Annotated in this window: 466 protein-coding genes, 3 tRNA genes and 3 pseudogenes (2 of these 472 running past the window's edge); 228 read left to right on the top strand and 244 right to left on the bottom strand. The window is 59.6% G+C overall.

What is annotated here, in order from left to right:
- The 6 genes from OOF89_RS12325 to OOF89_RS12300 all read left to right on the top strand — a co-directional run.
- A protein-coding gene (locus tag OOF89_RS12325) for an ABC transporter permease (RefSeq protein WP_266076552.1) crosses the window boundary here: on the top strand, nt 1-739 show its 3' portion. Its footprint begins 218 nt before the window's first position; the window shows 739 of its 957 coding nt (coding positions 219-957); its start codon lies off the left edge, out of view; the stop codon is at nt 737-739.
- Between the two features lie 3 nt (nt 740-742).
- Nucleotides 743-1,894 (top strand): ABC transporter ATP-binding protein, encoded by a 1,152-nt coding sequence (locus OOF89_RS12320; protein WP_266076549.1) that lies wholly within the window; start codon nt 743-745, stop codon nt 1,892-1,894.
- Entirely contained in the window at nt 1,864-3,228 is a 1,365-nt protein-coding gene (locus OOF89_RS12315; protein WP_266076546.1) for an ABC transporter ATP-binding protein, read from the top strand. The genes OOF89_RS12320 and OOF89_RS12315 overlap by 31 nt, the downstream gene beginning before the upstream one ends.
- 91 nt (nt 3,229-3,319) lie before the next feature.
- Nucleotides 3,320-3,811: a hypothetical protein gene (locus OOF89_RS12310; protein WP_266076543.1), complete on the top strand. Its 492-nt coding sequence runs from the start codon at nt 3,320-3,322 to the stop codon at nt 3,809-3,811.
- A complete protein-coding gene (locus OOF89_RS12305; RefSeq protein WP_266076540.1) occupies nt 3,811-4,269 on the top strand; it encodes a hypothetical protein in 459 nt (152 codons plus the stop codon). Before OOF89_RS12310 ends, OOF89_RS12305 begins: the two co-directional genes overlap by 1 nt.
- 32 nt (nt 4,270-4,301) lie before the next feature.
- Nucleotides 4,302-4,559: a hypothetical protein gene (locus tag OOF89_RS12300; protein ID WP_266076537.1), complete on the top strand. Its 258-nt coding sequence runs from the start codon at nt 4,302-4,304 to the stop codon at nt 4,557-4,559.
- Here OOF89_RS12300 and OOF89_RS12295 read toward each other — a convergent pair.
- The 6 genes from OOF89_RS12295 to OOF89_RS12270 all read right to left on the bottom strand — a co-directional run bounded on the left by OOF89_RS12295 (nt 4,556) and on the right by OOF89_RS12270 (nt 7,809).
- Nucleotides 4,556-4,768 carry a hypothetical protein gene (locus tag OOF89_RS12295; protein ID WP_266076535.1) on the bottom strand — a complete coding sequence of 71 codons (213 nt, stop codon included), beginning with the start codon at nt 4,766-4,768 and terminating at the stop codon, nt 4,556-4,558. The two genes, OOF89_RS12300 and OOF89_RS12295, sit on opposite strands and share 4 nt — an antisense overlap.
- A 6-nt stretch (nt 4,769-4,774) precedes the next feature.
- A complete protein-coding gene (locus OOF89_RS12290) occupies nt 4,775-5,302 on the bottom strand; it encodes a hypothetical protein (protein ID WP_266076532.1) in 528 nt (175 codons plus the stop codon).
- 3 nt (nt 5,303-5,305) lie between these two features.
- Complete coding sequence (locus tag OOF89_RS12285) at nt 5,306-5,557, bottom strand: hypothetical protein (protein WP_266076531.1); 252 nt, start codon at nt 5,555-5,557, stop codon at nt 5,306-5,308.
- Nucleotides 5,558-5,602: 45 nt separating this feature from the next.
- Nucleotides 5,603-5,956 (bottom strand): hypothetical protein, encoded by a 354-nt coding sequence (locus tag OOF89_RS12280; protein ID WP_266076529.1) that lies wholly within the window; start codon nt 5,954-5,956, stop codon nt 5,603-5,605.
- Entirely contained in the window at nt 5,957-6,523 is a 567-nt protein-coding gene (gene hpt / locus OOF89_RS12275; protein WP_266076528.1) for a hypoxanthine/guanine phosphoribosyltransferase, read from the bottom strand.
- Between the two features lie 824 nt (nt 6,524-7,347).
- Complete coding sequence (locus tag OOF89_RS12270; protein ID WP_266076527.1) at nt 7,348-7,809, bottom strand: type IV pilin N-terminal domain-containing protein; 462 nt, start codon at nt 7,807-7,809, stop codon at nt 7,348-7,350.
- A 566-nt stretch (nt 7,810-8,375) separates the two neighbouring features.
- Between OOF89_RS12270 and mbhE the strand changes: the two genes are divergently transcribed.
- From mbhE to mnhG, 7 genes are read left to right on the top strand one after another with little or no spacing between them, the layout of a single operon-like run.
- Entirely contained in the window at nt 8,376-10,742 is a 2,367-nt protein-coding gene (mbhE, locus tag OOF89_RS12265; protein ID WP_266079786.1) for a hydrogen gas-evolving membrane-bound hydrogenase subunit E, read from the top strand.
- A complete protein-coding gene (locus OOF89_RS12260; protein ID WP_266076526.1) occupies nt 10,739-11,203 on the top strand; it encodes an MnhB domain-containing protein in 465 nt (154 codons plus the stop codon). The genes mbhE and OOF89_RS12260 overlap by 4 nt, the downstream gene beginning before the upstream one ends.
- Nucleotides 11,200-11,559 (top strand): sodium:proton antiporter, encoded by a 360-nt coding sequence (locus OOF89_RS12255; RefSeq protein ID WP_266076525.1) that lies wholly within the window; start codon nt 11,200-11,202, stop codon nt 11,557-11,559. Before OOF89_RS12260 ends, OOF89_RS12255 begins: the two co-directional genes overlap by 4 nt.
- On the top strand, nt 11,556-13,124 hold the full coding sequence (locus OOF89_RS12250; RefSeq protein ID WP_266076524.1) for a complex I subunit 5 family protein: 1,569 nt from the start codon (nt 11,556-11,558) through the stop codon (nt 13,122-13,124). Before OOF89_RS12255 ends, OOF89_RS12250 begins: the two co-directional genes overlap by 4 nt.
- The gene (locus tag OOF89_RS12245; RefSeq protein WP_266076523.1) at nt 13,121-13,765 is read left to right on the top strand and encodes a Na+/H+ antiporter subunit E; all 645 of its coding nucleotides are present in this window, start codon (nt 13,121-13,123) and stop codon (nt 13,763-13,765) included. Before OOF89_RS12250 ends, OOF89_RS12245 begins: the two co-directional genes overlap by 4 nt.
- Nucleotides 13,755-14,048 carry a monovalent cation/H+ antiporter complex subunit F gene (locus tag OOF89_RS12240; protein WP_266076521.1) on the top strand — a complete coding sequence of 98 codons (294 nt, stop codon included), beginning with the start codon at nt 13,755-13,757 and terminating at the stop codon, nt 14,046-14,048. The genes OOF89_RS12245 and OOF89_RS12240 overlap by 11 nt, the downstream gene beginning before the upstream one ends.
- Nucleotides 14,045-14,386, top strand: a complete 342-nt coding sequence (gene mnhG, locus OOF89_RS12235; RefSeq protein WP_266076519.1) for a monovalent cation/H(+) antiporter subunit G — start codon at nt 14,045-14,047, stop codon at nt 14,384-14,386. Before OOF89_RS12240 ends, mnhG begins: the two co-directional genes overlap by 4 nt.
- Nucleotides 14,387-14,497: 111 nt before the next feature.
- Here the strand turns inward: mnhG and OOF89_RS12230 are convergent, their stop codons facing one another.
- The 4 genes from OOF89_RS12230 to OOF89_RS12215 form a co-directional block, all read right to left on the bottom strand.
- Nucleotides 14,498-14,986, bottom strand: a complete 489-nt coding sequence (locus tag OOF89_RS12230) for an NAD(P)H-dependent flavin oxidoreductase (RefSeq protein ID WP_266076517.1) — start codon at nt 14,984-14,986, stop codon at nt 14,498-14,500.
- A complete protein-coding gene (locus OOF89_RS12225; protein WP_266076515.1) occupies nt 14,987-15,247 on the bottom strand; it encodes a hypothetical protein in 261 nt (86 codons plus the stop codon). It abuts the gene before it with no gap.
- A 62-nt stretch (nt 15,248-15,309) separates the two neighbouring features.
- The gene (gene coaBC / locus OOF89_RS12220) at nt 15,310-16,479 is read right to left on the bottom strand and encodes a bifunctional phosphopantothenoylcysteine decarboxylase/phosphopantothenate--cysteine ligase CoaBC (protein ID WP_266076514.1); all 1,170 of its coding nucleotides are present in this window, start codon (nt 16,477-16,479) and stop codon (nt 15,310-15,312) included.
- Nucleotides 16,480-16,512: 33 nt separating this feature from the next.
- Nucleotides 16,513-18,432: an ABC transporter ATP-binding protein gene (locus tag OOF89_RS12215; RefSeq protein WP_266076512.1), complete on the bottom strand. Its 1,920-nt coding sequence runs from the start codon at nt 18,430-18,432 to the stop codon at nt 16,513-16,515.
- 137 nt (nt 18,433-18,569) lie between these two features.
- Between OOF89_RS12215 and sugE the strand changes: the two genes are divergently transcribed.
- On the top strand, nt 18,570-18,893 hold the full coding sequence (gene sugE / locus OOF89_RS12210) for a quaternary ammonium compound efflux SMR transporter SugE (protein WP_266076510.1): 324 nt from the start codon (nt 18,570-18,572) through the stop codon (nt 18,891-18,893).
- Between the two features lie 204 nt (nt 18,894-19,097).
- On the opposite strand, the gene OOF89_RS12205 is transcribed toward sugE, so the two are convergent.
- Both OOF89_RS12205 and OOF89_RS12200 read right to left on the bottom strand, forming a co-directional pair.
- The gene (locus OOF89_RS12205) at nt 19,098-19,841 is read right to left on the bottom strand and encodes an FAD-dependent oxidoreductase (protein WP_266076508.1); all 744 of its coding nucleotides are present in this window, start codon (nt 19,839-19,841) and stop codon (nt 19,098-19,100) included.
- 76 nt (nt 19,842-19,917) lie between these two features.
- Nucleotides 19,918-20,187: a C2H2-type zinc finger protein gene (locus tag OOF89_RS12200; RefSeq protein WP_266076506.1), complete on the bottom strand. Its 270-nt coding sequence runs from the start codon at nt 20,185-20,187 to the stop codon at nt 19,918-19,920.
- Between the two features lie 169 nt (nt 20,188-20,356).
- Here OOF89_RS12200 and OOF89_RS12195 point away from each other — a divergent pair, with 169 nt between their 5' ends.
- Complete coding sequence (locus tag OOF89_RS12195) at nt 20,357-20,887, top strand: SRPBCC family protein (protein WP_266076503.1); 531 nt, start codon at nt 20,357-20,359, stop codon at nt 20,885-20,887.
- Between the two features lie 233 nt (nt 20,888-21,120).
- On the opposite strand, the gene OOF89_RS12190 is transcribed toward OOF89_RS12195, so the two are convergent.
- The 3 genes from OOF89_RS12190 to OOF89_RS12180 all read right to left on the bottom strand — a co-directional run bounded on the left by OOF89_RS12190 (nt 21,121) and on the right by OOF89_RS12180 (nt 24,361).
- Nucleotides 21,121-22,467, bottom strand: coding sequence for an alkaline phosphatase family protein (locus OOF89_RS12190; protein WP_266076500.1), 1,347 nt, complete (start codon nt 22,465-22,467; stop codon nt 21,121-21,123).
- An 85-nt stretch (nt 22,468-22,552) separates the two neighbouring features.
- Nucleotides 22,553-23,563, bottom strand: a complete 1,011-nt coding sequence (locus OOF89_RS12185) for a DHH family phosphoesterase (RefSeq protein WP_266076498.1) — start codon at nt 23,561-23,563, stop codon at nt 22,553-22,555.
- 264 nt (nt 23,564-23,827) lie between these two features.
- Nucleotides 23,828-24,361, bottom strand: coding sequence for an inorganic diphosphatase (locus OOF89_RS12180; RefSeq protein WP_266076495.1), 534 nt, complete (start codon nt 24,359-24,361; stop codon nt 23,828-23,830).
- Nucleotides 24,362-24,576: 215 nt separating this feature from the next.
- Between OOF89_RS12180 and OOF89_RS12175 the strand changes: the two genes are divergently transcribed.
- Nucleotides 24,577-24,933 carry a PadR family transcriptional regulator gene (locus OOF89_RS12175; protein WP_266076493.1) on the top strand — a complete coding sequence of 119 codons (357 nt, stop codon included), beginning with the start codon at nt 24,577-24,579 and terminating at the stop codon, nt 24,931-24,933.
- Here the strand turns inward: OOF89_RS12175 and OOF89_RS12170 are convergent.
- Entirely contained in the window at nt 24,914-25,495 is a 582-nt protein-coding gene (locus OOF89_RS12170; RefSeq protein ID WP_266076490.1) for a DUF7108 family protein, read from the bottom strand. The genes OOF89_RS12175 and OOF89_RS12170 overlap by 20 nt on opposite strands.
- Nucleotides 25,488-26,081, bottom strand: coding sequence for a ribonuclease HI (gene rnhA, locus OOF89_RS12165; RefSeq protein ID WP_266076487.1), 594 nt, complete (start codon nt 26,079-26,081; stop codon nt 25,488-25,490). Before rnhA ends, OOF89_RS12170 begins: the two co-directional genes overlap by 8 nt.
- 128 nt (nt 26,082-26,209) lie before the next feature.
- Between rnhA and OOF89_RS12160 the strand changes: the two genes are divergently transcribed.
- A complete protein-coding gene (locus tag OOF89_RS12160; protein ID WP_266076485.1) occupies nt 26,210-27,175 on the top strand; it encodes a transcription initiation factor IIB in 966 nt (321 codons plus the stop codon).
- Here the strand turns inward: OOF89_RS12160 and OOF89_RS12155 are convergent.
- Nucleotides 27,172-27,429: a hypothetical protein gene (locus OOF89_RS12155; RefSeq protein ID WP_266076483.1), complete on the bottom strand. Its 258-nt coding sequence runs from the start codon at nt 27,427-27,429 to the stop codon at nt 27,172-27,174. The genes OOF89_RS12160 and OOF89_RS12155 overlap by 4 nt on opposite strands.
- 325 nt (nt 27,430-27,754) lie before the next feature.
- Here OOF89_RS12155 and nreA point away from each other — a divergent pair, with 325 nt between their 5' ends.
- On the top strand, nt 27,755-29,014 hold the full coding sequence (gene nreA, locus OOF89_RS12150) for a DNA repair protein NreA (protein WP_266076481.1): 1,260 nt from the start codon (nt 27,755-27,757) through the stop codon (nt 29,012-29,014).
- A gap of 65 nt (nt 29,015-29,079) precedes the next feature.
- Here nreA and corA read toward each other — a convergent pair whose 3' ends face one another.
- From corA to OOF89_RS12115, 7 genes are all read right to left on the bottom strand, one after another.
- Entirely contained in the window at nt 29,080-30,060 is a 981-nt protein-coding gene (gene corA, locus OOF89_RS12145; RefSeq protein ID WP_266076479.1) for a magnesium/cobalt transporter CorA, read from the bottom strand.
- On the bottom strand, nt 30,057-30,227 hold the full coding sequence (locus OOF89_RS12140; RefSeq protein ID WP_266076478.1) for a hypothetical protein: 171 nt from the start codon (nt 30,225-30,227) through the stop codon (nt 30,057-30,059). The genes corA and OOF89_RS12140 overlap by 4 nt, the downstream gene beginning before the upstream one ends.
- A 51-nt stretch (nt 30,228-30,278) precedes the next feature.
- Nucleotides 30,279-30,914, bottom strand: coding sequence for a DUF6517 family protein (locus OOF89_RS12135; protein ID WP_266076477.1), 636 nt, complete (start codon nt 30,912-30,914; stop codon nt 30,279-30,281).
- Between the two features lie 84 nt (nt 30,915-30,998).
- Nucleotides 30,999-32,489 carry a cysteine--tRNA ligase gene (gene cysS / locus OOF89_RS12130; RefSeq protein ID WP_266076476.1) on the bottom strand — a complete coding sequence of 497 codons (1,491 nt, stop codon included), beginning with the start codon at nt 32,487-32,489 and terminating at the stop codon, nt 30,999-31,001.
- A gap of 43 nt (nt 32,490-32,532) precedes the next feature.
- Nucleotides 32,533-33,030 carry a DUF7523 family protein gene (locus tag OOF89_RS12125; protein ID WP_266076474.1) on the bottom strand — a complete coding sequence of 166 codons (498 nt, stop codon included), beginning with the start codon at nt 33,028-33,030 and terminating at the stop codon, nt 32,533-32,535.
- A gap of 75 nt (nt 33,031-33,105) precedes the next feature.
- Nucleotides 33,106-33,672 (bottom strand): DUF7524 family protein, encoded by a 567-nt coding sequence (locus OOF89_RS12120; protein ID WP_266076473.1) that lies wholly within the window; start codon nt 33,670-33,672, stop codon nt 33,106-33,108.
- 33 nt (nt 33,673-33,705) lie between these two features.
- Complete coding sequence (locus OOF89_RS12115; RefSeq protein ID WP_266079784.1) at nt 33,706-33,891, bottom strand: methytransferase partner Trm112; 186 nt, start codon at nt 33,889-33,891, stop codon at nt 33,706-33,708.
- A gap of 103 nt (nt 33,892-33,994) precedes the next feature.
- Here OOF89_RS12115 and OOF89_RS12110 point away from each other — a divergent pair, with 103 nt between their 5' ends.
- Nucleotides 33,995-34,411, top strand: coding sequence for an EamA family transporter (locus tag OOF89_RS12110; RefSeq protein ID WP_266076472.1), 417 nt, complete (start codon nt 33,995-33,997; stop codon nt 34,409-34,411).
- A gap of 47 nt (nt 34,412-34,458) precedes the next feature.
- Here OOF89_RS12110 and OOF89_RS12105 read toward each other — a convergent pair whose 3' ends face one another.
- Nucleotides 34,459-35,823: an adenylosuccinate synthase gene (locus OOF89_RS12105; RefSeq protein WP_266076470.1), complete on the bottom strand. Its 1,365-nt coding sequence runs from the start codon at nt 35,821-35,823 to the stop codon at nt 34,459-34,461.
- A 232-nt stretch (nt 35,824-36,055) separates the two neighbouring features.
- Between OOF89_RS12105 and OOF89_RS12100 the strand changes: the two genes are divergently transcribed.
- Nucleotides 36,056-36,355, top strand: coding sequence for a hypothetical protein (locus OOF89_RS12100; protein WP_266076468.1), 300 nt, complete (start codon nt 36,056-36,058; stop codon nt 36,353-36,355).
- Here the strand turns inward: OOF89_RS12100 and OOF89_RS12095 are convergent.
- From OOF89_RS12095 to OOF89_RS12075, 5 genes are all read right to left on the bottom strand, one after another.
- Entirely contained in the window at nt 36,352-38,262 is a 1,911-nt protein-coding gene (locus tag OOF89_RS12095) for a DUF7527 domain-containing protein (RefSeq protein ID WP_266076467.1), read from the bottom strand. The genes OOF89_RS12100 and OOF89_RS12095 overlap by 4 nt on opposite strands.
- Nucleotides 38,263-38,317: 55 nt before the next feature.
- Nucleotides 38,318-39,106, bottom strand: coding sequence for an MBL fold metallo-hydrolase (locus OOF89_RS12090; RefSeq protein ID WP_266076466.1), 789 nt, complete (start codon nt 39,104-39,106; stop codon nt 38,318-38,320).
- A 15-nt stretch (nt 39,107-39,121) separates the two neighbouring features.
- On the bottom strand, nt 39,122-39,400 hold the full coding sequence (locus tag OOF89_RS12085) for a UPF0058 family protein (RefSeq protein ID WP_266076465.1): 279 nt from the start codon (nt 39,398-39,400) through the stop codon (nt 39,122-39,124).
- A gap of 71 nt (nt 39,401-39,471) precedes the next feature.
- On the bottom strand, nt 39,472-39,687 hold the full coding sequence (locus OOF89_RS12080; protein ID WP_066142210.1) for a ribbon-helix-helix domain-containing protein: 216 nt from the start codon (nt 39,685-39,687) through the stop codon (nt 39,472-39,474).
- 180 nt (nt 39,688-39,867) lie between these two features.
- Nucleotides 39,868-40,158 (bottom strand): hypothetical protein, encoded by a 291-nt coding sequence (locus OOF89_RS12075; protein ID WP_266076464.1) that lies wholly within the window; start codon nt 40,156-40,158, stop codon nt 39,868-39,870.
- A 238-nt stretch (nt 40,159-40,396) separates the two neighbouring features.
- On the opposite strand from OOF89_RS12075, the gene OOF89_RS12070 reads away from it, so the two are divergent.
- The 4 genes from OOF89_RS12070 (at nt 40,397) to OOF89_RS12055 (ending at nt 44,552) form a co-directional block, all read left to right on the top strand.
- The gene (locus OOF89_RS12070) at nt 40,397-40,993 is read left to right on the top strand and encodes a sulfite oxidase-like oxidoreductase (protein ID WP_266076463.1); all 597 of its coding nucleotides are present in this window, start codon (nt 40,397-40,399) and stop codon (nt 40,991-40,993) included.
- Between the two features lie 33 nt (nt 40,994-41,026).
- A complete protein-coding gene (locus OOF89_RS12065; RefSeq protein ID WP_266076462.1) occupies nt 41,027-42,355 on the top strand; it encodes an isochorismate synthase in 1,329 nt (442 codons plus the stop codon).
- Nucleotides 42,352-44,103, top strand: coding sequence for a 2-succinyl-5-enolpyruvyl-6-hydroxy-3-cyclohexene-1-carboxylic-acid synthase (gene menD / locus OOF89_RS12060; RefSeq protein WP_266076460.1), 1,752 nt, complete (start codon nt 42,352-42,354; stop codon nt 44,101-44,103). The genes OOF89_RS12065 and menD overlap by 4 nt, the downstream gene beginning before the upstream one ends.
- A 68-nt stretch (nt 44,104-44,171) precedes the next feature.
- Nucleotides 44,172-44,552, top strand: a complete 381-nt coding sequence (locus OOF89_RS12055; RefSeq protein WP_266076459.1) for a DUF7522 family protein — start codon at nt 44,172-44,174, stop codon at nt 44,550-44,552.
- Nucleotides 44,553-44,620: 68 nt separating this feature from the next.
- On the opposite strand, the gene OOF89_RS12050 is transcribed toward OOF89_RS12055, so the two are convergent.
- The 5 genes from OOF89_RS12050 to OOF89_RS12030 form a co-directional block, all read right to left on the bottom strand.
- Nucleotides 44,621-44,863 (bottom strand): hypothetical protein, encoded by a 243-nt coding sequence (locus tag OOF89_RS12050; RefSeq protein WP_266076457.1) that lies wholly within the window; start codon nt 44,861-44,863, stop codon nt 44,621-44,623.
- Nucleotides 44,860-46,098: a tripartite tricarboxylate transporter permease gene (locus tag OOF89_RS12045; protein ID WP_266076456.1), complete on the bottom strand. Its 1,239-nt coding sequence runs from the start codon at nt 46,096-46,098 to the stop codon at nt 44,860-44,862. The genes OOF89_RS12050 and OOF89_RS12045 overlap by 4 nt, the downstream gene beginning before the upstream one ends.
- Before the next feature lie 119 nt (nt 46,099-46,217).
- A complete protein-coding gene (gene rpl12p / locus OOF89_RS12040) occupies nt 46,218-46,559 on the bottom strand; it encodes a 50S ribosomal protein P1 (RefSeq protein WP_266076454.1) in 342 nt (113 codons plus the stop codon).
- 6 nt (nt 46,560-46,565) lie between these two features.
- On the bottom strand, nt 46,566-47,594 hold the full coding sequence (locus tag OOF89_RS12035) for a 50S ribosomal protein L10 (RefSeq protein WP_266076452.1): 1,029 nt from the start codon (nt 47,592-47,594) through the stop codon (nt 46,566-46,568).
- Between the two features lies 1 nt (nt 47,595).
- Nucleotides 47,596-48,234, bottom strand: a complete 639-nt coding sequence (locus tag OOF89_RS12030; protein WP_266076451.1) for a 50S ribosomal protein L1 — start codon at nt 48,232-48,234, stop codon at nt 47,596-47,598.
- A gap of 167 nt (nt 48,235-48,401) precedes the next feature.
- Between OOF89_RS12030 and OOF89_RS12025 the strand changes: the two genes are divergently transcribed.
- Nucleotides 48,402-49,118: a hypothetical protein gene (locus OOF89_RS12025; protein ID WP_266076450.1), complete on the top strand. Its 717-nt coding sequence runs from the start codon at nt 48,402-48,404 to the stop codon at nt 49,116-49,118.
- 21 nt (nt 49,119-49,139) lie between these two features.
- Here OOF89_RS12025 and OOF89_RS12020 read toward each other — a convergent pair whose 3' ends face one another.
- Together OOF89_RS12020 and OOF89_RS12015 are read right to left on the bottom strand one after the other, a co-directional pair.
- A complete protein-coding gene (locus tag OOF89_RS12020; RefSeq protein ID WP_076428494.1) occupies nt 49,140-49,616 on the bottom strand; it encodes a 50S ribosomal protein L11 in 477 nt (158 codons plus the stop codon).
- A gap of 235 nt (nt 49,617-49,851) precedes the next feature.
- Nucleotides 49,852-50,055: a VNG_1110C family protein gene (locus OOF89_RS12015; RefSeq protein ID WP_266076446.1), complete on the bottom strand. Its 204-nt coding sequence runs from the start codon at nt 50,053-50,055 to the stop codon at nt 49,852-49,854.
- Nucleotides 50,056-50,166: 111 nt separating this feature from the next.
- On the opposite strand from OOF89_RS12015, the gene OOF89_RS12010 reads away from it, so the two are divergent.
- The 4 genes from OOF89_RS12010 to OOF89_RS11995 all read left to right on the top strand — a co-directional run bounded on the left by OOF89_RS12010 (nt 50,167) and on the right by OOF89_RS11995 (nt 55,051).
- Nucleotides 50,167-51,276 carry an OBG GTPase family GTP-binding protein gene (locus OOF89_RS12010; RefSeq protein WP_266076444.1) on the top strand — a complete coding sequence of 370 codons (1,110 nt, stop codon included), beginning with the start codon at nt 50,167-50,169 and terminating at the stop codon, nt 51,274-51,276.
- On the top strand, nt 51,273-51,728 hold the full coding sequence (locus OOF89_RS12005) for a TIGR04206 family protein (RefSeq protein ID WP_266076441.1): 456 nt from the start codon (nt 51,273-51,275) through the stop codon (nt 51,726-51,728). The genes OOF89_RS12010 and OOF89_RS12005 overlap by 4 nt, the downstream gene beginning before the upstream one ends.
- A gap of 99 nt (nt 51,729-51,827) precedes the next feature.
- Complete coding sequence (locus tag OOF89_RS12000; protein ID WP_266076438.1) at nt 51,828-52,586, top strand: VOC family protein; 759 nt, start codon at nt 51,828-51,830, stop codon at nt 52,584-52,586.
- A 494-nt stretch (nt 52,587-53,080) separates the two neighbouring features.
- Nucleotides 53,081-55,051 carry a DUF7827 domain-containing protein gene (locus OOF89_RS11995; RefSeq protein WP_266076436.1) on the top strand — a complete coding sequence of 657 codons (1,971 nt, stop codon included), beginning with the start codon at nt 53,081-53,083 and terminating at the stop codon, nt 55,049-55,051.
- A 115-nt stretch (nt 55,052-55,166) separates the two neighbouring features.
- On the opposite strand, the gene dph5 is transcribed toward OOF89_RS11995, so the two are convergent.
- Both dph5 and OOF89_RS11985 read right to left on the bottom strand, forming a co-directional pair.
- On the bottom strand, nt 55,167-55,973 hold the full coding sequence (gene dph5, locus OOF89_RS11990; protein ID WP_266076434.1) for a diphthine synthase: 807 nt from the start codon (nt 55,971-55,973) through the stop codon (nt 55,167-55,169).
- A 79-nt stretch (nt 55,974-56,052) separates the two neighbouring features.
- Nucleotides 56,053-56,703 (bottom strand): hypothetical protein, encoded by a 651-nt coding sequence (locus OOF89_RS11985; RefSeq protein WP_266076433.1) that lies wholly within the window; start codon nt 56,701-56,703, stop codon nt 56,053-56,055.
- Nucleotides 56,704-57,077: 374 nt separating this feature from the next.
- Between OOF89_RS11985 and OOF89_RS11980 the strand changes: the two genes are divergently transcribed.
- Both OOF89_RS11980 and OOF89_RS11975 read left to right on the top strand, forming a co-directional pair.
- Nucleotides 57,078-58,058, top strand: a complete 981-nt coding sequence (locus OOF89_RS11980; protein WP_266076430.1) for a class I SAM-dependent methyltransferase — start codon at nt 57,078-57,080, stop codon at nt 58,056-58,058.
- A gap of 91 nt (nt 58,059-58,149) precedes the next feature.
- Nucleotides 58,150-58,224, top strand: a tRNA-Thr gene (locus OOF89_RS11975).
- A gap of 183 nt (nt 58,225-58,407) precedes the next feature.
- Here the strand turns inward: OOF89_RS11975 and OOF89_RS11970 are convergent.
- Both OOF89_RS11970 and OOF89_RS11965 read right to left on the bottom strand, forming a co-directional pair.
- A complete protein-coding gene (locus OOF89_RS11970) occupies nt 58,408-58,584 on the bottom strand; it encodes a hypothetical protein (RefSeq protein WP_266076428.1) in 177 nt (58 codons plus the stop codon).
- Between the two features lie 77 nt (nt 58,585-58,661).
- The gene (locus OOF89_RS11965; RefSeq protein WP_266076426.1) at nt 58,662-59,801 is read right to left on the bottom strand and encodes a GNAT family N-acetyltransferase; all 1,140 of its coding nucleotides are present in this window, start codon (nt 59,799-59,801) and stop codon (nt 58,662-58,664) included.
- A gap of 202 nt (nt 59,802-60,003) precedes the next feature.
- Here OOF89_RS11965 and OOF89_RS11960 point away from each other — a divergent pair, with 202 nt between their 5' ends.
- From OOF89_RS11960 to OOF89_RS11950, 3 genes are all read left to right on the top strand, one after another.
- Nucleotides 60,004-61,548, top strand: coding sequence for a class I adenylate-forming enzyme family protein (locus OOF89_RS11960; protein WP_266076423.1), 1,545 nt, complete (start codon nt 60,004-60,006; stop codon nt 61,546-61,548).
- A 95-nt stretch (nt 61,549-61,643) separates the two neighbouring features.
- Complete coding sequence (locus OOF89_RS11955; RefSeq protein ID WP_266076421.1) at nt 61,644-62,357, top strand: DUF2270 domain-containing protein; 714 nt, start codon at nt 61,644-61,646, stop codon at nt 62,355-62,357.
- Nucleotides 62,358-62,625: 268 nt separating this feature from the next.
- Nucleotides 62,626-62,988 carry a hypothetical protein gene (locus tag OOF89_RS11950; protein WP_266076418.1) on the top strand — a complete coding sequence of 121 codons (363 nt, stop codon included), beginning with the start codon at nt 62,626-62,628 and terminating at the stop codon, nt 62,986-62,988.
- Between the two features lie 101 nt (nt 62,989-63,089).
- Here OOF89_RS11950 and coxB (OOF89_RS11945) read toward each other — a convergent pair whose 3' ends face one another.
- Nucleotides 63,090-63,872 (bottom strand): cytochrome c oxidase subunit II, encoded by a 783-nt coding sequence (gene coxB, locus OOF89_RS11945; protein ID WP_266076416.1) that lies wholly within the window; start codon nt 63,870-63,872, stop codon nt 63,090-63,092.
- A 189-nt stretch (nt 63,873-64,061) separates the two neighbouring features.
- Between coxB (OOF89_RS11945) and OOF89_RS11940 the strand changes: the two genes are divergently transcribed.
- The gene (locus tag OOF89_RS11940; protein WP_328517178.1) at nt 64,062-66,326 is read left to right on the top strand and encodes a DUF6789 family protein; all 2,265 of its coding nucleotides are present in this window, start codon (nt 64,062-64,064) and stop codon (nt 66,324-66,326) included.
- A complete protein-coding gene (locus tag OOF89_RS11935; RefSeq protein ID WP_266076414.1) occupies nt 66,323-66,880 on the top strand; it encodes a hypothetical protein in 558 nt (185 codons plus the stop codon). Before OOF89_RS11940 ends, OOF89_RS11935 begins: the two co-directional genes overlap by 4 nt.
- 29 nt (nt 66,881-66,909) lie before the next feature.
- Here the strand turns inward: OOF89_RS11935 and OOF89_RS11930 are convergent, their stop codons facing one another.
- Nucleotides 66,910-67,749, bottom strand: a complete 840-nt coding sequence (locus tag OOF89_RS11930; protein ID WP_266076412.1) for a cytochrome c oxidase subunit 3 — start codon at nt 67,747-67,749, stop codon at nt 66,910-66,912.
- A 189-nt stretch (nt 67,750-67,938) separates the two neighbouring features.
- Entirely contained in the window at nt 67,939-68,742 is an 804-nt protein-coding gene (locus tag OOF89_RS11925; protein ID WP_266076410.1) for a GHMP family kinase ATP-binding protein, read from the bottom strand.
- A 153-nt stretch (nt 68,743-68,895) separates the two neighbouring features.
- Here OOF89_RS11925 and OOF89_RS11920 point away from each other — a divergent pair, with 153 nt between their 5' ends.
- The gene (locus OOF89_RS11920; RefSeq protein WP_266076406.1) at nt 68,896-69,090 is read left to right on the top strand and encodes a DUF7501 family protein; all 195 of its coding nucleotides are present in this window, start codon (nt 68,896-68,898) and stop codon (nt 69,088-69,090) included.
- Nucleotides 69,091-69,350: 260 nt separating this feature from the next.
- Here OOF89_RS11920 and OOF89_RS11915 read toward each other — a convergent pair whose 3' ends face one another.
- Nucleotides 69,351-69,692 (bottom strand): DUF7344 domain-containing protein, encoded by a 342-nt coding sequence (locus tag OOF89_RS11915; RefSeq protein WP_266076403.1) that lies wholly within the window; start codon nt 69,690-69,692, stop codon nt 69,351-69,353.
- A gap of 100 nt (nt 69,693-69,792) precedes the next feature.
- On the opposite strand from OOF89_RS11915, the gene OOF89_RS11910 reads away from it, so the two are divergent.
- The 4 genes from OOF89_RS11910 (at nt 69,793) to OOF89_RS11895 (ending at nt 72,602) form a co-directional block, all read left to right on the top strand.
- Nucleotides 69,793-70,650 carry an ArsR/SmtB family transcription factor gene (locus tag OOF89_RS11910; protein WP_266076402.1) on the top strand — a complete coding sequence of 286 codons (858 nt, stop codon included), beginning with the start codon at nt 69,793-69,795 and terminating at the stop codon, nt 70,648-70,650.
- 56 nt (nt 70,651-70,706) lie between these two features.
- Nucleotides 70,707-70,991 carry a hypothetical protein gene (locus OOF89_RS11905; RefSeq protein WP_266076399.1) on the top strand — a complete coding sequence of 95 codons (285 nt, stop codon included), beginning with the start codon at nt 70,707-70,709 and terminating at the stop codon, nt 70,989-70,991.
- Nucleotides 70,992-71,254: 263 nt separating this feature from the next.
- Entirely contained in the window at nt 71,255-71,569 is a 315-nt protein-coding gene (locus OOF89_RS11900; protein WP_266076396.1) for a spore germination protein GerW family protein, read from the top strand.
- A gap of 85 nt (nt 71,570-71,654) precedes the next feature.
- Nucleotides 71,655-72,602, top strand: coding sequence for a phytoene/squalene synthase family protein (locus OOF89_RS11895; RefSeq protein ID WP_266079782.1), 948 nt, complete (start codon nt 71,655-71,657; stop codon nt 72,600-72,602).
- A 21-nt stretch (nt 72,603-72,623) separates the two neighbouring features.
- Here OOF89_RS11895 and cruF read toward each other — a convergent pair whose 3' ends face one another.
- Genes cruF through OOF89_RS11880 form a run of 3 tightly spaced genes read right to left on the bottom strand, consistent with a single transcriptional unit; the run spans nt 72,624 to nt 75,830 of the window.
- Nucleotides 72,624-73,457 (bottom strand): bisanhydrobacterioruberin hydratase, encoded by an 834-nt coding sequence (gene cruF, locus OOF89_RS11890; RefSeq protein WP_266076394.1) that lies wholly within the window; start codon nt 73,455-73,457, stop codon nt 72,624-72,626.
- Nucleotides 73,450-74,280, bottom strand: a complete 831-nt coding sequence (locus tag OOF89_RS11885) for a prenyltransferase (protein ID WP_407661567.1) — start codon at nt 74,278-74,280, stop codon at nt 73,450-73,452. The genes cruF and OOF89_RS11885 overlap by 8 nt, the downstream gene beginning before the upstream one ends.
- An 8-nt stretch (nt 74,281-74,288) precedes the next feature.
- Nucleotides 74,289-75,830, bottom strand: coding sequence for a phytoene desaturase family protein (locus OOF89_RS11880; protein WP_328517177.1), 1,542 nt, complete (start codon nt 75,828-75,830; stop codon nt 74,289-74,291).
- Nucleotides 75,831-76,133: 303 nt separating this feature from the next.
- On the opposite strand from OOF89_RS11880, the gene OOF89_RS11875 reads away from it, so the two are divergent.
- Complete coding sequence (locus OOF89_RS11875; protein ID WP_266076389.1) at nt 76,134-76,442, top strand: hypothetical protein; 309 nt, start codon at nt 76,134-76,136, stop codon at nt 76,440-76,442.
- A 31-nt stretch (nt 76,443-76,473) separates the two neighbouring features.
- Here OOF89_RS11875 and OOF89_RS11870 read toward each other — a convergent pair whose 3' ends face one another.
- Together OOF89_RS11870 and btuC are read right to left on the bottom strand one after the other, a co-directional pair.
- Nucleotides 76,474-77,724, bottom strand: coding sequence for a heme ABC transporter ATP-binding protein (locus OOF89_RS11870; protein WP_266076387.1), 1,251 nt, complete (start codon nt 77,722-77,724; stop codon nt 76,474-76,476).
- Entirely contained in the window at nt 77,721-78,830 is a 1,110-nt protein-coding gene (gene btuC, locus OOF89_RS11865; protein ID WP_266076384.1) for a vitamin B12 ABC transporter permease BtuC, read from the bottom strand. The genes OOF89_RS11870 and btuC overlap by 4 nt, the downstream gene beginning before the upstream one ends.
- A 63-nt stretch (nt 78,831-78,893) precedes the next feature.
- On the opposite strand from btuC, the gene OOF89_RS11860 reads away from it, so the two are divergent.
- From OOF89_RS11860 to OOF89_RS11850, 3 genes are read left to right on the top strand one after another with little or no spacing between them, the layout of a single operon-like run.
- Nucleotides 78,894-79,970, top strand: a complete 1,077-nt coding sequence (locus tag OOF89_RS11860; RefSeq protein WP_266076382.1) for a PGF-CTERM-anchored ABC transporter substrate-binding protein — start codon at nt 78,894-78,896, stop codon at nt 79,968-79,970.
- A 40-nt stretch (nt 79,971-80,010) separates the two neighbouring features.
- A complete protein-coding gene (gene srp19 / locus OOF89_RS11855) occupies nt 80,011-80,292 on the top strand; it encodes a signal recognition particle subunit SRP19 (protein WP_266076379.1) in 282 nt (93 codons plus the stop codon).
- On the top strand, nt 80,292-80,519 hold the full coding sequence (locus tag OOF89_RS11850; RefSeq protein ID WP_266076378.1) for an H/ACA ribonucleoprotein complex subunit GAR1: 228 nt from the start codon (nt 80,292-80,294) through the stop codon (nt 80,517-80,519). The genes srp19 and OOF89_RS11850 overlap by 1 nt, the downstream gene beginning before the upstream one ends.
- 124 nt (nt 80,520-80,643) lie before the next feature.
- On the opposite strand, the gene OOF89_RS11845 is transcribed toward OOF89_RS11850, so the two are convergent.
- The 4 genes from OOF89_RS11845 to OOF89_RS11830 all read right to left on the bottom strand — a co-directional run bounded on the left by OOF89_RS11845 (nt 80,644) and on the right by OOF89_RS11830 (nt 83,636).
- Nucleotides 80,644-80,946: a hypothetical protein gene (locus OOF89_RS11845; protein WP_266076376.1), complete on the bottom strand. Its 303-nt coding sequence runs from the start codon at nt 80,944-80,946 to the stop codon at nt 80,644-80,646.
- A 40-nt stretch (nt 80,947-80,986) separates the two neighbouring features.
- Nucleotides 80,987-81,967 carry a flap endonuclease-1 gene (gene fen / locus OOF89_RS11840; protein ID WP_266076373.1) on the bottom strand — a complete coding sequence of 327 codons (981 nt, stop codon included), beginning with the start codon at nt 81,965-81,967 and terminating at the stop codon, nt 80,987-80,989.
- Nucleotides 81,968-82,026: 59 nt separating this feature from the next.
- The gene (locus OOF89_RS11835; RefSeq protein ID WP_266076371.1) at nt 82,027-83,034 is read right to left on the bottom strand and encodes a DsbA family protein; all 1,008 of its coding nucleotides are present in this window, start codon (nt 83,032-83,034) and stop codon (nt 82,027-82,029) included.
- Between the two features lie 86 nt (nt 83,035-83,120).
- Entirely contained in the window at nt 83,121-83,636 is a 516-nt protein-coding gene (locus OOF89_RS11830; RefSeq protein ID WP_266079779.1) for a GNAT family N-acetyltransferase, read from the bottom strand.
- Nucleotides 83,637-83,715: 79 nt separating this feature from the next.
- Here OOF89_RS11830 and OOF89_RS11825 point away from each other — a divergent pair, with 79 nt between their 5' ends.
- The gene (locus tag OOF89_RS11825; RefSeq protein WP_266076369.1) at nt 83,716-84,324 is read left to right on the top strand and encodes a class I SAM-dependent methyltransferase; all 609 of its coding nucleotides are present in this window, start codon (nt 83,716-83,718) and stop codon (nt 84,322-84,324) included.
- 23 nt (nt 84,325-84,347) lie between these two features.
- Complete coding sequence (locus OOF89_RS11820) at nt 84,348-84,761, top strand: DUF3054 domain-containing protein (protein WP_266076367.1); 414 nt, start codon at nt 84,348-84,350, stop codon at nt 84,759-84,761.
- On the opposite strand, the gene OOF89_RS11815 is transcribed toward OOF89_RS11820, so the two are convergent.
- Nucleotides 84,751-85,392 (bottom strand): SdpI family protein, encoded by a 642-nt coding sequence (locus OOF89_RS11815; protein WP_266076364.1) that lies wholly within the window; start codon nt 85,390-85,392, stop codon nt 84,751-84,753. The genes OOF89_RS11820 and OOF89_RS11815 overlap by 11 nt on opposite strands.
- Nucleotides 85,393-85,785: 393 nt before the next feature.
- Between OOF89_RS11815 and OOF89_RS11810 the strand changes: the two genes are divergently transcribed.
- The 5 genes from OOF89_RS11810 to OOF89_RS11790 all read left to right on the top strand — a co-directional run bounded on the left by OOF89_RS11810 (nt 85,786) and on the right by OOF89_RS11790 (nt 90,123).
- Nucleotides 85,786-86,001, top strand: coding sequence for a hypothetical protein (locus OOF89_RS11810; protein ID WP_266076362.1), 216 nt, complete (start codon nt 85,786-85,788; stop codon nt 85,999-86,001).
- 94 nt (nt 86,002-86,095) lie between these two features.
- Nucleotides 86,096-87,094 (top strand): ornithine cyclodeaminase family protein, encoded by a 999-nt coding sequence (locus OOF89_RS11805; protein ID WP_266076360.1) that lies wholly within the window; start codon nt 86,096-86,098, stop codon nt 87,092-87,094.
- 236 nt (nt 87,095-87,330) lie between these two features.
- The gene (locus OOF89_RS11800; RefSeq protein ID WP_266076358.1) at nt 87,331-88,383 is read left to right on the top strand and encodes a presenilin family intramembrane aspartyl protease PSH; all 1,053 of its coding nucleotides are present in this window, start codon (nt 87,331-87,333) and stop codon (nt 88,381-88,383) included.
- A 99-nt stretch (nt 88,384-88,482) separates the two neighbouring features.
- Complete coding sequence (locus OOF89_RS11795; RefSeq protein WP_266076356.1) at nt 88,483-89,805, top strand: ATP-grasp domain-containing protein; 1,323 nt, start codon at nt 88,483-88,485, stop codon at nt 89,803-89,805.
- A 54-nt stretch (nt 89,806-89,859) separates the two neighbouring features.
- Complete coding sequence (locus tag OOF89_RS11790; protein WP_266076354.1) at nt 89,860-90,123, top strand: hypothetical protein; 264 nt, start codon at nt 89,860-89,862, stop codon at nt 90,121-90,123.
- Here OOF89_RS11790 and OOF89_RS11785 read toward each other — a convergent pair.
- Nucleotides 90,120-90,323 (bottom strand): hypothetical protein, encoded by a 204-nt coding sequence (locus OOF89_RS11785; protein WP_266076352.1) that lies wholly within the window; start codon nt 90,321-90,323, stop codon nt 90,120-90,122. The genes OOF89_RS11790 and OOF89_RS11785 overlap by 4 nt on opposite strands.
- 48 nt (nt 90,324-90,371) lie before the next feature.
- Between OOF89_RS11785 and OOF89_RS11780 the strand changes: the two genes are divergently transcribed.
- Nucleotides 90,372-90,617: a BolA family protein gene (locus tag OOF89_RS11780; RefSeq protein WP_266076350.1), complete on the top strand. Its 246-nt coding sequence runs from the start codon at nt 90,372-90,374 to the stop codon at nt 90,615-90,617.
- A gap of 18 nt (nt 90,618-90,635) precedes the next feature.
- Here the strand turns inward: OOF89_RS11780 and OOF89_RS11775 are convergent, their stop codons facing one another.
- The 4 genes from OOF89_RS11775 to OOF89_RS11760 are packed head-to-tail and all read right to left on the bottom strand — an operon-like array spanning nt 90,636 to nt 95,137.
- Nucleotides 90,636-91,838, bottom strand: a complete 1,203-nt coding sequence (locus OOF89_RS11775) for an ABC transporter ATP-binding protein (RefSeq protein ID WP_266076348.1) — start codon at nt 91,836-91,838, stop codon at nt 90,636-90,638.
- 39 nt (nt 91,839-91,877) lie between these two features.
- A complete protein-coding gene (locus tag OOF89_RS11770) occupies nt 91,878-92,744 on the bottom strand; it encodes a carbohydrate ABC transporter permease (RefSeq protein ID WP_266076347.1) in 867 nt (288 codons plus the stop codon).
- The gene (locus OOF89_RS11765) at nt 92,741-93,793 is read right to left on the bottom strand and encodes a carbohydrate ABC transporter permease (RefSeq protein ID WP_407661566.1); all 1,053 of its coding nucleotides are present in this window, start codon (nt 93,791-93,793) and stop codon (nt 92,741-92,743) included. Before OOF89_RS11765 ends, OOF89_RS11770 begins: the two co-directional genes overlap by 4 nt.
- Nucleotides 93,794-93,811: 18 nt before the next feature.
- Complete coding sequence (locus tag OOF89_RS11760; RefSeq protein ID WP_266076345.1) at nt 93,812-95,137, bottom strand: ABC transporter substrate-binding protein; 1,326 nt, start codon at nt 95,135-95,137, stop codon at nt 93,812-93,814.
- A gap of 231 nt (nt 95,138-95,368) precedes the next feature.
- Between OOF89_RS11760 and OOF89_RS11755 the strand changes: the two genes are divergently transcribed.
- The gene (locus OOF89_RS11755) at nt 95,369-96,781 is read left to right on the top strand and encodes a class II fumarate hydratase (RefSeq protein WP_266076343.1); all 1,413 of its coding nucleotides are present in this window, start codon (nt 95,369-95,371) and stop codon (nt 96,779-96,781) included.
- Between the two features lie 53 nt (nt 96,782-96,834).
- Here the strand turns inward: OOF89_RS11755 and OOF89_RS11750 are convergent, their stop codons facing one another.
- The gene (locus tag OOF89_RS11750; protein ID WP_266076341.1) at nt 96,835-97,758 is read right to left on the bottom strand and encodes a hypothetical protein; all 924 of its coding nucleotides are present in this window, start codon (nt 97,756-97,758) and stop codon (nt 96,835-96,837) included.
- A gap of 178 nt (nt 97,759-97,936) precedes the next feature.
- On the opposite strand from OOF89_RS11750, the gene OOF89_RS11745 reads away from it, so the two are divergent.
- Together OOF89_RS11745 and OOF89_RS11740 are read left to right on the top strand one after the other, a co-directional pair.
- On the top strand, nt 97,937-98,398 hold the full coding sequence (locus OOF89_RS11745) for a PH domain-containing protein (RefSeq protein WP_266076339.1): 462 nt from the start codon (nt 97,937-97,939) through the stop codon (nt 98,396-98,398).
- Nucleotides 98,395-99,870 carry a PH domain-containing protein gene (locus tag OOF89_RS11740; protein ID WP_266076337.1) on the top strand — a complete coding sequence of 492 codons (1,476 nt, stop codon included), beginning with the start codon at nt 98,395-98,397 and terminating at the stop codon, nt 99,868-99,870. The genes OOF89_RS11745 and OOF89_RS11740 overlap by 4 nt, the downstream gene beginning before the upstream one ends.
- A 12-nt stretch (nt 99,871-99,882) precedes the next feature.
- Here OOF89_RS11740 and OOF89_RS11735 read toward each other — a convergent pair whose 3' ends face one another.
- Nucleotides 99,883-101,052, bottom strand: a complete 1,170-nt coding sequence (locus tag OOF89_RS11735) for a PAS domain-containing response regulator (protein WP_266076334.1) — start codon at nt 101,050-101,052, stop codon at nt 99,883-99,885.
- Between the two features lie 380 nt (nt 101,053-101,432).
- On the opposite strand from OOF89_RS11735, the gene gatE reads away from it, so the two are divergent.
- The gene (gene gatE / locus OOF89_RS11730) at nt 101,433-103,301 is read left to right on the top strand and encodes a Glu-tRNA(Gln) amidotransferase subunit GatE (protein WP_266076332.1); all 1,869 of its coding nucleotides are present in this window, start codon (nt 101,433-101,435) and stop codon (nt 103,299-103,301) included.
- Nucleotides 103,302-103,316: 15 nt separating this feature from the next.
- Here gatE and OOF89_RS11725 read toward each other — a convergent pair whose 3' ends face one another.
- The 5 genes from OOF89_RS11725 to OOF89_RS11705 all read right to left on the bottom strand — a co-directional run bounded on the left by OOF89_RS11725 (nt 103,317) and on the right by OOF89_RS11705 (nt 107,482).
- A complete protein-coding gene (locus OOF89_RS11725; protein WP_407661615.1) occupies nt 103,317-103,877 on the bottom strand; it encodes an HPP family protein in 561 nt (186 codons plus the stop codon).
- Nucleotides 103,870-105,282 carry a TIGR00341 family protein gene (locus tag OOF89_RS11720; RefSeq protein ID WP_266076328.1) on the bottom strand — a complete coding sequence of 471 codons (1,413 nt, stop codon included), beginning with the start codon at nt 105,280-105,282 and terminating at the stop codon, nt 103,870-103,872. The genes OOF89_RS11725 and OOF89_RS11720 overlap by 8 nt, the downstream gene beginning before the upstream one ends.
- A 56-nt stretch (nt 105,283-105,338) precedes the next feature.
- Complete coding sequence (locus OOF89_RS11715) at nt 105,339-106,097, bottom strand: phosphatase PAP2 family protein (protein ID WP_266076326.1); 759 nt, start codon at nt 106,095-106,097, stop codon at nt 105,339-105,341.
- Nucleotides 106,098-106,211: 114 nt separating this feature from the next.
- Nucleotides 106,212-106,961, bottom strand: coding sequence for an RNA methyltransferase (locus OOF89_RS11710; protein ID WP_266076324.1), 750 nt, complete (start codon nt 106,959-106,961; stop codon nt 106,212-106,214).
- Nucleotides 106,958-107,482: a hypothetical protein gene (locus tag OOF89_RS11705; RefSeq protein ID WP_266076322.1), complete on the bottom strand. Its 525-nt coding sequence runs from the start codon at nt 107,480-107,482 to the stop codon at nt 106,958-106,960. Before OOF89_RS11705 ends, OOF89_RS11710 begins: the two co-directional genes overlap by 4 nt.
- A gap of 218 nt (nt 107,483-107,700) precedes the next feature.
- Between OOF89_RS11705 and OOF89_RS11700 the strand changes: the two genes are divergently transcribed.
- From OOF89_RS11700 to OOF89_RS11680, 5 genes and pseudogenes are all read left to right on the top strand, one after another.
- A complete protein-coding gene (locus OOF89_RS11700; RefSeq protein WP_266076320.1) occupies nt 107,701-108,396 on the top strand; it encodes a DUF7504 family protein in 696 nt (231 codons plus the stop codon).
- Nucleotides 108,393-110,501 (top strand): hypothetical protein, encoded by a 2,109-nt coding sequence (locus OOF89_RS11695; protein WP_266076318.1) that lies wholly within the window; start codon nt 108,393-108,395, stop codon nt 110,499-110,501. The genes OOF89_RS11700 and OOF89_RS11695 overlap by 4 nt, the downstream gene beginning before the upstream one ends.
- A gap of 39 nt (nt 110,502-110,540) precedes the next feature.
- Nucleotides 110,541-111,338, top strand: a pseudogene (folP, locus tag OOF89_RS11690) (dihydropteroate synthase); the annotation flags it as partial.
- A 24-nt stretch (nt 111,339-111,362) separates the two neighbouring features.
- A complete protein-coding gene (locus OOF89_RS11685) occupies nt 111,363-112,052 on the top strand; it encodes a 6-hydroxymethylpterin diphosphokinase MptE-like protein (RefSeq protein ID WP_266076313.1) in 690 nt (229 codons plus the stop codon).
- A gap of 99 nt (nt 112,053-112,151) precedes the next feature.
- Nucleotides 112,152-113,561, top strand: a complete 1,410-nt coding sequence (locus OOF89_RS11680; protein WP_266076311.1) for an FAD-binding oxidoreductase — start codon at nt 112,152-112,154, stop codon at nt 113,559-113,561.
- An 18-nt stretch (nt 113,562-113,579) separates the two neighbouring features.
- On the opposite strand, the gene OOF89_RS11675 is transcribed toward OOF89_RS11680, so the two are convergent.
- A complete protein-coding gene (locus OOF89_RS11675) occupies nt 113,580-113,807 on the bottom strand; it encodes a hypothetical protein (protein WP_266076309.1) in 228 nt (75 codons plus the stop codon).
- A 17-nt stretch (nt 113,808-113,824) separates the two neighbouring features.
- Here OOF89_RS11675 and OOF89_RS11670 point away from each other — a divergent pair, with 17 nt between their 5' ends.
- Nucleotides 113,825-114,463 carry a class I SAM-dependent methyltransferase gene (locus OOF89_RS11670; protein WP_266076307.1) on the top strand — a complete coding sequence of 213 codons (639 nt, stop codon included), beginning with the start codon at nt 113,825-113,827 and terminating at the stop codon, nt 114,461-114,463.
- Nucleotides 114,464-114,466: 3 nt separating this feature from the next.
- Here the strand turns inward: OOF89_RS11670 and OOF89_RS11665 are convergent, their stop codons facing one another.
- The gene (locus OOF89_RS11665) at nt 114,467-116,170 is read right to left on the bottom strand and encodes a thiamine pyrophosphate-binding protein (protein ID WP_266076305.1); all 1,704 of its coding nucleotides are present in this window, start codon (nt 116,168-116,170) and stop codon (nt 114,467-114,469) included.
- 162 nt (nt 116,171-116,332) lie between these two features.
- Between OOF89_RS11665 and OOF89_RS11660 the strand changes: the two genes are divergently transcribed.
- Together OOF89_RS11660 and OOF89_RS11655 are read left to right on the top strand one after the other, a co-directional pair.
- Nucleotides 116,333-117,322, top strand: a complete 990-nt coding sequence (locus tag OOF89_RS11660) for a DMT family transporter (protein ID WP_266076303.1) — start codon at nt 116,333-116,335, stop codon at nt 117,320-117,322.
- Nucleotides 117,323-117,547: 225 nt separating this feature from the next.
- Nucleotides 117,548-117,778, top strand: a complete 231-nt coding sequence (locus tag OOF89_RS11655) for a hypothetical protein (RefSeq protein ID WP_266076301.1) — start codon at nt 117,548-117,550, stop codon at nt 117,776-117,778.
- Between the two features lie 3 nt (nt 117,779-117,781).
- On the opposite strand, the gene OOF89_RS11650 is transcribed toward OOF89_RS11655, so the two are convergent.
- The 5 genes from OOF89_RS11650 to OOF89_RS11630 form a co-directional block, all read right to left on the bottom strand.
- Nucleotides 117,782-118,189: a luciferase domain-containing protein gene (locus OOF89_RS11650; protein WP_266076299.1), complete on the bottom strand. Its 408-nt coding sequence runs from the start codon at nt 118,187-118,189 to the stop codon at nt 117,782-117,784.
- On the bottom strand, nt 118,189-118,506 hold the full coding sequence (locus OOF89_RS11645) for a 2Fe-2S iron-sulfur cluster-binding protein (RefSeq protein WP_266076298.1): 318 nt from the start codon (nt 118,504-118,506) through the stop codon (nt 118,189-118,191). The genes OOF89_RS11650 and OOF89_RS11645 overlap by 1 nt, the downstream gene beginning before the upstream one ends.
- 223 nt (nt 118,507-118,729) lie before the next feature.
- Nucleotides 118,730-119,731 (bottom strand): TIGR04024 family LLM class F420-dependent oxidoreductase, encoded by a 1,002-nt coding sequence (locus OOF89_RS11640; protein WP_266076296.1) that lies wholly within the window; start codon nt 119,729-119,731, stop codon nt 118,730-118,732.
- Between the two features lie 156 nt (nt 119,732-119,887).
- A complete protein-coding gene (locus OOF89_RS11635; protein WP_266076294.1) occupies nt 119,888-120,073 on the bottom strand; it encodes an ester cyclase in 186 nt (61 codons plus the stop codon).
- A gap of 129 nt (nt 120,074-120,202) precedes the next feature.
- Complete coding sequence (locus OOF89_RS11630) at nt 120,203-120,982, bottom strand: SDR family NAD(P)-dependent oxidoreductase (protein ID WP_266076292.1); 780 nt, start codon at nt 120,980-120,982, stop codon at nt 120,203-120,205.
- Nucleotides 120,983-121,244: 262 nt separating this feature from the next.
- Between OOF89_RS11630 and OOF89_RS11625 the strand changes: the two genes are divergently transcribed.
- Nucleotides 121,245-122,204 carry a PrsW family intramembrane metalloprotease gene (locus OOF89_RS11625; RefSeq protein ID WP_266076290.1) on the top strand — a complete coding sequence of 320 codons (960 nt, stop codon included), beginning with the start codon at nt 121,245-121,247 and terminating at the stop codon, nt 122,202-122,204.
- Nucleotides 122,205-122,268: 64 nt separating this feature from the next.
- Nucleotides 122,269-123,345: a YihY/virulence factor BrkB family protein gene (locus tag OOF89_RS11620; RefSeq protein ID WP_266076288.1), complete on the top strand. Its 1,077-nt coding sequence runs from the start codon at nt 122,269-122,271 to the stop codon at nt 123,343-123,345.
- Nucleotides 123,346-123,361: 16 nt separating this feature from the next.
- On the opposite strand, the gene OOF89_RS11615 is transcribed toward OOF89_RS11620, so the two are convergent.
- Nucleotides 123,362-124,915, bottom strand: coding sequence for a long-chain-fatty-acid--CoA ligase (locus OOF89_RS11615; protein WP_266076286.1), 1,554 nt, complete (start codon nt 124,913-124,915; stop codon nt 123,362-123,364).
- Between the two features lie 138 nt (nt 124,916-125,053).
- Here OOF89_RS11615 and OOF89_RS11610 point away from each other — a divergent pair, with 138 nt between their 5' ends.
- From OOF89_RS11610 to sod, 3 genes are all read left to right on the top strand, one after another.
- Nucleotides 125,054-126,451 (top strand): cryptochrome/photolyase family protein, encoded by a 1,398-nt coding sequence (locus OOF89_RS11610; RefSeq protein ID WP_266076284.1) that lies wholly within the window; start codon nt 125,054-125,056, stop codon nt 126,449-126,451.
- 405 nt (nt 126,452-126,856) lie between these two features.
- A complete protein-coding gene (locus OOF89_RS11605) occupies nt 126,857-127,459 on the top strand; it encodes a superoxide dismutase (protein ID WP_266076282.1) in 603 nt (200 codons plus the stop codon).
- 107 nt (nt 127,460-127,566) lie between these two features.
- Entirely contained in the window at nt 127,567-128,178 is a 612-nt protein-coding gene (gene sod / locus OOF89_RS11600) for a superoxide dismutase (protein WP_266076280.1), read from the top strand.
- Nucleotides 128,179-128,248: 70 nt separating this feature from the next.
- Here the strand turns inward: sod and OOF89_RS11595 are convergent, their stop codons facing one another.
- Nucleotides 128,249-128,701: a DUF7522 family protein gene (locus OOF89_RS11595; protein WP_266076278.1), complete on the bottom strand. Its 453-nt coding sequence runs from the start codon at nt 128,699-128,701 to the stop codon at nt 128,249-128,251.
- A 125-nt stretch (nt 128,702-128,826) separates the two neighbouring features.
- Here OOF89_RS11595 and OOF89_RS11590 point away from each other — a divergent pair, with 125 nt between their 5' ends.
- Both OOF89_RS11590 and OOF89_RS11585 read left to right on the top strand, forming a co-directional pair.
- Nucleotides 128,827-129,093 carry a DUF5827 family protein gene (locus OOF89_RS11590; protein WP_266076275.1) on the top strand — a complete coding sequence of 89 codons (267 nt, stop codon included), beginning with the start codon at nt 128,827-128,829 and terminating at the stop codon, nt 129,091-129,093.
- Nucleotides 129,090-129,878, top strand: coding sequence for an ATPase (locus OOF89_RS11585; RefSeq protein ID WP_266076273.1), 789 nt, complete (start codon nt 129,090-129,092; stop codon nt 129,876-129,878). The genes OOF89_RS11590 and OOF89_RS11585 overlap by 4 nt, the downstream gene beginning before the upstream one ends.
- A gap of 19 nt (nt 129,879-129,897) precedes the next feature.
- Here the strand turns inward: OOF89_RS11585 and OOF89_RS11580 are convergent, their stop codons facing one another.
- Together OOF89_RS11580 and OOF89_RS11575 are read right to left on the bottom strand one after the other, a co-directional pair.
- The gene (locus OOF89_RS11580; RefSeq protein ID WP_266076271.1) at nt 129,898-130,476 is read right to left on the bottom strand and encodes an MBL fold metallo-hydrolase; all 579 of its coding nucleotides are present in this window, start codon (nt 130,474-130,476) and stop codon (nt 129,898-129,900) included.
- A 59-nt stretch (nt 130,477-130,535) separates the two neighbouring features.
- On the bottom strand, nt 130,536-131,021 hold the full coding sequence (locus OOF89_RS11575) for an Lrp/AsnC family transcriptional regulator (RefSeq protein ID WP_266076269.1): 486 nt from the start codon (nt 131,019-131,021) through the stop codon (nt 130,536-130,538).
- Between the two features lie 210 nt (nt 131,022-131,231).
- Here OOF89_RS11575 and OOF89_RS11570 point away from each other — a divergent pair, with 210 nt between their 5' ends.
- From OOF89_RS11570 to queC, 9 genes are all read left to right on the top strand, one after another.
- Entirely contained in the window at nt 131,232-132,173 is a 942-nt protein-coding gene (locus tag OOF89_RS11570; protein ID WP_456071281.1) for a DMT family transporter, read from the top strand.
- A 41-nt stretch (nt 132,174-132,214) separates the two neighbouring features.
- A complete protein-coding gene (locus OOF89_RS11565; RefSeq protein WP_266076265.1) occupies nt 132,215-135,262 on the top strand; it encodes an FAD-binding and (Fe-S)-binding domain-containing protein in 3,048 nt (1,015 codons plus the stop codon).
- A 51-nt stretch (nt 135,263-135,313) separates the two neighbouring features.
- Nucleotides 135,314-136,354 carry a ferredoxin--NADP reductase gene (locus tag OOF89_RS11560; RefSeq protein WP_266076263.1) on the top strand — a complete coding sequence of 347 codons (1,041 nt, stop codon included), beginning with the start codon at nt 135,314-135,316 and terminating at the stop codon, nt 136,352-136,354.
- 307 nt (nt 136,355-136,661) lie between these two features.
- Entirely contained in the window at nt 136,662-137,813 is a 1,152-nt protein-coding gene (locus OOF89_RS11555) for a metal-dependent hydrolase family protein (RefSeq protein ID WP_266076261.1), read from the top strand.
- 51 nt (nt 137,814-137,864) lie between these two features.
- A complete protein-coding gene (locus OOF89_RS11550; protein WP_266076259.1) occupies nt 137,865-139,040 on the top strand; it encodes a helix-turn-helix transcriptional regulator in 1,176 nt (391 codons plus the stop codon).
- A gap of 128 nt (nt 139,041-139,168) precedes the next feature.
- Nucleotides 139,169-139,243, top strand: a tRNA-Glu gene (locus OOF89_RS11545).
- A 366-nt stretch (nt 139,244-139,609) separates the two neighbouring features.
- Nucleotides 139,610-140,047: a 6-pyruvoyl trahydropterin synthase family protein gene (locus OOF89_RS11540; RefSeq protein ID WP_266076257.1), complete on the top strand. Its 438-nt coding sequence runs from the start codon at nt 139,610-139,612 to the stop codon at nt 140,045-140,047.
- Between the two features lie 2 nt (nt 140,048-140,049).
- A complete protein-coding gene (locus tag OOF89_RS11535) occupies nt 140,050-140,838 on the top strand; it encodes a 7-carboxy-7-deazaguanine synthase QueE (protein WP_266076255.1) in 789 nt (262 codons plus the stop codon).
- Nucleotides 140,839-140,857: 19 nt separating this feature from the next.
- A complete protein-coding gene (gene queC / locus OOF89_RS11530) occupies nt 140,858-141,583 on the top strand; it encodes a 7-cyano-7-deazaguanine synthase QueC (RefSeq protein ID WP_266076253.1) in 726 nt (241 codons plus the stop codon).
- Here the strand turns inward: queC and OOF89_RS11525 are convergent.
- The 3 genes from OOF89_RS11525 to OOF89_RS11515 form a co-directional block, all read right to left on the bottom strand.
- Nucleotides 141,577-142,554 (bottom strand): DMT family transporter, encoded by a 978-nt coding sequence (locus tag OOF89_RS11525; protein ID WP_407661565.1) that lies wholly within the window; start codon nt 142,552-142,554, stop codon nt 141,577-141,579. The genes queC and OOF89_RS11525 overlap by 7 nt on opposite strands.
- Before the next feature lie 71 nt (nt 142,555-142,625).
- A complete protein-coding gene (locus OOF89_RS11520) occupies nt 142,626-143,294 on the bottom strand; it encodes a CPBP family glutamic-type intramembrane protease (RefSeq protein ID WP_407661614.1) in 669 nt (222 codons plus the stop codon).
- A 14-nt stretch (nt 143,295-143,308) separates the two neighbouring features.
- Nucleotides 143,309-143,599 (bottom strand): DUF5789 family protein, encoded by a 291-nt coding sequence (locus tag OOF89_RS11515; RefSeq protein WP_266076247.1) that lies wholly within the window; start codon nt 143,597-143,599, stop codon nt 143,309-143,311.
- A gap of 462 nt (nt 143,600-144,061) precedes the next feature.
- On the opposite strand from OOF89_RS11515, the gene OOF89_RS11510 reads away from it, so the two are divergent.
- Entirely contained in the window at nt 144,062-144,871 is an 810-nt protein-coding gene (locus OOF89_RS11510; RefSeq protein WP_266076245.1) for a DUF7139 domain-containing protein, read from the top strand.
- Between the two features lie 11 nt (nt 144,872-144,882).
- On the opposite strand, the gene OOF89_RS11505 is transcribed toward OOF89_RS11510, so the two are convergent.
- Genes OOF89_RS11505 through OOF89_RS11495 form a run of 3 tightly spaced genes read right to left on the bottom strand, consistent with a single transcriptional unit; the run spans nt 144,883 to nt 147,511 of the window.
- Nucleotides 144,883-145,338: a Mut7-C RNAse domain-containing protein gene (locus OOF89_RS11505; protein WP_266076243.1), complete on the bottom strand. Its 456-nt coding sequence runs from the start codon at nt 145,336-145,338 to the stop codon at nt 144,883-144,885.
- Nucleotides 145,338-147,077 (bottom strand): DNA polymerase/3'-5' exonuclease PolX, encoded by a 1,740-nt coding sequence (polX, locus tag OOF89_RS11500; RefSeq protein ID WP_266076241.1) that lies wholly within the window; start codon nt 147,075-147,077, stop codon nt 145,338-145,340. Before polX ends, OOF89_RS11505 begins: the two co-directional genes overlap by 1 nt.
- A complete protein-coding gene (locus OOF89_RS11495) occupies nt 147,074-147,511 on the bottom strand; it encodes a DUF5788 family protein (RefSeq protein ID WP_266076239.1) in 438 nt (145 codons plus the stop codon). The genes polX and OOF89_RS11495 overlap by 4 nt, the downstream gene beginning before the upstream one ends.
- 117 nt (nt 147,512-147,628) lie before the next feature.
- On the opposite strand from OOF89_RS11495, the gene OOF89_RS11490 reads away from it, so the two are divergent.
- From OOF89_RS11490 to OOF89_RS11465, 6 genes are all read left to right on the top strand, one after another.
- The gene (locus tag OOF89_RS11490; protein WP_266076237.1) at nt 147,629-148,318 is read left to right on the top strand and encodes a class I SAM-dependent methyltransferase; all 690 of its coding nucleotides are present in this window, start codon (nt 147,629-147,631) and stop codon (nt 148,316-148,318) included.
- Nucleotides 148,319-148,388: 70 nt separating this feature from the next.
- A complete protein-coding gene (locus OOF89_RS11485; RefSeq protein ID WP_266076235.1) occupies nt 148,389-148,829 on the top strand; it encodes a hypothetical protein in 441 nt (146 codons plus the stop codon).
- A 58-nt stretch (nt 148,830-148,887) separates the two neighbouring features.
- Nucleotides 148,888-149,793 carry a rhomboid family intramembrane serine protease gene (locus OOF89_RS11480; RefSeq protein WP_266076233.1) on the top strand — a complete coding sequence of 302 codons (906 nt, stop codon included), beginning with the start codon at nt 148,888-148,890 and terminating at the stop codon, nt 149,791-149,793.
- On the top strand, nt 149,793-150,593 hold the full coding sequence (locus tag OOF89_RS11475; RefSeq protein WP_266076231.1) for an endonuclease V: 801 nt from the start codon (nt 149,793-149,795) through the stop codon (nt 150,591-150,593). The genes OOF89_RS11480 and OOF89_RS11475 overlap by 1 nt, the downstream gene beginning before the upstream one ends.
- Before the next feature lie 25 nt (nt 150,594-150,618).
- Entirely contained in the window at nt 150,619-151,470 is an 852-nt protein-coding gene (locus tag OOF89_RS11470) for an SDR family oxidoreductase (RefSeq protein ID WP_266076229.1), read from the top strand.
- Nucleotides 151,467-152,792 carry a glycerate kinase type-2 family protein gene (locus OOF89_RS11465; RefSeq protein WP_266076227.1) on the top strand — a complete coding sequence of 442 codons (1,326 nt, stop codon included), beginning with the start codon at nt 151,467-151,469 and terminating at the stop codon, nt 152,790-152,792. The genes OOF89_RS11470 and OOF89_RS11465 overlap by 4 nt, the downstream gene beginning before the upstream one ends.
- Nucleotides 152,793-152,863: 71 nt before the next feature.
- Here the strand turns inward: OOF89_RS11465 and OOF89_RS11460 are convergent, their stop codons facing one another.
- Nucleotides 152,864-153,901 carry an ArsA family ATPase gene (locus OOF89_RS11460; protein ID WP_266076225.1) on the bottom strand — a complete coding sequence of 346 codons (1,038 nt, stop codon included), beginning with the start codon at nt 153,899-153,901 and terminating at the stop codon, nt 152,864-152,866.
- Nucleotides 153,902-154,350: 449 nt separating this feature from the next.
- Nucleotides 154,351-155,451: a pyridoxal phosphate-dependent aminotransferase gene (locus OOF89_RS11455; RefSeq protein WP_266076223.1), complete on the bottom strand. Its 1,101-nt coding sequence runs from the start codon at nt 155,449-155,451 to the stop codon at nt 154,351-154,353.
- A gap of 74 nt (nt 155,452-155,525) precedes the next feature.
- Here OOF89_RS11455 and OOF89_RS11450 point away from each other — a divergent pair, with 74 nt between their 5' ends.
- The 3 genes from OOF89_RS11450 to OOF89_RS11440 all read left to right on the top strand — a co-directional run bounded on the left by OOF89_RS11450 (nt 155,526) and on the right by OOF89_RS11440 (nt 156,977).
- On the top strand, nt 155,526-155,885 hold the full coding sequence (locus tag OOF89_RS11450) for a nuclear transport factor 2 family protein (protein ID WP_266076221.1): 360 nt from the start codon (nt 155,526-155,528) through the stop codon (nt 155,883-155,885).
- Between the two features lie 73 nt (nt 155,886-155,958).
- Entirely contained in the window at nt 155,959-156,456 is a 498-nt protein-coding gene (locus OOF89_RS11445) for a CinA family protein (RefSeq protein WP_266076219.1), read from the top strand.
- Between the two features lie 41 nt (nt 156,457-156,497).
- Nucleotides 156,498-156,977 carry a metal-dependent hydrolase gene (locus tag OOF89_RS11440; protein WP_266076217.1) on the top strand — a complete coding sequence of 160 codons (480 nt, stop codon included), beginning with the start codon at nt 156,498-156,500 and terminating at the stop codon, nt 156,975-156,977.
- A 16-nt stretch (nt 156,978-156,993) separates the two neighbouring features.
- Here OOF89_RS11440 and OOF89_RS11435 read toward each other — a convergent pair whose 3' ends face one another.
- Complete coding sequence (locus tag OOF89_RS11435) at nt 156,994-157,728, bottom strand: PHP-associated domain-containing protein (RefSeq protein WP_407661613.1); 735 nt, start codon at nt 157,726-157,728, stop codon at nt 156,994-156,996.
- Between the two features lie 204 nt (nt 157,729-157,932).
- Between OOF89_RS11435 and OOF89_RS11430 the strand changes: the two genes are divergently transcribed.
- Together OOF89_RS11430 and OOF89_RS11425 are read left to right on the top strand one after the other, a co-directional pair.
- The gene (locus tag OOF89_RS11430; protein ID WP_266076213.1) at nt 157,933-158,244 is read left to right on the top strand and encodes a DUF7565 family protein; all 312 of its coding nucleotides are present in this window, start codon (nt 157,933-157,935) and stop codon (nt 158,242-158,244) included.
- Nucleotides 158,245-158,290: 46 nt separating this feature from the next.
- Nucleotides 158,291-160,261: an AMP-binding protein gene (locus OOF89_RS11425; RefSeq protein ID WP_266076211.1), complete on the top strand. Its 1,971-nt coding sequence runs from the start codon at nt 158,291-158,293 to the stop codon at nt 160,259-160,261.
- Nucleotides 160,262-160,315: 54 nt separating this feature from the next.
- On the opposite strand, the gene OOF89_RS11420 is transcribed toward OOF89_RS11425, so the two are convergent.
- Nucleotides 160,316-161,083, bottom strand: a complete 768-nt coding sequence (locus tag OOF89_RS11420; protein WP_266076209.1) for an aldo/keto reductase — start codon at nt 161,081-161,083, stop codon at nt 160,316-160,318.
- A gap of 48 nt (nt 161,084-161,131) precedes the next feature.
- A complete protein-coding gene (locus tag OOF89_RS11415) occupies nt 161,132-161,839 on the bottom strand; it encodes an acyl-CoA synthetase family protein (RefSeq protein WP_266076207.1) in 708 nt (235 codons plus the stop codon).
- A gap of 139 nt (nt 161,840-161,978) precedes the next feature.
- Here OOF89_RS11415 and OOF89_RS11410 point away from each other — a divergent pair, with 139 nt between their 5' ends.
- Entirely contained in the window at nt 161,979-163,418 is a 1,440-nt protein-coding gene (locus OOF89_RS11410) for a short-chain fatty acid transporter (RefSeq protein ID WP_266076205.1), read from the top strand.
- A gap of 321 nt (nt 163,419-163,739) precedes the next feature.
- Here the strand turns inward: OOF89_RS11410 and OOF89_RS11405 are convergent, their stop codons facing one another.
- The 5 genes from OOF89_RS11405 to OOF89_RS11385 form a co-directional block, all read right to left on the bottom strand.
- Nucleotides 163,740-164,378 (bottom strand): cupredoxin domain-containing protein, encoded by a 639-nt coding sequence (locus OOF89_RS11405; protein WP_266076203.1) that lies wholly within the window; start codon nt 164,376-164,378, stop codon nt 163,740-163,742.
- A gap of 83 nt (nt 164,379-164,461) precedes the next feature.
- Nucleotides 164,462-165,607, bottom strand: coding sequence for a molecular chaperone DnaJ (dnaJ, locus tag OOF89_RS11400; RefSeq protein WP_266076201.1), 1,146 nt, complete (start codon nt 165,605-165,607; stop codon nt 164,462-164,464).
- Between the two features lie 42 nt (nt 165,608-165,649).
- Nucleotides 165,650-167,557: a molecular chaperone DnaK gene (dnaK, locus tag OOF89_RS11395; RefSeq protein WP_266076198.1), complete on the bottom strand. Its 1,908-nt coding sequence runs from the start codon at nt 167,555-167,557 to the stop codon at nt 165,650-165,652.
- A gap of 231 nt (nt 167,558-167,788) precedes the next feature.
- Nucleotides 167,789-168,436, bottom strand: a complete 648-nt coding sequence (locus OOF89_RS11390; RefSeq protein WP_266076196.1) for a nucleotide exchange factor GrpE — start codon at nt 168,434-168,436, stop codon at nt 167,789-167,791.
- Nucleotides 168,437-168,461: 25 nt separating this feature from the next.
- Complete coding sequence (locus OOF89_RS11385) at nt 168,462-168,791, bottom strand: DUF7344 domain-containing protein (protein WP_266076194.1); 330 nt, start codon at nt 168,789-168,791, stop codon at nt 168,462-168,464.
- Nucleotides 168,792-169,126: 335 nt separating this feature from the next.
- Here OOF89_RS11385 and OOF89_RS11380 point away from each other — a divergent pair, with 335 nt between their 5' ends.
- The 7 genes from OOF89_RS11380 to OOF89_RS11350 all read left to right on the top strand — a co-directional run bounded on the left by OOF89_RS11380 (nt 169,127) and on the right by OOF89_RS11350 (nt 174,635).
- Nucleotides 169,127-169,510, top strand: coding sequence for a hypothetical protein (locus tag OOF89_RS11380; protein ID WP_266076192.1), 384 nt, complete (start codon nt 169,127-169,129; stop codon nt 169,508-169,510).
- A gap of 89 nt (nt 169,511-169,599) precedes the next feature.
- Complete coding sequence (locus OOF89_RS11375) at nt 169,600-170,904, top strand: MFS transporter (RefSeq protein WP_266076190.1); 1,305 nt, start codon at nt 169,600-169,602, stop codon at nt 170,902-170,904.
- A gap of 228 nt (nt 170,905-171,132) precedes the next feature.
- Nucleotides 171,133-171,498, top strand: coding sequence for a DUF7541 family protein (locus OOF89_RS11370; protein WP_266076188.1), 366 nt, complete (start codon nt 171,133-171,135; stop codon nt 171,496-171,498).
- Nucleotides 171,499-171,599: 101 nt separating this feature from the next.
- Complete coding sequence (locus tag OOF89_RS11365; protein WP_266076186.1) at nt 171,600-171,812, top strand: DUF6684 family protein; 213 nt, start codon at nt 171,600-171,602, stop codon at nt 171,810-171,812.
- An 87-nt stretch (nt 171,813-171,899) separates the two neighbouring features.
- On the top strand, nt 171,900-173,612 hold the full coding sequence (locus OOF89_RS11360; RefSeq protein ID WP_407661612.1) for a cbb3-type cytochrome c oxidase subunit I: 1,713 nt from the start codon (nt 171,900-171,902) through the stop codon (nt 173,610-173,612).
- A gap of 342 nt (nt 173,613-173,954) precedes the next feature.
- A complete protein-coding gene (locus OOF89_RS11355) occupies nt 173,955-174,221 on the top strand; it encodes a DUF7520 family protein (RefSeq protein ID WP_266076182.1) in 267 nt (88 codons plus the stop codon).
- Between the two features lie 24 nt (nt 174,222-174,245).
- Entirely contained in the window at nt 174,246-174,635 is a 390-nt protein-coding gene (locus OOF89_RS11350; RefSeq protein WP_266076180.1) for a universal stress protein, read from the top strand.
- 70 nt (nt 174,636-174,705) lie between these two features.
- Here OOF89_RS11350 and OOF89_RS11345 read toward each other — a convergent pair whose 3' ends face one another.
- The 11 genes from OOF89_RS11345 to OOF89_RS11295 all read right to left on the bottom strand — a co-directional run bounded on the left by OOF89_RS11345 (nt 174,706) and on the right by OOF89_RS11295 (nt 187,884).
- Nucleotides 174,706-175,365, bottom strand: a complete 660-nt coding sequence (locus tag OOF89_RS11345; RefSeq protein WP_266076178.1) for a thioredoxin family protein — start codon at nt 175,363-175,365, stop codon at nt 174,706-174,708.
- On the bottom strand, nt 175,355-176,101 hold the full coding sequence (locus tag OOF89_RS11340) for an ABC transporter ATP-binding protein (protein WP_266076176.1): 747 nt from the start codon (nt 176,099-176,101) through the stop codon (nt 175,355-175,357). The genes OOF89_RS11345 and OOF89_RS11340 overlap by 11 nt, the downstream gene beginning before the upstream one ends.
- Nucleotides 176,098-176,856 (bottom strand): ABC transporter ATP-binding protein, encoded by a 759-nt coding sequence (locus OOF89_RS11335; protein ID WP_266076173.1) that lies wholly within the window; start codon nt 176,854-176,856, stop codon nt 176,098-176,100. The genes OOF89_RS11340 and OOF89_RS11335 overlap by 4 nt, the downstream gene beginning before the upstream one ends.
- On the bottom strand, nt 176,856-177,989 hold the full coding sequence (locus OOF89_RS11330; protein WP_266076172.1) for a branched-chain amino acid ABC transporter permease: 1,134 nt from the start codon (nt 177,987-177,989) through the stop codon (nt 176,856-176,858). Before OOF89_RS11330 ends, OOF89_RS11335 begins: the two co-directional genes overlap by 1 nt.
- Nucleotides 177,986-178,948: a branched-chain amino acid ABC transporter permease gene (locus OOF89_RS11325; RefSeq protein WP_266076171.1), complete on the bottom strand. Its 963-nt coding sequence runs from the start codon at nt 178,946-178,948 to the stop codon at nt 177,986-177,988. The genes OOF89_RS11330 and OOF89_RS11325 overlap by 4 nt, the downstream gene beginning before the upstream one ends.
- Before the next feature lie 128 nt (nt 178,949-179,076).
- Nucleotides 179,077-180,435 (bottom strand): substrate-binding protein, encoded by a 1,359-nt coding sequence (locus OOF89_RS11320; protein WP_266076170.1) that lies wholly within the window; start codon nt 180,433-180,435, stop codon nt 179,077-179,079.
- Between the two features lie 182 nt (nt 180,436-180,617).
- A complete protein-coding gene (locus OOF89_RS11315; RefSeq protein ID WP_266076168.1) occupies nt 180,618-182,228 on the bottom strand; it encodes a long-chain-fatty-acid--CoA ligase in 1,611 nt (536 codons plus the stop codon).
- 279 nt (nt 182,229-182,507) lie between these two features.
- Complete coding sequence (acs, locus tag OOF89_RS11310) at nt 182,508-184,478, bottom strand: acetate--CoA ligase (protein ID WP_266076166.1); 1,971 nt, start codon at nt 184,476-184,478, stop codon at nt 182,508-182,510.
- Nucleotides 184,479-184,583: 105 nt separating this feature from the next.
- Nucleotides 184,584-185,384, bottom strand: a complete 801-nt coding sequence (locus OOF89_RS11305; RefSeq protein ID WP_266076164.1) for a competence/damage-inducible protein A — start codon at nt 185,382-185,384, stop codon at nt 184,584-184,586.
- 121 nt (nt 185,385-185,505) lie between these two features.
- Entirely contained in the window at nt 185,506-187,206 is a 1,701-nt protein-coding gene (locus OOF89_RS11300) for an acyl-CoA mutase large subunit family protein (protein WP_266076162.1), read from the bottom strand.
- A gap of 237 nt (nt 187,207-187,443) precedes the next feature.
- Entirely contained in the window at nt 187,444-187,884 is a 441-nt protein-coding gene (locus OOF89_RS11295) for a hypothetical protein (RefSeq protein WP_266076160.1), read from the bottom strand.
- A 124-nt stretch (nt 187,885-188,008) separates the two neighbouring features.
- Here OOF89_RS11295 and OOF89_RS11290 point away from each other — a divergent pair, with 124 nt between their 5' ends.
- Nucleotides 188,009-188,275 carry a hypothetical protein gene (locus OOF89_RS11290; RefSeq protein WP_266076158.1) on the top strand — a complete coding sequence of 89 codons (267 nt, stop codon included), beginning with the start codon at nt 188,009-188,011 and terminating at the stop codon, nt 188,273-188,275.
- A gap of 42 nt (nt 188,276-188,317) precedes the next feature.
- Here OOF89_RS11290 and OOF89_RS11285 read toward each other — a convergent pair whose 3' ends face one another.
- From OOF89_RS11285 to OOF89_RS11210, 16 genes are all read right to left on the bottom strand, one after another.
- The gene (locus OOF89_RS11285; protein WP_407661611.1) at nt 188,318-189,070 is read right to left on the bottom strand and encodes a CBS pair associated ParBc domain-containing protein; all 753 of its coding nucleotides are present in this window, start codon (nt 189,068-189,070) and stop codon (nt 188,318-188,320) included.
- A 180-nt stretch (nt 189,071-189,250) separates the two neighbouring features.
- Complete coding sequence (locus OOF89_RS11280) at nt 189,251-190,738, bottom strand: DHHA1 domain-containing protein (RefSeq protein ID WP_407661610.1); 1,488 nt, start codon at nt 190,736-190,738, stop codon at nt 189,251-189,253.
- Nucleotides 190,739-191,038: 300 nt separating this feature from the next.
- The gene (locus tag OOF89_RS11275) at nt 191,039-192,529 is read right to left on the bottom strand and encodes an NADH-quinone oxidoreductase subunit N (RefSeq protein WP_266076152.1); all 1,491 of its coding nucleotides are present in this window, start codon (nt 192,527-192,529) and stop codon (nt 191,039-191,041) included.
- Nucleotides 192,529-194,076 (bottom strand): complex I subunit 4 family protein, encoded by a 1,548-nt coding sequence (locus OOF89_RS11270; RefSeq protein ID WP_266076150.1) that lies wholly within the window; start codon nt 194,074-194,076, stop codon nt 192,529-192,531. The genes OOF89_RS11275 and OOF89_RS11270 overlap by 1 nt, the downstream gene beginning before the upstream one ends.
- Nucleotides 194,077-196,107: an NADH-quinone oxidoreductase subunit L gene (nuoL, locus tag OOF89_RS11265; RefSeq protein ID WP_266076148.1), complete on the bottom strand. Its 2,031-nt coding sequence runs from the start codon at nt 196,105-196,107 to the stop codon at nt 194,077-194,079.
- A gap of 2 nt (nt 196,108-196,109) precedes the next feature.
- Nucleotides 196,110-196,415, bottom strand: a complete 306-nt coding sequence (nuoK, locus tag OOF89_RS11260; RefSeq protein ID WP_266076147.1) for an NADH-quinone oxidoreductase subunit NuoK — start codon at nt 196,413-196,415, stop codon at nt 196,110-196,112.
- The gene (locus OOF89_RS11255) at nt 196,415-196,771 is read right to left on the bottom strand and encodes a proton-conducting membrane transporter (RefSeq protein ID WP_266076145.1); all 357 of its coding nucleotides are present in this window, start codon (nt 196,769-196,771) and stop codon (nt 196,415-196,417) included. The genes nuoK and OOF89_RS11255 overlap by 1 nt, the downstream gene beginning before the upstream one ends.
- Entirely contained in the window at nt 196,768-197,034 is a 267-nt protein-coding gene (locus tag OOF89_RS11250) for an NADH-quinone oxidoreductase subunit J (protein WP_266076144.1), read from the bottom strand. The genes OOF89_RS11255 and OOF89_RS11250 overlap by 4 nt, the downstream gene beginning before the upstream one ends.
- A 56-nt stretch (nt 197,035-197,090) precedes the next feature.
- The gene (locus OOF89_RS11245) at nt 197,091-197,552 is read right to left on the bottom strand and encodes a NuoI/complex I 23 kDa subunit family protein (protein ID WP_266076142.1); all 462 of its coding nucleotides are present in this window, start codon (nt 197,550-197,552) and stop codon (nt 197,091-197,093) included.
- The gene (locus OOF89_RS11240; RefSeq protein WP_266076140.1) at nt 197,549-198,643 is read right to left on the bottom strand and encodes a complex I subunit 1/NuoH family protein; all 1,095 of its coding nucleotides are present in this window, start codon (nt 198,641-198,643) and stop codon (nt 197,549-197,551) included. The genes OOF89_RS11245 and OOF89_RS11240 overlap by 4 nt, the downstream gene beginning before the upstream one ends.
- Complete coding sequence (locus OOF89_RS11235) at nt 198,640-200,295, bottom strand: NADH-quinone oxidoreductase subunit D (RefSeq protein ID WP_266076138.1); 1,656 nt, start codon at nt 200,293-200,295, stop codon at nt 198,640-198,642. Before OOF89_RS11235 ends, OOF89_RS11240 begins: the two co-directional genes overlap by 4 nt.
- A complete protein-coding gene (locus OOF89_RS11230; RefSeq protein ID WP_266076136.1) occupies nt 200,292-200,996 on the bottom strand; it encodes an NADH-quinone oxidoreductase subunit B in 705 nt (234 codons plus the stop codon). The genes OOF89_RS11235 and OOF89_RS11230 overlap by 4 nt, the downstream gene beginning before the upstream one ends.
- Nucleotides 200,993-201,400, bottom strand: a complete 408-nt coding sequence (locus tag OOF89_RS11225; protein ID WP_266076134.1) for an NADH-quinone oxidoreductase subunit A — start codon at nt 201,398-201,400, stop codon at nt 200,993-200,995. The genes OOF89_RS11230 and OOF89_RS11225 overlap by 4 nt, the downstream gene beginning before the upstream one ends.
- A 186-nt stretch (nt 201,401-201,586) precedes the next feature.
- Complete coding sequence (gene purE / locus OOF89_RS11220) at nt 201,587-202,207, bottom strand: 5-(carboxyamino)imidazole ribonucleotide mutase (protein WP_266076132.1); 621 nt, start codon at nt 202,205-202,207, stop codon at nt 201,587-201,589.
- Nucleotides 202,204-203,364 (bottom strand): 5-(carboxyamino)imidazole ribonucleotide synthase, encoded by a 1,161-nt coding sequence (locus OOF89_RS11215; RefSeq protein WP_266076130.1) that lies wholly within the window; start codon nt 203,362-203,364, stop codon nt 202,204-202,206. The genes purE and OOF89_RS11215 overlap by 4 nt, the downstream gene beginning before the upstream one ends.
- 64 nt (nt 203,365-203,428) lie before the next feature.
- On the bottom strand, nt 203,429-205,180 hold the full coding sequence (locus tag OOF89_RS11210) for a flippase activity-associated protein Agl23 (RefSeq protein ID WP_266076128.1): 1,752 nt from the start codon (nt 205,178-205,180) through the stop codon (nt 203,429-203,431).
- Between the two features lie 81 nt (nt 205,181-205,261).
- Here OOF89_RS11210 and ribH point away from each other — a divergent pair, with 81 nt between their 5' ends.
- A complete protein-coding gene (gene ribH, locus OOF89_RS11205; RefSeq protein ID WP_266076126.1) occupies nt 205,262-205,666 on the top strand; it encodes a 6,7-dimethyl-8-ribityllumazine synthase in 405 nt (134 codons plus the stop codon).
- A complete protein-coding gene (locus OOF89_RS11200) occupies nt 205,663-206,811 on the top strand; it encodes a pyridoxal phosphate-dependent aminotransferase (protein WP_407661564.1) in 1,149 nt (382 codons plus the stop codon). The genes ribH and OOF89_RS11200 overlap by 4 nt, the downstream gene beginning before the upstream one ends.
- On the opposite strand, the gene OOF89_RS11195 is transcribed toward OOF89_RS11200, so the two are convergent.
- The 3 genes from OOF89_RS11195 to OOF89_RS11185 form a co-directional block, all read right to left on the bottom strand.
- Entirely contained in the window at nt 206,808-208,241 is a 1,434-nt protein-coding gene (locus OOF89_RS11195) for a sodium:solute symporter family protein (RefSeq protein ID WP_266076124.1), read from the bottom strand. The two genes, OOF89_RS11200 and OOF89_RS11195, sit on opposite strands and share 4 nt — an antisense overlap.
- Before the next feature lies 1 nt (nt 208,242).
- Complete coding sequence (locus OOF89_RS11190; RefSeq protein ID WP_266076122.1) at nt 208,243-208,386, bottom strand: hypothetical protein; 144 nt, start codon at nt 208,384-208,386, stop codon at nt 208,243-208,245.
- Nucleotides 208,387-208,626: 240 nt separating this feature from the next.
- Nucleotides 208,627-209,817, bottom strand: coding sequence for a threonine synthase (locus OOF89_RS11185; RefSeq protein ID WP_266079776.1), 1,191 nt, complete (start codon nt 209,815-209,817; stop codon nt 208,627-208,629).
- Nucleotides 209,818-209,949: 132 nt separating this feature from the next.
- Here OOF89_RS11185 and OOF89_RS11180 point away from each other — a divergent pair, with 132 nt between their 5' ends.
- Complete coding sequence (locus OOF89_RS11180; protein WP_266076120.1) at nt 209,950-211,206, top strand: NAD(P)/FAD-dependent oxidoreductase; 1,257 nt, start codon at nt 209,950-209,952, stop codon at nt 211,204-211,206.
- A gap of 12 nt (nt 211,207-211,218) precedes the next feature.
- Here OOF89_RS11180 and OOF89_RS11175 read toward each other — a convergent pair whose 3' ends face one another.
- From OOF89_RS11175 to OOF89_RS11165, 3 genes are read right to left on the bottom strand one after another with little or no spacing between them, the layout of a single operon-like run.
- Nucleotides 211,219-211,905, bottom strand: a complete 687-nt coding sequence (locus OOF89_RS11175; RefSeq protein WP_266076119.1) for a metallophosphoesterase — start codon at nt 211,903-211,905, stop codon at nt 211,219-211,221.
- Nucleotides 211,892-212,800 (bottom strand): archaeosortase A, encoded by a 909-nt coding sequence (artA, locus tag OOF89_RS11170; protein ID WP_266076116.1) that lies wholly within the window; start codon nt 212,798-212,800, stop codon nt 211,892-211,894. The genes OOF89_RS11175 and artA overlap by 14 nt, the downstream gene beginning before the upstream one ends.
- Before the next feature lie 46 nt (nt 212,801-212,846).
- The gene (locus OOF89_RS11165) at nt 212,847-213,863 is read right to left on the bottom strand and encodes a hypothetical protein (protein WP_266076115.1); all 1,017 of its coding nucleotides are present in this window, start codon (nt 213,861-213,863) and stop codon (nt 212,847-212,849) included.
- 131 nt (nt 213,864-213,994) lie between these two features.
- Here OOF89_RS11165 and OOF89_RS11160 point away from each other — a divergent pair, with 131 nt between their 5' ends.
- Complete coding sequence (locus tag OOF89_RS11160; protein WP_266079773.1) at nt 213,995-214,777, top strand: DUF7839 domain-containing protein; 783 nt, start codon at nt 213,995-213,997, stop codon at nt 214,775-214,777.
- A 23-nt stretch (nt 214,778-214,800) separates the two neighbouring features.
- Here the strand turns inward: OOF89_RS11160 and OOF89_RS11155 are convergent, their stop codons facing one another.
- On the bottom strand, nt 214,801-215,367 hold the full coding sequence (locus OOF89_RS11155) for a J domain-containing protein (protein WP_266076114.1): 567 nt from the start codon (nt 215,365-215,367) through the stop codon (nt 214,801-214,803).
- Between the two features lie 223 nt (nt 215,368-215,590).
- Here OOF89_RS11155 and OOF89_RS11150 point away from each other — a divergent pair, with 223 nt between their 5' ends.
- On the top strand, nt 215,591-216,118 hold the full coding sequence (locus OOF89_RS11150; RefSeq protein ID WP_266076113.1) for a DUF7344 domain-containing protein: 528 nt from the start codon (nt 215,591-215,593) through the stop codon (nt 216,116-216,118).
- Here OOF89_RS11150 and OOF89_RS11145 read toward each other — a convergent pair.
- Genes OOF89_RS11145 through OOF89_RS11125 form a run of 5 tightly spaced genes read right to left on the bottom strand, consistent with a single transcriptional unit; the run spans nt 216,115 to nt 218,313 of the window.
- Nucleotides 216,115-216,873, bottom strand: a complete 759-nt coding sequence (locus OOF89_RS11145; RefSeq protein WP_266076111.1) for a proteasome assembly chaperone family protein — start codon at nt 216,871-216,873, stop codon at nt 216,115-216,117. The genes OOF89_RS11150 and OOF89_RS11145 overlap by 4 nt on opposite strands.
- A 5-nt stretch (nt 216,874-216,878) precedes the next feature.
- Complete coding sequence (locus OOF89_RS11140) at nt 216,879-217,061, bottom strand: RNA-protein complex protein Nop10 (protein ID WP_266076109.1); 183 nt, start codon at nt 217,059-217,061, stop codon at nt 216,879-216,881.
- On the bottom strand, nt 217,058-217,858 hold the full coding sequence (locus tag OOF89_RS11135) for a translation initiation factor IF-2 subunit alpha (protein ID WP_266076107.1): 801 nt from the start codon (nt 217,856-217,858) through the stop codon (nt 217,058-217,060). Before OOF89_RS11135 ends, OOF89_RS11140 begins: the two co-directional genes overlap by 4 nt.
- Nucleotides 217,855-218,028 (bottom strand): 30S ribosomal protein S27e, encoded by a 174-nt coding sequence (locus tag OOF89_RS11130; protein ID WP_266076104.1) that lies wholly within the window; start codon nt 218,026-218,028, stop codon nt 217,855-217,857. Before OOF89_RS11130 ends, OOF89_RS11135 begins: the two co-directional genes overlap by 4 nt.
- 3 nt (nt 218,029-218,031) lie before the next feature.
- Nucleotides 218,032-218,313 carry a 50S ribosomal protein L44e gene (locus OOF89_RS11125; RefSeq protein ID WP_266076103.1) on the bottom strand — a complete coding sequence of 94 codons (282 nt, stop codon included), beginning with the start codon at nt 218,311-218,313 and terminating at the stop codon, nt 218,032-218,034.
- Between the two features lie 172 nt (nt 218,314-218,485).
- Here OOF89_RS11125 and OOF89_RS11120 point away from each other — a divergent pair, with 172 nt between their 5' ends.
- From OOF89_RS11120 to OOF89_RS11100, 5 genes are all read left to right on the top strand, one after another.
- Complete coding sequence (locus OOF89_RS11120) at nt 218,486-219,391, top strand: hypothetical protein (protein WP_266076101.1); 906 nt, start codon at nt 218,486-218,488, stop codon at nt 219,389-219,391.
- A 72-nt stretch (nt 219,392-219,463) separates the two neighbouring features.
- Nucleotides 219,464-220,363, top strand: coding sequence for an alpha/beta hydrolase (locus OOF89_RS11115; protein WP_266076099.1), 900 nt, complete (start codon nt 219,464-219,466; stop codon nt 220,361-220,363).
- Between the two features lie 66 nt (nt 220,364-220,429).
- Nucleotides 220,430-220,696 carry an HAH_0734 family protein gene (locus tag OOF89_RS11110; RefSeq protein ID WP_266076097.1) on the top strand — a complete coding sequence of 89 codons (267 nt, stop codon included), beginning with the start codon at nt 220,430-220,432 and terminating at the stop codon, nt 220,694-220,696.
- A gap of 374 nt (nt 220,697-221,070) precedes the next feature.
- A complete protein-coding gene (locus OOF89_RS11105; RefSeq protein ID WP_266076095.1) occupies nt 221,071-222,237 on the top strand; it encodes a thiolase C-terminal domain-containing protein in 1,167 nt (388 codons plus the stop codon).
- Between the two features lie 58 nt (nt 222,238-222,295).
- Nucleotides 222,296-222,667, top strand: a complete 372-nt coding sequence (locus OOF89_RS11100) for a Zn-ribbon domain-containing OB-fold protein (protein ID WP_266076093.1) — start codon at nt 222,296-222,298, stop codon at nt 222,665-222,667.
- Here the strand turns inward: OOF89_RS11100 and OOF89_RS11095 are convergent.
- The 3 genes from OOF89_RS11095 to OOF89_RS11085 are packed head-to-tail and all read right to left on the bottom strand — an operon-like array spanning nt 222,644 to nt 225,038.
- On the bottom strand, nt 222,644-223,582 hold the full coding sequence (locus OOF89_RS11095) for an alpha/beta fold hydrolase (protein ID WP_266076091.1): 939 nt from the start codon (nt 223,580-223,582) through the stop codon (nt 222,644-222,646). The two genes, OOF89_RS11100 and OOF89_RS11095, sit on opposite strands and share 24 nt — an antisense overlap.
- A 44-nt stretch (nt 223,583-223,626) precedes the next feature.
- Nucleotides 223,627-224,625, bottom strand: coding sequence for a methylmalonyl Co-A mutase-associated GTPase MeaB (meaB, locus tag OOF89_RS11090; RefSeq protein ID WP_266076089.1), 999 nt, complete (start codon nt 224,623-224,625; stop codon nt 223,627-223,629).
- Entirely contained in the window at nt 224,622-225,038 is a 417-nt protein-coding gene (locus OOF89_RS11085) for a cobalamin B12-binding domain-containing protein (RefSeq protein WP_266076087.1), read from the bottom strand. Before OOF89_RS11085 ends, meaB begins: the two co-directional genes overlap by 4 nt.
- A gap of 494 nt (nt 225,039-225,532) precedes the next feature.
- On the opposite strand from OOF89_RS11085, the gene OOF89_RS11080 reads away from it, so the two are divergent.
- Nucleotides 225,533-226,120: a DUF420 domain-containing protein gene (locus OOF89_RS11080; RefSeq protein WP_266076085.1), complete on the top strand. Its 588-nt coding sequence runs from the start codon at nt 225,533-225,535 to the stop codon at nt 226,118-226,120.
- A 60-nt stretch (nt 226,121-226,180) separates the two neighbouring features.
- Nucleotides 226,181-226,735, top strand: a complete 555-nt coding sequence (locus tag OOF89_RS11075) for a hypothetical protein (protein WP_266076083.1) — start codon at nt 226,181-226,183, stop codon at nt 226,733-226,735.
- 13 nt (nt 226,736-226,748) lie between these two features.
- On the opposite strand, the gene OOF89_RS11070 is transcribed toward OOF89_RS11075, so the two are convergent.
- From OOF89_RS11070 to cyoE, 4 genes are read right to left on the bottom strand one after another with little or no spacing between them, the layout of a single operon-like run.
- Nucleotides 226,749-227,549 (bottom strand): ABC transporter permease, encoded by an 801-nt coding sequence (locus OOF89_RS11070; RefSeq protein WP_266076082.1) that lies wholly within the window; start codon nt 227,547-227,549, stop codon nt 226,749-226,751.
- Entirely contained in the window at nt 227,546-228,484 is a 939-nt protein-coding gene (locus tag OOF89_RS11065) for an ABC transporter ATP-binding protein (RefSeq protein ID WP_266076081.1), read from the bottom strand. The genes OOF89_RS11070 and OOF89_RS11065 overlap by 4 nt, the downstream gene beginning before the upstream one ends.
- A gap of 42 nt (nt 228,485-228,526) precedes the next feature.
- On the bottom strand, nt 228,527-229,189 hold the full coding sequence (locus tag OOF89_RS11060; protein WP_266076079.1) for a DUF7546 family protein: 663 nt from the start codon (nt 229,187-229,189) through the stop codon (nt 228,527-228,529).
- Nucleotides 229,186-230,565 (bottom strand): heme o synthase, encoded by a 1,380-nt coding sequence (gene cyoE, locus OOF89_RS11055; protein ID WP_266079771.1) that lies wholly within the window; start codon nt 230,563-230,565, stop codon nt 229,186-229,188. The genes OOF89_RS11060 and cyoE overlap by 4 nt, the downstream gene beginning before the upstream one ends.
- Before the next feature lie 106 nt (nt 230,566-230,671).
- Between cyoE and coxB (OOF89_RS11050) the strand changes: the two genes are divergently transcribed.
- The 4 genes from coxB (OOF89_RS11050) (at nt 230,672) to OOF89_RS11035 (ending at nt 233,121) form a co-directional block, all read left to right on the top strand.
- Nucleotides 230,672-231,454, top strand: a complete 783-nt coding sequence (gene coxB / locus OOF89_RS11050) for a cytochrome c oxidase subunit II (protein WP_266076077.1) — start codon at nt 230,672-230,674, stop codon at nt 231,452-231,454.
- Nucleotides 231,455-231,578: 124 nt separating this feature from the next.
- The gene (locus OOF89_RS11045; protein ID WP_266076075.1) at nt 231,579-232,442 is read left to right on the top strand and encodes a cytochrome c oxidase subunit 3; all 864 of its coding nucleotides are present in this window, start codon (nt 231,579-231,581) and stop codon (nt 232,440-232,442) included.
- A gap of 29 nt (nt 232,443-232,471) precedes the next feature.
- On the top strand, nt 232,472-232,726 hold the full coding sequence (locus OOF89_RS11040) for a hypothetical protein (RefSeq protein ID WP_266076073.1): 255 nt from the start codon (nt 232,472-232,474) through the stop codon (nt 232,724-232,726).
- 110 nt (nt 232,727-232,836) lie between these two features.
- Complete coding sequence (locus tag OOF89_RS11035) at nt 232,837-233,121, top strand: DNA-directed RNA polymerase subunit L (RefSeq protein WP_266076071.1); 285 nt, start codon at nt 232,837-232,839, stop codon at nt 233,119-233,121.
- Between the two features lie 56 nt (nt 233,122-233,177).
- Here the strand turns inward: OOF89_RS11035 and hisF are convergent, their stop codons facing one another.
- Nucleotides 233,178-233,993 carry an imidazole glycerol phosphate synthase subunit HisF gene (gene hisF, locus OOF89_RS11030; RefSeq protein WP_266076069.1) on the bottom strand — a complete coding sequence of 272 codons (816 nt, stop codon included), beginning with the start codon at nt 233,991-233,993 and terminating at the stop codon, nt 233,178-233,180.
- Nucleotides 233,994-234,133: 140 nt separating this feature from the next.
- Between hisF and OOF89_RS11025 the strand changes: the two genes are divergently transcribed.
- Nucleotides 234,134-234,289, top strand: coding sequence for a DUF7550 family protein (locus tag OOF89_RS11025; RefSeq protein WP_266076067.1), 156 nt, complete (start codon nt 234,134-234,136; stop codon nt 234,287-234,289).
- Between the two features lie 20 nt (nt 234,290-234,309).
- On the opposite strand, the gene purL is transcribed toward OOF89_RS11025, so the two are convergent.
- A complete protein-coding gene (gene purL / locus OOF89_RS11020; RefSeq protein WP_266076065.1) occupies nt 234,310-236,421 on the bottom strand; it encodes a phosphoribosylformylglycinamidine synthase subunit PurL in 2,112 nt (703 codons plus the stop codon).
- A 543-nt stretch (nt 236,422-236,964) separates the two neighbouring features.
- On the opposite strand from purL, the gene OOF89_RS11015 reads away from it, so the two are divergent.
- From OOF89_RS11015 to OOF89_RS11005, 3 genes are all read left to right on the top strand, one after another.
- On the top strand, nt 236,965-237,126 hold the full coding sequence (locus tag OOF89_RS11015; protein WP_266076063.1) for a hypothetical protein: 162 nt from the start codon (nt 236,965-236,967) through the stop codon (nt 237,124-237,126).
- A gap of 102 nt (nt 237,127-237,228) precedes the next feature.
- Complete coding sequence (locus tag OOF89_RS11010; RefSeq protein WP_266079760.1) at nt 237,229-237,915, top strand: PHP domain-containing protein; 687 nt, start codon at nt 237,229-237,231, stop codon at nt 237,913-237,915.
- Nucleotides 237,915-238,985 (top strand): asparagine synthase C-terminal domain-containing protein, encoded by a 1,071-nt coding sequence (locus tag OOF89_RS11005; protein WP_266079758.1) that lies wholly within the window; start codon nt 237,915-237,917, stop codon nt 238,983-238,985. Before OOF89_RS11010 ends, OOF89_RS11005 begins: the two co-directional genes overlap by 1 nt.
- Before the next feature lie 32 nt (nt 238,986-239,017).
- On the opposite strand, the gene OOF89_RS11000 is transcribed toward OOF89_RS11005, so the two are convergent.
- The 4 genes from OOF89_RS11000 to OOF89_RS10985 all read right to left on the bottom strand — a co-directional run bounded on the left by OOF89_RS11000 (nt 239,018) and on the right by OOF89_RS10985 (nt 241,085).
- Nucleotides 239,018-239,191, bottom strand: a complete 174-nt coding sequence (locus tag OOF89_RS11000; protein WP_266076061.1) for a hypothetical protein — start codon at nt 239,189-239,191, stop codon at nt 239,018-239,020.
- Nucleotides 239,192-239,354: 163 nt separating this feature from the next.
- Nucleotides 239,355-239,498, bottom strand: a complete 144-nt coding sequence (locus OOF89_RS10995) for a hypothetical protein (RefSeq protein WP_266076059.1) — start codon at nt 239,496-239,498, stop codon at nt 239,355-239,357.
- A gap of 60 nt (nt 239,499-239,558) precedes the next feature.
- Nucleotides 239,559-240,044: an NUDIX hydrolase gene (locus OOF89_RS10990; RefSeq protein ID WP_266076057.1), complete on the bottom strand. Its 486-nt coding sequence runs from the start codon at nt 240,042-240,044 to the stop codon at nt 239,559-239,561.
- A 57-nt stretch (nt 240,045-240,101) separates the two neighbouring features.
- On the bottom strand, nt 240,102-241,085 hold the full coding sequence (locus OOF89_RS10985; RefSeq protein ID WP_266076055.1) for a transcription initiation factor IIB: 984 nt from the start codon (nt 241,083-241,085) through the stop codon (nt 240,102-240,104).
- Nucleotides 241,086-241,339: 254 nt separating this feature from the next.
- Here OOF89_RS10985 and gatC point away from each other — a divergent pair, with 254 nt between their 5' ends.
- Nucleotides 241,340-241,618 carry an Asp-tRNA(Asn)/Glu-tRNA(Gln) amidotransferase subunit GatC gene (gene gatC, locus OOF89_RS10980; RefSeq protein ID WP_266076053.1) on the top strand — a complete coding sequence of 93 codons (279 nt, stop codon included), beginning with the start codon at nt 241,340-241,342 and terminating at the stop codon, nt 241,616-241,618.
- On the top strand, nt 241,615-242,883 hold the full coding sequence (gatA, locus tag OOF89_RS10975; protein ID WP_266076051.1) for an Asp-tRNA(Asn)/Glu-tRNA(Gln) amidotransferase subunit GatA: 1,269 nt from the start codon (nt 241,615-241,617) through the stop codon (nt 242,881-242,883). Before gatC ends, gatA begins: the two co-directional genes overlap by 4 nt.
- A 168-nt stretch (nt 242,884-243,051) precedes the next feature.
- Here the strand turns inward: gatA and OOF89_RS10970 are convergent, their stop codons facing one another.
- Both OOF89_RS10970 and OOF89_RS10965 read right to left on the bottom strand, forming a co-directional pair.
- The gene (locus OOF89_RS10970; RefSeq protein ID WP_266076050.1) at nt 243,052-243,402 is read right to left on the bottom strand and encodes a helix-turn-helix transcriptional regulator; all 351 of its coding nucleotides are present in this window, start codon (nt 243,400-243,402) and stop codon (nt 243,052-243,054) included.
- A 25-nt stretch (nt 243,403-243,427) separates the two neighbouring features.
- Entirely contained in the window at nt 243,428-244,123 is a 696-nt protein-coding gene (locus OOF89_RS10965) for an NRDE family protein (protein ID WP_266076048.1), read from the bottom strand.
- 96 nt (nt 244,124-244,219) lie between these two features.
- Between OOF89_RS10965 and OOF89_RS10960 the strand changes: the two genes are divergently transcribed.
- On the top strand, nt 244,220-244,831 hold the full coding sequence (locus OOF89_RS10960; RefSeq protein WP_266076047.1) for a CHRD domain-containing protein: 612 nt from the start codon (nt 244,220-244,222) through the stop codon (nt 244,829-244,831).
- Here OOF89_RS10960 and menE read toward each other — a convergent pair.
- The 4 genes from menE to OOF89_RS10940 form a co-directional block, all read right to left on the bottom strand.
- Nucleotides 244,819-246,351, bottom strand: a complete 1,533-nt coding sequence (gene menE, locus OOF89_RS10955; RefSeq protein ID WP_266076045.1) for an o-succinylbenzoate--CoA ligase — start codon at nt 246,349-246,351, stop codon at nt 244,819-244,821. The two genes, OOF89_RS10960 and menE, sit on opposite strands and share 13 nt — an antisense overlap.
- Complete coding sequence (locus tag OOF89_RS10950) at nt 246,348-247,370, bottom strand: mandelate racemase/muconate lactonizing enzyme family protein (protein WP_266076043.1); 1,023 nt, start codon at nt 247,368-247,370, stop codon at nt 246,348-246,350. Before OOF89_RS10950 ends, menE begins: the two co-directional genes overlap by 4 nt.
- Nucleotide 247,371: 1 nt before the next feature.
- Nucleotides 247,372-248,313, bottom strand: a complete 942-nt coding sequence (locus OOF89_RS10945) for a 1,4-dihydroxy-2-naphthoate polyprenyltransferase (RefSeq protein WP_266076041.1) — start codon at nt 248,311-248,313, stop codon at nt 247,372-247,374.
- 234 nt (nt 248,314-248,547) lie between these two features.
- Nucleotides 248,548-249,306: a DNA-directed RNA polymerase subunit epsilon gene (locus OOF89_RS10940; RefSeq protein WP_407661608.1), complete on the bottom strand. Its 759-nt coding sequence runs from the start codon at nt 249,304-249,306 to the stop codon at nt 248,548-248,550.
- A gap of 214 nt (nt 249,307-249,520) precedes the next feature.
- Between OOF89_RS10940 and OOF89_RS10935 the strand changes: the two genes are divergently transcribed.
- A complete protein-coding gene (locus tag OOF89_RS10935) occupies nt 249,521-250,093 on the top strand; it encodes a GNAT family N-acetyltransferase (protein ID WP_266076037.1) in 573 nt (190 codons plus the stop codon).
- Between the two features lie 4 nt (nt 250,094-250,097).
- Nucleotides 250,098-250,256: a hypothetical protein gene (locus tag OOF89_RS10930; RefSeq protein ID WP_266076035.1), complete on the top strand. Its 159-nt coding sequence runs from the start codon at nt 250,098-250,100 to the stop codon at nt 250,254-250,256.
- Nucleotides 250,257-250,495: 239 nt separating this feature from the next.
- On the opposite strand, the gene OOF89_RS10925 is transcribed toward OOF89_RS10930, so the two are convergent.
- Complete coding sequence (locus OOF89_RS10925; protein ID WP_266076033.1) at nt 250,496-251,392, bottom strand: 1,4-dihydroxy-2-naphthoyl-CoA synthase; 897 nt, start codon at nt 251,390-251,392, stop codon at nt 250,496-250,498.
- A gap of 127 nt (nt 251,393-251,519) precedes the next feature.
- Between OOF89_RS10925 and OOF89_RS10920 the strand changes: the two genes are divergently transcribed.
- Nucleotides 251,520-252,686, top strand: a complete 1,167-nt coding sequence (locus tag OOF89_RS10920) for a pyridoxal phosphate-dependent aminotransferase (protein ID WP_266076031.1) — start codon at nt 251,520-251,522, stop codon at nt 252,684-252,686.
- Between the two features lie 11 nt (nt 252,687-252,697).
- Here OOF89_RS10920 and OOF89_RS10915 read toward each other — a convergent pair whose 3' ends face one another.
- Nucleotides 252,698-253,774, bottom strand: coding sequence for a tubulin/FtsZ family protein (locus OOF89_RS10915; protein WP_266076029.1), 1,077 nt, complete (start codon nt 253,772-253,774; stop codon nt 252,698-252,700).
- On the opposite strand from OOF89_RS10915, the gene OOF89_RS24755 reads away from it, so the two are divergent.
- The 11 genes from OOF89_RS24755 to OOF89_RS10860 all read left to right on the top strand — a co-directional run bounded on the left by OOF89_RS24755 (nt 253,773) and on the right by OOF89_RS10860 (nt 265,882).
- Nucleotides 253,773-254,300: a DUF7310 family coiled-coil domain-containing protein gene (locus tag OOF89_RS24755; protein ID WP_456071278.1), complete on the top strand. Its 528-nt coding sequence runs from the start codon at nt 253,773-253,775 to the stop codon at nt 254,298-254,300. The two genes, OOF89_RS10915 and OOF89_RS24755, sit on opposite strands and share 2 nt — an antisense overlap.
- Entirely contained in the window at nt 254,297-254,824 is a 528-nt protein-coding gene (locus OOF89_RS10905) for a DUF7311 family protein (protein ID WP_266076026.1), read from the top strand. Before OOF89_RS24755 ends, OOF89_RS10905 begins: the two co-directional genes overlap by 4 nt.
- A gap of 26 nt (nt 254,825-254,850) precedes the next feature.
- Nucleotides 254,851-256,773 carry an ATPase, T2SS/T4P/T4SS family gene (locus OOF89_RS10900; RefSeq protein WP_266076025.1) on the top strand — a complete coding sequence of 641 codons (1,923 nt, stop codon included), beginning with the start codon at nt 254,851-254,853 and terminating at the stop codon, nt 256,771-256,773.
- A complete protein-coding gene (locus tag OOF89_RS10895) occupies nt 256,770-258,482 on the top strand; it encodes a type II secretion system protein (RefSeq protein ID WP_266076024.1) in 1,713 nt (570 codons plus the stop codon). Before OOF89_RS10900 ends, OOF89_RS10895 begins: the two co-directional genes overlap by 4 nt.
- A 32-nt stretch (nt 258,483-258,514) precedes the next feature.
- Nucleotides 258,515-258,985 (top strand): DUF7283 family protein, encoded by a 471-nt coding sequence (locus tag OOF89_RS10890; protein ID WP_266076022.1) that lies wholly within the window; start codon nt 258,515-258,517, stop codon nt 258,983-258,985.
- Nucleotides 258,963-259,385, top strand: coding sequence for a DUF7285 family protein (locus OOF89_RS10885; protein ID WP_266076019.1), 423 nt, complete (start codon nt 258,963-258,965; stop codon nt 259,383-259,385). The genes OOF89_RS10890 and OOF89_RS10885 overlap by 23 nt, the downstream gene beginning before the upstream one ends.
- On the top strand, nt 259,385-260,233 hold the full coding sequence (locus OOF89_RS10880) for a DUF7284 family protein (protein ID WP_266076017.1): 849 nt from the start codon (nt 259,385-259,387) through the stop codon (nt 260,231-260,233). The genes OOF89_RS10885 and OOF89_RS10880 overlap by 1 nt, the downstream gene beginning before the upstream one ends.
- Nucleotides 260,230-263,358 (top strand): DUF7286 family protein, encoded by a 3,129-nt coding sequence (locus OOF89_RS10875; protein ID WP_266076015.1) that lies wholly within the window; start codon nt 260,230-260,232, stop codon nt 263,356-263,358. Before OOF89_RS10880 ends, OOF89_RS10875 begins: the two co-directional genes overlap by 4 nt.
- Nucleotides 263,327-263,755, top strand: coding sequence for a DUF5791 family protein (locus tag OOF89_RS10870; protein WP_266076013.1), 429 nt, complete (start codon nt 263,327-263,329; stop codon nt 263,753-263,755). Before OOF89_RS10875 ends, OOF89_RS10870 begins: the two co-directional genes overlap by 32 nt.
- Nucleotides 263,756-263,792: 37 nt before the next feature.
- A complete protein-coding gene (locus tag OOF89_RS10865; RefSeq protein WP_266076011.1) occupies nt 263,793-264,638 on the top strand; it encodes an SDR family oxidoreductase in 846 nt (281 codons plus the stop codon).
- Nucleotides 264,639-264,700: 62 nt separating this feature from the next.
- Nucleotides 264,701-265,882 carry a DHH family phosphoesterase gene (locus tag OOF89_RS10860; protein ID WP_266076009.1) on the top strand — a complete coding sequence of 394 codons (1,182 nt, stop codon included), beginning with the start codon at nt 264,701-264,703 and terminating at the stop codon, nt 265,880-265,882.
- Here OOF89_RS10860 and OOF89_RS10855 read toward each other — a convergent pair whose 3' ends face one another.
- A complete protein-coding gene (locus OOF89_RS10855) occupies nt 265,883-268,267 on the bottom strand; it encodes a DUF5059 domain-containing protein (protein WP_266076007.1) in 2,385 nt (794 codons plus the stop codon). It abuts the gene before it with no gap.
- Between the two features lie 149 nt (nt 268,268-268,416).
- Here OOF89_RS10855 and OOF89_RS10850 point away from each other — a divergent pair, with 149 nt between their 5' ends.
- Genes OOF89_RS10850 through OOF89_RS10840 form a run of 3 tightly spaced genes read left to right on the top strand, consistent with a single transcriptional unit; the run spans nt 268,417 to nt 271,398 of the window.
- The gene (locus OOF89_RS10850) at nt 268,417-269,556 is read left to right on the top strand and encodes a DUF373 family protein (protein WP_266076005.1); all 1,140 of its coding nucleotides are present in this window, start codon (nt 268,417-268,419) and stop codon (nt 269,554-269,556) included.
- A gap of 37 nt (nt 269,557-269,593) precedes the next feature.
- Complete coding sequence (locus OOF89_RS10845; RefSeq protein WP_266076003.1) at nt 269,594-270,298, top strand: diphthine--ammonia ligase; 705 nt, start codon at nt 269,594-269,596, stop codon at nt 270,296-270,298.
- The gene (locus tag OOF89_RS10840; protein WP_266076001.1) at nt 270,295-271,398 is read left to right on the top strand and encodes an alpha/beta hydrolase; all 1,104 of its coding nucleotides are present in this window, start codon (nt 270,295-270,297) and stop codon (nt 271,396-271,398) included. Before OOF89_RS10845 ends, OOF89_RS10840 begins: the two co-directional genes overlap by 4 nt.
- Before the next feature lie 96 nt (nt 271,399-271,494).
- Here the strand turns inward: OOF89_RS10840 and OOF89_RS10835 are convergent, their stop codons facing one another.
- Nucleotides 271,495-272,472 (bottom strand): NDP-sugar synthase, encoded by a 978-nt coding sequence (locus tag OOF89_RS10835; RefSeq protein ID WP_266075998.1) that lies wholly within the window; start codon nt 272,470-272,472, stop codon nt 271,495-271,497.
- 137 nt (nt 272,473-272,609) lie between these two features.
- Nucleotides 272,610-274,601 (bottom strand): bacterio-opsin activator domain-containing protein, encoded by a 1,992-nt coding sequence (locus tag OOF89_RS10830; RefSeq protein ID WP_266075996.1) that lies wholly within the window; start codon nt 274,599-274,601, stop codon nt 272,610-272,612.
- 90 nt (nt 274,602-274,691) lie between these two features.
- Between OOF89_RS10830 and OOF89_RS10825 the strand changes: the two genes are divergently transcribed.
- Nucleotides 274,692-274,991, top strand: a complete 300-nt coding sequence (locus OOF89_RS10825) for a transcriptional regulator (RefSeq protein WP_407661607.1) — start codon at nt 274,692-274,694, stop codon at nt 274,989-274,991.
- Nucleotides 274,992-275,027: 36 nt separating this feature from the next.
- Here the strand turns inward: OOF89_RS10825 and OOF89_RS10820 are convergent, their stop codons facing one another.
- The 6 genes from OOF89_RS10820 to OOF89_RS10795 all read right to left on the bottom strand — a co-directional run bounded on the left by OOF89_RS10820 (nt 275,028) and on the right by OOF89_RS10795 (nt 280,148).
- On the bottom strand, nt 275,028-275,438 hold the full coding sequence (locus tag OOF89_RS10820) for a Rieske (2Fe-2S) protein (RefSeq protein WP_266075991.1): 411 nt from the start codon (nt 275,436-275,438) through the stop codon (nt 275,028-275,030).
- A gap of 36 nt (nt 275,439-275,474) precedes the next feature.
- On the bottom strand, nt 275,475-276,326 hold the full coding sequence (locus tag OOF89_RS10815; protein ID WP_266075989.1) for an aminotransferase class IV: 852 nt from the start codon (nt 276,324-276,326) through the stop codon (nt 275,475-275,477).
- Nucleotides 276,311-276,922, bottom strand: a complete 612-nt coding sequence (locus OOF89_RS10810) for an anthranilate synthase component II (protein ID WP_266075987.1) — start codon at nt 276,920-276,922, stop codon at nt 276,311-276,313. Before OOF89_RS10810 ends, OOF89_RS10815 begins: the two co-directional genes overlap by 16 nt.
- A gap of 223 nt (nt 276,923-277,145) precedes the next feature.
- Nucleotides 277,146-278,624 carry an anthranilate synthase component I family protein gene (locus tag OOF89_RS10805; protein ID WP_266075985.1) on the bottom strand — a complete coding sequence of 493 codons (1,479 nt, stop codon included), beginning with the start codon at nt 278,622-278,624 and terminating at the stop codon, nt 277,146-277,148.
- A 7-nt stretch (nt 278,625-278,631) separates the two neighbouring features.
- Nucleotides 278,632-279,324, bottom strand: coding sequence for a helix-hairpin-helix domain-containing protein (locus OOF89_RS10800; RefSeq protein ID WP_266075983.1), 693 nt, complete (start codon nt 279,322-279,324; stop codon nt 278,632-278,634).
- A gap of 26 nt (nt 279,325-279,350) precedes the next feature.
- Nucleotides 279,351-280,148, bottom strand: coding sequence for a shikimate dehydrogenase (locus tag OOF89_RS10795; protein ID WP_266075981.1), 798 nt, complete (start codon nt 280,146-280,148; stop codon nt 279,351-279,353).
- 79 nt (nt 280,149-280,227) lie between these two features.
- Between OOF89_RS10795 and OOF89_RS10790 the strand changes: the two genes are divergently transcribed.
- The 6 genes from OOF89_RS10790 (at nt 280,228) to OOF89_RS10765 (ending at nt 285,974) form a co-directional block, all read left to right on the top strand.
- Nucleotides 280,228-281,193 carry a calcium/sodium antiporter gene (locus tag OOF89_RS10790; protein WP_266075979.1) on the top strand — a complete coding sequence of 322 codons (966 nt, stop codon included), beginning with the start codon at nt 280,228-280,230 and terminating at the stop codon, nt 281,191-281,193.
- 46 nt (nt 281,194-281,239) lie between these two features.
- The gene (locus tag OOF89_RS10785) at nt 281,240-282,529 is read left to right on the top strand and encodes a sodium:calcium antiporter (protein WP_266075977.1); all 1,290 of its coding nucleotides are present in this window, start codon (nt 281,240-281,242) and stop codon (nt 282,527-282,529) included.
- Between the two features lie 61 nt (nt 282,530-282,590).
- A complete protein-coding gene (locus OOF89_RS10780; RefSeq protein WP_266075975.1) occupies nt 282,591-283,934 on the top strand; it encodes a D-aminoacyl-tRNA deacylase in 1,344 nt (447 codons plus the stop codon).
- A gap of 135 nt (nt 283,935-284,069) precedes the next feature.
- Nucleotides 284,070-285,227 (top strand): cell division protein FtsZ, encoded by a 1,158-nt coding sequence (gene ftsZ / locus OOF89_RS10775; protein ID WP_266075973.1) that lies wholly within the window; start codon nt 284,070-284,072, stop codon nt 285,225-285,227.
- 132 nt (nt 285,228-285,359) lie between these two features.
- Nucleotides 285,360-285,527: a protein translocase SEC61 complex subunit gamma gene (locus tag OOF89_RS10770; protein ID WP_266075971.1), complete on the top strand. Its 168-nt coding sequence runs from the start codon at nt 285,360-285,362 to the stop codon at nt 285,525-285,527.
- A gap of 9 nt (nt 285,528-285,536) precedes the next feature.
- Nucleotides 285,537-285,974 carry a transcription elongation factor Spt5 gene (locus tag OOF89_RS10765; protein ID WP_266075969.1) on the top strand — a complete coding sequence of 146 codons (438 nt, stop codon included), beginning with the start codon at nt 285,537-285,539 and terminating at the stop codon, nt 285,972-285,974.
- A 111-nt stretch (nt 285,975-286,085) separates the two neighbouring features.
- Here the strand turns inward: OOF89_RS10765 and OOF89_RS10760 are convergent, their stop codons facing one another.
- The gene (locus tag OOF89_RS10760; RefSeq protein ID WP_266075967.1) at nt 286,086-286,970 is read right to left on the bottom strand and encodes a CPBP family intramembrane glutamic endopeptidase; all 885 of its coding nucleotides are present in this window, start codon (nt 286,968-286,970) and stop codon (nt 286,086-286,088) included.
- A 163-nt stretch (nt 286,971-287,133) separates the two neighbouring features.
- Here OOF89_RS10760 and OOF89_RS10755 point away from each other — a divergent pair, with 163 nt between their 5' ends.
- A complete protein-coding gene (locus OOF89_RS10755) occupies nt 287,134-287,397 on the top strand; it encodes a hypothetical protein (protein WP_266075965.1) in 264 nt (87 codons plus the stop codon).
- Between the two features lie 21 nt (nt 287,398-287,418).
- Here the strand turns inward: OOF89_RS10755 and lonB are convergent, their stop codons facing one another.
- Complete coding sequence (gene lonB / locus OOF89_RS10750) at nt 287,419-289,410, bottom strand: ATP-dependent protease LonB (RefSeq protein WP_266075963.1); 1,992 nt, start codon at nt 289,408-289,410, stop codon at nt 287,419-287,421.
- A 166-nt stretch (nt 289,411-289,576) separates the two neighbouring features.
- Here lonB and OOF89_RS10745 point away from each other — a divergent pair, with 166 nt between their 5' ends.
- Genes OOF89_RS10745 through OOF89_RS10735 form a run of 3 tightly spaced genes read left to right on the top strand, consistent with a single transcriptional unit; the run spans nt 289,577 to nt 291,469 of the window.
- Entirely contained in the window at nt 289,577-290,095 is a 519-nt protein-coding gene (locus tag OOF89_RS10745) for a nicotinamide-nucleotide adenylyltransferase (RefSeq protein WP_266075961.1), read from the top strand.
- Nucleotides 290,092-290,838 (top strand): SAM hydrolase/SAM-dependent halogenase family protein, encoded by a 747-nt coding sequence (locus OOF89_RS10740; protein ID WP_266075959.1) that lies wholly within the window; start codon nt 290,092-290,094, stop codon nt 290,836-290,838. The genes OOF89_RS10745 and OOF89_RS10740 overlap by 4 nt, the downstream gene beginning before the upstream one ends.
- A gap of 28 nt (nt 290,839-290,866) precedes the next feature.
- Nucleotides 290,867-291,469 carry a trimeric intracellular cation channel family protein gene (locus OOF89_RS10735; protein WP_266075957.1) on the top strand — a complete coding sequence of 201 codons (603 nt, stop codon included), beginning with the start codon at nt 290,867-290,869 and terminating at the stop codon, nt 291,467-291,469.
- 14 nt (nt 291,470-291,483) lie between these two features.
- Here OOF89_RS10735 and OOF89_RS10730 read toward each other — a convergent pair whose 3' ends face one another.
- The 3 genes from OOF89_RS10730 to thsA form a co-directional block, all read right to left on the bottom strand.
- Nucleotides 291,484-291,753 (bottom strand): hypothetical protein, encoded by a 270-nt coding sequence (locus OOF89_RS10730; protein ID WP_266075956.1) that lies wholly within the window; start codon nt 291,751-291,753, stop codon nt 291,484-291,486.
- Nucleotides 291,754-291,791: 38 nt separating this feature from the next.
- Complete coding sequence (locus OOF89_RS10725) at nt 291,792-292,055, bottom strand: DUF7520 family protein (protein WP_266075954.1); 264 nt, start codon at nt 292,053-292,055, stop codon at nt 291,792-291,794.
- Nucleotides 292,056-292,159: 104 nt separating this feature from the next.
- Entirely contained in the window at nt 292,160-293,722 is a 1,563-nt protein-coding gene (gene thsA / locus OOF89_RS10720) for a thermosome subunit alpha (RefSeq protein WP_266079756.1), read from the bottom strand.
- A 162-nt stretch (nt 293,723-293,884) separates the two neighbouring features.
- Here thsA and OOF89_RS10715 point away from each other — a divergent pair, with 162 nt between their 5' ends.
- Nucleotides 293,885-294,700, top strand: coding sequence for an amidohydrolase family protein (locus OOF89_RS10715; protein ID WP_266075952.1), 816 nt, complete (start codon nt 293,885-293,887; stop codon nt 294,698-294,700).
- Between the two features lie 95 nt (nt 294,701-294,795).
- On the opposite strand, the gene OOF89_RS10710 is transcribed toward OOF89_RS10715, so the two are convergent.
- Both OOF89_RS10710 and OOF89_RS10705 read right to left on the bottom strand, forming a co-directional pair.
- On the bottom strand, nt 294,796-295,704 hold the full coding sequence (locus tag OOF89_RS10710; RefSeq protein ID WP_266075950.1) for a glycosyltransferase family 2 protein: 909 nt from the start codon (nt 295,702-295,704) through the stop codon (nt 294,796-294,798).
- 46 nt (nt 295,705-295,750) lie between these two features.
- Nucleotides 295,751-296,458, bottom strand: coding sequence for a class I SAM-dependent methyltransferase (locus tag OOF89_RS10705; protein ID WP_266075948.1), 708 nt, complete (start codon nt 296,456-296,458; stop codon nt 295,751-295,753).
- A gap of 119 nt (nt 296,459-296,577) precedes the next feature.
- Here OOF89_RS10705 and OOF89_RS10700 point away from each other — a divergent pair, with 119 nt between their 5' ends.
- Complete coding sequence (locus OOF89_RS10700; protein ID WP_266079893.1) at nt 296,578-296,757, top strand: hypothetical protein; 180 nt, start codon at nt 296,578-296,580, stop codon at nt 296,755-296,757.
- A 14-nt stretch (nt 296,758-296,771) separates the two neighbouring features.
- On the opposite strand, the gene OOF89_RS10695 is transcribed toward OOF89_RS10700, so the two are convergent.
- Nucleotides 296,772-297,170, bottom strand: a complete 399-nt coding sequence (locus tag OOF89_RS10695; RefSeq protein ID WP_266075946.1) for a PPOX class F420-dependent oxidoreductase — start codon at nt 297,168-297,170, stop codon at nt 296,772-296,774.
- A 145-nt stretch (nt 297,171-297,315) separates the two neighbouring features.
- On the opposite strand from OOF89_RS10695, the gene OOF89_RS10690 reads away from it, so the two are divergent.
- The 3 genes from OOF89_RS10690 (at nt 297,316) to OOF89_RS10680 (ending at nt 299,120) form a co-directional block, all read left to right on the top strand.
- Nucleotides 297,316-297,567, top strand: a complete 252-nt coding sequence (locus OOF89_RS10690; RefSeq protein ID WP_266075944.1) for a MarR family transcriptional regulator — start codon at nt 297,316-297,318, stop codon at nt 297,565-297,567.
- 127 nt (nt 297,568-297,694) lie between these two features.
- Nucleotides 297,695-298,444, top strand: a complete 750-nt coding sequence (locus OOF89_RS10685) for an MBL fold metallo-hydrolase (RefSeq protein WP_266075942.1) — start codon at nt 297,695-297,697, stop codon at nt 298,442-298,444.
- Between the two features lie 28 nt (nt 298,445-298,472).
- Nucleotides 298,473-299,120, top strand: coding sequence for a YkgJ family cysteine cluster protein (locus tag OOF89_RS10680; RefSeq protein WP_266075940.1), 648 nt, complete (start codon nt 298,473-298,475; stop codon nt 299,118-299,120).
- An 87-nt stretch (nt 299,121-299,207) separates the two neighbouring features.
- Here OOF89_RS10680 and OOF89_RS10675 read toward each other — a convergent pair whose 3' ends face one another.
- Both OOF89_RS10675 and OOF89_RS10670 read right to left on the bottom strand, forming a co-directional pair.
- A complete protein-coding gene (locus OOF89_RS10675; RefSeq protein ID WP_266075938.1) occupies nt 299,208-299,642 on the bottom strand; it encodes a TRAM domain-containing protein in 435 nt (144 codons plus the stop codon).
- A 473-nt stretch (nt 299,643-300,115) separates the two neighbouring features.
- Complete coding sequence (locus OOF89_RS10670; RefSeq protein ID WP_266075936.1) at nt 300,116-301,873, bottom strand: radical SAM protein; 1,758 nt, start codon at nt 301,871-301,873, stop codon at nt 300,116-300,118.
- Nucleotides 301,874-302,028: 155 nt separating this feature from the next.
- Here OOF89_RS10670 and OOF89_RS10665 point away from each other — a divergent pair, with 155 nt between their 5' ends.
- The 3 genes from OOF89_RS10665 (at nt 302,029) to OOF89_RS10655 (ending at nt 303,266) form a co-directional block, all read left to right on the top strand.
- Nucleotides 302,029-302,670 (top strand): hypothetical protein, encoded by a 642-nt coding sequence (locus OOF89_RS10665; RefSeq protein WP_266075934.1) that lies wholly within the window; start codon nt 302,029-302,031, stop codon nt 302,668-302,670.
- A gap of 63 nt (nt 302,671-302,733) precedes the next feature.
- Nucleotides 302,734-302,892: a DUF7559 family protein gene (locus tag OOF89_RS10660; protein WP_266075932.1), complete on the top strand. Its 159-nt coding sequence runs from the start codon at nt 302,734-302,736 to the stop codon at nt 302,890-302,892.
- Complete coding sequence (locus OOF89_RS10655; protein ID WP_266075931.1) at nt 302,889-303,266, top strand: Hsp20/alpha crystallin family protein; 378 nt, start codon at nt 302,889-302,891, stop codon at nt 303,264-303,266. Before OOF89_RS10660 ends, OOF89_RS10655 begins: the two co-directional genes overlap by 4 nt.
- Before the next feature lie 46 nt (nt 303,267-303,312).
- Here OOF89_RS10655 and OOF89_RS10650 read toward each other — a convergent pair whose 3' ends face one another.
- From OOF89_RS10650 to OOF89_RS10615, 8 genes are all read right to left on the bottom strand, one after another.
- A complete protein-coding gene (locus tag OOF89_RS10650) occupies nt 303,313-304,443 on the bottom strand; it encodes an NAD(P)/FAD-dependent oxidoreductase (protein WP_266075929.1) in 1,131 nt (376 codons plus the stop codon).
- Nucleotides 304,440-305,204 (bottom strand): creatininase family protein, encoded by a 765-nt coding sequence (locus OOF89_RS10645; protein WP_266075927.1) that lies wholly within the window; start codon nt 305,202-305,204, stop codon nt 304,440-304,442. The genes OOF89_RS10650 and OOF89_RS10645 overlap by 4 nt, the downstream gene beginning before the upstream one ends.
- Before the next feature lie 85 nt (nt 305,205-305,289).
- Nucleotides 305,290-306,072 carry a DUF7388 family protein gene (locus OOF89_RS10640; RefSeq protein ID WP_266075926.1) on the bottom strand — a complete coding sequence of 261 codons (783 nt, stop codon included), beginning with the start codon at nt 306,070-306,072 and terminating at the stop codon, nt 305,290-305,292.
- A gap of 228 nt (nt 306,073-306,300) precedes the next feature.
- Entirely contained in the window at nt 306,301-306,897 is a 597-nt protein-coding gene (locus tag OOF89_RS10635) for an NUDIX hydrolase (RefSeq protein ID WP_266075924.1), read from the bottom strand.
- A 24-nt stretch (nt 306,898-306,921) separates the two neighbouring features.
- Nucleotides 306,922-307,404 (bottom strand): DUF7109 family protein, encoded by a 483-nt coding sequence (locus OOF89_RS10630; protein WP_266075922.1) that lies wholly within the window; start codon nt 307,402-307,404, stop codon nt 306,922-306,924.
- A gap of 26 nt (nt 307,405-307,430) precedes the next feature.
- Nucleotides 307,431-308,534: a glycosyltransferase family protein gene (locus OOF89_RS10625; RefSeq protein WP_266075920.1), complete on the bottom strand. Its 1,104-nt coding sequence runs from the start codon at nt 308,532-308,534 to the stop codon at nt 307,431-307,433.
- A 203-nt stretch (nt 308,535-308,737) separates the two neighbouring features.
- Nucleotides 308,738-309,877: an MFS transporter gene (locus OOF89_RS10620; RefSeq protein ID WP_266079754.1), complete on the bottom strand. Its 1,140-nt coding sequence runs from the start codon at nt 309,875-309,877 to the stop codon at nt 308,738-308,740.
- Between the two features lie 92 nt (nt 309,878-309,969).
- Nucleotides 309,970-311,238: a polysaccharide deacetylase family protein gene (locus OOF89_RS10615; RefSeq protein WP_266075918.1), complete on the bottom strand. Its 1,269-nt coding sequence runs from the start codon at nt 311,236-311,238 to the stop codon at nt 309,970-309,972.
- Nucleotides 311,239-311,474: 236 nt separating this feature from the next.
- Between OOF89_RS10615 and OOF89_RS24540 the strand changes: the two genes are divergently transcribed.
- Nucleotides 311,475-311,642 carry an HVO_0758 family zinc finger protein gene (locus tag OOF89_RS24540; protein ID WP_303657561.1) on the top strand — a complete coding sequence of 56 codons (168 nt, stop codon included), beginning with the start codon at nt 311,475-311,477 and terminating at the stop codon, nt 311,640-311,642.
- 40 nt (nt 311,643-311,682) lie between these two features.
- On the opposite strand, the gene OOF89_RS10610 is transcribed toward OOF89_RS24540, so the two are convergent.
- From OOF89_RS10610 to OOF89_RS10600, 3 genes are all read right to left on the bottom strand, one after another.
- The gene (locus tag OOF89_RS10610; RefSeq protein ID WP_266075916.1) at nt 311,683-312,771 is read right to left on the bottom strand and encodes an aldo/keto reductase; all 1,089 of its coding nucleotides are present in this window, start codon (nt 312,769-312,771) and stop codon (nt 311,683-311,685) included.
- A gap of 121 nt (nt 312,772-312,892) precedes the next feature.
- Nucleotides 312,893-313,909: a signal peptide peptidase SppA gene (gene sppA / locus OOF89_RS10605; protein WP_266075914.1), complete on the bottom strand. Its 1,017-nt coding sequence runs from the start codon at nt 313,907-313,909 to the stop codon at nt 312,893-312,895.
- Nucleotides 313,910-313,967: 58 nt separating this feature from the next.
- Nucleotides 313,968-314,831, bottom strand: coding sequence for a coiled-coil protein (locus OOF89_RS10600; protein ID WP_266075912.1), 864 nt, complete (start codon nt 314,829-314,831; stop codon nt 313,968-313,970).
- 414 nt (nt 314,832-315,245) lie between these two features.
- Between OOF89_RS10600 and OOF89_RS10595 the strand changes: the two genes are divergently transcribed.
- The 3 genes from OOF89_RS10595 (at nt 315,246) to OOF89_RS10585 (ending at nt 316,720) form a co-directional block, all read left to right on the top strand.
- Nucleotides 315,246-315,407, top strand: coding sequence for a hypothetical protein (locus OOF89_RS10595; RefSeq protein WP_266075910.1), 162 nt, complete (start codon nt 315,246-315,248; stop codon nt 315,405-315,407).
- A gap of 25 nt (nt 315,408-315,432) precedes the next feature.
- Nucleotides 315,433-315,846 (top strand): DUF371 domain-containing protein, encoded by a 414-nt coding sequence (locus tag OOF89_RS10590; RefSeq protein WP_266075909.1) that lies wholly within the window; start codon nt 315,433-315,435, stop codon nt 315,844-315,846.
- Nucleotides 315,847-315,916: 70 nt separating this feature from the next.
- Entirely contained in the window at nt 315,917-316,720 is an 804-nt protein-coding gene (locus OOF89_RS10585) for an endonuclease III domain-containing protein (RefSeq protein ID WP_266075907.1), read from the top strand.
- On the opposite strand, the gene OOF89_RS10580 is transcribed toward OOF89_RS10585, so the two are convergent.
- On the bottom strand, nt 316,721-318,112 hold the full coding sequence (locus OOF89_RS10580; RefSeq protein ID WP_266075905.1) for an NAD-dependent succinate-semialdehyde dehydrogenase: 1,392 nt from the start codon (nt 318,110-318,112) through the stop codon (nt 316,721-316,723).
- A gap of 366 nt (nt 318,113-318,478) precedes the next feature.
- Here OOF89_RS10580 and OOF89_RS10575 point away from each other — a divergent pair, with 366 nt between their 5' ends.
- A complete protein-coding gene (locus OOF89_RS10575) occupies nt 318,479-319,747 on the top strand; it encodes a cation:proton antiporter (protein WP_266075903.1) in 1,269 nt (422 codons plus the stop codon).
- A gap of 75 nt (nt 319,748-319,822) precedes the next feature.
- Here the strand turns inward: OOF89_RS10575 and OOF89_RS10570 are convergent, their stop codons facing one another.
- Nucleotides 319,823-320,353, bottom strand: a complete 531-nt coding sequence (locus OOF89_RS10570; protein WP_266075901.1) for a DUF7097 family protein — start codon at nt 320,351-320,353, stop codon at nt 319,823-319,825.
- A gap of 61 nt (nt 320,354-320,414) precedes the next feature.
- Here OOF89_RS10570 and OOF89_RS10565 point away from each other — a divergent pair, with 61 nt between their 5' ends.
- A complete protein-coding gene (locus tag OOF89_RS10565; protein WP_266075899.1) occupies nt 320,415-320,762 on the top strand; it encodes a DUF192 domain-containing protein in 348 nt (115 codons plus the stop codon).
- Nucleotides 320,763-320,774: 12 nt separating this feature from the next.
- Here the strand turns inward: OOF89_RS10565 and OOF89_RS10560 are convergent, their stop codons facing one another.
- On the bottom strand, nt 320,775-321,203 hold the full coding sequence (locus OOF89_RS10560; RefSeq protein WP_266075897.1) for a CopG family ribbon-helix-helix protein: 429 nt from the start codon (nt 321,201-321,203) through the stop codon (nt 320,775-320,777).
- A 39-nt stretch (nt 321,204-321,242) separates the two neighbouring features.
- A complete protein-coding gene (locus tag OOF89_RS10555; RefSeq protein WP_266075895.1) occupies nt 321,243-322,298 on the bottom strand; it encodes a S66 family peptidase in 1,056 nt (351 codons plus the stop codon).
- Between the two features lie 160 nt (nt 322,299-322,458).
- Between OOF89_RS10555 and OOF89_RS10550 the strand changes: the two genes are divergently transcribed.
- On the top strand, nt 322,459-322,857 hold the full coding sequence (locus OOF89_RS10550; protein WP_266075893.1) for a hypothetical protein: 399 nt from the start codon (nt 322,459-322,461) through the stop codon (nt 322,855-322,857).
- A 364-nt stretch (nt 322,858-323,221) separates the two neighbouring features.
- On the opposite strand, the gene OOF89_RS10545 is transcribed toward OOF89_RS10550, so the two are convergent.
- Nucleotides 323,222-323,306 (bottom strand) — tRNA-Ser (locus OOF89_RS10545).
- 102 nt (nt 323,307-323,408) lie between these two features.
- On the opposite strand from OOF89_RS10545, the gene OOF89_RS10540 reads away from it, so the two are divergent.
- On the top strand, nt 323,409-324,359 hold the full coding sequence (locus OOF89_RS10540) for an AAA family ATPase (RefSeq protein ID WP_266075891.1): 951 nt from the start codon (nt 323,409-323,411) through the stop codon (nt 324,357-324,359).
- A gap of 34 nt (nt 324,360-324,393) precedes the next feature.
- Here the strand turns inward: OOF89_RS10540 and OOF89_RS10535 are convergent, their stop codons facing one another.
- From OOF89_RS10535 to OOF89_RS10520, 4 genes are read right to left on the bottom strand one after another with little or no spacing between them, the layout of a single operon-like run.
- Complete coding sequence (locus OOF89_RS10535) at nt 324,394-325,008, bottom strand: DUF7519 family protein (RefSeq protein WP_266075889.1); 615 nt, start codon at nt 325,006-325,008, stop codon at nt 324,394-324,396.
- Entirely contained in the window at nt 325,005-326,276 is a 1,272-nt protein-coding gene (locus OOF89_RS10530; protein ID WP_266075887.1) for a DUF58 domain-containing protein, read from the bottom strand. The genes OOF89_RS10535 and OOF89_RS10530 overlap by 4 nt, the downstream gene beginning before the upstream one ends.
- Nucleotides 326,273-326,842: a DUF7269 family protein gene (locus OOF89_RS10525; protein WP_266075884.1), complete on the bottom strand. Its 570-nt coding sequence runs from the start codon at nt 326,840-326,842 to the stop codon at nt 326,273-326,275. The genes OOF89_RS10530 and OOF89_RS10525 overlap by 4 nt, the downstream gene beginning before the upstream one ends.
- Nucleotides 326,839-327,771, bottom strand: a complete 933-nt coding sequence (locus OOF89_RS10520) for a DUF4129 domain-containing protein (protein ID WP_266075882.1) — start codon at nt 327,769-327,771, stop codon at nt 326,839-326,841. The genes OOF89_RS10525 and OOF89_RS10520 overlap by 4 nt, the downstream gene beginning before the upstream one ends.
- 220 nt (nt 327,772-327,991) lie before the next feature.
- Between OOF89_RS10520 and OOF89_RS10515 the strand changes: the two genes are divergently transcribed.
- Nucleotides 327,992-329,488: an Hvo_1808 family surface protein gene (locus OOF89_RS10515; protein ID WP_266075880.1), complete on the top strand. Its 1,497-nt coding sequence runs from the start codon at nt 327,992-327,994 to the stop codon at nt 329,486-329,488.
- 15 nt (nt 329,489-329,503) lie between these two features.
- Here OOF89_RS10515 and OOF89_RS10510 read toward each other — a convergent pair whose 3' ends face one another.
- Nucleotides 329,504-330,526, bottom strand: a complete 1,023-nt coding sequence (locus OOF89_RS10510) for a transcription initiation factor IIB (protein WP_266075878.1) — start codon at nt 330,524-330,526, stop codon at nt 329,504-329,506.
- Nucleotides 330,527-330,747: 221 nt separating this feature from the next.
- On the opposite strand from OOF89_RS10510, the gene OOF89_RS10505 reads away from it, so the two are divergent.
- The 3 genes from OOF89_RS10505 (at nt 330,748) to OOF89_RS10495 (ending at nt 332,881) form a co-directional block, all read left to right on the top strand.
- Nucleotides 330,748-331,971 (top strand): polysaccharide deacetylase family protein, encoded by a 1,224-nt coding sequence (locus OOF89_RS10505; protein ID WP_266075876.1) that lies wholly within the window; start codon nt 330,748-330,750, stop codon nt 331,969-331,971.
- Nucleotides 331,972-332,097: 126 nt separating this feature from the next.
- A complete protein-coding gene (msrA, locus tag OOF89_RS10500; RefSeq protein ID WP_266075874.1) occupies nt 332,098-332,631 on the top strand; it encodes a peptide-methionine (S)-S-oxide reductase MsrA in 534 nt (177 codons plus the stop codon).
- A 61-nt stretch (nt 332,632-332,692) separates the two neighbouring features.
- Nucleotides 332,693-332,881 carry a 30S ribosomal protein S17e gene (locus OOF89_RS10495; protein WP_266075872.1) on the top strand — a complete coding sequence of 63 codons (189 nt, stop codon included), beginning with the start codon at nt 332,693-332,695 and terminating at the stop codon, nt 332,879-332,881.
- Nucleotides 332,882-333,004: 123 nt separating this feature from the next.
- Here the strand turns inward: OOF89_RS10495 and OOF89_RS10490 are convergent, their stop codons facing one another.
- Nucleotides 333,005-333,259: a HalOD1 output domain-containing protein gene (locus OOF89_RS10490; protein WP_266075871.1), complete on the bottom strand. Its 255-nt coding sequence runs from the start codon at nt 333,257-333,259 to the stop codon at nt 333,005-333,007.
- Nucleotides 333,260-333,332: 73 nt separating this feature from the next.
- Nucleotides 333,333-333,980 (bottom strand): helix-turn-helix domain-containing protein, encoded by a 648-nt coding sequence (locus OOF89_RS10485; protein ID WP_266075870.1) that lies wholly within the window; start codon nt 333,978-333,980, stop codon nt 333,333-333,335.
- 110 nt (nt 333,981-334,090) lie between these two features.
- On the opposite strand from OOF89_RS10485, the gene OOF89_RS10480 reads away from it, so the two are divergent.
- A complete protein-coding gene (locus OOF89_RS10480; protein WP_266075868.1) occupies nt 334,091-335,065 on the top strand; it encodes a WD40/YVTN/BNR-like repeat-containing protein in 975 nt (324 codons plus the stop codon).
- A 1-nt stretch (nt 335,066) separates the two neighbouring features.
- On the opposite strand, the pseudogene OOF89_RS24625 reads toward OOF89_RS10480, so the two are convergent.
- From OOF89_RS24625 to OOF89_RS10470, 3 genes and pseudogenes are all read right to left on the bottom strand, one after another.
- Nucleotides 335,067-335,278, bottom strand: a pseudogene (locus OOF89_RS24625) (alpha/beta hydrolase family protein); the annotation flags it as partial.
- 47 nt (nt 335,279-335,325) lie between these two features.
- Complete coding sequence (locus OOF89_RS10475) at nt 335,326-336,912, bottom strand: catalase (RefSeq protein WP_303657560.1); 1,587 nt, start codon at nt 336,910-336,912, stop codon at nt 335,326-335,328.
- A gap of 238 nt (nt 336,913-337,150) precedes the next feature.
- Nucleotides 337,151-337,417, bottom strand: coding sequence for a hypothetical protein (locus OOF89_RS10470; RefSeq protein ID WP_266075866.1), 267 nt, complete (start codon nt 337,415-337,417; stop codon nt 337,151-337,153).
- A gap of 110 nt (nt 337,418-337,527) precedes the next feature.
- Here OOF89_RS10470 and OOF89_RS10465 point away from each other — a divergent pair, with 110 nt between their 5' ends.
- From OOF89_RS10465 to OOF89_RS10435, 7 genes are all read left to right on the top strand, one after another.
- The gene (locus OOF89_RS10465; protein WP_266075864.1) at nt 337,528-338,415 is read left to right on the top strand and encodes a sulfurtransferase; all 888 of its coding nucleotides are present in this window, start codon (nt 337,528-337,530) and stop codon (nt 338,413-338,415) included.
- Between the two features lie 177 nt (nt 338,416-338,592).
- A complete protein-coding gene (locus tag OOF89_RS10460; RefSeq protein ID WP_266075862.1) occupies nt 338,593-338,724 on the top strand; it encodes a hypothetical protein in 132 nt (43 codons plus the stop codon).
- Between the two features lie 67 nt (nt 338,725-338,791).
- Nucleotides 338,792-340,504, top strand: coding sequence for a dihydroxy-acid dehydratase (gene ilvD, locus OOF89_RS10455; protein WP_266075860.1), 1,713 nt, complete (start codon nt 338,792-338,794; stop codon nt 340,502-340,504).
- A 430-nt stretch (nt 340,505-340,934) separates the two neighbouring features.
- Nucleotides 340,935-342,269 carry a dicarboxylate/amino acid:cation symporter gene (locus OOF89_RS10450; protein ID WP_266075858.1) on the top strand — a complete coding sequence of 445 codons (1,335 nt, stop codon included), beginning with the start codon at nt 340,935-340,937 and terminating at the stop codon, nt 342,267-342,269.
- Between the two features lie 30 nt (nt 342,270-342,299).
- Complete coding sequence (locus tag OOF89_RS10445; RefSeq protein WP_266075856.1) at nt 342,300-343,616, top strand: aspartate aminotransferase family protein; 1,317 nt, start codon at nt 342,300-342,302, stop codon at nt 343,614-343,616.
- Between the two features lie 44 nt (nt 343,617-343,660).
- Nucleotides 343,661-344,647 carry an ABC transporter ATP-binding protein gene (locus tag OOF89_RS10440; protein WP_266075854.1) on the top strand — a complete coding sequence of 329 codons (987 nt, stop codon included), beginning with the start codon at nt 343,661-343,663 and terminating at the stop codon, nt 344,645-344,647.
- Nucleotides 344,644-345,423: an ABC transporter permease gene (locus OOF89_RS10435; RefSeq protein WP_266075852.1), complete on the top strand. Its 780-nt coding sequence runs from the start codon at nt 344,644-344,646 to the stop codon at nt 345,421-345,423. The genes OOF89_RS10440 and OOF89_RS10435 overlap by 4 nt, the downstream gene beginning before the upstream one ends.
- A 160-nt stretch (nt 345,424-345,583) precedes the next feature.
- Here OOF89_RS10435 and OOF89_RS10430 read toward each other — a convergent pair whose 3' ends face one another.
- The 3 genes from OOF89_RS10430 to OOF89_RS10420 all read right to left on the bottom strand — a co-directional run bounded on the left by OOF89_RS10430 (nt 345,584) and on the right by OOF89_RS10420 (nt 346,986).
- Nucleotides 345,584-345,868, bottom strand: a complete 285-nt coding sequence (locus tag OOF89_RS10430; protein ID WP_266075850.1) for a hypothetical protein — start codon at nt 345,866-345,868, stop codon at nt 345,584-345,586.
- A gap of 84 nt (nt 345,869-345,952) precedes the next feature.
- Nucleotides 345,953-346,372 carry a VOC family protein gene (locus tag OOF89_RS10425; protein ID WP_266075848.1) on the bottom strand — a complete coding sequence of 140 codons (420 nt, stop codon included), beginning with the start codon at nt 346,370-346,372 and terminating at the stop codon, nt 345,953-345,955.
- Entirely contained in the window at nt 346,369-346,986 is a 618-nt protein-coding gene (locus tag OOF89_RS10420; RefSeq protein ID WP_266075847.1) for a hypothetical protein, read from the bottom strand. Before OOF89_RS10420 ends, OOF89_RS10425 begins: the two co-directional genes overlap by 4 nt.
- A gap of 232 nt (nt 346,987-347,218) precedes the next feature.
- On the opposite strand from OOF89_RS10420, the gene OOF89_RS10415 reads away from it, so the two are divergent.
- Nucleotides 347,219-347,371: a hypothetical protein gene (locus OOF89_RS10415; RefSeq protein ID WP_266075844.1), complete on the top strand. Its 153-nt coding sequence runs from the start codon at nt 347,219-347,221 to the stop codon at nt 347,369-347,371.
- A gap of 103 nt (nt 347,372-347,474) precedes the next feature.
- Here the strand turns inward: OOF89_RS10415 and OOF89_RS10410 are convergent, their stop codons facing one another.
- From OOF89_RS10410 to OOF89_RS10375, 8 genes are all read right to left on the bottom strand, one after another.
- Nucleotides 347,475-348,458 (bottom strand): isocitrate/isopropylmalate dehydrogenase family protein, encoded by a 984-nt coding sequence (locus OOF89_RS10410; protein ID WP_266075842.1) that lies wholly within the window; start codon nt 348,456-348,458, stop codon nt 347,475-347,477.
- A complete protein-coding gene (leuD, locus tag OOF89_RS10405; protein ID WP_266075840.1) occupies nt 348,455-349,075 on the bottom strand; it encodes a 3-isopropylmalate dehydratase small subunit in 621 nt (206 codons plus the stop codon). The genes OOF89_RS10410 and leuD overlap by 4 nt, the downstream gene beginning before the upstream one ends.
- Complete coding sequence (gene leuC / locus OOF89_RS10400) at nt 349,072-350,493, bottom strand: 3-isopropylmalate dehydratase large subunit (protein ID WP_266075838.1); 1,422 nt, start codon at nt 350,491-350,493, stop codon at nt 349,072-349,074. Before leuC ends, leuD begins: the two co-directional genes overlap by 4 nt.
- Nucleotides 350,490-350,744 (bottom strand): hypothetical protein, encoded by a 255-nt coding sequence (locus tag OOF89_RS10395; protein WP_266075836.1) that lies wholly within the window; start codon nt 350,742-350,744, stop codon nt 350,490-350,492. Before OOF89_RS10395 ends, leuC begins: the two co-directional genes overlap by 4 nt.
- Nucleotides 350,737-351,771 carry a ketol-acid reductoisomerase gene (ilvC, locus tag OOF89_RS10390; protein ID WP_266075834.1) on the bottom strand — a complete coding sequence of 345 codons (1,035 nt, stop codon included), beginning with the start codon at nt 351,769-351,771 and terminating at the stop codon, nt 350,737-350,739. Before ilvC ends, OOF89_RS10395 begins: the two co-directional genes overlap by 8 nt.
- 11 nt (nt 351,772-351,782) lie before the next feature.
- Entirely contained in the window at nt 351,783-352,493 is a 711-nt protein-coding gene (gene ilvN / locus OOF89_RS10385) for an acetolactate synthase small subunit (RefSeq protein ID WP_266075832.1), read from the bottom strand.
- The gene (gene ilvB / locus OOF89_RS10380) at nt 352,490-354,292 is read right to left on the bottom strand and encodes a biosynthetic-type acetolactate synthase large subunit (RefSeq protein WP_266075830.1); all 1,803 of its coding nucleotides are present in this window, start codon (nt 354,290-354,292) and stop codon (nt 352,490-352,492) included. The genes ilvN and ilvB overlap by 4 nt, the downstream gene beginning before the upstream one ends.
- A 361-nt stretch (nt 354,293-354,653) precedes the next feature.
- On the bottom strand, nt 354,654-355,898 hold the full coding sequence (locus OOF89_RS10375; protein ID WP_407661606.1) for a LeuA family protein: 1,245 nt from the start codon (nt 355,896-355,898) through the stop codon (nt 354,654-354,656).
- Between the two features lie 475 nt (nt 355,899-356,373).
- Here OOF89_RS10375 and OOF89_RS10370 point away from each other — a divergent pair, with 475 nt between their 5' ends.
- Nucleotides 356,374-361,464 carry a S8 family serine peptidase gene (locus tag OOF89_RS10370; protein WP_266075828.1) on the top strand — a complete coding sequence of 1,697 codons (5,091 nt, stop codon included), beginning with the start codon at nt 356,374-356,376 and terminating at the stop codon, nt 361,462-361,464.
- A gap of 114 nt (nt 361,465-361,578) precedes the next feature.
- On the opposite strand, the gene OOF89_RS10365 is transcribed toward OOF89_RS10370, so the two are convergent.
- A complete protein-coding gene (locus OOF89_RS10365; RefSeq protein WP_266075826.1) occupies nt 361,579-362,940 on the bottom strand; it encodes a hemolysin family protein in 1,362 nt (453 codons plus the stop codon).
- A 213-nt stretch (nt 362,941-363,153) separates the two neighbouring features.
- Here OOF89_RS10365 and OOF89_RS10360 point away from each other — a divergent pair, with 213 nt between their 5' ends.
- Together OOF89_RS10360 and OOF89_RS10355 are read left to right on the top strand one after the other, a co-directional pair.
- Complete coding sequence (locus tag OOF89_RS10360) at nt 363,154-363,618, top strand: nucleoside deaminase (RefSeq protein WP_266075824.1); 465 nt, start codon at nt 363,154-363,156, stop codon at nt 363,616-363,618.
- An 83-nt stretch (nt 363,619-363,701) separates the two neighbouring features.
- A complete protein-coding gene (locus OOF89_RS10355; RefSeq protein ID WP_266075822.1) occupies nt 363,702-364,151 on the top strand; it encodes a thiol-disulfide oxidoreductase DCC family protein in 450 nt (149 codons plus the stop codon).
- Between the two features lie 65 nt (nt 364,152-364,216).
- Here the strand turns inward: OOF89_RS10355 and OOF89_RS10350 are convergent, their stop codons facing one another.
- Nucleotides 364,217-365,419, bottom strand: a complete 1,203-nt coding sequence (locus tag OOF89_RS10350) for an NAD(P)/FAD-dependent oxidoreductase (protein ID WP_266075820.1) — start codon at nt 365,417-365,419, stop codon at nt 364,217-364,219.
- Between the two features lie 182 nt (nt 365,420-365,601).
- Nucleotides 365,602-366,228, bottom strand: coding sequence for an SOUL family heme-binding protein (locus OOF89_RS10345; protein WP_266075818.1), 627 nt, complete (start codon nt 366,226-366,228; stop codon nt 365,602-365,604).
- A 318-nt stretch (nt 366,229-366,546) separates the two neighbouring features.
- Here OOF89_RS10345 and OOF89_RS10340 point away from each other — a divergent pair, with 318 nt between their 5' ends.
- From OOF89_RS10340 to OOF89_RS10325, 4 genes are read left to right on the top strand one after another with little or no spacing between them, the layout of a single operon-like run.
- Nucleotides 366,547-367,551: a substrate-binding domain-containing protein gene (locus OOF89_RS10340; RefSeq protein ID WP_266075816.1), complete on the top strand. Its 1,005-nt coding sequence runs from the start codon at nt 366,547-366,549 to the stop codon at nt 367,549-367,551.
- A 43-nt stretch (nt 367,552-367,594) separates the two neighbouring features.
- A complete protein-coding gene (locus OOF89_RS10335; RefSeq protein ID WP_266075814.1) occupies nt 367,595-368,299 on the top strand; it encodes an ABC transporter permease in 705 nt (234 codons plus the stop codon).
- The gene (locus tag OOF89_RS10330) at nt 368,296-369,075 is read left to right on the top strand and encodes an amino acid ABC transporter ATP-binding protein (protein WP_266075812.1); all 780 of its coding nucleotides are present in this window, start codon (nt 368,296-368,298) and stop codon (nt 369,073-369,075) included. Before OOF89_RS10335 ends, OOF89_RS10330 begins: the two co-directional genes overlap by 4 nt.
- A gap of 22 nt (nt 369,076-369,097) precedes the next feature.
- Nucleotides 369,098-369,805, top strand: coding sequence for a TOBE domain-containing protein (locus OOF89_RS10325; RefSeq protein ID WP_266075810.1), 708 nt, complete (start codon nt 369,098-369,100; stop codon nt 369,803-369,805).
- Here the strand turns inward: OOF89_RS10325 and OOF89_RS10320 are convergent.
- Complete coding sequence (locus OOF89_RS10320; protein ID WP_266075808.1) at nt 369,791-370,999, bottom strand: glycosyltransferase family 4 protein; 1,209 nt, start codon at nt 370,997-370,999, stop codon at nt 369,791-369,793. The two genes, OOF89_RS10325 and OOF89_RS10320, sit on opposite strands and share 15 nt — an antisense overlap.
- 188 nt (nt 371,000-371,187) lie before the next feature.
- Entirely contained in the window at nt 371,188-372,471 is a 1,284-nt protein-coding gene (locus OOF89_RS10315; protein WP_266075806.1) for a hypothetical protein, read from the bottom strand.
- Nucleotides 372,472-372,793: 322 nt separating this feature from the next.
- Here OOF89_RS10315 and OOF89_RS10310 point away from each other — a divergent pair, with 322 nt between their 5' ends.
- Nucleotides 372,794-374,320: a flippase gene (locus OOF89_RS10310; RefSeq protein ID WP_266075804.1), complete on the top strand. Its 1,527-nt coding sequence runs from the start codon at nt 372,794-372,796 to the stop codon at nt 374,318-374,320.
- 106 nt (nt 374,321-374,426) lie between these two features.
- Complete coding sequence (locus OOF89_RS10305) at nt 374,427-375,557, top strand: NAD(P)/FAD-dependent oxidoreductase (RefSeq protein WP_266075802.1); 1,131 nt, start codon at nt 374,427-374,429, stop codon at nt 375,555-375,557.
- Nucleotides 375,558-375,570: 13 nt separating this feature from the next.
- On the opposite strand, the gene solA is transcribed toward OOF89_RS10305, so the two are convergent.
- Nucleotides 375,571-376,695 (bottom strand): N-methyl-L-tryptophan oxidase, encoded by a 1,125-nt coding sequence (solA, locus tag OOF89_RS10300; protein ID WP_266075800.1) that lies wholly within the window; start codon nt 376,693-376,695, stop codon nt 375,571-375,573.
- A 280-nt stretch (nt 376,696-376,975) separates the two neighbouring features.
- Between solA and OOF89_RS10295 the strand changes: the two genes are divergently transcribed.
- From OOF89_RS10295 to OOF89_RS10265, 6 genes are all read left to right on the top strand, one after another.
- Complete coding sequence (locus tag OOF89_RS10295; protein ID WP_266075799.1) at nt 376,976-377,620, top strand: hypothetical protein; 645 nt, start codon at nt 376,976-376,978, stop codon at nt 377,618-377,620.
- Nucleotides 377,621-377,882: 262 nt separating this feature from the next.
- Nucleotides 377,883-378,821 (top strand): hypothetical protein, encoded by a 939-nt coding sequence (locus tag OOF89_RS10290; RefSeq protein ID WP_266075797.1) that lies wholly within the window; start codon nt 377,883-377,885, stop codon nt 378,819-378,821.
- A gap of 117 nt (nt 378,822-378,938) precedes the next feature.
- Nucleotides 378,939-379,334 (top strand): DUF7344 domain-containing protein, encoded by a 396-nt coding sequence (locus OOF89_RS10285; RefSeq protein WP_266075795.1) that lies wholly within the window; start codon nt 378,939-378,941, stop codon nt 379,332-379,334.
- 47 nt (nt 379,335-379,381) lie between these two features.
- Nucleotides 379,382-380,104, top strand: a complete 723-nt coding sequence (locus tag OOF89_RS10280) for a DICT sensory domain-containing protein (RefSeq protein WP_266075793.1) — start codon at nt 379,382-379,384, stop codon at nt 380,102-380,104.
- A 293-nt stretch (nt 380,105-380,397) separates the two neighbouring features.
- Nucleotides 380,398-381,831, top strand: coding sequence for an arylsulfotransferase family protein (locus tag OOF89_RS10270; RefSeq protein ID WP_266075791.1), 1,434 nt, complete (start codon nt 380,398-380,400; stop codon nt 381,829-381,831).
- A 110-nt stretch (nt 381,832-381,941) separates the two neighbouring features.
- Nucleotides 381,942-382,721 (top strand): hypothetical protein, encoded by a 780-nt coding sequence (locus OOF89_RS10265; protein ID WP_266075789.1) that lies wholly within the window; start codon nt 381,942-381,944, stop codon nt 382,719-382,721.
- 24 nt (nt 382,722-382,745) lie between these two features.
- On the opposite strand, the gene OOF89_RS10260 is transcribed toward OOF89_RS10265, so the two are convergent.
- Nucleotides 382,746-384,593 (bottom strand): cation:proton antiporter domain-containing protein, encoded by a 1,848-nt coding sequence (locus tag OOF89_RS10260; RefSeq protein ID WP_266075787.1) that lies wholly within the window; start codon nt 384,591-384,593, stop codon nt 382,746-382,748.
- Nucleotides 384,594-385,089: 496 nt separating this feature from the next.
- Between OOF89_RS10260 and OOF89_RS10255 the strand changes: the two genes are divergently transcribed.
- The 5 genes from OOF89_RS10255 to OOF89_RS24535 are packed head-to-tail and all read left to right on the top strand — an operon-like array spanning nt 385,090 to nt 391,156.
- The gene (locus OOF89_RS10255) at nt 385,090-386,676 is read left to right on the top strand and encodes an ABC transporter substrate-binding protein (RefSeq protein ID WP_266075785.1); all 1,587 of its coding nucleotides are present in this window, start codon (nt 385,090-385,092) and stop codon (nt 386,674-386,676) included.
- Nucleotides 386,677-386,712: 36 nt separating this feature from the next.
- Nucleotides 386,713-387,711 carry an ABC transporter permease gene (locus OOF89_RS10250; RefSeq protein ID WP_266075783.1) on the top strand — a complete coding sequence of 333 codons (999 nt, stop codon included), beginning with the start codon at nt 386,713-386,715 and terminating at the stop codon, nt 387,709-387,711.
- Between the two features lie 2 nt (nt 387,712-387,713).
- Complete coding sequence (locus OOF89_RS10245; RefSeq protein ID WP_266075781.1) at nt 387,714-388,703, top strand: ABC transporter permease; 990 nt, start codon at nt 387,714-387,716, stop codon at nt 388,701-388,703.
- A 10-nt stretch (nt 388,704-388,713) separates the two neighbouring features.
- Nucleotides 388,714-389,847 carry an ABC transporter ATP-binding protein gene (locus OOF89_RS10240; protein ID WP_266075779.1) on the top strand — a complete coding sequence of 378 codons (1,134 nt, stop codon included), beginning with the start codon at nt 388,714-388,716 and terminating at the stop codon, nt 389,845-389,847.
- 1 nt (nt 389,848) lies between these two features.
- Nucleotides 389,849-391,156, top strand: a complete 1,308-nt coding sequence (locus OOF89_RS24535; RefSeq protein WP_303657559.1) for an ABC transporter ATP-binding protein — start codon at nt 389,849-389,851, stop codon at nt 391,154-391,156.
- Between the two features lie 20 nt (nt 391,157-391,176).
- Here the strand turns inward: OOF89_RS24535 and OOF89_RS10230 are convergent, their stop codons facing one another.
- Complete coding sequence (locus OOF89_RS10230; RefSeq protein WP_266075778.1) at nt 391,177-391,650, bottom strand: hypothetical protein; 474 nt, start codon at nt 391,648-391,650, stop codon at nt 391,177-391,179.
- A gap of 173 nt (nt 391,651-391,823) precedes the next feature.
- On the opposite strand from OOF89_RS10230, the gene OOF89_RS10225 reads away from it, so the two are divergent.
- Nucleotides 391,824-391,958 carry a hypothetical protein gene (locus OOF89_RS10225; RefSeq protein WP_266075776.1) on the top strand — a complete coding sequence of 45 codons (135 nt, stop codon included), beginning with the start codon at nt 391,824-391,826 and terminating at the stop codon, nt 391,956-391,958.
- Between the two features lie 115 nt (nt 391,959-392,073).
- Entirely contained in the window at nt 392,074-392,706 is a 633-nt protein-coding gene (locus OOF89_RS10220) for a LysE family translocator (RefSeq protein WP_266075774.1), read from the top strand.
- A gap of 29 nt (nt 392,707-392,735) precedes the next feature.
- Here OOF89_RS10220 and OOF89_RS10215 read toward each other — a convergent pair whose 3' ends face one another.
- Entirely contained in the window at nt 392,736-394,505 is a 1,770-nt protein-coding gene (locus OOF89_RS10215; RefSeq protein ID WP_266075772.1) for a hypothetical protein, read from the bottom strand.
- A 300-nt stretch (nt 394,506-394,805) separates the two neighbouring features.
- On the opposite strand from OOF89_RS10215, the gene OOF89_RS10210 reads away from it, so the two are divergent.
- Nucleotides 394,806-396,023 carry an MFS transporter gene (locus tag OOF89_RS10210; protein ID WP_266075770.1) on the top strand — a complete coding sequence of 406 codons (1,218 nt, stop codon included), beginning with the start codon at nt 394,806-394,808 and terminating at the stop codon, nt 396,021-396,023.
- Nucleotides 396,024-396,119: 96 nt separating this feature from the next.
- On the top strand, nt 396,120-396,674 hold the full coding sequence (locus OOF89_RS10205; RefSeq protein ID WP_266075768.1) for a type 1 glutamine amidotransferase domain-containing protein: 555 nt from the start codon (nt 396,120-396,122) through the stop codon (nt 396,672-396,674).
- Between the two features lie 96 nt (nt 396,675-396,770).
- Here the strand turns inward: OOF89_RS10205 and OOF89_RS10200 are convergent, their stop codons facing one another.
- The 6 genes from OOF89_RS10200 to OOF89_RS10175 form a co-directional block, all read right to left on the bottom strand.
- Nucleotides 396,771-396,980, bottom strand: a complete 210-nt coding sequence (locus tag OOF89_RS10200; protein ID WP_266075766.1) for a hypothetical protein — start codon at nt 396,978-396,980, stop codon at nt 396,771-396,773.
- Between the two features lie 2 nt (nt 396,981-396,982).
- On the bottom strand, nt 396,983-398,077 hold the full coding sequence (locus OOF89_RS10195; RefSeq protein ID WP_266075764.1) for an ABC transporter ATP-binding protein: 1,095 nt from the start codon (nt 398,075-398,077) through the stop codon (nt 396,983-396,985).
- Nucleotides 398,070-399,131: an ABC transporter ATP-binding protein gene (locus OOF89_RS10190; protein WP_266075763.1), complete on the bottom strand. Its 1,062-nt coding sequence runs from the start codon at nt 399,129-399,131 to the stop codon at nt 398,070-398,072. Before OOF89_RS10190 ends, OOF89_RS10195 begins: the two co-directional genes overlap by 8 nt.
- Complete coding sequence (locus tag OOF89_RS10185) at nt 399,128-400,135, bottom strand: ABC transporter permease (RefSeq protein WP_266075761.1); 1,008 nt, start codon at nt 400,133-400,135, stop codon at nt 399,128-399,130. The genes OOF89_RS10190 and OOF89_RS10185 overlap by 4 nt, the downstream gene beginning before the upstream one ends.
- A 1-nt stretch (nt 400,136) precedes the next feature.
- Nucleotides 400,137-401,099 carry an ABC transporter permease gene (locus OOF89_RS10180; RefSeq protein ID WP_407661605.1) on the bottom strand — a complete coding sequence of 321 codons (963 nt, stop codon included), beginning with the start codon at nt 401,097-401,099 and terminating at the stop codon, nt 400,137-400,139.
- Nucleotides 401,100-401,171: 72 nt separating this feature from the next.
- Entirely contained in the window at nt 401,172-402,881 is a 1,710-nt protein-coding gene (locus OOF89_RS10175) for an ABC transporter substrate-binding protein (protein ID WP_266075757.1), read from the bottom strand.
- A gap of 164 nt (nt 402,882-403,045) precedes the next feature.
- On the opposite strand from OOF89_RS10175, the gene OOF89_RS10170 reads away from it, so the two are divergent.
- Both OOF89_RS10170 and OOF89_RS10165 read left to right on the top strand, forming a co-directional pair.
- Entirely contained in the window at nt 403,046-404,314 is a 1,269-nt protein-coding gene (locus OOF89_RS10170) for an amidohydrolase (RefSeq protein ID WP_266075755.1), read from the top strand.
- Between the two features lie 201 nt (nt 404,315-404,515).
- Complete coding sequence (locus tag OOF89_RS10165) at nt 404,516-405,559, top strand: nucleoside phosphorylase-I family protein (RefSeq protein ID WP_266075753.1); 1,044 nt, start codon at nt 404,516-404,518, stop codon at nt 405,557-405,559.
- A 43-nt stretch (nt 405,560-405,602) separates the two neighbouring features.
- On the opposite strand, the gene OOF89_RS10160 is transcribed toward OOF89_RS10165, so the two are convergent.
- A complete protein-coding gene (locus OOF89_RS10160; RefSeq protein WP_266075751.1) occupies nt 405,603-406,040 on the bottom strand; it encodes a universal stress protein in 438 nt (145 codons plus the stop codon).
- A gap of 297 nt (nt 406,041-406,337) precedes the next feature.
- On the opposite strand from OOF89_RS10160, the gene OOF89_RS10155 reads away from it, so the two are divergent.
- Entirely contained in the window at nt 406,338-406,985 is a 648-nt protein-coding gene (locus tag OOF89_RS10155; protein ID WP_266075749.1) for a hypothetical protein, read from the top strand.
- A gap of 533 nt (nt 406,986-407,518) precedes the next feature.
- Nucleotides 407,519-407,890, top strand: a complete 372-nt coding sequence (locus OOF89_RS24750) for a DUF7344 domain-containing protein (RefSeq protein ID WP_456071277.1) — start codon at nt 407,519-407,521, stop codon at nt 407,888-407,890.
- Here the strand turns inward: OOF89_RS24750 and OOF89_RS10150 are convergent.
- From OOF89_RS10150 to OOF89_RS10125, 6 genes are all read right to left on the bottom strand, one after another.
- Nucleotides 407,860-409,230: a hypothetical protein gene (locus OOF89_RS10150; RefSeq protein WP_266075747.1), complete on the bottom strand. Its 1,371-nt coding sequence runs from the start codon at nt 409,228-409,230 to the stop codon at nt 407,860-407,862. The two genes, OOF89_RS24750 and OOF89_RS10150, sit on opposite strands and share 31 nt — an antisense overlap.
- A 440-nt stretch (nt 409,231-409,670) precedes the next feature.
- The gene (locus tag OOF89_RS10145; protein WP_266075745.1) at nt 409,671-409,955 is read right to left on the bottom strand and encodes a hypothetical protein; all 285 of its coding nucleotides are present in this window, start codon (nt 409,953-409,955) and stop codon (nt 409,671-409,673) included.
- 2 nt (nt 409,956-409,957) lie between these two features.
- Entirely contained in the window at nt 409,958-410,269 is a 312-nt protein-coding gene (locus OOF89_RS10140; protein ID WP_266075743.1) for a MerR family transcriptional regulator, read from the bottom strand.
- Nucleotides 410,262-410,423, bottom strand: a complete 162-nt coding sequence (locus tag OOF89_RS10135; protein WP_266075741.1) for a hypothetical protein — start codon at nt 410,421-410,423, stop codon at nt 410,262-410,264. The genes OOF89_RS10140 and OOF89_RS10135 overlap by 8 nt, the downstream gene beginning before the upstream one ends.
- Nucleotides 410,416-410,574, bottom strand: a complete 159-nt coding sequence (locus OOF89_RS10130) for a hypothetical protein (protein ID WP_266075739.1) — start codon at nt 410,572-410,574, stop codon at nt 410,416-410,418. The genes OOF89_RS10135 and OOF89_RS10130 overlap by 8 nt, the downstream gene beginning before the upstream one ends.
- Nucleotides 410,575-410,948: 374 nt before the next feature.
- Nucleotides 410,949-412,025, bottom strand: coding sequence for a tyrosine-type recombinase/integrase (locus tag OOF89_RS10125; protein WP_266075737.1), 1,077 nt, complete (start codon nt 412,023-412,025; stop codon nt 410,949-410,951).
- Between the two features lie 244 nt (nt 412,026-412,269).
- On the opposite strand from OOF89_RS10125, the pseudogene OOF89_RS10120 reads away from it, so the two are divergent.
- The 15 genes and pseudogenes from OOF89_RS10120 to OOF89_RS10050 all read left to right on the top strand — a co-directional run.
- Nucleotides 412,270-413,838, top strand: a pseudogene (locus tag OOF89_RS10120) (type II/IV secretion system ATPase subunit); the annotation flags it as partial.
- A complete protein-coding gene (locus OOF89_RS10115) occupies nt 413,835-415,751 on the top strand; it encodes a type II secretion system F family protein (RefSeq protein WP_266075733.1) in 1,917 nt (638 codons plus the stop codon). The pseudogene OOF89_RS10120 and the gene OOF89_RS10115, both read left to right, overlap by 4 nt.
- Entirely contained in the window at nt 415,748-416,458 is a 711-nt protein-coding gene (locus OOF89_RS10110) for a DUF7289 family protein (RefSeq protein ID WP_266075730.1), read from the top strand. Before OOF89_RS10115 ends, OOF89_RS10110 begins: the two co-directional genes overlap by 4 nt.
- Complete coding sequence (locus OOF89_RS10105; protein ID WP_266075728.1) at nt 416,455-416,910, top strand: DUF7266 family protein; 456 nt, start codon at nt 416,455-416,457, stop codon at nt 416,908-416,910. The genes OOF89_RS10110 and OOF89_RS10105 overlap by 4 nt, the downstream gene beginning before the upstream one ends.
- Nucleotides 416,907-417,611 carry a DUF7263 family protein gene (locus tag OOF89_RS10100; RefSeq protein ID WP_266075726.1) on the top strand — a complete coding sequence of 235 codons (705 nt, stop codon included), beginning with the start codon at nt 416,907-416,909 and terminating at the stop codon, nt 417,609-417,611. Before OOF89_RS10105 ends, OOF89_RS10100 begins: the two co-directional genes overlap by 4 nt.
- Entirely contained in the window at nt 417,604-418,008 is a 405-nt protein-coding gene (locus OOF89_RS10095; RefSeq protein ID WP_266075724.1) for a DUF7262 family protein, read from the top strand. Before OOF89_RS10100 ends, OOF89_RS10095 begins: the two co-directional genes overlap by 8 nt.
- Complete coding sequence (locus OOF89_RS10090) at nt 418,005-418,520, top strand: DUF7261 family protein (RefSeq protein ID WP_266075722.1); 516 nt, start codon at nt 418,005-418,007, stop codon at nt 418,518-418,520. The genes OOF89_RS10095 and OOF89_RS10090 overlap by 4 nt, the downstream gene beginning before the upstream one ends.
- Before the next feature lie 315 nt (nt 418,521-418,835).
- Nucleotides 418,836-419,207, top strand: a complete 372-nt coding sequence (locus tag OOF89_RS10085; protein WP_266075720.1) for a hypothetical protein — start codon at nt 418,836-418,838, stop codon at nt 419,205-419,207.
- Nucleotides 419,208-419,535: 328 nt separating this feature from the next.
- Nucleotides 419,536-422,949 (top strand): phosphodiester glycosidase family protein, encoded by a 3,414-nt coding sequence (locus OOF89_RS10080; RefSeq protein ID WP_266075718.1) that lies wholly within the window; start codon nt 419,536-419,538, stop codon nt 422,947-422,949.
- A gap of 249 nt (nt 422,950-423,198) precedes the next feature.
- A complete protein-coding gene (locus OOF89_RS10075; protein WP_266075716.1) occupies nt 423,199-424,731 on the top strand; it encodes a formate/nitrite transporter family protein in 1,533 nt (510 codons plus the stop codon).
- A 127-nt stretch (nt 424,732-424,858) separates the two neighbouring features.
- The gene (locus OOF89_RS10070) at nt 424,859-427,540 is read left to right on the top strand and encodes a glucosidase family protein (protein WP_266075714.1); all 2,682 of its coding nucleotides are present in this window, start codon (nt 424,859-424,861) and stop codon (nt 427,538-427,540) included.
- Nucleotides 427,541-428,093: 553 nt separating this feature from the next.
- The gene (locus OOF89_RS10065; protein ID WP_266075712.1) at nt 428,094-430,019 is read left to right on the top strand and encodes an asparagine synthase-related protein; all 1,926 of its coding nucleotides are present in this window, start codon (nt 428,094-428,096) and stop codon (nt 430,017-430,019) included.
- On the top strand, nt 430,012-431,625 hold the full coding sequence (locus OOF89_RS10060; RefSeq protein ID WP_266075710.1) for an alkaline phosphatase family protein: 1,614 nt from the start codon (nt 430,012-430,014) through the stop codon (nt 431,623-431,625). The genes OOF89_RS10065 and OOF89_RS10060 overlap by 8 nt, the downstream gene beginning before the upstream one ends.
- A gap of 3 nt (nt 431,626-431,628) precedes the next feature.
- Complete coding sequence (locus OOF89_RS10055; protein ID WP_266075708.1) at nt 431,629-432,645, top strand: lipid II:glycine glycyltransferase FemX; 1,017 nt, start codon at nt 431,629-431,631, stop codon at nt 432,643-432,645.
- A gap of 17 nt (nt 432,646-432,662) precedes the next feature.
- Complete coding sequence (locus OOF89_RS10050; RefSeq protein ID WP_266075705.1) at nt 432,663-433,703, top strand: hypothetical protein; 1,041 nt, start codon at nt 432,663-432,665, stop codon at nt 433,701-433,703.
- Between the two features lie 48 nt (nt 433,704-433,751).
- Here the strand turns inward: OOF89_RS10050 and OOF89_RS10045 are convergent, their stop codons facing one another.
- Nucleotides 433,752-435,086, bottom strand: coding sequence for a sodium:calcium antiporter (locus tag OOF89_RS10045; protein WP_266075704.1), 1,335 nt, complete (start codon nt 435,084-435,086; stop codon nt 433,752-433,754).
- Between the two features lie 155 nt (nt 435,087-435,241).
- On the opposite strand from OOF89_RS10045, the gene OOF89_RS10040 reads away from it, so the two are divergent.
- The 3 genes from OOF89_RS10040 to OOF89_RS10030 all read left to right on the top strand — a co-directional run bounded on the left by OOF89_RS10040 (nt 435,242) and on the right by OOF89_RS10030 (nt 437,610).
- The gene (locus OOF89_RS10040; RefSeq protein ID WP_266075703.1) at nt 435,242-436,132 is read left to right on the top strand and encodes a universal stress protein; all 891 of its coding nucleotides are present in this window, start codon (nt 435,242-435,244) and stop codon (nt 436,130-436,132) included.
- Between the two features lie 347 nt (nt 436,133-436,479).
- Nucleotides 436,480-436,815, top strand: coding sequence for a hypothetical protein (locus OOF89_RS10035; protein WP_266075702.1), 336 nt, complete (start codon nt 436,480-436,482; stop codon nt 436,813-436,815).
- 129 nt (nt 436,816-436,944) lie between these two features.
- Nucleotides 436,945-437,610 (top strand): sugar phosphate isomerase/epimerase family protein, encoded by a 666-nt coding sequence (locus tag OOF89_RS10030; protein ID WP_266075700.1) that lies wholly within the window; start codon nt 436,945-436,947, stop codon nt 437,608-437,610.
- A gap of 55 nt (nt 437,611-437,665) precedes the next feature.
- On the opposite strand, the gene OOF89_RS10025 is transcribed toward OOF89_RS10030, so the two are convergent.
- The 10 genes from OOF89_RS10025 to OOF89_RS09980 all read right to left on the bottom strand — a co-directional run.
- Nucleotides 437,666-439,474 carry an IucA/IucC family protein gene (locus OOF89_RS10025; protein WP_266075699.1) on the bottom strand — a complete coding sequence of 603 codons (1,809 nt, stop codon included), beginning with the start codon at nt 439,472-439,474 and terminating at the stop codon, nt 437,666-437,668.
- Between the two features lie 2 nt (nt 439,475-439,476).
- Nucleotides 439,477-440,862, bottom strand: coding sequence for a lysine N(6)-hydroxylase/L-ornithine N(5)-oxygenase family protein (locus OOF89_RS10020; protein WP_266075697.1), 1,386 nt, complete (start codon nt 440,860-440,862; stop codon nt 439,477-439,479).
- Nucleotides 440,859-441,452 (bottom strand): GNAT family N-acetyltransferase, encoded by a 594-nt coding sequence (locus tag OOF89_RS10015; protein ID WP_266075695.1) that lies wholly within the window; start codon nt 441,450-441,452, stop codon nt 440,859-440,861. Before OOF89_RS10015 ends, OOF89_RS10020 begins: the two co-directional genes overlap by 4 nt.
- Entirely contained in the window at nt 441,449-443,263 is a 1,815-nt protein-coding gene (locus OOF89_RS10010) for an IucA/IucC family protein (protein ID WP_407661561.1), read from the bottom strand. Before OOF89_RS10010 ends, OOF89_RS10015 begins: the two co-directional genes overlap by 4 nt.
- A complete protein-coding gene (locus OOF89_RS10005) occupies nt 443,260-444,774 on the bottom strand; it encodes a pyridoxal phosphate-dependent decarboxylase family protein (protein ID WP_266075693.1) in 1,515 nt (504 codons plus the stop codon). Before OOF89_RS10005 ends, OOF89_RS10010 begins: the two co-directional genes overlap by 4 nt.
- Nucleotides 444,771-446,126 carry a diaminobutyrate--2-oxoglutarate transaminase gene (locus tag OOF89_RS10000; RefSeq protein ID WP_407661604.1) on the bottom strand — a complete coding sequence of 452 codons (1,356 nt, stop codon included), beginning with the start codon at nt 446,124-446,126 and terminating at the stop codon, nt 444,771-444,773. The genes OOF89_RS10005 and OOF89_RS10000 overlap by 4 nt, the downstream gene beginning before the upstream one ends.
- A gap of 290 nt (nt 446,127-446,416) precedes the next feature.
- Nucleotides 446,417-446,803 (bottom strand): DUF7344 domain-containing protein, encoded by a 387-nt coding sequence (locus OOF89_RS09995; RefSeq protein ID WP_266075689.1) that lies wholly within the window; start codon nt 446,801-446,803, stop codon nt 446,417-446,419.
- Between the two features lie 82 nt (nt 446,804-446,885).
- On the bottom strand, nt 446,886-449,399 hold the full coding sequence (locus tag OOF89_RS09990) for a PAS domain S-box protein (protein WP_266075687.1): 2,514 nt from the start codon (nt 449,397-449,399) through the stop codon (nt 446,886-446,888).
- Nucleotides 449,400-449,493: 94 nt separating this feature from the next.
- Nucleotides 449,494-450,729: an ornithine cyclodeaminase, nickel-pincer nucleotide-dependent gene (locus OOF89_RS09985; RefSeq protein ID WP_266075684.1), complete on the bottom strand. Its 1,236-nt coding sequence runs from the start codon at nt 450,727-450,729 to the stop codon at nt 449,494-449,496.
- Nucleotides 450,730-450,816: 87 nt separating this feature from the next.
- Nucleotides 450,817-451,562: the 3' portion of a glutathione-independent formaldehyde dehydrogenase gene (locus OOF89_RS09980; protein ID WP_266079747.1), read on the bottom strand. Its footprint extends 415 nt past the window's final position; the window shows 746 of its 1,161 coding nt (coding positions 416-1,161); the start codon falls outside the window, past its right edge; it ends in the stop codon at nt 450,817-450,819.

Below are 451,562 nucleotides of genomic sequence, written 5' to 3'. Positions count from 1 at the left end.
ATATGCTCGGTTGACGCTGCAACAGAAACAGCAACTACCACATCCGCCCGCGTTCGGTGACCCGTTCTTCGCGCCGCTCGGAACGAACTCGGAAGGCCAAGGAGTGCTGACGCTTCTCGTGTACGGTGCGAGGAAGGCACTGTACATCGGATTCGCCGCCGGAATCCTCTCCAGCCTCGTCGGCGTTCCGCTCGGACTCATCAGCGGGTTCTACGGCGACACGTGGGTCGACGAGACCATCCAGCGCATCGTCGACGTGATGTACGGGATGCCGTTCCTGCCGTTCCTCATCGTACTCGTCGCAATTCGCGGTATCAAAACGGAGAACATCATCTTCGGCATCGCGATCACGTCGTGGCTCAACAACTGCATCCTCATTCGTGGGGAGACGCTCTCGCTCAAGGAACGGGCGTACGTCGAGTCCGCACGGGTCGCTGGCGCCAGCGACACGCGAATCGTGTTCCGGCACATCCTCCCGAACGTCGTGCCGCTCGCATTCGTGTTTCTGGCACAGGATGCCGCGGCGGCGATTCTCGCACAGGCATCGCTCGCGTATCTCGGTCTCGCTGAGTTCGACAGCGTGTCGTGGGGCATGATGATCGAGAATGTGAAAGCAAATGGACACGTATTCGACGCGCCGTGGTGGCTGATTCCGCCGGGACTGGCGATCACGTCCATCGCGGCCGCGTTCTACTTCATCGGATTCTCGGTGGAGGACGTCGCCAACCCACAGGAGTAACCCATGTCATTGTTAGAAGTAAACGACCTTTGTGTTCGCTACGACGCCGGGGACAAGCAGGTGCACGCCGTCGATGGCGTCACGTTCGATGTCGACCACGGCGAGACGTACGGTCTCGTCGGCGAGTCGGGGTGTGGAAAGACGACGCTTGCCAAATCGCTCATTCACTTGCTCGATTCGAACGGGTATATCGAAAGTGGCGAAATCTGGTTCGACGGAACCCTCCCCGAGTGGGAGGACACGAACGGAAACGCACGACAGGAGATCATCGACGACGACCGCTACCCGGTACGAGCGGACGGTAAAACCGACCTCGCCCAACTGGACAACCAGCAGATTCGGGATATCCGCTGGCGGGATATCGCACTCGTTCCACAGAGCGCGATGAATGCGCTCAACCCGGTGTACAAGGTCGGCGACCAGATTACCGAAGCGATCCTTCGTCACGAACCGGGGACGACCGAAGCGGAAGCGGACGAACGTGCCCGTGACCTCATCGAACGCGTCGGCATCGAACCGAACCGCGCAGACGATTACGCCCACCAGTTCAGTGGCGGGATGAAACAGCGTGCCGTCATCGCGATGGCGATGGCGTGCAACCCGGATTTGCTCATCGCCGACGAGCCGACGACGGCACTCGATGTCATCATACAGGACCGCATCCTGGAGGAACTCGAAGCGCTCCAGGAGGAGTTCAACGTGGCCATCCTCGTCGTGAGCCACGATGTCAGCGTCATGGCCGAGATCTGTGACAAACTCGCCGTCATGTACGGCGGCAAGATGATGGAAAACGGCCCGATGGCCGAGGTACTCGACGAGGCCGCGAACCCGTACACGCTCGGGTTGAAAAACTCGTTCCCGACGGTCGAGGACGAACAACAGGAGCTCATCTCGATACCGGGGTCACCGCCGACGCTCCTCGACCCGAACGACGGCTGTCGGTTTGCGCCTCGATGTCCGTTCGCCGTGGACGAGTGCCATTCGGCACATCCGCCGGGATACGATGTCCAACAGGCAAAGACGGGAAAACGAATGGAAGCAACGTCGCCCGACGTTCATCGGTCGGCATGCTATCGCATCGACGAACTCGAAACGATGCGCACTGAAGCGCGCAAGGAGGAAAAATGGCATCAGAACACGACGCAGACCCACTAGTAGAAATCGATAACGTCTCGAAGTTGTTCGACCTGTCGCAAGGTGTCGTCGACCGACTGCTTGGACGTGAAGCACAACCAGTCCGAGCCGTCCAGAACGTCGATCTCACCATCAACCGAGGCGACATCATGGGTATCGCCGGCGAATCCGGCTGTGGAAAGACAACGCTCGGAAAGCTGCTGGTGAAGCTGTACGACCCCACGGACGGGACGATTACGTTCGACGGCCGGGATGTAACCGAACTCTCACGTGAGGACGAGCGGGTGTTCCGCCAGCGTGTCCAGATGATCTTTCAAGATCCGTTCGAGAGCCTGAACCCACGGATGACCGTGTTCCAGTCGGTCGAGGAACCGTTGAAGATAAACGACATCGGTGACGGCTACCAAGACCGACGGGAGCGAGTCATCCAGGTACTTAACGACGTAGGGCTGTCGCCTGCCGAAGCGTACCTCAACGAGTTCCCGAAGGAACTATCCGGCGGGGAGCGACAGCGTGTCGCGATTGCGCGTGCGCTGGTCGTCAATCCCGATTTCGTCGTCTGTGACGAGCCCGTCTCGATGCTCGACGTGTCGATTCGGGCGGGCGTACTGAACCTGATGAAGGAACTGCAGGACGAGTACGGCCTGACGTACCTGTTCATCAGCCACGACCTATCCCTCATCCGCTACATGTGCGACCGAACTGCGATCATGTATCTCGGTGATATCATCGAGCAGGGACCGACGAGCGAAGTGGTGACGAACTCGAAACATCCGTACACGGAGGCGCTGTTCGACGCGGTGCCGGAAATCGATCCTGGAGCACAACGACATCGGGCGAACGTCACCGGTGAAGTTCCGAACCCCCGCGACCCACCGACTGGATGTCGATTCCATCCACGATGCGCGAAAATCATCCCACCGAACGATTGGTCGGGAAGTCAGGAAGCGTTCCGGCGAGCCTTCCAATTCAAACGCCGGGTGTTGCAGGGCGACATCGAAGCGGAAGGCTTCGACGGAAACGACCAGCGAGTCGAGGTTGACCGACTGCTCGAAACTGGTCTCGCATTGGAGCTTCCGGAGGAGCATCGTCTCGACGCCGAAACCGATGGTCGGGTCGATATGAGCGCACTCGATATGCCTCGGCAGGCCGAGAACGCGCTCCGGTCCGTGGCTCGTGATCTCATTGAGGGGAACGTCGAAGATGCGCAGGAACAACTCGACCGAGAGTTCCAGACGGTTTGTGAACGGAGTCATCCTGATCTCAGACGGACAGATGAGCAGCTGGCCGCATGCCATCTCTTCGAATCGTCCGCCTCGAACAAGGAAGCAGTCGCACCCGACGTTTCCGACTAACGCTTCCGGGCGTCGTTTTTTACTTTTCGCTCGCCTCAAATTCGAGGGAAATCCTTACGGTACTTACCTACATAGCCATAGCCATATCTTCATGTCAGATACGAACACTGGCGTCGCCCTCATGCCGGAGCGTCCCCTCCTCGTCGGTGTAGTTCTCGTCACAGCCCTCGTTACTGGGTGGGTGTTCGTCCCGACCATGCAAGGGCATATCGCAACGATGAATACCGGAAGCGTCGATGTAACTGCGACCGAGTACACCGTAACTGGCGGTGGCGAACATCTGACCGTCGCACTCCGGATTCATAATCCGACGAGACGTGCAATCGTTCTTTCGAGCGGTCAAATTCATGCGTACGATGGCCAAACACGGTTGACGGATGGAACCACGACTTCACTCGACGAGACTACCGTCCCGGCGGGAGAGACGCTAGACCTGACCATCGACATGGATTTGAGTTCCGAACACACGTCGCAGGCAAATCAGGCGGCCAAATCGGGGTCAGTGAGAGTAACCGGGATGGTTCGTGGAGCGATCGGTGACGAAGGTTTTTCGATCCCGGTCAGGATTGGAGGGGCAGGGTAATGACGGAAACGAATACGAACGAATGGACCACGGATGGCGCTCAGGGGAATCTACGACGCCGATATCTGATCGCCATGCTCACCAAGGGGTTCGTTACCGGTATCATTGGGGGAGTCGGTGCGTTCACCTACAACAAATCCGAGTTGATGACTGCATCGATAGACCCACAACTGGTATTGGGCCTCACTGCACTCGCGGGCGTCTATGCGCACTTGCTGGCAAACGATCTCCACGAGAGTATTCGGGTGGGAATCATCGGCTTTTTCGTCGGCGGAACCTCGCTAATCGTGGTCTGGGTTGCTCCATTGTGGATTCTCCCATACACGGCCGGTGCGCGTGACATCCTCCTCCCGCAACTGACTGGTACGGCGGTGACTGCCGCAACCATGGTTTATGCGGGGACGTTCCTCGGTGCGTACCTTACGACGCTAACGGTTGACGCGTACGTATCAACGTAAGGGTTTAGTTTCGTGCCTCGGAAGACCAACTCGTGTCGAAAGACGTTCCTACGCGAGAGCGCTCCATCCGAGAACGTGGCACCTTCGCAAAGCACGGTGACGACCCCACGTTGGCGAGTTACCTCTCATCGCTCTTTTTTCTCCTCTCGGTACCGTCGTTTCTCTTGCTAACGTATGCGGGATACTGGTACGACCTGTACGGCCATGGAATGATCGTCCCCGTTTTCGCAGGCCTCCTCGTCGGTTCGATTGCGATCGTGTTCGGTCTCATGCACGTGCTGACCCGCTAAAACGCGCTGTTCCGTAATGACAGGTAGAACAGGACGGCCATCGCAGCGGCTAGCAGTCCGAACTCGAGTCGGGTAGCCGATTGTCCCTCGTTCGTAAAGAACAACAGGAGGCTAGCAACACTGAGCAGTATCGCGAGGATGAACAGGAGTATCGTTACGTTCGTCTCGTCGCTAAGCCAGTAGAAGACCCGATTTCCAAGGTCGTCCATGATACCTCAGAAGAGCATATCCTCAAACACGCACTCGACCGGTTCGAGAACGATTTGGAGAGCGAGTGTGTATGTCGTGAGCGCGAGTTTCGAGTCAGCGGTAAACGCCGGCGCTTCGTCGCGCCATTCGGCGACGCTGGCGGCGAACCTGACGTGGGAATCGTGAATTGTCATAAGCCACTCGCTCGGGAGTTCAACGGGGTCCCCCTTATACGTCACCCGAAAGAGATATTTGAACGTTTCATCAGTTCGCCCACTGATGTCCTCCCCGGCTTGCAGTTCGGGAAACTGCGGCGTGCCGAACAACTGTGTGAGCCGATAGTATGGAACACCGATGCCGTCGGTTTGTGCGGCATCCGAGTCGCCGCTGAGGTAGGCAACGACGTTCAGGTCGTCTCGCTCACGGACATTGTCCTCGACTAAGACCGCTCCGTCGGCTCTGTGTTCCTCTATTTCCGCTCGAGAAATCGGTTCGACAACGATGTCCTGCAGTTCGTCAAAATCCGGTGCGTCGGGATGATTCCGAATATCCATTGGCTAGTACGCAAAGTAGTTGAAGCCACGCCATCCGGCGTAGCCAATACCGAAGAACACAACTCCGCCAGCAATGACGACCAGCGATTCCGTCGTCGTCATCGTGCTTTCCATCTGCGGAACCAGCTTGAAATACAGTGACAGGCCAAACAGCAAGTAGATGTATCCGATGATGACACCAAGTAGTGCCACGACGATCGACAGCAGTCCAACCGGACCGCGAAGTGACTTTGGGACACGATTCTTTAACGCCATGGTTTGTGCTAATTGGGCACAATCATAAAAGTTCTGCAATGAGCCTTACTGATTTTCGTCGGCGTCCCGCTCGCGTGCGTCGAGATTCTCCATCGAATCGCTGGAGAGAGGCGACAGCCGCTCGTCGAACTCGCCGTCTCCCGTCCCCTCCGCTCCGTCGGATGTTGCAGCCGCGTCTCGTCCGGCGAAATAGGCAGAGATGAACCGCTCGTGATTCTCGCGCAGGATGTAGCCTACCCAGATGAATACGATGCCGGGAAGCACGCGCAGCATGAACGCTGGCGTCGTCACTCCGTATGCGCCCGTTACGACCGACCCGTTGAGGGCGTCGCCGACGAGGAGTGCACCCGTAACGAGCGTAAACGTCGAGACCATCGCCAGAAACTGACGCGAGAACATTCACCCGTCGCCGTGTTCGTCCGCGATGACGACTTCGCCGTCCACCACGTCCACGTTGATGAGCGTCTTCACTTGGTAGTCGGTGTCGTCGAGTTCGTTTGCACCCACTTTCTTGATGACGGCACACACGTCCACTACGTCAGCGCCGATATATTCGAGCGCCTCGGTGACGGCTTTCATCGTTCCGCCGGTACTGAGCACGTCGTCCAGCAGGAGGACGCGGTCGCCCTCATCGACGTTGTTGATGTACATCTCGTTCTCGGAGTAGCCGGTTTGTTGGGAGAGTGCAACCTCGCCTTCCAAGCCGTACTTTCGTTTTCGGATGACCACCAGCGGGATGTCGGTCATCAGCGAGACGGCAGTCGAAATGTGAATCCCCATCGCGGCGGGCGTGACGATTTTATCGACGTTTTCCAGGTCCGCCTTCCGGATGATTTTGATGACGATTTCACGCAGCAGTGTCGGTTTCAGCATCGGAATTCCGTCGCTGATAGGATGTACGAAGTAGTGGTACCCGTCTTTCTCGATGATTGGCGCTTCGAGAAGCGACTGCTTCAACTGGTCCATGTTGGGGGTATTCAACCCAGCAGTAAAAGGTGCCGGTATTGGCGGTGCGGTAGGTATACTCTGACGTGATGTGAACTCGCGGTATGACTGTCGGTATCGGTATTCGTGTTGTAAGGACGCCGCACTATCGAGACACCGGGGTTGGTTTTGGCGGAGTGCTGACCGCAAGTTCCGGACGTACGCCCCGCCCGCAAATGCGGGAACCTCGTTCGGCCATTCCCGTCCGAACCAACAGGTGGATGGGTGATGAAACCACGAGCGACTCGCTGAATGGGGGCTGGTCCGTGCCTAGCGTTCGCAACTTCAGCGGTCGTACCGTTGTCTCGGTTCCAAATCCACCCCTGCCAAACCGAGGTCGATCGGCGTCACCGAGTGTCACACACTTTCACTTTCACTGCGGATAAGGCTCATTTCTTTTACCACCCGACCCGTTTGAGTCAATGCGGGTGGGAGAGAACCCGCACCTCAGCAATTCGATTGTCGAAACCCCTACTCTAACCCAGCGGGGTTCGATTCGTTTCCATTCCCCTTTTGGAAGGCTCCTGAAATCATCGCTGCTGGCCTTTTTTCGGTGAGCTGCGGTATTCGAGAGGGTCATTCTCCCCTCTTCGGGTGAGATATTTAAAGAGTTTTTGGGAAACACGAATATTCACACACACATGTGGACGGATTGTTGACTGACGGAGAGAATTTCTCCAGTAGTCACCATATAGTGGATCGGTTAGAAAATTTGAACTAGTAATTATGACTCTAACACTATGAACAGTAAATAGTTTATAGTAAATAGAATAATAGCTAAAATAGTTAACAAATGCTAAAAAGAATCAAATCGTTGCCTCTTCATTATTGATTACGGTCTTCGTTTCACCGTCCTCGCCAATGGCAGTTACGATGATTTGAACTTGGCGGTCGCCATCGGCACTAAATCCAAGATCGTCGTTTCCTCCGGACTTTTCGTAGATTGTTACTGAATCACCAATATTGTTGATTGTTGCAGTTCCGTTATTTGTCCCACCTTTTTCTTTGACCTTTACACTGACCTGACTAGCGGTCCCTTTGCTGACCCAAGTGACGGTGACTGCACCATTGGCTGCTTTATCTGCACTAATTTCTGCGCCAGCGTTCACGTTTTTCTCGACACTATTCCCAAGACCCATCACGAAGGTCCCAATCACAGCGGCCAATATTACCGTTATAGCAACCATGAGGATAACGCCGATAACAGGTGATACGGCTCGCTCGAAGTCTCGCTCCGCTACTGCGTCCATTTTTTCTTTGAGTGTCATGTTTGGTTTCTCCTGCGACGCGCAGTATCACCGGTCGGAACCACACTGGATACTAATTTTTCCGACAGATATTTCCTACTGTCGAATTTTGTATGGTTTTGTCTCCCGTGCAGTTCCGCATTTTTCGGATGATGAGCGCGTTGTTACAGGCTTTGATACTCCTACCTAATAAGTATATGGCTGGATGACTCCATGTATTATATTTTGATATATTTTCGAAATATAAATATATTGGATAGGCTATATTTTCTCCTCTCAATACGTCGCTGGACTCGTTCGGTCCTCATCGCTTGCTCGGCATTGTGTCGTCCGTTAACTACCACGCGTCGGGGTCGGACGGACCGTGGACCAAGAACGCGCCGTTTCGGGAGAACGGGCACTCACCGAGTCATTATGGCCGAGAAATCCAAACATGGGCTATTTCTAAGCTTGCTACTGGACGATTGTTCAGGAATTTTCGACACCGGCGTCGGAGGTATTGAGAAGCGTTAAGGTGAGTCCATTGCTCACATTCGAGTGTGCAATCACCATCTGACCCGGTAGCCGTGGTTGTGCTTGCGCTGGTGATGCTTCCATTCGCGGCGGCGGCGCTGACGCCGCTGGTGTACCGCGTGCTGGGGGAGCGCACCGCCTACTACGCATCGGCGGTGGCGCTCGCCTGTTTCGCGATGGTAGCAAGCCAGTACGGCACACACGGCGCCGTTTCGTTCGAGTGGATACCCGCGCTCGAAGTCTCGCTCCGGTTCTACGTGGATGGCCTCGCGCTCCTCATCGGCTTCCTCGCCAGCGGGGTTGGCGTCCTCATCCTCGCGTACTCGGGCGCGTACATGCATGACGAACCGGGCAAAGCGAAGTACTACACCGCACTGCTGGCGTTCATGGGGTCGATGCTGGGGGTCGCGTTCGCAGCGGACCTCGTCTCCCTCTTCGTGTTCTGGGAACTGACGAGTTTGTCCTCGTTCATCCTCATCGGCCACTACACCGACCGGCGGTCGTCGCAATACGCCGCACGGAAGTCGATGATAATCACCGTTTCCGGTGGTCTGTTCATGCTCATCGGCTTTTTATTGTTGGCGAACACGGTGTCACAGCAACACGCCTTCGACCTCGCGTGGATGCTCGAACATCCCGCCGAGGTACACGAAGGTCTGGTGGACGCTGGCATGTTGCTTCCCGTCCTCGGCCTCGTCGCCGTCGGTGCGGCGGCGAAGTCCGCGCAGGTACCGCTTCACATCTGGCTTCCGAACGCGATGGAAGCGCCGACACCCGTTTCGGCGTTTCTCCACTCCGCGACGATGGTCAAAGCTGGCGTCTACCTCATCGGTCGATTCCGACCGCTCTTGCTCCCCGAAGTAACGGAAGGAACACACGGACTCCCCGACTGGATGACGCTGTTCACGATACTCGGTCTCGCGACGATGACTATCGCAGCCATCCTCGCCGTCGCGGCAACCGATATCAAGGAACTGTTGGCGTACTCGACGGCGAGTCACCTCGGTCTCATCGTCGCCGGATTCGGATTCGCCTCCGAACTCGGGGCCGAGACGGGTGCGTTTCACATACTGAACCACGCGATGTTCAAGGCACCTCTGTTCCTCGTCGCAGGAATCATCGCACACGAGGCCGGAACACGAAAAATCAAACACCTCGGTGGGCTTCGTCACGACCTTCCGATTACCGCCGCAATCACCGTGGTTGCCGGGTTCGGGATGGCCGGAATACCGCCGTTTAACGGCTTCTACTCGAAGGAGTTCCTCTTCCACGCGGCGTACGAGGCCGCTCATGTCCACGGTGGCCTCACGTGGCTCTACCCGATCGTTGCCGTCTTCGGGAGCATCTTCACGTTCCTCTATTCGGTCAAGTTCGTGATGCTCTTCTTCGGCGAGAAGCCGAAAGGGCTGGGCCACGTCCACAGGCCGCCTGCGATGATGCTGGTGCCGACGGCAATCCTCGGCACCGTCGCGGCGCTCATCGGACTTGGCGGGGTCGCGGACACGTTCGGTTTTGCCCCCACGATGATCAACCATTTCGTGGGCGAAGTGATCGGAAATGTACTTCCACCGGGGGCACACGCCGAGGAAATCCACTTCAGTTACCACCTCCCGAAGCACCTCAGTCCCGCCGCCGTCATGAGCGCGACGACCATCGCGATCGGCGCAGCGGCGTACCCGTTCTACGACCGGTTGCACGACGGCGTAAACCGTCTGCTCGCGATCAACCCGCTTCGTGCGAACTGGTGGTACGACAACACGGTGTACGGCCTGAACGACGTGAGCATCGCGATGGTGCCTCGCGTCCAGACCGGTCTACTTCGAACCTACGCGACGTGGACGCTCGCCGCGGTTTCCACCCTCGCACTCGGCGGCTACGTTGCCGCGGGGGTTTCACTGCCTTCGTTCGGTGGACTGGCGATCTCCTACCCGATGTTGCTCGTCCTGTTGGTCGCAGTCGTCGGTGCGGTAGCGGTGAGCATCGCCCCGTCGCACGTCGCAGGCGTGCTCACGCTCTCGATTCTCGGATTCATGGTCGCTATCTTCTACATTTTGGCAAAAGCACCCGACCTCGCGCTCACGCAACTCGTCGTCGAGACGCTCGTCCTCGTCATCTTCCTGCTCGTCTTAGACAGGCTTCCGACGTTCTACGGGGAGATGAGTCGCAGTCGAGCGCTTCGCGACGGTGTGCTGTCGCTCGCCGTCGGTGCTACCGTCTTCGTCACGGTGCTCCTCACGACCGCCGCGAGCCCGAACTCGATTGCGACGTTCTTCACGGAGTACGAAAACACCGTGAAAATCGCGGGAGGGCACAACATCGTCAACGTCATTCTGGTGGACTACCGTGGCTTCGATACGATGGGTGAAATCTCGGTCGTCGCCATGGCCGCACTATCAGTCTTGACGCTCATCGCCATGCGCGAACGGGGTGAGATACAATGACGACGGTCATCACGCGAACGATTACGCGCACCGTGGTTCCCCTCATCTTCGTCACCGCGGTGGCGCTGATGTTGCAGGGTCACAACCTGCCCGGTGGAGGGTTCATCGCGGGCGTCCTGACGACGACAGCGTTCGCCCTCATCTACATCGTCTACGGAATGGACTTCCTCGAAGACGAATTGTTCCACAACGTCGTCCGCGGCCCGGTCGAACATCTCCAGTACGGTATCGTCGAGAACTACCGTGCGATGTTCGCGGTCGGCCTCCTCATCGCCGCCGGTTCCGGAGTCGTGTCGATGGTGTTCGGGAAGAACTTCCTCTACCAAACGTACACCATCTTGGAGGGCATTCCGCTCTACCCGCATTTCGAGGTGGCGAGTGCACTCGCGTTCGACATCGGGGTATACCTCGTCGTCGTTGGCGCGCTTCTGACGATCCTCTCGGTGGTGGGTGCAGAATGAGCGAAACAGTCGCGACGCAGCCCCAGTTCGTCCTCGCAGGGGTTCTGGGTCTCCTGTTCGCACTCGGAACGTTCCTCGTCCTGCGGCGGGACATCGTCCGCGTCGTCTGGGGTGTCACCATCATCAGTCAGGCAACGAACGCCTACCTCGTCACGATGGGTGGCTTCGCAGGGAGCGTGCCCATTATCTCGGGACACGGCGGTCATGGAAGTACCACCGATCCCCTCGTGCAGGCGCTCGTCCTGACAGCCATCGTCATCGGGTTCGGAACGACCGCGTTCGCACTCGTACTGACGTATCGCGTCTACGAAGAACACGGAACGATCGACATGAACGAACTAGGTGAATCCACATGAATCAGTTGGTTATCGCACCGTTGCTCGTCGCGCTCGTGACGGCGATTCTGACGCTCGTCGTCCGGCGATTCTCGACTATTCAGCGAGGTGTCAGTCTCCTCGGTGGCGTCGTGTACGTCGCCGCGGTGGCGGCACTCTGGACTGAAATCGACCCGCTTGGCGCGTCGAACGTCATCGCGTATCAAGTTGGAGACTGGCGAGCGCCGTTCGGAATCACGCTGGTCGCCGATTCGCTCTCGGTGTTCATGCTCGCGCTGGCGGCAGTCGTCTCGCTGGCCGCGCTCGCCTTCTCGGTGCAGTACGTGGACGAGTTCGGTCAGCGACTCTCGTACCATCCACTGTACCATTTTATGCTGGTGGGCGTAACGGGAGCGTTCCTCACGGGCGACGTTTTCAACCTGTTCGTCTGGTTCGAGGTCATGCTCATGTCGAGTTACGTCCTCGTCGTCTTCTACAGCGGACCAGAGCACACTCGTGCGGCGCTCCAGTACGTCGTGCTCAACCTCATCGGGAGTGCGGTGATGCTCCTCGCAATCGGTGGCATTTACGCCACGACGGGAACGCTCAACATGGCACAACTCGCGGAGCGACTCGCGACGGATTCGGGGAACATCGCACGGCTTCCGGTCCTCGGCCTGTCGGCGCTCCTCTTCACTGTGTTTGCGCTCAAATCGGGTATCGCACCCTTCCAGTTCTGGGTGCCTGCGGCCTACCGGGCCGCACCCGCGCCCGTCTCCGCGATGCTCGCGGGCGTCGTGAAGAAGGTCGGGATTTACGCCATCATCCGCCTCTACTTCACGGTATTCGCGGGGCTGACGATTCCCGGCGGACTCACACTCCCCGGCCTTGCGGGGAACTCCGCGCTCGCGTTCTTTGGCCCGGTGATGTTCATCATGGCCAGCGCGAGTATCCTTCTCGGCGGAATCGGTGCGATTGGACGCGACGATGTCGATGGCTTACTTGCCTATTCCAGCATCGGACAGGTCGGTTTTATCGTCCTCCCGCTAGCAATCGGGGCGACGGTTCCCGGGGTTCGAACCCTCGCCATCACCGCCGCGCTCATTTACTCCCTGAACCACGCGCTAGCGAAAGGGCTGCTGTTTCTCGCATCCGGGTCGGTGTTCTCGGCTGTCGGCACCGACCGGTTCGCCGACCTCGGTGGCCTGACGCGAAAGAATCCCGTCCTCTCAGGGGTATTCTTCGTCGGCGCGCTCTCGCTCATCGGCATTCCGCCGCTTTCAGGCTTCTTCGGGAAGTTCCTCGTATTCCGAGTGGCGGGTGACGCAGGTGCGACGCTTGCCCTCGCCATCGCATTGACGGGTGCGATTCTCACCATCGCGTACTTCTCCCGAGCGTGGAACCGCGGTTTCTGGGGGTCGGAAAGCGCGATGGTTGAACAGGGTGGCACGCCGACCGGAATCGCCGTCCTCAGCGTGCTGGCCGCGCTCGTTCTGCTGGTCGGCATCGGATTCGATCCGGTGTATCTGGCCGCCGAATCCGCGGCACGGGCCGCGACCGAGCCACAGACGTACATCAACGCGGTGATGGGAGGTGGTGGGAAATGAAGAAATGGCCCGTCATCGGCGTCGTCCTCGCGATCCTCTGGCTGTTCGTCAGAGGCGTTGCGTTCGAACCGGTGCCTATCCTCGGTGAGTTCCTGATCGGACTCGCCTTCGGACTCCTCATCGCGTTCAGCTTCCGGAAGTTCTACACGACGGAGACGAACGTCACACGGAGTCTCAAGGCTGCACCGTACGCGATTCTCTACGTCGCGGTCTTCCTGAAGGAACTCGCGACGGCAAACATCGACGTGGCGTACCGCGTGCTCGCACCGAGCATGCCGATAGAACCCGGAGTCGTCGTCGTCCCGCTCCGGGTCAAAACAGACGGTGCGATTACGACCATCGCCAACAGCATCACGCTCACGCCGGGAACGCTGACTATGGATTACGACGAGGAAACCAACGCGCTCTACGTACACAGTATCGACGCTCGAGACCCCGACGCGATCGTTGAACCGATTCGGACGTGGGAGGACTACGCCCTCGTCATCTTCGACGAGGAGGGGAAACCCGGCGACCCAGTTCCCGAGATTGCACGGGAACGGCCCGAGGTGAGTTCGACACGGAGCGATAGCGAACTCCAGGAAGCCGAGCAACCGGATGGCGGGACACGGTCCGAGGGAGGTGAGGGTCATGGCAACTGAATCGGGTCTCATCGACCTCCACCTCGTCTATCTGGCCGGGTTGATAATCGCCAGTGGACTTACGCTGCTCGCGGGCTACCGCGTGATCAAGGGTCCGACAGTCCCCGACCGAGTGGTTGCATTGGACACTATCGGAACCAACGTCGTCGCGATCGCGGCACTGTTCGCGCTGTATCGCGGCGAAGGGTTGTTCGTAACGGTGAGCCTCGTTCTCGCTATCATCGGGTTCATCAGCACGATCGCAGTCTCGCAGTACGTCATCGAGGGGGATATCATCAAATGAGTACGATTCAACTGGTTCAGGAAGTCGTCATCGCACTGCTCGTCGTCGTCGGGAGTTTCTTCCTCGTGGTCGGGACGCTCGGCCTGTTGCGACTCCCCGACGTGTACAACAGAATGCACGCCACCAGCAAGGCGACCACGCTCGGTGCCGCCTCGCTGTTCCTCGCCTTGTTCGTCTCCCACGGCCCACGGGGAGCGGGACTCACCTCGCTGGTCGGCATCGTATTCCTGTTCATCACGGCACCGACGGGGGCGCACATGATTTCGCGGTCGGCCCAGAAGATGGGCATTGAGTTCTTCGGCGACGCGGAGTGGCCGGAGGAAGACGGAGACGCTTAATCGACGCTCGTTCGATATCCATCGACTCGTTCGAGTGCATCCATCGTTTCTTCGGACAGTGTCTCCGTCTCCCTCTCCGGGGCGCTCGTCCGGCGGTCTGCCCGCGGCATCTCACTCCGCGACGGTCGAGTTTTCGATGACGCGATGCGGAACGTCCGGCCAGCCTTCGTCGAAGAGGGTAGAGTAGGTGGTTTCGGTTTCGTTCGCTTCGAGGACTCGGCGACGGTAGCGTCGGTGTACGTGTGCTTCCTCCGTCGCGAGAAATCGTGTTCCGATCCACGCCCCATCCGCGCCGAGGGAGAGCGCGGCTGCGATACCCCGCCCGTCCGCGATTCCGCCGGCGGCGATGACCGGTGTGTCGGAAACAGCGTCCGCGATGCGTGGTACTAACGGCATGGTCGCAACGTCGCTCTGAACGTGTCCGCCCGCCTCCCTCCCCTGTGCGACGACGATATCCACGCCGCTTTCCACCGCATCTTTGGCCTCTGTTGTATCCCCGACGGACTGCAGGGCGATTCCCCCTCGGCGAGAATACGCTCTACGAACGGTGCGGCCTCGCCGAACGAGAAGGAAAACACCTCGATGCCTTCGTCGAGACAACTATCGATGTGAGTGGTCGTCGGAATCTCCTTCGCGTTCGAATCCACGACGATGTTGACTCCGAACACGCCATCGGTTCGCGGTTTCGACGAGCAGTTTCCACGTCGTCGCTTCGTCTCGCCACGTCACCGCGAGCATGCCGAGCGCACCAGCATCGGCGGCGGCGGCGAGCGACGGACACGTCGCGCTCCCGACCGGCGCCTGAACGATGGGTACATCGATGCCGAGAACGTCCGTAAGTGATGTCGATAATCCGGACATTAAGATTCGAGTGCAACCACGGGTGAACGCGCTATCACTCTGGCGACGAGGTGTCGAGGGCGTTACGAGTCGTCCATAAGCTCCTCGGCGAGCTCGGTAGCGACCTGCAATCCGAGTTCCGTCTTGCTCCCGCTGTACGTTCGAACGCTGTTTTCTCGGACGAACAGCGTTCTCGTCTCGTCTTCTCCCATCACGCTCGCGTCGTTTGCGACGACGAACGAGCACCCTGCACGGGCAAGCGTTTCGCGGGCTGCAGTCACCATCGCCGAGTCGTCCCCACTCGTCTCGGCTTTGAAGCCGACGATGGGGAGACCCGGATAGTTCCCGCGAACCGTATCGATGAGTTTCCGCGTCGGTTGGAGATCGAGTGAAAGGTCCTGTCCGGATCGAATCTTTTCGCTTTCGACGTCAGCCGTATAGTCGCTAATTGCCGCGACTGAAACCAGGGCATCCGCCGGAAACGCCGTGATGAGGTCGTTCACGGCGTCCGTCATCTCCTCGGCGGTTTCGACCTGTACGCCGGTCGCGTAGGGAACGTCCGGCGCATCGTGGACGAGCGCGACGTTTGCGCCCGCGACGTAACAAGCACGAGCAACTGCTCTGCCCGTCTTGCCGGAGGAACGACTGGTCAGCACTCGCACCGGGTCGATGGGTTCGCTCGTCGCGCCGCTAGTTACGACGACGCCCTTTCCGGCGAGCGGTTGGTCTCCGGTCGCTCGGGCGACATCCAGTGCGATCATATCTTCGGTAGCGATTTTCGCCTTCCCCTCTTCGATTCGCGGTTCGACGAAATCGACGCCCCACGATTCGACGCGCTCGATAGCATCGAGCACGCCGGGATGGTCGTACATCGGTTCGTGCATCGCCGGAGCGATGACGACTGGAACATCCGCGCCGAGGGCGGTCGTCGCGCAGGTCGTTACCGGCGTATCGTCCACCGCACTCGCGATTTTTCCGACCGTATTCGCGGTCGCTGGTGCGATGAGGAGTACGTCAGCCCACTCGTCACGGCCACAGAGTTCGACGTGTTCGACCTGCCCTGTGATTTCGGTCACGACCGGGTTGTCGGTCGCGAATTCGACCGCCCAAGGGTGGATAATACCTCGTGCACCCTTCGACATCACGGCCCTGACGTTCGCGCCTCGCCTGCGAAGTTCGTGTGCTAACTCGACTACTTTCACCGCCGCGATACTTCCCGTCACCCCCAACGCCACGTTCACTCCGGTGAGCATTACCCGCTACTGGGTACGGTATCCCGTAAAAGGTCACGGGTTCGACCCGTAGGTCGGCTGACTGGCACTCGCCCGTCGTGATGCTTCCTCCACGAACTCCTCGGAGAGTGCGTCTATTTCGCCCGCCTGCACCCGCCAGAGGTCCGCATACAGACCGTCATTGTCGAGCAGTTCCTCGTGGGTCCCCCGCTCGACGATCTCCCCGTCTTCGACGGAGAGGATGGTGTCCGCGCCTTTCACGGTCGAGAGGCGATGGGCGATAATGAACGTCGTTCGGTCCTCGGTGAGGCGGTCGAGACTACGCTGGATAAGCATCTCCGTTTCGGTGTCCACCGCGCTCGTCGCTTCATCCAGTACGAGCAGTTCTGGATCGGCCAGAATCGTCCGTGCGATCGAGATTCGCTGGCGCTGGCCACCGGAGAGTTTCACGCCGCGCTCGCCGACTCGGGTGTCGTAGCCTTCGGGAAGGTTGGTGACGAACTCGTGGGCTTCCGCAGCCTTCGCGGCGGCGACGATTTCCTCCTCGCTCGCATCGAACGAACCGTATTCGATGTTCTCCTTTACCGTTCCGTCGAACAAGAACGTGTCCTGTCCGACGTAGCCGATATGTTCGCGGAGGCTTTCGACCGTGAGGTCACGAACGTCGGTTCCATCGACCCGGATTTCTCCAGCCGTTACGTCGTAGAGGCGCGGCAGGAGTTTACAGATCGTGGATTTTCCGGCACCGGTTGGCCCGACAAGGCCGACGGTTTCGCCGGGGTCTGCGGTGAACGTTATATCGTGTATGACGCGCTCGCCGTCGTCGTAGGCGAAATCCACGTGGTCGTACTCGACTCTGCCTCCGACGGAATCGAGTGCGGTTGCGTCCGGACTGTCGGTGATGGTGGGCGGAATCGACATGAGGCCGAAGATGCGTCTCGATGACGCCTTTGCGTCCTCGTATCTGTCCACGACTTCGCTCATCTGCGTGAGCGGTTCGACCATTCGCTGGGTAAGGAGGAGGAACGTAACGAGTTGACCGACGAAGAGTGTTCCCGAGAATCCCAGCGGCGGGTCGGAAAGAACCCACAATCCACCGGCGATGAAGGTCGCGATGAAGGCAACGGAGGTGAGAAGTTGCAATCCCGGGCGATAGATGAAATTCATCCGGAGGGCCTTCCAGTCGCGTTTGAAATATTCGTAGGAAGCGCTTCGAACTCGGTTGCCCTCGAAATCCTCGGTTCCGGCGGTTTTGATGACTTCGACGCCCGCGAGGTTATTCTCCAGACGGGTGTTCAAGTCCCCGACCGACGAGCGGATATCCGCGTAGAACGCTTCGACCCGTCGCATGAACCACCATGTGAACAACGCCGCGATGGGGATGACGGAGAGGGTGACCAATGCCAACTGCGCGTTGATGGTGAAGAGAACCCACCCGATTCCGATGATGAGAACGAAGAGTTGGATGGCGCTCCCCATCATATTGTCGAGGAACAGTTCGAGGCGATTCGTATCGTTGTTCAGGATGCTCATGAGTTCGCCCGTCTTGTGGTCGTCGAAGAACTCCATGTCGAGTCTCTGCATCCACTGGTACGTCGCCGTCCGAACTTCGTGTTTGACCCGGTGTGAGAACAGGTTCAAACTGGACGAGCGCGCGAAGTTGCTCAAGGCGGCGAGAACCATCGAAGCAGCCATGATTTCTGTAGCGAGCAAAAATTGACCCATCGTCGTCTCCGGAATCCATGCGTTCGGGACGAGAGGGAGTGAAAACGGTCGTGTGTCGTCGAAAATGGAATCCAGTGCAACGCCGAGGACGACCGGTGGAATAAGGGCGAGAAACCGAGCACTCAGGCTCGTGAGAACCCCGATGACGAACCAGTGGAGGTGGTCGTCCCCGTACTCGGTGAAGAGCCGAAACATCGGCCGTTCTACCGTTTCTCCCAACTCGTCCGGATCTACCCCATCGTCACTCATCGTTCTCGACACTCATTTCGTAGACGGTTCAGAAGGATTTGATAAAGAAACTTGGATCTCGGCAGGGTGGGAGCACGACCCGAAAGGCCGAGCGTGAAAACGCAACGCATTCCCCACATCCCTTCGAAAACGAACCGATGTCGTGGAAGATTCTGCTCGTCGCCGGGGTGTTCGAAGTCGCGTGGGCCATCGGATTGGAGTACTCCGACGGTCTCTCGAAGTTTTGGCCCTCCGTTGCGACGGTCGTTGCACTCGTCGTCAGCATGGTGTTGTTGGCGAACGCTATCGAGACGCTCCCCGTCGGCACTGCCTACGCGGTCTGGACCGGTATCGGTGCGGTCGGTACCGCAACCCTCGGTATCGTGCTCTTCGACGAACCCGCCGAGTTAGTCCGGGTCGCCTTCATCGGGGTCATCGTCGTCGGCATCGTTGGTCTCCACGTCTCCTCCGGTGGCCACTGAGTCAGGGAGGGGATCGGTGACAGAACCGAATCAAACGAATTGGGCGCGCGGTGAAATGGCGGGGAGGACGGCGTAATCTCTGCGAAATCGCGAATGCGAACGGCACGGCCGCGGGCAGACATCCGAGTCGCCGTCGCCATCTCTTGCACGCGCCGAAGGGGAAGGTGCTATTTTCCGAAGTCGGGTTTCGCTCCGCCTCGTCCCTTACTCCATCCTCTCTACGAAACTTGGATGCGGCACTGGCGTCTCGTCCTCCCACTCCTCGACGTACTTTCGAAGTCGGTCGTGCGCCCGGCGTGCACGGCGTTGGCGTTCGTCCTCCGATATCTCCTCACAGCCGACCGGTACCTCGCGGTCGCGGTTGGTGAAGTAACCCTCCGGGGCGACCCAATCGTGGTAGAACTCGGGGTCGGCGTCGTGAACCACGGTAATTCCGACTTGCGACCCGTGGCCCGCGGAAACGATCGCTTGGTGATACTGCCCGGCGAGTCGTCCCGCGGCGTAGAGCCCTTCGACGCCGGTTCGTCCCGTTTCGTCCACCGAAACGTACTGCTTGCTCCCGGCCTGCTCGAATTCGAGGTCGAGTCCGTCGAGATACGACGAGTCGGACCACGATGCCGCGACGACTCGCTCCGCGTCGATGGTTTCGTCGTCCGTTTCGATGACGAACCGGGTGTCATCGCCGTCCTCTGCGCGGCGTACATTTGGTACCTTGGCATCGAGGCGGGTGCATCCGGCGCGTTTTGCCTGCTCTTCGAGCATTAGACAGAACAGTCGCGAGTCGATTCCGGCGGGAAAGCCGGGGAAGTTCTCCAAAATCGCGTTCCGGTAAAGGATGGAAACACCGTCGTTGACGATCAACGTGTCGAGGTCCGCGCGGGCGGTGAAGGTTCCCGCGGAGAGTCCCGCGACGCCACCGCCGACGATTACGACGTCGTAGCGTGTCATGGTCGGCAGTTCCCTGTGAAGGAGTATAAAATAGCGGTGTCGGCAAGCGGTTCGAGAGACAGTGGTGCCGTCTGGGTTACGAACCGTCCTCGTCGGGACGAACGTCGGCGTCGCTCTCGGACGGCCCCGCGGCCTCGGATGGTTCCGCCGCCCCCGGAGAATCGTTCGTTTCTTCGGTGATAGAACCGGTCGAACCGCTGGCATCCGACCCTGCGGCGGCGGCGTCTTCGCTCTCCTCGTTCGGCGCGACATCGTGAGCCGTCTCCATGTGTTCGTTCAACTGCGCTCGTTGGTCGAACGACTCGTCGCATTGCTGGCACGCGAACTCCTCGCTTGATTCCGTCATATGAATCGATCGTTGCGCCAGCATTGAAAGGGTTCTACTGGCATATGCAACCCCGTTTCACGCCGCTGGTTCGAACCGATGTTTTTCGAACGAACCGAACTGACAGGACCGAAATTACCGGATGTCGTTCGCCGGAATGTTTACTTTCAGCCACGCAAAACCGAACGGTGTGGATTCAGTCGAACTCAGCACCGTCGTCTACGTGCCGCCGGAGGAGGCCTACGAGTTCCTCATCGACTTTCCGGGCTATGCGAACTACTCGAAACACCTCACCGGCGTTACGCGCCAAGGCGAGGGTGGACCGGGCACGGAGTACGATATTCATCTGAAATGGTGGAAAATCCAGTATACGGTGCGCTCCGAGGTGACCGAACTCGACCGCCCGAACCGCATCGACTGGAAGATAATCAAGGACATCCACGCCCACGGCCACTGGCGGGTCGAGGAAGTCCCCGAGGAGGCTCCCGAAGGGAAAGACACCGCCTCGCGGGTGTGGCTGTCCATTCAGTTTGACGCGGATTCGGCGGATTCCGGGATGCTCGACCTGCCGATGTTCGTCTCGATGGGATGGGTGGTGAACAAGGTAAAGCCGCTCGTTTTGCGGGAAGCCGAAACCGTCGTCGAACGAATCGTCGCGGATTTGGAAGGCGAACCGCGCGACGTAACCCTCGAAATTCACGACAAACCGGATTCGGTCTGAGTGTTGCGTTTCGACTCGTTCGACCGGCATCGGCATCGTTTCCGTCCGTATCGAACGCGACTGTGACGACTAGCAGCAGGACACCGACCCTCTCGATCGTTCGTCTCGGGATTCGTCGGAGGGAATGAAACAAGTCTGCGAGCAATGATCGGAGTCGTGTGGCTGTGTTCACTCGATACACACCACCGTCGCAGTCGCTCCGCGAACGTGTCTCCAAAAAACGAGTCGAGATTCTACGCCAGACTTCGACCGTCGAGTTCGCCCGCGGAATACTCGACTTCCATCAGGTCGAGGATGGTCGGTGCGATGTCGAGCAGGTCCGTGTCTTCGGGAATCGTCACGTCCGAGTCGTCAACGAACAGCGACGCGTTGTCGAAGCTGTGCATTCCGTTTCGTGGGCCGACGCCGAACACGTCGTCGTGACCCTTGAACCCGGCTTTGAGGTCGAAGCCGTAGTTCGGGATGGCGACGAGGTCTGGTGCGATGTCCTCGTGGTCGCCGTGGAAGGCGTCTTCCTTCTCGACGACTTGGGCACAGACCTTCTCGCCGTTCGGCCCTTCGAGGCCTTCGAGCATCTCCTTGAGTTCGTCTCGTTTTTCCTCGTACTCGTCTTCAGGCACGCTTCCACGTGGTTCGCGACCTTCGAGATTGATGTAGAATCGGCCCGGAATGAGCGAGTAGGCGACGGTGTCGTCGGCGATGTCGCCGAGTTCTTCGTGGTCGTCGTCCTCGTAGGAGAGCCATCCCTCGTTTTCGAGCCACTGGTTGAAGTGAACCTCGTGGTCGAGACTGGTGAAGCCGTGGTCGCTGGCGACGACCATGGTCACGTCGTCAGCGAGCGCGTCACGAAGCTTTCCGAGGTATTCGTCCACCTTCTTGTAGAAGTCGATGAACTCCTGTTTGTATTCGCCATCCTCCTCGTAATGTTTGTAGAGGAAGTGGTTCACCCGGTCGGTGGTCATGAATACGCCGAAAAACAGGTCCCAGTCGTCCTGTTCGATGTAGTGGCGGAACGCCTCGTAGCGCGCTTTGAGCGTCTCGTGGGCGTTCTCGATGAACTCGGATTTGTCCTCTTTGTGCCCCAGTTTTGCGTTCGCATCGATGCGATAATCGATGGAATTCAGATAGTTTCGCAGTTCGTCAGGGTACGCCGCCTTGTCCACGCCGGGGGAGAGGAATCCCGAGACCATCCGCTGGACGTTCCGCTGTGGCGGGAACGTCACTGGGACGTTCATCACCGTCGCGTTGCGACCCGAGTCCGCGACACGATCCCAGAGTCGAGTCGCCTGGACGTCCCGACCCATCGGGACGTACGTGTCGTAGGACCCGACCTCACGGTCTTGGAACCCATACACACCCGTTTCACCGGGGTTGACGCCGGTAGTGAGGGCTGGCCAGCAGGCGGAGGATTCGGGCGGGACGATGCTGTTTATCGCTCCGGCGCTCCCCTCTTTCGCGAGTGACGCAATGTTCGGGAACTCCGAGGCGTTGTCTTTAAGAAAGCTGTACGGCACGCCGTCGATACCAAAGAAGGCTACCCGGGGCTCGTCATCTCCACGGAGCCTATCGAAGAGACCCATACGCGGCCTTACCACAGGCGACTACAAGAACCTTCGTTTCCGTGTTATTCACTCCCGAACCTATGTTCATCTGAACACAGTAACCCTATACACTCTCGAACGCGGTGAACAACGCTTTGCGCGTACTTACGTCGATGAGCGAATCCAACGTCGTGGCGTGTTCCCCATCGACTTGTGCGAAGATTCCCAACGGGACACGGGCGGTTGCGGAATCCGTGTTTCCGCCCGTCGTTTCGCTCGTGTCGAACGCACATCCGAGGATGTCCACCGCGCTGGTTCGAACGTCCTCCGCGCGACAGGAGACGACGATGGTTTCCTCGTGGATGCCGAACACCGCCGCTGTCGAGACGCCCTCGAGTCGAAGAAGGGAATCAGCGGCCTCCTCTAACGCGCTAACGGAAGGAACGACACCGACGTTCGTCACGGCGAAACTCGCCCGACGTTCCCGGTTCGCGATCGCCTCCCCGAGCACATCGAAGGTATCGCCGCTGACGCCCGGCGAGCGCAAATCCTCGATACGCCCGAGATCCGCGAACGCATGGAGAAATCCGGCGGCGTCGTAATCGTTTTTCCCGTTTGCCCGACGAAACTCCCGCGTTCCGGCGCGAATACCGTACAGGAGCGCCGTGGCGACTCGTTGGTCGGGGATGAGTCCCGAGTCACGGGCCAGTTTGATGACGACGGTCGAGGTCGCTCCATCGTCAGTACGCGTGATGGTCAAAATGTTCTCCTCCGCGGTCGGCCGGTGGCGGATGACGCCGACGACCGGCGGGTTGTTCGAGAGCCGTGGAACAGCCCCCCCACCACCAACTGCGATCGCCGCATCGCAGTTCCGAAGCCGTTCGCCCCGCTCGTCGATGGTCGTCAAACCGACATCGAAGATGTTACAGAACGCCTTACTGTCCTCACCCGTCACCTCGCCTTCCGCGGCGATTCGCCCTGCGACGCCCCAGTCATTACAGAGTGCCTGTAAACCGACAGCCGCGGCGAGTGAATCGATACTCGCGCCCTCCGGAACGACGAGTGCGATTCGGTTCTGTCCGGCAACCGTCTCCTTGAGCGAGTCGATAGGTGCTTCGTCGGTCGTGCGACGCAACGTACCGAAACTGGACGGCGTAGAGGATGCCACCGCCGGAAAGGACTAACAGCAGTGCAGTGAGCACGACGAGGTCGTTTTCGGCGAGGAATCCGGTGGGCATTGGTGTCGCATGTTCGTGTCCAATAATATCAATTCCCGGATGGATTACTGTAGCAGTTATAAGACATCTCCGAACGGATGTCGCTAACGGACGGGCAAACAGCCGGTAGACGACCGTATCTCGAAAAGAGGCGATCGAACGAAATCAGGTCTGAACGCCGGTTACGCGAAGTTCTCTTCGTACAAGTCCTGTGCGTGTTCGATAGCGTCGAGTGCGGACTGTTTGTCCTCCCAGCCCTGTGTTTCGACTTCCTTGCCTGCTTCGAGGTTCTTGTACGTCTGGAAGAACTCGTCGATCTCGTCTTTCTGCTGTTGCGTGATGTCGTCCACGTCCTCGATGTGGTCGAAGCGTGGGTCTTCGATGGGGACGGCGATGACCTTGTCGTCCTGCTCGCCGTCGTCGTCCATCTTCATGAGGGCGACGGGACGGACTTCGATGACGCAGCCGGGGAACGTCGAGTCCTCGACGAGGACGAGCACGTCGAACGGGTCCTCGTCGTCGTAGTACGATTGCGGGATGAACCCGTAGTCACCGGGGTAGTGGACGTTGCTGTGGAGCACGCGGTCGAGCATGACACCGGGGATGTCCTTGTCGTACTCGTACTTGTTCCGGTCGCCTTTGAGACACTCGACGACTGCGTAGATTTCTTCAGGGGCATTCGGTCCTGTTTCCAGGTCTTCCCAGAGATTCGTCATGGGTCGTTTGCGACTGCACAGGAAGACCAAAAAGTCCTTTCGGCATCGATTCAAACCGACCTCTGTCGCTCGATCGATCACCAATAAAAACGAAACACACCTCCGTAATCGACTGGTGGTATTCCACAGTAAAATCGAGCGAAAGCGGAGAGAAACACCAAGAAACTTGAGAAGGGTTAAATATCTCGGTTACATATTTCGTCCTGTCAAAGCCAATGTCAGAGGCACAAACACTCACCGAAAGCAGTACCGCCCGCGACCTCACCGCCTTCCAGCGGAACATCCTCATCGTCCTCACCGAGGAGCCGATGTACGGTCTCGCTATCAAGCGCGAACTCGAAAACTACTACGACGAGGAAGTGAACCACGGCCGTCTGTATCCCAACCTCGACACGCTGGTCGAACGGGGACTCGTCGAGAAGAGCGAGCTCGACAAGCGAACCAATCAGTATGGTCTGACTAACGACGGTCTCGAAGCGGTCGAAGACTCCTTCGCATGGTCGCTCTCGAAATTCGTTACGAACGAGGAGCGCGCGGAGCAGATTCGTGCACTCATCGAGAAGCACAGCTAACACTGTTGAACACGAGTTCGACCGACCGTTCAACGACCCTTTTTTGTTCGTCCGTCGGCCAGGCGTTCCGTCGGAAATACTCCGTACAAAACTCGGTCACCTCTGCATCGGTCGCCGATTCTACCTGCCGGGCGTAATGGTTGCTCATGAAGTCAGCAAACGCCTCGGCGTTCGCGCCGTGAACGTCGCCGTGTTCGTCCCGCACTGTTTCCGCGACGGCTCGGTTGTGTGCGTCGATTTCGTCCCAATCGTCCGGGTCCCCGGGGCCATCGAGCGGGATTTCGATCGCCCGTTCCGTATCGTCGATTCGTTCGACTCGAATCGCTTCATCGTCGAGCCATTCGTCGGGATGGAGAACGAGGACGGTTCGAGTATCGTCGTCCCGCACCCGCGCCACGAAATCGTATTCTTCGAGCAGTTTGTCGCGCTCGTCACGGTACGTCTCGGCCTCGTCGCCCTCTGTATCGCGTGCGAGGTGGGTCAGCCGCTCCGCCGCTTCGACGGTTTCGGTCGGCAGCTCGCGGTCGTCCTGTGGTCTCGGTTCGTCTGGCAGATCAACCATCGTCCAACGCCTCGTTTACGAGTTTGTCCGCGCGCTCGTTTACCTCCCGCGGAACGTGCTTGAGCGACCATTTGTCGAACCCATCGAGGAGTTCTCGGACGCGGACGCGCCGCTCGCGGAGTTCGGGATCGTTCGTCTTCCACGCGCCTGTCACCTGTTTGACCGCGAGTTGTGAATCCCCCTTCACGTCCACGGAGTCGAACCCATAATCGCGGGCGGCTTCGAGGCCCGCGATGAGTGCATCGTATTCGGCTTGGTTGTTCGTCGCGCGGCCGATACGCTCGTTACCCTCTCCGGCGATGCCATCGCTGGTGACGATAACCCAACCGATGGCCGCCGGGCCGGGATTCCCGCGACTTCCACCGTCGAAGTAGAGATAGGCGTGCCCGCCCGAATCGCGGAGCAGAGCTTCGATGGATTGTGGATTCGCACCCTGAATAACGAGTTTGTCGTCGTAGGCGATGGCGACAGCGTCGTCGTATCTGGCTCGCCAGTGCTCGTACTCGGTTTTGCCGTCCGAGATGACTACTCCGGCGTCGGCGAGCGTCTGGCGTGCCTCGTCCACGTCACACTCGATGACTGGCATTGGAACCAACTCGTTTGTGAGCGAGTAAACACGTTCCGATGCGCCGGGAAATATGTCACCGGTTGTCAAGTATATATGGCTTTTGCCCAAGGGTTTAAGTGAATCGAAGTTACTACTATAAAAGTGCGATGACACGGTCTACTCGCCAGCGTGAGCGCCAACTTGAAGGGGAGCAAACGGCGAATGAACGAGAGGGAGAGCGTGCTTGTCCTGAATGTGGGTCCGACAATTTAGTAAAGAGCAACGACCGCTCCGAACTCATTTGTGACGACTGTGGGTTGGTCGTCGAAGAAGAAAAGATAGATCCAGGTCCGGAATGGCGTGCGTTCAATCATCAGGAGCGCCAGCAAAAGTCTCGCGTGGGTGCACCGACCACGCAGACGATGCACGACAAAGGACTGACGACGACGATCGACTGGAAGGACAAAGACGCCTACGGTCGTTCTATTTCTTCGAAAAAGCGCAGTCAGATGCACCGACTCCGCAAATGGCAGGAACGTATCCGAACGAAGGACGCGGGCGAACGCAACCTCCAATTCGCCCTTTCGGAAATCGACCGAATGGCGTCCGCACTCGGTGTACCGCGCTCGGTACGGGAAGTCGCGTCCGTCATCTACCGACGGGCGTTGAAAGAGGACCTGATTCGGGGGCGTTCCATCGAGGGCGTCGCGACGAGCGCGCTCTACGCCGCCTGCAGAAAAGAGGGGATTCCGCGGAGTCTCGAAGAGATTTCGGAGGTTTCCCGTGTCGAACGAAAAGAAATCGGCCGAACGTATCGCTACATCTCACAGGAACTCGGCCTTGAGATGAAACCAGTGGACCCGAAAAAATACGTCCCTCGGTTCTGTTCCGAACTCGAACTCAGCGAAGAAGTCCAGTCGAAGGCGAACGATATCATCGAAACAACCGCCGAAGAAGGCTTGCTCTCGGGTAAATCTCCGACGGGCTACGCCGCCGCCGCGATTTACGCCGCGTCACTTCTCTGCAACGAGAAAAAGACACAGCGTGAAGTCGCAGACGTTGCGCAGGTGACTGAAGTCACCATTCGAAACCGGTATCAAGAACAGATCGAAGCGATGGGAATCCACAGCTAACCTCGTTCACTTTTTAGTCGGTCCGCTCCCCTGAGCGCCTGCTGTTTTCCGAGCATCAGTTCGGTATTCGTGTTTGCTGTGTGTAGACATCCACTGAACACCCGTTCACGTCGCCGCCCCGCATGCCGTCCGCGATCCAGTAGATGGAGGATAACCCAGAGCAGTGCAACCACCGCGGTGCGGAGTCCGTCGAACGGGAACAACGCTGCGGACGCGGTGACACCGAACGGGGAGAGGACCCCTGCGAGGAGCACCGACCAACACTGCAACGACCAGGAGGATGGTTCCCTGTTCGAGCGTGAAGTTCGTCAGGGCGAGCACGGCCGCGAGAAGTGCCACGACAGCGTACTGCGGAATCGAACACGAGACGTGTCGACCGACCCATCAATCGCCAATCCGTCCGTTGGACGGGAAGACGAAAGCTCACTAGACAACACCTCGGTCTCCCCGGGTAGTGCTCACGTGCTCCCGTCCGTTACGAGAAAAATAAAGGATCGGCGGTCGTGCAGCGACGGAACACAGCGGAATCCTCGTGCGGTGTCCGAACGTTGAAGCCACTCCCATCCGTAGTTCGAGCGAATGCGGTTGGACGAGTACATCGACGACCTGCGGCCGGACGAGGAGCAGCGCCGCCGCCGTCTCGCCGAGGAGAAGTCCTACGAAATCCTGGATTACGTAGACGACTTCGAAGACCGATTTTCCGAGGTCGCACAGGGCGATTCGTTGTTCGGAAGCACTTCTCCTTCGGTGTTCGTCGGCCGGTCCTCGTATCCCAACGTCTCGACGGGGATCCTCTCGCCCGTGGGCGAAGAAGAGCGCGCGTCGGAGTTCGCCACGAGCGGCGACTGGTACCAGCGCGGCCTCGACATCGACAACGTCCTCCAATACCGAACTGGCCTACTGAATTCGAATCGTTCCGCGAAGGTCAACGTCGAGGATGTGTGGGACGGATTCGTCGGTGTCCAGCGTGAAATCGCCATCGCCGACCGCCCCGTGGACGTGGAAATCGGTCTCAGCGAAAAGCTGGATTTGGACGTAAACGTGGACGATATCACGACCCCCACTGGACCTTCTGCCCGCGCGTCCTCGGCAAACCTCACCGAAAACCCACACGTTCCGCGCCCGGTAAAAAAGACGCTGGAGGACGACGACTGGCAGGCGCAGGGGGCGATGACGTATCTCTATCGGAGAGGGTTTGACGTATACGACATCAACAACGTCCTCTCTGCTGGCGCACTCGGACAAGGGCGAAACCGAAAACTCGTCCCGACTCGCTGGTCGATTACGGCGGTGGACGACACGGTCGGACAGTATCTCCGAGGTCGAATCCGGAACGCCCCGAGTATCGACGAGACACAGGTGTGGGTAAACGAATATATGGGCAATCGCTACTGGGTCGTCCTCGCGCCGGGGCAGTGGGAGTTCGAACTGGTCGAAATGAAAGCACCGGGGAGCATCTGGAACCCCTCTCAGACGGGTGACATCTGGATGGGAAGCGCCCACGAAGGGTTCGAAGGGCGAACGAACTACGTCGAGGAGACGGCCGGTGCATACTATGCCTCCCGATTGGGCGTACTGGAGCATCTGGAAGACATCGGTCGGCAAGCCAAAGCCCTCGTTCTCCGGGAGGTCAGCGACGACTACTGGGCACCCGTCGGCGTCTGGCAGGTTCGCGAAAGCGTCAGGAACGCGTTCGATGGTGAGTTCGGCGAATCCGAATCGTTCCACACTGCGGTTCGAAACATCGTCCCCGAACTCCCGATTTCGATGAACACGCTTCGTCGAAAATCTGAGATGGTATCCGGCGTCCAAGCCAACCTATCGGATTTCGGTTTGTAGGGGAATCACATCGTTCCGACCGCGTGAGCCGTATCCATGAAAACCACAGTTCGAGACGTTTCTCGTCACAACCAGCCTTCCTGCCGGAAGTACACCACCAAAATAACGGTTACGAAGAGCATTCCGAACATCACGGCGGGATAGCCGAACGTCCAACCGAACTCCGGCATGTTGTAGGGACTGTTCTTGAAGTTCATGCCGTACAGTCCGACGACGAACGTGAGCGGCAGGACGATGGTGGCTACGACGGTGAGCTTTTTCATCACCTCGTTAGTCGAAACGGAGAGCGAGTTGAGATAAATGTCTCGTGCGCCGCTCGCCAAATCCCGGTAGGTTTCGGTCAAATCCACGAGTTGAAACAGGTGGTCGTGAACGTCGCGGAAGTATTTCTCCGTCTCGGGATGTACCATTTCCGAGTCACCACGGGCGAGATAGCCGATCGCCTCCCGCGTCGGCCACGCGAGTTTTCGAAAGGAAAGTAGCTCCCGTCGGACGTTGTTTATCGACTCCAACGTCTCGATACTCGTGTCGGTGATGACCGTATCCTCTACGTCCTCGATTTTGGTTTCGATTCGGTCGAGAACGTCGAAATAGCCATCGACGACACCGTCGCAAACACGGTAGGCGGCGTAGTCAGAACCCCGTTCGAGGATGCGCCGTTCGCCGTCCAGTGCAGTTTGCCAGACTCGTTCCACCGCCTCGATAGTGTGCTCCGAGAGGGTAACGATCCAATCATCGCCGATGAATACGCCGACCGGTCCGGCGCGAATCTCCTCCCGGAACGTCGTGTCGCCACGGACGAGCGTAGCCGTCTTGAGCAAGAGGAAGGTGTATTCGTCGAACTCCTCCGTTTTCGGTTGCACGCCGTCCCGGATGTCCTCGAGGGAAAGGTGGTGGATGTCGAACACTTCGGCAACGCGTTCGAGTTCGAGTGGTTTTGCTTCGCTCGCACGCACCCAGACCGTTCCCGGTTTTTGATGGGCGACATCGAGGTCGCTGAACGTCTCGACGGTGCTATCACCGAATGCGAGCGCCTCGACGGTCACCGCGGTTCACCTGGATTCGTCGCGTTGGCGATAGCAACCAGCGTGATTCCGACCATAACGCCCGTGATCGAGAACGCACGGCCGGGATACGGTGTACTCACGCCGACTAAATAGCCCACTAGACCCAGGTTCGTCAGTGCGACTCCAGCGACGAGGGGGAGATTCATGGGGTGAATACCCCAGCGAGAAGAAAAAATGTTCCCCGCGGATAGTTCGAGTTACTGTTCGTGTTCGACGCCTTCGATGAGTCGGTAGATGTTTTCGGATTCGTCTAACTGCTTTGGATATACGCCCATCACCACAACCACATCCTCACCGTGTTCGACTTTCGTGACGTGAATGTTGACCTCGATGCTCGCACCGTTCGACCGCGCAGTGGCAGAGAACGTCGAAACCGTGGTTTCGGTGCCGAGCATGGTCACGTTCTTCGTACCGGTTTCCCGAATGTCGTCGACGTTTTTGTATTTCGAGACGAACTTCTCGACCAACTGCTTGTTGCTGTAGCGCGCGATCGGATTGATCGGCTTGTCCGCGACTTCGAACGTCGGACTGCTGAGTACCGTGACCTTCGCGACGGTTCCCTCGGCTATGCCCGAGATGCCGATGGATTTCTCGTACTGCGTGACCCAGTTGGTCACTTTTACCTCACGGCTCTCCCCCGCGACTTCGAACGACCGCTTGGTCTCTACCTGCTTTTCGCTTGCCTTCGTGTATCCTGTGTCCGAAAGCGCCCCGTCGCCGACGGTCGCTTTGTTGGCGCTGAATGCCAGCGTATCTCCGAGAATAAACCCGAGACAGCCACTCGTGAGGACGAGTACTGCGAGAAACGTGCCAGCGAGTAGTTTGCGTGCCATGTCGAAATCCAGTACACAATCCCGCCGTATAAAACCGACGACTGTGGGTTTGACTGTCGAGATGTGGGGAGAGGGTCCGGATGGCTACGGAAGCGTAAATGATGGACCAGAATCGGTATCCTGTACTTCGACACCCAATGCTTCCAACTCGTCTCGAAGTTCGTCGGCACGCTCGTAGTTGCCCGCACCGCGTTCCTGTTCTCGCAGATCGAGGACGAGTTTCACGATGTCCTCTGCGAGTCGCACGTCGCCACCCGTGTCGCCGCCGAACGCGAATCCAAGGACGTCACCGCCGAGCTCCTCGAACGTTTCGACGGCCTGTCTGAGACCGTCGTAGTCGTACTCGTCGTAGTCGTCCACGTGGCGATTGACTGCCGTCACGAGTTCGAGCAGGGCCGCCAGCGCGCGACGAGTGTTGAAGTCGTCGTTCATCGCCGATTCGAATTCGGCACGAGTCGTTTCGAGTTCCTCTCGCAGGTCGTCGTCTTCGACTTTCGTCCGAGCGTTCGGACTGTCGAGTGCACCCACCGCGCGTTCGTACCCACCGGATAGTCGCTCCCACCGGTCGACTGCTTCGTCAACCGTCTCGTCGTTGAACGTCTGCCGGTTGGAGTAGGCGGTCGAAAGCAGGAACATCCGAACCGCGTTCGGGCCGATTTCGGACATCGCGCCGCGAACCGTGGAGTAGTTTCCGAGGCTCGAACTCATCTTCTCGCCGTCGGTTTCGAGCAACCGGACGTGAAGCCAGTAGCGGGCGAACTGGTGGCCGGTGGCGGCCTCGCTCTGTGCGACCTCGTTTTCGTGGTGGGGAAAGACGAGGTCCTGTCCACCGACGTGGATGTCGATGGTTTCGCCGAGATGTTTCATGCTCATCGCCGAACATTCGATGTGCCATCCCGGACGACCTTCGCCCCACGGCGACTCCCACGTCTGACCGGATGGGTGGGAGACCGCATACTCCGTGTCGGAGTTTCTGTGTTCTTCGATAGCTCCTTCGCTCACGCCGTCCGCTTTCCAGAGGGCGAAGTCGGCGTGATTGCGTTTATCGCTTTGCTGATCGGAGTCATCATCCTGTGTTTCCATCTCCTCGACCCGCTGATTCGAGAGTTTTCCGTAGTCCTCGAACGTCGTCACGTCGAAATAGACCGAACCGTTCGATTCGTAAGCGTACCCTTTCTCCACCAGCGTTCCGATGAGGTCGATGATCTCCGGAACGTGCTCGCTGACCCGCGGGTAGACGTCCGCCCGCTTTAGGTTTAGATCGCGCATGTCGCGAATGACCTCCGTCATGAAGGTGCGAGCGACTTCGGCCTCGTCGTCGCCGAGGTCGTTTTCTCCTGCACGTGCGGTGATCTTTTCGTTCACGTCGGTGAAGTTCTCGACGTGGCGCACATCGTAGCCGAGGTGTTCCAACCAGCGATGCATCACGTCGGTATGTATCCAGCCCCGGGCATGACCGAGATGTGCGTAGTCCGAGACGGTCAACCCACAGTAGTAGAGGAGAACCGAATCGGGGTCGCCCGGTTCGAACGGTTCCCGCTCACCTGAAAGGGTGTTCGTTACGGAGAGTGTCATACGAACGCATAGAATCAGCAACCGTTTTAAATCGTCGGAAGCGTCATCGTCCGCCGAAGTCCGGCACCGAATCGAGTGCATCTTCGACTCCTCGAACGGCGTTCGCACCGTCCCGTCGCTCGACGACCACGACGAGAGACTCCTCGGCGACTGCGGCCGCGATGACCGAAATATCGTCCGTTACGAGTCGTGCGAGGACGTGTGAGAGAGCTGCCGCATCGACATTTCCGGCGGCAATCACCGCGGTAAGTGACCCCGAATCCGGGGTAAATCCGGCATCCCCAACGACGAGCAGCGGGTCGTCGTCCGCCATTCCGAGCCCGCTCTGCATGACGACACGAACGTCTCGCCTCTCGGCGTGGAAGTCCGGAACGTCGTCCGCAAACCGGGTCAGTGCAGTCGAAATCGCGTCGGTGTCGTCGCCAACCTCGTCCGAGAGGAATCGGGCAGTGGCGGTGTAGTTCAAAATGCCAGCGCGGAGGGCAGAGTAGAGAAACGGCCGACTCCGAACCGCCTCCCGTGTTGTTTCGGCAAGTGACATTATCGACGTGCACGAAGGGAACGTGCAAAAGGAATGCGATTACCGAAACGGTATATCGGTGTCCCGGGGGCACGATTACCGCGTTAGAAAGTACGTTGCCACGCCGAGACCGATCATCACCACGAGGCCGCCGAACAGCGCAACGCCGTTATCGACGAGGAATCCCGCGCCGACCACGAGCACCAGTGCAAGAAGGCCGAGAATAACGAGCGGCAGGTTCTTCAGGGTGTCAGACTGCGTCGATTTCCGTCCCCGCCTCGAGTCCGTGGGGCGACTCCCCTGCGGTTTCGAGAGTGCCTCGTCTACCGGAATCGACCTGCTTCGTTCCTCGGGTTCGAGGATATTCGTGTCCACGTAGGTCGTTTCGGCCCCGTAACCGGTGACGATTTTGAGCTTTCCGGTAGCAGGCGCATCGTGGACCGTCACAGGGACGTGACGGATGTCTTTGGCTTTGACATAGTGGTTCGTCGCACCGAGCGACGCGACTTCCGAGAGGTCGTCGTCGAGATGAAGATGGGCGTGGATCGGTGCCCCGTGGTTTTTGAGCGCGATGGTGAACGAGCCGTCGGTTTCGAACGACTGCGCTACGTCGATATGATGGATGCCATCGCGATTGATGTGAACCGATACCGTCTCAGACACGATACAACCCTCTCTCTACCAGTACAAAAACGTTCAGGCTTCGCGCATGTCCGGCGGGAGGAGGTTCGGAATTCCGTCCTCGATCGGATAGCGCTCACCGCACTGCGTACAGGTAAGCGTCCCGAAAATAACCTCTTCGTCCTCTTCCTGCCGTGTGTCGAGTTCGAGTTCCTGTTTATCCAGCGGACAGCAGATGATGTCCATCAAGGATTTCTTCATATCCGGGTGGACGAAGGGATGGGGCAAAAGCGTGACGGGTTCGTCGGTTCGTCTCCCTTCCGCTTTCGAAACGACTCTCATCCCCGGGCCAAAACACCCCTGCATGAACTACATCGGGTGGGCGATTATCGCCCTCATCGGTTACACTGCACTGCCGCCCCTCGTCAGTATCGCAACGCAGGACATTCCGGATACGGTAGCCGCGCTTGTCGCAAACGGGATGCTCGTCGTTGCGGCCCTCGCCGTGACGATGTACGAAGGTGAGCAGATCGTTCCGTACCTCACCAGCGACAAAGCGCCGTACATGTACCTCGCGGGTGTGTTTCTCGCCATCGGGATCCTCGCGTACTATCGGGCGTTGGCGACCGGTCCGGTCAGCGTCGTCGTGCCGATTTTCGGTCTCTTTATCGCGACGAGTTCGGTTCTCGGCATCGCCTTTTTGGACGAACCCCTGACCGCACGAAAAGTCGCAGGGATCGGATTCGCGCTGGTCGCTATCTATCTTACAGCGGTCGAATAGGGAACGAGAAGCGACGAAACCGGAAAAACAGAACCGCGAGAACCCGACTATTCGAGTGGGTTCGTCAACACGATGGTCTCTTCTCGGCCTGGCCCGACACCGACGGCGTAGACGGGTGCACCGAGTTCGTCGCTGATGTAATCGAGGTAGGCTCGTGTATTCTCCGGAATCGCGTCGTACCCTTCCTCGACGACTTCGTTCCAGTTCACTTCGGGCCAGCCCTCGAAGGTTTTGAAGTTCGGTTCACAGCGACCCCAGCGTTCCGTCGTCGCTGGCATGGTGAAGATTTCTTCACCATCCAACTCGTAGCTATGGCCGACGTTCAGTTCGTCGAGACCTGCGAGTACGTCGAGGTGGTTGACGGCGATACCGGTGAAACCGCTGACGCGGGCGGCGTGGCGAAGCATCGGCATGTCGAGCCACCCGACCCGGCGTGGCCGACCGGTGACGGTACCATACTCGCCGCCTTTTTCCCGGATGTACTCCGCAAGATCCTCGTTTTCTCCAGTCCCCTGTTCGTCATAGCCCGGTGTGTCACCAGCGACGCCACCGAGTTCGGTCGGGAGCGGCCCGCTTCCGACTCGTGTGAGATACGCTTTTACGATACCGACGACTTCGCCACCTCCGACGACGCCGGGACTGAGACCGGTTCCCGTGGCGGCCCCGCCCGCAGTCGGATTCGAAGAGGTAACGTACGGATAGTTTCCGTGATCGATGTCGATGATGGTCCCCTGCGCACCTTCGAATATCGCTTCTTCACCGTCATCGAGGCGTGAAGAGATGAAATCGCCAGCATTGACGGTCATGTTGTCCTCTTTCATCCGTTCGCCGTACGCCTTGTATTGCTCGTAGAGAGCGTCGATGTCGAACGCTTCGCCGGTTTCGACTCCGAAGACGTTTTCGGCGAGGGCGCGCTTTTGCGGGACGACGTATTCGAGTTTCTCGCGGAGGAGTTCGGGAGTGAGAAGGTCACCGATTCGGATACCCCGCCGACCGGCCTTGTCTTCGTAGGTTGGGCCGATACCTCGACCCGTCGTGCCCACTTTGCGGTCGGAGTCGCTTTTCGCCTCTTCCTCGATGCCGTCGAGAACACGATGATACGGGAGGATGACGTGCGCACGCCGTGCGAGTCGCACGTCCGGTTCGAGACCCCGCTCACGGAGGGCGTCGATCTCACTGAACAGGGTCTCGGGGTTGATGACACATCCATTTCCGAGGACGCCGACTTTTCCCCGGATGACCCCGCTTGGAACGAGAGAGAGTTTGTATTCGGTACCGTCCTCGACGACAGTGTGGCCTGCGTTGTCGCCACCCTGATAGCGAACGACCACATCAGCAGCGTCGCCGTAGAGGTCAACGACGCGACCTTTGCCCTCGTCGCCGAGTTGCGAACCGACGATAGTTACGGTCATACCGGAGGTTCCTTCTCACGCACCTCCTAAACCGATTACGGTCTCCGAAGCCAAATGATGCATGCATGTGTATAAATATGGCTAACCAATAGTCGATTCGTGCAATTTCGACGATACTGTCGCGGTGAAGCCGGAAGTGTTAACTCGTCCCACTAATAACTCTCTGTCCACCCTTCTGCATGCGATGCGGACAACAACCTTTAAAAGGTTCAAAGACAAGTTAACACATGCCATGATAGATCGACTGGAGAAGGAAGTCGATATGCTGGAACGCCACTTGCAGGTCCTGAAGATGGTTATCGAAAACGAGCCCATCGGCATCGTCAAGATGTCGAACGAAACGGGCTACCCACATCACAAGGTTCGATACTCTCTCCGTGTCCTCGAAGAAGAAAATCTCATCTCGCCCTCGAATCAGGGCGCAATTACGACCGACCGAACCGAGGAGTTCGTCGCCGAACTCGACGAGAAACTGTCGGAAATAACCGACAAGCTCGACACGATGAAAATCGGCGAAAAACCCGAAGCTTAGAGTTCTGGAACGGTCAGGTGGAATTCGCCATTACGCGATTCGACCAAACATAGATGATATCCCCGCTTTCGGGATAGCTTGACGAAACTTTCTCGTTTTTCTCGCGTCAGCAGTCCCCCACTGGTTGCATCCTCCGTCGTCTCCAGCGCCGCCGGTTCGAAGAAGCTCCTCGTGACCTGAAACGCTGCACTGAGTTCGTTGTTCGCAGTCGCAACGTCGCTCGATGCGTCAACGAGCGACCCGAGCATTTCGCCCGTCGCCGGGTCGCGCGAATCGTTGATGTTCGCAACGATCAATGGATTGCCCATTCGGTCGCGAAGGATAACGTCGAACCGCATCTCGCGTTCTTCGCCGTCCTCGTTCTCCGCGGCTAAGACACCGTGAAGCTCGGCCCGGTCGATCTCTTGAATCGCATCGAAGAGGTCCTTTAACCCCCGCTGATGGTCGGTATCTACGATTTCGTACAGTAGATCGACGACGAGCCACGAGACGAACTGGTACTCCATCGATTCGTGGAGGAACGTTTCGTACTCCTTGCCATCCACCGTAATGCCTTCGACGTCGAACTGCGTGTGGTGTTCGAGTTTCAGGTTGGATTCGACCGCTCCTCGGTCCGCCTCGCCCGCCGCTGCGTCCGCCAACGTCCCCTTCCCTTTCGACCCGTACCGGACGAACAGGTTCGTCTCCGAAAACGCTTGTTGTGGCGTGATCTGTCGCTCCGCAGCTACGCCGGGACTGTTTTGCCGTACCGATTCGAGTTCGGTGCGAAGCTCGTCGAGTTCGTTTTGGAGGCGGTCACGCTCTTTTTCCAGTTCGTCCCGCTCGACCTCGGTGCTTTTGAGTTTAGTTTGAAGCGCTTCGAGTTGTTCCGTTCGTGCGACGAGTTCGGTTTCGAGTTCCGTCGTCTGATTCGACGCAGTTCGACCTCGACTCCGACCCTGTCGCTGTGACGGGTTCCGAGCGCTTCGCCTCTGTTTGACACCCGATTCACGCGATTTCGAGGCGCTACTTTTCTCCGGGTCGAGCGACGGAATCGTCGTCGTCTCTCGCCACTGCTGTTCGTCGGAAAACGTAGCTGGCGCTTCTTTCGTCTCCCCCGCCGGCCGCTGGTCCGGCTTCGATTCGGTATCGCTCGGCGGCGACTGCGACATGTTCGACGACTGAACTGGTTGGGAACGCGTAGCTGGTTGTGACGGCCGTGCCGTCTCTCCCTCGTCCGTCACGGGCGGTGGCGTCTGTCGATCTTCGGCTGTCGATTGGTCCGCGGTCGGCGCCGTCTCTGACGTTTCCGTCGTCGGGTCGGATGATTGCCCCGCTCCCCCGGTAGGGGTCCGTGTCGGCTCCGGTTCGGATTCCGCAGACGATTGCGGTTCCGGAATGTCGATGATGTCCACGTCCGCGGCGACGACCTCGTAAATACCGACTTCGTCGTTCGCCCGTTCGAACGCCTCGTCGCCGGTCAGTAGTTTTTCGCTTTCACCGACGTATGCGGCAGTCATCGAACGTCCAGCATGATAGACGACGTAGTAGTCGCCGCTCAGAACGTTTTCGCTGAGTTCGACGTATCCGGTGAAGTTCTTCGAGGCGAGCGTGTCGCTCGCCTCGGCGAGTGGGGTGTCGTTGGTGTAGTATTTCGCCTGTGTCTTCCCACCGCGTTCTTGCATACTGAGCAACAGCGGAAGCGAGGGGTGTGGGGCTTCGAAGATCGTTCCATCCGTGTCCCCGAAATCGGTGATTTCGCCGTCGAAAACCCCGACGCCGCGACCGTTCAACATGAACAGCCACGCGCCGCTCGCTTTGACGGCACCGGAAAAGTCGGCGTCTGCGAGGTCTCGGAGTGCGTTGAAGCCTCCGGAGAAGGGACGTGAATCCCAGTCAGTTATCTGTTCGACCGTGCGCGCATCCATATTACGTCAAAACGGAATCCCCCTCAAATAGTTTCGGGTTGGCGGGATGCGTCTGTCAGACACAACCTAATTCAATTACATATCCGTCGTCCGCCACGTCGAATCCACGCTTTATCACGGTTCTGTATGCCGACGTAGTCGAATCGGCGGCTGGATTCGTGTGATTCAGATGAGTGAAATATAGCTCCGTATCACAGTCGTCGAAACGGTCCATCGTCTCTGGTATCATCGGATGGGGAACGTCCCTTCTACCGACCTCGTCCATCGAAAAGAACGTACCATCGACCAGTGCAACGTCGCTTTTCTTGACTGCACGTTCCGTCTCCGGCGACCAATAGTCGATGTCGGGAATATAGGTCATCGACGCATCCTCGCCCTCGAATCGCAATCCGACCGTGTCGGCGTCCTCGTTTCGGTGTGGAACGGGTATCGGGTGGCACTGTATCTCCGCGATCTCGAAGGATTTACCGGGGACGAACGGACGCAGTTCGACGTTTCCCCGCTCGATGAGGTGTCGGTACGCTTTGTTCCCATCCCGGAGCCACGCGTCCATCTTCTCCGAGCAGTACACCGGTTTGTGGTCGGTATTGTAACCCTCCCGTCCGAAATAGAACAGCCCGCCATAGTGGCCGATGTGAGCGTGAGTCAAGATGACCGAATCGACGGTCGATACTCCGACAGTTCGTTTGACATCCGGCGGTGCATCGACTAAAACCGTCTCATCGCCCGATTCGACAGTTATCGCTGGCCCGTGGCGGACGATTCCCGTCGTACACTGGTTGCACTCACAGTCCAGTCGGGGAATCCCCTCGTCCTGCGCCGTTCCGAGAACTCGAACCTGCACGAAACGTGCTGAAAATCAGATTTTACTCTCGGCGTCGTCGGCCAGTTCTTCCATTCGCTTGCCGATTCGACCTGCCTCGCTGAACTCGTCTTCGCTCATCACGTCCGCAAGCGAGTTACCGAGCACGAAAACGGCATGTTTGTGCTCACTCTTGGACTTGTGAACGTGAGACGGGTCGACATCGAGTTGGTCGTAGGCGTCGAACGCACCGGTCGGTATGTCGTCTTGTTCCCTGAAGTACTCCATGATGGTGACCATCTGCTCGTGAAGCTCAAGGAGTTCGTCTTTATGCATAAGCGCGGATTAGTAGTTATTCGGTTTAAGAGTTTCTGAGAACTATTCACACGTTGAGGCGAAACACGGTGCTAAAAGACGTATTCGTCTTCGTGCCCCATCATCCCCTCATCTTCGAGACCCGGTTCTCGGTCGTTGTCCATCGGCCCACTCGTCTTGTATGCCTTGAGACCGGTTGCTAGTAAGTCCTCGATTGCTTCTTCTCGGTTGACGAACTCGCCCTGTTCGACCATCTGGGCGATTTGCATTTCGAGGTGCTCCGGGACGGTGATCTCTACCTTTGGCATTGGAACAGTTGAGGGCTTCGGGAGGGGTGTTCTTAAGTCTGACGGGTAGATAGTACGACGGTCACGGAACGAATATTTTTATTTTCCAAATCTTTTTTATGGTATTATATAAATTCAACCCTATTCATTGGAATCTCCCCTCGCGGTGGTGTTGGAGAAAGGAAAAGTTTCCGCCTTCGGTTATCGGTTGCCGAACATCTGGTCGAGTGAGTCGATGATGCTACTTGGCTTCAGTGATTCGAGGCGCTGTTGCATCCGCTTCTGGTTGAAGTAGCTAGCGAACGCGAGGATGGTCGGTGGCCACAGGCCGATGAACAGCCCGCGTTCTCGGTTCCCCCTGATGAAGAACTGATGCCACGCGAGGAGAACGGAGACTCCGGACGCGAGTATTGCTACGTCCCGTGTCGATTCTTCTGCAGCTTCCATCGCCGGACTTTCTCGCATTTTTGCTCGTTGTTCTGTCTCGGACATGCGTCAATCGATTACGCGACGTCGTTCTTTGTTATTCAGTGAGTACCGACCCCCCGAAATACGATACGTAGGTTACGCGATGATAAGCGCACGTTTCCTCGAACCCCATTTCGCATCCATGCCATCCCCTCGTGCTCCAATACGAGGGTTTGACTTTTACGGGGCATTTTGCAGCCGATTGCCTTACACATTCCTCCGCAGTCGTTAGACTGACGGTTTCGCCGCTCCGAGTTCGACCATGAGCGTCAGGGATGTTACGCACCTCTATCAGGAGTTCGACGACGAGCGACTGCCACCGGGACAGCGCGAGACGAGCAAATTCCCCGTTCTCTCGAAGGGCGATACGCCCGATTGGAACCCGGAAACGTGGGAGTTTTCGGTGACGGGAGCGGTCGAAGACGAACGAACGTTCTCGTGGGACGAGTTCCGTAACCTACCGCACGAAACGCAGAGGCAGGATTTTCACTGCGTCACCGGTTGGAGCAAGTTCGATTGTGAGTTTACTGGAGTCACCTTTCCCACCCTCGCGGAATTGGCCGGCGTCGAAGACGACGCCGTCCACGTCATGTTCTCGGCACTCGACGGCTACACGACGAACCTCTCCCTTTCGGCTTGCATGCGCGATGAGGTTCTGTTCGCGTGGAATTACGACGGCGACTCACTTCCCCGTGAACACGGCGGACCGCTTCGGGTGCTCACACCACACAGATACGCATACAAGGGGGCCAAATGGGTGGACGGTATCGAATTCCTCACCGAACCTGAACGAGGGTATTGGGAGAAAAGAGGTTATTCTAACACTGCAAATCCCTGGAATGAGGAGCGATATAGTTAGGCTGAAGGGTTACCGCTCCTGAGTTCTCACCCAATGCCAGCGCATCGTGACGGTCAACTGTCGGCGGGTGCTTCCCTCGTGACCCGAACCTGCCGAATATCCGACGTTTCGTTTCGTTCGTTTCTCGCTGGACGGCAGGCTCCGAGAATCTACTGGACGACCCCCGATGGGCTCGAAGTAGCCGCGAGTGGTGCCGTCGCTCGCGTCACTGCAACTGGAAACGCCAGGTTCGACACCGTCCGTGAACGAGCGAGCGACCTTTTCGTTTCGCTTGACGTCGATGGGGGGCCAAAAGCCACGCGACCACGACTGTTCGGCGGGTTTTCGTTCCACGCCAAACACGAACCGATGTCTCCGTGGGGCGGGTTTCCCGGCGCTGAGTTCGTCCTTCCCCACGTACAACTGACCCGAACGGAGACCGAGACATGGCTCACGGTTTCGGGCCACGACGTGACGCCCGACGAAGTCGAAACAAAGCTTGCTGAACTGCGAACTGAACTGAACGAACTCCCGGAGATGCGGCCGCGCGGCGAGGCCCCGGGCGTCAAATCGACCCACCACACTACTTCACGCGAGGAGTGGAGCGAGCAGGTACACCGAGCGACCGAGCGGATCCAAGCCGGAGAACTACAGAAAGTCGTGCTCGCTACCGCGCTCGAAGTCGAACTAGAAAATCCCATTGCCGTACCGGACACCCTCGAGCGGCTTCGAACGTCGTATCCGGACTGTTATCGGTTCCTCTTCGAACCGACAGCCGACGGTGGTTTTTTCGGCGCACCGCCGGAGCGACTCGTCTCACTCACGGGACAGACCGTCGAAACGGAGGCACTCGCGGGGTCTATCGGGAGGGGCAAGACTCCCGAGGAGGACGACGAACTGGCGGAACGGTTGATCGAGAGTGAAAAGGTCCGCGAAGAGCACGAGCTTGTCTCCGAAACCATCCACGATGGACTCGAACCGCTCGCATCGTCGGTGCGCGTCGGCGACCGACGACTCAAACGCCTTTCGAACATTCAACACCTCCAGACACCGATTTCCGCCGATCTCGACGGCGACGAACACGTCCTGTCGGTGGTCAAAGCACTTCATCCGACCCCCGCAGTCGGCGGTCTCCCACCCGAAGACGCCAAGCGGACCATCCGCGAGACGGAGACGTTCGACCGCGGCTGGTACGCCTCGCCGATCGGTTGGTTCGACGCTGACGGCGATGGCGAGTTCGCAGTTGGGATTCGCTCCGGTGTCGCCGCTGACTCGTTCGTCACGCTGTTCGGTGGCAATGGCATCGTCGCTGACAGCCACCCGGACGACGAATGGAACGAAGTGCAGTTGAAATTCCTGCCGATTCTGGACGAACTCGAATGACCCATCCGAACCGAAACACGCTGTGGGCGGAGACGTTCGTGGACGAAGTGGCCAAGGCGGGTATCGATGCGGTCTGTCTCGCTCCCGGCAGTCGCTCCACTCCCCTGACGGTTGCGTTCGCCACCCACGACGATATCGAAGTGTTCTCACATTTGGACGAACGCTCCGCCGCTTTCTTCGCGCTCGGACGTGCAAAGCGCACCGGAACGCCGACGCCAATCGTCTGCACCTCCGGAACGGCGGCGGCGAACTTCCACCCTGCGATAATCGAGGCGGACAGGGCGCGGGTACCCATGCTCGTCTGTACGGCGGACCGTCCCCCCGAGCTTCGGGATAGCGGTGCGAACCAGACGGTGGACCAGGAAAAACTGTACGGCGATGCGGTCCGCTGGTACGCTGATATCGCGGAACCGGAGGCGAGCGCGCGCAAACTTCGCTATCTCAGAACGACAACAGCCCGAGCACTCACCTCTGCGACCGGTACGCCGCCGGGACCGGTACATCTCAACTTCCCATTCAGAAAGCCGCTCGAACCGACTGCAGTTCCGGGCGACGTCCCCGACGGTTTCGAAGACGAGCATCCGCTCGCAGTTACGGGACGCGACGAACCGTTTGTCACCGTGTCCCAGGGCGTCCCGGAACTCGATCCCGAATCGCTCGTCTCCATCGCGGAAACGGTCTCGGATGCGGAGCGAGGCTTGCTCGTCGTCGGGCCTGCCGATGCACCGACCCCGACACGAGATTCCCTCTCCCAACTCGCGGACAAAACCGGCTTTCCAATCCTCGCGGACCCGCTGTCCGGTCACCGGTTCGGTCACGACCGAACGATTATCGGAGGATACGACTCATACCTCGTTCGGGACGTGACCGATGAGTGGCCCGACCCCGATGTCGTTATTCGATTCGGCGCGTCGCCGACCTCGAAAACACTCCGGCAATATCTCGAACGAACCGATACACGGCAGTATCTCGTCGATGCTGCGGGCGGTTGGCGAGAAGCGACTTTTACAGCAACGGATCTCGTCGTCGCTGACCCGACCCGGTTCGTCCGTCGGTTAGTGGGCGAACTCCCGGAACGGAGTGAAAGCGATGATTGGTCCGCCTCCTTCGAACGCGCGGATTCATGTCATTGGGAACACGTTGAGCAGTCGAACGACCATTTCGAAGGCGGTGTACTCGCGGCCGTCACCGAACTCGTCCCCGATCCGGCAACCCTGTTCGTCTCGAACAGCATGCCAGTCCGGGACATCGACAGATTCGGAAAACCGCGCTCCGCCGACGTAACGGTCCTCGGTAATCGCGGTGCGAGCGGCATTGACGGTATCATCAGTACTGCACTCGGAGCAGGCAGTGCGACTACTGACCCGGTAGTCCTCGTGCTCGGTGACATCGCGTACTACCACGACATGAACGGATTGCTCGCGCTTACGCGCAGTGGTGTCGATGCGACCATCGTCGAAATCAACAACGATGGTGGTGGGATCTTCCATATGCTTCCGATCGAGTCGTTCGATCCGCCGTTTACCGGGCAGTTTCGAACACCGCACGGCCTCGACTTCGAAGCGACGGAGGGTCTCTACGACCTCGATTTCGACCGTGTGGAGACCCTTTCCGAATTCCGTGAACGGTTCCAAACGTCCCTCAACACCGCTGGAACACAGGTCATCGAGGTCATTACCGATGCGGACGCCAGCCATCGCGTTCGAGAATCGATACAAGAATCCGTCGTTCGAGACCTCTCCGACTGATTTTCATCGAAGATAATCGACCGAAGAGTAATGGTATCGTCGTGAGAACATCGAGCAGGATGGTTCTCATGACTGGAACAGCTACCGAATCCAAAGAACTCGTCTCCTTTCTCCAAGATCGAGTCGGCGACCACCTTCGGAGTGTACTGTACTACGATGACGATACCCACGAGTTGCTGTATATCCGTGACGACGTTGCGGACGCCTACGACGAACGAGCGCGTGTGGACGTCCTTCGTGATATGCGTCTCGAAGCCATCGAAAAAGCCCATCAGGAGGACCTCTATATTCACGGGTCGCTGGATTGTACCATTCGATGTTTCGATGACGCCGTCGAGATGCATTTCATCCACGGGGAGGCACGCGGAACCGCAGTCGCGCTGGACAGCGAAGTGTTCGCAGTCCACAACACGTTCGTCGGTCGGTGTCTCGAAGTGATGGGTCAATAGTTTCTGCAACCGACACACGCGAAAAGTGGTACATATCGACACGACGTGCGTGTCGGCCCCTCGATGGACTATCGATCCCCCTTTTCGACCTGTTCTTTTGACGCCGACACCTCTCGCTTCAGTTCATCAATTTCCTCCTTCGAGCGTTTGTGGGCCAAGAACAACCCACGGAAGACGGTGAGTGGCAATCCGAACAGCAGTATCGTAACGATGAACACGACGAACAACTCCATGCCGCCGGGAACCGGACCGAACAGCGAGATAATACAGCCTAATTGACAATCGACCGGGAAAAGCTTCGTGGTCCTCATACAAGCGCGAGGGGCCCCATCAACACTCCCATCAGGTGAACCCGACGACAGCCAACTCGCGGTGGAAAGAGACCGAGGAGAACGCTAACGAGAAAAATCCCGATGCCAACGATACCGGCGAACAGAAACGATGCAATGACCAGCAAGGAGAGTACGCCGACCGATAGCGTCCGATAATCCGCCCGTCCGACGGTTTCGAGATATGTGTCGCCGACCACGAGAGCGAGGGCGAAGCCGACGATACCGGCGATCGCGACGCTGACGAGTAGCGTCGGGAGATGAAGCGGCGTGTTCGTTTCCCGAAGGGCGACCATCACCCCAGTTCGTGGCGTCCCGAGGGCGACCAGGGCAAACAGCGCGAACACCGTATTCGCGGTGTTGACACCGCTAGTTGCGACGACGAATCCCCTCGCTCCAGTTCTCCCGGGAACGAGTGTGAGCGCGATGACGGCAGCAATCGCACTCGAGACGCCGGGCAAATAGCCGACGATTGCACCGGCAACGGCACCAGCCGCGGCGGTGAGTACTACGTCTTCCCGCGACGTGGCGAGTGCGGCATCCGACTGTTCCGGAACGCCTGCACCGTCCATCGCATCGACGAGAACTGGCGCACCAAACAACCCGGCGAACAGTGGTGTGAGGACACCGCCTGCATCCAATGGAGCGGCGGGCGAAAGGTCGAGGGTGAGTACGCCGAGAATGACGCTTGCACAAAGTGCGACCAAGCCACCGACTTTCCCACGCATCGTTGGTTCCGTGACGACGAGAAATCCCGCGACGAAAACGAGAACGAACGGGAGGTTTTCCCGAATCACTGGATACGCCGTGGTCATCACCGTCGTCACCGGAATTGCGAGCGGTACCGCGAGGGCGACTGCGAGACCACTCCCGAGAGCAGAAAGGCGGATCGCCTCTCGTCCACGACCTTCGATAACGAGTCGGTGCCCGGGAAGTGCCGACACCGCCATTACGGGGTCCGGTACCCCGAGCGCGAGGGTTGGAACGACATCGAGAAACGAGTGGACGACACCTGCGGACAGCATCGCAGAACCGACGAGTTCCGGTGGACCGGGTATCGCCGGGGCGGCCGACGCGAGCAGCAAAGCGAGATTATTGACGTGAATTCCCGGCGTCAGTCCACTCAGCGTGCCGAGTGCGATACCACCGAGAATGAACGCGAGTGCCGTTGCCGTCGTCGCCGGTGCCACCACCAACCGCGTTCCGAACACCTCCATCGAGGTGGAATGGTTCCGCTTTCGTACTTAAACGTTCGCGGTTGCTGACCTGTTGGTATCGAATCGAGCAGTCGCTCTCCGATTTGCGCACGAAAGAAAAACCGGTTTGATATCGTCGTTTAACCGAAGAGTTCGCCGAGACCTTCGCCGCCCGCATCGTCGTCTTCGTCCTCGTCGTCTTCCTCTTCGGCGGCCTCTTCCTCTTCGGCACCTTCGTCGTCACCCTCGTCGCCACCTGCGGCGCCGCCTGCGGCGCCGCCTGCGGCGGCACCACCGGCGGGGACGGCGGCGGCCTGTTCGACGGCCTCGTCGATATCGACGTCTTCGAGTGCGGCGACGAGCGCCTTCACTCGGGACTCTTCGACATCGACGCCAGCGGCGTCGAGCACGTTGGTGAGGTTTTCTTCGTTGAGTTCTTCGCCCGATTCGTTCAAGATGAGTGCAGCGTAAACGTATTCCATTGTTAGTTATCCGAACATAGCGCCGAGACCTTCTCCGCCTGCATCTTCGTCATCGTCGTCGTCGTCATCGTCGTCTTCAGGCTCGGCTTCAGTTGCTTCTTCGTCAGTCGATTCTTCTTCTTCAGCACCGCCCGCCGCAGGTGCTTCGATACCACGAAGCTCCTCGGGCAGCGCATCTTCGTCGTCGATCTGTGCAGCCAGGGTCCGAACCTGAGCGTCCGCTTTGCTCACGAGGTCCGAAGCGAGGTCCGGACTCTCGATGGCGGCCTGGAGACCGAGGCTCTTGGCCTCGCCAGTCGCCTTCGAGACGAGCAGGGGAACGGTCTGTTCGGTCGGGTACACCGCGTTGACGGAGAGGTTGCGACCGAAGGCCGCAGCCCGCTCGATGTCCGCGCGGTACTCGTCCACGTCGATGGCGAGCTCGTCCGATTCGAACATGACGCCATCGGAGTAGACGGCGCGCAGGTCGAGACCGACCTCTTTCGGCACCATACCGAGTTCAGCGAGCACGTTCGCGAGCTCGGGTGAAACCTCGTCGCCTTCCTCCGCGACGAGACTGTCCTCGGTTACGTGGATGGAACCATCCATGATCCGTGCGGCAGCTCCGGCCTGCTGGAGTTCACCAACGAACGGGCCGGGGTCGACGCCCGTGTCACCTTCCGGAATGGTGATTTCGTTCGGAGCGATTTCGCCCGCCGAAATCGGTGCCGGACTCTTGGATGCTTCGAGTTCCTTGTACAGGCCGAACGGGTTGTCGTTCGTTCCGATGAGACCGACCTGTCCGGAGATATACTCCTCTAAATCCTCGAATCCGTCACCGACGGATTCGAGCGCCCGTTCCACGAGGGTATTTCGGCTGACGCGGAGTTCCGCGCTCCCGTGGAGACTGCGACGCATATTCTGGAGCTGTTTGCTCGGGATGCCGGTGATGTTGACGACGCCAACACTGCTGTACCTGTCGACGAAGTCGGTTAACTCATCGACTTCCGCGCGCTTCCACTCCGGAATCGTCTCAGTCTTGCGTTCTGCGGACATCTCAGGCCACCTCCACGGACGGCCCCATCGTCGTCTTCACGAAGACGGTATCGACGTTGAGCGGACCTTTCTCCAGGTTGGAGTGGAGACGCCGAATGATGACGTCGATGTTATCGGCGATCTCCTCGGCGGACATGTCCTCCGCACCGACGCGCGTGTGGAACGTGCGTCGGTCACCGCTTCGAAGCTGGACGGTGTTTTTCATCCGGTTGACGGTTTCGACGACGTCGTCGTCGGGTTGAAGCGGCGTCGGCATCTTACCACGTGGACCGAGCACGGTACCGAGGTATCGACCGATGTCCTGCATCAGCGACGCCTCGGCAACGAAGAAGTCGGTCTCGTCGGCGAGATCCTTTGCCGCGTCGGTATCGTCACCCAGGTCTTCCAACTCGTCGCCACCGAGAACGTCGTCCGCGACGTCCTCAGCACGGAGGGCGGTTTCGCCCTCCGCGAACACGACGATTTGGGTATCCTGGCCGGTTCCGGACGGGAGTACGATACTCTCGTCTACACGATTCGACGGATCGTTTAAATCGAGGTCGCGCAGATTGATCGCGAGGTCCACCGTTTCACGGAAATTCCGCTCCGGGGAGTCCTCGAGTGCGCGAGAGACTGCTTGCTCTATTTCATTATCTGCCATCGTTCACCTCCGTAGTACGCAGGGATGCTCCTACGGGTCAGTGAAACAGGCGATGCCTGTCTCACCGGAAATTGACGCATGTCGAACTTAAACCCGTCGAACCAGCGTGGAAATCCCGCCGTCGCCGATACTGGTTTGTTTCGTGCTATCGAAACGACAACACCTGTATGACATCGCTTCCGGGTGTTTTGTCCCTTCTCCTCGCAGGGGTTCATCTCGTAACAGGAGAAGTGCGATCGTTTCGGGTCGTCCCACGGAGCAGTTGGCTCTCGATGGCTGGCGGTGCGTCGGTCGCCTACGTTTTCGTTCACATTCTGCCCGAGCTCAAAGGAGGGACAGTACTCGCGTCAGTGCCCCTGTTTTTCGGTTTCGTCGAACGCCACGTTTACATCGTTGCGCTGTTCGGGTTTTCGTTGTTCTACGGACTCGAACGACTGGCACAAACGGCCGGGGACGAAGCCGCGAGCGAACGGAAAGCAGACGACGATATCTTTTGGCTTCATATCGGTTCGTTTACCGCGTACAACGCGCTTATCGGCTACTTGCTCGTCCACCGGGAACAGCCGGGACAGGTCAATCTTCTGCTGTACGCTGTCGCGATGGGGCTCCATTTCGTCGTCAACGATTACGGACTTCGGGAATTCCATCACCAAATCTACGACCGACTGGGCCGCTGGCTACTCGCCGGATCGGTCATCGTCGGCTGGGCAATCGGTAACGCGACGGAGGTGGATGAAGCAGTCGTAAACACCTTGTTCGCGTTCCTGGCCGGTGGCATCATTCTCAACGTCATCAAAGAGGAGCTACCCGAAGAACGCCAGAGCCGGTTCTGGGCGTTCGCAGCCGGTGCTAGCGGCTATACGACTATTTTACTGTTCGTCTGATTCGAAAACGGAAAACCCGGATTAGGCTTCGAGCGCGTCGTCGTACTCGCCTGCGTCGACCTTCGCTTTGAATTCGCGAGCGTCGTCGCCTTCGACGGTAACGCCGAGCGAGGCACACGTGCCGACGACTTCCTTCGCCGCGTTCTTCGTGTCGTAGGCGAGGAGATCGGGGTGTTTCTGCTCCGCGATCTTCTTCACTTGGTCGATGGAGAGGTCAGCGACGAAGTTCTTCTGGGGTTCGCCACTGCCCGTCTCGAATCCGGCTTCGTCCTTGATGAGTGCCGCCGTCGGCGGGACACCGATTTCGAGTTCGAAACTGCCGTCCTCCTCGATGGAGATCGTGACGGGAACTTCGGTGCCGTCGAATGCGGCAGTCTGCTCGTTGATTTCGTTGACGACTTCCTGCACGTTGACCGCGGTCGGGCCAAGTTCCGGGCCGAGCGGTGGGCCGGGGTTGGCCTGCCCTCCGGGTACGAGGACTTCGATTGTATCAGCCATACCCGAACGAAATCTCGCTGGAGTTTTAAGGATTACCTTTTCGGGCGTTCAGCGGAGATTTCGAGCGTTCCCTGAAATAGTCCTCGCGGTGAAGTTCTCCGATGTCTTGCTGCCGTCGAATTCCGCGAGTACAAGGATCGAGAAATGGGGTGTTTGGACCTCGTCCGTCGAAAATGCTGGAATAGCCCGGCTGAGTTCAGTTCAGTTCAATTCAGTTCGCGTTCGACGCTGTCGATTACGGTAAGCTCACGCCATGACGGCCGAGAAACTGGCTCGCCTGTTTGATCTCGATTGGACTACCGATGATACGGAGATAGCCCTCTTCGAAGGGGATGATGCTGACCATGAACTGCCGTTCCAATTCGCGTCGAATACCACTGAGCGCGTCGCGGGGGAGAACTATCTGCGTACTATCGCGGAGGCGGGCGGGGTCCGGCATTGCGTATAGTCGTTACGAAGGCCGAAACGTATTAACGTACCGAAATTAGAAACGGAATCCCGTTGACGAGAAGGAACAAGTTTTTCGGCAATCACGGCCGACGTGTTGCTAATGGGACTGGAGGAGGAAATCGAAGCACTCCGCGAGGAAATCACCAATACGCCGTACAACAAGTCGACCGAGTCGCACATCGGTCGGCTGAAGGCGAAGCTCGCGGAGAAAAAGGAAAAGTTGGAAAACCAGTCCTCTGCCGGCGGTGGCGAAGGATACGCGGTCGAAAAAACGGGTGATGCGACGGTTGCGTTCGTCGGCTTTCCGAGTGTCGGTAAATCCACTCTCCTGAACTCACTCACCGCCGCAGAGAGCGAAGTTGGCGCGTACGAGTTCACGACGCTAAACGTCAATCCAGGCATGCTGCAGTACAACGGCGCGAACATCCAACTGCTCGACGTGCCGGGACTTATCGAAGGTGCGGCCCACGGACGCGGTGGCGGACAGGAAGTCCTCTCCGTCGTCCGTGCCGCCGACCTCGTCGTGTTCGTTCTCTCCGTCTTCGAAATCGACCAATACGAACGGCTTCGAAAGGAGTTGTACGAGAACAAGATTCGGTTGGACTCTACACCACCGAGCATCTCGATCGCCAAAAAAGGGCGAGGCGGAATTCGTGTGACGTCCAGCGCCGACCAGGATATCTCGGAGAACGTCATCAAAGAGGTCCTTCGAGAGCGTGGATACGTAAATGCGAACGTGACGCTCCGTGAGAAAGTGGATATCGACCGCCTCATCGACGGTATCATGGACAACCGCGTCTACATACCGTCGATGGTGACGGTAAACAAAGTAGACCTCATCGAACACGATTACGCCCAGAAGGTCAACGAACAACTGCGTGACCACGACATCGACCCCGACGAGGCGGTGTTTATCAGCGCGGAAAAGGAAAAAGGGCTGGATGCGCTGCGGGAGAAAATCTGGGACGAACTCGGATTGATGCGAATCTATATGGACAAACCGGGGCGAGGCGTCGATTACGACGAACCGCTCGTGCTCCCGTATGGAAGCACGATCGAAGACGCCTGTGACCGACTCGGCGGCGAAATGCGCGAACGATTCCGATTTGCGCGTGTCAGCGGCCCGAGCGCGAAACACGACGAGCAACAAGTCGGAATGGAACACGAACTCGCCGACGAGGACGTGCTCCGGATGATCCTCCGGAAGTGAGGCTTCTGTCGCGTTCATACTTCGAGACGGTCCTCACATCTCGACGACTCGTTTTGCTCTCGTTGTTCGTCATTCCGTGGACGGTCCTCGTCGTCGCTGGTGGAACGACACTGGTCTTCCCGTGGGGACTCGTGAACCCGAGAACGCTGCATGTGACGACCCTTCCGGAATACCTGTTCGTCCTGACTGCTGGGCTACCGGAGCAGCTGCTGTCCTGGCCACTCAGCGTGCTGTTGTATCTGATCGCCCTCGCGAGTGCGTTCTCCGGACGGTTCGAAGACGGACGGGTGACGGGTGGACTGCTCGCGATTGCCGGAATAACGCACCTGAACTTCGCCCTCCGATTCGTCGGATACGGTGCGTTGGTGATTCCACTAGGGCCGATCGCGCTGTTCGCTGTCGCATGGTGGTTCCACTGGCCCGATTTTCGGCAGTTCTTGAACCGGAGGTAAGACGTTCGTCTTGTTGATGACTCGCGCGTACGCGTAGGCAATCCACAGTACTTCCGCGAACGGTATGCTTTTCGCTCCGGAGCAGGTGGTTTCCAACGTATGACCGGGACGATCGACCACGTGATGATGCGCGTAGAGGATTTGGATGAAACGCTCGACTGGTACGGCACGCACCTCGACTACGAGGAGAAAGGTCGATGGGAGGCGGATATGTTCACCAACGTCTATCTCGGCCCGGAAGACGTTCACGACGAGGGTGCCGTGCTCGAACTCACGTACAACCACGACGACCGAAGCTACGAGATGGGTGACGCGTGGGGACACATCGCGGTACGAGTCGAGGACGTGTACGACGCCTACGAGGAACTGATGGATGCGGGCGTCGAGGATTACCGCGACCCGGATTCCTGTGGCGGGCGCTACGCGTTCGTGAAAGACCCGGACGGTCACGAAATCGAAATCGTCCAGCGGGACCACGGTGCGCGTTGGAGTATCGACCACACCATGATTCGCGTCGAGGACGCGGACGAGGCACTCGGCTTCTGGACGCGCAAGTTCGAATACGAACACACGGGTCGCTGGGAGTCGGACACGTTCGCGAACTACTTCATGAAACCCGAGGACACCGCCGAGGAGTCGATGGCGGTCGAGCTCACGTACAACTACGACGGCCGGTCGTACGAGATGGGCGACGCATGGGGCCACCTCGCCGTCCGCGCTGACGACCTCCACGACGACTGGGAAACCCTGATGGAACGCGAGGCGGCGGACTACCGTGACCCCGAATCTTGTGACGACAGATACGCGTTCACCACCGACCAGGACGGTCACGAAATCGAAATCGTCGAGCGGAACTGAGCGAACTACTTCGTCCCCCTGTCGGTGTTTAGCGGATATTTTTGCCGGGAGATTGGCGAATAGGACGAAAATATATTTTTTCTGTCAGTGATGGTTCAGAGTCATTTTTGGTATCGAATCATATCTTCGTTCGGATTTGCTTTCCGACACCACTTAAAGACTGGAACTGTGAATCTCCGCGTTAATCCCACCTTTCTTCGAGCGATGGATAGCAGCATAATTCGGTTATGGTCCGATTGATTACCTATTTGTTGAATTTCCATGAATCGCGCTATTGCCCGAATATGGGGTTAAGAGCCCTCAACAACGGACCCACAGACCACAAAGAATTTATAATGACAGCATTACTTTCTTCCTGTACCCTACCCATGGTGGCAGATGAAGTACCACATTCATCCCAAAATCGGTTTGGGTTGGACAAAACACGAAAGTGGTCGTGGGAAAGGAACTGTCGCCGACCAAGAAACAACTAACGAGAAAGCATGACAGGAAATATGACAAAAGTTCGCAGCCTCGTCCTGACGGCGCTGATGGTTATGTCGGTCTTCGCCGGCGCAACCGCGTTCGCAGGGACGGCTGGCGCAGCCGATGCGGAAGTCGGTGTCGACTCGCCGATCTTCCAGGGACAGGATGCGAAAGCAACCGGATTCGCTAACGGTTCGGATGTAACGCTCGAAAAGAAAGTGGACGGTAACTGGATCTACCAGGACCAGTACACCTCGGACGGCAACGGTACTGTCGTTGTCGACACGTCCGGTCTCGAAGGCCAGTTCCAGCTTGACGACGGAACCAACACTGCATCCTTCCAAGTTGTCGAACAGACGCTCGACTTGAGCGCTGACACGACCGAAGTGAAGAACGCAGGTTCGGACTCCGAAATCACGTTCTCGCTCGAAAACTCGAACCGAAACAACTTCGACGTCAACGCGACGTCCGAAGAGGCATTCGGCGAGGACGTCGAAAAGAGCGTCGGCACCTTCAGCGATGACGGTGACGAAGCAACTCTCGACTTCTCCGACGTCGACGCAGGGACGTACAACGTTACGCTCTCCGTTAACGACACGGACGCGAGCGAAACGTTCGAAGTCACCGTCACGGACGCAGGCGACATCAGCGCGGACTTCGAGGAGTCGTCCTACAGCGTCCCACGCGGCGACATCGTCCCGATTACGGTCGACCTCGACAACACCGACTCCGCGACCGTTCAGGTCGGTAGCAACGAGTCGAACTTCAACATCTCCGTCGACGTGACGGACGGTTCCGGTGACGCTGACGACGGTAAAGTCACGTTCTACCTGAACACGTACAAAACGACCGACAACGATGCTGACAACGTCATCTACGCAGGCGCCGAAAGCGGCGACAGTGTCGATGCTACGTGGGTGACTGATTCGCTCGACAAACCTGTCGCAGTCACCTCGGGCGACAACATCTACCAGCTCCGAGTCGACGCTGACGGCGACGGCACGCCGGAGAACGCCGCCGCACTGAACGTCAACGACCGAAACACTGGTAGCGCCCAGACGTGGATCGCACCCGCCGACCTCGGCGCGGACAACCCAACGGATCTCATGGACGCAGTTACGCAGCGTAGCAACGTCGCATACGGCGACTACGTCGTCGTCCAGATCAAGGATACGACGGGTATCTACGGTGCAGTCAGCGATGTCAGTGACCTGTCCGGTGTCACCGGTCTCTCGATGACGGTCACCGAAAACGACCCAGAACCGAACACGGACGCTGACACGTTCACCACCAGCAACTCGGGAGTCTCCATGATCGACGACGGAGCTAACGAGTCGCTCTACCTCCTCATCGAAACCGACGCCATCAATGGTGTCAACGAGAACGACCTCATGGGCGAGTGGACGGCTGAGTTCACCGTCGACTCGGACTACGCAGTCAGTCCTGACGAGAACCAGACCGTCTCGACCACGTTCTCCGTCGAGGAGCCAACCGTCGAAGTGAACAACGGTAACGACGTCTCGGTCGCACCCGCCGACAACCAGTCCGTCTCGGGGACGACCAACTTCGCACCAGGCACCTCGGTGAGCCTGCAGGCTAGCTCCGGTGTCTTCTTCAAGAACCTCAACGACCTGACGGTCGGCGAAGACGGTTCCTTCGAAGGCATGATGGACTTCAGCGAATACGAGAACGGTACCGAGTTCACGGTCAAAGCAATCGTCAACGGTCAGTCGTCCTCCATCGAGGGTGTCCTGAACAACGCTCAGGAAGACCCAGAGGACACCACGACGACCACGACGACGACCACGACGACCACGACGACCACCTCGCCCGGCACGGACGACACCACGACGACGTCCACCACGCCGGACGAGAACAACGACACCACGACGACCACGACGTCCACCACGAACGGTGACGGTCAGCCTGGTTTCGGTGTCGCCATCTCCGTTGTCGCACTCCTCGCCGCTGCGCTCCTCGCGCTCCGCCGAGAGAACTAACCCGGACACCGAGTCCGACTTCGACTAACGAATCCCATTTTTGACGCACTCGATCGCTGAGCGGCGGCGCTATCGAACGGGACTGTATTACGAAGAACAACGACGTTTCGTACCGCTATTCGACGTCGAGAAGCTGGCTCGGAGCGCCTGCGAGCGATTCGAGGGCGTCCGCTTCGATGTGGTGCAGGTCGCCCGGAATCACGAGGAGGTGGAGCGGGTCGCCGAAGTCGCGTTTTGTGAGTTCGGACAACCGGTCGGCTTCGACTAGCGGCTCGGGACTGCCTGCACGTGCGACGACGACGGCGAGCACGTCCTCGTATCCATCGGCGAGCATCTCCGCGGCAAGGTCGGCGGTCATGTACTCGTCTTCCGCATCGGCGTCACCCGTTCCGGACGGGTTCCAGCCGACTTTGATATCGAGGTAGACGAGGGTATGGAGGCCACGGTTCCGGTTTTCGTCAAGCACGTTCGTCACGCTCGCCGGGAGACCGTCCGCGCCGTGGGCGTAGTCGAACGGAAGCGTCGTTGCCTTCCCGAAGCGATAGTTTTGCAGTCCGGTGAGTCCGCTCGCAGCGGATTCGGCCGTCGGGGCGTGGATGACTCGCGTGTCGATACCACGCTCTTCGGCGCGGAGTCGAAGGTCGACGTGGGTCGTCGAAATCATGGTGTCCCCCGCGGTGAGGAAGGCGGCGTGTCCCGATTCCGCGGCGGCGAGTATCGTTTCGGGGTCCTGCTCGACACCCGCGCGGTCACGGACCTCGATATCCTTGTCGTGGAACGATTCGAGATCGGTGACATCCGCTCCGATAAGTTTGCTGGTGTAGAATTCGGCAAACAGTCTGTCCGCGTCGGCGATCGCGTCACGGCCTTCGACGGTGATGGAACGCTCGTCGTACAGGCCGAGTCCGATAAAGGTGAGCATACGGCTATTCTGCGTTGCCGTCGGTTAAACGGCGCGAAACGCACCCGGTCGAAGAAATAGGATCGTTCGTCGGAGTCGTTCAGTACTGCTGTCCGGGGAACTGCTCCGATTGTTGCATACCGCCTTGATAGCCCATTTGTTTGCCACCTTGCTGGCCCATTCCGCTGCCCTGTTGGCCCATCTGACCACCGGTTTGTTGACCCATTCCGCCGAATTGTCGGCCCATCTGCTCGCTACCCTGTCCTATCTGTCCTCCGGTTTGTTGCTCCTGAAGGGACTGGAGCGCACCGATCCCCTTGCCGATAGAGTCGAGCGACTGTCGTGTGTGTTCGATGGTATCCTGCACTTCAGGCTTGTCGACGTGCTGTTGCAGTTGCTGGAGACCGTCCTGCATGACCTGCAGCGAGCACTGACCGATCGCTTGACTGAACGGCGACTGGCGGATGATGAGTTTCTTCTGGAGTTCCGAAATCTCCTGAATGTCATCGCAGACGCTCGCAACGTGGGGGAGCCCACGCTGGGTCGCTTTCACTTTCGCCCACTCGGCCGTGGTCGAAACTTTTTCCAAATCATCGACGGCGAGACGGACTTCGCTGGGAACCGACTCTTCGTATCGCTGGCGCACTTGCTGGCCGATCGGTCGATATCGCTGTGACTGTTCGCTGGTTCCGTACTGTTGCTGTGTCTCCGGTTGCTGTGTCTCCGGTCGCTGTTGGAATTGTTGTGCCATGATGGTACACCGGCTCTGTGCGTTCGAGCCAAACCGCGGTACAGCGAGACTGGGAATAAATCGATGCCACTGTTCGAAATCGTTTAGCTAGTTACCTCGATAACTATGGCTTCGTACGCGGCTCCGGGACGAATCCTCCCCCCGGTATCGGCTCGTCAAACAACTGATTATAATATGATGGTTTCGCCCACGCTGGGACCGTTCTTCCGAAAAATCGAAACGACGCCGTTCGATTACCGTGTCAACAACGGACACCCCGCTCCCTCGACAAGCGACGGTTTTTGACGCTCAAGTGTCCGTTGGGATGGACGAATTCGAACGTTGCCCGCGCCCGAAGCGTCAGCGTTAACGCTCGCTTCCGGCAAGACCACTGTATGAAAGCGCCTTGTGTGCGCGTCGAACGGGAACGCGGCGAAACGACGCGCCGCCAACTCGCGGAGTCCGACCTGATAGCGGAAGACCTCGAAATCGTCGTCGAAGGCGGGTGGCTTTTCGTTCCGATCGTCGATCCTGATGGTGTTCCGGACGCGCTCGAAGTCGTTGAACACGACGTTCCAACCCGTGAAACCCCGGATATGCCCGTCGATATCCTCGGATTCGAACCGACGTACGAGCGACTCGGGGACATCGTCCTCATCGACGAGGACGACGACGACCGTGCGCGAGAAATCGCCGATGCACTCGTGTCGTCCGCATTTCCCGTTAAAACGGTGCTCAACCGTGCGTCGAAAATCAAGGGCGAGACCCGCGTCCGCGATTGGGACCTGCTTGCAGGCGACGAGACTGAAACCGTTCACCGCGAATATGGCTGTGAGTTCGCACTGGACGTCGCACGGGTGTACTTTTCCCCTCGTCTCGCCACCGAGCGTCACCGCGTCGCGGAACAGGTCGTCCCCGACGAGCGAGCGTTCGATATGTTCGCAGGTGTCGGCCCGTTCGTTATTCCTTTCGCAAAGCGAGATGCACAGGTCGTCGGAACTGACCTCAACGACGTGGCGATAGGGTACCTTCGGGAAAACGCACGTCGGAACGGGATCGAAGACCGAGTGACGGCGATCGCTGGCGACGTTCGGGAAGTCGCATCCGAGTACGAAGACTGGGCGGACCGTCTCGTGATGAACCTCCCTCACAGCGCGAACGAGTTCCTCGACACCGCAGTCAGCCTCGCCGGAGACGAGTGCGTAATCCACTACTACGACATCCAGCACGAAGACGACCCGTTCGGCCCGGGTGAAGCGGCGATTCGCGGCGCGGCGGAACCGGAGTACGACGTTTCGGTCGAGACGAGACGAGAGGTTCGATCATACGCACCGCACGAACTGAACGTCTGTCTGGACGTGCGATTAACGCGCTAGTTCGTGATGGATTAAGCCGGGAGACCGCAGGCATTTCGCAACCCTTATGCACTACGTGGTGTCTACATTTGATTGCAGTAAGCTACATCGGGCCGGTGTAGCTCAGACTGGCTAGAGCGATTCCTTCGTAAGGAATAGGCCGAGGGTTCAAATCCCTCCACCGGCTTTCTATCACGAACGATTCCACGAGGGGGACAAGTTCGTTTTTGATTTCGAACGAGAAAAGACCGTCAGCGATTAGTGGCTTTTTTCGATGAATCGGTACGGCCAGTCTAAGTACTTCCCTCCCCTACGTATACTATAGGTGATTCCGATGGAGGGACCGTTAGTAGGGAAACGACGCAGTCGCTTAGTCGAGCAAATAAAGGAACTCCAGCGGGAGGTCGAACAGCACCGAGCGGAGTTGTCCACGCTCGAACTGCTCCAAAGGGAATCCAGAACGCGAACCGTCCGTTTCGATGGGTACGAAGGAATCTGTGTCAGTTGCGGCGACGGGATCATCCTCCGAACCGCGGACCGCCTTCATTGCTCCTCGTGCGAGTATCAGCGTTATCTATAAACGCGGTCGTGATGGCGTTTGAGGCGTTCGACGGCGGATGCGGCTTATCCAACTTCTAACTCACAGAACGACAGGTTCCAGCGATTTTCGTCGGCCAATGGTTGCCCGTTCACGACCCACGGCTTCCGTGGGTCGGTTTGCTGACCCGACGGGACCAGTGGTCGCGCGGAGAACCAGTACGCGGAGGTGAGCCTCGAAAGCGGGAATCGGTCGGTTCCGAAAAAGCCGTGCCGGGCCAGTACTGAACGCGGAATCGTCGTTCCGGCAGCAACGACCACGTCGGCGTCTCGATAGTCGGCCAGAATTCGACCGAGCAGTGCCGAAAGCGCCTTTGCTCGTGACCAGCCGCCGACGACCGGGAGCACATCCGAGAGGTGGACGATGTTCGCGTCCGTATTTCGCTGTTCACCGACGACGATCGCGACAGGTCCGTCCTCCCCACTGAAGACGTAGGTCGTGTAGTCGTACCGTGGGTTGGCAAACCGCCACCCCAAAAACTCCTCGTCTCGAACGGCGTGGACGCGTTCGGTCCGGTGGCGGGTCGCGATTTCCGCGAGGACCGAGACCGGGACACCGGTGTAGCGGTCCGTTCGACTGTCCGATGCCGTCGATGCCATCAGATCGCGGGTCGCGAGATAGCCGCGCACACCCGGCACCGCGACACTGCTGAGGGGAGAGTCGGCCAGTGCTCGCGGGTTCTGCACGCGATAAAACTCGACGAACTTCGACATGATACCATCCCGGAGCGACAGCGTTTTCGCCATTTTTTCGAGTCCAGCCTTCACGGCCTCGTTGGGGAATCCAACGACGATCGACGGTTCTCGCGGTCCGTAGTAGTCGTACACTCCCTGTGCCATCCGAGTGAACAGACCCCGTCTTCGGTGGTCGGGGTGCACCATCGGATCAACCTGTACGAGTGCGAGTTCTCGCGCCCCGCCGACGCACAGCGGAATCGGCAGGCTCGGACGAGCACCCACGACCTGTCCGTCCCGTTCGGCGATGCAAATCGGTACGCGCGACCGGTATGGATTCGCTCCGAACTTCCAATCGAACCAGTCGCCGCGTCCTCGGCGGTCGCCGAACACCGTCTCGTACAGCGCCAACACACCGGCTCTGTCGTCGGGTTCGTACTGGCGAATCCGGTACGAATCGGTCGTGGACGCCTCGTACGTTCTGTCGGCCATCAGATGAATCGTCGTGGACGAAGTCTGTAAATCGCGAGGGTCGTTCGGGAAATAAGCAGTGTCGTCGTCCCCGCTCCAAAACCGGTGAAAATCGGTACGGCAAGCTTATCGGGTCCGAAGCAACCAGCTAAATCGATAGTTCGACTCTGCGTTCAGTGAACGGTTTGCTACACTTTTGCCGACGAACCACGGCACGGTCCACATGAAGGCAGACGCGTTTTCAGTCGTGGCTCGTTCGGGGAACGTAGCGCGACTGTACGACGAAACTGCGGACACCCATCCGGGGAAACTCGCGCTCGAAATGAACGACGAGCGTTACACGTATGCCGAACTTCGTGACCGTTCCGCACGGTTCGCAGGCGGTCTTCACGCGCTTGGACTACAGCCCGGCGATAGAATCGCCCTGTTCTTACCGAACTGCCCGGAGTTCGTCGTCGCCGCACTCGGGGCGCTCAAGGCGGGGACGCCGTTCATCCCGATGAATCCACAGTACCGTACTCGGGAGGCCGTCTATCGGCTGGAAGACGGCGGTGCTACTGCCATCGTCACGGACGAAGCGCTTCGGGGGACCGTCGACGCCGTGACGAACGAACTCGATGGCGACCCAATCATCATCGGACGTGGTGACCGTTGGGACCATTCGTTTGCAACTATCGATGGGGACCCCACGCTCGTCGAGCGACTGGACGACGATGTCGCCATGCAACCCTACACGAGCGGGACGACGGGAGACCCGAAGGGTGTCTTGCTCACCCACAGAAACCTGCGAGCGCAATCGTTTATGGGATTCGAGCGAACCACCCTCGATGCTGAACAGGAGCGATTTCTCTCGGTGCTCCCGCTGTCACATATCGCCGGATTCGTCAATCGAACGTGGCAACCCCTCATTCGCGGTGCGAGCGTCTATCTCCGCGACCCGGAATCGTGGGACCCGGAGGACGCGATGGCGACCATCGAATCGAAACGAATAACGAAATTCGGCGCCGTCGCGACGATGTACGTCGATATCATCGAACACGATTCCTTCGGCGAGTACGATCTATCGAGCCTGAAAGAGTCGATGGAAGGAGGGACGACGATGCCGACTGCGGTTCAAGAGACGTTCGAAGCGGGTGCCGGTCTAGAACTGTTCGAAGCATACGGCCTGACGGAAACCGGCGGGGGAACACACGCCGGAATCAACGCGACGTTTGGCCCACGGTCCGGAACCATCGGTCAACCGTTCAGAGCGACCGACTGCAAGGTTGTGGACGCGAACGAGGACGAAGTCAAACCCGGCGAATCCGGAGAACTGCTCGTCCGGGGGCCACATGTGATGAAGGGATACCACGGGCTGCCCGAGGAAACGGCCACGGTATTTACCGAAGACGGCTACTTTCGGACCGGCGACATCGTTCGCCGGGATGACGACAACTACTACGAAGTGCTCGGCCGAAAATCCGATGTGATCCTCACTGCGGGCTACAACGTCTATCCGAAGGAAGTGGAGGAGGTACTGCATCACCATCCGACCGTCGCGGACGCTGCGGTGGTCGGCGAACCGGACGACAGACGTGGCGAGACTATCAAGGCCTACGTCGTTCCAAAAGCCGGAGAATCACCCGATGCAGACCAGCTTCGGAACCATTGTTTGGAGACGATGGCGGCGTACAAACATCCGCGAATCATCGAGTTCGTTCGGACGCTTCCGCGGACGACGAGCGGAAAGGTACAACGGTTCGAACTCGGGGCGCAGTCGGACGACTGAGGGCGTCGTCTGTGAATCCGTCGGCGCTCGATCAATACCGCTGCCGAAATCATTCGAGTAGTAACCTTTTCGCCGTCACGAGACTATGGTATATGATGACAAACGACAGTCCCGAGAACTTCGATTCGACCGGGGACACGGCACGGGAAGTCGCAAAGAATGCTGCATACGACCGCGAGGAGTTCCTTTCGCTGGTCCCCCATTACTATCGGGGTGAGGTTTCGACCGCAGGAAAGTTCCTGGACAGACTGGATCTCACCGTCGATTGGGCGATTGCCTTAGTCACCGCCGTTCTCGCGCTTGCGTTCGAGAGTACCGACTCCTCCCCGTACCTTCTGCTCATCGGTATGGTAGCCGTATCGATGTTCCTCATCTTCGACGTGCGGCGATACCGGATGTACGATGCGGTTCGTGCTCGCGTTCGTCTCATCGAGGAAAACGTCTATGCGAACGCGTTCGACCCCGCAGGCGCACCGGTCGAGGAGTGGCGCGAAGAGATCGGAGACGACCTTCGGAAGCCGATGCTCAAAGTATCGTACAGGGAAGCATTGTCACGGAGGCTTCAACGTGTGTATTACCTCCTCCTTTTTCTCCTCGGCGTAGCGTGGCTGTTCAGAATAACGGTTTTCGTTCCGAGAGAGACGTGGCGCGAAACGGCCTCCGTTCCAGGGGTGACCGGAGAAATCGTCGTAGCGGCGGTTGGCGTGTACTACTTCGTCCTGACGCTCATCATGCTCTGGCCGCAACAGCGCGAAGCGAAAGGGGAGTTTCACGGCGAGGTATCAGGGGAGTGGAAGGATACCGAGTAGCGGCGAAGGGACCGGTGAGGCGATAGGCCCACCCTACGATACGTTTAGAGGTGCCTGTATCGTTGGAAACTGTTCCATCGAACAACGCGTTCGAGGGAATATATTTACGTTTCCTGCAACCGTATCAGAACGGAGAAGAACAATTCCAACGACTTTTGATTGATTTTTCATATAGAAAATGTACGAAACAAACGCAGAATAACCGATTCGAACTAGCCCCAACGATCTTCCTGCTTTTTGCCGTTCCCAGCGGATTACTGACTATACCATGCGAGTAACACCACGACGACTCGTTGCAAGCGTGCTTGTCAGCATACTACTCATCAGCGGCGGCGCGACCGTCGCACTGGCGGACGATCACGCCTCGGATGCGGGCGTCCACGATGTCGGCGGCCAGGAGATAACCGTTAGCGACGCCACGGTAACCATCGCGGACACCCATCTCGAGGGGCCGGGACTACCAGATACCACGATCGAAGAGCGAAGTTACACTGTCGAAGAGACGACGACGACCATCGAAGGGGTCTCACTGTCGATAAACGGCCAAACGTACGAAATCTGCCGAATCGAACTGACCCTCGAGAACGTCGGCGTGACTCTGGAGAACGTCGAACTCTCGAACGGTAACTGACCGCCGATTTGGGTTTTCTCTTACTATCGTCTCGTCCCGTTCGTTTTTCCGGTCGAAGTCACCGTGAACGGTACAGTTCTGGCGGGATACTCGGTTCGGAGCTATCCCGTTGCACTGGTGGCGTTCGACTCCATCCGTGCCGTCGAATTCCCTCGAAGCCACTGGCGGTACTCGTTCTGGGGAAGCACCCTGACGGTCGTCCGCATTCGTGCGTGGCCCGCCCCACAAAACTCGGTGCAGTAACCACGGTACGTCCCGGGTTCGGTAACGCGCGTATGGATAACGGTCGTTCGACGGGGAAACACGTCCTGTTTGAGACCCAGTTCGGGAACGAACAACGAGTGGATAACGTCCGCGGAGGTCATTCTGACGTATACCTCCCTGTTCGCCGGAATGACGAGTTCATCCTGGGTCGTACGGTTCGATTCAGGATACTCGAACTCCCATCCCCACTGATAGGAGAGACCATGCACTCTCACCGCGTTCGACGAGGCCGAGCCGTTGGTTTCGGCCATCGGTGCCAATCCACTGGACGATTCGCCGGGTTGACCGGGTTGTTGGGGTGTGATGTATGGGCTGGCGAGCACCGTATAGGCCGCGAGACCGACGAACAGGAGGATGATGGCCGTCGCGATGGTCCATGTGATTTCGAGCGCCGGGTCTTCCGCCGTCGGGAGTGGGTCATCGTTGTCCCGGAATCGGACGACTGCGTAGATGAGAATGACCTCAACGAACAGCGTCAACGGGAGTGCCACGTAGATGAGCTGGAAGTTCAACTGATCGATGAGCCGTTTGTTGACCGATTGTGCGGCCACTGGCGCGACAGCGGCGATTCCGACGACGACCAGAAGACAGGCGAACACCCCCACGCGACGAAGTCGCATTGTAGCCGAGTCAACTGACGTTCGGATATAGTTTACCCCGTCCCTGCCCAAATATCAGTATTTTAATGTTTCCCGTGGCCTTTGTCTTTATCGTACTGGCTCCCGACGCGAGTATGTACGCATGTACGAGGGGTGGGGATCGGAACGCGGAGCGGAGGAAATCAGCCACGAAGCGGAGGACCTGCGGCCGTGAATCGTGCAGTCATCGAACTGAGCATCTTCGGGACGGTTCTCTGTAGCTGTTGGCTCGTATTTTGGCTCTCCCGCCGCCGCGCAACACAACCGGACGGTGGCTATCAGTCGACACGCGAAATCGACGTGGATTTGGAGACGCTCAAGCAAACGGTGATTCACTGGACGACGACGACGAACCATCGAGAGGTCGGGATACTGTACATCCTCTTTGGCACGTTTGCAGCGCTCTGGGGTGGAGTTGAGGCGATGATGATGCGAACCGAACTGCTGACGCCCAGCGCGGATATCTGGTCGGTGGAAACCTACAACGCCCTCTTTACGTCACACGGAATCACGATGCTCTTTTTCTTCGTGACGCCCGTGTTTTTCGGCATCGCGAACTACTTCGTCCCACTTCTTATCGGAGCGGACGATATGGCGTTCCCGCGGCTCAACGCCATCGGGTTTTGGCTTCTACCACCGTCCTTGCTCCTCGCACGTGGTGGACTTCCCGCTCAAGTTGTCGGCCAGTTTCTTCGTCTGTTCGGCGTTCACGGTGACCTCTTTCGGTTCTTTTGGACGCTCCAGGAACCGGAACTCGGTTGGACGCTGTACACACCACTCTCGATACAGTCGCCGAACCCACAGGTGAACTTCCTCCTCCTCGGGTTGCATCTCTCCGGCATCGCGACGACGCTCGGCGCCATCAACTTCATCGTCACGATTGCATACGAACGTGGTAACGAAATCGGCTGGGAACATCTCGACATCTTCGTTTGGAACATCCTCACGACGAGCGGCATCATCCTCTTCGCGTTCCCGCTTTTGGGGAGTGCGGTCATCATGCTCCTGCTCGACCGGAACTTCGCCACGACGTTCTTCACACCGGACGGCGGTGACCCGATTTTGTGGCAACATCTCTTCTGGTTTTTCGGCCACCCCGAGGTGTATATCATCTTCCTCCCCGCCGCAGGATTGATGAGCTTTATCCTGCCGAAGTTCACGGGGCGAAAACTGTTCGGCTTCACGTTCGTCGTTTATTCGACGCTTGGAATCGGCGTGCTCTCCTTCGGCGTCTGGGCACACCACATGTTTACCACCGGCATCGACCCGCAGATACGAGCGAGTTTCATGGCTGTTTCCATCGCTATCGCCATTCCGAGCGCCATCAAGGTGTTCAACTGGATAACGACGATTTGGTCGGGAAACATCAGGCTCTCCGCTCCGATGGTACTCTGTATCAGCAGTATCGGAATGTTCGTTGTCGGCGGTGTAACCGGCGTGTTTCTCGCGACGATTCCTGTCGATATCTTCTATCACGGGACGTACTACGTCGTCGGCCACTTCCACATGATAATCATGGGCATCATTCCCTTCATGATGTTCGCGGCGAGCTACTACTGGTATCCGATTCTTACCGGACGGTTGTACGACCGCCAACTCGCGCTGTTTCAGTCCCTGCTCCTCGTCTTCGGTTCCGTGATAACCTTCGGGACGCTCATCGTGATGGGGTTGCTCGCCCTTCCGCGCCGATACGCCGTTTACCCACCCGAGTTCGCCCCGTTTCAGCGGGTAGCGACCGTTGGTGCGTTTCTCATCGGCCTGAGCGTGCTTCTGTGGTTGTACAACATGCTATGGTCGTACTGGAGCGGTGAGCCGGTTCGAACTGCTGACGTGTGGGGGCTGAAACGAACACAACAGTTCACGCGGGAGTGGCAGTGGTTCGAAGGGCGGTTGGAAGAACGGTACGGCGTCGAACCGACGGAACCCGAAATAACGCGCCCGTCTTCGACGACCGTTCCCGGTGAGGGAAGCCCGACGGTTCTCCGGAGCGTGGAACCGCTGTTGAGAACGGTCCCGAGAATCGCTTTCGCCGCCGGAATCGGCGGACTCGTCGGGACGACACTCATGTCGGGTGTGTTGTTCACCGCGACGATACTGGGCATATTCGACCTCTCGTCGTTCTCCGAACTCGCGGAGTTGGTCGGTGCACGGGGCGTCTCCGTCGGCTACCTCCTCTTTCTCGCGGGTGGGATGACGACGTGGGCACTCCTCTTTGCCGTGTTCGCCGAATATCTGCCCGGACGACCGCGAATCATCACCGGGCTGGCCTACGCGACGATCATTTCGGTCGGGTTTGCGCTGGCGTTCTACACCGGACAGACAGGGCTCCAACTCCTCGGCTACGTCGTGTTCGTTCTCATCGCTCACTGGTTCTACGGATTCGGACTGGCGGTCACGTTCCAATACCTCAGTTCACGATGGCAGGTCGAAGGATGACGGGGGACGAGCGATATTCGAGTCCCCTGTCCGAAGACGAATCGACCGGTTCGGTCGTCCTGACGTACGGTGCGCCGTTTCTTGGAACGCTTCTCGTCGCCGTCGGCCTCGCTGGCGGCACCCTCGGTGGATACGCCATCGCACAGTCGGAGCTGGGACTGTGTGGCAATCCGACGATCGTCGTCTATTCGCCCGCGGAAACGGCACAGTACACGAACCCGGGGGGGCCAACACTCGAGAGGTTCAGTGCCGCGGAACTGACCGCAGGTGAACGGCACGCGTTCGAGGAGGCACTTCGAAGTCCGAGACAGGTCGCCGACGTTCGGTCGGAGTTCGTCCATCGCGATGCGTTTCGACGCGGGGTTCTCGTCACGACCGGTGGAACCGCCCGGTACGTGACTATCTCCTCGACGAATCCGTGTCTCTCCGTAGATCCACTCCTCTTTCCACTGGGCGTCGTGGCGATACTCCTCGGTATCCTCGGTATTCTCACGCCGCCCCTCTATCGGAAACTGCTCGAACGCGAGGAACGGGCGGGACGCACGCCCCGGTGACGGCAGGCAGAATTTTTGACCCGGTAGTCCTACAGGGTAATCTCCGCACCGAAATAGAGCACGAGGACGAGAAAGAGCCAAACGACATCGACGAAATGCCAGTAGTACGACACCGTAGCAACCGACGTATCCCGGTCAGCGTCGTACTGGCCACGCAGTCCCCGCCAGAACACAATTCCGAGCAGAACCACACCGAGCGAGACGTGTAGTCCGTGCAGTCCGGTGAGACCGAAAAAGGCGCTTCCGAAGATGCCGGACGTGAGTGTGAATCCCTCTCGAACGACGAACTGATAGTATTCGAAGACCTGCCCCCCGACGAATGCGACACCGAGTAGGATCGTAAGGCCGAGGAGAGCGAGAAACCGATTCCGGTGTTCGTCCTCGAGTGCGACATGCGAGAAGTGGAGGGTAAAACTGCTGAGAACGAGAACACCCGTGTTGATGAGCACGAGCGAGGTCAACACGTTGGGAAGTTCCGTCGATGGCCATTCACCGAGACGGACGATAAAATAGTAGGCGAACCCCGCGCCAAACGTTGCAACGTCCGTTAGCAAGAACAACCCCATCGTTACACGGTATGCGTTGCGTTTTTCGCTGCTTGCTCGCTCCTGCCAGTAACTCGTGAGATAGGCTTGGTTGAGCCAGCCAGCCAGCCCGCCGACGAACACGACGAAGCCGAGAATCGCGAGTACGAGGCCGAAAATCGTCGGAACGACATCGGTCACCCGCCCCAACAGTGCGAGTGCGACCCCCGCATACAACACGCTGGCACCGACCGCTGAAACGATCGGCCATCGACTGCGCTCGTGGTGGGCCGATTCGTGGGTGTCCGTCGGGGTATCGTCGATGCCGACCGCCGAGTCCGTCATCGCTGACTAAGACAAGCCACCGAGAAACAAAAAGACGATGGCAGCTCTTCGCCGAAAGACGGGCCACGAACACGATGGAATCAGGGGTCCGAAGCCGAGTGGTTCAGTCGCCGGAACGTCACGTTACTCGACCAGTTGATGCTTCCGTTTCCCAGCGCGTCACTCGTTTAGGTAGATGGTGGTGTGTATTTACAGAAGGTGTGCGCCTTCGTGTGATATTTGGGTACTGTTCGGCAGGACGCCGTCGATTCCGACGGCGAACACCGTTTCACCGAGCATCGCCATGCTCGCGGTGCCACCCTCAGCTTCGACTTCGAGGACGGTGTCGCGAACGCGGCTCGTTGGGAGTTCGAGTTCGCGGGCGAACGCCCACGCATCGCGTGTCACCCGCTCGAGCGACGGGTTCTCGGGAAACGACGTGAGGATTCGGCGGCCCACCGTTTGGACACGACTCATGAGCTCGTCGTCGCCAAGCGCTTCACTCGTGGACATGCCGCCGTACGAAACGTACTCCACGATGTCCGCCGGTTCCCATCGTCTTTTTCCCCTCCCGTCGTCCATCAAAAGGCCGCCCGCCGACTGAATGAATACGTCGCCGAGTCCGGTGCCTGCTTCGACTTCCGCGAGATGCGATAACTGAACCAGTTCGTCGTGGGAACGACCGAGTTCGTACCGCTCGTTCGCGGAGAGTGCGGTTGCGAGCGTCGCCGCTCCGCTTGCGCCGAACCCACAGCCGATGGGAACGTCGGCGTCGAGTTCGACCCGTGCTGTAACGCCGAGTTCATCGAGAAGGTTTTCGACCGGTTCGAACTCGGTTCGTTCGCCGTCGAGCACCACATCGGTTCGGTCGGCTGCCCGCACGTCCGCAACGAGGCCGTCTTCGATAGCCATGCTCGCGCCCCTCGACTCGTCTCCCGATTCGGTCGGTGCAAATACCGCCGTGACGCTCCCAGGTGCAAACGCTTTCATAACGCTAGTGACGGAGAAGTGCATCTTCAATCCGCTGTCTACGTATCGCCGTAGGAATCGACGAATCGACTATCGCGGCACTCATTTTTGGAAATATAGTCACCGTACGGGAGCATATGTGTACGAATATCCTCTTTGACTCGAAATATTTTATAATATGTCGTTGTATGACCACCTATGTCGTCCCAAACGCAAAGAACAAGAAGGACCTCTTGGACGAATCCGGAACGGTGTCCGTTTTGCGACGCTCACCTCAACGATGGCGGGTGGGGGTTCATTGCTCACATTCGGGCGAATCCACGATGCGAAACCGAGTACGACGCCTGGCGCGAGCGAATCGCTAGCGACATGGGTGGCGAGTGGGGCGGGTAAAAAGGGTTCGGCTACCCGTTTCCGACTCCCCGGTTCCCATCATCCCTGGCTCCCTGATTTTCGGGTCCGTTTCGCTCCCCGCGTTCGGTTCACCTTCGCGGTCGCTTTCCGAATCGTCCCCGTTCGCGCGTCACGTCCATCTTCCGAGTCACATTCGTCGTCACCTCCTCGTTCGCGCTGTGTGGGAGGTTCATCACGACCGACGATTCGGTGACTATGAACCGTGTTAGTAAGTGAATAAACCGTACGACGATGAGACGTTAGCTCGCTTCGTCATCGTATTCGAGGGTCACATCGAGCAGATTGCTCAGCATTTCGGGGAACCGGATGACTTCTACCCGCTCGTCGTCCTCGTGAAGGCGAACGATTTTCGCTGCAGTGAGTTTTGGGATGTCGGTGTGATGCAGTTCGGTGTAAATTTGGACGTGTGCCTGCGCGGATAACGGCTCGCTTTGGACGGCATCCATCCACCCTGCGACGTTATCGGCGAGCCGTGTCACCGTGGTTTCGTCGTGTCGTCGAAGATGATACAGCGCGTACCGTCGTCGTGGCTCCGCGAGAATCTGTAGCAACGTTCCCAGCGAATTCGGCTCACCATCCATGGACTCGTCCTATCGAAAGAGGCGTTTTGGCCGGGTAGTAATAAAACGCCGGGAAGTCCCAGTCGGGCAGAGTTATAATCGCCCACTGAAATGGTCATATATGGTCGACTTTTTGCCCTCCACCGTCGACTCCGTCGCGGAGGAAGAGCGTGACCCCCGCGTCGTCGGCGTCGATAGCGAGGATGCCGACAAGCTCGTCGCCGCGCTTTCGTCGGAAACCGGGCGGAACATCCTCTCAACCCTTTACGAGGAACCAGCGACTCCGGCAACCATCGCGGAGCGAGTCGATACCTCGCTTCAAAACGTCCAGTATCACCTCACAAAACTGGAAGACGGCAACCTTATCGAAGTCGCGGATACGGCCTACTCGGAAAAAGGCCGTGAGATGAAGGTGTATGCGCCAGCATCGGGACCCCTCGTCTTGTTTGCCGGAAACGAGTCGGATACCGTCGGGCTGAAATCCGCTCTCTCGAATCTCCTCGGGGGACTCGGCGTCCTGGGACTGGCGAGTCTCGTCGTTCAGCGATTGTCGACGGGAAGCTTGTTCTCGTTCGGTGGGATGTCGAACAGCGGTGGCGGATATACCGGCGGAGATAGTGCCGGTGATGCAGGTTCGGGTGGTGCAGGAAACGGTAACGCGGGCAACGAGGCGACGACTGCACTGAACACCGATGCGGATGGAGGGGCGACGACTCAGCTATCATCCGATGGTGGAACGACGGAGGCGGCGACACGCGCCACCGAAACGCAGACACAATCCGTCGGAGACGCTACGACGACGGTTCTCGACCAGACGACGGAGTTCGTCGGGGAGAGCACGACGACGGTTCGAACGGTCGCGGAGGGGTCGGCGAACGCTGGTCTCCCACCAGGTGTCCTCTTTTTCCTGGGTGGCGCGCTGATTCTCGTGCTCGGGTTTGTGGTGTGGTACATCCGTACTGGACAGAGGTCGAACTGACGACGACGAGCCATCGTTAAGTCGCAACATACGGTATCATCGGACGAGGTGCGTGTGTGCTCGATCAGCGAACCATCCATACCATCGGCACGCTGTCGATAGCGTCCGGCGTAGCGCTGTTCGTACTTTCGATACCGGCGATCCTCCTTGCGAGTGCAGATCTCGTTGCGCGTACGACATCCCTAGAAGAAGCGGTAGCGGTTCTCTCGAACTCGATCCCGGCGAATGGGTTCGTCTTGGGTACCCCGCAGACGACGTTCACGCTCGGACTCGTCGGATTGGGCGTTAGCTGTTGGTTGCTCGGGATAGGGTTGCTCCTGCAGGGACGGACGGAAGCCTAACCGGTCGATCATTCGACGAGGAGATGGTGTGTGGCGCGGTGTGCTGGCTGGCAGGTGGATGGTGGATGACGTTCCAATGTATTAGTCACGGCGACACCGTGTTGCGCCACGCTTGGTTGGTGAGGGGGAAATATAAAAAACGTCGCTAATTGTACTATATACGTCTCGGGAGGTGTTTTCGGAGTTTGCCGTCGGCTGATCCATTTGAGGCGGCCGTTTGGCCCGCAGAAAGTATCTTGTCGATATTCGACGAACTGGCTACCATGGTCGATTTCGACCGAATCGAATCAGCGATGGTGCGATTTCACCGAAGTGGGACCGTCGAGCGGGTGTACGGCGATCCGATATCCGTGGATGATCGAACCGTCGTCCCGGTAGCGAACGTCGGTTATGGATTCGGTGGCGGGGGAGACGATGACGGTAGCGGATTTGGTGGCGGTGTCCGTGCGACCCCAGTCGGTGTCGTCGAAATATCGCCGAATGAAACGCGATGGATTCGATTCGACGAATCACGCCGAGCCACCTTGGCGCTCGTAGCGGGGTTCGTTCTCGGTTGGCTACTGAAGCGACGGAAATGATCGCACAAGTGACTGTCTTCGCAAACGATTTATGGCATATGGCGTCGTACTTCCACGTCACGCCGAGGCCGAAACGGGGGTTCCGATGGTCACAGAACGCCAACTCACCACCAGTAAGACGATACATCGCCGAACCGGACGAACGTTCTACGTCGCCACTCGCCTCTTGCCGAAACGAGTGCGCCACCCAACTTACGTTTTGTACGCCTTCTTTCGGACTGCGGACGAAGTCGTAGACGACGCGGCAGGGGTATCACCGGACGAACAACGGGTCGAACTTGAACGGCTTCGGGAGCAGGCGCTCGGCCGTGAATCGCCCGACGACCCCGTTCTCGCCGCTTTTCGTGAGGTCGCGGACGAACACGACATCCCCGATGCGGAAATCGAGATGTTTATCGATGCCATGCAGACGGACATCGAGAAAGCGCGATATGCGACTTATGGCGAACTCGAATCGTACATGCGTGGATCCGCGGCCGCCGTGGGACGGATGATGGTCGCAATCATGGATACGGCGGACCCGGAGTGGGCCGGACCGCACGCGACGGCGCTCGGGGAGGCGTTCCAGTTGACCAACTTCCTTCGGGACGTGCGAGAGGACATCGTGGAGCGCAACCGAATCTATCTACCACAAACCACGCTCGAACGCCATGGGGTCACGAACGAGCAAATCATACACCGTGACCATTCGGAGTCGTTTTCCAGGGTGATACGCGACGAACTTCGCCGTGCGGAATCGCTGTACTGGAAGGGAGTGAACGGTATCCAGTATCTTCCCGAGGACTGCCAGTTCGCGGTATTGCTCGCGTCAGTTCTCTACGCGGAGCATCACCGACTCATTCGGGGGCATGAGTACGATGTTCTATCGACGACGCCGCAGTTGAGTCTCACTCGAAGACTGTGGGTTCTCGTCAGAACTCGCTGGCATTGGCGAATCTCGCGCGACCCGGAAACGGTTTTCAGGGCGGTAAGCAGCATTCCCGAGGCGAACGACTATCGTGCCGGAACCGGCGCACCGGCACCGGTACGCTGACCTGTTCGGGCGTTTCGGTCGTCATCGTAGCGTTTCGCGTGCCGGTAAGCCGACGACGAAATCGAACCGGTCGATTCGACGGAGTCCAGCGAACAGAAACAGCGCAATCGCGACGGGAATCCAGTTCCCGAAGTAGGCGTTCATCGCACCCCAAAGGATGACGAAGCTTACCATGTCGTCCAGCATGAATTCACACTGATCGAGGCGGTCACGGAGCGTCCGCCAGTCGAATCCGAACTCGACCAATCCGACGGCGATGACCCCGCTGAGCACCCATCCGAGATAGTTCGATAGTGGAACGCCGTAGTACATTCCGCCTCCGTCGTACGCCCAGAACCCGAGGGCGACTGCGGCGGGGTCCAACACGAGATCGATGACGAGAACGACGGCGAGCGAGGCTGTAAGCCGTGCGAGTCTGGAGTTCGCGTGTGGGCCGAGCAGAAGCAGACAGAGCAGGTAGCTGTTCAGCACGAGTGGGAAAAAGAAGACGGGGAGCCCTGCAGGAACCGTCCCGAACAGCATCGGCCCGAGTTCGAGTTGGTAGTGGAACCGTCCGTAGGGAAACCCGGTCGTCACGCCGAGAAATTCGATACCGTACGTGTACGCCGCCAGCACGACGAGTGCGATTCCCGCTCTGCGGTCGATTTGAGGAAGGAGTCCGGCCACGAGTGGCGAGCGCATGACCAGCGTTCCGAAGATGATGAGCAACGGATTTCGAGCGAGCCATCCCGGAAGCCACGCTTCGTGACCCGCCACGAACATGAGCGCACCGACGAGCGGAAAGACGACGGCGATAGTGAATCGATTTTCACGAACGACTGCCGACAGCCACGTTTCCGCGTCACGTCTATCCACGGACGACCCTCCACAGACCGCCGACCGTCAGCAGCATCCCAACGACGGTGTTGATGGCCGGATACCACCAATAGGCCCGATTGATCGCCACGTCGCGGGCGACCCACGCCACGACGAGCGCGGGATAACTGAGCAACAGAAGGCCCGCACGTGGGTCGAGAAGAGCGAAACAGCCCGCCGCGAGCGACCAACACAGCGCGCAGTACGCGAGCGTCCGACGTTCCCCGAGTATCGTCGCAGTCGTCCGGATTCCAGCCCGACGGTCGGGTTCGATGTCCGGAATCGCGGAAAACGTGTGCATAGCCATCGCCCAAAGCCATCCGCCAGCGACGGCGAGGAGCGGCGGTTGACTTCCCGAAAGAGCGGCGTAGGCCGCAGCACCCGGCAGGATGTACAGCCCGTTCGAAATCGAATCGATCAGGGGCGTCGTCTTAAATCGGAACGGCGGTGCCGAATACTCCGCTCCCAGTACGAGAAAGCCGAGAAGCCACGGCCAGGCGACGTTCGGGGAAAGTGCCAGCAGGCCGATCCCGAGAGCCGCGGAAAGCACGACTGCGATCGGCACGGCCATGCTCCCCTGATAGCGGACTTCTCGCTCGTCTTTCTTCGGATTCTCCACGTCCACGTCGGCGTCGAATATGTCGTTGATGCCGTAGAGGAAGACGTTCGCGGGGAGCAGGAAGTACGCGAAGAGCGCAACTGCGGGAACCGAGAACAGTTCGCCGGGATTCGTCGCTCCGTATGCGATACCGACCAGTACCGGGCCAGCGAGGTAGAGCCAAAACCGCGGACGCGAAAGTTTGAGTAAATTTCGAAATATCATCTATCGACTCATTTTCGGATATAGTGGTCTTCTAACACGGCGTCGGCGGTATGTTGTCCACTGATAAGGCACATCGGAACGCCGATGCCCGGCGTCGTGTACGATCCGGTAAAGTACAACCCGTCGACTTTCGGGGAGCGATGTCGAGGTCGCATCGGACCCGTCTGCATAAGCGTGTGCGCAAGTCCGAGGGCGGTTCCCTGCGTACTGTTATATCGCTCGGCGAAATCCGAAACGCAGAACTGTTTCTCGAAGACGATCCTGTCGTGGAGTTCGACGCCCGTGTTTTCGGCGATATCGTCCAAAATCTTTTCCCGATATCCGTCACGGATCGCCGACCCATCCGGCAGTCCGGGTGCGATCGGGACGAGAACGAACAGGTTGCTATGTCCCTCCGGAGCCACGCTGTCGTCGGTTTTGCTGGGAACACAGAGGTAGTACGCGGGATCGTCGGGCCACGCCGAATCCTCGAAAATCTGCTCGAAGTGGTCGTTCCAGTGCGGTGGGAGGACGAGCGTGTGGTGGGCGAGTTCCTCGACAGCACCCTCGACGCCGAGATACAGCAGGAATGCGGACGGTGCGTAGGTCCGCGACTCCCAGTAGTCGGCGTCGTATTTGCGTGCTTCCGGCGGGAGCAGGTCCTGTTCGGTGTGGGCGTAGTCGGCGTCGCTCACGACGAGGTCTGCGGCCATCGACTCGGAACCACCGTGAACGAGGAAATCGCCCTCGTGTCCCGTGATATCCGTCACCTCGTACTCCGTGACGTATTCGACGCCCAACTCCGAACCGAGTTCGACGATGCCATCCACGACGCCGCCCAACCCGCCGTCGGGGTAGTACACACCGAGATTGAAATCGACGTGGCTCATCAGGTTGTAAATGGCTGGCGTGTTGTTCGGCGATCCGCCCAAGAAGACCAGCGTGTACTGCATTATCTGCTGCAGTTTCGGGTGATCGAAAAAGCCCTCGACGTGGTCTTGCATCGACCCGAGGAGGTTCAATCCACGAGCGTTTTTCGCCACATCCCACGAGACGTAATCCCGAAACCGGGTGCGATCCGTGTAGACGAAATGTTCCATCCCGACGCCGTAGTTCTGTTCCGCACGGTCGAGATATCGCTGGAGTTCCTCGCCCGCCCCCGGTTCGTAGGACTCGAACAGTTCCTTGTTTCGATCGAGGTCCGGGAGGATATCGACCTCGTCTCCGTCCTTGAAAAAGATGCGATAATGCGGGTCGAGTCGCTGGAGTTCGTAGTAATCGCTCGGCGTCCGGTCGAAGTGGCTGAAAAACCGCTCGAACACGTCGGGCATGAGGTACCACGACGGCCCCATATCGAAGCGAAATCCGTCCGCTTCCAGCCGACTCGCGCGGCCGCCGAGTTGTTCGTTTTTCTCCACGACCGTTACAGAAGCACCGGCGTCGGCGAGATAGCAAGCCGTTGAGAGACCGCCAAATCCGCTGCCGACAACGACAACCTCCGCCTGATTCATACAGGATGTCAGGGCGCGAACCTGATAAAAACGTCTCCCCGACCTGTAGGGTTTTGTCACTGGATAAGGCTCCCTCCGCCACGATTTAGCTGGCGTATAACAAAGGGGACGTGGGGTCACTGTTTAGATGCGCCTGCCTGACTCGGGCGCGCAAGCGTGCTAGTGTGAGCGTCGTATTCCGGCGGTGCCGGAGGCTCTGGCGGAAGGTTGGCCTCCTTCCAAAGTGTCACCAACCCTCCCACGAAAGTTCTCATCCCGGGGTACTTTACTCCCGCACTGCACATCTTTACCTCGGAAAATACGTGTCATTCGGTAGAATTATATCGACACGCGACAGGTTCACACTCGAGAGGGGCTAACATCGTGGAAGTCGTCGTATTCTCGTTACTGCTCGGTGTTGTCCTCATTTCGTTCCTCATCGTGCTCTCGCTGTACGTCGTTTGGTCTCGAATCGTCGGTCTCGACCCGACCGTCGCACAGCGATTCGTCTCCCTGACGAAGATCAAACGGTTCGTCATGGCCCTGATTACAGGTGCAACCCTCGGAACTGGCCTCGTTGTCGCGCCCTCGGTACGTGTGGGTGTCGCAGCCATCGTTATGCTCGCGGCAAGCACCTTTGCCGCGTTGATGCTGTTCGAACTGGTGCAGTATCGGACTACCATCGATTCCTAAAAGCGGTCATCGGTGGCCCGGAAGGGAGTCCCTACGAGTCACTGTCAGCGTCCGACAGCTCGTTCGCGACTACCGAAAGCAGATCGTCCGGTGGAACGACCGGACCGCGTTCACACAGCTCTCGATAGCGTGCGACGGCGGTGTTCCCGGCGTAGTTTCGAGCGTCGAATGGGCGTTCTTCCACGACGATCACCGCGTCCGCTTCGCATGCGACTTCGAGATTTGCTAGGTTCCCTGCTCCGATCTCTACGTCCGCGAGGACTGTTAGGTCGGCATCCTGAACTTTCGATTCGACCGCTTCACGTGCATCGGCACTGATGGGTGCAAACGGTTCTTCGACGATCGTTTCTAATCCGAGCGACCGTGCGGTTTCGAGGTCGGAATCTCCCTCGTTCAGTACGCCGACGGATACCTCATACCCTGCCGCGGAGAGCAAGTAGAGAAGGCGAGAGACGGTTCCTCCTCCACCGATGACGTGAACTTTGCTCGCCCTTCTTTCGCCAACCGTCCGTTCCGGGAGGGCGGTCACGTACGTTGAACCCGTCACAGGGTGGCTGGAAACGACTGCCCGCGCGTCGAACGCCTCGCGAAGGGTCTCCTCCGCAAGTACGTTCGCCGGCGACCCGGACGAGAGCACGGAGCCAGAATCGAGGAGGAGCAGTTCGTCGCAGTAGTGGGCCGCGAGGTTCAAGTCGTGAATCGCGGCGACGACGGTTTTCCCATCGGTGACCAGTTCACGGACGAGTTCGAAGGTACGCACTTGGTGGTTGATGTCGAGGCTGGCGGTCGGTTCGTCCAGCAGGAGAACGGGCGTATCCTGTGTCAGTGCACGAGCGAGCAGGATTCGTTGGCGCTCACCGCCACTGACGGCAGTGATCGGTCGGTCGGCGAAATCAGCGACGTCGGTTCGTTCCATCGCTCGTTCCACCAGCTTCCGTTCGTCTTCACCATCGCCGTTGCCGAATCGGGACCGGTAGGGAGTTCGCCCCATGGCGACGACGTCGTGCACGTCGAAACCGAACGAGAGGGTCGTGTCCTGGGGAACGGTCGCCACTCGCCGACTGGCCGCCTTCGAGGAGAGGTTTGCCATCGTGTCGCCATCGACCTGCACGCGTCCGGTATCGGGCGACAGGACACCGTTCATGACTCGGAGCAGGGTAGTTTTGCCGGCGCCGTTCGGTCCGACGAGGCCGACGAACGTCCCGTCCGAGACGCGAGCATTTACCCCGTCGAGAACCAGTGATTCGCCGAGCGTCACCGATACGTCGTCGATGCGAATCACAACGCGTGCACCTCACGCTTACGGAGCAGATACAGGAAAAACGGTGCGCCGAGGAAGGCGGTGACGATGCCGACCGGGAGCTCAGCCGCACCCGTGGCAGATCTGGCGACCGTGTCGGTTGCGACGAGGAAGACGGCCCCGGCGAGGGCGCTGGTTGGGAGCAAGATTCGGTGGTCCGGTCCGACCAGCAGGCGCATCACGTGGGGAACGACGAGGCCGACGAACCCGATGACTCCTGATACCGCCACTGCGGCGGCAGTGACGATGCTCGCGACTGCGAGGAGGAGGCGCTTGGTTCGCTCGACTTCGACCCCGAGGTTGTGGGCGTCCTCCTCGCCGAGCAGGAGAACGTTGAGTTCCTGCGCAAATAGGGCGAGGACGGAAAAGCTGAGCAGTGCGACCGGCAAAGCGATCCATACCTTTCGCCACGAGGCGTAATGGAGGTGTCCCATAAGCCAGAAAACCGCCTCTCGAAGGCTTTCCCCGCTTTCGAGGAGGAGAAACGAGACGACAGCGCCGAGCAGAGTCTGGACTGCGACCCCAGCGAGGAGGAGTGTCGCGACCGGCGTTCGTCCATCCTGCGTGGCCAGTAGATAGACCCCGAACGCTGCGAGTATTGCGCCGACGAAGGAGAATACGGGAAGTGCGAAGGGGAGAGAAATCGAGAAAGCGATGGTCGCGACCGCTCCGACTGCGGCCCCGGACGAGACGCCGATGATAGAGGGGTCGGCCATCGGATTTCGGAAGAACCCTTGCATGACGACTCCCGCGGTCGCGAGGGCGAATCCAACGACTCCCGCGAGGACGATTCGCGGCATTCTGAGGGTAACGACGATGACTTCCGTGGTTTTGGGGACTGAAAACGAGAACATCGACGTGTACGAAAATTTCGGGAGCGGAACGCCGACGGAGAGCACGCCCGGGACGGAAAGCGTGTGCTCCGCGATCCGGATACCGGTCGGTATCGCCAATTCGTTGAGCAGGGCTTTTGCCACGAGTAATGGGGAGAGTGAAGTCGGCCCAGTTGCGGCGCTACCCAGCACGACGATGATAAGCATCGCCGCTAATCCGCCACACCACGTGGTTACGCGCGTCCCATATCGCATCGATATGCAAGTCTGATTGCTTTAGGTAAATATTTATTGAACACACTCGACGTGCCGACTGTCATGAAACAGCTACTGTTGTCGGCGATGCTCGTCGTCGCAACATTCGTCGGTGGTATCGCGATCGGGCCAGTGGGCGTTGCAGGGGCACAGGGAACCTGCTCGTTCCCGGTGACGAAAACCGATGCCACGGGGACTGACGTAACGATCGAAACGGAACCGCAGCGAATCGTCACCCTCTCGCCGAGCGCGGCACAGACGATGTGGGAAATCGGCGGGAAAGAAAAAGTCGTCGCGACGACGAAGTTTTCGGCCTATCTCGACGGCGCAAGCGGGACGGCGAACGTTTCCGGTTCCGGGATGACTACGGTCGTCCCCGAGAAAGTCGTCGCGCAGAACCCGGACCTCGTCCTCGCGCCGAACGTCATTCCCGACCAGACCGTCCAAAAATTGCGTGATGCGGGGCTGACGGTGTACAAGTTCCGCGAATCGAAGTCCATCGAGGACATCTACTCGAAAACCGAACAGACCGGGAAACTCACCGGCGAGTGTGAGGGGGCAGCGAAAACTGTTTCGTGGATGAAAGACCGCGTCAACACAGTTCAACAGGCGGTTTCCGGCGAGGACAGCCCGAAAGTGCTGTACGTCATGAGCGGCGGATTCACCGCCGGCAAGGGGACCTTCGTCGACAAAATCATCGAAACGGCAGGCGGGACGAACGTCGCCGCGGAAGCCGGGATTTCCGGGTACAAACAGATCAGTACCGAAGTGGTCGTAAAGCAGAATCCCGATTGGTTCATCGTTTCGGCGGGCGCGTCGGTGCCGAACGATTATAGCGACACACCGGCCGCTAAACACAACCGGACCGTTTCGCTGAACTCGAACTACGTGAGTCAGCCCGCGCCGCGAATCGTTCACCCGATTACGAAATTGGCGAAGACGTTCCACCCGAAGGCGTACGCACAGGCGAATCTGACGACGACAACGACCGAAACGGATGACGGAACGACGACCGAATCGGCGAGCAATACGGCCACCGAAACGACCACGGCGTCCGGCGGCCAGCCCGGATTCGGTGCCGGTATCTCGGTGGTTGCAGGTGCACTCGCGCTTGTCACACTCCTCGCTCGACGCGAGTGACACGAAAAGGCGTTTAACGGGTCGCAACAGAGGGTGGAGTATGGTCGAAAAAGTCATCTGGCCCGCGTATCTCGACGCGGAGTTGACTCGAAAGCAAGGACGGCGGGTGCCGGAAGCATCCGCCGTCGAGGAACCGACGGTGGACGAAATCGCTCGGGCCGTCCAACAGGTCGGCTACGATACCGTCATCGAACGCGACAAAGCCTACTCGCGCGAAGGATGGGAGGAACGCGGCCGCGTCCTCGTCAAGAACGCGGACGACTCCTCGAAGAACGACCTCATTCAGGCCGTCGCCGCATACGTCGCGGCCATGCGAAACTAATGCACCGATTGGGACAGGTCGTCCGGACCGCACAGAACCTCGCCATCGTCCAATCGCCGAGCGAGGAATATCCGGACATCGGAACCATTGTCGTCGATGAGAGCCTCCAGAACGTCGGCAGGGTGGTTGACGTGTTCGGCCCTGTTTCACGGCCCTACGTGGCCGTTTCGCCGGACGATGACACCCGGCTTACGATGCTCGTCGGATCGAAACTCTACGCTCGATAGCGGGGACAAACCCCTCCGACGACCGTGTTCGGAGTCGGCAGAAGGTAGCAACGCACCGACGAACCGTGCGGAACGCGAGCCATACGGATACGAGGCGATCAAACGCTCTCGATGCTATCGAAAGTCACCGACGTGTCGAAACGATTCGTTTCAATCGACCGACCGTCTCGGTCTCCGGTTCCCCATCCGATTCATCGCCATCACCTACTTCGACTCGTTCGACCGGCGGCGTTCGATACTCCGTATAGACGTTCCAATCGGTTTCGTCGTCTTCGCGGACGGTGAACTCCCGAACGCTCTCCTCGGGTCGCCACACCCGCGTTATCTCCCCCTCGACGGTGCCGCCGCTTCCCGGTCCCTTCGGTGCCCATTCGAACTCGACGGTCATTCCCTCCGTCAAATCGTTCGGCGACAGTTCGTCGCTCATGATTCGGCATACCGTCCGGAATCCCGTCAACGTATCGGCCCTACGTCCACTGGTCCAGGCCGGTTTGCGTCACACTTTCTTCGATCCGCTCGAATCCGCGCTCTACCTCGGCGGCGTGGACCTTCCACTCCTCCGTGACGTATTCGTGGGCCGCGTCGATATCGGGGTTCATCTCGGCGTCGAACTCGTACTCGTCGGTCACCTTGGGGTTGAGGAACATCTCCCGGATCCGATCCGCGTACTCGATATATTTGCCACGTTCTTCGAGAACGCCCCACAAGTCCCCATGTTCTTTGACCCCTTTGAGGGCCGTCTTCGGACCGACACCGGAGATCCCCTCGTTGAAGTCGGTTCCACAAAGGATTGCGATATCCACCAACTGTTCCCACGTGATATCGTGTTCTTCCAGCGTGGCATCGAAGTCCATCAGTTCCGGGTTTCCCTTGCTCGTGAGCTTACGGAGCGTGAACGGTGCGCCGAGCAGGAGGGCGTCGTAGTCTTCCGTTCCGGCGTAGTCGACCGCCCCAGTACGAGCCATATGTGCGGCCTGTGCTTCGCCCTCAGCAGGTGCCTCGATGATCGGCACGTCGAGGAGGTCGAGCAGTTCCCGGGTCGTCTCCTGAATCACCGGTGTCAGTCGCTGGGTGTGTGCTTCGAGTCGAGCGACTTCGATAGCGTCACCCGCCTCTTTCGCGTCCTTCAATTGGTCCTCCAATTTCTCGCGTTGTTCACGCCGGCTTTCGATTTCGTCGCTCTTCAGGTCGGTGACGCTCCCATCGAAGACGAAAACGGGTGTCAGATCGTGTTCGAAGAATTTGGGCAGGCCTTGGACGATACCGACGAGGTTTGCCACTTCAGTCCCGTCCTCGGTGGTGTACACTTCGTCGCGGGTCCACTTTACCGTCGTCGTGAGATATCGATAGAGCCAGTTATGTGCGTCAACCGCGACGAGCGAGCCTTCTACCTCGTCGAAGCCGATGTCCTCGAGCGCTGCGAGTTGCCGAAGTGCGGAGTTTCCCATTAGCTGGAGCTACGGGCGGTGGTGGCTTGAAAGTCCCGTCCTCCGTCGAAGCCGTGACCCTATTGCTCCGATGTCGTCGTTGTCGTAGTCGTCGTTTCGGGTGTCGTGTGGGTTCCGTCGCTTGTCGTAGTAGTTCCGTCCGTGGTCGTCGTTGTTTCATCGTCCGTCGTAGTCGTCGTCTCGTCCGTCGTGGTCGTCGTTGTTTCATCGTCCGTCGTAGTCGTCGTCTCGTCCGTCGTGGTCGTCGTCTCCGACCCGTTCCCGAGAGCGGCGTCCAACTGTTCAATCGTCCGCTTTGGTTCTACGGTCGGTGCAGTTACTTTCCCATCGACCACGATGCGAGGGACGGCGGAAATAGGTATCTCGCGAACCCGCTTCATCGTCTTCTCGATCCGTTGCTGATACTTCCCGCTCTCTATCTCCGACCGAATCGTATCGCGGTTTTCGACGCCCGCTTTTTCGGCAATTCGCATGAGCGTCTCCGTCGTTGCCCAGCCATCAACCCCGCTACGGTTTTGGAACATGTATTCGAAGAAATCCCAGTATGATTCGGGGTCGTTATTCCAGACTGCGAGGCCCGCTCGTGCGGCACGTGGTTCGTCGGGGCCGTGGAATCCTTCGCCATCCCGATAGGCAACCGCACGGAATTCGAGCGTCACGTCGCCGGATTTGACGTATTTTTCGACGATGTCACTCATAAACCCGTGCACGAACTCCTTCGTGTGCGGACACTTCCACGCACCGTAGATGGTCGCGGTGACGGGAGCATCGTCGGAACCCATTCTCGCGTAGGTGAATTCGGTCGGGTTGCTCGGAACGCTTACGGACTCGTAAAGTCCTTGTGGGGATTCGATTTCCCCTGGTTCACTCGTTTCTTCCCTGTCCGTCGTCTCCTCGTCGGTATCGATATCGGTCGTAGTCGTTTTTCCGTCGTCTTTCGGCGTTCCATCCGGTCCGGAGGTCCGCTTTGGATCTGACTGCTCGTTCGAAAGCGCCGAGCATCCGGCCGCTCCGGCCGAAAGCCCTGCACCGAGGAGACCGAGTATTGTCCGCCGACTCGTCTTCATAACTGAACGTCATCGGTAACGAACTTCGTTAATCAGGTGTTAATGCGTAAATCGAAGGAAACAAGCGCCGGCAGAATATGTTCCGTTCAGGAGGATGACGGTGGTTTTGCACCTCGCTTTCCCGCCAAAAATGACATTTCATCCGCCGAAAGGTCACGGTCGCGAAACACGTCCAATCCGGACTGATACGTCCCGTCGGTTCGTACTGCCGGGTGTTCCAACACGAGTTCAGCCAGTCCGGTTTCCTCGCCGGTCCAGCCGAACCCGGCCCCGTAGAGCGCTTGATACGCGAACGGGTTGTTCACCGCGATTCGAACACAGCGATACCCCCGGTCGTGAATGCGTTCCGTGGTAAATCGTGCGAGTTCCGAACCGATACCTTCGCCGCGCCGATTCGAGCGAACCGTCACGTACCGGAGCCACATCGTCTCCTCGTCGGTCCGGTCCTCGTTGAAGGCGATCGCGGCAACGAGCCTTCCGTCCTCTCGGGCAACCGATTTCCCCGAGTTCGACATCACGAACTTTCCCGCGTAGCTAAACACCTCGTAATCGAGGCGCAAGGTAGGTTCGTCCTCGGGCCAGCCCAGTATCGCATACTCCATACCGACAATGTGGACGCAACCCACATCCATCCGTCGGGTGCCCGGCGGATTTTACTCGCTGGCGCGCGTTTTCGGACGCATGCGACGACCTCACTCCCGCTCCCTCCCAGATGGGGACGTAGCCTACTTCGACCGTGTTGCACGATTCTACGATATGTTTTCGCCCGATGCCGACGCCGACGTTCTCGGTGAAGGGATAGCACAGGCGGACCGGTCGATCGAGCGTGTCGTGGACGTCGCCGGCGGAACCGGGCGAGCGGTGAGAACGCTCGATTCGGACGAACGAATCGTCCTCGATGCATCCGTCGGAATGCTTACGCAGGCGCGGGGACATGAACTCGACTGCGTTCGCGGAGATGCATCCCGTCTCCCGCTCGATTCGGAGTCGGTGGACGCCGTCGTTATTTCCGATGCCCTCCACCACATCGGCGACGCGAGTGAAACGGTCGCGGAAGTGGTACGCGTACTTCGGCCCGATGGCGTCCTCGTCGTTCGGGAGTTCAATCCGGCGACCATCCGGGGAAAACTTCTCGTTCGAGGGGAACACGCCATCGGCATGAATTCGGCCTTTTTCACGCCAGAAAAACTCTCACGGATGCTTTCAGATGCTGGGCTCGTCCCGCGTGTCCGAAATCGTGGGTTCGACTACACGGTCGCAGGCGTCAAACGCACACCGGGAACGACATAACCCCGGCGTTCCGAGAGAAACGTATGAGCAGTGCCTTCGCCGCCGGGCGCTTCGACCGCTCGCCAGCCACCGCCGGACTCGTCGTCGGAGACCTCGTCGTATTAGTGGGTCTTCTCTGGATGGGGAGCCTCCGGCACAACGCGAATCCGATAAAATCGCCTCTGGCATTCGCGGATACGGTTGCACCGTTTCTCATCGGTTGGATACTGGCATCAGTTCTCGTCGGCGTCTACAGCAAACGAGCACGCCGATCGGTTCGTGACGCGGCACTTTTGGCGGGTGGAACGTGGGTCATCGCGTCGCTCATCGGGGCCGGACTGAGAGCAACGACGGTGTTCCACGGCGACTCACCGCTTTCGTTCGTCCTCGTCGTAATGGGGCTCGGTCTCGTTGCGTTCGTTTTCTGGCGCGGACTCGTCGCAGCGGTCACACCGTGACGCGGCGATATTCCACGTAGGAGTAGACGGTTAGATAGATCGCGATGCCGACGGCGGGGACGACCATGAGATATATCGCGTAGGTTGGAACGAACACGCCGACGATCGCGACGAGTCCAGCGAGTTTGAACAGCGGGCCAGCTCTGCTATGCGTGTTTTTCCACACTTCATCGTTCGAGAGCGTCCATGGAGTTCGGACCCCGACGAACCAGTTGCGCTCGACGCGGTTCATCAGCACGCCGATGAAATAAAACAGGGCGCCGATGGCGGGCGCGAGAACCGTAGTGAAATCGAATCGATACCCGAGGTTCCAGAGGATGACGAACGAATGGACGTACAGCATGAATGCTACGAACAGCACGACGAACAGTGCGTACTGTTTTCGAAACACACTGATGTTCTCATCCAGCGGGTCGATTCGTGGAATTACTGCGAACAGGGCGAGAAGGACCGCGGTCACCGTCGGGAGTAAAAACGCTCCCCACAGTTTTCCCATCGTCCCGTCGGCGTCGCCACTCGTGGTCCAATGGGTCGCCATCCGGTCCGGCATCTGCGGGTAAAAGAAAACACTGACGCCGAACGCGACGGCGACGAGTAAGGCTGCAACGAGATACTGTGTTCGCACCTTCATGGGGAGAGTTTAATCGTTTTTCCTAATAAACCTACGCGGACCATTCACATACTCCTCGGTTTTCCGTTTGGTAGGTCTCGGTGCGAGGGCCCTATTCTTCGAGTGCCCGGCGCGTGATTACTCGTGGATATTTTCTCCCCGACATTCCCGGCATCGAAAATTGAGCTAATAGTTAACATGGAACATTAGTATGAAAATTATCTGTAGTCATATCCGGAATTGCCGCAAAATGCCGAATTTAGGACTTTCAGGCCCCGTATCTGAAGGTAATTTCTATAACTTATGCCAAAGCAACTCGTCAATGAGTCTGAGAATATAGAGTAGATACACAGAACGACTGGCTCTCATATGGGGAAGAGTTATATACCCTCCCCGCATATTCTATAATAGATTATGACTGGGTACTACGACCTCATTCTGGGCCTGATTCCACTCGCACTCGTTGGCGTAACCGGAGCACTCAGCGTTGCTGGACTCGCACTGACGACTGCGATTCCGCTCGGTGCAACCGCGGCGGTTCTCCTCATCGGCCATGCGCTGTTCATCAACGGACCTGTCGACGACACCCCTGCCGCCCAGACGTCCACTCCAGTCAATTCCGCGGACTGATCTTTTCCCTCTCCCTTCCCTTTTCCGTACTCACTTTCCCGTCACGTTCTCCCGTTCCTCAACGGTTTTGTCACTGGCTGTTCTCTTGCCAGCCATGACAGATGCGCTGTTTCTGACGAGCGACGACGTTGCAGGACTGGCAACGCCGGAAGAGTACGTCGATGCTGTCCGCGAAGGATACCGCCAGCGAGGTAGGGGTGCGCCCGCAAAACCACGCACGACGCTCCCGAACGATGACCCCGCCGGAATGCTGACTGGATATTCCGCGATCCTCCCCGAGACGGGTGCGATGGGCGGGTACATGTACTCCGCCGGGTTCGGTGCGGAGGATGCGTGGTTCATGACACCCTTGTTCGACGTCGACAGCGGCGCACCCATCGCACTTATCGACGGCGCGAGCATGAATCCGTTCAAAACGGGTGCGACCGGTGCGGTCGGCGTGGATACACTCGCTCGGAAAGACGCGACGAAACTCGCCATCATCGGAAGCGGCGCACAGGCACGTGGACAGCTGAAGGCCGTGACGTCCGTCCGCGACATCGAAACGGTCTCGGTCTACTCCCCGACGAAGGAGAGCCGCGAATCGTTCGCCGGGGAGATGAACGAGGGACTCGACGCTTCGGTTGCCGCCGTCGCGAGCAGTGCCGCCGCTGTCGAGGACGCGGAAATCGTGATTACCGCGACGACGGCGAACGAACCGGTGTTCGATGGCGACCTACTCGAAGACGGTGCACACGTTACCGCGATGGGGCAGTACCACCCAAAAAAGCGCGAACTCGATGCGACAACCATCGAGCGTGCGACGTACGTCCCCGACCTGCGCGAGCGAGCGACACAAGACGCCGGGTCGTTCCTCGCCGCGGTCGAAACGGGTGCCGTCACCGACGACCACATCCACGCCGAACTCGGCGAAATCGTCGCGGGTGAAGCCACAGGCCGAGAATCGGAGGACGAAATCACCGTCTTCGACAGTGGCGGAACGGGCATCGAAACTGTTGCGTCCGCGTACCTGCTCTACGAGAAAGCTCGGGAGGAAGGGTTGGGTTCGACGATTTCCCTCTCACCCGCGAGTGAGGCGTTAACCGGGGAATAGCACGTACCGTCATCGGATGCGGAACGAGAATACTCTGAATAGCGTCTCACGCACTCATCGCAATCGGAGGAAGTCACGGCTCCGACCGCCAGTCACAAAACGTGCCGACTCACGGACCAGCGAAAGCGCGATGCAGTCGAACGCACTCATGGGTACCGAATCGGGAAGAAAACACGACACTGCACGGAAATGTCGAACCCAAAACCACAAAGAGGGGTCACTTCATTGCTTCGGCCATGAACAAACGAACGCGAGTGCTATTCGCGTCCGGGTTGACCATCGCCATCTTCCTCGGGGTGCAACTCGGCGCGTTGGCGCTTGTCGAACCGTTCGAATCGGCGGGTTACCAGACGGTCGAAGACCCCTCCGACCCGACCAACAGTCTCGTCTACGTTGGGGTCATCCTCGTCTTCACCGCCGGAATGCTCGCGGTCATCAAACTCGGCGTCGAATGGATTCTTCGAGCGGTCATCATCCTCACGAGCGGCATGCTATCGCTGTACGTGTTTAGCGTCGTTATCCCACCCACGGTCGAGGTGACGGTTGGCGGCGCACCGGTCAACGTCATCGCGTGGGGCGCGGCGGGACTCGTCGCGCTCGCGCTCGCAGTGTATCCCGAGTGGTACGTCATCGACACTGCCGGAGTGGTCATGGGTGCGGGCGCGGCGGGACTGTTCGGCATCAGTTTCGGCCTGCTTCCCGCGATCATACTGCTAGCGGTGCTCGCCATCTACGACGCTATCAGCGTCTACGGCACGGAACATATGCTCACGCTCGCTTCCGGCGTGATGGACCTGAAAATCCCCGTCATCCTCGTCATTCCTATGACGCTCTCATACTCGTTCCTGGAGGACACCGCACAGGCCACCAGCGAGGGTGCGGTGTCGCCAGGTGACGAATCGGACGAGGCCGGTGAATCGAACGAGACTGGCAGATCGGACGAAATCGTGGAGTCAAGCGGAGACGAGGAATCCGGCGAACCCGACGCCGACTCGGGCGACAGGGACGCTTTCTTCATCGGACTCGGTGATGCCGTGATGCCGACCGTGCTCGTCGCCAGTGCAGCCTTCTTCTCGCCCGCCAAACCCCTCGTTTCGGGATTCGCACTGAACCTGCCCGCTCTCACCGCGATGGTCGGGACCCTGGCCGGACTGGTCGTCCTCCTTTGGATGGTTCTCAAAGGTCGTGCACACGCCGGTCTCCCGCTCCTAAACGGCGGTGCAATCGGCGGCTATCTCGTCGGCGCGCTCGCGAGCGGAATTTCACTGGTGCAGGCCATGGGGCTGTAGCCGGAGTCAGGATATCGAACATCGTTCGCTTCCGCGCGCTCCTCTCATACTGAATATACGTGGCGAAAACGACACGCTCGTGCCACCCCTACGGTACGTATGGCAGTCTCACGCGATGGTTCCGTTCGAGTAGGTGTTCTGAGTTTTCACAACAGTAAGGAGACGAAAGCCATCTTGAACGCAATCGAGGCGTTGGGACACACTCCGATCTGGCTTCGAAAGGCAAACACACACGTCGAAATTATCGACGACCAAGCACGCCTCGTTCCGAGCGTCGATGTACTCGTGAACCGTCTTCTGCTGGCGACTATCGACGACCCACTCGAAGAGCTAGAGATCGCCAACATCCTCGCCGGAATCCGTCCGATGCTCAATCACCCCCACAACGTGCTGACTGCGGTACATAAATACGCAACTGCTGTCCGCCTTTCCGACCACGGCGTTCGGACGCCCGACTCGTATTTTGCACTGAGCAGCAGTTCGTTCGCCGCGGGACGTGACCACCTCGAAAATCCATTAGTGATAAAAACCGGCGTTGGAACGCACGGAGAAACGACGTGGAAACTCGACGACACGGGCCACCCCAGTCATCTCGTCGGACGGCGACATACGTTTGTCCAGCGATTTCTCGATCAAAACGACCGGCAGTGGGACGTTCGCGCGTACGTCGTAGACGGCGAGATAGTCGGGATAATGCGTCGCTTGGCGCCCAATGGCGACTGGCGGACAAACGTCGCCCGCGGTGGCGTTCCGGAGGATGCGACCGACGAACTGGCCGACGAAGTCGGCACCGTCGCCCGAGAAGCAACAGTCGCTGTCGGCCTCGATATCGCTGGCGTCGATTTGATGAGGTGGAACGAGGAGTGGTACGTCCTCGAAGTAAACCCAACCGCAGGATTCAGGGGACTCTATCGCGCCACGGGGAGAAGTGCAGCACCCTCTATCGCACGCCTCGCTATCGAGCGGGTCGGCGGGTCGGTCTCGAACGAGCAAGTCGAAACACTCGCCGACACGTTCGACGACTCGGTTCCCCGTTGTAAACCCACCCCTGCGAATTCGAATTCCGACGGTAATCCCCGGACGGTCGGCTACACCGAGCGCGTGTTGGTCAACGGAATGGTGGGGCTCGATTCGGTCGTCGCCAAAGCCGACACCGGGGCAAAACGGACGAGCATCGGAATCGACCTCGCCGCAAAGGTGGGTGCCGGTCCGATCAAAAGCAGTACCACGGTCCGGTCGGGGAGCCAGCAGTCGAGCAAGAAACGTCCCCTGGTGGACGTCGACATCGTCATCGGCGACAGATGGCATCGGACGACCGCAAGCGTCGTCGACCGTAGCCACATGCGATATCAACTCATCATGGGTCGAGACGTACTTTCCGACTATCGCGTCGATTTGAAACGTCGGGCGCTTGAGGAGTGACACGTTCGTTTCCGGCCAACAGACGTTTCTGTTTTCCGGGCACAGGAACGAATCATGCCCGACCCAGATGTCGGTACGGCGACCATCGTCTACGACGCTCCGGATGGAACGACCGAACGCGAAGTCGAAAACGACGATATTGTGTACTTCGACGACCATTGGCTCGTGAAGGTCGGTGAGAACGACGAGGGCGACGATATCGTCCGCCGGATTCCCCGCGAGCGAGTCCACCATGTCGAGCGGTCCATCGACGAACTCGAGAAGAAAGTCGAGGGCGCCATCGAACAGGCCAAAGAACAGTTCGGCTGGTGGAGCTAGTCCCCCGTCGGAGACGAGGTACGGTATCGGAAGCGCACTTTCTCACGACCGGTTTCCACTCCCGAGGTTCGGTGACAACTATTTCCAGCAACGGTCGTACCGCCTTCGCTTCGTGACGACCACCTTTCCCAACCGATTCCCGTCACCCGCTCGCGCTCGTCCCGGTCGTCCATCGTCGGAAGCATGCTTCGACCCATCACGCGCTCCGTTCCTCCGACTTTTTAACCCTTCAGGCGATATCATCATCCATGAACGCCGACGAAGTCGTTGCACTCATCGAATCGGAACTCGAAGACGCCGACGTGACGGTCACGCACCCTCGTGGCGAACACGATGAGGACCACCTCGCCGCACTCGTCGTCTCGCCCGCCTTCGAGGGCAAAACGCTGGTGCAACAGCATCAACTGGTTTACGACGCGCTGGGCGATCACATGACGACGGACATCCACGCGCTCGAACTGAAAACCTACACGCCCGAAGAGTACGAACAGTAACGACCCGCAGGAAGACGGTTAGCGGTTCGGAACCGACGCCTCGGATAGATCGAGCGCTCGATTCCGAAGTGCAGTACCCGTCTCTGTGTCGAACAGATGTATCGCGGTCTCCGGTATCCGGGAGACCACTTCTTGCCCTTCGTCGATGGTCTGCATCCCACCGACCGTGACGACGAACGTCCGTCGTTCCCCTGTCGGTCCGTCTTCGGTCGGTTGCTCCGCTGCTACTTGTCCCTTCGCCGACCGGTCGTTCGCCGACGCGAACCGAAGGTAGACGTTGTTCTCGTTGCCCATCGGTTCGACGACGTCCACGACGGTCCGGAACTCGTGTGCGCTCTCGTCGCTTGAGACGAGTTCGATATCCTCCGGGCGGATGCCGAGCGTTACGCGCTCGGTGTCGCCGACTTCATCGAGCGCCTCCGCGGAGAGTGAATACTCGAAGTTCTCGCCGACCAGTGTGTCCCCGTCGCGTTTCATCTCGAAGAAGTTCATCGACGGATCGCCGATGAACCCTGCAACGAATCGGTTCGCAGGCCGGTGATATGCCTCGATCGGGGTCGCAACCTGCTGGAGTTTTCCGTCGTTCAGAATGGCGATTCGGTCACCCATCGTCATCGCCTCCGTCTGGTCGTGCGTGACGTACACCGTCGTCACACCGAGGTCTTCCTGCAATCGCTGCAGTTCGGTGCGCATCTGTGACCGCAGTTTGGCGTCGAGGTTCGACAACGGTTCGTCCATCAGGAACACCTCGGGGTCGCGGACGATCGCTCGTCCCAACGCGACACGCTGTTGCTGACCGCCGGACAGTTCACTGGGCTTTCGGTCGAGCAAGTCGTAAATGCCCATCATCTCGGCGGTCTCTTCGACGCGCCGTGAAATATCGTCGTCCGAGAGGTCCGTGGACTCCTCCAATCCGAAGCTCATGTTCTCCCGAACCGTCATGTGCGGATAGAGCGCGTAGGATTGGAACACCATGGCGATGTCCCGCGTCGTCGGCGGTTGGTCGTTGATGGTTCGTCCGTCGAGGCGGATCGCACCGTCCGATATGGTTTCCAATCCGGCAATCATCCGGAGCGTAGTCGATTTTCCGCATCCCGAGGGGCCGACGAGGACGAGGAACTCCCCGTCCTCAATGTCGATATTCGCGTCATCAACTGCGACGATCCGGTCGCTGTCGTCGTCGAACCACTTCGTCACGCCGTCGAGTGTGAGTTCAGCCATCGTTCCGGTTCCTCCGTTCCATCGTATCGTTTCGTATCATTAGTTAGCAACTCCTTTTGCGAACTGTTCCCCGAATGCAATGTACACGATGAGCGTGGGCACTGCCGCGACGAACGCGCCCGCCATCTGTAGTCCGAACGATTGGATGATTCCGCCGCTGAGGTTCGTCAGGGCGACGGTCACTGGTTCGCCCGCTCCTGCTCCGCCGGGTAGGATGACCAGCGCAAACAGGAGATCGTTCCACACCTGTGTGAACTGATAGATAAGCGTCACCGCGAACATCGGCTTCGACAGCGGGAGCACGATGTTCCGATAAATGCTGAACACGCTCGCCCCGTCGAGACGGGCCGCTTCCAGCATCTCTTCCGAGAGGTTCCGATAGTACGAACGGAACAGCAGGAAGGTAATCGGAATCCCGTACGCCGTGTGTGCGATGATGAGGTTGATGATGTTCGCGTAGTGGGCGCGCATCAGCGGCAGTCCCCACAACGGTGCCAGTAAAGACTGGGTGTCCACAATGGCAAACAGTCGCGACAGCGGCACCAGAACCGCCTGATACGGGATGAAGATGCCTGCGACGAACAATGCGATAATCGGCATCTGGTACTTCCACTCAACGTTGGTCACGCCGTACGCAGCGAGACTCCCGAGGGTGGCCGACAGTATCGTCGCTGGAATCGCCAACAGCAGACTGTTCAGGATACCGTGGGAGAGTTTGGTTGTCGCCACTCGCCACGCGTCGAGGGTGAATCCGTCCAGTCCTGGCGGTGCAAACGGGAGCGTCTCATTGAATGCGCTGGACGTCTTGAAGGCAGTCATGATTGCCGACTCCAGCGGTGCCAAATAGAACGCGACAAGTGCGAACAGGACGCAGTAGAGCGCCACTCGTCCTTTCTTCGATTTCATAGTTCACCTCGCTTGTACTCGCTGTAGAGGTACGGACCGACGACGGTGAGCGCCATGGCAAAGAGGACGATTGCGATCGCCGACCCGTATGCCCATTGGTTGGATGCGAACGCTTCACGGAACATCATCGTCGCCAGGATGTCTGCCGCCGGGCCGGGATTCGTCCCAAACATCACGTAGAGGAAGTCGAAGGCCTTGAGCGCGAACACCATCAATACCACCGCCGCGCCCATCGTTGACGAACGCAACTGCGGGACAATCACACGGCGGTACATTCGCCACGTGCTTGCGCCATCGACTCGTGCAGCCTCGAAGTGAGAGTCCGGAATCGCCCGCAATCCTGCGAGGTAGACGACCATCGCGTAGCCACTGAACTGCCAGATAAGCGCGAAGATGACTGCGGCGAGTTTTGTCGTCGGGTTGCTTATCCAGTGATAGCTAAAAAACCCTAAGCTGAACTGTCTGAGTGTGACGTTTATCATTCCGCTTTCGAAGTTGTACATCCACGCCCAGACTTTCGCCGTCACGACGAACGAAAGGCTCATTGGCAGGAGGTAGATCGTTCGAAATGCGTTTTCGAATCGAATTCCGCGATCGATGAGGATCGCTAACGCGAGTCCAACGACCAGACACAGTGCGGTGAACACGATCAGCAGAACGAACGTATTCTGCGCCGCGTTCCAGAAGTTGGGGTCGTTCCACGCCTGTCGGTACATCTCGAGGTCAAACGTCGTCGGGTCATACGTCGGGAGCGTGAGCGACGCGAAGTCGGTAAGCGAGATGATGAGATTCCACCCGATTGCGCCGTAGACGAAGAATCCCATCAGCAAGAACGGGGGCAACCAGAACGGAATACTTTGGACGAACTCGTTTTGGAAGATCGACTGTTCGGTCTCGCGTCGTTCCTCGGTTATCGTCCCGCCATCGGAGCGAAGTTCCGGTGAGCCTTCGTTCGCTCCGTCGTCACTCACGAGGACGCCAGTAGTGTGAATACGGGTACGTCTCAGACGCCGTCTGACTTTTTTCAGTGATTTACGTATCCTTTGCATGGAAAATCGAGCGCGAGATCAGTTCGGTTCGAACGCCGAGACGAACTTATTGTACGTCTTGTCCACGTTCCAACTCGAATTGAAGGACGTGGCTGCGTCGTCGAGTTTCGTCAATGTCTCGGGGGTCGTCGCGAGTCCGTGTGCGATGGACGGTGGCTGTGATTTCGAACTCTTGAACTGGTCCATTTGACGCGAAAGGAACGGACCGAACTTATCCTTCGGAACGTCCGTGCGTGGCGGAATCGATCCTTTTTTCGGGTTGAATCGTTCCTGCGCATCGACTGAGCCGACGTACTGAAGGAACTTTTTGGTCTCCTCCTTCGTTGGGTTGTTCTTCGGGAATGGGAACGAGTCCATGACGAGTGAATACTTCCCCTTCGTGCCGGGAAACGGAACCATGTTCCATTGCTTTTCGAACTCGAAGCTGTCCTGAGCGCGATACATCCCGGCAGCCCAATCTCCTTGATGGATGAACGCAGCCTTTCCGTTGATGAGTTTCTTGTTCGCCTGCTGCCAATCGATGGACCCCGCGTCGCCGTTGAAATGTTTGTGGTACTCTTTTACCAGCGAGAGCGACTGTTTCACTGCCTGCTTGTTCTGTTTTACCTTTCCATCAGTGAACGCCGCATACGTTTGCTCGCCGTGTTCACCGAGGAGTACCTGTGCCCACAGCTGTAGCGTCGACCATCCGGATTTCGTTTGATGGGCCATCCCGACCGCATTCGTATTGTTTTCCACCGTCTTCATCGCATCCACGAGGTCACTCGGTTTCGAGATGCTGGATGGATCGACACCTGCCTTCTCGACGACTTCGACGTTGTAAAAGAGATTGTTTAGACGATGGATGTTGAGCGGAACAGTAACGAACTTTCCGTTGGGTTTCGCCGCCTCTTTCGGTCCTTTCAGGTATGCGTTTTTCATGTCGTTTTTGGACCAGACCGATTCACCGATGTCCTCCAGTTTGTCTGCCTCGACGTAGGGATGAAGGTTCTTTCCAGGCCATGCCTGCCACGTGCTTGGAGGGTCGCTGTTGAGAACGCGCTTTTTGATGACGTTTTTCAAGTTCTGTCCGGCTCCGCCGGAGACCGGGTTCGATTTAACCGTGATGTCGTGTTTCTTCTCGAACCCTTCGAAGAGTGCCGTGATGGCCGCGTTACCGTCACCCCCCGTCCACCAGTGCTGGACTTCGACCTTGTTTCCACCATTCTTGGACCCGTCCTTTCCCTCGTCTCCGTTCCCGCCGCCGAGGCAGCCTGCAAGACCTGTGGTACCGACGACGCCTGCAAGACCGGCATATTTCGCGTAGTCCCGTCGTGACATACCGCCGTTTTCATTGTTTGCCATAGTCACACCTGATAAGTGTATCAGAACCATATCGAAAGACCCACTTAATTATTGTTAAGTTAATTCTGAGGCGAGTTAATCATTAAAAATACAAACTATATTTATATCCTAGCTAGAGGTATTGAAATAATTACTGTGTGATTTTACTGTTCGAGATTAGTAGGGTTACTAACGTGTGTAAGTGGATCTGATTGAGCACATTATTTATTCGTGGCCCAAGACCCCACGGGTATGAGCGACGAGGATTACCGAATCGAGGAGGACAGTCTCGGGGAGATGAAAGTGCCCGCCGACGCCTACTGGGGCGCACAAACGCAGCGCGCGGTGCAGAACTTCCCCATCTCGGGAATTACGTTCGGGCGGCGGTTCATCCGTGCCCTCGGCGTGGTCAAAAAGGCCGCGGCGCAGGCCAACCGTGACCTCGGAATGATAGAAGAGGACGAAGCGGACGTCATCATCCAGGCCGCCGACGAAGTCATCGCTGGCGAACACGACGACCAGTTCCCGGTAGACGTGTTCCAAACCGGCAGCGGCACGTCCTCGAACATGAACGCGAACGAAGTCATCGCGAACCGTGCCGCGGAGATCTATGGCAGTGAAGTCGGCTCACGTGACATCCACCCGAACGACCACGTCAACTTCGGCCAGTCGAGTAACGACGTGATTCCGACCGCGATGCACGTTTCGGCGCTCGAAGCCGTCGAGAAGGACGTCCTCCCGGCACTCGACACCCTCCGCGAAGCACTCGCTGAGAAAGAAGAAGAATATGACGATGTGGTGAAGACGGGTCGTACCCACCTCCAGGACGCAACTCCGGTCCGTGTCGGGCAGGAGTTCGGTGGCTATCGAACGCAGATCGAGAAAGGCCTCGCCCGTATCGACCACACGCGCGACCACCTCGCCGAACTGGCCCTCGGTGGGACCGCGGTTGGAACCGGTCTCAACACACATCCGGAGTTCCCGTCGCTCGCCGCGGAGTACATCAGCGAGGAGACTGGGATCGAGTTCCGTGAGGCCGACAACCATTTCGAGGCGCAGGCCGCTCACGACGCCATGGCCGAGGCGCACGGCGCGCTTCGAACGGTTGCAGGCTCGCTCAACAAGATCGCAAACGATCTCCGTCTGCTGGCATCGGGTCCGCGCAACGGACTCGGCGAAATCGACCAACCGGAAAACCAGCCCGGCAGTTCCATCATGCCCGGCAAAATCAACCCCGTCGTCGCCGAGGCAGTCAACCAGATGCACAAGCAAGTCGTCGGCAACGACACCGCCGTCGAATACGGTGCAGGGGAAGGACAACTCGATCTCAACCTGTACAAACCCGTGTTGGCGCACAACTTCCTCCAATCCGCCGAACTCATTTCCAACAGTAGCACGGTGTTCGCGGAGAAATTCGTCCAGAAGTTGGACGTCGATGCGGAACATTGTGAAACGCAAGTCGAACAGAGCATGGCGTTGGCCACCGCGCTCAACCCGCACATCGGCTACGACAAAGCGTCGAAGGCGGCCAAAGAGGCACTCAAGGAAGGCAAGACGGTCCGCGAAGTCGTCGTCGAAAAGGGGTACCTAAGCGAGGAGGAGGCGGACGAGATCATCGACCCGGAAGCGATGACTCATCGCGGTATCCTCGGTCAAGACGAATAAAACGGGTCACGTTTCAGTTGTAGATCCAACCACTACCGAAACCGTCGGCAGGATCAGAACAGGCTGGTGAAAAACGACACCACCGAGTTCAGCACGGAGGCGATACCGTCCCAGAGTTTGCCGAAGAACGATTTTCCACCGCTGTTCACGTCGGACGGCTTCGAGGTAGTTTTGGCCGGACTCGTCGTTTTCTCGCCACCTCCGCTCGTCGTCTTTTGCTGTGCCGTCGTTTCCGCGCTACAGCTCTTGCTCGTTATCTTGACCGGCTCGTTCATCTTCAACTCCGTCCGCGTCGGGTTGTTGACGTTGCCGGAGAGGACCTCCCATTTCTTCACGTCACCTTGATATTCGCCACCCTCGTCGGAGAGGAGAGCTTGTTTGTTGAACTGGGGATGAATCGTGAACTCGAAATCGTTGCCCAGTCCACGATAGACGCCCCCGTCGGAGCGGCCACCCTGCCACGTCCAGTGGACGACCGCGTTCGCGGACTTGTTTCCGTTCCAGTCGCGGGTGACGGAGTAGTCGAACGTATCACGGTTTGTGGATCCGTCGTACTGGTCGTCCTTGATGACGAATTTCCCTTGCACGGGGAGGCTCGTGATGCGGAACGAAACGGCACCGCCGCCGTCACTGTCCAGCTTGTCGTGAATCATGACGAGGCTCAGTCCTTTCGGTCCCTCGTACAGGAACAGGAGACTGGTGTCGTCACGCTGGAGGCTTTCAGTTCCGAAGGAGGCGTACTTGTACGACATCGGGTCCGTATCCGGCGTGCGGTAGTCGTAGAACTCCTCGACGGGGAGTCCCGACATCGAAAGCGGTTCTATCGGGATGCACTTGCCTTTCTGTTCGATGGAGTACTGCGTGTTACCGGACGACTGGAGTGCACCTGCCGACGAGACTCCTCCAAGCACTGCTGTGGAGGCCATGGTCGCCTGGATGAACCGGCGACGGTCGATAGTGGTCGAGTTCTCGGTCATGCTGTCCACGAATGCTACGGTCCGCTGGTGTCTTTGTTCCACGCCGACTGATTCGAATCAGAGCCAATCGAACGAAACGGTACGAACCCCCTTCGGATCGGTAGGATGCCTGTACTGCGAAGATTTCGGACGCTATGCGACGCCTACTTTTATACGGGGATACTCCGGATATGCAAGCATGGAGACACTCGACTCCCGCGTCAGACTGGTCTGGTTTGTGGGAGTTCTTTTCACGACGGCACTGATCGGAGGTGGGCTGTTCGGAGCACGCCGATTCGTGGCCGATTTTGCGGTATGGATTTCAGTCGTGATTCCGCTCGTGATACTCGTGGTCGGAGGGACCTACGTCGCTCTCAAATATCGCTCGTGGCAGTTCGAAATCCGCGATGACAACCTGTATCTCGAACGTGGGGTGTTCACCCGCGTGACGACGGTGGTCCCGTTCGTCCGCGTTCAACATGTCGATACCCAACGTGGACCCATCGAGCGACTCGTCGGACTCGGAAGCGTCGTGGTTTACACTGCCGGGTCGCGCGGCGCTGACGTGACGATTCCCGGTCTCACGCCCGAACGGGCGAGCAATCTGCAGCGTCGCCTCCGGAACCTCGCAATCGAAAGCGAGTACGAGGACGCGGTATGAAACTCCACCCCCTGTCGCTTCCCTATCGACTGTTTACGCGGAGCGCGAGCGTCGCGCTCACGCTCTTTTTCGTCGGGACGACGCTCGCGGGTGCGGTGGCGTCCATCGATATCGTCGTCGCGCTCGCGTTCGTCATCGCCGGACTCCTCGTTACCGGACTCTGGGAACTCACCTACTACCGTCGGTTCGAGTACGTCCTCACCGACGAGTCGCTCGATATCGACTCCGGAGTCATCTCGCGACGACGCCGAGAGATTCCACTGCGACGGATTCAGAACGTCGATATCCGGCGAAACGTCGTCCAGCGCGTCCTCGGAATCGCTTCCGTCGGGTTCGAAACGGCGGGAGGGGGTGAAACCGAAGCCAATCTTCGGTTCGTCGCCTACGGGGAGGCGAGGCGGCTTCAGCGCGAGATTCAGCGACGAAAACGGGGCGATGGACGACGTGAGACGGAAACAGACGCGCAACCAGATGTACTGTACGAGATTAGCTCGCCCGAACTGCTTTTGCTGTCGCTCATCTCGATAGAACCCCGGGTGTTCGGGCTCGTCTTCCTCGTCGTACCGTTTCTGACCGACGCCAGTAACCCGCTCGATGTGGTTTCGCTCCTGCTCGGACTCACTCAGTTGGCCATCTCGGTCGTCGTTCTCTGGGTCGCCAGCGCGATGGTGACGTACGCACGCCACTACGATTTTACGCTGACGCGCGTAGATGACGAACTCAGATACGAGCGTGGACTGTTGCAGCGCTACGACGGGTCGATCCCGCTCGACAAGATTCAGACGCTTACACTTCGGGAAAATCCGCTCATGCGGCGTTTCGGGTATGCAACACTCTCGGTCGAGACCGCGGGATATGCACCGGGTCAAGGGCCGTCCGGTGGGTCAGAGGCAGCGATTCCCATCGCGACACGTCGTCGAGTCCTCCAACTTGCACACTCTATCGAATCCTTCGACGACCCGACGTTCGTTCGGCCACCGAAACGGACCCGGCGTCGATACACGGTTCGATATTCAGTCATTGTTGTAGGAGTTACGGCAGGCGCGTACGTGGTCGATCGGTTCACCGGACTGCTGGGCCTCTGGTACGTCTTTCTTGCGTTACTCATACTCGCGCCAGTGGCCGGACAGTATCAGTGGAAGCATCGCGGTTATCACGTCGGTAAGGAGTATGTACAGACACGAAACGGGTTCTGGCGTAGAAAAACCCACGTCGTTCCCTACTATCGGGTACAAACCGTTATCCAGCGTGAGACACCATTTCAGCGCAGGTGGGGACTGGGTACCGTTATCGTCGATACCGCAAGCTCCGTCGGGTTCGGGGGGAAAGAAGCCCACGCCGCGGATATAGATGCGGACGATGCGAGCGAGTTTCGAGACGTCGTCGTCCGGCAACTCGGGCGACAGATTCGGGCACGTGCGGAGAACGTTCGCGTCGAGGATGTCGGGTCGAAACAGTTCGACCGTAACTAACGCGATCGACTGTTACAGTTCGGAAACGTCCTCGATGGCGACGACGACTCGGTCCATCTTGCCGGGTTCGGCGTGAATCGGTGCCGCACTGACTGTGTGAAGACTCCATTCGCCACTCGGACTCTCGTAACCGATTCGCTCACGGCTGACCGTCGCCTCGTTCTCGAACACAGCGGTGAGTGGACGTTTATCGTCCGGCAGGTCGTCGCCGTTCTCGTCCGTAATCGTCCACTGCGAGGAGTCGGAGGTTCGGTTCGTTATCTCCTCCTCTGTAATTTCGAGCAGTTCGACCATCCGGTCGTTCGCTCGTCTGATGACGCCATTTTCGTCCATGATTGCGAGACAGAGTGGACTCGTCTCGAACACCTGCTCCAATAGCGCCTTCTCGCGGCGATGTTCTTCCCGAAGCCGATTTTCCGCGGTCGCATCCCTGAAGAACACTGATAACCCGTTCGTGGATGGGTAGGCGCGAACGTTGAGTGACGTTTCCAACGAGTCGAGAGATGCCTCGAACGTCGTTGGTTCTCGTCTCTCCATCGCCCGCCGATACTCGGCTTCGAATCGTGAGTCGATGGTGCCGGGAAACACGTCCCAAAAAACCGCTCCGTGCAGTTCCTCCTCCGACCGGTCCAAGAGACGTTTTCCACGCTCGTTGACGAACGTAAGCTTCCACTCATCATCGAGGGCTAGAAAAGCGTCGGTTATTCGTTCGTAGACGGATCGGATCCGTTCTTGGTACGATACTGTGGCCTGTTCCGTGCGATGCTGACGGACGGTATTCTCGATGCGGTTGGCCAGTACAGCATAGCATTGGGTGCCGCCGCTTTTCTGCAAGTAATCGGTGGCTCCGGCGGAAATGGCCTCACTGGCGATCTCTTCGATTCCTTTCCCAGTGAAAAGGATAAACGGGAGGTCCGGAAACTGCTCGCGCACCGCGTCTAGAAAATCGAGTCCGTTCATCGGACCCATATCGAAATCACTGACGATACAGTCCACTACAAGGCCGTCGTTGAGGCGAGTACACGCTTCCATCGGATCTGTTTCTGTATATATCTCTGCGTTAGATATGTGTTCCATCAACAACGATGCAGAAAGGCGAATTCGTGCCGGGTCGTCGTCCACGTGCAGGATACGGATCGGCGTGTCTACGGGGAGATTTCCCGCCGTGAGGAAATCAGTCATACAACTACCTCTGTCGCCTTCGTTTTTGTATCTATGGTTTGTCAAATTTCCAATAATATAGCCATCACACGGTATTAAATAAGAAAATCCACAACGTTTTGAGAATCATATTATAAACATGAGCAAGTGAAAGGATCGGACAGTATACAATTACCCGATTTCGAATGGTGTACGTACGACGGACAGATACTGTGATGTGACACGAACAGTTTAACCTCGACCGTTGACGTGTTCGGCGTCGAATGCCTTCACGCTTTCATCACCGATAGTGATGACGACGACCCCCTCGATTCTCACCGCGGTTCCCCCCGCACTCAACCTCAAGATCGACTCGTGCGAACTGGACGGTTTTTTACCCTTCCACGTCCCACGTCCGACCAATGAGCGAGTACGACTACGAGGACCTCGGTCTCGTGGCTGGGCTGGAGATTCACCAGCAACTCGACACCGAGACGAAACTGTTCTGCGAGTGTCCGACCGATCTGAGCGACCCCGAAGAGTCGTCCCGAACGTTTACTCGATTCCTCCATCCGACGCGGAGTGAACTCGGGGAAATCGACGACGCGGCGCTGGAGGAGAGCCAAATCGACCGCGAGTTCGAATATCTCGCCTACGATTCTACGTGTCTCGTGGAGGAAGATGACGAACCGCCACACCGACTTGACGAGGAGGCGAGGGAGGTCGTTCTCGAAATCGCCCAACTGCTCGATATGGACGTCATCGACCAAGCTCACTTGATGCGGAAGATCGTCGTTGACGGGTCGAACACCTCCGGATTCCAGCGTTCGACGCTCGTCGCGACGGACGGTGAAATCCAAACGAGCGACGGTCCTGTCGGCGTCGAAGACCTTATGCTCGAAGAGGAAAGCGCCCAACGCATCGAGGAGCGGGAGGACGGCGTCCTCTACAGCCTCGATCGACTCGGCATTCCACTCGTCGAAATCGGTACGAAACCGGACATTCGCTCGCCGGAGCAAGCGCGCGAGGCCGCCGAGCGAATCGGAATGCTCCTGCGCTCGACCGGCCACGTAAAACGCGGACTCGGCACCATCCGGCAGGACGTGAACGTCTCCATCGCGGAGGGTGCCCGCGTAGAAATGAAGGGTGTCCAGAGTTTGGACGACATCGACGACCTCGTCCGCCACGAGGTCGGGCGACAGGTCGAACTGCTCGCCATCCGTGACGAACTCGACGACCGAGGTGCAAGCGTTGGCGAGGTACGGGACGTAACGGACGTGTTCGAGGACACCGACAGCGGCGTTATCCGAGGTGCACTCGATGACGGCGGGAAGGTAACTGCTGTCCCGCTGTACGGCTTCGACGGCCTCGTGGGACATGAAATCCAACCGGACCGCCGACTCGGAACTGAACTCTCCGACCACGCCAAACGCCACGGCGCGGGCGGAATCTTCCACACCGACGAACTCCCGGCTTACGGCATCACCGATGACGAAGTCGAAGCGCTCCGTAGTGCGGTCGATGCGGGTACCGACGACGCGGTTGCTATCGTCGCCGCAAGTCCGACGGTCGCGAATGGCGCAATCGAGGCCGCCGCCGAGCGTGCGGGAGTCGCGCTCGAAGGCGTGCCGGAAGAAACGCGTGGCGCGAACGAGGACGGGACCTCCGGATACCTCCGGCCACTCCCCGGCGCGGCGCGGATGTACCCCGAGACCGACGTTCCCCCGGTTGACCTCGACCCAACTGAAGTCGAAACCCCCGAACTACTCACCGAGAAGGTCGAGCGCTACCAATCCGAGTTCTCGCTCGGAGCGGGCCTCGCCGAACAGGTTGCGTACGGTCGCCGGATGCCCCTGTTCGAGCGCGCGGTCGAAACCGATGCTGACCCGACCTTCGTCGCCGGACTACTCGAAAGTACGGTGACGGAACTACGGCGTGAGGACGTGCCGGTCGAGAACCTCGACGACGACCACTTCCTCGGCGTCGTCGAACTCGTCACCGACGGCGAGTTGGCAAAAGAGGGAGTCAACGACGTGTTGACGCTCCTCGCGGAAAATCCCGACCTATCTCCCGAGGACGCCGTCGAGGAGGCAGGTCTCGCAGGCGTCGGCGAGGCCGAAGTCCGCGAAGCGGTCGTTACGGTCGTCGAGCGCAACGAAGAACAGGTCGAGGAAGAAGGGATGGCCGCGTTCTCCGGCCTGATGGGCGAGTGTATGGGTCAACTCCGCGGGAAAGCCGACGGTGACCTCGTGAGTCAAGTTCTACGCGAAGAAATACAACAGCGCGCCTGAACGCGATTTCCCGTCTTAGTCGCCTTTCGGTCCCGTTTCATCGCCTGCTTCTCCTCGGTAGAACACGTCGGGTGCCGGTGGCACCGTTTCGAGATACGCGAGCCCCTGTTGGACAGCAACCAGGATGGCGATGGAGACGACGACGATCACACCGTCTGTCAACTTCGTGAGGAGTCCTAACGCGACGATGAGCGTCGTCGCGCACGCTGGTGGGTGGCGGAGGTCGGTGACGACCATTCCTGCCGTCGTCAGCCCGACCGCGAGAATACCGCTCAACGAGAGTCGGAGCGCCGCCATCGAGAACGGCGGTGAGGGCTGCATGACGGTGAGTCCCGGTGCGACGAGATGATAGGTGAACAATCCGACGACGACACCGATGACGTGTCCACCGACGACTCGTCGCGGTTCGCTCACTCGCTCACCGACCTTGGAGGAGAGGAGGAACGCCGACGGGCCGAGACTGGGGAACAGGAACGGAAGCCCGCTCGCCCACGCGAGCGCGCCGAGAAGAACGAGAAGGATACTCGCGACGAACGCGACGCGCGGCGTTTCCCCTCGTACCTTCGGTTTAGACATCGAATCCATGGGTGTCGATTGCGGAACGTCCTACAAGTGCTTGCTCGTTCGACGCTGGATCGAATCGGACCGCGTCGTTTCCGAACGATTTCTGCCGTCCCTTGCTCTCGTCTCGTTTACCAGTGCCTTCGAACGTTACGAAGTGGACTTTGACTTCCACGTCGTCGTCCACTCGTTTGCTGATTCGAGCGTCCAACTTCCGTGCCAGCTTCGGATAGTTCCGCTCGGACGTTCGAATGACGGTCACGGTGACGGATTTAGATCGCGGAAGCAATACGCCCGCGTTGTACTCCGTCGTGACGTCACCGACTTCGAGCATGGGGTACTCCTCGCTGATGGTGTGATGGACCTCGTCGTTGACCGTTCGGTTGAACTCGACCTGCTGATAAGCGGCCGCGCCGGTCCCGGCGACGAACAGGACGATGACGGCGACGACGATGGCGCGGGCGATTTGGCGCGGTGACAACGACGACGAAAGTGTAACGGGCAGGGACGGACGATAGCCGAGGTACGTCATTACCGCGATGGCCATCAGGTTCACCGCGGCCACGTTCACCGCGAGGAGGACGAATGCACCCGCCGCCTGTACGGGCTTTCCCCAAGCGAGAGCGATGCCGAGCGCGGCCGCCGATGGGGTAATCGCGGCCGCGATGGCAACACCGGCGAGCGCAACCGGCAACGACGTTGCGAGCGCGAACCCACCCGCCGCACCTGCCGCGATTGCGACACCTGCGGACAGAAAACTGGGCGTCATAAAGAGGGTGTACTGCGAGCTCCTGGTCAGTACCATTCCATGTGGAACGAAGCCCATCTCACGAGCGACCACGGCGAACATCGCAGACCCGAGGACAGCGACCGACACGCCGAGGAACTGCGAACGAACCCCGTCGAAGAACATGTCTTCCTCGCCACAGCAGACGCCGGCCGCAACCGAGAGCGCAGTCCCGAAAAACGGGGCGATGACCATCGCCCCGACGATAGCTTCCGGCGAACTCCGCAACAACCCGGCGGCGGCGATGATGGTACTGAAGAACGTCATCGCGTAGTACGTTCGGCTGTTGGGGTTCAGCGCTCGCGCCTTTGTAACCAATTCCGCAGACGGAAGGGTGTCGTCGCTGTTCTCGTCCGTCTCGGCGTAGCGTTCCTCCAGTTCGTCGATATGCTCGGTCGTCGCAGTTTCGGCTTCGGTGATGACAGTGTACGCCTGCTCGTCGATGTTTGCATCCTCCCGGAGTGTGTCGAGTAGGTCGTCCACTGCTTCCGTCGGAATCGGAAAGTGGACGAGCGTGGATTCCTGTCGTTCCCCTGCCTCTTCGATGACGGCGTAGTCGATGTCGTTGTCGTCCAAAATGGAGAGCGTCGCATCCCGACGCTCGTCCCCGACGAGCAGTTCTATTAACCGCACGAGTGAACGGACGGAAAGCGCCGTAAAATGGCTGGTGGCTGAATATGCAGCGCCGTTTATCTGCCAGCAGTTCGTCGGACCGCTGCCAGTGCCTCACGCGAGACGACCGACCACCGCGGTTCGCTGACCCGTTGGGAGAGATAGTAGGCACAGCCGACGAGGATGACGGCGAACACCGCGTCCGTTACCCAGTGAACGCCCAGATACAGCGTCGAAAGGATGATCGCAATCGCAAGGATCCCGGTCGTGTAGGCATAGGCGGTATCGGCTTTCCGAGCATAGAGTGCGGCGAGGACGGAGAGTCCGGTGTGAAGGCTAGGAAACGCCTTTACGAGCGTGTCTGTCGAGTGGATTCCGTGCTGGATTGCAGGGTCGAGTTCGTACATCAGGGGCTCGACGGTCGTCAAGTACAGCGATGACACCTTCACAGGGAAGAGAATGAAGAAGGGAACGGCCAACAGAACGAGGAACACGTACGCCAGTGCGTATCGCTTCGCTTCCTCTTCGTCGTGTGCTTTCAGCTTGAAATAGGTAAACAGCACGATAAACGGGAAACCGACGAGGTACACGGCGGTAAACGCGAGCGTCAGTGGTGTCGAAGCGACTACCTGAAAGGTCGCGACTGTCGCGCCTTCGATCGCGTAGACGAACTCGGTGAAGGTACGGCCCGCGTGGAAGTGCAGTGCGAGAGTGTTCACGATGTTCGTGACGACCCACGCCACGCCGAGGTATTTCCAGTCGGTCTTGTAAAAATCATGGAACAGGGTCCGGATACGAGCATCCGGAAGAAACACCTGTTTACCGATGAGAAGCATCAGAATACTCGGAATCGCTACTATCAGCGTAAACTGAGTTCCGAGTGGAAGGGAATGAAAGTGGAGGGCGGACAGCATTGCTACCAGTTACTCTGACGACACGACATAAAGTAGTTACCTATCGTTTCGAGTCGTTCGACGCCCGTCAGACGCCCTTGCGCGCTGGTTCGCCCGTCGAACGATACCTCGGAGCGTCGTTATTTCCCGACCAGTGGGATGGGCACGCCCGATTACCCTACGAATCATCCGCATCGCTTTTGGCCGTTTTTCCTCCGGATGGCCGCTGGTTTCGAGCAGGTCGGCGAACGTCTCGTAAAAGCCCTCGATTTCCGGCTCGGTCGCACGCTCCCGCTCGATATCCGGCAGTTGTCGCTCATCGACGGTCAAATCGCGGAGTTCGTAAAGCGTGATGGTAGCGGCCTGTCCGAGGTTAAGCGCGGGATATTCCGCACTCGCCGGAATCGAACAGATTTCGTCCACGCGCGCGAGTTCTTCGTTCGTCAGGCCGTTCGCCTCACGTCCGAAGATGAGAACCGTTTCCGTCTCGACTTCGGCGAGACGTTCGGCCAGTTCGCGCGGCGTTTTGAACGGAAATCGGACGTGGCGACTGGCATCCTCGTTCGTCGTCGCCGTCATCCCGACGGTGTGGTAGTTCGCAACCAACTCGTCGAACGTCACTTCGTCGTGGTTCGGTAGGACGTCGTTTCGAGCCTGCGCGGCGAATCCATAGGCGTCGCCATCACGCTCGATTTCGGGCGGGTCTACCAGTTTGAGGTCGTCCATGCCGAAGTTTTTCATCGCACGAGCGATGGTTCCGATGTTGCCGGGTGTCTTCGGTTCGACGACGGCGACTGCGGGTTTCATTTGGGATACTCTTGGGAGATGTCTACGTCTCGAAGGTCGATTTTCTCCTTTTCGTCCTCGGGAAGTTCGACGTTCATCGCTTCGAGGTCGGGTTCCGGGGGTTCCGGCAGGTCATCAGGGTCGGTATCGATGTGCTCCATCGAACCGTATCCGTCCGGTGCGCGTCCGCCGTCGGCGAACCATTCGTGGAACTCGTCTTGGAGTTCGTCCTCGCCACGGAACTGCTCGCCGTCCCGTTCGAAATACCAGTAGAGAAAGTCCGTCTCGTGTTCGGAACAGACCGCGACCTCCGAGAGCGGTTCGCCGTACACCACTTCGGTAACGTTACAGTTCGGCAGATTTTCGTCGCCGTGGATCAGCCAACAGGCATCACAGGGCGAACCGACGAGGGCCGACAACCGACCGAGTCGTCGCTGTGTGTCGTCGGATATCTCGTCCATCGGTCGGTAGTTTCCGTCCTCGGTGAACACCTCTTCCTCGTCGAATCGCCAGCCGCGGAGCCCGATACTCACTTTACCCATTACACGTCCGTAGCGACTGGAAGGACAAAAAGAGCGTGTCTGCGATGTGGCCGATAAAAACCGGTTCACGGCTATCGGTTCCGGTGGTGGCCAACACCGATCGGTGCGGTAACGTTACATTTCCAACAACAACGGTCGCACGAGGAATACACCCCCGATTTCATGGGTCGAAATCATCCAAATTTTTATCTTCACCGAATCCCATCAGTTATTTAACAATGGGTTCCGAAGGGATTTCATTCCGTGGCGGGGATTCTTCGCCCGAATTTCACACTGTTCTCTCCGAGTTCAAACGGCACGGGTGTAATATTCTCGTTACTGGAAGGGTCTCTGAGACCACCACGAATCGGACGACCATACAGCTTCTCGGAGCCTCCACCGAGGAGCGAAAACGCGTATTGGTTCTGACGGGAACGACTGCCAGATATGTGAACTCGAAACTCCCTGCCGGCACGACCATCGACGACCCGGACGTCTGGGTCATCGATTGGGGAAACGACGAACGCGCGATTACGGAGTCAGTTCCGATGCCGACCGTCCCACGACCGGTTTCGGATGACGGGCTCCGCGAACTCCGCTCGGAGATCACCTCCGCCGTCAGCTTCTACGACGAGTGGGCAGATGGTCTCGGCGCATCGGAGCTCCGATTCTCGCTGGATTCACTCATCAAACCCCTCGAACAGCACGAGCAACCGACCGTCGAACGATTTCTTCGAACGGTTACGGCGCTGATTCGAGGCGTATCAGGGATGGCACACTATCATCTACCGTTGCCCGATGATACCGAAATAGTACAGGAACTATCGCCGCTATTCGACGCCCGTGTCGAGCTTCGACAGACCGAAAGCCTCGTCCCAGAGCAACGGTGGCACGTTCCGAAGTACGACCAAACGACGAACTGGGTGCAGCTATGACTGACACATCGTTCTCGTTCGATTTCGATGATTCACCTCGGCCGGCGTTCGAGACGCTCTCAGATCCGTCGGGAGTGTTGGTTTACGACTCGATCCAAAACGTTCGATTCGAACTGTACACGGAAACTGACGTCACGCTTGACCTGGTGGATGTCGATGAAGTTCCGTTTCCGGTATCCGCAGCGACGACGTTTTCCGCGACGACGATCACCATTCCGAAGCTCCTCTCCGTCTACGCACGAAACTGCGATTTCGAGCTCATATTCAGCTGGTCCGACAATGTCGGTCGCCAACTATCGGCGGACAACGTCCCATACTTACAACTGGAACACGGAGCTATCAACCTATACTTGGGCGTCAACGGTCCCGTTGCGGTCTCTTCCGATGGCCCGAATACCGTCATCGAACTGGAATCGGAAACCACGGTCACGCTTGGCGCACGGTCCGTTCATAAGCGACCCGCGGGAACGATTACGGTACCGGACGACATCGATGCGACGATGCGTGCCGTTTCGTTGCTCGGATCGGCGCTGAAAACGACCAGTCCGGAACGGTCGTTTCCCACGCTCCGCGGCCACCCACCGATTATCGAACGTGGCGATGCGTTCTCGGTCACCGGTGGTATTTCATCGCCGAATATGGGCGTCAAACTCGTCCTTCCACCGAGCCGTGAATACGTGTATCCCGCCACATCCCTCGCCTACTATCTCGGAGCGGACGTCGTCTCAGGAACCAGCCCTCGTCTGGTTACGGACGGTATCGAACATCCTCTCGACGAGCCAGCGGACTACGAAACGACCGTCGGGAAGGTTCTCCAACACGTGTTTTTCCTCGATTGTCTCACGCGAACGGAGGGGCTATACGACACGAAGCTCCACGAACGACAACAGGTCGAACGGTCCCTCGACATCGATTTCGCCGGACTATACGACACACCGCTCGCGGAGCGGCTACGTGAATACCTTACGTACCCCTTCGAAACGCTTCAACCGCATATTCCCGAGTGGCCACTCACGACCGATGTGATTCCCACGCCCGAAAACGTCGAATTTCTCCCGTTCGTCGCGGACGACCTTTCACTCGTTCGCTGTCCGGAATCCCCGAGAAAAAGACCCCCCCAGTCGTCGCCAGCCGTAATCGGCAACTTCTGCCGAAGTTCCGCAACGGAACCCAACGGAGCCGTTGAAAAACAGCGAATCGTCGAACCGAAGCCCGTCGAAACCATCGATCATGCGTGGGTCGGCGACGGGTATCCACTCGGGAGCAACAAGGTCACGATCGGTTCTCGACGACGGCATATCGACCGAACGACGCCCGAGAATTCGGAGATTCAGGTTCGCGTCGTTTGTAACGACGAGAAAATGGCTGCCGAAGGGACGGTCAAAGAACTGTATGGCTTCCGTAAACTGGTGGAGTACGATGTGGATATCAAATACGACCGCACGACGGACGAACTCCGAGATTTGATAGCGAGTCCGATCGATTTCCTCCATTATATCGGGCATGTGGACCACGATGGAATCCAATGCACGGATGGTATTCTGGATACACGTACCATCGAGGACGTCGGGGTCAGAACGTTCCTGCTCAATGCGTGTCGGTCGTACAAGCAAGGAGCCGAACTGATAGAGAAAGGGAGTCGCGTCGGTGTCGTGACGCTCTCCGACGTATCTAACCCCGCCGCAACGAAAGTCGGTCGGACCCTCACCCGCCTGCTCAACGTTGGATACCCGTTCCGTTCTGCGCTTGCGATCGCTCGAAAACGAACCCTTTCCGGCTACCAATATATCACGATCGGCGACGGTGGAACGGAGCTCTGCCAATCGATCTCCGGGATGTGCAGCTACGGTACCGTTACGCGATCGACTACGGGGTCGTATCTGTTCGAATTTCGTTCATACTCCACCCGGTACTGTCCTCCAGGGACACTCGGGTCCATCCACCTCGATGCCGCAGATTGCAAATATCTGACTCCAGGGGTGTTCGACACGTTCGAACTGACGGCCGACGAACTCGACCGATTCTTTGAACTAGAGTCGATGCCCGTAGAGTACGACGGCGACCTCTACTGGAGCGACGATATCAGCGCTCGTGACCTCGACTGAAAGGGCCGATTTTTATTCTTCCACTTCCCTCATTCGAGTATGCAGAATGTCTCCGCAGGAGGGTTGGGTATCGGACCGGCGCATCCGCCTCGTATCATGGGCGTGTTGAACGTCAGCGAGGAGTCGCCCTACGACCCGAGTGTCTACGACGACCCGGACGCCGCCGCAGAGTACGTCGATTCGAAACTCATCGAGGAGGGTGCGGATATCATCGACGTCGGCCTCGAATCGGCGAACAAACGGTTCGAAGTGCTCAGCGCCGAAGCGGAACTCGACCGTTTGGACGTCGCACTCGATACGATCGAACGAGCGGGCGACGCGGTGTTCTCCATCGAAACGCGGTACGCCGAAGTCGCCGATGAAGCGCTCTCGCGTGGGTTCGACATGGTAAACGACATCTGTGGTTTCGCCGACCCGGAGATGGCGTCGGTCTGTGAGCGCCACGATGCGGCCGTCGTGAAGATGGCGAGCCCTCCTGATTTGCAACGCCCGGGTGCGATAGAGCGCGTGGACGATATTTACGACGCACTGGCACGCGAACCGCTCACCGACAAGACGATTCTCGACCCGGCATTCGGCGGTTGGAGCGAAGCGAAGACGCTGGCAGACGACCGGGAAACGTTCGACCGACTCGCGGAGTTTCAGGCGCTCGAGCGCCCCATCCTCGTCTCCATCAATCGGAAGAACTTCCTCGGGGAAGTCGTCGGCAGGGATACCGACGACCGCCTACCAGCGAGTCTCGCGGCAACGGCGTTGGCGGTCGAACGCGGTGCAAACGTGATTCGAACGCACGACGTGGCGGAGACGCTCGATGCCGCGCTGATCGGAGACGAATTCGGCTGCAAGAGCGAGTAAAATCACATGAACTTCGTCGATTGGGAACCGGTGTACTCCGAGATCTGCAGGGATTTCGGGTTCTCACGGGCGCGCGACGAGCACGCCCGTGACGTGCTTGCCGATCTTGCGGAACCGTTCGACAGCGCACGGTTCGATGGACTTTCGGGAGCGACGGTGGCAGTCGCCGGTGCCGGACCGTCGCTCGAAGCCGAGCTCGACAAGGCAAGAGCCGCGAATGTGGTGCTGGCAGCATCGACTGCGACGGACGTGCTCCTTACCGCTGGAATCGGCGTGGACTGCATGGTTACCGACCTCGATAAGAACCCGGGGACAGCCCGTAAACTGACCGAACGGGGGATACCAGTTGTGGCACACGCCCACGGGGACAACATCCCTGCCATCCGTACTCTGGTCCCGACGTTCGACACGAACTACGTGTTGGCCACGACGCAGGCAGAACCACACGGCCCGGTCGAAAACTTCGGCGGGTTCACGGATGGGGACCGAGCCGCGTTCCTCGCCGATCATTTCGGGGCCGACGAACTCGTCTTCCTCGGATGGGATTTCGACGACCCGGCCGTGGACGAGATGAAGCGTCGAAAACTCGTTTGGGCGGAACGACTGCTGTACTGGCTCGAACAGCGACGTGATGAACGGTTTTCGGTGCTGGATGGTCGGCGCGTGGAAATCGAAGCGGGATGGATACCGGGTTAGCGCCACCGACGACCGGATGCTGTGAACCCCCACGTATTTTCGATTCGAAAACGAAGCGGTTCGAACAGATTTATTCCACAGTGCGTCGTGTGGTATCGCATGACATATGACTGTTCGTTTCTCCACGACTGTTCACTCGATGCGGACCAAATCTCGTTCGGCGATTCCCATCGGACGGAACGGTCCGGCGACTGGGGGACACCGGAGCACGAGTACGTCCGCCCGGACGCAGTTATCTGGCCCGAATCGACTGCGGATGTAGCAACGGCGTTGCGGAGTGCGGACGAGCAAGGAGTTCCGGTGACGCCCTACGCCGCGGGGACGAGCCTCGAAGGGAACGCGACACCGTCGCGCGGCGGAATCAGCCTCGATATGACGCGGATGGTCGACGTACTCGACGTCCGCCCCGACGACCTCCAGATCGATGTCGAACCCGGTGTTTTTGGAACGACCGTGGACGAAACGGTGGCGAAGCACGGGTTGTTTTTTCCGCCACTGCCGTCGTCGGGCGACATCTCCACGATCGGTGGGATGATAGCGAACGACGCCAGCGGGATGAAGACCGTCCGATACGGCGAGGTAAGCGATTGGGTACTGGAACTCGAAGCAGTGCTGGCCGACGGATCGGTTATCACGGCGGGGAGCAAGGCGGTAAAAACGTCCAGCGGGTACAATCTGAAAGACCTCATCGTCGGGAGTGAGGGGACGCTGGCAGTCGTTACGCGAGCGACGCTCGAACTCGCTGGACTACCGGAACAGGTTCGCGGTGGTCGTGCTATCTTCGAAACCCTCTCGGATGCGGTGGAGGCGGTATCCGACGCCGTTCGTTCCGGGGTGGACGTCGCGAAAATAGAACTCGTCGATGGGACGAGCGCGGCGATGGCGAACGCCTACACTGGATCGTCACTTCCGGACGCCCCGATGGTGTTCGTGGAGTTCCACGCGAACCACGGCATCGAAGCGGAAATCGACTTCTGTCGCTCGGTGTTCGAGGCACACGACATCACGCGATTCGAAATCGCTGCGGGTGACGAGATGGACGACCTGTGGCAGGCCCGTCGGGAACTCGCGTTCGCCGTACAAGCATTCGATACGGACCTTTCGCCCCTCCATTCCGGCGACGTGACGGTACCCATCAGCCGCTATCCGGAGATGGTTCGTCTCGTTCACCGGTTGGGGGACGAACACGACCTGCTGATTCCCTGTTTCGGTCACGCCGGGGACGGCAACCTCCATTATTCCGTGTTGGTGAACGAATCGGACGACGACCAGGTCGAACGCGCTCGACGGGTGCAGACGGAAATCGTCGAAAACGCGATCGCGGTCGGCGGTACCTGCACGGGTGAACACGGAATCGGCCGCGGAAAACGCGAGTATCTCGAACGTGAACACGGCGAACAAAGCGTGGAAGCGATGCGCCGGATAAAACGAGCACTCGACCCGAACGATACGCTGAATCCCGGGAAACTGTTTCCGGAGACGATGGGTGGCGGGCGGATTCGAAACTGAACCCCGACTCGTCGGCGTCTACGTCTCGATGTCGGCACCACACGCCGGACAGATCGTCTCCGCGCTTCCGTCGTTTTTCGACCCAGTCCAACCGCATTCCGGACACAGAAGGAGGTTCGACATGTGCGCCCTGACGTTCAACGTCCAGCCAGTTAACGCTGGTTCCGCGACAAATCGACTGCCATCGAGTTCGACCACTTCGATCGAGCGTTGCGAACCGGTCGACCACCGGGACTTTACGGTCACGACTCGTAGCGGAATGAATGGATCCGAACGAAGTCCGAAACCGATGGGCAGAGCGGTCGGGGGAGTACTCGCCGGACTACTACGCCTACTACGGACCGAACGAGACGAGCGAATCGATATGCGCTCGCCTCGACTCCCGTTTCGGTTCGAACACGGCCATCTTGGAACTCGGATGTAGTTCGGGCAGACATCTCTCCCACCTTCTCGACAACGGCTACGAAAACCTCCACGGCATCGAAATCAACGGCGAGGCGTTCGACGTGATGGCCGAAACCTATCCGGACCTCGCCGAACGGGGGACGTTCTACCACGACGCGATAGAGAACGTCGTCGGCGATTTCGATGATGGGCAGTTCGACGTCGTGTTCTCGGTCGAAACGCTCCAACATCTCCATCCCGACGACGAGCGGGTGTTCGCGGAAATCGCCCGGATTACGGACGACCTGCTCATCACGGTGGAAAACGAAGGCGAAGACGACGAGTCGGACGAAATCGACGTGAGCTACGTCAACGACGAGTTTCCGCTCTACTACCGAAACTGGTGCGATGTGTTCACCGAGTTCGGCTTCGACGAAGCCGAGTCCGAGGAGTTGGAACGCGATACGCTTCGGGTGTTTCGGGGCGACGAAAAACGGTCGGCGCGTTCTCCCCGCTGAGTTTCAGTCGTGAACGAGTACATCCACGACGCTTGGCCCGTCCTCCGCGAGTGCGGTTTCGAGCGCGTCTCCGATATCGTCGGCTGATTCGACGAGATAGCCACTTGCACCGTGACTTTCGGCGTTTTTCGGGATATCGACCGGAGGGTCGAAATCCATGCCGACGAACTCGTGATCCTCGTCCTCGCCACCGAACAGTTTGATGGTGTTGTCCTTTAGTATGCGATAGTCACGGTTGTCGGAGACGACGACGGTCAAATCCACGTCGTACCGGGCCGCGGAGTAGAGCGAGTGTGGATAGTAAAGGTACGACCCGTCGCCGATGAAGCCGATAACCTGTCGAGGGTCGTCTTTCTCGGCCTCGGCCATTCCGGCGCCGACCGCGGCGGGTAGGCCGTAGCCCAGCCCGCCGCCCTTGTTCGAGATGTAGCCTTCGCGTTCGAAGGGCCAGCGCGTGAGCATGGCGTACTTCGCGGTAACGCCCTCGTCCACGATGTAGGGATCCGGAACGGTGGCTCGCAGGGAGTCTACGAGTTCGGCTTTCGAGGCGCGAGCATCGTCGCGCCTCGATCCGTCTTCCGCGTCTTCGCCACCTTCGGCCAGTTTTTGCTGTACGAGGGTTTTGAACTGCTCGACGCGCTCCAATCGGCCGTCCAGCTCGTCGGCGGCGAGTTCGACCTGTTCCGCGATTTCGTCCATGACGAGCCCGAGATCGCCCGTTATCGCAACGTCTGCGGGCGTGTTCTTCCCGACCTGCCACGGATCATCGTTCAGGTCGAGGATGGTCGCGTGGTCGGGAACGAGGTCGCGTTCGTGGCGGGTAAGCGTCGTGTTCGTCGAACACCCGGCGAAAACGACCGTATCGCTGTTCATCACTGCCGACGCGAGGTCTTCGTCCGGCGGAATGTGTGAGACCCATTGGTCGTGTGTCCCCGGGAACGAGACCTCGCAGGTGAGAATTTCAGCGTGGACGCGCGCCCCGGTTGCCTCCGCGAGTCGAACCGCCGCGTCGATCGGGTTGGTGTCCGAATACGCACCGTGTCGAGGGATGTGGTCGCCGACGACGAGCACCGGGTCATCCGCGTCGGTGAGCACCGTGGCGGCCTCAGCGACCGCCGTGGGGTCGCCAGCACCGGCGTTCTGAATCCGACCGATTCGCTCGGGTTCGACATCCGTTTCGGCCATCATCACGTCCAGCGGGAGGGAGAGAAACACCGGGCCGGTCGGCGGCGTCTGGGCCACGCGAAACGCCCGCCTGAGCATCGCCGGGAGCGTCGAAACGTCGGTGACTTCCGCGCTCCACTTGGTGAACTGGTCGGTCATGGCGAGCAGGTCTCCCGAGAGAATCGGTTCCTCGTGGCGGAAATCGAGGCTGTGCGCTCCTGCCGTCACGACGACCGGTGCCCCCGTTACCGACGCGCCGTAGAGGTTCCCGAGACCGTGAGCGACACCCGGTGCGACGTGGAGGTTGACGACGCCGACGGGACATCCCCCTTTCCGGGCATCGTACTGCCTGGTACTGGCGTAACCAGCGGCCATCCCGACCGCGATGTCTTCGTGCGGTGCGAGGACGTACTCCAACTCGCTGTCGCCCAATGCGCGCATGACGGGAAGTTCCGTCGTCCCGGGGTTGCCGAAGACGTATCGAACGCCGTAGGACTCGAGGGTCTCGGTGAACACATCGGCCCCCGTGCGGATAGCTGCCATACCGACGACTAAACGCGAGACGATAAACCGTTTCCGGGCGTGTTTGTCATCATATTTGATGCGTGTGTCTTTGTGAATTGGTATCCCGGTTCCGAGAATTTTGAAGTACGATAAGCTATTATCCGTATTCCACAACCACGAAGGAGTGTTCCACGAAATCGCATGAATCTGTCACGTTATCGGAATTCGGTCCTATTCGTTCTCCTGTCGTTCATCTGGGGATCATCGTTCGTCGCCATCGAAACCGGGCTTCGAAGCTTTCCCCCCGTGCTGTTCGCGGCACTTCGATACGACGTTGCCAGCGTGGTGATGCTAGCCGTCGTTGGTGAACTCGCTGCCCGGAAAGACGATTACCGATGGCGACCAGCGTCGCGTCCCGAATGGCTCCTCGTCGGCATCGGCGGTGTGTTCATCTTCGGCCTCTATCTCGCGCTTATCTTCACCGGACAACAGTACGTCACGAGCGGCGTCGCCGCCGTCGTCCTGAGCTTGAAACCAGTCGTCACACCGCTGTTCGCGGTTACGCTGTTGCCGAACGAACGATTCGGCCCCCTTCAAATCGGGGGCGTACTGATCGCGTTGGTCGGCGTCATCGTCGTCGCAAACCCGACCTCTCTCGGCGGCGGAACCGTCGGCGTCGGGTTGCTGTTCGTCGCCGCACTGGTCTTCGCCATCGCATCGGTGCTGACCCAAAAGATCCGAACGACGCTCCCGACGATAACACAACAAACGTGGATGATGGTCGTCGGCGCTCTCTTCCTCCACGTGACGAGCGCCGCGATCCGCGGCGTTCCGAGCGTGTCGCCATCACCGTCCGCGCTCGCTTCGCTCGCATATCTCGCCCTCGTCGCAAGCATCGCAGGCTACTTCGTCTACTTCGACCTGTTGGAACGAATCGGTGCGAGCGAGGCAAATCTCGTGAACTACGTCGTTCCGGTCGTCGCCACCCTGTTCGGCTGGCTGCTACTCGGCGAACCGATCACCGAGAGCACGATACTCGGCTTCCTCGTCATCGTCGCCGGGTTCGTCCTGCTGAAGTGGGCGACGCTGAAACGCGGCGTCGTCGCTGCCCGTCGGCCATCGCGCACGCTTCCGGGTGGGTCGTCCCCGGAAACGGTAGTCGTCTCGGGCAACGTCTATTATCGGCACTGAACCTGCTGCTTTCGCCGTCCACGTCATCTACCACGAGTTGGCTTTTAGTACCGGCTCGATCGAACCACCCGAACCGGGGACGGTTCACGACGAGAGTGGTCAAACTCGTGATGATTTTAGGAACGATTTCCCCACCCCAACGTACAAGTCGGACAGCGTCGTCACGGATTGCATGACCATCTGTCCGTTTCGTCCGTCGGCTGTCACCGACCGGGGGTCGTCGTAATGTCGATTGCAGGGTGGCGACGCCGGGAGGATTTGGAGGGGGGGAAACAGATTCGAATCTGGCTCACCGACGACGGCAGCGAGGAACTGTACGTCGAGAACCTGACCTACCGTAACGAAGGGTACGCGGTATACTCCTACGACGTGGCGTCCGACGAGTGGGAAACCGTCGCGGAAACCGATTCGAGGGCGGACGCCGTCGAGAAGGCGACGGATTGGGCGGAGAGCTAACCGCTACAGAACCGCCTGCAGTTCCGCACCCGGTTCGAGGTCGGCGAGTTCGCGGTCCACGTCGAGATCCGATAGCGCGCCCCCGACACCCGATTGTTGCAGGGATTTTGCGTGACTCAGATACGAGAGCCGGAGCAGCCAGAGCGCATCGTCCACGTCATCTGACGCCTCGATTCGAAACGTCGTCCACCCCGACTCCGGATAGATATGATGCGGCCCGGTTTTTCCTTCGCTTACCAACTGGTCGCGCACCCGCCGTGGGAACGCGATATCGAGAATCCCCCACTGATGGACGTGACCGACTTCCCGCGGGCCGAGACGGAACTCGGTGCCGCCGAATCGGTGCTCCCCCGCCTCGATACCATCCCAGTTCGACGCTTCCGCGACGATTCGATCGACTGCCTCGGTCATCAGTCCACTTTCTGCCCCCAAAACCCGTCGTGTTTTTTCACGTCCACATCACCGAGGACACGGGTCTGACACGCGAGTCGAAGCACGGATTCGAGATCGTGCGGCGGTTTCGAGAGACGGTTTTTCTCTATCGTCCGCATCTCGCTCACATCCCCGTCCAGTTCGACGGCGCACGTTCCACAGACCGCGTTGCCGCGGCAGTTCAGATATGCTGCAGTGCCGTTATGCGGCGTCTCGCCCGCGTCGAGGAGCACGTTCCGGAGCACTGCACCTTCGTCACAATCTATTTCCCTTCCACGAAATCGGACGGTTGGCATACCATGCTAGATGCCCCCGATCGACTTCGATCTTTCCGCACCGACGCAAAACAGCGGTCGAAGCTCGGTGCGAAATCAGAGGAGGGAAGTCCCGCTCGAAAACCACCCCTTGGCAGTCGTCACCGTGGCAGTAGCCGTGTCCGAGCGGGTACGAAGGGGAATGTCCCGTTCACTCCCAACTCTCGATACGGACGTAGAAAAAATGATTTCAGGGTCCAACTCGTCAGGGAGACAACGCAGCCATCGTCTCGCGGGCGTCCTCGACGGTTGCGCCACGGGGAAAACCAACCGCGACCGCATCGACGCCGTCGATGTCCGCGAACTTCTGGAACTCCTCGCGAGCGCGTTCCGGCGTCCCTGCCGCACAGAGGTCATCCAACAGCTCGTCACCGACGAGTTCCGTCGCTCGTTCCTTGTCCCCACTCCCCCACGCCGACGAGATGTCGTTGGCGAGTTCCTCGTAGCCCTGTCGTGCAAGCGAATCGCGGTAGTAGGTGCCCATCCCGCCGATATAGAACGCCGAGTGCTGGCGAGCGAGTTTCCGGGCACGTTCGCCGTCTTCCAACGCACAGCAGGTCAGCGAAAGTGTAACTCGAACGTCGTCCGAATCGCGATTACCGAGTTCGACCCCGCGACGCAAGTCTTCGAGTCGGTCGCGCATTCCGTCCGGCGTAAAGACGGTCGCATGCCAGCCATCCGCGAACCGACCGGCTAACTCCACGGATTTCGGCCCCATCCCGGCAGCGTCGATCGGTGGCGGGGTTTCAGGCGGGTCACAGCGGAGGCGAAATCCCGCCAACGTGAAGCAGTCGCCGTCGTAATTTACGGTCTCACCCGCCAGTACCTTCCGAACAATATCGATCGTTTCGCGGGTTCGTCGAAGCGGGCGGGCGAACTCCGCACCGTGCCAGCCCTGAATGACGACCGGTCCACTCGGTCCCAGACCGATGCGCATGCGACCGTCCGAAACTTCCTGTAACGTGGCCGCGGTCTGGCCGATGAGCGAAGGAGTTCGCGAATAGACGTTCAGAATCGACGGTCCGAGTCCGATCGTCTCGGTTCCGATAGCCATCGCGGTCAGGCTGGTCACCGCGTCCCGGCCCCACGTTTCGGGAAGCCACGCTCGTTCGTATCCCAACGTTTCGGCCTGTTGGGTCATGTCAACGAGCGTTTCGACGCTCGGCTGTGCCGCGACTGGGAGGTGAACCGTTCGCTCTGCGGGCATAGTGTGTCTGCTGATCGTGTATGTGGGAACCTATCAGTGTCGGTGTCTGTACGCACGTCGCTCGCCGTCGATTATCGTTCGTGTTTCATCGCCCTATCGCGATCGGCTTGCGAAAAATAGCCGAACTGCATCGTGACAACTCGATGAACGCGTGAATCAGTTCGGCGGTGAGACGGCACCGACTTGCTCCAGCAGCCCGAGCATGTCGTAGTTGTACCACGCTTCGACCACGCGTTCGTCTTCGACACGCATGATACCGATTCCCGGAACGGCAGTCTCCACGTTCGTCGGGTCGATGTTCATGAACTCCCGTACGAACTGCTTGTTATCCTCCGTATCCATTGTGTATCCCCTCCCCCCGTAGAGCACTGTTGTGACGCCGTCGGACGAATTAACCGTGACTGTTGTCCCAGTAGCATCGATACATAATCCAATTTTAATCGACAGAAATCCGCTAGTCGACGATTTGGGTCACATGTCCGGGGATTCCATGATGTCGGGCACGCCGGCCGCGGTAATCGTCTCGCCGACGACGTACGACGACGCTGGACTGGCGAGAAACTGCACCACGTCGGCGATTTCCTCGCTGAGGCCGACCCGGCGCTCGACGCTCTCGCGTTCGACGTCGTTTGCGCTAATCCCCATCTGAGATTCGAGGCCCTCGGTGGCGACAAATCCCGGCGCGACACAGTTCACCCGGACCCCCGACCCTGCCCATTCGAACGCCAACGACCGTGTGAGATTGATGACTCCGGCTTTTGCGGCCCCGTAATGACTCATATACGGCGACCCCTGCTGACCTGCGACACTGGCGATGTTGATGACCGCTCCGCCCGAATCCCGCTTCAACGCCTCGCTCGCCGATTGAGTGCAGTGATACGTCCCGGCGAGGTTGATATCCACGATCTTCTGCCATCCGTTCGAGCTGATGTCGTCGAACCCCGCCATGAAACTCGCTCCGGCGTTGTTTACCAGCACGTCGAGGCTCCCGAACTCCTCGACGGTTGCCGTGACCAACGCCGCTACTGCCTCACGGTCGGTGACGTCACATTCGACCGCCAGCGCATGTCCGGGACCGTCGCTAGCTTCTATTTCCTCGGCCACGGGGGCGACGTTTGCGTGCTCGCGCGAACAAACTACGACGTTCGCCCCGTCCTCCGCGAATCGTTCGGCGACGACCCTGCCGATTCCGCTGGAAGAACCGGTGATGATGACTGTCTTCCCTGCGACGGAGAACTGGTCGAGTGGCATGGTTCGAACTGCGTCGGCTTCGTATAAAAATATCGGCAAAATTCCAATCGAAAAGAGGAGACGCCCTGCATGGACACCCTCAGACCCGTTCGGTCAGGTGCGGTAGCGGAAAACGTCAGTCGGTAGGATACGTGCCGACCTCTCGTTGACGCTCGCGCTGTCCGGTCACGAACCGTTTCGACCGTGGATCGGTGTGCGGTGGACGAGAGGACCGAACGATGACCGGGTAACCGATTTGCATCTGGCGCACGTAGCATCGGTAATGGACGGACAGGAGAACAGGATGGACGCGGAAGAGGATTCCTACGATATCGAATCGTGGGAGCCACGGACGCTGGCCGACCGGCTCTCGCTCCGACTGTATGGTTTTCTCACCGATGCGACTCGGGGACTGACGCTGATTATCGCACTCACTTTCGTCCTCGTCGAACTCGCGCTGGTGGGCGCGACGGTAGTCGAACGACCCCTTCTTGGGGTATTTTCGTTCCTGTCCGTGATTCCGGCACTTCTCCTCGCGGCCTACATCTGGCGGGTGGACCCGACCGAACAGGAACCTCTCCCGACACTCGTCATCACGTTCCTTCTCGGCGTGATGTTCGCCGCGTTCGCCGCGATAATCAACACCGTCGGTGCGTTCGTGCTGTCGGGGCTCGGCATCGGCGTCCTTGCTATCGTCCCGTTTTTCTTCCTCGTCGTCGGACCGGTCGAAGAGACAGTAAAGTGGCTTGCAGTGCGATTTCACGCCTATCGGACACCACACTTTCAGACGGCAGTCGATGGCGCGGTGTACGGCGCCATGGCCGGATTGGGTTTTGCGACCATCGAAAACCTCACCTACGTGGTCGGGTCGGTGGATATGAGCGCCGGGGTCGGCACCGCGGTCACGGTTTCCGGAGTCGCTGTTACCCGGGCAATCGTCGGGCCGAACCACGTCCTCTGGGCCGCAATTTCGGGGTACTATCTCGGATTGGCGAAAATCGTGTCGTCGAACCGCGGGCCGATAATCGTCAAGGGAATCGCCATCCCTGCGCTCCTTCACGGATTTTACAATTCGACCGCCGGGTTCGTCACCGAGACGATGGCGTCGATTGCGGGCGGGAGCGCACTGTTCTGGCTGCTCGTTTACGTGCTCGTTTTCTCCGGCCTCGTCGGCGGATATCTGTTTCGGAAAATTCGACGGGCACGGGAGTACTACGAAGGACAGATTCGGCTGGGGTGGTAGTCGCCGCATGGATGTCGATTCTGCTGGCCACATCCCTCTTTAGGTTCGTCGTCAACCATAGCCCATGGTCACCTTCGCGGACGCGACTGCGACCGGAAAACAGGTCGTGTCGGATTTTTCAGAAAAGAACGTCACGCTCATGGCGGCGGGGATCGCCTACAACGCGTTCATTTCACTCGTACCGATACTGTTGTTGTTGCTTCTCGTCGTGACCGTCGTCGGCGGTGGTCTCGAGGATCGACTCTTGGCCGTCGCGGAGGGGTCACTCCCGGGGCCGATTGCAAACGTCATCGAGCAGGTTTTTCGAGGGGAGTCGGCCGCCACCGGCGCTTCCTTCATCGGGTTCGTCGTCCTCCTCTGGGGATCGTTGAAGATCTTTCGTGGATTGGACACCGCGTTCTCCGAGATATACGATACCGAAGGGGCGAACTCCTTTACCGATCAAGTAAGGGACGGCCTCGTCGTCCTCGTTGGCCTCACGGTCGCTATCGTAGCGACGGTCGGAGTCAGCGCCGTGTTTAGCGCGTTTTCGGATACGGTTCCCTTCCTCGGGTTCGTCACCCCACTCGTGCTCGTCGCCGGGTTGATTCTCGCGTTTTTCCCGATGTACTACGTGTTTCCGGATGCGGATCTCGACTGGAGACAGGCCGTTCCAGGAACCGTCTTCGCGGCGGTCGGGTGGGCCGTGCTTCAGGCGCTTTTTCAGGTGTACCTGACGTTCAAAGGCGGTGGCTCGGCCAGTTTCTTCGGCAGCGTCGTGGTCGTCATCACCTGGCTCTACTTTTCGGGCCTCGTGCTCCTGCTCGGCGCGGTCATCAACTCGGTTGTCGGTGAGTACTCCCCGACCGTCAGCGGAACCGCCGGACAGGATGCAGCGAGCGGGAATGTCCAGCGTGAAACGTCGTTGAGTGGGAAGGAGTTCGCGAAATATCTGCGGAGCCTTCGTGAGGAACTCACGGGCCGTTATGAGGGAATGCGCCCGATAAGCGACGATGCCGAGAGACTACCCCAACCAACCGGAGAGGTCGAAGTGGTCGAGCGGTCGGTGTCTACCGGCGACGGTGAGGAATGGTCCGTGACGCTTCGTTGGGGGACATCCTCGAGTGGTGAGAATAAGGGATCAGTCGGTAATCAGCAGTGATCCCGTCGTCGTTCGATTATCCCTGTTGTATCAATTCGAACTTCTGTACCTTTCCGGTCGTCGTTCTGGGTAATTCCTCCACGAACGCGACCTCTCGAGGATGTTTGTAGGCTGCGAGGTTGTTCAGGCAAAACTCCTGGATCTCCTCGCCAGTCACGTCCGTGTCCGGAACGGGAACGATGAACGCTTTCACCGTTTCGTTCCGTCTATTGTCCGGAATTCCGACGACTGCTGCGTCAGCCACGGCTTCGTGTTCGAAGAGAAGTTCCTCGACTTCGCGCGGGTAGACGTTGTACCCCGCGGTGTTTATCATGTGTTTCTTGCGGTCGACCACGTAGAAAAAGCCGTCCTCGTCCCAGTACCCGATATCACCCGTGTGGAACCAGCGTTTTCCATCCGACTCCGTAAACGCTTCTGCCGTCGCGCCTGTCAGCCCGGCGTAGCCTCGCATGACGTTCGGGCCCGCAACGATGATTTCACCAGTCACGTCGTCCAACTCCCCGTCGTCTTCCGCGAGCGGCCCCTTCGAAACTGGTGGCTGTTCTTCGAAGTCCCCGTTCACGATGCGGGCGCTGACTTCCTGGATGGTGGTCCCGATACTACCGACGCGTCGGCCGTTGTCGGGCGTATTGAAATGAGTCACCGGACTCGTCTCGGTCAAGCCATAGCCTTCGTAGATTTTCGCGTCGTACAGCTCCTCGAACCGACGGAGCACTTCGATGGGGATGCCGCCGCCGCCGACACCCGCGAGTCTCACTGAGGAGAGGTCGAACTCAGCCGCATTCGGCTGGTTTATCACGTCGTTGTACATCGCAGGCACACCGTGCATCATCGTCAGTTCCGCATCTTGAACCAGAGAAAGGGCTTGCTGTGCGTCCCACGTCGGGAGCGGATAAAACGCTCCACCTCGGAATAGCGTCGCGTTCATACAGACCGTCATCCCGTAAATGTGGAACAACGGAAGCACACCCAACTGGGAGTCGTTCGGGTCGATCCCTCCTGGAACGAGTTCCGCCGCGGCCTCGGCGTTCGAGGCGAGGTTTTCGTGCGTTAGTTCCACGCCTTTCGGAGTGCCGGTCGTCCCGCTTGTGTACGGTTGGACCGCGAGGTCGTCGCTCGCCCTGTCCACGACTTCGCCGTCGCGCTCGGCGAGGAAATCGCCGAAGAAGATGTCGCCTTCCTCCCCGAGGGTGACGACGTGTTCGACATCGGTCTCGTCACGGACCTCCTCCACGAAGGGGACGAGGTCGGGTATGGTGACGACGACTTTCGCACCGCTGTCCGCGAGCAGGTGACTGATTTCACGCGCTCGATACTGGGGATTCATCGGAACGACGACGCCGCCAGTCATGAGCGTTCCGTGGAACGCGATGACGAACTGGGGGACGTTCGGAAGATAGATCGCAACCCGGTCGTCCTCGCCAACACCGCGTTCCGTGAGCCCGCCCGCAAATCCGCTGATTTGCGTCCACAGTTCCCCGTACGTTAGCGTTTGGTCCGGGGCCACGATGGCCGGTTCGTCCGGATACTCGGAGACCGTGTTCTCCACGGATGTGGTAAGGTTTACCATGTTGGTTTGTAACGAGCCCCGCCGTCATAAAACATCATTGAAAATCGTGCGGAGAACCGCCGTCGAAACCGCGGTGGCGTATCGAAAGCCATACAGAATGGGTTCGACGCTTAAGCGATTGCCCGTCGTCCCTCCGGTATGAAACTCCATTGGCACCGCCGCGACCTCCGGGTCACGGACAACCGAGCACTCGCTTCGGGGGACCCCGTCGTTCCTGTGTTCGTCCTCGACCGCGATGTGCTCTCCCACGCGGCCCCACCCCGTGTCTCGTTCATGCTCTCGGCGCTCGAATCGCTGCGCGAATCGTACCGTGAGCGAGACAGCGACTTGGTAGTCGTCCACGGTGACCCACGTGAGGAACTGCCGCGAATCGCGGAGGAAACCGGCGCCGAGCAAGTCGTCTGGAACCGGGATTACTCGGGGCTGGCTATACGTCGCGATTCAGCGGTACGGGACGCGTTGGACGACTCCGAAATCGTTCACCAAAGCTTCCACGATGCGCTACTCCACACACCTGGTAGTATCACCACGAATCAAGGCGAGTACTACTCCGTGTTCACCTATTTTTGGAAAAAATGGCGTGACCGGGAAAAGCACGACTCGTTCGATGCACCCGAAAACGTGATCGATGTCGCTGAAATCGACGATATAGAACCGGGTGAACTACCGACGCTCACCGACCTCGGTTTCGACGAACCGGAAGCCGAGATTCCGCGAGCGGGCACGGAACCGGCCCGTGACCTCCTCTCCTCGTTTTGCGAGGACGACGTGTACTCCTACGACGAGGAGCGAGACTACCCTGCTCGGGAACACACTTCACGTCTCTCCCCACATCTCAAGTACGGCACCATCGGAATTCGGAAGGTTTGGGAGGCGACGGAACAGGCAAAAAACGACGCCGAGAGCGCGGAGGACGCCGATTCCGTCGATGGGTTTCAACAACAACTCGCGTGGCGTGACTTCTACGCGCACGTTCTCGACGATCGGCCCGAAGTGGTCGTGGAGAACTACAAGGACTACCAGTACGAAATCGCGTGGCACGACGACCCGGAGGGTGTGCAGGCGTGGAAGGACGGCGAAACTGGATACCCGATCGTTGACGCCGGAATGCGCCAGCTGCGAGAGGAGGCGTGGGTTCACAATCGCGTTCGGATGATAGTCGCCTCGTTTCTGACGAAGGACCTACTCGTGGATTGGCGCGAGGGCTACGACTGGTATCGTCAGAAACTCGTGGACCACGATACTGCAAACGACAACGGTGGGTGGCAATGGGCCGGTTCGACCGGCACCGACGCACAACCGTATTTCCGCATTTTCAACCCGATGACGCAGGGCGAGCGATTCGATTCCGACGCCGAGTACATCAAACGATTCGTCCCGGAACTGGAAGACGTTCCGCCGAAGAAAATTCACAAATGGAACGAACTGGGCGACGACGACCGCGAAAGCCTCGCTCCGGACTATCCCGGGCCGATCGTTGACCATTCGGAGCGCCGAGAAATGGCGATCACGATGTTCGAAAACGCGAAAGGATAGTCGGGGGACCGGGGATGCTACTGAACGGCGTCATCGCGGGATTTTCTCGGACGAACTGCCGACAGAACAAAGGAAGGACGAGCGACAGACAGGAACGGGCTGAGGGCGCCGTTTGCGCCACGCGTCCGTTGCGGGCGCAGGGTTTTCATTTACCGGAGCAGCGGCCGAAACTGCCGAGCGTTGTCGGTCCAAAGGGGTTTCTCTCTCACCGGAGGAGTTCGCTCATCCGCACTCTCGCTCGCTTTGCTCACGAGAACGCCGGTCGTCGCCCCTCGTTCGCCAGGACGGCCCATGACCGGGAAAATCAAGCGGCAAACGTGTTTGCAAGGCGTCTCAAATTTCCCTCCGACGTTTGCCTCAACACTTAACACCACCACCGTTGACCAGAGTTGACGGGGGTTAGCAATGGCAACCTACGAACTACCGGACTTACCGTACGACTACGATGCACTGGAACCGACGATCGACGCGCGAATCATGGAACTACACCACGACATCCACCATCAAGGCTACGTCGATGGTGCAAACTCGGCGCTCGACAAATTGGAAGAAATGCGGAACAGCGACGAATGGGGCGACGTAAAAGGCGTCGAGCGTAACCTCGCGTTCAACCTTTCGGGTCACGTCAACCACTCCGTCTTCTGGGAAAACATGTCACCGGACGGTGGCGGCGAACCCGGCGGTGACCTCGCGGACGCGATGGACGAACACTTCGGCGGATTCGACCAGTTCAAAAGCCAGTTCTCGGCCGCCGCCAAAGGCGTTGAAGGCTCCGGTTGGGGGATGTTGCTCTACGACCACGTCGCCGACAAACCGATTATCAGCATGGCCGAGAACCACCAGAATCAATCGCCGCAAGGAACGACGCCGTTGCTCGTGCTGGACGTGTGGGAACACGCCTACTATCTCCAATACGAGAACAAACGGGGCGACTACGTGGACAACTTCTGGGATGTCGTAAACTGGGACGACGTGGCCGAGCGATTCGACGCGGCAGGAAGTATGTAACTCCTCGAAGGGGTTTATTTTGCCGGGATATCTTGTCGTGTGTTAGCAAACTACTCCTCAAGGTTTAACAGCGAGTGGTGAGATGTATTCCACGGAGGTATACATTTATGCCAGAACAATCGAACGCGGAACTGCCACCGCTTCCGTACGACTACGACGCGCTGGAACCCCACATCTCCGAACAGGTGCTCGAATGGCACCACGATACGCACCATCAGGGCTACGTAAACGGCCTCAACAGTGCCGAGGAAACCCTCTCGGAGAACCGTGAGTCCGGCGACTACTCCAGCACGGCGGGCGCACTGGGCAACGTCACCCACAACGGCTGTGGACATTACCTCCACACCCTGTTCTGGGAGAACATGGACCCGAACGGCGGCGGCGAGCCCGAAGGCGAGCTTGCAGACCGCATCGAGGAGGATTTCGGCTCCTACGAGGGCTGGAAGGGCGAGTTCGAGGCCGCCGCCAGCGCCGCAGGTGGCTGGGCACTTCTCGTGTACGACCCGGTCGCAAAACAGCTTCGCAACGTCAAGGTCGACAAGCACGACCAGGGCGCACTCTGGGGTAGTCACCCGATTCTCGCACTCGACGTGTGGGAACACTCCTACTACTACGACTACGGTCCCGACCGTGGCGACTTCATCAGCAACTTCTTCGAAGTTGTTGACTGGGACGAAGTTGCAGACCAGTTCGAAAACGTCGCGCCGCGGTTCGAATAAGGGCTAAACCAACCGATATTTTTCGCGTCGAAACGTGGAAAGCGACTGCGATATCGTTCTATCGTTCTCGTCACTCCTCGGCTTCCGCCGATGAAATCGCCGGAACGTCGTAGCCGGACGCGATGTCGGTCACGTGCTGGAAGAGCGATTCGTAATCGTGACCGCCGGATTGCAGGTCGAGGCTGGCGAACACTCCGACGTTTCGCTCGTCGTCCGCGAAGAACATCCGAAACTGTTCGAAATCGTCGAACCCACGCACCGTATACTGGTAGGACGCGTAGTACAACTGGTCGTACGTATCCCGGGTGACGAAACCGAACCGCTCGTTATCGACGAACTTCGAGACGTTTATCCCTTCGAGTTTCTCCGCGATGTCGTCCCGCAGATACAGCATTTCGAAATCGGATTGGTCGAACAGCCAGATGTCACGGAGATGTTCGCCGCCGAACTCGGCAAATGCCGACACTAACGCCTCTTTTGCCTCACTCCCCTGTTCCTCGCACATGTCATTCTCTATCTTCATTGATACATTATAAAAATTCGGTTATGAATATGGTCTGTTACAATTGGATTCGACCGTCGGAAATAGTTTCTCCGATCGCGACTCGATTCGTGAGGTTTTACGCCGAGACGCGCATATCCACCGATATGCCGAGACCGAAAGACGACTTCGAGCAGTTGTATCCCTGCGATTTCTACGAACCGGACGAGCTGCTCGACGACGACTCGATGTACAGCGTGTACGAAATCGCTCGCCTCTTGCAGGGGCTCGACCCGGACGCCGAAATCGACGTGGAGACGGAAACCATTCTGCTCGATTGGGCGATTCCGTGGATCATGCGTAACGCGGACGACCTCGTCGTCGCGGAACCGCCGAGCGACGAGGAACCCGGCTACTACGGGTTGAAGACATGACGCTTCTCGTCGCGGGAAGCGACCGGGTCGATGCGGGGAAGACGACGTTCACGGTCGGACTGCTCTCGTACCTGAACGGCGTGGGATTCAAGCCCCGTGCGGGCAACGACTTCTGGTTCGACCACGACGATGCAATGACGGCCATCTCCGAGGGACGACTCTACGGCAAGGACGCGGCACGACTCGCGGCGGCAAGCGCAGGCGACCACTCCCCGGAAGCGGTCAATCCGGTTCATCGACTCTGGTGGCCCGCACCGGGAAAGGGACAGGGACTGCTCGGCCAAACCCATCGTGAGTTCCTCGTGGACCGTGTCGGCGAGGGGTTCGTGGTGAACGGGTCGGCGGACCTTCCAACAGCGGTCCGCGAGAATCTCCCCCTCTCCGATTCGGTTACCATCGAATCCCTCCCCGAATTGAACGACCAGACGGAGCGACGCTATCTTCCACATTTTCGTGCACTGGCGGAACGAATCCGAACCGAAGACCGTGCTGTCGTCGAGTCTTACAGCGATATCGCCCGCCCAATTCAGGGAATCGAGTTCGACACCGTCGCCGTGGTCGAACCACGAAGGCTTCGGGTGTACGACGGGGCACGCTACGCGAAAGCCTGTGAAGTCGCCGACAGCAGTGCTCGCGATGGATCACTCGAAAAGCGGGTGGAAAGCGTCGTGAATCTGCTCGACGAGCGGGATACACACACGCTCGAACCCCTGACGAAGGCGGAACGGAACGACCCCACAAAAATCGAGACGGTGTACGAATGCGCGTACGAAGCGCTTCTGTAGACATGCCGAAGCGGTTAGATCAGTACATTCTCGCCGCCTTTCCAGCGAGTTCGATGTCGTGATACGGGTTCGTCGTTACGCTCGGTCCGTGGCCGGTGTGCATTTCCAGTAGGTCCTCGTCAACGGTAGCGCCCACGCGGTCGATACTTTCGATGAGGGTTTCCCTGTCACCCTCTTCGAGATCGGTTCTGCCGAAACTGCCGTTCTGGAAGATGAGGTCGCCAGCGAAGAGGATACCCGCCGATTTCGAATAAAAGCAGAGATGGTCGTTTTTGTGTCCCGGCGTGTGGAGCGCGAGGTAGTCGTCGTCGCCGAGAGCGACCGTTTCCTCGTCTTCGATCCCGACATCGACGCCGGGGTGGTCAGTGTCGAAGCCGAACGATTGCACGTCGAAGGCGTCCTTTACGCTTTCGAGGTTTCCGACGTGGTCCGGATGTGTGTGCGTGAGGACGACCGCGTCCAAGTCGTCCACGTGGGTCCTGATTTCGCCGACTGCGTCGAAGTTCGCGCCCGTATCGACGAGCACGCGTTGGTCGCCAGCAACGAGAAACGCGTTGCTGGTGAACGACTGGACGCCCGTCGCGATATTTCGAATCATGGTTCGACGTACGACGAGGGGAGTTTTCCGGCTTTCGTTCGCGGTGGGACTGACTTCCCTCAGTCTTCCGCGAGTTCCGCCACCAACGTTTCGAGACTGTAGCTCTGAAGAACGCGGTGGGAATCACGGAGTGTCGAGATAACGAACGTCGAGTTCGTCCGGTCCACTTCTTCGATGCTCTCGAAATCGCTAATGAGTCGTTCGACCATCTCGCGGCCGGTAAGATGGGCGACGACGATGAAGTCCGTCTCACCCATCGTGAAATACGCCTGCGTGACGCCCTCGATCTCGAGGATTTTCTCGCCGAAATCCGCGTACGACCCCGTGTAATCGGCGAACACTTCCACGACAACTGTGACGCCGAGACCGAACTCCTCCAAATCGATGTCGTAAAGGTCGTTTTCGATGACACCCGCATCCCGGAGGTTGTTCAATCGGTAGTGGATGGTCGAAACCGGGATGCCGGTTTCCTCGTGGAGTTTTTCGGGACTTCCGGTCTCCAGGTCCGAAATCGCCTTGAGCAGGGTGACGTCGCGTTCGTCCATTGGTCTAACTTGTACGGTACCCATACTTAATCTCTGGAGTTTGGACGAGTGAGAGTGACACACTCTCTCGAAGACTGTGCTATTAATTATCGAACAAAGAGATACAAGAGCCATCTGATGGGCAAATATTGTCTGTGATTCAGTATCGAACGATAATGTTGTAGAAGCATTTAACAAGGCGTAGGAATAAGGCTTGGATAGAAATCTATGATATCGACTAAAGTCGGTAGATTACTACCACGGACTGAGGTATTATTCGTACTGCTCGCCGGATTTTGGGGCGCATCCTTCGTCGGCATCGACGTCGGCCTGCACCACTTTCCGCCGATCCTGTTTGCGGCCCTCCGATACGACATGGCTGGGTTGGCCATCCTCGGCTACGCGATCGTCACGACCGACCGCTGGAAGCCGAAAAGCAGGGCGGACGTACTGGCGATTCTGGCTATCGGCGTGTTCATCATCGCGGGCCACCACGGATTCCTGTATCTCGGCCAACAGCACGTGCCCGGCGCGCTTGCGGCGGTCATCATTAGTCTCTCACCGGTCCTGACCGCCGTTTTCGCCAGCGCGATGTTTGCCGACGAACACATCACGCCACTCGGCATTCTCGGATTCGCGTTCGGTGTCGCAGGTGTCGCCATCGTCGCCGACCCCAACCCGGAGAACCTCCTTTCGGTCGGCGTCGTCGGAATCTCCCTCGTCTTCCTCGGCGGAGTCTCGTTCGCGCTCGGTTCGGTGCTCACCCAACCGCTCGATTCCGAACTCTCGCTTCCCGCGCTTCAGGGGTGGGCGATGATTGTCGGGTCCGCACTCCTCCACGCCCTCAGCACGGCGCGAGGTGAATCTCACACCACGATCAACTGGTCGATTCCCGCCGTCGTCTCGCTCCTCTACTTGGTGCTCATCTCCGGGGTAGTCGCGTTCCTGCTCTACTTCCACCTACTCGACGAAATCGGCCCGACCGAACTCAACCTGGTCGCGTACCTCGAACCCGTGGTTGCGACACTCCTCAGTTGGGCACTGCTTGGCGAACTGGTTGCGACGACGACGCTCGTCGGTTTCGGGGCCATCTTCGCCGGGTTCGCTTTGCTGAAGCGAGACGCACTGTTCGCGGTCGTTCGTTCGCTTTCGCCGACCGCTAGACGGGCATAACTCCCCCATCACTTTTCGCCCCCCTTGCCCTACGCACATCTATGGCAACACGTGACGCGGGCGACGCGACAGACCCCGCCCGCGACGACCGGGCGAACTACGATTATCAAGACGACGATGTAGCACGCCCAGGACTCGTCGCGGACCTCCGGAGTCGAGTAACAGGCGACGTTCGATTCGACGAGTACTCCCGGCAGCTTTACGCGACGGATGCCAGCGCCTACGAAGTCACTCCTATCGGTGTCGTCTTCCCGACGTCCACTGACGACGTTTCGGCGGTGACGACCTACTGTGCCGAGCGCGGAATTCCGGTCCTCCCACGGGGCGGTGGAACGAGTTTGGCCGGGCAATCCGTCAACGAAGCCGTTGTCCTGGATTTCACCCGACATATGGACGGCCTCCTCGACTTTTCCCCCGAGAACCGAACCGCTCGTGCACAACCCGGTATCGTTCTCGGCGAACTGAACCGCGCGCTCGCGGACCACGATTTGAAGTTCGCCCCCGACCCTGCGTGGGGGGACAAAAGCGCGCTCGGCGGCGCGATCGGAAACAACTCGACCGGTTCCCATTCACTGAAATACGGGAAAACCGAGGCATACATCGAGGAGTGCGAAGTCGTGTTGGCGGACGGAACCGTGACGCGATTCGGGGAGATCACGATGGACGAACTTCGGAAACGGGCGGACGAAGGGGGTTCGACGGACGAACGCGACCTCGAAGCTCGAATCTACGCCGAGGTGCTCCGAATCATCGAGGAGGAATCCGACGCGATTCGGGACGTGTTCCCGCAGTTGAAGCGCAACGTGTCGGGATACAATCTGGATCGTCTGGTACGAGAGGGTGAAGAAGGAACGGTCAACCTCGCCCGTCTCCTCGCCGGAAGCGAGGGTACGCTTGCGATCATCACGGAAGCTACCGTACGCCTCGAACCGATTCCGGAAACGAAGTCGATTGCGCTTCTGACCTACGACAGCCTCATCGACGCGATGGCGGACGTTGCACCGATTTTGGACCACGATCCGTCCGCGGTCGAAGTGCTCGACGACGTGCTCATCTCGCTCGCTCGCGACACGGAGGAGTTCCACGACGTGGTGGAGATGTTGCCCGAGGGAACCGATTCGGTTCTGCTCGTGGAGTTCTACGCGAAGGACGACGAGGACGGCCGGGAGAAGGTCGCCAAACTGCGGGATGACCGCGAGGGAAAATCCGCACTCTCGGCGATGGAGGCCCACGACGAGGCCGACCGCGCTCGGTTCTGGAAACTCCGGAAATCCGGACTTCCGATCCTACTTTCGCGAACATCCGACGCGAAACACATCTCGTTCATCGAGGACGCCGCGGTGCCGCCCGAAAACCTGCCGGAGTACGTCGAGGACTTCCAGCAAGTGTTGGAGGACAACGACACCTTCGCCAGTTTTTACGCGCACGCCGGACCTGGGTGTCTGCACATTCGGCCACTCGTCGACACGAAAAGCCCGACCGGCGTGAATCAGATGGAAGCCATCGCGGACGCCGTGACCGACCTCGTCGTCGAATATGGCGGGAGCGTATCCGGCGAACATGGTGACGGACGCGCCCGGACCCAGTGGAATCGAAAGCTGTACGGCGATCACGTCTGGGGTGTGTTTCGTGGCCTGAAGACGGCGTTCGACCCGGATTGGCTCCTCAACCCCGGACAGGTCTGTGGCGACGTGGATATGACCGAGAACCTCCGATTCGACCCCGGATACGGGTTCGATTCCGGGTTCGATCCCGTACTCGACTGGGACAACGAGAACGGGTTTCAGGGGATGGCCGAACTCTGTCACGGCTGTGGTGGTTGCCGCGGCGGACAGGAGACGACCGGCGGCGTGATGTGCCCGACCTACCGCGCGGCGGACGAGGAAATCACGAGCACGCGAGGCCGGGCGAATATGCTCCGACAGGCCATGAGCGGATCACTTCCCGAGGACGAGGCGTTCGACGTGGAGTTCATGCACGAAGTGATGGACCTCTGTATCGGCTGTAAGGGTTGTGCACGGGACTGCCCTTCGGGCGTCGATATGGCGAAGCTCAAAGCGGAAGTCGAACACGAACATCATCGACGACACGGTGCGAGCCTCCGCGACCGACTCTTCGCGAACATCGATCGTCTGTCCGCGCTCGGAAGCACACTCGCCCCGATTTCGAACTGGGCGACGAAACTCCCCGGTTCGCGATTTCTCGCGGAGAAGACGGTCGGCATCGCCAGCGAGCGTCGCCTTCCAAAATTCCACGCCGAAAGCCTCGAAGACTGGTTCGAAGCCCGTGGGCCACGAATCCCCGAGCAGGACGCGACCCGGCGCGTCCTGCTCTTCCCGGACACCTACACGAACTACAACCATCCCGAGGCCGGGATGGCCGCAGTCCGAGTGCTCGAAGCGGCCGGAGTTCACGTTCGAATTCCGAACGATGTAACGGCAAGCGGGCGACCTGCTCACTCGAAAGGGTTCCTCGACAGGGCACGCGAGCAGGCCGAGACGAACGTCTCGGCGCTCGCACCGTTCGTCCGCGATGGCTGGGATGTCGTCGTCGTCGAACCTTCCGACGCCGTGATGTTCCAGTCCGACTATCTCGATCTCCTCCCCGCGAGCGAGGAATCAGGCCCGTCGAGCGGTCAGTACACCGAACCGCGCTCCGCCGACCCGGAAGCGGGGGGGCTCCGAACTGAGGCCGAGCGATTGGCCGCCAACGCCTACGGCATCTGTGAATATCTCGACGCATTCGACTTCGACCTCCCGTTCGACGGAACCGGGTCGCTGACTTACCACGGCCACTGTCATCAGAAAGCGACGAAAAAGGACGGCCACGCGGTGAACGTTCTCCGCACTGCTGGGTACGAAGTGGACGCACTCGATTCCGGTTGTTGTGGCATGGCGGGGAGCTTCGGTTACGAGGCCGAACATTATTCGATGAGCAAAGCGGTCGGCTCGATTTTGTTCGAGCAAGTCGAGGCGAGCGACGGAACCGAAACCGTCGCACCGGGCGCATCCTGTCGGACACAACTCGGCGACTGGCAAGGGGACGAACCACCACATCCCATCGAGAAAGTCGCGGACGCGCTTTCGTAAACGGCAAGAAACGTTTTGACGCTCGTCCGTTTCGCTACAACTAGCTCAGTGATGACGGTCCCATCGCAACATACACAGCACGAACGAGCCGAGGAGTTACCCCTGGTAACTGATTCGGCGACCGTAGCCGCGGTCGGGAGGATGGGCCACAACCGTACCGAGGATGTGATCGAACGCGTCACCGAACTGTTTCGAGGAACCGGTCGTGACGAGTGGGTAGGGCGTGTCGAACAACCGCCGTCGAACGACATCGATTGGGATGAGGTGGAATCGTTGCTGGCAGACGAAGGGGGGAGTCACGAACAGCTATCGACCGTTCTTTTGTCCCTGAAATCGCGATACAATCGTCCGTACCCCGCGTTGCTCCGAGTGCGAGTCGATCCCGAAGAGAACATCGGGTTCTCGCCTGGCCAGTACATCACCGTCCGATACGAGGACACGCCACGGCCGTATTCCGTCGCCAGTTCGCCGAACGAGGATGTTATCGAATTTTGCATGCGACGGGTTCCGGACGGGCGACTTACGTCGAAACTGTTCGAAAACCTCTCCGAGGGCGACGAGGTGACGGTTCGTGGGCCGAACGGCGACTTCGTGCTCGAAGAACCTTCCGGACGGGATATAGCATTTCTCGCCACCGGAACCGGTGTGGCCCCGCTTCGGAGCATGATTCGTTATACCCTGGAGGAGTGCCGAGACGAACACGATGGAACCCAACGCGACCTCTGGCTCTTCCTCGGTGCGGCATGGAAGGACGACCTGCCGTACCGCCAGGAGTTCCACGAACTGGCCGACGAACACGAAAATTTCCACTTCGTGCCAACCTGTTCGCGCGAGGAGTATCTCACCGACTGGGACGGTGAGACGGCATACGTCCAACAAACGCTTACGAAGTATCTCGACGAGAACGTCCCGCTTCCGGACGCGGCACAACGGGCGGGGGGCGACCCGGCCTACGATATCGACGCACGAATCGACCCCGAGAATCTGGAGGTGTACGCATGCGGTGTCAATGCGATGGTGTCCCGTCTCGCCGGAATGGCACGAAAGCTCGGTGTTCCGGACGAGCATATCCAATACGAAGGGTACGGATAAGGACCGAACGAGAAGTCAGCGAACTCGTCACGGCGGCACACGTCGAGTTCACTGACGGTCGAGCTTTCCATGCGCGCCGTGAGGGTGATGTCCGCGACTTCTTCGGGGTCGGTTACGTCGTCGTCCGTCACCCCGAACCGGCACTCGATAGCGGCGTGCCCGTTCCCGAAAATGATGGGTTTTCACATCCCGTTTGTTTTCACCGTGATCGTTCGTTCCCCGTGAAATCCAAACGTCGCCGTGCTTCGGATTCGCCCTCCCTGCCGCGACCCAGAGGTATTTCTTGGTAGCCATTCTCGTGCTGGTAATGCTCGTACTTCGCGGTGGGGATGTGGTGGACGCAACCGGTATCAGGGAAGCGGACGTTGCGGTCGAAGACGGCAAAATAGTGGCCATCGGGGACGTTCCCGACGGCGACGAAGAAATCGATGCGAGCGGGAAGTTCGTCGCACCGGGTCTCATCGACGCACACGTTCACGTAATGATGGACGGTCGACCGGATGTCACCGACGTCGTAGACGAGAACGAGACCATGCTTGCCTACCGCGCAGTCGCAAACCTCGCGGCGGCACTGAACTCCGGGGTGACGACCGTTCGTGACCTCGGCGCGCCTACGTCGCTCGCTATCGACGCGCGGGACGCAGTGGAGGACGGAGTTATCGACGGCCCGCGCGTGGTTGCCTGTGGCGAGAACGTCGTGATGACGGGGGGACACGGCCACTGGTTCGGCCGTGAGGCGGATGGCCCTGCAGAGATCACGAAGGCAGTCAGAGAGCAGTTGAAACGCGGTGCGGACGTCATCAAATGCATGGCCACCGGTGGCGTTCTCACGGAAGGTGCGATTACCGGTGCGCCCGAACTGGACGAGGATGAACTCACCGCACTCGTCGAAGCTGCGAGCGCGAAAGGCGTCCCGACCGCGGCTCACGCGCACGGGGCTGCTGGCATCAAAAACGCTGTTCGCGCCGGGATTTCGAGCATCGAACATGGGACCTTCATGGATCGTGAAGCGGCGGAACTCATGGCCGAACGAGGAACGTACTGGGTACCGACTGTCAAAGCGTCACACGGGATTCTGACCGAAGGCGTCGGAGCAGGTATTCCCAAGTACGCGGTCGAAAAAGGAGCGGAAGCAGCGGAGGCGATGGACGACGCCTTCGAGTACGCAATCGACGCGGGCGTGAAGATAGCGATGGGGACCGATGCCGGGACGCCGTTCAACTTCCATGGTGACATCCCCGAAGAACTGGCGTTGATGGTCGAATATGGTCTAACCCCAGAAGAAGCGCTGGAGGCCGCGACTGTCAACGCCGCCGACCTGCTCGGGCGTACCGACGTCGGGTTGGTCGAGGAAGGGTACGGGGCGGACCTCGTCGTCCTCGACGCCGACCCGCGTGATGACGTAACTATATGGCAATCGCCAACGCATGTCGTGTCACATGGCAACATTGCTCGCTGACGCGCGCACGTCACAAGGTCTTTTATATCCGGGCATGGACGAATAATGTACATGAGACGGCTCCTGGCTGTCGGCCTCATCACGGTGTTGCTCATCGCGTCACTCCCGACGCTCGGGATGACTCAGAGCGATGCCCCGACGACTCCGCAAACGATCACCACTTCCCAGGAGTTTGATGATGTCGAATTTCACATTCTCGTCTACGATAACGCATCTGCGCGCTGGACGTTTCACTACGAAAAGTCACTGGAAACCAAACAAGAACGACAGCAGTTCGAGCAGTTCGCAAAACAGTTCAACAGTTCTGACACCGAACTGTATCGGGATTTCAGAAACAACGCGGTCGAGCTAACCTCGACGGCGAACAACAGAACGAAGCGAGCGATGGGTGCGGAGAACTTCTCACGGCGCGCGTACATCGGTGGGGGCGGCCTCACCGACGATACACAGCGTGGTGTCGTGGAGATGTCGTTCCGGTGGGACGGTTTCGCGTACGGGAAAGGAAACACCTTGACCATCGGTGATACGTTCGAAGGAGGTCTGTATTTGGGACAACAACAGTCCATCGTCATCGAGCCGGCGGATGGAATGCGATTCAAATCCGCGAAACCGACCAAAGGACGGATCGTTTCGGGGGAAAAACTCGCAACGAGCGATTCGGTCTCGTGGAAAGGAGAGCGCGAATTCAGCGACCAACAGCCGATGGTTACGTTCCACCTGCCGGCGAATCACAGTTCGCCGACTGCCGCACCGACGACGGGCGCCGGTGGTAACCCTCCGGGTGACGGTAGCCAACAACCGAACGCCGAGTCACCGATGATGCTGTTCATCGCGGCAGTCGTACTGCTGATCGGCTTGGCCGCGGTGTTCGCGTGGCGACAGGGCAACTTCGACTCGTTCACGTCCGGGCAAAGCACGCCGAGCGGTGGTGGCGGGGGTGGCTCGCCACCGGCCGAACCAAGCGCCGGCGCATCCAAGCCGGCCGTGAGTGACGAGGAACTGCTCACCGACGAAGCACGCGTGAAGAAGCTTCTCCGCGAGAACGGCGGCCGGATGAAACAGGTAAACATCGTCGAGGAAACCGGTTGGTCGAAATCCAAGGTAAGTATGCTCCTCTCAGAAATGGAAGACGAGGGAGAGATCAGCAAACTCCGAGTCGGCCGCGAGAACATCATCAGTTTGGACGGCCACGAACCGGACGCCGCCGGGTCGCCGCTCGACCGATAACTGTCGCTTTTTCCACGAATGATCGCGCTCGTGAGCCGCGCGTGTTCGCACTGCTGAATGTGCCACACCGGGCCACAGCGTCCCCAAAACACAACTGTTAAACGGTCCGTGCGATTACTCAAGAATGCGCTCCGTTGGTGTAGTCCGGCCAATCATCTTGCCCTCTCACGGCAAGGACCAGGGTTCAAATCCCTGACGGAGCATTTCCTCATTTCATTCGGAAAAGCGGACGCTCTGGGATTTGAAGTACGAAAGAGGCAGTCTCGCCGAAGGCGAGGAAGCGTCTTCAGGTGGTTCGAATCCCTGACGGAGTACGTCTCACGAACGCGATTTCGAAAGCGATGGTGTTCCAGCCAAGCTTGCATGTGCAACCATAACGAACAGCTTTCTCCCACCTAAATTCGAAGCCATGCTGTCGATACTCACACCCATCCGTTCCGTACTGCGCTCGATCATCAACGTCGTGATCGCAATCATTACCCTCCCGCTGCGACTCTTGCGCCGGCTGCTGTAGCCATCGACCGGCGCGGAGTGACACAGCTTAAGTATTCTCTCGATAATCTTCGAATATGCCTGAGTCTGTATCGGAATCATCTCCGAAGCGAACCCTCCACATCGGGCGTGACCGACCGATTCGTATCAGCACCGGCCATCGACTGCTCCATCACGATGGGAAATGTAGCCGGCCGCACGGCCACAACTACGAAATCGAGGTGACGCTCGTCGGCGAACTCACCGAGGAAGGATGGGTCGTGGACAAGGGGGAGGTTACTGCGGTAATATCCGAGTGGGATCATCGGTTCCTCCTGGAGGGCGGCGACCCGCTCATCGACGCCTTCGAGACGAGCGGCGATTCGGATGCCGTCGTCGTGTTCGACTCCCCGCCGACGGCGGAAGTCATGAGCCTCGTTCTCGAACGCCGTCTCAGCGAGGAACTTCCGGACACCGTCTCCGATATTTCGGTTGCAGTTAGCGAAACCGCCGAACTCTGCGGCGGTCCGGTGTAAGCATGCCGGTGAACGCCGACGCAAAGACGGAGACGAGCGCTAACATGGAGGAAGACACGAACACCGACGCACGTACGCTTCCCATCAACGAGTTGTTCTACTCGCTTCAGGGGGAGGGCAAGCTCGCCGGGACGCCGAGCGTGTTCATTCGAACGAGTGGCTGTAACCTCCGGTGTTGGTTCTGCGACTCCTATCATACCTCGTGGGAGCCGACGCACGCCGGGATGACGCTCTCGGAAATCATCGACGAGGTAGAATCCTCCGACGCGAATCACGTCGTCGTCACGGGCGGGGAGCCGTTGGTTCACGACGACGTGAGCCACCTGCTCGAACGCCTCTCGAACGCCGGATATCACACGACTGTCGAAACGAACGGGACGATTTTCACCGACACGGCCATCGATCTGGCGAGTATCAGCCCGAAGCTCGCTTCCTCGACGCCGACCGCCGAACGCGACCCGAAAGGTGAGGGTGAATGGGCGGAGCGTCACGAAGAACGACGAATCGATATCGATACACTGGCGACGTTCGTAAACAACTACGAGACGCAACTGAAGTTCGTCGTCACGGACGAGTCCGACATGAAGGAGATCAAAACGCTCGTCGCGGACGTTCGTGACGCCGCCGAAGTCCCCATTCACGACACCGACGTGCTCCTCATGCCAGAAGGGGCAACCCGTGATGGATTGGACGAAACACGCGAACGAGTCGCGGAACTCGCGATGAAGTCCGGTTACCGGTATACCCCGCGACTGCACGTCGATTTGTGGAACGACGCACCGGGGACGTGAGTTTTCAGACGAAGTGACTATGACACGAAATACGACAGACACGGAAACCAGTACCAGCGCATCGACCACGAAACGGGCCGTCATTCTTGCCTCCGGCGGGATGGACAGCGCAACCGCGGCCTACGAAGCCCGCGACCGAGGGTTCGAGCCATACTTCATGCACACCTCCTACGGCCAGCGAACCGAAGGCAAAGAGTACGACTGTGCAAAACAGCAGGCGGACGAACTCGGGGCCGAATTCCTTCACGTCGAAACGAGCCACCTCGCGACGATCGGCGGGTCGAGTCTGACAGATGACGGGATGAGCGTGGAGGACGCGGATTTGGAAAGCGATGACGTACCGGACACCTACGTCCCGTTTCGGAACGCGAACCTTCTCTCGATGGCAGTCTCCTGTGCGGAGGCGAACGACTGTGCTGCCGTCTTTATCGGCGCTCACAGCGAGGATTTCTCCGGCTATCCCGACTGCAGACCGGCGTTTTTCGAGGCATTTCAGCGGGTCGTAGATGTGGGAACGAAGGACGAGACGGATATCGAACTCGTCGCGCCGTTCGTCGAATGGAGTAAGACCGATATCGCCGAACGGGGAGTCAAACTCGACGTTCCCTACGAACACACGTGGAGTTGCTATCGGGAGGAAGAACCGGCCTGCGGAACCTGTGATGCCTGTGCCTATCGCTTACAGGCGTTCCACAATATCGATGTCCGTGACCCCATCGATTACGAAGAGCGCCCCGACTACTGACCGGAGTGCTCCGACTGCTTCGACTGCTCCACCGGTTCGGATTTGTCAGTCTCGTCAGTCGTCGATCCGTTCGCGGTCGATGTCACGTAGATGCCGCCGAGGACGACGAGCCCACCCAGAACTGTCGCAATGCCCGGGATTTCGGCGAGTAAAAAAAGCGCGAGTAAGGTACTTCCGACGGGTTCGCCGAGGAGTGAGACGCTGACGACGCTCGATTCGACGTATTTCAACACCCAGTTGATGACCGTATGACCGAAGATCCCCGGTCCCACAGCCATCCCGAGGAACAGCAGCCACTCGGTCGGCTGATAGGCGGTCAGCGCGATGGTTGCGTCACTCGTTAGGGCAATGACGAACAGGACGGCGGTACAGACACCGTACACGACGGTCACGTACGGGACTAGCGAAACGCGTTGGCGAAGAGACCGCCCAGCAAGCACGTAACCAGCGGCAGCGATTGCTCCGATGACGGCCAATCCATTTCCGTAGAGGGGTCGCTGTCCGGCAACGACGTTTCCGGAGAGGAGGCCGCCAAACGACATCGCAATCATTCCTACCAGTGCGATGAAAATCCCGATCACGGTTCGCCGAGTGACGCGCTCGTCGAGCAGTGCCCACGCCCCGAACGCGACGAACAGAGGTTGTGACTGTACGAGCGTCACCGAGGCGGCCACGGTCGTCCACTCCAAGCTTTCGAACCACGCGACGAAGTGGGCCGCGAGTGCACCGCCAGTGATAATGGCGACGAAAAAATCGCGCCGCGAGAAGGTGTTGAGGTCGTCCCGATAGCGCGTGACGGCGAGCGGAGCGAGCAGGAGCGTCGTGAAAAGTACCCGGTAGAACGCCTTGATGATGCTCGGCGCGCTACTCAGTTCGATGAGAATCGCACTCGTGCTCACGGCGACGATAGCGATGGCGAGCGCGGCCATCGGGGGCACGTCGTCCTCGACCCACTCGACCATCTGGAACATCGTTCATCGGATACTGGTTCCGGCATCCGATTTAAACTTCCGGGTGAGCAGGGGTTCCCGCTCGACCGCCGTTACAGCGGAATCGGAAGCCACGATAGCCAGTTGAGTACCGTCTCCGGTCGAATCAGTGGGCCGTGGAGCACCAACCAGTCGAGCATGATGAGTCCAAGTCCGTGCGCGACGACCGATGGGAGAAGCGAGTTACAGTCGTAATCCGCCGCACCAAACAGCACGTCGGTCGGTCCCGAAAGCATGAGTTCTATCGGTGGTTTTCCGAGGTGGTGGAACGCATAGATAATCGGACTGATGAACACGCTTTTGAAGCCGATCTTTCGAACGCCGACACAGAGTAATCCTCGGTAGTACGTTTCGGCGGCAAGCACCACGATGAACTGCTTTATCGCGTGCGGCAGAAAGCTCCCGAGTGCGGGCGACGTACTCCACATCGGATAGTACGTGCGAATGGAAGGAAGCGACGACCCGACGACGTAGAATGGAATCACGAATGCGGCCAAAATGAGGCTGTTTCGAATCGCGTGACGGTCCACTCGATAGCCGAGATGCCGTCCGTGGGTGACCGCCAACAGGCCAGGAATGGCGATGTACAGCGTTACGTCTCGTACGAGTCGTGCGTTTAGATCCTCGGCCGGAACCGTCCACCACGACCACGCGACCGTCAACAGTGCACCGACCAAAAGCGATAGCTGTACCCACGTCAATCCGAACGTCCGCTCCTCGATCGACCGAGTAACGCTCACGAATCGTTCGCGGTTGGAACCGGGCCGGTGCCGATGGTTTCTCGGACGTTTGCCATAAATTCGTGTTCGGACTGGAAGTACGTCTCGTCCACGTCCGCGAGGACGTCTGCGAGCGTCCGTGGGCCGTCGGGGGTTCGAATCGTTTCGTCGCCTTCCTTTCGAACGATTTCGCTCTTCTGAACGGGCCAGTATAGTCGGGAAGAGATGCGTGCGACCGGAACACCCTCGACCGGATCACGGTCACCGAGTTCGACGGCGGGACTTTCGTCCTCGTTGTCGTCAGCCATACCGGGGCGTTTGGCAGCGTGGGGATTATGCTTTTCGACACGACCTTTTGCGACGGTCGAGCGGTAGTGTCAGCGCGAATCACGCTGTCGCGTTCGCCACCCTGGCAAAGTTCGACCGAAGACACCGGAAGACGGTCCTACTCACACGGGAGGGGCAAGCACTTCCCTGCTCTCGTTCACTTCGTTCACGAGAACTACGCGACGCTCGGTCGTCGGCCCGCTCCTCCGTCGTCGCTCGCGGTGGACTGCGAGCATCCAGAAAATGTTAAAAATAAGAGAACCGGTCATCGTTCGGCATGCTTCTTCACCGTTGGTGGTCGCCGATCTATCGAAAAAATAGAACAGTGACAAATAGCATCCTGACCCTCTCACCCCATTTTCACCATATTTCGTCCAAAACGATCATACAGATGATACTCGTCTGACGCAGTAGTTTTGTAGGAGGGGTCCAATGACGGACATATGACAATCCTCGGGGAAACATACCAAGGGCGTGACGGTGTCAAAAAGCGCCCGCGACGCCTCTCCCTCGGCGTCGGCCTCTTCCTCGCCGGGTCACTGCTCGTTGTCGTCGGGATTCTCGCGGCGACGACCGACCTTTTCGCGTCGGTCGGACTCGACAAATGGGGTTCCCGAAAACTCGCTGGAATCACCGCCGGATTGGGCGTTCCGGCGGTATTCGTCGGCATTTTCACCGTCCTCCAGGCGACCAGCAACCGCATCCGTGCGGCAGTCGCCATCGGTTCGAGCATCTCCGTTCTCGGCGTCGCAATGTTCTCGTACGCGTATCCCCGCCACTGGCTGGAATACGGTGACCGACTCACCCTTCCGGTCGTCGCGGTGTACTTCGTCGGCCTCATCACGACGTTTTGTTGTCTGTTCGTCGCCATCGTGAACTTCAAAACGCGTAACGACCCCGGCGGAACCGTCACGATGGAAGTGACACGCAAAGGTGAGATGAAAATCGTGGAGGTCGAGCGCCAGCGTGGGTTCGGCAGTATCGGCGTCTTCGGCGACCAAACGGGGGGAAGCATGGATACCGTGAGCGACGGCGGCGCGACGACGAACGGTATCGCGTCGCCCGCGGATTCGAAACCCGCACGAGTGACGACGGCACCCACGGATCCCGACCATCCGACCGACACCTACTGTGGCAACTGCGCTCACTTCGATTACGCCCGCACCGACGACGGAATGACGCCCTACTGTGGCCTCCACCAGCAGCGAATGACCGACATGAATGCCTGTGACGAGTGGCGGTCCAATCTCTGATCGTTCCCTTTTTACAGGTCGGCGAGCGTTCGCTCGACCGACGCCCAGTGGCTTCCTCTCCAAAACTGTTTTCCACAATCCACACACCGCCACATCCGTTTCCCATCCGGTGCATGTTCGGGCGAGTCGTCATCTCGAATCAATCGACCATTGCACGAAGAACATCGGACGGGTACCGTCAGCGACAGGTCGAATCCCCACTCCGTGAGTTCTCGCAGTTGGTCAGTCACGGCGAGCGATTCCAATAGGATCGCATCCTCCGCACGTTCCGAAAGTCGCACGTCCCGTGTCACGAGGGTTCGACCCTCGTTCCTCGCGAGTTCGAGGATTTCGTCGTCGTCCTCGATACCGCTATCGAGCGCGTACGCGGTATCGTAACCACACATTCGGAGGTAGGTCGTCAGCTTCCCCAGCATCACGTCGAGAAAGAGCGCCGGGTGTGTGGGACGTGACGAGTCGGTCGGCATCAGTGAATGAAATCACGAACGTCCGAGACGTCCCACGTATTCAGCACGTCCGCCGCTTCCGTCCATCCCCGTCGGGCGGTATGGACACCGTATCGAATGTTCTGATACTCCCCGGGGCTGTGAGCGTCCGTGTCGATCGCGATGGTTGCGCCTGCTTCGATGGCGACCTGTACCGCACCACCCCACAGATCGAGTCGGTGCGGGTTGCTGTTGATCTCGAGTGCTACGTTATGTTCCGCAGCGGCGGTCGCAACCTCGCGTACGTCGAAATCGAGTCCGGGGCGTTGATTGATGAGCCGACCGCTCGGATGGCCCAGAATATCCACGCTTGGATGCTCGATAGCCCGAATCAGGCGCTCGGTGGCGTCGCCATCGAGACCGCTGTGTGGCGATGCGACGACGATGTCCAATTCGGCCAGCACGTCGTCTGCCACGCTGATTTCACCCTCCGTGTCGATGTTTGCCTCGACGCCCGCGAACACGTCGATAGCGGCATCCTCCCCGACGCTTCGAATGTCAGCAATCTGCTCGCGGAGTTCGTCGTCGTCCAATCCGACGCCGCCGCCCATTCCCGGTCCCGTTGCGTGGTCGGAGATAGAGACGTATTCGTGCCCGAACTCGACGGCACCTTCGACCATCTCCTCGATGGTGTCGTTCCCGTCCGACCAGTTCGTGTGAAGGTGAAGGTCGCCTCGAACGTCGCCCTCCTCGAGAAGGTCCGGCAGTTCCCCGGCGAGCGCAGCGTCGATTTCCCCGTTGTCCTCGCGCATTTCGGGGGCAATCCACGGCAGGTCGAGGGCTTCGTACATGCTCTCCTCGGTTTCGCCCGCGACTTTCTCGCCGACGCGTTGTCCCGCGTCGGGGTCGTCCACGTCGGAGACGTCGAACACGCCGTACTCGTTCACTTTCAAATCGCGCTCGATGGCGTGGTTTCGAAGCGTGATGTTGTGGTTTTTGCTTCCGGTAAAGTACTGGAGTGCGCTCCCAAACTCCTCCGGAACGACGACGCGAAGGTCGATTCGCACGTCCGAGACACGAACCGCCGCCTTGTCCGTCCCCGCTTCGATGACTTCCGTCGCACGTTCCCAGTCGGTGAACGCCTCGATGACGGCTTGCTTGTCGTCGCTTTCGGCCAGCACGTCCACGTCACCGATAGTCTCTCGCCAGCGCCGAAGCGAACCGGCGAGTTCACAGCGTCCGACCGATTGCACGCCGGCAAAATACGCGAGTACCTGTTCACCGACTGGCCGAGCGTTCCCGAGGAGTTCACGCCCTCGGACCGTGCGGGCGAATTCGATGCCATCGACGATGTTTTGCTCCGTCTTCGGGCCGAAACCCTTGATCTCCCGAATTTTCTCGGCACGGGCGGCCTCCTCCAAGTCGTCCAGGGTCTCGACGCCGAGTTCCTCGTACAGGATTCCGACGGTTTTCGGGCCAACACCCTCGACACGAGTTAACTCCTCCATCTGAACGGGAAGGTTCGCGCGCTCCGCTTCCAGTGCCTCGATTTCGCCCGTCTCGAAGTATTCGACGACCTTTGCCGCGATGGATTCGCCCACCTGTGGAATCTCGCTGACGGCGTCCGGTCCATCCTCGGCCAACGCCTCGATATCCGCCGGATGGTCGCGGATATTGTCCGCGGCCCGTCGGTACGACTGGGGTTTGTACTGTACGTCCTGTGCCTCGAGGAGGTCCGCGTACTCGTCGAACAGGTCCGCGATTTCGGCGTTTCGGGTCATAGTCGTGAGCGTTTGCTTGCGTCTCTGTTACCCAATGCTTTCTGGAGAAACGACATCCACCGTTTCTTGTCGGCCGCGTCGTTCGCTCGCTCTTCGGCTTCGAGGTTCGTCGGGCCGAGGCTCTCCAGTGCGTTCAGCGCTCGGTCGATACCGATGATGCTCTCGACCAGTCGTTCGCCTGCTTCGCGGGAGATGTCATCCTCTTCGAGTCGCTGCTTTCGCTGGAGTCGCTCCCGCCGAAGGTTCGTTTTGGCCCGTTCCACTTTCTCGCGTTCGCCCGGCGGAATCGTCTCCCTGCGCTTTATTTCGAAGACGAACTCGCGCAGATCGATGTCTTTCCCCTGGACCGTGATTTCCGCAGGGATCGAGGCGCCAATGGTCGCCCCCTCGCGCTCGACGCGCTCCAGCAATCCTTTGCGCTCGTACTCTTTCACACCCAATACTCGTCGTCGGGGAAGCAAAAGCTTCCTGCCCTATGCGCTCGGCGAATAAATCTCATCGACGGGATGAGGCTTGAAAAAGCATTAATCGCTCGCACTACAACAGGGGGCATGAAGAAACCCGGAGAGGTCTTCGAGGACTCCCGCGTCTACGACCCCGGTATCGAGGCTATCGTTCCGCGGTATGACGAACTTCACGACACGATTTTGAACGCACCACCACAGGAACGCGACGACGCGGTTCGCGTTCTCGAACTCGGTGCAGGAACTGGTGAACTCACGGCGAAACTCCTCACTCGCTTCCCCGAGAGCACCGTCCTCGCGGTGGACCACAGTGAACGGATGCTCTCGGAAGCGGAACGGAAACTGGAGACGTTCGACGACCGCGTCCAAATCGAGCAGGGGGCGTTTCCGGACGACCATCCCGACGCAACCGAGGCGTTCGACCTCGTCATCTCCTCGCTTGCCGTTCACCACCTCTCGTCCGACGAAAAACGGACATTGTTCGACGCGATTCACGAAGCGCTCGTTCCCGGCGGTTGGTTCGTCAATGGCGACGTGGTGCGGTTCGACGCACCGCACCTGGAAACCCTCTCGGATGCGATGATCAAAAACTGGGTTCGTTCGAAGGGATGGGAAGAAGAGGAGTTCATGAACCGCTGGCAAGCCAGCGACGACTACGACGACCCCGACACGTTGACCAACCAACTGGTGTGGCTCCGCGAGGCGGAATTCGACGCCGTCACCTCGCTCTGGCAGTACTACAACTTCGCCGTTTACGGCGGACGGAAGCCGGAATAGCCCCCCCCCCGACCCGTTTGAACGGCCGTAAATCACTTTGAGCTAAACCCGCGAACTAGACACAAATAGTATGGGTTCGCGCACGTCCGATTCCACGGTAACCGTCTTTCCGACGCTCCGAGCGGAGACGAGCAGCGTTTTGCTGTTCGCGTCGGGGCTTGCGCTGCTAACGCGAGGCGTTGCCCCGTCACCCGTCGTCGAAGGTGGTGTCGGTGTTCTCGGGTCGCAGGTGAACGCCTCCACGACCGTTCTCGCATTGGTCGGCTTCGCGGTTTCCGTCGCGTACGCGTCTCGCGGCGGTTCGGTGGGGGACTGTTGGACCCTTAGTACCGCTCCGTTGATTGGACTCTTCCTCGCGGCCATTGACGGCCTCCGACTGTCCGGTTTCCGACTCCTCGCCCCGAAACTATTCGGACTCTGTCTTTTCTCGGGAACGATGTTCGGAACGTTCGCGTATCTACTTGGACGGGGATTTCCGACGTTCGTCCATCGGAGTCGGACTCGAACGTAACCGGCGACGCCACACGTCACCCAAACCCATTTGACCTATCGGTTCAAAAGTCGGAACAATGGCGCAATGCGACGAGTGTGGGGAACACGAGAACATGCCGTATCAGTGTCGGATGTGCGGCAACACGTTCTGTGCCGACCACCGCCTGCCGGAAAACCATTCGTGTCCGGGGCTAAACCAGTGGAACGACCCGAAAGGCGTCTTCGACAGCGGCTTCGACGATAGCGTGAACGGCCAAAGCCGCGGTCGAAGTTTTGGCGTGAACACCGGCACGGGCGGGCCACTCGCGTACTTCCGTGGAAACATGACGTTCGTCTTCCTCGGCTTGATGTGGTTGACGTTTCTGTTCCAGTACGCTATCGTTCCGATTCTGTTCGGAATTCCGTCCGGGTCGGCCGAATGGTTGAACATCTTCACGCTGAACACGGCCCATCCGTTCTACGTTTGGACGTGGTTCACGTCGGTTTTCGCGCACGGTAGCTTCGGTCATATCGCCATCAACAGCCTCGTGCTGTACTTCTTCGGTCCCGTCGTCGAGCGTCGTATCGGGAGCGAGAAGTTCACGATCCTGTTCCTGATAACCGGCGCAGTTTCCGGTCTCGCACAGGTCTGGGCGACCATCCTCACCGAACCGGGCGTCTTCGTTCCCGTCCTCGGGGCGAGCGGTGCGATTGCGGCGATCATGGGCGTACTGACGGTGTTGAACCCGAACCTTCGTATCTACCTCTACTTCATCATCCCGATGCCGCTGTGGCTGGCGACGCTCGGATTCGCCGTCTATTCGGCGTTCACGAGCGTCCTCGGTGGCATCGGCGCGGGCGGCGTCGCACAACTCGCCCACCTGACGGGACTCGGTCTGGGACTGCTGTACGGTGCGAAGCTCAAGAAGGAAGGCGAGCGCGCCCCGAAACAGCTCGAGTTCGGTGGCGGCGGGCGCGGCGGCATGGGCGGTCGACGGTTCTAATGCGCGTGGTTCATCCCGAATTCGCACCCGACGCCTCCCTCTCGCGGGAGGAGATGGAGGCGCTCCAGTACGAAGTCGCCGAGACGGCGGTGTTCGAGGACGAGTTCGATTTCGACCCCGACAGCGTTCGCGCCGGCCCCTCCGATGACGCTCAATCCCGACTCCCGACCGCAGATACCACGAACGCACCGATCGTCGTCGGCGTGGACCAGGCCTTCGTCGGTGAGCAGGCGGTCAGCGCCATCGTCGCGGCACGCGACGGGGAAGTCATCGAGCGAACACATGCCGTCGTCGAAACCGAAATCCCGTACATCCCCGGCCTCCTCTCGTTCCGCGAGGGGAGTGCGATTCTGAAGGCGTTCGAGCAGTTGTCAGTCGACCCCGACCTCGCAATCGTGGACGGGAGCGGGCGAATCCATTACCGTGAAGCCGGCATCGCCACGCATATCGGCGTCATGCTCGACCGTCCTACAATCGGCGTCGCGAAGAACTTACTCTGTGGAAAACTGCGCGATCCACCACAGGGCCACATGCGCGAGGGGGAACGGGTTCCAGTGCTCGCAAACGAGCGCGTCAGCGCGGCCGATGGGACGATTATCGGCTACGCACTGCAGTCGCGACAGTACGACAACCCCGAGAAGCGCCACGTCAACCCGCTGTACGTCAGTCCGGGTCATCGTATCGGTGCCGAAACGACCGCGGAACTCGTCTGGCGATTGTGTGCTGGTTACAAACTTCCCGAACCCACGCGGCGGGCGGACGCCTACGCGGACGAGGTGAAGGAAACCGTTGGTTCTTAGCCACCCCCGTTCGAAAGAGGGGCCAATGACTGAGACTGTGTTGATTACGGGTTGCTCGTCGGGAATCGGTCGGGAGACCGCCCTCTCCTTCCTCGCGGACGGATGGGAAGTGTACGCGACCGCTCGCAACCCCGCCGACATCGAAACGCTGGGGGAGAAAGGATGCAACATCGCGACGCTCGACGTGACCGAGGACGACGACATCGAGCGCGTCGTCTCCGAAATCGTGGACGAACACGGTCACATCGACTGCCTCGTCAACAACGCGGGCTACGCACAGCCCGGCCCCATCGAGGACGTTCCGGTAGAAGCGGTACACGCCCAGTTCGACGTGAACGTCTACGGTCCGCTTCGTCTCGTTCGGGAAGCGCTTCCGCACATGCGGAAACGCGGTAAGGGAACCATCGTCAACGTCTCCAGTGCCGTCGGGCGTATTTCGGTTCCCGGGATGGGAATCTACAGCGGGTCGAAGTTCGCACTGGAGGGGATCTCCGACGCGCTGCGTTCGGAAGTGGACGAGTACGATGTCGAAGTGGTGCTGGTCGAGCCGGGTCCGGTCGATACGGAGTTTTACGAGCGAGCAAACGGTGAAATAGATGGCGTCGAGCGCTCCGGTGCGTACGAGCGATACTACGAGATGTACGCCGACCGGCAGTCGATCGACGGCGGCATGCCCGGCGCAGTTCATCCGAAGGAAGTCGCCGATACGATCCTCGATTCGGCAAACGTCCAACATCCGAACGCTCGGTATCCGGTCGGAACCGTAGCGGAACTCACCGACTACGCCCGAATCCTTCCGGCCGAGTGGTTGGACAATATATACGGAACGGTTTCGAACCTCACGTCCAGCGACTGGGCCAAGAAACTCCTCGGATGATTTCGAATCGGGAGGTGCTCGCGAAGACACCCGCTCGCGAAACCGCATTAGCCTGTCTCGAAGCAGGGATCGAAGCCGCTCATCCGAAAACCGTCATCCACGAACGGATGGCACTGCACGAGGATGACGACACACTCGAAATCGAAGGGACGACTTACGACCTCTCGGAGTACGAGGAAATCGTCGCCGTCGGTGGCGGAAAAGCCGCCGCACAAGTCGCTGTCGCGCTCGAATCACTCCTCGGCGAGCGGATCGACCGCGGAGCGGTCGTCACCAACGACCCGGAGGAAACGGCGCGAATCGACGTGCTGTCCGGCGACCACCCCGTTCCGAGCGAACGAGGCGTCGAGAGCACCCGACGGGTGCTCGAGCTCGCGGAGGAGGCTGGCGAGAACACGCTCATCCTCGCAGTCGTCACGGGCGGTGCAAGCGCGCTTCTTCCAGCGCCCGCGGAGGGTATCCCGCTGGGCGACGTGCAGTCAGTCACCCGCACCCTGCTCGATTCGGGTGCGGACATCGACGACATCAACGCGGTCAGGAAACACTGCTCGACGCTGAAGGGCGGACGGTTCGTACAAAAGGCATCCCCCGCAACGGTCGTCGGCTTGCTATTCAGCGATGTCGTTGGCGACGACCCGAGCACCATCGGAAGCGGACCGACCGCGCCGGACGAAACGAGTTTCGCCGACGCCCTGTCAGTCATCGACCGATACGGCCTCGAATCCGACGAAGGATCGCCGATCCGAACACGGTTGGAACGCGGCGACGATGGGGACGTTACCGAAACGCCCGGTCCGGACGATTCGATTTTCGAGCGCGTCACGAACCACGTCTTAGCCACCAACCTGACCGCCCTTCGTGCGGCACGCGAGGCTGCCGAAGACCGAGACTACGATGCGATGATTCTGTCATCTCGTATTCGTGGCGAGGCGCGGGAGTCCGCGAAAACGCACGTCGGCATCGCCGAGGAGATACTGGCAACCGAAAATCCACTGAGTCCTCCCGCGGTGCTGCTATCCGGCGGCGAGACGACGGTTTCAGTTCGAGGCGATGGAACCGGCGGCCCAAATCTGGAGTTCGCTCTCGGCTCGCTTCTCACTCTCGGCGGCGAAGTCACGGTCGCTAGCGTCGATACTGACGGAAAAGACGGGAGTACCGACGCGGCAGGTGCGCTCGTCGATGCTGGAACGAGAACTGGAGACGGCGCGAAAGCACTCCGCAAAAACGATTCCTACCGGTTTCTGAAATCCGTCGACGCACTCGTCGAAACCGGAGCGACCGGAACGAACGTCAACGACCTCCGGATTCTCGTCGTCGAGTAGCCGACCATCCGAATTCGTCCTCGGCCGCGCTTTAATGTGACGTTACGATTCGGTATGCTGGCGTTTACCGCTTACTCCAGACATGCAGCGACGACTCGGAGCATCTCCTCGCCCCGTACCTCGTCCGCAAACAGCGGAACCCGTTTGATATCGTGTCCGCGGAACACGTCCTGTGCCTCCCGGAGCGCCCCTTGCTGGACGTCCCATCGCTGCTGGCAGAACTCACAGCTGTCGAGGTTCGGCGTGACGAACTGACTCGAATCCACTGCCGGTGTCACGTCCGCCAAGTTTTCCATTACGCGATTGACGACGACGGTCCCGACGGGAATATCGAACACGTCCAACTGCGTGAGCAGTCGCTTGGATTCGAAGACGCTCATCTCCTCGGGGATCATCACGACGCGAAAGTCAGTTTTCGACGGGTTGCGCAGGGTCGTCCGAAGTCGCTCGATACGCGTTTTGAGCGCTTCGAGGTCGTCGATTCCCTCTTCGGGGTCGTCCCCACCGCCGAACATCCCTTTCACGCCGTCCATCATTCCCTGCAATCGCTGGCGAACCGACACCATTCGACCGACCATCGTGTCCATGACTTCGGGCAACTCGAGCAGTCGAAGCGTGTGTCCGGTCGGAGCGGTATCGACCACGACACGGTCGAACCGGTCGTCGTCGAGAAATTCGATGAGTTTCTGCATCGCAGCGGCTTCGTCGGCTCCGGGCATCGCACCGCCGAGAAGGGACGCCATCGGTCCATCCTCCTCGTCACCGAGCATGCCGCCGAGTGGGTTGTCGGTCCCGAGCATTCCGGCTTGCTCTTCCAGCGCCGCGTCCGGGTCGATTTCCGCGGCGTACAGCGGGATTTCGTCCCGAATTCGGGTCGCTTCCGCCGGGATATCACACTCGAAAGTGTCCGAGAGCGAATGTGCCGGGTCGGTCGAAACGACCAGCGTTCGGGTTCCGTCGCGGGCGCTCGCGAGGCCCGTGGCTGCAGCACAGGTCGTCTTCCCGACGCCACCTTTGCCGCCGTACAGTACGTACTCCGGAGCTTCGATACCCGCTGGAACGTCCCCCTCGTCGATTCGCTCGACGGCCTCCACGTCGATTTCGGCCATGAGTGGGGCTATCCGGTGGAGGTTTGTGTAGCTTCTGTATCGCTCGTCGTTGAAGTCGTGTGAGGGTGACGTGTCGTGATGTCGATTTCACCGATACCCCCATCCATGACGAACCGTTTTCGTGAATGGCGATCTCCAAGGGGACGTCGTTCGCAACTCACAGCAACAAACACCGCCTCCGCAGTCGCCCCATTCTTCCGCGCCAGCGCGGGAGCACATTCGCGCCTCGCTTCGTTCGTCGTACTTGTGAGTCCTGTGAACCCGCTGTGGCACGAGAGTTCAACTACGAAGCCGAAGCCAAACACGGTGGACGTTTCCGATCGACGAACGCAGAACTACCACAAAACGCGTCTCGGACCGGTCGTCCCCCGACCCCATCGTGTCGAACTCAAAAAGCACACCGGTTCACGGAGTGACGACAACCGAACGAAATCCCGCAGACCCCGAACCTACCCGAAGTAGTCGGCGAGTCGCTCTGCAGCCACCTCTACCTCCGGAGTGACGAGTGCGAACCGTATCCAGTCGTCGCGCGACGAGCCGAAGGTTTCACCGGGCATCCCAGCCACGCCCGCTTCGTCGATGAGCTTCTTGACGTTCGAGAGCGTGCCCGGGAACTCCGGAAAGCGCGCCATGACGTAGAACGCGCCGTCGGGGTCCGAGTAGTCCGCACCTGCGGCATCCAGTGCCGTGGTAAACGTCTCCACCCGTGATTCGAGCAATCTTCGGTTTTCCTCGTAATAGTCCACGCCCGTTTCGCGAAGTGCGTGCAACACCGCGTACTGCGCGGGACGACTCGTCGCTACGTTCGTCAGCATGTGGCGCGTCTTGGCCACGTCTACCAATTCCGGGGGGAAGATCGCATAACCGACGCGGAAACCGGTGATTGCGAGGGATTTCGAAAACGAATTCGTCACGACTCGGTGGTCGGAGTCGAGCGAGAGGGCGCTCGTGAACTTTCCGGAAAAGTCGAAGTGGTCGTACACCTCGTCGCTGATGAGGAGCGCGTCGTGCTCTTCCGCGATAGCTACCAGTTCGCGCATCGTTTCTTCGTCGTAGACGGTCCCGGTCGGATTGTTCGGCGAGTTGACGAGGATTCCCGCGGTATCCTCGCTGACCTGCTCACGAACCGCATCCGGGTCGAGGGTGCCATCCGTATCGGTGGCAACGAACCGAGCCGTCGCACCGAGCATCTTCGTCTTTCCCGGATAGTAGGGATACACTGGATCGGTCAACACGAACTCGTCGCCGGATTCGCGCTCCATCGCGCGAGCCATCGCCAGATAGTTCGCTTCGCCACCGCCGCACGTGACGATCACTTGTGAGAGGTCAACGTCGCGTCGGGCGGCGATTTCCTGGCGCAGTTCGAGCAGGCCCTCGCTCGGCGGGTACTGGAAATCCGCGCCACCGAGGTCGGCGTACTCGTGCAAACCGTCCGCAATTCCCGGCGGTGACCCCCAGTCGGGGTTCCCGCTGACCATGTCGATAACGTCGCGCTCTGCCTCCATCGCGTACGACATCACGTGGAAGAACAACGGCGTGTCGTAGTCCATACCGAGGGGTCGCAGTACTGGCAAGTGTTTCTTTCGCCCGAAACGATTAGCCGTCGGAAAATCACGATCGAAGTATGGATGCAGCTGTCAGTTCGGATGTCGTTCGGTCGTACTACGACTATATCGACGCCGAAGCGTACGATGACGTGTTCGCCCTGTTCGCCGAGGATATCGTCTACGAGCGTCCCGGACAACCGCCGTTGGACGGAATGGCCGAATTTCGCGAGTTCTATCTCGAAAGCCGACCACTCGAAGACGGTGAACACGTTGTCGAACAGATGGTCATCGGCGACGATACCGTCGCCGTCCGTGGGCGATTCAGTGGGGAACAAGACGGTGAACGCGTCTCATTCGGGTTTTCGGATTTCCACCAGTTCGACGAAAACGGAAAGATAACCGAGCGAACGACCTACACCGACCGCGATACGGTCTGACGACCGCGAATCGGTCTCATCACGCTGGCTTCCGACCCGCACTTTCTTTCCGGTTCGAGACGTTCTCCCTTCTATGAGTGCCTCTTCGATCGAACGCCAGCTCGGTACTGCCCTCCGGGATTCCGGGACGACGATCGCAACTGCTGAATCGTGTACGGGCGGTCTCATCGGGTCGCTGCTGACTGACGTTCCCGGGTCGAGCGACTACTTCGACCGTGGGTTCATCACATACTCGTACGACGCGAAATTGAAACATCTCGGCGTCACCCGCGAGATACTGGACGAACACGGAGCAGTAAGCGAACCAGTTGCCCGACAGATGGCCCGAGGCGCACGTGACGTCGCTGGCACCACGTGGGGCGTTGCGACGACGGGGATCGCGGGACCGACCGGCGGATCACCTGAAAAGCCGGTCGGAACCGTCTTCATCGGCGTTGCGTACGCCGGTGAATGGGAGAGTGGAGACAGCTGCTCGACCGTCGAACGCCACGAGTTCGACGGAACACGGGAGGAGATCAAAACACGGATCGCTCAGCAAGCGCTCACCGACGTTCTCGCCGAACTGGACTAAAAAGGAAAACCTTGATATCGCAGGGCGGGACGTGCAACCGAATGAATCGGAAAGAACACGTCCTGAACGCCGCACTCTTGAGTATCGGTCTCGGATATGTTCTGCACCCCGCTGGCGATACGACGACGTTCTATACGATCATCGAAGTCGGGGTGCCAGTCGTTCTCGGAGCGCTCTTTCCCGACGTGGATACGGCCTTCGGCAAACACAGAAAGACCCTCCACAACCTCCCGGTTCTTGGACTGTTCTACGTGTTTCCGATCGTGTTCGGGAACCTCGAATTCGTCTGGATCGGGGTATTGACTCACTACGCACTGGATATGCTCGGAAGCAAGCGTGGTCTCGCATGGTTCTATCCGTACGAGAAGGAGTTCGGTGCACCGTTCGGCGTCTCCGTGAGTAGTAAGCACGCAAGTGTGGTGACGCTCCTCGTCACCGGATTCGAACTCGTCGTCGCTGGCCTGTTCGTTCACCGCCAACTAGTCGTCGATGTCGGTCTCACTGCTGTTGGAATTCGCTGACCACGGGAGGGGTCGTTCAGTAAACGCTCACGTCGTCGAACCGGCCGCCGTATTCCTCGCGATTCGGATGCGTTGCTTCCATTCCCGAAAGCACTAACCGGTTGAACTTTCCCCACGTGTTCTCCCACCCGAGATGCGCGAACTCCGCTCGTCGCCGAAGTTCGTGGGAGCGACCGGTTCGATGGACGACACTGGAGACGCCTCCCTTCCGGATTCGTTCGACCAGTTCCGTGGCGGTTTTGACGTGCGTATCGAGGGTCGTCCAGGCCTCGCCGACACTTTGGCGAATATGGGCGTACGACGACCCGAACGCAGGTTTTTCGGTCTCTTCAGCGATCTCTTTCGCTCGACGGTTGTGTCGCCCGAGCTGTTTCGGGTTGTAGGTTTCGACGGCGTGAACGACGTCACCGTGGACACGAATGTCCGCCTCGGATACCCCCACGTTCAGGAACTCCGGATGTGGTATCAGGATAGCCGCATTTTGGCGGTCGAACTCACGCATGGCGCCGGTCAGCGAGATGAAGTCCGGAACCGGTTCAGTCAACCCCACCGCGAGGACGTGTTTACGATTGCGCCACGATCCGGTGAACACCTCGCGTGCGGGGACGACGAGCAACTCGTCGTCGGAAAATCGTTCTGCCCGACGACGTATCTCCGGAAGGCGGACGAAATGCGGTGCATACACCAGCGCATCGAGGCCACGATCTTTGGCCCGTTGAACGACGTTCTCGTCCAGCACTTTTACATGCATATCGACACGAAATTCGTCGCAGTCGGTCACGCCGTATTCTTACCAGGGTCGGACGATAGTGGTTCTGGTTTCAAGACCTAGAAGTAGCAGCGAGGGAAAGTTAACCCTGATGACAACTCTGTATTTCGACCTCGAACGGGATGTGCTTCCGGCCCAGCGAGCAGGAAAAGGTTTTATCATCGGGATTACAGAGTCAACACACGAATGCCTGCCTGGGAATGTGATATCGATGGCTGTGGAGACCGGTTCGACAGCGTCGAGAACGCTATCGTCCATCAGACGACGGAGCACGAGCGCAGGGAGTGCAAGGTATGTGGCACGGTCGTGCCGGACGGCTACTTCGCCATCCGACATGCCTTCGAAGAGCACTCACGCGCCGAGTACGTCCGCGCGTACGACGCCGACTCGAGCGACGTTCGGACACGGGAACGGATCCGCGACGAAATCGAGAAATCCGCGAATCTCCAGCAGGTGATCGAACGAATCGACGAAATCAAGGGTACCGAACTGCCCTGAACGAACGAAGTAAACTATTTTGAGGCGGGTGCGCAATCGTTTCCATATGGATACACTTGCGGACGTAGACGAAATCGTCCACGAACCGACGGAGGAGTTCGTGGAGTCCACGAACGTCTGGCAGTTCATGCAGGACCACGACATCGCGGATTACGACGAACTCATCGAGAAAACGTGTGGCGAGGTCGATTGGTTCTGGGACGAACTGGTCGACTATCTCGGCATCGAGTTCTACGAGGGATACGATGCCGTTCGGGACGATACGGAGGGACCACAGTTCTCCGATTGGTACCCCGGCGGGAAAATCAATATCGCGCACAACACGCTCGACCGTCACGCGCGGACCGACAGTTCGAACCGGAACAAAGTGGCCTGCATCTGGGAGGGCGAACCGGGCGACGTTCGGGAGGTTACGTACCACGAACTCCATCGTGAGTCGAACAAGGTCGCAAACGCGCTGGAGGAGCGCGGTATCGGGACGGGCGACACCGTCGGTCTCTACATGCCGATGGTTCCGGAGGTCAACTCGATTCTGTACGGTATTTTCAAGGTCGGCGCCGTTGCGGTACCCATCTTCTCCGGATTCGGCACCGATGCGACCGCGACACGAATCGACGACTCGGAATGCTCGGTGCTGTTCACCGGCGATGGTTTCTATCGCCGTGGGAGCGACATCGTCCTGAAGAACACGGCTGACGAGGCGATCGAAGCGGTCGGTCACGTCGAACACACCATCGTCTATGACCGGTTGGGGTCGGATGCGGATATTCCGTGGAACGACGAACGGGACGAACGATGGGACAAGGCCGTCCTGACGCAGGACGACGAGTACGAAACGAAGGAACTCGACGCGAGCGACGAGTCGATGCTGTTGTACTCGTCCGGGACGACGGGCAAACCGAAGGGCATCGTCCACACGCACGCCGGACAGTTGCTGCAGTGTGCGAAGGAGATCTATTTCGGCTTCGACCACAAGGACGCAGACCGCTTCTTCTGGGTCTCCGACATCGGATGGATGATGGGGCCGTGGACACTCATCGGGAATCACGCTTTCGGCGGCACCGTCTTCATGTACGAGGGTGCTCCGGACTACCCGGAACCGGACCGGTTCTGGGAGATGATAGACCGTCACGGTCTAACGACGTTCGGGATATCCCCGACCGCGATTCGAGCGCTTCGGCAGTACGGCGATGAATGGCTCGACGGGCACGACCTTTCGTCGCTTCGTCTGCTCGGTTCGACGGGCGAACCGTGGGACCCCGAGTCCTGGCAGTGGTTCTACGAGAACGTCGGGGGCGGCGAGGCACCCATCATCAACATCTCGGGCGGGACCGAAATCTGTGGCTGTTTCCTCATGCCGATGCCGATTCAGCCGCTCAAACCATGCACTCTCGGTGGGCCGGGACTCGGTATGGATATCGACATCGTGAACGCACAGGGCGAGTCCATCGTGAACACGCACGAACGCGGCTATCTTGTCGCACGCGATTCCTGTCCGAGCATGACCAAATCGCTCTGGTCGGGTGACGAGCGCTACCTCGAAACGTACTGGTCTACCTTCGAGGACATGTGGAACCACGGTGACTGGGCGCAAAAGGACGAGGACGGCTTCTGGTTCCTACACGGACGCTCCGACGATGCCATCAACGTGGCTGGACGAAAGGTCGGCCCTGCAGAAGTCGAGGGAGCACTCATGGACCACGAGGCGGTCAATCAGGCCGCCGCAGTCGGCGTCCCGGACGATACGACCGGGCAGGCCGTCGTCACGTACGTCATCCTCGAACCGAACGTGACGGTCAGTGACGACCTCCGGGCGGAACTGCGCGAACAGGTCGGCGACGACCTCGGCAAACCGTTCCGTCCTCGCGAAATCCTATTCGTGAACGAATTCCCGAAAACGCAGTCCGGTAAAATCATTCGACGAGCCATCGAGGCGGCCTACACGGGCGAGGAGTTGGGCGATATGAGCAGTATCGAGAACCCCGAATCCCTCGACAAACTCGAAGAGGCGAACTAACCGACTCGTGATTCAGTCGCCGACCGCGACTGAATCAGATGCCACGACCGAAATCTACTCGAACAACTGCTTTTCATGGTCGATGTCGTCGATTCGCGCCACGTCTTCGGACGAGAGTTCGATATCCGTCGCCGTTAAATTCTCGCGGAGGTGGCAGTCGCTCTTCGAGCGCGGGATGGGTACCGCACCTCGCTCCACGAGCCACGCGAGTGCGATCTGTGCTTCCGTGGCATCGTGTTTTTCCGCGAGGAGGGTCAGTTCGGGGAGGTCGAACACTTCTCCCTGCGCGATCGGAGAGTAGGCGACGAGTTGGGTATCGTGCCGACGAGCGTGAGTGAGGAGGTCCGGTCCGTGAAAGAGTGGATGCATTTCGACCTGGTGTGCGAAAATCGGCGCGTCGAGAACGTCACGTGCACAATCGAGTTGGTCGGGGGTGAAGTTGCTCACGCCGACGTGTTTGATTCGTCCCTGTTCGAGCAACGCGTCGAACGCGGGAAGCGTTTCTTCGGGCTCGTAGGCGTCGATCGGGCGATGAACGTAGAGCAAATCGACGTACTCGACGCCGAGTTTCGAGAGGCTGGCTTCCGTGCTCGCGATCACGTCGTCGGGTGCGAGACTGTCAGCCCACACCTTCGTCGCGACGAACAGATCCTCCCGCGGTACGTCCGCGAGTTCGATCCCCCGCCCGACGACCGCTTCGTTCTCGTAGATCTGAGCGGTGTCGAGGTGGCGATAGCCCATTTCGATCGCGCTGGCGATTCGTTCTGGGTCGTCGATTCCCATCGTCCCGAGGCCGATTTCGGGAAACGTGGTGGTTGACATAGGGATGGATTCACGGGGCGCGAACGTAATCGATGTGGTTCCGCACCTTCACACGGAAACGTCGCCCGCGGTGAGAACCGAACCGTCCGGAACGTCGTCGCCATCGCAAGCGATGGCGAATTCACCGATTCGGTCGGTATCGAGTACGATTTCGGCACCGGCGATGAGTGGTGCGACGATCCCGCCACCGACCGCTCTCGGATCGGCGAGTGGTGCGCGGACGACGACCGCATTGCCGGGTTTGAGGTTCCATTGGTCCGCGATTCGCCTTCCTGCGCCGATCAGTTCTTCGTGAGAGACGTCCGTTTCACCGGTCAATGCGGTCGTTTCGGGCGGGATTGGCGTCTCAGGAAAGGTCGGATTTTCGCTCCACACGTCGGTTTCGAAATGCGAAACGTTCGGGTCGGTGGGTGATTTCCCATACGCGACGTACTGGCCACCCGGCGGGAGTTCGTAGTCGCCGACGCCCTCGGTCGGTGCGAGAAGTACCCGAGCGTCGAATTCGTTCGGTGGGTCGAATCGCACGGTAGAGCCGAGTAACATCGCCCCGAGAAAGCCGAGGACAGGTTGAGCGGAGGGAGACGTGACGATACCGACCGAGACGCCTTCTCGAACGCCGAGATGACGGAGGAAGTTCCCGGTCTTCCACGCGGTCGTACAAAGGCGATGGTAGTCGTATCCCCCCGAGTGAGGAATCGAAAGCGCCGGGTCGTCGCTCCGTCGTTCGCGGGCAACGAGGTCACCGAGTGCATTCATGTCGGTTTTCGTTTCGGTGTGCGCAAAAACACGACGGTTCGTTTGATCGTAAACGGGAATCGCAACACGGACGAACGGTTCACTACTGAGCCATCTGGCAACGTTTATATCGCATTGCTAGACACACTCTGGCGGGACTATGGCAAACGTAATTCGAAAGATGGCGGAAGGAAGTTCTCGGGTCGTCGAGCGCTACCTTCCGGACGCATTCCTGTTCGCAATCATCCTCACCCTCGTCGCATACGGACTAGCATTCGTCGCGGTTGCCTCGCAATCGGGCCCCCTCGAACATGCGGAGAACCTCCTCGTCACCGGTTGGTACGGTGGGTTTTGGGGACTACTCACGTTCGCGATGCAGATGACGCTCATCCTGATGACCGGCTACGGACTCGCGAAGACGGACTTCGTGGATGGTCTTTTGACGCGCGCGGCGGCCATCCCATCGAGTGAACGGGGCGCCGTCGCACTCGTCCCCGTCGTCGCCGCGTTAGCGTCGTTCGTCCACTGGGGTCTCGGCCTCGTCGTCGGGGGGATCTTCGCCCGAAAGGTGGCAGAAGAAATCCGGACCATCGACTTTCCGATCGTCGTCGCCGGAGCGTACGCCGGGTTCATCGTGTGGCACGGCGGCCTCGCCGCTTCGATCCCGTTGAACCTGAATTCGAGCGGGGAAGCGGGGAACTTCCTGCTCGCGGATGGCATCCTCACCGCGACGATCGGAACCAGTCAAACAATCTTCACGACGGCCAACCTCGTCCTGTTCGTCGTCGTCGGCCTCGTCTTCCTCCCGGCACTTTTCGTGTTGATGTACCCGGAGAGCGACGATAAAAAGCGGCCAATCGACCCTGCTACCCTCGAAACTGCTACTGACGGCGGTGAGACGGGGGCCAAGGCGACCACCGTCGCCGTGGGAACGACGACGTTCGCGGACCGAATCGAACACTCGCGCGCCGTCGCGTGGGTCATCGGGTTCGGTGGCTTGCTGGCCGTTTTCGGTTACTTCGGACGTGGGGTCGCGGATGGAACGATGCCGTGGAACAATCTCAACCTCGACATCGTCAACTTCACGTTCCTCTTTCTCGGACTGGTACTCCACAGGACGCCCGCGGCTTACATCGGTGCGATGAAAGAAGCAGTCGAGAACGTTTGGGGGATCATCCTTCAGTTCCCGTTCTACGCAGGTATCATGGGAATCATGGGCTACGCGCCGGAGGGTTCGACCAGTCTCGCGACGCAAATCGCACAGGGAATGGTACAGGTGTCGCCCGAGGGAACGCTCCCCGCCGTGGCGTTTCTCACCGCGGGTGTCGTCAACTTCTTCGTCCCGAGCGGTGGCGGCGAGTGGGCAGTCGTCGGCGAAACGCTCGTGACGGCCGCTCAGGCCAGCGGAACCAGCGTCCCTCGTGTCGCCATGGCCGCCGCGTGGGGCGATGCGTGGACGAACATGATTCAACCGTTCTGGGCCATTCCGCTGCTCGCAATCAGCGGTCTCTCGGTTCGTGACATCATGGGCTACTGCGTGCTCGTCCTGCTCGGGAGCGGTATCATCATCGCGGTCGGAATAACCGTCCTGCCGATGTAACGCGACCCTTCACGACGGTCGCGACCAGAGTAGAGCGACGGTTACCTCCCCTTCCGACGGCCCCCCGTAAAAGCTCGACAACGCACTCCGCTTTCATTTGCCGGGACTACTCGCTCCGCGAGGTTCCCGGCTCCGTTCTGTCGCCGACTCGCTCGTTATTTCATTCCTCGTTCGCGGTGAGTGTACTAGTCCTCTGGCGGTTGTGTCGATTGCAGATTTCTGGTGCCGGTGAAAATTCACGAACCTGTCGGGTGGTTTTCCGCCGACTCTCGTCGGTCGTGTCACTTGCCAACCGCGCACTCTCCGTCGTGACTCGCCGAATCAGTCGTTTCGCCGGAGCAGATATCCCACTCCCGCGATACTGCCGAGTGCGGCGAGGAACCCGAATCCCGGCAGACTGCCGCCGTCCGTCGTCCCCCCGGCAGTCGTACTCGTCGCTTCCATCGATGTCGTCGTGGACGACTGCGTCGTGGTCGCCGAACTCGTCGTCGTGGGAGTTACACTCCCGACGGTAGTCGTCGCCGTCGTGTTGTTCGTCCCGTTGATCGTCGCGGTGGTCGTCGGTTGCTCCACGACGATTTCTCCTCGCATCGTCTCCTCATCGACTTGCGAAAAGTAGGTCGCCATGGCCGGTTTCGCGGTGAATTCGAGCGTTTGTACCTGTCCCTTCGTGCTCATGACTTCGGTTTCTTCCATCACGTTCCCTTGACCGTCCGCGATGGCGATGTTATGCGGATTTCCATCGACGTTCTCCCACGCAATGACGTACGTTTTCCCGGCTTGCATCTGTATCGTCGGGTTCGTCTTGTCGGCGATCGGTTCGGGGGACCGGCCGATCCAACCTGACAACTGGCCGCCGAGTTCGAACGTCGCGGCTTGCCCTCGTGTGAACCCGACGAACGCGGTCACTCCGGCCATCGTCTGTACGAACTGTCTGCGGGAAAACTCAACGTGAGACATTCGAGCGTATACGACCTATCTCTGGACGTGCATATGCTTAGCTCATTCGGCTAGAAATAGAGATTAGACCGGGACGGAGTGGATTAGAAGCTGTTTTTGATTCGCTCGAAAAAGCCCTTGCCCACGTTCACGTTCTCGCCACCTGCCTCCGCGAACGCCTCCAACGCTTCCTTCTGCTCGTCATTGAGCGAATCCGGCGTGACGACTTGCACCTTCACGTAGAGGTCACCGTGCCCCCGCCGTCGCAGGTGAGGCATTCCCTTCCCCTGCAGGCGGAACGTCTCGCCGCTCTGTGTTCCCGACGGAACGTCCATCTCGACGGAGCCGTCGAGTGTCGTGATTTCTAGCTCGTCGCCGAACACGGCCTGCGGGAACGAAATCGGCTTGCGATGGACGAGGTCGGCCCCTTCCCGTTCGAAGTCCGGATGGTCGCGAACTCGGATCTCGATGAGAAGGTCGCCGTTCGGTCCGCCGTTTTCGCCCGGCGCACCCTCGCGTTCCATCTGAAGCGTCTGACCGTCGGCGATACCCGCAGGAATATCCACCTGGAGCTTCGCTCGTCGGTGGACGACGCCGTCGCCGCCACAGTCGTCACACGTCTCCTCGTACAGTTCCCCTTCGCCGTTACAGCGCCCACAGGTACGGGACTGCTGGACACGACCGAACGGCGTCTGCTGTACCTGCGTAACCTGCCCTTGGCCTTGACATTCCGGACAGGTTTGTACGTCGGCCCCTTTCGGATGACCCTTCCCGTCGCAGGAACCACAGCGCTCCGGCCGGCGAACCGTCACTTGTTTTTTCGCGCCCTCGAAGGCCTCTTGGAGGTCGATCTCTAGCCCGGTCCGCAGGTTCTGTCCCTGCTGTGGTCGGTTCGGGTTCCGGCCGCCACCGCCACCGAAGAACTGCTCGAAGATGTCGCCCATGCCACCCATGCCGCCACCGCCACCGAACGGGTTGCCACCACCGGCGCCGGCTCCGTTACCGTCGAAACCGCCGCGTTTTTCGGCCTGTTCGAACCGGTCGTGACCCATCTGGTCATAGGCTCTGCGCTTCTCGTCGTCCGAGAGCACTTCCTTTGCCTTCTTGACCTGCTTGAACTTCTCTTCCGCGTCCGGGTCATCGCTCACGTCTGGGTGGTACTCGGCCGCTTTCTTTCGGTATGCGCTCTTGATATCGCTCTCGTCGGCGTCCCGACTCACACCGAGCACGTCGTAGAAGTCCTCACTCATCAGTTATCCTCTCTAAAGTAGGGGAATACTTGAATCGCCCGTCTATTCGTCGTCGTCCACGTCTTCGAAGTCGGCATCGACGTACTCGTCCGCGTCCTGTCCGTCGGGGCCCGCGCCCGCACCTGGACCGCCGCCCATGCCGCCGGGACCGGCGCCACCACCCATTCCGCCGGGGCCTGCGGCACCGGCTTGCTGGGCTTGCTCCTGTTGCTGGTACATCTGTTTCCCGATCTCCTGGAGCGCCTTGCTCAGGTCTTCGGTCGCGGATTCGAGGTCCTCCTTCGTCGCGTCCTCGTCTTCGAGCGCCTCCTGAACGTCCTCGATCGCGTCGCGGATGTCAGCTTCGAGGTCGTCGTCGATGTTCTCCTCGTTCTCTTCGAGGAGCGTTTCTGCGCGCTGGATCGAGCCTTCGGCGGCGTTGCGCGCTTCGATGAGTTCTCGGCGCTCCTTGTCCTCTTCCGCGTGCTGTTCGGCTTCCTCCTGCATCCGCTCGACCTCCTCGTCCGAGAGACCGGCACCACCTTCGATGGTGATCTCCTCGCTGTTACCGGAGCCATGATCTTCGGCGGAGACGTTGACAATGCCGTTTTCGTCGATGTTGAATGCGACTTCGATCTGAGGCGTTCCGGCTGGTGCGGGTGGAATGCCTGCGAGATGGAACTCGCCGAGTAGTTCGTTGTCGGCCGCCATCTCCCGCTCACCTTGGAAAACGCGAACCTGCACCGAGGTCTGGTTGGCAGCGGCGGTCGTGAATATCTTCGACTCCTCGGTCGGGATGGTCGTGTTCTTGTCGATGAGTCGCTCGAACAGCCCGCCTTTCACCTCGATACCGAGCGAGAGCGGCGTCACGTCGAGCAGCACGATGTCGTCCACGTCGCCGGAGAGGACGCCACCCTGAATCGCCGCACCAAGTGCGACGGCTTCGTCGGGATTGACGTTCTTTTTCGGTTCCTGTCCGGTCAGCTCTTCGACTTGCTCTGCGACCTGTGGCATACGGGTCGAACCGCCGACGAGGATGACCTCGTCGATGTCGCTCTTCTCGTAGCCTGCGTCCGAAAGCGCCTGTTCCGTCGGTTCGACGGTGCGCTCGATGAGGTCGCTCGTCAGCGATTCGAACTTCGCACGGGTGAGGCTGTTTTCCAGGTGAACAGGGCCGTCGTCCGTTGCCGTGATGAACGGAAGGTTGATGTCCGCCTCCTTGCGCGAGGAGAGTTCGATTTTCGCCTCCTCGGCGGCGTCCTTGAGTCGCTGGAGCGCCTGCCGGTCGTCGCGGAGGTCGATACCGTGTTCCGACTCGAACTCCTCGGCGAGGTAGTCGATGATAGCGTGGTCCCAGTCGTCGCCACCGAGGTCGTTGTCACCGTTCGTGGCGACGACCTCGTAGACGCCGCCACCGAGGTCGAGGATGGAAACGTCGAACGTTCCGCCACCGAGGTCGTAGACGAGAACCGTCTGGTCGGATTCGTCGTCCAACCCGTAGGCCATCGATGCGGCGGTCGGCTCGTTGACGATGCGCTCCACGTCGAAGCCAGCGATTTCGCCCGCGTTCTTCGTCGCCTGTCGCTGTTTGTCGTTGAAGTATGCGGGCACCGTGATGACTGCCTTCTCCACGTCGTCGCCGAGATACTCCTCGGCGTCGCGTTTGATCTTCTGGAGGATCATCGCCGAAATCTGCTCCGGCGTGTACTCCTCGTCCTCGATTTCGACGGTGTAATCCTCGTCGCCCATGTGTCGCTTGATGGACTGGATCGTCTTTTCGGGGTTCTGGACGGCCTGATTTTTGGCCGGTTTCCCGACGAGACGCTCACCGTCGTCGGAGAACGCGACGATCGATGGTGTGGTTCGGTCACCTTCCCCGTTGACGATGATTTCTGGGTCGCCACCTTCCATGACCGCGAACGCGCTGTTCGTGGTACCGAGGTCGATACCGAGAATCTTGTTACTCGCCATTGTTGGATTACCCTACCCGTTTGCGCCGGTTAAAGGTTACTAGATGTGGTGAGGACGGTGGAAACGTCACCCCGTCGCAGTCACACGGTTTTAATTTTTCACGGCTCTTCGCTCCGGGACATTTATATCGAACCGGTACACAACCTCCCGACTCATCGTGGATCGGTTTTTTCCCGCACTTGCCCGATTTGGGAGGAAGAACGAACCGCGGAAAACAGCGGGAGTTTCGTGTTATTCTTCGGTCTCGCCGCTTCCGTCGCTGACCGTAACCTGTGCGGCCTGCAGAACTTTATCCGCCATTTCGTAGCCCGGTTGGAACACGTCAGCGATGGTGTCTTCGGGATGCTCGCTTTCGACACGGAGCATCACCTCGTGGCGCTGGGGGTCGACGTCCGCGCCGGGGTGGGGGTCGATTTCGGCGACGTTCTCCTCCTCGAACACGCGGTCGAGTTCTTTCAGCGTGAGTTCGACGCCGCTACGGAGACTTTCGACGTCTTCGTGCTCCTCTTCGACGGCGCGTTTCAGGTTATCACGCACGTCGATGAGTCGATGGACGACGTCCTCCGTCGCTCGCTTTTCGAGTTGTTCCTGTCGCTTTTTCGCGCGTTTCTTGTAGTTCTGGAAGTCGGCCTGTTTTCGCTTCAGACGTGTTCGGAGGTCGTCCACTTCGGCCTCCAGCTCCTGTCGTTCGGATTCGATCGCGACGAAGTGATCTTCTACATCTTGGGCGAGGGTCTCGTCGTCGTCGGCGATCCGTTCGACGAGGTCGGTTTCCTGTTGGTCGAGAACGTCTTCGTCCGGTGCTTTTTCGTCCGATGGTTCTCCATCCATGTCTTCGACTTGCTCATCTGCTCCCGTCTGAGCAGGCTCCTCGGTCATACATACCGAAAGCCCTTCCGTGCGTTTAAGGGTTCAGAAACGGAGCGAGTTCGATACGAATTAAAAGGGAAACGAGGCGGTCCGCCAAAAGCGAGTACCGCGGCCGTCCAACGAGTCCACTGAGAGGATCGTATTCGACTAATCCACGATAGGAGAGGGAGGGAAGACAGTTTCGAGAGAGGTCGTCGAGCACTGCCTCGAACGTCTCGTCGGGGACCGATTCAGGTGGAACGCCGTTTTCCCATCCGGCGACTTCCCTGGAGAGCACTTCCACCCCCATCGGTGCAGTTTTGGAATGCTGATAGAGCGAGTACAACACGTACCGGTTGCGGCGCTCTCCCAGGCTGATAACCACTGAGCCGACGGACCCGCGAGCCATTGAAGTCCTTTCCAGTAACGCTATCGGCGAATTTTAACCCTGTCAACCGTTTCCATCGTTCAGTGTTCGTAACGTGGGGCGATGCCGGAGCAACGACGGTCCTCTCCGAGTGTTCCGAACTACGAATTCGGATGTGACTGTTTCGCCCCCGGTGATTCGCTGGTAACGACCGCTTCAGGTCGCTAAGCCACCGTTCGACCGCTGCCATCCGGAGGTATTCCGCCGTACCGTATGGTCGCATCGGGATTCGGTAGCTAACTCTGCCAGCATGGGACACAACCCTTTTCGGGCGTGCGCTAGAACGGACGAGTATGGCAGATGAGGAAGCCAACGAAGACGAAAATGGAACCGACAGCGAAGAGAAATCGTTCCGAGAGCGTGTCGAGGAAATCCGCGAAAAGCGCGCCGAGGAGGGCGACGAAGACCGTGAAGAGCGCCTGAAAGAGGCACTCGGTGGCGAGGGCGGCGGCCCCGGCGGCATGGGCGGTAACCCGTTCGCACAGATGATGGGTGGTATGATGGGCGGCGGCCCCGGCGGCCCCGGCGGCATGGGTGGCGGACCGGGCGGCCCGAGTGGTCGCGGTGAATCCGCAGGAAACGAGGAACTCACCCGGGAAGTTCGACAGCTTCGAGACGAAGTCCGAGACGTAACGCGACAGCTTCAACGCATCGCTGACGCGCTCGAAGACGACTAAACGGTCACAACCTGTCACCTATCTTTCGGCAATTCACGGACTAAAAACGGGGATTCTTATAGCTCGCACACCTGTTTCGGTTCGTAACAGTGTCCGGTGAGACGAGCGGCGGGAGTTCGCTCCGCCTCTTCAAAAACCGCGAGTTCATCGCAGTCGCCAGCACCGCGTTCGCGCGCAGTCAAGCGTACTCGACTATTCTCATCGCACTCGCGTTGTACGCCGACATCTTCCAGACGACGAGCACCATGGAGGGACTGTTCGGCACGGCGTTCGCGATCGTCCAGTTGTTCATCGTCCTCCCGCTGGGTCGATACATCGACACGCGAAACTCGAAGCGAATCCTGCTGTTCGGACTCCTGCTCAACGTGGTCGTCTTCATCGGCTTCATGTTCGTCGAAAACGTCACGCAGGTCATTTTGGTCCGCGTCCTACAGGGAACTGCCGCGAGTATCCTCTGGCTGACCGGGATGACCGTCGTCGGCGAAATCAGCGAGGAGAGTTCGCGTGGACTGTGGATCGGGACGTACAATCAGGTCGGCGCGCTATCGAGCCTCATCGGTGACATCTTCGGCGGTCTCCTGCTGTATCTGTACGGGTTTCAGGAGACCTATATCGCGCTGAGCGTCGTGACCGTTCTGGCGTTCATCTCGGTTCTCCTGTTCCTCCGGGACAACCCCGGCGGGAGAAAGGACCCCGAGGAGTCCAGCGGTCGCGAGACCATCGAGATGCTTCTCGGGCGATCGGCCATCAAAGCCCTCGTCTTCTTCCGTCTCTCGTTCAGCGTCGGGAAGATGGCCGTCATCACCTTCCTTCCCATCTACGCCGTTACGGAGTTCGGCATCAACCCGTTCATCGTCGGCGGCATCATGGCGGGCGGAAAGCTGACCAAATCCATCACGCAGGGTAAAGTCGGCGACTGGACCGACCGCGTGGAACATACCCACCGATTTATCCTCGCGGGCGCGTTGGTCTATGCAGTTGGAACCGCGCTCATCCCCCTGGCCGGGTTCGCTCACGTCTACATTCCGGATATGATCGTCAACGCCTTCGGCGAGGAGATGGCACTCCCCGGCGCCTTCTTCGTCCTCTTCGCGGCGTACGCGGTGCTCGGAATCGGCGACAGCCTCCGCCTGCCCGCAAGCATGGCCCTGTTCGTCGGCGAGGGCGAGCAGTTCGATGCCGTGGCCTCCAGCCTCTCTCTTCGCTCCATCGCGTGGAAAGTCGGGCAGGTCGGTGGTCCGGTTTTCGTGGGGGCTATTTGGGACGCCACCAGCGTCCTCGTCGCCTTCTGGACCGCATCGGCGTTCATCGTCGTCTCGTCCATCGTGTTCGCGATGCTGTACAGTGCCGAACCTGCGCCCGGCGAACAAGTCGATGCCGTCAGTGGAGATTAGTGAAATTCGGGACGAGTCGGTTGCTCCCGACTTGAAATGGTAGTGACGGATCGGAACGAAGGCTTCCACGACGGTCGGTTCCCGGTGTGCCCGTGATGTGCTACGGTGGGTGTGAACGGGACGACCCATCTTCGCTGTCACCCGTCCTCATCACCGGAACCGGAACCGCATTGCGATCTCGCTAGTCGAAGACGCAACCGTGAAACCACTGAAGCCCCAAGCGCGACCATGGACGAACAACCGGGGCTCTCCGACCAATACCGAAAATCCAGTCCGTGGCCGCTGTTCGTCGCGTTCGGGTTGGCCCTGTTCGAGACCGGTATCGTGATGGCCGAATACCTCTTTCCCGTTGCCGTCGGTGGCATGCTGATGTTCGTCGGTAGCTGCGTCGGTATCCTCCGCGAATCGGAATATATCAACAGTCCGTGGAAAGGCCTCATCGCGTCGGCGGGACTGGCGTTCGTCGTCGGGGGCGTTATCTGGACGCTGACGACTGGATCGGTCAGGCTTCGCGGCACTGCTATCCTCATCGGCGGTGCCATCCTGCTCGTCGGCGGTATCGCGGGGTCGCTTTGGCAACCGGAATCGGTCTGAAACGAGTCGGAATCAGCGACGAATGATCCGATACGGGGACGATTTTCAGCTACCACGAATCATTAACCTATTTGATGCCCCCATTGCTATCGTTACCTACTATGGCAGAACGCGTCTTCGACCGGGAAACGCTCCTCGACATCACGGTCAACGTCGTCCCACTCGGGATATTGGCATTCTTCTTCGCCGTCTTCCTCGCCTTCAGCCCGTGGAGTGACGGTAGTTCGCTGGTCGGCCTCATCAGCTTGGCACTGGTCGTCATCCCGTTCGTCGGATTGGCAGTGCTAACGTATCTCACGGCACGGGAAATCTAGCGCGAAGTCGTAACCTAACCTTTCTTTACCCCGCAGTCCTCACCCTTTCGCATGGCAGCTACAGGGCAGATAGCTCTCACCGTAGTTATGGGAGTGTTTTTGCTGGCGGTCGCCACGTTCCTCGCCCGAATCGAGGACTGGCGGTCTTACACGCCTCTCACTGGGGGAGGCTACGGGTATGCAGAACCGACCGGGCAGGCCCACGAGGAAAAACCTGCTGGAATCATTCGGTGGTTAACCACGGTTGACCACAAGGACATCGGCCTCCTATACGGAACGTATGGTATCATTGCGTTCGCGTGGGGTGGCATTGCCGTCCTTCTCATGCGCGCGGAGCTGGCCGGTGCGGAACTCGACTTCATGAGCGGGAACCTCTACAACGGTCTCTTGACCACGCACGGGATCACGATGCTGTTCCTGTTCGGGACGCCCATCATCGCGGCGTTCTCGAACTACTTCATTCCGCTCCTCATCGGCGCGGACGACATGGCGTTCCCGCGAATCAACGCCATCGCGTTCTGGCTCCTGCCACCCGCGGCCATGCTCATCTGGCTCGGCTTCCCGCTCGCGATGCTCGGGTTCAACGTCGAACCCGCTCAGTCCAGCTGGACGATGTACACGCCGATTTCCGCGGAGCGCGGGCTGTCGTCCAACCCGGAGGTGCTGAATCCAGGGATGGACTTCATGCTCCTCGGGTTACACCTCTCCGGTGTCAGTGCTACGATGGGTGCAATCAACTTCATCGCCACCATCTTCACCGAGCGTGGCGACGACGTCGGATGGCCCGACCTCGACATCTTCTCGTGGACCATCCTGACCCAGTCGGGACTCATCCTGTTCGCGTTCCCGCTGCTCGGGAGCGCGCTGATCATGCTCCTGCTCGACCGGAACTTCGCCACGACGTTCTTCGCCGCCGAAGGTGGCGGCCCACTGCTGTGGCAACACCTGTTCTGGTTCTTCGGCCACCCCGAAGTGTACATCCTCGTCCTCCCGCCGATGGGATTGGTTAGCCTCATCCTCCCACGGTTTGCGGGCCGGAAACTGTTCGGGTTCAAATTCATCGTCTACTCGACGCTCGCAATCGGTGTGCTCTCCTTCGGTGTTTGGGCCCACCACATGTTCGCGACGGGAATCGACCCACGCCTCCGTGCGAGTTTCATGGCGGTGTCGATGGCGATCGCAATACCGAGTGCGGTGAAGGTGTTCAACTGGATTACGACGATGTGGAACGGTCGGCTTCGGATGACTGCGCCGATGCTGTTCTGTATCGGATTCGTCTCCAACTTCATCATCGGCGGCGTCACCGGCGTGTTCCTCGCGGCCATCCCGGTCGACCTCGTCCTCCACGACACCTACTACGTCGTGGGTCACTTCCACTATATCGTGATGGGAGCAATCGCCGTCGCTGGCTTCGCCGGTATCTACTACTGGTTCCCCATCTACACCGGACGAATGTACCAGAAGAAACTCGCCCACATGCACTTCTGGCTCACGATGATCGGGACGAACATCACGTTCTTCGCCATGCTGTTCCTCGGCTACGGCGGCATGCCGCGCCGCTACGCGACGTACCTCCCACAGTTCGCCACGTGGCACCAGCTCGCCACCGCCGGTGCGTTCATCATGGGTATCGGTCAGCTCATCTTCGTCTGGAACATCGTCCAGTCGTGGCTCGAAGGGCCACACGCCCCTGCCGACCCGTGGAAACTCAAGGCGGACGATTTGGTCACGAAAGAGTGGACCTGGTTCGAAAAGAGGCAGGAGACCGCGCTGACGGACGGCGGCGAAGAAGAGCAGTAAGTACAACCCCTCTGGTTTTCTCGTTTTGTGAGTCGATAGGTTCGGGTATGGAGAGCGAAGTGAACGTGACCGGACCCGGTATCAGATCGTCATCAACACTGCGTCAAAATGCGTCGCTTCGAGACCGGGACCGATACAGTGACATCCGCAAATTCACGTACTCGTTCGTTCATCGCTCGATAGCACGCCGTCTTCTCACGTCGTCGCGAGGATGATTCCCATCGCGAACATGAGTACGGCTATCCCACCGAGGATGACCAACAGCAGCTCTTTTTCGGACATACCGGAACTAGGGACGAATGGATGAAAAGGCTAATCCTTGCCCTGTCGCAAGGTTCGTTCGTGCCATTCCGACTACAAGGACGGTCGCTCGTCGTCGGCTTATACGCCCTCATCGTCTCGTTTGCCGGGTTCGTTGGCGTTCTACTCGGTCTATTCGGTCCGGAAAATTTGCGCCCCGTGCAACTGTTCGGCGTTATCGAACTCCAACCGACACCGGTCGGGTTAGCGGCGTTCGGCATGGCAACCATCGGCCTGTTTCTCGGCGTGCTGCTCTTTCTGGTTATGTTCGTCTCGGAGCGCTACGACGACGCTCACCCGAAGGGCTAAGCCGACCCACTTCGATGTGTCACCATGTACCACGTCCTGGTTGCCGTGGATGAAACCGAATCGCGCGCACTGGCGCAAGCAACCGCGGTTATCGACCTTCCCGAGTCGGCAACGGCGGTACGCGCCACACTATTACACTCCTTTACCGACAATCCCAGCGGCGCAACCGCGATGCAGGTAGCGGGCGTTCGGCGAGCACAGGAATCCTTGGAGGATGCGGGAATCGAAACCGACGTCGTCGAGACGAGTGGAAGTCCGGCGGATACCATCCTCGACGTGGCCGAGGAACACGACGTCGATTGTATCTGTGTCGGCGGGCGAAAACGTTCACCGGCCGGAAAGGCTCTGTTCGGAAGCGTCGCACAGTCCGTCATCCTGACCGCGAGGCGACCCGTCCTCGTCGCGGGAGAGTGACAGCAGCAACTCGCGGAAAAACAGCGGAACGATGGGGTCGGTGGCTGTATCGAAGAGCGATGTCGCTTTTTCAGATGTAGACCGACCGAACCGACTCGACAAGGTCGTCGGGTTCCGCGCTTCCCGTCACCGTCTCGCGGCACTCGCCGTCGCGAAAACAGAGGAACGACGGTGCCGCCGTCACGTCGAACTCACGTCGAAACGCCACGACGTCGTCACCATCCACACCAGCGAACCCTACCTTCTCGGGGATCCCCGCCCTGATTTCGGATAGTTCGTTCGCAATCGCCGCACACGGTTCGCAGTCGCGTTTCCACACCGAAATGATGCAATCGGGGTGCCGCCCGAGAAAGTCGGAGTAGGTTTCGTCGGTGAGCGTTTCTATCCCGTCGGGAACCGGCGATGATGGACCGATACGTGCGACCATCTCGGCCATCACTCCGAGTTCCGCGACCGTATACTCGCCGTTTACGTGTGCGCGGAGCGCGAGGTAGTAGCTGAACCCGGTCCGGGTCACGTCGCTGTCGCGAGCTTCCTCGCACGAGATGTCGAACGTTTCGGCGACGCTTTCATCGAACGCGTCGGGTGTAATGCTCGCGTAGGTGTCGAGGTATATCGACCAACGATGTTCGAAATCGTCCGCCAGCGAGACGGTGCCGTTCTCGATGACGACGTCCTCCGCGACGAGTGCGTCGAACAGCGCGTCCGGGTCGTTGGGTTCAGACGCCAAGGTATCGCTCCCTCGTGCCTTCGTCGTCACGGAGTTCGTCCGCGGTGCCGTCGAAGACGATTTCACCCTGATCGACGACGTAACACCTGTCGGCGAGTTTGATCGCGGCCGCTGCGTTCTGCTCGACCAGCAGAATGGTCGTTCCGGTCTCGCTGATTCGGCGGATGGCGTCCTCGACGTTGGCGATTATTTGTGGAGCCAGTCCCTCGTACGGTTCGTCCAACATCAGTAGGTCGGTGTTCTGTTTCAACGCTCTCGCGATGGCGAGCATCTGTTGTTCGCCGCCCGACAGCGTTCCGGCCCTCTGGGTCTGTCGCTCCCGAAGGCGCTCGAATTCGTCGTACACGTCCTCGGTCGTCATGCCGACGTGTTCGACCTGCGGTATCGAGCGTCCGACCGTGTTCGACTTGTTGTGAACGACCTCCGCGAGGTGAAGGTTTTCCTCGACGGTGAGGTTGGGGAAGACGCGCCGTTCCTCGGGGACGAGCGAGATTCCACGAGTGGAGATGTCTTCCGGTTCCATCGTCGTAATGTCTTCATCCCTGAATCGAACCGACCCATCGCGAACGTCCGGCGGACGTGCGCCAGCGATGCTCCGGAGCGTCGTCGTCTTGCCCGCGCCGTTGCGCCCCAGGAGTGCGCACACCTCGCCTTCCTCGACGCGCATCGTCACGTCCCGTAGGATGTGGCTTTCACCATAGTATGCGTCCACGTTATCGAGGCTGAGAAGGCTCATAACTCGACACCTCCGAGATATGCCTCCTGAACCTCCGGATGACCCTGCACCTCGTCGGGAGTTCCCTGAGTGATGACGCGCCCACGATTCAGCACGACGATGCGGTCGGAGACGTTGAACACGATTTCCATGTCGTGTTCGACCAGCAGGATAGTAAGGCCGAGTTCCTCCTTGATCCGTTCGATGAGGTCAACTGTCGCATGCGTCTCTTCGGGCGACATCCCGGCCGTAGGTTCGTCCATCAGCAGTAGGTCGGGTTCGCTCGCCAGCGCGATACCGAGTTCGAGACGGCGTTTGTCGCCGTACGGCAAGTCGGCGGCCGTAACCTCACGCTGACCGAGCAATCCGACCGAATCCAACGTCTCTCGGGTCAGCGTGTCCACCGCCGAATACTGTCGCTGATGCCGAAGGAAGTTGAACCTGAACGATCCGTGTTCGGCGGCGAGCGCCGCGATTCGGGCATTTTCCTCGACGGTCAGGTCAGGGAAGATGGATGCTGTCTGGAACGATTTGCTGATGCCGGATTGAACGACGTCGTGCGGTTCGAGGCCGATTATCGACTCGCCCTTGAACCGGATATCCCCCTCGGTCGGGTCGAGCATTCGCGTAATGAGGTTGATAAGCGTCGACTTTCCGGCACCGTTCGGACCGATGACGCTGATGCTCTCGTTCTCGTGGACTTCGAGGTCTACATCGTCCACCGCGACGAGGCCGCCGAACTCCTTGGTGAGCCCGTTGGTTTTCAGGAGCGCCATCAGTTATCACCCTCCTGTTCGGTATCGGGTGATGGAGTCGAAATCATATCACGCAATCGACCCACGATTCCCCAGATTCCCTCCGGAAAGAGGGCGATGACGGCGACGAAGACGAGACCGAGGATGAGATGCCAGTACGGTTGGATTGCGGAATTGGCGCTGACGACGTTCTCGACGTAGAGGTAGACGCCGGCACCGACCATCGGGCCGACCATCGACCCGACGCCGCCGAGGACGGTCATGATGACGATTTCACCGCTGGTCGTCCAGTACAGCGATTCGACGGGGACGTATGACCCGTGGACGACGAACAGGCTTCCGGCGACACCGGCGAACGCCCCCGAGAGGATGAACGCCATCAGCTTGTACCGCCAGACGTTCAGCCCGACGAACGACGCGCGTTGTTCGTTCTCCCGAATCGCCTTGAACACCAACCCGTAGGGGGAATGAAGGATTCGAACGACGGCGGCCACACAGAGAACGGTGATGGCCCCGACGAAAATGTAGAGCCAATCGCCGAGCAGTGGAACCGGCGTGTTGAGTGGAATCGACTCGAACGCGGCGAACGCATCGAGGAAGCCGAAGAGATTCCCCACCGTCACGTCGGTAAAACCGTTCTCCCCGTTCGTCAGCCCCTGAAGGGGGGAAAGCGCGAGATAGTAGGCCATCTGGCCGAACGCGAGCGTCAGAATGGAGAAGTAGATACCGCCACGTCGGAGCGAGACGAAGCCGAGTATCCACGCCAACAGCACGGCGAACAGGGTTCCGAACAGCACCATGAGTATTGGACTGCCGCTCACGCTCGCGCTGAAAATGCCGGCAGCGTAGGCCGCGCCGCCCCAGAAGGCGGCGTGGCCGAACGACAACAGCCCCGTATAGCCGAGGAGCAAATTGAACCCGAGCGCGAAGATTCCCCAGATGAGTATGAGCGACGCCAGCGACTGATAGCCCTGAAGAAGGTCGCTGATGACGGGCGCACGAACGAACAACCACGGGAAGATCGCGACGACGATTGCCGTGAGGGCGACGACCGAGCGCTCACTATCGCCGACTCGTTCCCACATCGAGACGCGTCCCGATTCGACGACCGAACCACCGTCACCGGTCGGTTGTTCGGCAGTCTCGTCGTTCATGGTGCTACCTCCTCGCTCCCGAGCAGGCCTTGTGGGCGCGTTAGCAGGATGATCGCGGCGAGAACGTAGATGCCGACCTGCGACCACTGTGGCGCGACTGCGACGAGCGACGAGAGGGTAAGCCCGATGAGGATTCCGCCGACGACAGCGCCCCGAATGCTACCCACACCGCCGATAACGACGACGAGGAAGGAGGGAACGAGAACGTCCATCCCGATGTTCGGATTCACCGCGTAGAGCGTCCCACCGACCACGCCGGCGATACCTGCGAGTGCTGCACCGACTCCGAACACCATGAGATACGGTCGGGTGATTTTCACGCCGAGCAGCCGAACCATCTCGGCGTCGCGTGTCCCCGCACGCACGACGAGGCCGAAATCCGTGTATTCGATGAGGAGGTACACGAGCGCGACCAAAACGGCAGTGATAGCGATGACGTAGAGCCGCCAGATTCCGATAGTACCTACCACTGGGAGGCTGATCGGACCGCTCAGTTGGAGTTCGAGCGGACCCAAACTGGTCCGGGCGGGTCGAGCGAAGTTGTAGCTCTGACCGCCGAACAGGATCTTGAACGCTTCCTGCACGACGATAGCGAGGCCGAACGTGAGCAGGATTTGGTCGGTATCGGGGCGATCGTAGAACGGTCTGGCGACAAACCGTTCCATCAGAAGACCGACCCCAAACACGATTATCGGAACGATGATGAGTGCTGGGAGGAATCCCCAACCGAGACCGACTTGCCCGAATCCCCACTCGGCCAGTTTCCCGTCGCTAACTCGAATGGTAAGCGTAATGAGGAGCCCGAGATACGTCCCGATGAGATACAACGCCCCGTGAGCGAAGTTGACGAACTTCAGCGTACCGAGAATTATCGACAGACCAATAGCGACCAACACGTAGATGGCCCCCTGCTGAAGGCCGTTCAGCAGGATCGTCGCTAGTTGTGAAACGATGCTCACGTCTTCCCCTCCCCGCGATGTATAGATATCATGTGTCTGTAATTTGTATCGTCTATGGTAGTCATACTCTCTCACTGTGGTCACGTGCTACCGAGCATAGGCGTTGGCGTGCATCGTAACCGACCCGATTATTTGTACGGACCCAGGTCACACTCCGCGGCTGGCCCCTGCCCACACTCGTATCCGAGTTTGTCACGGGACGTGATTTGGACGATTTCGAAGTACTTGCCGGATTTTTGCTCGGATTTCGGCAGTCCCTTCACGACCGGTACCGCGCGTTGGGCTTGGTGGTCGCACTTGCGCATCGTCTCCTGTTCCATCCCGAGGTTGCTATACTCGTGACCTTCGAGCTGTTTGATGACCTCCGGGGGATAGAACGTCCCGGCTCGCTCGGCCGCCGCCGCGTACTGGAGCGTCTGGGCGTACGCGAGCTGGGCGGGTCCCGATGGAACCCGGCCGTTGTACTCCTGTCCGAAGAACTTCGTGAACGAGTTCGAGGGCTCGTTGTCGATCTGTGAGTCCCACGCGACGGTGCCGTAAATCCCCTCGATTGCGCCGCCCGCGGCCTGCGCCATCGGACGGTTGTAGAGGGGCATCACGATTTCCATATTCTGATCTAGCCCCGCTTGAATCGCCCCTTTGAGCGAGTTCGCACCGTCGAGCCCGTAGTGGTTCAAGAACAGGGCGTCGGCTCCGGAGTTGGCCGCCTCCGAGAGATACGAGTTGTAATCCTTGGTTCCCAGCGGCGTGGCCACGCTATTGACCTGCGTCCACCCCTCCTTCTCGAAGAACTGCTTCATCGATGCCTGCTGTGTTTTCCCCCAACTGTAGTCGGCGTACAGTTGGTAGAACTTGAGATCCTTTCCGTACTCCTTCGTCACCACGGGTGCGAGTGCCTGCCCCGTCATGTAGGCGTTGAACATCTCACGGAAGCCGTATCGTTCGCAGTCTTTCCCCGTCGTATCGTTGGAGTGCGTCAGACAGGCCATGAACATGACCTTCTTCTGCTGACAGAGCCCTTGGACGGCGATAGCCACCGCACTCGACGACCCGCCGGATATCATCATGACGTTGTCACGGCTTATCATCCGCGACGCTTGCTTGCGGGCTTGGTCCGAGTCGGTGCCCGTGTCGCCGGTCACGTAATCGACTTGTTTGTCGAGGATGCCGTCGCCAGAGAGGTCTTCCCAGTTGTCGACCCAGCCGCCGCCGTTGTTCAGATGTTTTACCGCGAGTTTGTACGCTCGAAGTTCGTCCTTTCCCTCTGAAGCGTAGGGACCCGACTGGGGTACGTTGAATCCGAACGTGACCTTGTCTCCTTGGACCGGGAAGTTCCCGAGCGCTGGGTAATCCCCGTTGTTACCACCGCCGCCGCCACCGCCGCCGTCACTCAAACAGCCAGTGAGTCCAGCGATACCTGCAACGCCTGCCGCACCGGTCATCTTCACCACGTCTCGACGGGTTTGACCCGTGCCATCATTTGCCATGACACCAGATGTAGATTTAGGACTATTAATTGTTTCTATGCTTTTTTACACTATATACTGATTAAAATGTCTCCATTCCGGAAGTTAAATGTGAGTAAAACCGCCTCCGTCTACGGGATCGCCGTTCTCGCGAGCCACCGCTTACACGACGCAGAGCAGTTCCTGTTTTCTTCGGATCATATTCATCCCTGTCCGACCATCCGGTCCTCGTCGTCCCACTCCCGTTCGCGAAGTTCGTACTTTTGGACCTTTCCGGTCGCTGTCGTCGGCAACTCGTCCACGAACTCCACATGGCTGACCGCTTTGTACCCGGCCATCTGCTCCCGCGTGAACTCGCGGATTTCCTCCTCCGTAACGCCCGGTTCGTCGGGGTCCCCGGTCGCCGGAATGATGAACGCCTTCGGCGTCTCTCCCCACTCGTCGCTCGGTGCCGGAATAACCGCCACGTCGCTCACTTTCTCGTGATCGAAGAGGGTATCCTCCAGTTCGATGCTGGAGATGTTTTCGCCTCCACTGATGATGATATCCTTTTTGCGGTCCTGTATCGACACCATGCCGTGTTCGTCAACGACCGCGAGGTCGCCCGTGTGATACCAACCCTCCCGACGGTCGGTAAACGCCTCCTCGGTCGCGTCCGGTTTCTCCCAGTAGCCTTCCATCACCTGATTGCCACGGACCACGATTTCGCCGATGGAGGCGTTATCCCGCGCCACGTCCTCGCCGTCCTCGTCCACCACTGCGACTTCGGTGCCGAGGTAGCCGATTCCCTGTCGCTTCTTCAAGGAGAACCGCTCCGAGCCATCGCCCAACAGCCGTCTGGCGTCCGAGGTGGTGATGAGCGGTCCCGTCTCGGTCGCGCCGTAGACGTGTTTCAGATACCACCCGAAATCGTCCTCGACGGTCCGGATAGTCGCTTCCGGCGGGGCACTTCCCGCGGTCCCGACACGAACCTCGTTCTCGCCGGTCGTCTCAGGATCGTGTTCCTCGTAGTATTCGATGAGCATGTTTAGCACCGTCGGCGCGGCACAGAAGTACGACACGTCCTCGTCCATCACCGTCTCGAAAATCGCCGCCGCGTCGATACCGCGGGTGCAGACGTGTTTCGCACCCATTCCCGTGACTGCGTAGATGTGTCCCCACCCGTTGACGTGGAACATCGGGAGCGTCCAGAGGTAGGTATCGTCGTCTCGAATTTCCTGATGAATCGTGATGAGATAGGCGTGGAGCGCCTCGGTTCGATGGGTTCGCATTACTCCTTTCGGGTCACCCGTCGTTCCGGACGTGTAGTTGATGGTGATTACCTCGTCCTCGTCCATCTCCGGCCGTTCGTAAACAGGGTCGGTCTCCGCGATGATGTCCTCGAAGTCCTCCCAGTCGCCCTCGGTTTTTTCGGCGTCGTTGCTGATGAACGTCTTCGTCGGCACGTCGTCGCGAATCGCCTCGATCTTCGGAGCATATTCGTGATCCGCGATTATCGCATCGACTCCGGCGTCGCTCAGGATGTAGGCGAAATCGTTCGACGTGAGGCGGTAGTTGAGCGGCGTGTGAATCGCGCCCAACTGCATGATTCCGTAGGCCGATTCGAGGTGGTAATGCGTGTTCGGGTCGAGAACGGCAACCCGGTCACCTTTCTCGATACCGCGCTCCGCGAGCGCGGCCGAGACGCGGTCGGCGCGCTCGCCGAATTCGCTGTAGGTGTATCGTTCCCCCGTCGTCGCCACGACCGCTTCCTCGTCGCCATAATAGTCCCGTGCTCGGTCTAAAAAGTCGGTCACGAGTAGTTCCCGCTTCATACTGGATTTTCCATCACAGTTCATGATATAGATTTGGGTCACGGGAACAGTTGCGAAATGATGGGACGAGTTGGATGATGACACCAATCCGTACGAGTAACTCCCCGCGAAACGGGTTCCGGTTTAGTAGCGAGCGGATGGTCGCGGAGAATGAGTCACTCCACGACTATATCTACCGTTTTCGTACGACATCGGATCGTGGCAGGTCGCTCAACGATAACCAGACCGCTCGACACTGGTAACCGACAAAAAATTCCTCTCGAAGTCCGTCGTCGGACGCTACTCCTGAACCTTTCGCTGGATGTCCTGAACCACGTCCGGGTTCCGGAGCGTGGACGTGTCGCCGAGTTCCTCGTCGTTGGCGATATCCTCCAGTAGACGCCGCATGATTTTTCCGGAGCGCGTCTTCGGCAGTTCGGGAGTGAAGATGACGTCCTCAGGTCGCGCAATCGGGCCGATGGCGTCTTCGACGCCCGCGACGATTCGGTCGTACAGTTCCTCGTCGCCCTCGGTCCCTTCCTCCGTGATGACGTAAGCGTAGACCGCCTCGCCCTTTACGTCGTGATGGCCACCGACGACTGCGGACTCCGCGACGCCTTCCACGCCGACGATGGCGCTCTCGATTTCCATCGTTCCGAGGCGATGGCCCGAAACGTTGAGCACGTCGTCCACGCGGCCGAGAACGGTAATGTAGCCGTCATCGTCCAGTTTCGCGCCGTCCTCGGGGAAGTACACCCACTCGTCCGCGTCGGGGTCTGAGTACTCCTGCCAGTATTCGGAAATGAAGCGGTCGTCGTTGTTGTAGAGCGTCCGCAACATCCCTGGCCACGGTTTCTGTACGGTCAAATATCCCGCGCGTCCCGCGCCGACTTCTTCACCCTTCGTGTCAACGACCGTTGCGTCGATTCCGGGGAGCGGAGGTCCCGCACTGCCGGGTTTCATCGTCCCGATACCGGGCAGGGTCGTCACCATCATCCCGCCGGTTTCCGTCTGCCACCACGTGTCCACGATGGGACATTCCTCGTGGCCGATGTGTTTGTAATACCACTTCCACGCCCGCGGGTTGATGGGTTCGCCGACCGTTCCGAGCAGTCGGAGCGACGAGAGGTCGTGTTTGTCCGGATGTTGGTGGCCCCACTTCATGAACGCCCGAATCGCCGTCGGGGCGGTGTACAGTTGGGTCACCTCGTAGTCCTCCACGATTTCCCAGAGACGGTCTTTGTCCGGGTAATCCGGCGTCCCTTCGTACATCACGCTGGTCGTTCCGAGCGCGAGGGGTCCGTAGACGATGTACGAATGGCCGGTAATCCAGCCGATGTCGGCCGAACACCAGTAGGTATCCTCCGGTTTGACGTCGAGGACGGCGTGACTCGTCCACGCCGCATACGACAGATAGCCCGCCGTGGTGTGCTTGACACCTTTCGGCTGGCCGGTCGTCCCCGAGGTGTACATCAAAAAGAGCATATCCTCGGCGTCGCGCTGGACGGGTTCGACCTCCGCGCCCTCCTGTTCGGCCACGAGGTCATCGTAATCGAGTTCCCCGTTCTCCATCGGGTGGTCGTAGTCGTCGCCGAGACGGTCCACCACGATGACGCTTTCCACGTCGTGGCCTACATTCGAGAGGCCTTCGTCGGCTTTCTCCTTGTGCTGGAGCGGGTCGCCGCGGCGGTAATAGCCGTCGCAGGTGACGAGGTACTCCGAGTCCGCGCTTTCCATTCGTGTGGCTAACGCGTCCGCAGAGAATCCGGCGAAGACGACGCTGTGGGGTGCGCCGATTCGCGCGCAGGCCAGCATGGCGATGGGAAGTTCCGGAACCATCGGCATGTACAGCGTCACTACGTCGTCTTCCTCGACGCCTTGCTCACGCAGCGCTGAAGCGAACTCGTTCACCTCGCGGTGGAGGTCTTCGTAGCTGTACGTTCGCGTCTCGCCGAGCTCGCCGACCCACTCGATGGCCGCCTCGTCCCCTCGGTCATCCAAGTGGCGGTCGAGGCAGTTGTACGAGGCGTTCAGCGACCCGCCCGTGAACCATTCGTAAAATGGCGCGTTGCCGTCGTCCAGAACGGTGTCGTAGTCCTCGTACCAGTCGAGCAGGTCTCCTGCCCGTTCCCAGCACTCCGGCCAGTTCTCCTCGAACTCCTCGTAGATTTGCTCGTCGGCGACGTTCGCCTGTGCAACGAACGATTCCGGTGGCTCGAATGATTCCGCCTCTTCGAGCCGTGCTTCGAGTTCCACGGTATCGTCTGGCATATATCCATGCTAGCATGCTTTAAGGAGCGGTATAAAGATATGCTATCTTCACCGACCAGTTCGAGAACTGAAGTCCACCTGCCGTTCGGTTCGTCCGTCGAACCCCTACCGGGTCCCCGAATCGGATATCTCGTCGGGCTCGCTCCAGTCCCCCGATTTCGACCCCGATTCGTTCACGTTCGCGATCTCGACGTTGTCCCGAAGCCACGCAACCGCCGCCGAAATCTCGTCCGCATCCGTCGATGTTACCTTGAGACGACCGGGCGTGTCACCCCGTCCCGGATAGCTTCCGACCGCGACATCGAACCGGTCTCGAACGCCGGCGAGGACGGTTCCCAATGCCCCCTCCGGGGCTGGCGTATGTATCGTCTCGGAAACGACCGCACCGTCGAACTCGTCCGCGATGAGTTCGAACATCGCTTTCATCTCGCGAGGAATGCCGGGAAGTACGTATACGTTCTCGACGACACACCCCGGTGCCCATCCCGCATCAGTAATCAGCGGCCGCCCTCCCGTCGGTAGTTCCGCGGCTTCGTCCAGATCCAGTTCGAGGTCGTACTCGTCAGTCAGTTCGAGATTTTCGGCCGCGAACTTCCGCGCCTTCGCTTCGAGTCGATCTCGTATCTCGGTATCGACCGTGGCGTTTCGGTCGAACGCCATCGCCACCGCATCCATCGTCACGTCGTCGGGCGTCCCACCGAGACCGCCGGTGACGACTACCGCGTCGAACGATTCGTGCCAATCGTAGACGCGACGAGCGATGACGTCGGCATCGTCGGGGACGGTCAGGATTCGCCGCACTGACCCGCCACGGTCGTGTATCTCCTCGGCCAACCACGCCGCGTTCGTGTTCACGGTGTCGCCCGCGAGGAGTTCGTCACCGACGGTGAGGATCGCGACCTGCATGAGGTCACACTAAGGGACTCGATGGGTAAAGTCGCTCCGCTGAAGGCGAGCGTCGTCGATCATCGTGTATCATAACCGCTACGAAATAAAGCACAATAACGCTAGCCGAACCGTCCCCCGCTCAGGCCAGTCCGATTTTCTCCTGATAGCTTCCGTGCTCCGCCTCGAACACGTCCATGATCTCGCCCATCGTCGCGTACGCTTTCACCGCATCGACGATGGCGGGCATGACGTTCTCGTCGTTCTGGATGGCGTCGTCAAGTTCGTCCAGTGCAGCCTCGACGGCCTCGTCGTCGCGTTCCTCTTTGACTTCCGCGAGACGCGCGAGCTGGCGGTCCTGGGTCTCTTCGTCCACCTTCAGAATCTCCGGTTTCGTGTCCTCCTCCATGTCGTACTTGTTGACGCCGACAACGATTTCCTCGCCGTCCTCGACGCGCTCCTGGTATTCGTAGGAGGATTCCTGAATTTCGCGGTGGAAGTAACCGCGGTCGATGCCTTCGAGCACACCGTCGCGCACCGAGCCATCGCCCATCTCCTTGATCTCCTCGATGTACGCCATCGTCTTTTCCTCGACTTCCTCGGTCAGGGATTCGACCGCAAAGCTGCCGCCGAGCGGGTCGATGATGTCCGCCGCGCCGCTCTCCTCCGCGATGATCTGTTGGGTACGTAGGGCGACCCGAACGGCCTCCTCGCTCGGCAATGCGAGTGCTTCGTCGAAGCTGTTCGTGTGGAGGCTTTGGGTACCCCCGAGCACCCCGGCAAGCGCCTGAATCGTCACGCGGACGATGTTGTTCAGCGGTTGCTGGGCGGTCAGCGACTGTCCAGCAGTCTGCGTGTGGAACTTGAGCTGTTTCGATTTCGGGTCTTCCGCGCCGTACCACTCGTCCATCACTGTGGCGTAGATCTTCCGGGCCGCGCGGAACTTGGCGATCTCCTCGAACAGCGAGTTGTGGGAGTTGAAGAAAAAGGAAAGCTGTGGCGCGAACTCGTCCACGTCGAGGCCACGCTCCATCGCGTCCTCGACGTAGGCGAAGCCATCGGCGAGCGTGAACGCGAGTTCCTGCACCGCGGTCGAACCGGCCTCGCGGATGTGATAGCCGGAGATCGAGATCGGTTTGATGTTCGGCGTCTCCTCCACCGCGAACTCCACGGTGTCGGTGACGACGTCCAGTGACGGCTTTGGCGGGACGACCCACTCCTTCTGGGCGATGAACTCCTTCAGCATGTCGTTCTGGAAGGTGCCGCGAATCTGATCGCGCGGGACGCCCTGCTGGTCGGCCAGCGCGACGTACATCGCGAAGATGACCGGCGCGCTCGGGTTGATGGTAAAACTCGTCGAGACCTCGTCCAAGTCGATGCCGTCGAAGAGGATTTCCATGTCGCGGAGGGTGTCCACCGCGACACCCTCCTTGCCGACTTCGCCGTCGGAAAGCGGGTCGTCCGAGTCCTTACCCATCAGGCTTGGCATGTCGAACGCCGTCGAGAGGCCGGTTTGCCCGTTGTCGGTGAGGTAGTGGAATCGGTCGTTGGTCTCCTCCGCCGTGCCGAATCCAGCGAACTGGCGCATCGTCCACGTCCGACCGCGGTACATCGTCGGGTAGACGCCGCGCGTGTAGGGGTCCTCACCTGGGAAGCCGAGTTCCTCGTCGTAGTCGATGTCGGCCACGTCATTCGCGTCGTACAGGCGGTCCACTTCGAGATTGGAGACCGTCGCGAAGCGGTCCTTCCGCTCGCCGAACCGCTCCAGCACGGGCGAGAGGGTGTCTTCGTCCCACTCCTCTCGTTCCTGCTGAATCTTCTTCAAATCGTCCTCGTCGTACATGTACGTCATTTCTTCCGGGCAATCCATTAAGGATTCGGTGGCGGGTTGGGAAGTGAGTGGGGTGTCGTCTATCCGGTCAAAGCAGTGCGTTCAACGCTTAAACCACCAGTGTTGGAACGAGCGTAATGCAGTTCTTGAATGGGTTACGATTTATTTTCGGATTTCTACCTCGGCAGGCGCATACGCAGTCCTCTTCATCCACCTTCAGGACCGAACGCCACCCATCCACATTCTCTCTCACCCGAGAACCGACACGGAAACGCGGTGCGACCCACCCACCGTCTCAATTTCAACCGTCTCCACGATATGTTCTCGAACCCCCTTCCGCCACGCCGACACCACCGCAGTGTGGCGCTCGTGGTGGGCTTCCACGTCGTACTCACTTCTGGTTTCGGCCACACTCGGATCGGTGTCGTCAATTTGTGGATACGGCGGCACCTCGTCAGCGACGAGGTGCCGCGGTGGGATTCGAATCGGGGCGGAACCACCTCGTCCGTCGTCCGCCGGTTCCGTCGCCTGCACCACGTGGAGGCGGGCGCGCACCCGTCCGGCGAAGGGGGCCGTGATTCGAAGGACGGCCTCTCGACCCCGTTCGGTCGCTTCGAGCGCGGTCACCACGTCGTCCGCGTGAATCACGACGACACGGATAACTGTCGGGTCGTCGCTCTCACCGGGCATGAGTTTCGATGGGCACCGAGGCGAATTGTAGATGTCGGTGGGGTTCGATGGGCTCGACGAGTACACCCACTGCACGCCAAAACCACCACAAAGCGTTTACTACACTGAGTGAAACCTCAAATCGATGCCCTCCGGTTCGAAGTTCACCGCCGCGTTTTGCTACGCGTCGCTCGCCTTCGGCGTCCTCACGGGACTCAATTCCGTTCGGATCCTCGCCGAACTCCTCCTTTGGCCATCGGCACCCTCCGGTTGGTACGTCGCCGCGCTGTTACCGAACGCTTGCATTGCAATCATCGCGCTCAGTATCGGATTGATGGTTCAGTACACGCTGGACAATCCACACTCCTACGGAGTCAGTGACACGGCTATCGCCAAATGGAAGCAGTGGTAGAAGAGGTCACATCGGTTCGTCTCTACTGCAATCGGTTCGTCTCTACTGCAATCGCTTCGTCGTCTCTACCAGCGGATGGCGAGCGTAGTCTACGACCTGAATGTCGTCGATGGTTTCCAGTCCTTCCTTCTCGGCCGTCTTGGACATTCCGAGTTCGAGGCGGTGGTCGGTGACGATGACGTAGGCGTCCATCTCCTCGATGTCGAGGCGGTCCGCGGCCTTCGCGCGGTGGTGGCCGTCCGCCAGCAGGAGGGTGTGGCCGTTCTCGATGACGACGAGGGGTTCTGCCAGTCCGCGCTCCATCTCGTACACCCGGCCCTCCAGTTCGTCGGCGTAGACTTTCCCCTGTGTCGGCACGAGGTTGGCGAGGCGAACCTTCCGGCGACGCTGAGTCACCTCCGTGTCGTGGATGGATTCGAGCGTACGCATCAGCTTGCCTACCTTCTCGGGCGTCACGCGCTCGATTTGGCTCCGAATAACGTCCGTGTTGCTGATGATGCCGACGAGATTACCCGCGTCGTCGACCACCGGCAGTTTCTGAATCCCGGAGCGGAGAATGACACGCGCGGCGTCGTTCACGTCCATGTCCGGATGGGCCACGATGAGTTCCTGGCTCATCACCTTGAAAATCGGTTCTTGGTCGCTCGCCAGTAGCAAGTCGCGAGCGCTGACGAACCCTTCGACACGTCGTCCGTCACAGACCGGAAACCCGTTGTGACCGTCGCTCTCCGCGATTCGCCGGGCAACCGATTCGACGGTTGCGTCGGGGGAAACGGTCGCCACGTCGCGCGTCATGTAATCCTTGACTTTCGCTTTGATACCCTCCGTTCCTCCGTCGGAGAGGGTACGAACCGTTGGTGATGTGCGGCGACCGTTTTCCTCCTCGGCCTCGTCCATGCAGAGTACCCATGCTGTGACGAGCAAAAAACTTCCCGACCGTCGCTCCGATCTTTGCCCGAACCGACAAACCGATCCCTACTCGTCGTCGCTTTCGGCGAGTTGGATGTCGAACGCGGCGACGTGTTCCCTACTCGAATCGAACTCGTCGGGGCCGGGTCGGGAGCGAACCGTTTCGAAGAACCGGTCGGTGATTATCTCGCCGACGATGGTCGAAAGCGACGCTTCCTCTTCGTCCTCTACCTCCCCGAGCAGACCGAGCGGAATCTGTGCACCGGCCATATCGGCATGCCCACCCGCGCTTCCGATCTGCCCGAACGCGGCCCGCATGGTTTCACCGAGGTCCACATCAGTTCCCCTGGCACGCGCGGAAACGTATACCGTCCCCTCCATGAACCCGAAAACGAGCGTGACGTTGACGCCGTCCATGTTGAGCAGGCGGTCTGCGGCCTGCGCCAGCGCATCCCTGTCCGAAAGCGCGCCGACGCAACTCGCCAGCACCGTCCCGTCGAGTTTGCGGTTTCGAATCGCTCGGGAAATCGTATCGAAGGTGTCGGGCGTGATGGATGGGCTCTCGACGCGCTCCAGCGTGCCGGTATCGGCATGTGGGAGGAGGAACGCCGCCGCTTCGAAGTCCGCCTCGGACACCTCGCGGGTGAAATCCTTGGTATCAACGCGAATGCCGTACAGAAGTCCGGTTGCGACTCGCTGGTTGGGGTCGATACCGAGGTGTTCCAAATGATCCGCGAGCAGTGAACTCGTCGCACCCACGTCGCTGCGCAGGTCCACGAATCGCGCCTCGACCGGATGGTTCGGCGGATGGTGGTCGATAACCACATCGACCGGCGTGTCTTCGGGGAGTTGGTCGTTGACCCCCGGACTGGAGTGGTCCACCAACGCGATGCCATCGAACTCCGAGAGGTCCTCTCCCGGGTCGAGATTGCGCAAGTCCAGTTCGAGCAGGTTGACGAACGCCCGGTTCTCTTGATGGGAAATCGCCCCATAGTAGCACGTTTCGGCCTCGGTGCCGACCGACTCGGCCAACCCTTCCAGCGCAACCGCGCTGGCGATGGCGTCCGGGTCGGGGTTGTCGTGCATGAATATTCCGAGTTTACCGTCGATATCGCGGAGCACACGCTGGAGTTCGTGCGTTCGAAACGTCGTCTCCCTGTCCGTTATCGACAGGACGTGATCGACGATGAGCGTACCGGGGTCTACCAGTCGGTCGGCTATCTCGGCTAACTCCGTGGACTCATTCGTCGTCGGATTTTCGCCCGCGTAGGCGATGATGTAGGTGTTCGGGTACGCGTCACGGACGACGCGTGCCGCGTCCCGGTTCTGCTTGGGGTCGTCGCCCCCGACGAACGCGATATCGACGTGTGGCCGTCCAGCAGTCACCGCCGGGTCCGTGGGGTCGCCACGGGTCGCCGAAATTCCTTCCGTTCGGAGGGTTTCGACCCTGCTCTCGCTCTCATCGACGACGACGAGGCTCCCCGGCCAGTCGGCCACTTCCTCGACGATTGCATGCCCGACGGAGCCACAGCCGAGCATGAGCCGCGAAACCATTCTACCTCCGATTGCTAGTCGGGCACCTAAAACCTGTTGGGAATCACTCGACGGATGTTCACGAATCAAATCGGTGTACGTGATGGTGAGCGACGGCCCTTCGCTCGCCAGAATTTCGTCGTTCACCAGTCGTCACGTGACGGAACGACGAATCTCGTTCGCATAAACGATCCGTCGGCTGTGTCTTTGGCGGGCAGGCCGCTTGCCTGCCCGCCCTGCTGGTGTTCCCGAATAGAGTCACAGCTACGAACGAAACGCCGTCAAAAAAACCGCAAACGGTCCGATTCGGTTTCGTGACGGTTATCCGAGCAGCGTCAGCGCGGCGTTGATGGCCGTGTCGGCAACCGGGCTGAATGCCGGAAGCAGCAGAACCGTCGCCGCGGCAGCGGCGAGGACGGCAACGTAGAGTCCGGTCGGCGTACTTCGAATCGTCAGTTCGCCTTCCGGTTCCTCGATCCACATCGCCTTGACGACGCGGCTGTAGTAGAACAGCGACAGTGCGCTGTTAACGGCACCGACAGCCGCGAGCCACCAGAATCCGGCACCGACTGCGGCGCCGAACAGGACGTATTTGCTCATGAATCCGGCACCGATCGGCAGGCCAGCGAGGTTGAACATGAACACCGTCATGGCGACACAGGCAATCGGGGCCTTCGTCGCCAGTCCGTTGTAATCCTCGAACGTCCGACCGACGCCCCAGTTTTCCACCAGCGCGATGAACAGGAACGCACCCGTGTTCATGAAGCCGTAGACGAGCAGGTGCATCATCGCACCGCCCATCACCCAATCGTCGTTACCGCCGGTGAGGGCGGCGAGGCCGATCAGTACGTAGCCCGCGTGTCCGATCGAGGAGTACGCGAGCATGCGTTTGACTTTGTCTTGGGTCGCCGCGGCGAAGTTCCCGAGCGTCATCGTGATGACGGCGAGAATCTGGAACGCCAACACCCAGTCCACGGTCGTCGCCACGTCCCCGATCGGGAACGCGGTGACAAACACGCGGAACGCGACGGCGAATCCCGCGGCTTTCGAGGCCGACGAGAGGAACGCCGAGATAGGTGCCGGTGCGCCCTCGTACGCCTCGGGTGCCCAGAAGTGGAACGGCACGGAGGCCGTCTTGAACGCGAACCCGCCGAGCACCATCAGCACGCCGACGCCGAGGATGCCGGGAAGCGCCTCGACGTTGAGGTTGCTCGCGACCCGTCCGAGCTGGAGGTGTCCGGTGACACCGTAGACCAGGCTGATACCGTAGGCGAAGATGGCCGACGAGAGCGCGCCGATGAGGAAGTACTTGAGACCTGCCTCGACGCTTCCGCGGTTTTTCTTCAGGATGGCGACCAGCGCGTAGGACGGGAGGCTGGCCAGTTCGAGGCTGATGAACACCGTCGCCAGACTGTTGGAGTTCGCCATCAGCGTCATCCCCGTCGCCGCGAGGATGACGAGCGAGTAGAACTCGGCCTGATACGGCCGACCTTTCATGTAGTCGTAGCTCGCAACACAGACCAGCGCGGTGACGCTGGTGAAGATGAGCGTGAAGAACAGGCTCATCGTGTCCACGACGAGTGCGCCGTCGTAGAGTCTGATCGCCTCGTCTCCCGTTCCGGAGACGAGTAATAGGACAGCGACCGCGCCAGCGACGACCGCCCCGAGCGTCGAGAGGCCCGCGAGGAGCGGACGGTTGCTCGTATCGGGCGTGATACTGTCCACGAGGAGCAGCACCAGCGCCGTCAGCGCGAGGACGATCGCGGGAGCCATCGCGGTCCAGTCGGCACCTGCACCGAGTGCTTGTGCCATCAGTGACCACCTCCCGTGATGAGCGCCATATCACGAACGGAATCCTGAATCATCCCGTAGAAGATGTCCGGTTGGACACCCAGCAGGATGACGAGCAGGATGAGCACCACGAGCGGTGCCACGTCGTGGAAGTCGGCGCGCCCGACTTCGTAATCGGTTTCGAGGCGGAACGGGCCGAACAGGGTTCGCTGCATGGCGAACAACAGGTAGCCCGCGACGATGACGATGCCGAACATCGCCGCACCGGTGAACAGTGCGAGCGTGTTGCCTGCGAGCACGGTGGATTGGAACGCGCCGACGAAGATGAAGAACTCCGCGGCGAACCCGGCCATCAGCGGCAGTCCCATGTAGCCGAACGCGCCCGCGACGAACACCGCGACGGTGATCGGCATCTTGTCCGCGAGTCCGGACATGTCCGAGACCATGCGGGTGTGCGTCGTGTTGTAGATGACGCCGACCGCCATGAACATCAGGCCCGAGATGAGACCGTGCGCGATCATCTGGAACGTCGCACCGCCAACGCCGTACATGTTGTACGCGACCAATCCGAGGATGACGTACCCCATCGACGAAACCGAGGAGTACGCAACGATGCGTTTCAGGTCGGACTGGGCCAACGCGAGCATCGCGCCGTAGATGACGCTCACGACCGCCACGATGGCGATGATGAGCGCGAAGTCCTTCGCAACGCCCGGCAGCATCGTGAAGTTGAACCGCAGAAGCGCGTAGGTACCCATCTTCAGCATGACGCCCGCCAGCATGATGGACACCGGCGTCGGTGCCTCAACGTGGGCGTCCGGCAGCCACGTGTGGAACGGGACGATCGGGACCTTCACGCCGAAACCGGCAAACATGGCGAAGAACGCGACCACTTTCAGCGTGTTCGCGTCGATTCCGCCGAGTCCGCTGAGTTCGCCGTTGTTGAGTGCGGTGGTAATCGCTGGCAAGTCGAGCGAGGTCACCGAATCACCCAGTCCGAAGACGAGTGCGATGAACCCGATGAACATCACCAGCGAGGCCACGTTCGTGTAGACGAAGAACTTGATAGCCGCATACTTCCGGCGTGGGCCGCCCCACACGCCGATGAGGAAGTACATCGGCACCAAGACCATCTCCCAGAAGATGAACCAGACGAAGAAATCGAGCGCCGAGAAGACGCCAAGGAGGCTCATCTCCATGAACAGCATCAGGCCATAGAACTGGCTCTGGCGCGACTGTACCGGCGTCCACGCCGCCAGGATCGAGAGGGGCGTGAGCACCGTCGTCAGCACCAGGAGCGGCAGACTGATGCCGTCCAGTCCGACGTGCCAGTTGAGCGCGTACGGGCCGATAGCGACCCATTTTGCCATCGTTTCGAAAGCGAGGGTACCGCCCAACAGGGCATTACCCTGCGCTCCCGTCGCCTCGAAAGAGCTGTACATCCAGAGGCTCCCGCCGAGCGGGAGCAGGCTCAGTACGAACGCGAGTTTTCCTGCGACCTTGTCGGGCGCGAGGAACACCACGAACGCGCTGAGGAGTGTAACCGCGAGCAGTGCTTCGATCATCATCTAGAACCAACCTCCCGTGAAGCCGATGACGAGAAGCAGGACGACGAACGATGCCGTGAGAAGCAGCGCGTAGTTCGTCACGATACCGCTCTGGATCCGCTTCATCCTGCTTCCGCCGAACAGGCTCACGCTGGAGATGCCGTTGACGACGCCGTCGATGACGCCGCCGTCGAACTTGTCAGACGCCCGGGAGAGCGGGAGCGTGACGCCAGTTGCGAGCCACACCTGCGACTCGTCGAGGTAGTAGTTGTTGAACAGGACCGTCTTCGCACCACCCAGTTTGTCGGTGTGCTCGACGGGCTCCGGAACGTTGTAGAGCGTCCACGCGAGTCCCGCGCCCCCGAAGGCGAGGGCGAGCGACACCAGACCGGGAAGGAGCGGACTGAGATGTGACGGTTCACCGTAGGCGAACTCCTCGATGAGGTGTTCGTAGTGGTGCGCACCGGTCGCCTCGACCGGGCCGTTGAGCCACGCGTGAAGGAACTCGATGTTTTCCAAGTGCAGGAGTTCCGCGACCGGCGTCATGTTGACCAGGCCGGAAACGGCGGCGAGGATGCCGAGCACGACGAGCGGGAACTTGACGTTCCAACCGACGCCGTGCGGATTACGCGCCGTTTCGGACCGCGGCTTCCCGTGGAAGGTCAGGAAGACCATCCGGAACGTGTAGAAGCCGGTGAAGAACACCGCAATGAGGCCCATCACGTATGCGCCGAGTAGGACTGGGTTCTCCATGCCGTGGATGAGTGCCTCGTAGAGCACCTCGTCCTTCGACCAGAAGCCGGAGAACGGAACGATTCCCGCGAGCGCGAGCGAACCTGCGAGGAACGTCCAGTACGTGACCGGCATTCGCTCCTTCAGCCCGCCCATGTCCCACATGTTCTCGTTGTGGTGCATGGCGATGATGACCGACCCCGCTCCGAGGAACAGGAGCGCCTTGAAGAAGGCGTGGGTCATCAGGTGGAAGGTCGCCGCGACGTAGCCACCGGCACCCAGTCCGAGCATCATGTAGCCGTACTGTGAGATGGTGGAGTACGCGAGCACCTGTTTGATTTCTCGCTTGACGACGCCCATCGTCGCCGCGAACAGCGCCGTGAAGCCACCGATAAACGCGATGATGGCCAGCACCTGCGGAAGCAGGGCGTAGAAGCCGTACATGCGCGCGACGAGGTAGACGCCTGCCGCGACCATGGTCGCCGCGTGAATCAGCGCGGAGACAGGCGTTGGGCCTTCCATCGCGTCGGGAAGCCACGTGTGCAGCGGGAACTGTGCCGACTTACCGACGACACCGCCCAGCACCAGCAGGCCGATGATGGAGAACCACGCTCTCGGGTCGAGTCCGAACAGGGTGGTAACCTCACCAGCGCCGCCTTCGGCGAGCGCCATTTCCGCCATGTGCGCGAACGAGTGGTCGCCCGCGAACTGTGCCGTCCCGAAGGTGGCGAACACGGCCACAACGCCGATGAGGAAGAAGTAGTCACCGAAACGGGTGACGAGGAACGCCTTCTTCGCGGCGCTCGGTGGGCCGGGTTGACGGAACCAGAACCCGATGAGCAGGTACGAACACAGCCCGACGAGTTCGAAGAACATGAACGCCATCAGCAGGTTGTCCGCGAAGACGAACGAGAGCATGCTGAAGGTAAACAGGCCGAGACCGGCGTAGTACCGTGGCAGGCCGGTTTCGCCCTCGTCGTTCATGTATCCGAGGCTGAAGATGTGGACGAGCACTGCGACGAGCGAGACGATAACGAGCATCATCGACGACAGCGGGTCGAGGAAGATGCCGAAATGCAGGTTGAAGGTATCGAGACCGTCGACCCACACGATCGTCTCGTGATAGGATTCGCCGCCAGACACCGTGAGGAACACCCACAGCGAGAGGACGAACGACCCGGCGGTCGCGAGGATACCCGGAATCGCGCCACCTTTCGGAAGCATCTTTCGGGCGAACTCGCCGCCGAGCATTGCGATTAGGAACGATACGAACGGCAGGAGTGCGATCACCGGTGCCAGTTCGAATGCTGTTGCCGCCATTGTTACCACCTCATAGTCGTCGCTTGGGTTACGTCCACGTCCTTGAAGTTACGATACAGCACGAGGATAATGCCGATACCCACCGCGACTTCCGCGGCACCGAGCGCCAGCGTGAACAGACTGAACGTCTGGCCGGTCAGATTGCCGTGATAATGGGAGAACGCGACGAGGTTGATGTTCGCTGCGTTGAGCATCAGCTCGACGCTGATGAGGAACATCAGCGCGTTCCGTCGGGTGAGGATGCCGAACAGCCCCGTGCAGAACACGGCGGCCGAGAGCAGGAGGTAGTATTGAACTGAAACTACCATTACTCGTCGTCACCTCCCGATTCTTGACCGCCGTCCGTCCGGAGTGACGAGAAGACGCCACCGCCTTCGCGGCGGGCGAGCATCACTGCGGCCGCCAGCGCCGCGACGAGGACGAGGTCAATGATTTCGAACGCGATGAGGAAGCCTTCGCTCTGAACGATACTCTGGCCCTCAACGCTGAAGATGTTGAACATCGCGTAGCCGATGCTCGCGGTGATGTTGGCTCCGCTCGGGAAGCCTGCGGCGTCGCCGAACGACGCACCGAGGAACACCACGGCGAGGACACCGAATAGCGCGACTGCGACGATACCGGGAAGCATCGTCGATGGGTCACGCATGCGTGGTCGCGACGTCATGCGTTAGTCACCTCCTCTGTACTTGTTTGACGTGTGAGCATGACGGCGAACGTGATGAGGATGAGAACCCCGCCGACGTAGACGAGAATCTGCATCGCTGCAACGAACTCCGCCTGCAACATGACGTAGTGGACGGCAAAGCTCAGTAACGAAACACCGAGCAATAGTGCCGCATGCCACACGTCCCGCACCAGGACAGCGCCCAGGCTACTTGCCACTGTTACCGCGGCGAACAACCCGAACGCGATCATTTCGTATGCCATTTCGGTTACCTTTGGGTTTGGATAAACGCCCTTTTAAGATTTCGAGACGGGCGCGTTTACTGGTAGTCTACTGCTCCCTCGCCCTCCCCGATCCACGCGGAACGATCGGGTTCGCGTGATTCGAGTGGGTCGATATCTTTGTACCAGGGGACGTTCTTCAACTGTTCTTTGTTGTAGACGAGATCGTCTTTCGTGTCACCCGTGAACTCGAAGTTCTGGGTGAGCAAAATCGCGTCAACGGGACAGACCTCCTCGCAGAGTCGGCAGTAGATGCACTGCCCGACGTGGAGGTTGTACTGCTCGCCGTTGCGCTGGTCGTCCTGAACGATCTGAATCGTGTCGTTCGGACAGACGTTCTCGCATTGGCGACACCAGATACAGCGCTCTTGGCTGAACTTGTGGATGCCGCGGAAGCGTGGACTGACTTCGGGTGCCACGTCCGGATACTCGACCGTGAACGTGGACCCGTCCAATGCGTGTTTCATCGTCGTTGCCATTCCTTTGAGTAGTCCGATCATAGCATCACTCCCACGATGACGGCCGTGAGAACCAGGTTTGCGAACGAGAGCACGAGCATGCCCTTCCAACCGATTTCGATGAGTTGGTCGATACGAACACGCGGCACTGCCGAACGTGCCCACTGCGTGAACAGGAACACCGCCCAAATTTTGACGGTGAACCAGATGAAGCCGATCGACCCGGAAGCGGGCCCGTCGGGACCACCGAGGAAGACGGTGGCGATGATGGCACCGCCGAGGAAGATGTGCAGGAACTCACCGAGGTAGAACAGCACGAAGTACACGCTCGAGTACTCGGTCTGGTATCCTGCAACGATCTCCGTCGGCGCTTCCGGAATATCGAACGGGTTCCGTCCGATTTCCGCGAGGTTCGCCGCGAGGAAGAGCACGAACGCGAACGGGTTCACGAACGCGTACCACGCCGGGATGGCGAAGCCGCCGATGGAAACGAGCGTTTCCTGTTGCTGAGCGACGATTTGGCTCATCTGGAGCGACCCAGCGAAGATGACCACGGAAGCCGCCGTCACGACGAGCGGAATCTCGTAGGCGATGTTCTGTGCCACCGCACGGAGTGCGCCGAGCAGCGAATATTTGTTGTTCGACGCATAGCCACCCATCGTCACGCCGAGCGTGGCGATGGATGCGACGGCGAACACGTACGCGAGCCCAGTCTCGGGGTCAGCGAGTTGCATATTGATGCCGAAAAGGGAACCCATCGGAATGACGGCGAAACCGAGCAGCGCCGACGACGCCATGACGATCGGCGCGAGGTCGAACGCCGGTCGGTCCGCGCCGTCCGGAACGATGAGTTCTTTTCCGAGCAAACGCACTGCGTCCGCGACGATGATGAGCAGGCCGAACGGCCCGACACGGTTCACCGCGATACGGTCGGTGAACGCCGCGGTGATTTTCCGTTTCGCCCACGGTCCGGCGAACGCCGTCATCGTCATCATGACGGTCCCGATGATGGCAGCACCGATGACTGCAGACAAGAGCTCCTGCCATGCGGCGGGATTGTTACCGAACAGCGCGCGAGCGATTTGCTCGGGAAGGACGACCGGGCTTTGACCCTGCAATGGGACGAAGCTCATCGGTCAACCTCCCCGAGAATTACGTCGAGGCTACCGAGCGTGGCGACGAGGTCGGGGATGTACTCCCCATTGGACATCTCGCCGAGTGCCGCCAAGTTACAGAAGCATGGACTACGAATCTTGAATCGACCGGGTTTGTCCGTCCCGTCCGATCGGATGTAGATGCCGAGTTCACCTTTGGCCGCTTCGACGGCACGGTAGATTTCGGTGTCCGCTTCAGGTTTGAGCGTCCGGGGAACGTTCGACTGAATCTCACGTTCCTCTTCCGGCCAATCCTCGAGTAGGTCGACACACTGCTCGATGATTTTCGCCGACTCTTCGACCTCGCGCATTCGAACGAGGAAACGCGCGTAGTTGTCACAGCCGTCTTCTGTGACGACGTTCCAATCGAGTTGGTCGTAGTAGCCGTACGGGTCGTCACGACGCAGGTCGTAATCGATTCCCGATGCACGGGCAACCGGTCCGGTCACGCCGTACTGCTTGGCGACATCGGGTTCGAGGACCCCCGTGTCGATGGTTCGGATCTGGAAGATCTCGTTGTCCGTAACCATATCGTGGTACTCCTCGAGGGCGGTGGGGAGCTCGTCCATGAAGTCCCGGACCTTCTCGAAGAACTCCTCGCGCGGTTCCGGTATGTCCCAGACGACCCCACCGAGTCGGAAGTAGTTGAACATCATGCGCTGGCCGGTCAGGTCCTCCAGAATGTTCTGGATCACCTCGCGATCGCGCATGGCGTACATGAAGATAGCAGTGAAGTCGCCGTAGATGTCGAGCGCGAACGTTCCGACTGCAAGCAAGTGAGATGCGATACGACAGAGTTCCGCACCCATGGTCCGGATAATCTGTGCGTACTCCGGCACGCTGAGGTCGTTCAGGTCCTCGGCGACGCGGGCGTACGCCCACTCGTTGAGCAGCCCCGCGGACGCGTAGTCCCAGCGGTCCGGATACGGCATGATCTGGTGGCGGTACGTACCGTTCTGTGCCATCTGCTCCTCACAACGGTGGAGGTAGCCGATGTCCGGATCGACGTCCGCGACCTGTTCGCCGTCGAGCGTCGTCTTCAGGTGAAGCACACCGTGCGTCGCGGGGTGGTGTGGACCGATGTTGAGGAACATCGTGTCCGACTCCTCGTCGAGGTGATCTCCCTGAATCGGATTCGCGTGCTCGCTGAACGAGACGATCTGTGGTCGGTCCTGATCGTAGTTTCGCGAAAGCGGGTGACCCTGCCACGTCTCGGGGAGGAGGATACGACGCAGGTCGGGGTGACCGTCGTAGTCGATTCCGACGAGGTCGTACGCCTCACGTTCCTGCCAATCCGCTGCACGGAACACCGGTTCCGCGGTCTGGTGTTTCGGGGCGTCGAGCGGCGTCGGGACGACGACGCTCGCCTCCTGCGTCGGGTCGTCGTACTTTTTGAGGTGATAGACGCTCTCGTAGCGATCCTCGTAGTCCTGTGCCGTGAGCATCGAGAGGTGGTCGAAACCTGCCTCGTCGCGGAGCGTCCTGAGTGCGTCTTGCACGGCGTCGGGCCGAACGACGAAACCGGGAGCGTTCAGATGCTCCTCGCGCCCGATAACGTGGTCGTCGAGCAAGTCGGCGAGCTCGTCCCCATCGACACCTTCGACGGCGGGGACTTCCTCTTGAGAACTCATGGTGAATCAGCCCAGTTGTACCGCATGACGAGGTCGTCCTCGTCTATTTCCGTGGACAGTTTATCGACGAGCTCGTCGCGTTCCAAGTCGCCGAACTGTTCCAGCTCGTACGGTTTGACCGTCACCGGACTGGTTTCGCCGTTGGCGATGCGCTCCTGTAGTTTCACGACGCCGTAGACGAGTGCCTCCGGGCGTGGCGGGCAACCGGGGACGTGGATGTCCACCGGAATGACCTCTTCCGCACCCTTGATGACGTTGTACCCTTCCTGGAACGGGCCGCCGCTGATGGCGCACGAACCCATATTCACGACGAACTTGGGTTCCGGCATCTGATCGTAGACACGCTTCATTCGCGGCGCAAACTTCGAAACGATCGTCCCGGGGACGATCATCACGTCGGCCTGTCGCGGCGATGCGCGAGGCACACCCGACCCGAATCGGTCCAAGTCGTGTTTGACCGCGTAGGTGTGCATCATCTCGATGCTGCAGCAGGCGATACCGAACTGCAGCATGAACATCGACGACCCCCGGACCCAGTTCATGAACTTATCGAACTTCGTGAGAATAAACGGGGATGCGCCGAACGCTTCTCGAAGCTTCGAGTTGAAGCGGTTATCGACGCCGTCGCCCATTCGGGCCTCACGAGTTTTGGTCTGGGGTGCTGTGCTACCCTGAATAAATTCCCGTGGTTCGTTGCTCATTGTTCCACTCTCCGTTGCGTTCCGCGGGGGCTACGAACCCACCGCACCGCACCGTTACGCCAGGCCCAAACGAGGCCGACGACGAGAACCGCGATGAAGACCAACATCGGAACGAGCACCGTCGCAAGACTGACGCCACCTTCGATGGCGCTGCGATAGATGACAGTCCAAGGGAAGATGAGGACTGTCTCGATGTCGAAGACGACGAACAACAGCGCAACCATGTAGTATTGGATGTTGAAGCGGATGCGCGTCGTCCCGGTTGGAATTTCACCGCTCTCGTAGGTGGCGGATTTTCCCTGTTCTGGCACGGTCGGTCTGAGGAGACTTGAAACGACCATCATACTCAATGGTATCGCAAGTCCCACCAGAGCCAACGCGCCAATGGCTACCCATGGATTCATACCGGTATTCTCCTAGCAGGCGGTGTTTTGTGAGCGCACCCCTATAAGCGTTGATTCTTGCGATTCCAGGCAGCCAGACCCGCTTTGGTCCGTATCGAGGCAACTGACGCTTTCTTTTCCGTAACGCCACATTTCCAACACGGACTGAACCCGCCATCCCTACGCAATGGAAAGAAATGTGAGATGTTACGATTCGTCCCGGAACTGGGGTGTCCCGGTTTCGTGGAGTTTCGTGGACACCTCGCCGACGCTCGACTGCAGGTCGTCGTGGTACGCGACTAACCGTTCCCGAAGTTTGTCGTGTTCTCTGGCGAGTATCTGGACCGCAGAGAGACCGGCGTTGAACGACTTTCCGGTATCCACGGCAACGATCGGGGCGCCAGTTGGCATCCCGATAACCGATGAAACGGATTTTTCCTGCACCGGAACTCCGACGACAGGAAGCGGATATGCGAGCGAAGCGGTCATGTTCGGCAGGTCGGCGGATTTACCGCCTGCCCCCGCGATGATGACATCCAAGCCGCGGTCCTCCGCCGTTTTCGCGTAGGCGTACATGAGTTCCGGCGTTCGATGTGCGGAGACGACGTACGTCTCGAACGTAAACTCGGAGTTCGGTGGGTCGTCGTAATCGGTCACCTCTTCGAAGCCGAGTTCGGTAAGCGCCTCGTAGGCACCCGACATCACATCCAAGTCGGAATCGCTTCCCATGATGATACCGACGTCGGGAGTCGCTTCCGGATCACGGTCACGTCCCGCCTCGGCTTCGAACTGTTCGATGAGTCGTCGGACTGATTCTGCGTTCGTCATTGGAATGTGAGTTGATCGGTGAGCGAGCGTGCGTCCGTGAGTAGGTCGGCAGTCGATGGTTCGGTTCCAGATTCCTCGCCGACCAGCGTGACGTGCCCCATCTTTCGAAGCGGGCGAACCTCGCGCTTGCCGTACCAGTGGAACGACGCGCCGTGGGTCGAAAGCACCTCGCCCACGCCGGAGAGGTCGGCCGGTTGGCTGTCCACTACGTCACCGAGGACGTTCGACATCACGACCGGACTTCGGAGGTCCGTCGCGCCGAGCGGATAGCCGAGGACGCCGCGGACGTGCTGTTCGAACTGCGAGGTCAGTGCGCCCTCGATAGTGTAGTGGCCGGAGTTGTGCGGACGCGGGGCGATTTCGTTCACCGAGATCGCCCCGTTTTCGCCTTCGAACAACTCGATTCCGTACACGCCGCGGCCGGACAACACGGAGAGAACATCGCGTGCGACTTCTTCCGCCCGCTCGCGAACGGATTCCGGTGCGCGAGCAGGAACGACGGTTTCACGCAGGATTTCGTCCTCGTGGACGTTCTCACCGACGGGGAAAGTCGTGATCTCATCGTCACCCTTGACCGCGATAACGGACAGTTCGCGCTCGAAGGGGACGAACTTCTCGACCATCAACTCACCCGAGACCTCGTCGAGAGCGGCGTCTACGTCTTCCGTTGATTCGACGGGAACGTTACCACGGCCGTCGTACCCGCCTTTACGAGCCTTCAGCATCATCGGATAACCGAACTCCTCGCCTGCCGAGAGTAGGTCGTCACGGTCGTCCACGGGTCGGAAGTCGGGAACCGGAATTCCCTGCTCTTTCAGCGTGCGCTTCTGGACGAGTTTGTCCTGAATCATGCGTAAGGTACCCGGGTCGGGGTGCACGGGAACGTCGTACTCCGCTTCGACCGCTTCGAGCACGTTGGAGTCCGCTAGCTCTATTTCAAACGTCAGTACGTCGGCCCGCTCCGCGAGCTTTCGAATCGCATCTTCGTCGTCGAAATCACCGACGATCTGATCGCGGGCGACCGGAGACGCCGGACAGTCGGGTGTCGGGTCCAGTACGAGCAGTTCGACACCGAGCGGCGAGGCGGATTCCGCGAGCATCCGACCGAGTTGTCCGCCACCGACGACGCCGAGCGTTGGCGGTGAAGCCGTAACCATGTTGTCCGCGAGTTATGGCTGAGAGTGCATAAAATTTGCCAAGCACACACAAGAATATGCACGATTATGCATGTACGTTCGCCTCACGGAGCGCGCTTCGCTTGATGTAAATCGTCGTCTCGCTCCCAAATAGCGTGAGTTCGTGGTCGTAGGCAACGTAGCCGGTCAGATAGCCGTCGAGATCGGGTCGCTTTTCGGTTCGGGTGATAACGACCGGCGGCTTTCGACTGTCGAACGTATCGTTTTTCAACGTACTATCGACCTTCGCGTCCGCAAGTTCGGTGTACCAGGGCAGTGGCAGGCGATTGTACCAACTGCTTGCGGGTGGCCAGTACTCGTTGTCCCCCTCGTCAGGGACGTAGAAGATGTACTGGCCCTGGTCGTCGAGATAGCCGTAGTATAGCACATCCGTACCGTCTCGATTCGCCTTTGACACTGCCTGTACTTTCTCTAGCGTCGGACCGATTCCGTCGGCCGGTTGGCCGTACTGCACGAGGTGGTTATCCTCCTGACCACCGAACATGCCGGGGATTTGGTGGTCCTGTGGGTGTAAATAAACGATACTGATCGCCGGGAACGCGACCTGAGCAACGACGAGCAGCGCGACGATTCCCGCGGCCGCCATCCCCGAATCATCGCCGTCCTCGTAGGCTTCCCGACCCCATCGGTAGAGGAGCGCCACACCGACCGCCGCCGGAATTGCGAGGGGGGCTACGACGTGGGCGGTGACCCATCCTGCTTTGATATCCGTCACGAGGGGGTAGCCGAGGATTCCCACTGCGCCCCAGTAGAATGCGAACGAGACGAGGTCGCGGGGACGGTCGTCAACGTATCGGACGGCGAGAAATCCGAGTATCGCGAAGACGACCAACGGAAGTGCCCCTTGTTCGAGTACCTTCACGAAATGTTTCAAGTAAGGAAGGTATGCGTGGCCATGGCTCGTGACCCACTGTTGAGTGAGTTCCTCCCACGAGCCGACTATCGCTTCCGAGATGACGGCACTGAACATCGTCGGATCGCCGAACGCTTTCCACAACCCCGGCCCTTCGAAGCCCCGCGCCCGCGGCGCGTAGAAGTAGACGAAGATGACGAAGAACTCGATCAGCGCGAGCAGAAGGTGTGGAGCAAACCGGGAGACGCTGGTCCCGGTCCGCTTCGCATACTCGGCGAACACGCCAGTCCACCCCCTGTCGTGATCGCGTGCGAGAAGCAAGCGATGGTCGAGCAACAGCGCACCCGCACCGAGCCACGAGAGGATGTAGAGGAGGACGTTCTCCTTCGTCGTGAATCCGAGCGCCATCGCGGCGGTTCCGGCGTAGAGGTACCGGGCCTCCCCCGTTGCGTGCGCACGGAGGAAAAACCCGAGTGCGAACAACATGAACGCCGCGAGAAGCACGTCGTTCCGCATGAACCGCGAGTAGTAGAGCAAGATGGGGTTGACGGCGAAAAAGAGCGCGAGGGCGACCATCTCCGATTCGCGAAGATGGTCGCGGTAGAGCCATGCGGCAAGCGGAAGCAGGCCGGTGACGAGCGCGACTGGGAGTCGAGCCACGAAATCGTTCGCACCGAACAACTGAAAGAGGACGCTGTTCACCTGTGCGAAAAACGGCCCGTGGATAACGGCGTGATACTCGAAGACACCGGTCTTCTGATAGCGGAGAATCCAATACCCGACACGGGCTTCGTCCCAGTGAGCGGATCGGGACCCGAGACGAAAGAGACGGAGTACCAGCGCCAACGCCGTGACGGCGAGAAGACCAGTGAGACCCCGGTTCCGGGCCACCCAACCGGACAACGGGCGTTCGTCCGAATTCATTGTTTTCTTCCAAAACGGAGGAGGGATACAAGCGTTGCGGAGAGCGGTAGTTCTTTTAGTTGCGCTGGCCTTCCGCCAGATATGGTAACGCTCGGACTCGTCGTCGCGGAGTTCAACGCGCCGATAACGGAGCAGATGGAGGCGTCGGCACACGAAGCCGCCGACGAGCACGACGTAGAGATAGTCGAAACGCTACACGTCCCGGGGGCGTACGACACGCCCCTCGCGGCGGACAAACTCGCCCGGCGGGAAGATATCGACGGCGTTGCAGTGCTCGGTGCCGTCATCACCGGGGACACCGACCACGACCAGGTCATCACGACTGCAACGGCGCAAAAGCTGACTGATGTGAGCGTGAACCGGGATACCCCCGTCGCGCTCGGAGTTACTGGACCGGGGATGTCGGCCGCGGAGGCCCGCGAGCGTACCGACTACGGTGCGCGAGCAGTCGAAGGAGCTATCGACCTCGTGGAGGAACTCCAATGACGATGGACTTCTCGGATCGAATCCAGCGCGTCGAGCCCAGTGCGACGCTCGCAATCAGCAGTCTCGCTTCCCAACTCGAAGCCGACGGCGAGGACGTCATCGACCTGAGCGTGGGCGAACCCGACTTCCCGACCCCCGAAAACGTCGTGGAAGCCTGTGAGCAAGCGATGGAGGACGGCTACACGGGCTACCCGCCGTCGAACGGTGTTCCGGAACTCCGCGAAGCGGTCGCGGAAAAACTGCGTGGCGACGGACTGGAATACGAGGCGGACAACGTCATCGTTACGCCCGGCGCGAAGCAGGCGCTCTACGAGACGGTGCAGACGCTCGTTGACGACGGCGACGAAGTCGTCCTTCTCGACCCGGCATGGGTTTCCTACGAGGCGATGGTGAAACTCGCGGGCGGCGACCTCACTCGGGTCGACCTCGCACCGCACGACTTCCAACTCGAACCCGCCCTCGACGATCTCGGCGATGCCATCTCCGACGACACCGAACTGCTCATCGTCAACTCGCCGTCGAACCCGACCGGCGCGGTTTACTCCGACGCCGCGTTGGAGGGCGTCCGCGATTTGGCGGTCGAACACGACGTGACCGTCATCAGTGATGAAATCTACGAGAAAATCACCTACGGCGTCGAACTCACCAGCCTCGCGACGCTCGACGGGATGTTCGACCGCACGGTCACGATAAACGGTTTCTCGAAGGCCTACTCGATGACCGGCTGGCGACTCGGCTACCTGGCCGGTCCGGAGGAACTCGTCTCGCAGGCCGCGAAACTCCACTCGCATTCGGTTTCCTCGGCGACGAACTTCGTCCAGCGTGCAGGCGTCGAAGCCCTCCAAAACACCGAAGCCGCGGTCGGCGAGATGGTCGAGGCGTTCCACGAACGCCGAGACCGGCTCGTCGCGCTCCTGAAACAACACGACGTGGACGTTCGAACGCCCGACGGGGCGTTCTACATGATGCTCCCCGTCGATGGCGACGACCAGCAGTGGTGTGAAGACGCATTGGAAGAGGCCTACGTAGCAACCGTTCCCGGAAGCGCCTTCGGGGCGCCGGGATATGCCCGCATCTCCTATGCGGCCGACCTCGATCGAATCGAGGAAGCGGTCGAGCGACTGGTCGAGAACGAACTACTCTAATCGGCCGACGAAACCGCTTCATCCGTCTCTTCTGTCGATAGCACGTGCCCGCCGACGAGCGTCAGCGCTGCTACGCCCACACCCGCGATGGTCGGGGCGATGCCGAACGGACTCCCGGCGAGTCGCAGGCCGACTCCAACGATGGTGCCGGACACCATCGACGCGACGAGGGCATTACCCGCGACACCGCGCCAGTACAGACCAGCGTAGACCGGGAGCAGGAACGCACAGGTGAGCAGGACGGCACGGAATTCGTAGAGGCTGATGATCGCCCCCGGCGGATTCACGGCGACGACGGTCGCCGCGAGGCCGAAGAAAATCGTCGCATAGCGCGAAACGTCGAGTTGCTTCGATTCGGGCGCATTCGGGGCGAAATAGCCGTAAATGTCACGGGCCGTCGTGACTCCGGTCGCGTGAAGCCGCGTGTCGGTGGTCGAAAGGATGGCGCTCATCGCGGCGAGGATGATGAACGCGCCGACCTCCGTCGGCAGGTACTCCGTGATGAGCACCGGGAACGCGCGGTCGGTGTTCTGAATCGCGAGTCCGGCATTGTGGAGCGCGACGCTCGTTGCTCCGCCGAGGAGAACGAGGATGACCTCGAACGCTCCGAGGAGGACGCCCGCGGCGGCGAGGTGGAATTTCGCGGTTTCGATGTCCCTCGTCGCGTTGATTCGAATGATGTTACTTTGGCTCGTGAACACCGTTCCGAAGAAGGCGACCATGGAACCGACGATGCCGACCACGGTGTATACGCCGTTTCCGAGGGGCGCGGTGTTCGCGGCGTCGAGCGCGGCGAACTGCGTGTTGATGGACGTGAGACTGCCGAGGTCGAATGTGAGGTAGACGAGCGCCAGCACGACCATCGCGTACATGACGATACCCTGCAGGAGATCGGTCCATGCGACACTTACCAAGCCGCCCATGACGGTGTAGGCGATGAACACGAAGCCGAGAACCCACACCATGTAGCGGTAGGGGACGCCCGTAATGGTCGTCACGAGGATACTCGCGCCGACCAACTGCATGATGAGGTAGAGCCATGCGTTACCGAGCAGGACGACGGCGGCGACCGGACGCGACCACTCCTTTCCGGTCACGTCGGCGATGATGTCGGGGAGCGTGACGTGATTCAGTTCCCGAACTCGATGAACGACGAAGTACAGACAGCTGATACCGAGCATGAGGCCGAACGAGATGCCCGCCATTACCGCGTAGCCGACGTCGTAAATCGCACCGATGAACCCGACGACTGCGACGGCACTGACGAAGTTGGCGACGTACGACCACGTCGCCAACCACGGCCCCAAGTCGCGACCATAGACCCAGAAGTCCTCCACATCGTTCGTTCGGGTGTATCCCCACGCGCCGACCGCGAGAACGACGAGAAGGTAGGCGGAAAAGGTGACCAGATAAACGGTGTTGACCGCCATCCTACAGTCCCTCCGTCTCGTAACGGTCGAACGACTCCCCGCCGAGGACGTGAACGGCGAGGTAATGAATCATCCCGACGCTCCCGGCGACGAACGTTCCGACGAACACGAGGAACGTCGAGAGCGGGAGTCCGAGGACGCTCATGGATATCCTCCGATACTCGTCAAATCATTCGGACGGGGGGTTTCGGGGTCGAATACGTGTCTCATCGTCCGTTCGTAGTCGCGTCGTCTCTATACGAAAACCGCTGGTGGCGAATACTCCCGGACCCTCGGAGTAGTGGCAAAACGGACGTGAAAACTGATTTCGCCGCACTCGGAGCGAACTGCCCGAGTCACTCCATCGAATGCGCGTCAGAGAAAGCGGAAATAGTTGTCGGGAGATTTAGACGCCCATCCCCATCAGGTGACTTCGGAGCACGTCGTCGTCCTTGTTGCCAGCGCCGGTGTTGAGCAGGACGACGGTGTCATCCTCGTCGAACTCGCCCTGCTGGGCGAGTTCCCACGCGCCGCTCGCGGCGGCAGCACAGGTCGCGCCCATCTCCAGTCCTTCCTGCTGGGCGACCGCGACAGCCGAATCGAGGATGTCCTCGTCGCTCGTCGCGACCGCGCCGCCGTCGCTCTCGCGCAGGGCGTCGAGAATCATCGGACTCGCACCGGGGTCGGGAATCTCGATACCGCCGCAAATCGTGTCCGGTGTTTCCCATGCTTCATGAACGTCTTTCCCTTCCTCCCACGCTTTCACGATTGGGGCACAACCGGAGGACTGGGCGGCGTACATCGCCGGAAGGTCGTCGGTCAAGCCCAGTTCGCGGAACTCCTTTGCGGCCTTGTGCATGCCGACCAGTCCCACTCCGCCGCCGGTCGGATAGACGATTGCGTCAGGAACTTCCCAGTCCATCTGCTCGGCGATTTCGTAGAGCATCGTCTTTTTCCCTTCGTGGCGATAGGGCGTGACGAACGTTTTGACGGAGTACCAGTCTTCGTCTTCCATCGCGTCGGCGTAGGCCGCGCCCGCGTCGCCGATTCGGCCCTCGACGACCTTCATGTCGCCGCCGTGGACGTTCACCATCGCTTTGTTGGTGAATCCGGCGCGCGTCGGGAGGAAGACGTGCGATTGGAGACCGGCACGGGCGGCGTACGCAGCGGCGGCCTGCCCAGCGTTTCCGGCGGAGGCGAGCGCAACGTCGGTCGCACCGTGCTGTGCCGCCGCCGTCACCGCCATCGTCTGGCCGCGGTCTTTGAACGTCCCGGTCGGATTTCGTCCTTCGTCCTTGAGTAGGACGCGGCCGACACCCATCTCCTCCGCGAGGTTCGGGCATTCGACCAACGGAGTAGCTCCTTCGTCCATCGAAATCGACGATTCTCGGGTGAACGGGAGCAGTTCCTCGTACTTCCACATCGTGTCGAACCGACGGGATTCGAGGTCGCTCCGCGAGAGATCGATGGCGTCGTAATCGTAATCCGGGTCGAGGATGCTGTCACAGTCGGGACAGCGATGGGTTTCGACCTCCGCGTCGAACGTCCCGTCGCAATCCACACACGTCAAGCCGATGAATGCGTCCGTCGTCTCCATAATCGGTGGTTCGCGGGGGGACACTAAGCCCTGTTCATCCACCGTATCGTTTGCTCCTATTTCGGCTCTCCATACCGTTTCCCCAACCAGATGGGCCAAGAGACGTTTAGGCGACACGAACGACTACCCTCCATGACTACTATCGTCGTCGCCGGGGCGGGACTCGCGGGACTCGTTGCCGCCCGCCATCTCGCTGAACTGGGCGTGGACGTCCACGTGTTCGAACGTGAGGACGAGGCCGGTGGCCGAGTCCGAACCCGAGAGAAGGGCGGTTTTCTCCTCGACAGGGGATTTCAGGTACTCTTCACCGAGTATCCCGCCGCGAAGCGCGAACTCGATTACGATGAGCTCGATTTGCGGTACTTTTCCCCCGGTGCGGTGCTGGCCCGTCCAGGTGGTCGGTCGGTGCTAGCCGACCCGCTCCGCGACCCCAAAACGGTGTTCGAATCGGCAACAAACCGCGAGGTGAGCCTTGGCGACAAAATCAGAACCCTGCGACTCCGGCGGGAACTCGCCCGGAAACCGAACCGCGAGATTTTCGACGGGGACGACGAATCCATCGAAGAATACCTCCACAAACGAGGATTTTCGGAGCAGTTCCGAACTCGCTTCGTCGGGCCGTTTTACGGCGGTATCACGCTCGACAGGTCGCTTTCGACCTCGAAGAAGGTGTTCGAGTTTACGTTCAAGATGCTTTCCACCGGTCGAACCGCGATTCCGACAGATGGAATGGGCGCGATTTCCGAACAGTTGGCCGACAACGCACGGAAAGCAGGCGCAAAAATAGAGTTCGGAAACGGCGTCTCCGCGGTCGAAACGGACGGCGACGAGGCGAAGATCGAAGTCGGCGGTGAAACCATCACCGCCGACGCTGTCGTCGTCGCGACCGACCCGAAATCCGCCCGTGAGTTGACCGGCGTTGATTCGATTCCGACCGACGCTCGCGGCTGCGTGACGCAATATCTCCCCCACGATGCGTCACTCGATACGGGAAAACGTATCCTACTCAACGTCGCGGACGACGCGCCGAACGAAATCGTTCCGCTATCCGCAGTGGCTCCGGAGTACGCACCTGACGACCGAGAACTGCTCTCTGCGACGTTTCTCGGAACATCGGAGAAATCGGATGACGAACTCGCCGAGACGGTTCGGGGGACGCTCCAAGCGTGGTATCCGGAGCGAACGTTTTCCAACCTCGAACATCTTCACACCGACAGAATCGAGTTCGCCCAGTTCGCCCAACCGCCGGGCGTTTTCGACTCGCTACCAAGCAATCGAACCGGTCGGAAATCGGTATATCTCGCGGGCGAGTTCACCGAAGCGTCATCGCTCAACGCCGCGATGGAGAGCGGTCGAAAAGCCGCACGTGCGGTGTACGAGGATTTGTGAGGTTGACCCCGCTCATAACAGCTCTCGAAACTCGCCGAACGGCGGGAACCGATACGTTTCGTCCGCGTCGTCGTCGCGGACGATTGGCTGAAATGAGTTCGCGCTGGTGACGAAGGGCGTCTGAAAATCGCTCCCACACATGTCGTTGACGACCGCGCCGCTCGCGAACCGGGTGAACGCCGGGAGGACGAGTACGTCCGAGTCGCGGAAGGTTTCCGGCCCCCAGAGATAGCAGGGGCGGCGCTTGCCCTCGATTTCTATCGCGGGGTGGTCGTGGCCGACGACGTAGCGCGGCGCGACCGACTCGGATACCTCGTGGCCGTGACAGACGAGCGTTCCGTCCCCGAGGCGATACTCGTCGGAGGGGTCGGTCAGGTCGGCGAGCCGTGAATCGTGGTTGCCAAGAACTGGGACGAAATCCGCACCAGCATCCGCTGCGAGATTTTGAAGGTCGTCGAAGGTTTCTCTCGCTTCGTCGGGAAGTCGGTCGAAGGCGTGAAGCACGTCGCCCGCGAGGACGACCTCTTCGGGCGAAAACCGGTCGAGGAGGGTTTCGAACCTGGAGGTCAAGTCAGCACGCTCGCCGAGTGGGAGCGAGACGTTCGACGTGGCGTCCCTGCCGAGATGGAGGTCCGCGATAACGAGCGCGTCCGCTTCGGGAAGGTAGACTCCCCGGTCCGCGAACTCAGCGTCCTCCATCGGTTCGAACCGTTCGACGGAGGTCGTATTCGTTCCCCGTGACGAGATAGGCCACGTCCTCGATGACCGTCAGCAGTTCCGGCAGGTCACGGAGGACCAACCAGAGGATCGCGACCAAAGCAACCACTGCGAGTAGTTGCGAGAGCACCCGGTCGGCGATGAAAAACGATACCATGCCGGGATCCGCGTAGCCAGCGAGCGACGTGATGGGGCCGACGAAGAACTGGAACCATTGGTTGCCGAAGGCCAGCGCGATAAAGACGTTTCGAGCGACGTTCAGCACCCAGATGATAGAGACAGCGATCGTGAACGCCTTGAGCTTCCGTCTGAGGGGTGCCTTGACCGCGGCAATGAGGCCGCCGAAAATGCTCATGCTTCCGATTCCAGTACAGGCGAGCACGAGATATGTGTAGTAGGTGTGCCCCGTCTCGTCAGTGAAGATGAACGCGCTGTGATAGCCGTTCTGCTCAGCAATCGTGAACTCGGGATCGTAGCCGAGCGCTTCGATAACGACGTTCGTCTGGTAGCTCACAAGCTCGACGAGCCATTGGCGGAGAAACTCGATACTGGAAAAAGGAACGTAGATGATTCCCATCGCCGCGATTGCACGTGAGAGAACGAACAGCGTGTCGCGACCCGAATAGAGCTGATATCCAGCGTAGATACACAGCGGCACTGCCGCGAGGGTGAGGGCACCCTCCACGAAACTCTTCATTTCGAAGGCAAACCGCGGAAAGAGCACGCCCCAAAACAGGCCGAACAGTATCCAGGCTCCGGCACCGACAGTGCGAGCGATCTTGCGGTCGTACCGTTCGAGTGCCGCGGTTGTGATGAACGATGCAATAACCAACCACGCGAGCACGTCAGGGAGAGCGTCGGGGACGACTGCGGTCACGATTCGTCCCTTGTCGTCCCCTAATATAGACCTGACGCTCGCGGAATCAGGCGTAGACGTAGACGTGCCAGGTGAACTTGACGGAGTGTGTAGTTCCCCAACTGTTCTGGAACTCCCCGTCGGAGACGACATCTAGTAAGTGGTATTTTCCGCTGCTGTGCTGGGTAACCCATGCACGGCTTCCAGGCTTCATGCCGTTCGTGTTTCGTCGAGCGGACGAGGTGTTGAACTCCTCGGACCACTTCGCGTAGTTGCCACTTGGGCTGGTTTTATCGACGGTCGTGACGGCGGGTTGGGTGTAACTCCATCCGAGACTTGCGCCGCTCGTTCCGATGCTCACGCTGATCGTCTGTGATCCATCGTGGGTGCCGAGTGGGTCCCATTCGTCCAAATCCTCGCCGCCGATGTCTCCGGCGGACCAGTCGTGAAGTGGACGACCGACGTTGTTTTCCCAATCACTGCCGTATTTTCTCACACCAGGTTCCATGGCGAAAACGTGTTTGACCGAATACGCGTCCTGATAGGCATCGCCGTCGCCTGAAAGTTGGTAGACGTCGAAATTGTCCGTGACACAGCCGTGCGGGTCGGCGCAGAAATCCTTCTCGTCGTGGACGATTCGGTTCCAACTCGCCTGGGTCGTCACGTCGGACGAGGAAGCGCGTTGTTGCTGTGGAAAGTCCCCACGTGCGAACTGTTGTGCGCGGAGTTCCGCTTTGTTTCGAAGGGGTGCGACGTCCTTGCTACCGTCGCTGACACCGACGTACTGCGACGGGACACCCTCAGAATCGATACCGTACGCGAACGCGACGATATCCCCATCATCACTTGCGGGCACGGTTTCCGCCCGAAGCGGGACTCCTCGTGCTTCGTGGACGCGTTGGCGAACTGACTGCATCTCCGCCACGGAAATCGAATCGTTCGAATCAGCGGTAAGGAGTGCAACGGATGGTCGTTGGGCTCGTGCCTGTCCTACGATGGGGAGCGAAATTGCCCCTGCCGCGGCGCCCATCCCTTTCATGAACTTTCGTCTATCGAACCGCTTGGAATCGTTATTTTGCATCATCAATCGCCTGCAATAATATTATTAACTCATAAGGTAATAAAATTTACTTCTAGATGTGGGAAAATTGTCTGGAGGTGTCGCTCGGTCGCCCGACCACTGGTATTTTTATCGTTCCACCCGACTGTCCGAATATGGCCGACGTGTTGGAGGACAAGCGTGCCGCAACACGGTTTCGCATCCTCGCCGAAATTGCGGACCGTCAACCGGCGGTGAGTCAGGGCGAAATCGCAGACGTCGTCGGCGTTACGAGCCAAGCCGTCAGCGAATACACCCGAGGGCTCGTCGCCGACGGATTGGTCGAAAAGGAAGGTCGCTCGCGCTACAGCGTAACGAAAGAGGGCGTCGATTGGCTTTTGCAGTCCGCAACCGACGTGCGTCGGTTTGCGGACCACGTCACCGACGACATCCTCGGGAACGTCGGTGAAGACGCCGCCATAGCGACGACCGACATCGAAGAGGGGACGACGGTGACTCTCTCCCTCCAAGACGGGTTGTTGCACGCTACACCCGGGGATGAAGGCCCGGCGACTGGCATTGCAACGACCGACGCGACCGAGGGGACGGAAGTCGGTGTCACGGAGTTCGAGGGTATCATCGACCTCGAACCGGGTCGAGTGACAGTGTACCAGATTCCACCCGTTCGCTCCGGCGGAAGTAATGCGGTCGATTCGGACGCACTCGCCGTTGCGTGCGAGGGCGAAGCCGTCCTCGCTGCGACGGGTGTCGAGGCTGTCGTCGCCCTTCGCTCCGCTGGCGTGAAACCGGATACGACGTTTGCATCGGGAGCGGTCGCGGCGGAGGCCGCAGAACGCGGACTCGACGTCGTCATCGTCGCAACCTCCGACAGCGTCGGTCGTGTCACCGACGCGCTTCGTGACGCCGGAGTCGCGTACGAAGTGGCGAACGTCGACTAATTACGAGTGAGTAACGTGAAAACTCAGCCCACGTGATTTTTGGCAGTAGTGTAGGCTTCGCGGACGCGTTGAAACTCCTCCTGCGTACCGCCATGGTCGGGATGCACGTCCTTTACCTTCTCACGATAGGCGGATTTTATTTCCGAAAGGGTTGCACACGTAGGAACGCCAAGAATGGCGAACGCCGCCTGTGTCGTGTCCACATCGGCTTCCCGTTCCAACGTAGGCGTCTCGAACGGGAGTCGGTCGCCGAGATGATGACCCGGCATCTCGTGTTCGACCAGGACTGCATAGGTGTCCGACTTCTCGATGCGAAAGAACGCCCGAGCATCGAACGTGATGGCGACGTCACGCTCCGGGAGATAGAAGGCGACGTGTTGACCTGCGACGAAGTGGTCTTCGGCGAAGTCCTCACCGATGGCTCGCAGATACTGTCGAATTTCGGTTCGGCGCTTCACCTCGCCGAACACGTAGGTCGCGTTCGTCGCCTGCTGTGTCGGGAAGAGACGCGCCCCCACGACGAAGATACCAGCGATGACGACGGCGACAGCTAGCGAGAGCCACAACCCGGAGATCAGCCAGTCGGGCATGATATTTATGTAGGACGCGAATAATAAAGAAACTCCCGCCGAAACGGTCGGCAATGGCACATTTACAACCCAGGATACGTGGAGCTACACGTTGTTTTTTTCTAATCAAAAATGTGGTAACAATGGTAAAGTTAATACCTACAGGTTATTATCTATATGAACGACGAACTCTGACGAGAACCCAACCAATACCGCCGAAACCAAGCCACGTTAGTCCCCAGCCATGAAACTCACCGAACCGGCGACGGAGCAGGAACTTGACGAGAGCCAGATTCACAACGTCTTACGGAACGATAGGCGACGAGAGGCTATTAGACACCTTCGTGAATCCGGCGGATCGCTAACGGTCGATGACCTTGCGGAGCACATCGCAACCCTAGAAACGGATGAGTCACCGGCACCACGCAACGTCAGAAAGAGCGTTTACGTGTCGCTTCACCAAACGCACCTCCCGAAGCTAAACGACCTCAGTATCGTCGAGTACGATCAGCGGTCGAAAGAGCTCACCCTCAAGGACCGTGTTCGAGAGGTCGAGGTGTACATGGAAGTCGTCCCACAGCACGACGTTTCGTGGGCGACGTACTATCTCGGTCTCGGTCTGCTACAATCCGTTGTTCTGCTTGCAGCGGAGTTCGAGCTGTTTTCGGTTCGGATGTTCGACTTCGAGTTCTGGACGTGGTTTTTCCTCACGTTCTTCGTAGCCTCCGCCCTCTACCACGTCTATAAAGGTCAGGAAAAATCGCTGTTTTAACCGATATACCGGAGGTCGTCGTCGGTTGCAACCGCATTCTGCTGGGCTTCCATCTCCTCGATCTTTCCGACGACCTCTTCCATCTCCTCGGCACGCTCTTCGAGCGAACCGAAACCGACCTCGAATCCGAGCACGTTCTGTAGCACTTCGAGCACTGACTGTGCGCTTTTCGGGTCAACGAGATACCCGCTCGTCTCACCCATCAGACAGGCACCATCGATACCGCGACGGCCGCCGAGTCCAAGCAGCAGTCCGCTCGTTCCTACGATACCCCCAGCGGGTTCGTCCTCTCGAAACTCTACATCGACCGATTCGAGTTCGTCCACGAACTCCGCGTTCGTTGCCGCACCCAAGACGGCGTACTCTTCGATCAGTTCACCCGTTGGAACGCCACCAAGCGCGAACAGACGCTCGACGCCGAACTCCTCGGAGATGTCGAGGAACGCGTTTGTGAGACGATAGTGGCCCGCGTTATCCTGAGCCTGATAGTCGCCGGTCAGCACGAGCACGTCTCGTTCGTTTAGCGTCAGCGCGTAGAGTTCGATACAAACCAACTCGGTCGTACCGTCGTCCTCGACGCTCACTTGTGGTGGCAGGTACTCGGAGTACACTCGCCGGACGAGTTCACTCTCTTTCTCTTCGAGTAGATGTTCGGCGACGAGTTTGCCGACGTGACCGACGCCGGGCAATCCTTCGATGAGAACTGGCGACTCCAGCGTCGGATCCGCGACTACTTCGATATCAACTTCGTCCATGTGGGTTAGTCGCGGGCGCGCCGCTTAAGAGCGCGTCGGTACTCGCCGTAAGGGTCAGCCGGGTCGAACGGGGCAGGTGCGCTGTTTATCGCCTCCGCTCCGCAGTCCGGGCAGGTCGTAGAAAGGGTGTACACCGGCCGGTCGTGCTCTGCCTCCCACGCAGAACACACCCGGATATCGGATTTCATTCGTCTTCGGTGTGGCGTTCGCGGTGGAAGTCGGCGGTTCCACCCACGTCGTCCATGGCGACTTTGGCGCGGGTGACGCTCTCTTCGAGTTGCGCCTCCGCGGTTTTGTAGTTCGGTGCCCTGACTTTGATTCGGTACTCGGGCGCACCGACGTACGTCACGTCGAGTTCGACTTCGTCGGGTATGTCGCCGTTTCCTTCGGCAGCCTTCAGGGCCTCTTTGATACCATCAACGCCGTTTTTCCCCGGACTCCGGAGATCGACGTAGCCGGTTACGTTGACGTACGGAACCGAGACGTTTTCCCGTGCAGTTTCGACGAGGGAGTCGATTTCCTCGTCCGAGAGTTCGGTGTTCTCGAGCGCTTCGGAACCGTGGATAGCGGCCTGCTCGAAACCGTCGTAGATGCTACCGAACTCGGAGTACAGTTCGTTCGCGATCTGCGTATACTGCTCGTCGGTCATCCCCTCGCCGAACGCGAGGGACATCCATTTATCCGCTTTTTGTTCGTTCTTCCAGTCCTGAATCTTGTCGCTGTGCTGGTGTTCGTTGACGTCCTTGATGGAGAGGTCTATCTGTTGGGAGCTCTCATCGACGTCGAACACTTTACAGACGACTGTTTGTCCCACGGTAACGTGGTCTCGGACGTTTTTGATCCAGCCGCTGGCGACTTCGCTGACGTGGACGAGTCCACGTTTGTCCTCGTACTCTTCGAGGTCAATGAAGACCCCGAAATCCTCTATCTCATCGACCTTACCGACGACGAGTTCGCCAGGTTCGGGCCAGCCACTGTATTTCATCGGGATGCTACTGTCTCTGTAACGTCGCCGTCGATTTTAGCCTTGCCGCCGGTTGGCGAGGCGAGGCGGTGACCGCAGACGACGCAATTGACTTCGCTCGCGGCCTTGCTGAAGACCGTCTGTTCGTTCTCACAATCCGGGCACTGAACCGTGTGGAAATTTCCTGCCATGATCTACTCCTGGAATTCGAGTCGGCCGGCGCGCCATCCCGGACGGAGGTGAGCCTTGCCGCACTCGCTGCAGCGGTATTTGAGGTCCGTTTTCTTCGTCGGTTTGTCTCCACCGGGAACCTTGGAGAAACCACCAGCGTTACCGATAACGGCTTTGCCGCGTTTCTGCTGGCGGGCGTCCCACTTCATTCCGGTTCGTCGGCCTGAACGAACCTTTTCGACTTCGTGTTCGTGGTGGGTGTGACAATGCGGGCAGTACGTGTTAAAGCGTCGTGGCATCTGCATAGATATCGACCTTACGGACGAATTGCGCCCCGGTGCTTAAAACCCGTTTGGTTTCGAATCCGATAGCACGGCTCCACGGATATATATATCCGTCCGTATGGGGTTGTTTTATTCGGGTTCAAAAATAAAAATTTTGAAGTGACTAGAGGTCAAAATTGATTTTGGAGTCATCATGACAAACGTTAACCGACGACGATTTCTCAAGCAGACGGGAGTTACGGCGACTGGACTTGTGGCACTCGGTGCGGGGACTGTGAGTGCGCAACGATACGGAATCCCGATCGTATCCACGCGTGGCCACTTCAACGACGACGGGAACCTCGTGGCGAGCGAGACGCAGACGAGTTACGACACGACGGGTGACGTACCGGGTGTCGATACCGGCTGCGTGAACGACCTGACCGTCTTCATCCACGGCTGGCACAAGAAAGGGGACAACCCAGAACAGGACGCGAAAGACAAGTTCCTCTCGGCGAAAAACAACCTCGAAGGCGCGGGCTATAACGGCACCGTCATCGGCTACTCGTGGGACAACGACGCAGGGAGCGGCGATGCGGACTACGGTTGGGGAACAGCACAGGACGTCGCGCAGAAAAACGGCGTCAAACTCGCGCAGTTCGCCGTCGATCTCAAATACTACTGTCCGAACACGACGCTTCGATTCGTCAGCCACTCGCTCGGCGCACAAGTGTTGTTGAGCTCGCTTCGCTCGCTCGACGTGACGACGTGGTGGGACAACCAAGGACACGAAGTGTATTCGACGCACCTGCTCGGTGCGGCCCAAGACAACGAAGCACCGACCCAAGAGTGGATGGACACCTACAACGCCATCACCAACGAGACGACGGCGACGTTCAACTATCACAGCCACGAGGACGACGTCCTCCAGTGGATTTACAACTCCTACGAGTTCGATCAAGCACTCGGCGAAACGGGCTACGAGAGTGGCAACACGCCCGCACCGAACTACAACGAGTTCGACGCGACCTCGCAGGTCGGCAACGACCACTCCGGATACCTCGACAACCTCGGCGACGAGATCGTGTATCACATGAACAACGTCCCGTCATACGACTGATCCCACGATCGCTCAGCTCGTTTTTTGCTGACGAATCAGTAATCGATCGACTCACCCGACGACATACCCAATATGACACGATTACCACGCAGACAGTACCTGAAGAGTACAGCAACAATAGCAACCGGACTCGGCGTCCTCGGCACCGCCGGACTCGCATCGTCACACGGCTATTCGATCGTTTCGACCAGAGGCCACTACAACGGCGAAGGCGACCTCGAACCCGGATATTCACGAACCGACTACGAAACCGATGGAAGCGTCCCCGGCGTCGATACGGGATGTGCCAGCGAACTGACCGTCCACGTTCACGGCTACGACAACGACAGACAAGCCGCACTGAACAACTTCGACGAAGCGTACCACAACCTGACCGGCGCAGGCTACGGCGGGGAAGTCGCCGGTTTCTCGTGGGACTCGAACGCGCCGGACAAGTACGACGGGAACGATTGGGGCGGGTTCGGTACGGGCCAGGAAATCGCACAGAAAAACGGCTACGCACTCGCGCAGTTCGCGTTGGATTACAAGTATGCCTGTCCGAACGGCGACTTCAGAATCACCTGTCACTCGCTCGGTGCGCAGGTCGTCCTCAACGCGCTTCGAATCCTGGATTCGAACTCCTACTGGGACGACGGGTACTACCGATTCGACAGCGTCCACTTCCTCGGCGCGGCACAGGACAACGAAGCGCCGACGATGGAGTGGCCGGAGACCTACTACGCCATCCTGAACGAAACCGTCGCCACGTTCAACTACCACAGCGACGACGATAGCACGCTCCAGAACCTCTACTGGCCGCGGGAGTTCGACCGCGCGCTCGGCGAAACGGGTTACGAGGATGGAAACGACGTTCCGAGTAACTACGTCGAAAACGACGTTACCTCGCAGGTCGGGTCCGACCACTCGAGCTACATGGTCAACTGTGCCGACGAGATCGTCTACCACATGGCCTACGATTCCTCGTACAGCTAATCCGCATCGAACCTCCCCGTGCCACCCTTCGAAGCGCTTAATTGACCGCCTTCCGAATCGTCGGGTATGAAGCGGCTCATCATCCACGGGGACCCCGGCATTCGCAAGAACGCCATCATCGAATACGACGACGAAGAACAGGTCTGCTTCTCCGTTACTCGACAGGGCGACTGGCATGGTCCGGACGAGCCCCAACTCTGGTGTGTCATCGGAACCGAAGCCGAGCGAGAGGACTTCGAGACACGGAACTACGTTCCCCACTGGCTCGACACGGAATCCATCGACGCCGGAGCGGTCGAAGTCGTCAAGCACGCGGACGAACTCGCGGTCTAACCGCGAACGTCCGTTCGGTGCTTTTTTCTCCGTTTTTGGTATCTCTACACCTTCCCGAAATCCGCCGGTCGATGACGTCATGGACTGTCGGAAGCATTCGAAATAGTTGTCGTTCGAGTCGGGAAGGAGGTGCGTCGAGCGGTCCGTTCGTCACGACGAACAGCTACTATCCCCAGATACGCTCTCACCGACGGGTTGAAAATCGCGTTTTCCTTTCCGAGCTATTGTAATTCGAACGTTCCTGAGGAAGGATACCGGTTCCGAACTGCCCATTCGGTCAGTTACTTCGGTCAAATACTAAACGAAATCCATTGACATTCGCCCTGAAACCGAAAGGAGTGGCTTTCTTAACCGCGCCGCTCATACGTTCGAGTATGACAGGCGTTCGGATTGCGGGAGTCGGTCTCACCCACTTCGGGAAACATCCCGAGCGAACAGGCAGGGATCTTTTCGCCGAAGCGAGCGAGCACGCATTCGCCGATAGCGGCGTCTCCCACGACGATATCGAAGCACTCTACTACGGCAATTTCATGGGCGAACTGGCCGAGCATCAGGGCCACCAAGGGCCGCTGATGGCCGAGGCCGCGGGAGTTCGTGCACCTGCGACGCGCTACGAAAGCGCGTGTGCATCCAGCGGGGTTGCGATTCGACAGGCCGTCAAGGACGTACGGAACGGCGAAGCCGACGCCTTGCTCGTCGGCGGCGCGGAGCGAATGAACAACCTCGGAACCGCGGGGACGACGGAAGCCCTCGCCATCGCGGCGGATGACCTCTACGAGGTCCGTGCCGGGATGACGTTCCCCGGTGCCTACGCGTTGATGGCTCGTGCCTACTTCGACGAGTTTGGCGGATCGCGGGAGGATTTGGCACATATCGCGGTCAAAAACCACGAGCACGCCCTGCCGAACGAGCACGCACAGTTCCAGAACGAAATCAGCATCGAGCAGGCGCTCGATGCCCCGATGATCGCGGAACCGCTCGGTTTGTTCGACGCGTGTCCTATCACGGACGGTGCATCCGCCGCGGTGCTCGTCAGCGACGAGTACGCCGAAGAACACGGCCTCGACGCGCCGGTTTCCATCACGGGTACCGGACAGGGTGGCGACCGAATGGCGCTCCAAGGGCGAGACTATCTCGCTCGTTCGCCCGCCGCGGAGGAGGCCGCAGAAGAGGCGTACGCGGAAGCAGGGATCGACGCGGGCGACGTGGACGTAGCCGAGGTCCACGACTGTTTCACCATCGCGGAGGTCCTCGCGCTCGAAGCGCTCGACTTCTACGCCCCCGGCGAAGCAATCGGTGCGGCCCGCCGCGGTGAAACGACCCGCGACGGCGACCGCCCGATCAATCTTTCCGGCGGCCTGAAGGCGAAAGGCCACCCGGTCGGCGCGACCGGTACGAGCCAACTCGTCGAGATGACTCGCATCCTCCGCGGCGATCATCCGAACAGCGATTCCGTTCCGGACGCGAAAACCGGCGTGACGCACAACGCGGGTGGCACGGTTGCCAGTGCGACCGTGCACGTGTTGGAGGTGGTCTCGTGAGCGAGCACTGCGAGCGAACGAGAGTACGCCAGGGCTCCGCTCCGGAGGTGAATGAGTGATGAGCGATCACGAGAACGCGGGCTACGACGAATGGCTCGATGCGATTGCCGGGGGAGACGGATACTTCCTCGAATGTGGGAACGGTCACGGCTCCCTACCACCGCGTCGAATCTGTCCCGAATGCGGCGCGACCGACCTCGAAACGACGCCGCTTCCGGAAGCGGGAACCGTCGAGACGTACACCGTGGTACACGTCGCTGCACCGTCGTTCGCGGATGACGTACCGTACACCACCGCCGTCGCTAAATTCGGTCCCGTTCGACTGACCGGCGTCGCGGACGATGATGTCGAAGTCGGAACCGACGTTTCGGTAAAAATCGGCGAATCGGAAACGACTGGCGACCGATTACTGCGGTTCGAGCGGCGCTAGTTCGTCGAACAACACGTCCAAGAACGGACCGGGGTGTTCGACGTGCGGGAGGAGTCGCGCCTCGTCGAAAACGACGAGGCGGGTATCACCCTCGTCTGCGAGTGCTTGGCCGTCTTCGAGCGGCGTGACCTTCGCATTCCGCCCCCAGACTAAGGTGACCGGCACGGTCACCTGCGCGAGTTCGTCACCGAGGTCGATATCTGGGTTCAGATGGCCCGACACGAACGATGCAGGTGCGAATCGCGCGCCAGGTTGGTGGGACGTTTGCCATTCGAACTCCACGTCCTTTTCCGTATACGACGCTTCGCTGAAGTAGCCGTCGCGCTCGTTGAACCGGCGAATCGAGCGTTTGCTGGCGAGGGCGTTGAACAGGCCCGTACCGAGCAGTGGCGAGCGAAGAAGCGCTCGAAGCCAGCCCCGGCGTGGCCCGGTGTCGGCGGTCGGACAGATCAGTTCCAACCGCGAGAATGCACCCGTCTCGTTCTGTACGAGTGTGGCATACGACCCCGATAGCGACGACGCGAGGCAGATCGCGTCGTCGGTCATGTCCTCGGCAAAATCCGTGACGAACGACGTGTACAGCGATGCCGAGTAATCGACCGGCGGACGCGAGGAGCGACCAAAGCCCGGCAGGTCGGGTGCGATGACGTGGTACTTGGTCGCAAGCTGTTGGAAGATCCCATCGAACTCCTTGTTCGTCGCGGCCGCATGAAGCCCGTGCAGAAGGAGCACGTCCGGATCGTCCGGGTCGCCCGCCTCGGTGTAAGCAACGTCGAACCCTCTCCATCGATAGGTACCTTGGTGCCCGTCCAGTGGTGGGTCGAGGGGTTCGGCACGTTCCGTGAGCGTCTTGTTGATCAGCGCCGTAAGCCCAAGCCCACTAGCAGTAACAGTGGCGAGTCGTCGGAGTTTCATACGTAGAAAAGCGGGCCGGATGGGTTTATCGATTGTGCCAGAATTCAATCATGTAGGCAGTCCTCGATGGGCGACATTACCTCGTCGACAACGGAGTAGGGATCCGTTGTTCGCTCGAAAACGGCTTCGACCAGGTCTGCCATACCGCCGTGTGACTCGATTTCCTCGGCGACGAGACGGTTCGCATCCTCGCGCAGGAGTGCTCGGATTTCCTCGGCGTAGCGCGTTCGAGCCTTCGCTTCGAGCATGCCCGTCGCTTCGAGCAGTTCGTGGTGTTCATCGAGGAGGTCGACGAACTCAATGACGCCGTCCCCTTCCTTTGCGATCGTTTCGATGACGTCCGGCGTCCAGTCGTAGCCCTCCACGTCGTCGCCGAACTCGGGTGTCGGTTCGTGGCCGCGCATGTGGACCATCTCCTTGAGGTCGGATACTGCGCGATCCGCACCCGGGAGGTCGGCTTTGTTCACGACGAACACGTCGGCGATTTCGAGGATACCTGCCTTGAGCATCTGGACGTTGTCACCGCTCTCGGGCGGTACCAGCACCGCGACCGTATCCGCGGTTTTCACGATATCGATTTCGTTCTGACCGGCACCGACCGTTTCCACGATGATTTTGTCCTTTCCGAAGGCGTCGAGTGCTTTTACGGCATCCGTCGTCGCGGTGGAGAGGCCACCGAGACTGCCACGGGCGCTCATCGACCGGAAAAAGACGTCCATGTCGCCGACGTTGCTGGCCATGCGAATCCGGTCGCCGAGCACGGCCCCGCCGGTAAACGGCGACGAGGGGTCGATCGCGATGACGCCCACCGTCTCGCCGCGATCACGATAGTAGTTCGCCACCTTGTCCACGAGGGTCGATTTTCCAGCGCCTGGGCTGCCAGTAATGCCGATAACGTCGGCGTGGCCGGTGTGGTCGTGAAGTTCCGAGACGAGGTCACGGTAGCCCGGGTCGCGGTTCTCGATTTTCGTAATGACGCGGGCCAGGGCCCGGTGTTTTCCGTCGAGGAGGTCGGCAAGCAAATCGGCGTGCTTCGCGCTCATCGTTCGGGCGCGTTTTCACGGACGAACTGAATAGTCTCTTCCATTGGCGTGCCCGGACCGAACACCTCCGCGACGCCGAGTTCCTTGAGTTCCTCCTTGTCGTCGTCGGGAACGACACCGCCGACGAGAATGAGCGTATCCTCGAAGGCGTCGTACTCTTTGAGGCCGTCGATGATTTTCGGGACGAGCGTATCGTGTGCGCCCGAGAGAATCGAGATTCCGAGGACGTTCACGTCCTCCTGCACTGCGGCCTGTACGATTTCGTCGGGTGCGTTGTGGAGACCCGAGTAGATGACTTCGAATCCGGCGTCGCGGAAGGCGCGGGCGATGACGTGTGCGCCGCGGTCGTGACCGTCGAGGCCGACCTTCGCGACGAGACAGCGAACCGACTGCGATTCCTGATCTGTGCTCATACACCACCCTTCCCCGCGTTCGGGTTTCACTTTAACGGAAATACGTGTGAAACCGCAATTGTTTAAGCGCAAGTCGGGTTGATAGAGTGGAACGAAGCGACTTTCGGCACGATTTCGAAACATTGTGATAGCACGAGTCGTCAAGCGACGATGGCGCTGGCAGAAACCTGCGGAGTTCACCGCAGAAGGCCCGTGTCTTCAGCGTGTGAGGTCCTCGTGAGCGAAGTGAACCAAAGTACGGAAGACCGTACCTCGTCCCGTGTGACGGGGCAATTCTCGATTTTCCGCCTCTCACTCCGGACGGCCGATCGCCCTTCATCCGCCGAGATCATCCACCGCGGTCTGTCCACTCCTCGCTGCAAACGCGGGCTTGCACTCACGCCCCACTTCCGCTCGTCGTTCGTGGAAACGCGCCGGTGCAACCTTCCGACTGAGAACGAGCCGCTCAGCGGAGAAGCGAAGCCACCTTACCCCATCGCTCCTAACCCTCGCGCATGGCCACGGCGGACGCACGACAGCGCGCGCGGGAGAGTCCAGTAAAGGTAACAGCAGTACTCTCGGCAGTCGGGTACGTGCTCGTCCTCGGCACCTTCGCGGGGATGATCCCGATCTATCCGGACATCAGCATCGAGACCGTAAACCTGCTCTCGGATGCCATCGCGGTCGTCAACAGCGTCGCGACCGTCTCGCTCGTTCTCGGCTGGTACTGGATTCGCAAAGGTGCGGTCAAAAAACACCGCGCCGCGATGCTGACCGCTTTCAGCCTCATCATCGTTTTCCTCGTGCTCTACCTGACGAAAGTCGGCGGTGCGGGCGGCGAGAAACACATCCTCGTGGACGGATTCCCGTACTACGCGTACCTCATCATGCTCGCAGTTCACATCATCCTCTCCGTCGTTTCGGTGCCGGTCGTGCTGTTCGCCCTCGTCCTCGGGTTGACGCACACCCCCGCAGAACTGAAACAGACGGCCCACGCGAAGGTCGGTCGAATCGCCGCTTCGGCGTGGATCGTCTCGCTCGTCCTCGGTGTCGTCACCTACGTGATGTTGAACCACATCTACCATTGGGAAATTCCGGCCTGACGCGGCACTTTTTCTCGATAGCTCAGCAATTTTAAACCTATAGAGGATAAAACGCGAGAGATGACGAGCCGTGATGGAGTGCCGACGCAGAGTGGAACGCTCAGCATCCAAAGCGGCGAGCTTCACGTTCGGACGACACCCAAGGGCATCATCCGAGCCCAGTATCTCGACAATTGGAAGGGGAAAGATAGGCTGCAGAAAGGATGGTTTCTGTTCTCGAATCTCTTCGCGACGATAACGTTCGGACAGATTCTCAATGACCCGCTCGAGTTCTCCGGCGAACTGGTTTCCATGGGGTTTCTCCTTTCCGCCGTTCTCGTCCATTTCGTAGCTGGCGGATTGCGATTTGTGAACAAACGGTTTCGTAGTGGTATCTCGATTCCGCTCAGAACCATCCGGAAAGTCGAGCACAAAAGCGACCCGAAGAAACTCGAAGTCGTCCATGGCGAGTTCGAGAACGTCGATACCACGGAAATCGAATTTCCGACCGGATCCAGCGCGGAGCAAGCGATCGAACTGCTCCGCTGGAAAGGGATTCGAATCGGCAAACTCCGAACCGAAAAAGCGAATCTCCGTGCCGAAATCGACCGGGAATTGGAAACGGAGACGAATTGAAATTCGTTCCGAACTAATCCGTCTGGGGAATCACGCGTGCTCCGGCGGCGAAGAACACCACAGACAGCACGGCGAGCACGAGCAAATTGACCGTCCATCCATCGAGGGGGCTCGACCCACCGACTACCGCTGCCGAGGGTGCATCGTAAGTCAAATCCCGGACACCACGCGCGAAGTAGGTCAACGGCGAGAGGTTCATCACCGGTCTGAACCATCCCGGCAGGAGGTTCGGTGTGACGAACGTGTTCGACAGGAATAAAAGCGGAAGCGCGATCGCGTTGCTCGCCGCGATAACACCGTCCTGCGACCCGGCAAGACTACCGAGAAGCGCGCCGACGCCGCAAAAGAGTGCGACTGCCAGCGCGACGAAGACGGCAACTGCTGGCAGTACCGCAAACGAGACGCCGGCATTCGTCACGAGCGCCATCAGCGCGAGGATGATGAGGCCCGCGAAACCGATGATAACGACGTTGACGAGCGTGTGTGCCATCAGCCACTCCGCCCGCGTGAGGGGCGTGGTCGCCAACTTCTCGAACCGGTTCGACTCCCGATGCCGCGACACCGAACTCCCGACACGCGAGAGGGGCGTGAACAGCACGACGACGGCGAGATAGCCGGGTAGATAGTAGGCAGGTGGTTCCGCGAATATGCCACCGCCCGACCCACCGTCACCCGGATTGGTCTGTACCAGTACCGCGAAGATGAGGATGAGGATGACCGGGAAGAAGAACGTGAAAAAGACGGCAGTCCGCCGTCGAAGGAACGACCGCCACGCTGCTCCTGCTTCCGAACGAACCCGTCCGAGCGAGGTCATCGGTCGCCTCCCACGATGGCGGTTTGTCCGGCTTTTCTGGTGACTTCCGGACCGAGCGATGCACCCGTCAATCGGAGATACACGTCCTCCAAGTCGGGTTCTGTCCACGTCAACGCCCCGTAGTCGATATCGCGCTGATTCAGATCCGATACGACATCGCCGATGTCCCCCGGCGTAACGCCGTCGAACACCAACCCGGACTCGGTTTCCTCTATCGTGAACTGCGTTTCGATAGCGCTCCGCCGGGCGTCGGTTTCCACCACGAGTCGGCTTTCCCCACCGTGGTCGGTGATGAGCGACTCGGGCGTGCCGACGGCGACGAGTTCGCCGTTGGCCAACAGACCGACGCGGTCAGCGAGTCGCTCGGCTTCAGCCATGTAGTGTGTCGTCAGAAAGACGGTCGTTCCCCCCTCGGCGAGATCCTCGACGAGCGACCAGAGCGCGCGCCGTCCGGCGGGGTCGATGCCGGTCGTCGGTTCGTCCAGAAAGAGCACGTCCGGGTCGTTAACGAGCGTGGCGGCGACGCAAGCGCGCCGTTGTTGCCCGCCCGATAGGTTTTCGTACCACGTGTCGCCGGTATTCGCGAGCCCCACGTCGGCGAGGGCCTCGTCCGCATCGCGGGAGTCGTCGTACAGGCCCGCGTAGTAGCGAACGAGTTCCCGCGCGGAGAGTCGGGCGGGCGGGTCGAAGGATTGGGGGAGTAGGCCAACCCGTGATTTGTCCATATCAGCGGGCGACCCTCCGAGGACGGAGACACTTCCTTCGTCGGGGTCCGTCGTCCCCGTCAGCGACCGAACGAGGGTCGTTTTTCCCGCTCCGTTCGGCCCGATGAGCGCGAACACTTCGCCCGCACCGACCGAGAGTGAGACGCCGTCCAGCGCGACGGTGTCGCCGTATCGCTTCCGAAGGTTCTCGGCGACGAGTGTGTCGGTCATAGCGGACGTTGTTCTCGTTTGCAGGTAAGGTGTTCGATTCGTTCACCGAACCGTCGGCCGCCAGTATAGCAGGGCGACGGTAACGACGAAGACGGCCGTCGAGATATCGTATGACCCCGACGCGACCATCGTGGCGAGACCCGACCCCGCCCCGGCGATGCCCGTGACGAGGGAAGCCACGACGGGCCACGTGCAACTCACGCACGAAAACAGGCCCAGGACGCCCGATAGTGCGGATCCGGCCGCATCCAAAACGGTCGCGTAGACGAGATACGCGAGGGCGAGGTAGCCGACGAGTTTGAACGGGAGAATCGACAGGCGGAGCAGGTCCCCGTGATAGAGCAAGGCCGGGCCCCATCCCGGCGGAAGCCACGAGATTCGAAAGCCGCCCGATGGTACCCCTGGGACCGAGTGAGCGGGACCGAACAGGCCACCGACGTACCCTAAAACGAGGAAGTACGCCGCCGCGATACCGAGACCGACGAGTCGGTCGCGGTCGTTTCGCGCGATCGGATTCGTCTTCCAAACCGCGAACAGCGCGACGTTGATCCAGATGAACGGATAGAGGAGGTAGCGGAGTTGGCCACCGGTGTGATTCGAGGTGGCGAAGTAGAAAACGAGGGTGAACAGCTCGGCGTTCAGCACCACGGCTCCCCACAACAGCGTTTCACCGCTCGGTCGGAATCGTGCGAACTGGGTGCTCATAGGACGAGTGCATCGACGACGATGGCGACGAGGAGCGACCCGAGATAGGCGTTCGACGCGTGGAACGAACGGAAGGCCGCTTTTTCGTCGCGGTCGTGGTGGAGTTTGACGACTGCCAACAGAAACACGGCGCCGAAAACGACCGTCGTGGCCGCGTACGTCCAACTCAACGTCGTTACCGTGGCGAGGCCGCCCGCGGCGAGGAGGGTCGCACCCAACCACAGTAGGATGTGTTTCCGGGTTTCGGCTTCCCCGCGAACGACGGGCATCATCGGGAAGCCACCGCGTGCGTAGTCGTCTTTGTACGCCAACGCGAGGTTGTAGAAGTGCGCCGGCGTCCAAAGGAAGATGACGCCCGCGAGCACCAACGCTGGAAGACCGACACCGTTCGTGACCGCGGCCCATCCGATGAGCGCTGGAAGGGACCCGGCGAGTCCGCCGATGACCGTGTTCTGTACCGTGTTTGGTTTCAGCAGGAGCGTGTACACGACGCTGTAGAACACGATGGCCGTCAGTCCGAACACCGCGACGAGGACGTTCACCGAAAGGAAGACGGCAAGCGAGGCGATGGACAGGAGGACGCCGAACGCCACCGCGTTCCGAACCGGAATTTGGGACGTTGCGGCGGGACGGTCTGCGGTTCGATTCATTCGTTTGTCGACGTCACGTTCGAGCACGTGGTTGAACGTCCCGCTCGCGCCGATGGAGAGGACGCCCCCGGTAAGCGTTGCGACGACGGTACCGACCTCGAGGTCCGGCCCTGCCGCGAGCGCCATCCCCGCCGAGGCGACGAGACACAGGAGCCACATCAACCGCGGCTTCATCAGTCGGAAATACGCGTAGGCGGTCGCTTTGATGCCCGACAGCGACTCCGGAGTCGGCGAAACATCCGCGGGTTGCTGCTCGACGCCCATCTCGACCGGGCCGTCCTTCGTTTCCGGTTCGAGCGTCCACGCGAGCGCGAGAACGATTCCGGAGAAGATGGCCATTCCGATGACGAGATGGCTCGCGGTGAGGACGGTCGTCGTCACCGTCGTCGCCGCGATCGCGCCCAAACCGACCTGTATCGGATATAGCACGGCCGAGGTGGCGAGCGAAAGCTGAACGCGTTTCTGTGAGTCACGTATCCACGCGAACAGCGTCGTCGCGAGCAACAGCACCCCGACGACGAGCGCGGCGACGCGGTGCCCCCACGCGATAGCGAGTTTCGGGTCGTCCAGCGGGACGACCCAGTGGCCGTTGCAGGCGGGCCACGTCGGACAGGCAGTCGCGGCGTCCGTGAGCGACGTCGTCGCTCCGACGACGACGAGCAAATAGACGCCGACTGCGGTCGCTGTCAGCGCGCGTTCGAACCGACGTGAAGAGGGACCCTGCAGTGCCACCGTTGTCCGACGGTTATGGTCCCGCGTACTTAGACCATCCGACTTACCACGACGACAAAGACAGCACATATTTATGGGCCGTTTCCTAAGCTTAGAGCATATGGATTCCAAGCGGATAGCGTTCGTCTCGGTGCTCGGCGCGGCGCTTCTTTCGGTCGCTGTGGACCCCGTGCTGGCACAGGGCTACAGTTCGACGACCGAGAGACTCATCCGGACACTGAACACTCAGTTGCTGTACGCGGCGATTCCCATCACGGTGCTCGTCGAGGGTATCCTCATCTACACCGTGTGGAAGTTCCGCAACAACGAGAACCCGCTCCCGACGAAGGAGAACCGACGACTCGAAATCACGTGGACGGTCGCCACCGCAATCGTCCTGCTGTTCGTCGGCTATGCCTCCTACGGCGTGATGGCGAACGAGTACGTCACCACGACGCCCGAGGACGCGAAACAGATCGAAGGTAACGCGGTCCAAGTGGAAGTCGTCGCCGAAAAGTACATCTGGAACTTCAACTACAAAGGTGAAAACGTGTCCACGTCGGGTGAGATGGTCATTCCGAAGGACCGCCCGGTGTATCTCAATATCACCTCCAAGGACTGGCTTCACGCCTTCCATGCCCCACAACTCGGTCTGAAACAGGACGCCATCCCGAACCAGCACAACGTCATCAAGACGAAGCCGACGGAGGAAGGCACCTATCAGCTCTACTGCGCTGAGTACTGTGGTGTCGGCCACTCCAGTATGTTGGGGAAGGTCAAAGTCGTCTCCCAAAGCGAGTACCAGCAGTGGCTCCAGGAACAGAAGAAAGACAGCCAAAGCGGCGGCAACAACAGCAGTTCAGGTGGCAACAGCACCACGACCACCACGACTGCGTCGGCCTGAACCTCCCTTTTTGTCGATTTCCATCGATTAGCGGTCGCGTTGATATCGCTTCTCTGAAACCTCCGCGGATATCAGCGAAGGGTTTTGGGTGCATTTTTAGTAGTCGGCCCGTAACCCTCTCAGTATGACGGTAACGGACGATTCGACAGAGGAGCACGGCCATCACCTCCCGGCCGTCGAGGACTGGCCGAAAGGCTTCGGCGAGGCGTCGTGGTGGCCCTTCATCACCGCGGTCGGTGGGGCAGGGTTCTACATCGGTGCCGCACTGTTCGTCCTCGGACACGGCGGAACCAACATCGTCGGCCCAACCATCGGCCCGGCGGTGTTCATCGGGAGCACCGCGATCTTCCTCGCCGGACTGTACGGCTGGGTGTACCACGCATTCGTCAAACACTTCTGGAGCAGGGACACGCGAGAAAAAGGCATCAACGCACTTCGCTGGGGGATGGTCGCGTTCCTCGGGTCAGAAATCGCGACGTTCAGCGCTGGCTTCGTGTATTTCTTCTTCATCCGCGTGGGCGCCTGGCCCCCAACGGGTGACGAACTACCGCACCTCCTCGGCGACCTCGTGCTCATCAACACGGCTTTGTTGGTGGCGAGCAGCATCACGCTCCACTGGGCGCACGTCGAACTTCGGAAGAACAACCGAAGCCGATTCCTCGCCGGACTCGGGGCGACGCTCCTCCTCGGAGCGGTCTTCATCGGCGGACAGGTGCTCGAATATTACGAGTTCATCGTCCACGAAGGGTTCACTTTCACGGGCGGCGTGTTCAACAGCGCGTTCTACGGTCTGACCGGGCTCCACGGACTGCACGTTACCATGGGTGCGGTGCTCATCGGTATCGTCTTCATCCGCGCGCTCTACGGCCAGTACTCCGCCGACCGCCACCTCTCGGTGACGACGGTTTCGATGTACTGGCACTTCGTGGACGTCGTCTGGATCTTCCTCGTCGTCGTGCTGTACGCCGGCGCGGAAATCAAGTTCTAAGCGGCTACTTTCCCGTTTCGTTTCGATCGATGACTGACGAGTGTCCGCAGTTTCGAAGTTCAAAACAGCAATTCGTTCGAGGGGGAGTTCTACCGATAGCTGAACGGATGTCCGGACGTGCGACGAGGACGGTTCGTGCCCGTCGCGCGAACCGTCCGAGTACCCGGGGAGGTATGGGGACGCCACGGACGAGTGCGCCGACCGCTGGCGCACTCGCCCGCATGCGGTGCGGGGTTGGAACCGGCGATCGCAGTCTCGACGCCGCAACCGTCGTTCACCACTAAACCGTGTAGTAAAATCGTCACACCATAATGGAGTCACGACTACTGAACATGCTTCGACGCGAAACCCGCGCTTCGCAAGATTGAAACGCGCCAACAAAGAAAGAATGCGCATGGAACTGCGGGTTATCGAGAAGAGCGACACCGAACTCCAGATAGAAATCGGGGGCGAAGACCACACGTTCATGAACGTGCTCAAGGGTGCGCTCCTCGAAACCGAGGGCGTCGCGGCGGCTACCTACGACCTGAACCCCGAGCAGTCCGGTGGCCAGACCGACCCGATCCTCTCGCTGAAAACCGAGGACGGTATGGACCCCCTCGACGCACTGGAATCCGGCGCACAGAACGTCAAAGACAAAGCGAACGCCTTCCGCGACGCGTTTACCTCCGCGGCGTAACCGGCTGATTTATCCTCTGCTTTCAATTCGATACGTGAGCGACAGCGTCATCCGAACTACAACCGAACCGGCACGTCGCGCTCGGCGAGATACTCCTTGACCTCCCGAATCGAGTATTCGCCGAAGTGGAAGATGGATGCCGCGAGCGCCGCGTCCGCGTTCGCCTCGGTGAACACCTCATAGGCGTCCTCGGGGCCGCCGCAACCAGACGAGGCGATGACCGGGGTCGAAACCGAATCGCAGACAGCCCTCGTCAGCGGCACGTCGTAGCCGTCCTTCGTCCCGTCCGCGTCGATGGAGTTGACGAACAACTCGCCCGCGCCGCGCGACTGAGCCTCCCTCGCCCACTCGACCACGTCGATATCTGTTCCCTCCCTGCCACCTTTGACGGTGCATTCGAACCAGCAGGATTCGCCTTCGACCTGTTCGTACTGTTCTCCCTGTTCATCGAACCGCCTGCGGGCGTCCACGCTGATGACGATACACTGGCTGCCGAACGCGGTTGCGCCTTCCGTCACCAGTTCCGGCCGTTCCAGCGCGGCGGTATTGATGGAGACCTTGTCCGCGCCCGCCCGGAGGGTTTCTTTGATGTCTTCGCGCGTCCGGATGCCACCGCCGACGGTCAGCGGGATGAACACCTCGTCGGCGACGTTCGAAACGACGTCGAGCATCGTCTCCCTGCCGTCCGCACTCGCGGTGATGTCCAGAAACACGAACTCGTCCGCACCCGCCTCGTTGTACTGGCGGGCCATCTCTACCGGGTCACCGGTGTACTGTAGATCCTCGAAGTTGACGCCGGTGTACACCGCGGGGTTCCCATCGTCGTCCAAATCCACGTCGATACACGGGATGATTCGCTTCGTGAGGGTCATTGAGTGGCTGACGGTAGGAAGTCCGTCGTCAAAAGGAATCGGTTTGAGGGAGCAAGTGGCTATCAGAATCGAAAGACGTGTCGTCGACGTTCGAACGGAACACCGATACACCGAAGTATCGCGCACACCGATGTCGCCACATGACTGGCCAAGACACCGACCCGGTACAGCATTCCAACGGAATGGAGCGCGTAACGTCCCCGATGCAGGAGTTCTCGATGAGTCAAGTGACGACCGGACTGGTCGTCACCGTCATCGGTCTCGCGGTCGTATTCGGCGTTCCGCTATTGCTCTAATCTCCGGGGGAGCGGCAACGCTACTCCAGTTCTCGACCGATAACGTCCCGTAGTTCCGCTATTTCGTTCGCCGACCAGCGACGCGTTTCACCGCCGATGTCGATCTCGAGCACACCCGAATCGTCAGCGGTTCCGAGTTCGGTGACGGGTGCGACACCATCGAAGGCGTCGATGACTGTGTCGGGAGTCGCCGTCTCGATGACGGCTCGTCCGGGGAGTTCACTGAACAGCGATTCTGCGGAACCGGAAACCGAAACTGACGCGCCTGCATCGTCCGAAACCATTTCTGCCACCGTTACCGCGAGACCGCCGTCGCTCACGTCGTGAACCGCGAGCGTATCGTCCTGCGTGGCGACCGCGGAAAGCGCCGAGACGACATCCGAAGCGTTCTGTGGCAGTTCGGGGAATCGATCGCTTCCACCGAACTGCGCCAAATACTCCGACCCGCCGAGCGCGCCGGACGGTTCGCCGACGAGGAGAAGCGTCCCCTCGCCGGAAAGTTGGGCTGACGGGGCATCGTAGTCCGCGGTCGTTCCCGTCATTGCCAGCGTCGGCGTCGGCGGAATCGGGCCATTCGGGGAGTCATTGTAGAGTGAAACGTTTCCACCCACGACGGGAACGTCGAGTTCGCTGCACATGTCCGCGAGGCCGTCCACGATTCCCTTGAAACCGCCGTATACGTCCGGTTTTTCCGGATTACCACCGTTCAGGCAGTCTACCGCGGCCAGCGGCGTCGCGCCTTTCGCCGCCAGGTTCGCCGCGTTTTCCAGCGCGACCGCACGGGCGCCGTCGTAGGGCGCGGTAGTCGTCCAGTGGGGGTTCGCGCCGGACGAGAACGCGAGACCGAGTCCGGCCCGTCGAATCGCCATCACTGCCGAGTCGTCGCCCGGGAGTGTCGCAGTCCGGGCTTGTACCTCGTGGTCGTACTGTCGGTAGACCCACCGTTTGCTCGCGCAGTTGGGGGAGCCAACGACAGCCTCGAACGCCTCGCCGAAGTCGAAATCGGGCAGGTCGCGGACGGGTTGGGTCGGCTCGTTCGCGGGCAGGTCGTTCATCGGTGCACCGTCGCCGATGAATTCGGCGGCTACGTCCACGACCGTCTCGCCCTCGAAGGTGCAGACGTAGTTCCCGTCGGTCACGTCGCCGATGACCGAGCACCCGAGGTCGTACTTGTCGGCAATGTCGGCCACGGCATCGACGTTTTCCGGCCGAACTTCGTAACACATGCGCTCCTGGGACTCCGCGAGCAGGATTTCGAGGGCGTTCATGTTCGGTTCGCGCTGGTGGACGCGGTCGAGTTCGATAGTCGCACCGAGTCCCCCTTTGGCGACGAGTTCGCTGGACGCGCCGCCGAGTCCGGCCGCACCGAGGTCGCGAGCCGACTCCACGAGAGTACCGTCTACGAGTTCCTCGTTGGCCTCGATGAGCAGTTTCTCCGTATACGGGTCACCGACCTGTACCGCGGGCCGGTCCTCCGTTTCGGCGTCCTCCGAGAGGTCTTCGCTGGCGAAACTCGCGCCGCCGAGGCCGTCCCGGCCGGTCGCATTGCCGACGAGAACGAGTTTGTTGCCCGGTTTCTGCGCGTTCGCCGTGACGAGGCGGTCGGCCGAAAGCAAACCAACGCAGGCCACGTTGACGAGTGGATTCCCCTCGTAATCGGGGTGGAACTGCGTGCTTCCCGTCACGGTCGGCACGCCGATGGAGTTGCCGTAATCCGCGATACCTTCCACGACACCATCCAGCAGATAACGGGAGTGCTCGCGGTCGAATCCGCCGAAGTAGAGGCTATCCGCGAGCGCGATGGGATACGCACCCATCGATAGCGTATCGCGGACGATACCGCCAACACCCGTCGCCGCCCCGTCGTAGGGGTCTACGTAGGAGGGGTGATTGTGGCTCTCGATACCCATCGTGATGTAGGTATTCTCATCTAGCGCGACGACGGCGGCATCGTCACCGGGGCCGATAACGACGTCATCGCTTTCGGAATCGAAGGCCGACAACAGCGGGCGTGACGACCGGTATGCGCAGTGTTCGCTCCAGAGGTTCTCGAACAGCGTTTCCTCGGCCGGAGTCGGGTCACGGCCCAGCTCGGCAACGACCAGTTTGCGGTCGGACTCGGAGAGACTCATTCACTGTCCTGTACAGACAGGGCAGATTAATGCCTTTCCATATGCACAAACGTGCTTGGAACGTGGCGTTCGTTCGTACTCCACCTTCGACACCCTTTCCGATGCGACACGGGCAGTCGGTCTCCTATCTACTCGTTCGGAAAAAGAGTAACAGAGAACTGCCATCCTCTTCACTAAAGCATGTCACTACCTCAGCGAGGACGATCGTCGAAGGCAGGACGAGTCGTGTCCAAGGTGTCCGCACGCCTCCGACAACTGTAACATAGCGACGCCTATCCGTTGAATCGGTTGCCTGCGTTTGCAAGCAGTCCGATCGACGGTGCTGACGAAGCCATCCATATTTCGAGGACGGGACATCGTCGAAACACCGGTATTTCCGCCACGTTCCCGAAATACGTATCCGAGAGGCGGCGAACGCGGCACCGAACCGTCGGGAAATATTCCCCTTTGTTCATGCAAGTCAAAAAGTCGCAAACAACAACAGTTCCAGAAAGCATTTATCGAACTCCATCCACTCGGAAAACAGTCGGCCCCAACGAACCCATGAACCTCCATCAAGCACCCCTCGAACGAATCGTCCTCAAATCGGTTACCTACACGCTCACCCCGTTCGTCGTCGCTTTCATCGGACTGGCCCTGCTGGTCAAGGGTCGCCCACGAGATGCGTACAGTTGGCTTACACATGAATGGCGGGAACCGCTGTAGATCCGACATCGCGTTCGTGAGACTGTTCGTGTCGACGGACTGCACGTGATCGATCGAACTCGTACCGAGTCGCTTTTGCCGCACCCCTTCCAACCACCGACCGTGCTTTCGGTCGAGTTGCATTGTCATTCCGCGCTCTCTCACGATGGTCGTGACTCGGTGGAACTGCTCTTAGAGCAGGCGCAGGCCGTCGGACTCGACGCCATCGCCGTCACCGACCACGACGAAATCGACGCTAGCCTCCAAGCCGCAGAACTCGCCCCCGAATACGGATTGGTGGGGATTCCCGGTATGGAAATCACGTCACGTGCCGGACACATCCTCGGGTTGGGCATCGAAGAGCGTGTGCCAGCCGGACTGCCGTTCGGCGAGACGCTCGACCGAATCCGAGAACAGGGCGGCGTCGCTATCGTCCCGCATCCGTTCCAAAAATCGCGGAGCGGGGTCGCTGTGAACGTTACCCGAAAGGAACTCGCACAGGCGGACGCCATCGAGGTGTACAACTCGCGCCTGTTAACCGGACGCGGTAACCGCCGCGCGAAGTCGTTTGCCCGCGAATACGACGTCCCGATGACGGCGGGAAGCGACGCCCACATCAGCGAGATGGTCGGCCAGGCCGTGACCCAAATCGACGTGAACACGAACGACGCCCGAGCGATTCTCGGCGCAATCGTCGATGGCCGGACGAATGTACAGGGCAAGCGAACGCCGTGGCGAATCAGTTTCCGTCAAGCCGCAGGCGGTGCGAAACGCCGCGTCGTCAGTCGCATGGCACAGTATTTCGGATGATGCAGGGTGCAGACCCCGATCTCGTTCGGCGTGCAATCGAATCGAACGACCCGTTCCCGGGAACGCGAGGATTCGCAGGTGAACTCGATGGGGCGCTCGTTCGGGACGTTTTAGGTCGGTATCCTCTCTTTTCCGCAACTGACGACCCGACGACGTGGAGCGACGACCCGTGCGAGTTGGATGACCCGAACCCGATTCCGGCGGGGGTTGCCCGCACGAAGGACGGGGACGAACGACTCTGGCATCTCCCGGACCCCTCGCCCTTCGAGGACGAGGAGGAAGCCATCTCCGCAGTCGAGGGAGCGATCCGAGCCAGTCTCGAAGAAATCTCGTCGGACGGTCTCGCGGTCGCGTTTTCGGGTGGCGTCGATTCTGCAGTCGTCGCGAGTGCCTTCGACTGTCCGCTGTACGTCGCGGGTTTCCCAGACAGTCACGACGTTGAAGCGGCGAAAACTGCCGCAGAACGGATGAACAGGGACGTTCGAGTGGTGGAGCTCACGCACGAGGATATCGAACGCGCAGTTCCGACGGTCGCTCGCGCCATCGGACGAACGAACGCGATGGACATTCAAATCGCACTTCCATTGTATCTAACCGGCGAGCGGGCACGACGGGACGGTTACGACCGGCTCGCGGTCGGGCAGGGTGCAGACGAACTCTTCGGCGGATACGAGAAAGTCGCGCGTGCGGACCACCGCGTCGAGGCGGAGACGGTTCGCGGTGCGGCCCGTGAGACGATCCGAACGCTTCCCGAACAGTTGACGCGGGATGTGCTCACCCTACGGGCTGCGGGCGTCGAACCCATCGCACCACTGCTTTCCGACCACGTCGTTCGAACCGCGCTCCGACTGCCTGGAAACATGCTCGTCTCCGCTGACGGCGTGCGTAAATGGGCGCTCAGGGAGTCCGCTCGGTCGTTCGTCCCCGACGAGGTTGCGGCTCGGGACAAGAAAGCGGTGCAGTATGGGAGTCTCGTCGCGCGCGAACTCGACCGCCTCGCGCGACAGGCGGGGTACAAGCGGCGGATGGACGACCACGTGACGAAGTATATCCGCTCCCGCTTCGAATAGCGTGGCTACTCGTCGAACAGCACGACACTGCTTCAGTAGATTCCTTGGCGTGGGGTTCGGTCATCGAGTTGATTCAGCCAGGAATCGCGATAACCGAGACAGTAGCCACCACACTCGACACATGCCTGTCGGTCGAGTTCGTACCGCGTCCCGCAGGATTTGCATTCGAACCGTGTCGGGTCTGCACGGGCAAGTTTCAGACTCATTCTACTGACAAATATCATTCCCGATTTGTCCGACATTTGGTAGTGGTATTATTATACACGCCCTAAACAGCTGTGAAAACGCAATTGAAGTTAGGGTTGGATTGTAGAGCAATAGTGTAGAAGTGAAATCGTCGGAGTCATCTATTTGACAGATAATACCACATTAACGTCTCGATGTGACGATTCGATCGCTTCCGCAGTCGGGACAGATCTTTCGTTCGTCCTCGAACGCCTTTCCACAACCGGTACAGACGTACGTCGGTCCGGGGTCTTCGTCACTTCCGAACAGTCGGTCGATGATGCTCATGGCCTGCAGAACCCACCGGACGGACCTTATTATACACCGCCTAAGTTCGCCTCAGACGCCCTATAACTCGTTTTCGCTCCGTCCTTCGACACGTTCGATAGCCTCGGTTCCGAGCGTTACGACTTCCGAAGTGAGCTCATGATGGTTCCGAAGGTCGAGTGGGGAAAACCATTCCCAGCCGTCGGTTCCGGTTTCGTCTACATTCGGCGAGAGAGCCCGATCCATCGCTTCGCCGTAGTAGACGAAATCGATATGTTGGTGGCCGACTTCTCCCTCGAAGCTGTCGATGTCGTAGAGCATAACGTGTTCTGCGGGCGAAAGCTCCCTGCCGAAATCCGCGGAAACACTCGTTTCCGGTTCGAGGATGGATACTTGCAATCCTGTTTCCTCGCGAACTTCCCGCAGGGCGGCTTCACGGGGCAGTTCGTCGCGGTCTAAATGCCCACCCGGTGGAAGCCACATGTCGAGTCTGTCGTGCTCGTGGAGCAGGCACTCGCCATCGTGGACGACGTAGGTCGTCGCGGTGAAATGTCTCGTCGTCTCCATACGAAACGGGATTCGCGGCTGCGGTTCACGGTTTCGGTTGGCGGTCGAGATGTGGCGTTAGGGTGTTATCGTCCCTTCTTCGGCATCGAGCAGTTCGTGGTATCGATTGCGGATGGTGACTTCACTGATGTTCGCTACGTCGCTCACTTCACTTTGAGTGACTTTTTCGTTGGTCAGGAGGGCGGCGGCGTACACCGCGGCGGCCGCGAGGCCGACTGGTGATTTTCCACTGTGGATTCCTTGCTCGGTCGCGGTATCGAGCAGCGAGCGCGCTCTGCGCTCGGTTTCGTCGGAGAGGTCGAGATCGGAGGCGAACCGCGGAACGTAACTTTTCGGGTCAGCGGGTTCGATTTCGAGTCCGAGTTCGCGGGCAACGTAGCGATACGTGCGTGCGATTTCGTCCTTTTCGACACGTGAGACGGCGGTCAGTTCGTCCAAGCTACGCGGCGTTCTCGCCTGTCTGGCGGCGGCGTACAACGAGCCGGTCGCAACCCCCTCGATGGAACGACCAGGTAGCAAGTTCTCGTCGAGTGCTCTGCGGTAGATGACGCTGGCCATCTCGCGAACCGAATCCGGAAGGCCGAGTGCCGACGCCATTCGGTCGATTTCGCCGAGCGCCTGCTTGAGGTTGCGCTCCTTGCTGTCGCGGGTGCGGAACCGCTCGTTCCACTTGCGCAGTCGCTGCATCTTCTCGCGCTGCCGAGAGCCGAGCGAGTTTCCGTAGGCGTCCCTGTCGCGCCAGTCGATGTTGGTCGACAGTCCCTTGTCGTGCATCATCGTCGTCGTCGGCGCGCCGACGCGGGATTTTTGCTCACGCTCGCTCGCGTCGAACGCTCGCCACTCCGGTCCACGGTCGACGGCGTTCTCTTCGACGACGAGCCCACAGTCGTCACAGACCCGCTCGCCGCGCTCCTCGTCGGTCACCAACTGCCCGCCACATTCGGGACAGCGCTCCTGCTCATCAGCCTGTCGTTCGTCGGATTCCGTTCGCTCGCCACTGGTCTCCGTTTCGTCGGTTGGTCGAGTACGTGTATCAGTCATGGGCGCGTGCTGTCGGAGAAAGGCAGAGGGTCGGAGAATCGATAGACATATTGCATAGGATACACACCAACTTAACTCTAGTGGCATTTTTGAACATTCGTTTCCAAAGACAGTTCAAGAATAAATCGGCGTGAGGAGAAGTACGACTGCTATCGTAGCCAACTCTCGTCCCTCGGTGGCTCTCCGTTCGCGTATGACAACCCATGAAGTAGCGTATCGAAACCCTTACCGCTCGTCCGCGGGTTCTTCGATACATGAGCGATACGTCCCCCGGGCCTGACGAGGTTCGGCACGTCGCACGGCTAGCTCGTGTGGCGATTTCCGACGAGGAAGCCGAGCAGTTCGCCGGACAGTTCGCGGATATCCTGGGATATTTCGAGACGTTGGATGAAGTCCCGGAAGTCGAGCGAGACGTCGACCTCGTCAACGTCATGCGCGACGACGAGGTACGGGACAGTTTGGAACAGGAAAAAGCGCTGTCGAACACATCGGAGTCCGAAGAGGGCTATTTCAAGGGGCCGAACGTATCATGAGTGAGAATATTTTCATCACTGAAGAAACCATCGAGGGCGAGGAAGGCGGTTCTCTCGCCGGAAAATCGGTCGCCGTCAAGGATAACATCAGCACCGAAGGCGTCCGAACCACCTGTGGGTCGGCCATGCTCGAGGAGTACGTTCCGCCCTACGACGCAACCGTCGTAACGAAACTGAAGGACGCTGGCGCGACCATCGTCGGGAAGGCCAACATGGACGAGTTCGGCATGGGAACGACCACCGAAACGTCAGCCTTCGGCGCGACTGAAAACCCGGTCGCGCCGGGGCGCGTCCCAGGAGGTTCGTCGGGCGGGAGTGCTGCGGCAGTTGCGGCGGGCGAGGCCGACCTCGCACTCGGAACCGACACGGGTGGTTCGATTCGCTGTCCCGCCGCGTTCTGCGGCGTCGTCGGCATCAAGCCGACGTACGGTCTCGTCTCGCGCTACGGACTCGTCGCCTATGCGAACAGTCTCGAACAGATCGGCCCGATCGCGCCGACGGTCGAGGAAGCGGCCGGACTGCTGGACGTTATCGCCGGGGCCGACGAGCACGACGCGACGACCAGGGACGAAGGGAACGACAGCAACTACGCGAGCGCTGCCGACGGCGACGTTGACGGACTTGACATCGGCGTACCCACGGAACTGGTCGAGGGTGCGGACGACGGCGTCGTCGAACAGTTCAAAGATGCCATGGAGGACCTCGAATCGCAGGGCGCGACCGTCCACGACGTGTCGCTTCCGTCCGTCGAACACGCGGTCGAAGCCTACTACGTCATCGCTATGTCGGAAGCCTCCTCGAACCTCGCGCGCTACGACGGCGTTCGATACGGGCACTCCGGCGGCTACGACGGCAACTGGAACGAGGTGTTCTCCGAAGCCCGCGAGGAAGCCTTCGGCGACGAGGTGAAACGCCGCATCCTGCTCGGCACCTACGCCCTCTCGGCTGGCTACCACGACAAATACTACAAAAAAGCGCAGGACGCCCGCGCGTGGGTGAAACAGGACTTCGATTCCGCGTTCGAAGACGTGGACGTACTGGCCAGTCCCACGATGCCGGTTCCGCCGTTCGAACTCGGCGAGAGCCTGGACGACCCGCTCCAGATGTACCTCGCGGACGCGAACACAGTTCCCGTAAACCTCGCCAACCTCCCCGCGATTTCGGTTCCCGCGGGCGAAACCGACGGCCTTCCCGTCGGTGTGCAGTTCATCGGGCCGAAGTTCGGCGAAAGAACTGTGATTCGAACCGGAGGCGCGCTGGAGTAACCGTCGGGCGTTTCCGCTACTCGCGGTGGCGCTGTTCCATTTCGATGTCCCTGACAGTGGTTTTTCTAATATCGATAAAAGTTCAGTAAACCTGAATTGCTACGGAAGTACGGAAGATGCGTTAGTTGTTCGTATGAGCGCTCAAAGGAGGTCTCTAAAGCTGTTGCGTTACTCCTCGTACGCCAGGTTCATGATCCACTGCGAGAAGGCGTCGCTTTCGGGATCGATTTCCTCCTCACCGATGAACGGCGAGAGCATATCGCCCGCCATCAGCAGGGAGAAGTCGAGGTCCTTCGCGGCGGGAGTGACGAAGTACGTGTTGTGTCCGTCGTAGACGGTCTTTTCTCGCTGAACGAATTCTTTCGCGACCAGTGACTCGATGATTCGACTTCCCTTTCGGGATGAAACGTCGAGCTGTTTCCAAAAATCGCTTTGGTGGATTCCACCCGTTTCGCGGACGAGTTCGAGTCCTGCGTACTCGTCCTCGGTGAGTTCTTCCTCGGACGTGGCCGTGCTCATATTCAATACAGGGACGGGCGGGCGTTTAAAGGTGACCTTCCACGATGTCGTAGTCGGTTTGGCAGGGGGGACCGTCGGCGAACTCGTACCTGTCACTTTCCCCTTCCTCGATAGTCACGATGGACGATGAACGAGTTCCGTACCCATCGCCGTGGACGCACGCGCCGATGTCGTGATTTCGGAGTACTGCTTTCGCTCGGGTGCGCCATTCGACCACTGTCTCGTCGGGGTCGGGATGCACCGCGTCTCGAATTCGGTTCGATTTCGGTGCGTGGGTGTTCATTCCCTCGTTTACGATGACGTGAACCCCCGGGTCGAGATGCGTCGTTTGGAGGATGCCGTCCCACTCCAATATGGTTGCCTCATCGGCATCCGCGAGAAAGAGATTGAAGCCTGCGTACTGCCGTTTCGCGAGTTCGTCGTGAACGAACTGGAGGGCATCGGCCGGTGACTCGTGGGCCAATGCGTCCCGAACCAGTAGTCCACGGGAGCGTTCACCGTCGATGTCCGCCCGCCGATTCGTCACGCCGACGAACAGGCCATGTTCGTTGTACCCGACCCACGTTCCGTCCGCCTCCCGGTCCTGTGGGGCGATTACGGTCGGGTCGTGGTCCAGCACTCCGGGAGGGTTCGACGGTCGCCCCAGGGCTTCGTCCCGATTCGCGGCGGCGACGATCGGCGTTTCGTCGAACACCCGCCACGCGACGATGAGTGTACACACGTATACTCGTAGCCAGTGACCGAATAAAAGCGTTCTTCGGAGCAGGGCCGGGCATCACTCGGCCCAGTCATTTATACGACAGTCAGTTGACGTTGAATGGGGGAAAGTAGAATGTTCAACAGACGCGACATGCTCAAAACGGGGGTCGCATTGGGTGTCGGAAGCAGCGTCGCCAACGCACAATCGGAGGATGGGGTAGCGTTCAGCGCTGGACGAATGTCGGGTGAACAACAGTCACCATCGGTGCAGACGGACGCCCAGGGGACTGCGATGGTCGTCCAAGAGGGAGAATCGATACGGTTCGTCGTGCTCGTGAGCGAAATCGAGAACGTCACGCAGGCGCATATCCACCGCGGTGGGGCTGGAGAAAGCGGTCCGGTCGTCGTATGGTTGTACCCCGGCCCGAAGCGGACGAATCCACAGTTGATCGCCGGACGGTTCGACGGCGTGCTCTCGTCGGGGCAGTTCTCGGCGGCGGACTTCGTCGGACCGCTCGAAGGAAAACCACTCGACGCGCTGGTGACGGCCATGGAGGACGGTAACGCTTATGTCAACGTTCACACGGAGGCGAATCCGGAGGGCGAAATCAGGGGGCAGCTGTCACCGACCTCGGACGCGCGCGTTCGTTTCAATCAGAATATCCAGATCAACGCGAGCAACACGCTCAACATCAGTCGGTCGTCCAGCTTGCAGGTTCAAGAGTCATAACGAAGTCGCTCGCGGACCGCTTCGCGGTCGATCGTTCCCGACGGCGTTCGCGGCAGTTCGTCGGTCGCTTCGAGGAGCCGTGGCTGTTTGTACCCGGCCAGACGGCCGTCGCAGTACGCACGAACCGATTCGAGGGAAACCGTTTCGTCGGCCATCGGGACGACGAGTGCGCCGATTCGTTCGCCCCACTCCTCGTCTTCGATGCCGACGACTGCAACATCACGAATCGCGGGATGATCGCGGAGAACCGTCACGACTTCGCCGGGATGGACGTTTTCGCCACCGGTGACGATACGGTCCGAACGTCGGTTGAGCACCCACAAACGGCCAGTATCGTCCCGGTAGCCGATATCGCCAGTGTAGAGACCGTATTCGCCGAACGCATCCTCAGTCGCGTCACGGTTGCCGTAGTATCCCGCCATAACGGTGGGTCCGGCAACCACGAGTTCGCCCGATTCGCCCGCTTGAACTGGGCTGCCGCTGTCGTCAATCACGGTAACGTCGGTGAACATGAGGGACCGACCGACTGTTCCACGGTGTTCGAACGCTTCCTCGGGTCGGGCAGTAGCGATCTGCGATGCGGTTTCGGTCATTCCGTATGTCGGACAGACCGGAACGCCGCACGTTTCACACTTATCGATGAGTTCCTTACGGGCTGGTGCCCCACCGAGCAGGACGAATCGAAGGGAGTCCAGACGGGACGCACCGTCGGAATCGTCGGCGTCCAACAGCCGACGGAGCATCGTCGGGACGAGCGAGATTCCGGTCGCGTCGTAGGTTCGAACGTTTGTCAGCGTTTCCTCGGGGACGAACCCACCCCCCGATTCCAGGACGACCGTCGTGCCGTACAGCGTCGAACGGAGGAGGGGAGCGAGACCACCCATGTGATACGTCGAGAGGCAGAGATGCCAGCGGTCTCCCGGGAGCACGCCCAACCGAAACGCGGAGGCGGTCGCACTCGCCAGCAGGTTACCCATGGTGAGCACGACGGCTTTCGGATTTCCCGTCGTTCCCGACGTGAACAGCATGACTTGTGGGTCGTCGCGCGACCACACCATGGGGTCGAATTCGGTCCGTTCACACTCGGAGAGGGTCGTGTCGGTCGATACATCGACCGACACGACCGGAACAGTACCTGAAATATCGCGGGCCGTCGTTTCAGTTTCGGCCTCGCAGGCGAGTACCGACAGGTCGGTGTGCTCGACCTGTCGACGGAGTTCGGGGACGGCGAGACGGACGTTCAGCGGGACGAGCACGCAACCGAGTCGCATCGCAGCGTGAACGAGCAACACTGATGCCAATCGTGTTTCCATCAGGACGCCCAGATGGTCGCCCGAACGAAGCCCGAGTCCGGCGAGTTTTCCGGCTGTTTCCTCGACCGACGAATCGACGTCGGCGTACGTCCATTCGGTACCGTCTCCCGCCTCGATGAGTGCGGTCGAGTCCGGTGTAACCGCCGTTCGGTGAGCGAGCCAATCGTGCGTTTTACCCCACCCCATCGTCACCTCTTCGTCCTTCATTGTCGCCCCCACGTATCGGCGACGCCGTTTCCGGGCGCTTGCGGAACGCTTATCGACCCATTCACGATGCGTGCACGGTCGGGGCCGACGTCACGAGCCAGCATCGTCCCGGTTGCCAGTCCACACGCCGGTCGATCGGGAATCGCAGCAGCGACGTGAATCGCGGCCGTTCGGGCAACGACGCCGTCGATGGTCGTCGTCACGACCGACGAGACACCAGCATCACGGGCGCGCTTCGCGACTTCTACGGCCTTGTCCGGGCCACCGAGTACCATCGGCTTACAGATGAGAACGTCGGCGGCGTCGGCATCGAGTACCGTATCGACCGAGGTTTCGGCTATCGACTCGTCCACGGCGACGCGGACCGACCGACCGCGGAGGTCGGCGAGACCCTCGATATCGTCCCCCGACACCGGCTGCTCGACGTAGGTAACTCGTAGCGGGTCGAGTTTGTGGAACGCTTCGCGCGCTTGCGCACGCGACCAACCGCCGTTCGCATCGGTTCGGAGTTCGACGTCGGACCCGACCGCGTCACGAACCGCTCGAAGCCGTGCTACGTCGTCGGTAACCGAGCGTGCACCGACTTTCACCTTCAGACACCCGAAACCCGCGGCGACAGCATCCAGTGCGGCATCGGCGGTTTCGTCGGGTGGAGAGTCACCGATGGTCGCGTTCACCGGAATCGCTTCTACCTGCTCCGGGCCCGAAAGATATCGATAGAGTGGTCGTTTCTCGCGCTTCGCCCGAAGGTCGGCCAGCGCGAGCGAGAGACCGTGCCGGGCGGCAGGCGTCGATTCGAGAGTTGCGAGGGCATCCACCGGAGAGTCCACATCGGTCAGCGCCGCACGGCATGCGGTGAGCGATTCAGTCCAGCCCGGAAGCGGCGTCGCTTCGCCGATTCCGACCTCGTCGCCATCCTCGATTCGGACGAGAATCCCGTTTCGGTGTTCGATAGTTCCATGGGCAGTGCTAAGCGGCGATTCCAACGGGAGTGAGAACTCGCGTGTTTCGATTTTCATCTCAGAGCACCATTCCGAGGGCGAACAACCCCGAGTGGAGGGCCAGCAGCTTCCCCGTCTGTTCGAGGGCTGGGTTGAGCGCCTCGCCCGACGTTTTCGTCAGGACGGTTCGAGCAATCATCACGGCGTAGGGGCCAGTAATGAGGGGCAAAAGAACGAGCGGGCCGAACTCGCTCCCCGTCCAGAAGTAGACGGGGACGAGGTACGAGAGCAACAGCATTCCGACAAACTCGCCACGACTGGCGGTGGAGCCGATGAGCACGGCAAGCGTCTTCTTGCCCGCTTTTTTATCGGTTTTCAAGTCCCGGACGTTGTTCACGACGAGGATATCGGTGGAGATTGCTGCGACGGGGAGGCTCGCGAGAAACGCCTGCCAGGTGACGGTCCCCGCGGGGATTTCGAGCGTGAGGGGCGCGGCGAGGAGCGCCGCGGCCTGCACGTAAAACGTCCCCATCACGGCGATAACGCCGAAAAAGAGGAAGACGAATAGGTCACCTAACCCGTTCGATCCGAGGGGAAACGGTCCGCCTGCGTAGGCGATGCCGCTGGCGACGCTCGCGAGCCCGATGACGAGAATCGGGATCCCGCCGACGTAGACGAGGTACGCGCCGACGAGGATGGCGAGCAGGAACGTGCCGTACATCGCGCGCTTGACTTCGTCGGGTGCGATGAGCCCGGATTGGGTGACCCGGGTGAATCCTGTCCGTTCGTCGGTATCGACGCCCTTCACGGCGTCGTAATAGTCGTTGGCGAAGTTGGTGCCGATCTGGATGAGCGCCGCACCGACGAAGGCGGCGAGCGCGGGAAGCGGGGCGAACAACCCTTCGTGGACGGCGAGTCCAACCCCGACGAAAATCGGCGCGGCTGCGGCGGGGAGGGTGTGCGGTCGGGCCGCCATGAGCCACGCTTTCGTGCGAGAGACCTCGGTCGCCGTTTCGGTCATTACCGTGATTGTTCTAGCGAACGGGGTATAGCGTCTACGGTTTTGGAGGGATGCGTGTTGGCCGTTCTGTAACGAAACAAGTCGAACCGCCGAGAACCCATTTAAGTGATTCTCGCGACAAGGAGTAGATACGAGGAAGCACGGTTCGGGTTCTGCAGGGTGAATACTCGCTCGCGAGCGACCGCGTTCGCACGTTCGTTTCGAGATTCTCGGTCCGTCTTCTCGATATCGTGCTCAATCCCCCGCCTCGGCACCAGTTGCGCCCCGGCTCGTCGAACTCGGCAGGTTCGGGTCCCGGTGTGGATTCCGACCGTGAACCGCGTACTCCAGTCCGTGCTCGTCGAGTTGGGCCGTGAGAACGCGCCGGAGCCGGTTCAGACTCGTGATGTCGAGTCCGTGTTTTTCCGCGAGGTTCGTGAACTCGTTTTCGTCCGTGAGCGACTCGAACTGGTCGTATAGGTCGGTCAGTCGTTCCGGCGGTAGTCCGTGAATCCACTCGGTATCGTGCAGTCCGAGGTGGTGTTCGCGCTCCCTATCGACGATGTGGCGGATGACGACCAGCGCGACCTTCGGAATGGCCCGTTGGCTCCCGAAGGCGGTCAAATCGAGTTCCGACATGACGCCGAGGACGCAGTCACGTTGCCACGGCGTCAGCGAGAGGTCGTTACAGAGCGCGTGGCTCACCCGGAGTTTGTCCAGATGGTGCATCCGACTGCTGTGTCCGGCCATCGCGGAGTGGCGTTCTTCGTGCAATCGACGAATGCTGTCGCTCAGGTCATCTTCCGGCGATTTCGCCCGACCGATAACTGTCGCGCTGGGCGTCACCGGCCCCCACTTTCGAACCGACTGGTCGCGCTGGAGGTCCGCCCGCCGAACCGCACCATCCCCCGGGAGTTGGCTTAGCACGCGCGTTTCTCGGTCGTTTCGCTCGGCGTCCGCTTCCGACTCCCACTGCCAACCGGCAGTCTTCGGATCGCCATCGCCTCGGTACATCACACCCGTCTACTCGGGCGAGGTAGTTCAAAGATGGGTTTGCAGAAGAAATAGAGACACCATTTCGACAGCTATCGCTGATGTCCGTGTGAGATTGTAGTCAGAACCCGTTCCGCTTTCCGTCCATATCCTTACCTTGTCGCGAGAACTACTTAAACCGAGTCCGTTCGCGATGAGATAGGGAGATTTTATCAATGAATTTTAAAGTCCGTGTATGGACGACTCCTCGACGATTCGGGAAACCACGCCGCAAGACGCGCACGCCGTCCAACAGGTCCCCCGAGTTTCGTGGTACGCTGCTCAAGACGAAACCATGGGTGAAAAGGCGGTCGAAGGGACAGTCGATTCCTGGTTCGCACCCGAAAACGTCGTTGCGGACGTGAACCGCGACGAACGTCCGTTCTTCGTCGCGAAGGGTAACCACGGTGTCGTTGGGTTCGTTATCGGCGTGCCGGATGAAGAACAAGAAGAAACGTTCCACCTCTATCGAATCTACGTGCATCCAGACTACTGGGGGAACGGAGTCGGCACACAACTGCTCGAACGATTCGAAGAGGAACTACGGAAACGGGAGACGCAGGTGATTCGATTGTCCGTCATCGAACCCAACGAAACCGCTATCTCGTTCTGCGAATCTCGCGGATTAGAACGGAGCAGGGAAGAAGCAGACGAGCGATTTGACCTTTTTGCCGTACGACACGCGAAGCAACTCGACTGGGCAATGGTTGATTCAATAAACCGTGAACCGAGTGTACAAGAGGAAAAACAGGTAGAGTCCGGCAAGTAATCCGATGAGTGTCAACAACCGACTGGCCTTCCCGGAACGCCGGTTCCCAAAGGAAGACGCCACTCCGAATCGAATCACAACGAATGCAACGATGAGGAAAGTAACGAGTTCGGAGATGGTTGGAAACGGCGGTGGAGTCGGCACTGATGACCTAATTCGATAGGGGTGTTGTATGCTTTTTGTTGTGTCTGGTGTGGAAACCAGTTATCGTCTCATAGCCATACTACACAACCACTGAAGGCCAGCATCCTCACGAGCGAGGAGCAGAGCGACGAGCGAGCGGGGTGACGACTGATAGCAGGGAAGGAGGAGTGCTTTTGGCTCAGCTTTTACGAGGAGCCAACGAGCGGGACTGCGGCGGTCGCCGTCCCGCTTGCCCGCGACCGTCGTCAAAGGTGGGCTTTAGTAATGCCACGGATAGTCCGAGAAGTCCGGGTCGCGTTTCTCGACGAATGCGTCCCGGCCTTCTTGGGCTTCGTCGGTCATGTACCCGAGTCGGGTGGCTTCGCCCGCGAACACCTGCTGGCCGATCATGCCGTCATCGGTCATGTTGAAGGCGTATTTGAGCATCCGCATCGCAGTCGGACTCTTCGAGTTGATCGCCTCGGCCCATTCCAAGGCCACCGCTTCCAGTTCCTCGTGAGGGACTGCCTCGTTCACCATGCCCATCTCCGCCGCTTCCTCGGCGGAGTAGGTTTTCCCAAGGAAGAAGACTTCGCGAGCCTTCTTCTGGCCGACCTGCTTGGCGAGATAGGCCGATCCGAACCCGCCGTCGAAACTCGCCACGTCGGGGTCGGTCTGGAGGAACTTCGCATGTTCCTCCGATGCGAGCGTCATATCGCAGACGACGTGGAGGCTGTGGCCGCCGCCGACGGCCCATCCCGGAACCACACAGATGACCGGTTTTGGAATGTGGCGGATGAGGCGCTGTACTTCGAGGATGTGCAGACGTCCTGCCTCGGATGCGGCCTCGCTGTCTTCGTCCTCTCCCTGATACTCGTAGCCTGCACCGCCACGGACGCGCTGGTCACCGCCGGAGCAGAACGCCCATCCGCCGTCTTTCGAGGACGGACCGTTGCCGGTCAGGAGCACACAGCCGACGTCGGTCTGGCGTTTTGCGTGGTCGAGTGCTCGGTAGAGTTCGTCCACCGTTCCCGGACGGAACGCGTTTCGCACGTCGGGACGGTCGAAGGCGATTCGAACCGTTCCCCCTTCTTTGGCCACGTGGTACGTGATATCACGGAAATCGAAATCGCCGATTTCCTCCCATCGTTCCCTGTCGAAGAGTTTGGATACCATGTCGAAAACTGAATTCGGAGCGACCTAATAGGTTCCCGTCCGGTTTCGCCCCCGTCTACTCACACGACCCGGCAAGATGCGATGGGTCTGCGAAACTACTTGCACCGCGCGAACGACGGTCGGAACCATGACCAGAATCGCGTCGCGGGCGTCCGCGTTCGAGCGGTCGGGTATTCGCGTGATGTTCGAACTCGCGGAGAAACGGGGCGGCGACCTCGTCAGACTGGAAGTCGGGGAACCGGATTTCGACACGCCGGAGCACGTCATCGACGCGGCCGAACAGGCGGCCCGAGGCGGTGCAACGCATTACACATCCGGTTCGGGTATTCCCACGCTACGAACCGCAATCGCGGACCGAATGACGGACGAAACCGGTGTCTCGTTCGACCCGGAGCGACACGTTTCGGTTACGACGGGCGCGATGGAGTCATTGTTTTTGACGCTCTCCGCGATTGCAGAGCCGGGTGACGAAGTGCTGATTCCGACACCGGCGTGGCCGAACTACCGGAATCAGGCACGACTTGCGGGGGCGAAACCAGTCGAAATTCCACTGTCCGCGGACGACGGGTTCGATCTCGATCCGGAGCGTATTATCGAGCAGTTGAATCGGGATACCGTCGCAGTTATCTTGACGACACCATCGAACCCAACAGGTCAAGTGTACGACGAGGACGCTGTCAACGCAGTCGTCGAGGCCGCAAAGGAATCCGGTACCTTCGTCATCGCCGACGAGGTGTACGCTCGCTTGACCTACGGCGACGACTACCGGCGCATCGCCGAGTACACGGACTACCCTGAAGGACTGCTGACGGTCGATTCCTGCTCGAAAACGTACGCCATGACCGGGTGGCGACTCGGATGGCTCGTCGGCCCAGAGGACGTGGTCGAAGCCGCGACGAGCCTCGGCGAAAGCACGACCGCTTGTCCGTCAAGTATCGCACAACACGCCGCTCTCGCCGCTTTGACGGGGTCACAGGACCCGATACGGGAGATGAAGAACGCGTTCCATAAACGACGCGATTTTCTGGTCAATCGTATCGAAGGGATCCCCCACGTCTCGTGTCCTCGACCGGACGGCGCGTTTTACGCGTTTCTCGATGTAAGCGAACTCGATGGTTCGTGCGCAGACGTCGCCGAACGACTGCTCTCGGAATACAGCGTCGTTACGGCACCAGGCACTGCGTTCGGCGACGCTGGCGAGGGATATATTCGACTCAGTTTCGCAAACAGCATGGAACGTCTCGAGCTCGGTCTCGACCGACTGGAGGAGATGGTCGAAAACGAACGATACTGACGAGGGCCTGCTCAGAACAGGTCGTCGATTTTGTCGTTCTGGAACAGCTCCGCGGGGTCTTCTTTCCGCACCTCTTGCTTGTTTGCCTCCTTCGCACGCTCCATGAACTCCTTCATTCGCGGTGAGCGTTCGACGCCGCCAAGCAGGACGAGCGAAGCGAGTCGGTTACTGTCCAGCGGGTAGTCACCCCCGCGAACTTGGAGGCTTCCGGTTTCCCCTTCGAGCCATTTTCGTGCCTTTTCGACACCTTTTCGCGGGATCCTGTCGGCATCCCCCGCAACGACGAGAAGCGCTGAATCCGCGTCCGTGGCTTTCGGCACGCTCAGGTTGCTGAGAATTGCCTGCCGCGTGTTGCTCGTAACGGTGTTGATGTTCTCACCGCTCTCCTCGCTCGCGTCCGCGCTCGCGTAGCCGAGGGCCGCGACGCCACCGGAACGGAGCGTGTTGATGACTTCGCTCGAATCGACAACGCTTTCGCCGACCCCCTCGACCCCCTCGCCGGACGCGAGCAAGATACCCACACGTTGTGCGATTTGCTGGTTGATGGCGTCGAAGGCTTCCCCGACGCTTTGACCGGATTCGTGCCACGCATCGTTATCGATGAGAAGGGTTGCGTCCGCCTCGCGGACGACGGTCTTCAACGACCGACCGGCGTTGGCTTGATACATCGACCCTTCGCCACGTCCGGGGAGGACACCGAGTGCATAGACGGGTATTTCGTAGATCCGTTGGAGTTCGTGGATGAGCACCGGCGCGCCACCACTCCCAGTTCCGCCACCGAGTCCCGCGACGACGAAGACGGCTTCTGCCTCCGCGGTGATGCGTCCATCGAGCGCACTCATGACTTCTCCCGCATCGCTTTGCATCACTTCCGCACCGAGTTCGTTGTCACCGCCGACGCCGTGACCCTTTACCCGTTCTTGTCCGACCAGAACCGTATCGAGGTCGAGTGATTGCAAATCCGTTCTCGCGGAGTTGACCGCCAGAGCACCCTTAACGGCGTCAAAATCCATGTTCGCGTCGAATTCGACGAGCTTCTGCGTCAGTTTTCCTCCGGCTTGACCGATACCAATCAGGACGACTTTCATGCCAAAGCCCACCCATTCACCCGTAATGAATTTTCTGCCATCAGTTACATCAATTTTAAGTAAAAAGATGAAACCAACTCCGGACGTGTCCGATCACGAAACACTTGACAAACGGCTTCGTACGGTCGAGCGAGCGCTAACTGATGGGGATCCGGTTCCAGATCTGAGCGACAGTGGGACCCGTCAAAACATGTCAGAAATAAGTACGAGCGTGGATGATATCGAATCCCGGTTGGACGAACTCGACGCCGCTGTCCAAGCAATCCGTGGCTACGTCGGTACGATACGGTCCGTCAACGCCGACGTGGAGCGACGTGCGGATGCCGCACTCGCTAAGGCTGAAACGCGCCAGCGAGAATCGTCACCGGCACAGCGTGAACCACCGATCGGACCCCGTCGTAAGTCCGACCTGTCCGCAGAGGAACCCGTGCCGGAAATCGAGGTGGGGGTCGAACGAGACGAGCGATCGGTCGCAACGAACTCGAAGCAAGGTTCCATTTTCACACGACTTCGCGAGGTGCTGTGAGCGTTCGAACCGTTCTCGCCGTCGTACTCGCAGTCGTCTGTTGTAGCATCTCCTATCCCGCTATCGACGATGCTCGGAGTGTTCGTACGAACCACCACGTAGACCAGGAACTGACGCGACTCGAAAACGCCATGACCGACCTTGTAGACGAGAGTGCGGTGTCCATCGGCGACCGCGGCGCACGAAGGGTTGTGACGCTTTCGGTTCCGTCACCATCCGTAACGGTTGCCGATGTAGAGTACGTCGCAATCGGTGGGGTTCCCGGAACTCGCCGATCAAAAGACGTCTACGGCGATGTGCTGGCCTACCGTATCGAAGGAGGACGACGCCACGTTTACCACGTCCCGTTCGACCTTCGAGTCGCCATGCGCAACGGTGGCAACGAGAATAGCGATCGCTGGCGGCTCGAACCCGACCGGAAACCGCTCGTCATCCGTGATATAGAGCATACTACCATCGAACTCCTGTTAGTGAAACAACACGGCGAGCGAGTCATCCTCGTCATCCGCTCCGGTGAACTTTAAATCAGAAGACGAGGCCACGTCCGAATATGTGGAACCCACTGGCGAAATACCGAGGGAGCGACTCCGACAGCCGTTGTCACTGCGAAGCCTCGTTCGACGGTGACCTATTGGTCGTCGATGCGAGCGGTTGTTCGGGAAGCGGGAGACTCGCGGACGACCCTCTCTGTCGAGCAACGGTCATCGACGCCCTTGTGACACGCGAAGCCGACCGAATTTTGGTACGGAAAAACGGTATCGAGCACGCCTACGAAGGCGACGACGCGGCGTTTTTCGTCGCGGCAGGGCGATTCGTCGAGCGCGTCGGGTTCTACGATGAACGTCTCGCAGAACACGCACGGCGCGACCCGTTTCGGGCCGGAATAGATGCAACTGGTCGTGCCGGGATGGTGTCAAAAATCGCCGCGGAAACCGGATTCGCGGAGGGTATTCACCGAATCGAGGGGTACGAAACCGCGTTTCGACCGTTCGTCGGTCCGACCATTTCTCGATCTCGGGTTGCGATTCGACCACCGACCGACGCGCGACTGACCGATCAGTACACGATCGAAACCGGCGCGACGGTTCGATACTACGACACGGAAGCGACCGAACACACCGACGACGACATTCGAACCTATCACATCGAACCGTTGGAGAACTCGTTCGACGAACCCATGTTCGAAACGCTTCATCAGGCCGTCGAACTCCTCGCGAGTGGGGGCGTCACGGGTGGCAAACGGGCCGCTGGAAAGGCAGTCAGGACGGTTGCGACAGCCGACGACCCCATCCATGAACTCACTACAACCCTCCGAAAGTACACTCAGGAGTACGGTATTTTCTCCGATCTGTTCGCAGACCCGGTAGTGTCCGACGTGTTCGTGACCGCGCCGGTCGATACCAATCCCCTTCGCGTCCGTGTTGATGGTGAACTGATGCGGACGAACGTCCATCTCACGACGGCGGGTGCGGAGTCGCTTGCGTCCCGATTTCGGCGGACGAGCGGCCGCGCATTCTCGCGTGCAAGTCCGACTCTCGATGCCGTCGCCGACGTTCGTGACAGTACCGTTCGTGTTGCGGGCGTCACCGACCCCGTCAGCGACGGGGTCGGATTCGCCTTTCGCGTTCAGTCGGACGAAACGTGGACACTCCCGGCGTTAGTCGAAAATGGTACGATTTCAGCTGATGCCGCTGGTCTCCTCTCGTTCGCAGTCGAGCGGTCCGCCGCCGGACTCGTCGCGGGAACTCGTGGGGCGGGAAAGACAACCTGCCTCGGCGCACTGCTTCGGGAACTCCCCAACAAAACACGAACCGTCGTTATCGAGGATACGCCCGAACTTCCGGTCGAATCACTACAGCAGAACGGGCGTGATGTGCAGTCACTTCGGACGACGACTACCGATGACGAACCGGGTTTGCACCCTGACGAGGCCCTTCGAACCGCGCTCCGGTTGGGTGAAGGGGCACTCGTTGTCGGTGAAGTCCGTGGGGAGGAGGCGAACGTCCTGTACGAGGCGATGCGAGTCGGTGCCAGCGGGAGTGCCGTTCTCGGAACGATTCACGGCGATTGCGGGAATGCAGTCTACGAACGCGTGGTTACCGACCTCGGTGTTCCCCCGTCGTCGTTTTCGACGACTGACTTTATCATCACCCTCGAATCCTACGAAACTGACGAGACCAGCGGTAAGCGCGTGAAATCCATCGAAGAAATCGTCGGCAGTGGGGCGGACGTCCGGTTCGAATCCCTGTACGAACTCGACGAGGGCGAACTCGTCTCGACCGCTCGAATCGACCGTGGAAACAGCGTCCTCGTCGCCACACTCGCCGATTCCACCGAAACGTATTCGGACGTTCGGGCGGCGATCGCCGCCCGAACGTCCGCCCTCGAAACGGAGGTTTCCCGGTCGAAGCAGGAGGTAGCAGTGACGACAGAACGAATGGACGGTGGCTCGATGAACGGTGACTCGGCGTGATACTCGCGCGACTCGCGTCGCTGTACCCGTGGACGGTCTCCGCCGATGCTACCATCGACCACTCGCTCGGCTTTTTAGAGGTCGGTATCGATAGCACCGACGTTATCCGAGCAGGAAATGGTGCGGGAATACTCGTATGTCTCGTCGCAATCGTCGTGACCGCGTTGGTTCCACCAGGGGTTCGGGTACCGGTCGCCGGTGTGCTTTTTGCGGGTACGGTTTTCACCCCGATATCGATTCGTCATGCACCGGTCCTCGTCGCCAAAATCAAACGAACGCAGGCACTCGGAGATGCACCAGACATCGTTGCCAGAGCCGTTCTCCGGATGCGGATCGAACCAACTGCGGAAGCCGCCGCGACCTTCGCGGCCAGAACCGGTGATGGACCACTTGCGAACAGTCTCGGCGACCACGTCCGGCGGGCGGTCGGATCTCCCGACTCGGGGGTAACGACGTTCGCCGAGGAGTGGAAAACGTGGAACCCACCGCTTCATCGTGCGATGATACTCGTCGCGGCGGCGAGTGAGGCCCCATCCGGCGAGCGCGCCCGAACACTGGACCGTGCCCTATCCGCGATACTCGACGGAACCCGGGAACGGATGGCAGCGTTCGTCGGCGATATTCGGGAACCCGCGACTGCGATGTACGCCTTCGGCGTTTTGCTTCCACTGGCGCTGATCGCGGTGCTTCCGGCGGCGCGAACGGCCGGTGTTCCAGTGTCGCCGATCTTACTTGTCGTCGTGTACGATTTCGTGTTACCCTTCGGACTCGTCTGTGGAAGCGTTTGGCTCATTACCCACCGACCGGTCGCGTTTCCGCCGCCAGACGTGACTCGCTCACATCCTGACGTTCCGAACCGATGGTGGGACGTGCTGGCCCTCAGTAGTCTCGCCGGTGGTACCGCGTTTCTCGGAACGGGGCTAGTTCTCGCCCATTGGACGCGTTGGATCGCGGGTACGGGGTGTCTCGTCGGTTGGTTACTCGTGGGGGCCACTCAGCCAACGGTTCAGGTTCGAACGCGAGTCCGTGCCGTCGAGGAGAACGTAACGGATGCGCTGTATCTCGTTGGCCGTCGAGTGAAAGAAGGAACCGCTGTCGAACGGGCGATCGTCGTTGCTACGGACGAAATCACCGGCGAAACTGGTGTGATGTTCGAGCGGGCGAACAGAATTCAACGACAGCTACAACGGGGCATACGGGAGTCGTTTCTCGGAGAACACGGCGCACTTTCGGGCGTCCCCAGTCCCCGTGCACGGAGTGCTGTCTCGCTCCTCGCACTCTCAGCGCGTGAAGGACGCCCGGCCGGCGAGGCTGTGCTATCGATGGCCGACCATCTAGACGAGTTACAACAGGTCGAACGTGAAGCACGGCGAGAGTTAGCGCAGGTTACGGGAACGCTCCGTCACACGGCAGCAATTTTTGGTCCACTCGTCTCGGGAGCAACTGTGGCTCTCGCCGAAGGAATGTCCGGGTCGACGGGAACAGTAGGGACGGGAAGTTCGCTCGGTAGTGCATTTCCGGCCGACGTCTTAGGGCTCGCGGTCGGGGGCTACGTCCTCTTGCTTGCCGCGATACTCACGACGGTAGCGGTTGGCTTGGAGCATGGATTGGACCGGACCCTGGTCGGCTATCGAGTCGGTCAGTCGATTCTTTCGGCAACCGCGATCTTTCTCATCGCGTTCACGCTCGCCGGAACCCTGACGGCGTAGGTTTAAGTATGAAAACGCGCCGAATCCTGGCCATGTTCGACACTCCTGTCGATGCGTGGTATATCTGGCTCGGGGTAACGGTGGCGAGTTTCGTGGTATTCGGCGTCGCTACCGAACTACCGACCTCACCGCCGCCGGACGCTACCCGTGCGGCCAACACCGTCGATGTCGTAGCCGGCTGTGAGTACACAGCAACCGCCGAACATCCCCTTTCGGCACGGGAAATAAAACTCGGGCGTCGTGGACTCGGGTTGCGTGGAGATGACGGGAGCGCCCACGCGACGTTTGCTCACGACTCTGTCGTGCCAATCGAGGAGGGAACGAAGCTCTGGAGACTGCTGCGCGGGGAACATCCATCGACCCTTTTCGATTCATCGTCTGCATTTCGGTCGGCGGCACGGGACGCCCAAAACGGGCGGCCGACGTGGAAAAGTGCGGAAAGCACGCTTTTGATTCGTTGTGTTTCGTGGGAGGGAGTCGATGCGACGCTGGTCTCGGGGTAACAGACGAATGTCGAAGAAAGGACAGACGCAACCGCTCGCGGCAATCATCGCGGTGTTTGCGGTGTGCGTTGGGCTCGTCACTTACACAGGTGTTCTGGGCGACGCGACGCCAAATCCGGAGCGAAATATTGCGTCCACGATACTTTCGGATGTCCGAGAAATCGCGAGTTCGAACGGCGTCGTAGAGCCGAGAAAGCTGTCCGATGGGATGCAGTCGAAACCCGACGGGAAGCGTCTGAACATCTCCCTCTCGCTACGTTCACGATCCGGGACTACAGTCAACCGGTGGCACGTGGGGCCACCCGTTCCCGCGAACGCGGATACCGCGGAAACCGTCGTGAGCGTCCGAACCGCACCCGGCCGAATTCGTCCCGCCCGACTTCACATAGGGGTGTGGTGATGAAAGAAACCCGTATGCGAGCGATAAGCTCCGTTTTCGACGTGACACTCTGTCTCCTCGTGGTGAGTGCGAGCGCATTCGTCCTCGTCGATGTGCAGTCGCCCGACACAGTGGACAAAGCGTCGAATACAGAATCGACCGCGAACGTCCTCGCAACCAGCACAGCACAAGTGAACTACACGATTCAAACCGAATCACGACGACTGCCTCGAACGACACACGATACGCTCGCCGGACTGCTCGCCGATGCCGCCGTTTCCAACACGACTGTTCGAGGAGTCGAACTTACGCGAACGGGCGATGGATTCGAACGATCCGTGGCGAATCGGGTTCAAGAACGGCTCGGCTCACCATCGGACACGCAAATCGTCGTTCGATGGACGCCGTATCGAAACTCACATATCCGTGGTCAGTTTGCCGTTGGCGAGTCGCCACCACGTGATGCCGCCGTTCACGCGACAGTTCTATCCGTCCCGAGCGGACTGCCGGGAGTTCGAGACGATGCAATCGACGCGGCACGGGGAGGAGGCTATCGCGACGTTGCACGTGTCGTCGCGACTGGAATCGTTTCCGGATTGTTCCCGAAACGTTCGACGGAAATCGCCCTTCGAGACCGTCGGTCGGTCGCAAATTCGGTCGCAGGACGAAGTCGGCGACTGAGAAAGCGATACGACCCCGACTCGTTGTCCCCCGATATTGGTAGTATGAAGACGAGACGGATGCTCGTTCGTTCGATGACGACGGCAATCGAATCCGAACTTCGGGAGCAATTCGGCGCACCGACCGCGGCGGCTCGCTCCGCCGCGGTCGGACGAACCGAACTCGTGGTCAGGACGTGGTCGAAATGAGATTGGCAGACGACACTCGGGGACGGGTTCCGTTCGCCCTCGTCGGTGTCCTGTTGCTGGTCGGCAGTGCGACGTTCGCGGGAACGTTGGGATCGCGTGAATCACCGACGGTGGATCGGAGCGTCGAACGTGCGATGGACCGCCTTACGGCGAGTACACAAACGACACTGCGGAGCGCAGTGCAACGAGCAAGCAGGGATGCGGCAGCCCAGCCAGTGATACGACCAGCGAACACGACCGAGGGGAACGTCGTGAATGGTTCCGAACCGTTTCGCGCGTACTTGCGGCTTCGAATCTATCTTTCCGCGCGAAACGAACTCCGCGCCACATCCGCACACGTCGGTGACGTGCGGGCGAGTGCCTCGCTCGCACCGACACCGAACGCGAGCGCGCTTCGGCAAGCAGTACGTCGCGTTCACATCGCCCCCGTCGGAACGGCAACCGAATCAGGACTCCGCGTTCGCATCGAAAACGTTTCAATACAGGCATATCGGGGCGAGTCGGTCGTCGCACGAGCATCTCGAAATATGACGCTAGTCGTGGAGACACCGGTGCTCGCACTTCACGAACGAGTACAGGAGTTCGAGCGACGGCTCGATCGCGACCCGTTCAAACCCGGCCTGGGACGGCGGCTCACCGCTCGACTCTACGCTACGACGTGGGCACGAGGATACGCTCAGTACGGCGGTGCGCCTATCGAGAATGTTCTCGCAAACCGGCACGTCGAACTGATGACAAACGGGGCACTGCTCGAAGAGCAACGGAACGCATTCGGTCGAAGTGACCCTGCCGGACGGCATGGTCTTCGACGAGCGACGGCCCAGGTTGGCGTGGCCGACGTCCTGATACCGACGACGAAACACGGGACGCTGTGGGCCGACACTGTACTCGAAACCACCGGAGGATTGCGCGACGAACCGACCACCATCTCCGATCCATCGAACATGACTCGGACACCCAACGATGGAATGATCGTCGGCGTAAACGAGTCGGCAGAGAAGGCACTGCTCGACATTATCGAGAACGACGAACAGAGTGCGTTCGACGCCGCCGTCGACTCCGGCTACCGAGTGACCGTTCGGCCCGTGGCGAGTGTCCGGAACGTTCGCGACGAATCCCGCCCAAGATCACGATCACCGGGGAAAAATTGGACGCTCGTCGAGCAGCGGACGGAAACGCGGGTCGTAGTCGAGAAGGCGGAGGGTAACGAACCCGAAACGATCGAAGGGTGGCACCTCCTCTGGAGCGACGCTCGGCGCGTCCAACGAACGCACGTCGCGATTCGTCAATGGAAACGGGACAACCGGACGAAACGAACGACCGGTCAATGGACGGACGAATTCATCGTTTCGCTCGGTGTTGCGGGCGACCATACGACGACCGAAACGGCACCGACTCGACCATTGCCTACTGCACACCGACCGGGAGGTCGATTTTCCGGGGCGAATCTCGCTGATATCGAGCGAAAAGCCGTCTCTCGACTCATTTCGGACGGCGGTGGTCCCGAGCGACTCGCGCGCCGCGCTGTCGATAGAACACTCGATACGCGTCCGAAAACGGAACAGGGTCGAGTTCCGAAGGGCCTTCGGTCGTGGGTATATAGCGATGTTCGCGGACTCTGTAACGAGATCCGAAACCTCTCCGTGACGGTTTCTCGCGGTGCTGTCGGGAGCGGCAAGACGAATCCCGCGGCGGCACTTGCGCGGACGGTTCGAGCACACCGCGGCGAGTTGGTGAACGCACCTTCGACTTACGACAGCGCAGCGGAGCGAGCGCGATATGCGGTTCGGACAGCGTACGTAAAGCGTGTTCTCGATCGCCTCGACGTCCGGGCAGAACTGACTCGACGGACACAGCAGGGGTACAGTTCGGCAATCCGTGACGTGACCGGTGTGCCACTCGACCGAGTACGGAAAGTTCTGGAAGCACGGAAACGAGTCGAACGACCGACTCGAAATCCCCTTCCGACGGCCGGACCTGGTGCGCCGACGAATCTCAGCGTCGATGGTGACCCCGCGTATCTCACGCTCTCCGCAGTCGGACACGACCACGTTTCGACAGTTCCACGAGGTGAGCGAGTGCATCCGATGTCCGCGCGGAATATCAACGTGTTCGCGGTACCCTCGTCGGACGTGGCGGACGGAATCGTTTCACTACTTCCGGACGCGAGGAAGGAAAAACGAGTGAGCCTCAGAAACGGTGCGCTCACGCTCCGTGCCGCAAATACGACGCTTTCTGCAATCGAAAACGAAACGTTACGCCGACAGCGAGACGAGGTCCAGATTTCGGTACGAAAATCGATCGAAGACGTAGAGCGAACCCTCATCGACTCGCTCGAACCGACGGGCACAACGCGGCAGGAGCGACGAATTGCCGTTCGTCGCGGTCTCGCACGGTGGGATACGACCGCAGGCCGTGCGCTCGCACTCTCGAATGGCTCCGCGGCACGACCGATCGCGTTGGAAATCGAGGAACTGCGGAACGGTCCATCGGAACAGTGGACACGGATGCAACGCGACGAACTTGCCCTCCAAGTCCAAAGTGGTCTCGAAAGGGCGCGCTCGGAGACGGGTGGCGTGAAAGGGTCCATAGTCGACCCCGCGACGAAGACGGTCCGTCGAATCGTCGAATACGAAACGAAGCGACTGACGAAGCAAGCGATAGAGAAGGGTGTCGAGGTCGCCCAACGGAAGTGGGTCAGCGAGACGATGTCCTCCCTCGCGGCTGGACTCCCGGTCGCACCAGTTCCCGGCTACTGGTACGCGACGGTCAACGTGTGGCAGGTAGACGTGTCGGGCACGTATGCCCAGTTTACGGTTCGAGCGCGACAAGGATCGCCTGTCTCACCGGGTGCATCGGTGGCGTACGTCCGGCGGACACGACCCGTTCGAATGGATGTCGATGACGACGGAGCGACGGAACTGTTGGGCCGGACGACACCCATCTCGTTCGACACGTGGACGACGGTCGTCATCGCAGTGCCACCGGGGAAAGCGGGCGTCGGCGACGTAAACGGAGATGCGGACGAACGGTCGCCCGGATGGTCGAACCGGAGTAACAACCCATTTGACTTGCGCACCCTTCGTGACGATCATGCTCTACGACGAGATAGACAATCCCGGTGAGTTGACCCCGGAGGAGGTACACACCCAGTATGTCAGCGAACTCGCGGAAACCATCGAATCGGTCGGCGTTGACGACGTGGTCGCGGCGACGGACCTCGACCGTCTCGCGGTCGAGTCCGTTGCGGATGGCGGGAAACCGGAACTCACGCTGGAAGACGCCGCTGCAATCCTTGCCACCGGAGACGCTCCACCGAAGGACACCATCCTGCTCGAAGTACGCGACCACCTGTTGATGGGAATGACGACTGGACTACTCGACGTGGACACACTGGCGTCCAGCCTCGACAGCGACCTCGGTGCCCGCGCAATCCAGCAGAAAATCGAAGGGCGAGCGCCGATGACGCTCGAAGAGTACGCCCTCATTCACCATTTCATCGCCAGCCGAAACGACCGATAGACGGCGAAGTTATCCATCACCCGGCCGAAGGCAATCCATGAACGTCGTAATTCTCGGCTGTGGGTACGTCGGTCTCGAACTCGGTCGTCAGCTGACGGCATCGGGACACGACGTGTTCGGCGTCCGACGGTCCGCGGACGGAATACGGGCGATCGAAAACGAGGGATTCAACGGAGTTCGGGCGGACGTGACCGACGAAACGTCCCTGTCGGCGGTCCCCGACGCTGACGCCCTCGTCTACGCTGTCAGTGCAGGCGGCCGCAGTTCCGACAACGCACGGAACGCCTACGTGGATGGACTTCGAACAGCACTCACGCATTTTGCGGGTCGAGACGCATCCCCGGAGCGAATCATCTACACATCGAGCACTGGGGTGTACGGCGACCGAGACGGGGCATGGGTTGACGAATCGACGCCACTGGAACCGAAATCCGAACGACAGGAAATTCTCGTCGAAGCCGAACGAATCGTCCGCGAGGAGAGCGCAGTAGACTGGACGATCGCTCGATTCGCCGGGCTGTATGGCCCGAACCGGTACCGGTTGGAGCGGTATCTGGACGGGCCGGTATCGGAGCGATACCTAAATCTGATTCACAGAGAAGATGCCGCGGGAACGATTCGGTTTCTATTGAATTCCGATAACGCACGGGACGAAATCGTGCTCGTATCCGACGACGAACCGATTTGGAAACCAACACTCGCGGAGTGGCTCGCGGACCGATGTGGTGTCGATAAGCCGACAAAAGGAGCAGCAACGAGCGAGCGTGCGCGTTCGAGCAAACGGTGCTCGAACGAAAAACTCCGACAGTTGGGCTATCGATTCCGGTATCCAACGTATCGTGATGGGTATGCGGATGCGATTTCGGCGTATCGAGAGGGCTGAAACGTCTGACATCTGTTACCGTTGGGAAAAGTTCTTGGCACCGCATATCGACAACTCGGAGTATGGAGTTTCCGGCCGACCAGTCGGTTCAGGGGCTGTTTCGGACGGCGCAAGTCTACAGCTCCGAAAATCCGATGCTCATCATCGGTGCGGCACTGGGAGCAGTCGTGCTCGCAGTCTCGCTCTGGCTGGTCGTCCGTTGGATTCGGCGGCCGATGGGTGCCAGACTCAAGCGAGCGCTAGCCAAACGTGACGAAATCGTCGTCTTGATGCACCCAAATCCGGACCCCGACGCGATGGCATGTGCCATCGCTGTCGCATACCTCGCCGAAACGGTCGGAACCGAAACCACATTACAGTATTCCGGCCAAATACGACATCAGGAAAACCGTGCATTTCGAACCATTCTCGACATCGAAACGGAACGGGTGAAACACGTAACCGACCTCACTGCTTCTACGATCGTCCTCGTCGATCACAATACACCACGCGGCTTCGATGGGGCGGAACGTATCGAACCATACGCCGTTATCGACCACCATCCCGGAAACGGGACGGGCGAAGTGTTCACGGATAAACGGACGAATTACGGTGCCTGTTCGACTATCGTGGCGGAATATTTCGGCGAACTCGGTGCGACTCCCGTCGGTCCGGACGAAATCCCACCAGAAGACGAGTTCGTCCTCCCGACGAACATCGCGACGGGGCTACTGTATGGAATCCAATCCGATACGAAACACCTCACGAACGGCTGTTCCGAAGCCGAGTTCGCCTCGAGTGCGTATCTGTATCAGGGTGTCGATGAGCACCGCCTCGACAGGATCGCGAACCCACAAGTGAGCGCCGAGGTACTCGAAATCAAATCTCGCGCCATCACGGAACGCGAGGTCCGCGGGTCGTTCGCGGTTTGCAACGTCGGCGAACTCACGAACGTCGATGCCATCCCGCAGGCGGCCGACGAACTCATGCAACTGGAAGGCGTGACGGCGGTTGTCGTCTACGGCCAGAGAGAGGACACGATCCATCTTTCTGGACGGTCGCGTGACGATCGAGTTCACATGGGAAAAGCGCTCCAATCGGCAGTCGCGGAGATTCCGGGGGCCGATGCAGGGGGGCACGCACGGATGGGAGGAGGACAAGTCCCCATCGAGTCCGCGGTCGTTGCGGGTGGGATGGAAGTCGGTTTGTGGACCAACCGCGAGTTCACCGACGGTATTTTCGACGCGCTGAACGGAAACGTCTGACTACTCGACGACGATAGTTCCGGTCATGCCCGCCGCCTCATGAGGTATGCAGTGGTACTCGAACGTTCCCGCCGTCTCGAAGGTGTGGACGAACGATTGCCCGGACTGAACCGCACCGGTACCGTTCTTCCATCCCGCCGTCGCTTTCGATTCGGATTCGAATCCGCCGGACGCCCAGTAACTCGCACCGTTCGGGAGCGATTTCTCGGTGGCAGTGACCGTGTGAGCCTCGCCGCCGACGTGTTTCCATGCGACAGTGTCACCTTTCTTGATAGTCAGCTCGGAGGGACTGAACGAGACGGCCTTCATCTCGACGACGTGGTCCGCGTCTTCGGGGACGCCCTGTTTCACGTTTGGACCCCCCGCCAGTTTCGTCTCGCCGTTTTCCTCCCCGCCTGACTGCGTTCCGACGGGGGCGTTGCCGACTTCGCCGACGACCGCGAACTGTGCACGAAGCGCGGCAGCGGCGAACGCCTCACTCGCGGCGTCGATCCCTTCACCGGACTTCAGGGCGCTCGCGTACTCCTTCACTTCGTTCTCGAACGCTTCGTAGGCGGCGTGGTCACCGTTTTCGAGCAGGTCGTGAACCTCGGCCGTCTCGAACTGTTGGAAGGCATCCTGAACGATCGTCGCCGCCGCGCCCGTGAAGTCGCCGCCCGCGGTTCCAACGATCGCGTAGACGGACTGAACGGCCTCGTTGCCGAATTGTTTCGCCTTCGCATAGGTCTCGTTGGCGCTTTTGATGCCCCCGAATGCCTTTTCGAACGACTCGTAGCGGTCGTGGTCGGCGTGCTCCAGTGCTTCGTGATATCCCCCTGCACCGTTTTCGAAGTGTTCGAACGTCGCCTCGACGATAGCGTTCGAGCGACTTCCGTTACCGAGTTTCGCAACGCCTGCGGCATCGAATCCACGACTGGCCATGAACGTGGCCTCCGCGCCAGCGACGAGCGTCGCGTTTCCGGCCTTCGTCTCGAAGTCGAGAAGGGCTTGCATGGAGCCTTCGAAGTGGGTACTCGTGTTCGACCCGTTGCCTTTCAACGCAGGAATGAGACCCTCCTTCAAGTGCTTGTGTTCGAACCGCTCGTAAAGTTTCTCGCTCGTGTGTTCGAGCGTCTCGTGGAGACCGAGTTCGTCCTTCTCGAAGCGTTCGAAGATCGATTGGGAGATCGTTGCGGCGGCCTCCGATTTACCCATCGTATGGAGTTCGAGCGCGTCGCCGAATCGTGCACGGAGGAAGCCCGACTGAAGGATGGCGGCTTCCGTTTCGGTCGTGAGCGCCGCGATTCCGGTTCGAAGACTGCTGTCGATTTCACTGACCGCCTGTTCGACGGCTTTGGAGTTCCCCTTTCCAGCGGCGGCGGCGAGTTCTTCGAGTCCGTGTTCGAACTTCTCGTAGGCGTCGTGATTCGCGTGTTCCAGCGCTTCGTGCGCTTTTGCGCCCTCGAAATGGGCGAAGATGTCTTTCGCCATGCGCTTTGCGTAGCCGGTCGCACCCTGTTCGGCGAGCCACTTGCAGTCCGTAGCTCGGGCACGATACGTGTTCAGGCTCGCGGCGTGCGCGAACGATTTCGAGGGGCCGCCGAGCGATGCAAGGGCTTTGGCGTCGAAGCCTTGTCCCTGCATGACCGCGATGTGCCCCGCGCCGGCAGCGTTCTCGGTTCCCAGTTCGTACGACCCCGAAACGGCGGCTTTCACGGCCGCGTTCGATTGCTTTCGGACTACGCTTTTCCTTTCTTTCTTCGCCGCGGAGACCGTCGTCTTGGCCGCGCTCTCGAACGACTCGTACGTCTCCGAACTCGCCGATTCGAGTTCGTCGTGAACTGTGCCGTCCTCGAACGCCGAGAGCGCTCGTTCAGCGACGGTTCGGGCCGATTTGAACGTCGCAGCATCGGCCAGCATCGCGCTATCCTCGAACCGAGCGCCGAGTAGTTGTAAATCGAGCGCGTGAACGTTCGCTTCACCAACCAGCCCGATTTGGGCCTTTCGAAGGTGCTCGTTACCGAGGTTGAGTTCGGTTTTCACCTCGTCCATGTTCTCGTCTTCGAGAGCGGTCTTCAACTGCCCGAGTGCTTCCTCGAACTCCTCGTACTGCGTTTCGCTCGTGTGTTCGAGTTTTTCGTGTGCACCCCATTCGCCGCTCGACTTCTCGAACCGTGTAAAGATGTTCTCGGCGACGGAGACACCGGCTTCGAACTCGCCCGCGACGCCGAGCGCAAAGGCGTCGTGTAGTCGTGCGCGCATGGCGTTCCACTCGGCGGCGATTGCCGCCTCCGCGGTTACGTCTTTCGCGTTCAGTTCGCCGGTAAAGGCCCCACATCCAGCAAGGAGAGAACTCGTAGCGGCCGCACCACCGATTTTTAACAGGGTCCGCCTGTCGGTTTGCATATATCGGTTTAGGCATACCTAAACAACTAAAGCGTTCCGATTTTTAGGCGGTCCAAAAATATGGGGAACGGCACACACGGCTCCGAACGACAACTAGTTGGCATAAAGAAGACCTTTTTATCCCCTGCCCGTCTGGGATGAGATACCGAATGAGCACGCTCGTGGTGTGTGTCGATAGAAACAACGATATCGGCCGGAAGACCGGACTGAAGATGCCCGTCGCCGGGTGGGAAGCAGTTCGGTCACTCGTCACCGATGTCGGACTCGCCGACCCCGAGGATTCGAGTGTCAACTGCCTACTCGAAGCCCTCCGCGTCGCCCGTGACCTCCGCGATAGCGACGAGGAGACGACGGTTGCAGTCATCTCCGGCACCGCCGAAACGCGAGTCGGTGCGGACCGTGCCGTAGCCGCGCAGATGGACGAACTCGTCGCCGAACACGAGGCCGACTCGGCGATCATCGTCATCGACAGCGCGGAAGACGAGCGGCTCGTCCCCATCGTCGAAAGCCGCGTCCGCGTCGATGCGGTGGACCGTGTCGTCGTCCGACAGGCCCGCGACATCGAATCCACGTACTACCTCCTGAAGCAGTTCCTCGCGGACGAGGAGCTTCGACAGACCGTGCTCGTCCCGACCGGTATCGCCCTCATCGCGTTTCCGGTGTTACTGTTACAGTGGGGGCTCGCCATGGCGACCTCCGCCATCACCGCGGTTATCGGCCTGTTCGTCCTGTACAAAGGGCTCGCGATCGGCGACTACTTCCGTGAGTTACCCGCCGAGGCGCGCGACGCGTTGTACTCCGGTCGCGTCTCCATCGTCACCTACGTCGTCGGCCTCGGATTGTCGCTCATCGGCGTCTTCGTCGGCGCGCTCCGTGCCGCCCCGTTGGAGTCCTCCGAAGGAATCCTCATGACGGCCATGGCGTTCACGTTCGAGAGCGTTCCGTGGATCGCAGTCGCCGCCCTCACTGCGAGCATGGGCCGACTGCTGGACGAAGCAATCCGGAACGACCGCGTTCGAAATTCTCACCTAAATCTTCCGTTCGGCGTCCTCGCTGTCGGACTTGTCGTTCGTGGGTTTTCGGCCTACTTCCTCCAACGAGACGGAAAAATCGCCCCTGTCGCCGTTCCGAAGATTACAGTCGGTCAGACGACCGTTTCCCAGTTCACGCTGGACCCCGGAACACGACTCGCCGTGTACGTTCTGCTTGGCGTCTTCGTCAGCCTCCTCGGCGTGCGCGTCGCGTCCTACGTGAGTGGAACGTCGTTCGAAGAGGAAATCGTGGAGTAACCGAGGGCCATTTATTCTCCCACTCGCAAACCACACCATGAACCAGCAGGCGTGGGTCAGCCTCTTTTCCGGCGGAAAGGATTCCTCGTGGGCGCTCTATCGAGCGCTCGAGGATGGTTTGAACGTCGAACGACTGCTCACCGTTCACCCGGCGGGCGATTCCTACATGTATCACGTTCCGGCGACAACCCTCACGACGCTCGTGGCAGAAAGCATCGGCATTCCCCTCGTGAACGTCGAGGGGGACTTCGACGCCAAATCCGTCGAGGACGCAGGTGCACAAGGCGACAAGGAAACGGAAACGCTAGAAACCGCGCTTCGTGACCTTGACCTCGATTTGGCGGGCGTCACGGCAGGTGCGGTCGAAAGCGAGTTCCAGACGAGCAGAATCCAAGCCCTGTGCGACCGTCTCGGTATCGATTTGTTCGCCCCCCTCTGGCAGAAAAACCCACGCGAACTCGGCCACGCGATGATAGACGCCGGATTCGAAATCAAAATCGTCCAGGTCGCAGCCTACGGATTGGACGAATCGTGGCTCGGTCGAACGGTGGACGAGGAAGCATTGGCCGAACTGGCTGAACTCAACGACGAGTACGGTGTTCACGTTTTGGGCGAGGGCGGGGAGTTCGAGACGTTAGTGACGGATGCACCACACATGGACCGACCAATCGAGCTGGAATACGATACGACGTGGGATGGAACACGTGGACGGGTACGAATTACGGATGCTACATTAGGGTGAGGGTGTTCTCCGCGAGCGAAGCGAGCGGGCAGTTCGGCGCAGCATTCCATCCGTCGCATGGACCGTCGTCGTGGGCCAGCGAGACTATGGAGAACGGTGTCGTACCGTATTCGATGAGCACTCCAATAGACGAGCGACGAGCGGCGGAACTCGATTCGGACGCCCGGGCATTGCTGGACACGCTGGTCGAAGAAGGAGCGCCCGACCTTACCCACCAATCGCCCGAACAGGCCCGAGCATTGCTCGGTGGGCTGTTTACTCCGGCTGACGATCCGGAACCGGTTGCGGCGGTAGCGGAGCGCAAGATACCGGCGTACGCACGGGATATCCGCGTTCGAATCTACGACCCCGACCCGAACGAGACGCTTCCAGCGGTCGTCTACTTCCACGGAGGGGGGTGGGTCGTCGGCAACCTCGACACCCACGACGGAGTCGCACGCTCGCTCGCGAACGAGGGCAACTGTGTCGTCGTCTCCGTCGATTATCGAAAGGGACCGGAACATCCGTTTCCCGCTGCCGTCGAAGACGCGTACCTCTCGGTGAAATGGACCGCCGACAATGCCGACGAAATCGGAGCGGGTGAGGGACTCGCCGTCGCTGGTGAGAGCGCGGGCGGTAATCTCGCGACCGTCGTCGCACAGATGGCCGTCGAAAAGGGACTAGACGCGCCGGAAATCGACCACCAAGTGTTGTTTTACCCCGTAACCGACCACTCGTTCGACACCCCCTCCTACGAGGAGAACGCCGACGGCTTCTTCCTGACTACCCGGGGAATGGTGTGGTTCTGGAATCACTACCTTCGGGACGATATCGACGGGGCGAACCTTCGAGCCTCGCCGTTGCGTGCTCCGCGACGGACCCTCGCCGAACTACCGCCGGCGACCCTGTTCACCTGTGGATACGACCCGTTACGCGACGAACAGTTTGCGTACGGTGAGGCACTCGCCGATGCCGATATCCCCGTCGACCACACCCACTACGACGACATGATTCACGACTTCGCTAACATGCGTCGCCTCTCCGAACCGTTCCCAGGTGTCGAAGCGGCCAACGACGTGCGTGAGCGCGCTGGCGAGGCGCTTCGAGAGGCGTTCGAATAGGCCCCGTGACGGTACGACACGATTCTGGGAGACGTTCAGCGAAGGTGGCTGTCACTACGAAGACGGTTCAACGGAGAAGGGATTCGTGATTCGTCGCTACTCGTCGCGTGCGCCGTTCGTGATCTGGGTGTGCGCACCGATCAGCGCGCCCGCGAGGTCCATGTTTTCGATGTGCGTCTTCTCGTCGATGATGGAGTCGCGCACGTCACAGTCCCGAACCGTCGCGTTCGAGAAGATGATGGCGTTGTCGAGACTGGCGCTGACGAGTTCCGCACCGCCCATTACGTGGACGTTTTCACCGACATCCGTGTCGTCGAGACTGGCGCTGTCAGCGACGTACGATTCGCCATCGAGATACCATGCCACCGCGTCGAGATAGCTCTCGGGCGTGCCGATGTCGAACCAGGCTTCCTCGAACGAGTAGGCGTAGACCGGTTCGTGGGCTTGCAACCACTGGAGGAACCAGCCGGGTTCGTCCGGGTTGTTACCGTCTTCTAGATACTCCTGAAGGAGTGGCAGATTGTCCTGCGTAAAGGCATAGCAGGCGATGGAAACCAGCGTCGAGTTGGGATCGTCCGGCTTTTCTTGGAAATCGACGACGCGGTCGTTTTCCAGTTCCACGAGACCGTAGGATTTCGCGCGTTCTTTGCTTCCAACGTCGTAGGCGGCCAGAATCGGCGACTCTTTCGCCTCGAAAAAGTCCACGAAGTCGCCCACGTCGAAACTGATGAGGTTGTCTCCGGCGATGACGAGCAGGTCGTCATCGACTTCCTCACGCTCGACCAGTTGGGCCAGCGCGCCGACGACCCCGAACTTCTCGTCTTCTTCGGAGGTATCTTCGACACTCAGTTTCGGCTTTTCGAACTCGCTCGCTTCGAGATGCGTGCGGAACTCGTCCGCAAATCGCTCGTTCGTACTGACGTACACCGTGTCGATACGGTCGTCGGCTTCGAGGTCGGCGAAAATGCGGTCGATGACCGTTGTCTCACCGATCGGGAGAAACATTTTCGGCCGGTGTTTCGTGATGGGCCACAGGCGCGTCGCGTATCCGCCCGCGAGGACGACGGCTTTCATGGAAGGACCGTCACTCCCGCCCCCTAAGTCCTTTTTCATTGTAGTGCCCATAGGATCGACCACAGCGACCCACCCGACGGTCGGCGTCGGGGACTGACCGCGGTAGCCAATGCAGTTCAATACGTGTCGTTCACGCGCTATCCGTCGAAAAAGGCGGATAGCAGTTCGTTCTGTGCCCGACGAAGATGGTAGTGAAGCGTCGCCGAGGCGATGTCGAGGGATCCTGCCACTTCCTCCGCGTTGCTTCCGCGAGGCCAGTCGTAGTAACCTGCGAAGTAAGCGGTCCGAAGTGCGGTCACCTGCCGCTCAGTAAGTCGTTCGGTGAGGGACTGGCGGAAATCCTGTGTCGTCTGCGTCGGCCTGTCGACGGTTCGCTTCCCCACCAGCTGTGAGTCCGGATAGGCCGATTGAAAAGTATCGACGACCTGTCGAACATCGGTATCATGTGGCACTTCGGCGATGATGGTCACTTCACCGTCGTCCGCAGTCGCGGACTGCACGGCAGCACCTGCCTCGACCAGTTTCTTGATCGTCGATTCGGACATCACGGTTTCGAGAACGAAGCCGACATCGTCGATGTCGATGAGTCGGCACTCCTCGACCTGTTCTGCATCGGACACCATCTCCTCGACACGGTCCGGTTGTGCACCGTTGATTCGAACGTAGTGAAGCAGTTTTCCATCCGAAGCCGGAACGAGGCCGTGCAGATGACACTGGCAGTTCAACTTTCGGGAGACGGTCAAAAAAACCTCCCGTGGGTCGGTAACCTGAAATTCGAGTTCGACGGAGCTGTCCGATAGCAGTATCTTCTTGTTCTTTGCGGCGTTGATGGCGAACCCGATAGTGTCGCCGAGGATTTCGAGCGCGGCCTGCGCCCGCTTCCCCAACACACCTTTCCGCGTCGAAACGAGAGACAGCGTGCCGTAAATCGTGTTTCCATACGAAATCGGGATGGAAATCCCGGATTCGATACCGCGTGAAAGTGCCTCCTCGCAGACGAACGACGGGATTTTCTTCGTCTCTCGAACGTCCTGGATGACCTGTAGTTCACCCGTTTGCATGGCCACGTCCGCAGGATCGTCCTCTATGTTGTTCCCAAACTGAATGAGGGTGTCGAGATAGCCGTCGATGCCTCCTGCGCGAGTTCGGGGTGTAACCCCCTCTCGACTCACCTCGCTTTCGTCGGTCCACGCGAGTTCGTACAGATCGGATTCGACCAGTCGTTCACAGACTAACTGCTCGATATCGTCCCGAGTCGCGGCGTGGACGAGTTCGTGGATGACCTCCTGAATCACGCGGTGAATCTGGTTCAGGGTCTCCAACTCGTCGTGTTGATGTGCCAGTTTTCGTTCCCGGTCCCGCCGGTCGGTAATGTCACGTGCGACCCAAACGACGGCGTCTCGGCCATCGATTTTCGCCCCGAGCGGCGTCGTGCGGGCTTCGAACCAGCGTTGGCCACGCTCGACTTCCAACGGATACTCCATCGTCTCCACACGCCCGGAGTCGAGCGTCCGGTGGATGTGTGCCAAAAACCGGTCCGCTTCCGCCTCGGAAAACACGTCGTGCATGGATCTCCCGACGAGGTTTGCGGGAGAACTCGCGGCCAGACTTTCGGTATTGGGCCCGACCAAGAGTTCGCAGTAACGACCCCTGTCGTCGAGGAGAAATGCAACGTCCGGAAAAGCGGTCGTGAGTGCTTTGATCCGGCTCTCGCCATCTCCTCCGAGGTGTTTGTCGATGGCAACTTCGATTCGGTCCCGGAGGACGTCTACATCATCGACAGCCGTCGTGGGGAGATAATCGCTTACGCCCGCCGCGATCGCCTCGCTGGCGACGTGCTCGCTTCCTTCGTTCGTGAGCAGGACGAACGGGAGGTTTGGATACTTCGCGCGCACGGATTCGAGGAGTTCGATACCGTCACCGTCCGACAAGTCGTAGTTGCTGACGATGCAGTCTATCGCCCGTTGGTCGAGGTGGTCGAGGCAGTCCGCCGCGGACGACTCGATGTGCACCGTTAGTTCGCCGGCGGAACGGGAAAGCGACCGTGCGATATCAGTTTCGTGTTCTACGAAAAGAACGGTACGGCTACTCGACATGGCGTCCTCACGTCCATCCGATACTTCCCCCATCGCACGTTAGTACATGTACTGCTACGGGAAAACATTTTACGTCGTCACATTATCCACGGTAGAAATTTGAACACCCGACACAAATCCCAAATCATGACCGACGACGAGACGACGCGGGAACGGATAACAGCCTTTCTGCGGGATCAGCCCGCTTCACCGAGCGTCCTCGCGGCGGAGTTCGATATCACGGCCGGCACGGCACTTCGACACGTGAAACACGTTGCTCGGTCGGTAGAGTCCGGTGGCGAACGACTGCTCGTCGCCCCGCCGGAATGCCGGGACTGCGGATTCGACCGTTTCGATGACCCCGCGAACCGCCCATCTCGGTGTCCGGAATGCAAGAGCGAAGCCATCGACGAACCGACGTTTACGATCCGTCGGGGAGGATAGCTAGGGGGGCAAAGCCACGCCGGTGAACGATCGAACCTATTCGAAGCCCAGCGACCGGTTCGAGGACAAATCGTACTCCATCGAGGATCCCTGTTGGACGAACTCGTAATCCGGGTCGGTCAGGAACACCGCACCGTCCTCGACCGTCACGCCGACTGGGTCGAGAACCGCACCTTCACAGGGGCCGTAAGAGCAGACACCCGAATCGGCCTCGAACAGCGCGCCGTGTTTGCCACAGACGAGTTCGCCGTCGCGCATCGCGGCACCGTCGCCCTTGTCGAGGCGGACGTCCGTCCAGTGCTGGCAGTAGTTTTTCCATGCGAGCACGTCGTCGTCCTGCATGACCAAGACGGCCTCCTCCTCGTCGAACCCATCCCGAATGGTGAACAAGAAGGTGCTGTGGTCGGGGATTTCGGCGAGCGTGGCGATGCAGCTATTCTCGTCCATCGGCAGGAAATAGCCAACGAAGTGGCTTGAGGCTTTTCAATAGTGGCGCGCTTCGACCAGCGCGTCGAACGCCGTCGCGAGTTCCCGAGTGATGGGGCCGACTTCGAACGCGATATCGTCGAGACACCCGACCGGACGAACTTCCCACGTCGTGTTCGTCATGAACACTTCGTCCGCGTCCCGAACGTCTGCCGGGGTGTACCTGCCAATCCGGGTCGGTATTCCGTCCTCATCGGCCAGTTCGAGGACGACACTGCGGGTAATTCCCGGAAGGATCGGGCCGGAAAGCGAGGGCGTGTGGAGCACACCCTCGCGGACGAAAAACAGGTTGCTCGTCGCGCCTTCCGTCACGGTACCCGCCGAATCGAGCATGAGTGCCTCGTCGGCCTCGGTTTCGAGACGAGCGAGGATTCCGTTCAAGTAATTGTGTGTTTTCGCGTGCGCGGGAAGTGCCTTGGAGGGTACACGCCTGGTTTTCACCACCTCGACGGTTGCAGGGTCGTTCCAAACCGATTCGCCACCCGTTCCACCACGTGGCAGTTCGGCGACGATGACGACGACCGTCGGATCGTCTGCGGGGCCCGGGGTAAGTTTTCCGGGCTGGACTCCCCTCGTGATCGAACATTTGACGTAGGCGTCCCGCAAGTCGTTCGCCGTCAGCGTCTCCCGAATTCGCGACCGGAGGTCATCGTCGCTGATTCCGTGATCGAGGGAAAGCACCTCACAGGTCTTGTCGAGCCGTTCGGCGTGGGCGTCCCACTCGAACACCGTGCCATCGTAGGCGCGTAGGGTTTCGAACGCCGCATCGCCGTACATGAACCCCCGGTCGCGCACGTTGACGGTGGCTTCCTCGGCCGGGACGAGGGTGCCGTTCACATGGAATTGCACGACTCACCTCTCTCGCTTTCGTCTCGCGTCTTGCACAGTTCACAGAAGTTCCGAACCAGTCGTTTTCCACCGTCAGTCAGGATACTCTCGGGATGGAACTGTACGCCGATGTGGGGACGGTCGGCGTGGCGAACTCCCATAACGGTTCGACAATCGTCCGCGGTTTGGGCCGTCTCGATCAGTCCGTCGGGGAGGTCGTCTCGTTCGACTGCGAGCGAGTGATACCGTCCGACTTCGATCATCTCGGGTAGCCCGGCGAAAATACCCTCGCCATCATGGGTTACTATCGACGACTTTCCGTGGACGACGTCGGGGGCGTGAACCACTGGTGCACCGTTAGCCGCACAGAGTGCTTGATGACCCAGACAGACACCGAGTGTGGGGTACGTCGTTTCCCGGAAGAGAGGCACCGAAACGCCTGCGTCGTCGGGCGTTCCGGGACCGGGGGAGACGACGATACCGTCCGGATCGAGCTCACGGATCCCCTCGATATCGATGGCATCGTTTCGCCGAACGACGACCTCCGCGGCGAACTCACCCACGAATTGGACGAGGTTGTAGACGAACGAGTCGTAGTTGTCGATGACGAAGATCATAGTCGGGAGTCCGGGGAATGGCGTCGAACGTATGGGTGGATTAGCGGGGTCGCTGGTAAACCCTGTTGGTTTGGGGGGTTCCGGAGTTGACGGAGCTGTGTTCGAGAATACGGTTCTCGGACGTACCTCGTCGGTCGCGTGTGACGGACGTTCGATTACTTGTAAGTGTCGTGCTGGAGACCCCGTCAACAGTTCAGATTCGGTCGAAACCGATTTGTTACGGTCACTCGACCGAAAACCCATCCTCGTGCTCCAGAGCCTCGTCGATGGCACGCACCAGCGCTTTCCCTTTTCGAAGCGTCTCCTCGTATTCCAGTTCCGGCACGGAATCGTGTACGATTCCGGCCCCGACGCGAAGGTGATACTCATCACGAAACCGAACCAACGTCCGAATGACGATATTAAGGGTCGCACGGTCGTCGAAGCCAAGCATGCCGATGCTACCCGTGTACGGTCCTCGCCGCGTCGATTCCAATTCGTCGATGATCTCCATGGTCCGAGGCTTTGGTGCGCCCGTGATGGTCCCTCCAGGGAACACCGCCGCGATCGCGTCCGTCAGTCCGACGTCGGGGCGACGACGCCCGACGACGTCCGAGACGAGGTGCATCACCTCCGAGTATCTATCGACCCGACGATAGTCGGTCACTTCGACGGAGCCATACTCGGCGATTTTTCCGAGGTCGTTTCGTTCCAAATCGACCAGCATCGCGTGTTCGGCACGCTCTTTCTCGTCGCCGAGCAGGTCGGCTTCGAGCTCCGTGTCCTCTGCGGGTGTATCCCCGCGTTTTCGCGTCCCCGCAATGGGTTCCGTGCGAACCCGGTTACCCTCCACGTCGAGCAGGAGTTCCGGACTGGCACTCACCAAATCTACGCCCGGAAATTCGAGTAATCCGGAGTACGGCGCGGGATTTACCCGTCGGAGTGCATCGAAGGCTTCGACTGGATGCACGCTCGCGGGTGCTTCGAGTCGCTGGGAGATGTTTGCCTGAAACGTCTCGCCGTCGCGAATATACTGTCTGACCGCCTGCACGCGCTCCGCAAAGGCCTCCCGCCCGCAACTGCTCACGAACGGCCCTCGCTCGTCAGTCGGTGGGTTTCCGACACCTTCGTTACCATCTATCGCGGAGTGTGCCAATTCCAGCGCCGTTTCTCGAGCTTCGTCGTAGGTCTCGTCGGGATCGTCGAGTCGGGGGCAGGCCGTAACCCGAAGGGTCGTTCCCGCCGAACCGTCGGCGTCCGACCGATTCGCCTCCCACGCCGCAACGCGATCGTACAGTCCGAACTGGAGTTGCGGTAGGGTACGGTCGTCCACAGCAATGCCCGGAAGCGTTTCCAGTTCGCGCACGAGGTCGTAGGAAATCCACCCGAACAGGCCGCAGGGAAACGGAACATCGCAATCGCCGCGAGCGAGTTCCTCGCCGTCGAGAACGCCAGCCAGCGCGCCGAGGCTCGGGCCCGAACCACCGGATACGGACTCCGCGTTCGAATGCGTTTGCAATCGCTCGCTCGGTTCGATACCGAAGTAGCCCCATCCGGACTGTCCCCCCGTCGTCGCCAAATAAAAGCCGCCAGTTCCGTCCCGTGCCCGCCGATACGCGAGGAAGGGGTCGTCGACCTCGACGCGAACTTCGACGGGGACTCTCGCACCGATCGGTGCGTCGCGGGCCACCTCGCGGTACGCGGACCGCGAGGTGACGACCACTGGTTTTTCACATCGATTTTGCACGCTCTATCCAGCCTTCGATTCGCTTCGCCGAGAGATCGGTTTTCTCCGCGAGTTCCTCGGAATCGGCGACCGCCAACTGCGCCGCATCGTCCACGCCCGCATTTCGAAGGCGGTCGGCGTACGCTGGGCCGATTCCTTTCACATCCTCAAGCGGACGGCCCGCTTCCACGTCCGGTTCTGATTCCGTCGATTCTGGTTCCGCTGCCTCCGGTTCCGTCATCTCGGATTCGTCCGTGGTTTCCGGTTCGGTTTCGTCGGTTTCGGATGCCCGTTCGTCGTCGGCGGATTTCGATTCGACTTCCCCCTCCTCGGTGAGCTCCTCCGGTTCCGGTTCGGGCTCCGTCGCCTCGGTTTGGGCAGGCTGTCCTGCTTGTGCACTCGGTCCGGTTGCCTCGGCTGGTTCCGCAGCGTTCTCGGGTTCGGCTTCCTCGATGTGGTCCGTCGGTTCATCCGCATCGACGAGGTCCTCCGTCGAAACGCTGGTGTCCGATTCCGGGGACTCGCCGGTCGCTACCTCGTTCTCAGTTTGCTTCACTGCCCGCTCGCTCGACGCGTCCGCTTGTTCTCTCGCTTCGGTCGGTTCGCGTTCTATCGTAACGCCGGAGTCGCGCTGGCGCGTTTTCGAACGCTCATCGCCAAGACCGAGCAACGATTTCAGCCGTGTGATAAGCCCCATTACAGGACAGTACAAAGCCCCATCACTTAAAGGCGTCTTCGCAAGGCGGCGTCCATTCGCTCGACCGGAGCAGTTCGTCCGGTCCAGGTTTCAAACGCGACGACTCCTTGAAACAGGAGCATCCAAGCGCCATCGATGGTCGTCGCGCCACGATCCGCCGCCTCTCGGATCAGTCGGGTTTCGAGCGGACTGTACACCGCATCCATCACCGCGAGGTCCCCGTGAAGCGTCTCGGCCGGGACGGGCGACGCGTCGTCCTCCATCCCGACGCTCGTGGCATTGACGAGGATATCTGCGTCCGGAACGATGTCGTCGAGTGCCTCCAATCCATGTGCACTCGCCTCCGGGACAACCGCCGCCAGCGATTCGGCGCGCGAAACGGTCCGATTGGCGATTCGAACGCGCGCCCCGTCATCCGCCAGCATAAACGCGATTGCCCGTGCCGCGCCGCCCGCGCCGACGACGACCGCTGACGTCCCCGCAAGCGACACGTCGTGGCGCTCGAAGGCGCGGCGCGCCCCCTCAGCATCCGTATTATAGCCGGCTGGCGGTGCCGAGCCCGAAAAGTCGATCGTGTTCACCGCCCCGATCCGGTCCGCGAGCGGATCGGGTTCGACGTGCGAGAGCGCATCCTCTTTGAACGGAATCGTCACGTTCAGTCCCTCGATGCCGAGGTCTTGTGCACCGGAGATAGCTGCCCCGATAGCATCGGGTTCGAAGGTGACGTAGCGCGCATCGATTCCCAGTTCGTCGTAGGCCGCCTCGTGCATCGGCGGCGACAGCGAGTGGCCGACGGGGTTGCCGACCAATCCATATACGTCCATACGATACCTGTTGTTCGGACCCGGATAAGCCCATCCGTCGGAAGAAATATATATTGATAGTGAAATAAACGGGAAGGATATGTATGCGCCGCTATTCACGCTCGGAACGATCGCCGACGTGTCGTTACTGCTCGGTGGTATCGTGCTCCTCTACGTCGGTGCAGAACTGCTCGTCGATAGCGCGTCATCGCTCGCGCTCGGGGTCGGTATCGCCCCTGTAACTATCGGCGTGACGATAATCGCATTCGCCACGACTGCACCCGAACTGTTCGTCAGCCTCATCGGTGCGGTTTCCGTCTCCGGCGACATCGGCCTCGGCAACATCGTGGGATCGAATATCGCCAATATCGGCCTCGTCTTGGGTGCATCCGCACTCGTCCAACCGTTAGCCGTCAACCGGGACCTGCTGTGGCGACATGGGTCGTTCATGCTCGCTGCCGTCGTGCTGCTCGTCGTCCTCGGAAGCGACGGCACGCTCGCCACCGCCGACGGCGTGCTGTTGCTCGTCGTCCTCGGCGTGTTCACCGTCTACATCCTTCGGCACACGCGCCGAGCGGGAGACGCGGCCGCCGTCAGGGACGAGGTTGGTGACGACGGAACCGCCGACGCTCGTACCGTCGGAACGTTCGTCCTCGCAGTCGCCGTCCTGTTGGCAGGGTCGCGCCTGCTCATCATGGGGAGCATCGAACTGCTCCGCGGATTCGGCTTTTCGGACCTGTTCATCGGTCTGACCGTCGTCGCGTTCGGCACCTCTCTCCCCGAACTCGCCACCTCGATGGTCAGTTCCGCTCGCGACGAGGCGGACCTCAGCATCAGCAACGTCATCGGAAGCAACATCTACAACATCCTCGCAGTCATCGGCGTGCTGGCGTTGGTCGTCCCCGTGAACGTTCCGGTAACGACGCGGACGTTCGAGTTTCCATTCCTCGTCGCATTCACCGTCGCGGCGATGGCACTGATGGCCCACCACCACCGCATCTCACGATTCAACGGTCTGCTGCTCGTCGGTGGGTACGGCGTGTTCGTGTTCTTCCTTTTCCCCTGATTCCGGAACGCAAGCGTTACTTGCGGGGGGAAGAAAATCAATTTCGATGACTGGACGATTACGACACCCCCTTACTGCAGTTCTGTTCTCGGTCCTCCTGACTGCACCGTGGATGGGGTTGTGGGCGACCGGCCACGCCCACGGCCTTTCGAATCTCGCGACGATAGCCATTACGGGAATTTCTGTGCTTGGCGCATCGTTCCTGCTGGCGTGGGCGGCCGAGACGGCGGAAGAGGACGTCCCGCGTGCGTTCGCGCTCGCGATCCTCGCCGTCCTCGCCGTCGCTCCGGAGTACGCAGTTGACGCACTGTATGCGTGGAACGCGGGCGCGTTCGCCGGTACCCCTCGCGGAGCGGAGAACGCGAGCCTCGCCGTCGCGAACATGACCGGTGCGAATCGTATCCTCATCGGACTCGGTTGGTCGGCCATCGCCGTCTTCGCGATTTACAAAGCGAAGACGACGAACGACCCCGCGGTCGAAAACCGTAGCGGTTTCCTCGCCGACCGCGTGAAGCTCGACCCGGATATTTCGACCGAAATCCTCTTTCTGTTCGTCGCAACCGTCTATGCCTTCCTCGTTCCCCTCGGTGGCGGCATCGGCTGGCCCGACATGCTGTTCCTGGTCGGACTCTACTTTACGTACATCCTCTTCACGCTGAACGCACCTGATAGTGAGGAAGAACAGGTCGGGATTCCGGCTTACTTCCAATCGTTCACGAAAAACATCCGCGTTCCGATATACGTCGGGATGTTCCTTTTCGCAGGTCTGGTCATCTTCACCGCGGTCGAACCGTTCGCACACGGACTAGAGGAATATGGGAAACAAATCGGCGTTCCACCGTTCCTGATGATTCAGTGGGTCGCGCCGCTCGCCAGCGAGAGTCCGGAACTCATCGTCGTCGCCTACCTCGTCAACAAGGCGCGCTCGACGGCAGCATTCAACGCACTCATCTCGTCGAAGCTCAACCAGTGGACGCTTCTCATCGGGACGCTCGTTCTCGTGTACAGCATTTCCCTTGGAAACTTTCACACGCTTCCGCTCGGTGACAAACAGAACGGTGAAATCTGGCTCACCGCCGCACAGAGCTTCTTCGCACTGACCATTCTCGTCAACTTCAATATCAGTATTCGAGAGGCAGTCGCATTGTTGGGACTGTTCCTCGTCCAGCTGTTCCCGAGCTTCCATCATTACGAAGCACTCATCGGCTTCAGTGTCGTGTACATCGTTCTCGGTCTCCTGTTGCTCGCGTACCGCCGGGAGGAGTTCCAGCTCCTCGTCGGACGCGTCTATCGGCGCATCAAGGGTGGGGAACGAAGTCCGGCGGAACAGGTCTGACGGTATCGGCGCTTCTAACGGCATCGACGCCCTTTTTCGATTTTAGCGCGGAGTTGTGGGTATGATCGCAGTCGTCGTCAGTCGCGCTGATCACGCCTCGGAGCATATCGGCGAGTATCTCCGTTCGGAGACGGGATGGACAGCACACGAAGACGACTCCCGCCCCGACGCCGACGGCGGGGGTCGATTCTACCGAACCGAGGGGTTCGAACTCCGCGAGTTCGAATCCCTCCACCTCGATATCGAGCACGTCGCCGAGGCGTTCTCGAATCCGGATCTACTCGTTTTCGCCTCGCGCCATTCGGGCGACACCGGGCCACTGTTGACCACCCACTTTACCGGGAACTTCGGACCGGCGGAGTACGGTGGCGAAGACGGAACACTAGCGGAATCCAGTCCGAACGCGCAGGCCGAACTGCTCCGCGCGTTCGACGATCACGCGCCGGAATCGTACGATGTGGGGATGGAGTGTACCCATCACGGGCCGAGCGAAGTCGGCGTCCCGTCGATGTTCGTAGAACTCGGCAGCGATGAAGAGCAGTGGCACGATTCGACGGCGGCACGCGCAGTAGCTCGTGCCATCCTCGATCTTCGCGGCGTCGAACCGACCCGCGAGCGACAACTCGTCGGGTTCGGTGGTGGCCACTACGTTCCGCGTTTCGAGCGGATCGTCCGAGAGACTGACTGGGCGGTGGGCCATATCGCGTCCGACTGGAATCTGGAGACGATGGGTCCACCAGCGGAGTCACGGGAAACGATTCGTCAAGCGTTCGAACGAAGTGGCGCGGAGTACGCCGTTTGCGAAGGGGAGTACCCGGAACTGGAATCGGTCATCTCCGCTCTCGGCTACCGAATCGTGAGCGAAACGTGGGTGCGGGAGGTATCCGGTGTTCCCCTCTCGCTCGTAGAGACGCTGGAAACCGAACTGTCGTCCGTCGAGTCCGGCCTGCGGTTTGGTGCAGCCGCGCGTCGGTTCGACGGTTCGAAGGGCGACAAACCCGAGTTCGAACTCGTCTCGCTTCCCGGTGACTTGCTCGACAGCGCGACAGGAATCGACCGCGAGGAAACACGGGCGGCAGTTGCAGAACACGCCATCGCGTTCGAAACCGATCAAAGCGGAACGCGGGTTGTGGGGCGTGCAGCGGTTCGCGGACCGGACGAATACGACGCCATCATCGACGCGTTGGTGGCGCTCCTCGACCGGAAGTACGATGCAGTGGAGCGGACGCCGGACGAAGTCGTGGTGCGAGAAGTCGCCTTCGACCCCGAGAAGGCACGCAAACTGGGAATTTCGGAAGGCCCCAAGTTCGGAAAACTTTCGTCAGGCACGGCGGTTACGGTCAATGGGAGAACTATCTCGCCGGATGCAGTGAGAACTGATCGCACACATACATTTCCGATCTGATTTATTCTTCTTGATAAATTTCTCCCAAATTCGAAAAGTAATAAAGCTTGCTTTGTTGGATAGCTATATGCGTCTGACATACGTCATCCAGAGGGGAAAGATAATTAATCTGCGTTGGTAAACCAAACCTCAAGGATGGATTCCATTGTCGAAGACGCCATTGAGGAGGCGGAAGGGGACCAACAGACCTCCCCCAAGTCGCAACTCGGTGGTACCTCACAAGACGGAACCCCGTCGGGGACGACTCCGTCGGGAACGATGACAGATGACCAACTGCAGGACGTACTCAAAGACCTCCAAACCAACATCACCGTCGTCGGATGTGGCGGTGGCGGCGGAAACACGGTCAATCGGATGGCCGAGGAGGGTATTCACGGCGCATCGCTGGTCGCCGCGAACACCGACGTTCAACATCTCGTCGAGATCGAAGCGGACACGAAAATCCTGATGGGTGAACAGAAAACCAGCGGACGCGGCGCAGGGTCGCTTCCGCAGGTCGGCGAGGAAGCCGCACTCGAGAGTCAGGAGGATATCTACGACGCGATTCAGGGTTCCGATATGGTATTCGTCACCGCCGGACTCGGTGGTGGAACGGGTACCGGAAGTGCTCCAGTCGTCGCGAAGGCGGCGCGCGAGGCAGGTGCGCTCACCATCGCTATCGTCACGACGCCGTTCACGGCGGAGGGCGAGGTTCGACGCACGAACGCCGAGGCAGGGTTGGAACGTCTACGCGACGTGAGCGACACGGTCATCGTCGTTCCGAACGACCGACTGCTCGATTCCGTCGGCAAACTTCCCGTCAAGCAGGCGTTCAAAGTAGCTGATGAAGTGCTCATGCGCTCGGTGAAGGGAATCACGGAACTCATTACCAAGCCCGGCTTGGTCAACCTGGACTTCGCCGACGTTCGAACCGTCATGGAGAAAGGTGGCGTGGCCATGATCGGCCTCGGCGAGAGCGATTCCGACCAGAAGGCACAGGATTCGGTCAAGAGCGCCCTACGCTCGCCGCTCCTCGACGTGGACATCAGCGGCGCGAAATCCGCACTCGTCAACGTCACGGGTGGGAACGATATGTCCATCGAGGAAGCCGAAGGCGTCGTCGAACAGATTTACGACCGCATCGATCCCGACGCCCGCATCATCTGGGGGACGTCCATCGACGAGAGTCTGGAAGGCACCATGCGCACGATGATCGTCGTCACGGGGGTTCAGTCTGCTCAAATCTACGGCCGTAACGAGGAAGCGCAGGCGCAAGCCAAGAGTCGAATGGAAGATATCGACTACGTAGAGTAGTCGCGTCGTTCTGTAGAGTCGTTTCCCCATTTTCTGCCAGCAGGTGAGACGTATTTCCCCGAATCGAACCACCATCGCGGGACAACCGCCTTGGAAAGATAGAAAAAGCCCGATAGCCAAACACAACTAACTATGGATGTTAAACTCGACGTCGCGTCGTACGTTCGCGTACTCAAACTGGCGAGTACGCCCTCGTGGGACGAGTTCTCGAAGATTTCGAAAATCGCCGGTGCGGGTATCGTCCTCGTCGGACTGCTCGGGTTCGTCATCTTCGCAGTGATGAGCTTCCTCCCCGCCTAGGTGACCACGATGCCAATTTACGCAGTAAAGACCACGGCCAGTCAGGAACGAACCGTCGCGGACATGATCGTCAACCGCGAAGAACCGGAAATCCACGCCGTTCTCGCCCCCGACTCACTGACGAGTTACGTGATGGTCGAGGCGGACGACGACGCGGTCATCACCCGCGTGCTGGAGGAGATTCCACACGCCCGAAGCATGGTGCCCGGCGTGAGTAGCATTTCCGAAGTCGAACACTTCCTCTCGCCCACGCCCGACGTGGAGGGTATCGCGGAGGGGGACATCGTCGAACTCATCGCCGGTCCGTTCAAAGGCGAGAAGGCACAGGTACAGCGTATCGACGAGGGCAAAGACCAGGTGACGGTCGAACTGTACGAGGCGACCGTCCCGATTCCGGTTACCGTGCGCGGTGACCAGATTCGCGTGCTGGATTCCGAAGAGCGATAGCCCTTCTTACTCTCGTTCTCCTTTCGTCGTTCACGAGAACAGCGAGGAACTTCCGTTCCTCGAACCGCGAACGGCGACGCTATGAACGGACGGCGAGCAGCGACTCGTCTTTCACGTCTCGTTGCCCGCGTGAACGGCGAACTCCAACGCGTTGACGAGATAATGAGCGACGACGACGACCAGGAGGCTCCCCGTGAGGACGAAGGCCGCGGCGAGTACGGCACCGAGTGTGCCCGTCACGAGGATTCCCCCCGGCCCTTGCGCGCCGTGGCCCACGGCAAACGCGACCGACGAAAAGGCGGCGAGTAGCCATGGCGAAATGTCGTAGCCGACGGCGAGAACGCCGACGAGTGCCGACCGAAACAGCAGTTCTTCGAACCCGGCGATGATGGGAAGGGCGACGCCGAGCAGGAGCACCCACCCCCGAACCGAGTCCGGCGTCAGTAGTTCGCGCAGACCGTCCTCGTATTCGATACCGAGGGCGTCGGCTACCCGTTGACCGAGTTCGTTCGCCACGAATAACGCGACACCGAGGGCGATTCCGACGCCGAGTTCGAAGCGGGTCGCCGATTCGATACCGAGCGCGGAGCGCGGAATCGCCGCGAGTATCGCTGAGATAACGAGAATCACGCCGAAGAGGCCCTGACTCAGCGCGACGTTCAACAGGAGCATCCCCGTCGTCAGTTCCTCTGCTGGGTTGGGTTGCTCACCGGTTTGCTCGGGGTGTTCGTCCGTCCGATAAGTCTGCTCTGACGCTGGTTGAGTCGGGTCCGGTTCGGACGGTGCCCGGTTGTTTTCGAGGACTGATCGTTCCCCGCCGATGGGAAACGATTCCGGAACCGAGTCGGATTGCGACTCCTCTCCTGCTTCCGGGATGGTTTCCAACTGGCCTCCCTCTCCGGTCAGCACCGCTTGTGAGGCCCGCGCCAGTGCGATGAGGATGGCGAGGACGACCAGCGTGACGGCGGTGAACGCGTTCCAGTTCGGCGCGGGCATTCGGTTTTGTGTTGGATGGGGGGCGGTGAAAAGGTATCTACTCTCACGGTATGCTGTCCGAAACGAGCGAGCAGTGATCGGTTCGCGTATAGCCGTACCGACTGCTGTTTTGAGTCTCACACCATGCCGATGGTGAGTCACGAAACGACGTCGTGGTAGAAATATGCTGTCCGCAACCGCGAGGCGCAAGCCACGCCCGAACGCACTCGCTCCTCTCAGCGGCGCGAAGCGCCACTTTCGGTGCGCTCTTTCGCCCGTTCCCGGCCAAATCGACAGGGCCGGGCAGGCCAGCGGCCTGCCCGCTCACCCCTATCGTCACGCCATCGAATCCAACTCGATCGTATCACGAGCACACATTAACCACTGCCCGAATCACGCCGGAAACGGACGACGTAGCGTCACGACTCCGCGTCACAAAAACAGCTAAAAACGAATTCTGCGGAACCGGCTACTGCGGGCTGGGGCGACCCGTACTGCCGCCGATTTCGTGTTCCAACGCGCTGCCGGTGATGTTCTTCAAGCGGTCGATGAGGCTATCCTTCTCGGGTTCGCCCGAGAGGGCCACTTCGAGCACTTCGCTGATATGCGAGACGGGGATGATATCGACCATCTCCTCGTACTCTTCCTCTATCATCACGTCCTGTTCGTTCGCTTTCGGAATGATGACCGTCTTGATGCCCGCCTTCGCAGCGGCTTCGATCTTGTGGGTCACGCCACCGACGGGGAGCACGTCCCCGCGCACCGACAACGAACCGGTCATGGCGACGTCCTGTTCGACGGGGGCGTCTTCCAGCGCGCTGATGACGGCCGTGGCGACCGTGATGGACGCAGAGTCGCCGTCAACACCCTGTTGTCCCGCCTGGACGAACTGAATGTGAACGTCCTTTTCGCTGATGTCCTCGTCGCTGAACTTCTTGATGATGGCGGAGACGTTCTTGACGGACTCCTCTGCCATCTCCTTCAGTTGACCGGTCGCGATGACTTGGCCAGGCCCCTGCGACGGCGTCACTTCCGCCATCACGGGGAGCATGATACCGCTGTCCTCGCCCATGACGGCGAGACCGTTGACACGCCCGACGACGTCGCCATCGGAGACGGTGAGTTCGTAGTCCTTCCGTCGCTCGATGAAGTCGTCGGCGATCTGTTGTTCGATGGAGCGCGAGCGTCGCTTCGCCTGCAGGACGTGGTCGCGCGTAGTGAACTCCGCGTCCTCCGCACGAGCGATGTCGCCCGCGACGCGGACGAGACCACCGAGGTCACGCAGTTTGAGCGTGAGGTGGTCTTTCCGTCCAGCACGGCGCTGGGCTTCGAGGATGACTTCCTCGACCGCGTTCTCGTCGAAGTGCGGGAGACGACCGTCCTTCTCGACTTCCTGTGCGATGAACCGCGCGTACTTGCGGCGCATCTCCGGCGTGTCGTCGATGGTGTCGTCCATGTACACTTCGTACCCGTATCCCTTGATACGGGACCGGAGCGCGGGGTGCATGTTCTCCATCGCGTCGAGGTTGCCCGCCGCGACCATGACGAAGTCGGTCGGGACGGGTTCGGTCTGCACCATCGCGCCCGAACTCCGCTCGGACTGGCCGGTGATGGAGAACTCGCCTTCCTGAATCGCCGTCATCAGCTTCTGCTGACTCCGGATGTCGAGCGTGTTGATCTCGTCGATGAACAACACGCCCTTGTTGGCCTTGTGGATAGCACCCGGTTCGACGCGGTCGTGGCTCGGCGTTTCCATACCGCCGGATTGGAACGGGTCGTGACGGACGTCGCCCAGCAGCGCGCCGGCGTGTGCACCCGTTGCGTCTTCGAACGGCGCGCTGGTCACGTCACTGTTGTTCACCAGCAGGTTCGGAATCATCGCGTCGGTTCCACGGGAGCCGTAGCGGAACGCGAGGTAGATGACACCTGCGGCGAGGATGCCCAGCAACGGTTTGCCAGCGATGAGGAGGGCGTATCCCACCACGATGGCGATGATGACCCACATCAAAAAGGAGCGCATCTGGTTGCGCTTACGAGCCTCTTCTTTGTGGGCATCGATTATCTGCTCACCCTTCCCAGCGGGAACCGTCCGAACCTTCGGTTCGTTCCCGTCGTCAGGGTTGTGGTAGACGAGGACGTCCTGCAAATCCTTCTTGGGAAGGAGTTGGCTCATCGCCTTCGCCAGCATCGACTTCCCGGTACCGGGCGTGCCGATCATCATCACGTGACGGCGCTGTTTGGCCGCCTTCATCACCACGTCACGGGCGTGATCCTGCCCGATGACCTGATCGACCAATCGGTCGGGGATTTCGACCTCTTCCGTGCTTTCTATCTCCAGACCACCGAGCAGATCATCCTCCGAAACGTCGTCGGAAATCTCGGTTTCGACGTCGCTACCGAGACTATCTATCTCCTGCTCAGTTTCCTGCTCCGGTGGTGGAGCTTCGGTGTCGTTACTCATAGAATTCGTTCGGTGTGATTCAAACGAGGGCAGGCGAACTGATATACTTTCTCCCTGCGACCCTGCGTGCCGGTTTCCAACAGTTGGCCGGAAACCTGTGAAACACGGCGGTTTTGCCCGGACGCGACTCGTCACTCTTATACAATCGCTGGCCGACGAATCGACCATGACCCGCGGGTTCTACATCGGGCGCTTCCAACCCTACCACAACGGCCACCACAGCGTGGTCGAGACGATTTCAGAAGAAGTGGACGAACTCGTCCTCGGCATCGGCAGTGCCGGGGACTCACACACTCGGCACGACCCGTTCACGGCGGGCGAGCGAATCATGATGATAACCAAATCCCTCGTGGACTCCGACTTGGTTACCTACGCGGTGCCGATCGAGGACTTGGACAGGAACTCCGTGTGGGTGAGCCATGTCCAAAGCATGAGTCCGGAGTTCGACGTGGCCTACTCGAACAATCCCCTCGTTATCCAGTTGTTCACGGAGGCTGGCGTGGAAGTTCGCCAATCGCCGATGTTCAACCGTGATGTCCTCGAAGGTACCGAAGTCCGCGACCGAATGGTCGAAGGCGGTGACTGGCAGAAGCTCGTTCCCGAACCGGTCACCGAAGTCATCGAGGAAAGCGGCGGTATCGAGCGTATCCAGCGTGTCAGCCAGACCGACTCCAACGGCGTATGATAACGCTCTCGTCAGACTTCGGTACGCCGTATCCCGCCGCGATGAAGGGCGTGCTGTGCCGACACAGCGATACCCGTCTCGTGGACATCGCACACGATTTTCCACGTCAGGACATCCGAACGACCGCGTTCTGGCTCCGCGAAGTACTTCCGTACTTCCCGCCAGCGGTCCATCTCGTCGTCGTCGATCCCGGCGTCGGCACCGACCGCGCAGCGATCGCGGTCCGAGCAGGTGACCATGCGCTCGTCGGCCCGGACAACGGCGTTTTGCTTCCCGTCGCCCGGGAGCTTGGCGACCGCGAAATCTTCGAAATCGAATACGAAGACGCGAACAGTTCGACGTTCCACGGTCGGGACGTGTTCGCGCCCGCTGCCGCCCGGATCCACGAAACCGGCGTCGATTCGATGGAAACCCTCCCCGACATCGAACCCACCGGCGAGTTCGAAGCGTTACGATTCCCGGAGCCGACAATCCGCGAATCGGCGGCGGCGGGAGAAATCCTCGTCGTGGACGACTTCGGCAACGCCATCACGAACGTTCCCGGCGGCTTCCTCGATGCCGTGGACGAAATCGAAGTGAACGGAACGTCCGCGCCGGTCGAACCGTCGTACGCACACGTCGCACTCGACCGTCAGCTCGTGACGGTCGGAAGCCACGGCAACGTCGAACTCGCGGTGAACCAAGGACGCGGCGACGATGCGTTTGGCGTCGCCGTTGGCGACGAGATTCGATTGGAAAAATAATGCGTGAAACGCGGGAAACGGGATAACGATGGATGCGTTCGGAATCATGAACGTCGTCGGGTTACTGGCGTTCGCCGTCGTCGGGTCGCTTCGCGGCAGCGACGCCGACCTCGACTTGCTCGGCGTGGGAGTTCTCGGCGTGATGACCGCGCTCGGCGGTGGCGTTACCCGCGATCTGTTGGTCAACACGACGCCCGCCGCCCTCCGGTCGATGGGTGACGTAAGCGTCGCACTGGTCGGTGTTGCAATCGCCGTCGGCCTTTCGCGATTCGGCGACGATTTGACCGAACGCCCGGTCGTCAGAATTCCGGACGCGATCGGCCTGTCCGCGTTCGCCACGACCGGCGCGCTCGTGGCTCACGATGCCGGACTCACCGCCTTCGGCGTCGTGCTGCTTGCGACGGTGACGGGTGTCGGCGGCGGCCTCATCAGCGATTTGCTCCTCCAGACCGTCCCCTCGGTGTTGGTCGAGGATTTCTACGCGACTTGCGCGCTGCTCGGCGGGATGTCGTTTTGGGTACTGGTGGAGGGTGGAGTCAGTTCGCAGACGAGTGCCATCGCCTGTGCAGGAGTCGTCTTGAGTCTCCGTCTGCTAGCGATTCGGTACGAGTGGGGGCTACCGACGGTGTAGATCAGTTCGATACCTTACCGTCGATCCCTCGCCCCGACCAACGCGGGGCCGAACGCGAAGAAAACGATGCCAGTCCAGAGGATCGCGAAGATGAGCGCGCCGCTCATCGTCGTCGTTAGATACCGGAAGAAACCGATTCCCATGCCAGCATCGTAAGTGTCGAGTGCGACGTAGAACGCACCGAGCGTCGGCATGTTCGCCAGCAGAATCGTGAGCGTAATCGCCAGCGTCTCGTATATCGAACTTCGTCCCCTGCTGGTTCTGGTGGAGGATTTGGTTGCCATGTCAACCGGAAATCATTCGAGGGAAATAACAGTTCTGTTCAGGCCGATTGTTCGGTGTCGTACCGTGATGCGTAGGTGACGAGGCTGAACAGCAGAATCAGCACGAACGTCGTAAGAACCATGCCGAACAGCGCCATCGCTATCGGCGACATCTCGAACAGCGGAACGCCAAACAGGTCCATCGTCGTGCCACGGTTCTGCCCCGTCGTCCCGACGACGAAGCCGATTCCCCCGGCGACGAGGACGATGGTCGTCGCAGTCGCGAGGAAGATGGGGCGACTCGAAACGATGCGCTCGCTCATGGTCAGCGTGTTGGGACGCCCGATGGTTAGGGTTTGCTACTTGGCGTACGGAGCACCGTTTCGACCGGCAAAAAACAAAAAACCGTGTTCTCGACTCCGGCCGTTTACTTCGCGGCGATAACGTCGTCGATGCGGACGATCATCGTCGCGGCTTCGGTAGCACTTTCGACTGCCTCGCGCTTGACGGAGGCGGGGTCGATGACGCCTTCCTCGACTGGGTTCGCGATCGTGCCCGTCTCGCCCGAGGAGATGATTCCTGCGCGCCCCGCTTCGTCGTCGTTGGCGGCGCGGAGGTCGACGAGGGCGTCGATCGGGTCCATACCCGTGTTTTCGGCGAGCGTACGTGGGAGCACTTCGATGGCGTCGGCGAACGCCTCGATAGCGAGTTGTTGGCGGCCTTCGACACCCGCTGCTTCGTCGCGAACGCGGCCTGCGATGTTGATCTCGGTTGCGCCTGCACCGGGGACGACGCTTCCGGTATCGACGGCTGCGGAGACGACATCGAGCGCGTCGTTCAGTGCGCGTTCCAGTTCGTCAACGACGTGTTCCGTCCCGCCGCGGACGAAGAGCGTGACGGATTTTGCGGCCGCGCCACCCTCGATGAATGCGAGGTTCTCGTCGCCGTACTTCTCGACACGGATGTTGTCGGCGTGACCGAGTTCGTCCTCGTCCACGTCGTCCGGCTTGCCGGTGCGTTTACCGCCCGTCGCCTGTGCGATTGCGGTCGTCAGGTCGTCATCGACGTCCTCGAAGGCGAGGATGCCGTGGTTGGCGAGGTATGCGGCCGTCCGGTCGTCGATGGAGGAATGTGAGAAGACGACGTCCACACCGGCGTCGGCGATGGCATCGGCAAGTTCTCTGAGTTGGTTGTCCTCGGCGTCCATCGCCGCTGTGAGCTGATCGACGTTGTCCACGGAGTATTCCGCGTCGAGTTCCGTCTCGCGGACGCCGAACGTACCGTCCGTGGCGAGGACGGTGGCATCCTCGACCGAGCGCGGCATGTTTTTGTGTGCCGGTTCGGCGTCGGTGACGATACCCTCGATGAGTTCCGTCGCGCTGGAACTGGAACCGACCTGCGTGTGAACACGAATATCGTCGCGTTCGACCTTCTCGTCGCCCTCGACGTGTCGCACGGCGTTGACGACGACTTCGGCGAGCCGTTCGGTCGTAATATCGCCGGTTCCTTTCCCGGTCATGCTGGATTCGGCGACCTGCTTGAGGATCTCGTCGTCGATATCTGCGGCGAGCGAGAGGTCATCGATGGCTTCCACTGCGATATCTCGTGCGCGGGCGTAGCCTTCGACGATGGTCGTCGCGTGAACGTCCTGTTCGAGCAGGTCTTCGGCTTTGGCGAGAAGTTCGCCCGCGAGAACGGAAGCGGTCGTCGTTCCGTCGCCAACCTCGTCTTCCTGCGTCTGCGCGACTTCCACGATCATCTGTGCGGCGGGGTGCTCGATATCCATCGAGTTGAGGATGGTCGCCCCGTCGTTGGTGATGACGACGTCACCGTCGTCGGAGACGAGCATCTTGTCCATACCACGCGGGCCGAGCGTGGTCCGTACTGCTTCACTTACCGCTTTTCCAGCGGCAATATTGGAGGACTGAGCGTCTCGTCCGTGTGTTCGTTGGGAATCCTCGCTGAGGATGAACATCGGTCGTCCGCCCATGCGTCGCTGTCCGAAGCCTGATTCTGACATCACTACAACGAATGATTGATATTCTATATAAAGTTTTCCACTACGTTCGCGGGATGACACGCCGACACACATCCCGGATTCGAACGTGACGACCGATAGGTTCAAATAATATTACGCGCGAGGAAATTTCAGATGTTGGAACTGGAGCACCGTTTTCGCGTCGTCGACGTTCATTCCCGTCTTCCCGTAGAAGAGGCGGTTACGGCACGGGGACGGGCCATCTCCCCCGAGAAGCTTGAGCGCGAGATGCATCAAGCGGGCGTCGTTTCGACCGTCGTTTTTGCCGGACCGCAGGACGGCAAAAGCTATCTCCGTGCAAACAATGCCGTCGCCCGACGAAGCGTCGAACGGCCTTTCGTCACCTTTGCACGAATCAACGGCCCGCGTGATCCGACCGGAAACGCTACGGCGCGACTGCGGAATTTCGGTGCCCGCCGGAAGGACTGGCACACCTCTCCCGAAGATATCGAACAGTACGCCTACGACGACCGATTCCATGGGTTCAAACTCGATCCAGTGCAAGATGGCCTGCCGGACGAGTCCGTTCTCGACCGACTGGAGGATGGCGGTCTCCCCGTCCTCGTCCATGCAGGCGAGGGGTTTACCCCGACCGACGCGACCGAAACCCTTCTGGACCGGTCGTTCCCCGTCGTGCTCTCGCATTTCGGCGGCTATCCGCTCAACCGCGAGTTGATGGACGAGGCGATCGACTTGCTCGATTCCTCCGATGACTGCTATCTGGACACGAGTTTCGTGCGTTACCGCGACCAGATGGAGCGCGCCATCATGGAACATCCCGACCGCGTGCTGTTCGGCAGCGGTGCCCCGAACGCCCATCCGAACGTCGCAGTGATGGAAATTTTGACCTTGGACGTACCCGAAGACGCTATGCGAAAGGTGTTTACGCGAAATCCGTCCCGTGTCGTCGAGGCACTTTCCGTGGATTGAAATCGTTCGGGGATTTCGTTCGCTCGAGGCTTGCGTCTAGCAGTTCGAATCGTCATATCGAAAAAAACCGCCGGGAACAGCATCAACAAGCGCGGTTAGGCGTCCCGCCAATCGTATCGCTCGACGGCGCGGTCCGCACGGGAGGAAAGACCGGCGGGGTTTCGAGAACCGTTTCGGTCACGCAGACGGGCGGCGATTCCGTCTTTCGTTCCGACCGCGATACCCTTACAAACACGTTTCCCACAGCTCGCCCAAACAGACGGTTCGGCGTCACCCGACGCCACGTCTCGTCCCGTCTTTCTGGCGTCGGCGACTGCGTCCTGTATCGTCCGTCTGAAAACCGTCAGACGCGGACCGTAGTTTTTCGTCATTCGGTACGCAAGCGAGCGATATTTGACATCCCAATCACGCTCGATCCCCTCGTCCTCGCGTTCGTCCCGGCCGATACTGACCATCGGCGACCACGTAACTGACCGATGGAGACTGGCGAGTCGGTGGGCACAGTCACGCGCGCCGCCAGTGTTCAGGTTCTCGTCGAACCCATCGACGGCTTCGATAGTATCGCGGGTGAACACGACGTTCTGACCGGAAAAGTAGGTCACGTCCCGCCCTGCAATCGTCCGCGTTTCGACCGTTTCAGTCGTCATCCCAGCTCTAACCATCCGGTGAACCGGCCCAGTGACTACGTCCGCGCCGGTCGCGATCGCTTGCTCGACGCCGTCGTACCACGACGACTCGATTTCGGCATCTTGGCCGATAATCGCGACCGCGTCACCGCTGGCTTCGGCGATTCCGGCGTTTCGTGCGACGTTCAGGTTTCGGTCGGAGATTTCCACGAGCGCGCTCACGTCATCGCGTTCACACACCATTCCGGTCGTTCCGTCCGCGGATGGCCCGTTGACGACGACGACCTCGGCGTCCGGCGCATGCCGGGAGAGCGCATCGAGGCTTGCGCTCAGCGGGTTTTTCCCGTTGAGCGTCGGAACCACCACGGATAGGTTCATATCCGCTTTTCAGATACCGGGAACGTAAAAGTAATTCGGCACGCGTCTATTTCACTTGGGCATTCCAGTACGAAACGGACGCGAGTTGATCACCGACCGCGGACTCGACGATGGCCGTATCCATTTCCCGGATCCGTTCCGCGACGACGTCCGGAATCTTTCGATAAAATCCGTAGGGGAGAATCCAATCATGGTCCGAATCGACCAGCGAAAGACCGGTTTCGGCGAGGAGTTTTTCCACGTCGTCGAGGGAGTACAGCCGCGACCCCATCGGTAACAGCCAGTTATAGAGACTACGTGTGCTCGGCCCGGCGAACGTATCGAAAAAGACCTGTTCCTTGGAGACCCTCCGCATTTCGCTCAGGAAGGAAGCGGGCGTGTCCGCGAGGTGGAAAAACCGCATCGCGAATACGGTATCGAAATAGTCGTCGGGGAATGGGAGGCGTGCTGCATCCCCGCGCATGAACTCCAGGTGGTCGGCGACGCCAGCATTTCGTGCTTTGTGTCGGCCTTGTTGGAGCATGGCGGATGAGATATCGAGGCCGACGATATCGGCACCTCGTTCGGCGAGCATGACGGTGAATCTGCCAGTTCCACAGGCTATTTCGAGGACGCGCTTCCCCTCGACCGGCCCGATCGCGTTGAGAACTGCCTCCTTCTCACGGCGGTCGATGAGTCTGCCGCCACGGGAGAATCGCTTCTCGTCGTATTCCTCGGCCACCTCCGTAGCCTGATACCATTCCTGTCCCTTCACACTTTCTTCACACGGGTGTACCTCGCCGGGGGGATAAAACGGTACTGAAAGCGGACAGGCAAACGGAGAAACGCACGGTTGCACGAACTGTTTTGCACCTTGCTCACGTACACCACGTAGTGGTATGGATGCCGATATGTAAACACTGTAACGGCGAGTTCACCGCGGACGAGCTCGTTCGCCACGAGTACGAACGAGTGATCGTCGTCCACTGTCCCGACTGCGGATGTGTGCTTGGCCAGTACAACCGTCACAGCGAAGCACCAAAAACCGACCACGGGCCGAAAACACACCACTGAGCCGCTGAGTGGAATTAGCCGCTGGTCACGACGCGGTCGGGGCGGATGCGAACGATAACACGCGGACCCTGTTCCGTACCGAGATTCGGGTATTCGTCACGCTCCATGTACCGTTTGGTGAGTTCGTTGATGTGTTCGACCGCACCGTCTTCGGTCACTTCCTCCACCTCGCCGCGAACCGAGACGAATCGGTACGGGTCATCCGGGTCAAGCATATCCAATCCGACCTTCGGATTGCGCTGGATGTTTCGCTCCTTCTGCCGTCCCTTCGCCGTATTCACCAGAACGTGGTCACCGTCGTATCCGACCCACACCGGCGTTACCTGTGGCGTCCCGTCCGGCATTACGGTGGCGAGATTCGCGAACGTTTTTCGCTCGAATAGGTCGTGATAATCGTCTGGAATCGATTCCATAGCAGGGCCACGACGGGATTCGTACTGTAGTTTCTGCCCGACGTGTCACGTTGTTAAAATGTGATATAATCACGTTAAAGGAGTTGATATTGTATGAACACCCATATAGCCAACTTTTACCACGTCCCTCGGGCGCGGTGTTAGCATGAGCACCACCGCGACCAAACCAGCAGGTGATTTCCGCGAACGATTGCGTGAACTCCCCCCGAGCGCGAAACTCATCGCGAAGGTACTGGAGACCGAGGAAGCGCTTACGCAGGGCGAACTCGCCGACGAATCGCTTCTCCCCGACCGAACCGTTCGCTACGCCCTGACCCGACTGGAAGAGCAGGACCTCGTCGTCTCGCGCCACAGTTTCCGCGATGCGCGAAAGCAGGTTTACCTTTTAAACGACTGATTCCGTCGAAGTCATCCGGTAACCCTCTGCACTACCTCCCACTTTTCGATCCGTCGCTTTCGTTTCATCGGCACATGAACGACGGGAGCAAGCGAGATCTTTTTCGAGTACGACCCGTTTTCCAACCATGAACCTCATTCCAGTCCCGACTGACACGGTTGCTCCCCACGGAACCACGAACGCGTACGTGGTCGGTTCGGTGCTCGTTGACCCGGCGGGACGAACGGACGAACTCGACCGGATAGTCGAACAAAGCGACATCGAGCATGTCCTCGTGACTCACACGCATCCGGACCACGTCGGGGCAGTCGCTCACTACGCCGAAGCGTGCGATGCGACCGTTTGGGCGCGACAGGGCCGGGAAACACGATTCGAGGCCGCAGCGGGAGTTACGCCGGAGCGGACGTTCCGAGGGGGTACGAAAATCGATTCGCTGACCGTCATCGAAACCCCCGGGCACGCCCCCGACCACGTGGCGCTCGAAAGAAACGGGGAAATCCTCGTGGGGGACCTCGCCATCGAGGAAGGGAGCGTGATGATCGCCGCCGGAGAGGGCGACCTGCGGGCTTATCTCACCTCGCTCCGACGACTATATGCCCGAAATCCCGAAACGCTGTACCCGGGACACGGGCCAGTAATCGGCCAGCCGAGGACGACGGTTCGACGACTCATCGAGCATCGGCTCCGTCGCGAAAAGACCGTTCGGGAAGCCGTAGCAGCCGGCGCGAGAACGCTCGAAGAGATCACTGACTCGGCTTACGACAAGGACATCTCCGGCGTTCGGGAGTTCGCCGAGCGAACCGTCGCCGCTCATCTCGAAAAATTGGCGGTCGAGGGGGACGTTCGATGGGACGGCGAGCGCGCCGTGCCGCAATGATTTTCCTCGGTCGGTCGAATTGAAACTCGTGGAGAGTCTCGAAGCCGAACTCGAACGCGCGAAAGCACTCGACAGCGCCGACCTCGCGGACGCGATCGAGGACATCGGATTCGAGTGTACGCGTTGTGGTGCCTGTTGTACCAGCGAGGCCGACGATCCCCACACCGCGACGGTGTTCCCCGACGAAGTCCGCGAACTAGCGGACGAAACGGAGTACGACTTCCGGGACGTGGCGCGGCCGATGCCCTACGGACTAACTGACGGCGAAGGTGAAACGTTCGAATGGGCACTCCAAACCGACGACTGCGGCGACTGCCGATTTTACGAGGAGGACGGCGACGGCACGGGTGCGTGTTCGGTACATCCCGACCGACCGCTTATCTGTCAGACCTACCCCTTCAGCGTCGAACTGGACGGAACCAGCCAGCCGATGGGTGAGGCAGTGGATGAATCCGGTATCGTCCGAGCACACGAGTGTGAGGGTCTCGGGCGAGATATCGACCGGGAACACGCCGAGGAACTCGCGGATTCGCTCAAGGAACGAGCAGTCCGTGAACTCGAAGAGGCAATCGGGGTGCGCGACAATTACGAACCCGCGAATCCCGATTCGGGCGACGTCGTCGTCCACGATTCCGAAGGTGCGAAAACCCCCGACGGAACAGAGTACGAGGGATAGCGAGTCGAATCGTTCCGGAGGACAACGAGTGGGCGTGAACGACACGCACCGCTCGCTTTGACTCTCGATGACAGAAAAAAGTCGCGATTAGAACTCTTCTTCGATAATCTCGCCGACGGCGAAGTTCGATTTTACTTCCGTAATTTCGACTTTCACGCGTTCGCCGATTTCCGCGCCCGGGACGATGATAACGTACCCACGTTCGACGCGAGCAATTCCGTCGCCCTGTTTTCCGATATCCTCGACTTCGACATAGCGAATTTCACCACCCTCGACGGGGGGCTGTGGTTCCGACGAAACGGGGGTAGGACCGCCATTGTCGCTCGTCGTTACCGTCTCTTCGCTCTGGTTTTCGCTCGGTTCAGTTTCCGTTTCACGCGAGATAAGCGCAACACGGTAGGTTTCTCCCGGTTCGACCGAACCCGTGTCGATTTCGCGTCGTGGAATCGAGACGACGTATTCGTCGCCTTTCAGAGTAACATCAGCGCTGAACAGACACAGGAGTTTGTCAGAGATTTCCAAGGGTCGTAGACCTCCAGTTGAAACCAAGTAGTCAACCATTAAAGAATTATCGACAGCCACCTTTCTACTCCAGCTTTTAGGACGGTCGCGAGCAAGAGCGGTGACCGTCGTCATCACTCATTGCTGGCTCACTGTGAAAGCTGAACCAAAAGCACTCGTCCCTCGCTTTACTCCGGAAGAACAAGCTCGTCCGTGCTCTCCTTCGCTCCTGCGTCGCTCACGGGAACTTCGTTTCGCTCAGTCGTCGGCCCGCTCGTTCGTCACTCCGTCCTCACTCGCGGTGGACTGCTGATAGCGGTTGCGTAGCTCGCTGATGTCTAGAATTCGTGTCGTCTGCTGACGTTCAAAAGTTGTGTCGTGTGCAGATTCCCGGCAGTTTCCTCATCCACCTATCGCTCCTTCACGCCGAATCCTCGCTTCGCTCGGGGCCGGCGGTCAGTCGGTGTTGGGAAACGAAAATCGGGGGTTCGGCTTCAATCCGCACGTCCCGGTTTTTCGGCCCGTGCGAACTTGCTCAAATCGACATCGACCGCCTCAGCGAGGTCGTCCGGCGTCTCGTACGGCCGATTGACGATGACGTTTCCGGCACGCTGTTTTCCGAGCCCGGGAATCGCGGTGAGTTCGTCCATCGTCGCGCTGTTCACGTCGAGCGGATACGGAACGCCGGTGACGGAGCGGAACCCGTGGTCAACGACCGCTACGTCGATGGTTCGCCCGAGTTCACGCTCGCCCGGAATTCCGACGAGCAGGGGATAGGTTCCGAGCTGTCTCCCGAAGGTTCGCCCGTCCTGATGGTACTCCAGATGAACGTTCGGGAGGACGGTTCCCGGCGGGGCGACACGCTGAAGCATCGGGTTGTCGATTTCCTCGCGGACCGCTCGCTTGTACTGCTTGAACAGTTTCTTGTGGTCGTTCGCGATGTCCGCACCGACGTCGTTCATTTCGGTGCCCGAGAACGCCATGACCTGTCGGATGTTCACTCGGCGAAGCATCAACCCCTCGTCGTACACTCGCTGAAGAAACGCTCGATTGTGGTCGAAGGTTTCCCGACGCTCACCTTTCAGTCCATGCAGGAGATTGATTCCTGGGAGGAGTTTCGGCAGACGGGTTTCGGCCTCGGAACCGAAGGTCGGGGCGTTTTCGCCGTCCTCCCCGGGTCGCCACCCCGCTTCCTCGTTGACGATTCTCACCGCTTCGAAACACTCCTCGGCAGTGACGTTCAGGTTGTTTTCCTCCTGTACGACGGGGTCGGCAGATTCGAGGCCGAATGCGGCGGTGTCCCCGGCGGTGTTGTATTCGGCGATAACGCGAATCCCCTCACGGGACAGTTCGGGCCACTCCACGATGGTGATGGGGTTCATGTTGTCGAGATGGAGCGTCCCGATGTCGGGTGCGACGTCACGAATCCCGCCGTACAGTTTTCGAAGCGCGGCGGGGTTCGGTTTCTCGCCATCGCCACCGTAGGCCAGAATGTCCGCCTGCCGCCCGAGACGGAAATGTCGAGCACCGCGCTCGTAGAGGCCTTCGACTTCCCCAATGACGGATTCCGGTTCGCGGAACGAAGGGTTTCCGTACAGCGGTTCCGTGCAGAACGAACATCGATACGGACAACCACGTGACGTCTCCATCTCACAAATGAGATAGTCAGGGTGGTTCGGATGCTGTTCGACCACAAACGCGCCGTTTTCGGCCCAGCGGTCGATCTCCTCGTTATCCCGCATACGGTTGCCGAAGCCTTCCAGCCCGCTTTCTACGAGATCATAGGCCGCAGCTTCCACATCACCTTTCGCGACGAAATCGAAATCGAGGTCGTCGCGTTTCGTTTCCGTACCACCCGCATTCTCGTCGCCGACGCCGAACTTGACCGGGCCACCCATCAGGCTCGTTCCGTCGGCCGTCCACGCCATCTTGCGAACTTCGTCCGGTTCGGCGGGTGTTCCGCCGACGTACTTGCCGGGGACGGTCATCCCACCGATGTAGATGAACAGGTCTGCGTCCGCCACATCGTTCCATTTCGCGTTGTCCTCGCGGAGTTCGTCGATGGTGTGGTAGGTGATTTGTGCCGCTGGCACTCCCGCATCCACGAGCGCCCCAGCCGTGTATCGGGGGTACGTCGAAATGTACGGCGGCACGCCGAAGTGGGCCGGTTCGTCGACGTAACCATCCACGAGCGTCACGTCGAGGGCCGTCGGGTCTGTTGTTCCCGTCCCAGTGGCTCCGGGGTCGATCATATCCCTTTTTTACGACTGGACGAATAAAACGGTGCGGATACGACCGCTCTTCGATGGTCACGTTTGAACGAGTTTCCGGACACCGAAGCGAATCGAAACGGAGTCACAAATTCCGTAGTGGTAACGTACTTATCTTGCAAAACTAGTGTTCATTTATGAGCAGAGATATCAAATGCAATGAATCAGGGGCGAGTCGTCGGTCCATCCTCCGGGCCGTCGGTTCGAGTGCAAGCGTCGGATTCGGAATGGTAAGTTTCTCAGGTGCTGCATCAGCAAAGAAAATGGATCTCGGAAAGTTGGAGCGTGTAAAGCAGATTTATCGCGACGAATCGACCGCTGAAGCCGCATTTAACCGGATCGGCAAGCCACTGTTGACGGAACTCGTTTCGAGGGGATATCTGCACAGCAGCTATCTACGCGTCGATATGTTGGCAAACGGTGGGAGGAGGCATGAAGCTCGCCTGCTCGCAACGAAACAGGACGGCATTTACACCACACAAATCGGCGTCCGCCACGAAACGGAGTTCCACGAGGTGGACGTTCACGTGCAACCCGAGCGGAACCGCGCATTCGCCTACGTCGAAACCAAAGCGACGGGCGAACGACTCAAATTCGACACACGGTTCGACGAACCGATTCGAGTAAACGACTGTTACAGGAAGAACGAATGTGAGGGTGGTTGCTACGAGTACCAACCGCCGGTCTCCGCAGGTGTCGTCAAGGACTGCTGTGTCGTCCCACCGACCGACAGAGAAGAGTGTGACGTCGTAGACACCTACTGTCATTGCGAACCGTAGCGATACGTCCGGGAACCTGCCGTTTCCGGTTACTTATTGTGTTGGCGACGCCTATCGGAGTGTATGCCCGCGACCCTTGAGGTGAAATGCACGGACGACGACTGCGAACTGGATATGTTCGAGATGCACTACACCTACGACATGCCCGACGAGGTCGGTGTAGCGGATTTCAACTGTCCGTACTGTGGTGGAACCGACTGTCTCTCTGCCATCGAACTATGACGCTCCGCGATATCGGTCGTTCGACCGCGACAGCAGTCGCCTCTCGTATCGGTCGTGCCGCGAGCAAGGTGCAAGAAAAGCGCCCGATTCCGTCCGACCTGCTGGAAAGCGAGGACGCCTACCTCGTCGTCTTCGACGCGGCGGGTGCGACGGGAAGCGACATCCAGGTTCGATTCGCCGAGGACGCAATTCTCGTTCGAATCGACCGCTTTCGTGAGTTCCACGACGGCTACGACACGGTGTATCCCGGACGCGGGATGTCGCTCGACGGCCGTGTCGAACTCCCAGCGGACGCCGAGGTAGACGCGAAAGATGCGACCGCGACGCTGACCGATTCGGGAACGCTCGAAGTTCTCGTCCCGAAAACCGGGTAGCGTCTCGACATCCGCGGTGCGTTACTATTTTCGAAGCGCAGTCTCGCTATTCGACTGCCATCCCTTCGACGATGTCGAACTCCTCGTCGCCGGTGAACCGTGTCGGGTCGAATTCCGGGATTCCACCCTCTCCGAGGACGTCCCTCGCGACCGCTTCGCCGAGTCCCGGCGCCCGCATGAATCCGTGGCCTTGCCATCCCGCGGCGACGTAGAGACCGGGGCGTAGTTCACCGAGGAGCGGATCGTAATCCGGCGTCGCGTTGCAGAGTCCGGCCCACGACCGTTCGACGTTCGGCGCGAACTCGCGCGAGTTCGCGCCCAGTCGATGCGCGAGGCGGTCTTCCATGGCTGAGACGAACTCCTCGTCACTCTCGCGTTTCCACTCGTCCGGGTCACTTTCCACTTCTTCGGTGCCATCTCCCGCCAGCAGACCGTCGGGATGCGGACGCAGATAGTAGCCTTCGGTCGCGTCGTACACCATCGGAACGTCGGTGTCGTCCTCGAACTCGCAGGTGAGCGCCTGCACCCGATACGGCTTCAGCGGGACTGCGATTCCGGCATCCCCCAGAACGCGTTTCGTATGGACGCCAGTGGCGACGACTACCGCATCGAACACCTCGTCGCCGTCCTCGGAAACGATACGTGGTGGATCGAATCGAACCGCAACTTCGATGCCGGTTCGAATCTCGGCACCCGCTTTTTTTGCCTCCTCGGCGACGGCTTTGGCGTAGCTTCCCGGGTCGGTTCGCCCCGTATTTCGGCCAATCGCGGCGACGGCCACGTCTTCGGTATTCAACGTCGGATAGCGCTCCGCGAGGACGTCGTCGTCGATGAACGATACGTCTCGGCCTTGCTCTTGCATCCGTGGCACCTGTTCGCGAATGGCCCTTGCTCGCTTTTCGTCACCGATCCGGGCGAACCAAACGTACGGCGTTTCTACGAATTCGAACCCGCCCGTCCCCGAAAATTCGCGGAATCGCTCTATCGCGCGCTCGCCGATTCGAGCGTCTTCGGGAGCGGCGAAGGCGTCGTACAGGACACCTGCTGCCCGTCCCGTACTTGCATCCTCGTTTGGAATGTTACCTTTTTCGAACAGCACGACGTCTTCCCCGTGAACTGCGAGGTCGTGTGCTGCGGTCACACCGACTGCGCCGCCGCCGACGATTGCGACCCTCATCGGTGTTCCTCCGGCCAGAGGGCGGCCATCTCCCGTTCACCAAGCCATTCGACCAGCGCATCGAGTTCGTCGCTCGACGCGGCGAGCAGTCGCTCGCCCGCGTCTCGCGATCCTTCGGTCGGATGTCCGACGACACCGCTCTCGGAGAAGTCGATGGTGTCGAAGCCGACGTTCGCGCCGTGAACGTCCTTCCCCCACGTCTCGCCTGCACCGGTTTCGGCGTCGTCGAGCGCGGCCTCCCGCACGAGATCTTCGGCGATGGCGAGGAGCATGCTCGTCTCGATTTCGTCGGCGTGAGTGATGCCGACCCCGAACTCGTCGTCCAGCACTTCACCGATTCCGCCCCACCAGTTCCACGGGACGGCGAAAGCGACTTCCTCGCGCCGAAGTCGACGCGCGACGCGCTGGAGCGCACCGCTGTTGCCGCCGTGCCCGTTGACGATGACGACCTTCCGCACACCGTGGCTGGCGATGCTGGAGACGATATCGCCGATGTAGTTTTCGAACGTTTCCGGAGCGGTCCAGAGCGTTCCGTCGAACTGACGGTGGTGTTCGCTTACACCGACCGGAATCGTCGGCAGACAAACTACGTCCTCGCGGTCGGAGATCGTGTGGGCGACCGCTTCAGCCGCCAGAAAATCCGTCCCCAGCGGGAGCGCGGGACCGTGCTGTTCGACGCTTCCCGTGGGGAGAAGCGCGATTTCGACGTCGGCGAACGCATCTTTCGCCGTCGTGGTCGTGTGTTCGTGAAGCAGACTCATGGACTGTCGATGGCACCCACGCTATTTGAAACTGGGTGTCTCGGCGAACGGAAAAAAACGAGAGCGATGTCAGCCGATTACGGGGTTACCCCAGAAAGGGATCGATTCCGCGCGCGGGATATCCGACGACGACGTCCGCTCCAGCGTCCTTCAACTCGGAGACACGCTCTCCGACCTCGTCTTCGCTCCCGACCAACGCGAAGTCCCGACTTGCCGCCGAGAGCACGTCGCGGGCACGCCCTGTGGCGCGAGCGTCGGCTTTCGCGCCGTCCGGAAGCGCTCGGGCGACCGGATTGCGTCGGGAGACGTACTCACCGACTGCGTCGAGGATAGTATCCTCCTCGTCCGTGAGGGCGGTCGGGGCGTACACCGCAATCGTTCCCTCGAACCCGGCGGCTCGAAGGGCGCGCAGTTCGCGGTCGGTCGAACGCGAGAGGAGTTCGAACTGCGTCGCCCCTGTCGCAGTGGCGATTCGCTTCACGCCTTCGGTGCCGACCCACGCGTCGGACGTGCGCTCGAGCGCGGCCCCGAGTCGAGGAGCGATCGCCCGGCTTTTCTCGCGATCGGAGAGATAGGCGGGATGACCCGCTACGAGGACCTGCCCCGCCTCGTCAGGGAGTCGGTCGAACAACGAATCGTCCCCGAGTGGGTCGAACCCGTCCGCCCGGACGGGAACCGTCAGTCGGAGGGTCGTTTCGGCGGCGAGTTCGGCGAGCGTTTCTTCGTCGGGGAGGTGTTCGCGCCCCTCGTAGTCTATGGTGACCGTATCGAGGGGTAACTCCAGCGCGCGACGCACGTTACACTCGGTCGGTTTCAGTGCGACAGCATCGAGACCGGTTCGTGTGATGGCGTGGCTACTGGTTAACATCGATTTCCTCCCATGGTCAGAACTATGCTACTGTACACGCGGAACGCGATCCATCGTCTGTGCGACCATGTGACTTCCCGTTGTTCGGTTGTGTTGAAAAGGCTGTCGGCAACGGCAAGGATACCGGCGGGAAATTCGGCATCGCGTTCGCTGAAACGCCGTGGGAGAGTAGGATCCGAGAGTTAGTCCTATCGATGCTGAACCAACGACCACCACGACTTCAGTGTGTTATCTCAAATCCGGGTCTGTGTCCACGAACCTGTCGATTCGCTCCGGTGCGCTCCACTCCGTCGTCAACTCGAGCAACTGGACGACGATGCGTCCAGTTGCCCCCCAGACGGTGTAGCCATCGACGTGGAAGTAATGGATGACGATGTCGCCATAATGGGGATGGTCGCGCCGTTCGCTTTCGTAGTTTTTCCGGTCGATCATCGCCGAAACGGGGAGTAATGCGATTTCTGCGACTTCGCGCTCGTCCGGTTCGTAGACTCGGTCGGGTATCCTGACGACGAACGGGGTGACGGAGTAGTTCGTCACGGTCCGGATGTCGTCCAGTCGCCCGACACGTTCGACTTCATCGGGTCTCAATCCGATTTCCTCGTTGGCTTCCCGCAGAGCAGTGTCCCAGAGGTCGTCGTCCTGTGGTTCTCGACCGCCGCCGGGAAAGCTCATCTGCCCAGGATGTTCGCCCAGATGGTCGGCCCGTTTGGTGAACAGGAGGTACGGGCCGTCCTCACGCTCGACAACCGGAACGAGTACGGCGGCGTCGCGCTCCTCGTCCGTGACCGACCGCGGTTCGTTGTCGGTCACGCGACCCAAGTCCATGTCCAATGGTTGCTCCGTCCGACCTTAATTTGCCCGGTCGTCGAGCGATTCGTCCAGGCGGTCGCGCACGCTGTCGGCCGAAACCGGTGCCCACGCTTCGAGGTCGTAGCTCACATCCAGTAGGTGTCCCGCCCGGTCCTCGCCCGCGTTCTCCGCTTCCTCCCGAAGTCTATTTCTGACCCGCTCGCCGATTCGCTCGCGGTTTACGGAACGCTCCGGAACGTCCATGATGTGCGGGAGATCCTCTCCGTTGTCCGGAAGCACAGGGAACGCGACGGGGCCGGGAACCAACACGCGTTCGCCCTCGCTATCCGTTTTCCCACAGCTCTCGGCTTCCACGAGGTAGTAATCCGTCACGGCACCTTCGATGACCGACTCGAACGTCGATTCGTCCACTTCCTTGCCTTGCTTGAACGCCAGCTCGGCGAGGGCATCGGCCAGTTCGTCGCGGGTGAGTGCGCCGAAGAGGTCCACCACCCCGGCCAGTTCGTCCTTCGTTTTGCTCATTACCGGGAAGCGTCGGGCCACCGATATCAGTGTTGGCGTTCGGGCAGGCGCGGCCGTGCTGCCTCTCGAACAGAGGACGGGTCGATGGGCGCATCGGTCCACGCAGGAAGCAGGACCCTGGCCGTTTCGTCGGGTGGACGAATCGCGTCGGCGTAGGTTTCGACCTGTTCGCGCTCCGCCGGTACGTCGTAGCGAAGTCCGTTGAAGTCGGCATCAGCCGCGTACTGGCGGACGAACCGACGGGACGTTTCTCGGTACCGAGCGGGCAGGGTTTCGTACTCGGGGGAAACGCCGTTCGCTTCACAGATCCGAAACAGGGCACGACCGACGCCCTCGCTCATGGCGGAGAGCCCACCGGCGCCCGAGACGCCACGATGGTCGTGTTCGTATCGTCCGAGGTCGACCTGTGCCGTCCCGTCGAAGCCGACCTCCTCGAACGCGCCGCCGAGGGTGCCGACTTCCAACCCCCAATCGCGCTCGATACGGAGGTTCGATGCGAGTTCGGCAGTCATGCCGAACTCGCCAGCCAGCGCGTATCGAAACGCACCGAGATAGGACAGAATCGGTTCGTCGTTGGATTCGAGCAGGGCTTCGACGAGCGGCGCGTAAAAGAGCCGAAACAGCCGACCGTACAATCGGTCGTCCTCGACACGGGCGTAATACCCCTTCGTGAATTCGAAGCCGGAGTCGAGCGGCGCGAGCAGTCGCGGAACGATTTCGTCGGAGTATGTTTTCGCATCCGCGTCGTGACAAACCACGAAATCCGACTTCGCGGCCGCGACACCCAGCCCGAGCCAGACGTCCCGCCCTTTGCCCGTCTCTCCGTTCAACTCGTGTTTTGCCAGCAAATCCGCGATACGAGGACTGTTGCACCAGAGCACGGTGAGCGGGAGATCGAACTTCGACAGCCACTCGGTGACTGCACCCACGTGCTCGGGTGGTGCGCGAAGTGGGACGACGACCTGACTCGGGCCGACAGTTTCGAGCGTCGAGAGGATCCGACTCGCTGTCCGTGACCGATGTTCGTGGTCGGTCATCGGGACGACGACGGCGGTGCGGTCTGTCGGTGCGTTGGGAGCTTGCCCCGTCAAGTCGTGGAGCGTCGTCACCCGCTCCTGCACGTACTCCATTAGTGGTGGGTTGGAAGAGCGGGATGAAAAAGGGCGTGAAGTCGGCAGACGGTCGGCCCTTCCGGGGAGAGTTCGTTGCTATCCTTTCGTGTTCCCTTGGAAGGGGCCGTATCCCCACCATCGACGCACCGACTTCGAAATCCGGCGAAAGACCGCTTGCGAACCGTCGTAATCGGAACCACGGACCATCGAACGACGGTTCGCTAACTCGTCACTGCGCCGGTCGGCAGTCGGTCCGACCGATGGAGAACGACGAGTACAGCGAGAATGACCAGCAAGCCGAACGCAAACGCACGGAACACGTCGTTGAACGCGAATCCCGTGTCTTTCAGCACGCCGACGATCGAACTACCGGCTGCCTGTACCACCATCATGAGTCCGCTATAGAGCGCGTACGCGCTGGCCCGGTTTTCGTCGGGGAGTGAATCCAGCAGATAGGTGTCGAGTGCCGGAAAGAGGCTATGGATGACGTATCCGAGTACGATGGTCACGACGACGATCGCGGCGAGACTCCGTACTGCGGTCAGTGCCAGCAGGCACGCCGCGAACCCGCCGAGGATACTCAGCATGAGCGGAACGTGAGGTAGTCGGTCCGCGAGTCGGCCGGTGAGCCAAAACGCCGGGACGCCCGCCGCGAAGACGACGGTAAGCATCGTTCTCGCCGTACTGGGTTCGAGACCCTTCGCTTGCAGATACGTCGGGTAGAAGTTGAACAGGCCGTTCCAGACGAATCCCGTCGCGCCGATGATGGCGACGCCGCTCAGAATGATGGGCCACTGGCGACGGAACGCCGCCCAAAAGTCGCGGTCCGCCGACCCCGCATCCGGGAGTTCGGTTCGACGCGCGATGACGAAGAACACGACCGTGGTGAGTGCTGCGATAACGCCGATGAAACCCAGAACGCCGCGCCACCCGAACGGTGTCAGCGCGATACTAACGAACAACGGCGCCGCAACCGCCGCGAGTTGGCTTGCGGTACCGTGAATCCCGATGGCCCGTCCGACCCGCTCGGGATACAGTTCGCTCACCAACGGGTTCGCGGCGATGAAGTACGCGCCGCTCGCAACCCCCATCAGGAACGCACCCGCACCTAGCATCGGAACCGAACGTGCTACTGCGGTGAACCCTGCCGCACCGGTGAGGACGACGCCGGTTCCGAGGACGACGTGATGCCGCGGAACACGAGTGAGCAAATATCCGGTTGGAATTCGTGGGAGGGCGCTTCCGAGCCAGACGAGTGTGGCGACCAATCCGACCGTTGCATCACCGACGGTGAAGGCCTCCTTCAGCGGTTCGAGGAGTGGCGCAAACACGACGCGTGCAAAATTGACTAAAAACACCATCGAACTGAGCGACGCGAAGAGGCGACCACGGGACACGTGATGAGGTTTCGAGAGTGGATAGTCAAACCTTCCGAAACGGGCAAGAGAGCGCGTCAGTCCGTGGTGTTAGTTCTCATCCGCCAGAGGTCGGAGAAGGTGATGACCTCGACACCTGGCGTGCTATCGATATGTGCGAGGAGCGTCTTGTAATCGGCAACGGACATGGTATTACCGTTCTCGAAGTCGTGAAAGTTCAGGATGCCACAGTTTCGATGCGTTGCCGCGTTGTCGACGACACGTTTCGAGATTTCCAAATCCTCACCGATGGTTCGGGGAAGCACGAGCGGGTCGAAACCGTGGACACCGGTCGTGTTGACGTTGCCCGACTGGTTCATCCCCCCCATGTAGTGGTAGTTTCCGATGACGTCGAGTGCGGTGTCGTCGAAGTCGTTACCGGGGTAGACGATGAAGTTTGCACCGCCGAAGTCGTTGTCGAGAAGCCATCGTTTGTTCCGCCGAAGGATGCTATCGAGCTTCGATGCCGAAACCTCGCTGAATCGATCGTTGACACTCCCATGCGCGGCGATTTCGTCCCCTTTCGATTGACGTTCCTTGAGTTCGTCGATGGACATGAAAAGGTCGTACTTTACACCCTCCGGTTGCGGTGGGTGAGTCAGAACAGCAGGGAGGTCGTACTCGTCGTGAACCGGCGCAGCGTGTTCGTAGTAACTTCGTTTGCCGTCGTCCCAGCTGAGGATGATATACCCTTTGTCCGGTTTCGGGTGGAGCCGAAGGTCGTCTACCCATGCCTCCACGTCGTCTCTCGTCGCGTTGGTTACTTGAAGCTTCATTCGGCTGATGTCGGTCAGATCCGGTTCGGTTTCACCCACCTCGAACACGCCGGGACAGGTACGGAACCAGCCGATATCGGGTTCCCGGTAGGTGATATCGCGAAGCTCAAGGGCGGCGTAGTTGTCGTCCGTATCGACCAGATAGATGTAAAACCCGATTTTGCTCGGTGTCGTCGTGCGAATCATCGCCGAGATATCACGGTCGGAGAAGTCCAGCGGGTCGGCGAATTCGCGCTGAAGAATGACGTGATGGCCGTTCGGTCCGACGAGTCGGAGGCTCTGTGACCCGGTGTACGTCGTCTTTCTGTCGGCCGTTTTCTCACCTTCTAGTGCCTCCCACCGCGACGGATTTTCGAAGGTATCGAAACTCGTCCCCGGGGAACCGTATCGATCCCTGCTGTCGTACTTCGTCCGCAGGGTCGGTTCCGGGTTCGTCGTTGCGGTCGGTTCAGTCGTATTTGCTGTCATTCGATTCTTATCTTCGCTCGACCGCGTCGGTGGTTCGAACGCGTGACGGGACGAATCACTCATACATCCCGATAGGGAGCCTATCACCGAGGCCCCAATCAGTTGGAGGAAGTGGCGGCGACGAGTATGTGAAGGAGGACGGACCATAGAGGCAAATATACTCCTACAATGAAAAATCTACTTATCCAATAAATTTATTCTACCAAGATCATTTTCATTGAAAGTCTTTTTTGATTTTATTAAGTATCCAATCATATCCCCCGGTGGTTATTTGTCATATGACTATGTATGACAATATAATGAACTCAGTTCGAAACGGCCTACGAAAGGGAAAAGTCAAGAAAGACACGTACGGACGATTATCGTGTTCTGAATGCGGTATATCCCTCAAAACACAGAACGACCCGAACGAAGTTTTCTCGGTGCGTTCGTGCCCGGAATGTGGTACCCGGTGGAAAGTACTATAATAGTATCATATTGAACCCCTCAACTATCGACCGATCACTCTCACTCGAAAACGGCGTCGAATGCGTTCGCACCCATCGGGTCGTACCGTCCCGCGTCTAGATTCTCTTCGACGTGATTCGTGTCACTCGCACCCACGAGCGAACAGGTCACGCCGGGTGCACTCCGTGCAAAGTTGATGGCTCGCTGAGCGGTCGTCTCACCGTTCAGTCGTTCCGCGACGTCGGCAGGTAGTTCCTCGGCGAGGTCGCCCTGTGCGATGCTCGCGCTAGTCATCACGTTCAATCCCGCTTCGTGGGCGAACCGGAGCGCACTCTGGTCACCCTCCGGTCCGTCCTGCGACTCGACGGTGAACGCATCGGCCATAACGACGTTAAACGGGAGTTGGACGACGCGGAAATGCGTTGTAGTGTTCTCGGCTTTTTTCGCGGCATTTCGAGCTCGGGAGACGATTTCACGAAGCGAGAGGTAGTCGTCGTGATCCGTAGGAACGCGGAACGCAGTCCACGTCGCCACGCCGTAGTGACGAATGTCCCCGTCGTTGGCACGCTCTTCGAGTCGGGTAAACACGGCTTCGAGTCGGTCGTACACTTCCTCCCGCGAGTGTTCGAGCAGTTGTGTTTCCGGATTGTGAACGTAGTAACAGTCGATAGTGTCCAGACCGAGATTATCCAGCGACCGGTTCAGTTGGTCGTCGATATACTCGGGTGCGATACAGTGACTCCCGCGAACGAGGTCGTCTCGGTCGATGAGGCCGGTGTTCAGATACTCATCCGTGACGAATTCTCCCGGGTTTGCCGGTCGTTCGCCATCGAACGGGACGAACCCCCCCTTCGTCGCGACGAATACGGACTCGCGGTCTACGTCGCTGTCCGCGAGCGCCCGTCCAACCACGCGCTCGCTACGCTGACATCGGTAGTTGATGGCGGTATCAACGACGTTGATTCCTCCCGCGAGCGCCGTCGTAATCGCATTGTGGTACGCCTCATCCACCTCATCAGTCGAATCGCCAAGGTAGGTACCCAATCCGATACTCGATACTGCAGCATCGTCGAGTCGGCGAAAGTAGGTTCGTCCGAACTCGTCACCATGGTCGTTACGATACGCGTGTGTTCCCGATTCGGTGGCCATGCTCGTGGTAGTCCGGGACGGGGTAAAAGAGCAGTGAGTTCCACGGGTTTGAACGGATGTGAAACTTCGAAAATGGGTCGCTCAAACGGAGGTCTGACGACCCCAAACCGGTCTCTCGTTACTAGCGAAGTCGGAATTCGAACCCTTCGACGCACCCATTTTCGTCCCCACCGAGTACGCTCGCCATGCCAGCACCGAAGGAGTAAGCGATACCCTGTGCGCCGACGCTCAGCCGTTCGCGTAGCGGTCGGCGTGGTTCGAACTCGTGGACCGACACGTCCGGTACGCCCAATCGTTCCGCGATGCGTGCCTCCACGGTTTCCCGCGTGCCGAGTTGATCCACGAGCCCGAGTTCGTTGGCCTCGTCGCCGAGGTAGACTCGGGCCTCCGTCTCGCGGACCGTTTCGGAGTCCAAATCCCTGCCCGCAGTTACGCGCGCGACGAAATCCTCGTAGAGACCGTCGATGAGGCCTTGGAGGTACTCGCGCTCGTCCTCGCCCATCTCCTTCAAGGGGATGCCCGCATCCTTGTACTTACCCGCCGCGAACCGTTCGTAGGAGAGCCCGAACCTGTCAGCCAACTCCGCAGCGTTTACCCGTGACCCGATGACGCCGATACTACCGATCAGACTGGCGTCGCGAGCGTACAATTCGTCACAGCCGCTGGCGATCCAGTAGCCGCCGCTGGCACAGACGTCGGTCGCGTAGGCGACCGTCGGTCCGTCGAAACGCTCCGCAGCGAGGCGGATATCCTCGCTCGGGACGACTTCGCCCCCGGGCGTATTCAGTCGAAGCAAGAGTGCGCGCGCGTTTGCATCGTCGTCCGCACGTTCGATTTGTTCCACGATATCGTCCGCAGGCGTCCCACCCGGCGAGGGTACTCTCCCACGGCCGTCCCTGCTGATGGGACCTTCGACGGCGACTTCCGCCACGTCGTAGTCGGGAAATCGCTGTGCTGCGATCCGACCGACGAATCGCGCGCCCATCACGCCGGAAAGGAGGACGAAGAGGACACCCAACAGTTCCGTAAGCGAATCGGGCACGACGAAGAACAACCACCATGCGACCGCCAACGTGAGGACTATTCCGACGAGGACGACGAGACGGCGGCGTCCCTGTAAGTCAGTTCCGTTTGCCATACCTCGAAAATGCGTGGGCGACGGCGTTAAACGTTTGCTGTGAGAGAATCCGCAGAATCTAGAGCAGACCCGTCTTCTGGAGCTTCATCAGGTCCTCGGTGTCGAGGGTCTCTCCTTCCTTGAACTGCTGGTAGATCTCCTCGGCCTCGGCCTTGGCCTCTTCTCGCTCCTTGGCCTTCTCGGACTTGCGCTCCTTTTCCTCTTTCTTGTCGAGTTCGCGCAGTCGTTTCTGGACGCGGACGAAGTCCTCGTGGTGCTGGTCGGCGGCCTCCTGGGCCTCCACGAAGCTCTCGTGCATCTCGTCGGCGTCGTCACGGATGTCGTCGGCCTCTCGGTAGGCCTCGATCATGTTGTTGTGGTGCTGCTGGGCGCTGTCCGCAAGTTCCGTCACCTTCTCGTGGTGCGTGCTCGCTTCGGCGCGAACTTCCTCGGCCTCCTCGACGAGCTCTTCGAGGTCGTCGCTCTGTTCGAGCTTGTCCTTTCGGCTCTGGTATTCGTCGCGCTTCGCCTCGATCTTCTCGATGAGTTCGCGTTCGTCCTCGGTGGACAGCACTTCCGTCTGCTGTTTGAACTCAAGCTCTTCGATCTCCTTCTTGAGCTGTTCTAGGTCCTTTCCCTCGTCGAGTTCGAGGTCGGATTTGCGGTCTTCGACCTGCTCGAACAGTTCGTTCGCTTCCGCGTTGAGTTCGTTACGCAGTTTCTTGTGTTCCTGAACCTGCTCGTTCAGTTCATCACGCTTCTCGCGGTGCTCCTGCGCTTCGTCCACTTTCTCACGTGTCTTCGCGTTGAGATCGTCACGCTTGGACGCACGCTTGCTCGCCTTCTGGTTCAGCTCGTTTCGTCGGTCTCGGAGCTGTCCTGCGAGTTTAATAAGTTCACCTTTCGACTTGTTCTGAAGATCCTCTTCTGTTACGCTTACCATTCTTAGTTAAACCTCGGTTCCTTCCGCTCCGGCGGACGAGAGCGTCGCTACTCTTCTTTTGTAACCAACCAGTCGAGTACAATATTCCCGTATCATTGATTGACGCGCGGTGCTACCGTGACGCCGGAAGCGTTCAGGTACTACCAGATATTCGGTATAGCTATTTAAAGATTGTGCCCTCAAAATATGTGTAAACGCCTAGCACACGCCCCGAAACCCGTGGAAACGGTTGACACACACCTTCACAGAAGTATATAAATAACAGGTGGCATACGCAAGCGATTATCCAGTCCGATCGGGAAATTTCAGCACAAAATATGCCGAAAAGCATCGATATAATGCCTCTACCCCGGACGTTCACTTTCACTCCGGGTACGGGTCGGTTTAACGTGGGTAGCGCACCGATCGGTGTGTATGATCGAAACCCTGCGTTGTGCGTGCGAGGCGACCGGGTGCGACCGCGAACTCGCGGAGCAACAACTCATGCTCACGATGGAAACCAGTGCGGGAACTCGCCACGCATACGAATGTGACTGCGGTGCGGTGACGGTCACCGTCACGAAACGACGGTCCTGAAGTATCCCGCACGAAAAGCGAGTGCATGGAAGAAATCATCCACGCACGTGGGCACGAAAACGTGACCGCCGAACACGCGAGCACGTTCGAGGTTACGACGGACGACTTTCTCACTCCTGCCGGTGACTGCATCCTGGCTATCGAGGCCGACCGCGCACCTGCCGACTTCGACCCCGAATTCGTGGATGCCTGTCGAAATGCGGACGCCACGATTGCGGTGACCATCGAAGCCGACGGTCACGAAGAGACCGTCATCGGGCGGGGTCATCCCGATCTCGAACTCGACAGCAACCGGAGCATGGTCGGTCGGACCAGCGACTACGTGGACGAGCGAACGTTCGTCGTCGACTGCGAGTTCGCCGCCGAAGGCTTCGATAGAGGGTTGGTTTCGGCATTGGCCGAGGGTTCGGCTGTCACGGTGACTGTGCGGGTCAACTAGACCGAATTCCGACTCCTGGACGACCGAACTGCCCGGAGGTTTTTATCCGATAGCGACCCGAGACACGTTCATGAACGACGACCCGGAGCCAATCGAGAACATCAGTGGGGGTGACGAGGGCGGCGGTATCGCCGACTCTTTCGACCCGGGAGGGGCCGAAACCCGCGCCGAGGAGGTCGTGGATCGACTCGGCGAACTGTACTGGCAGAAGACGTACGGCGGGCAGGATGCTTTCACCTGTCTCGTTCGAACCGTGTTGAGCCAAAACACCAGCGACGTGGCCAGCCAACCGGCCCACGACGACTTGATGAAGCGGTACGCCGGTGACGACCTCGCCGAGGCTCTCGCCGACGCGGAACACGCCCAACTCGCCGAGACGATCCGTTCAGCGGGATTGTACAACCAGAAAGCCGACGTGCTCACCGAGGCTGGCGAACACGTTCTCGCGGAGTACGGCAGTACGGAAGCGTTCGACCGGTTCGTCACCGAAGGAGATTCTAACGACGTTCGGCAAGCCCTCCTCGATATGAACGGTGTCGGCCCGAAAACCGCCGACTGCGTCCTTCTCTTTTCGGGCGGGCAGGCGGGCGTCTTCCCCGTTGATACGCACGTCCACCGTATCTATCGCCGACTCGGCATCGCGCCGGCGGACGCCGACCACGAGGACGTTCGAGGTGTACTGGAGCGTGCGGTACCGGCGACGAAATGCGGATTTGGACACACGGCAAGCATTCAGTTCGGGCGCGAGTACTGCTCCGCCCGCAAACCAGCCTGCTTGGACGGACCGGAAGCCTGTCCGATGTCGGACGTGTGCGATCAGGTTGGAGTGGATGTGGAGAGCAGCGAAGTGGTTGACCCGGCGGACGCCGACTGACTACTCGATCATCTCGTCCGTCTCCGACATCTCCGCCAGCCAGGTCGTCTTTTCGTTGACGAACTCGTGAATTCCCTGCTTCGAGAGTTCGCGCCCGTACCCCGAATTTTTCACGCCGCCGAAGGGCACCCGAGGGTCGGATTTGACGAGTTCGTTGACGAACACACAGCCTGCTTCGATATCCCGGGCGACCGCTTTCGCTTGCTTTTTGTCCTGTGTCCAGATGCTCGCGCCGAGTCCGAACGTCGTGTCGTTGGCGCGCCGAATCGCTTCCTCGGTGTCGGCGACTTTGAACACGGACGCAACCGGACCGAACAACTCCTCGTCCGCGGCAGGACTGCCGTCGGGAATGTCGGTCAGAATCGTCGGCGGATAGAACGGTCCATCCCTGTCCATGGGTTCGCCGCCGAGTTCGAGGGTGGCACCCGCTTCGACGCTCGCTTCGACCTGCTCGTGGAGGTCCTCCACCAAATCCTCGCGGGCTTGTGGCCCGATGTCGGTGTCCTCGTCCATCGGATCGCCGATCTCCATGGATTCCATCGCTCCGGTAAACCGCTCCATGAACTCGTCGTACACGTCTTCCACGACGACGAAGCGCTTTGCGGCGATACAGGACTGGCCGGAGTTGATACAGCGAGCCTGCGCTCCTGTGGTCGCGGCGTCTTCGATATCGGCGTCGGAGAGGACGACGAACGGGTCGCTTCCGCCGAGTTCCAGAACGGTCTTTTTCAGGTTTTTCCCGGCGGTTTCGGCGACTGCGCGTCCAGCAGGTTCACTCCCGGTGAGCGTCACGGCGGTGATTCGGTCGTCCTCGATGACGGATTCCATCGTGTCGGACCCGACGAGGAGGGTGGTGAACGCACCCTCAGGGTAGCCAGCTTCCTCAAACACCTCCTGAATCGCGAGGGCACATTGCGGTACGTTCGATGCGTGTTTGAGCAAACCGACGTTTCCCGCCGTGAGGTTCGGGGCGGCGAATCGGAAGACTTGCCAAAACGGGAAGTTCCACGGCATCACCGCGAGCACCGGGCCGAGGGGTTCGTACGAAACGTAACTGTCCACGCCGGGCTCCGTGCCGATGCGTTCGTCCTGAAGGAACTCGCCTGCGTGTTCGGCGTAATAGTCACAGACCCACGCGCATTTTTCCGCCTCGGAAACCGCGCTGTCGATGGGTTTTCCCATCTCGTTCGTCATCAACTCGGCGTATTTTTGTTTGTTCTCGCGGAGGACATCGGCCGCGTTCGACAGGAGCTGCTGGCGCTCCTCGATGGGCCATTCGTGCCACTCCTCGTAGGTTTCGTGTGCTCGTTGGAGTTTATCATCGATTGCTTCCGCATCGTCCCCGTCGAACGTTTCCAGTACCTCCCCCGTTGCTGGATTGAGACTGTCCATAGTCGGTGGACATCGCCGAAACCCATGTACCCTTTGGCGGAGAACACGTCGATTTCCGTCGAACTATATTTTAATAAATACAATACATCCAGTGTTTGTGAAATTGGTCGAACCATGCCAGTAATTCCTCGGGAGTGGATACAGTAGCGAAAACGAAACGGACGTCCATCGGCGAACGGCCCTCCCCACGGACCTGTTCCGTTCACCGCGCTCCCAATAGCGATATCTGCTGACCCCTCTCGCTTCGTCATCCATCAATGGGCGATTTACGGGCATACGCGCAACATACTTATGGTGACAGTCGTCGACCATTTTTGCCACATGAAACACGAGAGTGGCGGGAAATTCACCGAGAGGTCCTCGTAGATGTCCTCGCTCGAGCTGTTCCTCGTCATTGGGGCAAGTCTGTTGCTCTCGCTACTACTGAGCGAGGGGTTCGAACGACTCGGCGAACCGGGATTTCTCGGGGAAATCGTCGCAGGTATTCTGCTCGGCCCCTCCGTGCTGATGCTCATCGCCAACACGAATCAGAACAACCCCTTCATTCTCATCGCGACTATCGGCGGACTGCTTCTCTTTTTCGACGCGGGATATCAACAGATCAGTTTGGACCAACTGCTGGCCGCGTTCCGACCGGTATTGATAATCGGCCTTTCAGGCGTGATATTTCCCTTTGTCGTTGGATATGGAATCGGAACGTGGTTCGGGTTCAGACTCGAATCGAGCCTGTATCTCGGCCTTATCTTATCGGTAACCTCCGTTTCCATCGTCGTTCGAACCCTCATGTCGCTCGACAAACTCAACACGCAGTATGGTCGCTGGATTCTCGGCGCGTCGGCAGTGGATGACATCATCGGTCTGCTCGGCATCTCGATTCTTCCGTTGTTCTTCATCGGCGGCGGGGCGAGCGCGACCCTCTCCGCCCTCGGACTCGCAGCGGGTTTCTTCGTCGTCGTTGCCATCTTCTACAAGTTCCTCCTCGACCCGATAGCGGATCTCCTCGCGAAATCCGAAGTCGACCAAGCCGATTTTATCGGCATCTTGGGCCTCCTCTTCGTCTTCGGCTACGCATCCGACGCGGTGAACCTCTCGTATTTCATCGGCGCGCTCGCCATCGGACTCATCGTCTCGACCAACAAACGACTGGAGGGGAAAGGCCTCCAGTCGAACATCTACGGAATCGCCTATGGCGTCTTTATTCCGCTTTACTTCGTCGCCATCGGTGCACGAATGAACCTCGGGGATCTGACGCTCAACTCGTTCATCATCGTGTTCGCCGTTCTCGGACTGCTTTCGAATTTCATCGCGGGATACGTCGGTAACCTCCTCGCTGGCGGCCCGCGGAAACATTCGTTGATTTTCGGGTTCGCACTGCTTCCGCGTTCGGAGTCCGGAATCGCTATCGTCGCACTCGGGGTCTCGCAAGGAATCGTCGGCAATCGAATTTTCGTCGCTTATCTCGTCGTCTTCGTCATCTCGGTTCTCCTCACGCCGTCTCTCCTGAAGCGAGCGGTCAACCGTGCTGAAGCGAAAAAAGGGGAAGGGTCGGGACAGTCGGACACGAGCGGGAAGGGATCCGGAACGAGCGGAAACCAGTCCGGGTCGGACGGAACGCAGTCCGAGACGAGTGGCTGAAAACCACGGTAAGGAACGAGTGCCAGCGGTTGGCGCTCGTTTATTTCGTTGGAAGTTCGGAGCTCTACGGGTGTTCTACTCCGTCGAATCGTCGTAACGTTCCGCCGCGGACTCGAACGCCGTTTCGATCTGCTCCTTGCTCCGGCGACCTTCCGCCTCCGCGAGGGCTTCCGGATCGGGGTTCACGTCATCGTCGATTCTGGCCCAGGATTTGTGGACCTTCGCGTGGCACCATCGACAGAGGTAGACGGTGATTTCGTGGCTCAACGTTTCGCCGCCACTCGCGTACGAGAGGTGGTGTTCTTCGAGCAGCGGTCGCTCGTCCGAGTGGGCCATCCGACGCTCCTCGAGACCACACCGGATACAGTGTCGGTCACGGTTTCGGCATCGGAAATGTGGACAGTCGTCCCAGTTCCAATCCCCCTCGGGATCGACTATTGGACAGGCGAACTCCTCCTCTCGACGTTCCGCCGCGAATTCCGGGTCGTGCTGTGGATAGTCGAAGGCGTATCGGCACCGCCCCTCGTCGGTGAGGTGGTCGCACAGTCCGACGTGGTCGTACGGATCGTCCACGCCCACGGCGGTTCCCGACGGGGTTTTCTCCATAGTCGGTTCGTGGCGGTGCCTTCGCACAAAAGTTTTGTCTCCTTCCTGAGGAGAGTGCAGTGTGCGCGTCGTACACGAATCAGATGGAAACCCACGAACGCTAGCAACAACCGTCGATACAGCGGACTCGTTTCTCTCACAAGCCCGTGGACTGATGTTTCGGCGGTCGATTCCCGACGATTATGCACTCGCGTTCCGGTTCGACGGCATCGCCCTACGAGACGTCCATATGGTGTTCGTTCCGTTTCCGCTCGACATCGTGTGGACACACGACGGAGAAGTTCAGCACGTCGAGCAGCTTTCAGCGTGGACGGGATTGGCAAAAGCGAGTGCCGACACCCTGTTCGAACTTCCGGCAGGAACGGCATCGGACGTGACCATCGGCGATTCGGTTCGCTTGGTGGAGTAACCGGACGTTCGACTAACTCGTCTCGGCAAACGGGGAGAACCCATCGACGGGCGTTACGGAGTAATCCACCGTGAGCGTGTCCTGTGTCGCTCGAATCTTGCCGACGAAGGCGGAAATCTCCTCGAGTTCGCCTTCGAGGACGAACAGTTCCATGCAGTAGTGGTCACCGACGTGGTTGTGAAAGTTCGACGCGACCAACCCCTCGTGTTCGTGGCGTAGTTGCATCATCCGCTCTTCGACGCTCGTCGTTTCGTAATCGAACATCACAGTGACGACGCCCATGAGTTTTCGGTCTTCGAGTCGGCGGTCCTCGAACTCCCCGAGAAGGTTCCGACTCGCTTCGCGGACGACTTCGCTTCGGCCGGTGTAGCCGTGTTCATCCGCGAACTGATCGATTCGCTTGAGCAGTTCGTCGGGCATGGAGACGCTTACGACAGTCATGTATTAACTGAGACCGCAATCGCTATTAGAATCTTGTTATCAAAATTCGAACTCGATTTGCTCACGCTCCGGGTCGATCGTCGCCATCCCGCCGATTGGAACCGGCGCGACGGGGGCAGTGTGGCCGAAATCGAGGTCGAAGACGACCGGCGCGTCGGGGGTGTACTCCGCCACGAGGTCGGAAATCGCCTCGCGCTGACGCTCGCGGTAGGCGTCTCGTTCGGCGGCGGGTCGCTCGGCTTCCATCGACCGTGCTTTCGCTCGTCCGACGAGCACCGCCGAAAACCGCGAGAGTAGCCCTCGCTCACCCATCCCCATGAGTATCCACCGTACGTCGAGTTCGCTCGGTAGCTCTTCGGAAGTCTCGAGCAGAAGGACTGCGCCGTCGAGTTTCTCGGGGGCGGGAAGATACCGGTTGACGGATAATTGAAGGTCGATGACCTCCAGACTGCCGCCCCACGTTCTTCCCGTAACTCGTTCCGTTCCGCCGCGCCACTGCCATCCCGAGTTGGATTCCATCTCTCGCTGACGGTCGAGGTTGGCCGGATCAGCCCAGTCCAAATCCTCGTCAGTGAACTTCTCGGCAGGGCGCAGTTCCCCGAACGATTCCTCGAACATCGCACGCTCCAAATATTCGACGGTGTAGTCGTGCATCGACCCCTGCATGGCGAACTCGGTGAACAGGGTACCACCGTAGAAGGAGACGATGCCCTCGTTCCAGAGCGCGGTATGAAGGTTGGTGTTGTCGCTGATTCCGAAAAACCGCGTCGGGTTCTCGCGGAGGACGGTGGAATCGAGATGCGGGAGGATTCGTACTTGGTCGGCCCCGCCGATGACCGTGACGATACCCGAAATTTCAGGGTCGGAAAACGCATCCATCACGTCCTGCGCTCGCGCTTCAGGGTGGTCGTACAGCCATTCAGGTGACTTCGTCGCGGTCGGGAATTCGACGGGGTTCAGTCCGAACACCGATTCCAGACGGTCGAGGCCCAGTTCGTACACGTGTGGAAACGGATCTGCGAGGCTGGTCCCGGGTGCGACGATGGCGACGTTGTCACCCGGTTCGAGCGCTGGAGGGACGACGAAATCGTTCATTCATGACGGTTTTATCGAAGTAAACCAAGTAGCTTTCCAACCCACGCAGGCGCAGGTATCCCTTCTAACGATCCGTTAACCCCGAACACGGTCGGCAGTGCGTGCCTATTTCGCGCTTAACTGAGCCATAACAAAGTCGGACGCTATCGTGAGTGGATACATGTCAAACCGCTCCGTGGGAGGATACGGGACCACTGGGGAGTGGCCGACGCTCGCCCCGAGGCGCGCGTGGTTGCTGGCGGTGCTCATCGGTGGAAAAACGCTCGACGCCGTGAGCACGGTCACCGTTCTCCACCTCCGCGACGACGTGTTCGAATCGGTCTGGCTCACCCGAACGCTGATGGAGAGTTTCGGCCGAGTCGGCGGGTCGCTCATCACGCTCATCCTCGCCGTCGTCGGCGTCGCCATCCTCGCAGAAAGCGGTCTGGTCATCAAGCGACTCCTCCCCGACGATTGGACACCTGACGGCTACCCCGCCGCGTTTCGGACGACGACCTACCTCGCCGCTGGCGCGTGGTACGGATTTTTGGGTGTTCACAACTTTCTGTTGTTGTTCTGAATCTGGGTTGTCTTTCCGTATTCGGCGCGCGAGAAACTCGCGAGAGGCGACTGAAACGAGCGATAGCGAGTGAAGGAGTCGATTTGGGAAGACGAGATGCAGTTACGATGGTTGGAGTCGTGATTTCCCCAGTCGCCTTCACATCAGGAGCATCGATGAGTGCTTGCCGAGGCAGTTGTTTTCCTTAACCACCCGTGAAGATTCGACACGACGAGAGGGAAAGATTTGAACCACGCCCAGACGTTCCTGCTCGCTCGCTCCGCGAGCCCGCGTCTGGTCTACTTCAAATTCCCTGACCGTTCTCTCAGTCGCGTGGTGGCGAGCACACGCTACGCGGTGCTCGCCGAATTGCTCCTGAGAGAAACGCCGAGAGGGAGATTTGAACTCCCGTGTCCGTGAGGACAGCAGATTTCGAATCTGCCGCCTTGGCCGGGCTAGGCTATCTCGGCTCATCTCACAGTACCGCGCTATTCCCTTTATGGGTTTCGATTTTCCGGATCCAAACCCTACTGACCACCACATTAAAATCACTGGCCGTTGCGTGATATTTCATGGACGTTACAGACGCGAACGCGAAAAGCGATTCCGTCCTCGACGCGATTGGAACCGCCGTCATCGCCGACCGCGAGTTTCTCGAGACGGTCCTCCTCGGCGTGATGGCACAAGGTCACGTCCTCCTCGAAGACGCGCCCGGTACCGGAAAGACCCTCACCGCGCGGAGTTTTGCCTCCGCGCTCGGTCTCTCCTTTAGTCGCGTACAATTTACCCCTGACCTCCTCCCGGCGGACGTGACGGGGACACACGTGTTCAACGAGCAAGACCGCGAGTTCGAGTTCAACGAAGGCCCCATCTTCGCCAACGTCGTCCTCGCGGACGAGATCAACCGTGCACCGCCGAAAACGCAGGCCGCACTCCTCGAAGCAATGGAAGAGCGTCAAGTCACCGTCGATGGCGACACACGCGAACTTCCGAAACCGTTCTTCGTCATCGCCACGCAGAACCCCGTCGAACAGGAAGGGACCTTCCCGCTCCCCGAGGCACAGGTGGACCGCTTCGCCGTCAAAACCAGCCTCGGTTACCCCGAGTTGGACGGCGAAATCGAACTCCTCCGCAGGCGTGCCAACCGGCACAGTCAAAGTCCGAGCGTGGAAACCGTGCTCAACAATCAACTCGTCTCCGACCTCCAGTCCGTCCCCGAGACGGTGCGCGTCGAGGAGGACCTCATCGAGTACATGGCCGCCATCGCCCGCGAAACCCGCGACGACCGCCGGGTCGAAGTCGGCGTCTCACCCCGTGGCACCCAGCGCCTGTTCGAGGCTACCCGCGCCCGTGCAGCTATGCAGGGTCGCGAGTTCGTCACCCCTGACGACGTGAAGCGAGTCGCCTACCCCGTTCTCGCCCACCGCGTCGTTCTCACTCCCGACGCGAAGGTGAACAACGCGCGCAAGGACGAAATCATCGAGTCAGTGCTAGATAGCGTACCGGTGCCGACGGTAGAGTAGCGTCGAACAGTCGTTCTCCCTCGTTTAGTTCGGCTCAGGCCCGCAGTGCGGACGTGAGCGCCAATGCGGCGATCAGCAGGAATACCAGCGCGGTCATCGGTTGGCCGCCGCCTCCGAGTATATACATCCCGTAGCCAACGCCGCCTGCCGAAATCGCAACGACGGTGCTGGCCGCGGCATGCATGAGTTCGAGGGTCTGCGTGTCCGCCTCCCGCCCCAGCTGCTCACCGACGTTTATCGCTTGCTCGCCGAAATCCCACGCCAACACCGTCGCCATCGTGCCAGGGATCAACAGTTCGGCCGGGGCGGTTCCCAAGCCGCCAGCGAGCACGCCGACGAGGAGGACGAAGCTCCCGGTCGTGACGATCCCCCGCGACCCGCGAACGACGCCGAACGAGACCAGTACGAAGCCGAGGCTGCCACCGATCAACCCGACATCGCCGAAGAAGGCGCTCGTTCCGAGAACGACGGACGCCGCGATGATGGCCAGCAGTTGGCTCGTTCGTGCGGGTGAGCGGTCGATTTCGGTGGTTCGTGGTTTCGATTCGTTTTCGAAACCCGTCCCGGTTGCATCCGTCCCTGTCGTCTTTTCGCTGCTCACGTCCGTCTCCGTCGCCTCCCCCTCTACGGTCGTCTCCATCCCGCTCATCGACGCCACCTCCGATTTGCGTGGACCAAGGTTACGCCGAGCGAATCATCGGTATGCCAATCGACGACGGGGATACCGGCCGCCCGGATCGAGTGAATCCGTCGTTGGCGCTCCGCCCACGCGAGTCGCTGTCCGGTCGTCGTGTCGTTCGTCGGATCGGGGCTGATAACGGTTACAGCGTGTCCACTGGCGTCGAGTCGCCGCACCACCTCCGGTGCGAAGGCGTCACAGAAGGGGGTGAAGAATACCACTTGCGCGTCCGCCGGTAGTCGCCGTCTGAGCCAGCGTAGTTTTACCGTGGAATAAAACGTTCCTTCCGGCGGTTTCTGCGAGAACGCCGTCGCGTTCGAAAGCAACTCCCGGGCCTCCGCCCGATGATACGCGCCCGTTCCCGGCGAAAGCCAGCGCTCCTCGGGACCGAACGCCGCGATTCCGACTCGGTCGCCGCCGTCGAGCAATGCACAGAACACATCGCCGACGGCACGAACGGAATGCTCCACTGCCCCGGGGTCATCCACATCGTTCGTGAAGTATGCCTTCTCACGGACGTCCACGACCAGGACGACCGTCGCGGTTCGCTCCTCTCGAAACTCGACCGTGGTCAGTTCGCCGGTTCGCGCCTTCCTGTTCCAGTCGATGCGGGAAAGCGGGTCGCCGGGTCTGTACTCGCGAGTGGCGAAGAATTCGACGCCGGTGCCGCCGTTACGGGTCGCAATCCGGCCGGTGTGCCGAATCGTCTGTTCACGGAGGGGAACGTCCTCCGCCGTAGATTCGAGGTTCGGCATGCAGGTAATCGTCGTCTCGTCGGTCAGGTCGAACTCGATTTCGACCGCTCCGCTGAAGTCACGGGCCAACACCTGTGTTGCGTCGAAACCGTGTTCTCCTCGAACCGCCTCGAGCGTGTAGGAAAACACCGCTTTTCTGCCGGGACGGAGTGCGGTTCCGAGGCGAGGTGAGCCCGATAGCACGCGAAGACTTTCGGGCACGCCATCCACGATTCGAAGGTCGGGTACGGTTTTCGCCCCCGTATTTTCGACCGTTACCTCGACCTGCACGTCGTCGCCGGGGTGTGGGGTTCGGTCACTGACGGTTCGCGTCAGTTCGAACTCCGTCGTCGGGGGCGTCGCAGTCCGGGCGTACGCGGCGAACGCGACGCCGACGACGCCTGCGAGGAGTGTCACCGGACTTCCAACGATCGTGCCGACAGCGGCGGCGAGAAGCGCGATCGCGCTCACGCCGTACCATCGATTCGTTTCGCGGACGGTCATCGGTCTCCCTCCACGTAGTCGGCGACGGCGTCGGCAGTCCGACGTGCTCGTCGCTGGAACTCCGTCTGCCCGCCGAGCGATTTGCGGAACCATTCGCGCCACGACCGACGCGGCGCTGATGGGCCGCCGAGGAACGCGGCGGCCTCCCTGTCGTTCGTCCAGTCGCCGGCTTCCAACCGCGTTCGGGCCTGTTCTTCCGAACAACCCTCCCGTTGGGTAATAGATTCGACGAGCGACGCTTCGAGGCTCCGCCGGAGTTGTTTTCGCGTCCGAAATCGTTTCGTTCGTGTTCCGTGGTGGACCTGGCTGAGGCGGTCGTCGAACTCGGCACCCGGCGTGGGGAGTGTCACGTTCGTCTCCGGGTCGCCGGTTTCCGCCTGGACAAGGTCACGCTTTCGTCGACTCTGTACGACGCGAAGCCCTTGAACGAGCGTCAGCACGCCGACCAGTTTGACGAAAATCGCCCCCGTCGAGAACACCGACGCGAGTTCCGGGGCGAAGGCAACGGCGAGTCCCCACCCGATTGCGAAGACACCGACAATCGTCACCAGAGGCCGATCTTTCATTCGTCGTCCTCCGCGTAGGTCCGTTCGATTCGCCGGAGCGAGGCCACCGCCCGTCGTTCTCGCTCACCGGTCGCATCCTCGCCACCGTACCGAACTTCCTCGAAGACGGTCGTCAGTTCCCGTACGTCTTCGCGAGCGATTCCGGCATCGACAGCGGCCGTCGCGAACTCGCCCGGCGTGCTCGATTCGGGGGCGGAAACGTCGAGGTGGGAAGTCATTTCGCGCCACGCGCGGTACACCTCGTTCTCGACGCTCGCATCGGACTCGATTCTGTCCGCCGCTTCACCCGCCGCACGTCCGACGGCGGCGATGTCTTCCGTTCCGGAGTCCGGTTCCGCGACCGTCGTCTCGGGTTCGGTTCCGCTGGAGCTCTTCACGAGCAGAGCGAGTGCACCTACGAGTGCGATGCCGAGGACCACGAACAAAACGACGGAGGGAGTCGTGACACTCGTCGTACCGTCGCCGGTTCCGAACGAACCGCCTGCGGGAGGGGAAGGGAGGTTACTCAGGTTCGTCGGGGAGCCACTTCCCCCTCCCGAAAGCGATGTACATGCGGTTAAGAGAGCGTGGAGAATCAACAGGGGGATACCGATCGGACCGACGACGGCGAGAGCTCCGAGAGCACCAATTCGCCAATAGGCGACTCCAACGACGAGGGCGAATAGACCGAGGAGGAGCAACGCAGCAGGAAGCGTGTCGAGGGTCGGATAGCACGGAAAATCGAACGAAACCCGCGACCCGCCGCTGAACGATGGTTCCGTTTGGTCGGGTCCATCACCGTCACCGGGACCGAACGCGGAGCCCGACCCCCCACCGAAACCACCACCCCCGTCGGTCGTCACCGCGGAGTTCAGCGTCGCGGCGGCGAGGGCGATGGCGAGCACACAGAGGAGGGCGATTGCGACAGGGCGAGCAGTGTCACTATCCACGATACCGAGTAGTGGGATTGAAAACTTAGGTTTTCTGTCTTCTTTCAGTAGTTCATGTATGTCGGTGAAATAATAGTAGAAAACGATATCGAGCGGCCGATGTCCGAAAACGCGATTTCCAGCCACTAGAATAATCTACGATCAACGGTCTCCAAATTCGAACACTGTATCGTGGTAACGAACGGCAAACCGTTATGCTTCGCGCGTCCGTGTCACAAGTATGCGAGGACTGGGGGCGGTCGTCGTCGTTTTGCTCGTCTGTGCGGCGCCAGTGATCGCGGTGGCTGGCGTCGGTAACGACTGGGGGAATGCGAACGTCGCGGAAGCAGACGTTCCGACTAGGAGCGACGCGGACACCACCGTGAAAGTCCACCAACGACCAGACCCTCGGTCGGACGTAATCGGCTGGGAGAACGGCTATTGGCACAACGAAAGTATCGCGGTAAATCAGGATGACGGTCTGACGAACGCCGAGCGGAAAGCCTACGTGGGTCGAGCGATGGCTCGCGTCGAATTCATCCGGAATCAGGAGTTCAAACGGCCCGTACAGGTCGAACCGCTGCCGCGAAAACAGTATGAGGGAATGGTTCGCTCGCAAGTGCGGAGCCAGTATACGCCATCCCAACGCGCGTGGGAGAACCAGATCTGGGAGGCGTTGTTCGTTACGGGTGAAAAATCCGACTCGGCACGCCAACGGATGCAGCTCTTTCAACAGCGCGTCGCCGGATTCTACATCCCCAGTAATGGTCAAATTTACGTCATCTCCGACGGAAACCTCGTCATCGATAACGCGACGCTGGTACACGAACTCACACACGCGCTACAGGACCAACACGTCGGATTGGGGTCCTCGCAGTTCGAAGCCCAAACGATGGACGGTCAGCGAGCGCGAGACGGATTGACCGAGGGTGAAGCGGCCTACGTCGAGGCGCGATACGTGAATCGGTGCGGAAACGAGTGGAGCTGTGTCGAGATGCCTGGGCCACCACAAGAGAAGACGCCATATCGCGGCGGGCGACTTCCGGAGTTCAACCTCGGCATGCAGGTCAGCATTATCCAACCGTACTCCGACGGCCCTGCGTACGTCGCGTCCAATGTCGAATCGAACGGGTGGAAGGCGGTCAAACGGCAGTACCGGAATCCACCGAAGGCCTCCGCACAGGTCATCGACCCGAACGCACAGAACGGTTCGCCGACGCCCCTCAAACTCGACGGGCAGGCTCGAAACGGGTGGAAACTCTACGGCGAAAAAGGGGAAAACGGGTCGGAGACGGTCGGTGAAACCGGAATCTATACCATGTTTTGGTATCAGGGGCGTGCGTACGACAATGCGGTCATCGACTGGCAGTCGTTCGAAAATCCGGAATCGGGCAAGTTCGACGTGTTCAACTACACCAGCGTGCCGTCCGATGGGTGGTCGAACGACCGAATCTGGCCGTACCACAAGGGCGACAAGCGCGGTTACGTCTGGCGAACTGCGTGGGAGTCAAATCGGGACGCTGCAGAGTTTCAGGGCGCCTACCGTGACCTCCTCCGTGGACAGAACGCGACGCAAGTCGCTCCTGATACGTGGGTCGTCAAAAACGGTCCGTTCGCTGATGCCTTCCGCATCGTTCGTAACGGCCGGACCGTGACGATAGTAAACGCCCCGACGAAAGAGGATTTACGCGACGTCCGGCCGGGCACCGAAACCATTCGTTCCAAGTCGAAACGATGACCGTTCAGTCCGTGATTAGGCGGATGCCTCGTCGGCAGTGACACTGGCCGGGAGTGCGTCAGTCTCGCCTGCGACGGCCAACAAGTCGTGATACCGGTTCCGAATCGTGACGGTGCTCACGTCGGCGACGCTACTGACGGCGTCCTGTGTCACTCCTTCTCCTTCGAGAAGTGCGGCAGCGTACAGTGCGGCGGCGGCGAGTCCGACGGGTGATTTTCCGCTGGTGATGCCGGCCTCCTTCGCCGTTTTGAGGAGGTCGTGGGCGCGTCGCTTCGTCGCCGGTTCGAGGTCGAACTCGCTCTCGAAGCGGTTCAGGTACTGTTCGGGGTCCGCCGGTTTGACTTCGAGGCTGAGTTCGCGGATGATGTACCGGTAGGTACGCTTGAACTCCATCTCGTCGATTCGACTGACGGTCGCTACTTCGTCCATCGTTCGGGGGACTCCCGCCTGTCGCGCCGCGGCGTAGACGCTGGCACTCGCGACACCCTCGATGGAACGCCCAGGAAGGAGGTCCTCTTTCAGCGCGCGTCGGTAGATGACGCTCGCCATCTCACGGACGTTTTCCGGGAGGCCGAGGGCGGAGGCCATCCGATCGATTTCGCCGAGGGCTTGCTTGAGGTTGCGCTCCTTGCTGTTTCGCGTGCGGAATCGCTCGTCCCACGTGCGGAGCCGCTGCATCTTTTCACGCTGGGTGGGACTCAGCATTCGTCCGTAGGCGTCCCTATCCTGCCATCCGATGTTGCTCGAGAGTCCGTTGTCGTGCATCATCTTCGTCGTCGGCATACCGACGCGTGATTTCGAATCCCGTTCGTTGGCGTCGAAGGCACGCCACTCAGGGCCGTGGTCTATCGCGTCGGTTTCGACGACGAGGCCACAACCGTCACAGACGGTTTCTGCATGTTCCTCGTCGGAGACGAGGTTGCCACCGCACTCAGGACAGACGTCCACTGCCTCAGTAGCACCCTTTCGTTCCTCTTCGTGCTCTCGTTTGGTGTTCGATACGACCGACTGTTCGGTGTTTGTAAGGTTCGTACTCATGATGGAATGAAGCGGAATCACCCTCGGTAGAAATACGGAACCGAGGGCGAGCTCACTAACGATAGGTTAGGTAGGAAAATATATAAAGATATCGCTTGAAATGGCAAGCCTAGCTAACACATAGCAAATTATAGGGACCAAATCCGTATTTTATAGCAACAAATGAGGCTCATATTAAACACTTCATAAGAATATACCGGTCGTCCATTGAGGCAAGAGAGATGAGACGACAGACGCGACGAACGTTCGTCGCCACCGTCGGTGCACTCGGTCTCGCGGGATGTTCCTCGATAGCCGAGAACGCACCGCTTCCGAAGAGCGACGACGAGCACGAAACACGACAACGAGGGAAATCGACTGCGCCCGTGAAAGTCGCTGACGACTTCGAAGACCTCAGCTATTGGCAAGCGGTCGAACGACAGGGAACACTGACGAAATCCACGGAAGCATACGAAGGCGCTCGCTGCGCACACGTCGTGGGGAGTCAGAAGACGAAAGAAGGTCACATCATCCGGTCCGTCTCCGGGAGCGACCTGCGTGGAACGAACTTTTCTATGGCGGTCAAGGTCACCAGCCACGAGTTCTTCAAAATCGCCATCGACCTCTATACCCCCGACAGCGACAGTGCTGTCTCGTTCAAACGAACGGTTCTCGGCCCGAAAAATCGCTGGGTTCGAATCAATTTCGGCGTCACGAACGTCGCCGACGGCATCGACCTCTCGAACGTGGAGAAACTCCATATCGTCGCGAGGCCGGTTGATCCCAACGCCACTGATCCGATCGAATTCTTCGTGGACGACCTTCGGACCGTCTCCGGTCCGGACACCGGCTCCGTCATGTTCACGTTCGACGATAGCCACTCCAGCCACTATCGTGCCCACGAACTGATGCAGGAGTACGGATTCGCTGGCGTTGAAGGCGTCATTCCGAAAAGCATCGGCCGCGACGACCGCCTGACCGAAGACCAACTGGCGACGATGGCCGAGGCCGGATGGGATATCTCGGCCCATCCGAACGTCCAAGCGCACTACTTCAACGACTATTCGCCGGACGAGCAGGAACAGTTGATGACGAAAACGAAGGACTATCTCGAAGACGGAGGGTTCGACGACGGCGCACGCCATCTGCTCGTTCCGAAAAACGTCGTCGGTTCGGAGACGTTCGACCTCGCGCGAAAACACTACGAAACGATCTTCAGCTTCGGCGGCAGTCCGAACGCGATGCCGCTCGAACGGGAGGACACCATCGTCTCCCGGGTAAACGGAAAGGACGTGGAGGAGACGAAACGGTTTATCGATTACGCCGCGGAGTACGGTCAACTCGTCGTTCCGCTCTTCCACGAAGTCGGGAACGACATCAGCGAACGCGATTTCGAGGCGCTACTGAAATACGTCGACGAACAGGACGTGGAGGTCGTGACCGCGTCCGACCTATTGAATCAGTAACCGATCGTCCGTTCATTTCATTCAAATCGCCAGCGGACACGACATTTCCGATTCTGTCGGTATCGAGACGTTACAGAACTGACCGCCACCGGAGAATCTTAACAGCTCCGACGCGAATAGGTAGCTATGACTGCAAAGGCGACACTCGGCGGCGGTTGTTTCTGGTGCACCGAAGCGGCGTTTAAGGAGCTAGACGGCGTCGAATCGGTTACGTCCGGTTACGCCGGTGGGTCGGTCGAAAATCCAACCTACGAGGAAGTGTGCTCGGGTGAGACGGGCCACACCGAAGTTATCCAGGTCGAATACGACCCGGAGACGGTGACCTACGACGAACTGTTGGAGGTGTTTTTCACCATTCACGACCCGACGACGCTCAACAAGCAGGGTCCCGACGTGGGAACACAGTATCGCTCCGCTGTTTACTACCACGACGACGAACAGAAAGGGATCGTCGAAACGTTCATCGACCAACTCGAAGCTGCCGACGCGTATGACGACCCCATCGTCACCGAAGTCGAACCGCTGGGTACCTTCTACGAGGCCGAGGAGTACCATCAGGACTACTTCGAGAAGAATCCCAACGACGCCTACTGCACGATCAACGCCGGGCCGAAAATACGGAAGGTTCGCGAGCAGTTCGGCGAGAAGGTAAAACAGTAGCGACCCGCATCGCGGTTTCCCACCCGAACGGTTTTGTTTTGCGCCGTTGAGACCCTTTCCGATGCCAGTTCGACCAGCGTACGTAAAGAAAGTGGGCGATATACTGTTGGAACGCTATCCGGAGGCGTTCACCGACGATTTCGACCAGAACAAAGAGAGCGTCTCGAAGCTGACGAACATCACATCGAAGGACGTTCGTAACCGCGTCGCGGGATACATCGCGAGGAATCATGGAGCACCGTCACAGTAGACCGGAGTGATCGAACGTATCGGGAATTACCGGCGAAACCGTATCCCGAAGCTGTTCACGCGGTGCCAGTAATCCATACGCCGTTTGCGCGGTAGAGCCGGGAAAGTAGAACGCGTCGCCAAACTACGATTCGACGGAGACGTAGCCATCGGAGCGAACGACGACGGTGAATTCACGGTAGGTAAACGATACCGATGCATCCGTGGCGTCGCCATCCCGGCGAACGAGTCGGTCGAGGATTTCGGGATCGATAACGTCGTACAGCGGCGGTTGGAGTTCGTGCGGTTCGACGCCAACCGTCTCGGCCAACTCCCCGATAACGATGAGGCTCCCGGATTGGGGACCGTCAAACGACTTGGAGGCGTCAGTTTCAGTCATTGGTGAGTACGTACTCTTCGAATGACGATGGCTTTGCCATGTACGTTTACTATGCAATGAAACGACACCGGTGTTACTCTCGCACGATGGTTTCCCCGAGAAGAACGTACAGTCCGCGTCGTATTCGTCTGGCAAGTGCCTGTCGCGAGATGTCCAACACCGGGGCGATGTCTTCGAGCGACGATTCGCGCGGGTCGTTGAAATAACCGAACTGGTGGGCGAGAACGAGCGCCTCGTACTGTGCTTCGGAGAGTCCGAAGTTGTCCGAGAATCCGGGAGCATCGACTCGGTGGATTCTGACGAGTTTCGTCCGAACGTCCCGTTCGCGGCAGTATTCCAGGAATTCACGTATGTCGTCGTGGGTCTCCGCCCGGAACTCGAATCGCCATTCCGAATCAGTTCCATGAGCGGACAGAATGGTGAGGTTCATTTCGACGAGGGTTGCTAACGTGTTTTCGACCGACCGACTCCACTCGATCCGAAACAGCGTTCGGTCGTCTCCGATTTCGTCTACAAGCCGGATGGTATGAATCGCCTCGTGTGTACTCGCCGCTTGCTCGACGGCTTCCACGTTTACGCCGCGAACCCAAACGAACGGAACGACGACGTCCGGCATCGGAATGATTCGCTCGAATTCGACCGAGACACCCGGTAAGTTCTCGAAAACACGGCCGATATCGAAGTCTTCGGATGGGATGACGAACTCGGCGATTGCGACCATGTTTTATTAGAGGGGTGGCACCGGTGTAAACGCTCCTACAAATATTCGAGGCGAGATAGCATACGATATCGTGCCCTAGATTCAGGCCCCTCCAACACGTAGTCATCAGTATGAACCTGTACGCTGCGATGCGAGGCGGGTTGCTCGTCGCCGACGGAACGGGAACGACCGACGTTCGATTGGAGGGGCACGATTTGGAGTGTGTCAGTGCAACGACCGACCACGTCTATTGTGGGACTTTCGATGCCGGACTCTTCCGAAGCGACGACGGAGGCGAAACGTTCCACTCGGTCGGGGGAGAAACGATTCGGGAGTCCGTGATGTCGCTCGCCATCGACCCATCCGACCCGGAGACGGTGTGGGTCGGTACGGAACCGAGTCGCGTGTATCGAAGCGAAGACGGTGGCGAATCGTGGGTACACCGAGAAGGGCTAACGGAGTTACCGTCCGAACCACAGTGGTCGTTTCCGCCACGGCCCCACACCCACCACGTTCGATGGATAGAACCGGACCCACACGACCCGGAACACCTCTACGTCGGCATCGAGGCCGGTGCACTCGTTCAAACCCACGATGCAGGATCGACGTGGGAGGACCGCGTTCCCGACGCTCGCCGGGACAACCACTCGTTAACGACGCATCCCGAGACCCCGAACCGCGTTTGGACCGCCGCCGGAGACGGCTACGCCGAGTCCGTGGACGGTGGCGAAACGTGGGCGTATCCACAGGAGGGTCTCGATCATCGATACTGCTGGAGCGTTGCGGTAGTCCCCGACGACCCGGATACCGTCCTCGTTTCAAGTGCGACCGGTCCGCGAACTGCGCACAACGCCGACGCCGCCGAATCCTACGTCTACCGAAAACGGGACGGCGAACCGTGGGAGCAACTGGACGGTATCCCGACGGGTGATGGTGTCACTCGGGCAGTGTTCGCCGTCGATGAATCGGACAACGAACTGTACGCCGTCAACAACCGTGGTGTCTTCCGAACCGAGGATGGAGGGACGACGTGGGAGGAGTTGGTCGTCGAATGGCCGACCGAGTTCGAACGACAGACGGCGCGCGGATTGGCTGTGCTCCCCTGACTCACTCCGTCGAAACCCGTCGCTCGAGGAAATCGACGACGAGTTCGGACGACCGAATCTTCTGTTCGATGTCGGTGCTTCCATGCCTTCCTCGAAACCGTCCGTCTCGAGCGCGTCGCGGAACGATCTTGCCCGTGAGATGGGCACGCGGCGGTCGTTGATGCCGTGAACCATCAGCAGCGGTTCGCTGAGGTTTTCGGTATACTCGATGGGACGGAAGGTAGAAAACGAAATTGGGGCCGAATCGGCGCTTCGCGTCGTTAGTCCAGTAGTTCCGCGACGACGTCGGCTTCCGCAACCTCGTCGTCGTCGGTTTCGAGGAGTCGGTCATCGACGGCATCCTCGATGTCGAGGCCGAGTCGCTCGGCGACGCCACGTCCCCAGTCGGGGTCCGCCTTGTAGAAGTGAGCGAGTTGGCGTTTCTGGATGGTTTCGTCCACGGGTTCCATGCTGTTCGCGAAGTTGTCCATGAGGTGCTCGCGCTGTTCCTCGGACATGACGTCGCGGAACATATCGCCGGGTTGTTTGTAGTTATCGATGCGCTCTTGCATCTCGTAGCGGTCGGCCTCGCCAGAGATGTCGAGTGGCGGTTGTTCGACTTCCGGCCTCTCTACGGGGCCCCCGAAGCTGTTCGGCTCGTAGTTGGGGCCGCCGCCGTTGTTGCCGTCCGTACGCATGAAGCCGTTCTGGTGGTAGTTCGCCTTCTCCGTGTTTTTCGGTTTGTTCACGGGGATGTCCTCGAAGTTGACGCCGAGGCGATATCGATGGGCGTCGTCGTAGGACGGGATTCGTCCTTGGAGCATCTTGTCCGGGCTGTGCGCGATGCCGGGGACGACGTGAGCGGGGGAGAATGCGGACTCCTCGATGTCCTGGAAGAAGTTGTCCGGGTTCTCGTTCAGTTCCATCGTCCCGACTTCGATGAGCGGGTAGTCGTCGTGCGGCCAGACGCGAGTGAGGTCGAACGGGTTGATGTCGTACTCCGCTGCCTCCTCCTCGGGCATAATCTGGACCTTGAGCGTCCACGTCGGATAGTTCCCCTCCTCGATAGCTTTCCAGAGGTCCTCACGGTGGTAGTGTGGGTTCTCGCCGGCGAGTTTCGTTGCCTTCTCGGGGTCGAGGTTTTCGATACCCTGGTCGGTCTTGAAGTGGAACTTCACCCAGTAGCGCTCGCCTTCGTCGTTGTAGAGCGAGAGCGTGTGGCTGGAGTAACCGTTCATGTGTCGCCACGAGGCTGGTATGCCCCGGTCGCTGAACAGCGTCGTGATCTGGTGGAGTGACTCGGGGGAGAGCGACCAGAAGTCCCACTGTGGCGTCGGGTCGTTCAGACCGTTCGCTGGCACTTCCTTCTGTGTATGAATGAAGTCCGGGAACTTCGAGGGGTCACGGATGAAAAAGACCGGCGTGTTGTTACCGACCATGTCCCAGTTTCCTTCTTCGGTATAGAACTTCACCGCAAATCCGCGGGGGTCACGGACGGTGTCAGGCGCACCGCGCGAACCGGCAACCGTGGAGAAACGGACGACGAGGTCGGTCTCCTTGCCCTTCTCGGCGAACATATCGGCCATCGTGTACTCGCTGATTTCGTCGTTCGTGACCGTGAACGTACCAAACGCACCACCACCCTTCGCGTGGACGATTCGCTCCGGAATTTCCTCCCGGTTGAACTGGGCCATCTTCTCGAAGTAGTGATAATCCTTCATGAGGAGGGGACCCTCGGGACCGGCGCTCCGTGAGTTCTGGTTGTCGGGGACCGGTTCCCCGGAGTTCGTCGTGAGCGTCTCTTTCTCGACGTCCGCTTTCTCGTAATCGGGCTCACCCATGCCGTGTTTCGGTGTGTCCTCGGACATTAACTGTGTCTCCTGTATGCAAATAATACGAAGTATTCTTAATAAGTATATCGACCAAATTTTATTTTTGGTGCCGTTGGTTATCTTTAAACTACGAATAGTTCTCTATTTGAAAATGTTATTTATGGTTTGGCCATCTCATGGGTTCGTTCGATACCTCGGCACGCCAATCCCGCGGACCGGGAGAGGTTTCGAACTGGCCGCTTCGGCCATCCAATGGATGCCGCGTCGGATCGTGTCACATTCCCCGTTCGCTGTGTCCACCCTCGTGGTCGAAATCGTCGTGGTGCGTGAGCGTCATAACGAGACGTTGTAGGTCTGCCTCCAACCCGTCGGTTCGAATCAACTCGATTGCCCGTTCGATGCGTTCGATTCGTCGCTTTCTCGCCCTGTGCCGCGCTTCGAGTTCCGATTTGGCCTCCTCGATGGCGATTCGACCCTCCCGGATCGCATCCCGCGACTCATCGAGGATCGACGCCATCTCGCGTATCGAGCGAAAAGCCATGCACGACCCGACGTTCGTCGGGGAAGTAGTCCTATCGGCTCCGCCGACCAACACTTGCAGAAGCAAATCCGGCCGCGAACGTTTTGGTTCACCCCGTCGTCCACCCTTCGATGCCCGACTACGCAAACGACGTACTCGTCTCGGCGGACTGGGTGGAAGACCACATCGAGGAGTTCGAGAGCGACGACCCGGCCTATCGACTCGTGGAAGTGAACAGCCCCGAATCGCCCGACAGCGATTTTCCGTCGCGCTACGACGAAGGTCACATCCCCGGCGCGATCGGCATGCAGTGGGACGAAGACCTCTCGGACGCGACGGAGCGCGACATCCTGAAGAAAGACGATTTCGAGCAGGTGGTCGGCGAGGCCGGAATCAGTGAGGACTCCACCGTCGTCTTCTACGGCGACGGCTGGATTCCGAATTGGTTCGCGCTGTTCGCCTATTGGGAGTTCAAATACTACGGCCACGAGGATGCTCGCGTGCTAAACGGTGGAAAGGATTACTGGGTGGAAAATAGCTACGAACTCACGAACGAAGAACCCGACCATCCCGCAGTCGAGTACCACGCCCGCGGCCCGTTCGAAGGAATTCGGGCGTACAAGGACGAGGTTGACAAAGCGATCGAGTCCGGGCTCCCACTCGTTGACGTTCGGTCGCCGGAGGAGTTCACGGGCGAAATCATCGCTCCGGAGGGACTGAAAGAGACGGCTCAGCGCGCCGGACACATCCCCGGCGCGAGCAACGTCCCGGTGGCGGAAGTGCTGGCGGACGATGGACGATTCAAGACCGCCAACGAACTGCGTGAGCTCTACGCCGACCACGATGTAGACGGTGAGGAGTCGATCATCGCCTACTGCCGAGTGGGGGAACGCTCGTCGATAGAATGGTTCGCACTCCACGAACTGCTCGGATTCGACGACGTGCGTAACTACGATGGGTCGTGGACCGAGTGGGGAAACCTGGTCCGTGCACCGATCGAAACCGGGGAGGGAGAGTAGCGACAAACCGAAGGGAGTCACCCACGAACTACAACTATCACCGATATTCACCGACTCGTCACTGACCTGTACGACCACCTCGAAGCGACCGCATCGTTACCGGTCGCCACCAGACCGAGCCAGTATCTCGGGGAAGCAGAGGCAGTCGTCGGCGATGCGAGGAACGCACCCGAATCCGTGGTCGAACTGCGCGTCTCGCAGGCCGACGAACTGCTCTCGCACGTCGAGGGGACGGGGAGCGAGAAAGCCGACGAGCATGTCAAGCAGGCACGAGCGCTTACCGACGATATTCTGTCCGAGCTGGAGTAGGTGATTCGGCAGCAAGGTCTGTCGCATCGGGAGGTTTTAACCCCCCACGCCACCCTTACCCACAGTCATGAGCAACAGTGGCGAGAAAGATGACGGATTACGAAGCCGTGAAGTCACCGAGGGACCGGAACGCGCCCCACACCGAGCGATGTTCCGGGCGATGGGGTTCGACGACGACGACCTCTCCTCCCCGATGGTCGGGGTGGCGAACCCCGCGGCCGACATCACGCCGTGTAACGTTCATCTAGACGACGTAGCCGATGCAGCCATCGAAGGCGTCGATTCGGCGGGCGGGATGCCCATCGAGTTCGGCACCATCACCATTTCCGATGCGATTTCGATGGGTACCGAGGGGATGAAAGCGAGTCTCATTTCGCGCGAAGTCATCGCAGACAGCGTGGAACTCGTCGCGTTCGGCGAGCGCATGGACGCCCTCGTGACGGTCGCGGGGTGTGACAAGAACCTTCCCGGTATGATGATGGCCGCCATCAGAACCGACCTGCCGAGCGTCTTCCTCTACGGGGGTTCCATCCTGCCCGGCGAGCACGAGGGGCGCGAGGTAACCGTCCAGAACGTTTTCGAAGGCGTGGGGGCTGTGGCCCACGGCGACATGACCGAGGAGGAGTTGATCGAACTCGAACACGACGCCTGTCCCGGTGCGGGGTCCTGCGGTGGGATGTTCACCGCGAACACGATGGCCTCGATTAGCGAAGCCCTCGGATTGGCTCCCCTCGGGTCCGCAAGTCCGCCCGCCGAGTCGGACGAGCGCTACGACGTCGCGGAGAACGCGGGCGAACTCGTCCTCGACGCGATCGAAAACGACCGCAAGCCCTCGGACGTTCTCTCCCGAAAGTCGTTCGAGAACGCCATCGCGATTCAGGTCGCCATGGGCGGTTCGACCAACGCGGTGCTCCACCTCCTCGCGCTGGCGGCGGAGGCCGGAATCGACCTCGAAATCGAGGACTTCGACGAGATTTCGTGCCGGACGCCCAAAATCGTCAACCTCCAACCCGGCGGCACGCGGGTCATGCAGGACCTCCACGAAATCGGCGGCGTGCCGACCGTCCTCCGCCGACTGCTCGATTCGGGACACATTCACGGTGACGCCATGACCGTGACGGGGCGAACCATCGAGGAGGAACTCGACTATCTTGGCGTCACGGGGGATGTGGACGCAGACGTGGACTTCATCCGGTCCGCGGACGACCCGTTCCACGAGGAGGGCGCAATCAAGATTCTGACCGGAAATCTCGCACCGGACGGCGCGGTGCTGAAGGTGACCGGCGACGACAAATTCCATCACACTGGCCCTGCCCGCGTCTTCGAGAACGAGGAAGATGCAATGCAGTACGTCCAAGAAGGGCACATCGAATCGGGTGACGTCCTCGCGATTCGTAACGAAGGTCCCCGCGGCGGCCCCGGCATGCGCGAGATGCTCGGCGTCACCGCGGCAGTCGTCGGACAGGGCCACGAGGACGACGTGGCGCTACTCACGGACGGACGGTTCTCGGGTGCAACCCGCGGCCCGATGGTCGGCCACGTTGCGCCGGAGGCCCGTGACGGCGGCCCGATTGCAGTGCTCGAAGACGGCGACGAGGTGACAGTAGACATTCCGAACCGGACGCTCGAAGTCGCTCTGTCGGACGAGGAAATATCGGCACGGTTGGATGATTGGGAACCCGGTGAGGCACCGTACTCTTCCGGCGTCCTCGCCAAATACGGCGCTTCGTTCGGGTCGGCGGCGAACGGCGCGGTGACGAACCCGAGCGCGAAACGGTAATAGCGCGGTCGTTCCGGCCGCGAAGCACGCCCCAATACCACGTTCGGCCGTTGTTCGGTCGGTACGAAGTTCGGTTTCGTTCTCTCCGGTGCGCACGTCCCCCTGATTTACGGGGGCACAAACCGTTCGGTGTGGCGTTCTGTAATCGAAACGCGCCCGAGGGACCGACCACGACAGCACTTATAAACATGTCCGTGTGAACGTCCCCGTGTCAATTTATCACAACGGAGTTTCGACTCGAAAGTCCATGAAATGAACAGTCGATTCGACCGGAGAGGTTGGACGAAATTGTCTACCAGTATCCGTATTTACCATCATCACCTGGAATATATAAAAATGCAAATTTAATCGATAATGCTGTCGTTTAGGTCAAGATTCTGCGAAAAACCGAAAGTGTTTTTGAATGGTTGTCGATGTACATTGGTATTGTATGACGAGTAGTGTAACACAAACGTGGCAACGATATCGGTCGGTACCTATTATCTACCGTATTGCGGCCGCATTCGTTCTCGGTTCTATCGTGGGACTCGTCGTCGGCGAACCGGCGACGAACCTTCAACCGCTCGGCGACCTGTTCGTTCGACTGTTGAAGATGGTCATCGTCCCCATCGTGGTCTTCACGCTCATCATGGCCGCGCGGAACCTCTCGCCGAAAAACCTCGGAAAAGTCGGCGGACAGGTCATCCTTCTGTATCTTTTCACGACGATGATCGCCATCGGAATCGGTCTCGTCGTGAGCAACGTCATCGACCCCGGCGTCGGTCTTTTGCTCGAAGACGCTCTGAAAAAGAGCGCGGTCGAGACGAAGCAGTCGCCGGGTCTCGGACAGGTCTTCCTCAACATCGTTCCGGAGAACCCGTTCGGTGCGATGGCGGAGGGGAACATCCTCAGCGTCATTTTCTTCGCGTTGGCGTTCGGCGTCGGCCTGACGGTAGTTCGTGACGAGGCCAAGGAAGGGTCGAGCGTCTACAACGGCGTCGAGACGATCTTCGACGTCGTCGAAGCCGGTGCCGAAGTGATGTTCAAAGTCGTCTGGGGCGTCATGGAATACGGCGTCATCGGCGTCTTCGCGCTGATGGCGGCGCTGTTCGCCAACACCGGCGTCGAGGCCATCTTTTCGCTGTTCAAACTGTTCGCGACGCTCGCCATCGCGATCGGCATCCAGATTTCTGTCGTCTACCTGCTGTTCATCATCAGCGGTCTGGTCGGTCAGTCCCCGATGTCGTTCCTCCGCGGGAGCAAAGACGCGATGATGACGGCGCTGAGCATTCGTTCGTCCAGCGGGACGCTCCCCGTAACGATGTCCAACGCGGACGAGAACCTCGGAATCGACCAAGAAGTGTACAGCTTCTCGCTCCCGCTCGGCGCGACCATCAACATGGACGGGACGGCGATGTACCTCGGAATCGCCGCCATTTTCACCGCGAACGTCGTCGGCAAATCGCTGACGATGGCGGAACAACTGAGCGTCCTCGTTACGGCGCTTATCGCGAGCATCGGAACGGCCGGCGTCCCCGGAGCGAGCATCGTCATGATGACCGTCGTGTTCACGCAGGTCGGTCTCCCGATTCAGGCGATCGCCCTCGTACTGGGTATCGACCCGCTACTCGACCGAATGCGGACGATGAACAACGTCACGGGCGACCTCGCGGTGACGACGCTCGTGGCGAAGTGGAACGACGCCATCGACTTCTCGACCGGTGTCTGGACCGGCGCCGATACGGACTCCGGCGGTGCAGTGAGCAGCCCGACGATCGACGACTGACGAACGACGAATGCAGATTTCCTTTCAACGATGAACCCGAAACCAGCGAGCGACGCGACGGAAAGCCAACGAATCGTGGAGCGCGCCCGAGACGTGATTCCAGGGGGTGCCCAGACCGGACTCCGGGCGCAAGCCTACGACACTGGCGATGTCGCATTCGAACGGGCGAAGGGTGCTACCCTGACCACGGTCGACGACGAGCAGTACACCGACTACCACCTCGGTTTCGGTCCCATCATTCTCGGTCACGCACACGATTCGGTGGACGATGCCGCTCGGAGAGCCATCGACGGCGGCGTTCTCTATGGCGCGGGGACGGCCCCACTCGAAGTGGAAGTCGCGGAACGACTGGTCGAAACCCTCCCGAGCGTCGAGCAGGTCAACTTCTGCAACAGCGGGAGCGAAGCAACGTACCACGCGATTCGGCTCGCCCGGGCCGCCACGGGTAGCGAGAAAATCCTGAAATTTGAGGGCTGTTACCACGGCTGGCACGACTACGTGGACGTGAGCGTCTACCCGCCGGAAGAGGGTCTCGGCGAGCAGTACCCCGAGTCGGCGGGTATGCTCCGATCTGCGGTCGAGAACACGCTCGTCGTCCCGTTCAACGACTCGGCGGCGGTCGAGGCGGTTTTCCGCGAGCACGGTGACGACCTCGCGGGCGTCATCCTCGAACCGGTCCCCCACTCGGTCGGATGCCTTCTCCCCGACCACGATTTCCTTCAGCACCTTCGGGAACTGACCGACGACGCCGACGTGCCGCTCATCTTCGACGAGGTGATCACGGGATTCCGACACTCGCCGCATGGAGCACAGGGCGAATTCGGCATCACGCCCGACTTGACCTGCGTGGCGAAGGCACTCGGCAACGGCTACCCGGTCGCGGCGGTTGGCGGACGAGAAGACTTGCTTTCGCAGGCGGGCGGTGACAACAAGAGCGGCGTCGTCATCAGCGGGACCTACTCGGGCAACCTGCCCGGACTCGCCGCGGCACGAGAGACCATCGACACGATCGTTGAGGAGGACGTGCAGAACCACGTCACCGATCTCGGCGACGAGTATCGTGCCGGACTTCGCGACCTGCTGACCGACCACGGCATCGAAGGACGCGTCGTCGGCCATCGGAGCATCTTTAGCCTCCAGTTCGGCGTGACGGGTGAGCCGAAAAACTACGAGGATGTCCTCGGATTAGACGAGGGAACGTTCCGTGAATTCGCGGCCGGGATGCGCGAACGCGGTCACTTCTTTACGCCAAACCCGTACAAGCGCCACCACCTCTCGTTCGCTCACGGGGAGGAACAGTTGGAGGCCTATCTGGACGACGCCGACGCCGTGCTTGCGACACTCTAACCAGTTCAGCAGGCTTAACCCCGCACGGTTGTTACGGGTTTTCGATGGATTCTGCGATACGTATCAGGGACTTGGAGAAGGAGTACGGGGACGTACGGGCACTGAAGGGGGTTTCGCTCGACGTTCCGGAAGGGTCGTTTTTCGGACTACTCGGGCCGAACGGCGCGGGCAAGACGACGTTCATCAACGTCCTCGTCGGACTAGTGAAAAAATCCGGTGGTACCGCGGAAGTGTTCGGCGCGGACGTGGAGGACGAGTACCGCGATGCGCGCGACCGAATCGGTCTCGCACCACAGGAGTTCAACGTCGACCGTTTCTTCCCGATTCGGGAAGTGCTGGAGCACAAGGCAGGATATCACGGGATTCCGAAATCGAAGGCGAAAGAAAAGGCCGACGAGGTGCTGAAACGGGTCGGCATCTACGACAAACGCGACACGCGATTCGACTGGCTTTCGGGCGGGATGAAACGCCGGTTCATGTTGGCGCGAGCGCTCATCACCGACCCCGACCTGCTCATCTTGGACGAACCGACCGCTGGTGTGGACGTGCAGATTCGCCACGAACTGTGGGACACGATCATCGAACTCAACGAATCAGGAACCACGATACTGCTCACGACCCACTACATCGAGGAAGCGGAACGGCTCTGTGACGAGGTGGCGATTTTGGACTCGGGCGAAATCGTCGAGGTGGCGAGCCCCGACGAGTTGATGAACCAAGGACCGGACAAGGTTACGGTCACGCTCCGCGATCCGCCCGAAACCGAACCCCATCTTTCGGCGGGACGCGACAGGATTCTGGACGTGGAACTGGACGGTGACGACCTCGTCATCACGGCACGGGAGGCCGGACTGCTGGCACCGGAACTGGTCCGCGAACTCGACCGGAAGGGGTTCGATATCGAGTATTTCGATATCTCCCGAACGTCGCTCGAAGAGGTGTTCGTGTCGATGACTCGAACTGAAAGCGGAGAAGCCGACACGGAGACGGAGACCGTTCCGGCAGTTACGGACGGCGGTGAGCGAGCGTGACTGGACTCACCGGTTTCGTGACGCTTACACGCAGGGAGATTCTGCGTTTCCTCCGCAGGCCGCGGAACACGTTCGTCCCGCCGTTCGTGACGAACGTGTTGTATTTCGCCGTGTTCGGCGTCGTCCTCGGCGGACGCGTCGGAACGATGGAGTTCGATGGGCTGACCGTTGACTATATTACGTTCATCCTTCCCGGACTCGTGGTGCTCGGCGCGATCTCGAACGCCTTCGAGAACTCCTCGTTTTCCATCTTCCACGGGCGCTGGAACCGCTATATCGAGGAGACGCTGACCTCGCCGATGTCCTACTCGCGGATGGTCGCGGCGTACATCGTCTCCGGTGCGGTCCGCGGACTGCTGGTGGGCGCACTCATCGCCGGAATCGGCGCGTTCTTCACGAACGTCGGGGTCGCCCAACCGTTCTACCTCGTCGCCTTCGCGCTCGTCATCACGCTCCTCTTTTCGAGTTTCGGCGTCGTTGGCGGCCTGTGGGCCGACGACTGGGACAACCTGACGATGATGAACCAGTTCATCGTCCGCCCCCTCGTTTTCTTCGGCGGCGTCTTCTACACTATCAACAGTCTTCCGTCGGGAATTTTCCGAGACGTGACCCTGCTCAACCCGATGGTCTACATGGTCAACGGGATTCGGTACGGTTTCTTAGGGGCATCCGAAGTCAACCCGAACCTCTCGCTGGCCGTACTCTCGGGTCTGACGCTCGTGTTCATGTTCCTCGATGCGTATCTCTTCCGGCGTGGCTACGGATTGACTGACTGAGTTTTGGGTGTGGAACTCTGGTTTCATCGATAGAACGACCAAGTATTCGTTACTGAAAAGGAATTATCCGATTGGTATGGTCTCTGAACTGGTTTCGTCGTGGCTTCCGAACCGCCCACCAACGTGGGTTGAGATTACGACGGTGGGTTTCTTTCTTATTTCATTGGTACTGCGGTTGTTCCCATTCGATTCGGTCTCGTGAGGCTGGGTCGCCGTTGGATTCGTTGTGACCGTGGTTGCGCTGGGGCCAGTGAGTAACTCGTCTTTCGGAAAGCGAGTCGGCGAGTGGTTCCATGGAATCGGAGTTTCCGGCCATGTTCTGGTAATCTGCCTCTACGCCATCGGCGTCTGGTGAGCGTTGTTCACCTTCGACTTGCCGTCGGCAAGAATATCTAGTTTTGTGGCAGGATTGGGACTCGCCCTCGTTCTGTTCGTCCTTGCACATGTCGTAAGCGTTGATGAAATAGACGGATGGCTTGAGACGTAATTATCGGCAAGCGTAGTCAATTCTGTCGCTCGCGCCACTCGCTCAGGGGCATCGGTTTTTATCCGGGTCTGGGTCGTCGGACAAGTCAGCGAGCAGTTCCAGCGAATTCCCGTCCCGGTCGGCAAAGTACACCGTCGCGCTCGGCATCCACGGGTGGACGATTGGTTCGTCGGGTTCGACCCCGAACGCGGCGCGCGGTTCGATGTCGCGTGCTTCGAGGAAGGGAAGCATCTCGTCAACCCGATTTTCCGAAACGCGGAAAGCAAAGTGTCCTGGCTCCGGGTCGTCCTCTTCCCACACGCCGAGCATCGAGCGCGGAGTGCCAGTAAAGTAAAACGCAATGCCGCGTTCTTCTTCGTGGCGATCCAGTTCGAGTCCGAGCGTGTTGCCGTAAAATTCCATCGCCCGGTCGAGGTCGGCCACTTCGATGTGCGTTTCGTAGACGTCGTCGAGGAGTGTCATGCGATTCGTACTCGAAAGTGGCGGGTAGCGGTTTCGGTTATTCCCGTCTTCGTTTCCGCCTGCGACGTTTCGCCGGATTCGGTTTGGTGTCCGATGGAACCGGTCGTTTCGCCGTTGTGGGAAACAACGAGTTCGGTTTCGGCCAGATTCGGCAGGAGAACGGTCGCTTCGTACCCTGCTTCAGCGAGGCAACTCCGACCGACGGTTTCCGCGGCGTGCGACTCGATATTCAGTCGGTAGGTGGTCGCCCCGGTTTTCACCAATCGGGGTTGTTTCACCACGACAGCCGTATCATTCACGCGAACGCGTCCTTGCACCGAGATTACGATGGTGTCGGTCGTGGTGGATTTCCCGAACCTGAGCGTTCTCGGATTCCGGTCGCAGTCGATTCCTGTCCGGACAAACGAATCGAGTTCTGCGTCCCGAATACCGACACGACTGGTCGTTTGCTGTGTCGTGGTGATCGATTCGAGTATCTCGGTCGTCGTCGGTTCGACCGTCTCCGGCGTTCTTGCCGTCGTATTCGGCTGTCCTTGCGTAAAAACCCCAGCACATCCCGCGAGGAGAACCAGTGTTGCTACTGCAACAGGCAGAGAGAATAACCTGGTTTTCATCAATTAATTTATTGGCAGGTTTCAAAATGAGTGTTTCGTGTCCGTCGTGGTGCAATATGGAATCCGGAGATTCGTGGTCGAGTCCCTCGTTAATGATGATTTCCGTGGAGTGAGTTTCAGCAGTTCGTGGAGGAGCGAACGAACACGACAACTGTTCGCCAGAGACGGCGAAAAACGACCGCGTTCCCTGAGGCAACAGAAAATATTTGATTGTTAAAAATAGTTTTCAGCCATGGTAGATTTCGAAACGGTTCTTTTCGGTCTCGCGGGACTTCTATTCGGTGCGGTCGACTATCGCTATTCGTATCATCTCGTCCGGTTCAGCGAACAGTTGGATGCAATCGGAAGCACGCGGTCGTGGAACGAAGTTGAACCAGCGGTCTAGAAGGAACTAATGACCCGAATCGCGTTCGTGGGAATCAGCGCACTTGGTATGTTCGTGGCGGCTTCTGGCCTATTCTGACCCGAGTAGGGAAAACAAAACGAGTTTACGACAACCGCGTCAGAACCGCCTCAGTGACCTCGCCGGTTCCGGCAGAACCTCCCAAATCGGGCGTTCGCGGACCGTTCTCCAGCACCGATTCGACCGCGTCACGAACCGCTTGTCCCTCCCCGTCATAGCCCAGATACTCCAGTAGCATCGCCGCCGAGAACATCGTCGCACAGGGATTCGCGACACCCTCGCCCGCGATGTCCGGGGCGGTACCGTGAACCGGTTCGAACAGGGCGTTTTCCGGGCCGATGTTTGCAGAGGGGAGGAGACCCAGACCGCCGACCAATCCGGCGGCGAGGTCGGAGAGCACGTCGCCAGCGAGGTTCGGACAGACGATAACGCCATACTCCTCCGGCCGGAGACAGAGATGGGTCGCCAGTGCGTCCATCAGGGCTTCGTCGTGGGGGACACCGCGAACGTCCGCTACGCGGTCCACCGTGTCCCGAAAGAGGCCGTCCGTCTCGCGCATCACGTTGGCCTTGTGTGCGATGGTGAACCCGTCCTCGTCACGCTCGTCAACGTATTCGCAGGCGAATTCCGCGAGTCGTTCGGAGGCGGATTCGGTAACGACGCGGGTCAGTGTGGTCACGTCGTGGGTCAGTCGGGATTCGTGACCCGCGTAGACGCCCTCGGTGTTCTCCCGGAGGAAGACGAGGTCGGTTTCGGGCCGAAGTGCGTCCGTCCCCGGATACGCTCTCGCGGGGCGGACGTTGACGAACGAGTCTACTGCCCGTCGGAGCGGAAGAATGACGTCCGCCGCCGTCTCGCCCGCCGCGCCGAACAGGGTCGCATCGGCACCGGCGACCAGCTCGCGGGTTCCGTCGGGGAGCGCGGTTCCGGTTTCCTCTTTCACGGCATCGCCTGCGTCGGCCTCCATGAATTCGAACTGCGGCCCGATGACTTCGAGCACTCGCCGAGTCGCGGGTACGACTTCCTGTCCGATTCCATCGCCGGAAACGATCGCGATCTGCTCGGTCATGATTCCACGTATGGCAACTTTTCTGCCGTCTCTGCGACCGCTTTCTCGTTCGATTTCATCAGTGCTGTCGTATCCCAAATCCCTTCCACGAGGGCTTTTCGTTGGGCGTCGTCCACGTTCACTTCGACTTCGCGGTCGCCGTAGCGAACCGTCTCGTTCGCCACGTCCACCTCGATTTCGGCGTCAGGGTTGGACTCGGCGAACGCCTGTAGTTCGCCGACCGTCTCCGCGTCGGCGGTGACGGTCGGAATTCCAAGCGCGAGACAATTGCCGGCAAAAATCTCGGCAAAACTCTCGCCGACGATGGCATCGATACCCCAGCGAGCGAGCGCCTGCGGCGCGTGCTCGCGGGAGGAACCACAACCGAAGTTCGCGTTGACGACCAGCACCGAGGCGTTCCGGTGCTGGTCGCGATTGAACGGATGGTCTTTTTGCTCGTCCTCGTCCGTAAACCGTTGATCGAAAAAGGAGAACTGTCCCAGTCCGTCGAACGTGACGACCTTCATGAATCGCGCCGGGATGATCTGGTCGGTGTCGATGTCGTTCCCACGAACCGCAACGCCGGTTCCCGATGTCGATTCTATTTCGTCGGTCGTGCCCTCATTCGTTTTCGTCATGCTTCCGCAACCTCCTTTAACTCGCGTACGTCCGTCACTTCGCCGCGTATCGCGGCAGCGGCGACCATTTCGGGACTCATCAAGACGGTTCGTCCGTCCGGACTGCCCTGCCGTCCGACGAAGTTGCGATTCGAGGAGGACGCACAGGCCTCGTCGCCGTCCAGTTGATCCGAATTCATCCCGAGGCACATCGAACAGCCAGCAGCTCGCCAGTCGAAGCCGGCCTCACGGAACACGTCGTCCAATCCTTCGCGCTCCGCGGCGGCTTTCACGCGCTGACTGCCGGGAACGACCATCGCCCGCACGTCGGTGTGGACTTCGCGACCATCCACGATTCGGGCGGCCCGCCGCAAGTCGGGCAGGCGGGCGTTCGTACAGGACCCGAGGAACGCCACGTCGATATCGTACCCAGCCATCGTCTCGCCGGGTTCGACACGCATGTGCGCCTGCGCTTGCCGGGCCGTCTCTCGCTTCGATTCGGGCAACTCGTCCGGTTCCGGAATCGGTTCCGTGACGCCGACCCCCTGACCGGGCGTCGTCCCCCACGTCACCATCGGTTCGAGGCTGTTGCCGTCGATTTCGACCACGTCGTCGTACTGGGCGTCCTCGTCCGAACGGACCGACTCCCAGTACGATTTCAGTCGCTCGAATTTTTCAGGATCGTCGCGGAAGGCGTCCGTCTCGCGCAGATACTCGTACGTCGTCTCGTCGGGGTTGACGTAGCCCGCACGAGCGCCGCCCTCGATGGACATGTTGCAGATGCTCATCCGACCTTCCATTCCTAGGTTCTCGATCGCTTCGCCCGCGTACTCGTAGACGTAGCCGACGCCGCCGTCAGTGCCGAGTCGGCGGATGATTTCCAGAATCACGTCCTTCGCGGAGACACCGAGTCCGAGGTCGCCGGTGACGCGAATCTGTCGGACGTCCTGTTTCTCCATCGCCACGGTGCCGGTGGCCAGCACGTCCCGAATCTGGCTGGTTCCGATGCCGAACGCGAGCGCGCCGAACGCACCGTGAGTGGCGGTATGACTGTCGCCACAGACGATCGTCATGCCGGGTTGGGTGAGTCCCTGTTCCGGGCCGATGACGTGGACGATTCCCTGGTCCCCCGAGTCGGGGTGTGAGAAATCGATGCCCGCCTCTCGGACGTTGTCTTCCAGTTCCGCCATCATCTCCTCGGCGGAGTCGTCGCTGTAGGGCCGAGACTGGTCGGCAGTCGGAACGATGTGGTCAACCGTCGCGTGCGTGCGGTCCGGATAGGCGACTTCCATGTCGCGCTCCCCTAACATTCCGAAGGCTTGGGGACTCGTCACTTCGTGGATGAGATGCAACCCGACGAACAGTTGGGTCTGTCCAGTCGGGAGGTCGGTGACGCGGTGTTCGTCCCACACCGTGTCGTACAGCGTCCCCTCGCTCATGTCTCCCGTACCCGATGCTCGTAGCCGCGTTCGAAGACTGTCGCTGAATCACCGGCCCCCTCCGGCGGGGAATGTGACACCTCAGCCATCGTGTCGGGTTCGGTTTCGTCGGTCACGTCCTCCGTAACCCCACCGTCCGCCACGGTCGGTCCACGGTTGAACAGCCGTGTCATCGCACCTTGGTCGGCGTAGGGATGGACGTGGCTCACGTCGGCCATCGCTCTCGTGCTATCGTTCGATTCGTTAGTCATCGGCTGGCACCTCCGTTTTCTCCGTTTCATCAGCTTCGTCCTCGTCGGCCCACGCGAACAGGTCCCGCAGTTCCGAACCGACGTCCTCGATGTCGTGGCTTTTTTCGGCCTGCCGCTTCTGTCGGTAGGCCGGTCGTCCGGCTTGGTTCTCCAGAATCCACTCGCGAGCGAACTCGCCGTTCTGCACGCCCTCCAGCACCGTCTCCATCTGCTCGCGGGCGTGGTCGTCAACGACGACCTCGCCGCGGGTCAGGCCGCCGTATTCGGCGGTGTCGGACACCGAATCCCACATCTCGCCGAGGCCGCCCTCGTACAGCAGGTCCACGATGAGCTTCATTTCGTTCAGACACTCGAAATATGCCATCTCCGGCGAGTAACCTGCGTCTACCAGCGTCTCGTAACCCATCTTGATGAGTTCCGTGACGCCGCCACAGAGCACGGCTTGCTCGCCGAACAGATCGGTTTCCGTCTCCTCCTGGAAGGTCGTTTCCACCACGCCCGCCCGAGTACAGCCGATAGCCTTCGCGTAGGCCAGCCCCTCGGCTTTCGCCTCGCCGCTGGCGTCTTGGTAGACCGCGAGCAATCCCGGCGTGCCTTCGTCGGCTTGGTAGTTTCGTCGGACGAGGTGACCCGGCGATTTCGGCGCGACCATGGTCACGTCCACGTCCTCCGGCGGTTCGATCTGACCGTAGTGAATGTTGAACCCGTGTGCGAACTGGAGGGTATCGCCCGCTTCCAGTTCGGACTTGATGTCGTCATAGACGGCTGGCTGGACGGTGTCCGGCACCAATACGGAGACGACGTCCGCTTGGCTGGCTGCTTCCGTCGGCGTCGCTACACGCAGACCGTCGGCTTCCGCCGCCTTCCGTGACGCCGATGATTCGCGGAGGCCGACGACCACGTCCACCCCGCTTTCGGCGAGGTTCTGTGCGTGGGCGTGGCCCTGACTGCCGTAGCCGAGGACGGCAACCGTCTTGTCTGCGAGCTGTGCGTCGTCCGCGTCGTCGTCGTAGTATATCGTTGTCATTGTCGAAATCCTCAGTTGGTCTCCGTCGTCGATCGGTTCGTTTCGCCGCGTTCCGCTTCGGTTTCGTAGCCGCTGTCGGTCGGTTCGGTCGAGTGCCCCGGTTCCTCGCCGGGGGTCGTCGGCGTGTCGCCGCGGGCCAGAGCGGTCTGCCCGGTCCGCGCGATTTCGATGATGCCGAACTGCCGGAAGGCGTCGATGGCGTCGTCGATCTTCCGCTGGTCGCCGGTGATCTGCACCGTGATGGTTCGCGGCCCGGCGTCCAACGTCTGTCCCTCGTACATCTCGGTGATGGCGTGGACCTTGTCGGGTTCGTCGCCGCGAACTTTCAGGAGGACGAGTTCGGCGCGAACCGCGTTGTCGTCCAATTCGCCCACCTGAATGACGGTCGGAAGCTTCGCCAACTGCTTTCGCGCTTGTTCGATGCCGTGGTCGGTTTCCTCCACGACGAGCGTGATTCGTGCGTGGCCATCGACCGTCGTCCGGCCGACGGTCAGGCTCTCGATGTTGAACTGTCGTCGGGAGAACAGCCCGGACACCTGCGAGAGGACGCCGGGTTCGTGCTCGACCAGGGCGGAAACCACCGCCGTCCGCCGCTCCGCTTCGGCGTCCGCCTCGGGGTCGATTCGGACGCCGTGTGCGTTTCGCCGTCCGTCGGGATGTGGTCGCTCGTCCGGTGCTGGACCCGGCATTCCCGCTTGGGACGTCGAATCCTCTCCGCTCATAGTTGATCCTCCGACAGGGCGAATTTTCCGTTGGCACCGCCGCTCGCGACCATCGGGTAGACGTTCTCGTCGGGGTCGATGTGGAAATCCACGACGGAAGGACCGTCGTACGCCAGTGCGGCCTCGACGGTGTCGGCCACTTCGTCGGGGTGGTCAACCGTGAACCCGTTCGCGCCGAACGCTTCGGCGAGGGTGGCGAAGTCGGGACACCAATCGTACTCGGAGGCGACGCGATTCCCGTCGAAGAACGCGTCCTGCCACTGACGAACCATGCCGATGTAGCGGTTGTTCAGGACGGCCACGGTGATGTCCAGGTTTTCCCTGACAGCCACCGACAGTTCCTGCACCGTCATCAGGAACGAGCCATCGCCCTCGAAGCTGACGACCTGCTGGTCGTCTGCCGCGGCCATTCGCGCACCGATCGCGGCCGGTAGGCCGTATCCCATCGTTCCGAGACCGTGTGAGGACACCCACGTTCTGGGTTCGGTGAACGTCCAGAACTGGACTGCCCACATCTGGTGCTGGCCGACCCCCGTCGTAACGATGGCGTCGTCGGCCGTGGCGGCGTCGAACGCTTCGACGACGAACTGGGGTTTGACCGGCCCGTCCTCGGGCGCGTGGTAGGTCATCGGATACTCCTCTTTCCAGTCGGAGATTTGCTCGCGCCAGTCGTCGACGCTCGGCGTGGAGTTCATCTCCTCACCGATTTCGGCGAGTGTGGCACCGGCGTCGCCCACGACAGGGACCTCGGCGTGGACGTTCTTCGAAATCTCCGCCGGGTCGATATCGATGTGAATGACGGTCGCTTCCGGTGCGAACGAATCGACGCCGCCAGTCAGTCGGTCGTCGAAACGACACCCGACTGCGAGGAGGGTGTCGCAGTGCGTGACGGCCATGTTTGCGGGGCCAGTTCCGTGCATGCCGACCATGCCGACCGACCGGTCGTGGTCTTCGGGGAACGCGCCCACGGCGGGCATCGACGTTGCCACCGGGATGTCGTGTCCGGTGGCGAACGCCCGTAGTTCCGGGCTTGCATCGCCTTTGATGACACCGCCACCAGCCAGAATCAACGGCCGGTCCGCGGTTTCCAGCGTTCGGGCCGCCTCCGCGACGGCATCGGCGTCCGGCTTTTCCTGTGGGTTGTAGTGTTCCGGCGTCTCGGCGGTCGGTTCCCCAGCATCGGTTTCTGCCAGCGTTACGTCTTTAGGCAGGTCAACGAGCGTCGGCCCCGGCCGACCCTCGCTGGCGAGCGCGAACGCTTCGCCGACCGTGTCGCCGACGGTGTCGGTATCGCCCGCGAAGTAGTTCGCCTTCGTGATGGGTGCCGTGACGCCCGTTGTATCGGTTTCCTGGAACGCATCGTTGCCGACGAAGTTCGTCGGGACTTGTCCCGTCAGGGCCACGACCGGGTCTGAGTCCATGTCCGCATCCGCCAGTCCCGTGACGAGGTTCGTCGCTCCCGGACCGGACGTGGCGAGACAGACACCCGGCGTTCCGGCGACGATACCGTAGGCGTCGGCGGCGTGTGCCGCGGCCTGCTCGTGTGCCATCGTAACGTGGCGGAGGTCGGATTTGCCGAGTGCATCGTACACCGGCATGATCGCCCCTCCCTGCACGCCGAAGAGGGTTTCGACGCCCGCGGATTCGAGCGCGCGGACGACGACGCTCGCACCCGTCTGCGATTCGCTCGTATCCGCTTCGTTCGGGCGGCCCTCGGGGGTTTCGGCCCGTTCGCCGGACTGGTCATCGTCCGACTCTTCCGATTCGTGGGAGACCTGTCGAACCGCGTGCTCGCTCACGAGTTCGTCACCTCGGTTCGTGTGTGGTTCGTCGGTCGATACCGCTTTGCTGTCGGTCGTGTTCGTGACATGGTTTTGCGCGTAAACTCGGGGTTGTTGGATGGCGATTCAGTGGTCGGGGATGAGAAGAGTGTAGGGGTAGCTAGACCCCTACAATAATGAGTACGCGCTCGACAGCCGCACCGCTCGACTCCTGCGAATCGAGGGCTGCGTGTGACTGTCGCATCTGTGTTTGCATTCTTGTTACGGCGACCGCAATAACTCTTTCGTGGCTGGCAACTTTTTCGCCGTACCATTGTCGGCCACGATGTTCCGTGGTGCAGTCGCTCGCCGGTGGTGAAACAAGCGCGAGACGGCATGATTACGCTTTGACCTCCTCGCTGGAATCGACGCCCAGTTCGCGGGCGAATCGACGGACGTCGCTGACGGTAACTCGTGCTTTCTCGGCACCGCGGTCTTTGACCCGACGCGTGATTCGCCGAACCTCGGCTTCGGTCGGGGCGAATCCGGCCTGTATGAGGTGTTTTCGGACCGCGTGAGTGCCGGTATGCTTACCGAGCACGAACTCCCGGCGCGCGCCGACCATCTCGGGTTTCATCACGCCGGTCTCGAACGTATCGCTGTTCTCGATGACCCCGGCCGCGTGAATCCCGCTCTCGTGTGCGAACGCGTTCGCACCGACGACGGGTTTGTTCACGGGTACCGAGACCTCGCTGTACTCGGCGACCATCTCCGAGAGTTCCGAGATACGTGTCGTGTCGATGCCGGTATCGACGCCGTAGACGCCTTCTACGGCCATGACGACCTCTTCGAAGGCGGCGTTTCCTGCACGCTCTCCGATACCGTTGACGCTGACCTGCACTTGATCCGCGCCAGCCTCCAATCCGGCCATCGCGTTCGCGGTGGCCATCCCGAAATCGTCGTGCGTGTGGACGTCGATCCGAGCGTCGGTGTACTCACGGATTTGTCTCACGAGGTCGGCGAACCGTGTCGGTGTCCCGACGCCGCAGGTGTCGGGAATGTTGATCCACTCGACACCTGCTTCGGTGACCGCTTCGATGATTTCGGCCATGAACTCCGGATCGGTTCGCGTCGCGTCCATCGGCGAGAACATCGGGCTCGCTCCGGCCTCTACGACGCGTTTCACGGCTTTCACGGCGCGATCCTTCACCTCTTCGCGCGTGGCGTGCATCGAATCCTCGATTTGCACGTCGCTGGTCGAAGCGAAGATGTGAACCATTCCTGCGCCGGTTTCCAGTGCTGTTTCCACGTCGCCATCCACGATGCGAGCCAGCGCGCACGTCGTCGCCTGCGTCGATTCGGCGATGTCACGGACGGCCTCGAATTCCGCGTCCCCGTTGGCCGGGAATCCCGCTTCGATGACGTGGGTTCCCATTTCGTCCAACGTGGCCGCGATTTCGCGCTTCTCGGCCGGGGTGAACGAGGTGCGTGGCGTCTGCTCGCCGTCACGGAGCGTCGTGTCGAAAATTCGAACGTTTTCAATCTCGTCGGTGTGGGCTAACGTGCCCTCGAAGAACTCGACCCCCCCTCTCGGAGGTGCTGTCGTTTTCAGACATTGTACTCGGTTGGAGACGCGACCTCCTATTTAAGCGTGGCGGTCAGACAGGTGGTGTCGGATAAGAATAATTAGTGAGATATAATTTATTTCGAAAACCGGGAGACATCGTCGGGGCCGTGTGTGATTATACTGACTAAGGGAATCTAAGGGCACCAATCTGACCGGCGATAGATCACGCAGATATTGCTGCCAAACGGGGACGAACCGATGTGAAACACGTTGGGGCGCGTTACGGAACGCCCACGGTACGCTTCGTTCAAGAGATCGGGAGGACCGATTCGAGACCACTTTCCGGTTCACCAGCGAAGAGCCTACGTTCGTTTTGCGGATTTCGTCACCGATCCGTGGAAATTTCTTCGCTCAGTAGAATTTTTCTGAATATTTAAAATTAATATAATAATTTAAGCAATAGTTATTAGTTGGATAATTACCAAGTCAACGTGTCACACAATCTTAAATCAAAATTTAGATTTGTTGTGTGAAATACAGAGAAACTGAAATAATGAGTCGAAGAAGGAAGCACACAGACGCGATCTTGCTGTCGTTGTTGCTGATACTGTCGGTAATCGGAACCGGCACTATCGGACTCACAGCGGCACAGGAGACGCCCCAGTTTGAAAGTATCGACAGTGAGACAAAACAAGACCCCAACGACGTACAAATCGACCCCGCATTGGAGGGTGCTGAGGGGACAGTACAGGTACTGTTACTCTTCGAACAAACGTCGGTGGATCCGGAAATGGACGAAAAGGCGGCGATACGGCACCTGAAGCAACACGCCGCCGAGACGAGAGCGCAGTCGGTTACCCAACTCGAATCCCGAACGGGTGTTGACGTACAAAACACGTTCTGGATCGTGAACGCGGTCGCGATCAGCGTCGATACCGATACCGTGAAAATCGACGAATTGGCCGCCGTTAACGGCGTAAAATCGATCGTCAAGAGTCGGGAATACACCGTTCCCGAGACCACAAAACCCGAACCGAGCGCAGACTCGGACGTGTCCCCGGACGATACGACGTACGGCCTCGACCAAATTCGTGCCCCACGAGTCTGGGACGAACTCGGGACTCGGGGTGACGGTGCGAAGATCGCCGTCCTCGACACGGGCGTCGATATCACCCATCCGGACATCGAACTGTACACCGAGGATCCATCCGACCCGACCTACCCCGGCGGATGGGCGGAATTCGATGATAGCGGGAACATGGTTCCCGGCTCCGAGCCGCGGGATAGCCATTATCATGGAACACACACCAGTGCCACCGCAATGGGTGGTGCCAGTAGCGGTACGGCAATCGGTGTCGCACCCGAAGCGGATCTGATTCACGGGATGGTCATCCCCGGTGGCAGTGGGTCGACCGAGGGTGTCATCGGCGGTGTCCAATGGGCCGTCGAGGAGGACGCCGACGTGGCGAGTCTCAGCCTCGGCGCTGGTTGTGGCCTGTTTGGTCCCGTTTACAGTGACGCGTGGATTCCGGTAGTCGAGAACGCGCGGTCGCTCGGCACGGCGTTCGTTAGTTCCTCCGGGAACTCCGGCCAGGGCTGTGTTGGGTCGCCCGGCAACGATTATCACTCGTTCTCCATCGGTGCATCCGACAGCAACGAGGACATCGCGGACTTCTCTAGTGGAGCGATAATCGACAAGATCAACTGGGAGAACCCACCAGCGGACTGGCCGGATAGGTTCGTCAAACCCGACGTCTCGGCACCCGGTGTGGACGTGTTGAGCGCCGAACCCGGCGGCGGCTATCAGGAACTATCCGGGACATCGATGGCCGCACCGCACGTCGCGGGAGCGGTCGCGCTGATGCGCTCAGCCAACCCCGACGCTTCCGTCGCGGAAATCGAGAACGCACTCGAATCGACGGCCGAGAAACCCGACGATTGGGATGCGCCCGAAAACGAGAAAGACACCCGGTACGGGAAGGGTATCATCGACGCCTACGCGGCAGTCGATGAGATGATATTTATTCCCGAATCCGAGTTGGGCGACGTTGACGAGAGTGGTTCGGTCACCGTTCAGGACGTACGACTCACCCAAAAGTACCTCGCGGGGCAGAACCCGTCGAACTTCAACCCGAACCTCGCGGACATGGACCGCGACGGTACGGTCACGTACGCGGACTTACAGCTCCTTCAACGGAAAGTACAGGGAACGCTTGATGAGGGCGAGATCGACGTCTCGAATCTCAGCGCACCCGGCGAAGCCGAACAGGGTGAGACGGTTAACGTCACCGTCGACCTCGAAAATATCGGCGAGGAAGGAGCGCTCGAAGAGATCGAACTCCACGTTGCACAGAACGAAACCGACCTCGGAAACGGCGACCCGATCTCGACGACTCCGGTCGATATGGCACCGGACGGTGTCGATGACCCCGTTGACAGACCACACGAAACGACGGTCACGTTCCAAGTGGACACATCGAACTTGCCGGGTGGAACGGTTCACTACGGTGTGTTCTCGGAAAACGACTCGGAAAGCGATCAGATGACCATCCTCGGTTCGTTCTTCGACGTGTCGAACCTGCAAGCCACGGACGAAATCGAACAGGGTGAAACCCTCACCGTACACGCAGACGTCGCGAACATGGGGAACCAGCAGGATACGCAAACCGTCGAATACCGCTTCGACGACCTCGAAAACCCTGTTCGGACGAAAAACGTGACGCTCGGTGTCGGCGAATCCACGGCGGTGGAGTTCACCGTCGATACGAGCGGTATCGATAATAGCACGTACGAACACGGTGTCTTCACCGAAGACGACTCGCAAACCACGAACGTCACCGTTCTCGAAGCGTTCTTCGACGTGAGCATCACCGATGCCCCCGAGGAAGCGAGCGCCGGTGAAACGATCACTGTCACCGCAACCGTCGAAAATACGGGGAACGCAACCGACGTGCAAACTGTCGAATACGAAACCATACCACGAAGCGTTGACGTGGCCGTGGTTGACGTATCGGATAACGAGCACGGAGACGACATCGCGAGTACGCTCGAAGAACACCTCGACACCGACATCTACACCGTCGATGTCGTGACGGCGGACGAACTTCCGGGCGCGATGGGTGAATACGACACGTTCGTCGTACAGCGGTTCGGTAGCGACCAAGTCGCCTCGGACTTCCTCGACGAACTCGACGACGACCAGAGCGTCGTCTACCTCGATTCGTACCAAGGGGCCTCGGCGTACGCGTACGCCGACGGCGTATATCGGCTCTACAACGTTCGCGGCGACCCTGTCGAACGAGACGCCAGCAGCAGTTCGTCGACCCCAGTGACCATCGACATTCGAGAAAACCACCCACTCTTCACCAACGTCGGTGAAGTCGGTGATTCCGTCGAAGTGTTCACCGGAAGCACCATGTGGGGAAGCTGGTTCGCCGAGTACAGTGGAACCATCCTGGCTGACGCCGACTACGGTTCGGGCAGCGCAGGACCGGCAGTGGCAGTCAACGACGACAAAAACGAGGTACTCTTGAGCGCCGTCGGGCGGGACTACTTCACCGACGAGTCGGATTTCACCGAAGAAGGTGACCTTCTCCTCGCGAATTCGGTCGCCTACCTCAGCGGCTTCGGTTCGGCCGCCAACGGCGAGGAACGCACGCAAGACGAGACGACCGCGAACGTCACGCTCGCGCCGGGCGAGCGTGAAACGGTCGAGTTCGCCCACACGCTCGAAGACGAAATAGACCCCTCGATAGATTGGCTCCACGTCGTATCGAGCGAAGACGACCAGGATGAATCGTCGCTCGACATCACTATCGACCGCGGAAACCTCACCGGCACCGTTACGGACAGCGAAACCGGAGAGCCGGTCGAAAATGCGACCGTTACAATCGACGTCGACATCGGCGACGGCGACTACACTGCCGTGACTGACGGCAACGGCGAGTACGAAATCGAGAACGTTCCATCGGGAACGCACAACAGTACGGTTTCGGCCGACGGGTACGACGAAGTGACCGACACCGTCACCGTTCCGGTGGACGACACCACGACGGCGAACTTCGAACTCGACCCGACGCCGGGAACGATTAGCGGAACGGTCACGGCATCGGACACCGGTACCGGCGTCGCGAACGTTACCGTTGCCGCCGAAGACAATGACGGTAACGTCCACGAAACGACGACGAACGAGAACGGAAGCTACTCGCTCGGTGTGCCCGCGGGTATGTACGTCGTAAACGTCGCCGGAACGCCCGGGGATTACCGTCCTGAAGAGATCGTCTCGGTCGCACCCGGCGAAACGGTCGACGGCGTCGACTTTACGGTCGAACCACGAGATGGGGCCATCGAAGGCTACGTCATCAACGCGGCGGGGATCCCCGTCGAAGGTGCGACCGTCGTCGATGCCGACCAGGGTGCGTTCAACGTGACCACTGACGAAAACGGCTACTACCGCATCGAGGGCCTCGACCGCGGTACCTACGCGCTCCGGACAATGCACGACCGCTACCCGGACTCGGACATCACGTTCACCGAAGTCGAGGCGAACGAGACGACGACGCGGAACTTGACGCTCGGAACGTTCTTCGAGGTGTCGAATCTCAGTGCACCGAGCGAGGCCGAACAGGGTGAAGGGATAACCGTCTCCGCGACGGTCACTAACGTCGGTGAGCGAGAAGATACCCGAACGGTGTTTTACTTCCCACCGGGGACGAACTTCGGTAGTTCGGTACTTCTCGAATCGCAATCGGAACTCAGCGAACGGGTGACACTCGACGGAGGCGAAAGCACGACTGTCGAGTTCTCCTACGAAATAAATCCCGACAGGGCGGTCGGTGACTACGAACACGGCATTTCTGCCGACGAAGTTGCCTCGACGAACATTACCGTTACCGAGGACGAACCCACCGAGGAAGCCTCCTTCACGGTAACGAGATTCGACGCACCTACGGAAGTGAATCCCGGCGAACAGGTAACCGTCTCCGCAACCATCGGAAACATCGGAAACGCCTCCGGAACGCAGACTGTCGAATATCACCTCGCCGGAACTGCCAGGAACACCTCGGACGTGACACTCGACGCCGGTGAGAACACGACCGTCGAGTTCACTGTCACGATGCCGAGCGATACCGGCTCGTACGAACACGGTGTCGCGACGGACGACGACCAACACTCGACGTCCATTTCGGTGGTCGAGAGCGACCCCGACCCGGCTTACTTCCGAGTGTCGGATGTGAACGGTCCTGCCGAGGTGACACAGGGTAAGGAGATCACCGTCTCCGCCACGTTGACTAATACCGGGGACGAGGCGGCGACGCAAACGATTTGGCTCTTCTTCATGTCATCGTCGAGCACCGTCGAACGAGACCTCGGCGCGCAGGAGATGGTGGCACTGTACAAACCACGGAGTGCCAAACAAGTGACGCTTGCTGGCGGCAGACTGACGACCGTCGAGTTCACCTATTCGGTCGATGAATCGACTGCACCCGGCGAGTATGAGTTCGCCGTGTCCAGTTTACAGGAAACCAAATCAGGATTCCTGACCGTTCTTCCGGCGGGGAACCAGACCGTCCCGAATCAGGGCTCACTCGATGGAATATCGGACACGATGTCCGGATACAGTCTATCCGAGGTGATCGTCTAAGCGGGTGACTGATGCCGAATACGGTTCGAGTTTTTCACGCGAAGGCTGACGGGATCGACTGTGATTCCGTCCAACCGAGTGCTTTTTTCGACGGGCGCTGATGCACGGGGAGAGTCATTCCTCGCCGGAACGCTCGGCCGTGGTTTCACGTTCCCGTCGTCCGGCTGCCTGTACCGTTACCTTCGAAATCCGCCGCTTTTCGACAGTATCGACGCGGAGGATGAAGCCATCCTGTTCGACCGTATCACCGACCTCCGCCGCACGGCCCAGTTCACCGAGCACCAACCCACCGATCGTCTCGAAATTCTCGCTCTCGAATTCGGCACCCACCGCCTCGTTGACCTCCTTGAGCGGAGCGTGTCCATCGACGGAGTACGTATCGATATCGAGTTCCGTTATCGATGGTTCCAACTCGTCGGTGTCGAACTCGTCCCGTATTTCGCCGACGATCTCCTCCAGGATGTCTTCGATGGTGACGATACCTTCGACCTCCCCCCATTCGTCGATGACGACGGCCATCTGGCTTTCGCGTTGCCGAAAGGCGGTCAGGATATCGTCGATGCGCCTGTTCTCAGGGACGAATAGGGCCTTACGAGCGAGGTCGCTAGCGGTCGGTTTTTCCGCCTCGGAACCATTGTCCTCGATCGCCCGCAGTACGTCTTTGACGTGTACGAAGCCGATGGGTTGGTCGCCGTTGTCCTCGTCCAACACGAGGTAGCGAGTGAAGTTTCCCTCGGCGGCAACCGACCGGAGTTCGTCGAGCGGCATCGTCGCCGAGACGGTCGCGATATCCGGACGCGGAACCATGATTTCACGGGCGATGGTGTCGCCGAGTTCGAACACACCCTCGATCATCTCGACCTCTTCCACATCGATGTGTCCGTGCTCTTCCGACTGGGCGAGCACCATCATGAGTTCGTCTTCCGTGTGCGCCTCTTCGGATTCGGAGGCTGGCGAGACGCCCGCAAGCCGAGTGAAGAAGTTCGCCGTACCGTTGAACACGAGGATTCCCGGCAGAAACGCGTAGTAGAACAGCTTCATCGGCGGCGAGACGAGCAGGGCGATCTGCTCGGCTTCCTGAATCGCGAACGTCTTCGGCGCGAGCTCACCGAAGACGACGTGGAGGAACGTAATGAAACCGAACCCGAGCGCGAAGGCGACGAAGTGAATCGTTCCCTCGGGAACGAACGACCCTAACATGGGTTCGATGAGGGCGGCAACGGCGGGTTCGCCGATCCAACCCAACCCAAGCGAGGAGAGGGTGATCCCGAGTTGACAAACCGCCAGATAGTCGTCTAGATTATTGACCGCCTCTTCGACGAAACTCGACCCGGGTTTTCCCGCCTCGACGAGTTCGTTCACCCGTGTCCGGCGAATCTTGACGAGTGCGAACTCCGTGGCCACGAACAGGCCGTTCATGAACACCAAGAAGAACGCGACGAGAAGCCGGAATACCGAGAGCACTACATCGACCATCGGTCACCTCGCTGGCCGTTCGAGGATGAGTGGGACTGACAAGGAACGTCGGGATGACGACGCTGGGAATGGCCCATACGCTCCATAGTCGCCGAAATCGCAAAACGATGCCGCCGAGTATCGGACGATATTTCGGTCGGCTTAGACCGACTACCGATGTGACGACACGAAGCGTCGGAAACGTTCTTTCACCACGAACCCGTCTTCCACCCGATGTCCGACTTCGATTCACTCGACCATGAAAAATACGTTCAGCGCGCGATCGACCTCGCCCGGAAGGCGGGCGAGCGGGGAGACGGCCACTACGGGTCGATTCTTGTCCGGGATGACGACATCGTGCTGGAGGAGACGAACCGCGAGAACACTGAAGACGACATCGCGCTTCACCCGGAACTCACGTTGGCCCGTCGCGCCGAACGGGAACTCCCACCCGATGCCCGTGCCGAGACGGTGATGTACACCAGCACCGAGCCGTGTCCGATGTGTGCAGGCGGAATCGTGATTTCGGGTCTCGGAGCGGTCGTTTACAGCGTCTCGGGCGAGCGCGCCGCCGCGGAGTTCGGCGGCGCGCCGGGCGTCCCCTGCGAGGAGATATTCGAGCGAAGCGGGCGAGACATCGAGGTAGTCGGCGGTGTGCTGGAAGCGGACGGACTCGCGCTCCACCGCGAATTTCGGTGAAAGTGCGTTCGAAAACGGAAGTCGTTGGCTTCCGTTTTCGAACGCATCGCGCTTATCCCGCACGAGTTCGTAGTGGGAATTGAATGACGGCCGATGATCCGGACCCCGCCGATACCCTCGACACCCCCGTCCTTCTCTTCGACGGCGTCTGTAACCTCTGTAACGCCATCGTCCGTTTCACCGTCAGGTTCGACGAATCGGGAACGTTCCGGTTCGCACCCCTGCAATCCGAAATCGGGCAGGAACTCCTCTCCCGGTTCGACCTCCCGACCGACGATTTCGATTCGTTCGTGCTCGTGGAGGGCGACGACTACGCCACCCGCTCGACCGCCGCGCTCCGCGTCTGTCGCCGATTGGATGGTCCGTGGCCGCTCCTGTATCCGTTCGTCTATCTTCCGGAACGGTTGCGCGACCCGGTCTACGACTTCGTCGCGAGGCACCGCTATCGGGTGTTCGGGAGAAAGGCCGAGTGCCCGGTTCCCGACCCGGAAATTCGCGAGCGATTCGCCGAACGCGCGCTCGATACGTCGTAGGTCGTCCGGAGAAGTGACCCGCGTGGTATCACGAAGCGGTTCCCATTTCGTGCGTGGAACGGGCCTCACAACCGTCGGAGCAGCTTTGGCACCTTCGATACGTCCTTGAGCGCGAACGGATATAGCTTCGCCAAATCGAGCATCCCGAGGTCGTACTGTCGCAGTCGTTCTGCTTTCGTCGCCGAGAGACGACCCGCACGCCGAACGAACGAATCCTGTTGCCTCGTATCGAAATCGTAGAGGAGGTCGCTGAGGATCCGTTGGAGTCGCCAGCGTCCGCCTCGGGTTTCGTTCCATCGACGGTCGTACTGCCTGAGTCGGGTCTCGGAAACGTCGTCCGCTCGGAGGGCGACGGTGGCGACAGTGGCCGCCATCGTCGCCGACGCCATACCCGGTCGGATTCCTTCGCCGAAAAGGGGATTGATGCTCGATATCGAGTCGCCGACGGCCATGAAGCCGTCGGTAGCCCGCTGGTTCCTCGAGTCGTTCCAGACTCCTTTTCCCGCGTGTTTCGCCCTGATTCGCTCGACGTGCCACCGTGGGTCGTCGTTTACCCAGCGCTCGACGGCCTCGTGAATGGGGGTACCGTTTCCGTGTCGAGCATGGTACTCGTCCACCCAACAGACGCCGGCTTTGAACACGTCATCCCCGGCCGGAAACGTCCACGCGTATCCCCCGGGGGCGTTTTCGTGGTCGAAATTGAACAGCATCGTGTCGTCCGTCTCGTACTCGCCCTCGATTTCGTATTCGAGGCCGATCCCTCGCTGAGCGGTTTCGGTGTCAAAAAAGCCCAAGTCGGAGGTGATGACGGCGTTCGGTCCGGTCGCATCGATGGTCACTTTTCCGCGAAGCTTCCCCTCCCCATCGGAGTCCCGATATCGAACCCCGTGAACCGTCCCCGATTCGAGTATCGGTTTGGTGACGGTCGTTCCGAGTCGAATCTCAGCACCCTTCGCTGCCGCATCGTCACCCAAAAACGCCAGCAACCGTGGAAAATCGAGAACGTATCCCGAAATGTCGAGCCGACTGCGTTCGGTGGGCCCTTCGAAAGTGATGGTGTCGTTTGCGCCCATGATGACATCCTCGGGAATATCGTAGCGGTCGATAACCTCCTCGAACGTTCCGCCGGTCGATTTGTCGTTCGCTCGAAGGTCGTCGTTCCGCTCCAGAACGACGACGGAACGATCGGAGTTCGAGACGATCTCCCTGGCGAACTGGAGTCCCGCCGGCCCCCCACCGACGACGATACAGTCGTAGTCGTACTCCATATCCGAACTATCCGCACGAGTCCACTAAAAATGGAATCGGTTCGAAAACTTAGTGGCCGTGCCTGCCCGTCGTCTCGTAACCGGTCACGTCCTCGAACGACGCGCCGAACTGTGCTTCGAATAGGGCGCATCCGAGTTTCCAACTGTCGGAGGTCCTCGTCGGTGTCTTCCTCGATTCCGTGTCAGTTCAGTTCGACTGCAATCTCGTTCGTCCGCATGAACGGCGGTGTGTACGGGTCCTCGTAGCGCAACAAGAACGGTTCACCCGTCGGCGTCAAATCATGTGCGGCGAGGGCCTCGAACAGTCGTCGCTGGTTCGTTTCGATCCTGTCGCGAGTCGCGTACCACGAGAAGGGACGAACCGCGAGCGTACGAGCACCGACGTGTTCGATGCTAACGTCGTCGGTGTTCGGTTTCGGTGCACCCTCGGCGGTGTACTCGCCCGGCAAGAAAAACGCCATCGTGACGCTGTCATCGGACCGTTCGGACGCGACTGGCGCGGTCATAGCGATTTTTTCCGGTCCGGTAGTTACGGGTGCGGTCATCGCGATTTCTTCGCGTGCCTGGTTGTCACCCTCGATGTACCCGAACAATTTCCGGAACGCCTCCCCCTCGGTGTCGGCAGTCGTGCGTGCAACCACCGTGTCAGGATACCGTCTGATTTCAACACCATCAAGCGTCAGCGCGGTGGTGTAAGGAACCCGTTTGGTCGTCAACCTGACGTAGGCACCCCAGCCGACCCATGCAAGTCCGAGGGTGGCGATGGTCCCAACGGCGAGTGTAAGCGGTCTGCCGACGGAGCGTGACATAAGATACCATACGATTGGAACAAGCAAGTAGCTACTCCCTCGCTAGTGAGGAAGTAGGATTCATCTATCCGCGGAAAACGGCCGGCACGTCCCTCGAATCTCGAAGAACGCGGTTACTGCACGATACTGGCACGTCTCGCATCTGCACGACGACCCGAACGTCGGAAGGGCGATTTGAAACTCCGTTCGAGGACATCGTCCGGCTACCAAACACGCACTGTCCTTCGAAGCCCTTCGATTCGGGTTTCAGTTTCGGTAACCGGTAGCGATTGCATCCATGGCGAAATCCTTATGAAAGATTCACACAACGTTGTTTCTATGACGATACAACGGCGGCGATTCGTTCAGGCGATGGGTGTCGGTGCCCTCGCCGGACTCGCCGGTTGTACTGGGTCGTTCGGTGCACAGAGCGAAGGCAAACGGTCATCCGGAAAGGGAGCAATCGGTGACGGCGAACTCATCCTCGCGACGACGACGAGCACGTACGACACCGGCCTGTTGGACGAACTCAATCCGGAGTTCGAAGACGAGTTCGGCCTCACTGTCAAGACGATATCGAAGGGAACCGGCGCGAGCATCCGAACCGCGAAGGACGGGGATGCCGACGTGATTCTCGTTCACGCACGCAGTGCCGAAGACGAGTTCCTCAAGCAAGGCCACGGCGTCAACCGCCGAGACGTGATGTTCAACGACTTCGTCATCGTCGGCCCGAAGAATGACCCTGCGGGCATCAAAGGCATGTCGAGCGCGACGAAGGCGTTTTCCACCATCGCACAGCGGAGGGCGACGTTCCTCTCCCGCGGCGACGATTCGGGGACGAACAAGAAGGAACTCGCCATCTGGGAGCAGGCCGGTGTAAAACCGAGCGGCAAGTGGTATCGGAAGGTCGGGAAGGGTATGGGCGATACGCTCACGCAGGCGAACCAGTCCAACGCCTATACGATTGCCGACCGTGGAACGTACCTCTCGATGAAAAACGAAATCGATCTTACCATTCTCGTGCAGGGACCACTCAAAGGCGGTCCAGTCGTTCTGAAAAACCCGTACGGCGTCATTCCGGTCAACCCCGCGAAACACGACAACGTCAACTATCAGGCCGCGATGGCGTACGCGGGGTTCCTGACCAGTCCGAAGGGACAGAAACTCATCGACAACTACACCGCAAACGGGTCACAACTGTTCTTCCCGAACGCGCTGTCGAAAAAACCGGAGTTCGAGCAGTATGTCCCACAGGGGTACTCGGCGAAGCAAGCCAAGTCCCTCTCGCGTGAGGACAAACAGTACCTCTCGTGGGTCGAGCGGGAAGTCCCCGCGGACTACTGACTCCGGTCGGCAGTGACGTCGGTCCACGTTCATCATCCCGACCATGCTTATCCAACTCGTTCCCGGCGCGGACTGGCAATATTTCGTGAGCATCGCCGCCGTCTCGCTATACGTGAGCATGACGGCCGTAGCGCTCTCCACGGTCGTGAGCGTGCCAGTCGCGGTCGTCGTCGGCTTCGCCGACTTTCCCGGCAAACGTGTCGTCACCGCGATTATCAACACCGGAATGGGCTTTCCGAGCGTCGTGGTCGGCCTGCTCGTCCTCCTGCTGCTCTCGAACCAAGGTCCGCTGGGCGAGTTGGGCCTCGTTTTCACGCCGACCGCGATGATAGCCTCCCAGTTCGTGCTGGCGACGCCAGTAATCACGAGCATCAGCCTCTCCGCCATCGAATCGGTCGGGCAGGGCGTTCGTGACGCGGCGTTCACGCTCGGTGGTACGGAGACGGATGTCGGCGTCCTCGTCGTCAAGGAAGCGAGATACGGCATCGTCACCGCAGTGCTCGCCGGGTTCGGCCGTGCGATCAGCGAAGTCGGTTCGATACTCATCGTCGGCGGAAATATCGTCTTCAGTGATAGCACGTCGTACACGCGAACCCTCACGACAGCGATCACGGTCGAAGCGCGACAAGGGCGATACGAAACAGGACTCGTACTCGGCGCACTGTTGCTCGTCCTCGTTCTCTGCGTGAACGTCCTCGGGTCGTGGGTTCGCAGTCGAAGCAGAGGGAGAGGTGACGTTCAGCAATGACGCTCTCCGCAACGAACGTCTCACACGGGTTCGACGGGGACGAGGTTCTCGGCGACGTTTCGCTCTCGGTCGAACCTGGCGAAGTCGTCACGATCGTCGGCCCATCGGGAACGGGAAAGACGACGCTCCTGCGTCTCCTCGCCATGTTTCACCCGCCGAATTCCGGCACGGTACGCTGGCAGGATCGGGACATGTGGCGACTGTCGGAGGACGACCGGTTGGAAGTCCGACGACGGGTCAGTATGGTGTTTCAGGAGCCGTCGCTGTTCAACGCGCCCGTAGAACGAAACGTGACCTACGGCCGCCGAATCCGGCGGTCGTGGTCGGAGCGGATTCACACGACGATCGAGCGGATCCTCGGCCGCGAAACGGCGACATCGGAAACTGACTCGGACGTGAACGCTGCGCTCGAAACCGTTGGGTTGGCCGACAAGCGAAACCAGAACGCACTGTCGCTATCGGGGGGCGAAGCACAGCGCGTCGCGTTCGCGCGGGCACTCGCAACCGACCCCGATATTCTACTGCTGGACGAACCGTCCTCGAACCTCGACCCGCGGAACACGGCCGAAATAGAGGATGCAGTTGCCGACGCGAAGGAACAAGGACTGGGTGTCGTCGTGGCGACTCACGACATGCATCAAGCGGAGCGAATTTCCGACCGGGTCGGCGTGCTGCTCGACGGCGCGATAATCGAAACCGGCCCACCCGAACAGGTGTTCGAAACGCCCGACGACGATCGAACGCGGAAGTTCGTCGCCGGAGAACTGATGTACTGAGGGGCGAAACGGGAAGACGACGATGACGGACGACACACCCCGGCCCACGTTCGATGCACAACTCGTCGCCGGCGGGGTCGCCTTCGACGCGAGGGACGCACAACTGCTCCACGCGATCGACGAAGAGGGGTCACTGAACGCGGCCGCGAGCTCCCTCGGGCGATCATACGCACACGCACAGCGGAGGATCGTGGAACTGGAAGCCGAATTCGGGGAGCTGGTATGTCGGGAACGTGGCGGGTCGAGCGGCGGCGGGAGCACCGTGACCGAGTGTGCGTGGGAACTCCTTCAGCAGTTTCGCCGACTCACCGCAGAGTCGTCCGGCCTGACCGAGGTGGACGAAACGGTACTCGATGGAACCGTCCTCGAACGAGATGGCGAGTTCGGACTCGTGGAAACCGACACAGGAATCGTCCGGGCGCTGGTTCCTCCGGGCATCGAAAACGTGGAGGTGTTCGTTCGCTCGGACGTGATAACGCTGTACAGTCCGAAATCGGCCCCACGGGGCGATGAGACAAGTGCGCGAAACCAGTTCGAGGGCACGGTTCGGGACATAGAGCGTGGCGAGCGAATCGCTCGCGTCACGGTCGGTACCGATGATTCATCGCCTTTTCTCGCACTGGTTACGACGACGAGCGTCGAACGGCTGGGGTTGGAACCCGGCACGGAAGTCGTCGTTTCGTTCAAGGCGACTGCGACACGGGCGGTGCCGCGTTCATCGCTGAAGTGAGGAATCGGCGTCCGCGACGATTTCGCGACACGTCTCCACGAGCCGTTCCGAGGCCCTTTCCCACGAGTACTGCTTCGCCGTCTCCCGGCCGTTCCTTTCGAGTCGTTCCCTCAGCCCAGGTGACGAGCGAAGGGATGCGACCGCGTCTGCGAGTTCGCCCGGCGCGCTCGGCGGCACGAGCATCGCCGTCTCGCAATCGACGGCGTACTCCGTAACGCCGTCCAACGCCGTCGTCACGACCGGAGTACCGCAGGCCATCGCTTCCACGTTTACCATTCCGAAGCTCTCGTACCACGAGGGAAGGCAGAATACGTCCGCAGAAGCATAGTATCCCGGCAGTTCGTCGTGTGGCACCGTTCCCTCGATGATGGTCCTCGATTCGATCCCGCGGGCTTCGATTCGCCGTTTCAGGGTGTCGATATCTCCCCGGCCGACGAGGTGGAGGTGAACGTCGTCCGGTAGTTCGGCAACCGCATCCACGAGGTCGAAGAGCCCCTTCGACTCGACGAACCGACCGACGTACAGGATCGTCCACTCGTCGCGGTCGAACGCCGGGGTCACGTCGGGGCGAAACCGGTCGATATCGACACCGGGGTACACGATGCCGTCGGGTTCGTACTCCAGGTGGTCGACGAACTCCCGTTTCGTCTGCTCGGAGTTCACCACCGAGTAGCCCGTCGAAAGTCGCTCACGCACCCGCATTCCGACGCCTGCTCGTTCGAAGCCATGAAAGACGCGAACGACGGGAATATCGAGGAGATTGGAGAGAACGAGGTCGTCCAGAAAATCGTGTGTCACGAGGATATCGACGGTTTCGTTTATGTGGTGAATCGTCCCATCCCGAACCCCTCGAAGGAGGGGGGAGAGATTTTCGTCCAGTACGGACGACACGGCGGAACCCGTGTTCGGAAGTCTTGCAATGAGCTCCCCCAACACGCCGTGTTCGGCCTCCAACTGAACGATGTGCGCCTCCGTTCTGCGCATTTTCGGCGTCAACTCCCCGGCATCGGTGTACAGATACGCCGGCTGGTGGGTCGCCAGTGCATCCACCAGTTCCTGTACGTACATCACGACGCCACCCGCATCCCGTGTCCCGGCGTTGCTGAAATACGTCCCGATGGTCAATTGTTCGGCGTTTCCGGTCCCCAAACTGGCCGCCTTCGTGCGTTCGTCGCTCGCCTGGTGAGATTTCATGGTCGGTCGGTGCAACTGGCTGATCGTCGCCCGTTCTCGAACTCGAAGGGTCGGTTTCATTTTGTTATGAACCAGTGGAGTTGCAGTTTCGAGGGCGTACGCTCGACCTACCGGTGAGTACGCGCGATCTGAGCGGGCCAAAAGACGGAACGTATCGGATCGATCGGGACCGCAGTGACCGAGGAACCTCAAATGAGCTGCTTCACAAGCGTCGAGAGATTGCTGAAGTCAAAGCAGTACCGGCGCCCCTCGTAGGTGAAACAGTAGCTATCGGCGGATCCGGGAGCTGCGGAGACTCGCTGTTCGTTCACCTCGGCGTCGGCAGGCGGTGTCTTTTTCGAGGTGTCGTTGGAATCGGAGGAGTTCGAAGCCGTGTCGCCCGAACTGCCGGAGTCAGCCGCGTTGTCGCCACTCTTCGAGCCGGAGTTATCGCCGTTTCCGGAGTTGTCGGTTCCGGTCTTCGCTGAACTTCCGCCGTTCTCGGAATTTCCACCGGACGCTCCCGACCCGCTCGCGGCCTGCTCGGCCGTCGTGGGTGCACCCTTTGGTGGTTCGTGCGATGGGTTCTCGCCGACGTTCGTCGTCTCGACGTTGCCGATGAGTTGGCCTTTGACCTGCGAATCTTTGACGCGGAACGTCGTCTTCGTGGCGGCCAGCGCGGAGGCCCCGCCGTTCGTGTTGGCGTCGGTGCAGTCGATGTGACAGTTCTCGAACTCGATGACGTTGCCCGACGTTCCGTAGCCATCGTAGACGCCACGGGAGTTGACGACGCCGCCGTTAATCGGGTGGAGCGGTACGTCTTCGGTGTTGTAGATAACCGTATTTTTGACGGTCGTACCGTCGGTGGCGATACGAAGGTGGCTGATGTTGTTGTTCTTGAGGAGACAGCGGTCGAAAGCGAGGGTCCCGCCCCCACCGCTGGATTTTGCCGCGCCACCCGCATAAATCGCGTTTCCTGTCCAGCCGTTCATCGTCACTTCGTTCAGGTTGATGTGTCCGTCGTGGGAACTTGAAACACCGATTGCGCCCTTTCGAACCATGTCGCCCGAGACGCCATCACCGAGATACACGTGTTCGATGGTACCGGTACCCGAGGCGGCGATGAGATTCGGATAACCGCCGAGGTTTTTGCCCGGCGAGTGGGGGCCGCTCATGTCCGCTGCTCCCGTGAACCCGACGTTACGAATCGTCCAGTCGGACCCGCTCGCGACGATTCGAGCGTCCGCCCCCGTCGCGCTGATGTCGATGAGCGTGTTCTCGAACGTCTCGCCGCTTCCGACCTGGAACTGCTTTTGCGTGTTCGCAGGGATCGTGATCGTTTCGTACTCCGCCGCGGCCGCGCCGCCACCGAAGGTTCCGACACCTGCAACCGCGAGTGCGGTCGAACCCGTCAGTTTCAGATACGAGCGACGGTCAACGAGACTGCCGCAGATTCGTCTATCGTGTTTCGTTTTGCTGCTGTCGCGTGCCATGCAGTCTTCAATGCAAATTCGGATATTAATATTCTTGCGGTACGCACTCGGTTCTCTCAAATCGGTAAGACGATTGTGTGAACCACCGCACCGACGATCGATGTATCCATCGACGGAGTTCTTCGAACCGATGGTTCCATCGAAATAGTAGGAAATCGAACTCGTTGGGCGTGGTTACGCCATCGTATGCGAGCCATAACAAAGCCGGCTTGCCTCCTTGATTTCCCTATCGTGAACACGAGAACGAATCGACGACGGTGGCATCCGTCGTCATGGAACGAACACCCCGTTTCGCCACCCCTGCCTGGCCACCTCAGATCATATGGCAGAAAATAATACTCACCTTTCGGACCTCTTGTCGAGTTCAGTGCTCATCGTCCTCGGCGTCGCTGTCGCATCCATCGGCCGATTAGTCGAACGAATGGTAATCGCCCAGCGGTTTTCACCGGAACTCTACGGCGAGGTAACTATCGCCTTCGCCATCATGACGGTGGGAACCACGATATCGCTTGTCGGCCTGAACGATGGCATCCCACGATTCGTTTCCCGGTTCGAGGACGAACGGGATGTCCGCGGCGTTTGGATACTCGGGTTGACCGTCTCGCTTGCGGTGAGCCTCATCGTTTCCGCGGTTTTGCTGCTGAATATCGACCGGATAACCGGCGTTTTGTTCGAGACGGAGACATCCAGCGAACTGGTTCCGCTGTTCATCATCACGATCCCCGCCAGCGTCGGTCTGACGGTTGGCGTCAGCGCACTTCGTGGGATGGAAAATACGCGCTATAAACTGTACACCAAGGACTTTCTCCATCCGTGTCTGCGCATCGTATTGTTGATCGGCTTACTCGGAACTGGATTCGACTTGCTCTCGGTCGGCTACGCGTACTTCGTCGCGACGCTCGGTACGCTCGTCGTCGTCTATTTCCTCTCGAATCGACTGGTCCGACTCGTCGGGCCGATACGAACGCACGGTCGGGAACTACTCACCTATTCGGCACCCCTCATCGTCACGATGGTGTTATCGATCCTCCTCACCCGGATGGACACCCTCATGCTCGCGGACATGCGAACCTCCGCCGAAGTCGGCGTTTACAACGCGGCCTACCCTCTCGCGAACAGCCTCCTGATGGTCATCTCCTCGTTCGGCTATCTCTATCTGCCACTCACTTCACGACTCGACGCCGATGGCGAACACGAGGAAATAACCGACATCTACCGCATCACGACGAAGTGGATATACGTGTTCACGTTTCCCGCGTTTCTGGTGTTCACCGTGTTTCCGGAGGACGTGCTCTCGATCTTCTTCGGCCAGCAGTACGTTGGCGGAGGTATCGCGCTCGCCATCCTCTCCGTCGGCTTCTTCACGAGCGCGGCCGCCGGGCGAAACCGGACGACGCTCGCCGCGCTTGGATACACGAAATCCATCCTCCGGGTGGACGTGCTGACGCTCGCGCTCAACTTCGCCCTGAACGTATTCTTGATTCCGCGGCACGGATTCGTCGGCGCCGCGGTCGCATCCTCCGGTGCGTACGTTCTTCGCAACGTCGCGTTCAACGTCGTACTCCAGTGGAAATCCGGTATCAACCCGCTTTCGACGTACACCGCGCGAACCTATCTCGTGCTACCCGTCGTGTTGTTTCCGATCGGGATTCTCGCCTCAAACTGGTTGACACTGACCGCCATAACGCTTCCCGTGTTCCTCGTGCTGTCGGGAGTTCTGGGATTGGTCGCAGTCGCCCTCACGGGATGTCTGCAACCCGAAGACGGGGCGTTCGTGGAGTTCATCGAGGGAGCGATCGGAACGGAGGTTCCGGGGATTCATCGATACGTGAAAGCGCGAGGTGAGTGACGGAATCGACACCATGACGGGGTTCCCTCGAACGAAGAACCATCGAAAACCCCGTCCGAATTGTCGGAACCGATACGACTGAGACGGTCGCCGTTCGAATACGACCATGTACGACGCTATCATCGTCGGAGGTGGCATCGTCGGCGCGTCCGTGGCGTACCATCTCGCACGACGTGACGTGGAGACGCTCCTCATCGACCGTCACGACGACGGTCGTGCGACCGACGCAGGCGCGGGAATCATCTCACCAGCGACGAGCAGTCGAACCGCTTCGAACGAATGGTTCGAACTCGCGTTGGACGCCGCCGCCTACTATCCAACCCTCGACGAACGGTTGACCGAGGAACAGGACGGCGACACGGGGTACTCGAACTGTGAACTCCTCTCGGTAGCCGTCGGCGACGACGAGGTACCGGAGTTCGATGCCACGACGGACCGAATCGAGAAACGACGATCGAGGTTCGGCCAACCGGAACCGGGGACGACGACTGAACTCACGTCGGACGAAGCGCGTTCGAAATTCCCGGCACTGGCCCCCACACAGCGATGCCGTGCATACAGCGACGCGGCACGGGTAGACGCTCAGATGTTTACGGCCGCCTTGCTTCGTGCCGGAAAACATCACGGCCTCACAACCGTCGAGCAGGACGTGACGGATATCGTCCACGAGAACGGGGTCGTCACGGGGGTCAACACCGCTGACGGCGACAGCTACGACGCCGAAACCGTGGTCGTCGCCGGAGGGGCGTGGTCGCAAGCGTTCGAAACATCGCTCGGCGTCTCGATTCCGGTCGAACCACAACGCGGCCAAATCATTCACCTCGACTGCCACGATGCCGATACGGCGTCGTGGCCCATCCTCGGTGCGTTTCGCGGTCACTACATGGTACCATGGCCGGACAACCGAGTCGGGGTCGGAGCAACCCGCGAAACCGATTCCGGGTTCCAACCACGAACGACGGTAGAGGGCGTCCACGAGGTCCTCGACGAGGTACTTCGTGTCGCACCGGGTCTCCGGGACGCAGCGGTAGACGAAATTCGAGTCGGCCTTCGGCCACGCTCGGCCGACCAACTGCCGGTGTTGGGGCCGATTCCGACCGTCGAGGGAGTTCATTTGGCGACCGGCCACGGAGCGACGGGTCTACAACTCGGACCGTACAGCGGAAAGCTGGTCGCCGACGGAATCAGCGGCGAATCGGTCGATATCGAACAGTTCAGTGTGACTCGATTCGAGTGAGTCGGCTCATTCCTCAAAACCGATTCACCGAGAACAGGTCGATGTCGTGTCGGCTCTCGCCTTCGATGGCCAACTCCGCCAGAATCTCGCCGACGACGCTCGAGAGTTTGAACCCGTGGCCGGAAAAGCCCGCACCGACGACGACCTGCGGGTGGTCGGGAAGCGTATCGATGATGAAATGTCCGTCCGGAGAATTGGTAAAGAGACACGTTTCCAAGCGCATCGTCGTCCCCGCGGCGTCGGGGAAATAGCGCTCGGTGAAGTCGCGGAGGACGCGTTCGTCGGCCTGATCCGGCTCTGCCATCTCGTCCGGGTTCACCTGTTCGCGGAAGTGGTTGTATTTGCCGACCTTGTACCCTGGAACGCCGTACTCCGGGAACCCATAGAAGTAGCCCTCCTCGCACTCCACGGTGAAAACGGGAAAGCTGTGAGACTGGTAGCGTTCGGGCGATTCCGGTTGGAACCAGCCGAGTACCTGTCGCTCCGGAACCGCCCGCGGTTCCAACGTCGGAAGCAGGTTCGCGGCCCATGCACCCGCCGTGACGACCATCGTGTCCGTTGTGTAACTCGCTTTGTCCGTCTCGACGCGGACACCGTCATCCGGCGTGGGTTCCCAATCGAGAACCGCTTCCCTGGCGCGAATCTCCGCGTTGTTTCCGAGAGCCGACTGGACGTGGGCGACAACGCACTGTTCGACGTGAAGAAACCCACCCTCCGGTTCCACGACGGCGACGAAATCCTCCGGGAGGTCGTAGCCGGAATAGCGGTCGTTGATTTCCGCGGCCGAGAGCAGTTCGTAGTCAATGTCGTGTTTCTCGCAGGATTCGCGTGCACCGGCGACTTTCTCGCTTCCCTCGGGGCCCGCGACGATACAGCCCGTCGTGTGCAGGAGCTGTGTCGGGTGCCCGTCGTCCAGTTCTCGCCACAGGTCGTAGGCGCGTTCGAGGAGCGGAACGTAGTCCGGATGTTCGTAGTACGCTTTCCGGATGATCCGGGTCACACCGTGTGACGACCCCTGTGCGTGTGGCACGTCGTAGCGTTCGAGTCCGAGTACGTCCTGTCCCCGGTTCGCCAGATGGGACGCCGTTGCACTGCCCATTCCCCCGACGCCGACGACGATGGTGTCGTAATGAGTCATCCGTCACCATCGTTCTCTCCGGTGGCTATAGTGATTCGTGTTCCTCAGTGAAATTTCGGGATCGAATACGCATGCAACGAGCGTACAGACGACACCGCATTGTTCCCTGTCTGTGAATGAGCTCGGTGAGACGATACGACGCTTTGCGGCACGAATCCGCCGAAGCGAGTCGCGATTTTGAAGGACACTCTCGGTGGCAACTCATTCCACCACTCGTCGAACGGTCCGAATAATGGCTGATTGACGTTCCGATAACGGTATATCCTCGAAGCGAATACCGATGCGAAAACACCTGCACAGCAAGGTGCATACCGTGACGGGACAGACAGACTACATCGACGACGACATCGCGGACGTGATTATCAACGGCTCGAAGTACGAGCGACTGCGCGTCCGTCGGCACAGCATTTTCGACCAATCGATTCCGACGAAATTGGCGTGGCAGAGCGTCCTCCTGCTTGCGCTGGCGCTCGTCGCACCCATCACACTGGTGTATCCGTCGGACGTCGCTGCCCTGTACCCGGGCGGCGACCCACTGACGTCTTCGCCAACGGTGTTGATGCCGGGAGCACTCGTCCTCATTCTCGAACTGGGGACGGCGGTGGCACACGTCGCCGTCGCCGGTTCGATACTCCGCGGCGGATCGGCACTCAGCGAACGCCGAATGCGAAACCTCCTCAGCGTCGAAGAGATGGCATCGTTCTACGGTTTCGTGGGCGGCGTACTACTCCTCGGCATAACGCTCGGTTTCTTCCTATTCGGCTTTTCGGGCGTCGAAACGATTCAACAATACTCGACGACCGGACAAAAAGGGCCGTTCGATCCCTCCGGCACGGGTCTCAGCGTTGCGACTGTCTCGCTGTTTTCGTTCGTTGCAAGCGGCGTGCTCTTCGTGGTAAGCCGATATTTGGACACTCGACTGTAGTACCGGAGATCGAGTGTGCCTCTTGCTTCGCTATCGAAGTCAGAGGACGAGGGTAGAGGGCAGAGTAGATAAAAACGATTCAGTCGGGTTTGCAGCAGGGAATCCCTGTAGACGGTTAAAATGTTTTTGTGCGAGATATGGATGGATCTAACGAAACTCACGGGGATCCTACTGAGCGAAATAATTCGTGAACGATTTCCTTGATTAAAGGTATTTGCGGAGGTATCCGGCCGTGGACGAATTTACCGTCCGATGTTCATCGATGACCAACAAAAAATTAGGGATCGCTCTCATCGCAATCGCGGTGTTCGGGGCGGTCCATATGGGATCACTTGGAACGGTTCTCGCAGACAGCGATCACGAACAGCCGAAAGTAACGAATCACAAGCCAGACCAAAGCAGTTGGCAGAAGGCAAACGCTTCAGCCGACCAACAACAGAAAGTAAAGCAAGGAAATTCGGACAAGCAGAAAGGCGCGGTTGCATGTTCTGCGCCGAAGAAGAAGATCAAGAAGAAGTGTCCACCGAAGACGAAGACGCCAACGACGACGCCAACCACAACGCCAACGACGACGCCAACCACGACGACCACAACACCAACGACAACGCCAACCACAACGCCAACGACGACGCCAACCACGACGACCACAACACCAACGACAACGCCAACCACAACGCCAACGACGACGCCAACCACGACGACCACAACACCAACGACAACGCCAACCACAACGACCACAACAACGACTACCACGACAACGACGACTACCACGACCACCGAACCGATTCGTGCAATCAGTAACATCCAGTTCTACGTCATCAATCCGGATACGGGCGAAGAGGAACTGCTCGTGAAGTTCGAGTGGGATGGATCGCAGTTCGTGCCGGAGGGTGGCGACCCGATGGGCGTCACCATCACTAATGTCGTAACGAAACCGGGTGAGCCGAGTGAACCAATTATGGCGAGTTGGGAATCGGATCAGGAGATTTCCCGCGTCGTCGTGAAATCCGGGCCTCCGGAGTGTGAATTCCCCGGTGGAACATCCGGAATGGTTACTTCGTGTGACATCGGAGGAACGCCGATCAACGGTAACCAGCCACTGCTGCCATTCCTCCCGGACATGGATATCCCATCCCTTCCGGAACTATGGGTCCTTCTGAGCGGTCTCGCTGGTGCGACCCTCCTCATCCGACGACCGTAGTTCGAGGACCACCGCTACAATTTTTCAAGTGAAGCGGTAGAACGAAGAGCTATCCAATGGTGGTCAGAAAGTTTAGGGATAATCATGATGTACGTTCCGAATGGGGAGGGCCACACCGTGGGGGAAGACGAGCCGGATGACCTGTACGATATCCTCCTGGACGAATCGATAGACGACCCGATTTACCGAGCGTTGGCGAATCAGCGGCGGCGGTACGTACTGTACGTCCTCAAGGAGCGCGAGCGAATCACGATGGACGAACTGGCGGACGTTCTCACCGGCTGGATTCATGCACGCGAGTATCGGATGGCCTCGTCTGTAGACCGTGAGCAGTTAGCAACGGAACTTCGAGAGGCGGATATTCCTGCACTCGAGGATGCAGGTCTCGCTCGCTACGACGACCGGAAAGCCGTCCTCACGCTCGCGGAGTTACCACCCCCCGTCGCCCGACTCCTCGATTGGGCACAGCGAAACGACTACGAAAACAGCCCCGATCCGAACACGAGTTGGTAGCACTGTGCGAGGAGACGGCACGATCAAAAACGGAGGGCGAACAGCAAATGAATCGGACGTTCCTACACGACCAAATCGCCGCTGTTGAGCGTGAGACGAAGACGCTCACGGTGTACAGCGCCGAACCGACGACCGACCTCGGCGAGCAATTCGAAACGAAAAACGTGGTGGTCAAGCACGAGCGACTGCGGAGCGTCAGACGGAACGGATTCCTCGTCGTTCGAGACCGTCACGGATTTCGGGGAGCCATCGGACTTGCTCCGTTACGAGAATTTCTCACGCCGCCGGTCCGCGTCCCGTGGAACCCGGAGTTCGATTCGTCGCGCTTCCGCGACCTCCTGTCCCTCCTCGACAGAACGTTGTTTTCCTCGTTCGACCGACGACAGATGTTGGGTACGAGTCGGGAGATCGAAGACCGCGCGTGGCGAGTCGGTCGGGGTGAGTTGCACGTCGGCTTTCAGTCGCTGAATGCGTTCCAAGCCCAGGTACCCGTCTACCGGCGACTGGCGGACGAGACCGATTTGGCCATCCATATCTACGGTGAATCGGATTGGCAACCACCGCAAGTGCGGAATATCACGTATCATACCGCCGGGACGGATGAAATCGGCATGATATGGTTTCTCGTCTACGATGGCGGTAGCGACGACTTACAGAAATGTGCCCTCGTAGCCGAGGAGCGCGACTCCAACCAGTTCTACGGATTCTGGACGTACGACCCAGGGTCGGTGAACGAACTCATCGACTACCTGCGGCGGGCGTACGGGTGACTCCCGAACGAAAACGAGTGAGGCAACCCTGCGGGAAAAGGGATTGGCCGGTCGGCGGCGACGATTGCTGGACGGGGGTGGACACGTATATCGACACGAACCGACGCCGCTCTCGGGGGCAACGGAACGAATGCATCAAACGCTGGATGAGTGGTGTGCGTACGTCCACGGACGTATCGACGAGTGTGGGAAGTCATCACGCGATCCGTAGAACGTGAGAACAGGTCCTTCTTGAGAAATGGGAGAGCGACAAATCAGTTGGGTTTATGAAAGATGTGATAAAATCATAGTATATGCCCTCCCGTACACACGTTCGCCTCATCTTTGCATTCCTCTTTACTCTCTCCACGATGGTGCTGGCCACTGGTTTCGTGGCCAGCGTGACCGGATCGAACAACGTTCGCGCCGGAATGGAGGACGGTCCCCATGGGATTCAGCATATCCCCCCGAACGAACTGACGGTCGCCACGGACCACAAAAGCCCGTCCGTCGGCGCTAAACTCGTCGCCTTCGATTCCGAGGGAACAGTTCGGTACTACAACGATACGCTCGATTACTACTCTGACGTGGACCCGAGCCCGACTGGAAAATACACGGTGACGTACGTCGGAACCGAAGATCTGCGACCGAAACAGTGTGACGGCGCGTCAGCCTGCCGTCGGATGGTCATCGAGCGACTCAATCTATCGACCGACCACACGACACGACTGTACAGTCGAATCGTGCCGACCTACAAAGGGTACACGCTCCCGTATACGAACAGGTGGCACGACGTGGACCGGATCAACCGAACTCACTTCGCCGTCGCCGATATCGAGCGTGACCGCGTTTTCGTCGTCAACACGTCGAGCGGCATCGTGACGTGGGAATGGCTTGCCCTCTCCCACTACTCGCACAAAAGCGGTGGCCCATATCCGTACGACTTCACACACGTCAACGACGTTGAGGTCCTCGAAGACGGGCGAATCATGGCAAGCATCCGCAACCAGGACCAAGTGGTCTTCCTCAACCGGACGACGGGCGTGGTCGAAAACTGGACGATCGGCGAGGAGGGCAATCACAAGTGGCTGTTCGGCCAGCACAACCCGGATTACATTCCCGAATCGCAGGGCGGCCCGGCAGTCATTATCGCCGACTCGCACAACGACAGAATCGTCGAATACCAACGCGTGAACGGGAGTTGGGAACAAAGCTGGGTCTGGCGAGACAACCGACTTCAGTGGCCCCGCGACGCCGACAGACTACCGAACGGCAACACCCTCATCACCGACACGCACGGCAACCGAGTCGTCGAGGTGGACGAAAACGGTGAACCGGTCTGGAGCGTCGAACTCCACTTCCCATACGACGCCGAACGCCTCGGAACTGGCGACGAAAGTGCGGGCGGCGAAAGCGCCCAGCGAGCTGATATCGCCGGTCGAGAACCGATTTCGGGCGCGAACGACGACGCAAACAGTCAAGAAAATGAGGGTACCCGGACGAAGACGCAGAACGGGGTCAGCCTCCTCGGACTGGCTGGACAAGCCATGGACGCCATCGAAGAGGCCATCCCGGAGATGGTGCTGAACGCGGTGTTGTACGCGCTTCCCGGATGGGCCGACGTGGACGACGTGTTCGCGCTGGCGGTGCTGCTCGGAACAACGGGAGCATGGGGTTCCATGGAGGCATACTGGCGAGGATATCGGATTCGAAAGCCGTTCTCCCGAATCGAAACTGACCAGCAGTAACTCGATTCGAGCTATTGTTACCGTATCACGAACGTTAAATGAGCCGTTCGGTTCACGATACTGTCTACCAGTTCACTTATCCACGCTCGCGGACAGATATCCGACACTAAATGAGCTATCGAGACGCGGTCATGGCTGCAAAATACGCCGGTGGATCGAACGAACAAGCGACGGCACTCCACGAACGTCGTCTCGACACAATCGTTGCCGGCGACGGGTTTTTCGATTTCGACGCACGACGTGGCATCGTCGTCCACATCGTTCCGGATGCCGTCTACGATGATGGCTACGCCATCGACCTCGCGGAACACTCGATATTGCCTGAAGCCGATCCGTCACGACCGACCCAACTGCCGGTGCTCGGAAATCACGAGGACGTGCGCGGAACGTGGACAGCCGATGGGTTCGGCGCATACGTCGAGCGCGACCGGGGTAGCGAGCATGACAGCTGTGCCGGCTATTCGCACCTCTTTTCGAACGGTGTCGTCGAATCCGTTTCGGCCCTCCCGTTCGACGGGTCGTGGGAGGGCGGTGAACCGACACATCTCGACGGGCGAACACTCGAAATCGACTTGACGGGTTGTGTTCGGCGATATCTCCGCGTTCTCGCGTACCACCAACAGATGGCCCCGATTCACGTCACACTCACGATGTACGGTGCCGGCGGAGAACGGCTCGATCCGGGTGAAAGCGTCCATGATGACCCCGGTCGAATCGGCGACGATGTTCTCGCCCCGTTTCCCGTCACCCTCGCGAACTTCGATGCCGACGTTCGCGCCGAACTCGCCGACCCGATCGACGCCCTCTGGCGAGGTGCGGGCTATCCCGGATCGCCGTTCTTCACCGATGGCGAGTGGACGCTTCGCTCGGCGTACGAGGATTCACGGTGAGCCGAGAGACGGTTGTGACTGGGGTTATTCCAACATCGCCGCCGCCTCTTCGACAGCGTCAGCCGTTCCCAAAACGGTAACCACGTCTCCCTCCTGGAGCACGAAGTCGCATTCCGGGATGAAATACTCGCCGTTCCGTCGGACGAGCACTGCCATGCTTTCGTCCGGAAACGAGACGGTTTGGAGTTCGGTTCCGATAGCCGATTCGGAACCCACGGTCACCTCGGTGATCTCGTTTTCGTCGCCGACGCTGGAAAGCCACTCGAACAGGCTCGGCCGAAGGATGAGGTCGTCCAGCGTATCGACCGTTGCGAGCGCAGGCGTCGTGGTTCGCACCCCGAGGTCCTCGAAAGCGTCCACGTTCGCCGGGTCGTTCACCCGTGCAAACAGGTCTTCGATGCCGAACTTCGTCCGAGCGGTCTGACACGCGAGGATGTTCTGGTCGTCTTCGCCAGTCGCCGCAACCACCATTTTCGCGTCGCTCACACCTGCATCCTGGAGGACTGTGGCGTTCGTTCCATTGCCGTGAACGACCGAGAACCCTTCCGCTCGGAGGTCGGCCATAGTATCCGCGTCGCGCTCGATGATGATGGCGTTTTCACCCCTATCCTCGAGACGCTCCGCGAGGGTCCGTCCGATGCTGCTTCCGCCGATGATGAGTATCGTCATGGGTACGATGTCGAGTCGTTTTGCGATGAACGGCGCGCCGCCCGCCTCTACCACAACCGTCGCGAGAATAACGAGAAAGACGACGCCGACGACGTTGTTCGCGTTTTCCACGTTTGCCGTCGCGAGTTGGAGCGAGAAGAGGGTCGCAGTAGATGCAGGGATGATCCCTCGCGGGCCGACAGCCGAAATGAACAGCCGTTCGTTGCGTGTGAAATCGGAGTTGACGGTCGAGAGAAGGACGCTGAGTGGTCGAATGACCACTATTGCGACCAGCACGACGGCGACGCCGGCGAGGCCGAACTCCACGAGTTCCTCGAAGCGAAGCAGTGACGCGAGAATGAGATAGACGATGCTCAAGACGATCGCGGTGATGTCTCCGCTGAACCCCGCGATTTCTTGATCGTACGGGATATCCTCGTTTCCCAACAGCAACCCGGCTACTGCGACCGAAACGACGCCCGCCTCCGATGCGAATAGATCGGCGATGGCAAACGTGATGAGTGCCGTCGCTAGTACGGCGAGCCTCGAATCCTGTGGCTTTCGGCTGAGATTTCGAAGCACGTAGCCGATCCCGACTGCGGCGACGATACCGATGAGGACGCCGACGCTGAGCGTGGTGACGAACTCGATGATGACTTCTTCGTCTACCGGTCCACCGCGCGTGAACGGCTCCTTTCCGAGCGCCGCCGCACTGAAAATGACTGCCCCCAATACGGAAGCAACGGGGTCATTGACGATGCCTTCGGTTTCGAGCGTCGTTTTCACGCCCTCTCGGACGTTCGTCTGTTCCAGTATCGGCGTTACCACGGTCGGACCGGTCGCCACGAGGAGTGCGCCGATGAGAAACGAAAGGCTCCACTGAAGGCCGAGCAGGAAGCGAATCGTTAGACTCAATCCGAGAAACGTAATCGCGGAGCCGAGAGTGACGAGTCTGAGCGTCGCGGTTGATGCTGACCGTATTCTCGAAAGCGAGAGGCTGAACGCACCCTCGAAGACGATGATTGCGACCGCAAGCGAGACGATTGTCGAGAGACTGTCGTTGAACAACGTCGGGTCGAGAAGGCCGATCATCTCCGGACCGAACAGAATGCCGAATCCGAGGAGAAAGACGACGTTCGGGATACCGTATCGGTCGGCGAGGAGCTTCGACACGGCTCCGAGCAGGATTATCGACGCCGAAACGAGTAATGCATCAGTGGCCATCGCTCAGTAACCTCGGCGGACGTTCCGTTCGCCCGAGGAACAGCTGCGACCCCTCCGATGACGGACCGCAAGCAAGAGCATGTCAACCGATTCACGGATAAATGTCGCGGCCATCATGGACATCGTTCGACGACGAGTCCAGTTGGATGACCACTCGAATCATTCACCGTTCACTTCATTGTCCTCGTTTCGGGTTCAACCTCGAAACGCCTCGTATTTGCCGACAATATTGTAGAATAGAGTATGTGAATCGTTGCTTAGTGCTATCTGCAAAGAACACGCAGAAGCGCCGATGAGGCCCACAGTAGCCATAAAACGACACCGAAGCGAGCATACGTAACTATTATTCACAAATTACAGTATGAGGTCACTACCGGACAAGAAGGGCGTTTTCAGCCACCCAATAACAATGGTTTGTTCGGTCAAAAGACGCGACAGTTGCTCGGTACGATAACACCGATTCGAACGAGCGGCGAAACACGAATATATACAAAGTATGATCGATCACGACACAATTCCGGATGCTATAAAACGGCGACGGCTCCTCCAGGGGCTTGGCGGTGCTGGTATCGCGGCACTCGCCGGTTGCTCGGGGAGCCAACAAACGAACTCCGGCGGTACGCTGACCCTCGCACAGGTCAAGAGTCCGCTTGAGTTCGACCCCATCGTCCTCAACGACGTACCATCTTCACAGGTGGCGAGTCAGGTCTTCGAGGGGCTGTACACCTACAATAAGGGTATCGACGTCGTCCCACAGATGGCGACGAGCGAACCCGAGGTGAAGAACAACGGAAAAACGTACATCGTCGAGATGAAGAAGGGTCCGAAGTTCCAAAACGGTGACCCTGTCACGTTCGAGGACATAAAATACTCGTTCGAAGCGCCAGTCAAGGAAGAGACCGAGAACGCGGCGGAGTTGAACATGATCAAGTCCATCTCGAAGGTTGGCAAACGGAAGATCAAGTTCGACTTGAAATATCCATACGGTCCGTTCATGAACGCCTTGACGTGGTCTATCGTTCCGAAGAGCGTTCGGGAAAAGGACAAGGGCAAGTTCAACAAGAAAAACCCGGTCGGTTCCGGCCCGTTCAAATTCGATAGCTGGCAGGAAGGGAATATGGCCAAAATCTCCCGGTGGGACGACTACTGGGGGGAGCCGGTACCGAACCTCGCAGGAATCGAATTCAAGCCCGTCGAAGAACCGACGACTCGCCTGACGAGCCTCCAGACCGGCGAAAGCGACGTAATCGAGGAAATTCCGCCCAAGCTCTGGCAACAGGTAAAAAGCATGGGCGACGCGAAAATAGCATCTGTCGACGGGATGGGGTACTTCTATCTCGCGTTCAACTGCAAGAACGGGCCGACGGCCGACCCCAAAGTGCGAGAAGCCATCGACTACTGCTTCGACATGGACCAAGCGGTGTCGAACTTCGTGGAACCGAGCGGGGTCCGCCAGTACAGTCCGCTGCCGGAGCTGATTTCGAAAAAGTGGGGAATGCCGCTAAAGGAGTGGAAAAACATTCCGCACGGCAAGAACATCGACCGAGCGAAGACGATTCTCGACGAGTCCGATTCGGTGCCGGACAACTGGAACGCGAACATCATCGTCCCGCCGGACGACAAGCGCGAACAGTTGGGTGTCACGGTCGCGAACGGCATCAAGGAGGCCGGGTACAATGCCAACGTCCAACGACTGGACTGGGGTGCGTTCCTCGACAAATACGTCTCGGGTAACCCGAACGATTACAACATGTACACGCTCGGCTGGTCCGGAACCCCTGACCCGGACGCGTTCACGTACTACTTCTTCACGAAGGAAGCACACGGTACGACGGACGGCACCTACTACAACGGTATCAACAAACAGATCAATCAGGCGCGACGGTCCGCGGACCGACAGAAGCGCAAGAGGCTGTACAAGAACGCCATCACGAAAATGCTGAACGACCGGGCGCATCTTCCGGCCTACAACTTGAAAAACAGCTTCGGGATGAAAAACGACGTCAACGGGTTCGAGGCACACCCCGTTCTGAGCTTCGTGGTCGCGACCAACTACACGAACGCATCCATCGGGTCGCAGTAACCATCGACCCCGTTTCGATACGATTCAACGACATACATGGGAATTCTCCGATACACGATTCGCCGGTCTTTGCAAGCTATCCCGGTTCTGATCGGAATCGCGACGATTACGTTCCTGCTGACGAACGCGATTCCGGGCGACCCCGTCCAGATCATGCTCGGGCCATCCCCGAGTGCAGAGATGGTCCAGGAAATCAGGGCGCAGTATGGCCTGGACGAACCGCTCCCCGTGCGGTACGTGAACTATCTCACCGCGCTCGTACAGGGTGACTTCGGCCAGAGTATCTACTACGGAACGCCCGTACTGACGAAGATCATGGAGCGACTGCCGGTGACGCTCCTGCTCATGCTCTCTAGTTTCACGTTCGCACTAGTGACGGCCATTCCGCTCGGCATCATCTCCGCCAGACGGCGGAACCAACCGACCGACCACGTGTCGCGTATCGTCGCCCTCATCGGCGTCAGTACGCCATCGTTCTGGATCGGGCTGATGCTCATCATCGTCTTCGCGTACCATCTGAACTGGTTCCCAGCGACGGGGCTGGTTCTCCCATGGGCGAACCCCAGTTCTGTCGAAGGGGCGTCCTCGCAACTCGACGTCTTCTGGCAGACGGGGATGCACCTGCTCTTGCCGACCCTTTCGCTCGGGACCCTTCAGATGGCGGCGATTACCCGAATCGAACGGTCGTCGATGTTGGAGGTCCTCCAGCAGGAGTACGTGAAGTTGGCGCGTGCCTACGGAGTCTCCGAACGAACGATTCTGCGAAAACACGCCTTCCGCAACGCACAACTCCCGGTCATTACCGTCGTTGGACTCCAACTTACTTCCGCGCTCGGCGGAGCCGTACTGACCGAGACGGTGTTCAACATCAACGGAATGGGACGGCTCATCATTACGGCGATCAACAATCAGGATTATCCGCTGGTCATGGGAACGACGGTCTTTTTCGGCCTGACGTTCGTCGTCGGCGTCATCCTCACTGACCTTTCGTATGCGTATATCGATCCCCGCGTGACCTACGACGAGGTGGACTGACGATGGGAACAGGTGAAACTTCATCCGACAAACTCCGCGAATCGCAGTCGAACGAGCGATACGACTCCGACGAAAGGGTTGAGTCCCGTGTCGGCTGGCGATATACGCTCGATCAAATTCGCCGGGATACGACCGCGAGAATCGGTTTTTACACCATCAGCTTCATTCTCGCCGTCGCCGTCTTCGCGTGGATAGACGCGAAACTGTTCGATTACGCCATCGCGAGTCGGTTCTGGTACAATCCCGTGAACGACCCCGCGAACGCACGGATCCTCCTCCCACCGGTCGGGATGGAGAACACGTTCGGAACCGGGACGTGGAAATATCCGCTTGGAACCGATCACCGCGGCCGCGACATTCTCGTCCGACTCGTCTATGGGACCCGAATCGCTATGCAGGTCGGCATCGTTTCGACCGGCTTCGGGCTCATCGCGGGCACCCTCGTCGGCGCCGTCGCGGGGTATCACGGCGGGTGGATAGACGACGCGCTGATGCGCCTCGTCGAGACGCTGTATGCGATCCCGTTCCTCGTGCTCGTCATCGCGTTCATGGCCGCGTTCGGCCGCGATTTGACCTTCGCCATGATCGGCGTCGGTATCACGACGATACCCGTGTTCGCCCGGCTGATTCGATCGCGCGTGGTCAGCGTACGCGAGGAAGAGTACATCGAGGCGGCACGTGCCGCGGGAGTGCGTGACCGAAACATCATCCTCCGACACGTCATCCCGAACAGCTTCGCACCCGTTCTCGTGCAGGCAACCTTGCAGGTCGGCATCAGCATCCTCATCGTGGCCGGTCTCTCGTTCCTCGGCTTCGGCGCACAACCGCCGACGCCATCGTGGGGCCAGATGCTGAATCAGTCACGTGGCTACATGCTTCCCGACCCGTGGTTCAGCCTGTGGCCCGGCCTCGCCATTCTCATCACCGTGATGGGGTTCAACCTGCTCGGGGACGGCCTGCGAGACGCGCTCGACCCACGAATAAACAACTAATCAGAAGATAATGACAGAGACAATACTCAAAATCGACGATCTGAAGACACAGTTTTTCACCGAGGAAGGCGTCGTTCGTGCGGTCGATGGTATCTCCTTCGACGTGAAAGAGGGCGAAATCGTCGGCCTCGTGGGCGAAAGCGGGGCCGGAAAGAGCGTCGCCGCCCAGAGCATTCTCCGCCTCATCGATCATCCCGGCGAAATCGTCGGGGGCGAAGTCCGCTTCAAGGATGAACTGCTGTTCGGCGTCGAAGAAGGGCCGGACGGCGAATTGGAGACGCGCGACGAGATGCTGTCGAACGAGGAGATGCGACGGCGGATTCGTGGCAAGGAGATCGCCATCATCTTCCAGGATCCGATGGAGAGCTTGAATCCCGTGTTCACGGTCGGCAATCAGCTTCGGGAGTTCATCGAAATCAATCGCGGCCTCTCGAAAAAGGAGGCAAAGGAAGAAGCGGTGCACATGCTTCGCGAGGTCGGGATTCCAGAACCCGAAGCACGCTACGACAACTACCCCCACCAATTCTCCGGTGGGATGCGCCAGCGTGTGCTCATCGCCATGGCGTTGGCCTGCGAACCGAGCCTCATCATCGCGGACGAACCCACGACGGCGCTGGACGTGACCGTCGAGGGTCAAATCCTTTCGTTGGTGAACGATCTGCAGGACAAATACGATACGAGTTTTATCTGGGTGACCCACGACATGGGGGTCGTCGCCGAGCTCTGTGACCGTGTCAACGTGATGTATCTCGGCGAAATCGTGGAACAGGCGACGGTAGACGACCTGTTCTACGATACGAAACATCCCTACACGGAAGCCCTGTTGAATTCGATGCCGCGCCCCGACCAGACCGTGCACGAACTGGAGCCCGTGAAAGGCGTGATGCCCGAAGCGATCGACCCCCCGCGAGGGTGTCGCTTCCACACGCGCTGTCCGGACGCCCGTGAAGCCTGTGTCGAGGTTCACCCCGAGTGTCGGGAAGTCAGCGACAGGGACGACCCGGACGAGGCCTCACACCGGTCTGCCTGCATCAAACACGACGAGTTCGACGCAGGATACTGGTTCAGCGACCCGATCGAGGTTCGCACGAAGTCGGGAATCACAGGCGACGCACTCGCCGACCGACCGGAGGGGGGTAACTGAAATGAGCGATTCGATGACAGCGCGACAACTCGACGAGGACGACACGGCGATGGGCGAACCGCTTCTGGAAGTCGAAGGGCTCACGAAGCACTTCACCGACGGTGGTGGCTTCCTCTCCGGACTGTTCGGCGAGTCGTCGGAATCGGTTCGTGCGGTGGAAGACGTGTCGTTTACGATTCACAAGGGCGAAACGCTGGGGTTGGTTGGCGAGTCCGGCTGTGGAAAGAGTACGTTGGCGCGAACCATCCTTCGACTGCTGAGCCCGACGGAAGGGACGATCTACTTCAAAGGCCAGGACCTGACCGAGATGGGCGACGAGGAGGTGCGAAATCAGCGCAAGGACATGCAGATGATCTTCCAGGACCCACAGTCCTCGCTCGACCCGCGGATGAAAATCGGTCCCATCGTGGAGGAGCCGATGAAAGCCCATGGAATGTACGATTCGGAGGGTCGCGAGGAACGAGCACGCGAACTCCTCGAAAAGGTCGGTCTCGACCCGCAACACTACAACCGGCATCCGCACGCCTTTTCGGGTGGGCAACGACAGCGCGTGAATCTGGCCCGTGCCCTGAGCGTGAATCCGGACTTCATCGTCTGTGACGAACCCGTCTCGTCGCTCGACGTGTCGATCCAGGCACAAGTGCTGAACACGATGCGGTCACTGCAGGACGAGTTCGGGCTGACGTACCTGTTCATCGCCCACGACCTCTCGGTCATTCGCCACATTTCCGACCGCGTCGCCGTGATGTATCTCGGGCAGATGGTCGAACTCGCGGACAAGGAGGAGCTGTACGAAAATCCACAGCATCCCTACACACAGGCATTGTTGGAATCGATTCCGGTGCCGGACCCCCGCGAAACGGGAACCCGCGGTGTCCTCGAAGGCGACGTTCCGAGTCCCATCGACCCGCCAAGTGGCTGTCGGTTCAGAACGCGGTGTCCGAAACTTATCGCACCGCCCGAGTACGAGTTGTCTCCCGTCGAGTGGGAACACACCCGACGATTCCTTCGGGAGGTACAACGCCGCTCGTTCGAACCGGACGGCGAATCCGACATCCTCGTCGAATTCTTCGACGGGTCGATGCCGGATGGCGACGCTGGACGGACCATCGACGAGGCGATCAAGCAGATCCTGCGCGACGACTGGGACGGTGCGAAAGAACGCCTCACGGAATCGTTCGCGGAGGGAAGCATCTGTGCGAAACGGATTCCTGACTACGAGGTGCCGTCGGAGTTCGGAACGGGGCCGCACGATGCGGCGTGTCACCGACACCGCGATGACGTTGTCGAGGGGATACAGGAGCGATAATCGACGACAGTCTCATCGCGCTATCGAAGCGTGATGGTCGTCCCGTCACGTGGCCGTTCGTCGTCCGTCGCGAGATAGGCGCTGATCGTGTACTCCCCCGGTTCGGCCGGGACGCGGGCCGATTCGTCGCGCCGCTCGAATCGGCCGTCCCACGTCACGTGTGCGCGCTTTTTCTCTCGCGCTCGGAAGTAGAACGCGTTCGGTCTGTCGCGGACGTAGTAGGGTTGGTCACTCGCCTCGAGCTGCCCATCCACTTCCCATCCCCAAAGTCGCTGTCGCGGCGTTTCGACGACCATCGGAACCGGGAGTCGGTTCTCGAAGACGACCGTAATTCGTATCTCGTCGCCGACCTCGTATCTCGGTCGGTCGGTCGTGACGGTTGTCGTGATGCTTCGTTGGGCGACCCACTGCGGGACGATAGCTCTGAGTGCGCGTCCGAGATAATCGACGTTCTGGTCGAACCCCAACTGGTCGTCCGAATCTGTCCGGGACATTGGTACGGTTTCGTGTTATACCAATCGATGGGAGGTGGTGGCTTTTGTGGCTCGGTTTCGAGGAAAGTCGGACAGCCAGTGTCATTCGAATCCGTGCCGCGACCAAACTTTTAGGTTCCCCTAAATCATAGGGACGGGTGAAGCGACGATCGACGACACGGAGAACGATGAAAATGACACGGAAAAAGAGGGCGGAGGCATGGGCCTACCTGCATCTCGGGTTGTTCGGACGGTCCGACGACGCCGAATCCACGGAATCGAACGACGGGCGCGGGCGCGACGCCGACGAAACGGCGGAGCGTGCATAGACGATACTCTCGCGAGAGTATCGTGAACAGGACGACCAGTTCGGGCGCCCCGACGGTCGGAAGGAGGCTCCTTCAGCCACCCAGCGTTTATACCGGATGCCCCTGACGTTCACGTATGATCGACATGGGCGTTTTGCTCGCGTTCGTCCCGGCAGCGCTCGCGCTGAACGTCGCACCCGGACCGGACAGCATGTACACGCTCAAACGGAGCGTCAGCGACGGTCGAACCGCAGGCGTGGCGGCCGCTGCCGGAACGTCTACCGGCTGTCTCGTTCATACTACCGCCGCCGTACTCGGACTGTCCGCCGTCCTGAAAGCGTCGGCCCTCGCGTTCACCGCCGTCAAAATCGTCGGAGCGGGCTACCTCGTCTACCTCGGCGTCGGGACGTTCCGAAACGGCGATGAGTTCGAAATAACGCCCGAAGACACCGGCCAAACGCACGGCGAATCGTTCCGACAGGCGTTCACGATCAACGTTCTCAACCCGAAGGTCGCCGTGTTCTTCCTCGCCTTCCTCCCTCAGTTCGTCCAACCCGGCGGCAGTTTCGCCGTCCAGACGTTCATGCTCGGCGCCCTGTTCGGAATGCTCGGTTTCTGCTATCAGTCGATCCTCGCCGTCTTCTCCAGTCGGGCACGCCGAACGATAACCGAGCGAGAACGTATTCGGAACGCACTTCGATACGCGAGCGCCAGCGTCCTCGTCGGCTTCGGCATCGCGCTCGCGCTCGAAGAACGACCCGGCGTCTGAGAAAACGATCGGTCGAAGCGATCGGTCGCTCAGTCGTCGAGCGAGATTTCCGCGATTCGCGTGTGATACGGGTCGCGCTCCTCCGCATCCGGGTCGATGTTGATGTCCGGCGAGTACTGACTCACGGTCCAGAACGTCCTTTCGTCGGGATCGAGGCTGACGCCGTTGTAATCTCCCCAACGCATGACGTCTTCACCCTCGCCGTAGTCGTACCGCGATTCACCGTCCTGAACGACGACTGACCGCCATCCGTTTTCGTCATCATTCCCTTCGTTACCGTCATCTCCCCGGTCATCCCCGTTCCGGCCGAGAACGTCCATTCGCGGGAAGGTGTCCGGCCCGCTCACGTTATGCGTGATGACTGTCGAATCGCCGTCGGACCCGACCGTCGGAATGAAGTAGGACCTGTCGGGATCGCCGTAAACGCCGCTCCGAACGACTTCACGGGCTTCCGTGTCGATTTCGTACCATTTGATGGCGGCGACGGCATTCCCGTCGCCGTTCCAGTCGTACTGAATCGTGTGCGCCGTCCATAACGACCCGTCGTTGTAGTCCGCGTTCATCAGCCGCGTTCCGAGGGTGTCGATGCGTTTTTCCGAGTTTGGCTGCCGGGCCGTGGGCGGGTAGGCGAACTCCTCGACATCGACGGTGAAACAGTCGAGCGACGGGTCGTTTACCGGGTCGGTCACTTCCCAGAGTGTAAGCGCGCTGGCGGTCGGCGACGGGAAGACGCTATCCACGAGATAGAACGTTCCGTCGCTACCGCCCGAGAACGGCTGGAGCGCGGGTTGGACCGTAAAGTCCTCGTTGGCGACGTCGGGATTGTCGAGGGCGGTGAAGTGGTTCGCCGTCACGTCCCGACCGTCGTACATCGCCTCCTTGTCAAGGGTCACCATCGTCACCTCGAACTCCTCGCCGAAGAAGTTCTGTGCGAGGTAGACCGCGTCCCGGTCGAGTCCGAGCGTCGGGTAATCGACGAGTCCTTCGTTGTTCAGCGGCGGGATGCGGTAGACGTGCCACTTTCCGTTCGGATTGCTGTTGTCGGAAACGGCGATACACCACCAGCCTTTCGGTGGGCGTTGGAGGGGCTCCGAGTCGCCCTCTTTGCCTTCCTCCTCTCCCGGTTCCTTTCCTTCTTCCTGTTCTTCCCTATCGACGATTTCGCCGTCCGCCGTGATTCCGGGTTCGTACTGCACTGCGGCGATAACGAACCGATCCTCGTTGCGGTCGTATCTGGCCCGAGGGTCGAAAACGAACGGATAGCCGTAGGCAAACCCGCCTTCCGGTTCGTCGATGACCGGTTCGAACAGATCTTCGAGTTGTACCTTCAGTTGTTGGTTCCCCGAACGTTTGTTGAAGACAGCGATCTGCTGGTTGAGCGCGTGAACGTTCTTGCTTCGCCCCGTCGCGATCTGTGAATCCGACGGAACACCGCCGCGTGTCCCTTCCGCCCCCACACCGTCGTATTCGTCGTGAATCGACAGTCCCTCGTCGTCCTCGTCGGCTCGTTCCTCGTTCCGCGACCGTCGTCCGTGCCGTCCCCTTTCGGCGTTCGACTGCAGCGATTCCATCTCCCGCTCGCTTGCTGGGGACGCTGGACCGCTCCGCTTTTTAGATCCCTCTTTCCGCCCCCGCTTTCTATCGAGGTGAGCGATGTTCACCGTCGCACCGGAATACGTTCGTTCGAACGGCCCGTTCGCACAGTCCGACGCCGCTCGAACGTCGGTAGAGCCGATTCCCGGAACCGCCAAACTCCCAACACAGAGACCCGCGAGTTGCAGTGCCTGCCGCCGATTCATGCGAAATCGATCGTCGTTCGTACTTTGTTTCGACTCTCGGCCGCTGTTTTTGCCCGACATGGACAGTAATAAATCGCCGAGTGAACTGTTATATTTATCTAAAGTTAAATCAAATAAATATTTGAGGAGTTATTTGTACTAAATGTAATTTGAATATTTCCGACGTTACAAGATGGATTTTCGGAATCGATATTTATTGCACGCTTTCAAAACCATACTTGGTCGATGGAGGGGGCCAACGGGTCGAGTCGGCACGACAATGTAGATAGGATTTTCCGACGGCGACCCTAATCACCGATGATGGGTCGGTTGACGAACGGTGGACGCGGCGAGCGCGTCCGCCTCGCCGCGGTGATATGGACGGTGCTACTCGCACAGGTACTCCTCTATCCCGGTGTCCCGGATCTCGTCGTCCATCTCGGTGCGACCGACCGACTCGACGGAGGGACGTGGTTTCTTGTCGCAGAATTCGCCGCGTTCGTCGTTTGTGCGGGCGTGTGGGGACATCTGAGCGATCGTCTCGGAAAACGCGTCCCGTTCGTGGTGGCTGGCGCGTTCGGCGGCGCTATCGGGTACGCGGCACTCGCCGTCGCGCCGACGCTCGACCTCTCGTTCGGTTCCGTGTTGGGGCTTCGGGTCGCACAGGGTGCTGCAACGATCGCGGCGTTCTCACTGTCGATGACGATGTTGATGGATCTTCGAGGGGGCCACGGCCGGAACATGGGTGCGGCCGGTATCGCTATCGGCCTCGGCACTGCGATGGGTGCGCCGATAGGCGGGCAACTCTCCGAGATTCACCCCACGACCCCGCTCGTCGCCGCGAGCGCACTCATGTTCGGTACCGGGCTGCTCGCGATATCAATTCCCGAACACGTCCCGTCCTCCTCACACGCGACCGTCGCGACGGCTCTTGCGCGACTCCGTGACCGTCCGGAACTGACGATACCGTACGCGTTCGGCTTCATCGACCGATTGACGGCTGGGTTCTTCGCGCTCGTCGGGACCCTGTACTTCCAGACCGAGTTCGGCTTGGATGCGGGTACGACGGGACTGATGCTCGCGCTCTTTTTCGCCCCGTTCGCACTCCTCCAGTATCCGATGGGACGACTCTCCGATCGAATCGGCCGGTTCGTACCGGTCATCGTCGGCTCGATCTGTTACGGCGTCACCGTCATCGCCGTCGGACTCGCACCCTCGATTCCCATCGCCGCTGGAGCGATGATCGCCGTCGGTGTCTGCGGCGCACTCGTTTCCCCGGCGACGATGGCACTCGTGACTGACGTAGCGCCCGACCGCGACCGCGGCGTCGCCATGGCCGGGTTCAACGCCTTCGGAAGCCTCGGATTCCTGACCGGCTTCCTCGTCGGCGGCGGCCTCGCCGACCGACTCGGGTTTACGATGGCATTCACGGTGACCGGACTCCTCGAAGTCGGCATCGCGTTGGTCGCGTTCCGCGCCGTCTACCGACTGGGTAATCGTATCGAACGGGGGAAGAAGGAGACGACTTCGCCGGAGTGACCGGTCACCTAAGAGACATACAATCACGACAGCAAACGGGTCGCCACAATATTTAACATAGTCTGCGGAGTCCAGGACTCTCCGGGGGAGATAAGGATGGCAGACACACTCGACGACACGACAGTGGCGATTTTCATCGCACAGCGGGGAACGGAACAAGTAGAGTTCACCGAACCGAAGGAAGCGGTTGAGGATGCCGGGGGAACCGTCGATGTCATCGGTGCCGAAACCGGTGAGGTTCGCACGGTCAACAACGACCTCGAACCGGGCGACTCGTTTCAGGTCGAGAGAACGTTCTCCGAGATATCGTCGGACGAGTACGATGCACTACTCGTTCCGGGTGGTGCCGTCGGTGCCGACCGACTTCGTGCCGACGAGAACGCGGTGCGATTGGTACGGGAGTTCGCCGAGGCGGGCAAGCCGATGGGCGTGATTTGTCACGGTCCATGGACCGTGATCGAGGCGGGCGTGGTCGATGGCCGAACGCTTACCTCGTATCCCAGTTTGCGGACCGACATTCGCAATGCGGGAGGAAAATGGGTCGACGAGGAGGTCGTTGTCGACCAAGGATTGGTAACCAGCCGTGATCCGGACGACTTGCCCGCGTTCTGTGATAAAATCGTGGAGGAATTTGCAGAGGGTCGTCACTAACGGTACGGCGTCACGAACCGCGAAAACCGAATCACCGAGGCGGTTCATGACTTCTGAACGCGAGTATCCCTCACGCTCGGTTTCAGTGAGCCGTCCTTATTCGTCCCACTTTTCGTCCAACCGTAGATCCGAATCGCTCGCCGGGAACAGCGCGCGGCTGACGACGAGCCACGTCGGAATGCCGAGCGCGATGGTCACGAGCACGCGCGGCCACCCGTCGAACCACGTCCCCGTCAAGCCCAGATAGAACCAGACGATGGCGAACGTCAGCCCGAGTCGGAGGAGCGGTTTCAGGGCGAGCGACATGGTCAGTCCGTCGCTCCCCCGCCGACGCCGTTCGCGTGGGGGAACGAGTCGATACTGTATCGTTCGTCGATGGCGACTTCGTCGGTGGCGATACCGGTCTCCGATTCGAACGCCGTCACGTGGACGCACGCGGCGTGATGGCCCTCAGTCCCCCCATCGACCTGTTCCAGAGCGGGGTCCACCGAACGACACTCCTCCGTCGCGTTCGGACACCGCGGATGGAACGAGCATCCGCTTGGCGGGTCGATCGGCGACGGGACCTCGCCAGACAGCACTTCGCGCTGTCTGGCGAGTACCGGATCCGGTTCGGGAATCGCCGATAGCAGTGCCCGCGTGTAGGGGTGCTGTGGACTGGCGAACAGTTCGTCCGTTTCGGCTATTTCGACGATTTCGCCGAGATACATCACGGCAACCCTGTCGCAGACGTGGCGGATGACCGAGAGGTCGTGGGCGATGAACAGGAACGTGAGGTCGAACTCGTCCTGCAGGTCCGAAAGCAGATTCAGTATCTGGGCCTGGATCGACACGTCGAGCGCGGAAACGGGTTCGTCGGCGACAATGAAATCGGGGTCAACCGCCAGCGCACGCGCGATGCCGACGCGCTGGCGTTGCCCGCCCGACAGTTCGTGTGGATATCGGTTCGACCACTGTGGCGGCAGGCCGACCGATTCCATGAGTTCGTCGATGCGCTCGTCCCGCTCACCGGCGTAGAGGCCGTGTATCTTCATCGGCTGTTTGATTATTTGACCGATGGTCTTCCTCCGGTTTAGACTCGATGCGGGGTCCTGAAACACGATCTGCATCTGCTTTCGCATCGATTTTACCTCGCCGCTCCCGAGTTTGGTGAAGTCGGTGCCGTCGTATCGGACGACACCGTCGGTCGGTTCGTCGAGTCGAAGCAGCGACCGTGCAGTCGTCGATTTTCCGCTTCCGGACTCGCCGACCAATCCGAACGTTTCTCCCCGTTCGATGTCGAAACTCACGTCCTGAACGGCTTTCACCGTCTCCGTGTTACCGAGATAGCGGTTGATGATGCCGTCCTGCTGGACGAAATGTTTCGTCAGGCCCTGGACTTCCACGAGTGGGTCGTCACTCATCGTCCGACCCTCCATCAGCCGTCGTTTCACCGACTCCACCATCCGTCACGGCCCTACTGGCGGTTCCATCGCCCGGAATCGAACCGTATCCGGCCGCGTGAAGACACGCGGCCTCCCGGTTCGGTTCGACCGTTCGAAGTGGTGGGTCGTACCGTTTGCACGCCTCCGTGGCATGTGGGCATCGCGGATGGAACGAACAACCGCTCGGAAGTGCGATGAGGTTCGGCACGTTCCCCTCGATGGGTGTCAGTCGGTCGCTTCGACCGCGAAGACGCGGCATCGACCGCATCAATCCACGGGTATAGGGATGACGGGGACTGTCGAACAGATCATCGACACTCGCCCGTTCCACGATGCGTCCCGCGTATGCGACCGCGACGCGGTCACAACTCCCCGCGACGACGCCGAGGTCGTGCGTGATGAGGATGATGCTCATGCCGTACTTTTCCTGCAACTCGTCGAGTACGTCGAAGATTTGGGCCTCGATGGTCACGTCGAGGGCCGTCGTGGGTTCGTCGGCGATGAGCACGTCCGGCTCGCAGGAGATCGCCATTGCCAACAACGCCCGTTGACGCATCCCACCGGAGAACTGGTGGGGATAGTTGTCGATTCGCGACTCCGGTTCCGGGATGCCGACGTCAGCCATCAACTCGATCGCCCGTTCGCGGGCGTCGGCCTCCGAAATATCGTTGTGCGTGCGAATCACGCGGGCGATCTGTTGGCCGACGGTAAACACCGGATTCAGACTCGTCATCGGGTCCTGAAACATCATGGCGATTTCGTTGCCTCGGATGCGACGCATTTCGGCATCGGACTTCTCCCGAAGGTCATCCCCTCGGTAGATGATTTCCCCGTTTTCGATACGGCCGGGTTTTTCGATGAGTTTCATCACCGACAGTGCGGTGACGCTCTTTCCGGACCCGGATTCGCCGACGATGCCGAGCGTTTCGCCCTCGTAGAGGTCGAACGACGTCCCCTCGACGGCTTTGACCGTTCCTTCTTCGGTGTAGAAGCGAGTGACGAGGTCACGGACGGAGAGGACTGGACCACTCATTCTGCACCCTCCTCCGTGTACCGTGGGTCGAGCGCATCGCGCAGGCCGTCACCCAGCAGGTTGAAGCCGAGAATCGCCAGCACGATGATGACGCCGGGGAACACCGAATACCACCATTCGCCGCTATAGAGATAGCCACGGGCGTTCGAAAGCATCAATCCCAGACTTGCTTTCGGCGGTTGGATTCCGAGTCCGAGAAACGAGAGTGCCGCGCTCGCCAGCACCGCAGTTCCCATGTACAGCGTCGCCTGCACGACGACGGTCGGAATCGTGTTGACGACGATATCCTTCGTCAAGACGTGTCGGTCGCTCGCGCCGAGCGCCTTCGCCGCATCGACGTAGTCCTCTTCCATCTCCTTCAGTACGGAACCGCGCATGACGCGGGCGAAGCTCGGGATGTAGACGATTCCGATGACGACGATTATCTTCAGCAGGTTCGGCAGCGTGAACGACCCGTACGAAGTTTTTCCGACACCGAGCACACCGAGCACGGCGATCGCCAAGATGAGACTCGGGAACGAGAACAGGATGTCCATAAACCGCATGATGATCTCGTCCACCCAGCTATTGCGGTAGTAGCCAGCGATCGCCCCGGCCGTCGCGCCGATAGCCATCGAGAACAACACGACGCCGAGGGAGACGGTCAGGAGCGTTCGTAATCCGAACATGAGCCGCGAAAGGATGTCGCGACCGTGATGGTCGGTACCGAGCAGTACCGTCGTCGTTCCGATCGTCTGCCCGCTGGCGTCCTTCTCGATGACTGTCGCTCCCGGCGGCAGTGGGTTGTGTTCGCCCTCCGGCGCGTCGAACTGCTGTATCGGATCGTGTGGTGCCAGCACCGGGGCGAACAGTGCGGTCAGTATCATCACAGCGATGATGCTTCCGCCGACGAGCGACAGTTTGTTCCGGCGGAACTCCCGCCAGAACATCTCCAGTTGGCTTCGGTGGTCGCTCGTGGTACTGTTCGAGTCGTGTACGTTCGATCGTTCGTCTTGAATCGCCATTTTACTTCCCTCCGTCGTATCTGATGCGCGGGTCGAGGTAGGCGTACAACACGTCCACGATGAGGTTCGAGAACACGAAGACGACCGCAATGAACAGCACGAGCGCCTGAATGACCCGGTAATCCCGGCGGTCGATGGCAGTTATCAACAACCGACCGACGCCCGGGAGGTCGAACACCGTCTCCGTGAGAATCGCCCCGTTCATCAACTGCCCGAGGCCGATTCCGATGACGGTGACGACCGGAATCAGCGCGTTCTTGGTCGCGTCCTTGAGGACGACTTCCTGCCCTTTGATGCCCATCGCTCGGGCCGTCCGAATGTAATCCTGGCCGAGCGCATCGACCATCTCCGAGCGCATCATTCGCGCGATGAGGGCCGAATACGCCGTACCGAGAGTGATGACGGGCAGCAGTAGCTGTTTGAGGTTCGTAACCGGATCTTCCCACGGTGGTACCCATCCGCCCGTCGCCCACGGAAATCCGAACTGGACGGCGAATATCATGATGAGGATGATACCGAGCCAGAAATCCGGGATCGATATCCCGGCGAGAGCGGCGATGCGCGCCGCGTGGTCCGCACTCTTGTTCTGTCGTACCGCACTGATGATACCTGCGGGAATGGCGATAGAGATGGCGACCAGCATGCTCAGTATCGAGAGTTCGAGCGTTACCGGTAGCCGCTCACCGATCAGCGTGTTCACCGGTGTTCCTTGCTGAACCGTCCACGACGTACCGAAGTTCCCGGTGAGGACGTTCGACAACCACTGGCCATACTGGACGTACAGGGGTTGGTTGAGGCCTAAATCCGCCCGAATCTGCTCGACCAACTCCGCGCTCTGAAGCGGACCGAGCATCACCCGAACCGGACCCCCCGGCGCGAGGTGGACGAGGCCGAAAACGACCACGCTCACGCCCAACAAAACGGGAACGGTGAGAAGCAGTCGCTTCGACACGTACCTGGCCATACTCATCGGCGATGCACCGTCCCGCGGTGTGTAGTATTGTATTGCATTCGGAAAAACGGGTGTCTGTCGGCGTTAGTTCCCCTTCCCGACCATCGCGGTGCGGTATTCGTCTTCGAACGTCCCGATGTCGTACCCGGAGACGGAGTTGTTCCACGCCTCCAGCTTGTTCACGTACGCGAGGTCGATCTGGATGGCGTTCTCGACGAGATACTCTTCGAGTTCCCAGACGATTTCCTTCTGTTTCTGCTCGCTTCCCGCGGATTGTGCCTCCCGAAGTCGGGAGACGAACCACTCGTGACCGTTCGAGAAATCACCCTTCGCATCTTTCGGGGCCGGAGGACCGCTCGCCTCGTACGGATCTTTGAGGTCCTCGGACGGATGGTGCCAGTTGTTGTGGTTGTGGTTGTTGTCCGCGTATCCGGCATCGAGCCAGTACGTGGCAACCGGAATCGACTGACCCCAGTCCTCCATCGCAGCGTGCCAATCCGTCGTTCCGTAGACCTGATTGAACAGGGTCGATTTGTCCATCGTCGTAACGGTGACGTCGATGCCGATCTGGGAGAGTTGATTCTGGATGATGACCGCCTCGTCCTTGAACCACGACCCTTTCGTGGCAAGGATCTCCATCGAGAACCCGTCCGGATTTCCGGCCTTTTTCAACTCCTCTTTGGCCTTCTTCGGGTCGTACATGTTCATTTTCTTCAGCTTCGGAGAGGTCCACTCGTCGTCGGGATACCACGGCCCCTTCTGAACCACGCCTTGACCGTGGAACACCTCGTCCACGATTTCCTGTGCGTCGGTGCCGAACAGCACAGCCCGACGGTTGTTGACGTTGCTCATCGGGTTGTCCCCGCTTTCCATCAGGTTGACGTACAGCACCTCGGTGGTGTTTCCGGGGACGCTTTCCGTCTGGACTTTCGGGCGGTTTTTCAGCGACTCGAAATCCTTGGGTGGTACCTTGTTCGTCAGGTCGACGTTTCCGGACCGGAGCCTCGCGAGACGGGTGGAGTTTTCCGAGATGAAGTTGAATTTGATTTCATCGACTTTCGGTTGGTCGTCCTTCCAATAATCGTCGAATTTCGTCAACAGGACGTGGCTGCCGCTTTTCCACTCGGAAAATTTGAACGGTCCCGTGCCTGCACCCTCCGGATTCTTCGTGAGGTCGGTCGAGAGGCCGCTCGGACCCTTGCCTTTTGCGACGTTGCCACGCGAGCCTTTCGGAACGATACCTTCGAGTCCGCGGGTCAACCACCAGTTCAGCGTCGAAAACGGCTGCTCGAGGTTCAATCGAAGCGTCCTATCGCCGACGATTTCCGTCCCCGTGACGAACGGAAATCGGCTCGCGATGGGCGATTTGTTGTCCGGGTTGAGGATCCAATCGACGGAGTATTTGAAGTCCTCGACGGTGACGTCGTCGCCGTTATGGAATTTCAGTCCCTCACGGAGTTTGTACTCGAACGCTTTTCCGCCCGCCGTCGCCTCGGGAACCGATTCGACCACACCTGGCTTCAGTTTGTTGTCCGGCGTGAGTTCGATTACCTCGTCGTAGACGAGACCGCCGATGGTGCTCGTCGCGGTATCCGTCCACAGTGCGGGGTCGAAGTTCCACACTTCCGCGGAGAGCGCGACGTTCAGCCGCACCTTGTCACCATCGTTACCGCCCGACGAATCGTCGGAACCTTGGCCAAAGCAACCGGCTAGTGCTCCACTCGAGAGCGCACCGGCGATACCCAAGAACTGTCTACGATCTATGTTGTATGTTGTCGTGTCACGCCTTGCCATGCGTCTTCTCAGACGAGATGCCAATCGGCCAAAAAGCTTTTTCATGGTTAGAAATGATAATCGTAGGATAAATTAAACATAATTCATATTACAGCCATTAAATCAAGCGGACACGCGTTACCGCAATCCATAGTGTTTTGTTCACACTCGGCCGTTTGCCCCCTGTGTCAGATAGTGACAATCGATCGGTAGTGGACTTACGTCGAGACCTTCACGCCTATCCGGAAGCCGGGTGGAAGGAGTTTCGAACGACCGCGCTCGTCGCCGACGAACTCGCGGAACGCGACTTCACGCTCCACCTCGGAGACGAGGCAGTTGCTCCCGACGAACGGCTCGGCGTTCCACCGGAGGACGAGCTGCTCGCCGCCGTCGAACGAGCGCGACGGGAAGGCGCACCCGAGGAGTATCTCGAACGAATGGACGGTATCACCGGGCTCGTCGCCAGCAAAACCTATGGTGACGGCACCGGGCCCGTTGTCGGTGTCCGTGTCGATATGGACGCTCTCGAACGAACCGAAGCGCAGGACGACGACCATCGACCCGTCGACGAGGGGTTCGTCAGCACACATCCCAACGAGATGCACGCCTGCGGTCACGATGGCCACACCGCCATCGGCGTCGGTGTCGCACGCGAACTCGACCGAGGCGGAGGGTTCGATGGAACGCTGAAGCTGTTCTTCCAACCCGCAGAGGAGGGCGGCCGCGGTGGTCTCCCGATGAGCGAAACGGCCCATCTGAACGACGTCGAACACCTCGTCGCGATCCATCTCGGGCTCGGTATCGAGACGGGAACCGTCGTCGCGGCGTTCGAACACCCGCTCTCGAACGCGAAACTGGACGTGACGTTCCACGGGGAGCCAAGCCACGCGGGCGGCGCACCCGAAGAAGGTCGAAACGCGCTTCAGGCGGCCGCAGCCGCGATACAAAACCTCTACGGATTGCCGCGACACAGCGACGGTGTCACGCGAATCAACGTCGGGCAGGTTCGGTCACCGAATCCACAAAACATCATCCCGGAACACGTCGAGATGCGCGTCGAGGTTCGCGGCGATTCCGCCGACCTCAACGACTCCATGCTCGAACGAGCGCGACGGGTGGTCTCCGCGGCAGCGGACATGCACGATGTGGACGTACAAACGGGACTGTATGGAAAGACGACGACGTTCGCCGCCGATACCGACATCGCTGAGGCAGTCGCGAACGCGGCCCGGGACGTCGACGGCGTGGACGAAATCGTCGCCTGCGATGACATGGCCGGGAGCGAAGACGCCTCCTATCTCATCCGGCGCGTGCAGGAGAACGGTGGCCAAGCGACCTACGTCGGAATCGGCGCGAGCAACCCCTACGGTCACCACACTGCTCGATTCGACATCGAGGAGGAGTCGCTCCCTATCGGCGTCGATGTCGTTTCCGAAACGGTTCGTCGGCTGTAGAGCGTGTCGAAGGAGGCCTTCGAGGAGTATGCACCGACGTGATTCGGTTCTGTTGGCCGTTCGATTTCGAACGGACAGCCGCAACGACCGACCCCGATAGCATACAAGAATTTGCATATAACATATGGATTCAACACAAGAATATGCATATAGTTGCGTTTAATTCGATATCTTGAAGGGCATGAATCTGAGATCACCGATATGGTACAAAAGCGGAACGCGATGATTCGGCGACAGTTCCTCAAGGCGACCGGTGCAACCCTCGGTGCAGGCTTTGCAGGTAGCGCGACGGGAGAGACGGACACGTCTCCGGAGGCGGCGACCGATCAAGTCGATGTAAACGTTTTCGTCATCGCGGCGTTCGAAGTCGCGGATCTGAAAAAGCGAGAGGGTACGACCGACGCGCCCGGTGAGTTTCAGTTGTGGTACCAGAACTACGACTTGACCCACACCGTGGACGTTCCCGGAGCGTTCGCACCGGTGTATCACAACGACGACGGTGTCGCCGGAACCGTCGTCGGAATCGGAAAGACGAACGCCGCCTCGTCGTTGACCGCGATACTCCGATCACCCGAATTCGACTTCGAGAACGCCTATTTCGTTACCGCTGGCATCGCCGGTTCGCCACCGGATGTCGGAACGCTCGGGTCGGTGTTCGTGAGCGACGGTGTCGCCGATTGGGATTTGGTACATCGCTGGTCACGTTCGGATGGTGAAGCCGACCCACACGCGATGATGTTTCGTCCGCATCGCCCCGATCACGCCTACGAGTTGAACGACGGACTCGTGAAAACTGCACACCGGCTCGGAAAACGCGTCTCGCTGACCGATTCGGAGCGCGCGAAGGAGTACCGAAAGCTGTATTCGCAAGAAACAGCTCAATCGGACCCGTTCGTCGGCGTCGGAACGACGATGTGCGGCGATACGTACTGGCACGGCTCCACGTTCTCCGACCAAGCCGCGCACATCGCCGAGGAGTACGGCGTGAGTACCTACGCCACTACCGAAATGGAGGACTTCGCGACCGCACGCGTTCTCGACCGGTTCGGGCATTTGGACCGCTACGTCAGTCTCCGAAGCGTCTCGAACTTCGACCAGCCACATCAGTGTCAGACGGTACAGGAGAGCCTCGCCGCGGATTCCGGTGGTTTCCGCCCCAGCGTGACGAACGTCTATCGAGTCGGATCGGAACTGGTCGATGAACTCGTCGAGAACTGGAACCACTGGGAGACACGGCGCTTCTGACGGCAACCGCCCCAGTGGGAAATCCGGACACGTCCCGGTCCCATCACGTAGCGTTGTTTCCGTCGCGAATCGTCAGCACCGGGACGGTGGCCGAGCGTACGACTCGCTCGGTGACGCTGCCGAGGAGATACCGGTTGAGCCCCCGTCGCCCGTGGGTACCCATCACGATGAGGTCGATGTCGTGGTCGTCCACGTAGTCGAGGATTCCACGATAGGGATGTCCACCGGTAACGACTTCGCTGTTCACTTCGACACCCGCGTCCGCCGCCTGTTCGAGCACCTTTGCAACCGCGTTTTCCCCCACCTCTTCGAGATTGTTTAGAACCGCACCCTCGTACGTTTCAATCCCGATCTCACCGAGGTCAACCACGTAGATGGTGTGGAGCGTCGCATCGAAGACGTCCGCCAATCTGATAGCTTCCGCTACCGCTTTCGATGCTGATTCGCTCCCGTCCGTCGGTATCAGGATGTTTTCGTACATCGCGAGAACAGTACGTGAGGGATGAGAATAAGAGAATAATAATAAACCTGATACAATTGCTGAAAAATGTCCGATCGAAAGACCACGGGCGAACGTCGCGATTCGATAATAGTATAATGAAACGCCAGCGAAAGTTCCTCACCCATGTCACTGTCGTCGTTTCGGCCGTAGCCGGTTGAGGCAGTAATTCAGCAAATACGCCTGGCGTACAATACACCATGTTGTTGATATAATTATGCATTGATATGGTTTCCGAAAGTTTAAATTGAAGAAACAAACCACCATGGCGTAACCGAGATGTCTCCACTCGATACGGCAACGACTAGTTCACCTGCCACCAGTATCGTCCCGCCGCCGATTCCCCCGGACGACCCCGAGGCGTGGTACGCCCCCGACGTGCGCGACCAGCGCGAACTCCATCCCGGCGTCGTCGCCACGATTCGGGAGAAGGACGACGATTTTCACTACGACGTTCGAACTCCCGTACTCGGCGCACGCGATGAACGTGCTCTCGTTCGAATCCGAGAGCATTTTGCCACCGCAAATCTCCGCCGTCCGCTGACGCGCGAAGGTGCAGTGGAGTGCGTCGAACGCGGGTTCGACCCGAAATACCGACGTGCCATCGACCGGCTCACCGACCTCTCCCCGGACGGGCGGCGGCGCGTCGAGTACCACGCGCTGGCAGAACTGCTCTGCCTCGGGAAATTGACACCGCTCGCGTTGGACGACCACATTGAAGTCGCCGACGCGGCGGGCGACCGGCTCGTCGTCCACACCGAAAACTACGCGCCCGCCGACACCGAGCTTTCGGCGGACGCGGACTATCTCGCACGGTTCGCAAGTGAACGCGTCGAAACGCATACAGTCACCTTCGGAAGCTTTCGGATACCGGTCGTCATCTATCGGGAACACCTGCTCGGTACCGACTCCTTCGCGACGAAGTGATAGGACTGACGCGCACACGTACCTACCGTGTGGGCTTTCGTAAAAGTAGCAACGGGCGGCAAGAACTTAACTATTGTGCATGGGATTAGATTAGATAATCTACCAGCATAATTATCACCTCAGTCCCCATTTGAAGTTTGCTAATGCAAGCACCCTCTTTCGAGCAAGAGGAATTTATTTCATCGGACGAATCAAAGAATTTTTATAGCCTGCATTTGCAAGCACCAACCAACCAACCCCCAGCGAACTTTAGAGACCACCCTGTTGAGCGTAGAGTATTTGTCCTTTGTTAATGAGTACCATACCTCCCCTTGAGCTAAGCGTATATTATCTGGTCTGCCTCGAAAAAATACGAGTGAGCAGATAGTGCCCAGAATCAAGGAAAAGTTAGACTTCTGATAAGAATATTAATGAGCGGTTTGCAAGGGTGTTTTGACAACGCAACTCCGGGGGTGAACGTGCCACAAATGGGGTAGCTATAGAACTGAATGTATCCCCATCACTTATCCCCGTGACTCCCATCTGTCTGCCCAATGAGTAAAGAATCATTATATCTTGACCTAAACACTACCTTTGACCTTTTGAGAAACGACCAACGTCGGTGCATCCTTAACGAACTGCACCAAACCGACGATTCGGCAGTCTCGCTTGAGACGCTTATCTCTGAAGTCTCGGAAGTTGTAGAAACCCCGCGCCAGTCGATTGAGACGGAGATACGGCATGTTCATCTTCCGAAGTTGCGGGATAACGGAGTCGTTGAATACGACCCTCGTACCGAGATGGTTCGATACTTTGAGCACGAACCGTTAGGCGAACATCTCGCTCTTGCGCGAGAATACAATACTACCCAAAGCTCCATACGAAATGATGGGGGTCAGTCGAAGGGCGAGAGTTTAGAGGACTGAATAGGCTTTGAAACATTAGCCGGTGGTATGCTGGCCGGGGAGATTTGTGAGAGCAAGTCATTCAGATTACAGTAGTCTATCAAACAATCACTGCTAATCTCTTTAGAAAGATCAGACGGTGGTAGGCAGTCCGAGTTTTTCGCATCCCTTTCTGCCTTCCGCGTGAAGGTATTCATCCCATCAGCAATCTCGTTAAAGCTCCCGAAGGGATTCCATGCCTTCTTGCCAGCCTCAAAGAGCGCAGTAGCGTGTAGCAGTTCGGCAGAAGGTGAATCGGTCGTATCCTCATACCTATTGAGTACATCAAGATTTCCACTTACTTCGGATGGGAGTTTCGTCGTAGCTCCTCGTTTTCTGTCAACGTCCGTATTGCCCGATTGCTCTAATTGAACATCCGAATCACTGACATTACGAATACGAATGGCTTTGTCATACGGGTTATCTTCCATCGTTGCAGTCTGTGCATTGTTCACAAAGTTGTCAACTACAGGCTCAAAGTATTCGCGGGATAGCTCCGCGTTTACCCAAAGAGCGACGTGCATATGCGTGTATCCAGTTCGACGGGAAGCGAACAATCTGACACCTGCATACTCGTAGTCGTCGCGTGTCTTGAGACGATGATAGAGACTACTGTAAACCGAGTCATATCCTTGCTCAAACTCCCGAATATGTGCAATCGGATTCCGCCAGCTTCCGCCAACTGTCTTTTCGGGTATCTTGAATGTAAGCCAGACTGTAGTTAGATTCTCGAAGTTCTCTATGCAGTATCGTTCAACATCCTTGGTTCGGCCATGGCGTCTTTTGACAGATTGTTGAGTGTGCACGTCTTTATCCATCTTGAGATAGCCGTTACTTGCCTGAACCCAAGTGTATCCGTTTAGGCGCGAAGTGATTTTATAAGGATTAGCCGGTGGTAGGCAGTTCGGATACTTTCGTGGTGTATTCTCCCGATACTGTGCCTGTGGTTCTCCTCGTGCGTCTGCCTGTGCTTTCTCGAAGAATGTCGTATGTGGTTCCCAAAGCTCACCAAAGATAGACCCATCACGTTCAGGTACGACGAATCTATCCTTGCCGATAGCCCCCGATTCATCAAGGATTTGATAAAACTCGTCTTCGGTGTAGCCGTTCGCTTCTGCTTGTAGTCTTACCTCGTTTACAGGTACAGTATCGCCAGCCTCTTTGCCGAGATAGCCAGCACAGTCTGCTACAAGACGTATAATCCTCTTGTCATCTGTTCCATCCTCGCCAAAGGAGTGAACACAGGCGCGCTCCGGGGCCGCGTTGTCGGTTGTTTGTGTAGTACTTAAAGTCGTAGATTGAGATGTTTGTATTCCATTCATGTTTATATCCTACATGAATGACAACCGATAGAAAATCGAAACCTTTAAGTATAATGAGTGAGTTGTTTATACTGTAGCTCGCGTGGGAACGAGTAAGGTTGTTCGACTGACTGGACGACCGCCATTCATGATTTTCGGTATTGGTTATCTTTAAATAGTATTGTAGCTCCTACTACTTAAGTCTTTCCGTTGCCGTATGTTAGATATATTTACTGTTTCAACAAAAATACTTGCCAAAATGATAAGATATGCGCCATATCGCTATGCTGGGAATTAGCTCATGAAGCCGATTTTAGCCGAAGTGAGAACGTCAGGCTGAAGCCTTAGATGGCGTGGATTCTTACGAATCGGAGAAAAACAAACTGAAGCTCCTAAACAATGGGAGATTGAACCGAAAATAAAACCCTAAACAGTGGTCTAAGGACTTAGCTGGCGTGAGTTTAACGGAATCGGGAAACGAAGTTACCTTCGTCGTCACGGTCTTGACCGATTTCGATAATCGTACCGTCTACGTCTGCCATAACGTCACCACTTGCGTCAATTCCCTCAAGTTCTTTAGATTTCTCAGCTATTGCTTGGAGAACCCACAATTGCATATCGGACTTAGCAATTTCTTTTTCATATCTATCTGACAGATGCTCTAACCCTCCATTAGCGTCTGCTCGTCTTAGGGCATTATACACATCCATCGGAACAGTGATTGTACCTACACTTTGTCCCTGCATGCTTAGTCACCTTTGTTAAACATCTTATCCGCCACTTCAGCTTGCTTAGAAGCTACCTCACTGTCCTGTGAGCGGCATTCATCCGAAGATGTGTAGTTCTCAACAGAATCGCCGAAACTATCGCTCATACGCTCTTGTGCTTCCGATATGGCCTGCACTCGTTGCTCCTCCTCCTCAAGTCGAAGGGTGGCAAGTCGTTTGACTGTTTCTTGATATGAGTGACTATCGTCGTCGTCAAACAGCAGTTCCTTTACTGCTCGAAGTCGCTCGCCGGTTTCGTCGTCAATGGCGATAGTGACAGATTCATTACCCATCGTCGTCACTCTCCATATCCTGCTCAATGAGTTGCGGGATATATTCATTTTGTAAGAACACTGTCGTGTTCATGGAATCTCCCGACTCCTGCTTGCGTCTTTGGATGTGTCGCTTTTGCTCATCTGTCAGTTCTACATTTAAAATCTCAGTCATATCTCTCACCTCCCACAATCTCGTCGTATTCTTTAATAATTTCTCTAACTGCACGACCGTCAGCTACTCCATTCTTCGACCGTTCGCCGAAACGCTTGGAAATAACTTCAAAAACATCTTCTCGCTGTTCTGGCTCGAACCAGATTGGCATTTTGTTTGACATAATATATCACCTATATGATTGTTAAGATGACAGGTTAATTTCAAGAAGGTCGGGAACCTGCCGGAAACCGCCGCTAACCTATTAATACGGGGGATTAGCTCCCGCAACGATAACGTAACAATTCCGAAAGATGAACTTTCGAGATTCGTCAGATTGTCGTTCAAAACCCGTAGAGGGCGAGCGGATTGACCGCTCTACTATCCCAAATTGAGGGATATGTCGAACAACATTGATTGTAGGACTTATATATCCTACACACAGACAATATACCTACTACTATTTAAGTCTTTCGGTTAGTTTAAGTAATAAGAGATAGCTTCGGTTTAAGTAACGAACATAGGCAGGGTGGGTAGGACGAGAGACTACAGTTTATCTATGATTCCAGCCTGTCGGTCAAGCCGGTCTGATGTCGAAGGTTTATCATAGTGTGTTTTAATAACCGGGATACTCACATTCATCTTTTCAGACACAGTTTCGACACTTATACCACGGTTCCGGTGATGAACGATACTTGCGGCACGCAGTTTATGTGGCGAAACACTGTGTCCTTCGTACTTGCGGCAGTCGTGAGCGTCGTCACGGGAAGGTATTTCCGTGCCGTGTACCTCACACTCTCCTCCAGTTGCCGCAGGACACGTCCACTGATACACTACGTCTTGGGTGGAGGAATGCGACCATCGACCGTATCTTGTTGTCAATAATGGGTTTAGTTCGACCGTCTGACCATCCTCTTTCTCGATTGTTTCGGTTACGTTGTGTCGGTTGTGTTGGATATACTCGCGTAGCAGGGTTGCGGTATCCTCAGATATGAGGATTGGTCTCTCAGCGTTCTTCGCGTCCTTGTTACCGTTCTTAAGTGGCATTCCTTTCTCGGGACGGTGGGTTAATTCGAGATATGGACGCCCCCGGTCAAGATGGACGTGCCGCAAGTCCAAATGACGAATTGCAGACATTCTCGCGCCTGTTTTGAATAGCAAGTGTATCCACACGTGTTCTTTTCGAGCATGACGGTACTTATCCAGATACGCGAGAACTGACCGTACCCGGTCGGGTTTGATTTTCGCGTCTGAACGAATGTCGTCTTTGGTAAGCTGTGGTAGCTCTATACGGTCGCTAATCCCCGTTCGTGCAATCTCCTTGTTCTCGCACCATGTTAGGAACGTACGGACTTCACAGAGGTACTGCTTGCGTGTAATATCCTTCAAGTCTTTATCGTCACGCAGGTACGCACTGAACTGACCGAGGTGGTACCCCGACAGTGTAGCCAGCGTACAGTCCTCTAAGTCTTCGACCCACTCAGTAAACTGCCTACAAACGTTCTTTTTGTTCATCACAGTGGCATACGCCATTTGTGACTCCATATCCCTTATAAAGTCGGTGAATGCTTGCCGAATCGGTACCTCGTGCTGTACTCCGTTCGCAGGTGTTTGAGCGTTCATATCTGTGTTTCCTGCGAAAGCCGCCGTGGTTTGATTATGAGCGTCGTCAGTAGCCTTATTAACCATATTGGGTCTATGGGTTGTGGTATGAGCATTGGGTTATCGGCAACATGCGCCTATTCTCACCCCTGTACCGGCAACATCGTCCGGCAAATTCACTCACATTCTCCAACATTTTCGTCTCACCGGGTTGCCGCTTGCTTTCTTTTTTCACCAATTTCGTCGTGAAACGTTTACCGGGCATTTCGCGACGAAGTACGCCGTCATCGAACCCAACCTTCTGCCGGACGACGACCGACTCATCGAGGAATGTAAGGAACGCATCTGGGAGACGAACGTCGGGGGCGTCGTTGACGACCGTTCGGCGTTCGTCCGCGAACGTGCCCAGCAGTTCCTTTCACGGCGGCTCACGGCACGAAATACTCGAGCGTGGCTCGATGCGGTACAGTATCGTGTCCGAACCGCGCTCGCCGAGTACGACCTCGCCATACCACCAGTCGATCACCGGTTTTCGGACGACCGACTTTCGGATCTGGTTTATTACGTGCTCCGCGACTACGTCGGGCACGGCAAGTTGACCATCCCGATTCGGGATGGTCTGTTGGAGGACATCGAAGCCAATCGCGTCGGCGAGCGAATCAAAGTCGTTCCGCGCGGTCGTGCTATCGGTCACGGCGAGCGCATTCCGACCAACCTCGCCTTCGAGGACGAATCGGCGTTCGTCAACGTCGTTACACAGATGGCTGCCTCCGACGGCGTGGAACTCAACGCGAGCAATCCGAGTGCGAAGGTGAACCTCTCGCCCGACGGCGTGCCGGACGAGGAGACGATCCGCTGTGCGGTTGCCCTCCCCGTTATTTCGGAGGGCGGCCCTCATATCTCGATTCGAAAACAGGCGCCCGACACGATGACGCCCGTCGATCTGCTCGACGGCGGCAGCCTCTCCACGGAAATCGTCACCTTGCTCTGGCAGTTGTACGAACACCACGGCGTCGCGCTGTTTTCCGGACAAACGGGAGTCGGAAAGACGACGTTGATGAACGCGCATATGCCGTTCATCCCGTACCGCGACCGCCCAATCAGTATCGACGAAGGGTCGCGTGAGGATCGTTTACCGCACGAAACCGGCGTTTCGCTTACAACTCGTGACCACGAGAGCGACTACAAACGGGTGACGATGGCCGATTTGATGACCGAATGTAACTATCTCAATCCGGACGTGGAGGTCATCGCCGAAATCAACTCGCCTGCCTCGTTCCAGACGTTCGCAGAATCGCTGAACACGGGCCATGGACTCCTCGGGACGACACACGCCGAAAACATCGAGAAACTCGTCAACCGCGTCATAGAGCAGGGCCTTCCGTCCTACCTCTTGCGGGAGATCGACCTCGTTGTTTTCCCCCGATACGTAGATGGCGAGCGATACGTCGGCGAAATCGTGGAGTTGGTGAGCGAAGACGAGTTCGCCGATTTAGACGGCCGTTGTGGAGTAATTCACAAGGATGAGACCACGATTCACTGGAACACCATCGTGTGGCGTGACCACGACGGAACCTTCCAGATCGAGTACGATCATCCACAACTCGGCGACGAAGAGCGCGAACTCGGATTTCAGTTCTTCCACCGGCTCGCCAACCGTACCGACAGAAGTATCGAAGATATCGAAGCCGAGTTCCACCGCAAACACGGCTACGTGCAGTATTTAGAGCGGGAGGGGATGACGGACTTCGAGGAGCTGTTTTCGTTCCTTGCTGACTTGCAGAACAACGAGGCGGCGACGGTGGAACGTGTTTCGCGAGAGGTGCGAGGATGACGGTCACAGAAACGCACGCTACCGATTCGACCGAATACAGTTCCAGTTCTCTCAGTCTCTTCGACCGCGCGCTGTACGCGCTGTTCTCGCGGCACGCTGACCACACTCGCCACGACCACGATCGGAAACGCTACCGCGCCACCGACGTGAACGCCAGTTTCGACGTGTTTCTCTCCCGAATATATGGTATTTCATGGGTCGTTTTCCTCGCGACGTTCTGTTGGATATTTTTACTGATAGTCGCGGTTCCCGACACCGTTCTCGCGGGGATGGTGTCATTTCTCCACGACGGTTTACCGGTGCTCGATAGGATTCGGGTGCCAAATATGCAGCGAACGTACGCCGCGACCGCTATCGCAGTCGTCTGTGCCAGTCTCGGAAAGCGAACGGTGATTTGGTTCGGCGGACTTTATCTCAGTTGGTCGGCGAGCGCGCGCCGAACGAACATCGACCGAACCTTGCCCGGTGCTGTTCGGTATCTCCGTGCTCTTTCGTCGGGCAGCGACGACCGGTTGGCGATGCTCCGGAAAGTCGCCGATAGGGAGGAATCCTACGGCGAAACCGCCGTCGCGTTTCGGAAGGTGTTGAACAAGTCCGCCCTGACCGGAAGTATCGACGACGGCCTCCGGCTCGTCGCCAGGGATACGCCGTCGCGGGACGTGCTCGCACCGTTCTTGCTCAAATTCCGCGAACACGCAGAACAGGGCCCTGATGCACTCGAACAGTATCTTCGCATGGAGAGTCGGATGCTGAGCCATCGGCAATCACGCTCGCGCGACCAGGCACAGGGCTTTCTCGAACTGGTCGCGGAGATGTTCATCGTTCTGCTGGTCATTCCAGCGCTTCTGGTTATCGTTCTCACGGTGATGAGCGTGCTTGCGCCCAGCATGGCCGCACCTGCTCCACGACCATTCAGCTGGCTTTCGATTCGGGCGGTCATCATCTACGGCAGTGGTGGGTTCATCCTCGTCGTCGGCGCGGGTGCAGCAGCGGTGATGGCGTCGCTCCGCCCTGCCGACCAGTCATCACCGGAATATGCCCGTTCGACAGGCGTCGGCGAGCTGTTCCCGACGATTCTTGTCAATCCCGCGAACACGGTGCTACTAGCGGTTCCGATAGCACTCTGTGCCGCCGGTCTGCTCTGGATGCTCGAGTACTCCCCCGCCAATACGATATTGCTCTCTTACGTCGCGTTCGCGCTCCCCGTCGGTCTCGTCTCCGTCCGGCGGTCACGTCTCGATGATGCGAAAGACCGCGAAATCAAGGACTTCGTCCATGCGGTGTCCGGCCACGTTGGACTGGGTCGGCCATTCTCCGCCGCAGTTCAGCGTGTCGCGCGCGACATCGACCTCGGAGCGCTCCAACAGGACGTGAACGACCTCGCGTTCAATGCAAACCTCACTACACGCGACGGCGACCTTCGACGGGATGCACTGACGCGATTCGTCGCCAGCGTCGGTACGCCGTTGGCGAACCAAACGATCGGACTCGTCACCGGAACGTTGGATGTCGGTGGCGACACCGAAACCGTGTTCGATACGTTGCAGGTCGAAATCGGCCGACTCTACCACGAAAAGAAAGCGCTTCGATCTACTATGCAGGTTTACGTGGTAGTGGGGTGGACCACCGCACTGCTCGTCGTCGGCATCATGATCGCCGTGAACGCGTACGTCCTTGATAGTTTCTCGCAGTTGTCGGCGGTGTCCACGTCAAGTGCGGGGTTGGCACTCGATCCGAACGCGGTGCAGCCGGCACGTGACCGACAGCGGTTCTACGTCGTCACGCAAACGACGATGGTTGCATGTGGCTGGTTCGCAGGCTATGCGGGTCGAGGGTTCTACGAGGCACTGCTCCACTCTGCCGCACTCGTCGGTATCGCGTACTTCGTCTTTTCGGGGGCGGGAATGTTGTGACGCGTGCGCAGTCGAACGTCGTCGGTGTCGCTCTCCTCCTCGGGACGGTTGTGCTCTCGCTTGCGTCGTTGACCGCGAGTGTCGGTCTGGTCGTCGACAGCAATGCTGCGACTGCCGATGCGACTCGCGTCGCGACGGACATGAACCGTGCGTTCTCCCCAGTCGAATCGACGGGGGTCCATCGCGGTAGAATTTCGTTTTCGAAGGGGAGGTTAGAAACCGCGGAGCGTGAACTCCGCATAGTGGACGAATCGGGTGTCGTCCGAGCGATCTCAGTCGATGCGCTGGTTTTTACGGGGGGAGATAGGCGAATCGCGTACGTGGCCGGATCGGTCGTTCGCGGGACGAACGATTCCGCACGGATAGATACCCGCCCACCGATAACGGCATCCCGTGACGGTGGCGTGTTGGTCGTCGGTGCCGTGAAACTCAACGCATCGGAACGGATCGTCGTTTCGAAGACCGGTACGCCTGCGCTCGTTCGAACGAACGTCACGCACACTCGAACGACGCTCGGCAACGGGACGTACCGGGTTGCTATCGAGACGGAAACGGCGACTGCGTGGCGTCGATACTTCGAGCGCCAGAACGCCACGACGACGATGCGCGACTTCGATGACGATGGCGTTCCGAGCATCGTCGCACGATATCCCGGACGTCGGTTCGCGTATCTCGTCGTACACGATATGCGAACGGAGGTCCAATGATGGACGACCGAGCGGTAAGCCCGGTTATCGGAAAGACGCTCGAAGCGGGATTGGTACTGTTATACGTCGGGTTGATCACGACGACACTGTACGGTGGGGTCGTTCCCGACTACCGAACCGCAGTTGGGGAGGAAGTCGGTGATCGCGTCCTTTCCAAGGCTGCAGAGCGAATACAGCAAGCAATTCCTGCGAACGGAACCGCCGTTCGTGGTCGAATGCGGGTCACACTTCCGGAAACGATTCGCGGAACTGGATACGAGGTTCGAGCGAAGGGGCGAAATATCACGCTGGTTCACCCGAACGAACGTGTGAACACGAGCACGCGACTCGCGGTGCCAGCACACGTCGCGACGGTGCGTGGGAACTGGTCGAGTTACGAGCCAGCGGTCGTCGTGATTTACAGCGGTCGGACTGGTCTCGTCGTAAAGCTCGAACGGGGAGACGAGTCATGACCGGGTGTCGGACGAATCTGCGGGGGCAGATGAATCTCCCAGCACTGGCGGTTGCATTGCTCATCCTGACGATGGTAACCGGATTGAGCGTGGGAATGGCCGACAGGGCCTTTCTCAGCTCGAAGCGGGACGCCACGGCTCGGCAGGTCGGCGTTGCGGTGAGCGAACGAATGGTAAGCGACGAAAGCCCGGTGACGGTTCGGTCGAACGTCCTCGTTGCGGCCGAGCTCGACAGACTCGACGAGAAACGGATGAAAGTGCTGTTTCCGGCCATCGGTACTCACGACGTGCGAATCGGCCTCAACGATGCCACCCTCGCCGAGCGGGGTGATCCGACCGGTGGCCCGACGATTCGTCGTGTCGTACTCGTCGAGCGACGAGAGCGAGTGACGCGAACCCCACGACTTTCACCCGGCAGTCCTCGGTTTACTCTGCCGAGGCGTACGTCGAACGCGACGCTGGTCGTCCAACCGCCGGCCGGAACGACCGTGAGTGCGATTCGAGCGAACGGTCGGATCGTTCTGCGGAACGAATCCGGTCTCAACGGGACGTTTTCGGTATCGCTCTCGCGATTCGAAACGACTCGGTTCGCGTTCGAAACCGAGGGGTCCGGAAGCACGCTTCCGACCGGAAGCGTCCGGGTTACGTACTACCCGACGACCACCCGAAAGGCCGTGCTGGCGGTGATGGTCGATGAATAGAGGACAACTCTCGTTGTCGGTCGTGGAAGCCGGTATCGGCGTTATATTTATTCTCGGTGTTGCAATGGGATTCGCACTCGGCGTTCCATCCCCCGACACTCGTGGTGCACAGCTCGATCTGTACGCCGAAGATGCGGGAACCGTGCTGGCGAGCGAGCCGCCGCGACATCAGGGGACGACTCGGTTGGCCGAAATTATCGACTCGCCCCAGTCGTTCGACCGCGAACGAGACGCGCTGGAACGGCGTGTGGATCGAATCTTGCCGGACAACCTCATGTTCCGAGTCGAAACCCCCCACGGTGCCGTTGGCTATCGGAAACCGGCAGGTATCCCGATCGGTGTTTCGACGGTGACGACGACGAGCGGTGACGTGACGATTTGGGTGTGGTACGTGTGAGGGATCGCGCACAGCTCGTGCTCGCGGCCGCGGCAATCGTCGCCGTGGCACTCGCACCAGTCGTTTTTGCGTACCTCCAACTGGGCTACAGCGGTGATGTGGCTGCGAGCGACGAATACGACAAACCGGTCGAGAACGCCGACGGCGTTCTCTCGCGGGCGGTTCACCATGCGACGCGGGACGTTACGGCGACATATCGATGGCGCAACCGTGATGCCGCGGTTTCATCGGTTCGGTCGGACCTCGAATCGGATTTGGGCACCTTACGGTCGTCACGGGTCGAGTCCGGAACGGTGTATCAGGTCGAGTACAATCGATCGGCAGCACGGGAGTGGACATCGGAGAATTGCCCGAGTGGGCCGAATCGACAGTTCGGCGAATGCGAAGCGGAGCGCGGGGTCGTCGTTCAAAATCGAGGTGGTGAAACGCACGTCCTCGCTGTGGCATTCGACTTACGCGTGACGAACGAGCGAGGCTGGTACGAGGTGACGATCGTATCATATGTTCGATAGCCTCGGACTCCGAAGCAGTGACTCCCCTTTTAGCTGCTTCTCCTGTCGTTCGAATTGAACGGTTCAATTTCGGGGTCAATCAACGGATACGATGGTCGTACGTGTGGACGCTTGGAGAGATCGATAGAACGTCTCTGATAGATGTCGAGATTATCGGGGTTCGGCAATCGTGTCGGGGCTATCGAGGAAATAGGGCCCCAATACGGTTCGTTTACGCGGCGTTTGTCTGCGTGGTAGGTGACGACGAACTGTATGAACTACAACAAACGATGAAGTCGTTTATTCGAATCGCAACTGTGAACCGAATCTGCGCGTATGAAAAAACGAACGCTCGTCATCATCGCTATCGTAGGTGTATCTCTACTGAGCAGTGCTGGGTCGGTCGCAGCGCAAAATGCACCGCCGTCGAACGCTGAAGACCGCATGGGCGTCTGTGTTATCGGCATGGACAGTCCATGTAACGGCGTTCAGTGGGGAGGAACACCGGAGCAACCCGATGACCTTCCGGAGCGACCAACAGACGGTCCAGAAAAACCGGACGACGTTCCGGAGCAGCCGAACCAACCGCCAGTAACTGCTCCAGAACAGCCGAACCAGCCACCGGAGGATGTTCCAGCACGGCCACCAGCGACGGCACCAGAACAGCCGAACCAGCCACGGACACCAATCCTCAGTATCACTGTGTAAGAGCGGAGACAGTTGAATCCCGAACTGAGAGACGTATTATTTTTTCGAACAGATGGTAAGTGTGGGGATTCCTCATTCACAACTTTGATTACCGAATTCGAACGATACGATTGCTAAATAACCACAACCGGAGGGACACAAATCGCCCGTGTCGATTTTTCGATGTGAAACCATCATCCAACAAGCGTCGAACCACAGACCCGGACGCTACTGGCCGAGTCCATACGATATCCGAACGATAGAGTGGAAAGGAAACGGATGACCTATGTAGTGAAAATTAGTAATTGGGAGTTAATATTAAGATAGATAAGCACTGTTATATTTGCGGATGTCAGAAACACCGGAGCGAAACGTATCGGAGTCGAGGCGAAACTATCTCCACGGCATTGCGGGTGCGATCTCGCTGAGCGCGGCCGCGACGGGAAGCGTCGGGACGGCGGTGGCAGGAGACGCAAGTCGATTCACGAGCGACCTCGGTGAAATCGAGGACGCCACGCTCGCTGGCGAGGCAGAAAACGCGATAATCGTCGAATCGGGAACGACACCCGTCGCACCCGGTATCGAGTACCAGTCGTTCGTCCGTCTCACCGAACGCGGGTGGCTCGATTGCGACCTGCTCACTGTCGCGCTCGACGAGGCATCGAACGACGGACAACTCCTCTCTCCCGGCGTCACGAGTCGAGAGACGGTCTCGACCCTCGCCGAAAACAGGGGCGCAGTGGCGGGCGTCAACGGCGATTTCTTCGACATAGGGAACACCGACTCACCTATCGGAGCCGAAATCGGTAACGGCGAGATTCGGTCGTCGCCAGCGACAGGCCGAACGAGTACCGTCGCCGTCGAACGGGATGGCCTTGGTCGCATCGCACAGGTCGTGCTTGAAGGGCATGTGGAACTACCGAACGGGAACCATCCACTCGTGGCGCTGAACCAACCAACGATCTCGGACGGCGGTATCGGACTGTATACGCCACTCTGGAACGACGTCGAGCGGCCCGGAACCGTGGAAGTACTCGTTCGGAACGAAACGGTCGTGTCGTCGCCGTCTCCGGCGGGCGACGGCACGATTCCGGACGATTCGTACGTCCTCGCCGGTCGGGGGGCGGGTGCCGACGCACTCTCGGCACTCTGGAAAGGCGACTCGGTTTCCGTTACCTACGGGCCGAAAACGGACGCCAACAGCCCGTTGGACGTGGCCATCGGTGGCGGCACCCGGCTCGTGATCGATGGAAAGATCCCCGAGAGTCTCGATGATGACCGACTGGAACCGCGAACCGCAGCGGGTGTTTCCGCGGACGGAAAGACGCTGTTCCTGTTCGTCGTCGACGGACGCCAACGCGACAGTCGTGGTGCGAGCCTCCGTGAACTCGGCGAAGCGATGCGAGACCTCGGCGCGAGCGCCGCCCTCAATCTGGACGGCGGTGGCTCGTCTACCCTCGTTGCTCGCGAACCGGGCGAGGCGGGCGTTCGCGTTCGAAATGACCCCTCCGATGGCAGCGAGCGACCGGTGTCCAACGGCTTCGGCTTAGCGGTCGAAGGGGGAAGTGGCACTCTGGACGGATTCAACGTGACACCGGTTCTCGACGGCGAGAACACGCACCGAGTCTTCCCCAATCTCTCGCGCCAGTTCGAAGCGATGGCACACGACGAGACGTATACACCGGTCGAAGCGACGCCGAAACAGTGGCGGGCCGTGCCCGGAAAGCTCGGACGGTTCGACGACGATGGTATCGTTACCGCGCGGAAGTCGGGTTCCGGTGAGGCAGTCGCGCACAGAGGGCAGGCAAAAAGTGCAACCGAGTTGCGCGTTCTCGGCGATCTCGATCGTATCGAGGCCGATACGAAGCGGATCGGTCTCGCGGCAGACGATTCCTCGACGTTCGCGGTGCTCGGGTTCGATGCACAGGGTTACACCGCGCCGGTCGAACCACGGGATATCTCCCTGAGCTACGACGAATCGCTCGTAACCATCGAACCGACCGACGAAGGCGTCTTCAGCGTCACGCCGAAGGGGAGGAACGGTTCGACACTCGTCACCGTCTCCGTGCTGAACGAGGAGGCGTATCTTCCGGTATCAGTCGGACTGGCTACCGAACAGGTGTCCGGCTTCGAGGACCCCTCGGCGTGGTACTTTTCGCGCTACCCGAGCGCGGTCGAGGGGTCGATGTCGTTCGTCGAGGGTCGAAACGGGACTGGCCTCGAATTGGAGTACGATTTCAGCACGACGACTGCGACACGAGCGGTCTATGCGAGAACCGAATCGAACATCGACCTCCCCGGTGAACCACAGCGTATCGGGGTGTGGGTACACGGTGACGGACGAGGCGCGTGGCTCCGGGGCGTCGTTTACGATGCCGCGGGCGTCGCACATCGCCTCAACTTCACGTACAGCGTCGATTGGACCGGGTGGCAGTACGTCGAAGCGCTCGTTCCCGCGGGTGTGGAGTATCCGCTGCAGTTCTCGCACCTCTATCCGGTCGAAGCATCGTCCGACCAACAGTACACTGGCAGCCTCGTGTTCGATGACCTTACGGTGAAGGTGACGCCGCCAGTGTCCGTTCCCGATTCGGAGACCGAACCGGACCCGATGGTCGTCCGGAACGACACGCTTTCCGACGACCGATGGACGTTCGCGGCGATGGCCGACAGTCAGTTCGTCGGCGACAATCCCGACGGCCTGACCGTCGAATTGGCCCGTCGAACCCTTCGTGAAATCGTCGCGGCCGACCCCGAATTTCTCGTCATCGTCGGGGATTTCGTGGATAGGGGTTACGCTCGGGACTACGACCTCGCACAGCGCATTCTCCGCGAGGAAGTCGGGGACGCGCTTCCGGTCTACTACATCCCCGGCAACCACGAGCGAGTCGGACCGAGCGACCTATCGAACTTCGATGCCGCCTTCGGAAACCGACGATATGTTTTCGACCACGACGGGACTCGTTTCTTCCTCCTCGACTCCTCGACCGGGTCGTTCCGAACTGCGGAATTCCGACAGCTGTTCGACCTCCGACAGGGACTGCAGGAAGCCGCTACGGACGATTCGGTGAACAACGTGGTCGTGATGGCCCATCATCCGACCCGTGACCCGCTTCCGACCGACAACAGCCAACTCGGCGACCGGATGGAGGCCGAACTGATCGAGGAGTGGCTGACCGCCTTCCGAAGACGGTCCGACGGGAAGGGTGCGACGTACGTCGCTGGGCACGCCGGGACGGTCGATTTCAGCCGCGTCGAAGGCGTTCCCTACACGGTCCTCGGGACCAGCGGAAAGGACCCCTATGGACCAGCGGCGAACGGCGGATTCCGCGAATGGCGACTGTTCGGCATCGATGGAGGGATCGAACGGAGCGACGACCCCGTCGAACGAACGGATTGGCTTCGGGCCGAGGTTCGACCACTGCTCGAGGGAATCGACCTCGGCGCGCCCGATTCGTTGGCCGTCGGGGAGACCGCAACCGTCATCGCAACCGGTGAGCAAGCGGCGGGCCTGACGTTCCCACTTCGGTATCCCGCAACCGTCCGTTGGGATGGGAGTTCGAACCTGCTCGTCGCGGACGCCGACGAGAACGACGAAAACGACGGGCGGGAAGACGATCAGAAAGCAACCGCCGACGAATACGTCGCGCGGTTCGACCCGACGACGGGCGAGCTGACGGGGATGCGGTCGGGGACGGTCGTCCTACGAGTCGAGTCCAACGGGACGAGCGAGCAAGTACAAGTGACGGTGAAAGCCGGAAACTGATCGATCTCGCCTTACGACCATCTCTCGAATCTGGGCACATCGTTTCGAACTACTCGGCGGACGAGTATCCATCGGCGACAGTGTTATTCTACTACTTAGCCAAGGGCTGTACTACCGATTGTTGGAGTGGTTGTCGAGCGAAGGTCGGACCCCGAGAATGGACCGGAGACGCCGTGATTACCGACTCCCGCGTTCTCGTCGGATTCGAACTTTCGCGTTGAAGCGGGAGGGTTGAATGGTGGGTTTCACATGAGCCAAACCGAAAACAACACGCTGACCGTACCGGTGGATGAACGAGATCATATTCGTGGGTCCGACGATGCGCCGATCACGCTCGTCGAATACGGGGATTTCGAATGCCCCTACTGCGGCGATTTCTATCCCGTCGTCCGCCGAATTTTGAACCGAGTCGGAACACAGATTCGGTTCGTCTTTCGTCATTTTCCGCTCACACAACAGCATCCACGAGCGCAGCAAGCCGCCGAAGCGGCGGAGGCCGCCGCCGAACAAGGTCGATTCTGGGATATGTACGACATCCTCTATCAACGCCAGGATGCACTCACACGAGAGGATTTCGTCCGCTACGCGGAGGAGCTCGAACTGGACGTGGATCGATTCACGGACGAACTCGACCGAGGAGTCCACGAAGAACGAGTCGAGGCGGACTTTCGGAACGGCATCAACAGTGGTGTAAACGGAACGCCGACGTTCTACATCAACGGTGAACGGTACGACGGCCCATACGAGTTCGAACCGTTGCTCGCCGCCATCGCGAATACGGGGGACCTTGCCGACGTGAAACGATCGCTACGGTTCGAAAATCACGAACTCCGTGAGACGATAGACCGTTCCCGCCGCGGGGCACCCGCCGCTGGCGAAGCCGTTCGTGATCGGTTTTCGGCGGACGAGATCTTTCAACGAGTAACGGCGACCGCGGACGACGAAATCGAACGAAGCACGCGACTGTTGTTTTTCAGTGGACTCGCCGCGGGGTTGAGCGTCGGTGCGACGTTTCTTGCACGCGCAGCGATGACGACTGCGTACCCCGGTAACGTGGGGCTGGGGAACCTCCTGTATCCCATCGGTTTCGTGATGATCGTCATCGGGAGCTATCAGCTGTTTACGGAAAACACGCTGACACCGGTAACCCTCGTTCTGACGCGTCTCGCCAGTCTCCCGCAACTGCTCCGCCTCTGGACCATCGTTCTCGCCGCGAACGTCATCGGCGCTGGAATCAGTGCGTTCTTCCTCGCGAGAACCGGTATTTTCGATCCCACGGTGGCTGAAACAGCCCACCGATTGGGCGAGCACGCCATGCACACCTCGTGGTCCGCGCTCTTCTACAAGGGTATCTTCGCTGGCGGCCTCGTCGCAACGATGGTATGGTTGGTTCACGCTGCGCGGGAGACGATCTCCCGACTCCTTATCGTGTACGCCATCATGATTATCATCCCCATCGCCGACCTCTTTCACTGCGTCGTCGGTGCGTGTGAGGTGCTCTTTTTGGTTTTCGCCGGAAGCGCGAGCCTCGGAACCGTCTTCGGGGACTTCTTCGTTCCGGTCGTGCTCGGAAACACTATCGGGGGTATCGTGTTCGTCGCGCTCGTAAACTTCAGTATGACCGAAAACCGGCGCTTTCCGGAACAAGACCGACGCCGATTCGAACTGTCTTGGTCGGAGTGGCTGTTCGGCCCCCGCGTGCACGAGTATCTCCGAAAACGAGAGCGGGGCGACTCGTCCGAAGAACTAGCGGGAACGTCCTCGGCCGAACGGCGGAGTTAGCCGATATCCGCTTTCACTCCGGTACCGATCCACCATTCACTGAGCCACCACGTTCTATTTTGTATCTATTTTATTATTTTTATATTTCTATGAAAGAGATAAGAATGCCGCTTCCCTTCTCGAACGTGTGTCAGGAAATACCAATGGCAGTAGCCGTGATCATCCGACCCGTCGGCGATTCATCGAAGGGACGGTTGCGGCGAGCGTGTTACCAGTCGTTGCACCGGCGACAGCGGACGACTCCAAGACCACGGGATCGTCGGACGAACTTCCGCAAACACCGACACTTTCGGTAACGGACCGATTGGCCGACCGGAGATACGTGACGACCGGCAACCGAGCGTACATCGTGGGCGATGAGTCCGGTCGGTTCCCCGCGATGGGATGGCATATCTCCGGCGAGATGGGCGGCATCTGGAGTCCCCCGATCAAGCTTCTCGACGGCATCTGGTTCGGCATCGACGGCGAATGGCTCGAACCGGCCGATCGGTTCACGAGCGGGTTCGGATACGTTTCGATGGATCTCCCGAACCACGAGGACGTATCCGTCCAGCGAACCGATTTCGTCCCCGATGACGAACGCGCCGCGCTCTTCGGGCTCCGTTTCACCGCGGGTGACGACGACGAATCGTTCACCTTGACGATAGACGCTCGTTCGGAACTCATGAGCGCATATCCGTGGAGCGGGACGTCGCCGTCCCAAAGCGAGTTCAACCGCGAGGATTCGGTCGAGTTCGGGGATAGATATCTTCGATTTCGGGAGGAAGGGACGCCACCAGTCGAAAATGCGGCACACCACGACTGGAATACAGCGGTCGGCACGACGCTCGAACCGGTCAGCCACGAAATCGGCGACGGCTATTGGGGGCCACAGTCCCCGGCTACCATCTGCCCCCCCGACGAGGCCGAAAGCGGCGAAAGGACGGCGGACGAGTCGAGGGTCGCACGCTGTGACGATTCGAAAGCCGGAAACGGTCGTGGCGGCCGTCTTCGGTACGAAATCGACGTCCCCGCGAATTCGTCGAGAACGGTCTGGGTCGCCGTCGCTGGGTCGGAATCCGGGCCGGACGACGCCGTCGATACGCTCGAATCCGTTCTCTACGACCCGGTCACGACGCTCCGTCGCAAGGTGGAGCACCGCCGATCGATCGCGAATCGAACGCGGATCTCGCTCCCCGGCGACCCACTGTTGGAGCAGTCGATCGAATGGAGCAAGCAAAACCTCGCCGACAGCGTACAGGAAGCACACGACCTCGACGTCAGATATACGAACGAGGGGACCGAGTATCCGGAACCACTGGGAAACATCGATACACTACGGTTTTACGGTGCCGGGTTTCCGGATTATCAGTGGCTGTTCGCCGTAGACGGAGAATATACGACGTTTGCGGCGTTGGCTGCCGGACAGTTCGACGTGCCGAAAGATCACATGCGGGCGATACGGCAGGTGAGCCGATTGGTCAACGGGGAGACCGGAAAGGCTGTCCACGAAGTCGTTACTGATGGGTCGGTGTACTACGGCGCGAACTCGGATTCGGGCAATACCGACGAGACGGTCAAGCTCCCGATGGCCGTGCATGCGATCTGGCGATGGACCGGTGACGACGACTTCCGCGACGAACTCTACGAATTCATGATCGACGGGATGCAGTACGTCGTGGAGGAACTCACGGGTGACGGCGGTCTCTGGCCGACCGGCGAAGGAAACGTCGAACGACCCGGTATGGGTGATCGGAAGTTGGACGTGGCCGTTTACACCATTCGCGGCCTGTACGCACTCGCCGATATGGCACGGAGCAAGGGTGACGAAGAAACAGTCGAGTGGGCGATCGACCGTGCGGGGGCGATGCAGTGTGCGTTTACGGAAACGTGGTGGATTCCGGAGATCCCACAACACGCCGGTTCCCTCGAAAATCCGCCCGACGAGGACGAAACGAACCGCCGAATTTACCAGCGACACTGGATCGGCGTCACCCCGATGTCGGCGGAGTACGTCGATACGATGGGCGACGTCGTTCCCGGAATCGCGAGCGGAGCGCACGGCAACGCCGCGCTCTCCCTTCGAGAGTCGAACTGTTACAGTGGCGTCGGTGACGACTCGGAACGACGTCGAAACGAAGGACTCTATCACACTGGCGCGCCAGGGTGTGACGCGGCGGAGTACGACCACACGAAGGACGCCACCGAGCGGAGTATATTCACGCTGAACAGCGCGGTTATGGCGGTCGGCGAGGGGAACTACGGGCGGTTGGGACCCGACCAGCAACGACGGTATGTGCATGCGAATGCGAACCTCCAACTTCCCGACCCCGACGAACAGCCGGGTGCGATGCCGGAAATCGCCCCCTCACCGACCTACGGACGTTCCATCGACAAGGGGTTTACCGCGCGAGCGATGGTGCTCCAAGCGTGGGGGACGTACGGAACGCTTTGGCCGGTCGTGCGCCACTACCTCGGAGTTCGACCGGATATGGGCCGCCGTCGCCTGACGGTCGTGCCGCAGATCCCGCCGCATTTGCCACGCGTCGCCGGGAAGAGCATCCGCCTCGGGTCCGACGGTGCCGTCGCGATGTCGGCGATGGCACCCGGCGGTTCCGGACTCTATCGAACGCGAACCGTGCCCGATGTGGAAATCGACACCCTCACTATCGGTCACGTCGTTCCACGGGACGCCGATATCGCGTCGGTGACGCTCGACGGTGAGGCTGTCGAGGCGTGTAAAACTCGAATCACCAATCGTGGGAAGGAGATACTCGTGGACGCGGAGCCGAACGATTCACACACGCTCGTGGTCCGAACACGACGATAATCTGCCGATCAGTCGTGAGTAATATATTTTCGAGTCACGAAAAACACGAAGTCAGGGACGGGCTACGGTAAAGTTCGGTGGCTCTACGATGGGACGGAGGAGTGCGAGCGAGATGCGGAGCGAAGAATGACTCGCTCACCCGTTCGAGTCCGTCACCTCGTAACGGGTCGGTTTCTCGCACGGAACGACCTCCGGTACTAATTCATGGCAGGATGGGTCGAATAGCGTTCGGACGGGTACGGAACCGCTGTCAACCCGAACGTGGGGAGGGCGGTCAGTGAACCGATATTCGAAGATGATGACGCGTTCGTGCGTTGGAAGAGGGTCATTACCGATCCAGTAGGTTCACCAAATCAGTCTCTCAGGCCGTCTATAACAATACCACGACGGCCCGATTGTCCGTGCCGTGACAATCAATGAGGGGAAAAACGCGACTACGCGAGTTACGCCGTCATGACCCGGCCGGTTGGTCCGTTCCTTCGGAAATTCATGGGAGGATTAGCGGCATATACTCCGATGCTACTGCGTCGAAGGGTGACGAGGGCGCGCGGCGATGGGGACGAATATGGTAGGGCTGTTCGGCGCTTTCGGGGACCGAACACACGGCGTGGCGGCACATCCGACGATGCGATGGGCGGACGACGATCGAACCGCGACGTTCGCCGACGATCACGTCGCAGTTTCGACGGCGTTCCATTCGTCGCTCGCGGACGATCAGCCGGTCACGACGAGTGATGGTTCCACACGGGTCTGGATTCAGGGAGAAGTGTACGGGGTCGAAGCGGACGGGTCGTACGAACCGCGACCATCGACAGTGGACAGTACGACGTACTGTGCGCATTTGTACGATTCGCATGGAATAGAGTTCGTCGAGCGTGTAAACGGGCAGTTCGCTGGCGTCATCTACGACCGAGACGAACGGACAGTCCATTTCGTCACCGACCGACTCGGGTCGTATCCGCTCTTCCACACGCGAACCGTGAGCGACACCGTCGTCTGTTCGACCGATATCCAGGCGATGCCACGCTATCCCGGCGTCGAGACGTCATACGATCTCGACTATCTCGCCGAATATCTCACGTGGAAACGGTCGTTCGGGGTGACGACGCCGCTCGACGGCGTGGAAAAACTTCCGCCTGCGAGCGTAACGACGCTCGACTTAGACACCATGACACAGCGGTCACGCTGCTACTGGCGACCCGAGTATACACCAGTAGACAAACCGTTTCGCTACTTCGTCGAACGATTTGCCGATATCTTTCGTCGCATCTTCGACGAGTGGGTCTGTGACGACCACGAGTACGGGTTGCTGCTGAGCGGCGGAAGCGATTCGCGACTGATACTGGCCGCGATGGATCGACCAGCCACCTGCTATCACATGAACGGTTGGTGGAATCGCGAGGCTGAAACCGCAAAACGGGTCGCCGAGACTGCTGATAGTGAGTTCGTTTTTCTCCACCGCGACCGGGAGTATCGGACGCGGGCACTCGAGCGAAACCCGCCGCTTTCGAACTTCGATGGGTGGTTCACACAGGGGTACCCCACCGGATTTGCCGACGATATCACGGACTCCGCGGACGTGCTCATATCCGGGTTGTACTCCGATACGCTCTTCAAATCGCACCCGATTTCGTCACCGCGGATATCGCTCGGTGGACTCGGGACGATGACACTTCCCATGGGAAGCCCTCCGGAATCGATCGACGAGTTCATCGACGAACTCGGGGTCGAGACGCCGACGTATCTCGAGGGAGTCGTCGATGTCGAGGAGGTACTCCGGGACAATATCACGCGGGACGAGGACGGTATCGACCATCACGGCGTTCGATACAAGTCGATACGGGAACTCGCCCTCTGTAGCGATTACTATCCGCTTTCGAACGATACGGAGCTCATTTACACGAACAGCCTCCGTCAGATTCGTCCCTATCGAACGCCGTTTCTCGACAATCGTCTCGTCGATCTGCACCTCATGATGCCGGTTCGATATCGGGTTCGACGGAACATCATCAACCGCGCAATCGAACGACTGGACTCGCAACTCGCAGACGTACCACATTCCGAGTCCGGTGTTCCGGTGAAATATTCGTTCCCGATAGAGTACGTCGGAAAACACACGAACGCCTTGCGGTGGAAAGTCTTCGACTCGAACGAACCACCGGAACCGTGGTTGACGCAGGGACCGTGGTCAAACGACGAACAGCACATCCGACATCACGATTTGGTCGGGGACGCACTCGATGACCGTCGGGGCATCATCGAATCCCTCCCGTTCCTCGATTGGGAGCGCGTTCAGCAAAGCTACCGTGATCACGTGGCCGGGGCGGACAACGCCGTCGAACTCTACACGCTTCTGACGATGCTGAAGCTGCCAGTCACGGAACAGTTCATCGACGGGGCGGTGGACAAGGACGATTCGACGACGATCGAGGACAATCGTCGATTGTTGACCGGAACGGCGGTGACGTTCGATGAGTGACCAGGACGGCCTCAGCGTGCTCATGATCGGCCTCGACGGCGCCTGTCGTTCGGTGATGGAACCGCTCTTCGAGGCGGGGTCGCTTCCGAACCTCGAACGGGTGTTCGATGGCGGTGTAACAGGGGCGTTGGAATCACAGATTCCGCCGTGGACGCCGAGTGCCTGGCCGTCGATGTTTACCGGCGTCAACCCGGGTAAACACGGCGTCTTCAGTTTCCTCGATTACGACGGCTACGACTGGGACGTGGTCAACGGGTCGCACGTGCAATCGATACCGGTCTGGGAGCACCTTTCTCGGCATGGATTTACGAGCGTCGTTTGCAACGTCCCCGTCACGAACGCCGCACGTGAATTCGACGGTGCGCTCGTTCCGGGGTACATGGCTCCCGAATCGCCCGATTGCCATCCGGCGGGACTGCTGGACGATCTACGCGACGAACTCGGGGAATACCAAATCTATCCGGACAGCGACGACGCGACGGGGACGGACGCAGCGACGGCATATCGGTCGGTCATCGAAATGCGCGGGGACGCGTTTCGATATCTGGCCGACCGATTCGAGCCGGATTTCGGATTCGTGCAGTTTCAGCAGACCGATACGGTCTTTCACGAGCACCCCGGCGAGCGGGAAACAGTACAGGCAGTGTACGAGGCAGTAGACGAACAAGTCGGGCGAATCCTTGCCGACTGTGACCCGGACACCGTCGTCGTCGTCAGTGATCACGGCATTGGAGAGTACGATGGATACAGCTTCTATCTCAACGAATTCCTTGCAGAGCATGGTTACACGGCGGTTAGGCAAGGTGGGAACGGGATGCCATCGTGGGTCCCGACTCGCGACGAACAGCTTCGGGACGGCGACGAAACGTCGTCCAGTCCCGGACTACTGGAATCGGCGACGGCACTCGCCGCCCGCTATGGAATGACCACCCATCGAGCGGGAAAGCTGCTGGAGACGGTCGGCCTCCGCGACTTCGCCGGTCGCTGCGTTCCCGACCGGCTCGTCAGGGCGAGTAGCAGGCAGGTCGATTTCGCGGCGTCACAGGCTTACATGCGCGCCCGAATCGAGTGCGGCGTCCGCATCAATCTCGAAGGAAGGGAACCGGACGGGGTCGTTCCACCCGAACGATACGAGGCGCTTCGAACCGAACTCGTCGAACAGCTCCGGGGTGTCGAGACGCCCGACGGCACGCCGATGTTCGAGGAAGTGTGTCGTCGGGAGCGGTACTTCGACGGACCGAACGCCGACCGAGCCGTCGATATCGTCACGGTTCCGGCCGACTTCGACCACTTCCTCTCCGCCGAACTCGCGGGACACCAATTCGCAGCGCCCGGCCAACCGTGGAATCACAAGCGAGACGGAGTGGTCGCTGTGGCCGGTGATGGCGTTCGGGGTGCGCTCTCCGATGCTCACCTCTTCGACGTGACGCCAACGATTCTCGCGCTGTTCGGCCTCCCGACGAGCGTCGAAATGGACGGGAACGTACTCTCGTGCGTCGAACCGACCGAGCGGCGAGCGTACGCGACACAACGCGACCGATCGAAACGAGAGACGGACGACGGATCGATAGCAAACAGACTGACGGCACTTGGCTATTTGGAGTGAACGATGACGATAGAAATCACAGAAGTGGAAGACGAAAACGAGTGGAATCAACACGTAGACCGAGCGGAACATACGACGCCGTTCCATCGATACGAGGCACTCTCGCATCTCGCTCGAACCGCCGACGCCGATAAACGGCTTCTCGTCGGCTACAAAGGACAGGAGCCGGTCGGGCTCTTTCCGATTTTCGAGGCGACGAAAGGGCCGTTTCGGATGGTGTACTCGCCACCACCGCATCTCGAAGTGTACTATCTCGGGCCGGTATTGCTCAACTTCGAGAAGCTCAAACAACGGAAAGCGGAGCGCAGACACCGGACGTTCATCGAACAGTGTCTCGATTGGATAGACGAACGGATCGCCCCTGATTACATCGACGTTCGAACGGTGGACCGCCACACTGACCTCCGACCGTTCTCGTGGGAAGGGTTCGACGTATCTCCGTCCTACACGTACCTCGTAGACCTCGAAAGCGACGACCTACTCATGCAGTTCAGCCGCGACGCCCGGAGCAACATCAGGGACCGAGACGACGTGGACTGTACGATTCGAGACGGGGACACTGACGCCCTCGAAACGATAATCGGTCAGGTACAGCAACGCCACGACGACCAAGGAAAGGAATACCGAATCGATCCCGCGTTCGTGGTCGAACTGTCCGAACTCCTCCCCGAGGGTTGTGTCAGACCGTACGTCTGTGAACACGACGGAGAAATCGTCGGCGGTATCGTGACGCTCGAATACGGCGACACCATCTATCGATGGCAAGGCGGTGTGAAACACGACGTCGGTTTCTCGGTCAACGATTTGCTGGACTGGCAGATCATGCAAGACGCGCAATCGCGTGGTCGCTCTCGGTACGACTTGGTCGGTGCGAACCTACCTCGTCTCTGTCGGTATAAGTCAAAATTCGGTCCCGAACCGGCTGCATACTATACAGCACAGCGAAAGACGACACGGATGAAAGCGGTGACCGGTGTCTATCGACGACTGCCATCGACGGTCAAGGTGATTTCGGAGTGACGGACGACACGAAATCGATGACCGACACGGTGTCCAGCTTGCATCGACGGTCGTTTCTCCTCGGAGTCGGAGGTGCACTCGGGTCGGTGGCAGGTGCAACGAGTGTCGTCGGCGCGCCGAATGGTGCGGGGGACCACCGTTCGGAAACGACTGTCCGACGATCGGGATTCGTTCTCGAACAAAACGGCATCTGTCTCCCCCTTGCGATGGTCACGCTGGACGAACGCGTGCCAGTCGAGGAGTTTTACGACTACCGGTCGTCGGATACGACTCCGAGCGGATGGTACAGTTCGTACGGTCCGGCACAACGGTTTCAGCGGAATGGAGAGAGCGTCCTTTACTGCTACGATGGTCCGCGAGGGACGAGTCTCGTGTTCATGCATGGAATGCGCGGCGGAGAAAGCGGTGGAGCGATCACGTTCTCCATTTCCGGACTACCGTCGGAGGGGGAGTGGGCGGTCACGGACGACCAGTACAACGCATCGACGAACTACGACCGGTTCGTGCGGAACGACGGCGAGTGGGTCGTCGATTGGACGTGGGCAACCGACCCAGACAACGGTGGCGGAGCCGACGGCGGTGCCTTCCGCGGAATCACCCGCGATGACGTCGTCAGAATCGACCCTGCATTCAACGAGAATGCGAGATTGTACGAAGACCACTATCCGGGTGACGTCGAACACTGGCGTGCACTCACTGCGGACTCGACCGGCTATCGGTGGCGTTCCCTCCGGCGTGACCATCCGATCGTCATCCGAGGTGGAAGCTGTGACGATGGCACTCCAACATCGACAGCCGTTGCACCGACCGAGACGTCGCCGACGGCGACGCGAACGACCACGACACCAACGAGGACGGCGACGCGAACGACCACGACACCAACGAGGACGACGACAGCGAACGCCAGTCGGTCGCCTCGGATGCCACACACCACACCTGTCGCTACGGATGAACCATCGCGGACGACGACTACTGGGCAGCACGGATTCGGCGTGGCTGCCGCGGTCGCCGGGTTGCTCTGCGGTGTGCTCCCCTCGATTGCCCGGCGGAACGAGTAATCACTGCTCGGAGGACGTTTCGACGATCCGTCGAGCGAACGCACGGTGTTAGTCCTGTGAGTCCTCAGCCTGCCGTATGCGTGCGTACCGGACTTTCGCCGCGGTTAACTGAAGCACCTCTCGGAGGGCAGTGTGGCGCTTCCAGAACAAGTAGAGTGCCAAAGCGACGTAGACGACGGAGTACGCGATGAGCAACCAATAGGAGTACGTCGCGGCCTGGGCGGGCGGAAGTGTCCGGAGAAGGATGAACTCCACTACCACTTGCGAGAGAAACAGCGTGAGAAGGGTCACTGCCTCGCGAACGCTGATGGTGAAATTGACCAGCACCGAGATAGCGAAGAAGCTCTGAGCCGCCGTTAGCCAGATTTCGGCCATCTGTTTTCGGTCGAACGGGAGCGCTCCGTACTGGCCGAGAGCAAGGCTATAGACGACCACGAGCGTTCCGATGAGGAGCGTCCACTGGTTCAACTTCGAGGAAATGAGCGCGTTAAATGCCGCCGTCGCTCGCGCTTTGTTGACCAGATACGCCGTCACGATCAGTTCGGGGCTTTCACTCGCCAACGGTGCAATCCACTGAAGCATGAAAAACGGCGGAATGCCGAATTGGAGACCGAGATTTTCCAAGCCGTGTGCGAACGGTTCGACCGCGGTGAAGATGAGAAACCCGGAGTAGGAGAACAGGAAAAGGACGATCGAAACTCGAACCGGTTTCGGACGGCGCTGAAAGTACGCCGGGACACCGACCTGTTCTTCGGCACCCACCTCGCCTCGAATGATGATGGCGATATAGACCAGGTACAGACTGACCAGCACGAAGGAATCGATCGCGTTGATACCGCCGCCAAACGGGATGAAAAAGGCGTAGGTGGTTGCGGCGAACAGGAACAGGATCTCGGTCGCGATATCCCTGTCGAGAGGTATCCCGTCGTTCAAGCGCCCTTCCCGTTCGAAATACTGCGCCGCATCACTTCGTCGGGCCTTATGAAGCGAAAAGAGGGCGATGCCGGACCAACCCAGACCGATAAGGATGCGGTTCGCCCCGGTCATATTCGCAACCGCGAGGTTCGCGGCCTCCCGTCCAGCCTCCGTCCCGGCATTCGAGCCGGCGGTCCACGCGAAATAGGCATCGACCGCATACTCGGGGGCGACCGCGAGGACGGCGAGGATGGCGAGCGCGAACGCGCGCGGGACGTCCTTTTCCGCGGTTTCGGCCCCCCACGCGAGGAGGAACGACGCGCCCAGGATAGCCAGTCCGCTCACAGCCACGACGGCGAGCGTTCCGAGTGCGTGTTGCGCGTTCGTCGCCCAGACGGCGACCCATGCGGTGGTGAGGAGCACCGCTCCGACGACGGCAGTGAGTGGGTGTCGCACCGGAGAACTCATGACATCGATGAACAACGACGAGCAAGGTAACGGTTCCGTCCGCCCGGACCATCGGAAGGGCGTTCAAAAGGGAGGGAGTTCGACGAGCGGACCAAAATCGTCGTCCGCGGACGACGATTTATACTCTCTACCGTCGTATCCACGATGGAGATGCCATGTTCGACCGAATCCTCATTCCGATCGACGGAAGCGACTGCGCCGAGCGGGCCGCGAAGTACGGCCTCGAACTCGGGAAAACGTACGGCGCGGCAGTAGCGGTCCTTCACGTGCTCGAGCAGAGCAGGTTTCGGCGACTGGATAGCGATACACAAGCCGAGCGAAGCGAACGAGGTTCCGAACTCGTCGCCGAGGTCGAAACTTTAGCTGACGAAGTCGGCGTCTCCATCGATAGTTCGATGGCCGAGGGCAAGCCACACGAAATCATCGATGAACACGTGGCGGAAAGCGACACGGATCTCGTCGTCATGGGACGTCGGGGGCGGTCGAGCATGAGAGGGAAGCTGCTCGGGAGCGTCACCGATCGAGTTCTCAGAACGGTCGACGTCCCCGTGTTTACCGTCCCAGAGGGGGATATTTCGTCGGAAACCGGCACGACGTACGAGCGGATTCTCCTCCCGACGGACGGGAGCACGAACGCCGAAGGCGCGGCACGATACGGAGCCGATATCGCGAACCGGTACGATTCGACGGTCCACGTGTTCAACGCTGTGGACGTACAGCGGGAAGGCGGACTGTTCAGCGCGGGCGGCGTCTCGGAGGAGTTCATCGAGCGATTGGAAGAACAGGGGACGTCTGCAGTCGAACGACTGGCCCGACGTATTCGGGAGACGGATTCCGATATCGACCTCGATTTGACCGTCGTTCGGGATGCACCGACGGTCGGAATTCGGGACTACGTCACCGACGAGCATATCGACCTCGTGGTGATGGCCTCGCACGGCGAAGCAAACCTCAGTGGACAGCTGCTCGGTAGCGTGACGGACTCGGTCCTCGGCGTCGTGGACGCTCCCGTACTCGTCATCACTCGAACCGCGGAAACGGCGTGATTTCATCATCGTCTCCGCGAACGCATTCCCCAACGAAGGGACGACGTAGCATCCGACGACGTATCGCACCGGTCGAAGAGGACGTGGCAGACAGAACGGCAGTGACCAGCCAGTAGGGAGTCCATATTCCAGCTCTGGCAGTGGATACTGAAGGGAGGATCCGGTTCGGCGTTCCCATCGGGGAACGTCGATCGTCTCGGTCGTGTTCCTTCGGCATCCATATCGCTCACAAATTCCACAGTACCGCCCGGAGTCGTGAGAAGGATCGCTTCCGTCTTCGTTACGCAACATCGTTTATCGAAGCGTACTCACATCATACTTATAATAAAGAAATTCAATTTGAATTTATGGGGAGCACGTTTACGCATAGCACGGAGAAAAGTGGACGCAACGAAAGTCGAGACCACATTCACGAGTATCGGTTCGAATACGACCCGACCGGCGATTCGACGCTCAAACGGAGTGTGGCCGACATCCTCGTCTTCGTTACCGAGCATTCGCGTGCCGAAGCAGAACGACTGGTTCGTCGGCGCTGTCGTGTGGATATCGACGACCACTTTACCATGCTCGATCGGCTCGCGAAACCGAACCTCGCGTTTTGGATCAGTAACCTGAACTTCTCCATCCGCCACGACGGGCAGATACTGGTCCGGGAGTTTTGTGCAACTGAATGCATACCGTAACGATGGAGAGTCGCCGGTACGGATACCGGACAGTCGATGACGATATGCATTCGACATCGGAAATGAACCAGTGACAGTCGTTCGCGTACCACAGAATGTATTTACAACGGCGTACGCTACTGCACGTCAATGATCGTTGCTGGGAAATGTCCACCCGCTACTGACGAACTGCGGGCGGCCGCAGAGCGGGGATTTACCGCCGTCGAACTGCATCTCGTCACCGAGGACTTGGACGAGTTCGAGGAAACGGTAGCCGTCTGCCGCTCCGCACCAGTCGATATCGTTTCCGTTCACACACCGCACATCGACCTCGAAAACGTCGCGTACATCCAGCAAGCGAACGACCTCTGTGCGGAGTTGGGTGCCACGCTCGTCGTCCACTCGACGAAAATCCCGCTCACCAACCTCGACCGAGTCGCCGACGTGACCGAGATCACCGTCCCATGCGGATACGAGAATTCGACGGGGCACAGTGTCCACTTTCTGGAGAACGTCTTATTCGACCAAAATCGGTCACTCGTCCTCGACACGGCACATCTCTACACCGCCGAAGCGGAGTATCTATCGGCGCTCACGCATCTTCTGCGGGAATTCGGCGATCAGATTCCGGTGATTCATTGCTGTGACGGGACGAAGTACGAAGACGGCCTCGCATTCGGAACGGGAACGATGCGGATGGAGCGGGTCATTTCCACCATTCACGATTCATACGACGGCATCGTCGTCCTCGAAGTGATGCCTGACGAGCAGACGGACGCATTGAAACTGTTTCGTGACGTGACCCACACTGACTGAGTTCGTTCGAGACACCTACCGAGGACGGAACGCTCGTTTTCCGTCGGTAGCCGGATTATCGTTCGGGTTCCTCGTGAAGCGGGTTCGGAACCGTCCCGTGTTCGGAGGCGTGTGGCCGACCGGCCGCGTCCTCGTACCCGTAGTCCAACAGCCGATTTCGGTTCAGACAGAGTTTCGTGAACTCCGGGCGCAGCAGGTCGAACAGTTCGAATCGGTCCTCCAGTTCGGGGAAACAGGATTGATAGTCGAGAACGGCCTCACGGACGCCGGTCCAGAACCGTTCCTCCGAGTAGTCCGAATGGGTCGCCAACGAGTCGGAAACGTAGCGGAAGACACAGACGAACAGTCCCGAGAAAATGAACTGGCAGAGGCCTTCCGGCGGTTCCGAGCGGAGCACGTCGGCGAGTTCGTCCGGTATCGCTTCGAGTTCCGGGAGCGGTTGGTCGCTCACGTTCACGTCGTCCACGAAATCCTTCACCGCGAGTCGGTGGGGTCGGCCGTCCTTCAGCACGAGGATGGTGTTCTGGCCGTGGGGGGAAAACACCGTCCCGTACCGATAGAGGTAGTGGAGGAGTGGCGGTAGGACGGTCCCGAACAGTTCGTCCAGCCACTCCTCCATCGTCAATCCCGACTCCTCGACGAGCGATTCGAGGAACGGTTTCCCGTTCTCCTCGTGCATCAGTGCCGAGAGGGTGATCGCTCGTTCGTCGTCTTCGAGGAACGTGTAGATGCTCTCGCGCCAGACGCAACCGAGCAGTTCATCGTACTGATAGGCCGAGCCGTCCAATCGTGAGAAATCGGGATGATCGTAGTTCAGTCCCGCGATTTCTCCGGGAAGAATCAGGTCACATTCCTCGCGCAGGAACTCGTCGTCCTCGTAGATCCCTTTGATGTACTCGGTGACGAGCGGCGCGACTTCGGTTCGGTCGCCCGGTAGACCGCGGTAGACGAGCGTATTGAGGATACGAAGCGGGAGTTTGACGTGGTGGCGTTCCTTCTCGTCCACGTTGACGAACGTTCGAATCGACTGCTGTGGCAGGTACTCGTCCGGACCGTCACCGAGGGGGACGATGGTACCCGAGGCGATTTCGTCCGCGAACAGTTGAACGATGCTGTTCTCCCATTGCCATTCGTGAATCGGGAGGAAGTAGTAGTTCTCCGGGTCGTACCCCTTCGATTCCAGTTCCTCGTCGAATTTCGCGCGGAACTCGCCGAGTTCCCCCGCAACCAGCGAATCGTGGTCGAGGCCTGACACAGCCTCGAACGTCGCTCTGTCGCGCGAAACCGCGAGCCACGAGAGCGTCACCGGCTGTTTCCGTTCCGGCGCGTAGTCGAGATAGTCGTCGTAGCCGAAGCCGAGACGACCCTTGTTGTAGGTGATCCACGGGTGACCCGTCATCTCGCCTTCGAGTTCGGCATAGTCGAGGGCAGTGGGGTCGATGGTGCGTTCGTCGGCTTCGATGTGTGCATCCGCGAGCATCGTGTTTCGATACTCCCGAATCAGGTGCCCCGCCGTCATGTCGGAGACGCCGATCGTGTCCTGCGCATCGAGCAGGAACTGAACCGGGTCTGTCGCCGGCTCCCAGTCGCCAGCATCTCGACGTTCGAGCGATTCCGGTTCGACGTGCACCCAGTCGAACATCCGCTCCTCTGCCTCGAATCGGTATTCGACGCCCGCTGTCAGGCCGAGGTGGTAGACACCGTCGTCGACTTCCTCGGGCGACACGAGTTCCTCGTAGCCGAACTCGGCCAGCATCTTCGCCAGCAGGTTTCGACCGACCGTCTCCCAAACCTCCGTCGAGAGAGCCTCCTGAAGCTGTTCGTGTTCGATTCGTCCGTCGGCGTCCGGTGTGAGTTGCTGCATCGTTAGTCCTCCTGAAGTGGTGCGCGTTCGCTCCGCAGTCGTTCGCTGTTCGGTGCGTTCGAGACGAATCGCTCGACCGAGAAATCCTGAAAGACGGTGTCCTCATCGACGGGATAGACTTCCTCCCCGACGAGCGATTCGATTATCCGTGCGTTTCGATAACAGCCGAGTCCGAGGTCGGGCGTCCCGACACCGTGGGCGTGCATCCCGGCGTTCTGGACGAACATCCTCCCCGCCGCGTCGAATTCGACTTCGAAGTCCGATTCGACGCGGAGTCGGCCGTTCGCATCACGGTCGATTCGCTCCTCAACTCCGGCGAGGAAGGGCGGCGTCGGGCGGTGATAGCCCGTCCCCAGCACCACGACATCGGTTTCGTGGGCGAACCGTACACCTTCCTGCCACTGCTCGCAGATCAGGCGATAGCCATCGCCGACCTGCTCGATGTCCTCCACCGCGGTCGTGGCGAGCATACCGACGTTCGGATCGTTGCCGCCGACCGACCGTTCGTACAGCAGGTCGTAAATCTCCTCGCTGGTGTTCTCGTCGATTCCCTTGTATAACAGCCCTTGCTCGGGCAGGAGGTCGTCTTTCGTCCCCTGTGGCAGGTCGTGGAAATACTGGGTGTACTCCGGCGTGAAGTGTTGCAGCCCCAGTTTGGAGTACTCCATGGGGAAAAAGCCCTCGGAGCGAGTGAGCCAATCGAGTCTACAGTCCGATTCGGGTCGGTGACGGAGCAGGTCGAGGAATATCTCGGCGGCGCTCTGGCCCGACCCGACCACCGTAATCGACTCCGCGTCAAGACAGCGTTCCCGTCGGTCCAGATACGATGCCGAGTGGAACACGTCCGTCTCGGGGTGGCCGCGAAGCGACTCGGGAACGAACGGGACGCTTCCAACGCCGACGACGATGTCGTTCGCGCGGTACGCCACCGTTTCGCCGCTTTCGGGGTCGCAAGCGGTGACGTGGAACAGTTCCGTCGAATCGTCGTACTGAACCGCCGTCACGCGCCGACTGAACCGGGTGTTTCCGAGGCCTTCGGCCACCCAACCGCAGTAATCGTCGTACTCCCGGCGGGGAACCTGAAACGTCTCGTAGAAGTAGAACTCGTAGAGACGGTCGTGCTGCCGAAGGTAGTTCAGATAGCTGTACTCGCTCGTCGGGTCGGCAAGCGTGACCAGGTCGGCCATGAACGGCACTTCGAGGGTCGCGTCCTCGATGAGCATCCCGCCGTGCCATTCGAACTCAGGTTTCTGTTCTAGAAACACCGCGTCGTAATCGGTGGGGGAGAGCAGTGCGGCGAGCCCGAGATTGAACGGGCCAAGCCCGATTCCCAGCACGTCGTACACGCGGTCAGTAGCGTTTGCGCCTCGTTCGTCGCCCGTCGTCATCGACCGAGCACCTCCTGCTCGAACCGCTCGCGGTCACAGACCATCAGCAAGGCGTCCTTCTCGGGAAGCGAAATCTCGCCTCTCGGTTCGAACCCGCACTGTTCGAAGACGTGGATGACTTTCTCGTTGCGAACGTCGGGTTCGGTCACGACGCGGTCGGTCTCGTCGTGGCGGAACTGGAAGGCGGTCATCGCTCGCAGGAGCGGTTCGGCGTAACCATGTCCCAGAAACTCCGATACACCGATGAGCAGGTGAATGCCTTGGTCGGCGGGGTTCGCATCGTAGTGCTCGGCGAGGTCATCGTTCGCGGCCCAGTAGGATTCCCAGTAGCTCATCGGAACGTGATCAACATGACCGATGTAGGGCGTCTGGTGGGGGTCGTCGAGCTTCTCGGCGAGTTTCGTCCGGAACTGGGGAAGCGGGTCGTCCCACTGCCAGTACGGCAGAACGTGCGGTTCGTTCAGCCAGCGATGGAGGCGACCGAGGTCCCGCTCCATCGTGGCCTTTCGGAACGAGATCGTCTTCTCGATGGTCGAATCGCGGCGCTGAAAGTCGTACCCCGCCGCAACGATTCCGGCGGCCCCGGTCATCCCATCACCTCCAACTCGGTGACGAGCGGATTCGGAATCTCGGTGTAGACGGACTGGTTTTCGAGCGTTCCGGTCAGTTCGTCCATGCCGCGGAACCGCGTCAGTAGGTTCGCCTTGCAGGCGAGTCGCCGCTCGGTGAGCATACTCGTCAGCAGCGACGACGCTTCGTGATCGTACTCCTTCAACGATTCAATTTCCTCACGTAGCACCGACAACAGACGGGATTCGTCCCCGACTCCGGCAGTTCCGAACGCGTTGACGACGCCGAGGGCGTTATTCAACACGACGTAGTAACGGATTCGTTCGTCCGCCAACTCGTCGGGGACCAGCGTGTCAGCGCGTTCCGCGACGCCCGGGAGCAGTGAATTCACGTCGTCGTGACCCGACTCCGCGAAGTAGTAGCCCTGGTTGTCCCGGTAGTGGAATCGCGCGGGATAACCGTCTCGGAGCGTCAATACGCTGTTTTGCTGGTGTGCCTCCAGTCCGACGCCGTAGTTCAGGTAGAGCCAGAGTACCGGCCGGAGGGAGATCGCGAGATATCGTCGGAACCAATCCTCGCTCACATCGGCAGTGGACCTTCCTTCTCGCTCCGCGATTTCGGAGACGACGTTCGCAAGGCGCGAATCTCCGCCGAACATGTGGTCCTGACAGAGGCCGACGACCGGCGTTGCACCCATCGCGTCCTCGCCGCGGAAGGGATTCTCGCGGAGGACGACCTCGAACCCGGATTCCGAGTCCGACCCCGCATCGACGGTGAGGTAGGCCGGGTCACGCACCACGCCAAAGTTCGGGAAGCGTGATTCGAGTTCGGTTCCGAGTTCCGTTCCCATCAGTTCGGTGATGGCCACGCCGCGTTCGAGTTCGGGACGTTTGTTCGTCCGCTCCGAGTTGGTGATGTTTACTGCGAGTGAACCCTTCAGCATAAACGACGACTTCGGGCAGTAGAGCGTTCGAACGGACGACGTGGGGGAGTACGTCTTTCCGTGCGTTCCGAGGTAGGTGAGCCGACCGTCCGTCAGCAGGGACTCGACGTGCGGTTGGTCGAGCAAGTGCTGTGCCTGCCACGGATGGACCGGAATCAGCACGTCGTCGCTTTCGACGTGCTCGTCGCGGAACGATTCCTCGGCCGAGGAATCGTTCCGCAATTCGGCCTTCACCCATTCGGCAGCACTCGTCTCCCGTGCCGAATCTTGCGCCACGATGTCGGGGTCCGCCCGGAAGTAGGCGAGCGAAAACGACCCGCGCAGCTCCGGCGCGTAGGTCGGCGCGTTTCGTGGCGCGATACCCTCCCGACTCTTCGGCGTTGGATGAAGCAGATGGCCGAAAATCAACGACTGCTCGGCGTCCCTGAACTCGAACTCGGTCCCGTACAGGCGGTCGCGGTCGTCCACCCGTGCGGCGACGAATCGCTCGATTCGATCGTTGCTCGACAGCACGCGGGAGAGCAGTTCGTCACCGACGTGGTCGCCTCCTCGTGCGAGGGAGAGTTCCTTGGTCACGAGAGCGGCGAGCGTGGCATGATCGAGGTCGTGCCAACCGTCGCCCGCCCGGAAGCGAACCGGGAGGTCGAACAGGTGTCGTCCCGTGGGAGACCGATACGACAGGGGTGCTCGTACGCCGATTCCGAGAATCGGGAGTTCGAACAGCACGGACTCACCTGCCGCCGCCGAGTCGTCCGTGACAACGTCGTACGCGCCTGTCTCGCGGAGATAGCAGTTGAGGAAGGCGTGCGTCGTCGCGGCTGCGGCGGATTTCGCCGCAGCCGCGGATTCCATGGCGGAATCTCGGTGGGTCGTTTCGGAGGCCGTCATCGCCCCACCTCCGGGGAAACCGCACCGAGGGAATCGCCGCGTCGTTCTATCACGTCGAGGATGTCGGCAACGTCCCCCAGCGTCGTTCGAGGATTGAGTAGGGTAAACTTCAGGGCCGTCACGCCGTCAACCTCGGTTCGGGCGACGACGGCATCACCCTCTCGCAGGAGGGATTCACGTATCGCCTCGTTCAGCCAACTCACTCGCTCGTCGCTCGCTTTCGTCCCGACCGGGCGATACCGGAACACGACCGCGTTTATCGTCGGTTCTGCGACTAGCTCGAACGACGGATCGTCCGAGAGGAGGGCCGCAACGTCGTCGGCGAGGGCGATCGTCTCGTCCACCAGGGCGCCGAATCCTTTCCGCCCGAGCGCGCGGAACGAGACGAACGGTTTCAGCGCGTCGAATCGGCGCGTCGTCTGCACCGATTTTGCGACGAGGTTCGGCGCGGAATCGCCTTCCGGATTGAGGTACGAAGCGTTTCGGACGATGTATTCGTACCGCGAACCATCGCGAAGGAGGAACGCACCACAGCTAATCGGCTGATAGAACAACTTGTGGAAATCGACGGACAGGGAATCCGCTCGCTCGATACCCGAGAGCGATTTCCGATGGCGATCGGAGAACGCGAGCGCGCCGCCGTACGCCGCATCGACGTGGAACCACAGGTCGTGTTCGTCGGCCCGGTCGGCGAGTTCTGAAAGCGGGTCGATGCTTCCGAAATCGGTCGTCCCCGCGGTGCCGACGAGCGCGAACGGGAGCAGTTCGCGCTCGTCCAGTTCGGCCAACGTTCGGTCGAGCGCGTCGGGACACATTTCACGATCATCGTTCGACTCGACGGTGACGACCGCGTTCTCGCCGAGTCCGAGGTGGGCGGCGGCCTGTTCCGCGGTGAAATGCGCCTCCTCGGAGCAGATGATTCGCATCGCTTTCGCACGGTGCGGGAGTCCCGACCGTTGTACGTCGGTACCGAATCGCTCCTTGGCGAACCAATCACGGGCCAACAGGAGGCCCATAAAGTTCGACTGCGTGCCGCCGCTCGTGAACACGCCATCGCCGTCGTCATCGTAGCCGAACACCTCACAGAGTTCCTCTATCATCCGGGTTTCGAGGAGAGTCGCGGCCGGACTCTGATCCCACGAATCCATGGATTGATTTGTCGCGGACAGCATCGCCTCCGCGGCGAGTCCCGGAATCATCGGCGGGCAGTGAAGATGCGCGAGGCAGTTCGAGTTCGAGACGTTGACCGAATTACGGAGGACGGATTCGGTCGCATCGAGTGCCGAGGCGACTCCGTCACCCTCCTCGGGAATCAACTCCATCCGTTCGAACTGGTCGCGGAGCGATTCGGGACTGGCACCGGAATAGGGGTCGGCTTCCCGGACGAACGCGTCGAGAACCGCGTCGATCGTTCGTTCCATCGCGTTTCGATAGGTGTCCTCACCGTCTTCGTCGGCCAGGAACAGCGATTCAGAGCAGGATTGGCGACGGGATTCCAGCAGTTCGTTCATGCGGCTGACACCTCCCGACGAACCGTGGTTTCGACCGCATCGTAGAACCGTTCGGCGATGGCGTCCACGTCGTCTCCCGTAACGACGAGGGGCGGCAGGAATCGGACGGTACTGCTGTCGCGTCCGCCCAGTTCCACGATGAGTCCGCGTTCGAAGCACTCGGAACGAATCTCGGACGCGAGGTCGGAGTCCGTCGGATAGCTGCCAAGGTCGTCCGGTTCCGCCGACGTATCGACGATTTCGGCGCCGAGCATCAGGCCGCGTCCGCGAACGTCGCCGACGCAGTCGAACGTCTCGGCGGTCGCTTCGAGATGGTCTCGGAGACGGTCCCCCATCATCTCGGCATGTGCCGGAAGGTCGTTTTCGAGGACGTACTCGATGGTCGCGCGACCCGCGGCCATCGCGAGTTGGTTGCCCCGGAAGGTTCCAGCATGAGCACCCGGTTCCCAAACATCGAGGTCGTCCTTGTAAACGACGACGGAGAGCGGCAAGCCGCCACCGACCGCCTTCGAGAGCGTCACCACGTCGGGGACGATGTCGGCGTGTTCGAAGGCGTAGGGTTCGCCCGTCCGTCCGAGTCCTGTCTGAATTTCGTCCACGATGAGGGGAATATCGTGCTCGCGAGTCATTCGACGGATGTCCCGCGTCCAATCGTCCGGTGCGGGAATCGCGCCACCCTCACCTTGCACGAGTTCGAGTACCATTCCCGCCGGGTCCACGATACCGCTTTCCGGGTCGTCGAGGACGTGTTCGACGTACCTGCTCGCTGTTCGGTGGCCGGATTCACCGCCGATACCGAACGGACAGCGATAGTCGGATGGATAGGGAAGATGATGCACGTCTGGCATCGTTCCCGGAACTGATTCCTTCGGGTCGGTGTCCCCCATTAACCCGAGCGCACCGTGCGTCATCCCGTGATAGCCGCCCTGAAAGGCAAGCATAGAGCGGTTCCCGGTCGCGGTTTTGACGAGCTTCAGCGCCGCTTCTATGGCGTCGGTTCCGGCAGGGCTACAGAACTGTACGCGCGCGCACTCCGAAAACTCGTCCGGAAGGCTATCGAACAGTGCGTCTACGAACCGTTCTTTCGTCGGCGTCGTAATGTCGAGCGTATGTAGTGGTACCGCAGCATCCAGCACATCCTCGATGGCCTGGACGACGACGGGATGATTGTGACCGAGGGCGAGCGTTCCCGCACCCGCCAAACAATCATAGTAGACCGTCCCGTCAGCGTCTTCGACTTCGACGCCTTTCGCGCGCTGAATCGCGAGAGGAAGGTGACGGGGATACGTCCGTGCGTTCGATTCGCGGCGCGCCTGCTGTTCGAGCAACCGTTGGTTATCGTCCCGGTTCATCGTGACCACGCCCTCGAATCGAGCGAGACAGCCGTGGCTATTCGTACGTTCCGTGGCGTACATCGACGCATTACGGGTTTTAGGCTCGCCTAAAGAAACGTAAAGCCACCGGTTTTTAGGCGCACCTAAATATCATGGCGACATACTTTCCGTCGCAGCGTTACGAATAGAACGGTTTATCGACTCCCGACTGGCAAAGCGTGTCGCGACACGAGTCGTCGTTCGAATGCGAGCACCGACGACTGTTGCACGGCGGGTGTCGTCGATTTCTCCCGGTAAAATGAGCCTCCTTACGCGATGTCCGATAGTCGGTCGAGACGGCGTTCTATCCTCGAGTGTCCCCAGTATCGAATGGTTCCACACCGAGGTTCGTATTCGATAACCCCGATATCCTCCAACAATGGGAGGTGGACGTGATGGAGTTGAATCGAAGCGGAACGACGGTCAAACTCGGTATCGGATTCCGGCGCGTTCAGTTCTCGGTCCGAAAGGGCGTCGATGAGGTCGTCGAAGGTCGTGACAGTGGAACTATTCGCGAGGATGTGACAAATCAGTCTCCGTTGTCGATCCTGCAGAACCTTCGCGATGGTCTTCGGCGATAGTTTCGACTCGTGAACTTCCTCCGGTTGAGACCGTGACGATTCGAGTTTGCCGTGTCGTTTCTCGGAGTCGCTCATCATCATAGCAAATCAGCCACGATTGACTAGTCCTCTGCCTCAGTATTGAGGTATCGATCTGTGAATGGCGGATGAGAGGGTCTCAGGCCCCCTCATCGCGGTTGTGGAATAGAAGGGAAAATACCTTCCGCTGTGCAGCCTGTAGATGTTGGTGGAACGTCGGCGAGGAGATATCGAGCGTCTCGGCGAGGTCCGCCCCAGTGCTCGTCCGCGGATAGTCGAAGTATCCCGCCAGATATGCGGCCGACAGTATCTCCAACTGTCGGGCGGTCAATTCGGTTTCGACCTCGTAATGAAGTCCGGGCGTCGGGTGAAGCGGATGTTTGCGGTCCCGTTTTGCGAGGAGCGTAGCGTTCGGATACACTGCCTCCACCGCTTCGACGAACGGGCGAACCTCCGTGTTCGCCGGGGCTTCTGCGATGAGGGTTCCCTCGCCGTCCGTAATCGTCCCACCACGAATGTAGGCACCATGTTCGATGAGCGCCTGTGCAGTGGTTTGCGTTCCGCGAATCAGCAGTTCGAGCGTACTGTCCCTCTCATCGCCTTGGATTCGGCGGACGTGTTCGATACTCGAGGATGTTTCCGCTCGCTCGATGACGTCCTCCGTCGGGACACCGGAACTCGTCACGTAGAAGAGGTACGATTCGTTCGCCGTCGGCACCACCCCGTTGAGGGTAAACGAACAACCGAGTTCCGCGGACGTCTCGACGAAGAACGACCCGGTCCCGGTAAGCGAAAATTCGAGTTCGAGGATGCGGTCGCTGTAGAGGAGTTTTTTGCTTTCGGCGGCGTTTATCGCGTGACCGATCATCTCCCCCAGTTCGCCGAAAACGGCTTGCTCGCGCGCCCCGATGACCGTCGGCTCCGATGCGTACACCACCAAGACGCCGTAGGTGGTCTCGCCGTGTCCAAATGGAACACAGGCGACGGAATGGAAATTTCGCGCCGCTGCCTGTGCCCGTATCGACGTCGGAAACGCCGGGTCCGACCGAACGTCTTCGACCACTTGCACCGTATCGCTTCGTAACGCCATGGCCGCGACACCGTTCTCCGTTTCGGCACCTTCGTTAGCGACAGCTTCGAGATACGCATCGTCGATTCCGGCCGCCGTTTGGACGGAAAGTCCCTGTTCCGCCGCGGACAGCGTCCCGACGAGCGCACCATGGTAGACATCGGATGCGGCGAACCGCTCACACACCGTCCGCTCGATTTCCTCGCGTGTCGGCGCGGCGACCAAGGCTTGATTGATATCTCTCACGATGGCGTTGATTCGATTCAATGTCGTTAGCTCGTCACGCTGACGAGCGATTGCACGTTCACGTTCGGCCCGGGTCAACGCTGCTTCGGTGTTCGCGGCCAGTACCCGTACCAGGTCGAAGTCGATTCGGTCGAACTCCCGAACCGACTCGGACGACGTAATGAATACACCGTGCTCGCCGAGTGGTACGACGATGATACTTCGGATCGGTGTATCCCGGGCCGCTCCCTCGTCCGTCGCTTGTACGTCGGGAACGACACGTGGCTCGCCCGTCTCGAATACGTCCCAGACGAACGGGTCTTCGGGTGTGAACGTCGGAACCGATCCATCGAGCGTACCTGCGATGTCGCCGGTCGTCGCGATCGGTTCGAGCGCATCGGCATCATCTGCTTTGAAATGAATTCCGCTGAGCGGGAACTCCAAAATCTCCGCGGCAGTAGTTACTGCGTGCGTGCAGATCGTTTGTGACGACGCGGTCTCGAACATCCGTTGTGTCGTTTCGTGTAACGCGTTGAGCGCGTCCTCTCGGTGTTTTCTCTCGCTAATATCCCGAAAGATGCCCTGAATGACCTTGCGACCGTTTAACTCGGTTATCTTCGAGTTGATTGCGACCGGAATCCTGGCTCCAGTGGAATCGACCACCGTTAGGTCGTGGTTCTCTTCGAACACGCCGCCCTCTTCTTGATGTCCTCGAAACATCCGTTCGTAGCGTCCGGTTTCCTCCGTGGGATGGAGTTCGGTTTGGTGCATCCCTTCGATCTCGTCCTTCGGTCGTTTGAGCAACTCGGCCGCGGCCCGGTTTGCCTCCTGTAACACTCCCGTCTCGGCATCAGCCACGAAGATGGCGTCCGGCGCGGTTTCGACGAGCGTTTGATACTTTTCGGTTGCGGCTTCGAGTTCGTCCTGTTGCCGCCGTTGCTCGGAGATATCACGGAGTATCGCCGTGAACAGTCGTTGACCGCGATACGTGTGCTCGCGAAGTGAAAAAGAGAGCGGAAACTCCTCTCCCGTTCGTCGAAGACCCACCCGCTCGACGCCCGTGTATTCGACCGTCGCGTCCGGTTCGTGAGTATACTGATAAAATTCCTCGAGGTACGTTTCTCGATACTGTTCTGGAAAGAGGGTGGCGATAGAACGCTCGACCAGTTCGTCCCCGTCGTATCCGAAAAGGGTACCGACCGCTTCGTTCGCGAAGACGATGGTCCCTTCCTCGTTCATGATAATGAATCCGTCGAGGGATTCCCTGACGATGCGTTTGAAAAAGGCGGCTTCCTCGGCTGATTCGGTACTCCGAAGCGAACGGATGGGGGAGTCGTTCGACGAAGAGGGCCCGGACATGGTTGTGGGTTACAGGGTGAGAGTGGGCAAGACGTTTTCGCCGAAACGGAGACATGTCTCGGTGAGGGTGTATCATCGAGCGACGGGTCCCTCCTCAGTCGGTCCACTCTCGCTCGACGACGGTTTCGGCAAGCGTCGGCACGAACGTCCCCACGTCGGTAACCATCCCGATGGCCTGTGCGCTTCCGCGGTCGAGCAGTTGCGTGACCGTCGCAGGATTGATATCCACACAGACGACCCGAGTGGTCGAAGGGAGACAGTTGCCGACCGCGACCGAATGCAGAAGCGTCGAAAGCATGAGCACGAGGTCCGCCTCGTGCGCCTGCTCCCGGATGGCGTTCTGTGCCTCGACCGCGTCCGTGACCGTATCCGGTAATGGCCCGTCGTCACGAATCGATCCGGCAAGGACGTAGGGCACGTCGTTTTTCACGCACTCGTACATCACACCGTCCTCGATGAGGCCGTCTTCGACCGCCTCGGCGATACCGCCCGCTCGGATGACTTCGCTGATGGTGTAGATGTGATGCTTGTGCCCTTTTCGCGGATGTTCCAACGTCTCGATATCCATCCCGAGCGAGGTGCCGTACCGACCGCGTTCGATGTCGTGTACTGCAAATCCGTTGCCCGCGCTGAGCATGTCGATGTAGCCCTCGCGGATGAGACGTGCGAGGTCGTCGCCAGCACCGGAGTGGATGAGCGCCGGTCCGACCACGGCGAGCACCTTCCCTCCCTCCGCTTTCGTCTCGACGATGGTTTCCCCGATTTCCCGAATGAGCGATTCGGACGGTCGTTCGCTCGACACACCACCCTGCATGAATCCGAACGGGCCACCCCCGCCCCGCGGACGTTCCGGAGGGTCGACACGCACACCCGATTCGTCAGTGACGACGAGGTCGCCTTCCTCGATGGCGTTGAGCACCTTCGTCGTGGCCCGTCCCTCGTCGGGGTCGATAACGATGGCACAATCCATCTCGATGTTTTCGACGGGAATCCATTCGTCCTCGTATCGAACCTGCGTCGGGTGGTTCGTCGTGGAGTAGAAACCGTACGGGACGACTTGGTCCGCCGGAGCAGGTTCCAGTGCCGCATCCGTCGGGTTCGGAACGTGTGCCCCGTTCTGGTGGAGTTCGTGGAGGATGGACCGAAGCGTCTCCTCGTCGTCCGCCGAGACCGTCATTCGAGCGTACGACTCCTCGTCTTTGTGTTTGCCGACCCGAAACTCCTCGACTTCGAACTCCCCGTCCAAGTCCATCACGACGCCGAAACATCGCTGCATCATGCCGGAATCGATGATGTGGCCCTCCAATTCGACAGTGCGAACGTCCACCATGCAAAACCAGATGCACGTAACTGCTATCAGCGTTGTGCCGTTGGACGAGTGACCACGCTACGGTTCGTTAAAAATGAGCGTTCCTGCTCAGGGTTCGAGCAGAACTTTCGTCACGCCTTTCTCACGGTTGTCGAATCGCTCGTACATCTCCGGTGCTTTGTCGAGGCTCACGCGATGTGAGACGACAAAACTCGGGTCCGCACGCCCCTCGATTATCAGATCCCGGAGTTGGCGGTTGTACGATTTGACGTTACACTGGCCGGTTCCGACCTTGAGGCCCTTCTCGAAGAACTTCCCGAAGTCGATGCCGAGGCGGCCCTGTGCGGCCATCTCGTCCGGCGCACCGGGGTCGGATGGTACGTACAGGCCGGGGACACCCAACTGGCCGGTCGGGCGCACGACCTGAATCAGTTGGTTGAGCACCACTGCCGGGTTCTCACGTGCCGGGTCGTACGCGTCGTCGCCCGTGTCCGTATCGGGGTCGATCGCCTGATACCCGACCGCGTCCACGCCCTTGTCCACACCGCCGCCGTGGGCGTCCTTTATCTGTTCGACCGGGTCCGCGTCTTCGAAGTTTATCGGCATCGCGTCGCAGTGTTTTTCCGCGAGTTCCAACCTGCTTGGGACCCTATCGACCACGTAGATTTCCGACGCGCCCTTGATCTTCGCGCTGTAGGCGGCCATCAGTCCGACCGGCCCCGCGCCGAAGATGGCGACCGATTCGCCGGGTTGGAGGTTGGCCAACTCCGTCCCGTGCCATCCCGTCGGGAAGATGTCGGCGAGCAGGATGAACGAATCCTCGTGCTCCGTCCCTTCCGGGAGTTTGAGGGCAT

Source organism: Haladaptatus caseinilyticus (assembly GCF_026248685.1).
In the GTDB taxonomy this organism is placed as follows: Archaea; Halobacteriota; Halobacteria; order Halobacteriales; family Haladaptataceae; genus Haladaptatus; species Haladaptatus caseinilyticus.
Note: the sequence above shows the minus strand (reverse complement) of the source record. Positions and strands in the feature narration are given on the sequence as shown.

Coding starts and splice junctions, on each gene's coding strand:
- OOF89_RS12320 (WP_266076549.1), top strand. CDS start 743: ATGTCATTGTTAGAAGTAAACGACCTTTGTGTTCGCTACGACGCCGGG.
- OOF89_RS12315 (WP_266076546.1), top strand. CDS start 1,864: ATGGCATCAGAACACGACGCAGACCCACTAGTAGAAATCGATAACGTC.
- OOF89_RS12310 (WP_266076543.1), top strand. CDS start 3,320: ATGTCAGATACGAACACTGGCGTCGCCCTCATGCCGGAGCGTCCCCTC.
- OOF89_RS12305 (WP_266076540.1), top strand. CDS start 3,811: ATGACGGAAACGAATACGAACGAATGGACCACGGATGGCGCTCAGGGG.
- OOF89_RS12295 (WP_266076535.1), bottom strand. CDS start 4,768: ATGGACGACCTTGGAAATCGGGTCTTCTACTGGCTTAGCGACGAGACG.
- OOF89_RS12290 (WP_266076532.1), bottom strand. CDS start 5,302: ATGGATATTCGGAATCATCCCGACGCACCGGATTTTGACGAACTGCAG.
- OOF89_RS12285 (WP_266076531.1), bottom strand. CDS start 5,557: ATGGCGTTAAAGAATCGTGTCCCAAAGTCACTTCGCGGTCCGGTTGGA.
- OOF89_RS12280 (WP_266076529.1), bottom strand. CDS start 5,956: ATGTTCTCGCGTCAGTTTCTGGCGATGGTCTCGACGTTTACGCTCGTT.
- hpt (WP_266076528.1), bottom strand. CDS start 6,523: ATGGACCAGTTGAAGCAGTCGCTTCTCGAAGCGCCAATCATCGAGAAA.
- OOF89_RS12270 (WP_266076527.1), bottom strand. CDS start 7,809: ATGACACTCAAAGAAAAAATGGACGCAGTAGCGGAGCGAGACTTCGAG.
- mbhE (WP_266079786.1), top strand. CDS start 8,376: ATGCTTCCATTCGCGGCGGCGGCGCTGACGCCGCTGGTGTACCGCGTG.
- OOF89_RS12260 (WP_266076526.1), top strand. CDS start 10,739: ATGACGACGGTCATCACGCGAACGATTACGCGCACCGTGGTTCCCCTC.
- OOF89_RS12255 (WP_266076525.1), top strand. CDS start 11,200: ATGAGCGAAACAGTCGCGACGCAGCCCCAGTTCGTCCTCGCAGGGGTT.
- OOF89_RS12250 (WP_266076524.1), top strand. CDS start 11,556: ATGAATCAGTTGGTTATCGCACCGTTGCTCGTCGCGCTCGTGACGGCG.
- OOF89_RS12245 (WP_266076523.1), top strand. CDS start 13,121: ATGAAGAAATGGCCCGTCATCGGCGTCGTCCTCGCGATCCTCTGGCTG.
- OOF89_RS12240 (WP_266076521.1), top strand. CDS start 13,755: ATGGCAACTGAATCGGGTCTCATCGACCTCCACCTCGTCTATCTGGCC.
- mnhG (WP_266076519.1), top strand. CDS start 14,045: ATGAGTACGATTCAACTGGTTCAGGAAGTCGTCATCGCACTGCTCGTC.
- OOF89_RS12225 (WP_266076515.1), bottom strand. CDS start 15,247: ATGTCCGGATTATCGACATCACTTACGGACGTTCTCGGCATCGATGTA.
- coaBC (WP_266076514.1), bottom strand. CDS start 16,479: ATGCTCACCGGAGTGAACGTGGCGTTGGGGGTGACGGGAAGTATCGCG.
- OOF89_RS12215 (WP_266076512.1), bottom strand. CDS start 18,432: ATGAGTGACGATGGGGTAGATCCGGACGAGTTGGGAGAAACGGTAGAA.
- sugE (WP_266076510.1), top strand. CDS start 18,570: ATGTCGTGGAAGATTCTGCTCGTCGCCGGGGTGTTCGAAGTCGCGTGG.
- OOF89_RS12205 (WP_266076508.1), bottom strand. CDS start 19,841: ATGACACGCTACGACGTCGTAATCGTCGGCGGTGGCGTCGCGGGACTC.
- OOF89_RS12200 (WP_266076506.1), bottom strand. CDS start 20,187: ATGACGGAATCAAGCGAGGAGTTCGCGTGCCAGCAATGCGACGAGTCG.
- OOF89_RS12190 (WP_266076500.1), bottom strand. CDS start 22,467: ATGGGTCTCTTCGATAGGCTCCGTGGAGATGACGAGCCCCGGGTAGCC.
- OOF89_RS12180 (WP_266076495.1), bottom strand. CDS start 24,361: ATGACGAATCTCTGGGAAGACCTGGAAACAGGACCGAATGCCCCTGAA.
- OOF89_RS12175 (WP_266076493.1), top strand. CDS start 24,577: ATGTCAGAGGCACAAACACTCACCGAAAGCAGTACCGCCCGCGACCTC.
- OOF89_RS12170 (WP_266076490.1), bottom strand. CDS start 25,495: ATGGTTGATCTGCCAGACGAACCGAGACCACAGGACGACCGCGAGCTG.
- rnhA (WP_266076487.1), bottom strand. CDS start 26,081: ATGCCAGTCATCGAGTGTGACGTGGACGAGGCACGCCAGACGCTCGCC.
- OOF89_RS12160 (WP_266076485.1), top strand. CDS start 26,210: ATGACACGGTCTACTCGCCAGCGTGAGCGCCAACTTGAAGGGGAGCAA.
- nreA (WP_266076481.1), top strand. CDS start 27,755: ATGCGGTTGGACGAGTACATCGACGACCTGCGGCCGGACGAGGAGCAG.
- OOF89_RS12140 (WP_266076478.1), bottom strand. CDS start 30,227: ATGAATCTCCCCCTCGTCGCTGGAGTCGCACTGACGAACCTGGGTCTA.
- OOF89_RS12135 (WP_266076477.1), bottom strand. CDS start 30,914: ATGGCACGCAAACTACTCGCTGGCACGTTTCTCGCAGTACTCGTCCTC.
- cysS (WP_266076476.1), bottom strand. CDS start 32,489: ATGACACTCTCCGTAACGAACACCCTTTCAGGTGAGCGGGAACCGTTC.
- OOF89_RS12125 (WP_266076474.1), bottom strand. CDS start 33,030: ATGTCACTTGCCGAAACAACACGGGAGGCGGTTCGGAGTCGGCCGTTT.
- OOF89_RS12115 (WP_266079784.1), bottom strand. CDS start 33,891: ATGAAGAAATCCTTGATGGACATCATCTGCTGTCCGCTGGATAAACAG.
- OOF89_RS12110 (WP_266076472.1), top strand. CDS start 33,995: ATGAACTACATCGGGTGGGCGATTATCGCCCTCATCGGTTACACTGCA.
- OOF89_RS12105 (WP_266076470.1), bottom strand. CDS start 35,823: ATGACCGTAACTATCGTCGGTTCGCAACTCGGCGACGAGGGCAAAGGT.
- OOF89_RS12100 (WP_266076468.1), top strand. CDS start 36,056: ATGATAGATCGACTGGAGAAGGAAGTCGATATGCTGGAACGCCACTTG.
- OOF89_RS12095 (WP_266076467.1), bottom strand. CDS start 38,262: ATGGATGCGCGCACGGTCGAACAGATAACTGACTGGGATTCACGTCCC.
- OOF89_RS12085 (WP_266076465.1), bottom strand. CDS start 39,400: ATGCATAAAGACGAACTCCTTGAGCTTCACGAGCAGATGGTCACCATC.
- OOF89_RS12080 (WP_066142210.1), bottom strand. CDS start 39,687: ATGCCAAAGGTAGAGATCACCGTCCCGGAGCACCTCGAAATGCAAATC.
- OOF89_RS12075 (WP_266076464.1), bottom strand. CDS start 40,158: ATGTCCGAGACAGAACAACGAGCAAAAATGCGAGAAAGTCCGGCGATG.
- OOF89_RS12070 (WP_266076463.1), top strand. CDS start 40,397: ATGAGCGTCAGGGATGTTACGCACCTCTATCAGGAGTTCGACGACGAG.
- OOF89_RS12065 (WP_266076462.1), top strand. CDS start 41,027: ATGCCAGCGCATCGTGACGGTCAACTGTCGGCGGGTGCTTCCCTCGTG.
- menD (WP_266076460.1), top strand. CDS start 42,352: ATGACCCATCCGAACCGAAACACGCTGTGGGCGGAGACGTTCGTGGAC.
- OOF89_RS12055 (WP_266076459.1), top strand. CDS start 44,172: ATGACTGGAACAGCTACCGAATCCAAAGAACTCGTCTCCTTTCTCCAA.
- OOF89_RS12050 (WP_266076457.1), bottom strand. CDS start 44,863: ATGAGGACCACGAAGCTTTTCCCGGTCGATTGTCAATTAGGCTGTATT.
- OOF89_RS12045 (WP_266076456.1), bottom strand. CDS start 46,098: ATGGAGGTGTTCGGAACGCGGTTGGTGGTGGCACCGGCGACGACGGCA.
- rpl12p (WP_266076454.1), bottom strand. CDS start 46,559: ATGGAATACGTTTACGCTGCACTCATCTTGAACGAATCGGGCGAAGAA.
- OOF89_RS12035 (WP_266076452.1), bottom strand. CDS start 47,594: ATGTCCGCAGAACGCAAGACTGAGACGATTCCGGAGTGGAAGCGCGCG.
- OOF89_RS12030 (WP_266076451.1), bottom strand. CDS start 48,234: ATGGCAGATAATGAAATAGAGCAAGCAGTCTCTCGCGCACTCGAGGAC.
- OOF89_RS12025 (WP_266076450.1), top strand. CDS start 48,402: ATGACATCGCTTCCGGGTGTTTTGTCCCTTCTCCTCGCAGGGGTTCAT.
- OOF89_RS12020 (WP_076428494.1), bottom strand. CDS start 49,616: ATGGCTGATACAATCGAAGTCCTCGTACCCGGAGGGCAGGCCAACCCC.
- OOF89_RS12015 (WP_266076446.1), bottom strand. CDS start 50,055: ATGCCGGACCCCGCCCGCCTCCGCGATAGTACGCAGATAGTTCTCCCC.
- OOF89_RS12010 (WP_266076444.1), top strand. CDS start 50,167: ATGGGACTGGAGGAGGAAATCGAAGCACTCCGCGAGGAAATCACCAAT.
- OOF89_RS12000 (WP_266076438.1), top strand. CDS start 51,828: ATGACCGGGACGATCGACCACGTGATGATGCGCGTAGAGGATTTGGAT.
- OOF89_RS11995 (WP_266076436.1), top strand. CDS start 53,081: ATGACAAAAGTTCGCAGCCTCGTCCTGACGGCGCTGATGGTTATGTCG.
- dph5 (WP_266076434.1), bottom strand. CDS start 55,973: ATGCTCACCTTTATCGGACTCGGCCTGTACGACGAGCGTTCCATCACC.
- OOF89_RS11985 (WP_266076433.1), bottom strand. CDS start 56,703: ATGGCACAACAATTCCAACAGCGACCGGAGACACAGCAACCGGAGACA.
- OOF89_RS11980 (WP_266076430.1), top strand. CDS start 57,078: ATGAAAGCGCCTTGTGTGCGCGTCGAACGGGAACGCGGCGAAACGACG.
- OOF89_RS11970 (WP_266076428.1), bottom strand. CDS start 58,584: ATGAAGGCGGTCCGCGGTTCGGAGGATGATCCCGTCGCCGCAACTGAC.
- OOF89_RS11965 (WP_266076426.1), bottom strand. CDS start 59,801: ATGGCCGACAGAACGTACGAGGCGTCCACGACCGATTCGTACCGGATT.
- OOF89_RS11960 (WP_266076423.1), top strand. CDS start 60,004: ATGAAGGCAGACGCGTTTTCAGTCGTGGCTCGTTCGGGGAACGTAGCG.
- OOF89_RS11955 (WP_266076421.1), top strand. CDS start 61,644: ATGACAAACGACAGTCCCGAGAACTTCGATTCGACCGGGGACACGGCA.
- OOF89_RS11950 (WP_266076418.1), top strand. CDS start 62,626: ATGCGAGTAACACCACGACGACTCGTTGCAAGCGTGCTTGTCAGCATA.
- coxB (WP_266076416.1), bottom strand. CDS start 63,872: ATGCGACTTCGTCGCGTGGGGGTGTTCGCCTGTCTTCTGGTCGTCGTC.
- OOF89_RS11935 (WP_266076414.1), top strand. CDS start 66,323: ATGACGGGGGACGAGCGATATTCGAGTCCCCTGTCCGAAGACGAATCG.
- OOF89_RS11930 (WP_266076412.1), bottom strand. CDS start 67,749: ATGACGGACTCGGCGGTCGGCATCGACGATACCCCGACGGACACCCAC.
- OOF89_RS11925 (WP_266076410.1), bottom strand. CDS start 68,742: ATGCACTTCTCCGTCACTAGCGTTATGAAAGCGTTTGCACCTGGGAGC.
- OOF89_RS11920 (WP_266076406.1), top strand. CDS start 68,896: ATGTCGTCCCAAACGCAAAGAACAAGAAGGACCTCTTGGACGAATCCG.
- OOF89_RS11915 (WP_266076403.1), bottom strand. CDS start 69,692: ATGGATGGTGAGCCGAATTCGCTGGGAACGTTGCTACAGATTCTCGCG.
- OOF89_RS11910 (WP_266076402.1), top strand. CDS start 69,793: ATGGTCGACTTTTTGCCCTCCACCGTCGACTCCGTCGCGGAGGAAGAG.
- OOF89_RS11900 (WP_266076396.1), top strand. CDS start 71,255: ATGGTCGATTTCGACCGAATCGAATCAGCGATGGTGCGATTTCACCGA.
- OOF89_RS11895 (WP_266079782.1), top strand. CDS start 71,655: ATGGTCACAGAACGCCAACTCACCACCAGTAAGACGATACATCGCCGA.
- OOF89_RS11885 (WP_407661567.1), bottom strand. CDS start 74,280: ATGATATTTCGAAATTTACTCAAACTTTCGCGTCCGCGGTTTTGGCTC.
- btuC (WP_266076384.1), bottom strand. CDS start 78,830: ATGCGATATGGGACGCGCGTAACCACGTGGTGTGGCGGATTAGCGGCG.
- OOF89_RS11860 (WP_266076382.1), top strand. CDS start 78,894: ATGAAACAGCTACTGTTGTCGGCGATGCTCGTCGTCGCAACATTCGTC.
- srp19 (WP_266076379.1), top strand. CDS start 80,011: ATGGTCGAAAAAGTCATCTGGCCCGCGTATCTCGACGCGGAGTTGACT.
- OOF89_RS11850 (WP_266076378.1), top strand. CDS start 80,292: ATGCACCGATTGGGACAGGTCGTCCGGACCGCACAGAACCTCGCCATC.
- OOF89_RS11845 (WP_266076376.1), bottom strand. CDS start 80,946: ATGAGCGACGAACTGTCGCCGAACGATTTGACGGAGGGAATGACCGTC.
- fen (WP_266076373.1), bottom strand. CDS start 81,967: ATGGGAAACTCCGCACTTCGGCAACTCGCAGCGCTCGAGGACATCGGC.
- OOF89_RS11835 (WP_266076371.1), bottom strand. CDS start 83,034: ATGAAGACGAGTCGGCGGACAATACTCGGTCTCCTCGGTGCAGGGCTT.
- OOF89_RS11830 (WP_266079779.1), bottom strand. CDS start 83,636: ATGGAGTATGCGATACTGGGCTGGCCCGAGGACGAACCTACCTTGCGC.
- OOF89_RS11825 (WP_266076369.1), top strand. CDS start 83,716: ATGCGACGACCTCACTCCCGCTCCCTCCCAGATGGGGACGTAGCCTAC.
- OOF89_RS11820 (WP_266076367.1), top strand. CDS start 84,348: ATGAGCAGTGCCTTCGCCGCCGGGCGCTTCGACCGCTCGCCAGCCACC.
- OOF89_RS11815 (WP_266076364.1), bottom strand. CDS start 85,392: ATGAAGGTGCGAACACAGTATCTCGTTGCAGCCTTACTCGTCGCCGTC.
- OOF89_RS11810 (WP_266076362.1), top strand. CDS start 85,786: ATGACTGGGTACTACGACCTCATTCTGGGCCTGATTCCACTCGCACTC.
- OOF89_RS11805 (WP_266076360.1), top strand. CDS start 86,096: ATGACAGATGCGCTGTTTCTGACGAGCGACGACGTTGCAGGACTGGCA.
- OOF89_RS11800 (WP_266076358.1), top strand. CDS start 87,331: ATGAACAAACGAACGCGAGTGCTATTCGCGTCCGGGTTGACCATCGCC.
- OOF89_RS11795 (WP_266076356.1), top strand. CDS start 88,483: ATGGCAGTCTCACGCGATGGTTCCGTTCGAGTAGGTGTTCTGAGTTTT.
- OOF89_RS11790 (WP_266076354.1), top strand. CDS start 89,860: ATGCCCGACCCAGATGTCGGTACGGCGACCATCGTCTACGACGCTCCG.
- OOF89_RS11780 (WP_266076350.1), top strand. CDS start 90,372: ATGAACGCCGACGAAGTCGTTGCACTCATCGAATCGGAACTCGAAGAC.
- OOF89_RS11775 (WP_266076348.1), bottom strand. CDS start 91,838: ATGGCTGAACTCACACTCGACGGCGTGACGAAGTGGTTCGACGACGAC.
- OOF89_RS11770 (WP_266076347.1), bottom strand. CDS start 92,744: ATGAAATCGAAGAAAGGACGAGTGGCGCTCTACTGCGTCCTGTTCGCA.
- OOF89_RS11765 (WP_407661566.1), bottom strand. CDS start 93,793: ATGCAAAGGATACGTAAATCACTGAAAAAAGTCAGACGGCGTCTGAGA.
- OOF89_RS11760 (WP_266076345.1), bottom strand. CDS start 95,137: ATGGCAAACAATGAAAACGGCGGTATGTCACGACGGGACTACGCGAAA.
- OOF89_RS11755 (WP_266076343.1), top strand. CDS start 95,369: ATGAGCGACGAGGATTACCGAATCGAGGAGGACAGTCTCGGGGAGATG.
- OOF89_RS11750 (WP_266076341.1), bottom strand. CDS start 97,758: ATGACCGAGAACTCGACCACTATCGACCGTCGCCGGTTCATCCAGGCG.
- OOF89_RS11745 (WP_266076339.1), top strand. CDS start 97,937: ATGGAGACACTCGACTCCCGCGTCAGACTGGTCTGGTTTGTGGGAGTT.
- OOF89_RS11740 (WP_266076337.1), top strand. CDS start 98,395: ATGAAACTCCACCCCCTGTCGCTTCCCTATCGACTGTTTACGCGGAGC.
- OOF89_RS11735 (WP_266076334.1), bottom strand. CDS start 101,052: ATGACTGATTTCCTCACGGCGGGAAATCTCCCCGTAGACACGCCGATC.
- gatE (WP_266076332.1), top strand. CDS start 101,433: ATGAGCGAGTACGACTACGAGGACCTCGGTCTCGTGGCTGGGCTGGAG.
- OOF89_RS11725 (WP_407661615.1), bottom strand. CDS start 103,877: ATGTCTAAACCGAAGGTACGAGGGGAAACGCCGCGCGTCGCGTTCGTC.
- OOF89_RS11715 (WP_266076326.1), bottom strand. CDS start 106,097: ATGCTTCTCATCGGTAAACAGGTGTTTCTTCCGGATGCTCGTATCCGG.
- OOF89_RS11710 (WP_266076324.1), bottom strand. CDS start 106,961: ATGAAACCCGCAGTCGCCGTCGTCGAACCGAAGACACCCGGCAACATC.
- OOF89_RS11705 (WP_266076322.1), bottom strand. CDS start 107,482: ATGGGTAAAGTGAGTATCGGGCTCCGCGGCTGGCGATTCGACGAGGAA.
- OOF89_RS11700 (WP_266076320.1), top strand. CDS start 107,701: ATGGGTTCCGAAGGGATTTCATTCCGTGGCGGGGATTCTTCGCCCGAA.
- OOF89_RS11695 (WP_266076318.1), top strand. CDS start 108,393: ATGACTGACACATCGTTCTCGTTCGATTTCGATGATTCACCTCGGCCG.
- OOF89_RS11685 (WP_266076313.1), top strand. CDS start 111,363: ATGAACTTCGTCGATTGGGAACCGGTGTACTCCGAGATCTGCAGGGAT.
- OOF89_RS11680 (WP_266076311.1), top strand. CDS start 112,152: ATGACATATGACTGTTCGTTTCTCCACGACTGTTCACTCGATGCGGAC.
- OOF89_RS11670 (WP_266076307.1), top strand. CDS start 113,825: ATGGATCCGAACGAAGTCCGAAACCGATGGGCAGAGCGGTCGGGGGAG.
- OOF89_RS11665 (WP_266076305.1), bottom strand. CDS start 116,170: ATGGCAGCTATCCGCACGGGGGCCGATGTGTTCACCGAGACCCTCGAG.
- OOF89_RS11660 (WP_266076303.1), top strand. CDS start 116,333: ATGAATCTGTCACGTTATCGGAATTCGGTCCTATTCGTTCTCCTGTCG.
- OOF89_RS11655 (WP_266076301.1), top strand. CDS start 117,548: ATGTCGATTGCAGGGTGGCGACGCCGGGAGGATTTGGAGGGGGGGAAA.
- OOF89_RS11650 (WP_266076299.1), bottom strand. CDS start 118,189: ATGACCGAGGCAGTCGATCGAATCGTCGCGGAAGCGTCGAACTGGGAT.
- OOF89_RS11645 (WP_266076298.1), bottom strand. CDS start 118,506: ATGCCAACCGTCCGATTTCGTGGAAGGGAAATAGATTGTGACGAAGGT.
- OOF89_RS11640 (WP_266076296.1), bottom strand. CDS start 119,731: ATGCCCGCAGAGCGAACGGTTCACCTCCCAGTCGCGGCACAGCCGAGC.
- OOF89_RS11635 (WP_266076294.1), bottom strand. CDS start 120,073: ATGGATACGGAGGATAACAAGCAGTTCGTACGGGAGTTCATGAACATC.
- OOF89_RS11630 (WP_266076292.1), bottom strand. CDS start 120,982: ATGCCACTCGACCAGTTCTCCGTCGCAGGGAAGACAGTCATCATCACC.
- OOF89_RS11625 (WP_266076290.1), top strand. CDS start 121,245: ATGGACGGACAGGAGAACAGGATGGACGCGGAAGAGGATTCCTACGAT.
- OOF89_RS11620 (WP_266076288.1), top strand. CDS start 122,269: ATGGTCACCTTCGCGGACGCGACTGCGACCGGAAAACAGGTCGTGTCG.
- OOF89_RS11615 (WP_266076286.1), bottom strand. CDS start 124,915: ATGGTAAACCTTACCACATCCGTGGAGAACACGGTCTCCGAGTATCCG.
- OOF89_RS11610 (WP_266076284.1), top strand. CDS start 125,054: ATGAAACTCCATTGGCACCGCCGCGACCTCCGGGTCACGGACAACCGA.
- OOF89_RS11605 (WP_266076282.1), top strand. CDS start 126,857: ATGGCAACCTACGAACTACCGGACTTACCGTACGACTACGATGCACTG.
- sod (WP_266076280.1), top strand. CDS start 127,567: ATGCCAGAACAATCGAACGCGGAACTGCCACCGCTTCCGTACGACTAC.
- OOF89_RS11595 (WP_266076278.1), bottom strand. CDS start 128,701: ATGAAGATAGAGAATGACATGTGCGAGGAACAGGGGAGTGAGGCAAAA.
- OOF89_RS11590 (WP_266076275.1), top strand. CDS start 128,827: ATGCCGAGACCGAAAGACGACTTCGAGCAGTTGTATCCCTGCGATTTC.
- OOF89_RS11585 (WP_266076273.1), top strand. CDS start 129,090: ATGACGCTTCTCGTCGCGGGAAGCGACCGGGTCGATGCGGGGAAGACG.
- OOF89_RS11580 (WP_266076271.1), bottom strand. CDS start 130,476: ATGATTCGAAATATCGCGACGGGCGTCCAGTCGTTCACCAGCAACGCG.
- OOF89_RS11575 (WP_266076269.1), bottom strand. CDS start 131,021: ATGGACGAACGCGACGTCACCCTGCTCAAGGCGATTTCGGACCTGGAG.
- OOF89_RS11565 (WP_266076265.1), top strand. CDS start 132,215: ATGGCAACACGTGACGCGGGCGACGCGACAGACCCCGCCCGCGACGAC.
- OOF89_RS11560 (WP_266076263.1), top strand. CDS start 135,314: ATGACGGTCCCATCGCAACATACACAGCACGAACGAGCCGAGGAGTTA.
- OOF89_RS11555 (WP_266076261.1), top strand. CDS start 136,662: ATGCTCGTACTTCGCGGTGGGGATGTGGTGGACGCAACCGGTATCAGG.
- OOF89_RS11550 (WP_266076259.1), top strand. CDS start 137,865: ATGAGACGGCTCCTGGCTGTCGGCCTCATCACGGTGTTGCTCATCGCG.
- OOF89_RS11540 (WP_266076257.1), top strand. CDS start 139,610: ATGCCTGAGTCTGTATCGGAATCATCTCCGAAGCGAACCCTCCACATC.
- OOF89_RS11535 (WP_266076255.1), top strand. CDS start 140,050: ATGCCGGTGAACGCCGACGCAAAGACGGAGACGAGCGCTAACATGGAG.
- queC (WP_266076253.1), top strand. CDS start 140,858: ATGACACGAAATACGACAGACACGGAAACCAGTACCAGCGCATCGACC.
- OOF89_RS11525 (WP_407661565.1), bottom strand. CDS start 142,554: ATGTTCCAGATGGTCGAGTGGGTCGAGGACGACGTGCCCCCGATGGCC.
- OOF89_RS11515 (WP_266076247.1), bottom strand. CDS start 143,599: ATGGCTGACGACAACGAGGACGAAAGTCCCGCCGTCGAACTCGGTGAC.
- OOF89_RS11510 (WP_266076245.1), top strand. CDS start 144,062: ATGACAATCCTCGGGGAAACATACCAAGGGCGTGACGGTGTCAAAAAG.
- OOF89_RS11505 (WP_266076243.1), bottom strand. CDS start 145,338: ATGCCGACCGACTCGTCACGTCCCACACACCCGGCGCTCTTTCTCGAC.
- polX (WP_266076241.1), bottom strand. CDS start 147,077: ATGACCCGAAACGCCGAAATCGCGGACCTGTTCGACGAGTACGCGGAC.
- OOF89_RS11490 (WP_266076237.1), top strand. CDS start 147,629: ATGAAGAAACCCGGAGAGGTCTTCGAGGACTCCCGCGTCTACGACCCC.
- OOF89_RS11485 (WP_266076235.1), top strand. CDS start 148,389: ATGGGTTCGCGCACGTCCGATTCCACGGTAACCGTCTTTCCGACGCTC.
- OOF89_RS11480 (WP_266076233.1), top strand. CDS start 148,888: ATGGCGCAATGCGACGAGTGTGGGGAACACGAGAACATGCCGTATCAG.
- OOF89_RS11475 (WP_266076231.1), top strand. CDS start 149,793: ATGCGCGTGGTTCATCCCGAATTCGCACCCGACGCCTCCCTCTCGCGG.
- OOF89_RS11470 (WP_266076229.1), top strand. CDS start 150,619: ATGACTGAGACTGTGTTGATTACGGGTTGCTCGTCGGGAATCGGTCGG.
- OOF89_RS11465 (WP_266076227.1), top strand. CDS start 151,467: ATGATTTCGAATCGGGAGGTGCTCGCGAAGACACCCGCTCGCGAAACC.
- OOF89_RS11460 (WP_266076225.1), bottom strand. CDS start 153,901: ATGGCCGAAATCGACGTGGAGGCCGTCGAGCGAATCGACGAGGGGGAC.
- OOF89_RS11455 (WP_266076223.1), bottom strand. CDS start 155,451: ATGGACTACGACACGCCGTTGTTCTTCCACGTGATGTCGTACGCGATG.
- OOF89_RS11450 (WP_266076221.1), top strand. CDS start 155,526: ATGGATGCAGCTGTCAGTTCGGATGTCGTTCGGTCGTACTACGACTAT.
- OOF89_RS11445 (WP_266076219.1), top strand. CDS start 155,959: ATGAGTGCCTCTTCGATCGAACGCCAGCTCGGTACTGCCCTCCGGGAT.
- OOF89_RS11440 (WP_266076217.1), top strand. CDS start 156,498: ATGAATCGGAAAGAACACGTCCTGAACGCCGCACTCTTGAGTATCGGT.
- OOF89_RS11435 (WP_407661613.1), bottom strand. CDS start 157,728: ATGCATGTAAAAGTGCTGGACGAGAACGTCGTTCAACGGGCCAAAGAT.
- OOF89_RS11430 (WP_266076213.1), top strand. CDS start 157,933: ATGCCTGCCTGGGAATGTGATATCGATGGCTGTGGAGACCGGTTCGAC.
- OOF89_RS11425 (WP_266076211.1), top strand. CDS start 158,291: ATGGATACACTTGCGGACGTAGACGAAATCGTCCACGAACCGACGGAG.
- OOF89_RS11420 (WP_266076209.1), bottom strand. CDS start 161,083: ATGTCAACCACCACGTTTCCCGAAATCGGCCTCGGGACGATGGGAATC.
- OOF89_RS11415 (WP_266076207.1), bottom strand. CDS start 161,839: ATGAATGCACTCGGTGACCTCGTTGCCCGCGAACGACGGAGCGACGAC.
- OOF89_RS11410 (WP_266076205.1), top strand. CDS start 161,979: ATGGCAAACGTAATTCGAAAGATGGCGGAAGGAAGTTCTCGGGTCGTC.
- OOF89_RS11405 (WP_266076203.1), bottom strand. CDS start 164,378: ATGTCTCACGTTGAGTTTTCCCGCAGACAGTTCGTACAGACGATGGCC.
- dnaJ (WP_266076201.1), bottom strand. CDS start 165,607: ATGAGTGAGGACTTCTACGACGTGCTCGGTGTGAGTCGGGACGCCGAC.
- dnaK (WP_266076198.1), bottom strand. CDS start 167,557: ATGGCGAGTAACAAGATTCTCGGTATCGACCTCGGTACCACGAACAGC.
- OOF89_RS11390 (WP_266076196.1), bottom strand. CDS start 168,436: ATGACCGAGGAGCCTGCTCAGACGGGAGCAGATGAGCAAGTCGAAGAC.
- OOF89_RS11380 (WP_266076192.1), top strand. CDS start 169,127: ATGGCAGATGAGGAAGCCAACGAAGACGAAAATGGAACCGACAGCGAA.
- OOF89_RS11370 (WP_266076188.1), top strand. CDS start 171,133: ATGGACGAACAACCGGGGCTCTCCGACCAATACCGAAAATCCAGTCCG.
- OOF89_RS11365 (WP_266076186.1), top strand. CDS start 171,600: ATGGCAGAACGCGTCTTCGACCGGGAAACGCTCCTCGACATCACGGTC.
- OOF89_RS11360 (WP_407661612.1), top strand. CDS start 171,900: ATGGGAGTGTTTTTGCTGGCGGTCGCCACGTTCCTCGCCCGAATCGAG.
- OOF89_RS11350 (WP_266076180.1), top strand. CDS start 174,246: ATGTACCACGTCCTGGTTGCCGTGGATGAAACCGAATCGCGCGCACTG.
- OOF89_RS11340 (WP_266076176.1), bottom strand. CDS start 176,101: ATGAGCCTTCTCAGCCTCGATAACGTGGACGCATACTATGGTGAAAGC.
- OOF89_RS11335 (WP_266076173.1), bottom strand. CDS start 176,856: ATGGCGCTCCTGAAAACCAACGGGCTCACCAAGGAGTTCGGCGGCCTC.
- OOF89_RS11330 (WP_266076172.1), bottom strand. CDS start 177,989: ATGAACGACGAGACTGCCGAACAACCGACCGGTGACGGTGGTTCGGTC.
- OOF89_RS11320 (WP_266076170.1), bottom strand. CDS start 180,435: ATGGCAAATGATGGCACGGGTCAAACCCGTCGAGACGTGGTGAAGATG.
- OOF89_RS11315 (WP_266076168.1), bottom strand. CDS start 182,228: ATGAAGCGGGAACTACTCGTGACCGACTTTTTAGACCGAGCACGGGAC.
- acs (WP_266076166.1), bottom strand. CDS start 184,478: ATGCCAGACGATACCGTGGAACTCGAAGCACGGCTCGAAGAGGCGGAA.
- OOF89_RS11305 (WP_266076164.1), bottom strand. CDS start 185,384: ATGCAGGTCGCGATCCTCACCGTCGGTGACGAACTCCTCGCGGGCGAC.
- OOF89_RS11300 (WP_266076162.1), bottom strand. CDS start 187,206: ATGTACGACGAGGACGATTTGAAGAAGATTCAGCAGGAACGAGAGGAG.
- OOF89_RS11295 (WP_266076160.1), bottom strand. CDS start 187,884: ATGCCCGGTGAGAGCGACGACCCGACAGTTATCCGTGTCGTCGTGATT.
- OOF89_RS11290 (WP_266076158.1), top strand. CDS start 188,009: ATGCCCTCCGGTTCGAAGTTCACCGCCGCGTTTTGCTACGCGTCGCTC.
- OOF89_RS11285 (WP_407661611.1), bottom strand. CDS start 189,070: ATGACGCGCGACGTGGCGACCGTTTCCCCCGACGCAACCGTCGAATCG.
- OOF89_RS11280 (WP_407661610.1), bottom strand. CDS start 190,738: ATGGTTTCGCGGCTCATGCTCGGCTGTGGCTCCGTCGGGCATGCAATC.
- OOF89_RS11275 (WP_266076152.1), bottom strand. CDS start 192,529: ATGGCACAAGCACTCGGTGCAGGTGCCGACTGGACCGCGATGGCTCCC.
- OOF89_RS11270 (WP_266076150.1), bottom strand. CDS start 194,076: ATGATGATCGAAGCACTGCTCGCGGTTACACTCCTCAGCGCGTTCGTG.
- nuoL (WP_266076148.1), bottom strand. CDS start 196,107: ATGGCGGCAACAGCATTCGAACTGGCACCGGTGATCGCACTCCTGCCG.
- nuoK (WP_266076147.1), bottom strand. CDS start 196,415: ATGGTAGTTTCAGTTCAATACTACCTCCTGCTCTCGGCCGCCGTGTTC.
- OOF89_RS11255 (WP_266076145.1), bottom strand. CDS start 196,771: ATGACGTCGCGACCACGCATGCGTGACCCATCGACGATGCTTCCCGGT.
- OOF89_RS11250 (WP_266076144.1), bottom strand. CDS start 197,034: ATGGCATACGAAATGATCGCGTTCGGGTTGTTCGCCGCGGTAACAGTG.
- OOF89_RS11245 (WP_266076142.1), bottom strand. CDS start 197,552: ATGATCGGACTACTCAAAGGAATGGCAACGACGATGAAACACGCATTG.
- OOF89_RS11240 (WP_266076140.1), bottom strand. CDS start 198,643: ATGAGCTTCGTCCCATTGCAGGGTCAAAGCCCGGTCGTCCTTCCCGAG.
- OOF89_RS11235 (WP_266076138.1), bottom strand. CDS start 200,295: ATGAGTTCTCAAGAGGAAGTCCCCGCCGTCGAAGGTGTCGATGGGGAC.
- OOF89_RS11230 (WP_266076136.1), bottom strand. CDS start 200,996: ATGAGCAACGAACCACGGGAATTTATTCAGGGTAGCACAGCACCCCAG.
- OOF89_RS11225 (WP_266076134.1), bottom strand. CDS start 201,400: ATGAATCCATGGGTAGCCATTGGCGCGTTGGCTCTGGTGGGACTTGCG.
- purE (WP_266076132.1), bottom strand. CDS start 202,207: ATGACGAACGCAGAATCAGTCCGACGACTCATCGAACAGTTCGAAGCC.
- OOF89_RS11215 (WP_266076130.1), bottom strand. CDS start 203,364: ATGGTTACGGCTTCACCGCCAACGCTCGGCGTCGTCGGTGGCGGACAA.
- OOF89_RS11210 (WP_266076128.1), bottom strand. CDS start 205,180: ATGAATTCGGACGAACGCCCGTTGTCCGGTTGGGTGGCCCGGAACCGG.
- ribH (WP_266076126.1), top strand. CDS start 205,262: ATGGTAACGCTCGGACTCGTCGTCGCGGAGTTCAACGCGCCGATAACG.
- OOF89_RS11200 (WP_407661564.1), top strand. CDS start 205,663: ATGACGATGGACTTCTCGGATCGAATCCAGCGCGTCGAGCCCAGTGCG.
- OOF89_RS11195 (WP_266076124.1), bottom strand. CDS start 208,241: ATGGCGGTCAACACCGTTTATCTGGTCACCTTTTCCGCCTACCTTCTC.
- OOF89_RS11190 (WP_266076122.1), bottom strand. CDS start 208,386: ATGAGCGTCCTCGGACTCCCGCTCTCGACGTTCCTCGTGTTCGTCGGA.
- OOF89_RS11185 (WP_266079776.1), bottom strand. CDS start 209,817: ATGGAGACGACGGACGCATTCATCGGCTTGACGTGTGTGGATTGCGAC.
- OOF89_RS11180 (WP_266076120.1), top strand. CDS start 209,950: ATGACTACTATCGTCGTCGCCGGGGCGGGACTCGCGGGACTCGTTGCC.
- OOF89_RS11175 (WP_266076119.1), bottom strand. CDS start 211,905: ATGGAGGACGCTGAGTTCGCGGACCGGGGAGTCTACCTTCCCGAAGCG.
- OOF89_RS11165 (WP_266076115.1), bottom strand. CDS start 213,863: ATGATGCAAAATAACGATTCCAAGCGGTTCGATAGACGAAAGTTCATG.
- OOF89_RS11160 (WP_266079773.1), top strand. CDS start 213,995: ATGGCCGACGTGTTGGAGGACAAGCGTGCCGCAACACGGTTTCGCATC.
- OOF89_RS11155 (WP_266076114.1), bottom strand. CDS start 215,367: ATGCCCGACTGGCTGATCTCCGGGTTGTGGCTCTCGCTAGCTGTCGCC.
- OOF89_RS11150 (WP_266076113.1), top strand. CDS start 215,591: ATGAAACTCACCGAACCGGCGACGGAGCAGGAACTTGACGAGAGCCAG.
- OOF89_RS11145 (WP_266076111.1), bottom strand. CDS start 216,873: ATGGACGAAGTTGATATCGAAGTAGTCGCGGATCCGACGCTGGAGTCG.
- OOF89_RS11140 (WP_266076109.1), bottom strand. CDS start 217,061: ATGAAATCCGATATCCGGGTGTGTTCTGCGTGGGAGGCAGAGCACGAC.
- OOF89_RS11135 (WP_266076107.1), bottom strand. CDS start 217,858: ATGAAATACAGTGGCTGGCCCGAACCTGGCGAACTCGTCGTCGGTAAG.
- OOF89_RS11130 (WP_266076104.1), bottom strand. CDS start 218,028: ATGGCAGGAAATTTCCACACGGTTCAGTGCCCGGATTGTGAGAACGAA.
- OOF89_RS11125 (WP_266076103.1), bottom strand. CDS start 218,313: ATGCAGATGCCACGACGCTTTAACACGTACTGCCCGCATTGTCACACC.
- OOF89_RS11120 (WP_266076101.1), top strand. CDS start 218,486: ATGACAAACGTTAACCGACGACGATTTCTCAAGCAGACGGGAGTTACG.
- OOF89_RS11115 (WP_266076099.1), top strand. CDS start 219,464: ATGACACGATTACCACGCAGACAGTACCTGAAGAGTACAGCAACAATA.
- OOF89_RS11110 (WP_266076097.1), top strand. CDS start 220,430: ATGAAGCGGCTCATCATCCACGGGGACCCCGGCATTCGCAAGAACGCC.
- OOF89_RS11105 (WP_266076095.1), top strand. CDS start 221,071: ATGACAGGCGTTCGGATTGCGGGAGTCGGTCTCACCCACTTCGGGAAA.
- OOF89_RS11100 (WP_266076093.1), top strand. CDS start 222,296: ATGAGCGATCACGAGAACGCGGGCTACGACGAATGGCTCGATGCGATT.
- OOF89_RS11095 (WP_266076091.1), bottom strand. CDS start 223,582: ATGAAACTCCGACGACTCGCCACTGTTACTGCTAGTGGGCTTGGGCTT.
- meaB (WP_266076089.1), bottom strand. CDS start 224,625: ATGAGCGCGAAGCACGCCGATTTGCTTGCCGACCTCCTCGACGGAAAA.
- OOF89_RS11085 (WP_266076087.1), bottom strand. CDS start 225,038: ATGAGCACAGATCAGGAATCGCAGTCGGTTCGCTGTCTCGTCGCGAAG.
- OOF89_RS11080 (WP_266076085.1), top strand. CDS start 225,533: ATGGCCACGGCGGACGCACGACAGCGCGCGCGGGAGAGTCCAGTAAAG.
- OOF89_RS11075 (WP_266076083.1), top strand. CDS start 226,181: ATGACGAGCCGTGATGGAGTGCCGACGCAGAGTGGAACGCTCAGCATC.
- OOF89_RS11070 (WP_266076082.1), bottom strand. CDS start 227,549: ATGACCTCGCTCGGACGGGTTCGTTCGGAAGCAGGAGCAGCGTGGCGG.
- OOF89_RS11065 (WP_266076081.1), bottom strand. CDS start 228,484: ATGACCGACACACTCGTCGCCGAGAACCTTCGGAAGCGATACGGCGAC.
- OOF89_RS11060 (WP_266076079.1), bottom strand. CDS start 229,189: ATGAGCACCCAGTTCGCACGATTCCGACCGAGCGGTGAAACGCTGTTG.
- coxB (WP_266076077.1), top strand. CDS start 230,672: ATGGATTCCAAGCGGATAGCGTTCGTCTCGGTGCTCGGCGCGGCGCTT.
- OOF89_RS11045 (WP_266076075.1), top strand. CDS start 231,579: ATGACGGTAACGGACGATTCGACAGAGGAGCACGGCCATCACCTCCCG.
- OOF89_RS11040 (WP_266076073.1), top strand. CDS start 232,472: ATGACTGACGAGTGTCCGCAGTTTCGAAGTTCAAAACAGCAATTCGTT.
- OOF89_RS11035 (WP_266076071.1), top strand. CDS start 232,837: ATGGAACTGCGGGTTATCGAGAAGAGCGACACCGAACTCCAGATAGAA.
- hisF (WP_266076069.1), bottom strand. CDS start 233,993: ATGACCCTCACGAAGCGAATCATCCCGTGTATCGACGTGGATTTGGAC.
- OOF89_RS11025 (WP_266076067.1), top strand. CDS start 234,134: ATGACTGGCCAAGACACCGACCCGGTACAGCATTCCAACGGAATGGAG.
- purL (WP_266076065.1), bottom strand. CDS start 236,421: ATGAGTCTCTCCGAGTCCGACCGCAAACTGGTCGTTGCCGAGCTGGGC.
- OOF89_RS11015 (WP_266076063.1), top strand. CDS start 236,965: ATGAACCTCCATCAAGCACCCCTCGAACGAATCGTCCTCAAATCGGTT.
- OOF89_RS11005 (WP_266079758.1), top strand. CDS start 237,915: ATGCAGGGTGCAGACCCCGATCTCGTTCGGCGTGCAATCGAATCGAAC.
- OOF89_RS11000 (WP_266076061.1), bottom strand. CDS start 239,191: ATGAGTCTGAAACTTGCCCGTGCAGACCCGACACGGTTCGAATGCAAA.
- OOF89_RS10995 (WP_266076059.1), bottom strand. CDS start 239,498: ATGAGCATCATCGACCGACTGTTCGGAAGTGACGAAGACCCCGGACCG.
- OOF89_RS10990 (WP_266076057.1), bottom strand. CDS start 240,044: ATGGAGACGACGAGACATTTCACCGCGACGACCTACGTCGTCCACGAT.
- OOF89_RS10985 (WP_266076055.1), bottom strand. CDS start 241,085: ATGACTGATACACGTACTCGACCAACCGACGAAACGGAGACCAGTGGC.
- gatC (WP_266076053.1), top strand. CDS start 241,340: ATGAGCGATACGTCCCCCGGGCCTGACGAGGTTCGGCACGTCGCACGG.
- gatA (WP_266076051.1), top strand. CDS start 241,615: ATGAGTGAGAATATTTTCATCACTGAAGAAACCATCGAGGGCGAGGAA.
- OOF89_RS10970 (WP_266076050.1), bottom strand. CDS start 243,402: ATGAGCACGGCCACGTCCGAGGAAGAACTCACCGAGGACGAGTACGCA.
- OOF89_RS10960 (WP_266076047.1), top strand. CDS start 244,220: ATGGGGGAAAGTAGAATGTTCAACAGACGCGACATGCTCAAAACGGGG.
- menE (WP_266076045.1), bottom strand. CDS start 246,351: ATGAAGGACGAAGAGGTGACGATGGGGTGGGGTAAAACGCACGATTGG.
- OOF89_RS10950 (WP_266076043.1), bottom strand. CDS start 247,370: ATGAAAATCGAAACACGCGAGTTCTCACTCCCGTTGGAATCGCCGCTT.
- OOF89_RS10945 (WP_266076041.1), bottom strand. CDS start 248,313: ATGACCGAAACGGCGACCGAGGTCTCTCGCACGAAAGCGTGGCTCATG.
- OOF89_RS10940 (WP_407661608.1), bottom strand. CDS start 249,306: ATGTACCGAGGCGATGGCGATCCGAAGACTGCCGGTTGGCAGTGGGAG.
- OOF89_RS10935 (WP_266076037.1), top strand. CDS start 249,521: ATGGACGACTCCTCGACGATTCGGGAAACCACGCCGCAAGACGCGCAC.
- OOF89_RS10930 (WP_266076035.1), top strand. CDS start 250,098: ATGAGTGTCAACAACCGACTGGCCTTCCCGGAACGCCGGTTCCCAAAG.
- OOF89_RS10925 (WP_266076033.1), bottom strand. CDS start 251,392: ATGGTATCCAAACTCTTCGACAGGGAACGATGGGAGGAAATCGGCGAT.
- OOF89_RS10920 (WP_266076031.1), top strand. CDS start 251,520: ATGACCAGAATCGCGTCGCGGGCGTCCGCGTTCGAGCGGTCGGGTATT.
- OOF89_RS24755 (WP_456071278.1), top strand. CDS start 253,773: ATGCCAAAGCCCACCCATTCACCCGTAATGAATTTTCTGCCATCAGTT.
- OOF89_RS10915 (WP_266076029.1), bottom strand. CDS start 253,774: ATGAAAGTCGTCCTGATTGGTATCGGTCAAGCCGGAGGAAAACTGACG.
- OOF89_RS10900 (WP_266076025.1), top strand. CDS start 254,851: ATGTGGAACCCACTGGCGAAATACCGAGGGAGCGACTCCGACAGCCGT.
- OOF89_RS10890 (WP_266076022.1), top strand. CDS start 258,515: ATGTTCGACACTCCTGTCGATGCGTGGTATATCTGGCTCGGGGTAACG.
- OOF89_RS10885 (WP_266076019.1), top strand. CDS start 258,963: ATGCGACGCTGGTCTCGGGGTAACAGACGAATGTCGAAGAAAGGACAG.
- OOF89_RS10880 (WP_266076017.1), top strand. CDS start 259,385: ATGAAAGAAACCCGTATGCGAGCGATAAGCTCCGTTTTCGACGTGACA.
- OOF89_RS10875 (WP_266076015.1), top strand. CDS start 260,230: ATGAGATTGGCAGACGACACTCGGGGACGGGTTCCGTTCGCCCTCGTC.
- OOF89_RS10870 (WP_266076013.1), top strand. CDS start 263,327: ATGCTCTACGACGAGATAGACAATCCCGGTGAGTTGACCCCGGAGGAG.
- OOF89_RS10865 (WP_266076011.1), top strand. CDS start 263,793: ATGAACGTCGTAATTCTCGGCTGTGGGTACGTCGGTCTCGAACTCGGT.
- OOF89_RS10860 (WP_266076009.1), top strand. CDS start 264,701: ATGGAGTTTCCGGCCGACCAGTCGGTTCAGGGGCTGTTTCGGACGGCG.
- OOF89_RS10855 (WP_266076007.1), bottom strand. CDS start 268,267: ATGCAAACCGACAGGCGGACCCTGTTAAAAATCGGTGGTGCGGCCGCT.
- OOF89_RS10850 (WP_266076005.1), top strand. CDS start 268,417: ATGAGCACGCTCGTGGTGTGTGTCGATAGAAACAACGATATCGGCCGG.
- OOF89_RS10845 (WP_266076003.1), top strand. CDS start 269,594: ATGAACCAGCAGGCGTGGGTCAGCCTCTTTTCCGGCGGAAAGGATTCC.
- OOF89_RS10835 (WP_266075998.1), bottom strand. CDS start 272,472: ATGAAAGCCGTCGTCCTCGCGGGCGGATACGCGACGCGCCTGTGGCCC.
- OOF89_RS10830 (WP_266075996.1), bottom strand. CDS start 274,601: ATGGGGGAAGTATCGGATGGACGTGAGGACGCCATGTCGAGTAGCCGT.
- OOF89_RS10820 (WP_266075991.1), bottom strand. CDS start 275,438: ATGGACGAGAATAGCTGCATCGCCACGCTCGCCGAAATCCCCGACCAC.
- OOF89_RS10810 (WP_266075987.1), bottom strand. CDS start 276,922: ATGATCTTCGTCATCGACAACTACGACTCGTTCGTCTACAACCTCGTC.
- OOF89_RS10800 (WP_266075983.1), bottom strand. CDS start 279,324: ATGGGGCTTATCACACGGCTGAAATCGTTGCTCGGTCTTGGCGATGAG.
- OOF89_RS10795 (WP_266075981.1), bottom strand. CDS start 280,148: ATGGACGTATATGGATTGGTCGGCAACCCCGTCGGCCACTCGCTGTCG.
- OOF89_RS10790 (WP_266075979.1), top strand. CDS start 280,228: ATGTATGCGCCGCTATTCACGCTCGGAACGATCGCCGACGTGTCGTTA.
- OOF89_RS10785 (WP_266075977.1), top strand. CDS start 281,240: ATGACTGGACGATTACGACACCCCCTTACTGCAGTTCTGTTCTCGGTC.
- OOF89_RS10780 (WP_266075975.1), top strand. CDS start 282,591: ATGATCGCAGTCGTCGTCAGTCGCGCTGATCACGCCTCGGAGCATATC.
- ftsZ (WP_266075973.1), top strand. CDS start 284,070: ATGGATTCCATTGTCGAAGACGCCATTGAGGAGGCGGAAGGGGACCAA.
- OOF89_RS10770 (WP_266075971.1), top strand. CDS start 285,360: ATGGATGTTAAACTCGACGTCGCGTCGTACGTTCGCGTACTCAAACTG.
- OOF89_RS10765 (WP_266075969.1), top strand. CDS start 285,537: ATGCCAATTTACGCAGTAAAGACCACGGCCAGTCAGGAACGAACCGTC.
- OOF89_RS10760 (WP_266075967.1), bottom strand. CDS start 286,970: ATGCCCGCGCCGAACTGGAACGCGTTCACCGCCGTCACGCTGGTCGTC.
- OOF89_RS10755 (WP_266075965.1), top strand. CDS start 287,134: ATGCTGTCCGCAACCGCGAGGCGCAAGCCACGCCCGAACGCACTCGCT.
- lonB (WP_266075963.1), bottom strand. CDS start 289,410: ATGAGTAACGACACCGAAGCTCCACCACCGGAGCAGGAAACTGAGCAG.
- OOF89_RS10745 (WP_266075961.1), top strand. CDS start 289,577: ATGACCCGCGGGTTCTACATCGGGCGCTTCCAACCCTACCACAACGGC.
- OOF89_RS10740 (WP_266075959.1), top strand. CDS start 290,092: ATGATAACGCTCTCGTCAGACTTCGGTACGCCGTATCCCGCCGCGATG.
- OOF89_RS10735 (WP_266075957.1), top strand. CDS start 290,867: ATGGATGCGTTCGGAATCATGAACGTCGTCGGGTTACTGGCGTTCGCC.
- OOF89_RS10730 (WP_266075956.1), bottom strand. CDS start 291,753: ATGGCAACCAAATCCTCCACCAGAACCAGCAGGGGACGAAGTTCGATA.
- OOF89_RS10725 (WP_266075954.1), bottom strand. CDS start 292,055: ATGAGCGAGCGCATCGTTTCGAGTCGCCCCATCTTCCTCGCGACTGCG.
- thsA (WP_266079756.1), bottom strand. CDS start 293,722: ATGGGCGGACGACCGATGTTCATCCTCAGCGAGGATTCCCAACGAACA.
- OOF89_RS10715 (WP_266075952.1), top strand. CDS start 293,885: ATGTTGGAACTGGAGCACCGTTTTCGCGTCGTCGACGTTCATTCCCGT.
- OOF89_RS10710 (WP_266075950.1), bottom strand. CDS start 295,704: ATGAACCTATCCGTGGTGGTTCCGACGCTCAACGGGAAAAACCCGCTG.
- OOF89_RS10695 (WP_266075946.1), bottom strand. CDS start 297,170: ATGGAATCGATTCCAGACGATTATCACGACCTATTCGAGCGAAAAACG.
- OOF89_RS10690 (WP_266075944.1), top strand. CDS start 297,316: ATGAGCACCACCGCGACCAAACCAGCAGGTGATTTCCGCGAACGATTG.
- OOF89_RS10685 (WP_266075942.1), top strand. CDS start 297,695: ATGAACCTCATTCCAGTCCCGACTGACACGGTTGCTCCCCACGGAACC.
- OOF89_RS10670 (WP_266075936.1), bottom strand. CDS start 301,873: ATGATCGACCCCGGAGCCACTGGGACGGGAACAACAGACCCGACGGCC.
- OOF89_RS10665 (WP_266075934.1), top strand. CDS start 302,029: ATGAGCAGAGATATCAAATGCAATGAATCAGGGGCGAGTCGTCGGTCC.
- OOF89_RS10660 (WP_266075932.1), top strand. CDS start 302,734: ATGCCCGCGACCCTTGAGGTGAAATGCACGGACGACGACTGCGAACTG.
- OOF89_RS10655 (WP_266075931.1), top strand. CDS start 302,889: ATGACGCTCCGCGATATCGGTCGTTCGACCGCGACAGCAGTCGCCTCT.
- OOF89_RS10650 (WP_266075929.1), bottom strand. CDS start 304,443: ATGAGGGTCGCAATCGTCGGCGGCGGCGCAGTCGGTGTGACCGCAGCA.
- OOF89_RS10645 (WP_266075927.1), bottom strand. CDS start 305,204: ATGAGTCTGCTTCACGAACACACGACCACGACGGCGAAAGATGCGTTC.
- OOF89_RS10640 (WP_266075926.1), bottom strand. CDS start 306,072: ATGTTAACCAGTAGCCACGCCATCACACGAACCGGTCTCGATGCTGTC.
- OOF89_RS10635 (WP_266075924.1), bottom strand. CDS start 306,897: ATGGACTTGGGTCGCGTGACCGACAACGAACCGCGGTCGGTCACGGAC.
- OOF89_RS10630 (WP_266075922.1), bottom strand. CDS start 307,404: ATGAGCAAAACGAAGGACGAACTGGCCGGGGTGGTGGACCTCTTCGGC.
- OOF89_RS10625 (WP_266075920.1), bottom strand. CDS start 308,534: ATGGAGTACGTGCAGGAGCGGGTGACGACGCTCCACGACTTGACGGGG.
- OOF89_RS10620 (WP_266079754.1), bottom strand. CDS start 309,877: ATGGTGTTTTTAGTCAATTTTGCACGCGTCGTGTTTGCGCCACTCCTC.
- OOF89_RS10615 (WP_266075918.1), bottom strand. CDS start 311,238: ATGAGTGATTCGTCCCGTCACGCGTTCGAACCACCGACGCGGTCGAGC.
- OOF89_RS24540 (WP_303657561.1), top strand. CDS start 311,475: ATGAACTCAGTTCGAAACGGCCTACGAAAGGGAAAAGTCAAGAAAGAC.
- OOF89_RS10610 (WP_266075916.1), bottom strand. CDS start 312,771: ATGGCCACCGAATCGGGAACACACGCGTATCGTAACGACCATGGTGAC.
- sppA (WP_266075914.1), bottom strand. CDS start 313,909: ATGGCAAACGGAACTGACTTACAGGGACGCCGCCGTCTCGTCGTCCTC.
- OOF89_RS10600 (WP_266075912.1), bottom strand. CDS start 314,831: ATGGTAAGCGTAACAGAAGAGGATCTTCAGAACAAGTCGAAAGGTGAA.
- OOF89_RS10595 (WP_266075910.1), top strand. CDS start 315,246: ATGATCGAAACCCTGCGTTGTGCGTGCGAGGCGACCGGGTGCGACCGC.
- OOF89_RS10590 (WP_266075909.1), top strand. CDS start 315,433: ATGGAAGAAATCATCCACGCACGTGGGCACGAAAACGTGACCGCCGAA.
- OOF89_RS10585 (WP_266075907.1), top strand. CDS start 315,917: ATGAACGACGACCCGGAGCCAATCGAGAACATCAGTGGGGGTGACGAG.
- OOF89_RS10580 (WP_266075905.1), bottom strand. CDS start 318,112: ATGGACAGTCTCAATCCAGCAACGGGGGAGGTACTGGAAACGTTCGAC.
- OOF89_RS10575 (WP_266075903.1), top strand. CDS start 318,479: ATGTCCTCGCTCGAGCTGTTCCTCGTCATTGGGGCAAGTCTGTTGCTC.
- OOF89_RS10570 (WP_266075901.1), bottom strand. CDS start 320,353: ATGGAGAAAACCCCGTCGGGAACCGCCGTGGGCGTGGACGATCCGTAC.
- OOF89_RS10560 (WP_266075897.1), bottom strand. CDS start 321,203: ATGACTGTCGTAAGCGTCTCCATGCCCGACGAACTGCTCAAGCGAATC.
- OOF89_RS10555 (WP_266075895.1), bottom strand. CDS start 322,298: ATGAACGATTTCGTCGTCCCTCCAGCGCTCGAACCGGGTGACAACGTC.
- OOF89_RS10550 (WP_266075893.1), top strand. CDS start 322,459: ATGTCAAACCGCTCCGTGGGAGGATACGGGACCACTGGGGAGTGGCCG.
- OOF89_RS10540 (WP_266075891.1), top strand. CDS start 323,409: ATGGACGTTACAGACGCGAACGCGAAAAGCGATTCCGTCCTCGACGCG.
- OOF89_RS10535 (WP_266075889.1), bottom strand. CDS start 325,008: ATGAGCGGGATGGAGACGACCGTAGAGGGGGAGGCGACGGAGACGGAC.
- OOF89_RS10530 (WP_266075887.1), bottom strand. CDS start 326,276: ATGACCGTCCGCGAAACGAATCGATGGTACGGCGTGAGCGCGATCGCG.
- OOF89_RS10525 (WP_266075884.1), bottom strand. CDS start 326,842: ATGAAAGATCGGCCTCTGGTGACGATTGTCGGTGTCTTCGCAATCGGG.
- OOF89_RS10515 (WP_266075880.1), top strand. CDS start 327,992: ATGCGAGGACTGGGGGCGGTCGTCGTCGTTTTGCTCGTCTGTGCGGCG.
- OOF89_RS10510 (WP_266075878.1), bottom strand. CDS start 330,526: ATGAGTACGAACCTTACAAACACCGAACAGTCGGTCGTATCGAACACC.
- OOF89_RS10505 (WP_266075876.1), top strand. CDS start 330,748: ATGAGACGACAGACGCGACGAACGTTCGTCGCCACCGTCGGTGCACTC.
- msrA (WP_266075874.1), top strand. CDS start 332,098: ATGACTGCAAAGGCGACACTCGGCGGCGGTTGTTTCTGGTGCACCGAA.
- OOF89_RS10495 (WP_266075872.1), top strand. CDS start 332,693: ATGCCAGTTCGACCAGCGTACGTAAAGAAAGTGGGCGATATACTGTTG.
- OOF89_RS10490 (WP_266075871.1), bottom strand. CDS start 333,259: ATGACTGAAACTGACGCCTCCAAGTCGTTTGACGGTCCCCAATCCGGG.
- OOF89_RS10485 (WP_266075870.1), bottom strand. CDS start 333,980: ATGGTCGCAATCGCCGAGTTCGTCATCCCATCCGAAGACTTCGATATC.
- OOF89_RS10480 (WP_266075868.1), top strand. CDS start 334,091: ATGAACCTGTACGCTGCGATGCGAGGCGGGTTGCTCGTCGCCGACGGA.
- OOF89_RS10475 (WP_303657560.1), bottom strand. CDS start 336,912: ATGTCCGAGGACACACCGAAACACGGCATGGGTGAGCCCGATTACGAG.
- OOF89_RS10470 (WP_266075866.1), bottom strand. CDS start 337,417: ATGGCTTTTCGCTCGATACGCGAGATGGCGTCGATCCTCGATGAGTCG.
- OOF89_RS10465 (WP_266075864.1), top strand. CDS start 337,528: ATGCCCGACTACGCAAACGACGTACTCGTCTCGGCGGACTGGGTGGAA.
- ilvD (WP_266075860.1), top strand. CDS start 338,792: ATGAGCAACAGTGGCGAGAAAGATGACGGATTACGAAGCCGTGAAGTC.
- OOF89_RS10450 (WP_266075858.1), top strand. CDS start 340,935: ATGACGAGTAGTGTAACACAAACGTGGCAACGATATCGGTCGGTACCT.
- OOF89_RS10445 (WP_266075856.1), top strand. CDS start 342,300: ATGAACCCGAAACCAGCGAGCGACGCGACGGAAAGCCAACGAATCGTG.
- OOF89_RS10440 (WP_266075854.1), top strand. CDS start 343,661: ATGGATTCTGCGATACGTATCAGGGACTTGGAGAAGGAGTACGGGGAC.
- OOF89_RS10430 (WP_266075850.1), bottom strand. CDS start 345,868: ATGTGCAAGGACGAACAGAACGAGGGCGAGTCCCAATCCTGCCACAAA.
- OOF89_RS10425 (WP_266075848.1), bottom strand. CDS start 346,372: ATGACACTCCTCGACGACGTCTACGAAACGCACATCGAAGTGGCCGAC.
- OOF89_RS10420 (WP_266075847.1), bottom strand. CDS start 346,986: ATGAAAACCAGGTTATTCTCTCTGCCTGTTGCAGTAGCAACACTGGTT.
- OOF89_RS10415 (WP_266075844.1), top strand. CDS start 347,219: ATGGTAGATTTCGAAACGGTTCTTTTCGGTCTCGCGGGACTTCTATTC.
- OOF89_RS10410 (WP_266075842.1), bottom strand. CDS start 348,458: ATGACCGAGCAGATCGCGATCGTTTCCGGCGATGGAATCGGACAGGAA.
- leuD (WP_266075840.1), bottom strand. CDS start 349,075: ATGACGAAAACGAATGAGGGCACGACCGACGAAATAGAATCGACATCG.
- leuC (WP_266075838.1), bottom strand. CDS start 350,493: ATGAGCGAGGGGACGCTGTACGACACGGTGTGGGACGAACACCGCGTC.
- OOF89_RS10395 (WP_266075836.1), bottom strand. CDS start 350,744: ATGACTAACGAATCGAACGATAGCACGAGAGCGATGGCCGACGTGAGC.
- ilvC (WP_266075834.1), bottom strand. CDS start 351,771: ATGACAACGATATACTACGACGACGACGCGGACGACGCACAGCTCGCA.
- ilvN (WP_266075832.1), bottom strand. CDS start 352,493: ATGAGCGGAGAGGATTCGACGTCCCAAGCGGGAATGCCGGGTCCAGCA.
- OOF89_RS10370 (WP_266075828.1), top strand. CDS start 356,374: ATGAGTCGAAGAAGGAAGCACACAGACGCGATCTTGCTGTCGTTGTTG.
- OOF89_RS10365 (WP_266075826.1), bottom strand. CDS start 362,940: ATGGTCGATGTAGTGCTCTCGGTATTCCGGCTTCTCGTCGCGTTCTTC.
- OOF89_RS10360 (WP_266075824.1), top strand. CDS start 363,154: ATGTCCGACTTCGATTCACTCGACCATGAAAAATACGTTCAGCGCGCG.
- OOF89_RS10355 (WP_266075822.1), top strand. CDS start 363,702: ATGACGGCCGATGATCCGGACCCCGCCGATACCCTCGACACCCCCGTC.
- OOF89_RS10350 (WP_266075820.1), bottom strand. CDS start 365,419: ATGGAGTACGACTACGACTGTATCGTCGTCGGTGGGGGGCCGGCGGGA.
- OOF89_RS10345 (WP_266075818.1), bottom strand. CDS start 366,228: ATGTCACGCTCCGTCGGCAGACCGCTTACACTCGCCGTTGGGACCATC.
- OOF89_RS10340 (WP_266075816.1), top strand. CDS start 366,547: ATGACGATACAACGGCGGCGATTCGTTCAGGCGATGGGTGTCGGTGCC.
- OOF89_RS10335 (WP_266075814.1), top strand. CDS start 367,595: ATGCTTATCCAACTCGTTCCCGGCGCGGACTGGCAATATTTCGTGAGC.
- OOF89_RS10330 (WP_266075812.1), top strand. CDS start 368,296: ATGACGCTCTCCGCAACGAACGTCTCACACGGGTTCGACGGGGACGAG.
- OOF89_RS10325 (WP_266075810.1), top strand. CDS start 369,098: ATGACGGACGACACACCCCGGCCCACGTTCGATGCACAACTCGTCGCC.
- OOF89_RS10320 (WP_266075808.1), bottom strand. CDS start 370,999: ATGAAATCTCACCAGGCGAGCGACGAACGCACGAAGGCGGCCAGTTTG.
- OOF89_RS10315 (WP_266075806.1), bottom strand. CDS start 372,471: ATGGCACGCGACAGCAGCAAAACGAAACACGATAGACGAATCTGCGGC.
- OOF89_RS10310 (WP_266075804.1), top strand. CDS start 372,794: ATGGCAGAAAATAATACTCACCTTTCGGACCTCTTGTCGAGTTCAGTG.
- OOF89_RS10305 (WP_266075802.1), top strand. CDS start 374,427: ATGTACGACGCTATCATCGTCGGAGGTGGCATCGTCGGCGCGTCCGTG.
- solA (WP_266075800.1), bottom strand. CDS start 376,695: ATGACTCATTACGACACCATCGTCGTCGGCGTCGGGGGAATGGGCAGT.
- OOF89_RS10295 (WP_266075799.1), top strand. CDS start 376,976: ATGCGAAAACACCTGCACAGCAAGGTGCATACCGTGACGGGACAGACA.
- OOF89_RS10290 (WP_266075797.1), top strand. CDS start 377,883: ATGACCAACAAAAAATTAGGGATCGCTCTCATCGCAATCGCGGTGTTC.
- OOF89_RS10280 (WP_266075793.1), top strand. CDS start 379,382: ATGAATCGGACGTTCCTACACGACCAAATCGCCGCTGTTGAGCGTGAG.
- OOF89_RS10270 (WP_266075791.1), top strand. CDS start 380,398: ATGCCCTCCCGTACACACGTTCGCCTCATCTTTGCATTCCTCTTTACT.
- OOF89_RS10265 (WP_266075789.1), top strand. CDS start 381,942: ATGAGCTATCGAGACGCGGTCATGGCTGCAAAATACGCCGGTGGATCG.
- OOF89_RS10260 (WP_266075787.1), bottom strand. CDS start 384,593: ATGGCCACTGATGCATTACTCGTTTCGGCGTCGATAATCCTGCTCGGA.
- OOF89_RS10255 (WP_266075785.1), top strand. CDS start 385,090: ATGATCGATCACGACACAATTCCGGATGCTATAAAACGGCGACGGCTC.
- OOF89_RS10250 (WP_266075783.1), top strand. CDS start 386,713: ATGGGAATTCTCCGATACACGATTCGCCGGTCTTTGCAAGCTATCCCG.
- OOF89_RS10245 (WP_266075781.1), top strand. CDS start 387,714: ATGGGAACAGGTGAAACTTCATCCGACAAACTCCGCGAATCGCAGTCG.
- OOF89_RS10240 (WP_266075779.1), top strand. CDS start 388,714: ATGACAGAGACAATACTCAAAATCGACGATCTGAAGACACAGTTTTTC.
- OOF89_RS24535 (WP_303657559.1), top strand. CDS start 389,849: ATGAGCGATTCGATGACAGCGCGACAACTCGACGAGGACGACACGGCG.
- OOF89_RS10230 (WP_266075778.1), bottom strand. CDS start 391,650: ATGTCCCGGACAGATTCGGACGACCAGTTGGGGTTCGACCAGAACGTC.
- OOF89_RS10225 (WP_266075776.1), top strand. CDS start 391,824: ATGACACGGAAAAAGAGGGCGGAGGCATGGGCCTACCTGCATCTCGGG.
- OOF89_RS10220 (WP_266075774.1), top strand. CDS start 392,074: ATGATCGACATGGGCGTTTTGCTCGCGTTCGTCCCGGCAGCGCTCGCG.
- OOF89_RS10215 (WP_266075772.1), bottom strand. CDS start 394,505: ATGAATCGGCGGCAGGCACTGCAACTCGCGGGTCTCTGTGTTGGGAGT.
- OOF89_RS10210 (WP_266075770.1), top strand. CDS start 394,806: ATGGGTCGGTTGACGAACGGTGGACGCGGCGAGCGCGTCCGCCTCGCC.
- OOF89_RS10205 (WP_266075768.1), top strand. CDS start 396,120: ATGGCAGACACACTCGACGACACGACAGTGGCGATTTTCATCGCACAG.
- OOF89_RS10200 (WP_266075766.1), bottom strand. CDS start 396,980: ATGTCGCTCGCCCTGAAACCGCTCCTCCGACTCGGGCTGACGTTCGCC.
- OOF89_RS10195 (WP_266075764.1), bottom strand. CDS start 398,077: ATGAGTGACGACCCACTCGTGGAAGTCCAGGGCCTGACGAAACATTTC.
- OOF89_RS10190 (WP_266075763.1), bottom strand. CDS start 399,131: ATGAGTGGTCCAGTCCTCTCCGTCCGTGACCTCGTCACTCGCTTCTAC.
- OOF89_RS10185 (WP_266075761.1), bottom strand. CDS start 400,135: ATGGCGATTCAAGACGAACGATCGAACGTACACGACTCGAACAGTACC.
- OOF89_RS10180 (WP_407661605.1), bottom strand. CDS start 401,099: ATGGCCAGGTACGTGTCGAAGCGACTGCTTCTCACCGTTCCCGTTTTG.
- OOF89_RS10175 (WP_266075757.1), bottom strand. CDS start 402,881: ATGGCAAGGCGTGACACGACAACATACAACATAGATCGTAGACAGTTC.
- OOF89_RS10165 (WP_266075753.1), top strand. CDS start 404,516: ATGGTACAAAAGCGGAACGCGATGATTCGGCGACAGTTCCTCAAGGCG.
- OOF89_RS10160 (WP_266075751.1), bottom strand. CDS start 406,040: ATGTACGAAAACATCCTGATACCGACGGACGGGAGCGAATCAGCATCG.
- OOF89_RS10155 (WP_266075749.1), top strand. CDS start 406,338: ATGTCTCCACTCGATACGGCAACGACTAGTTCACCTGCCACCAGTATC.
- OOF89_RS24750 (WP_456071277.1), top strand. CDS start 407,519: ATGAGTAAAGAATCATTATATCTTGACCTAAACACTACCTTTGACCTT.
- OOF89_RS10150 (WP_266075747.1), bottom strand. CDS start 409,230: ATGAATGGAATACAAACATCTCAATCTACGACTTTAAGTACTACACAA.
- OOF89_RS10145 (WP_266075745.1), bottom strand. CDS start 409,955: ATGCAGGGACAAAGTGTAGGTACAATCACTGTTCCGATGGATGTGTAT.
- OOF89_RS10140 (WP_266075743.1), bottom strand. CDS start 410,269: ATGGGTAATGAATCTGTCACTATCGCCATTGACGACGAAACCGGCGAG.
- OOF89_RS10135 (WP_266075741.1), bottom strand. CDS start 410,423: ATGACTGAGATTTTAAATGTAGAACTGACAGATGAGCAAAAGCGACAC.
- OOF89_RS10130 (WP_266075739.1), bottom strand. CDS start 410,574: ATGCCAATCTGGTTCGAGCCAGAACAGCGAGAAGATGTTTTTGAAGTT.
- OOF89_RS10125 (WP_266075737.1), bottom strand. CDS start 412,025: ATGAACGCTCAAACACCTGCGAACGGAGTACAGCACGAGGTACCGATT.
- OOF89_RS10115 (WP_266075733.1), top strand. CDS start 413,835: ATGACGGTCACAGAAACGCACGCTACCGATTCGACCGAATACAGTTCC.
- OOF89_RS10105 (WP_266075728.1), top strand. CDS start 416,455: ATGATGGACGACCGAGCGGTAAGCCCGGTTATCGGAAAGACGCTCGAA.
- OOF89_RS10100 (WP_266075726.1), top strand. CDS start 416,907: ATGACCGGGTGTCGGACGAATCTGCGGGGGCAGATGAATCTCCCAGCA.
- OOF89_RS10095 (WP_266075724.1), top strand. CDS start 417,604: ATGAATAGAGGACAACTCTCGTTGTCGGTCGTGGAAGCCGGTATCGGC.
- OOF89_RS10085 (WP_266075720.1), top strand. CDS start 418,836: ATGAAAAAACGAACGCTCGTCATCATCGCTATCGTAGGTGTATCTCTA.
- OOF89_RS10080 (WP_266075718.1), top strand. CDS start 419,536: ATGTCAGAAACACCGGAGCGAAACGTATCGGAGTCGAGGCGAAACTAT.
- OOF89_RS10075 (WP_266075716.1), top strand. CDS start 423,199: ATGAGCCAAACCGAAAACAACACGCTGACCGTACCGGTGGATGAACGA.
- OOF89_RS10065 (WP_266075712.1), top strand. CDS start 428,094: ATGGGGACGAATATGGTAGGGCTGTTCGGCGCTTTCGGGGACCGAACA.
- OOF89_RS10060 (WP_266075710.1), top strand. CDS start 430,012: ATGAGTGACCAGGACGGCCTCAGCGTGCTCATGATCGGCCTCGACGGC.
- OOF89_RS10055 (WP_266075708.1), top strand. CDS start 431,629: ATGACGATAGAAATCACAGAAGTGGAAGACGAAAACGAGTGGAATCAA.
- OOF89_RS10050 (WP_266075705.1), top strand. CDS start 432,663: ATGACCGACACGGTGTCCAGCTTGCATCGACGGTCGTTTCTCCTCGGA.
- OOF89_RS10045 (WP_266075704.1), bottom strand. CDS start 435,086: ATGAGTTCTCCGGTGCGACACCCACTCACTGCCGTCGTCGGAGCGGTG.
- OOF89_RS10040 (WP_266075703.1), top strand. CDS start 435,242: ATGTTCGACCGAATCCTCATTCCGATCGACGGAAGCGACTGCGCCGAG.
- OOF89_RS10035 (WP_266075702.1), top strand. CDS start 436,480: ATGGGGAGCACGTTTACGCATAGCACGGAGAAAAGTGGACGCAACGAA.
- OOF89_RS10030 (WP_266075700.1), top strand. CDS start 436,945: ATGATCGTTGCTGGGAAATGTCCACCCGCTACTGACGAACTGCGGGCG.
- OOF89_RS10025 (WP_266075699.1), bottom strand. CDS start 439,474: ATGCAGCAACTCACACCGGACGCCGACGGACGAATCGAACACGAACAG.
- OOF89_RS10020 (WP_266075697.1), bottom strand. CDS start 440,862: ATGACGACGGGCGACGAACGAGGCGCAAACGCTACTGACCGCGTGTAC.
- OOF89_RS10015 (WP_266075695.1), bottom strand. CDS start 441,452: ATGACCGGGGCCGCCGGAATCGTTGCGGCGGGGTACGACTTTCAGCGC.
- OOF89_RS10010 (WP_407661561.1), bottom strand. CDS start 443,263: ATGACGGCCTCCGAAACGACCCACCGAGATTCCGCCATGGAATCCGCG.
- OOF89_RS10005 (WP_266075693.1), bottom strand. CDS start 444,774: ATGAACGAACTGCTGGAATCCCGTCGCCAATCCTGCTCTGAATCGCTG.
- OOF89_RS10000 (WP_407661604.1), bottom strand. CDS start 446,126: ATGAACCGGGACGATAACCAACGGTTGCTCGAACAGCAGGCGCGCCGC.
- OOF89_RS09995 (WP_266075689.1), bottom strand. CDS start 446,803: ATGAGCGACTCCGAGAAACGACACGGCAAACTCGAATCGTCACGGTCT.
- OOF89_RS09990 (WP_266075687.1), bottom strand. CDS start 449,399: ATGTCCGGGCCCTCTTCGTCGAACGACTCCCCCATCCGTTCGCTTCGG.
- OOF89_RS09985 (WP_266075684.1), bottom strand. CDS start 450,729: ATGGTGGACGTTCGCACTGTCGAATTGGAGGGCCACATCATCGATTCC.